Origin of the sequence: Streptococcus timonensis (assembly GCF_047463455.1) — a bacterium.
GTDB lineage: Bacteria > Bacillota > Bacilli > Lactobacillales > Streptococcaceae > Streptococcus > Streptococcus timonensis_B.
In genome coordinates this window covers 115,344-576,716 of the sequence record NZ_JASHDV010000001.1, presented here as the reverse complement: position 1 = coordinate 576,716, position 461,373 = coordinate 115,344, and the positions used below count along the sequence as shown (strand labels likewise).

Annotated in this window: 466 protein-coding genes, 5 tRNA genes, 1 other RNA gene, 5 pseudogenes, 1 riboswitch and 2 other annotated features (2 of these 480 running past the window's edge); of the genes and pseudogenes, 332 read left to right on the top strand and 145 right to left on the bottom strand. The window is 38.7% G+C overall.

What is annotated here, in order from left to right; all coding sequences use genetic code 11:
- From QM847_RS02965 to QM847_RS02875, 19 genes are all read left to right on the top strand, one after another.
- Nucleotides 1–520: the 3' portion of a nicotinate-nucleotide adenylyltransferase gene (locus QM847_RS02965; protein WP_414353675.1), read on the top strand. The gene continues 110 nt to the left of window position 1, outside the view; 520 of the gene's 630 nt are visible here — the last part of the coding sequence; the start codon falls outside the window, past its left edge; its stop codon occupies nt 518–520.
- Nucleotides 520–1,113, top strand: a complete 594-nt coding sequence (gene yqeK / locus QM847_RS02960) for a bis(5'-nucleosyl)-tetraphosphatase (symmetrical) YqeK (protein ID WP_414353673.1) — start codon at nt 520–522, stop codon at nt 1,111–1,113. Before QM847_RS02965 ends, yqeK begins: the two co-directional genes overlap by 1 nt.
- Nucleotides 1,114–1,467, top strand: coding sequence for a ribosome silencing factor (rsfS, locus tag QM847_RS02955; RefSeq protein WP_414353671.1), 354 nt, complete (start codon nt 1,114–1,116; stop codon nt 1,465–1,467).
- 109 nt (nt 1,468–1,576) lie between these two features.
- The gene (locus tag QM847_RS02950) at nt 1,577–2,317 is read left to right on the top strand and encodes a class I SAM-dependent DNA methyltransferase (RefSeq protein ID WP_061439688.1); all 741 of its coding nucleotides are present in this window, start codon (nt 1,577–1,579) and stop codon (nt 2,315–2,317) included.
- Between the two features lie 9 nt (nt 2,318–2,326).
- Complete coding sequence (locus QM847_RS02945) at nt 2,327–3,433, top strand: nucleotidyltransferase (RefSeq protein ID WP_414353669.1); 1,107 nt, start codon at nt 2,327–2,329, stop codon at nt 3,431–3,433.
- Nucleotides 3,434–3,548: 115 nt separating this feature from the next.
- Nucleotides 3,549–3,803, top strand: coding sequence for a type II toxin-antitoxin system Phd/YefM family antitoxin (locus tag QM847_RS02940; RefSeq protein ID WP_186822552.1), 255 nt, complete (start codon nt 3,549–3,551; stop codon nt 3,801–3,803).
- A gap of 3 nt (nt 3,804–3,806) precedes the next feature.
- Entirely contained in the window at nt 3,807–4,061 is a 255-nt protein-coding gene (locus QM847_RS02935; RefSeq protein WP_250307520.1) for a Txe/YoeB family addiction module toxin, read from the top strand.
- 209 nt (nt 4,062–4,270) lie between these two features.
- On the top strand, nt 4,271–5,884 hold the full coding sequence (locus QM847_RS02930; RefSeq protein WP_414353667.1) for a ribonuclease Y: 1,614 nt from the start codon (nt 4,271–4,273) through the stop codon (nt 5,882–5,884).
- A 136-nt stretch (nt 5,885–6,020) separates the two neighbouring features.
- Nucleotides 6,021–6,647 carry a guanylate kinase gene (gmk, locus tag QM847_RS02925; RefSeq protein ID WP_414353664.1) on the top strand — a complete coding sequence of 209 codons (627 nt, stop codon included), beginning with the start codon at nt 6,021–6,023 and terminating at the stop codon, nt 6,645–6,647.
- A gap of 25 nt (nt 6,648–6,672) precedes the next feature.
- Nucleotides 6,673–6,987, top strand: a complete 315-nt coding sequence (gene rpoZ, locus QM847_RS02920; protein WP_414353662.1) for a DNA-directed RNA polymerase subunit omega — start codon at nt 6,673–6,675, stop codon at nt 6,985–6,987.
- Between the two features lie 83 nt (nt 6,988–7,070).
- Nucleotides 7,071–9,467 (top strand): primosomal protein N', encoded by a 2,397-nt coding sequence (locus tag QM847_RS02915; protein ID WP_414353660.1) that lies wholly within the window; start codon nt 7,071–7,073, stop codon nt 9,465–9,467.
- An 11-nt stretch (nt 9,468–9,478) separates the two neighbouring features.
- Nucleotides 9,479–10,414, top strand: a complete 936-nt coding sequence (gene fmt / locus QM847_RS02910) for a methionyl-tRNA formyltransferase (RefSeq protein WP_414353658.1) — start codon at nt 9,479–9,481, stop codon at nt 10,412–10,414.
- Nucleotides 10,407–11,720 (top strand): 16S rRNA (cytosine(967)-C(5))-methyltransferase RsmB, encoded by a 1,314-nt coding sequence (gene rsmB, locus QM847_RS02905; protein WP_414353656.1) that lies wholly within the window; start codon nt 10,407–10,409, stop codon nt 11,718–11,720. The genes fmt and rsmB overlap by 8 nt, the downstream gene beginning before the upstream one ends.
- A gap of 15 nt (nt 11,721–11,735) precedes the next feature.
- Nucleotides 11,736–12,476, top strand: a complete 741-nt coding sequence (locus QM847_RS02900) for a Stp1/IreP family PP2C-type Ser/Thr phosphatase (RefSeq protein WP_075567999.1) — start codon at nt 11,736–11,738, stop codon at nt 12,474–12,476.
- Complete coding sequence (gene pknB, locus QM847_RS02895; RefSeq protein ID WP_414353655.1) at nt 12,473–14,332, top strand: Stk1 family PASTA domain-containing Ser/Thr kinase; 1,860 nt, start codon at nt 12,473–12,475, stop codon at nt 14,330–14,332. Before QM847_RS02900 ends, pknB begins: the two co-directional genes overlap by 4 nt.
- A gap of 106 nt (nt 14,333–14,438) precedes the next feature.
- The gene (locus QM847_RS02890; protein ID WP_414353653.1) at nt 14,439–15,200 is read left to right on the top strand and encodes a threonine/serine exporter family protein; all 762 of its coding nucleotides are present in this window, start codon (nt 14,439–14,441) and stop codon (nt 15,198–15,200) included.
- A gap of 1 nt (nt 15,201) precedes the next feature.
- Nucleotides 15,202–15,651, top strand: coding sequence for a threonine/serine exporter family protein (locus QM847_RS02885; RefSeq protein ID WP_414353652.1), 450 nt, complete (start codon nt 15,202–15,204; stop codon nt 15,649–15,651).
- A 176-nt stretch (nt 15,652–15,827) separates the two neighbouring features.
- Nucleotides 15,828–17,000: a hydroxymethylglutaryl-CoA synthase gene (locus tag QM847_RS02880; protein WP_414353650.1), complete on the top strand. Its 1,173-nt coding sequence runs from the start codon at nt 15,828–15,830 to the stop codon at nt 16,998–17,000.
- The gene (locus QM847_RS02875; protein ID WP_414353771.1) at nt 17,000–18,274 is read left to right on the top strand and encodes a hydroxymethylglutaryl-CoA reductase, degradative; all 1,275 of its coding nucleotides are present in this window, start codon (nt 17,000–17,002) and stop codon (nt 18,272–18,274) included. The genes QM847_RS02880 and QM847_RS02875 overlap by 1 nt, the downstream gene beginning before the upstream one ends.
- Before the next feature lie 39 nt (nt 18,275–18,313).
- Here QM847_RS02875 and QM847_RS02870 read toward each other — a convergent pair whose 3' ends face one another.
- Nucleotides 18,314–19,279, bottom strand: coding sequence for a LacI family DNA-binding transcriptional regulator (locus QM847_RS02870; RefSeq protein ID WP_414353647.1), 966 nt, complete (start codon nt 19,277–19,279; stop codon nt 18,314–18,316).
- Nucleotides 19,260–20,714 (bottom strand): sucrose-6-phosphate hydrolase, encoded by a 1,455-nt coding sequence (locus QM847_RS02865; RefSeq protein WP_414353769.1) that lies wholly within the window; start codon nt 20,712–20,714, stop codon nt 19,260–19,262. Before QM847_RS02865 ends, QM847_RS02870 begins: the two co-directional genes overlap by 20 nt.
- 362 nt (nt 20,715–21,076) lie before the next feature.
- Here QM847_RS02865 and QM847_RS02860 point away from each other — a divergent pair, with 362 nt between their 5' ends.
- Nucleotides 21,077–22,972, top strand: coding sequence for a sucrose-specific PTS transporter subunit IIBC (locus tag QM847_RS02860; protein ID WP_414353645.1), 1,896 nt, complete (start codon nt 21,077–21,079; stop codon nt 22,970–22,972).
- Between the two features lie 260 nt (nt 22,973–23,232).
- Entirely contained in the window at nt 23,233–24,120 is an 888-nt protein-coding gene (gene scrK / locus QM847_RS02855) for a fructokinase ScrK (RefSeq protein ID WP_414353643.1), read from the top strand.
- Nucleotides 24,121–24,160: 40 nt separating this feature from the next.
- Here the strand turns inward: scrK and QM847_RS02850 are convergent, their stop codons facing one another.
- Nucleotides 24,161–25,351: a cation diffusion facilitator family transporter gene (locus QM847_RS02850; RefSeq protein WP_414353641.1), complete on the bottom strand. Its 1,191-nt coding sequence runs from the start codon at nt 25,349–25,351 to the stop codon at nt 24,161–24,163.
- Between the two features lie 271 nt (nt 25,352–25,622).
- Here QM847_RS02850 and QM847_RS02845 point away from each other — a divergent pair, with 271 nt between their 5' ends.
- The 13 genes from QM847_RS02845 to QM847_RS02785 all read left to right on the top strand — a co-directional run bounded on the left by QM847_RS02845 (nt 25,623) and on the right by QM847_RS02785 (nt 42,088).
- Complete coding sequence (locus QM847_RS02845) at nt 25,623–28,307, top strand: cation-translocating P-type ATPase (protein ID WP_414353639.1); 2,685 nt, start codon at nt 25,623–25,625, stop codon at nt 28,305–28,307.
- 110 nt (nt 28,308–28,417) lie between these two features.
- Complete coding sequence (locus tag QM847_RS02840) at nt 28,418–28,828, top strand: peptide deformylase (RefSeq protein WP_414353768.1); 411 nt, start codon at nt 28,418–28,420, stop codon at nt 28,826–28,828.
- Between the two features lie 45 nt (nt 28,829–28,873).
- Nucleotides 28,874–29,596: a peroxide stress protein YaaA gene (gene yaaA / locus QM847_RS02835; RefSeq protein WP_414353637.1), complete on the top strand. Its 723-nt coding sequence runs from the start codon at nt 28,874–28,876 to the stop codon at nt 29,594–29,596.
- Between the two features lie 140 nt (nt 29,597–29,736).
- The gene (locus QM847_RS02830) at nt 29,737–31,023 is read left to right on the top strand and encodes a homoserine dehydrogenase (protein ID WP_414353635.1); all 1,287 of its coding nucleotides are present in this window, start codon (nt 29,737–29,739) and stop codon (nt 31,021–31,023) included.
- Between the two features lies 1 nt (nt 31,024).
- The gene (gene thrB, locus QM847_RS02825) at nt 31,025–31,894 is read left to right on the top strand and encodes a homoserine kinase (protein WP_414353633.1); all 870 of its coding nucleotides are present in this window, start codon (nt 31,025–31,027) and stop codon (nt 31,892–31,894) included.
- 124 nt (nt 31,895–32,018) lie between these two features.
- Nucleotides 32,019–32,957, top strand: coding sequence for a peptide-methionine (R)-S-oxide reductase MsrB (gene msrB / locus QM847_RS02820; RefSeq protein WP_414353631.1), 939 nt, complete (start codon nt 32,019–32,021; stop codon nt 32,955–32,957).
- Nucleotides 32,958–33,005: 48 nt separating this feature from the next.
- The gene (locus QM847_RS02815; RefSeq protein ID WP_414353629.1) at nt 33,006–34,730 is read left to right on the top strand and encodes an ABC transporter ATP-binding protein; all 1,725 of its coding nucleotides are present in this window, start codon (nt 33,006–33,008) and stop codon (nt 34,728–34,730) included.
- Between the two features lies 1 nt (nt 34,731).
- Nucleotides 34,732–36,480 (top strand): ABC transporter ATP-binding protein, encoded by a 1,749-nt coding sequence (locus QM847_RS02810; protein ID WP_414353627.1) that lies wholly within the window; start codon nt 34,732–34,734, stop codon nt 36,478–36,480.
- A gap of 121 nt (nt 36,481–36,601) precedes the next feature.
- Complete coding sequence (locus QM847_RS02805; RefSeq protein WP_414353625.1) at nt 36,602–37,861, top strand: TRZ/ATZ family protein; 1,260 nt, start codon at nt 36,602–36,604, stop codon at nt 37,859–37,861.
- Nucleotides 37,862–38,038: 177 nt separating this feature from the next.
- Nucleotides 38,039–39,134, top strand: a protein-coding gene (prfB, locus tag QM847_RS02800; protein ID WP_142324070.1) for a peptide chain release factor 2 whose coding sequence is annotated in 2 segments (ribosomal slippage) — nt 38,039–38,110 and nt 38,112–39,134 — 1,095 coding nt in all. Because the reading frame shifts where the segments join, the coding sequence is not laid out codon by codon here.
- A 15-nt stretch (nt 39,135–39,149) separates the two neighbouring features.
- Nucleotides 39,150–39,842 carry a cell division ATP-binding protein FtsE gene (gene ftsE, locus QM847_RS02795; protein ID WP_414353623.1) on the top strand — a complete coding sequence of 231 codons (693 nt, stop codon included), beginning with the start codon at nt 39,150–39,152 and terminating at the stop codon, nt 39,840–39,842.
- Nucleotides 39,835–40,761 (top strand): permease-like cell division protein FtsX, encoded by a 927-nt coding sequence (ftsX, locus tag QM847_RS02790; protein WP_414353621.1) that lies wholly within the window; start codon nt 39,835–39,837, stop codon nt 40,759–40,761. The genes ftsE and ftsX overlap by 8 nt, the downstream gene beginning before the upstream one ends.
- A gap of 172 nt (nt 40,762–40,933) precedes the next feature.
- Entirely contained in the window at nt 40,934–42,088 is a 1,155-nt protein-coding gene (locus tag QM847_RS02785; RefSeq protein WP_414353619.1) for an MFS transporter, read from the top strand.
- 35 nt (nt 42,089–42,123) lie between these two features.
- Here QM847_RS02785 and QM847_RS02780 read toward each other — a convergent pair whose 3' ends face one another.
- Nucleotides 42,124–42,750: a TVP38/TMEM64 family protein gene (locus QM847_RS02780; protein WP_250307493.1), complete on the bottom strand. Its 627-nt coding sequence runs from the start codon at nt 42,748–42,750 to the stop codon at nt 42,124–42,126.
- Between the two features lie 136 nt (nt 42,751–42,886).
- Here QM847_RS02780 and QM847_RS02775 point away from each other — a divergent pair, with 136 nt between their 5' ends.
- The 15 genes from QM847_RS02775 (at nt 42,887) to dtd (ending at nt 61,454) form a co-directional block, all read left to right on the top strand.
- Nucleotides 42,887–45,532 (top strand): DEAD/DEAH box helicase family protein, encoded by a 2,646-nt coding sequence (locus tag QM847_RS02775; protein WP_414353617.1) that lies wholly within the window; start codon nt 42,887–42,889, stop codon nt 45,530–45,532.
- Between the two features lie 40 nt (nt 45,533–45,572).
- The gene (locus QM847_RS02770; RefSeq protein ID WP_414353767.1) at nt 45,573–45,977 is read left to right on the top strand and encodes a YbgA family protein; all 405 of its coding nucleotides are present in this window, start codon (nt 45,573–45,575) and stop codon (nt 45,975–45,977) included.
- On the top strand, nt 45,961–46,326 hold the full coding sequence (locus QM847_RS02765) for a TIGR02328 family protein (RefSeq protein WP_414353615.1): 366 nt from the start codon (nt 45,961–45,963) through the stop codon (nt 46,324–46,326). Before QM847_RS02770 ends, QM847_RS02765 begins: the two co-directional genes overlap by 17 nt.
- A gap of 579 nt (nt 46,327–46,905) precedes the next feature.
- On the top strand, nt 46,906–49,155 hold the full coding sequence (gene metE, locus QM847_RS02760; RefSeq protein WP_414353613.1) for a 5-methyltetrahydropteroyltriglutamate--homocysteine S-methyltransferase: 2,250 nt from the start codon (nt 46,906–46,908) through the stop codon (nt 49,153–49,155).
- 62 nt (nt 49,156–49,217) lie between these two features.
- Complete coding sequence (metF, locus tag QM847_RS02755) at nt 49,218–50,084, top strand: methylenetetrahydrofolate reductase [NAD(P)H] (RefSeq protein ID WP_414353611.1); 867 nt, start codon at nt 49,218–49,220, stop codon at nt 50,082–50,084.
- A 358-nt stretch (nt 50,085–50,442) separates the two neighbouring features.
- Entirely contained in the window at nt 50,443–52,665 is a 2,223-nt protein-coding gene (gene pnp / locus QM847_RS02750) for a polyribonucleotide nucleotidyltransferase (RefSeq protein ID WP_414353609.1), read from the top strand.
- A 14-nt stretch (nt 52,666–52,679) separates the two neighbouring features.
- Nucleotides 52,680–53,297: a serine O-acetyltransferase gene (gene cysE / locus QM847_RS02745; RefSeq protein WP_414353607.1), complete on the top strand. Its 618-nt coding sequence runs from the start codon at nt 52,680–52,682 to the stop codon at nt 53,295–53,297.
- Between the two features lie 35 nt (nt 53,298–53,332).
- Nucleotides 53,333–54,094: a nucleoside phosphorylase gene (locus QM847_RS02740; protein ID WP_414353605.1), complete on the top strand. Its 762-nt coding sequence runs from the start codon at nt 53,333–53,335 to the stop codon at nt 54,092–54,094.
- Nucleotides 54,095–54,256: 162 nt separating this feature from the next.
- The gene (locus tag QM847_RS02735) at nt 54,257–54,778 is read left to right on the top strand and encodes a dihydrofolate reductase family protein (RefSeq protein ID WP_414353603.1); all 522 of its coding nucleotides are present in this window, start codon (nt 54,257–54,259) and stop codon (nt 54,776–54,778) included.
- A gap of 17 nt (nt 54,779–54,795) precedes the next feature.
- Nucleotides 54,796–56,139 carry a cysteine--tRNA ligase gene (gene cysS, locus QM847_RS02730; RefSeq protein ID WP_414353601.1) on the top strand — a complete coding sequence of 448 codons (1,344 nt, stop codon included), beginning with the start codon at nt 54,796–54,798 and terminating at the stop codon, nt 56,137–56,139.
- A complete protein-coding gene (locus tag QM847_RS02725; RefSeq protein ID WP_075567919.1) occupies nt 56,132–56,518 on the top strand; it encodes a Mini-ribonuclease 3 in 387 nt (128 codons plus the stop codon). Before cysS ends, QM847_RS02725 begins: the two co-directional genes overlap by 8 nt.
- Nucleotides 56,519–56,521: 3 nt before the next feature.
- Nucleotides 56,522–57,391, top strand: a complete 870-nt coding sequence (locus tag QM847_RS02720; protein WP_414353599.1) for a helix-turn-helix domain-containing protein — start codon at nt 56,522–56,524, stop codon at nt 57,389–57,391.
- 114 nt (nt 57,392–57,505) lie between these two features.
- Nucleotides 57,506–58,636 (top strand): ABC transporter ATP-binding protein, encoded by a 1,131-nt coding sequence (locus tag QM847_RS02715; RefSeq protein ID WP_142556692.1) that lies wholly within the window; start codon nt 57,506–57,508, stop codon nt 58,634–58,636.
- Between the two features lie 127 nt (nt 58,637–58,763).
- On the top strand, nt 58,764–60,980 hold the full coding sequence (locus QM847_RS02710; protein WP_414353597.1) for a RelA/SpoT family protein: 2,217 nt from the start codon (nt 58,764–58,766) through the stop codon (nt 60,978–60,980).
- Between the two features lie 30 nt (nt 60,981–61,010).
- Nucleotides 61,011–61,454 carry a D-aminoacyl-tRNA deacylase gene (gene dtd / locus QM847_RS02705; RefSeq protein ID WP_414353595.1) on the top strand — a complete coding sequence of 148 codons (444 nt, stop codon included), beginning with the start codon at nt 61,011–61,013 and terminating at the stop codon, nt 61,452–61,454.
- A gap of 77 nt (nt 61,455–61,531) precedes the next feature.
- On the opposite strand, the gene QM847_RS02700 is transcribed toward dtd, so the two are convergent.
- The 5 genes from QM847_RS02700 to QM847_RS02680 all read right to left on the bottom strand — a co-directional run bounded on the left by QM847_RS02700 (nt 61,532) and on the right by QM847_RS02680 (nt 65,408).
- On the bottom strand, nt 61,532–62,182 hold the full coding sequence (locus QM847_RS02700) for a metal-dependent transcriptional regulator (protein ID WP_269796975.1): 651 nt from the start codon (nt 62,180–62,182) through the stop codon (nt 61,532–61,534).
- A gap of 83 nt (nt 62,183–62,265) precedes the next feature.
- Nucleotides 62,266–62,760, bottom strand: coding sequence for a thiol peroxidase (gene tpx / locus QM847_RS02695; RefSeq protein WP_368909926.1), 495 nt, complete (start codon nt 62,758–62,760; stop codon nt 62,266–62,268).
- A 121-nt stretch (nt 62,761–62,881) separates the two neighbouring features.
- Nucleotides 62,882–63,814, bottom strand: coding sequence for a metal ABC transporter substrate-binding lipoprotein (locus QM847_RS02690; protein ID WP_414353593.1), 933 nt, complete (start codon nt 63,812–63,814; stop codon nt 62,882–62,884).
- 26 nt (nt 63,815–63,840) lie between these two features.
- Nucleotides 63,841–64,689 carry a metal ABC transporter permease gene (locus QM847_RS02685; protein WP_004251242.1) on the bottom strand — a complete coding sequence of 283 codons (849 nt, stop codon included), beginning with the start codon at nt 64,687–64,689 and terminating at the stop codon, nt 63,841–63,843.
- Nucleotides 64,686–65,408, bottom strand: coding sequence for a metal ABC transporter ATP-binding protein (locus tag QM847_RS02680; RefSeq protein WP_414353591.1), 723 nt, complete (start codon nt 65,406–65,408; stop codon nt 64,686–64,688). The genes QM847_RS02685 and QM847_RS02680 overlap by 4 nt, the downstream gene beginning before the upstream one ends.
- 179 nt (nt 65,409–65,587) lie before the next feature.
- On the opposite strand from QM847_RS02680, the gene QM847_RS02675 reads away from it, so the two are divergent.
- Entirely contained in the window at nt 65,588–67,480 is a 1,893-nt protein-coding gene (locus QM847_RS02675; protein ID WP_414353589.1) for a M13 family metallopeptidase, read from the top strand.
- A gap of 38 nt (nt 67,481–67,518) precedes the next feature.
- Here the strand turns inward: QM847_RS02675 and QM847_RS02670 are convergent, their stop codons facing one another.
- Nucleotides 67,519–68,148 carry an MBL fold metallo-hydrolase gene (locus QM847_RS02670; RefSeq protein ID WP_414353587.1) on the bottom strand — a complete coding sequence of 210 codons (630 nt, stop codon included), beginning with the start codon at nt 68,146–68,148 and terminating at the stop codon, nt 67,519–67,521.
- Nucleotides 68,149–68,263: 115 nt separating this feature from the next.
- The gene (locus tag QM847_RS02665) at nt 68,264–69,340 is read right to left on the bottom strand and encodes a DUF2974 domain-containing protein (RefSeq protein WP_414353765.1); all 1,077 of its coding nucleotides are present in this window, start codon (nt 69,338–69,340) and stop codon (nt 68,264–68,266) included.
- A 95-nt stretch (nt 69,341–69,435) separates the two neighbouring features.
- Between QM847_RS02665 and QM847_RS02660 the strand changes: the two genes are divergently transcribed.
- The 5 genes from QM847_RS02660 to QM847_RS02640 all read left to right on the top strand — a co-directional run bounded on the left by QM847_RS02660 (nt 69,436) and on the right by QM847_RS02640 (nt 75,636).
- Nucleotides 69,436–70,113, top strand: a complete 678-nt coding sequence (locus tag QM847_RS02660) for a response regulator transcription factor (protein WP_414353585.1) — start codon at nt 69,436–69,438, stop codon at nt 70,111–70,113.
- A complete protein-coding gene (locus tag QM847_RS02655; RefSeq protein WP_269796983.1) occupies nt 70,106–71,080 on the top strand; it encodes a sensor histidine kinase in 975 nt (324 codons plus the stop codon). Before QM847_RS02660 ends, QM847_RS02655 begins: the two co-directional genes overlap by 8 nt.
- Before the next feature lie 324 nt (nt 71,081–71,404).
- Nucleotides 71,405–72,163 (top strand): ABC transporter ATP-binding protein, encoded by a 759-nt coding sequence (locus tag QM847_RS02650; RefSeq protein WP_006152604.1) that lies wholly within the window; start codon nt 71,405–71,407, stop codon nt 72,161–72,163.
- Between the two features lies 1 nt (nt 72,164).
- Entirely contained in the window at nt 72,165–74,153 is a 1,989-nt protein-coding gene (locus QM847_RS02645) for an ABC transporter permease (RefSeq protein WP_269796984.1), read from the top strand.
- Nucleotides 74,154–74,586: 433 nt separating this feature from the next.
- The gene (locus tag QM847_RS02640) at nt 74,587–75,636 is read left to right on the top strand and encodes a DUF389 domain-containing protein (RefSeq protein ID WP_269796985.1); all 1,050 of its coding nucleotides are present in this window, start codon (nt 74,587–74,589) and stop codon (nt 75,634–75,636) included.
- 211 nt (nt 75,637–75,847) lie between these two features.
- On the opposite strand, the gene thrS is transcribed toward QM847_RS02640, so the two are convergent.
- The 3 genes from thrS to QM847_RS02625 all read right to left on the bottom strand — a co-directional run bounded on the left by thrS (nt 75,848) and on the right by QM847_RS02625 (nt 78,924).
- On the bottom strand, nt 75,848–77,791 hold the full coding sequence (gene thrS, locus QM847_RS02635) for a threonine--tRNA ligase (protein WP_269796986.1): 1,944 nt from the start codon (nt 77,789–77,791) through the stop codon (nt 75,848–75,850).
- 31 nt (nt 77,792–77,822) lie between these two features.
- The gene (locus tag QM847_RS02630; RefSeq protein WP_269796987.1) at nt 77,823–78,221 is read right to left on the bottom strand and encodes a hypothetical protein; all 399 of its coding nucleotides are present in this window, start codon (nt 78,219–78,221) and stop codon (nt 77,823–77,825) included.
- A gap of 328 nt (nt 78,222–78,549) precedes the next feature.
- Nucleotides 78,550–78,924 carry a hypothetical protein gene (locus QM847_RS02625; protein ID WP_414353581.1) on the bottom strand — a complete coding sequence of 125 codons (375 nt, stop codon included), beginning with the start codon at nt 78,922–78,924 and terminating at the stop codon, nt 78,550–78,552.
- A gap of 205 nt (nt 78,925–79,129) precedes the next feature.
- Between QM847_RS02625 and rpsO the strand changes: the two genes are divergently transcribed.
- The 3 genes from rpsO to QM847_RS02610 all read left to right on the top strand — a co-directional run bounded on the left by rpsO (nt 79,130) and on the right by QM847_RS02610 (nt 81,566).
- Nucleotides 79,130–79,399, top strand: coding sequence for a 30S ribosomal protein S15 (rpsO, locus tag QM847_RS02620; RefSeq protein WP_001018251.1), 270 nt, complete (start codon nt 79,130–79,132; stop codon nt 79,397–79,399).
- A 431-nt stretch (nt 79,400–79,830) separates the two neighbouring features.
- Nucleotides 79,831–81,174 (top strand): DEAD/DEAH box helicase, encoded by a 1,344-nt coding sequence (locus QM847_RS02615; protein WP_414353580.1) that lies wholly within the window; start codon nt 79,831–79,833, stop codon nt 81,172–81,174.
- Nucleotides 81,175–81,365: 191 nt separating this feature from the next.
- Nucleotides 81,366–81,566: a hypothetical protein gene (locus tag QM847_RS02610; protein WP_414353764.1), complete on the top strand. Its 201-nt coding sequence runs from the start codon at nt 81,366–81,368 to the stop codon at nt 81,564–81,566.
- A 70-nt stretch (nt 81,567–81,636) separates the two neighbouring features.
- Here the strand turns inward: QM847_RS02610 and guaA are convergent, their stop codons facing one another.
- The gene (gene guaA / locus QM847_RS02605; RefSeq protein ID WP_414353578.1) at nt 81,637–83,199 is read right to left on the bottom strand and encodes a glutamine-hydrolyzing GMP synthase; all 1,563 of its coding nucleotides are present in this window, start codon (nt 83,197–83,199) and stop codon (nt 81,637–81,639) included.
- A gap of 140 nt (nt 83,200–83,339) precedes the next feature.
- Between guaA and QM847_RS02600 the strand changes: the two genes are divergently transcribed.
- Together QM847_RS02600 and metK are read left to right on the top strand one after the other, a co-directional pair.
- Complete coding sequence (locus QM847_RS02600) at nt 83,340–84,038, top strand: GntR family transcriptional regulator (protein WP_414353576.1); 699 nt, start codon at nt 83,340–83,342, stop codon at nt 84,036–84,038.
- A gap of 236 nt (nt 84,039–84,274) precedes the next feature.
- Nucleotides 84,275–85,465, top strand: a complete 1,191-nt coding sequence (gene metK, locus QM847_RS02595; RefSeq protein WP_414353574.1) for a methionine adenosyltransferase — start codon at nt 84,275–84,277, stop codon at nt 85,463–85,465.
- Nucleotides 85,466–85,510: 45 nt separating this feature from the next.
- Here the strand turns inward: metK and QM847_RS02590 are convergent, their stop codons facing one another.
- The 5 genes from QM847_RS02590 to QM847_RS02570 all read right to left on the bottom strand — a co-directional run bounded on the left by QM847_RS02590 (nt 85,511) and on the right by QM847_RS02570 (nt 90,030).
- The gene (locus tag QM847_RS02590) at nt 85,511–86,143 is read right to left on the bottom strand and encodes a GNAT family N-acetyltransferase (RefSeq protein ID WP_414353572.1); all 633 of its coding nucleotides are present in this window, start codon (nt 86,141–86,143) and stop codon (nt 85,511–85,513) included.
- Nucleotides 86,144–86,414: 271 nt separating this feature from the next.
- Nucleotides 86,415–86,714 (bottom strand): DUF1827 family protein, encoded by a 300-nt coding sequence (locus tag QM847_RS02585; protein WP_414353570.1) that lies wholly within the window; start codon nt 86,712–86,714, stop codon nt 86,415–86,417.
- Between the two features lie 63 nt (nt 86,715–86,777).
- The gene (locus QM847_RS02580; protein ID WP_414353569.1) at nt 86,778–87,227 is read right to left on the bottom strand and encodes an NUDIX hydrolase; all 450 of its coding nucleotides are present in this window, start codon (nt 87,225–87,227) and stop codon (nt 86,778–86,780) included.
- Between the two features lie 84 nt (nt 87,228–87,311).
- A complete protein-coding gene (locus tag QM847_RS02575; RefSeq protein WP_414353567.1) occupies nt 87,312–89,558 on the bottom strand; it encodes an AAA family ATPase in 2,247 nt (748 codons plus the stop codon).
- 241 nt (nt 89,559–89,799) lie between these two features.
- A complete protein-coding gene (locus tag QM847_RS02570; RefSeq protein WP_004253825.1) occupies nt 89,800–90,030 on the bottom strand; it encodes a DUF1797 family protein in 231 nt (76 codons plus the stop codon).
- Between the two features lie 197 nt (nt 90,031–90,227).
- Here QM847_RS02570 and QM847_RS02565 point away from each other — a divergent pair, with 197 nt between their 5' ends.
- The 6 genes from QM847_RS02565 to QM847_RS02540 all read left to right on the top strand — a co-directional run bounded on the left by QM847_RS02565 (nt 90,228) and on the right by QM847_RS02540 (nt 95,547).
- The gene (locus tag QM847_RS02565; protein ID WP_414353565.1) at nt 90,228–90,914 is read left to right on the top strand and encodes an amino acid ABC transporter permease; all 687 of its coding nucleotides are present in this window, start codon (nt 90,228–90,230) and stop codon (nt 90,912–90,914) included.
- Nucleotides 90,911–91,645 carry an amino acid ABC transporter ATP-binding protein gene (locus QM847_RS02560; protein ID WP_414353563.1) on the top strand — a complete coding sequence of 245 codons (735 nt, stop codon included), beginning with the start codon at nt 90,911–90,913 and terminating at the stop codon, nt 91,643–91,645. Before QM847_RS02565 ends, QM847_RS02560 begins: the two co-directional genes overlap by 4 nt.
- Nucleotides 91,646–92,171: 526 nt before the next feature.
- Complete coding sequence (locus QM847_RS02555; protein ID WP_414353561.1) at nt 92,172–93,029, top strand: bifunctional methylenetetrahydrofolate dehydrogenase/methenyltetrahydrofolate cyclohydrolase; 858 nt, start codon at nt 92,172–92,174, stop codon at nt 93,027–93,029.
- Nucleotides 93,030–93,033: 4 nt separating this feature from the next.
- Nucleotides 93,034–93,807 carry an HAD hydrolase family protein gene (locus tag QM847_RS02550; protein ID WP_414353559.1) on the top strand — a complete coding sequence of 258 codons (774 nt, stop codon included), beginning with the start codon at nt 93,034–93,036 and terminating at the stop codon, nt 93,805–93,807.
- A gap of 54 nt (nt 93,808–93,861) precedes the next feature.
- Nucleotides 93,862–94,683 carry a phosphate ABC transporter ATPase gene (locus QM847_RS02545; RefSeq protein WP_414353557.1) on the top strand — a complete coding sequence of 274 codons (822 nt, stop codon included), beginning with the start codon at nt 93,862–93,864 and terminating at the stop codon, nt 94,681–94,683.
- Between the two features lie 15 nt (nt 94,684–94,698).
- Complete coding sequence (locus QM847_RS02540; RefSeq protein ID WP_414353556.1) at nt 94,699–95,547, top strand: NAD(P)H-hydrate dehydratase; 849 nt, start codon at nt 94,699–94,701, stop codon at nt 95,545–95,547.
- A gap of 23 nt (nt 95,548–95,570) precedes the next feature.
- Here QM847_RS02540 and QM847_RS02535 read toward each other — a convergent pair whose 3' ends face one another.
- Nucleotides 95,571–95,756, bottom strand: coding sequence for a hypothetical protein (locus tag QM847_RS02535; RefSeq protein ID WP_142556756.1), 186 nt, complete (start codon nt 95,754–95,756; stop codon nt 95,571–95,573).
- A 121-nt stretch (nt 95,757–95,877) separates the two neighbouring features.
- Here QM847_RS02535 and QM847_RS02530 point away from each other — a divergent pair, with 121 nt between their 5' ends.
- The 10 genes from QM847_RS02530 to QM847_RS02485 all read left to right on the top strand — a co-directional run bounded on the left by QM847_RS02530 (nt 95,878) and on the right by QM847_RS02485 (nt 107,500).
- Complete coding sequence (locus QM847_RS02530) at nt 95,878–98,334, top strand: bifunctional DnaQ family exonuclease/ATP-dependent helicase (protein ID WP_414353554.1); 2,457 nt, start codon at nt 95,878–95,880, stop codon at nt 98,332–98,334.
- A gap of 24 nt (nt 98,335–98,358) precedes the next feature.
- Nucleotides 98,359–99,582: an FtsW/RodA/SpoVE family cell cycle protein gene (locus tag QM847_RS02525; RefSeq protein ID WP_414353552.1), complete on the top strand. Its 1,224-nt coding sequence runs from the start codon at nt 98,359–98,361 to the stop codon at nt 99,580–99,582.
- 11 nt (nt 99,583–99,593) lie between these two features.
- A complete protein-coding gene (locus QM847_RS02520; protein ID WP_269797006.1) occupies nt 99,594–100,142 on the top strand; it encodes a DJ-1 family glyoxalase III in 549 nt (182 codons plus the stop codon).
- A 257-nt stretch (nt 100,143–100,399) separates the two neighbouring features.
- The gene (gyrB, locus tag QM847_RS02515; RefSeq protein ID WP_414353549.1) at nt 100,400–102,346 is read left to right on the top strand and encodes a DNA topoisomerase (ATP-hydrolyzing) subunit B; all 1,947 of its coding nucleotides are present in this window, start codon (nt 100,400–100,402) and stop codon (nt 102,344–102,346) included.
- Between the two features lie 78 nt (nt 102,347–102,424).
- Nucleotides 102,425–104,152 carry a septation ring formation regulator EzrA gene (gene ezrA / locus QM847_RS02510; RefSeq protein WP_414353547.1) on the top strand — a complete coding sequence of 576 codons (1,728 nt, stop codon included), beginning with the start codon at nt 102,425–102,427 and terminating at the stop codon, nt 104,150–104,152.
- Nucleotides 104,153–104,254: 102 nt separating this feature from the next.
- Nucleotides 104,255–105,643, top strand: coding sequence for a peptidoglycan-N-acetylglucosamine deacetylase PgdA (gene pgdA / locus QM847_RS02505; protein ID WP_269797009.1), 1,389 nt, complete (start codon nt 104,255–104,257; stop codon nt 105,641–105,643).
- Nucleotides 105,644–105,743: 100 nt separating this feature from the next.
- Nucleotides 105,744–105,874, top strand: a sequence feature (ribosomal protein L20 leader region).
- Nucleotides 105,875–105,889: 15 nt separating this feature from the next.
- Nucleotides 105,890–106,420 carry a translation initiation factor IF-3 gene (gene infC / locus QM847_RS02500; protein ID WP_414353544.1) on the top strand — a complete coding sequence of 177 codons (531 nt, stop codon included), beginning with the start codon at nt 105,890–105,892 and terminating at the stop codon, nt 106,418–106,420.
- A gap of 32 nt (nt 106,421–106,452) precedes the next feature.
- Nucleotides 106,453–106,653: a 50S ribosomal protein L35 gene (rpmI, locus tag QM847_RS02495; protein WP_001125942.1), complete on the top strand. Its 201-nt coding sequence runs from the start codon at nt 106,453–106,455 to the stop codon at nt 106,651–106,653.
- A 50-nt stretch (nt 106,654–106,703) separates the two neighbouring features.
- A complete protein-coding gene (gene rplT / locus QM847_RS02490; protein WP_000124834.1) occupies nt 106,704–107,063 on the top strand; it encodes a 50S ribosomal protein L20 in 360 nt (119 codons plus the stop codon).
- Nucleotides 107,064–107,119: 56 nt separating this feature from the next.
- Nucleotides 107,120–107,500, top strand: coding sequence for a VOC family protein (locus QM847_RS02485; RefSeq protein WP_414353542.1), 381 nt, complete (start codon nt 107,120–107,122; stop codon nt 107,498–107,500).
- A gap of 17 nt (nt 107,501–107,517) precedes the next feature.
- On the opposite strand, the pseudogene QM847_RS02480 reads toward QM847_RS02485, so the two are convergent.
- A pseudogene (locus QM847_RS02480) lies at nt 107,518–108,023 on the bottom strand (hypothetical protein).
- Between the two features lie 130 nt (nt 108,024–108,153).
- Here QM847_RS02480 and QM847_RS02475 point away from each other — a divergent pair.
- The 4 genes from QM847_RS02475 (at nt 108,154) to pyk (ending at nt 114,504) form a co-directional block, all read left to right on the top strand.
- Nucleotides 108,154–108,588 (top strand): hypothetical protein, encoded by a 435-nt coding sequence (locus QM847_RS02475; RefSeq protein WP_414353541.1) that lies wholly within the window; start codon nt 108,154–108,156, stop codon nt 108,586–108,588.
- Nucleotides 108,589–108,744: 156 nt separating this feature from the next.
- Entirely contained in the window at nt 108,745–111,846 is a 3,102-nt protein-coding gene (locus QM847_RS02470; protein WP_414353539.1) for a DNA polymerase III subunit alpha, read from the top strand.
- Nucleotides 111,847–111,928: 82 nt separating this feature from the next.
- Nucleotides 111,929–112,936 (top strand): 6-phosphofructokinase, encoded by a 1,008-nt coding sequence (pfkA, locus tag QM847_RS02465; RefSeq protein WP_269797013.1) that lies wholly within the window; start codon nt 111,929–111,931, stop codon nt 112,934–112,936.
- A 62-nt stretch (nt 112,937–112,998) separates the two neighbouring features.
- Nucleotides 112,999–114,504, top strand: a complete 1,506-nt coding sequence (gene pyk, locus QM847_RS02460; protein ID WP_269797014.1) for a pyruvate kinase — start codon at nt 112,999–113,001, stop codon at nt 114,502–114,504.
- A 322-nt stretch (nt 114,505–114,826) separates the two neighbouring features.
- Here the strand turns inward: pyk and QM847_RS02455 are convergent.
- Nucleotides 114,827–114,899: transfer RNA gene (locus tag QM847_RS02455), tRNA-Thr, on the bottom strand.
- 121 nt (nt 114,900–115,020) lie between these two features.
- Nucleotides 115,021–115,770: a lysophospholipid acyltransferase family protein gene (locus QM847_RS02450; RefSeq protein ID WP_414353537.1), complete on the bottom strand. Its 750-nt coding sequence runs from the start codon at nt 115,768–115,770 to the stop codon at nt 115,021–115,023.
- 133 nt (nt 115,771–115,903) lie between these two features.
- On the opposite strand from QM847_RS02450, the gene QM847_RS02445 reads away from it, so the two are divergent.
- The 5 genes from QM847_RS02445 (at nt 115,904) to galE (ending at nt 122,038) form a co-directional block, all read left to right on the top strand.
- Entirely contained in the window at nt 115,904–118,240 is a 2,337-nt protein-coding gene (locus QM847_RS02445; protein WP_414353535.1) for a cation-translocating P-type ATPase, read from the top strand.
- A 99-nt stretch (nt 118,241–118,339) separates the two neighbouring features.
- Nucleotides 118,340–119,017: a tRNA (adenine(22)-N(1))-methyltransferase gene (locus QM847_RS02440; protein ID WP_414353533.1), complete on the top strand. Its 678-nt coding sequence runs from the start codon at nt 118,340–118,342 to the stop codon at nt 119,015–119,017.
- On the top strand, nt 119,004–119,801 hold the full coding sequence (locus QM847_RS02435; protein WP_414353531.1) for a Nif3-like dinuclear metal center hexameric protein: 798 nt from the start codon (nt 119,004–119,006) through the stop codon (nt 119,799–119,801). Before QM847_RS02440 ends, QM847_RS02435 begins: the two co-directional genes overlap by 14 nt.
- Nucleotides 119,802–119,817: 16 nt before the next feature.
- The gene (locus QM847_RS02430) at nt 119,818–120,918 is read left to right on the top strand and encodes an NAD(P)/FAD-dependent oxidoreductase (protein WP_414353530.1); all 1,101 of its coding nucleotides are present in this window, start codon (nt 119,818–119,820) and stop codon (nt 120,916–120,918) included.
- Nucleotides 120,919–121,018: 100 nt separating this feature from the next.
- Entirely contained in the window at nt 121,019–122,038 is a 1,020-nt protein-coding gene (galE, locus tag QM847_RS02425) for a UDP-glucose 4-epimerase GalE (protein WP_414353528.1), read from the top strand.
- 213 nt (nt 122,039–122,251) lie between these two features.
- On the opposite strand, the gene QM847_RS02420 is transcribed toward galE, so the two are convergent.
- The gene (locus QM847_RS02420; protein ID WP_075567870.1) at nt 122,252–122,449 is read right to left on the bottom strand and encodes a ferredoxin; all 198 of its coding nucleotides are present in this window, start codon (nt 122,447–122,449) and stop codon (nt 122,252–122,254) included.
- Nucleotides 122,450–122,494: 45 nt separating this feature from the next.
- Between QM847_RS02420 and QM847_RS02415 the strand changes: the two genes are divergently transcribed.
- From QM847_RS02415 to pdxT, 6 genes are all read left to right on the top strand, one after another.
- Nucleotides 122,495–122,989, top strand: a complete 495-nt coding sequence (locus QM847_RS02415; RefSeq protein ID WP_414353526.1) for an SAG1386/EF1546 family surface-associated protein — start codon at nt 122,495–122,497, stop codon at nt 122,987–122,989.
- An 8-nt stretch (nt 122,990–122,997) separates the two neighbouring features.
- Complete coding sequence (gene cmk / locus QM847_RS02410; protein WP_414353524.1) at nt 122,998–123,669, top strand: (d)CMP kinase; 672 nt, start codon at nt 122,998–123,000, stop codon at nt 123,667–123,669.
- A 143-nt stretch (nt 123,670–123,812) separates the two neighbouring features.
- Entirely contained in the window at nt 123,813–124,151 is a 339-nt protein-coding gene (locus tag QM847_RS02405) for a zinc ribbon domain-containing protein YjdM (protein ID WP_006152514.1), read from the top strand.
- Nucleotides 124,152–124,153: 2 nt separating this feature from the next.
- Nucleotides 124,154–124,786, top strand: coding sequence for a Pr6Pr family membrane protein (locus QM847_RS02400; RefSeq protein ID WP_414353522.1), 633 nt, complete (start codon nt 124,154–124,156; stop codon nt 124,784–124,786).
- Nucleotides 124,787–124,925: 139 nt separating this feature from the next.
- Nucleotides 124,926–125,801, top strand: a complete 876-nt coding sequence (pdxS, locus tag QM847_RS02395) for a pyridoxal 5'-phosphate synthase lyase subunit PdxS (protein ID WP_414290534.1) — start codon at nt 124,926–124,928, stop codon at nt 125,799–125,801.
- Nucleotides 125,802–126,374, top strand: coding sequence for a pyridoxal 5'-phosphate synthase glutaminase subunit PdxT (pdxT, locus tag QM847_RS02390; protein ID WP_414353519.1), 573 nt, complete (start codon nt 125,802–125,804; stop codon nt 126,372–126,374).
- A gap of 33 nt (nt 126,375–126,407) precedes the next feature.
- Here the strand turns inward: pdxT and trhA are convergent, their stop codons facing one another.
- Nucleotides 126,408–127,055, bottom strand: a complete 648-nt coding sequence (trhA, locus tag QM847_RS02385) for a PAQR family membrane homeostasis protein TrhA (RefSeq protein WP_414353517.1) — start codon at nt 127,053–127,055, stop codon at nt 126,408–126,410.
- The gene (locus tag QM847_RS02380) at nt 127,052–127,498 is read right to left on the bottom strand and encodes a DUF1836 domain-containing protein (protein WP_414353516.1); all 447 of its coding nucleotides are present in this window, start codon (nt 127,496–127,498) and stop codon (nt 127,052–127,054) included. Before QM847_RS02380 ends, trhA begins: the two co-directional genes overlap by 4 nt.
- A 134-nt stretch (nt 127,499–127,632) precedes the next feature.
- On the opposite strand from QM847_RS02380, the gene QM847_RS02375 reads away from it, so the two are divergent.
- From QM847_RS02375 to trxB, 7 genes are all read left to right on the top strand, one after another.
- The gene (locus QM847_RS02375; protein ID WP_414353515.1) at nt 127,633–128,136 is read left to right on the top strand and encodes an N-acetyltransferase family protein; all 504 of its coding nucleotides are present in this window, start codon (nt 127,633–127,635) and stop codon (nt 128,134–128,136) included.
- Nucleotides 128,126–128,629 carry a methylated-DNA--[protein]-cysteine S-methyltransferase gene (locus tag QM847_RS02370; RefSeq protein ID WP_414353513.1) on the top strand — a complete coding sequence of 168 codons (504 nt, stop codon included), beginning with the start codon at nt 128,126–128,128 and terminating at the stop codon, nt 128,627–128,629. Before QM847_RS02375 ends, QM847_RS02370 begins: the two co-directional genes overlap by 11 nt.
- A gap of 11 nt (nt 128,630–128,640) precedes the next feature.
- Nucleotides 128,641–128,997: a Spx/MgsR family RNA polymerase-binding regulatory protein gene (locus tag QM847_RS02365; protein ID WP_414353511.1), complete on the top strand. Its 357-nt coding sequence runs from the start codon at nt 128,641–128,643 to the stop codon at nt 128,995–128,997.
- A gap of 157 nt (nt 128,998–129,154) precedes the next feature.
- Nucleotides 129,155–129,955, top strand: a complete 801-nt coding sequence (locus tag QM847_RS02360) for an amino acid ABC transporter permease (RefSeq protein ID WP_414353509.1) — start codon at nt 129,155–129,157, stop codon at nt 129,953–129,955.
- Nucleotides 129,955–130,698, top strand: coding sequence for an amino acid ABC transporter ATP-binding protein (locus QM847_RS02355; protein ID WP_414353507.1), 744 nt, complete (start codon nt 129,955–129,957; stop codon nt 130,696–130,698). Before QM847_RS02360 ends, QM847_RS02355 begins: the two co-directional genes overlap by 1 nt.
- Before the next feature lie 79 nt (nt 130,699–130,777).
- The gene (locus tag QM847_RS02350) at nt 130,778–131,002 is read left to right on the top strand and encodes a DUF4059 family protein (protein ID WP_414353505.1); all 225 of its coding nucleotides are present in this window, start codon (nt 130,778–130,780) and stop codon (nt 131,000–131,002) included.
- 65 nt (nt 131,003–131,067) lie between these two features.
- Nucleotides 131,068–131,979: a thioredoxin-disulfide reductase gene (gene trxB / locus QM847_RS02345; RefSeq protein ID WP_414353503.1), complete on the top strand. Its 912-nt coding sequence runs from the start codon at nt 131,068–131,070 to the stop codon at nt 131,977–131,979.
- 31 nt (nt 131,980–132,010) lie between these two features.
- On the opposite strand, the gene rlmB is transcribed toward trxB, so the two are convergent.
- Both rlmB and def read right to left on the bottom strand, forming a co-directional pair.
- Complete coding sequence (rlmB, locus tag QM847_RS02340) at nt 132,011–132,739, bottom strand: 23S rRNA (guanosine(2251)-2'-O)-methyltransferase RlmB (RefSeq protein ID WP_414353762.1); 729 nt, start codon at nt 132,737–132,739, stop codon at nt 132,011–132,013.
- 82 nt (nt 132,740–132,821) lie between these two features.
- Nucleotides 132,822–133,433, bottom strand: coding sequence for a peptide deformylase (def, locus tag QM847_RS02335; protein ID WP_414353501.1), 612 nt, complete (start codon nt 133,431–133,433; stop codon nt 132,822–132,824).
- A gap of 143 nt (nt 133,434–133,576) precedes the next feature.
- Here def and QM847_RS02330 point away from each other — a divergent pair, with 143 nt between their 5' ends.
- The 3 genes from QM847_RS02330 to ssrA all read left to right on the top strand — a co-directional run bounded on the left by QM847_RS02330 (nt 133,577) and on the right by ssrA (nt 136,175).
- Nucleotides 133,577–134,896, top strand: coding sequence for a CapA family protein (locus QM847_RS02330; protein ID WP_414353499.1), 1,320 nt, complete (start codon nt 133,577–133,579; stop codon nt 134,894–134,896).
- A gap of 13 nt (nt 134,897–134,909) precedes the next feature.
- Entirely contained in the window at nt 134,910–135,737 is an 828-nt protein-coding gene (locus QM847_RS02325; RefSeq protein ID WP_414353497.1) for a Cof-type HAD-IIB family hydrolase, read from the top strand.
- A gap of 90 nt (nt 135,738–135,827) precedes the next feature.
- Nucleotides 135,828–136,175, top strand: a transfer-messenger RNA (tmRNA) gene (ssrA, locus tag QM847_RS02320).
- 79 nt (nt 136,176–136,254) lie between these two features.
- Here the strand turns inward: ssrA and QM847_RS02315 are convergent.
- Nucleotides 136,255–136,342: transfer RNA gene (locus tag QM847_RS02315), tRNA-Ser, on the bottom strand.
- A 161-nt stretch (nt 136,343–136,503) separates the two neighbouring features.
- Here QM847_RS02315 and QM847_RS02310 point away from each other — a divergent pair.
- The 4 genes from QM847_RS02310 to QM847_RS02295 all read left to right on the top strand — a co-directional run bounded on the left by QM847_RS02310 (nt 136,504) and on the right by QM847_RS02295 (nt 142,527).
- Complete coding sequence (locus QM847_RS02310; RefSeq protein WP_414353495.1) at nt 136,504–137,244, top strand: DeoR/GlpR family DNA-binding transcription regulator; 741 nt, start codon at nt 136,504–136,506, stop codon at nt 137,242–137,244.
- On the top strand, nt 137,241–138,152 hold the full coding sequence (pfkB, locus tag QM847_RS02305; RefSeq protein WP_414353493.1) for a 1-phosphofructokinase: 912 nt from the start codon (nt 137,241–137,243) through the stop codon (nt 138,150–138,152). Before QM847_RS02310 ends, pfkB begins: the two co-directional genes overlap by 4 nt.
- Nucleotides 138,149–140,104, top strand: a complete 1,956-nt coding sequence (locus QM847_RS02300) for a fructose-specific PTS transporter subunit EIIC (RefSeq protein ID WP_414353491.1) — start codon at nt 138,149–138,151, stop codon at nt 140,102–140,104. Before pfkB ends, QM847_RS02300 begins: the two co-directional genes overlap by 4 nt.
- An 89-nt stretch (nt 140,105–140,193) precedes the next feature.
- On the top strand, nt 140,194–142,527 hold the full coding sequence (locus QM847_RS02295; protein WP_414353489.1) for a DNA translocase FtsK: 2,334 nt from the start codon (nt 140,194–140,196) through the stop codon (nt 142,525–142,527).
- A gap of 39 nt (nt 142,528–142,566) precedes the next feature.
- Here QM847_RS02295 and QM847_RS02290 read toward each other — a convergent pair whose 3' ends face one another.
- Nucleotides 142,567–143,013: a DUF6556 family protein gene (locus QM847_RS02290; RefSeq protein WP_414353487.1), complete on the bottom strand. Its 447-nt coding sequence runs from the start codon at nt 143,011–143,013 to the stop codon at nt 142,567–142,569.
- 267 nt (nt 143,014–143,280) lie between these two features.
- Nucleotides 143,281–145,902 (bottom strand): pyruvate, phosphate dikinase, encoded by a 2,622-nt coding sequence (ppdK, locus tag QM847_RS02285; RefSeq protein ID WP_414353485.1) that lies wholly within the window; start codon nt 145,900–145,902, stop codon nt 143,281–143,283.
- Nucleotides 145,903–146,140: 238 nt separating this feature from the next.
- On the opposite strand from ppdK, the gene QM847_RS02280 reads away from it, so the two are divergent.
- From QM847_RS02280 to QM847_RS02220, 13 genes are all read left to right on the top strand, one after another.
- The gene (locus tag QM847_RS02280; RefSeq protein WP_075567847.1) at nt 146,141–146,779 is read left to right on the top strand and encodes a CBS domain-containing protein; all 639 of its coding nucleotides are present in this window, start codon (nt 146,141–146,143) and stop codon (nt 146,777–146,779) included.
- A 2-nt stretch (nt 146,780–146,781) separates the two neighbouring features.
- Nucleotides 146,782–147,594: a pyruvate, water dikinase regulatory protein gene (locus QM847_RS02275; RefSeq protein ID WP_414353482.1), complete on the top strand. Its 813-nt coding sequence runs from the start codon at nt 146,782–146,784 to the stop codon at nt 147,592–147,594.
- Between the two features lie 55 nt (nt 147,595–147,649).
- Nucleotides 147,650–149,560, top strand: a complete 1,911-nt coding sequence (locus QM847_RS02270; protein ID WP_414353480.1) for a fructose-1,6-bisphosphatase — start codon at nt 147,650–147,652, stop codon at nt 149,558–149,560.
- A gap of 103 nt (nt 149,561–149,663) precedes the next feature.
- A complete protein-coding gene (locus QM847_RS02265) occupies nt 149,664–150,806 on the top strand; it encodes a cysteine desulfurase family protein (RefSeq protein ID WP_269797045.1) in 1,143 nt (380 codons plus the stop codon).
- Nucleotides 150,807–150,814: 8 nt separating this feature from the next.
- Nucleotides 150,815–152,029 (top strand): tRNA uracil 4-sulfurtransferase ThiI, encoded by a 1,215-nt coding sequence (gene thiI, locus QM847_RS02260; protein ID WP_269797046.1) that lies wholly within the window; start codon nt 150,815–150,817, stop codon nt 152,027–152,029.
- Between the two features lie 134 nt (nt 152,030–152,163).
- A complete protein-coding gene (locus tag QM847_RS02255; protein WP_269797047.1) occupies nt 152,164–152,988 on the top strand; it encodes an alpha/beta hydrolase in 825 nt (274 codons plus the stop codon).
- Nucleotides 152,989–153,009: 21 nt separating this feature from the next.
- Entirely contained in the window at nt 153,010–153,750 is a 741-nt protein-coding gene (locus QM847_RS02250) for an esterase family protein (RefSeq protein WP_269797048.1), read from the top strand.
- Nucleotides 153,751–153,762: 12 nt separating this feature from the next.
- A complete protein-coding gene (locus QM847_RS02245; protein WP_269797049.1) occupies nt 153,763–154,926 on the top strand; it encodes an ATP-grasp domain-containing protein in 1,164 nt (387 codons plus the stop codon).
- Between the two features lie 305 nt (nt 154,927–155,231).
- On the top strand, nt 155,232–156,101 hold the full coding sequence (gla, locus tag QM847_RS02240) for an aquaglyceroporin Gla (protein WP_269797050.1): 870 nt from the start codon (nt 155,232–155,234) through the stop codon (nt 156,099–156,101).
- A 164-nt stretch (nt 156,102–156,265) separates the two neighbouring features.
- Nucleotides 156,266–156,796, top strand: a complete 531-nt coding sequence (locus tag QM847_RS02235) for a YutD family protein (protein WP_269797051.1) — start codon at nt 156,266–156,268, stop codon at nt 156,794–156,796.
- Nucleotides 156,797–156,816: 20 nt separating this feature from the next.
- Nucleotides 156,817–157,902: a 23S rRNA (adenine(2503)-C(2))-methyltransferase RlmN gene (gene rlmN, locus QM847_RS02230; RefSeq protein WP_269797052.1), complete on the top strand. Its 1,086-nt coding sequence runs from the start codon at nt 156,817–156,819 to the stop codon at nt 157,900–157,902.
- A 1-nt stretch (nt 157,903) separates the two neighbouring features.
- Nucleotides 157,904–158,365 (top strand): VanZ family protein, encoded by a 462-nt coding sequence (locus QM847_RS02225; protein ID WP_269797053.1) that lies wholly within the window; start codon nt 157,904–157,906, stop codon nt 158,363–158,365.
- 13 nt (nt 158,366–158,378) lie between these two features.
- Nucleotides 158,379–159,920: an ABC-F family ATP-binding cassette domain-containing protein gene (locus tag QM847_RS02220; protein WP_269797054.1), complete on the top strand. Its 1,542-nt coding sequence runs from the start codon at nt 158,379–158,381 to the stop codon at nt 159,918–159,920.
- Nucleotides 159,921–159,950: 30 nt separating this feature from the next.
- Here QM847_RS02220 and QM847_RS02215 read toward each other — a convergent pair whose 3' ends face one another.
- The 5 genes from QM847_RS02215 to QM847_RS02195 form a co-directional block, all read right to left on the bottom strand.
- On the bottom strand, nt 159,951–161,246 hold the full coding sequence (locus QM847_RS02215) for a hypothetical protein (RefSeq protein ID WP_414353473.1): 1,296 nt from the start codon (nt 161,244–161,246) through the stop codon (nt 159,951–159,953).
- A gap of 112 nt (nt 161,247–161,358) precedes the next feature.
- Nucleotides 161,359–161,598, bottom strand: coding sequence for a zinc-ribbon domain-containing protein (locus QM847_RS02210; protein ID WP_142556861.1), 240 nt, complete (start codon nt 161,596–161,598; stop codon nt 161,359–161,361).
- Between the two features lie 27 nt (nt 161,599–161,625).
- The gene (locus QM847_RS02205) at nt 161,626–162,432 is read right to left on the bottom strand and encodes a peptidylprolyl isomerase (protein ID WP_414353470.1); all 807 of its coding nucleotides are present in this window, start codon (nt 162,430–162,432) and stop codon (nt 161,626–161,628) included.
- A 163-nt stretch (nt 162,433–162,595) separates the two neighbouring features.
- Complete coding sequence (locus tag QM847_RS02200) at nt 162,596–162,820, bottom strand: helix-turn-helix transcriptional regulator (RefSeq protein ID WP_042769224.1); 225 nt, start codon at nt 162,818–162,820, stop codon at nt 162,596–162,598.
- Nucleotides 162,821–162,822: 2 nt separating this feature from the next.
- Nucleotides 162,823–163,419: a DUF3796 domain-containing protein gene (locus QM847_RS02195; RefSeq protein WP_414353469.1), complete on the bottom strand. Its 597-nt coding sequence runs from the start codon at nt 163,417–163,419 to the stop codon at nt 162,823–162,825.
- A gap of 493 nt (nt 163,420–163,912) precedes the next feature.
- Here QM847_RS02195 and rpsP point away from each other — a divergent pair, with 493 nt between their 5' ends.
- From rpsP to QM847_RS02160, 7 genes are all read left to right on the top strand, one after another.
- Complete coding sequence (gene rpsP, locus QM847_RS02190) at nt 163,913–164,185, top strand: 30S ribosomal protein S16 (RefSeq protein WP_000268760.1); 273 nt, start codon at nt 163,913–163,915, stop codon at nt 164,183–164,185.
- A gap of 19 nt (nt 164,186–164,204) precedes the next feature.
- Nucleotides 164,205–164,444 (top strand): RNA-binding protein KphA, encoded by a 240-nt coding sequence (kphA, locus tag QM847_RS02185; RefSeq protein WP_075567830.1) that lies wholly within the window; start codon nt 164,205–164,207, stop codon nt 164,442–164,444.
- 44 nt (nt 164,445–164,488) lie between these two features.
- Entirely contained in the window at nt 164,489–164,833 is a 345-nt protein-coding gene (locus QM847_RS02180; protein WP_269797059.1) for a MazG nucleotide pyrophosphohydrolase domain-containing protein, read from the top strand.
- Nucleotides 164,834–164,898: 65 nt separating this feature from the next.
- A complete protein-coding gene (locus tag QM847_RS02175) occupies nt 164,899–165,801 on the top strand; it encodes a DMT family transporter (protein ID WP_414353468.1) in 903 nt (300 codons plus the stop codon).
- 84 nt (nt 165,802–165,885) lie between these two features.
- Entirely contained in the window at nt 165,886–166,404 is a 519-nt protein-coding gene (gene rimM, locus QM847_RS02170; RefSeq protein WP_414353467.1) for a ribosome maturation factor RimM, read from the top strand.
- Nucleotides 166,394–167,113 carry a tRNA (guanosine(37)-N1)-methyltransferase TrmD gene (gene trmD / locus QM847_RS02165; protein ID WP_414353466.1) on the top strand — a complete coding sequence of 240 codons (720 nt, stop codon included), beginning with the start codon at nt 166,394–166,396 and terminating at the stop codon, nt 167,111–167,113. Before rimM ends, trmD begins: the two co-directional genes overlap by 11 nt.
- A 12-nt stretch (nt 167,114–167,125) precedes the next feature.
- Nucleotides 167,126–167,464 (top strand): ATP cone domain-containing protein, encoded by a 339-nt coding sequence (locus QM847_RS02160; RefSeq protein WP_075567824.1) that lies wholly within the window; start codon nt 167,126–167,128, stop codon nt 167,462–167,464.
- Nucleotides 167,465–167,493: 29 nt separating this feature from the next.
- Here the strand turns inward: QM847_RS02160 and QM847_RS02155 are convergent, their stop codons facing one another.
- Nucleotides 167,494–167,814 carry a hypothetical protein gene (locus tag QM847_RS02155; RefSeq protein WP_414353465.1) on the bottom strand — a complete coding sequence of 107 codons (321 nt, stop codon included), beginning with the start codon at nt 167,812–167,814 and terminating at the stop codon, nt 167,494–167,496.
- Between the two features lie 97 nt (nt 167,815–167,911).
- Between QM847_RS02155 and QM847_RS02150 the strand changes: the two genes are divergently transcribed.
- The gene (locus tag QM847_RS02150) at nt 167,912–168,127 is read left to right on the top strand and encodes a YdbC family protein (protein ID WP_414353464.1); all 216 of its coding nucleotides are present in this window, start codon (nt 167,912–167,914) and stop codon (nt 168,125–168,127) included.
- A 55-nt stretch (nt 168,128–168,182) separates the two neighbouring features.
- On the opposite strand, the gene QM847_RS02145 is transcribed toward QM847_RS02150, so the two are convergent.
- On the bottom strand, nt 168,183–168,722 hold the full coding sequence (locus QM847_RS02145; RefSeq protein ID WP_414353463.1) for a biotin transporter BioY: 540 nt from the start codon (nt 168,720–168,722) through the stop codon (nt 168,183–168,185).
- Nucleotides 168,723–168,862: 140 nt separating this feature from the next.
- Nucleotides 168,863–170,209 (bottom strand): glutathione-disulfide reductase, encoded by a 1,347-nt coding sequence (gene gor, locus QM847_RS02140; protein WP_414353462.1) that lies wholly within the window; start codon nt 170,207–170,209, stop codon nt 168,863–168,865.
- 238 nt (nt 170,210–170,447) lie between these two features.
- On the opposite strand from gor, the gene QM847_RS02135 reads away from it, so the two are divergent.
- From QM847_RS02135 to QM847_RS01955, 37 genes and pseudogenes are all read left to right on the top strand, one after another.
- Nucleotides 170,448–171,635: an efflux RND transporter periplasmic adaptor subunit gene (locus tag QM847_RS02135; protein ID WP_414353461.1), complete on the top strand. Its 1,188-nt coding sequence runs from the start codon at nt 170,448–170,450 to the stop codon at nt 171,633–171,635.
- Nucleotides 171,619–172,320 carry an ABC transporter ATP-binding protein gene (locus QM847_RS02130; protein WP_414353460.1) on the top strand — a complete coding sequence of 234 codons (702 nt, stop codon included), beginning with the start codon at nt 171,619–171,621 and terminating at the stop codon, nt 172,318–172,320. Before QM847_RS02135 ends, QM847_RS02130 begins: the two co-directional genes overlap by 17 nt.
- A gap of 1 nt (nt 172,321) precedes the next feature.
- Nucleotides 172,322–173,581: an ABC transporter permease gene (locus QM847_RS02125; RefSeq protein ID WP_414353459.1), complete on the top strand. Its 1,260-nt coding sequence runs from the start codon at nt 172,322–172,324 to the stop codon at nt 173,579–173,581.
- A 136-nt stretch (nt 173,582–173,717) separates the two neighbouring features.
- Nucleotides 173,718–175,715 (top strand): methionine--tRNA ligase, encoded by a 1,998-nt coding sequence (metG, locus tag QM847_RS02120; RefSeq protein WP_414353458.1) that lies wholly within the window; start codon nt 173,718–173,720, stop codon nt 175,713–175,715.
- Nucleotides 175,716–175,818: 103 nt separating this feature from the next.
- Entirely contained in the window at nt 175,819–176,745 is a 927-nt protein-coding gene (locus QM847_RS02115; RefSeq protein WP_414353457.1) for an aldo/keto reductase, read from the top strand.
- Between the two features lie 157 nt (nt 176,746–176,902).
- Nucleotides 176,903–177,964: a DNA/RNA non-specific endonuclease gene (locus QM847_RS02110; protein ID WP_414353456.1), complete on the top strand. Its 1,062-nt coding sequence runs from the start codon at nt 176,903–176,905 to the stop codon at nt 177,962–177,964.
- Nucleotides 177,965–178,072: 108 nt separating this feature from the next.
- Nucleotides 178,073–178,309 carry a DUF2829 domain-containing protein gene (locus QM847_RS02105; RefSeq protein WP_414353455.1) on the top strand — a complete coding sequence of 79 codons (237 nt, stop codon included), beginning with the start codon at nt 178,073–178,075 and terminating at the stop codon, nt 178,307–178,309.
- A complete protein-coding gene (locus QM847_RS02100) occupies nt 178,302–179,000 on the top strand; it encodes a 3-oxoacyl-ACP reductase (protein WP_414353454.1) in 699 nt (232 codons plus the stop codon). Before QM847_RS02105 ends, QM847_RS02100 begins: the two co-directional genes overlap by 8 nt.
- Nucleotides 179,001–179,036: 36 nt before the next feature.
- Nucleotides 179,037–179,372 (top strand): hypothetical protein, encoded by a 336-nt coding sequence (locus QM847_RS02095; RefSeq protein WP_269797072.1) that lies wholly within the window; start codon nt 179,037–179,039, stop codon nt 179,370–179,372.
- A 19-nt stretch (nt 179,373–179,391) separates the two neighbouring features.
- Nucleotides 179,392–179,811, top strand: a complete 420-nt coding sequence (locus QM847_RS02090; protein WP_269797073.1) for an SMI1/KNR4 family protein — start codon at nt 179,392–179,394, stop codon at nt 179,809–179,811.
- Nucleotides 179,812–179,829: 18 nt separating this feature from the next.
- Nucleotides 179,830–180,168, top strand: a complete 339-nt coding sequence (locus tag QM847_RS02085) for a hypothetical protein (protein ID WP_414353453.1) — start codon at nt 179,830–179,832, stop codon at nt 180,166–180,168.
- A gap of 45 nt (nt 180,169–180,213) precedes the next feature.
- Entirely contained in the window at nt 180,214–180,600 is a 387-nt protein-coding gene (locus tag QM847_RS02080; protein ID WP_118228388.1) for a hypothetical protein, read from the top strand.
- A gap of 43 nt (nt 180,601–180,643) precedes the next feature.
- Nucleotides 180,644–181,453, top strand: coding sequence for a hypothetical protein (locus QM847_RS02075; protein ID WP_414353452.1), 810 nt, complete (start codon nt 180,644–180,646; stop codon nt 181,451–181,453).
- A gap of 72 nt (nt 181,454–181,525) precedes the next feature.
- The gene (locus QM847_RS02070; protein ID WP_414353451.1) at nt 181,526–182,086 is read left to right on the top strand and encodes an immunity protein; all 561 of its coding nucleotides are present in this window, start codon (nt 181,526–181,528) and stop codon (nt 182,084–182,086) included.
- Between the two features lie 9 nt (nt 182,087–182,095).
- Nucleotides 182,096–182,620, top strand: a complete 525-nt coding sequence (locus tag QM847_RS02065) for an Imm26 family immunity protein (protein ID WP_414353450.1) — start codon at nt 182,096–182,098, stop codon at nt 182,618–182,620.
- Nucleotide 182,621: 1 nt separating this feature from the next.
- Nucleotides 182,622–183,248: a hypothetical protein gene (locus QM847_RS02060; protein WP_414353449.1), complete on the top strand. Its 627-nt coding sequence runs from the start codon at nt 182,622–182,624 to the stop codon at nt 183,246–183,248.
- Between the two features lie 74 nt (nt 183,249–183,322).
- Nucleotides 183,323–183,712, top strand: coding sequence for an Imm50 family immunity protein (locus QM847_RS02055; protein WP_414353448.1), 390 nt, complete (start codon nt 183,323–183,325; stop codon nt 183,710–183,712).
- A 165-nt stretch (nt 183,713–183,877) separates the two neighbouring features.
- Nucleotides 183,878–184,612 (top strand): hypothetical protein, encoded by a 735-nt coding sequence (locus QM847_RS02050; RefSeq protein WP_414353447.1) that lies wholly within the window; start codon nt 183,878–183,880, stop codon nt 184,610–184,612.
- Nucleotides 184,605–185,045, top strand: coding sequence for a hypothetical protein (locus tag QM847_RS02045; protein WP_414353446.1), 441 nt, complete (start codon nt 184,605–184,607; stop codon nt 185,043–185,045). Before QM847_RS02050 ends, QM847_RS02045 begins: the two co-directional genes overlap by 8 nt.
- 98 nt (nt 185,046–185,143) lie before the next feature.
- Entirely contained in the window at nt 185,144–185,416 is a 273-nt protein-coding gene (locus QM847_RS02040; RefSeq protein WP_414353445.1) for a hypothetical protein, read from the top strand.
- 66 nt (nt 185,417–185,482) lie between these two features.
- Nucleotides 185,483–186,046: a hypothetical protein gene (locus QM847_RS02035; RefSeq protein WP_414353444.1), complete on the top strand. Its 564-nt coding sequence runs from the start codon at nt 185,483–185,485 to the stop codon at nt 186,044–186,046.
- Nucleotides 186,047–186,073: 27 nt separating this feature from the next.
- Nucleotides 186,074–186,769 carry an SMI1/KNR4 family protein gene (locus QM847_RS02030; protein WP_414353443.1) on the top strand — a complete coding sequence of 232 codons (696 nt, stop codon included), beginning with the start codon at nt 186,074–186,076 and terminating at the stop codon, nt 186,767–186,769.
- Between the two features lie 162 nt (nt 186,770–186,931).
- Nucleotides 186,932–187,672, top strand: coding sequence for a hypothetical protein (locus tag QM847_RS02025; RefSeq protein WP_269797083.1), 741 nt, complete (start codon nt 186,932–186,934; stop codon nt 187,670–187,672).
- An 83-nt stretch (nt 187,673–187,755) separates the two neighbouring features.
- Nucleotides 187,756–188,154 (top strand): NTF2 fold immunity protein, encoded by a 399-nt coding sequence (locus QM847_RS02020; RefSeq protein WP_269797084.1) that lies wholly within the window; start codon nt 187,756–187,758, stop codon nt 188,152–188,154.
- Nucleotides 188,155–188,242: 88 nt separating this feature from the next.
- Complete coding sequence (locus tag QM847_RS02015) at nt 188,243–189,172, top strand: hypothetical protein (protein WP_414353442.1); 930 nt, start codon at nt 188,243–188,245, stop codon at nt 189,170–189,172.
- Nucleotides 189,173–189,307: 135 nt separating this feature from the next.
- Nucleotides 189,308–189,862, top strand: a complete 555-nt coding sequence (locus tag QM847_RS02010; protein ID WP_414353441.1) for a DUF4304 domain-containing protein — start codon at nt 189,308–189,310, stop codon at nt 189,860–189,862.
- A 151-nt stretch (nt 189,863–190,013) separates the two neighbouring features.
- Entirely contained in the window at nt 190,014–190,373 is a 360-nt protein-coding gene (locus QM847_RS02005) for a hypothetical protein (protein ID WP_414353440.1), read from the top strand.
- 293 nt (nt 190,374–190,666) lie between these two features.
- Nucleotides 190,667–191,272 carry a hypothetical protein gene (locus QM847_RS02000; RefSeq protein WP_414353439.1) on the top strand — a complete coding sequence of 202 codons (606 nt, stop codon included), beginning with the start codon at nt 190,667–190,669 and terminating at the stop codon, nt 191,270–191,272.
- Between the two features lie 16 nt (nt 191,273–191,288).
- The gene (locus tag QM847_RS01995; RefSeq protein WP_414353438.1) at nt 191,289–191,876 is read left to right on the top strand and encodes an SMI1/KNR4 family protein; all 588 of its coding nucleotides are present in this window, start codon (nt 191,289–191,291) and stop codon (nt 191,874–191,876) included.
- A 23-nt stretch (nt 191,877–191,899) separates the two neighbouring features.
- Nucleotides 191,900–192,451, top strand: a complete 552-nt coding sequence (locus QM847_RS01990) for a hypothetical protein (protein ID WP_414353437.1) — start codon at nt 191,900–191,902, stop codon at nt 192,449–192,451.
- Between the two features lie 59 nt (nt 192,452–192,510).
- Nucleotides 192,511–192,681: pseudogene (locus tag QM847_RS01985) on the top strand (DUF6707 family protein); the annotation flags it as partial.
- Nucleotides 192,682–192,766: 85 nt separating this feature from the next.
- Nucleotides 192,767–193,267 (top strand): NUDIX hydrolase, encoded by a 501-nt coding sequence (locus tag QM847_RS01980; RefSeq protein WP_414353436.1) that lies wholly within the window; start codon nt 192,767–192,769, stop codon nt 193,265–193,267.
- Entirely contained in the window at nt 193,245–194,093 is an 849-nt protein-coding gene (locus QM847_RS01975; protein WP_414353435.1) for a putative PEP-binding protein, read from the top strand. Before QM847_RS01980 ends, QM847_RS01975 begins: the two co-directional genes overlap by 23 nt.
- Nucleotides 194,090–194,530 (top strand): ASCH domain-containing protein, encoded by a 441-nt coding sequence (locus QM847_RS01970; protein WP_414353434.1) that lies wholly within the window; start codon nt 194,090–194,092, stop codon nt 194,528–194,530. Before QM847_RS01975 ends, QM847_RS01970 begins: the two co-directional genes overlap by 4 nt.
- Nucleotides 194,531–194,651: 121 nt before the next feature.
- Nucleotides 194,652–197,198: a M1 family metallopeptidase gene (locus QM847_RS01965; RefSeq protein WP_414353433.1), complete on the top strand. Its 2,547-nt coding sequence runs from the start codon at nt 194,652–194,654 to the stop codon at nt 197,196–197,198.
- Between the two features lie 115 nt (nt 197,199–197,313).
- Nucleotides 197,314–197,985, top strand: a complete 672-nt coding sequence (locus QM847_RS01960; RefSeq protein WP_414353432.1) for a response regulator transcription factor — start codon at nt 197,314–197,316, stop codon at nt 197,983–197,985.
- Nucleotides 197,978–199,312, top strand: coding sequence for a sensor histidine kinase (locus QM847_RS01955; protein WP_414353431.1), 1,335 nt, complete (start codon nt 197,978–197,980; stop codon nt 199,310–199,312). Before QM847_RS01960 ends, QM847_RS01955 begins: the two co-directional genes overlap by 8 nt.
- A 26-nt stretch (nt 199,313–199,338) precedes the next feature.
- Here QM847_RS01955 and QM847_RS01950 read toward each other — a convergent pair whose 3' ends face one another.
- Complete coding sequence (locus QM847_RS01950; protein WP_269797100.1) at nt 199,339–199,614, bottom strand: DUF3270 family protein; 276 nt, start codon at nt 199,612–199,614, stop codon at nt 199,339–199,341.
- A gap of 368 nt (nt 199,615–199,982) precedes the next feature.
- Here QM847_RS01950 and QM847_RS01945 point away from each other — a divergent pair, with 368 nt between their 5' ends.
- The 9 genes from QM847_RS01945 (at nt 199,983) to QM847_RS01905 (ending at nt 208,025) form a co-directional block, all read left to right on the top strand.
- Nucleotides 199,983–201,038, top strand: coding sequence for an ABC transporter permease (locus tag QM847_RS01945; RefSeq protein WP_414353430.1), 1,056 nt, complete (start codon nt 199,983–199,985; stop codon nt 201,036–201,038).
- A gap of 13 nt (nt 201,039–201,051) precedes the next feature.
- A complete protein-coding gene (locus tag QM847_RS01940) occupies nt 201,052–201,732 on the top strand; it encodes an ABC transporter ATP-binding protein (protein WP_368910026.1) in 681 nt (226 codons plus the stop codon).
- Between the two features lie 109 nt (nt 201,733–201,841).
- Nucleotides 201,842–202,771, top strand: a complete 930-nt coding sequence (locus QM847_RS01935; RefSeq protein WP_414353429.1) for a peptidase U32 family protein — start codon at nt 201,842–201,844, stop codon at nt 202,769–202,771.
- Between the two features lie 104 nt (nt 202,772–202,875).
- A complete protein-coding gene (gene rpiA, locus QM847_RS01930; RefSeq protein WP_414353428.1) occupies nt 202,876–203,559 on the top strand; it encodes a ribose-5-phosphate isomerase RpiA in 684 nt (227 codons plus the stop codon).
- 23 nt (nt 203,560–203,582) lie between these two features.
- The gene (locus QM847_RS01925; RefSeq protein WP_414353427.1) at nt 203,583–204,794 is read left to right on the top strand and encodes a phosphopentomutase; all 1,212 of its coding nucleotides are present in this window, start codon (nt 203,583–203,585) and stop codon (nt 204,792–204,794) included.
- Nucleotide 204,795: 1 nt separating this feature from the next.
- Nucleotides 204,796–205,356, top strand: a complete 561-nt coding sequence (locus tag QM847_RS01920) for a DUF1697 domain-containing protein (RefSeq protein WP_414353426.1) — start codon at nt 204,796–204,798, stop codon at nt 205,354–205,356.
- Nucleotides 205,353–206,162 carry a purine-nucleoside phosphorylase gene (locus tag QM847_RS01915; RefSeq protein WP_414353425.1) on the top strand — a complete coding sequence of 270 codons (810 nt, stop codon included), beginning with the start codon at nt 205,353–205,355 and terminating at the stop codon, nt 206,160–206,162. The genes QM847_RS01920 and QM847_RS01915 overlap by 4 nt, the downstream gene beginning before the upstream one ends.
- Before the next feature lie 269 nt (nt 206,163–206,431).
- Nucleotides 206,432–207,142 (top strand): purine-nucleoside phosphorylase, encoded by a 711-nt coding sequence (gene deoD, locus QM847_RS01910; protein WP_414353424.1) that lies wholly within the window; start codon nt 206,432–206,434, stop codon nt 207,140–207,142.
- Between the two features lie 151 nt (nt 207,143–207,293).
- Nucleotides 207,294–208,025, top strand: coding sequence for an NAD-dependent protein deacylase (locus QM847_RS01905; RefSeq protein WP_269797108.1), 732 nt, complete (start codon nt 207,294–207,296; stop codon nt 208,023–208,025).
- Between the two features lie 45 nt (nt 208,026–208,070).
- On the opposite strand, the gene QM847_RS01900 is transcribed toward QM847_RS01905, so the two are convergent.
- The 3 genes from QM847_RS01900 to coaA all read right to left on the bottom strand — a co-directional run bounded on the left by QM847_RS01900 (nt 208,071) and on the right by coaA (nt 209,863).
- A complete protein-coding gene (locus QM847_RS01900; protein WP_269797109.1) occupies nt 208,071–208,577 on the bottom strand; it encodes a DNA topology modulation protein in 507 nt (168 codons plus the stop codon).
- A 64-nt stretch (nt 208,578–208,641) separates the two neighbouring features.
- Nucleotides 208,642–208,890, bottom strand: a complete 249-nt coding sequence (rpsT, locus tag QM847_RS01895) for a 30S ribosomal protein S20 (protein ID WP_029689628.1) — start codon at nt 208,888–208,890, stop codon at nt 208,642–208,644.
- 52 nt (nt 208,891–208,942) lie between these two features.
- Entirely contained in the window at nt 208,943–209,863 is a 921-nt protein-coding gene (gene coaA / locus QM847_RS01890) for a type I pantothenate kinase (RefSeq protein WP_269797110.1), read from the bottom strand.
- Between the two features lie 459 nt (nt 209,864–210,322).
- Between coaA and QM847_RS01885 the strand changes: the two genes are divergently transcribed.
- The 8 genes from QM847_RS01885 (at nt 210,323) to QM847_RS01850 (ending at nt 218,080) form a co-directional block, all read left to right on the top strand.
- Nucleotides 210,323–210,913 carry a class I SAM-dependent methyltransferase gene (locus QM847_RS01885; RefSeq protein WP_414353423.1) on the top strand — a complete coding sequence of 197 codons (591 nt, stop codon included), beginning with the start codon at nt 210,323–210,325 and terminating at the stop codon, nt 210,911–210,913.
- Nucleotides 210,910–212,193 carry a pyrimidine-nucleoside phosphorylase gene (locus QM847_RS01880; protein ID WP_414353422.1) on the top strand — a complete coding sequence of 428 codons (1,284 nt, stop codon included), beginning with the start codon at nt 210,910–210,912 and terminating at the stop codon, nt 212,191–212,193. Before QM847_RS01885 ends, QM847_RS01880 begins: the two co-directional genes overlap by 4 nt.
- 17 nt (nt 212,194–212,210) lie before the next feature.
- Nucleotides 212,211–212,873 (top strand): deoxyribose-phosphate aldolase, encoded by a 663-nt coding sequence (deoC, locus tag QM847_RS01875; protein WP_269797113.1) that lies wholly within the window; start codon nt 212,211–212,213, stop codon nt 212,871–212,873.
- On the top strand, nt 212,860–213,249 hold the full coding sequence (locus QM847_RS01870; protein WP_269797114.1) for a cytidine deaminase: 390 nt from the start codon (nt 212,860–212,862) through the stop codon (nt 213,247–213,249). The genes deoC and QM847_RS01870 overlap by 14 nt, the downstream gene beginning before the upstream one ends.
- Nucleotides 213,250–213,338: 89 nt before the next feature.
- On the top strand, nt 213,339–214,394 hold the full coding sequence (locus tag QM847_RS01865) for a BMP family lipoprotein (RefSeq protein ID WP_269797115.1): 1,056 nt from the start codon (nt 213,339–213,341) through the stop codon (nt 214,392–214,394).
- A gap of 140 nt (nt 214,395–214,534) precedes the next feature.
- Nucleotides 214,535–216,070 carry an ABC transporter ATP-binding protein gene (locus QM847_RS01860; protein ID WP_414353421.1) on the top strand — a complete coding sequence of 512 codons (1,536 nt, stop codon included), beginning with the start codon at nt 214,535–214,537 and terminating at the stop codon, nt 216,068–216,070.
- On the top strand, nt 216,063–217,121 hold the full coding sequence (locus QM847_RS01855) for an ABC transporter permease (RefSeq protein WP_225750201.1): 1,059 nt from the start codon (nt 216,063–216,065) through the stop codon (nt 217,119–217,121). Before QM847_RS01860 ends, QM847_RS01855 begins: the two co-directional genes overlap by 8 nt.
- A gap of 2 nt (nt 217,122–217,123) precedes the next feature.
- On the top strand, nt 217,124–218,080 hold the full coding sequence (locus tag QM847_RS01850; RefSeq protein WP_414353420.1) for an ABC transporter permease: 957 nt from the start codon (nt 217,124–217,126) through the stop codon (nt 218,078–218,080).
- 30 nt (nt 218,081–218,110) lie between these two features.
- Here the strand turns inward: QM847_RS01850 and plsY are convergent, their stop codons facing one another.
- The gene (gene plsY, locus QM847_RS01845) at nt 218,111–218,752 is read right to left on the bottom strand and encodes a glycerol-3-phosphate 1-O-acyltransferase PlsY (RefSeq protein ID WP_269797118.1); all 642 of its coding nucleotides are present in this window, start codon (nt 218,750–218,752) and stop codon (nt 218,111–218,113) included.
- A gap of 217 nt (nt 218,753–218,969) precedes the next feature.
- Between plsY and QM847_RS01840 the strand changes: the two genes are divergently transcribed.
- The 25 genes and pseudogenes from QM847_RS01840 to QM847_RS01720 all read left to right on the top strand — a co-directional run bounded on the left by QM847_RS01840 (nt 218,970) and on the right by QM847_RS01720 (nt 241,362).
- Entirely contained in the window at nt 218,970–219,611 is a 642-nt protein-coding gene (locus QM847_RS01840) for an amino acid ABC transporter permease (protein WP_006153198.1), read from the top strand.
- Nucleotides 219,612–219,621: 10 nt separating this feature from the next.
- On the top strand, nt 219,622–220,251 hold the full coding sequence (locus QM847_RS01835) for an amino acid ABC transporter ATP-binding protein (RefSeq protein WP_414353419.1): 630 nt from the start codon (nt 219,622–219,624) through the stop codon (nt 220,249–220,251).
- Between the two features lie 9 nt (nt 220,252–220,260).
- Complete coding sequence (locus QM847_RS01830) at nt 220,261–221,103, top strand: amino acid ABC transporter substrate-binding protein (RefSeq protein ID WP_414353418.1); 843 nt, start codon at nt 220,261–220,263, stop codon at nt 221,101–221,103.
- A 145-nt stretch (nt 221,104–221,248) separates the two neighbouring features.
- Entirely contained in the window at nt 221,249–223,192 is a 1,944-nt protein-coding gene (gene parE, locus QM847_RS01825) for a DNA topoisomerase IV subunit B (protein WP_414353417.1), read from the top strand.
- A 33-nt stretch (nt 223,193–223,225) separates the two neighbouring features.
- Nucleotides 223,226–223,633: a YkvA family protein gene (locus QM847_RS01820; protein WP_414353416.1), complete on the top strand. Its 408-nt coding sequence runs from the start codon at nt 223,226–223,228 to the stop codon at nt 223,631–223,633.
- Between the two features lie 47 nt (nt 223,634–223,680).
- Nucleotides 223,681–224,223: a hypothetical protein gene (locus tag QM847_RS01815; protein WP_414353415.1), complete on the top strand. Its 543-nt coding sequence runs from the start codon at nt 223,681–223,683 to the stop codon at nt 224,221–224,223.
- A pseudogene (locus QM847_RS01810) lies at nt 224,213–224,732 on the top strand (aminoglycoside 6-adenylyltransferase); the annotation flags it as partial. The gene QM847_RS01815 and the pseudogene QM847_RS01810, both read left to right, overlap by 11 nt.
- A gap of 92 nt (nt 224,733–224,824) precedes the next feature.
- Nucleotides 224,825–225,199, top strand: coding sequence for a GNAT family N-acetyltransferase (locus QM847_RS01805; RefSeq protein ID WP_414353413.1), 375 nt, complete (start codon nt 224,825–224,827; stop codon nt 225,197–225,199).
- Nucleotides 225,200–225,268: 69 nt separating this feature from the next.
- Nucleotides 225,269–225,484 (top strand): annotated as a pseudogene (locus tag QM847_RS01800) (GNAT family N-acetyltransferase); the annotation flags it as partial.
- 16 nt (nt 225,485–225,500) lie between these two features.
- The gene (locus tag QM847_RS01795) at nt 225,501–226,319 is read left to right on the top strand and encodes an aminoglycoside 6-adenylyltransferase (RefSeq protein ID WP_414353760.1); all 819 of its coding nucleotides are present in this window, start codon (nt 225,501–225,503) and stop codon (nt 226,317–226,319) included.
- 243 nt (nt 226,320–226,562) lie between these two features.
- Entirely contained in the window at nt 226,563–229,040 is a 2,478-nt protein-coding gene (gene parC, locus QM847_RS01790; RefSeq protein WP_414353412.1) for a DNA topoisomerase IV subunit A, read from the top strand.
- A gap of 132 nt (nt 229,041–229,172) precedes the next feature.
- On the top strand, nt 229,173–230,195 hold the full coding sequence (locus QM847_RS01785; RefSeq protein WP_414353411.1) for a branched-chain amino acid aminotransferase: 1,023 nt from the start codon (nt 229,173–229,175) through the stop codon (nt 230,193–230,195).
- Between the two features lie 111 nt (nt 230,196–230,306).
- Nucleotides 230,307–230,537 (top strand): DUF2969 domain-containing protein, encoded by a 231-nt coding sequence (locus QM847_RS01780; RefSeq protein WP_269797127.1) that lies wholly within the window; start codon nt 230,307–230,309, stop codon nt 230,535–230,537.
- 49 nt (nt 230,538–230,586) lie between these two features.
- A tRNA-Tyr gene (locus QM847_RS01775) sits at nt 230,587–230,667 on the top strand.
- 9 nt (nt 230,668–230,676) lie between these two features.
- Nucleotides 230,677–230,748, top strand: a tRNA-Gln gene (locus tag QM847_RS01770).
- A gap of 164 nt (nt 230,749–230,912) precedes the next feature.
- On the top strand, nt 230,913–232,115 hold the full coding sequence (gene rpsA, locus QM847_RS01765; protein WP_075567746.1) for a 30S ribosomal protein S1: 1,203 nt from the start codon (nt 230,913–230,915) through the stop codon (nt 232,113–232,115).
- Between the two features lie 85 nt (nt 232,116–232,200).
- Nucleotides 232,201–232,698, top strand: a complete 498-nt coding sequence (locus QM847_RS01760; RefSeq protein ID WP_414353410.1) for a GAF domain-containing protein — start codon at nt 232,201–232,203, stop codon at nt 232,696–232,698.
- Nucleotides 232,698–234,362 carry a DNA polymerase III subunit gamma/tau gene (gene dnaX / locus QM847_RS01755; RefSeq protein WP_414353409.1) on the top strand — a complete coding sequence of 555 codons (1,665 nt, stop codon included), beginning with the start codon at nt 232,698–232,700 and terminating at the stop codon, nt 234,360–234,362. Before QM847_RS01760 ends, dnaX begins: the two co-directional genes overlap by 1 nt.
- A gap of 19 nt (nt 234,363–234,381) precedes the next feature.
- Nucleotides 234,382–234,576, top strand: coding sequence for a DUF3272 family protein (locus tag QM847_RS01750; RefSeq protein ID WP_414353408.1), 195 nt, complete (start codon nt 234,382–234,384; stop codon nt 234,574–234,576).
- Nucleotides 234,577–234,663: 87 nt separating this feature from the next.
- Nucleotides 234,664–235,434: a Fe-S cluster assembly ATPase SufC gene (gene sufC, locus QM847_RS01745; protein ID WP_142556978.1), complete on the top strand. Its 771-nt coding sequence runs from the start codon at nt 234,664–234,666 to the stop codon at nt 235,432–235,434.
- 27 nt (nt 235,435–235,461) lie between these two features.
- Nucleotides 235,462–236,724, top strand: coding sequence for a Fe-S cluster assembly protein SufD (gene sufD / locus QM847_RS01740; protein ID WP_414353407.1), 1,263 nt, complete (start codon nt 235,462–235,464; stop codon nt 236,722–236,724).
- Between the two features lie 10 nt (nt 236,725–236,734).
- Nucleotides 236,735–237,961, top strand: a complete 1,227-nt coding sequence (locus QM847_RS01735; protein WP_414353406.1) for a cysteine desulfurase — start codon at nt 236,735–236,737, stop codon at nt 237,959–237,961.
- A complete protein-coding gene (gene sufU / locus QM847_RS01730) occupies nt 237,948–238,388 on the top strand; it encodes a Fe-S cluster assembly sulfur transfer protein SufU (RefSeq protein ID WP_414353405.1) in 441 nt (146 codons plus the stop codon). The genes QM847_RS01735 and sufU overlap by 14 nt, the downstream gene beginning before the upstream one ends.
- Nucleotides 238,389–238,423: 35 nt before the next feature.
- The gene (gene sufB, locus QM847_RS01725) at nt 238,424–239,836 is read left to right on the top strand and encodes a Fe-S cluster assembly protein SufB (RefSeq protein ID WP_269797133.1); all 1,413 of its coding nucleotides are present in this window, start codon (nt 238,424–238,426) and stop codon (nt 239,834–239,836) included.
- Between the two features lie 128 nt (nt 239,837–239,964).
- Entirely contained in the window at nt 239,965–241,362 is a 1,398-nt protein-coding gene (locus tag QM847_RS01720; protein WP_414353404.1) for an APC family permease, read from the top strand.
- A gap of 28 nt (nt 241,363–241,390) precedes the next feature.
- Here QM847_RS01720 and pbp3 read toward each other — a convergent pair whose 3' ends face one another.
- Nucleotides 241,391–242,632, bottom strand: a complete 1,242-nt coding sequence (gene pbp3, locus QM847_RS01715) for a D-alanyl-D-alanine carboxypeptidase PBP3 (protein WP_269797135.1) — start codon at nt 242,630–242,632, stop codon at nt 241,391–241,393.
- 105 nt (nt 242,633–242,737) lie between these two features.
- Here pbp3 and QM847_RS01710 point away from each other — a divergent pair, with 105 nt between their 5' ends.
- The 12 genes from QM847_RS01710 to QM847_RS01655 all read left to right on the top strand — a co-directional run bounded on the left by QM847_RS01710 (nt 242,738) and on the right by QM847_RS01655 (nt 253,335).
- The gene (locus tag QM847_RS01710; protein WP_269797136.1) at nt 242,738–243,847 is read left to right on the top strand and encodes an AI-2E family transporter; all 1,110 of its coding nucleotides are present in this window, start codon (nt 242,738–242,740) and stop codon (nt 243,845–243,847) included.
- Between the two features lie 219 nt (nt 243,848–244,066).
- Complete coding sequence (gene tuf, locus QM847_RS01705; protein ID WP_001040723.1) at nt 244,067–245,263, top strand: elongation factor Tu; 1,197 nt, start codon at nt 244,067–244,069, stop codon at nt 245,261–245,263.
- Nucleotides 245,264–245,524: 261 nt separating this feature from the next.
- Nucleotides 245,525–246,163: a dTMP kinase gene (gene tmk, locus QM847_RS01700; protein WP_414353402.1), complete on the top strand. Its 639-nt coding sequence runs from the start codon at nt 245,525–245,527 to the stop codon at nt 246,161–246,163.
- The gene (locus tag QM847_RS01695) at nt 246,160–247,050 is read left to right on the top strand and encodes a DNA polymerase III subunit delta' (RefSeq protein WP_414353401.1); all 891 of its coding nucleotides are present in this window, start codon (nt 246,160–246,162) and stop codon (nt 247,048–247,050) included. Before tmk ends, QM847_RS01695 begins: the two co-directional genes overlap by 4 nt.
- Before the next feature lie 27 nt (nt 247,051–247,077).
- Entirely contained in the window at nt 247,078–247,395 is a 318-nt protein-coding gene (gene yabA, locus QM847_RS01690; protein WP_414353400.1) for a DNA replication initiation control protein YabA, read from the top strand.
- A 2-nt stretch (nt 247,396–247,397) separates the two neighbouring features.
- The gene (gene rsmI / locus QM847_RS01685; RefSeq protein ID WP_414353399.1) at nt 247,398–248,276 is read left to right on the top strand and encodes a 16S rRNA (cytidine(1402)-2'-O)-methyltransferase; all 879 of its coding nucleotides are present in this window, start codon (nt 247,398–247,400) and stop codon (nt 248,274–248,276) included.
- A 130-nt stretch (nt 248,277–248,406) separates the two neighbouring features.
- Nucleotides 248,407–249,741, top strand: a complete 1,335-nt coding sequence (trmFO, locus tag QM847_RS01680) for a methylenetetrahydrofolate--tRNA-(uracil(54)-C(5))-methyltransferase (FADH(2)-oxidizing) TrmFO (RefSeq protein ID WP_414353758.1) — start codon at nt 248,407–248,409, stop codon at nt 249,739–249,741.
- A gap of 86 nt (nt 249,742–249,827) precedes the next feature.
- Nucleotides 249,828–250,562 carry a UMP kinase gene (gene pyrH / locus QM847_RS01675; RefSeq protein WP_222859730.1) on the top strand — a complete coding sequence of 245 codons (735 nt, stop codon included), beginning with the start codon at nt 249,828–249,830 and terminating at the stop codon, nt 250,560–250,562.
- An 8-nt stretch (nt 250,563–250,570) separates the two neighbouring features.
- Entirely contained in the window at nt 250,571–251,128 is a 558-nt protein-coding gene (gene frr / locus QM847_RS01670; protein ID WP_414353398.1) for a ribosome recycling factor, read from the top strand.
- Nucleotides 251,129–251,186: 58 nt separating this feature from the next.
- Nucleotides 251,187–252,041 (top strand): RNA-binding virulence regulatory protein CvfB, encoded by an 855-nt coding sequence (gene cvfB, locus QM847_RS01665; RefSeq protein ID WP_414353397.1) that lies wholly within the window; start codon nt 251,187–251,189, stop codon nt 252,039–252,041.
- Nucleotides 252,042–252,049: 8 nt separating this feature from the next.
- Nucleotides 252,050–252,265, top strand: coding sequence for a YozE family protein (locus QM847_RS01660; RefSeq protein ID WP_075567726.1), 216 nt, complete (start codon nt 252,050–252,052; stop codon nt 252,263–252,265).
- Nucleotides 252,266–252,348: 83 nt separating this feature from the next.
- The gene (locus QM847_RS01655; protein ID WP_269798378.1) at nt 252,349–253,335 is read left to right on the top strand and encodes a PhoH family protein; all 987 of its coding nucleotides are present in this window, start codon (nt 252,349–252,351) and stop codon (nt 253,333–253,335) included.
- A gap of 39 nt (nt 253,336–253,374) precedes the next feature.
- Here the strand turns inward: QM847_RS01655 and ald are convergent, their stop codons facing one another.
- Nucleotides 253,375–254,487 (bottom strand): alanine dehydrogenase, encoded by a 1,113-nt coding sequence (gene ald / locus QM847_RS01650; protein WP_414353396.1) that lies wholly within the window; start codon nt 254,485–254,487, stop codon nt 253,375–253,377.
- 362 nt (nt 254,488–254,849) lie between these two features.
- On the opposite strand from ald, the gene QM847_RS01645 reads away from it, so the two are divergent.
- The 12 genes from QM847_RS01645 to QM847_RS01590 all read left to right on the top strand — a co-directional run bounded on the left by QM847_RS01645 (nt 254,850) and on the right by QM847_RS01590 (nt 265,980).
- Entirely contained in the window at nt 254,850–255,491 is a 642-nt protein-coding gene (locus tag QM847_RS01645) for a helix-hairpin-helix domain-containing protein (RefSeq protein WP_414353395.1), read from the top strand.
- Nucleotides 255,475–257,685: a ComEC/Rec2 family competence protein gene (locus QM847_RS01640; protein WP_414353393.1), complete on the top strand. Its 2,211-nt coding sequence runs from the start codon at nt 255,475–255,477 to the stop codon at nt 257,683–257,685. The genes QM847_RS01645 and QM847_RS01640 overlap by 17 nt, the downstream gene beginning before the upstream one ends.
- 125 nt (nt 257,686–257,810) lie before the next feature.
- Complete coding sequence (locus QM847_RS01635; RefSeq protein ID WP_006148665.1) at nt 257,811–259,097, top strand: peptidase U32 family protein; 1,287 nt, start codon at nt 257,811–257,813, stop codon at nt 259,095–259,097.
- Nucleotides 259,098–259,110: 13 nt separating this feature from the next.
- The gene (locus QM847_RS01630; protein ID WP_414353392.1) at nt 259,111–259,422 is read left to right on the top strand and encodes a CHY zinc finger protein; all 312 of its coding nucleotides are present in this window, start codon (nt 259,111–259,113) and stop codon (nt 259,420–259,422) included.
- A gap of 227 nt (nt 259,423–259,649) precedes the next feature.
- Complete coding sequence (locus tag QM847_RS01625) at nt 259,650–259,850, top strand: F0F1 ATP synthase subunit C (protein WP_414339294.1); 201 nt, start codon at nt 259,650–259,652, stop codon at nt 259,848–259,850.
- Nucleotides 259,851–259,882: 32 nt separating this feature from the next.
- Entirely contained in the window at nt 259,883–260,599 is a 717-nt protein-coding gene (gene atpB, locus QM847_RS01620; protein WP_414353391.1) for a F0F1 ATP synthase subunit A, read from the top strand.
- Between the two features lie 18 nt (nt 260,600–260,617).
- Nucleotides 260,618–261,112: a F0F1 ATP synthase subunit B gene (gene atpF, locus QM847_RS01615; RefSeq protein WP_006148662.1), complete on the top strand. Its 495-nt coding sequence runs from the start codon at nt 260,618–260,620 to the stop codon at nt 261,110–261,112.
- The gene (locus QM847_RS01610; RefSeq protein WP_006152681.1) at nt 261,112–261,648 is read left to right on the top strand and encodes a F0F1 ATP synthase subunit delta; all 537 of its coding nucleotides are present in this window, start codon (nt 261,112–261,114) and stop codon (nt 261,646–261,648) included. Before atpF ends, QM847_RS01610 begins: the two co-directional genes overlap by 1 nt.
- A gap of 14 nt (nt 261,649–261,662) precedes the next feature.
- Nucleotides 261,663–263,168 (top strand): F0F1 ATP synthase subunit alpha, encoded by a 1,506-nt coding sequence (atpA, locus tag QM847_RS01605; RefSeq protein ID WP_414353390.1) that lies wholly within the window; start codon nt 261,663–261,665, stop codon nt 263,166–263,168.
- Nucleotides 263,169–263,183: 15 nt separating this feature from the next.
- Nucleotides 263,184–264,062, top strand: coding sequence for a F0F1 ATP synthase subunit gamma (locus tag QM847_RS01600; RefSeq protein WP_254724098.1), 879 nt, complete (start codon nt 263,184–263,186; stop codon nt 264,060–264,062).
- A gap of 81 nt (nt 264,063–264,143) precedes the next feature.
- Nucleotides 264,144–265,550, top strand: a complete 1,407-nt coding sequence (gene atpD / locus QM847_RS01595) for a F0F1 ATP synthase subunit beta (protein ID WP_142557023.1) — start codon at nt 264,144–264,146, stop codon at nt 265,548–265,550.
- Between the two features lie 10 nt (nt 265,551–265,560).
- Nucleotides 265,561–265,980 (top strand): F0F1 ATP synthase subunit epsilon, encoded by a 420-nt coding sequence (locus QM847_RS01590; protein ID WP_414353389.1) that lies wholly within the window; start codon nt 265,561–265,563, stop codon nt 265,978–265,980.
- A gap of 30 nt (nt 265,981–266,010) precedes the next feature.
- Here QM847_RS01590 and QM847_RS01585 read toward each other — a convergent pair whose 3' ends face one another.
- Entirely contained in the window at nt 266,011–267,024 is a 1,014-nt protein-coding gene (locus QM847_RS01585) for a lactonase family protein (RefSeq protein WP_414353388.1), read from the bottom strand.
- 188 nt (nt 267,025–267,212) lie between these two features.
- Here QM847_RS01585 and QM847_RS01580 point away from each other — a divergent pair, with 188 nt between their 5' ends.
- The 4 genes from QM847_RS01580 (at nt 267,213) to QM847_RS01565 (ending at nt 270,988) form a co-directional block, all read left to right on the top strand.
- A complete protein-coding gene (locus QM847_RS01580) occupies nt 267,213–268,376 on the top strand; it encodes an AI-2E family transporter (RefSeq protein WP_414353387.1) in 1,164 nt (387 codons plus the stop codon).
- Nucleotides 268,366–269,598 (top strand): tetratricopeptide repeat protein, encoded by a 1,233-nt coding sequence (locus tag QM847_RS01575; protein WP_414353386.1) that lies wholly within the window; start codon nt 268,366–268,368, stop codon nt 269,596–269,598. Before QM847_RS01580 ends, QM847_RS01575 begins: the two co-directional genes overlap by 11 nt.
- A gap of 169 nt (nt 269,599–269,767) precedes the next feature.
- On the top strand, nt 269,768–270,604 hold the full coding sequence (locus QM847_RS01570; protein WP_414353385.1) for a DegV family protein: 837 nt from the start codon (nt 269,768–269,770) through the stop codon (nt 270,602–270,604).
- A gap of 108 nt (nt 270,605–270,712) precedes the next feature.
- Entirely contained in the window at nt 270,713–270,988 is a 276-nt protein-coding gene (locus QM847_RS01565; RefSeq protein ID WP_075567710.1) for an HU family DNA-binding protein, read from the top strand.
- A gap of 185 nt (nt 270,989–271,173) precedes the next feature.
- On the opposite strand, the gene QM847_RS01560 is transcribed toward QM847_RS01565, so the two are convergent.
- Both QM847_RS01560 and QM847_RS01555 read right to left on the bottom strand, forming a co-directional pair.
- Complete coding sequence (locus tag QM847_RS01560; RefSeq protein ID WP_096408869.1) at nt 271,174–271,416, bottom strand: type B 50S ribosomal protein L31; 243 nt, start codon at nt 271,414–271,416, stop codon at nt 271,174–271,176.
- Nucleotides 271,417–271,508: 92 nt separating this feature from the next.
- Nucleotides 271,509–272,447, bottom strand: a complete 939-nt coding sequence (locus QM847_RS01555; RefSeq protein ID WP_414353384.1) for a DHH family phosphoesterase — start codon at nt 272,445–272,447, stop codon at nt 271,509–271,511.
- A gap of 103 nt (nt 272,448–272,550) precedes the next feature.
- Between QM847_RS01555 and QM847_RS01550 the strand changes: the two genes are divergently transcribed.
- From QM847_RS01550 to QM847_RS01525, 6 genes are all read left to right on the top strand, one after another.
- Nucleotides 272,551–272,994, top strand: coding sequence for a flavodoxin (locus QM847_RS01550; protein ID WP_269797817.1), 444 nt, complete (start codon nt 272,551–272,553; stop codon nt 272,992–272,994).
- Nucleotides 272,995–273,109: 115 nt separating this feature from the next.
- Entirely contained in the window at nt 273,110–273,379 is a 270-nt protein-coding gene (locus QM847_RS01545) for a chorismate mutase (protein ID WP_269797816.1), read from the top strand.
- A complete protein-coding gene (crcB, locus tag QM847_RS01540) occupies nt 273,372–273,746 on the top strand; it encodes a fluoride efflux transporter CrcB (protein WP_269797815.1) in 375 nt (124 codons plus the stop codon). The genes QM847_RS01545 and crcB (QM847_RS01540) overlap by 8 nt, the downstream gene beginning before the upstream one ends.
- A complete protein-coding gene (crcB, locus tag QM847_RS01535; RefSeq protein ID WP_269797814.1) occupies nt 273,740–274,069 on the top strand; it encodes a fluoride efflux transporter CrcB in 330 nt (109 codons plus the stop codon). Before crcB (QM847_RS01540) ends, crcB (QM847_RS01535) begins: the two co-directional genes overlap by 7 nt.
- Before the next feature lie 118 nt (nt 274,070–274,187).
- Nucleotides 274,188–274,535, top strand: a complete 348-nt coding sequence (gene rplS / locus QM847_RS01530) for a 50S ribosomal protein L19 (protein ID WP_001068669.1) — start codon at nt 274,188–274,190, stop codon at nt 274,533–274,535.
- A 41-nt stretch (nt 274,536–274,576) separates the two neighbouring features.
- Nucleotides 274,577–274,648, top strand: a tRNA-Arg gene (locus QM847_RS01525).
- Between the two features lie 409 nt (nt 274,649–275,057).
- Here the strand turns inward: QM847_RS01525 and QM847_RS01520 are convergent.
- The 3 genes from QM847_RS01520 to QM847_RS01510 are packed head-to-tail and all read right to left on the bottom strand — an operon-like array spanning nt 275,058 to nt 277,879.
- A complete protein-coding gene (locus QM847_RS01520; RefSeq protein WP_414353383.1) occupies nt 275,058–275,708 on the bottom strand; it encodes a hypothetical protein in 651 nt (216 codons plus the stop codon).
- A 47-nt stretch (nt 275,709–275,755) separates the two neighbouring features.
- Nucleotides 275,756–276,562 carry a sugar-phosphatase gene (gene yidA, locus QM847_RS01515; protein ID WP_414353382.1) on the bottom strand — a complete coding sequence of 269 codons (807 nt, stop codon included), beginning with the start codon at nt 276,560–276,562 and terminating at the stop codon, nt 275,756–275,758.
- A 12-nt stretch (nt 276,563–276,574) separates the two neighbouring features.
- The gene (locus QM847_RS01510; RefSeq protein WP_269797811.1) at nt 276,575–277,879 is read right to left on the bottom strand and encodes an HD domain-containing protein; all 1,305 of its coding nucleotides are present in this window, start codon (nt 277,877–277,879) and stop codon (nt 276,575–276,577) included.
- Nucleotides 277,880–277,951: 72 nt separating this feature from the next.
- On the opposite strand from QM847_RS01510, the gene QM847_RS01505 reads away from it, so the two are divergent.
- On the top strand, nt 277,952–278,329 hold the full coding sequence (locus QM847_RS01505) for a DUF1934 domain-containing protein (RefSeq protein ID WP_269797810.1): 378 nt from the start codon (nt 277,952–277,954) through the stop codon (nt 278,327–278,329).
- A 179-nt stretch (nt 278,330–278,508) separates the two neighbouring features.
- Here the strand turns inward: QM847_RS01505 and QM847_RS01500 are convergent, their stop codons facing one another.
- Both QM847_RS01500 and QM847_RS01495 read right to left on the bottom strand, forming a co-directional pair.
- Nucleotides 278,509–279,591 carry a DEAD/DEAH box helicase gene (locus QM847_RS01500; RefSeq protein WP_414353381.1) on the bottom strand — a complete coding sequence of 361 codons (1,083 nt, stop codon included), beginning with the start codon at nt 279,589–279,591 and terminating at the stop codon, nt 278,509–278,511.
- Complete coding sequence (locus tag QM847_RS01495) at nt 279,588–280,565, bottom strand: Gfo/Idh/MocA family protein (RefSeq protein WP_414353380.1); 978 nt, start codon at nt 280,563–280,565, stop codon at nt 279,588–279,590. The genes QM847_RS01500 and QM847_RS01495 overlap by 4 nt, the downstream gene beginning before the upstream one ends.
- A gap of 147 nt (nt 280,566–280,712) precedes the next feature.
- Here QM847_RS01495 and QM847_RS01490 point away from each other — a divergent pair, with 147 nt between their 5' ends.
- The 10 genes from QM847_RS01490 (at nt 280,713) to QM847_RS01445 (ending at nt 288,182) form a co-directional block, all read left to right on the top strand.
- Complete coding sequence (locus QM847_RS01490) at nt 280,713–281,399, top strand: YoaK family protein (protein ID WP_269797807.1); 687 nt, start codon at nt 280,713–280,715, stop codon at nt 281,397–281,399.
- 65 nt (nt 281,400–281,464) lie between these two features.
- Nucleotides 281,465–281,552, top strand: a sequence feature (ribosomal protein L21 leader region).
- A gap of 36 nt (nt 281,553–281,588) precedes the next feature.
- A complete protein-coding gene (gene rplU / locus QM847_RS01485; RefSeq protein WP_000109141.1) occupies nt 281,589–281,903 on the top strand; it encodes a 50S ribosomal protein L21 in 315 nt (104 codons plus the stop codon).
- Between the two features lie 15 nt (nt 281,904–281,918).
- Nucleotides 281,919–282,263, top strand: a complete 345-nt coding sequence (locus QM847_RS01480) for a ribosomal-processing cysteine protease Prp (protein WP_000613699.1) — start codon at nt 281,919–281,921, stop codon at nt 282,261–282,263.
- Nucleotides 282,264–282,279: 16 nt separating this feature from the next.
- Nucleotides 282,280–282,573: a 50S ribosomal protein L27 gene (gene rpmA / locus QM847_RS01475; protein WP_000916509.1), complete on the top strand. Its 294-nt coding sequence runs from the start codon at nt 282,280–282,282 to the stop codon at nt 282,571–282,573.
- Nucleotides 282,574–282,786: 213 nt separating this feature from the next.
- Nucleotides 282,787–284,046 (top strand): UDP-N-acetylglucosamine 1-carboxyvinyltransferase, encoded by a 1,260-nt coding sequence (locus QM847_RS01470; RefSeq protein ID WP_414353379.1) that lies wholly within the window; start codon nt 282,787–282,789, stop codon nt 284,044–284,046.
- Between the two features lie 15 nt (nt 284,047–284,061).
- On the top strand, nt 284,062–284,613 hold the full coding sequence (locus QM847_RS01465) for a GNAT family N-acetyltransferase (protein WP_414353378.1): 552 nt from the start codon (nt 284,062–284,064) through the stop codon (nt 284,611–284,613).
- Nucleotides 284,606–285,883, top strand: a complete 1,278-nt coding sequence (gene spxR / locus QM847_RS01460; protein WP_414353377.1) for a CBS-HotDog domain-containing transcription factor SpxR — start codon at nt 284,606–284,608, stop codon at nt 285,881–285,883. The genes QM847_RS01465 and spxR overlap by 8 nt, the downstream gene beginning before the upstream one ends.
- A gap of 15 nt (nt 285,884–285,898) precedes the next feature.
- Nucleotides 285,899–286,759 carry a methionyl aminopeptidase gene (locus QM847_RS01455; protein WP_414353376.1) on the top strand — a complete coding sequence of 287 codons (861 nt, stop codon included), beginning with the start codon at nt 285,899–285,901 and terminating at the stop codon, nt 286,757–286,759.
- Nucleotides 286,760–286,881: 122 nt separating this feature from the next.
- Nucleotides 286,882–287,589: a thiol-disulfide oxidoreductase-associated membrane protein CcdA2 gene (gene ccdA2, locus QM847_RS01450; RefSeq protein ID WP_414353756.1), complete on the top strand. Its 708-nt coding sequence runs from the start codon at nt 286,882–286,884 to the stop codon at nt 287,587–287,589.
- Between the two features lie 11 nt (nt 287,590–287,600).
- On the top strand, nt 287,601–288,182 hold the full coding sequence (locus tag QM847_RS01445) for a TlpA family protein disulfide reductase (RefSeq protein ID WP_414353375.1): 582 nt from the start codon (nt 287,601–287,603) through the stop codon (nt 288,180–288,182).
- 57 nt (nt 288,183–288,239) lie between these two features.
- Here QM847_RS01445 and QM847_RS01440 read toward each other — a convergent pair whose 3' ends face one another.
- The gene (locus tag QM847_RS01440; protein ID WP_414353374.1) at nt 288,240–289,226 is read right to left on the bottom strand and encodes an L-lactate dehydrogenase; all 987 of its coding nucleotides are present in this window, start codon (nt 289,224–289,226) and stop codon (nt 288,240–288,242) included.
- Between the two features lie 193 nt (nt 289,227–289,419).
- Here QM847_RS01440 and gyrA point away from each other — a divergent pair, with 193 nt between their 5' ends.
- From gyrA to QM847_RS01335, 21 genes and pseudogenes are all read left to right on the top strand, one after another.
- Nucleotides 289,420–291,888, top strand: coding sequence for a DNA gyrase subunit A (gene gyrA, locus QM847_RS01435; RefSeq protein ID WP_269797801.1), 2,469 nt, complete (start codon nt 289,420–289,422; stop codon nt 291,886–291,888).
- A complete protein-coding gene (locus QM847_RS01430; RefSeq protein WP_269797800.1) occupies nt 291,888–292,637 on the top strand; it encodes a class A sortase in 750 nt (249 codons plus the stop codon). The genes gyrA and QM847_RS01430 overlap by 1 nt, the downstream gene beginning before the upstream one ends.
- Nucleotides 292,638–292,775: 138 nt before the next feature.
- A complete protein-coding gene (locus QM847_RS01425; RefSeq protein WP_414353373.1) occupies nt 292,776–293,852 on the top strand; it encodes an aspartate-semialdehyde dehydrogenase in 1,077 nt (358 codons plus the stop codon).
- Between the two features lie 139 nt (nt 293,853–293,991).
- Nucleotides 293,992–294,927, top strand: a complete 936-nt coding sequence (gene dapA, locus QM847_RS01420; protein WP_414353372.1) for a 4-hydroxy-tetrahydrodipicolinate synthase — start codon at nt 293,992–293,994, stop codon at nt 294,925–294,927.
- Nucleotides 294,928–295,030: 103 nt separating this feature from the next.
- Nucleotides 295,031–295,894: a DNA-processing protein DprA gene (dprA, locus tag QM847_RS01415; protein WP_414353371.1), complete on the top strand. Its 864-nt coding sequence runs from the start codon at nt 295,031–295,033 to the stop codon at nt 295,892–295,894.
- Between the two features lie 119 nt (nt 295,895–296,013).
- The gene (gene topA / locus QM847_RS01410; RefSeq protein WP_414353370.1) at nt 296,014–298,101 is read left to right on the top strand and encodes a type I DNA topoisomerase; all 2,088 of its coding nucleotides are present in this window, start codon (nt 296,014–296,016) and stop codon (nt 298,099–298,101) included.
- Nucleotides 298,102–298,209: 108 nt separating this feature from the next.
- A complete protein-coding gene (locus QM847_RS01405; RefSeq protein ID WP_142557079.1) occupies nt 298,210–298,569 on the top strand; it encodes a YbaN family protein in 360 nt (119 codons plus the stop codon).
- A 92-nt stretch (nt 298,570–298,661) separates the two neighbouring features.
- Complete coding sequence (locus QM847_RS01400; protein ID WP_414353369.1) at nt 298,662–299,294, top strand: copper homeostasis protein CutC; 633 nt, start codon at nt 298,662–298,664, stop codon at nt 299,292–299,294.
- Nucleotides 299,295–299,337: 43 nt separating this feature from the next.
- Nucleotides 299,338–299,997: an MmcQ/YjbR family DNA-binding protein gene (locus QM847_RS01395; protein ID WP_414353368.1), complete on the top strand. Its 660-nt coding sequence runs from the start codon at nt 299,338–299,340 to the stop codon at nt 299,995–299,997.
- Between the two features lie 36 nt (nt 299,998–300,033).
- The gene (locus QM847_RS01390; protein ID WP_414353755.1) at nt 300,034–300,306 is read left to right on the top strand and encodes a DUF1294 domain-containing protein; all 273 of its coding nucleotides are present in this window, start codon (nt 300,034–300,036) and stop codon (nt 300,304–300,306) included.
- Between the two features lie 155 nt (nt 300,307–300,461).
- Nucleotides 300,462–301,445 carry a GMP reductase gene (guaC, locus tag QM847_RS01385; RefSeq protein ID WP_414353367.1) on the top strand — a complete coding sequence of 328 codons (984 nt, stop codon included), beginning with the start codon at nt 300,462–300,464 and terminating at the stop codon, nt 301,443–301,445.
- Nucleotides 301,439–301,535: riboswitch (purine riboswitch) on the top strand. (Overlaps the previous gene by 7 nt.)
- A 77-nt stretch (nt 301,536–301,612) precedes the next feature.
- Nucleotides 301,613–302,194: a xanthine phosphoribosyltransferase gene (locus QM847_RS01380; RefSeq protein WP_414353366.1), complete on the top strand. Its 582-nt coding sequence runs from the start codon at nt 301,613–301,615 to the stop codon at nt 302,192–302,194.
- Entirely contained in the window at nt 302,194–303,453 is a 1,260-nt protein-coding gene (locus QM847_RS01375) for a nucleobase:cation symporter-2 family protein (protein ID WP_269797789.1), read from the top strand. Before QM847_RS01380 ends, QM847_RS01375 begins: the two co-directional genes overlap by 1 nt.
- Nucleotides 303,454–303,546: 93 nt before the next feature.
- Nucleotides 303,547–305,505, top strand: a complete 1,959-nt coding sequence (gene ligA / locus QM847_RS01370) for an NAD-dependent DNA ligase LigA (RefSeq protein ID WP_414353365.1) — start codon at nt 303,547–303,549, stop codon at nt 305,503–305,505.
- Between the two features lie 105 nt (nt 305,506–305,610).
- Nucleotides 305,611–307,893 (top strand): type I pullulanase, encoded by a 2,283-nt coding sequence (gene pulA, locus QM847_RS01365; RefSeq protein ID WP_414353363.1) that lies wholly within the window; start codon nt 305,611–305,613, stop codon nt 307,891–307,893.
- A 403-nt stretch (nt 307,894–308,296) separates the two neighbouring features.
- Entirely contained in the window at nt 308,297–310,225 is a 1,929-nt protein-coding gene (gene glgB, locus QM847_RS01360) for a 1,4-alpha-glucan branching protein GlgB (RefSeq protein WP_414353362.1), read from the top strand.
- Complete coding sequence (locus tag QM847_RS01355; RefSeq protein WP_414353361.1) at nt 310,215–311,357, top strand: glucose-1-phosphate adenylyltransferase; 1,143 nt, start codon at nt 310,215–310,217, stop codon at nt 311,355–311,357. The genes glgB and QM847_RS01355 overlap by 11 nt, the downstream gene beginning before the upstream one ends.
- Nucleotides 311,347–312,486: a glucose-1-phosphate adenylyltransferase subunit GlgD gene (glgD, locus tag QM847_RS01350; protein WP_269797784.1), complete on the top strand. Its 1,140-nt coding sequence runs from the start codon at nt 311,347–311,349 to the stop codon at nt 312,484–312,486. Before QM847_RS01355 ends, glgD begins: the two co-directional genes overlap by 11 nt.
- Complete coding sequence (glgA, locus tag QM847_RS01345) at nt 312,483–313,916, top strand: glycogen synthase GlgA (RefSeq protein ID WP_269797783.1); 1,434 nt, start codon at nt 312,483–312,485, stop codon at nt 313,914–313,916. The genes glgD and glgA overlap by 4 nt, the downstream gene beginning before the upstream one ends.
- Nucleotides 313,917–313,979: 63 nt before the next feature.
- Nucleotides 313,980–314,622 (top strand): annotated as a pseudogene (serB, locus tag QM847_RS01340) (phosphoserine phosphatase SerB).
- A 16-nt stretch (nt 314,623–314,638) separates the two neighbouring features.
- The gene (locus tag QM847_RS01335; protein ID WP_269797781.1) at nt 314,639–315,748 is read left to right on the top strand and encodes a glycerate kinase; all 1,110 of its coding nucleotides are present in this window, start codon (nt 314,639–314,641) and stop codon (nt 315,746–315,748) included.
- On the opposite strand, the gene QM847_RS01330 is transcribed toward QM847_RS01335, so the two are convergent.
- A complete protein-coding gene (locus QM847_RS01330) occupies nt 315,749–316,192 on the bottom strand; it encodes a DUF1694 domain-containing protein (protein ID WP_269797780.1) in 444 nt (147 codons plus the stop codon).
- Nucleotides 316,193–316,356: 164 nt separating this feature from the next.
- Here QM847_RS01330 and eno point away from each other — a divergent pair, with 164 nt between their 5' ends.
- The 19 genes from eno to lacD all read left to right on the top strand — a co-directional run bounded on the left by eno (nt 316,357) and on the right by lacD (nt 334,064).
- Entirely contained in the window at nt 316,357–317,661 is a 1,305-nt protein-coding gene (gene eno, locus QM847_RS01325) for a surface-displayed alpha-enolase (RefSeq protein ID WP_006148599.1), read from the top strand.
- A 179-nt stretch (nt 317,662–317,840) separates the two neighbouring features.
- Complete coding sequence (gene xseA, locus QM847_RS01320) at nt 317,841–319,181, top strand: exodeoxyribonuclease VII large subunit (RefSeq protein WP_269797779.1); 1,341 nt, start codon at nt 317,841–317,843, stop codon at nt 319,179–319,181.
- Nucleotides 319,159–319,371: an exodeoxyribonuclease VII small subunit gene (locus QM847_RS01315; protein ID WP_075567625.1), complete on the top strand. Its 213-nt coding sequence runs from the start codon at nt 319,159–319,161 to the stop codon at nt 319,369–319,371. The genes xseA and QM847_RS01315 overlap by 23 nt, the downstream gene beginning before the upstream one ends.
- A complete protein-coding gene (locus tag QM847_RS01310) occupies nt 319,368–320,243 on the top strand; it encodes a polyprenyl synthetase family protein (protein ID WP_414353360.1) in 876 nt (291 codons plus the stop codon). The genes QM847_RS01315 and QM847_RS01310 overlap by 4 nt, the downstream gene beginning before the upstream one ends.
- Nucleotides 320,236–321,051, top strand: coding sequence for a TlyA family RNA methyltransferase (locus tag QM847_RS01305; protein WP_414353359.1), 816 nt, complete (start codon nt 320,236–320,238; stop codon nt 321,049–321,051). Before QM847_RS01310 ends, QM847_RS01305 begins: the two co-directional genes overlap by 8 nt.
- Nucleotides 321,044–321,475, top strand: coding sequence for an arginine repressor (locus tag QM847_RS01300; RefSeq protein ID WP_269797776.1), 432 nt, complete (start codon nt 321,044–321,046; stop codon nt 321,473–321,475). Before QM847_RS01305 ends, QM847_RS01300 begins: the two co-directional genes overlap by 8 nt.
- A 6-nt stretch (nt 321,476–321,481) precedes the next feature.
- Nucleotides 321,482–323,149, top strand: a complete 1,668-nt coding sequence (recN, locus tag QM847_RS01295; RefSeq protein WP_414353358.1) for a DNA repair protein RecN — start codon at nt 321,482–321,484, stop codon at nt 323,147–323,149.
- Complete coding sequence (locus tag QM847_RS01290) at nt 323,150–323,878, top strand: metallophosphoesterase family protein (protein WP_414353357.1); 729 nt, start codon at nt 323,150–323,152, stop codon at nt 323,876–323,878.
- A gap of 81 nt (nt 323,879–323,959) precedes the next feature.
- Nucleotides 323,960–325,783 carry a translation elongation factor 4 gene (gene lepA / locus QM847_RS01285; RefSeq protein WP_414353356.1) on the top strand — a complete coding sequence of 608 codons (1,824 nt, stop codon included), beginning with the start codon at nt 323,960–323,962 and terminating at the stop codon, nt 325,781–325,783.
- Between the two features lie 187 nt (nt 325,784–325,970).
- On the top strand, nt 325,971–326,567 hold the full coding sequence (locus tag QM847_RS01280) for a hypothetical protein (protein WP_414353355.1): 597 nt from the start codon (nt 325,971–325,973) through the stop codon (nt 326,565–326,567).
- A gap of 219 nt (nt 326,568–326,786) precedes the next feature.
- Nucleotides 326,787–327,374, top strand: coding sequence for a hypothetical protein (locus tag QM847_RS01275; protein ID WP_414353354.1), 588 nt, complete (start codon nt 326,787–326,789; stop codon nt 327,372–327,374).
- Between the two features lie 203 nt (nt 327,375–327,577).
- Nucleotides 327,578–328,054, top strand: a complete 477-nt coding sequence (locus QM847_RS01270; RefSeq protein ID WP_414353353.1) for a PTS sugar transporter subunit IIA — start codon at nt 327,578–327,580, stop codon at nt 328,052–328,054.
- Nucleotides 328,055–328,094: 40 nt separating this feature from the next.
- Nucleotides 328,095–328,400, top strand: a complete 306-nt coding sequence (locus QM847_RS01265; protein WP_006151856.1) for a PTS sugar transporter subunit IIB — start codon at nt 328,095–328,097, stop codon at nt 328,398–328,400.
- 44 nt (nt 328,401–328,444) lie between these two features.
- Nucleotides 328,445–329,920, top strand: a complete 1,476-nt coding sequence (locus tag QM847_RS01260; protein ID WP_036757541.1) for a PTS galactitol transporter subunit IIC — start codon at nt 328,445–328,447, stop codon at nt 329,918–329,920.
- A gap of 95 nt (nt 329,921–330,015) precedes the next feature.
- Nucleotides 330,016–330,909, top strand: a complete 894-nt coding sequence (locus QM847_RS01255; RefSeq protein WP_269797769.1) for an aldose 1-epimerase family protein — start codon at nt 330,016–330,018, stop codon at nt 330,907–330,909.
- A gap of 262 nt (nt 330,910–331,171) precedes the next feature.
- Nucleotides 331,172–331,597 carry a galactose-6-phosphate isomerase subunit LacA gene (lacA, locus tag QM847_RS01250; RefSeq protein WP_006151484.1) on the top strand — a complete coding sequence of 142 codons (426 nt, stop codon included), beginning with the start codon at nt 331,172–331,174 and terminating at the stop codon, nt 331,595–331,597.
- Nucleotides 331,598–331,626: 29 nt separating this feature from the next.
- Nucleotides 331,627–332,142: a galactose-6-phosphate isomerase subunit LacB gene (gene lacB, locus QM847_RS01245; RefSeq protein WP_001216925.1), complete on the top strand. Its 516-nt coding sequence runs from the start codon at nt 331,627–331,629 to the stop codon at nt 332,140–332,142.
- A 10-nt stretch (nt 332,143–332,152) separates the two neighbouring features.
- Nucleotides 332,153–333,082: a tagatose-6-phosphate kinase gene (locus QM847_RS01240; protein ID WP_414353352.1), complete on the top strand. Its 930-nt coding sequence runs from the start codon at nt 332,153–332,155 to the stop codon at nt 333,080–333,082.
- Nucleotide 333,083: 1 nt separating this feature from the next.
- Nucleotides 333,084–334,064 carry a tagatose-bisphosphate aldolase gene (gene lacD / locus QM847_RS01235; protein WP_414353351.1) on the top strand — a complete coding sequence of 327 codons (981 nt, stop codon included), beginning with the start codon at nt 333,084–333,086 and terminating at the stop codon, nt 334,062–334,064.
- A 55-nt stretch (nt 334,065–334,119) separates the two neighbouring features.
- Here lacD and QM847_RS01230 read toward each other — a convergent pair whose 3' ends face one another.
- The 4 genes from QM847_RS01230 to nrdH all read right to left on the bottom strand — a co-directional run bounded on the left by QM847_RS01230 (nt 334,120) and on the right by nrdH (nt 338,609).
- A complete protein-coding gene (locus QM847_RS01230) occupies nt 334,120–334,887 on the bottom strand; it encodes a DeoR/GlpR family DNA-binding transcription regulator (RefSeq protein ID WP_269797768.1) in 768 nt (255 codons plus the stop codon).
- A 132-nt stretch (nt 334,888–335,019) separates the two neighbouring features.
- Complete coding sequence (gene nrdF / locus QM847_RS01225; protein WP_075567612.1) at nt 335,020–335,982, bottom strand: class 1b ribonucleoside-diphosphate reductase subunit beta; 963 nt, start codon at nt 335,980–335,982, stop codon at nt 335,020–335,022.
- Nucleotides 335,983–336,160: 178 nt separating this feature from the next.
- On the bottom strand, nt 336,161–338,320 hold the full coding sequence (gene nrdE, locus QM847_RS01220; RefSeq protein WP_269797767.1) for a class 1b ribonucleoside-diphosphate reductase subunit alpha: 2,160 nt from the start codon (nt 338,318–338,320) through the stop codon (nt 336,161–336,163).
- Nucleotides 338,321–338,390: 70 nt separating this feature from the next.
- On the bottom strand, nt 338,391–338,609 hold the full coding sequence (gene nrdH / locus QM847_RS01215; protein ID WP_075567610.1) for a glutaredoxin-like protein NrdH: 219 nt from the start codon (nt 338,607–338,609) through the stop codon (nt 338,391–338,393).
- 363 nt (nt 338,610–338,972) lie between these two features.
- Here nrdH and QM847_RS01210 point away from each other — a divergent pair, with 363 nt between their 5' ends.
- From QM847_RS01210 to udk, 3 genes are all read left to right on the top strand, one after another.
- Nucleotides 338,973–339,236: a phosphocarrier protein HPr gene (locus QM847_RS01210; protein WP_000146952.1), complete on the top strand. Its 264-nt coding sequence runs from the start codon at nt 338,973–338,975 to the stop codon at nt 339,234–339,236.
- A gap of 4 nt (nt 339,237–339,240) precedes the next feature.
- Nucleotides 339,241–340,974, top strand: a complete 1,734-nt coding sequence (gene ptsP, locus QM847_RS01205; RefSeq protein WP_269797766.1) for a phosphoenolpyruvate--protein phosphotransferase — start codon at nt 339,241–339,243, stop codon at nt 340,972–340,974.
- A 120-nt stretch (nt 340,975–341,094) separates the two neighbouring features.
- Nucleotides 341,095–341,733, top strand: a complete 639-nt coding sequence (gene udk, locus QM847_RS01200) for a uridine kinase (RefSeq protein ID WP_269797765.1) — start codon at nt 341,095–341,097, stop codon at nt 341,731–341,733.
- A 43-nt stretch (nt 341,734–341,776) separates the two neighbouring features.
- Here udk and QM847_RS01195 read toward each other — a convergent pair whose 3' ends face one another.
- The 3 genes from QM847_RS01195 to QM847_RS01185 are packed head-to-tail and all read right to left on the bottom strand — an operon-like array spanning nt 341,777 to nt 343,576.
- Nucleotides 341,777–342,340: an ECF transporter S component gene (locus tag QM847_RS01195; protein WP_414353350.1), complete on the bottom strand. Its 564-nt coding sequence runs from the start codon at nt 342,338–342,340 to the stop codon at nt 341,777–341,779.
- Nucleotides 342,324–342,875: a phosphopantothenoylcysteine decarboxylase gene (gene coaC / locus QM847_RS01190; protein WP_254725851.1), complete on the bottom strand. Its 552-nt coding sequence runs from the start codon at nt 342,873–342,875 to the stop codon at nt 342,324–342,326. The genes QM847_RS01195 and coaC overlap by 17 nt, the downstream gene beginning before the upstream one ends.
- Before the next feature lie 11 nt (nt 342,876–342,886).
- The gene (locus tag QM847_RS01185; RefSeq protein WP_303942055.1) at nt 342,887–343,576 is read right to left on the bottom strand and encodes a phosphopantothenate--cysteine ligase; all 690 of its coding nucleotides are present in this window, start codon (nt 343,574–343,576) and stop codon (nt 342,887–342,889) included.
- Nucleotides 343,577–343,797: 221 nt separating this feature from the next.
- On the opposite strand from QM847_RS01185, the gene QM847_RS01180 reads away from it, so the two are divergent.
- Complete coding sequence (locus tag QM847_RS01180; protein WP_414353349.1) at nt 343,798–345,468, top strand: formate--tetrahydrofolate ligase; 1,671 nt, start codon at nt 343,798–343,800, stop codon at nt 345,466–345,468.
- Nucleotides 345,469–345,549: 81 nt separating this feature from the next.
- Here QM847_RS01180 and lysS read toward each other — a convergent pair whose 3' ends face one another.
- From lysS to QM847_RS01160, 4 genes are all read right to left on the bottom strand, one after another.
- Nucleotides 345,550–347,040 carry a lysine--tRNA ligase gene (gene lysS / locus QM847_RS01175; RefSeq protein WP_414353348.1) on the bottom strand — a complete coding sequence of 497 codons (1,491 nt, stop codon included), beginning with the start codon at nt 347,038–347,040 and terminating at the stop codon, nt 345,550–345,552.
- Nucleotides 347,041–347,219: 179 nt separating this feature from the next.
- Nucleotides 347,220–347,702 (bottom strand): aminoacyl-tRNA deacylase, encoded by a 483-nt coding sequence (locus tag QM847_RS01170; RefSeq protein WP_269797759.1) that lies wholly within the window; start codon nt 347,700–347,702, stop codon nt 347,220–347,222.
- Entirely contained in the window at nt 347,702–348,544 is an 843-nt protein-coding gene (locus QM847_RS01165; protein WP_414353347.1) for a DUF368 domain-containing protein, read from the bottom strand. Before QM847_RS01165 ends, QM847_RS01170 begins: the two co-directional genes overlap by 1 nt.
- Before the next feature lie 113 nt (nt 348,545–348,657).
- The gene (locus tag QM847_RS01160) at nt 348,658–349,458 is read right to left on the bottom strand and encodes a glycoside hydrolase family 25 protein (RefSeq protein ID WP_414353346.1); all 801 of its coding nucleotides are present in this window, start codon (nt 349,456–349,458) and stop codon (nt 348,658–348,660) included.
- 157 nt (nt 349,459–349,615) lie between these two features.
- Between QM847_RS01160 and glmU the strand changes: the two genes are divergently transcribed.
- The 8 genes from glmU to QM847_RS01120 all read left to right on the top strand — a co-directional run bounded on the left by glmU (nt 349,616) and on the right by QM847_RS01120 (nt 356,987).
- Nucleotides 349,616–350,995 (top strand): bifunctional UDP-N-acetylglucosamine diphosphorylase/glucosamine-1-phosphate N-acetyltransferase GlmU, encoded by a 1,380-nt coding sequence (gene glmU, locus QM847_RS01155; protein ID WP_250307245.1) that lies wholly within the window; start codon nt 349,616–349,618, stop codon nt 350,993–350,995.
- Nucleotides 350,996–351,004: 9 nt separating this feature from the next.
- On the top strand, nt 351,005–351,550 hold the full coding sequence (locus QM847_RS01150; RefSeq protein WP_414353344.1) for an NUDIX hydrolase: 546 nt from the start codon (nt 351,005–351,007) through the stop codon (nt 351,548–351,550).
- An 11-nt stretch (nt 351,551–351,561) separates the two neighbouring features.
- Nucleotides 351,562–351,873, top strand: coding sequence for a cell wall synthase accessory phosphoprotein MacP (gene macP / locus QM847_RS01145; RefSeq protein ID WP_414353342.1), 312 nt, complete (start codon nt 351,562–351,564; stop codon nt 351,871–351,873).
- A 10-nt stretch (nt 351,874–351,883) separates the two neighbouring features.
- On the top strand, nt 351,884–352,579 hold the full coding sequence (locus tag QM847_RS01140; protein WP_414353340.1) for a 5'-methylthioadenosine/adenosylhomocysteine nucleosidase: 696 nt from the start codon (nt 351,884–351,886) through the stop codon (nt 352,577–352,579).
- Between the two features lie 127 nt (nt 352,580–352,706).
- Nucleotides 352,707–354,998 (top strand): DNA helicase PcrA, encoded by a 2,292-nt coding sequence (pcrA, locus tag QM847_RS01135; RefSeq protein WP_414353339.1) that lies wholly within the window; start codon nt 352,707–352,709, stop codon nt 354,996–354,998.
- A 46-nt stretch (nt 354,999–355,044) separates the two neighbouring features.
- Complete coding sequence (locus tag QM847_RS01130; RefSeq protein ID WP_414353338.1) at nt 355,045–355,305, top strand: SemiSWEET family transporter; 261 nt, start codon at nt 355,045–355,047, stop codon at nt 355,303–355,305.
- Between the two features lie 105 nt (nt 355,306–355,410).
- Nucleotides 355,411–356,112, top strand: coding sequence for a response regulator transcription factor (locus tag QM847_RS01125; RefSeq protein ID WP_414353337.1), 702 nt, complete (start codon nt 355,411–355,413; stop codon nt 356,110–356,112).
- Entirely contained in the window at nt 356,109–356,987 is an 879-nt protein-coding gene (locus tag QM847_RS01120) for a sensor histidine kinase (RefSeq protein WP_414353336.1), read from the top strand. The genes QM847_RS01125 and QM847_RS01120 overlap by 4 nt, the downstream gene beginning before the upstream one ends.
- A 39-nt stretch (nt 356,988–357,026) precedes the next feature.
- Here QM847_RS01120 and QM847_RS01115 read toward each other — a convergent pair whose 3' ends face one another.
- The 3 genes from QM847_RS01115 to QM847_RS01105 form a co-directional block, all read right to left on the bottom strand.
- Entirely contained in the window at nt 357,027–357,788 is a 762-nt protein-coding gene (locus tag QM847_RS01115) for an ABC transporter permease (protein ID WP_414353335.1), read from the bottom strand.
- Between the two features lie 10 nt (nt 357,789–357,798).
- A complete protein-coding gene (locus QM847_RS01110; protein WP_414353334.1) occupies nt 357,799–358,707 on the bottom strand; it encodes an ATP-binding cassette domain-containing protein in 909 nt (302 codons plus the stop codon).
- 164 nt (nt 358,708–358,871) lie between these two features.
- Entirely contained in the window at nt 358,872–359,681 is an 810-nt protein-coding gene (locus QM847_RS01105) for a Cof-type HAD-IIB family hydrolase (protein ID WP_414353333.1), read from the bottom strand.
- 182 nt (nt 359,682–359,863) lie between these two features.
- On the opposite strand from QM847_RS01105, the gene QM847_RS01100 reads away from it, so the two are divergent.
- The 8 genes from QM847_RS01100 (at nt 359,864) to QM847_RS01065 (ending at nt 372,824) form a co-directional block, all read left to right on the top strand.
- Nucleotides 359,864–360,535, top strand: a complete 672-nt coding sequence (locus QM847_RS01100) for a lysostaphin resistance A-like protein (RefSeq protein ID WP_414353332.1) — start codon at nt 359,864–359,866, stop codon at nt 360,533–360,535.
- A gap of 130 nt (nt 360,536–360,665) precedes the next feature.
- A complete protein-coding gene (gene rexB / locus QM847_RS01095) occupies nt 360,666–363,917 on the top strand; it encodes an ATP-dependent nuclease subunit B (protein ID WP_414353331.1) in 3,252 nt (1,083 codons plus the stop codon).
- On the top strand, nt 363,914–367,558 hold the full coding sequence (gene addA / locus QM847_RS01090; RefSeq protein ID WP_414353329.1) for a helicase-exonuclease AddAB subunit AddA: 3,645 nt from the start codon (nt 363,914–363,916) through the stop codon (nt 367,556–367,558). The genes rexB and addA overlap by 4 nt, the downstream gene beginning before the upstream one ends.
- A 90-nt stretch (nt 367,559–367,648) precedes the next feature.
- Nucleotides 367,649–368,146 (top strand): YkgJ family cysteine cluster protein, encoded by a 498-nt coding sequence (locus QM847_RS01085; protein WP_414353328.1) that lies wholly within the window; start codon nt 367,649–367,651, stop codon nt 368,144–368,146.
- A gap of 211 nt (nt 368,147–368,357) precedes the next feature.
- Nucleotides 368,358–369,401, top strand: a complete 1,044-nt coding sequence (locus tag QM847_RS01080; RefSeq protein WP_414353327.1) for a glycosyltransferase — start codon at nt 368,358–368,360, stop codon at nt 369,399–369,401.
- Complete coding sequence (locus QM847_RS01075) at nt 369,398–370,309, top strand: phosphodiester glycosidase family protein (RefSeq protein WP_414353326.1); 912 nt, start codon at nt 369,398–369,400, stop codon at nt 370,307–370,309. Before QM847_RS01080 ends, QM847_RS01075 begins: the two co-directional genes overlap by 4 nt.
- Nucleotides 370,290–370,736: a hypothetical protein gene (locus QM847_RS01070; protein ID WP_414353325.1), complete on the top strand. Its 447-nt coding sequence runs from the start codon at nt 370,290–370,292 to the stop codon at nt 370,734–370,736. The genes QM847_RS01075 and QM847_RS01070 overlap by 20 nt, the downstream gene beginning before the upstream one ends.
- A 210-nt stretch (nt 370,737–370,946) precedes the next feature.
- Nucleotides 370,947–372,824, top strand: a complete 1,878-nt coding sequence (locus tag QM847_RS01065; protein WP_414353324.1) for a glucosaminidase domain-containing protein — start codon at nt 370,947–370,949, stop codon at nt 372,822–372,824.
- Nucleotides 372,825–372,994: 170 nt separating this feature from the next.
- Here QM847_RS01065 and QM847_RS01060 read toward each other — a convergent pair whose 3' ends face one another.
- On the bottom strand, nt 372,995–374,896 hold the full coding sequence (locus QM847_RS01060) for an Ig-like domain-containing protein (RefSeq protein ID WP_414353323.1): 1,902 nt from the start codon (nt 374,894–374,896) through the stop codon (nt 372,995–372,997).
- A 414-nt stretch (nt 374,897–375,310) separates the two neighbouring features.
- Between QM847_RS01060 and QM847_RS01055 the strand changes: the two genes are divergently transcribed.
- The 6 genes from QM847_RS01055 (at nt 375,311) to QM847_RS01030 (ending at nt 380,662) form a co-directional block, all read left to right on the top strand.
- On the top strand, nt 375,311–376,003 hold the full coding sequence (locus QM847_RS01055) for a YjjG family noncanonical pyrimidine nucleotidase (protein ID WP_414353322.1): 693 nt from the start codon (nt 375,311–375,313) through the stop codon (nt 376,001–376,003).
- Nucleotides 376,004–376,073: 70 nt separating this feature from the next.
- Nucleotides 376,074–376,829, top strand: a complete 756-nt coding sequence (locus QM847_RS01050) for a DUF4336 domain-containing protein (RefSeq protein WP_414353753.1) — start codon at nt 376,074–376,076, stop codon at nt 376,827–376,829.
- Between the two features lie 13 nt (nt 376,830–376,842).
- Complete coding sequence (locus QM847_RS01045) at nt 376,843–377,496, top strand: uracil-DNA glycosylase (RefSeq protein ID WP_414353320.1); 654 nt, start codon at nt 376,843–376,845, stop codon at nt 377,494–377,496.
- A gap of 9 nt (nt 377,497–377,505) precedes the next feature.
- Complete coding sequence (locus QM847_RS01040; protein WP_414353319.1) at nt 377,506–377,970, top strand: NUDIX hydrolase; 465 nt, start codon at nt 377,506–377,508, stop codon at nt 377,968–377,970.
- Between the two features lie 12 nt (nt 377,971–377,982).
- Entirely contained in the window at nt 377,983–379,254 is a 1,272-nt protein-coding gene (locus tag QM847_RS01035) for a dihydroorotase (protein ID WP_414353318.1), read from the top strand.
- A gap of 64 nt (nt 379,255–379,318) precedes the next feature.
- The gene (locus QM847_RS01030; RefSeq protein WP_414353316.1) at nt 379,319–380,662 is read left to right on the top strand and encodes an MATE family efflux transporter; all 1,344 of its coding nucleotides are present in this window, start codon (nt 379,319–379,321) and stop codon (nt 380,660–380,662) included.
- Nucleotides 380,663–380,736: 74 nt separating this feature from the next.
- On the opposite strand, the gene xerS is transcribed toward QM847_RS01030, so the two are convergent.
- The 8 genes from xerS to QM847_RS00990 form a co-directional block, all read right to left on the bottom strand.
- Nucleotides 380,737–381,807, bottom strand: coding sequence for a tyrosine recombinase XerS (gene xerS / locus QM847_RS01025; RefSeq protein WP_414353315.1), 1,071 nt, complete (start codon nt 381,805–381,807; stop codon nt 380,737–380,739).
- Between the two features lie 347 nt (nt 381,808–382,154).
- Nucleotides 382,155–383,705: a chloride channel protein gene (locus tag QM847_RS01020; protein ID WP_414353313.1), complete on the bottom strand. Its 1,551-nt coding sequence runs from the start codon at nt 383,703–383,705 to the stop codon at nt 382,155–382,157.
- A gap of 22 nt (nt 383,706–383,727) precedes the next feature.
- Nucleotides 383,728–384,501 (bottom strand): ribonuclease HII, encoded by a 774-nt coding sequence (locus tag QM847_RS01015; protein ID WP_414353312.1) that lies wholly within the window; start codon nt 384,499–384,501, stop codon nt 383,728–383,730.
- On the bottom strand, nt 384,488–385,339 hold the full coding sequence (gene ylqF, locus QM847_RS01010; RefSeq protein WP_414353311.1) for a ribosome biogenesis GTPase YlqF: 852 nt from the start codon (nt 385,337–385,339) through the stop codon (nt 384,488–384,490). The genes QM847_RS01015 and ylqF overlap by 14 nt, the downstream gene beginning before the upstream one ends.
- A 144-nt stretch (nt 385,340–385,483) precedes the next feature.
- On the bottom strand, nt 385,484–386,458 hold the full coding sequence (gene pta / locus QM847_RS01005) for a phosphate acetyltransferase (RefSeq protein WP_075567570.1): 975 nt from the start codon (nt 386,456–386,458) through the stop codon (nt 385,484–385,486).
- A gap of 18 nt (nt 386,459–386,476) precedes the next feature.
- Nucleotides 386,477–387,367 (bottom strand): RluA family pseudouridine synthase, encoded by an 891-nt coding sequence (locus QM847_RS01000; RefSeq protein WP_414353310.1) that lies wholly within the window; start codon nt 387,365–387,367, stop codon nt 386,477–386,479.
- Nucleotides 387,364–388,185: an NAD kinase gene (locus tag QM847_RS00995; RefSeq protein ID WP_414353309.1), complete on the bottom strand. Its 822-nt coding sequence runs from the start codon at nt 388,183–388,185 to the stop codon at nt 387,364–387,366. Before QM847_RS00995 ends, QM847_RS01000 begins: the two co-directional genes overlap by 4 nt.
- Complete coding sequence (locus QM847_RS00990; protein WP_414353308.1) at nt 388,169–388,840, bottom strand: GTP pyrophosphokinase; 672 nt, start codon at nt 388,838–388,840, stop codon at nt 388,169–388,171. The genes QM847_RS00995 and QM847_RS00990 overlap by 17 nt, the downstream gene beginning before the upstream one ends.
- Nucleotides 388,841–388,973: 133 nt before the next feature.
- Here QM847_RS00990 and QM847_RS00985 point away from each other — a divergent pair, with 133 nt between their 5' ends.
- From QM847_RS00985 to QM847_RS00955, 7 genes are all read left to right on the top strand, one after another.
- On the top strand, nt 388,974–389,543 hold the full coding sequence (locus QM847_RS00985) for a CYTH domain-containing protein (RefSeq protein ID WP_414353307.1): 570 nt from the start codon (nt 388,974–388,976) through the stop codon (nt 389,541–389,543).
- 97 nt (nt 389,544–389,640) lie between these two features.
- Nucleotides 389,641–390,585: a ribose-phosphate diphosphokinase gene (locus QM847_RS00980; RefSeq protein ID WP_250307215.1), complete on the top strand. Its 945-nt coding sequence runs from the start codon at nt 389,641–389,643 to the stop codon at nt 390,583–390,585.
- Nucleotides 390,586–390,602: 17 nt separating this feature from the next.
- Nucleotides 390,603–391,718, top strand: a complete 1,116-nt coding sequence (locus QM847_RS00975; RefSeq protein WP_414353306.1) for a cysteine desulfurase family protein — start codon at nt 390,603–390,605, stop codon at nt 391,716–391,718.
- A gap of 3 nt (nt 391,719–391,721) precedes the next feature.
- A complete protein-coding gene (locus tag QM847_RS00970) occupies nt 391,722–392,069 on the top strand; it encodes a DUF1831 domain-containing protein (RefSeq protein ID WP_414353305.1) in 348 nt (115 codons plus the stop codon).
- A 12-nt stretch (nt 392,070–392,081) separates the two neighbouring features.
- Nucleotides 392,082–392,297, top strand: a complete 216-nt coding sequence (locus QM847_RS00965) for a DUF4649 family protein (RefSeq protein WP_414353304.1) — start codon at nt 392,082–392,084, stop codon at nt 392,295–392,297.
- 81 nt (nt 392,298–392,378) lie between these two features.
- Nucleotides 392,379–393,020 (top strand): redox-sensing transcriptional repressor Rex, encoded by a 642-nt coding sequence (locus tag QM847_RS00960; RefSeq protein ID WP_414353303.1) that lies wholly within the window; start codon nt 392,379–392,381, stop codon nt 393,018–393,020.
- 14 nt (nt 393,021–393,034) lie between these two features.
- A complete protein-coding gene (locus QM847_RS00955; protein ID WP_414353302.1) occupies nt 393,035–393,724 on the top strand; it encodes a gamma-glutamyl-gamma-aminobutyrate hydrolase family protein in 690 nt (229 codons plus the stop codon).
- Nucleotides 393,725–393,747: 23 nt separating this feature from the next.
- On the opposite strand, the gene radC is transcribed toward QM847_RS00955, so the two are convergent.
- Nucleotides 393,748–394,428, bottom strand: coding sequence for a RadC family protein (gene radC / locus QM847_RS00950; RefSeq protein ID WP_414353301.1), 681 nt, complete (start codon nt 394,426–394,428; stop codon nt 393,748–393,750).
- Nucleotides 394,429–394,490: 62 nt separating this feature from the next.
- The gene (locus QM847_RS00945; RefSeq protein WP_414353300.1) at nt 394,491–395,771 is read right to left on the bottom strand and encodes an O-acetylhomoserine aminocarboxypropyltransferase/cysteine synthase family protein; all 1,281 of its coding nucleotides are present in this window, start codon (nt 395,769–395,771) and stop codon (nt 394,491–394,493) included.
- Nucleotides 395,772–395,980: 209 nt separating this feature from the next.
- Here QM847_RS00945 and QM847_RS00940 point away from each other — a divergent pair, with 209 nt between their 5' ends.
- Nucleotides 395,981–396,676 (top strand): VIT family protein, encoded by a 696-nt coding sequence (locus QM847_RS00940; RefSeq protein ID WP_269796909.1) that lies wholly within the window; start codon nt 395,981–395,983, stop codon nt 396,674–396,676.
- A gap of 55 nt (nt 396,677–396,731) precedes the next feature.
- Here QM847_RS00940 and QM847_RS00935 read toward each other — a convergent pair whose 3' ends face one another.
- From QM847_RS00935 to QM847_RS00925, 3 genes are read right to left on the bottom strand one after another with little or no spacing between them, the layout of a single operon-like run.
- On the bottom strand, nt 396,732–397,004 hold the full coding sequence (locus QM847_RS00935) for a PspC domain-containing protein (RefSeq protein WP_414353299.1): 273 nt from the start codon (nt 397,002–397,004) through the stop codon (nt 396,732–396,734).
- 59 nt (nt 397,005–397,063) lie between these two features.
- A complete protein-coding gene (locus tag QM847_RS00930; protein ID WP_414353298.1) occupies nt 397,064–397,513 on the bottom strand; it encodes a SprT family protein in 450 nt (149 codons plus the stop codon).
- Entirely contained in the window at nt 397,500–399,629 is a 2,130-nt protein-coding gene (locus QM847_RS00925) for a Tex family protein (protein WP_414353297.1), read from the bottom strand. Before QM847_RS00925 ends, QM847_RS00930 begins: the two co-directional genes overlap by 14 nt.
- 155 nt (nt 399,630–399,784) lie before the next feature.
- Between QM847_RS00925 and QM847_RS00920 the strand changes: the two genes are divergently transcribed.
- The 3 genes from QM847_RS00920 to QM847_RS00910 are packed head-to-tail and all read left to right on the top strand — an operon-like array spanning nt 399,785 to nt 401,634.
- Complete coding sequence (locus QM847_RS00920; protein ID WP_000268695.1) at nt 399,785–399,916, top strand: SPJ_0845 family protein; 132 nt, start codon at nt 399,785–399,787, stop codon at nt 399,914–399,916.
- On the top strand, nt 399,917–400,822 hold the full coding sequence (locus QM847_RS00915) for a permease (protein WP_414353296.1): 906 nt from the start codon (nt 399,917–399,919) through the stop codon (nt 400,820–400,822). It begins immediately after the preceding gene.
- Nucleotides 400,819–401,634, top strand: a complete 816-nt coding sequence (locus tag QM847_RS00910) for a TIGR03943 family putative permease subunit (protein ID WP_414353295.1) — start codon at nt 400,819–400,821, stop codon at nt 401,632–401,634. Before QM847_RS00915 ends, QM847_RS00910 begins: the two co-directional genes overlap by 4 nt.
- A gap of 106 nt (nt 401,635–401,740) precedes the next feature.
- On the opposite strand, the gene QM847_RS00905 is transcribed toward QM847_RS00910, so the two are convergent.
- The 10 genes from QM847_RS00905 to QM847_RS00860 all read right to left on the bottom strand — a co-directional run bounded on the left by QM847_RS00905 (nt 401,741) and on the right by QM847_RS00860 (nt 412,255).
- Nucleotides 401,741–402,793 (bottom strand): hypothetical protein, encoded by a 1,053-nt coding sequence (locus tag QM847_RS00905; RefSeq protein ID WP_414353294.1) that lies wholly within the window; start codon nt 402,791–402,793, stop codon nt 401,741–401,743.
- 159 nt (nt 402,794–402,952) lie between these two features.
- Nucleotides 402,953–403,828 carry an N-carbamoylputrescine amidase gene (gene aguB / locus QM847_RS00900; protein WP_414353293.1) on the bottom strand — a complete coding sequence of 292 codons (876 nt, stop codon included), beginning with the start codon at nt 403,826–403,828 and terminating at the stop codon, nt 402,953–402,955.
- A 9-nt stretch (nt 403,829–403,837) separates the two neighbouring features.
- Nucleotides 403,838–404,923 (bottom strand): agmatine deiminase, encoded by a 1,086-nt coding sequence (aguA, locus tag QM847_RS00895; protein WP_414353292.1) that lies wholly within the window; start codon nt 404,921–404,923, stop codon nt 403,838–403,840.
- Nucleotides 404,920–406,047: a carboxynorspermidine decarboxylase gene (gene nspC / locus QM847_RS00890; RefSeq protein WP_414353291.1), complete on the bottom strand. Its 1,128-nt coding sequence runs from the start codon at nt 406,045–406,047 to the stop codon at nt 404,920–404,922. The genes aguA and nspC overlap by 4 nt, the downstream gene beginning before the upstream one ends.
- On the bottom strand, nt 406,047–407,306 hold the full coding sequence (locus QM847_RS00885) for a saccharopine dehydrogenase family protein (protein ID WP_414353290.1): 1,260 nt from the start codon (nt 407,304–407,306) through the stop codon (nt 406,047–406,049). The genes nspC and QM847_RS00885 overlap by 1 nt, the downstream gene beginning before the upstream one ends.
- Entirely contained in the window at nt 407,303–408,163 is an 861-nt protein-coding gene (gene speE / locus QM847_RS00880) for a polyamine aminopropyltransferase (protein WP_251936267.1), read from the bottom strand. Before speE ends, QM847_RS00885 begins: the two co-directional genes overlap by 4 nt.
- Nucleotides 408,164–409,618 carry an aminotransferase class I/II-fold pyridoxal phosphate-dependent enzyme gene (locus QM847_RS00875; protein WP_414353289.1) on the bottom strand — a complete coding sequence of 485 codons (1,455 nt, stop codon included), beginning with the start codon at nt 409,616–409,618 and terminating at the stop codon, nt 408,164–408,166.
- Nucleotides 409,619–410,312: 694 nt separating this feature from the next.
- Nucleotides 410,313–411,164, bottom strand: a complete 852-nt coding sequence (locus tag QM847_RS00870; protein ID WP_414353288.1) for a CbrC family protein — start codon at nt 411,162–411,164, stop codon at nt 410,313–410,315.
- 131 nt (nt 411,165–411,295) lie between these two features.
- A complete protein-coding gene (locus QM847_RS00865; protein ID WP_414353287.1) occupies nt 411,296–411,700 on the bottom strand; it encodes a hypothetical protein in 405 nt (134 codons plus the stop codon).
- A gap of 48 nt (nt 411,701–411,748) precedes the next feature.
- Entirely contained in the window at nt 411,749–412,255 is a 507-nt protein-coding gene (locus tag QM847_RS00860; RefSeq protein ID WP_414353286.1) for a YfbM family protein, read from the bottom strand.
- 119 nt (nt 412,256–412,374) lie between these two features.
- Between QM847_RS00860 and QM847_RS00855 the strand changes: the two genes are divergently transcribed.
- Nucleotides 412,375–413,394 carry a hypothetical protein gene (locus QM847_RS00855; protein ID WP_414353285.1) on the top strand — a complete coding sequence of 340 codons (1,020 nt, stop codon included), beginning with the start codon at nt 412,375–412,377 and terminating at the stop codon, nt 413,392–413,394.
- A 30-nt stretch (nt 413,395–413,424) separates the two neighbouring features.
- Here QM847_RS00855 and QM847_RS00850 read toward each other — a convergent pair whose 3' ends face one another.
- The 24 genes from QM847_RS00850 to QM847_RS00735 all read right to left on the bottom strand — a co-directional run bounded on the left by QM847_RS00850 (nt 413,425) and on the right by QM847_RS00735 (nt 431,556).
- The gene (locus QM847_RS00850; protein WP_414253615.1) at nt 413,425–414,231 is read right to left on the bottom strand and encodes a hypothetical protein; all 807 of its coding nucleotides are present in this window, start codon (nt 414,229–414,231) and stop codon (nt 413,425–413,427) included.
- A gap of 48 nt (nt 414,232–414,279) precedes the next feature.
- A complete protein-coding gene (locus tag QM847_RS00845) occupies nt 414,280–414,591 on the bottom strand; it encodes a hypothetical protein (RefSeq protein WP_084975324.1) in 312 nt (103 codons plus the stop codon).
- Between the two features lie 4 nt (nt 414,592–414,595).
- Nucleotides 414,596–414,778, bottom strand: a complete 183-nt coding sequence (locus QM847_RS00840; protein WP_178895047.1) for a hypothetical protein — start codon at nt 414,776–414,778, stop codon at nt 414,596–414,598.
- A 14-nt stretch (nt 414,779–414,792) separates the two neighbouring features.
- Nucleotides 414,793–415,671, bottom strand: a complete 879-nt coding sequence (locus tag QM847_RS00835; RefSeq protein ID WP_414353284.1) for a DUF4300 family protein — start codon at nt 415,669–415,671, stop codon at nt 414,793–414,795.
- A 45-nt stretch (nt 415,672–415,716) separates the two neighbouring features.
- A complete protein-coding gene (locus QM847_RS00830) occupies nt 415,717–416,598 on the bottom strand; it encodes a diacylglycerol/lipid kinase family protein (RefSeq protein WP_414353283.1) in 882 nt (293 codons plus the stop codon).
- A gap of 242 nt (nt 416,599–416,840) precedes the next feature.
- Nucleotides 416,841–417,590 carry a hypothetical protein gene (locus QM847_RS00825; RefSeq protein ID WP_414353282.1) on the bottom strand — a complete coding sequence of 250 codons (750 nt, stop codon included), beginning with the start codon at nt 417,588–417,590 and terminating at the stop codon, nt 416,841–416,843.
- A 78-nt stretch (nt 417,591–417,668) separates the two neighbouring features.
- A complete protein-coding gene (locus tag QM847_RS00820; RefSeq protein ID WP_269796891.1) occupies nt 417,669–417,968 on the bottom strand; it encodes a hypothetical protein in 300 nt (99 codons plus the stop codon).
- Between the two features lies 1 nt (nt 417,969).
- On the bottom strand, nt 417,970–418,545 hold the full coding sequence (locus QM847_RS00815) for a hypothetical protein (protein WP_414353281.1): 576 nt from the start codon (nt 418,543–418,545) through the stop codon (nt 417,970–417,972).
- 11 nt (nt 418,546–418,556) lie between these two features.
- Nucleotides 418,557–419,342 (bottom strand): hypothetical protein, encoded by a 786-nt coding sequence (locus tag QM847_RS00810; protein WP_414353279.1) that lies wholly within the window; start codon nt 419,340–419,342, stop codon nt 418,557–418,559.
- Entirely contained in the window at nt 419,339–419,863 is a 525-nt protein-coding gene (locus QM847_RS00805; RefSeq protein WP_414353277.1) for an RDD family protein, read from the bottom strand. The genes QM847_RS00810 and QM847_RS00805 overlap by 4 nt, the downstream gene beginning before the upstream one ends.
- A gap of 233 nt (nt 419,864–420,096) precedes the next feature.
- Complete coding sequence (locus tag QM847_RS00800; RefSeq protein ID WP_414353276.1) at nt 420,097–420,588, bottom strand: phosphoribosylanthranilate isomerase; 492 nt, start codon at nt 420,586–420,588, stop codon at nt 420,097–420,099.
- A gap of 295 nt (nt 420,589–420,883) precedes the next feature.
- Nucleotides 420,884–421,294 (bottom strand): hypothetical protein, encoded by a 411-nt coding sequence (locus tag QM847_RS00795; RefSeq protein ID WP_414353275.1) that lies wholly within the window; start codon nt 421,292–421,294, stop codon nt 420,884–420,886.
- 16 nt (nt 421,295–421,310) lie between these two features.
- Nucleotides 421,311–422,060 carry a lysostaphin resistance A-like protein gene (locus QM847_RS00790; protein WP_414353274.1) on the bottom strand — a complete coding sequence of 250 codons (750 nt, stop codon included), beginning with the start codon at nt 422,058–422,060 and terminating at the stop codon, nt 421,311–421,313.
- Between the two features lie 145 nt (nt 422,061–422,205).
- Entirely contained in the window at nt 422,206–423,561 is a 1,356-nt protein-coding gene (gene rlmD, locus QM847_RS00785) for a 23S rRNA (uracil(1939)-C(5))-methyltransferase RlmD (protein WP_414353273.1), read from the bottom strand.
- A 74-nt stretch (nt 423,562–423,635) separates the two neighbouring features.
- Nucleotides 423,636–424,610 carry a DUF1002 domain-containing protein gene (locus tag QM847_RS00780; RefSeq protein WP_414353272.1) on the bottom strand — a complete coding sequence of 325 codons (975 nt, stop codon included), beginning with the start codon at nt 424,608–424,610 and terminating at the stop codon, nt 423,636–423,638.
- 81 nt (nt 424,611–424,691) lie between these two features.
- A complete protein-coding gene (locus QM847_RS00775; RefSeq protein WP_371499314.1) occupies nt 424,692–425,294 on the bottom strand; it encodes a lysozyme family protein in 603 nt (200 codons plus the stop codon).
- Nucleotides 425,294–426,268 (bottom strand): nucleoid-associated protein, encoded by a 975-nt coding sequence (locus QM847_RS00770; protein ID WP_414353271.1) that lies wholly within the window; start codon nt 426,266–426,268, stop codon nt 425,294–425,296. Before QM847_RS00770 ends, QM847_RS00775 begins: the two co-directional genes overlap by 1 nt.
- A 7-nt stretch (nt 426,269–426,275) precedes the next feature.
- Nucleotides 426,276–427,532: a serine hydroxymethyltransferase gene (gene glyA / locus QM847_RS00765; RefSeq protein ID WP_414353270.1), complete on the bottom strand. Its 1,257-nt coding sequence runs from the start codon at nt 427,530–427,532 to the stop codon at nt 426,276–426,278.
- Nucleotides 427,529–427,975: a GNAT family N-acetyltransferase gene (locus QM847_RS00760; protein ID WP_414353269.1), complete on the bottom strand. Its 447-nt coding sequence runs from the start codon at nt 427,973–427,975 to the stop codon at nt 427,529–427,531. The genes glyA and QM847_RS00760 overlap by 4 nt, the downstream gene beginning before the upstream one ends.
- A 1-nt stretch (nt 427,976) precedes the next feature.
- Nucleotides 427,977–428,579 carry an L-threonylcarbamoyladenylate synthase gene (locus tag QM847_RS00755; RefSeq protein ID WP_414353267.1) on the bottom strand — a complete coding sequence of 201 codons (603 nt, stop codon included), beginning with the start codon at nt 428,577–428,579 and terminating at the stop codon, nt 427,977–427,979.
- Complete coding sequence (gene prmC, locus QM847_RS00750; RefSeq protein ID WP_414353266.1) at nt 428,569–429,399, bottom strand: peptide chain release factor N(5)-glutamine methyltransferase; 831 nt, start codon at nt 429,397–429,399, stop codon at nt 428,569–428,571. The genes QM847_RS00755 and prmC overlap by 11 nt, the downstream gene beginning before the upstream one ends.
- Nucleotides 429,399–430,478 carry a peptide chain release factor 1 gene (prfA, locus tag QM847_RS00745; protein ID WP_414353265.1) on the bottom strand — a complete coding sequence of 360 codons (1,080 nt, stop codon included), beginning with the start codon at nt 430,476–430,478 and terminating at the stop codon, nt 429,399–429,401. Before prfA ends, prmC begins: the two co-directional genes overlap by 1 nt.
- 9 nt (nt 430,479–430,487) lie before the next feature.
- Nucleotides 430,488–430,967 (bottom strand): GNAT family N-acetyltransferase, encoded by a 480-nt coding sequence (locus QM847_RS00740; protein ID WP_414353264.1) that lies wholly within the window; start codon nt 430,965–430,967, stop codon nt 430,488–430,490.
- Nucleotides 430,957–431,556 carry a thymidine kinase gene (locus QM847_RS00735; protein ID WP_414353263.1) on the bottom strand — a complete coding sequence of 200 codons (600 nt, stop codon included), beginning with the start codon at nt 431,554–431,556 and terminating at the stop codon, nt 430,957–430,959. Before QM847_RS00735 ends, QM847_RS00740 begins: the two co-directional genes overlap by 11 nt.
- A 123-nt stretch (nt 431,557–431,679) precedes the next feature.
- Between QM847_RS00735 and QM847_RS00730 the strand changes: the two genes are divergently transcribed.
- From QM847_RS00730 to pepT, 3 genes are all read left to right on the top strand, one after another.
- Nucleotides 431,680–431,862, top strand: a complete 183-nt coding sequence (locus QM847_RS00730) for a 4-oxalocrotonate tautomerase (protein WP_001117401.1) — start codon at nt 431,680–431,682, stop codon at nt 431,860–431,862.
- Between the two features lie 114 nt (nt 431,863–431,976).
- Nucleotides 431,977–433,350, top strand: a complete 1,374-nt coding sequence (mnmE, locus tag QM847_RS00725; protein ID WP_414353261.1) for a tRNA uridine-5-carboxymethylaminomethyl(34) synthesis GTPase MnmE — start codon at nt 431,977–431,979, stop codon at nt 433,348–433,350.
- Between the two features lie 23 nt (nt 433,351–433,373).
- Nucleotides 433,374–434,597, top strand: coding sequence for a peptidase T (gene pepT, locus QM847_RS00720; RefSeq protein ID WP_414353260.1), 1,224 nt, complete (start codon nt 433,374–433,376; stop codon nt 434,595–434,597).
- A 36-nt stretch (nt 434,598–434,633) separates the two neighbouring features.
- Here pepT and QM847_RS00715 read toward each other — a convergent pair whose 3' ends face one another.
- The 16 genes from QM847_RS00715 to efeO all read right to left on the bottom strand — a co-directional run bounded on the left by QM847_RS00715 (nt 434,634) and on the right by efeO (nt 452,452).
- Complete coding sequence (locus QM847_RS00715) at nt 434,634–438,188, bottom strand: pneumococcal-type histidine triad protein (RefSeq protein WP_414353259.1); 3,555 nt, start codon at nt 438,186–438,188, stop codon at nt 434,634–434,636.
- Between the two features lie 7 nt (nt 438,189–438,195).
- The gene (locus QM847_RS00710; protein ID WP_414353751.1) at nt 438,196–439,098 is read right to left on the bottom strand and encodes a metal ABC transporter solute-binding protein, Zn/Mn family; all 903 of its coding nucleotides are present in this window, start codon (nt 439,096–439,098) and stop codon (nt 438,196–438,198) included.
- A 162-nt stretch (nt 439,099–439,260) separates the two neighbouring features.
- Entirely contained in the window at nt 439,261–440,226 is a 966-nt protein-coding gene (locus QM847_RS00705; RefSeq protein ID WP_414353258.1) for a hypothetical protein, read from the bottom strand.
- A 157-nt stretch (nt 440,227–440,383) separates the two neighbouring features.
- Entirely contained in the window at nt 440,384–441,295 is a 912-nt protein-coding gene (locus QM847_RS00700) for a bifunctional riboflavin kinase/FAD synthetase (protein WP_414353257.1), read from the bottom strand.
- Between the two features lie 67 nt (nt 441,296–441,362).
- Nucleotides 441,363–442,298, bottom strand: coding sequence for a dihydroorotate dehydrogenase (locus tag QM847_RS00695; RefSeq protein WP_414353255.1), 936 nt, complete (start codon nt 442,296–442,298; stop codon nt 441,363–441,365).
- A gap of 10 nt (nt 442,299–442,308) precedes the next feature.
- A complete protein-coding gene (locus QM847_RS00690; RefSeq protein WP_414353254.1) occupies nt 442,309–443,109 on the bottom strand; it encodes a dihydroorotate dehydrogenase electron transfer subunit in 801 nt (266 codons plus the stop codon).
- 248 nt (nt 443,110–443,357) lie between these two features.
- Nucleotides 443,358–444,047, bottom strand: a complete 690-nt coding sequence (locus QM847_RS00685) for a sugar phosphate nucleotidyltransferase (RefSeq protein WP_414353253.1) — start codon at nt 444,045–444,047, stop codon at nt 443,358–443,360.
- A 12-nt stretch (nt 444,048–444,059) separates the two neighbouring features.
- A complete protein-coding gene (locus tag QM847_RS00680) occupies nt 444,060–444,938 on the bottom strand; it encodes a DMT family transporter (protein ID WP_414353252.1) in 879 nt (292 codons plus the stop codon).
- Nucleotides 444,928–445,797 carry a phosphotransferase gene (locus QM847_RS00675; RefSeq protein ID WP_414353251.1) on the bottom strand — a complete coding sequence of 290 codons (870 nt, stop codon included), beginning with the start codon at nt 445,795–445,797 and terminating at the stop codon, nt 444,928–444,930. Before QM847_RS00675 ends, QM847_RS00680 begins: the two co-directional genes overlap by 11 nt.
- 13 nt (nt 445,798–445,810) lie before the next feature.
- Entirely contained in the window at nt 445,811–446,833 is a 1,023-nt protein-coding gene (locus tag QM847_RS00670; RefSeq protein ID WP_414353250.1) for a ribitol-5-phosphate dehydrogenase, read from the bottom strand.
- Nucleotides 446,834–446,835: 2 nt separating this feature from the next.
- Nucleotides 446,836–447,543, bottom strand: a complete 708-nt coding sequence (locus QM847_RS00665; RefSeq protein ID WP_414353249.1) for a 2-C-methyl-D-erythritol 4-phosphate cytidylyltransferase — start codon at nt 447,541–447,543, stop codon at nt 446,836–446,838.
- Nucleotides 447,544–447,820: 277 nt separating this feature from the next.
- A complete protein-coding gene (locus QM847_RS00660) occupies nt 447,821–447,988 on the bottom strand; it encodes a twin-arginine translocase TatA/TatE family subunit (protein WP_269796840.1) in 168 nt (55 codons plus the stop codon).
- Nucleotides 447,972–448,697 (bottom strand): twin-arginine translocase subunit TatC, encoded by a 726-nt coding sequence (gene tatC / locus QM847_RS00655; protein WP_414353248.1) that lies wholly within the window; start codon nt 448,695–448,697, stop codon nt 447,972–447,974. Before tatC ends, QM847_RS00660 begins: the two co-directional genes overlap by 17 nt.
- On the bottom strand, nt 448,697–450,385 hold the full coding sequence (locus tag QM847_RS00650) for an FTR1 family iron permease (RefSeq protein WP_414353247.1): 1,689 nt from the start codon (nt 450,383–450,385) through the stop codon (nt 448,697–448,699). Before QM847_RS00650 ends, tatC begins: the two co-directional genes overlap by 1 nt.
- Nucleotides 450,360–451,574 carry an iron uptake transporter deferrochelatase/peroxidase subunit gene (efeB, locus tag QM847_RS00645; RefSeq protein WP_414353246.1) on the bottom strand — a complete coding sequence of 405 codons (1,215 nt, stop codon included), beginning with the start codon at nt 451,572–451,574 and terminating at the stop codon, nt 450,360–450,362. Before efeB ends, QM847_RS00650 begins: the two co-directional genes overlap by 26 nt.
- 5 nt (nt 451,575–451,579) lie before the next feature.
- The gene (efeO, locus tag QM847_RS00640) at nt 451,580–452,452 is read right to left on the bottom strand and encodes an iron uptake system protein EfeO (protein WP_414353245.1); all 873 of its coding nucleotides are present in this window, start codon (nt 452,450–452,452) and stop codon (nt 451,580–451,582) included.
- Nucleotides 452,453–452,638: 186 nt separating this feature from the next.
- Between efeO and QM847_RS00635 the strand changes: the two genes are divergently transcribed.
- A complete protein-coding gene (locus QM847_RS00635) occupies nt 452,639–452,938 on the top strand; it encodes a YbaB/EbfC family nucleoid-associated protein (RefSeq protein WP_269796835.1) in 300 nt (99 codons plus the stop codon).
- Nucleotides 452,939–452,975: 37 nt separating this feature from the next.
- Here the strand turns inward: QM847_RS00635 and QM847_RS00630 are convergent, their stop codons facing one another.
- The 10 genes from QM847_RS00630 to QM847_RS00585 form a co-directional block, all read right to left on the bottom strand.
- On the bottom strand, nt 452,976–454,739 hold the full coding sequence (locus QM847_RS00630; RefSeq protein ID WP_269796834.1) for a glycerophosphodiester phosphodiesterase: 1,764 nt from the start codon (nt 454,737–454,739) through the stop codon (nt 452,976–452,978).
- An 8-nt stretch (nt 454,740–454,747) separates the two neighbouring features.
- Nucleotides 454,748–455,338, bottom strand: a complete 591-nt coding sequence (locus QM847_RS00625) for a 3'-5' exonuclease (protein ID WP_414353243.1) — start codon at nt 455,336–455,338, stop codon at nt 454,748–454,750.
- 74 nt (nt 455,339–455,412) lie between these two features.
- Nucleotides 455,413–455,904, bottom strand: coding sequence for a MarR family transcriptional regulator (locus QM847_RS00620; RefSeq protein WP_075568071.1), 492 nt, complete (start codon nt 455,902–455,904; stop codon nt 455,413–455,415).
- Between the two features lie 197 nt (nt 455,905–456,101).
- Nucleotides 456,102–456,980, bottom strand: a complete 879-nt coding sequence (gene truB, locus QM847_RS00615; RefSeq protein WP_414353242.1) for a tRNA pseudouridine(55) synthase TruB — start codon at nt 456,978–456,980, stop codon at nt 456,102–456,104.
- Nucleotides 456,981–457,143: 163 nt separating this feature from the next.
- Nucleotides 457,144–457,905 carry a hypothetical protein gene (locus QM847_RS00610; RefSeq protein ID WP_414353241.1) on the bottom strand — a complete coding sequence of 254 codons (762 nt, stop codon included), beginning with the start codon at nt 457,903–457,905 and terminating at the stop codon, nt 457,144–457,146.
- 157 nt (nt 457,906–458,062) lie between these two features.
- Nucleotides 458,063–458,869 (bottom strand): hypothetical protein, encoded by an 807-nt coding sequence (locus tag QM847_RS00605; protein ID WP_414353240.1) that lies wholly within the window; start codon nt 458,867–458,869, stop codon nt 458,063–458,065.
- 11 nt (nt 458,870–458,880) lie between these two features.
- Nucleotides 458,881–459,687 carry a hypothetical protein gene (locus QM847_RS00600; RefSeq protein WP_414353239.1) on the bottom strand — a complete coding sequence of 269 codons (807 nt, stop codon included), beginning with the start codon at nt 459,685–459,687 and terminating at the stop codon, nt 458,881–458,883.
- Nucleotides 459,688–459,698: 11 nt separating this feature from the next.
- On the bottom strand, nt 459,699–460,541 hold the full coding sequence (locus QM847_RS00595; protein ID WP_414353238.1) for a hypothetical protein: 843 nt from the start codon (nt 460,539–460,541) through the stop codon (nt 459,699–459,701).
- A complete protein-coding gene (locus QM847_RS00590) occupies nt 460,519–460,719 on the bottom strand; it encodes a hypothetical protein (protein WP_414353237.1) in 201 nt (66 codons plus the stop codon). The genes QM847_RS00595 and QM847_RS00590 overlap by 23 nt, the downstream gene beginning before the upstream one ends.
- Before the next feature lie 87 nt (nt 460,720–460,806).
- Nucleotides 460,807–461,373 carry the 3' portion of a hypothetical protein gene (locus QM847_RS00585; protein ID WP_414353236.1) on the bottom strand. Its footprint extends 240 nt past the window's final position, so the window shows 567 of its 807 coding nt (coding positions 241–807); the start codon falls outside the window, past its right edge; the stop codon is at nt 460,807–460,809.

Genomic DNA, 461,373 nt, shown 5'->3' with positions numbered 1-461,373 from the left:
CAACGCCCACCTTATCGTGGCAGATCAAGTCCGCCAGCAGTTGGGATTGGATCAAGTTCTGCTCATGCCTGAGTATCAACCGCCTCACGTAGACAAAAAGGAAACCATTCCTGAACATCATCGTCTCAAGATGCTTGAATTGGCAATTGACGGAATCGAAGGTTTAGCTATTGAGACCATCGAGCTGGAGCGTAAGGGTATTTCCTACACCTACGACACCATGAAGATTTTGACAGAGAAGAATCCAGATACCGATTATTACTTTATCATTGGTGCCGATATGGTAGATTATCTGCCTAAGTGGTATAGAATTGATGAGTTGGTGGAACTAGTTCAGTTTGTGGGAGTTCAGCGACCACGTTACAAGGCTGGGACTTCTTATCCAGTTATCTGGGTGGATGTGCCTCTTATGGATATTTCATCCAGTATGGTGCGTGATTTCATCGCCCAAGGTCGCACACCTAACTTTCTCTTGCCAAAACCAGTGCTAGACTATATTGAGAAAGAAGGGCTTTACTGATGGCATACCAAGACTATATCAACTGTTCACGTGAAGAATTGTTGGAAAAAATGGCAGAGCTCCTACCTGAAAAACGTCTAACCCATTGTCTGGGTGTAGAGCGCGCAGCCATAGAATTGGCTCAGCGCTTTGGTGTAGATGTTGAGAAGGCTGGTTTGGCAGGTCTCCTTCATGACTATGCTAAAAAGCTATCAGATCAAGAATTTTTAGACTTGATAGACCGTTATCAACTTGACTCTGATTTTAAAAACTGGGGCAATAATGTCTGGCATGGCATGGTCGGTATCTACAAGATTCAGGAAGATTTAGATTTAAAAGATTCTGAAATCCTACGAGCTATTGAAATTCATACTGTTGGAGCTGGTCAGATGACGGACCTTGATAAGGTTATCTACGTCGCAGACTACATCGAGCACAATCGTGCCTTTCCAGGGGTGGACCAGGCTCGTGAAATTGCAAGTTTGTCACTCAATAAGGCAGTAGCCTATGAAACAGCTCGTACTGTAGAGCATTTAGCTCACCAAGGATTTCCTATCTATCCCCAAACCCTTGAAACCTATAACGCCTTTGTGCACTATTTGAAAGAGGATTAAATGAACGAAAAAGAATTATTAGAACTAGTCGTGAAAGCGGCTGATGAGAAACGTGCGGAGGATATCCTCGCACTTGATGTACAAGATTTGACTAGTGTGACAGACTACTTTGTTATCACTAGCTCTATGAATAGTCGTCAATTGGACGCTATTGCTGAAAATATCCGTGAAAAAGTTGCCCAAGCAGGCTTTAAAGGTAGTCACGTTGAAGGCGATGCAGCTGGAGGCTGGGTCTTGCTAGACCTCGGTGGAGTTGTTGTGCATATCTTCTCAGAAGAAATGCGTGCCCACTATAACCTCGAAAAACTATGGCATGAGGCTGACTCAGTAGATCTCTCAGAAGCCTTAGCATAGGAGATGAACTCAGTTGCAGTCAACTGGGTTTATTTGCTTAATTTAGAAGAAAATCGTTAGAAAGGTGAGAGCGAGTGGTATTTCCAGAGATGCTCTTGGTATCATGATTATGGCAACATACGAAACCTTTGCAGCTGTTTATGATGCTGTGATGGATGATAGTTTATACGATAAATGGACGGATTTTTCGCTGCGGCATTTGCCTAAGACTAAGGAGAGAAAGAAACTATTGGAGCTGGCTTGTGGTACAGGAATCCAGTCCGTTCGCTTTTCTCAAGCTGGATTTGATGTAACAGGACTCGACTTAAGTGCAGATATGCTGAAGATTGCTGAGAAGAGAGCTGCTTCAGCCAAGCAAAAGATTGATTTTATGGAAGGCAATATGTTGGACCTGTCCAAGGCAGGTCAATACGACTTTGTCACGTGTTACTCGGACTCAATCTGTTACATGCAGGATGAGGTTGAAGTCGGGGATGTCTTTAAAGAAGTCTATAATGCCCTCAATGAAGATGGGGTCTTCATCTTTGATGTGCATTCGACCTACCAGACAGATGAAGTCTTCCCAGGCTATTCTTATCATGAAAATGCAGAAGACTTTGCCATGCTCTGGGATACCTACGAGGATGCAGCACCACATTCTATCGTGCATGAACTGACCTTCTTTGTCAAGGAAGCGGATGGTTCCTTTAGTCGCCACGATGAAGTGCATGAGGAGCGAACCTACGAAGTCTTGACCTATGATATTTTGTTGGAACAGGCTGGTTTTAAGTCCTTCAAGCTTTATGCTGACTTTGAGGATAAGGAGCCTACAGAAACTAGCACCCGTTGGTTTTTTGTGGCGCAGAAGTAGGAGATTACCATGACCATTACAGGTATTATCGCAGAGTTCAATCCTTTTCATAATGGGCATAAATACCTGCTGGATCAGACAGAGGGGCTGAAGATTGTTGCCATGTCTGGGAATTTCATGCAACGAGGAGAGCCTGCTATCGTGGACAAGTGGACACGGGCTCAAATGGCACTGGAGAATGGAGCAGACTTGGTAGTAGAATTGCCCTTTTTAGTCAGTGTTCAGGCAGCGGATTTCTTTGGACAAGGAGCAGTAGATATCTTGGCAAGGTTGGGGATTGATAGCCTAGCCTTTGGGACAGAAGAAGTTCTGGATTACCAGAAAATTGCGGACTTATATGCAGAGCGTGGTCAAGAGATGGAGAATTTTGTAGATAATCTACCTGATTCCTTCTCCTACCCTCAGAAAACCCAAGCCATGTGGAAGGAATTTGCAGGTCTTGATTTTTCTGGTGATACGCCCAATCATGTCTTAGCTCTGGCCTATGCCAAGGCAGTTGCTAGGCACAACATTGAACTTCATCCAATTCAACGTCTGGGAGCTGGCTACCATTCGGTAGACAAGGATGTGGACTTTGCCTCGGCAACAGCTCTTCGTCAGCATCAAAATGATCAAGACTTCTTAGAACGCTTTATGCCTTCTGTTGCCTTCTTTGAAAATGCTAGTAAGGTGAGTTGGGATAACTATTTTCCCTTGCTCCGCTATCAAATCTTGTCAAACTCAGATCTAAGCACTATCTATCAGGTCAATCAAGAAATGGCAGTGCGTATTAAGGAAGCCATCAAAATAGCAAAATCTATTGAGGAATTGGTTGAGTTAGTGGCTACCAAACGCTACACCAAGGCGCGTGTGCGACGTCTCTTGACCTATATTTTAGTGCAGGCTAGAGAAAGTAATCTGCCAGAAGCCATTCATGTCCTTGGATTTACCGAAAAAGGTAGACAACACCTTAAAGCACTCAAGGAGCAGGTCAATCTAGTTAGCCGAATTGGCAAAGAACCCTGGGATGCCATAACCCAAAAGGCAGACCAAATTTATCAACTGGGACACCCGAGTATAGCAGAACAAAATTTTGGTCGAGTGCCATTCAGAATCGAAACAAACAAAGTCTACTGAGAGGTAGACTTTTTAAATTATTTTTTCGAATAACTAGATAGAAAAGAAAAAAACTTGTACAAGTTTTTTTCTTTTCGTGTATAATAGATGAAAAGAGGTAAAACGAGGTATGGTTATGGAAGCAGTTCTTTACTCAACATTCCGAAATCATTTAAAAGACTACATGAAGAAGGTAAACGATGAGTTTGAGCCTTTGACGGTGGTCAACAAAAATCCAGACGAGGACATTGTAGTCCTTTCAAAGAGCGAGTGGGATAGTATTCAAGAAACCTTGAGAATTGCTCAGAATAAGGAACTTTCTGACAAGGTCTTGCGAGGAATGTCCCAAGTTCGTGCGGGGCACACTCAGGTGCATGTGATTGAGGAGTGACGGATGCTACTCAAGTTTACAGAAGATGCCTGGGCAGATTATTGCTATTGGCAAAACCAAGATAAGAAAACATTAAAAAGAATCAACAAACTAATCAAGGATATTCAACGTGATCCATTTACAGGAATTGGTAAACCAGAACCGCTCAAATATGATTACCAAGGAGCTTGGTCGCGTCGTATTGATGCAGAAAATCGCATTATCTATATGATGGATGGAGATAGCGTCGCTTTCTTATCTTTTAAGGATCATTACTAAGTCTACTGAGAGGTAGGCTTTTTTGTTTTGTAAAAAATAAGTAAAAATATTTCTATTCAAATAGGCCTATTCTAATAAGGAAGTAAAAGATTTTCCACAAAAAAATGATCAAAACATCTTCCATTTAAGGTTTGTTAAAAATCAATTTTTGTGGTAGAATGTATAAGAATGTATGTCATTCGGATAAACAAATAAATTGAGGTAAAAACATGGAAATCATGACAATTGCGATTCTTGTTTTTGCCGTCATCATTGGTTTAGTCATTGGATATATCAGCATCTCAGTCAAGATGAAATCATCACAAGAGGCTGCAGAGTTGATGCTTTTAAATGCTGAACAAGAAGCAACTAATTTACGTGGACAAGCTGAGCGTGAAGCTGATTTATTATTGAATGAAGCTAAACGTGAAAGTAAGTCTCTTAAAAAAGAAGCACTATTGGAGGCCAAAGAGGAAGCCAGAAAATACCGTGAAGAAGTGGACGCTGAATTTAAATCAGAACGTCAAGAACTCAAACAAATTGAAACTCGTTTGACCGAACGAGCAGCGAGTCTTGACCGTAAAGATGACAATTTAACGAACAAAGAACAAACTCTTGAACAAAAAGAACAAAGTATTTCTGATAGAGCAAAAAACCTTGATGCACGGGAAGAGCAATTAGAGGAAGTCGAAAGACAAAAAGAAGCTGAATTGGAACGTATCGGTTCCCTGACACAGACAGAAGCAAAAGATATTATCTTAGCTCAGACAGAGGAAAACTTAACTAAAGAAATTGCTAGTCGCATTCGTGAGGCTGAGCAAGAAGTTAAGGAACGTTCAGATAAGTTAGCCAAGGATATCTTGGCTCAAGCTATGCAGAGAATTGCTGGTGAGTATGTAGTCGAATCTACAAACTCTACGGTTCATCTGCCTGATGATACCATGAAGGGTCGTATCATTGGTCGTGAGGGACGAAACATTCGTACCTTTGAAAGTTTGACAGGGGTTGATGTTATCATTGATGACACACCAGAAGTGGTAACCTTGTCAGGTTTTGATCCTATCCGTCGTGAGATTGCCCGTATGACGATGGAAACCTTGCTTAAGGATGGACGTATTCACCCAGCTCGTATCGAAGAGTTGGTTGAGAAAAATCGTCTAGAGATTGACAACAAGATTCGTGAGTATGGTGAGGCTGCTGCTTATGAAATTGGAGCACCGAACCTTCATCCAGACTTGATGAAAATCATGGGTCGTTTGCAGTTCCGCACTTCATACGGTCAAAATGTCTTGCGTCACTCGATTGAAGTTGCTAAGTTGGCTGGTATCATGGCTAGTGAACTTGGTGAAAATGCTGCTCTCGCTCGTCGTGCGGGATTCCTTCACGATATCGGTAAAGCCATTGACCGTGAGGTGGAAGGTAGCCACGTTGAGATCGGTACTGAATTGGCTCGCAAGTACAAGGAACACCCAGTTGTTATCAATACTATTGCTAGCCACCACGGAGATGTAGAGCCTGAGAGTGTTATTGCAGTTCTTGTTGCTGCAGCGGATGCTCTAAGTGCTGCTCGTCCAGGAGCTCGTAGCGAGTCTCTTGAGAGCTATATCAAACGTCTCCATGACTTAGAGGAGATTGCAAATAGCTTTGAAGGAGTACAAAATAGCTTCGCCCTTCAAGCTGGACGTGAAATCCGTATCATGGTAAATCCAGGTCAAATCAAGGACGACAAAGTCACAATCTTGGCTCACAAAGTTCGTGAGAAAATCGAAAACAATCTCGATTACCCAGGAAATATCAAGGTAACCGTTATTCGTGAACTTCGTGCCGTTGATTATGCAAAATAAATAAGAAAGAGCAGTTGAAAAATTACTGCTTTTTTGTTACACTAGATAGAAAGATTGTAGTTACTAGAAATGCCTTTATACAGATAATCTTGCTCAATTTTTTAGGTCATTTCACAAACTATCCAAAGGAGACATAATGGCAGACCGAGGCTTACTAATCGTTTTTTCAGGTCCTTCTGGAGTTGGAAAAGGAACGGTTAGACGAGAGATTTTTGAGAGTTCTGAAAATCAATTTCAATATTCAGTATCTATGACGACACGGGCACAACGTCCTGGGGAAGTTGATGGTGTTGATTATTTCTTCCGTTCACGCGAAGAATTTGAAGATTTGATTCGTCAGGGACAAATGTTAGAGTATGCAGAGTATGTAGGTAACTACTATGGAACTCCTCTGACTTATGTCAACGAAACACTTGATAAGGGAATCGATGTCTTCCTTGAAATTGAAGTCCAGGGAGCTCTTCAGGTTAAGAAAAAAGTTCCAGATGCAGTCTTTATCTTTTTGACACCGCCAGATTTGGAAGAATTGCAAGATCGTCTCGTAGGCCGTGGTACTGATAGTGCAGAAGTGATTGCCCAACGTATCGAAAAAGCTAAAGAAGAAATTGCTTTGATGCGTGAGTACGACTATGCTATTGTCAATGATCATGTTCCTCTAGCTGCCGAGCGTGTAAAACGTGTCATCGAAGCAGAACATTTCCGTGTGGATCGTGTCATCGGTCATTACCAGGATATGTTACCCAAGTCTCCAAATATTCGTTAAACTTATAGAAAACAGGTACAAGTAAATGATGTTAAAACCCTCTATTGATACCTTGCTTGACAAGGTACCATCAAAATATTCACTCGTTATTTTAGAAGCCAAACGTGCCCACGAATTAGAAGCTGGAGCACCCCCAACTCAAGAATTTAAGTCTGAAAAGTCGACTCTTCGTGCCTTGGAAGAAATTGAATCAGGGAACGTAACCATCCACCCAGATCCAGATGGAAAACGTGAGGCTGTTCAACGTCGAATCGAAGAAGAAAGACGCTTGAGAGAAGAAGAAGAAAAGAAAATCAAAGAGCAAATCGCTAAAGAAAAAGAAGAAGGTGAAAAAATTTAAGGTTGGGGGGACTCAATCTTATTTTTTCTATTGCAAGAATACTCAATCAATTAAAAGGATTAAAAAGAGAAGGAGGTGAGGATATGGCTATTGCAAAAATCATTGTAGATGTCCCCTTGATGCAGACAGACCAGCCCTATAGCTACAAGATTCCAGAGGAATTTGAGGGGATGCTGGAAGTTGGCATGCGGGTTCATGTACCTTTTGGGAAGGCTAATCGCTTGATTCAGGGAATTGTTCTTGGAATGGAACAAGACTCTGATGCAGATGTGGCAGACGAGGACTTGAAAGAGATTGCTGAGGTGCTGGACTTTTCTCCTGTCTTAACGGAGGAACAACTCTGGCTAGCTGAAGAACTACGTAAGTCAGTTTTTTCATACAAGATTTCTATTCTAAAAGCTATGCTTCCGGGATTTTTGAATTCTAGCTATGATAAAATCCTCTATCCTCTGGAAGGCTTGAGTCAGAAGGACAGAGACCGTTTGTTTGGTTCGCAGGAATCCCTAGCTTTTTCATCACTTGACCTAAAAAAGCAGGCTGAGATGATGCGATTGACCCGAAAAGGACTTTTGAAGTTAGAGTATCAGGCTGTAGACCAAAAGAAGGTCAAAACTCAATCATGGGTTGAAATCAATCTTGAACAACTAGAAAAACTAGAAATCTCAAAGCGTGCCAAGAAGAAATTGGAACTGCGAGAATATTTAGTAGCACATCCTGAAACAGTTCCTTTGGCTGATTTGTTGGAACATTACTCACGAGACCAAGTTAACTTCTTTGTGGAACAGGGTGCTTTGACGATTCTTCAAAAAGAAGTCCAACGTTCAGCTGCCTATTTTGAAGGTATTGAATCTAGTCAATCTTTAGAATTAAATCCAGAGCAAAAAGAAGCCTGTGAGGCAGTTGTTGGAGCGATTGGAAAAAAACATCCGCCATTTCTCCTTCAAGGAATTACAGGAAGTGGGAAAACCGAGGTTTACTTGCAGATTATCCAAGGGGCCTTGAATATGGGAAAAACAGCGATTGTTTTAGTCCCAGAAATCTCTCTAACACCTCAAATGACCGAGCGTTTTATTGCTCGTTTTGGTGATAAAGTTGCCATTCTCCATTCGGGTTTGTCCAATGGTGAAAAGTATGATGAGTGGCGCAAGGTGGAGCGTGGAGATGCTCAGGTAGTTGTTGGGGCCAGGTCTGCTATTTTTGCACCTTTGAAAAATCTAGGTGTTATCATTATCGATGAAGAGCACGAGGCTAGCTATAAGCAAGACAGCAATCCTCGTTATCATGCTAGAGATGTGGCTCTTTTACGAGCTCAGTACAATCAAGCAGCATTAGTCCTTGGTTCTGCAACACCGAGTCTAGAAAGTCGTGCGCGTGCTGGCAAGGGTGTTTATCAGCATCTGCGCCTGACTCAACGTGCCAATCCTTTAGCAAGTATTCCTCAAGTTCAACTGATTGACTTTCGTGACTATATCGGGCAAAATGAAACATCTAACTTTACACCCCCTTTGATTGAGGCAATTCAAGATCGATTAGATAAAAAAGAGCAGGTTGTTCTCATGCTCAATCGCCGTGGTTATTCTAGCTTTGTCATGTGTCGGGAATGTGGGACCGTGGACACCTGTCCAAACTGCGATATTTCTCTAACGCTTCACATGGATACCAAGACCATGAACTGTCATTATTGTGGTTTTTCGAAAGAAATTCCCCATGTCTGTCCAAACTGTCAGAGTCGTAGTATTCGTTACTATGGAACTGGGACTCAAAAGGCCTACGATGAGCTAGCAGAACTCTTTCCAGAGGCTTGCATTTTACGAATGGATGTGGATACAACTCGTAAGAAGGGCAGCCACCAAGCTCTACTTGAACAATTTGGCAAGGGTGAAGCGGACATATTGCTAGGAACCCAGATGATTGCCAAGGGCTTGGATTTCCCGAATGTGACCTTGGTTGGTGTTCTCAATGCAGATACAGCCTTGAATCTGCCTGATTTCCGTTCTTCTGAAAGAACCTTCCAACTCTTGACCCAGGTAGCAGGACGAGCAGGTCGAGCTGAAAAGGCAGGTCAAGTCTTGATTCAGTCCTATAATCCTCAGCATTATGCCATTCGTTTTGTCAAGGATCAGGACTACGAAGGTTTTTATTCCTACGAAATGGGAATCAGACGTCAGTTAGGTTACCCGCCTTATTATTTCACTATTGGAATTACCTTGTCTCATAAGAAAGAAGAAGAGGTTCTTAAACGTGCTTATCAAGTCATGGAAATATTGCGGTCAGGTTTGTCGGATGCTAGTATAATTCTTGGTCCAACGCCAAAACCTATCGCTCGTACTCATAACCTCTATCACTACCAAATATTGATTAAATACCGTTTAGAAGATGAGTTGGCTTCTACCCTTAATCAGGTCTTAGCCCTAACTCAAGAACGTGAAAATAGCGAACTTCGTCTCAGTATTGACCACGAACCGCAACAATTTTTATAGAAGGAGAAAAGATGACAAAACTAATCTTTATGGGAACTCCCAATTTTTCAGCAACTGTTTTAAAGGGGCTTTTGTCAGATGAGCGCTACGAGATTGTAGCGGTTGTAACTCAGCCAGATCGTGCGGTTGGACGAAAAAAAGTCATCCAAGAAACCCCAGTTAAACAAGCAGCCAAAGAGGCAGGACTTCCTATCTACCAACCAGAAAAATTATCGGGTAGTCCAGAGATGGAAACTATCATGAATTTGGGCGCTGATGGGATTGTAACTGCTGCTTTTGGGCAATTTCTCCCAAGTAAACTCCTTGATAGCATGGATTTTGCAGTCAACGTTCATGCTTCGCTTCTTCCAAAGCACCGTGGTGGTGCTCCTATTCATTATGCCTTGATTCAAGGTGATGAGGAAGCAGGAGTAACCATTATGGAAATGGTTAAGGAAATGGACGCAGGAGACATGATTTCTCGTCGTAGCATTCCGATTACCGATGAGGATAATGTTGGAACCTTGTTTGAAAAATTGGCGGTTGTTGGTCGTGATCTACTTTTAGATACTCTACCAGCTTATATAGCTGGTGAAATTAAACCAGAACCGCAAGATCCAAGTCAGGTTACATTTTCACCAAATATCAAACCTGAGGAAGAAAAGTTGGACTGGAACAAAACCAATCGTCAACTCTTTAACCAAATCCGTGGGATGAATCCATGGCCAGTTGCTCATACCTTCCTAAAGGGAGAACGCTTTAAAATCTATGAAGCCCTGCCTGTAGAAGGGAAGGGGAATCCAGGTGAGATTATCTCCATCGGTAAGAAAGAATTGATTGTCGCAACAGCAGAAGGAGCTCTATCACTCAAACAGGTTCAACCAGCAGGGAAACCTAAGATGGACATTGCTTCCTTCCTCAACGGTGTTGGACGGACATTGGCTGTAGGAGAACGATTTGGTGACTAAAGTAGAAACGGCTAGAAATCTAGCTTTAGTAGTGTTAGAGGATATTTTTATCAATCAAGCCTACTCCAATATCGCCTTAAATAAACACCTCAAGGGAAGTCAACTGTCAGCAACTGACAAAGGTTTGGTGACAGAGCTTGTTTATGGGACTGTAGCCCGTAAACTAACTTTAGAATGGTATTTGTCTCACTTTATTGAGGATAGAGACAAGCTAGATAACTGGCTCTATGTTTTGCTTCTCATGAGCGTCTATCAACTCCAATACTTGGATAAGCTTCCCGACCATGCAGTGGTCAATGAAGCGGTGGAACTGGCTAAACTTCGTAAAAAAGGTAGCGAAAAACTGGTCAATGCAGTCCTTCGCCGTATCTTGCGAGAAGGTTTGCCAGATATTGTCAGTATCAAGCGTAAGAACAAGCGTGATTCTATCGCCTACTCTTTGCCAGTGTGGTTAGTTTCTAAACTAAAGGAAGAGTATGGTGAAGAGAGAGCGCAAGCGATTTTTGAAAGTCTACTAAAACGTAATAAAGCCAGTATCCGTGTGACAGATTTGAGCCGAAAAGAGGAAATTAAAGCTCTGCTTGATGCAAGTGATTCTGCTTTATCAGCTTCTGGTCTGGTTAAAGAGCAGGGGCATTTTGCGGGTCATGACTTGTTTGCTGAAGGGGCTATTACTATACAGGACGAGTCTAGTCAACTGGTTGCACCAACACTAGAGCTACAAGGAGATGAGCAGGTTTTGGATGCCTGTGCAGCGCCGGGTGGAAAAACAGCTCATATAGCCTCTTATCTAACTACAGGTCAGGTAACAGCTCTGGATCTCTATGACCACAAACTCACTTTGATTCAAGAGAATGCCCAGCGTTTAGGCGTAGCAGACCCTGTTCAAACACAAAAATTGGATGCCCGAAAGGTTCACGAGTTTTTTGGTAAGGATCAATTTGATAAGATTCTTGTTGATGCCCCTTGCTCAGGGATCGGTCTATTGCGTCGGAAACCAGATATCAAATACAACAAAGAAACTGCGGATTTCATGTCTTTACAGGAAATTCAGCTGGAAATATTAGGTAGTGTTTGTCAAACACTACGAAAAGGTGGTATAATAACCTATAGTACCTGTACTATAGTCTCGGAGGAAAACTTTCAAGTCGTTCAGACATTTTTGGAAAGACACCCTGAGTTTGAGCAGGTTAAACTAGAACATGAATGCAAAGATATCTTAAAAGATGGTTGTATCCTCATTACTCCAGAACTGTATGGTAGTGACGGGTTCTTTATCAGCCAATTTCGAAAGATATCTGATTAGGAAGGAACTGACACAATGGAAATTTCATTATTAACAGATGTGGGTCAGAAACGAAAAAACAATCAAGACTATGTCAACCTTTTTGTCAACCGAGCAGGTCATACGATGATTATCTTGGCTGATGGAATGGGAGGACATCGTGCAGGCAATATTGCTAGTGAAATGGCGGTAACGGACTTAGGTGTAGCTTGGGTGGATACTCAAATTGACACTGTAAATGAAGTTCGCGAATGGTTTGCCCATAATTTAGAAATTGAAAATCAAAAGATTTACCAACTAGGTCGTGATGAAGCTTATAGGGGTATGGGAACAACCTTAGAAGCTCTTGCTATCATTGAGAATCAAGCTATTTATGCCCATATCGGTGATTCGCGTATCGGTTTAATCCGTGGAGAAGAATATCATCTTTTGACAAGTGACCATTCTTTGGTTAACGCACTGCTCAAAGCTGGACAATTAACTCAAGAAGAGGCAGAAGCACATCCTCAAAAGAACATCATCACTCAATCTATTGGTCAAAAAGATGAAATTCAACCAGACATGGGAATTATCACCCTTGAACCAGGAGACTATATTTTGCTTAATAGTGATGGTTTAACCAATATGATTTCTGGAAGTGAAATCTGTGATATTGTAACAAGTGATATCTCACTGGATGATAAAGCAGCAACCTTGATTCGTTTTGCAAATAATGCCGGAGGGCTTGATAACATAAGTGTTGCCCTTGTTTCGATTAAGGAGGAGGCGGCACTATGATCCAGATCGGCAAGATTTTTGCCGGACGGTATCGAATTATCAAACAAATTGGTCGTGGAGGCATGGCAGATGTCTACCTGGCCAAGGATTTGATTTTAGATGGGGAAGAGGTAGCTGTAAAGGTCCTGAGGACCAACTACCAGACGGATCCTATAGCTGTTGCGCGTTTTCAACGGGAAGCGCGAGCGATGGCAGACCTGGATCATCCTCATATCGTTCGGATTACTGATATTGGTGAAGAAGATGGTCAGCAATACCTAGCTATGGAATACGTAGCAGGTCTCGATCTTAAGCGATATATTAAAGAACACTATCCTCTTTCAAATGAGGAAGCAGTTCGTATCATGGGTCAGATTTTGCTAGCTATGCGTTTAGCACATGCAAAAGGAATTGTTCACCGTGATTTAAAGCCTCAAAATATTCTCTTGACTCCAGATGGAACAGCTAAGGTTACTGACTTTGGTATCGCGGTAGCTTTTGCGGAAACCAGCTTGACTCAAACTAACTCTATGTTGGGTTCTGTCCACTATTTATCGCCTGAACAGGCTCGTGGCTCTAAAGCTACGTTTCAGAGTGATATTTATGCCATGGGAATTATTTTCTTTGAAATGTTAACAGGGCATGTCCCATATGATGGAGATAGTGCCGTCACGATTGCCCTTCAGCATTTTCAGAAACCACTCCCATCTGTTATAGCTGAAAATCCTTCGGTACCACAATCATTAGAAAATGTTGTTATTAAAGCGACAGCGAAAAAATTAACGGATCGCTATCAAACAGTCTCTGAGATGTATGTAGACTTATTGAGTAGTCTCTCTCACAATAGACGAAATGAATCTAAACGTGTTTTTGATGATACAAGTAAGGTTGATACAAAAACATTACCAAAGATTCAGCAACAAACCTTGACAACGCTTCCTAAGGTTGAACCAAAAGATAATCGTCCTCAGACTAAGAAACCGAGCGTTCAAGCAGCTCCTAAACCTAAGGAAGTAGCTAAGTCGGTGAAGAAGCGTCGCTTTAAGGCTCGTTACTTGGTTCTCCTTGCTAGTTTTATTCTGGTGCTCTCTTCTATACTATGGATTATATCTAAGACACCAGCAACTGTTGTGATTCCGAAGGTAGCAGGGCAAAGAGTGGCTGAGGCCAAAGAAACTCTGAAAAATGCCAATTTTGAAATTGGTGAAGAGAAAAGTGAATCCAGTGATACAGTAGAAGAAGGCCGAGTTATTCGAACGGATCCAGAATCAGGAACCAATCGTAAAGAAGGAACTAAGATTAATCTGATTGTTTCATCAGGTAAACCTTCATTCCCGATAGGGAACTATATCGGACGTAAATCTTCAGATGTAGTAGCAGAGTTAAAAGATAAGAAAGTCCCAGAAAATCTGATTAAGATTGTTGAGGAAGAATCTAGTGAAACTGAACCTGGTCTTGTCATGAGACAAAGTTTGTCAGAAGGTACAACTTACGATCTTAGCAAGGCGACTGAGATTACCTTGACAGTTGCTAAAAAGGTTACAACTGTTTCAATGCCTTATTATATCGGCTCAAGTCTTGAATTTACAAAGAATAATTTGATTCAAGTTGTGGGTGTTAAAGAAGCTAATATTGAGGTAGTAGAAGTTTCTACAGTTCTTGAGGGAACTATTGAAGGAACTGTAATCAATCAAAGTCCAAAACCATATGAGGATCTTGATTTGAGTAAAACGCGTGTTAAAATTTCTGTTTATAAACCAAAACAAACGACAACTACTACAGTCACACCACAAGTACCCCATGAGAATAGAATCGAGGTAACACCTCCTCAAACTCGTGAGGCAGAAGCTAGTCAAACAACACCTGAGCACAACTGAGGTAGCTAATACAGACTATTCATAAAACTTTGTCACAGAATTTGTGGCAAAGTTTTTTTTCTGAGGATTTTATGATAAAATAAAGGATATCAAAAAGGGGGAGAAAATGAAGGAATCAAAAGAACTCAATGCAGTGATTGATATCATTATGCTTGCAGGTACGATTTTACTTCGAAATGGTTCGGAAATTCATCGTGTTGAAGATACTATGATCCGCATTGCGCATTCACAAGGGATAATGGATTGCAATGTTTTAGCCATGCCGGCAGCCATTTTTTTCTCTATTGAAAATACCAATATCTCTCGTATGAAGCGAGTGACTTCGTCTCTTTATAACATTGAGAAAGTTTGTGATGTCAATCAAATTTCTCGACAGCTTGTCTCTGGACAAATTGATTTAGAGACAGCCTTTGCACAATTGAAGGATTTAAATGAAAAATCCTTGCCCTACACTAAATTACAGTTAATCATTGCTGCAACCTTAAGTGCTCCATTCTTCTCCATTATGTTTGGCGGAAATCCTTATGATGCGATTGGTGCAGGAGTTGCGACCTTGTTTGCTTTTACTTTTTCACTTTATATAGAAAAATTTATTCGCATCCCCTTTATGACTGCATTTGCAGGTGCCTTGGTCTTTGGTTTGATAGCACAAGTTTGGGCTCGTTATTCTGGTTTGCCTTCAACGGCTGACTTAATTATAGCAGGGGCTGTCATGCCTTTCGTGCCAGGGATTGCCTTAACCAATGCTGTGCGTGATATCATGACCAATCATATTAACTCTGGTATGAGCAAGATGTTTGAATCCTTGCTGATTACCCTTGCCTTGGGGGCTGGCACCTCTGTCGCCCTGGTACTCATGAACTACTAATATGAATTTGACAACATTTTTATTGCAAGCTCTAGCGAGTTTACTAGCAATTATCACTTTTTTAATCGTTTTAAACGTACAACGTTCTATGCTAATTCCTGGTGGAGTTTTAGGAATGTTTATCTGGTTGCTCTATCTCCTTCTTAAGGAGCCGACTAACGTCATTTTAGCGACCTTCATTGCTGCCGTAATTGGCTCATGTATTAGCCAGATTATGAGCATTATCTATAAAACACCTGCAGTTGTTTTTAGCCTTGCCATATTGGCGCCCTTAGTTCCAGGATATCTGTCTTATCGGACAACTTCATTCTTTGTTACAGGAGACTATAGAAATACCATTGCTAGTGCTATGCTGGTTGTCATGTTAGCTCTTGTCATCTCAATTGGAATGGCCAGTGGGACAGTTATTCTAAAATTGTATCATCATTTAAAATCACATCGAACCATCTAAGGTTCGATTTTTAATTGGGTAAAACTAGTAAACAGAAGTGGCTCAGATGATGATTGATGAGTGTTAGAAAATAGTATGATTTTTGGATTAAGGCTTTTTTCTCTATTTTGTTTTAATTTGTGATAAAATAGACTTGGACGATTTTTTACAATGAATGATTAAATACAGAGGTAAATATGACAATCGGTATTGATAAGATTGGTTTTGCGACCAGTCAATATGTCTTGAAATTACAAGACTTAGCAAATGCACGGGGGGTAGACCCTGAAAAATATACAAAAGGACTTTTACTAGAGGAGATTAGTATCGCTCCCTTGACTGAAGATATCGTGACTCTTGCAGCTAGTGCAGGAAATTCAATCCTAACAGAAGAAGAAAAGCAAGAAATTGATATGGTCATTGTGGCGACAGAATCTGGAATCGATCAAAGTAAGGCTGCAGCTGTTTTTGTGCATGGCTTACTTGGTATTCAACCTTTTACTCGTAGTTTTGAAATCAAGGAAGCTTGCTATGGAGCGACAGCTGCTCTACATTATGCTAAGCTACATGTAGAAAATTCACCAAGATCAAAAGTACTTGTTCTTGCTAGTGATATAGCAAAATATGGTATCAATGCACCGGGTGAACCAACTCAGGGTTCAGGTAGTATCGCTATGTTGATTACTCAAAATCCACGGATCTTGAGCTTTAATGACGATAATGTAGCTCAGACTAGAGACATCAATGATTTCTGGCGTCCGAATTACTCGATTACACCCTTTGTAAATGGTGTATACTCTACCCAGCAGTATTTAGATTGTTTGCAAACTACCTGGGAAGAATACAAAAAACGCTTTAATTGGACTTTAAATGATTTTGTGGCAGTATGTTTCCACTTGCCGTATCCAAAATTAGCCCTCAAAGGTTTTAATAAGCTATTGGATGAATCATTGTCTCAGGAAAAACAAGAGCTCTTACAGAAACACTTTGACGCTTCTATCATCTATAGTAATCGAGTTGGTAATATCTACACAGGATCTCTATTTCTTGGATTACTTTCTCTCTTGGAAAATGCTGAAACATTGAAAGCTGGAGATAAGATTGCACTATTCAGTTACGGTAGTGGAGCAGTTTCTGAGTTCTTTAGTGTCGAATTGGTTGAAGGTTATGAGCAGTATCTAGATAAAGACCGTATCAAAGTGTTAGACCAGCGTATACCTCTCTCAGTCGAAGAATATGAAAAAGTATTCTATGAGGAGACACATCTTGATGGTTCAGGTTCTGCTAAACTCTCGGGCTATGAAGACCAAGAATATGCTCTGGTTGAAATTTTAGAACATCACCGTTATTATAGCAAGGTTGAAAAATGATGAAGATTAATTGGAGTGGATTTTCAAAAAAAACATATCCAGAACGTCTAGAAACGCTTAGGGATTCTGACTTGCTCTCTCATGAACTTCAGGATAATCTAGAGAAAAATGAGACTTTGAGTGTTGCCATTGCTGATCAGCTAAGTGAAAATGTAGTAGGGACTTTTTCTCTTCCCTACTCCATTGTTCCTGAGATAGTGGTGAATAATCAGGCCTATACTGTTCCTTATGTGACGGAAGAGCCATCAGTAGTGGCAGCAGCTAGTTTTGCATGCAAGATTATCAACAGATCTGGTGGTTTTTCTGCCCATGTTCATCAAAGACTTATGATTGGTCAGGTTGCTCTTTATCAAGTACCAGATAGAGAACAAGCTTGCCAGGAAATTCTGAATCAAAAAGACCAGCTACTTGAAATAGCAAATCAAGCTTATCCTTCAATTGTCAAGCGAGGAGGAGGAGCGCGTGACTTGCGAGTTGAGAAAGTTTCTGGACAGACAGATTTTCTGGTTGTTTATCTTCACGTTGATACTCAAGAAGCCATGGGAGCTAATATGCTTAATACCATGCTAGAGGCTTTAAAACCTCATCTTGAAAGTCTAAGCCATGGACAAAGTCTTATGGGAATTTTGTCTAACTATGCTACAGAGTCTCTGGTGACATCTAGCTGTCGTATTGCTTTTCGCTATTTAAGTCCTAACAAGGATGAAGCGCGTGAATTGGCTGACAAGATAGTCTTGGCTAGTCATTTTGCTCAAGCAGATCCTTACCGAGCTGCTACCCACAACAAGGGTATCTTTAATGGGATTGATGCTCTCCTGATTGCAACAGGAAATGATTGGCGGGCTATCGAAGCAGGAGCCCATGCCTATGCCTGTCATGATGGTGCTTATCGAGGACTTAGCCACTGGACATTAGACATAGAGACAGAAGAGCTGATTGGAGAGATGACTCTTCCCATGCCAATTGCTACAAAGGGTGGTTCTATCGGTCTCAATCCTCGTGTTGTGCTCAGCCACGAACTTCTAGGTCAACCGTCTGCGAAAGAACTGGCACAAATTATTGTTTCTATGGGATTGGCCCAGAACTTTGCCGCACTAAAGGCCTTGGTTGGAGCTGGTATTCAACAGGGACATATGAAATTACAAGCTAAATCTCTAGCTCTCCTAGCAGGAGCTAAAGAAGCAGAAATACCAAAGCTAGTAGAAGGTTTGATTGCTGAAAAAACCTTTAACCTAGAAAAAGCAAAAAGTATTTTAGAAGCTTTACGCTCATAAGAAAAACTCAGACTAATCAAGTCTGAGTTTTTTATATGCTTAGACGCTTCTACCAGGCAAGAGGCTAACTGGTAAGAAATAACCAGTAGTAGCGACCTCTTTGCCCTCTATCTTTTGAAGGAGCAAATCAACTGTCAGGCGAGCAATTTCTTCCAAAGGTTGTTTGATGGTAGTGAGGTGAGGGTAGTAATTCTCGATAAAATAAGTCCCATCATAGCCAATTACTTTTAGTTGGTCAGGAACTGAGATTTCAAGTTCTTGAGCAATTTTGATAACCAAAATAGCAGTTAAATCATCCGAAGCAAAGATGGCGTCGGGTTTTTGTTTGGTTAAGATATTTTTTATTTCCATTTCTTTTCGAAGGGGTGAAAAGTCACTGGAAATATTGATAATGGGAGCCTTTGGTAAGATAGAAGCGAAACCTGCATGACGAAGTCCAGTTGGGGAATTGGAGTTGTCATTTCCTGTAATCATGATAATAGATTTAACTCCAGTTTTAGCCAAGGTCTGAGCTGCTAGGACTCCGCCAGCATAGTTGTCAGAAGAAACGACAGGAATATCTGGAGACAGGTTACGGTCAAAGGAAATGATAGGAGCAGTCACACGATTGTAGTCTTCGATACCTAAGTTATGACTTCCTGAAATGATACCGTCCACCTGATTGGCTTCCAACATTTCGATGTATTCACGTTCTTTTTCTGAATCGTGTTCACTATTACAAATGATGGTCTTGTAACCTTTTTTGAAGAGTTCGTGTTCCAATTTGTCAATCAATTCAGCATAGAACACATGGCTGATTTTAGGGAAAATCAAACCGATTAACTTGGCTGATTTTCCTTGAAGACTTCGAGCTAAGTTATTGGGTTTATAGCCCAGCTCACGCATAGCATCATTAACCTTTTGAATAGTTTTTTCTGAAAGATACCCCTTTTTGTTGATGACACGTGAAACAGTAGTAGGGCTGACGCCAGCTAATTTTGCGACATCAGTTAGTTTTGCGACCATATTCTAATTCGTAGTATGTTCCAGTTGGGTTTCCAGATTTAATGAGGATTCCGTTTTGATCCGCATGCGGGAATACACGACCAGAAAATACTTTTTCTCCTTTATTAATGAAAATTTCAAAGACTGAATTATCGATGAAGATATTTACAGTAGTAGCTTGCTTGTCAATAGGACATGAGCGAGTAGTTCCAAATTCTTGAGCGTATTGCTCACCTGCTTGACTGCGGTCGACGGTTACTTGACCATTGACAAGGTCAAAATTGATAGAGAGTCCCTTGCCATCTTTATCAGCAAGAAGGACGATTTCACTCTGACTATCGGCTTCTAGGTTAAGCTCAAGTTCGTAGGTGTTTTTGGTTTCAGAACGATTTGAAAATTCCTCTTTTGAAGATCGAAGGTCCTTGATAGCAGCTACAGGATACTGATAGAGTTTGCCGTCTTTAATGGTAAGTTCTTTGACTAATGAAAAAGTTCCTTGGTGGTCAAAACGATCAGATGGATACGCAACATCTGGTAACCCAAGCCAGCTGATTGCCAGGGCACGACCATCAGGAGCGTTGAAGGCTTGAGTAGCATAGGCTTCAAAACCATAATCAAGATTGTGAAGTTCAGAAACATCTAGCATACGGGCATTTTCTGGGTCAAAGGAAGCGCCGATTTTATACATATTTGGATAGATATTATCATAGTCAAGAACTTTTTTATCCAAACCTTGTGGGCAGTAAAGAAGGACAGGTTGTTCTCCGACAAAGACTAGGTTTGGGCACTCCATCATATAGGCAGTGCGGTCATTGTTGAAGTCAAGGTCTCCGACTTCTTGCCAGTTTGTATAATCATTATCGATAGCCTTATAGAGACGAATAAAACCTTTTTTCTCCAAGTCTTGACCACCAACGATAGCGTAGTATTGCCCTTTAAAGTTAAAAATCTGTGGATCGCGGAAGTGATCAGTAGCATCAGCAGGTTGATCAATCAAGATTTTATCAATCTTCTTAATCTTACCATCCTTGTCCAACAAGGCCCCAATCTGATAGGGATGGCGGATCCAATTTTCATCTCGAACATTTCCGGTATAAAATAGGAATAGTTGGTCACCAAACTGCATAGCAGATCCTGAGTAAGCACCGTGGCTATCTAATGGAGTATCAGGTAAGATCTTAACTCCAGTTTCTTTAAAGTGCACCAAATCGTCACTTTCAAGCTGAATCCAAGATTTTAAACCATGAGCTGCACCAAAGGGAAAGTTTTGATAAAAGAGAATCCACTTACCATCAAAATAAGAAAAACCATTTGGATCGTTGAGAAGTCCTTGTTTTGGTTCGACGTGATAGGCAACATGCCATGGTGACTGCGCCATATTTTCTTTGATTTGTTCGATTTCTTCTTGTGTCCAATCTTCATAGCGTCTATAGCGACGCTCGGTAGTCCATTCCATTTTAATTCCCTCCATAAATTCTACTATCTTTATAGTAAACGTTTCCTTATAAAAAAGCAAGTCTTTTATCATAGAATTAAGAAAAAAATGTCAAACGCTTGACAGAAAATAGAGGTTGTATTTTGTGAAAATCAATGAAAATATGAAAGTTTTTGAAAACTTTTTAGCAAAAACCTTTTAATAATAGGTATTTGTCGAAGAAACACTATTCAAAAATATCAAAAACAGTCAAAAAACAAAAAACAAAGAATTTTTTCTGCAAAACGCTTGACATATTTTTGAAACGTGATAGAATAATACTCGTAGGGCGAATAAATCGCTTTCAAACATTTTACAATTTTTTTATAAGGAGATTTTTGCAAATGACGAATACAGAAATTGCAAAAAAAGTCATCGAAGCCTTGGGCGGACGTGAGAATGTTAACAGTGTTGCGCACTGTGCGACTCGTCTTCGCGTTATGGTTAAAGATGAAGCAAAGATCAACAAGGATGCTATCGAGAGCTTGGAAAAAGTTCAAGGTGCTTTCTTTAACTCAGGTCAATACCAAATCATCTTTGGTACGGGTACAGTAAACAAGATGTACGATGAAGTCGTAGCTCTTGGTTTGCCAACATCTTCTAAAGAAGATATGAAAGCAGAAGCTGCTAAACAAGGAAATTGGTTCCAACGTGCCATCCGTACTTTCGGTGACGTCTTCGTTCCAATCATTCCAGTTATCGTAGCAACTGGTCTCTTCATGGGTGTTCGTGGTCTCTTGAACGCACTTGGAATGACTCTTCCAGATGATGTTAAGACTTACACAGAAATCCTTACAGATACCGCCTTCATTATCTTGCCAGGTTTGGTTGTTTGGTCAACTTTCCGTGTATTCGGTGGTAACCCAGCTGTTGGGATCGTTCTTGGTATGATGCTCGTTTCTGGTTCACTTCCAAATGCCTGGGCTGTTGCGTCTGGTGGTGAAGTAACTGCAATGCAGTTCTTCGGATTTATCCCAGTTGTAGGTTTGCAAGGTTCAGTTCTTCCAGCCTTCATCATCGGGGTTGTCGGAGCTAAGTTTGAAAAAGCTGTTCGTAAGGTTGTTCCAGATGTACTTGACCTCTTGGTAACACCGTTCGTAACACTCCTTGTAATGTCAATTCTTGGATTGTTTGTTATCGGACCAGTCTTCCACGTTGTTGAAAACTACATTCTCATTGGAACTAAAGCAATTCTTAACTTGCCATTCGGACTTGGTGGTTTCTTGATTGGTGGAGTTCACCAATTAATCGTCGTATCAGGTGTTCACCACATCTTCAACTTGCTTGAAGTTCAATTGCTTGCTGCTGACCATGCTAACCCATTCAACGCTATCATCACAGCTGCAATGACTGCTCAAGGTGCTGCAACAGTAGCCGTTGGTGTGAAAACTAAAAATCCTAAACTTAAAACACTTGCTTTCCCAGCTGCTCTTTCTGCTTTCCTAGGTATTACTGAGCCTGCTATCTTCGGGGTTAACTTGCGTTTCCGTAAACCATTCTTCCTTTCATTGATTGCTGGTGCAATCGGTGGTGGATTGGCATCTATCCTTGGACTTGCTGGTACTGGTAATGGTATCACAATCATCCCTGGTACAATGCTTTACATTGGTAACGGACAACTTCTACAATACCTTCTTATGGTAGCTGTATCATTTGCACTTGGTTTCGCTCTTACTTACATGTTTGGTTATGAAGATGAAGTGGAAGAAGTTTCAGGAGTAATTTCTGAAGCTGAAACTGACCGTTTAACAGAAGAAGCAGTAACTGGTACTGTGGTTTCACCAAGCGAAGGTGTTATCCAAACACCAATCGTTGGTGATGTCGTTGCTCTTTCAAATGTGAATGATCCAGTCTTCTCAAGTGGAGCTATGGGACAAGGTATCGCTGTAAAACCTAGTGAAGATGTTGTTTACGCACCAGCTGATGCTGAAGTGACAATTGTCTTCCCAACAGGACATGCTTATGGCCTAAGAACAGCTAACGGAGCTGAAATCTTGATCCACGTTGGTATCGACACTGTTTCAATGAACGGTGAAGGATTCAACCATAAAGTTGCCCAAGGTGACAAGGTTAAAGCTGGAGATGTTCTTGGAACGTTTGACTCAGCTAAGATTGCTGCTGCAGGTCTTGATAACACAACAATGGTTATCGTGACAAACACTGCGGACTTTGCTTCAGTAAATCCAGTTGCTTCTGGATCAGTTGCTAAGGGAGATGCAATCATCGAAGTTAAAGCTTAATACTCTTCAAAAATCAAATTCAAACTGCGTCATACTCGCTTTGCCGTACTCAAGTACTGCCTGCAGCTCGATTCCTAGTTTGTTCTTTGATTTTCATTGAGTACACTACTTTCGATTTAATAGATCAAAAAACGAACAAACATGATATTTGTTCGTTTTTTGATTGAATCGTAAAATTTACAGAGGAAAAACTAAAATATTGAGCAACTTTCCTTCTGGAAATATGCTATAATAGAGAAAATAAAAACTAGAGGTTTATCATGGCAAAACTATACGGAAGCTTGGAAGCGGGCGGTACAAAATTTGTCTGTGCTGTCGGTGATGAAAATTTTAACGTTGTAGAAAAAGTACAATTTCCAACAACAACTCCTATCGAGACAATCGATAAAACTATTGAGTTCTTTTCAAAATTTGAGAACCTTGCAGGCCTTGCCATTGGTTCATTTGGTCCTATTGATATCGATAAAAATTCAAAAACTTACGGATTTATCACAACAACTCCAAAACCTAACTGGGCAAATGTAGACTTACTTGGTGCCCTCCGTCGCGCTCTAAACGTGCCTATGTATTTCACAACAGACGTTAATAGTTCTGCCTACGGTGAAGTGGTAGCGCGTAATAACGCAGGTGGACGAATCGAAAACTTGGTTTATTACACAATCGGTACAGGTATCGGAGCAGGTGTTATCCAACGTGGTGAGTTTATCGGCGGTGTTGGTCACCCTGAAATGGGTCATTATTATGTGGCTAGACACCCAATGGATATTGAAAAAGAATTTAAAGGTGTTTGTCCTTTCCATAATGGATGTTTGGAAGGTTATGCAGCTGGTCCAAGTTTGGAAGCTCGTACAGGTGTTCGTGGGGAAAACATTGAACTCAACAACTCTGTCTGGGATGTTCAAGCCTACTATATCGCTCAAGCAGCAGTGAACGCAACTGTAACCTTCCGTCCAGACGTTATCGTCTTTGGAGGAGGTGTAATGGCTCAACAACACATGCTTGACCGCGTACGTGAGAAATTCACAGCCCTACTCAATGGCTACCTACCAGTTCCAGATGTACGTGACTATATCGTAACTCCAGCAGTTGCTGGCAATGGTTCAGCTACACTCGGAAACTTCGTTCTTGCTAAGAGCGTTGCTAAATAAGAATAAAAAAGGAGGTCGGGATATATCCCGGCCTCTTTCTTTAATCTTTTTCTATTTTGGCTTCCTGATGGAAAATATTTTGCCAAGTTTCGTGACGGCGCCAGATACTGGTATGAATGGTATCGCCGACTTGGTAGCGGATGAGTTTAGTCTTTTGGCTGATAGAAGTTAAATGAAGCTCCTTGATAGCAGAGGTCAATTCTTTTTCAGCCTTGTAGGCTCCCTTGTCTAGTTCTTGTCCGTCTTGGCGGATATAAATGAAGTCTTCAGCCAGTAACTCTTCCAGTTGATTTCCTTGGTCAATTAGTTGCTCTCTCATGAGCAATTTTTTATAGACATTATCAAGAATTTCATCTTCAGGGATTGGTGCTGGTTCGATATGAATGTCTGTATCAAAGACACCAAATCGTTCTGATAACATGGATTCGACCTGGTCCGCAATTTCGTGGCTCTCGAAAACAGAGAGGTCTGGGTTCATCTCGAGAGTGATGTCCAGATAAATATTGCTTCCGTAGGTACGACCCCTTTGAGATTTGACCTTGCTAATCTTAGGAATTTCCATGATAGCCTTTTGGTAATCTTCTAGCAAGTGTTCATCAAAACCATCAGAAAGGCTGAAGGATGACTCGATAAAGATATCATAAGCAGTTTTAAGAATAAAGAAGGTAATGATAATCGCAACCAACTTATCCACTATTGGATAGTTGAAGCTACTAGCCAGGATAGCAATAGAAGTTCCAAGAGATGTCACGGCATCTGACAGATTGTCCTTAGCTGCAGCCTTGAGGGCCTTGGACTTAGACTGCTTACTCAGATGGGTATTGTAGAGATAAACGGCAAACATGATGATAGCAGAGATGACTCCTAGAGTCGCCCCAAGTGGGTCAATGACCGTTTGCTCTCGGCTGAGTATCTTTTGAATGGTGTCACGTAGAACATCAAAGCCAACGTAAAACATGATGATGGAAGTGATGAGACTTGCCAAATCCTCTATTTTCCAGTGACCGAAGCGATGATCTCTATCTGCCGGTTGGCGAGCCAAACGAATCCCGATGAGGAGGGCCACGTTTCCAACGATATCTGAAACGTTGTTAAAACCATCAGCTACCAAACTGGATGAATGGAGCAAGTGTCCGGTTGCTAGCTTAGCTGCAGACAAGAATAGATAGGTCAAGATGCTGATAATGGCACCACGCTCAGCCAATTTTAAGTTTGAAACCGATTGATTCATCTAACTCCCCTTCTAGCATTTTAGTATTCTTTCATTATACTGGTTTTCCAAGGAAAATTCAAATGTGGGAAGTAAGTTAAATACACCTCAAAACTTGAAAACTTTTGAAATTCTGATATAATAGAACTACTCAAGGGAGTAGCTGGCGGTTAACCGCGATAGTGTCGTCATTACGAATTATTTCCGGCACTATATTAAACAGCGATACTTGTTTTTTTTAAAAAACAGGTCTCTTTTTTTGTAAAAAGAGGCCAAAAAGGAGGAGACTGTTTTGTCAAAAGAACAAAATAAAGACTTGTTTTACACACAATCTTCTGAGGAGGTCCTAAAAAATTTGGACACATCTGTCGAAGGTTTGTCAACGGCTCAAGCTCAAGAACGCTTAGCGACTTATGGTCGTAATGAGTTGGAAGAGGGAGAGAAACGTAGCCTACTAGCTAAATTCCTTGATCAATTTAAGGATTTGATGATTATCATCTTGCTTGCGGCAGCGGCACTTTCTGTGATTACAGAAGGAATGGACGGTCTAACGGATGCCATTATCATCTTGGCCGTTGTTGTCTTGAATGCTGCCTTTGGGGTTTACCAAGAAGGGCAAGCAGAAGCAGCCATTGAAGCTCTGAAAAATATGTCTAGCCCGATGGCTCGTGTTCGTCGTGATGGTCATGTGATTGAGATTGACTCAAAAGAATTGGTACCTGGAGATATCGTCTTGCTTGAAGCGGGAGATGTCGTGCCTGCAGATATGCGTTTGTTTGAAGCGGCGTCTCTTAAAATCGAAGAAGCTGCTCTTACTGGTGAGTCTGTACCGGTTGAAAAGGATATTACTCAAATGGTAGAAGCAGATGCTGGTATTGGGGACCGAGTTAATATGGGTTACCAAAACTCAAACGTAACTTACGGTCGTGGTATTGGTGTCGTGACTAACACTGGTATGTATACTGAAGTTGGTAAGATTGCGGACATGTTGGCCAATGCCGATGAGACAGAAACACCATTGAAGCAAAGCTTGGAACAATTATCTAAGGCCTTGACTTACTTAATCATTGTGATTGCAGTTATTACCTTCTTGGTTGGTGTCTTTGTTCGTGGTGAACATCCATTAGAAGGCTTGATGGTGGCGGTTGCCCTTGCGGTTGCTGCTATTCCAGAAGGGCTTCCTGCCATTGTAACCATCGTTCTATCTTTGGGAACTACAACCCTTGCAAAACGTAATTCGATTGTCCGTAAATTACCAGCGGTTGAAACGCTTGGTTCAACAGAAATCATTGCATCTGATAAAACAGGTACTTTGACGATGAACCAAATGACGGTTGAAAAGGTTTATACCAACGGTCAATTGCAAAGCTCGGCATCTGAAATTGCGGCTAGCAACAATACCCTCCGTGTCATGAACTTTGCCAACGATACCAAGGTGGACCCATCTGGCAAATTGATCGGTGACCCTACTGAAACTGCTCTTGTACAGTTTGGTTTGGACCACAACTTTGATGTCCGTGAAGTCTTGAAGGATGAGCCACGTGTGGCTGAATTGCCTTTTGACTCAGACCGTAAACTCATGTCTACCATTCATAAGGAATCTGACGGTTCTTACTTTATCGCTGTGAAGGGTGCACCTGACCAATTGCTCAAGCGTGTGACTCGTATCGAAGTCAATGGGGAAGTTCGTCCAATCACAGAAGAGGATAAAAATGCCATCCTTGCAACCAACAAAGACTTGGCTAAACAAGCCCTTCGTGTCTTGATGATGGCTTACAAGACAAGTCATGAAATTCCAACCTTGGAATCTGAAATTGTTGAATCTGACCTCATTTTCTCTGGTTTGGTCGGCATGATTGACCCTGAGCGTCCAGAAGCTGCAGAAGCTGTACGTGTCGCTAAAGAAGCAGGTATCCGTCCGATTATGATCACTGGTGACCACCAAGATACAGCGGAAGCTATCGCTAAACGTCTCGGTATCATCGATCCAAATGATACAGAAGACCATGTTTTCACTGGTGCTGAGTTGAATGAACTCACTGATGAAGAATTCCAAAAAGTCTTCAAGCAATACTCTGTTTACGCGCGTGTATCTCCTGAACACAAGGTTCGTATCGTTAAAGCTTGGCAAAATGAAGGTAAGGTTGTCGCTATGACGGGTGATGGGGTTAACGATGCGCCTTCACTTAAGACAGCTGACATCGGTATCGGTATGGGGATTACAGGTACAGAGGTTTCTAAAGGAGCTTCAGATATGGTCCTTGCTGATGATAACTTTGCAACCATTATCGTAGCGGTAGAAGAAGGACGTAAGATCTTCTCAAATATCCAAAAATCCATCCAATACCTCTTGTCTGCTAATATGGCTGAAGTTTTCATCATCTTCTTTGCAACATTGTTAGGTTGGGATGTGCTTCAACCAGTGCATCTTCTCTGGATTAACCTGGTAACAGATACGCTACCAGCCATCGCCCTTGGTGTGGAACCTGCTGAACCAGGTGTCATGACCCACAAACCTCGTGGTCGTAAGTCTAACTTCTTTGATGGTGGTGTCTTCGGAGCAATCATTTATCAAGGGATCTTCCAAACCATGCTGGTTCTGGGTGTTTATGGTTGGGCTCTTCTCTTCCCAGAGCACCAAAGTCATACTGAAATCCATGCGGATGCCCTTACCATGGCTTTTGCAACTCTCGGTTTGATCCAATTGCTCCATGCCTTTAACGTTAAGTCGGTTTACCAATCAATCTTTAAAGTGGGACTCTTTACCAACAAGACCTTTAACTGGTCTATCCCAGTTGCCTTTGTCCTCTTTGTGGTGACGATTTTAGTTCCTGGATTTAATAATCTCTTCCACGTGTCACACTTGAGTTTGACTCAATGGATGGTGGTCGCTGTAGGAGCGCTTATGATTGTAGTCCTTGTTGAGATTGTTAAAGCAGTTCAACGAGCACTTGGAAAAGATAAAAACGCTATTTAAACAATTATGAAAAGTCATCTTCGGATGGCTTTTTGTCTTTATGTAAATATAAACTGACAAAGATTTTATGCTATAATCAAGGGGAATGATATCGTATGGAGGAAAGAATCTTGGAAAAGAAAATTGTAAAAGATATCTTGTTTTTGTCGCAGGTATCCCAGCCTGCTAGTCAGGAAGATTTACCCCTAGCAAAGGATTTGCAGGACACCCTACAAGCTAACCGTGAAATCTGTGTCGGACTAGCAGCCAATATGATTGGAGTCCAAAAGCGAGTCATTATCTTTAACTTTGGCATGATTCCCATGGTCATGTTTAATCCCGTTCTTCAATCCTCTGAAGGTCCTTATGAGACAGAGGAAGGATGTTTGTCTTTGACAGGAGTGAGACCAACAACCAGATATGAAAAAATTACAGTAAGTTACAGAGATATTCATTGGCAAGAGCAGACCATTACCCTGACGGGTTTTTCAGCGCAGATTTGTCAGCATGAATTGGATCATTTGGAAGGTCGTATTATTTAGGCTCAAATCCTTGGTAGTCCTAAAAAAATATGCTACACTAACACTATGAAAATTCTAATCCCAACTGCAAAAGAAATGAACACCGAAATCCCTAGTTTAGAGGCTAAACCATTGCGTCCTGAAAGTCAGGCAGTACTGGATGAATTGACGACATACTCTGCCCAAAAACTGGAGGACTTTTACAAAATATCTGCCGAAAAAGCGCAAGAGGAGTACGACCATATTCATGCCTTAGAAAATGGAATTGCGATAAACTATCCAGCCTTGCACCTCTTTGATGGACTCATGTATCGCAATATCAAACGGGACAATCTCACCAAGGAGGAGCAAACCTATCTCGAGAAATACCTCATGATAACGTCAGCTCTCTATGGTGTGATCCCGGCCTTTGCACCCATTGCTCCCCACAGACTGGATTTTTTGATGAAGCTCAAAGTCGCTGGAAAAAGCCTGAAAAGTCACTGGCAAGCAGCCTATGAAGAGTCGATGAAGGGTGAAGAACTAATCTTTTCACTCTTGTCTTCTGAATTTGAAACTGTCTTCCCTAAAGAGGTTCGTGAAAAGATGGTGATCTTCAAGTTCATGGAAGAGCGAGATGGTAAATTAAAAATCCACTCAACCATTTCAAAAAAAGCCAGAGGAGCCTTCTTAACAGCCTTGATGGAAGGTCAGATAACTTCTGTAGAAGAGATTAAAGAGCTCAGCTTTGCAGGTTTCAACTATCGAGAAGATTTATCTACTAACAAGGAATTAGTCTTTGTAAAATAGATTAAAAATAGAGCTTGTTCCCTATCTTTATAGGGGCAAGCTTTTTGTGATTTGACCTTACTATTTTTTATTTAGAATGGTAGGAATTTTCACACAATTTTGGTATAATAGGACTATTAGAAAATTTCGAGGAGACAAACATGTCAGTTAAGATTGCTTTACTTGGATTTGGTACAGTAGCCAGTGGTGTGCCATTCTTGCTAAAGGAAAATAGAGAAAAAATTGTTCAAGCAGCCCAGTCAGAAATTGAAGTAGCTAAAGTTTTGGTCAAAGACGATCAAGAGAAAGCCCGCTTGCTTGAAGCAGGAAATGATTTTAATTTTGTAACAAATATCGATGAAATCTTGTCAGACAAAGACATCACGATCGTTGTTGAGTTGATGGGGCGTATCGAACCTGCTAAAACTTTTATCACTCGTGCTTTAGAAGCAGGGAAACACGTCGTGACAGCTAACAAGGATCTTTTGGCAGTCCATGGTGCAGAATTGCTTGAGGTAGCCAAAGCTCACAATGTTGCTCTATACTACGAAGCTGCTGTTGCAGGAGGAATTCCAATCCTTCGTACCTTGGTTAACTCACTAGCATCAGATAAAATCACTCGTGTTCTTGGTGTTGTCAACGGAACATCTAACTTCATGATGACTAAAATGGTAACCGAAGGTTGGTCTTACGAGGATGCTTTGACAGAAGCACAACGACTTGGCTTCGCTGAAAGCGACCCAACCAATGATGTAGATGGTATTGATGCTGCCTACAAGATGGTCATCCTTAGCCAGTTTGCTTTTGGGATGAATGTCAAGTTTGAAGATGTTGGCCACCAAGGGATTCGCAACATCACTCCAGAAGATGTGGCAGTAGCTCAAGAACTTGGTTATGTTGTAAAACTAGTTGGTTCTATCGAAGAAACAGCATCTGGAATCGCTGCTGAGGTTACACCAACCTTCCTTCCTAAAGAACACCCACTTGCAAGTGTTAATGGTGTTATGAATGCTGTCTTTGTGGAGTCTATCGGTATCGGCGAGTCTATGTACTATGGACCAGGTGCTGGTCAAAAACCAACTGCAACAAGTGTTGTTGCTGATATTGCCCGTATCGTTCGTCGTTTGAATGATGGAACAATTGGAAAAGCCTTTAATGAATATAGCCGTCCAGTAGTTTTGGCTAAGCCAGAGGATGTCAAAGCTAACTACTATTTCTCAATCTTGGCTCCAGATTCAAAAGGTCAAGTCTTGAAATTGGCTGAGCTCTTTAATGCGGAAGATATCTCCTTCAAGCAAATCCTTCAAGATGGCAAGCAAGAAGGTAAGGCCCGTGTTGTCATCATCACTCATAAAATCAACAAGGCGCAACTTGAAAATATTACAGCAGCTTTGAAGGGTGTAGCTGAATTTGAACTTCTCAACACCTTCAAGGTTTTAGGAGACTAAGATGAAGATTATTGTACCCGCTACAAGTGCCAATGTGGGTCCTGGTTTTGACTCAGTTGGTGTAGCTGTAACCAAGTATCTAGAAATTCAGGTTTGTGAGGAACGTGAAGAATGGATGATTGAGCACCAATTGGGCAAATGGATTCCGCGTGATGAACGTAATCTTTTGCTGAAGATTGCTCTACAAATTGTTCCTGACCTACAACCAAGACGTCTGAAGATGGTCAGTGATATTCCGCTTGCGCGTGGACTAGGTTCATCGAGCTCTGTCATCGTTGCGGGGATTGAACTGGCAAATCAACTAGGAAATCTCAAACTAAGCGATCACGACAAATTGCAATTAGCGACTAAGATTGAGGGGCACCCTGATAATGTTGCACCTGCTATCTATGGTAATCTGGTTATTGCAAGCTCAGTTGAAGACCAGGTTTCAGCTGTTGTGGCGCCCTTCCCAGAGTGTGCTTTCTTAGCCTATATTCCAAACTATGAATTGCGTACTCGCGATAGTCGTGGTGTCTTGCCTAGAAAATTATCGTACAAGGAAGCTGTTGCGGCAAGTTCTATCGCAAATGTGGCGATTGCAGCCTTGCTGACTGGAGATATGATCAAAGCTGGTCAAGCTATTGAGAGTGATCTTTTCCACGAGCGTTACCGTCAAGAATTGGTGCGAGAATTTGCAACTATCAAGAAAGTTGCCAAGAAAAATGGTGCTTATGCGACCTACTTGTCTGGTGCTGGTCCAACTGTTATGGTCTTGGCTGATCCTGAAAAGATGACAAAGATTAAGGCAGAGCTTGAAAAGCAACCGTTCAAAGGCAAGCTTCATGATTTGCAAGTAGACACAGAAGGCGTTCGCGTCGAAGCAAAATAAATATAGCAACAGGATGGGGAAACTCTCTATTAGAGGGCTTCCTGTCCTTTTTTTGAAAATGAAAGATGGGATATGAAATGATTCCCAGTTTTGTCGACCGATAGAAGGTCAAGGAGGATTTGAAATGGCAGAAATATATCTAGCAGGTGGTTGCTTTTGGGGCTTAGAGGAATACTTTTCCCGCATTTCTGGAGTGGTGCAAACCAGTGTTGGTTATGCTAATGGTCAAGTTGAAACCACTAATTATCAACTGATCAAAGAAACAGATCACGCAGAGACTGTGCAAGTCGTCTACGATGAAAAGGTGGTATCGCTTCGTGAAATCTTGCTCTATTATTTCCGAGTCATTGATCCTTTATCTGTCAACCAACAAGGAAACGATCGTGGTCGTCAGTACCGCACAGGGATTTATTACCTAGATGAAGAGGATTTGCCAACCATCTATTCTCTTGTTCAAGAGCAGGAGCGCATGCTTGGACGCAAGATAGCAGTAGAAGTGGAGAAGCTTCGTCACTATATCCTGGCTGAGGACTATCACCAAGACTACCTCAAGAAAAATCCTGGTGGCTATTGCCATATCGATGTGAGGGATGCTGAGAAACCACTGATAGATGCTGCCAACTATGAAAAACCTAGTCAGGCGGTTTTACGAGAACAACTGTCTGAAGAGTCCTATAGAGTTACCCAAGAGGCTGCGACGGAAGCTCCTTTTAGCAATGCTTATGACCAAACTTTTGAGGAAGGAATTTATGTCGATATCACGACTGGCGAGCCCCTCTTCTTTGCCAAGGATAAGTTTGCCTCAGGTTGTGGTTGGCCAAGCTTTAGCCGTCCTATTTCCAAGGAACTCATTCATTACTACCAGGACTTGAGTCATGGTATGGAGCGAATCGAAGTCCGTTCACGTTCAGGGAATGCTCATTTGGGACACGTCTTTACCGATGGTCCTCGTGAACTAGGTGGTCTCCGTTACTGTATCAATTCTGCATCCTTACGTTTTATCGCTAAGGATGAAATGGAAGAGGCTGGCTATGGCTACTTACTTCCATATTTGAACAAGTAAAAAGATGGTGGGTTTCCACCTTCTTCATTTTGGAAATAGAAGAGACACATGAAACAATTACTTTCTTACTTTAAACCCTACCTAAAGGAGTCTTTCCTAGCGCCCTTGTTTAAGTTGTTAGAGGCTGTCTTTGAACTCTTGGTTCCCATGGTGATAGCGGGGATTGTTGACCAATCTATCCCTCAAAAAGATCAAGGACATCTTTGGATGCAAATGGGTCTCCTCTTTGTTTTTGCGGTCATCGGTGTCCTGGTAGCTTTAGTTGCTCAGTTTTACTCAGCCAAGGCAGCAGTCGGATTTACCAAGGAGTTGACCAACGACCTCTATCGTCATATTCTCTCACTGCCCAAGGATAGTAGAGACCGTTTGACAACTTCGAGTTTGGTGACGCGTTTGACTTCAGATACCTATCAGATTCAAACAGGAATTAATCAATTTTTACGCCTCTTTTTAAGGGCGCCTATTATTGTTTTCGGTGCCATTTTTATGGCTTATCGACTCTCGCCTGAATTGACTCTATGGTTTTTGGTCATGGTTGCCATTTTGACATTTATCATTGTCGTGGTATCACGCTTGGTCAATCCTCTATACAGCAGTTTGAGAAAGAAAACTGACCAGCTGGTTCAGGAAACACGCCAACAATTACAAGGGATGCGCGTGATTCGTGCCTTTGGGCAAGAAAAACGAGAAATCGAACATTTCCAAGTACTCAACCAAATCTATACGGGTATCCAAATGAAAACAGGCTATTGGTCTAGCCTCTTGACCCCCTTGACCTATTTGATTGTCAATGGGACCTTAATGGTGATTATCTGGAATGGTTATCTTTCTATCCAAGGTGGACTCCTCAGTCAGGGTGCTTTGATTGCCTTAATCAACTATCTCCTGCAAATCTTGGTAGAGTTGATCAAACTAGCCATGCTGATTAATTCACTCAACCAGTCCTATATTTCTGCCAAGCGGATTGAGGAAGTCTTCGCTGAAAAACCCGAAGATATACTGGCAGAAATTGCGCAAAGGGAAGCCTCATTGAACCAGTCCTTACGAGTTGAACATTTAACCTTTGCCTACCCAGATGCTGCCCAACCTTCTCTGAGAGATATTTCTTTTGGAATGAAAGAAGGGCAAATTCTTGGAATCATTGGGGGAACTGGTTCTGGTAAGTCAACCTTGGTACAAGTCCTACTTGGGCTCTATCCGGCAGATAAGGGAAGCATTTCCCTTTATCGAGATGGACGTAGTCCTCGCGATCTTTCTGAATGGCGATCGTGGATGGCCTATGTCCCTCAAAAGGTTGAACTTTTTAAAGGAACCATTCGTTCTAACTTGACTCTGGGTATGGATGAGGCAGTTTCTGACCATGAACTCTGGCAGGCTTTAGAGATTGCCCAGGCCAAGGACTTTATTAGTGAAAAGGAAGGTCAGCTGGACTCAGAGGTCCAAGCGGGTGGCCGTAATTTCTCAGGTGGACAAAAGCAACGCTTGTCGCTTGCCCGAGCAGTTTTACGTCAAGCCCCTTTTCTCATCCTAGATGATGCGACTTCAGCCCTTGATACCATTACAGAGTCCAATCTTCTCAAAGCGATCCAAGAAAACTTGCCAAATACCAGTTTGATTTTGATTTCCCAACGGACTTCGGCTTTGAAAATTGCTGATCAAATTCTTCTCTTGGAGAAAGGTCAACAATTAGCGCTTGGAAATCATGAGGAATTGATGAAGACTAGTCAAGTCTATCGTGAAATCAATGCATCCCAACATGGAAAGGAGGACTAGAATGAAAGGCAAACATGCAAGTCAAACTCTCAAACGTTTGGCAAAAGATTTAACAAGTCATCCCATCCTTCTTTTCCTAGCTTTCTTGGGAACCATTGTCCAGGTAGCCCTTTCTATTTATCTACCAATCTTGATTGGACAGGTGATCGACCAAGTCTTAGTCGATGGATCATCCCAGCTATTTTGGCAGATTTTCCTCCAGATGATTTTGGTGGTCATAGGAAATACGCTGGTACAATGGGCCAATCCTCTCCTCTATAATCGACTGATTTTCTCATATACCAAAGATTTACGGGAGAAAATCATTGAAAAACTCCATCGTCTTCCGATTGCCCTTGTAGATAGACAAGGTAGTGGGGAAATGGTCAGCCGAGTGACGACAGATATTGAACAGTTAGCAGCGGGCTTGAACATGATTTTCAACCAATTTTTTATCGGAGTATTGATGATCTTGGTCAGCATCCTTGCCATGCTTCAAATTCATCTCTTGATGACGCTGTTGGTTCTACTCTTAACCCCTCTGTCTATGGTCATTTCTCGCTTTATCGCTAAGAGATCCTACCATCTCTTTCAAAAGCAGACAGAGACTAGGGGGATTCAAACCCAGCTAATCGAGGAATCGCTCACCCAGCAAAACATTATCCAGTCTTTTAATGCCCAGGAAGAATTTATCGAGAGACTTCATGAGGCAAATGACAACTACGCAGGTTATTCTCAGTCGGCCATCTTTTATTCATCAACAGTCAATCCTTCGACTCGTTTCGTCAATGCCCTCATTTATGCTCTTCTTGCTGGAGTAGGGGCTTTACGTATCATGGCGGGTTCCACTTTGACAATTGGGCGTTTAGTGACTTTTTTGAACTATGTGCAGCAGTACACCAAACCCTTTAACGATATTTCATCAGTCTTAGCCGAATTGCAAAGTGCCTTGGCTTGTGCAGAACGTGTTTATGATGTTCTAGAAAGTCCTGAGGTTACAGAAACAGGTCTGGAAGAATTGAACAGTGACCAAGTCAAGGGAGCTATTTACTTTAAACATGTTTCTTTTGGTTACAATCCTGAAAAGATACTGATTAAGGATCTGTCTATTGATATTCCAGCTGGTAGTAAGGTTGCTATCGTTGGACCAACAGGTGCTGGGAAGTCAACCCTTATCAATCTTCTCATGCGTTTTTATCCTATTAATTCAGGAGATATTTTGCTAGATGGTCATTCCATTTATGACTATACTAGAGCATCTCTTCGACAGCAGTTTGGGATGGTGCTCCAAGAAACTTGGCTCAAGCAAGGAACCATTCATGACAATATTGCTTTTGGCAATCCTGATGCTAGCCGAGAGCAGGTCATTGCAGCAGCCAAGGCAGCTAACGCAGACTTCTTTATCCAACAATTGCCCAAGGGCTATGATACCAAGCTTGAAAATGCAGGTGAATCACTGTCAGTCGGTCAGGCTCAGCTCTTGACCATCGCACGTGTCTTTCTATCCATTCCTAAGATTCTCATCTTAGACGAGGCAACTTCCTCTATCGATACTCGGACGGAGGTGCTGGTTCAAGATGCCTTTGCCAAACTCATGAAGGGGCGGACAAGCTTTATCATCGCCCACCGTTTATCGACCATTCAGGATGCTGATTTGATTCTTGTCTTGGTAGATGGTGACATTGTAGAGTATGGTAACCATCAAGAACTCATGAGGAGAAAAGGCAAGTATTATCAAATGCAGCAAGCAGCAGCTTTTGATTTAGATTGATAGCACTAGCTTTAAAATGACTCGTTTTTATAAACCAAAAGTTGCCTTAGGGTGACTTTTTTGTTACAATAGCTAGAAAAATTGTGATATTTCAATTGTAACTTAGAGAAGGAGAAGCACCATGAAAGTCTATCAGCATGTAAATATCGTGACTTGTGACCAAGATTTCCACGTCTATCTGGATGGGATTTTAGCTGTCAAAGAATCTGAAGTCGTCTATGTCGGTCAGGAAAATCAAGAGATTCTCGAGCAAGCAGAACACATCATAGATTATCAGGGTGCTTGGATTATGCCTGGCTTGGTTAACTGCCATACCCACTCTGCTATGACAGGTTTGAGAGGCATTCGTGACGATAGTAATCTTCATGAATGGCTCAATGACTATATCTGGCCAGCTGAGGCAGAGTTCACGCCAGAGATGACCACAAAGGCCGTCAAAGAGGCTCTGACTGAAATGCTCTTATCAGGAACGACAACCTTCAATGACATGTATAATCCTAATGGAGTGGATATAGCTAAGATTTATGAGGTAGTCAAGGCATCCAAGATGCGTTGCTATTTTTCTCCAACCCTCTTTTCTTCAGAACTGGAGAAGACAGATGAGACCATAGTCAGAACTCGAGCTATCATCGAGACAATCAAAAGCTACCAGGATCCAAATTTCAAGGTGATGGTGGCCCCTCATTCGCCCTACAGTTGTAGTCGAGAATTGCTTGAAGCGACTCTTGACCTAGCAAAGGAAAAAAATATCCCCCTTCATATCCACGTGGCAGAAACCCAGGAAGAGTCAGGCATTATCCTGAAACGCTATGGCAAACGCCCATTAGCCTTTCTAGATGAGCTTGGATATTTAGATCATAAAGCTGTCTTTGCCCATGGTGTGGAGTTAAATGAAGGAGAAATTACCCGCTTGGCAGATTCGCAAGTTGCTATCGCCCACAATCCTATCAGCAACCTCAAGCTAGCCTCAGGCATTGCACCAGTCGTCCAACTTCAACAGGCTGGAGTAGCAGTTGGTATTGCGACGGACTCAGTTGCTTCTAACAATAATCTGGATATGTTTGAGGAAGGGCGGACTGCAGCACTCTTACAGAAGATGAAGAGTGGTGATGCCAGTCAATTTCCAATCGAAACTGCCCTCAAGGCCTTGACAATCGAGGGTGCTAAGGTACTAGGAATGGAAGACGAGATTGGTAGTTTAGAAATCAGCAAGCAGGCTGATTTTCTCGTCATTCAACCCCAAGGAAAAATCCATCTCCAACCAGAAGAAAATATGCTATCTCACCTAGTTTATTCTGTCAAATCTAGTGATGTTTCAGATGTCTATATTGGTGGAGAACAAGTTGTGAAAGACGGACATGTACTAACTGTTAACTTGTAAAAAGTAGTATAAAATCTCTAAATCTCATGAGAAAAATCTTATGAGATTTTCTTATTTTACTAGTAATATCAAGACTTTTACTAGGCATTCAAAACTTGTATTTAGAAATTTTCAAAAAGCAGATTAGATAAATAAGAGAACTTATGGTATAATAAAAAGATACAAAAAGGAGTATTTATGGACATTTCAGAAATTCGTCAGAAAATTGACGCCAATCGTGAAAAATTAGCTTCTTTTAGGGGGTCTCTTTGACCTCGAAAGGTTAGAAGAAGATATTGCCATTTTGGAAAACAAAATGACTGAGCCTGATTTTTGGAACGATAATATCGCGGCCCAAAAAACGTCGCAAGAATTAAACGAACTAAAAAACACCTATAATACTTTCCACAAGATGGAAGAATTGCAGGATGAAGTTGAAATCTTACTAGACTTTTTGGCAGAGGATGAATCTGTCCGTGAAGAGTTAATCGAGCAGCTGGGGACTTTGGACCAAATGATGACCAGCTACGAGATGACCCTTCTTTTGTCTGAGCCTTATGACCATAACAATGCTATCCTTGAGATACACCCAGGATCTGGAGGAACAGAGGCTCAGGATTGGGGCGATATGCTCCTTCGGATGTATACTCGCTATGGAAATGCCAAGGGATTCAAGGTTGAGATTTTGGATTACCAAGCAGGTGATGAAGCGGGAATCAAGTCAGTGACCCTATCATTCGAAGGGCCAAATGCTTATGGCCTCCTCAAGTCAGAGATGGGAGTTCACCGTTTGGTGCGTATCTCACCATTTGACTCAGCCAAACGTCGCCACACCTCTTTTACTTCTGTAGAAGTTATGCCAGAATTGGATGATACCATCGAAGTAGATATCCGAGAAGATGATATCAAGATGGATACTTTCCGCTCAGGTGGAGCAGGTGGACAGAACGTCAACAAGGTTTCGACCGGTGTTCGTTTGACTCATATTCCGACAGGAATTGTCGTAGCATCGACTGTTGACCGTACTCAGTACGGAAACCGAGACCGTGCTATGAAGATGCTTCAAGCTAAACTCTACCAAATGGAGCAAGAAAAGAAAGCTGCTGAGGTAGACTCACTTAAGGGAGAGAAAAAAGAAATTACATGGGGAAGCCAAATCCGCTCCTATGTATTTACCCCTTATACTATGGTCAAAGACCATCGTACTAGCTTCGAAGTTGCGCAAGTAGATAAGGTAATGGATGGAGACCTAGACGGTTTCATCGATGCCTATCTAAAATGGCGTATTAGTTAATAGAAAGGAAGTCACATGTCAATCATTGAAATGAGAGATGTTGTCAAAAAATACGACAACGGGACAACTGCCCTACGTGGCGTCACTGTAAGTATCGATGCAGGAGAATTTGCCTACATCGTAGGACCTTCAGGTGCCGGAAAATCAACCTTTATCCGTGCCTTGTATCGAGAGGTAAAAGTCGACAAAGGGAGCTTGCAAGTTGCTGGCTATAACCTTGTTAAAATTAAAAAGAAAGATGTTCCAATGCTACGTAGAAGCGTAGGAGTGGTCTTTCAGGACTACAAACTGTTACCAAAGAAAACTGTTTATGAGAACATTGCCTACGCAATGGAGGTAGTTGGTGAAAGACGTCGTAATATCAAAAAACGTGTTATGGAAGTCTTGGATCTAGTTGGATTGAAGCACAAGGTGCGTTCCTTCCCTAATGAATTATCAGGTGGTGAGCAACAGCGTATCGCCATTGCCCGTGCTATCGTAAACAATCCTAAGGTCTTGATCGCCGACGAACCAACAGGGAACTTGGATCCAGATAACTCGTGGGAAATCATGAACCTCTTGGAACGAATCAACCTTCAAGGGACAACAGTATTGATGGCGACCCACAACAGCCAAATCGTAAATACCTTGCGCCACCGCGTTATTGCCATCGAAAATGGTCGCGTGGTACGTGATGAAGCGAAAGGAGAGTACGGATACGATGATTAGTAGATTTTTCCGTCACCTATTTGAGTCTTTAAAGAGTTTAAAGCGTAATGGGTGGATGACCATTGCTGCCATTAGTTCAGTAATGATCACCTTGACCTTGGTTGCAATCTTTGCTTCAGTTATCTTTAACACTGCAAAATTAGCAACTGATATTGAAAACAACGTCCGTGTAATGGTGTATATCCGTAAGGATGTTGAGGATAATAGCGAAACTATTGTAAAAGAAGGCCAAACAGTTACCAATAATAACTACCACAAGGTCTATAACTCCCTCAAGTCTATGTCAGCAGTTAAGAATGTCACTTTCTCAAGTAAGGAAGAACAGTATGACAAGTTGACTGAAACCATGGGTGAAGAGTGGAAAGTCTTTGAAGGAGATGCCAATCCCCTTCACGATGCCTATATCGTAGATACCAATTCACCAAGTGATGTTAAGAAAGTAGCTGAAGAAGCTAAAAAGATCGAAGGTGTCTCTGAGGTCCAAGACGGTGGTGCCAATACAGAACGTCTCTTCAAGTTGGCTTCATTTATCCGTGTATGGGGCTTGGTTATTGCAGGACTCTTGATCTTTATCGCTGTCTTCTTGATTTCAAATACCATCCGTATCACTATCATTTCACGTAGTCGTGAAATTCAGATCATGCGTTTGGTTGGTGCTAAAAACAGCTACATTCGTGGCCCATTCTTGCTGGAAGGTGCCTTTATCGGATTGTTGGGAGCAGCTCTTCCATCAGTTTTGGTTTACTTTATCTATAATAAAGTCTTCCAATCAGTTAACCCGTCATTGGTTGGTCAAAACCTATCATTGATTACACCTGACATCTTTAATCCAGTTATGATCGGTCTTTTGTTTGTTATCGGTATTTGTATCGGATCACTTGGATCAGGGATTTCAATGCGCCGATTCTTGAAAATCTAAGGCAAATTTAATTTTAAAAAATACCAAAAAGTGGGATGCACTCGAGGCTTAGCTTAGTCTGATTGCCCTGCTTTTTCTTTTTATCTCTATAGTTAGTCGCTTGCCAATTTTTGGGAAACAGTGTATGATAGGAAAGTACCTTTTAGGCTAAATCAAGAAAAATGAGGATAAGATGAAACAATTTTTGGAAAAGCTGAGTATACTCTCCCTGTCACTAGTATTGATCACATCGTTTTCAATCTCAAGTGCTCTGCCAGCTATGTTCGACTATTATCAGGGCTATTCGACAGGTCAGGTCGAGCTCTTGGTCAGCCTCCCATCCTTTGGGATTATGGCTATGCTTTTATTGAATGGTGTTCTTGAGCGTATTTTCCCTGAACGCCTCCAGTTGACCTTGGGACTTTTGATCTTGTCAATCAGCGGAATCGCTCCCTTCTGGTATCAGGGCTATTACTTTGTTTTTGCGACACGCTTGCTATTTGGGCTTGGAGTTGGGATGCTCAATGCCAAGGCTATTTCGATCATCAGTGAACGCTATCACGGCAAAACTCGTATCCAAATGCTTGGTTTTCGTGGGTCAGCCGAAGTCGTAGGAGCATCCATCTTAACCTTGGCAGTTGGTCAACTCTTGGCATTTGGCTGGACAGCAACCTTCCTAGCCTATGCAGCTGGTCTAGTAGTTCTTGTACTCTTTCTTCTCTTTGTACCTTATGGAAAAGGAGAAGCTCATGAGTCCAAGCATCAGACAGAAGAAGCAGCCAAACTAACTCGCTCCATGCTACAGCTGATTTTCTTCCTTGCCATTGGTGCTGCTGTCGTCGTGTGTACAAATACGGCCATCACCTTCCGTATCCCTAGTTTTATGATTGAGGCAGGTTTTGGAGATGCTCAGTTGTCTAGTCTGGTCCTTAGTGCCATGCAGTTGATCGGTATTTTAGCAGGAATCAGCTTTTCATTCCTCATCTCTGCCTTCAAGGAAAAACTTCTATTGGTCGCTGGTGTCACTTTTGGGATCGGGCAAATCATCATTGCTCTTTCCCCATCACTCTGGGTGGTGGTTGCAGGTTCTATCCTGGGAGGATTTGCCTACAGCATCGCTCTGACGACAGTCTTTCAGTTGATATCTGAGCGAATTCCTGCAAAACTCCTCAATAAAGCAACTTCATTCGCTGTTTTGGGATGTTCTTTTGGAGCATCATTAACACCCTTCGTTCTTTCAGGGATTGGCTTGGTGACTACAGATGGTCGATTGACCTTTATTATCTTAGGAGCATGGATGATTGCAACATCAGTCATTGTTTCTATTTTATTGAAAAAAGAAGTTTAACAAAAAACTCAAGGATATAAGTTCCTTGAGTTTTTTTATTTATTAGAAAGCATCTGCCAAAAAATATCGATGATATAAGTCAAACCATAGGTATAAACCACTAAGGTAAAAGGCTTTGTCAAGATGATGATAGTCATATAGCGTTTGAAGCTCATCTTGGTCAGGGCAGCCAGCATACAGAGAAAATCTGCAGGACTAACTGGCCAAATCATCATAAAGATAAAGAAACGGTCAAAGCGATTGCCCTTGTCTAACCAACCGATATACTTATCATAGGTCCGTTTGCTGACGACTGATTGGACAAAGGGGGCACCATAGAGTCTGACTAGGTAAAAGATAATAGCACAACCAATGACAATACCAATGTAGTTATAGATAGTACCCACGATATGCCCATAGATGAAAACACCCGCAACAGATGTCAGAGCACCAGGGATAATAGGAACAACTGTCTGTAAAATCTGTAAAAAGATAAAGAGTGGAGGTCCCCAGATACCTGCCTGTTGGATAAAGTCAGAGAGGGTTTCCTTGGAATGTAAAATCCCAGCTTGATAGGCCCAGATACAAAAGATAATCGTACCAACTCCACCTGCTATGGATGAAAAATGGATGACTTGCTGCAGAAGGGGAGAAATAGCCTTCATTTGTTTATCGGATGACATGTAAACTCCTCTTAAATAGTATAAATCTACTATACCATATTTTGAGTAGAAAGACTATATAGGAGACTTTGTGTGACTTTGCCTCAAGTATGGTAAAATGGGAATAAGAAAATGACAGCTTAGAATGAGGAAAATCATGTTAGGATTGAAGTTTAATGGCACTTGGCGCAACTACCAAAAACAAGTCTTGGACAACTTTCAGGAATACCAAGCAGATGGCCATGTCCACTTGGTGGCAGCTCCAGGTTCTGGTAAAACAACTATTGGGATTGAGTTGATTGCCCGCTTTGATAAGCCAGCTCTCGTTTTGGTACCGACAGTGACCATCCGAGAACAATGGGTGGATAGGATTCGTCAGGCCTTTTTAGAGGATGAGAACCAGATCACAAGTCTCGTGTCTCAAAATCTCAAGGACATGAAGCAAATCACCATCGCTACCTACCAAGCCTTTCACAGTGCTATGCAACAGATGCAATCTCAAGAAGATAACGGTGAGGTTGAGGACTTTGTAGGCTTTGACCTGCTTGCCAGACTCAAGGAAAGGGGTGTCGAAACCCTCTGCCTGGACGAATGCCATCACTTGAGAAATGAATGGTGGAAAAGCCTAGAAGATTTCCGTAAAAATTACCCGCAACTACAAGTCATCTCACTCACTGCAACACCGCCATATGACAGTGAGCCAGAACTCTGGGATCGCTATCTCCAGATGTGTGGCGAGATCGACCAAGAAATCACAGTGCCAGAACTGGTCAAGGAAGACACCCTCTGCCCTCACCAGGACTTTGTCTATATCTGTTTTCCGACCAAGGAAGAAGACAAGCGCCTGGAAGAATTTGAGGACACCAAGTGGCAGTATGTCAGCCAACTAGTGGTTGATCCTGATTTTCAAGAGTTGATTAAGAGTTCCAAGGTTCTAAAAGGGGAAATCGCTGCGGATATGCTCCTCGAAGATCCCAAGTATCTCTCAGCTCTCCTCATTTATCTACAGGCTCAAAAGCTAGAAATTCCTAAGCATCTACGAGATTTACTAGGTGCTGAGGGCTTGCCTGCTCTTAATTACTACTGGCTCGAAGTCCTCTTGCAAGGCCTTCTCTATCAGACACCCGACTGGTATGAGGATCCACAGGAGACAAAGAAAAAGATAGAAGCAGAATTGAAATCAAGAGGATTGATTGAAAAACGTCAGGTCTTCTTGGTCAAATCCAAGGCCAATGACCAAATCCTCAATCAATCTCTAGGAAAACTGGCTGGCATCGCATCTATTTTTGAAACCGAGTATGCTAGTCTAGGGCAAGACTTGAGACAGTTAGTCTTAGCGGACTATATCCGCAAGGATTTTGCCAGTTATCTAGGAGATGACCAAGCACCAATCACGCAATTAGGTGTTCTCCCATACTTTGAAATCATTCGCCGCAGTGCGAAAAAACAAGGTCTTGCTGTCCCTATAGCAGTCCTTTCAGGTAGTGTCGTGATCATACCGGCTAGTGTCAAGGCAGAACTGGAAGCTCTCATCCCAAATACTAACTTGACCTTCTCATCCATCGGAAAACTCGACCAAGGCGCCTATCTCCAAGTAGGATTTCCATCCAGCTTTAAGGGGATGGTCGCAGCAGTGACCGAGCTCTTCCAACGTGGTTCTATCCAGGTCTTGGTCGGAACCAAGTCTCTCTTGGGAGAAGGATGGGATGCGCCTTGCGTCAACTCTCTCATTCTAGGAAGTTTTGTCGGAAGCTTTATGCTCAGCAATCAGATGCGAGGCCGTGCTATCCGTATCTGGCCAGGACATCCAGATAAGACCAGCAATATCTGGCATCTAGTAGCCATCAAACCTTACAAAAATCCAGCCTTTTCTAATGAAAATCAAGAAGAACAAGACCTCAATCCATATCAGGACCTGCAAACCCTTGCCCGTCGTATGGACCACTTCCTTGGCTTGTCCTATAAGGAAGATACCATTGAAACAGGTCTGGATCGCTTAAACTTTCCTGAGTTCCCATTTAAGAAAAAGAAACTCGAAGACTACAACGAGAAGATCAAGGAACTATCCAAGGATCGTGCCTCCCTTCGTAAAAAATGGCAGGAATCTCTCATCGTTGCTGACAAGATTGAGATTGTCAATGAAGTAGCGACGGATAGCAAACGAATCCCTCTGCTTGCCCTAGCGGATGCTGAAAAGTGGCTTCGCTATGCTTTTATGGTATTTGCCATTAGTCTCCTAACCTATGTCTTTAGACTAACCCTCTTTGACTTGCCATGGTTGACAGCTCTTTGTGGCCTCTTCCTAGCCATTACAGCCTTTCGCTATTACAGCTACAAGAGTCCTTATAAACGCTTGCGCCAGATCGGTGAAGCTATTCGCAAAGTCATGGTGACTGCAGGGCATTTGTCTGATGACCAGTCGCGCGTGCAGGTCGATGAGGACAAGGAAAGTTTTAATGTCTTTGCCTATCTAAAAGGTGGAAGCATGCGAGACAAGGAGCTCTTTTCAAGGGTTTTAGGAGAATTCTTTGCGCCAGTGGACAATCAACGCTACCTCTTAGTAGCTCAAAAAGCACCAGCCGGCCAATCCAAGTATTTCATAGTCCCTAGCCTCTTTGAAAAACGCAAGGAAGATGCCCAGCTCTTCCAAAATGCCGTCGCACCACATATAGGCAACTACCAACTCGTCTACACCCGCAACGAAGCAGGCAGAAAAATCCTGCTCGAAGCCAGACTCAAATCCCTAGCCAACAAAAACGACCGCATCATTACCAAGAAAAAGGTCAAAAGTGCTTTGAAATAGAAAAAGTACTTTTTGACTCAAACATGGTATAATGTCAGATATGAATAATAACAACCAACGTGCCCTTTGTCAGCAACTCTGGGCGGAAAATAAATACCTTATTTTGAGCCATTCTAGCAATATTTACAAGGATATTCGCCAGTATCTCAAGCAAGAAGTAGTGGAACTGAGTCAGGTTCAAGAGATGATTGATCGTGCCTGCCAGATTCCAGAACACAGGGGTCAGGTTTGCAACGCTTTTCAGCATATTTGGGGCTATTTTAAAAAGCAAGCCAGCCTTGATGAGCGCAAGGACTATATGCTCTTATTGGATCGCTATCGCTTTGGTCAAGCTTCCAAGGAAGACTTGATTGCTAGAACTAGAGATTTGCTTGAGCGTTACCCAAATGCTTATCTGCAAGATTCGACCTTGTTGAAAGGAGACTCCCATGAGACTTTGGCATGAGGATTTGATACCACAACTTCCCCGTCCGCAGCTCTTGGGACAACATCGAGAGTGTTGCGCCCTGCGTGGCAATGGCTGGGGCAGAAAGCATGCGACGGTTGACTATGTCTTTACCCACTCGCCCTATCGTCTCTATGCCTATCATCGTTTGATCATGGAGGAGATGGCTGACCGTGGCTACAATGTCAGTCCAGAGTGGCTAGACAAGAACTACCGAGGCAAGACTTGCCCTCCTTATCAAGACTTAGCTGAGGAAAAGCTGAATAGTCCTATCTATAGCGAACATGATGCTACCTACTATGAAGAGTGTCTGGCTAATCTCCGTGACAAGGGGATTGAGCTGGAGTAAGAGTATGGATTAGCTCCACTTTATAACTCTTTTAGTAATTTTTTCGAATAATTAAAATGAGACCTTTAGAATGATTCTAAGGTCTTCTTTTTATGAGTGTTACGATTTACTTTTAATAAGTTGTGTATTCTATTTAAAGGACAAGGGCGAACGAAGTGAGCTTTTAGAAGATATTTCCCGCTATAGTGGTATTCTAGATAACAATTTATTATTAGCTAGAACGGGATTTTTGAGACACTCTGGCTCAAAAATTAGGGATGAAATTACGAAGTAATTTGCTCCCGTCCGCACTTTCTAAGGGAAATATCAGAATTACAAAATAAAAATCAACCTATAGTCTTTTCTAATAGCAAGCCATAGGTAGCTTTCAATTCACTATTTTTTGCGAAGAACATAGCAACCTTGAAAGGTTACTAATCTATATCTATCAAAGGATTTGGGGAATCTTCTCCAAATCTTTTTTTATGTTCTAAATCGAGATATAGTTTGAAACTATATCAAAGCCTAATTTTTTACAATTATACAGACAGTTTCTTTTCTGTTAAGATAGTTTCAACAACAATTTTTGGAGGACAAAACATGTCAACTACAATTATCGGTTTCCCTCGTTTGGGTGAATTCCGCGAATTAAAATTTACAACTGAAAAATACTTTAGAAAAGAAATCTCAGAAGAAGAACTTTTGGCTGCGGCTAAAGAATTGCGTGCAAAACACTGGAACATTGTAAAAGAAAAAGGCATCACTGAAATCCCATCAAATGACTTTTCTCACTATGACAACTTCCTAGATGCTGCCTTCCTTTTCAACGTAGTTCCTGCATCTGTTCAAAACTTGGAATTATCAGAACTTGAGCGCTACTTTGCTTTGGCTCGTGGTTACCAAGGTGAAAAAGGGGATGTTCGTGCCCTTCCGATGAAAAAATGGTTTAACACTAACTACCACTATATCGTTCCTAAATTTGAAAAAGACACTCAAGTAAAATTGGCTGGTCACAAGATCTTTGATGAGTTCCAAGAAGCAAAAGAACTTGGACTTAACACTCGTCCTGTCCTTGTAGGTCCATTCACGTTCCTTCAATTGTCAGACTTTGAAGAAGGCGTGAAAGCAGAAGACTTCGTAGATAGCTTTGTAGCTGCTTATCAAGAAGTTTTTGCAAAATTGGCTGAACTTGGTGCAACTCGTATCCAACTCGACGAAGCTGCTCTTGTCAAAGATTTGACAGAAGAAGAAAAAGCCCTATTCTTGAACATCTACAACAAGCTTTTGGCTGACAAAAAAGGTCTTGAAGTTTTGCTTCAAACATACTTCGGAGACGTTCGTGACGTCTATGATGACCTTGTGAAATTGCCAGTAGATGCGATCGGTCTTGACTTCGTTGAAGGTAAGAAAACACTTGAACTTGTTAAAGGTGGCTTCCCAGCTGACAAGACTCTCTATGCAGGTATTGTCAATGGTAAGAACATTTGGCGCAACAATTACGAAAAGAGCTTGGCTATTCTTGAGCAAATCCCAGCTGAAAACATCGTCTTGACTAGCTCATGCTCACTTCTTCATGTGCCATTTACAACTGCTAACGAAGAATTTGAACCAGCTATCTTGAACCACTTTGCTTTCGCAGTTGAAAAATTGGATGAAATCCGTGATTTGGATGCTATCCGCAACGGTCAAGGTGCAGAAGCTCTTGCAGCAAACAAAGAACTCTTTGCGACTGAACGTGTTGGTGAAAATGCTGAACTTCGTGCACGTATCGCTGGATTGACTGACGCAGACTACACTCGTTTGCCAGCCTTTGCTGAACGTGAAGCAATCCAAGAAGAAGCATTCAAACTTCCAGCTCTTCCAACAACAACGATCGGTTCATTCCCTCAAACTAAGGAAGTTCGTGCCAAACGTTTGGCCTTCCGTAAGGGTGAATTGACTCAGGAAGAGTATGATAAGTTCTTGGCAGAGCAAATCGACGAATGGATTAAATGGCAAGAAGAAGTTGGATTTGACGTGCTTGTTCACGGTGAATTCGAGCGTAATGACATGGTTGAGTACTTCGGTCAAAACTTGTCAGGTTACCTCTTCTCTAAGAATGGTTGGGTACAATCATACGGTATGCGTGGGGTTAAACCGCCAATCATCTGGGGTGATGTGACTCGTCTCAACCCAATCACTGTGAAATGGTCTAGCTACGCACAAAGCCGTACGGACAAACCTGTTAAAGGTATGTTGACTGGACCTGTTACCATCCTTAACTGGTCATTCCCACGTGAAGACCTCTCTATTAAGGATTCTACTCTTCAAATCGCTCTTGCAATCAAGGATGAAGTTCTTGACCTTGAAGCTGCAGGAGTGAAGATTATCCAAATCGACGAGGCTGCTCTTCGTGAGAAATTGCCACTCCGTCGTAGTGACTGGTACGAAGACTACCTTGACTGGGCTATTCCAGCCTTCCGCTTGGTACATTCAACAGTAGCACCAGACACACAAATCCACACTCACATGTGTTACTCAGAATTCACAGATATCATCAAAGCTATCGACAATATGGATGCGGATGTTATCTCATTTGAAGCTAGCCGTTCAAACCTTGAAATCTTGGATGAACTCAAAGCTCAAAACTTCCAGACAGAAGTGGGCCCTGGAGTTTACGATATCCACTCACCTCGTGTGCCTAACGAAGGCGAAATCGACCACACAATCGAAGCTATCCTTGCGAAAGTTCCAAGCAAGAAAGTATGGATCAACCCTGACTGTGGTTTGAAAACACGTGGTATCCCAGAAACGAAAGAAAGCTTGATCCGCCTTGTAGAAGCAGCTAAAGCTGCTCGTGAGAAATTGTAAGAATCCATTTCTCCCCTACAATGGTTGATCAGTAAGAAATCAACTAGAAAAGGTTAATATATATGTCACGTCAAACACCGTCACTCTCATTTGAAGTTTTTCCTCCAAACCCAGAAGTAGGCAATGATAAAATTATTTCTGCACTCCAAAATATGCAGGATTTAGCACCACACTTCATCAGTGTGACTGCAAGTAATAATAAATTTAATATCAAAGAGACGACGGTTCGTTTGGCTGACTATATTCAGAATGACTTGAATATTAAGACCATTGCTCACTTGCCAGCCATTTACTTAACCAAGGACAAGGTTGCTGAAACCATTAGAGATTTGGACAAGGTTGGCGTACAGAAGATTTTGGCCCTTCGTGGAGATATCATTCCAGGTGTTGAACCACAGAAGGATTTCCGTTATGCGACAGACTTGATTGAGTTCATCAAGGAACAGGCCTCACACTTTGATATCATTGGTGCTTGTTATCCTGAAGGACATCCAGACTCTCCAAACCAAATCTCAGATATCCAAAATCTCAAGAAAAAAGTGGATGCGGGATGCTCTAGTCTAGTAACGCAACTTTTCTTTGACAATGAGCGTTTCTACGATTTCCAAGACAAGTGTATCTTGGCTGGAATTGATGTGCCCATTCATGCAGGGATTATGCCAATCCTCAACCGTAACCAAGCCCTTCGTCTTTTGAAGACTTGTGAGAATATCCATCTCCCACGTAAGTTTAAGGCTATCTTAGACAAGTATGAGAATGACCCTGAGTCACTCAGAGCAGCAGGACTTGCCTATGCCGTAGACCAAATCGTGGACTTGGTAACGCAAGACGTTGCAGGTGTGCATCTCTACACTATGAACAATGCAGATACGGCTCAGTACATACATCAAGCAACCCATGCCTTGTTTAACCATCAGCCTGTAAAATAATAAAAAGCAAACCATTCTTTTCTGATGAGAAGAATGGTTCCTTTTTTTGTAGAAAAGCCCGTACTTTTTAAGAAAAATATGATAGAATAGACTCTGTACGTACTTGATACAAAGATGAGGGTATAAAATAATACAATGCATTCAAACTGCAAGGCTTAGATGCTTTAGCATCAATCCTTTTTAATGATTTGTATCTTGATGAATTGAACCCGGCCGAAAAGCCGTGTAAAAAAGATAAACTGTCTTGTCTTCATCGAAGACTTCGCCAGTTTCCTATTTTTACTTTGCTTTTGACGGCCTTAGTATCTTGATCTTTGTAGGCAAGGCGTATAATTTTATCAATCCAAAGGGGATTAAAATGACAAAACAAGTGTTTCAAACGACTTTTGCGGGTCGTGAGTTAATCGTAGAGACTGGTCAGGTTGCTAAGCAAGCAAATGGCGCTGTTGTCGTTCGTTACGGTGAGTCAACTGTCTTGACTGCAGCCGTTATGTCTAAGAAGATGGCAACTGGGGACTTCTTCCCGCTCCAAGTTAACTACGAAGAAAAAATGTATGCAGCTGGGAAGTTTCCTGGTGGCTTTATGAAACGTGAAGGACGTCCTTCAACAGATGCGACTTTGACAGCGCGTTTGATTGACCGTCCAATCCGTCCAATGTTTGCAGAAGGTTTCCGTAATGAAGTACAAGTGATCAATACAGTTCTTTCTTACGATGAAAATGCATCGGCACCAATGGCAGCTATGTTTGGTTCATCATTGGCCTTGTCTATCTCAGATATTCCATTTGACGGACCAATCGCTGGAGTACAAGTAGGTTATGTCGATGGTGAAATCATCATCAACCCAACTCAAGAACAAGCAGAGCGCTCTCTTCTTGAATTGACAGTAGCCGGTACTAAGCACGCTATCAACATGGTAGAGTCTGGTGCTAAAGAATTGTCAGAAGAAATCATGCTACAAGCTCTTCTTAAAGGACACGAAGCTGTCAAAGAATTGATTGCCTTCCAAGAAGAGATCGTTGCGGCGGTAGGTAAAGAAAAAGCAGAAGTAGAATTGCTTCATGTTGATGCTGACTTACAAGCTGAAATCATCGCAGCTTACAATAGCGACCTTCAAAAAGCTGTCCAAGTTGAAGAAAAATTGGCTCGTGAAGCTGCAACTCAAGCAGTCAAAGACCAAGTTACAGCAGTTTACGAAGAAAAATATGCAGACCACGAAGAATTTGACCGTATCATGCGTGATGTGGCTGAAATTATGGAACAAATGGAACACGCAGAAGTGCGCCGTTTGATTACAGAAGACAAGGTTCGTCCTGATGGTCGTAAGGTTGATGAAATTCGTCCTTTGGATGCAGTCGTTGACTTCCTACCTCGTGTACACGGCTCAGGTCTCTTCACTCGTGGACAAACGCAAGCCCTTTCTGTCTTGACTTTGGCACCAATGGGTGAAGCACAAACTATCGATGGTCTAGATCCAGAACACAAGAAACGCTTTATGCACCACTATAACTTCCCACAATACTCTGTAGGGGAAACAGGACGTTACGGTGCGCCAGGTCGTCGTGAAATTGGTCACGGTGCTCTTGGTGAGCGTGCCCTTGCTCAAGTATTGCCAAGCTTGGAAGAATTCCCATACGCTATCCGTCTGGTAGCAGAAGTATTGGAATCAAATGGTTCATCTTCTCAAGCTTCTATCTGTGCGGGAACACTTGCCCTTATGGCTGGTGGTGTGCCAATCAAGGCACCAGTAGCAGGGATTGCTATGGGTCTCATTTCAGATGGAAACAACTATACAGTATTGACAGATATCCAAGGTTTGGAAGACCACTTTGGAGATATGGACTTTAAGGTTGCAGGTACTCGTGATGGGATTACAGCCCTTCAAATGGATATCAAGATCCAAGGGATTACTGCAGAAATCTTGACAGAAGCTTTGGCTCAAGCCAAGAAAGCTCGTTTTGAAATCCTTGATGTGATCGAGGCAACCATTCCAGAAGTTCGTCCAGAATTGGCTCCAACTGCTCCGAAAATTGATACCATCAAGATTGATGTTGACAAGATTAAGATTGTCATTGGTAAGGGTGGAGAAACGATTGATAAGATTATCGCTGAAACAGGCGTTAAGATTGATATTGACGAAGAAGGAAATGTATCTATCTACTCTAGCGACCAAGATGCCATTAACCGTGCCAAAGAAATCATTGCCGGTTTGGTTCGTGAAGCTAAAGTGGATGAAGTATACCATGCCAAAGTTGTTCGTATCGAGAAATTTGGTGCCTTTGTCAACCTCTTTGACAAGACTGATGCCCTCGTTCATATCTCTGAAATGGCTTGGACTCGCACCAATAATGTAGAAGATTTAGTTCAAATTGGTGATTTTGTGGATGTTAAGATTATCAAGATCGATGAAAAAGGTCGTGTAGATGCTTCTATGAAGGCACTCTTGCCACGTCCACCAAAACCTGAACGTTCAGAAGAAAAAGGGGATAAAGGTCATCGTCATGGCGATCGTCCTCGTCACCATCACAAGGACCACAAACCAAATAAAGAATTTACTGAAACACCAAAAGACTCAGAATAAGAAAGGAGAAATGTATGGGATGGTGGCGTGAAACCATTGATATCGTAAAAGAAAATGATCCAGCGGCTCGCACCACTTTGGAGGTTCTTTTGACCTATCCTGGTGTGAAAGCCTTGGCTGCCCACCGTCTCTCTCATTTTCTCTGGGAACATGGCTTTAAGCTTTTAGCTCGTATGCACAGCCAGTTTTGGCGTTTTTGGACTCAGATAGAGATTCACCCAGGAGCTCAGATTGAATCAGGCGTCTTCATTGACCATGGGGCAGGACTTGTGATTGGGGAGACAGCGATTGTTGAGAAGGGTGTCCTTCTCTATCATGGAGTAACCCTTGGTGGGACAGGTAAGGATAGTGGCAAACGCCATCCGACTGTTCGTAAAGGAGCGCTCATTTCTGCTCATGCCCAGGTTATCGGTCCTGTAGAAATCGGTGAAAATGCTAAAGTAGGTGCTGCAGCGGTCGTTGTAGCAGATGTTCCTAGTGATGTAACGGTTGTCGGCATTCCAGCTAAGATTGTTCGTGTTCACGGGCAAAAGGATGAACCAACCATTCACGAAGTCGAAGAAAAACGTGAATATTACGTCAATAAACTCGAGCATGCTAGAGAAGCCAGTCACAGGTCGTCTGGTTTGTAAGGAGAAGTGATTCGTTAATTTAGGAGGTTAGGTCGATGCTATTAGAAGAATTTGAAAATGTACCTGCTGTTATCGAGCCAACTGATCGAAGCCTCCTTAGTGGTGGAGAAGTTTGTGATACCATTATCTTGTCTTTTAATGGAGAAATCCTTGAACGAGTAAAGCAGATAGAAGGTGTTTACGAAGGTGGCTATCTTACCAATCTAAATGGCAAACTGCCATGGTATATCTATGAAAAAGATGGGAGTAAGGTAGCAGTTTCTATGGCTACTATTGGAGCTCCAATGGTTGTTGGACTCTTAGAAGAACTAAAAGCAAGAGGATTTAAGAATTTTATTGTTTTGGGATCTTGCGGAGTTCTAGACCAGTCTATTCAAGCAGATAAGATTATCCTACCAAGTTCGGCTTTACGTGATGAAGGTACTAGTTATCACTATGCTCCAGCAAGTGATGAAATAGCCTATGAGCGATCTCTACTCTTAACTATGGAAAACGCCTTGGATAAAGCTGGTGTTGAGCATATTCGAACAAAGTCTTGGACCACAGATGCCTTTTATCGTGAGACAGCTGCTAAGGTCAAACGAAGACTTGAAGCAGGAGCTAGAGTTGTAGATATGGAAGCTTCGGCTATCATGGCCTGGGCCCAATATCGACAAGCCAAGGTCTATCAATTTTTCTATACAGCTGACTATGTCGACCATCACAATCATGAGTGGGATGCCAGACGCGAACAAAGAAAAGCAGATGCTATGACTTTCTTTGAGATAGCCTTAGTAATTGCCAGAGAGCTGGATTGAAACTACTCTCTACTAATAGGTACGAATTGGAATTACTGTTGTCTGGCTTATTTTCCTTGTCCAGCAAGGATTTTGCTGAATACTTTGATTAGCTTAGGTCTAATCATCTGGGTCTATCCCGCTAAATGAAGGCGAAGCAGAACTAGAAAGGGAACTACAAGAATGGCAGTATATTTTTACGGCTGTATCACCATGGATGGCTACTTGGCAGACAGCCAGCACAGGATAGACTGGCTGCATCAGTTTGATTCTGTAGAGGATACAGGCTATGATGACTTTTACAGACAAATGGATATCACCATCATGGGCAAGCGGACCTTTGAGGAAATCCAAGATTTGCAAGATGTAGAAAGTTTTTATCAAGCTACGGAAAACTATGTCTTTACGCATGATAGGCACCTTCCTGTCAGCAATTACCAGACAGTAGCTGGGGATGTGGTGGACTTTGTTCACCAGATTGACAAAGGCAAAAATGTCTTTGTGATTGGTGGTAATTCCTTGGTAGGACCGCTCTTGGATGCGGATCTTTTCGACCACCTCATTATTCAGATAGCGCCCCTTATCCTGGGAAAGGGGGTTCCACTCTTTACCCAAGATGAAGGGCAGCGCTTTTACCAACTGGATAGCCTCAGACAATTTGGCCCTTTTGCAGAGCTGTTTTTCAGCCGAAAAAGTCAGAAATAGAGAAGGGAGTTGACCGCATGATTAAAATTTACGACACCATGTCTCGTGATTCGCGAGAATTTGTCCCAATCGAGGACGGTAAGGTTAAGATGTATGTCTGTGGGCCTACGGTATACAACTATATCCACGTGGGGAATGCCCGTTCGACGGTGGCTTTTGATACCATTCGTCGCTACTTTGAGTACCGTGGATATGAGGTTGCCTATATTTCCAACTTTACCGATGTGGATGATAAGATTATCAACCGTGCCAAAGAAGAAGGCATCACACCTCAAGAAGTAGCTGACAAGTATATCGCTGCATTTCGTGAGGATGTTACGGCCTTGGGCGTCAAGCCTGCTACCCGTCATCCACGAGTAGTCGAGTTTATGGCTGACATTATCCGTTTTGTGGAAGACCTGATTGAAAAAGGCTATGCCTATGAGAGTCAGGGCGATGTCTATTTCCGTGTGGAAAAATCCCACAACTATGCTAAGTTAGCCAATAAAACCCTAGAAGACTTGGAGTTAGGTGCTTCAGGTCGGACAGACGAAGAAACAGCTCGCAAGGAAAATCCTGTAGACTTTGCCCTTTGGAAATCTGCCAAACCAGGTGAGATTTCTTGGGACAGCCCATGGGGGCCTGGTCGTCCAGGATGGCATATCGAATGTTCGGTTATGTCAACGGAGATTTTAGGCGATACCATCGATATTCACGGTGGTGGAGCCGACCTTGAGTTTCCTCACCATACCAACGAAATTGCCCAGTCGGAAGCCAAGACAGGCAAGACTTTTGCCAACTACTGGATGCACAATGGTTTTGTCAACATTGACAATGTCAAGATGTCCAAGTCTTTGGGGAACTTCATTACGGTACACGATGCCCTCAAAACTACCGACGGTCAAGTGCTTCGTTTCTTCTTTGCGACTCAGCATTACCGCAAACCTATCAACTTTACGGAAAAGGCTGTGCGTGATGCCGAGACCAATCTCAAGTATCTAAAGAACACCTATGAGCAACCATTTACTGGAGAAGTAGATTCTCAAGAGTTGCAAGCTTTTAAAGATAAGTTCGTGGCTGCCATGGATGAAGATTTCAATACAGCAAATGGTATCACAGTCGTCTTTGAAATGGCCAAATGGATCAACTCGGGTAACTATGATGCAGTGGTTAAGGAAGCTCTTGCGGCTATGTTAGAGGTCTTTGGTATTGTTTTTATCGAGGAAGTTTTGGATGAAGAGATTGAAGCCTTGATTCAAAAACGTCAAGAAGCGCGTGCCAATCGTGACTTTGTGACAGCTGACCAAATCCGAGACCAGCTGGCTGATCAAGGGATTAAGCTACTGGATACCAAGGATGGAGTGAGGTGGACACGTGATTGATGTCAATCTCATTAACGGGATTGCCCTAGCTTTTGAAGGAGATGCGGTGTATTCTATGTATATTCGTCGTCATCTCATCCTCAAAGGTATGACCAAGCCCAATAAACTCCACCAAGAGGCTACTAAGTATGTTTCAGCCAAGGCTCAGGCTCGTTTGATTTCACTGATGTTGGAGGAGCAAGTCCTGACTGAGAAAGAAGAAGAAATCTATAAACGAGGGCGTAACACCAATAGCCATACCAAGGCAAAGAATGCTGATGTTGTCACCTACCGTATGTCTACAGGTTTTGAAGCTGTCATGGGTTATCTCCATATGACTGAAAATATGGATCGCCTAGAAACTTTGATCTCTTGGTGCATCCAAAAAGTGGAGGAATAGCATATGTTAGCAAAAGAACTACTAGATTGGTTTCCAGATGGTAAAATCTTAGATCAGCCAGTAGACAAAGAAGCTTATCTTTGCCTATCTTTGTCAAATAATCAGTGGCTTTTGCTGGAGGAAGCTAGTCTAAGTGAACGTGAAAAACAATTGGTTTCTCTCTTAACCCAGCAGGAACAAACGATCTCGCTCAATCCTTGGTATAGCCATTTGATTGAGGGCAAGGGTCAAGCACCTCAAACTTTCAAGAAAATACAGCTTGTATATTGCCACCTGTCCTATTTCCAACAGGAGAATCTCTCTTCTTGGTTAGACATGATGCGAACCCTGTTTCCAAATTACTTGACTACGATTCAGGTAGGGGCTCAGGATTATCTCTTTGTTCTCCAGCAGGATAAGTATATCTCTGTTCGTTCGATCTTATCAGATACTCTCGAAGCAGTAGAGTATGACTTTGGACTTCGTCTGTCGATTATGTTGGGGCAGGTCTGGTCACAGAATGCTCAACAATCCTTGTCAGACTTAATCAAGGCTGAGCGTGAGCTCTTTAAGACTTGGAGCCGTCAAGGTCATCAAGGGGTTCAGACTTTTTCTCAACTCTATCTATGGAGCCTTGGAGAAAAACAGGTTGACCTTAGAATTATCAAGGACTACCTTCGTCAGTTGATTCAGGACCAAGATCAGATTCAGGAAATTGTTTTGTCTCTTTGGGACAATAGTGCGGTTCTGACAAAAACAGCTCAGCAGTTGTATTTGCACCGTAATTCTCTCCAGTACAAGATTGATAAATGGGAAGAATTAACAGGGCTCCAATTAAAGGATTTGACGGATTTAACACTCTGTTATCAACTGATTTTACCAGATATCCTATAAAGTTTTGTGCAAGTTGCACAGAACTTTTTTTGTTTTTTGGTCAACTTGCCATAGAATGGTAAAGCGTTTTCATATATAATAAAACTATCAAAAAAGAAAAAGGAGTTCTCCACAATGGTAGAATTAAATCTTAAAAATATTTACAAAAAATATCCAAACAGCGAACACTATTCAGTTGAAGACTTCAACTTGGATATCAAAGACAAAGAATTTATCGTTTTCGTAGGACCTTCAGGATGTGGTAAATCAACTACACTCCGTATGATTGCAGGTCTTGAAGACATCACAGAAGGTACTGCATCTATCGATGGTGTGGTTGTCAACGACGTAGCTCCAAAAGACCGTGATATCGCCATGGTATTCCAAAACTACGCTCTTTACCCACACATGACTGTATACGACAACATGGCTTTCGGTTTGAAATTGCGTAAATACAGTAAAGAAGATATCGACAAACGTGTACAAGAAGCAGCTGAAATCCTCGGATTGAAAGAATTTTTGGAACGTAAACCTGCTGACCTTTCTGGTGGTCAACGTCAACGTGTTGCCATGGGTCGTGCGATCGTCCGTGATGCAAAAGTGTTCTTGATGGACGAGCCTTTGTCAAACTTGGATGCGAAACTTCGTGTATCAATGCGTGCTGAAATCGCTAAAATCCACCGTCGTATCGGAGCTACAACTATCTACGTAACTCACGACCAAACTGAGGCGATGACACTTGCAGACCGTATTGTTATCATGTCAGCTACTAAGAACCCTGCTGGAACAGGTACTATCGGACGTGTTGAACAAATCGGTACTCCTCAAGAAGTTTACAAAAACCCAGTTAACAAATTCGTAGCAGGATTCATCGGAAGCCCAGCTATGAACTTCATCAACGTTAAATTGAACGGTGACCATATCGTTGGTGATGGCTTTAACTTGAAAGTTCCAGAAGGAGCTTTGAAAGTTCTTCGTGAAAAAGGTTATGAAGGTAAAGAATTGATCTTCGGTATCCGACCAGAAGACGTGAACGCTGAGCCTGCTTTCCTTGAAACATTCCCAGAATCAGTTGTTAAAGCAACTATCTCTGTATCAGAGTTGCTTGGTTCTGAATCTCACCTATACTGCCAAGTTGGTAAAGACGAGTTTGTTGCAAAAGTTGATGCTCGTGACTACTTGCAAGCGGGTGCAACAGTTGAACTTGGATTTGACCTAAACAAAGCACACTTCTTCGATGTAGAAACTGAAAAAACAGTTTACTAAGATAAAATAAATGATCAAACACTGCTAGAAATTTTCTAGCAGTGTTTTTCTTATAAAGCTCTAGGTTCTTCTAGTTTTCTTATTGTCGAAAAAGTGATAAAATGGTAGGAAGAACTGGAGAGTATGCATGCCCAAAGAAGTAATTTATTCAGGCGATGAAGTTGTCGCTTTAACACAAAAATATTTATCGAAGGAAGATGTGGCTTTTGTGCATAAGGCCTTGGTTTATGCTGTTGAATGCCACAGTGGTCAGTATCGTAAATCTGGCGAACCTTACATCATTCACCCGATTCAGGTAGCGGGAATCTTAGCTAAACTCAAGCTAGATGCCGTCACAGTTGCCTGTGGTTTTTTGCATGATGTTGTCGAAGATACAGATGCTAGCTTGGATGATTTAGAGAGAGTTTTTGGTCATGATGTTCGCATTATCGTTGATGGCGTTACTAAATTAGGGAAGGTCGAGTACAAGTCTATCGAAGAGCAGCTGGCTGAAAACCACCGCAAGATGCTCATGGCTATGTCAGAGGATATCCGTGTTATCTTGGTTAAACTATCTGACCGTTTGCACAATATGAGAACTCTCCATCACCTCCGTAAAGATAAGCAGGAACGAATTTCTAGAGAAACCATGGAAATCTATGCTCCGCTTGCTCACCGACTAGGGATTTCAAGTGTTAAGTGGGAGCTTGAGGACTTGTCATTCCGTTATCTCAATCCAACAGAGTTTTACAAGATTACACATATGATGAAGGAGAAGCGTAGAGAGCGGGAAGAATTGGTCGATGAAGTTGTGACCAAGTTGGAGGAATATACTTCCGAACGAAACCTCTCAGGGAAAATCTACGGTCGTCCAAAACATATCTACTCTATCTATCGTAAGATGCAAGATAAGAAAAAGCGTTTCGAGGAAATCTATGATCTGATTGCCATTCGCTGTATCTTAGAGACTCATAGTGATGTCTATGCTATGTTGGGTTATGTGCATGAGTTATGGAAACCAATGCCTGGGCGCTTTAAGGACTATATCGCCAACCGTAAGGCCAATGGTTACCAATCAATCCATACCACTGTTTATGGACCAAAAGGCCCTATTGAATTCCAGATTCGTACTAAGGAAATGCACGAGGTTGCTGAGTACGGGGTTGCGGCTCACTGGGCTTATAAAAAAGGAATCAAGGGGCAGGTTAACAATAAAGAATCTGCCATTGGTATGAACTGGATTAAGGAGATGATGGAACTCCAAGATCAGTCCAATGATGCTAAAGATTTCGTAGAGACGGTCAAAGAAAATTACCTAGCAGAAGAAATCTACGTCTTTACTCCAGATGGAGCTGTTCGTTCACTTCCAAAAGACTCTGGACCTATTGACTTTGCCTATGAAATTCATACCAAGATTGGTGAAAAAGCAACAGGTGCCAAGGTTAATGGTCGTATGGTTCCACTTACTACAAAATTGAAAACAGGCGACCAGGTTGAGATTGTTACTAATCCAAATTCCTTTGGACCAAGTCGTGACTGGCTTACCATGGTCAAGACCAGCAAGGCTCGGAATAAGATTCGTCAGTTCTTTAAAAATCAAGACAAAGAATTATCGATCAATAAGGGCCGTGAAATGCTCATCAGTCAGTTTCAAGAACATGGCTATGTAGCTAATAAATTCATGGATAAGCGACATATGGATGAGGTGCTCCAAAAAACTAGCTATAAGACAGAAGAATCTCTCTTTGCTGCGATTGGTTTTGGAGAAATTGGAGCTATCACTGTCTTTAACCGTTTGACGGAGAAGGAACGCCGTGAAGAAGAGCGTGCTAAAGCTAAGGCAGAAGCAGAAGAGTTGGTTAAGGGTGGCGAAGTCAAGGTAGAGAACAAGGACACACTTAAGGTTAAGCATGAGGGTGGGGTTGTCATCCAAGGTGCTTCAGGTCTCTTGATTCGGATTGCCAAATGTTGTAATCCTGTTCCAGGTGATGATATTGTTGGTTATATTACCAAAGGTCGAGGAGTTGCCATCCACCGTGTTGACTGTATGAACCTTCGTTCGCAGGAAAACTATGAGCAGCGTCTTTTAGATGTTGAGTGGGAAGATCAATTCTCAAGTAAAGAATATATCGCCCACATTGATATCTACGGTCTCAATCGTACAGGTCTTTTGAATGATGTGTTACAAGTCTTGTCAAATACGACCAAAAACATCTCTACTGTAAACGCCCAGCCTACCAAGGATATGAAATTTGCAAATATTCACGTTTCTTTTGGGATTTCAAACCTTTCAACTCTGACAACAGTAGTTGATAAGATTAAGAGTGTACCAGAAGTCTACTCAGTCAAACGGACCAATGGTTAAGTTGGCTCGATAGATCTAGAAAGGATTTTTATGAAAATCGTCGTTCAGCGAGTCAAACAAGCTCAGGTCTCTATTGAGGGGCAAGTTTATAGCCAAATCAAGCAAGGTTTATTACTCCTAGTGGGAGTTGGTCCTGAAGACCAACCAGAAGATCTAGACTATGCGGTGAGAAAACTCGTCAATATGCGTATATTTTCGGATGCAGAAGGAAAGATGAATCTGTCAGTCAAGGATATTGAGGGAGAAATCCTCTCTATCTCTCAATTCACTCTTTTTGCAGATACAAAGAAGGGCAATCGACCAGCATTTACAGCTGCTGCCAAACCTGATATGGCTGAGGCTTTTTACCAAGACTTAAATCGAGAACTAGCCAAGGAAGTTCCTGTTGAGACAGGTGTCTTTGGAGCTGATATGCAGGTGGAACTGATCAATGATGGTCCAGTAACCATCATTCTAGATACCAAGAATAGATAAGAAAACCAAGCATACAAGCTTGGTTTTTGTTTATCTATGAAAACCCTAAAAGACAAAGCTTCTAGGGATAAGGGGAGTTAGTTCATTTTTTCAATATAGAGTTGCTTAGCGATTTCGAGGCTGACTTGAAGTTCTTCATTCTTGTGAATTAGAGTAAAAGTATTACTGAAACCATCAAACTGTTTGACTTGAAGTTGATCGCCAATATGGATGCCATGTTTTTCCAAATATTGAAGAAGTTCAAAGCTATCATGGACTCTTGTGAGAAGGTAGCTTCCTGCTTCGTTGATATCAGAAAGTGGCAGGTTATTGATCTCAACCAGAAGTTCACCCTTGGCAGGAATAGTACCACCATGAGGACAGGTCTTTGGAAAACCTAACATACTTTCCAATCTCTCCACAAAAAGGTCTGATACAGTATGTTCTAACACTTCAGCTTCTTCGTGGATCTGATTGCTAGTATAGTCTAAGTGGTGAACTAAGAATACCTCAATCAGTCGGTGTTTGCGATAAAGCTCAGAAACTAGTTTCAAACCAATGTCTGTCAGCAAATAGCCATTTTCTTTATTCTTTAGAATGAGATTTTCAGATTGCATGCGCTTAATCATTTCAGTTACCGCCGGAGGAGATACCTGCATCCGAGCAGCAATTTCTTTGTTGGTGATTTTAGGAACTTCCATGCCAATCTCATAAATACATTTTAAGTAATCTTCTTTGTTTGGGGTCATTGCTTTTTCCTTGTTTAATATCTGTAACTAGTATATCAAAAAAAGCCAGATTTCTCTAGCTTTCTGTCATAATGCTTGTGATTTTAGTTTAGTTCTTTAACTGCAGCAATAGCAGCTTCAAAGTCTGGCTCCGTGTTGATATTGTCAACGTATTCTACATAACGGATGATATTGTTAGCATCGAGAACAAAGACGGCACGTGCAAGGAGATGCCATTCGTTAATCAAGAGGGCATAATCACGTCCGAAAGAATGGTCAAAGTAGTCTGAAAGCATGATGGCATTGTCAAGGCCTTCAGCCCCACACCAGCGTCCTTGAGCAAATGGTAGGTCCATAGAAACGGTAAGAACGACCGTGTTGTCAAGGTTGGCAAGTTCTTGGTTGAAACGACGTGTTTGCGTTGAGCAGATACCAGTATCAATAGAAGGGACAACACTCAAGACTTTTTTCTTTCCATCAAAGTCAGCTAGCGTTTTTTTAGAGAGATCGGTTGTCGTAAGAGAAAAGTCAAGTGCCTTGTCTCCGACTTGCAGTTGTTTACCTGTAAAGGTTACAGGATTTCCGAGAAAAGTGGTCATGAAACTACTCCATTCTTTTTTCTTTTATTTTACCGAGAATTGTCAGATTTTTCCAATGATTTGACCGAAAACTGAACAGACAAAAAACGCCAATACAAGGTGAATGACGTTTTTTAAATAATTATTTAGACAAGCCTTCAGCAATCTTTTCAAGGTTGTATTTCATCATGTTGTAGTAGCTGTCGCCTTCTTTACCTTCTTCAGCGATTGAGTCCGTAAAGATTTGAGCATAGATTGGGATGTTTGTGTCTTTAGAAACTGTCTTCATTGGACGATCATCGACACTGGATTCAACAAATAGAGATGGAACCTTCATTTGGCGAAGTTTTTCAACTAAGGTCTTGATTTGGTCAGGTGTTCCTTCTTCTTCAGTATTGATTTCCCAAATGTATGCACTTGGTACACCGTAAGCTTTAGAGAAGTATTTGAAGCATCCTTCGCTGGTTACGATAAGTTTCTTATCAGCATCAATAGCGTTAAATTTATCTTTGGCTTCCTTGTCAAGCTTGTCTAGTTTTTCAGTGTATTCTTTGAGATTCTTTTCGTAGAATTCCTTGTTGCTAGGGTCTTTGGCGATGAGTTGCTTAGCAATGTTTTGCGCATAAATAATCCCGTTTTCAAGGTTGAGCCAAGCGTGTGGGTCTTCTTTTCCTTTTTCATTTTGGCCTTCTAGGTAGATGACATCAACGCCTTCGCTAACTGCAAAGTAGTCTTTGTTTTCAGTTTTCTTAGCATTCTCAACTAATTTTGTAAACCAGGCATTTCCACCTGTTTCAAGGTTGATACCATTGTAGAAAATTAAGTCGGCTTGCGAAGTTTTCTTGACATCTTCTGGTAGTGGCTCGTACTCGTGTGGATCTTGTCCTACAGGCACGATACTATGAAGATCAATCTTGTCTCCTGCGATATTTTTAGTAATATCAGCGATAATTGAGTTTGTAGCTACGACCTTTAATTTTTGGTCACTTGTGGCCGTGTCTTTTTTTCCAGTTGCACAAGCAGTTAGGCCGATGATGGAAAGAAAAAGAACTAGTAATGCACCTAATTTTTTCATTATATTCCTCCAGAGGGGCTCCCTCATTATTGTTTGATTTTTTTATTTTTCAGCTTCAGATAACGTTGTTTTGGTGCGATAAAGAAACTGATGAGAAAGAAACTTGCAGATGTCAGCACGATACTTGAACCTGCAGCCAGGTTAAAGCTATAACCGATAAAAAGTCCCAAGACAGAAGCTAGAGCTCCCAAGCCTGATGAAAGAAAAATCATGGTCTTTAGACTATTGGCGTAAAGATAAGCTGTCGCAGCTGGAGTAATCAGCATGGCTACGATAAGGATGGTTCCGACACTTTGCATAGCAGTCACTGACACCAAAGTCAAGAGTATCATGAGTAGATAGTGGTAGAAATTAACTGGCATGCCCATGGCTTTGGCTAGGAGTTCATCAAAGGATGTAATCAAGAGTTGCTTGAAGAAAATCCCGATAATCAATAGAATGAGAGCTCCCATACCGATGGTAATATACATGTCTATGTCTTGAACAGCCAAGATATTCCCAAAGAGTATATGGAAGAGGTCAGTCGAGCTTTTAGCCACACTAATCAAAATAATGCCAAGAGCCAATAAAGATGAAAAGGTAATCCCAATGGCAGTGTCACTCTTGATAATAGAGTTCCCCTTGATGTAGGTGATGATGACAGAGGCAAGCAGTCCAAAGATGATAGCACCAATAAAGAAGTCAATTCCTAAAATAAAAGAAAGGGCTACACCAGGTAAGACAGCGTGCGAGATAGCATCTCCCATAAGGGACATCCCACGGAGAATGATAAAGCATCCGACCGCTCCAGCAACAATACCAATCACAACAGCTGTAATCAAGGCATTTTGGAGAAAGTGGAAGTTCTGCAATCCATCTATAAATTCTGCAATCATAGGTCACCTCCGTTGAAAAAGAGTCGGTCACCATAAGCTTGTTTGAGATTGGCTTGGGTGAAGGTCTCCTTTGTTGGACCAAAGGCAATTAGCTCCTTGTTGAGAAGGAGTACCTGGTCAAAATAATGGGCAACCTTGCCGAGGTCATGGTGAACGATAAGGACCGTCTTGCCAGCTTTTTTAAGATCTCTCAGCGTGTTCATGATGATCTCTTCGCTGACAGAGTCAATCCCCACAAAGGGCTCGTCTAAGAGAATATAATCAGCATCTTGAACTAGACAACGGGCAATCAAGACACGCTGGAATTGGCCACCAGAGAGTTGACTAATCTGGCGGTCTGCATAGTCAGAAAGACCCACGATTTCAAGTGCTTCATCTACCTTTTTCCAGTGGTTTGCTTTTAAAGTGTGAAAGAGTGGAATGGATGGATAGAGTCCCAGAGAGACACATTCTTTTACCTTGATAGGAAAGTTGTAGTCGATATGAATTTTTTGCTCGACATAGGCAACTTTCTTAAGAGATTTTTTCATTTCTTTATCATCGATAAAAGAATGTCCTTCATGTGGGATAATACCCAGCATACTTTTTAATAAGGTTGATTTTCCAGCGCCGTTTGGACCAATAATCCCGGTAATCGTTGGTCCTTGGAGCACTAGTGAAATATCCTTTAGTGCCAACGTTTCTTTGTAGGAGACACTGAGGTTTTCGATACGTATCATACAGTTGTATTCCTCCTGGATTTTAATATACCTTAATTTTATTTTTAAGTCAAGTTAATTTTGGTAAAAATTTAAAATATTAATGATGAAATCAAATAGGAGGAGACGGCATTTTTAATTGCATTCCCCAGGGATTTTTGCTAAGCTAGGAATAAGTGAATAATGAAAGCGAGAACAAGATGACACGTTATCAAGATGATTTTTATGATGCTATAAATGGTGAATGGGAAAAGACTGCAGTCATTCCAGCCGATAAATCACGAACAGGTGGTTTTATCGACCTTGACGAAGAAATCGAAGAGTTGATGCTAACAACGACGGACAAGTGGTTGGCTGGAGAAGATGTTCCAGAAGATCTTATCCTAGCAAACTTTGTCAAATACCATCGTATGGTGAGAGATTTCGACAAGCGAGAAGCTGATGGGATCGAGCCAGTCCTTCCTTTGCTCAAGGAATACCAAGATTTGGAAAGTTTTGAGGACTTCGCAAGCAAATTAGCAGAGTTTGAATTAGCTGGTAAACCAAACTTCCTTCCATTTGGAGTATCACCAGATTTTATGGATGCTAGAACCAATGTTCTCTGGGCTAGTGCTCCAGGAACTATCTTGCCTGATACAACCTACTATACGGAAGACCATCCTCAGCGTGAGGAATTATTGAACCTTTGGAAAGAAAGTACTTCTAATCTCCTCAAAGCCTATAACTTCTCAGATGAAGAAATCGAAGATTTATTAGAGAAACGATTGGAATTGGACCGCCGTATCGCAGCTGTAGTCCTCTCTAATGAAGAAAGTTCAGAATATGCTAAACTTTACCATCCATATTCTTATGAAGATTTCAAAAAGTTTGCGCCTGCCTTACCTCTCGATGACTTTTTCCAAGCAGTGATTGGTCAAACTCCAGATAAGGTTATCGTAGATGAGGAACGTTTCTGGCAAGCAGCAGAGCAATTCTATAGTGAAGAAGCTTGGCCTTTACTCAAGGCAAGCTTGATCTTGAGTGTGGTCAATCTTTCAACAAGCTATTTGACAGATGAGATTCGCATTTTGTCAGGTGCTTATGGCCGTGCCCTTTCAGGAGTTCCAGAAGCCCAAGACAAGCGCAAGGCTGCTTACCACTTAGCCCAAGGACCATTCAAACAAGCTCTTGGCCTTTGGTATGCCCATGAAAAATTCTCTCCAGAAGCCAAGGCGGACGTTGAGAAAAAAGTGGCAACTATGATTGATGTTTATAAGGAACGCTTGGCTAAGAACGATTGGCTGACACCTGGAACACGAGAAAAAGCTATCGTCAAACTCAATGTTATCAAGCCTTATATTGGTTATCCAGAAGAGCTACCAGCTCGCTATAAGGACAAGGTAGTGGATGAATCTTCTAGCCTCTTTGAGAATGCTCTTGCCTTTGCGCGTGTGGAAATCAAGCACAGCTGGAGCAAATGGAACCAGCCAGTTGACTACAAGGAGTGGGGAATGCCAGCTCACATGGTTAATGCCTACTACAATCCACAAAAGAACTTGATTGTCTTCCCTTCTGCTATCTTACAGGCTCCATTCTATGACTTGCATCAGTCATCTTCTGCCAACTATGGTGGTATCGGAGCGGTTATCGCCCATGAAATCTCTCATGCCTTTGATACAAATGGGGCTTCATTTGATGAAAATGGTAGTCTCAAGGATTGGTGGACAGAGAGCGACTACGCAGCCTTTAAAGAAAAAACACAGAAGGTTATCGACCAGTTTGATGGTCAAGAATCTTACGGTGCAAAAATAAATGGCAAATTAACTGTATCCGAAAACGTTGCCGACCTAGGAGGAATTGCTGCTGCCCTTGAAGCTGCTAAGAGAGAACCAGATTTCTCAGCTGAAGAGTTCTTCCATAACTTTGCTCGTATCTGGCGTATGAAAGGTCGTCCTGAGTTGATGAAACTAATGGCCAGTGTTGACGTGCACGCACCGGCTAAACTTCGAGTTAATGTCCAAGTGCCAAACTTTGATGACTTCTTTACAACTTATGATGTCAAAGAAGGCGACGGAATGTGGCGTGCACCTGAAGACCGCGTGATTATCTGGTAATCAAAAAACCAAGGATGATTGTCCTTGGTTTTTATATTTTAGAAAAAGGGATTGAATACTTTTTCGTGGGCGATAGTCGTAGCAGGTCCATGGCCTGGGTAAACATCATAGTTTGGTAGGGTGAAGAGCTGATTGCGAATACTGTCAAGCATTTGCTCCAAACTACCTGTTGGGAGGTCATCACGGCCAATTGTTTCACGGAAGAGCGTGTCTCCGGTTAAGACCAAGTTTCCATCTGGGAAAACAAGTGAAGCTCCACCGATAGAGTGGCCTGGAGTTGGTAAGACGGTAAAGCGGAATTCTTCAATCTGGTATTCTTCATGAAAAACATAGGTGTGTTCAGCTGGTCTACACACGACATCCGCCATATCATCGTGACGAGGAAGCCCAGAAAGATTATCAACAGGAGTATAGAGCCAAGAAGCTTCACTCTCTGCCACATAGACTGGAGGATTTCCAAAAGTATCTCTAACCAAGTCTAGACTCAAGATATGATCATAGTGGGTGTGTGTCAAGAGTATAGCGCAGATAGGTTTATTAATGGTTTCAATAACGCTACGAATCTCAGACCAATGGCTACCTGGGTCAACCACAATCAAGTGATTCTCACCTTCAATGTAGTAGGTGTTTTCATAAGCAACAGGATTCACTGTTCTGTGAATTTTCATAAGTTCTCCAATCTCATAGAATATACTGCTACTAGTATAACACAGAAGAGTAAAATTAGGAAAAAATAGGAACAAACAAGAAAGTCCCTTCATAAAGGAAGGGACTTTTAACTCATTAAAAATGATTTTTCCAAGCTTGGAAGCGTGCATCCAGTAGGAGTTGTGTCAGGTTTCTTAAGATTTCAACTTGTTGAGGTTCTAGTGTTTGAGCTTGGGAAACCAGTTGATGAATGTGCTCGATAGCACCGGTAGAAGATAAATCATTGATAGAATTGATCCCAGACTCTAAAATAGTTCCAAAGAAGAGATTGAAATAGAGCTCAAGTTCTTCATCCGGGACACTGTCCATCCATTCCTTTAGAGCGTCTTTGATTTGTAGACTTTCTCTACTAATTTCCTCTAGTTGGACAAAGTGAGTTCCTTCAGTTTGCCAGCTGAAAGTATTGTGTTGGGCGATACCACCTAAGGCCAGACTGCGCACAACAATAGGAGTATCAGGAACTTCAAGCATCATTCCAATGACGGATCCCTGGGGGACATAACGGTGAATTTTTGGGATTACTTCCTGATAGCCGCTGGTTTCAGTCAGATGAGCCTGCAAACCTGGAGCATCGTAAGTATAAACTGCAGATATTTTTTCCTGCAAATCAGGTTGGATTTGACTTGCAGCATAGACGGCTAGATTACCACCTTTAGAATGTCCGGCAATGATTACTTCTTGCTTTGGATATTGTTTAAAGAAATCCTCCAAGTATTCAAGAGCATGTTTTTGGGCAGGGATTTCCTTCATATAGGTCATATGGAAATCTTCCTTCCAGCCAATAATACTGTCGTCTGTGCCACGAAAGACAATGAGATAGGTATCTAGATTCAGACGATAGGTCATAGCAGCGAATTGTTTTTGGAGTTCCACATCAATATCATTAACAAAGTTAGAAAGCTTGCTATTTTTAAAACGCTTGTGTTGGGAGAGTTGGTCTAAGAGTTGTAGACGTTCTTTATTGGTCAACATGGTGCTTTCTCGTGGGACACGTGTTGCGACATCGCTTAAACGATTGACGGATTGGTCTAATAAGTTATCAAAAGGAAGATAAGTCAGCTCTGTCAAAGCAAGTACATCCAGTTCATTTAAGGGAATATCGTAAAAAGAATCGTATTGAACATAGGTAAGATAGTCAAAAATATTGGCCATGGTAATTCCTTTCTTAACTTTTATCATATCAGATTTACATCAATTTCGCTAGTAGTCAGGAGAATTTTGCTATAATATAGAAAAAGGAGGAGCAGATGCACAAGATTTTACTAGTAGAAGATGATCAAGTCATTCGTCAACAAGTTGGGAAAATGCTCTCCGAATGGGGTTTTGAAGTAGTTATGGTAGAAGACTTTATGGAAGTTCTGACGCTATTTGTTCAGTCTGAGCCTCATCTGGTCCTGATGGATATTGGATTGCCTCTCTTTAATGGTTATCATTGGTGTCAGGAAATTCGTAAGATTTCCAAAGTTCCTATTATGTTTCTGTCTTCAAGAGACCAGGCTATGGACATCGTGATGGCTATTAATATGGGAGCTGACGATTTTGTGACCAAGCCTTTTGACCAGCAGGTCCTCATAGCCAAGGTGCAGGGCTTGTTACGTCGCTCCTATGAGTTTGGGCGGGATGAAAGTCTCTTAGAGTATGCAGGAGTTATCCTCAACACCAAGTCTATGGATGTGCATGTCAATGGAAAAACTATCAGTTTAACAAAAAATGAATTTCAGATTTTACGTGTCTTATTTGAGCATGCAGGCAATATCGTGGCGCGTGACGATTTGATGCGGGAACTTTGGAATAGTGATTTCTTCATCGATGATAATACCTTATCCGTTAATGTCGCTCGCTTGCGCAAAAAACTGGAGGAAGAAGGTTTGATTGGTTTTATTGAAACCAAGAAAGGAATAGGGTACGGGTTGAAACATGCTTGATTTTAAAAGTTTTTTTCTAGCTTATATCCGTTCGCGTAGACGTTTTTTTGCTTTTATTCTATCGCTTACAGGTTTGCTTTTTCTCTTTGAAATCTTGTTTGATAAGCAAGGGCCCTACTTTAACTATTTCTTCTTTCTATCTACATTTTTGACATTTTTGTTTCTGGTATTTGATTTCTTGATAGAATTGCAACGCTACCGTAAGGAACTGTTCTACGGCGAAAGAGAAGCCAAGTCACCAATGGAGCTCTTACTAACTGAAAAATTAGAGAAAAGTGAAGAGGAACTTTATCAAAAGAAATCAGATGCGGAAAATCGCTATAATGACTTGGTGGACTACTATACTCTCTGGGTGCATCAGATAAAAACACCAATTGCGGCCAGTAAACTCCTCGTGAGCGAGGTGGCAGATCGCCAATTGAAGCAACAGCTAGAACAGGAGATTTTTAAGATTGATTCCTACACCAACCTCGTTCTCCAATACCTACGCTTAGAGAGCTTCCATGATGATCTGGTGTTGAAGAAAGAAAATGTAGAGGATTTGGTCAAGGAAGTCATTCGCAAATATGCCATTTTCTTTATCCAGAAAGGTTTAAGTGTTAATCTGCATGACTTGGATAGAAGCATTGTGACGGATAAAAAATGGCTGTTGGTAGTCATTGAACAAATCCTGTCAAATAGCCTTAAGTATACTAATGAAGGTGGAATTGAAATCTATATGGATGGTCAGGACCTTTGTATCAAAGATACTGGGATCGGCATTAAAAATAGTGATGTTCTTCGAGTCTTTGAACGCGGATTTTCAGGTTACAATGGTCGTATGACCCAGCAGTCATCTGGACTTGGTCTCTATTTAACCCAGAAAATTAGCCAAGAATTAGGTCATCAAATCCGTATCGAATCTGAACTTGGTCAAGGAACAACGGTGAGGATTAAATTCTCTGAAGTGAATTTACTGATTGAATGAAAAGAATTGTGAAGAGCTTGGAAGAAACCTTTCAAGCTCTTCTTTAGACCTTGATATAGTGAGAAAAAAGGCTTCAATTAGATAAAAAATGTAATCTTACAAAAATGTAAGATTAAAGCTCCATTTGTAAGGTTATGTTATGGAACCAACTCTTTTTTTAGAGTACACTTATATCATAAAGATAAAGGAGCGAAACTATGAAAAATATTTTACAAAAGAAACAAACAAGTAAACCGAGTCTAAAGGATATCGAGCGAGTTGAGCTCGGCATTCAAATGATGCAGGCTCAGTTTCAATTAAAGGGATATTAAGAAGGAGATTATCATGACACTATTAGATGTAAAACACGTTCAAAAGATTTATAAAACTCGCTTTCAAGGCAACCAAGTAGAAGCCCTGAAAGATATTCACTTTACCGTTGAAAAAGGCGACTACGTTGCTATCATGGGTGAGTCTGGATCCGGTAAATCAACCCTACTCAATATTCTAGCTATGCTTGACAAGCCAACGCGTGGACAGGTCTTCCTAAATGGAACTGACACAGCTACCATTAAAAATTCCGAAGCATCAAGCTTCCGTCGTGAAAAGTTAGGCTTTGTCTTCCAAGACTTCAATTTGTTAGATACGCTTTCTGTTAAAGACAATATCTTACTCCCTTTGGTATTGTCTAGAAAGCCTATTACAGAAATGATGAAAAAATTGGTCGTGACGGCCGAAAATCTTGGCATCAACCAATTGCAGGAGAAGTACCCTTATGAAATCTCTGGAGGGCAAAAACAACGGGTTGCAGTTGCACGAGCTATCATCACAGAACCAGAAATTCTCCTTGCGGACGAGCCAACAGGTGCCCTAGACTCTAAATCATCTGCAGCCCTCCTTGATATCTTTGATCAGATCAACGAACAAGGGCAAACCATTCTCATGGTAACTCACTCGACAGCTGCGGCCAGCCGTGCAAAACGTGTTCTTTTCATCAAGGACGGTATTCTCTATAATCAAATTTACCGTGGTGAAAAGACGGATCGTCAGATGTTCCAAGAAATCTCTGACACCTTGACTGTTATGGCAAGTGAGGTGAACTAGTATGTTTCGATTAACCAATAAGTTGGCCATTTCCAACTTAATCAAAAACCACAAACTCTATTATCCCTTTGCACTGGCTGTTCTCTTAGCAGTCACTATCAGCTATCTCTTTTACTCTCTGACCTTCAATCCCAAGATTGCGGAAATCCGTGGAGGTGAAACGATTCAAGCTACTCTTGGATTTGGTATGTTTGTCGTCACCCTTGCGTCAGCCATTATCGTCCTCTATGCCAATAGTTTTGTCATGAAAAATCGTTCTAAGGAACTAGGAATTTATGGCATGTTGGGCTTGGAGAAGCGCCATCTGATTAGTATGACTTTTAAGGAACTCTTGATATTTGGGCTAGTAACAGTCACTGCTGGGATTGGTATTGGTGCCCTCTTTGACAATCTGATTTTCGCTTTCTTGCTCAAACTGATGAAATTAAAGGTTGAACTGGTCGCTACCTTCCAGATGAAAGTTGTCATTACAGTACTTGTTGTTTTTGGCTTGATTTTCCTAGGCCTCATGTTCCTAAATGCCCTTCGAATCGCCCGCATAAATGCCCTCCAGCTCTCACGTGAGAAAGCTAGTGGTGAGAAAAAAGGTCGTTTCCTACCTCTCCAAACTATTCTTGGTTCTATTAGTTTAGGGATTGGCTATTATCTTGCCCTTACGGTAAAAGATCCCCTTACAGCTCTCACAACTTTCTTCCTAGCTGTTTTACTAGTTATCTTTGGGACCTATCTCTTGTTTAATGCAGGGATTACAGTTTTCCTTCAAATCTTAAAGAAAAATAAAAAATACTATTACCAACCAAATAATCTCATCTCAGTGTCCAACTTGATTTTCCGTATGAAGAAAAATGGGGTTGGACTGGCAACTATCGCAATTTTGTCAACCATGGTTTTGGTAACCATGTCAGCAGCGACAAGCATTTTCAATGCCTCAGAAAGCTTTAAAAAAGTTCTAAATCCTCATGATTTTGGGGTTTCAGGGCAAAATGTTGAAAAAGAAGATTTGGACAAACTCTTGAGCCAGTTTGCAAGTGACAAAGGTTATACGATTAAAGAGAAAGAAGTGCTTCGTTATACTTACTTTGGTGTTGCGAACCAAGAAGGAACTAAGTTAACCATTTTTGAAAAAGGACAAAACCGTGTCCAACCCACAACAGTTTTCCTGGTATTTGACCAAAAAGATTATGAAAATATGACTGGTCAAAAACTTTCTCTATCAGGCAATGAGGTCGGACTCTTTGCAAAGAATGAGGGAGTTAAAGAACAGAAAGCTCTAACTCTAAATGACCATCAATTTTCTGTAAAAGAAGAATTTAATAAAGATTTCATTGTCAACCATGTCCCAAATCAGTTTAATATTTTGACTGCTGATTACAATTACCTTGTTGTGCCTGATTTACAAGCCTTTTTGGATCAATTCCCAGATTCGGCTATCTATAATCAGTTTTACGGTGGCATGAATGTAAATGCCAGCGAAGAAGAACAACTCAAGGTCGCTGACGAGTATGAAAAATATCTACAAAAGTTTAATGCTCAATTAAACACTGAAGGTAGCTATGTTTATGGTAGTAATCTATCAGATGCTAGTGCTCAGATGAGTGCCCTCTTTGGTGGTGTTTTCTTTATCGGTATTTTCCTATCCATTATCTTTATGGTCGGAACTGTTCTGGTCATCTACTATAAACAAATCTCAGAAGGTTATGAAGACCGTGAACGTTTTGTCATCCTGCAAAAAGTGGGCTTGGATCAAAAACAAATCAAACAAACCATTAACAAGCAAGTCTTGACTGTTTTCTTCCTCCCTGTAATATTTGCTTTCCTACACTTGGCATTTGCCTATCATATGCTAAGTTTGATTCTTAAGGTCATTGGGGTTGTGGATACAGCCATGATGTTAAGCGTAACTCTTTCCATTTGTGGTATCTTTGCTTTAGTCTATGTCCTAATCTTTATGATTACTTCAAGAAGCTATCGTAGAATTGTTCAAATGTAAAAATAGGAACATCAAAAAAGCAACAGCTGAAACAGTTGTTGCTTTTTTAGTAGCTGGGATTTTGTACCAGGTTTTTATCTCTTATTTCTCAACACGCAATTTGTTGGCGATATCAGCTAGGATTACTGCTACAAACTCATCATGTTTAAACATTAAAACGGTATCTACTTTCAGAGGAGATATCGTTTTTCTTCTTCTTCTTCGGATAGGGAAACAAAAATTTCTACCTTTCTCTCTCTCCTAAATTACTTGATTTCTTCAGAGAAAGGCTGTAAAATTTTTGATATAATGTTTAAGGATGGACTGATGGATAGTTAAAAGATAATGATAAAAAGAATCACAGGTAAGAATTAAAAACATGTCAGTTTGGACAGAAGTCTCTCTACCATCATCCATGCAGAAACAAGATTATATGAAATAAAAGGAGTAACCAATGTCCGGAAACTATTCAACACGTGAATTCCGCGAGAAACTATATGATGACCTTCATGTTCGATTAAGAGATACACTGATTTTGATGTGTTCGATTTTTATTGCCTCTATAGGTCTAAATATGAATTCAACAGCTGTCGTTATTGGAGCCATGCTGATTTCCCCTCTTATGACACCGATTGTTGGACTGGGGTTTGGTTTAGCTATTTTTGATACGCGTTTAATCAAGCAATCTCTAGAGGTTTTATTTACTCAAGTATTGGTCAGTTTGCTTGTATCGACTCTGTATTTCTGGATTTCTCCCTTATCTTATGCAAGTAGCGAGTTGATTGCACGAACCTCTCCAACCATTTGGGATGTTCTCATTGCTATCGCGGGTGGGATAGCAGGTTTCATTGGTTCAAGGAAAAAAGAAGCAAACAATATCGTACCAGGAGTAGCCATCGCAACAGCTCTGATGCCACCTATCTGCACTGCAGGATATGGTTTAGCTAATGGAAATGTACGATTTTTATTTGGGGCTCTTTATCTTTTCTTGATCAACTGTGTCTTTATCATGATAATCAACATTGTTGGAACAAGATTTTTGATGAGAAAATCTCCCTTAAGTTCATTTAATGAGCTAAGCATTAAAATGAAAATTGGGTTGATATCCTTGATTGTATTATTGGTCCTTCCAGCCAGCTATTCAGCAGTCACTCTGACGATAGATCAAGCGCGAAAAGAAGGGATCAAACAGTTTGTAGAAAATGAGTTCGCCAATCATACGATCATTAATCAAGTCTACAAGTCAAGTAATAATGAATTGGTCTTGACAGTTGTTGGAGATCCGATTTCAGAAGAAGAATTAGAAACCATTCGCCAAAAACAAGCCTCTTACGGCATTCAATCTGTTCAATTGAAAGTCAAGCAATTCCATAATTCGGCAAAATTAGATAGTGAGACGATTAAGGAATTTTACGAAAACATTGACAAGTATATCGAACAAAAACTCTCTGAAAAAGATTTACAAAACGATCGCGCAAAAGAAAATGAAGCAGACAAGGACTGAGGATAGTCAACTTATCTAACTCATGGATGCAAATCTTGGGAGGATATCCTATATCCAAAAGTTAATGGATAGAAAGGATTGTTGATGAGGATACTATTTGTGGTGGTTTGATCAATCACTATTAGCTCAGCTTAATCAAAATATAAAAAAGCAACAACTGAAATAGTTGTTGCTTTTTAGGTGGCTGAGATTTTGTTCCAGGTTAAATGGTTTATTTCTCAACACGAGACTTGTTAGCGATATCAGCTAGGATAGCTGCTACAAATTCATCTACTGGGACAGTGTTGGTTTCTTTTTGTCCATAGCGACGAACGTTGACAGTTCCGTCTTCCATTTCCTTATCACCAACAATCAGTTGGTAAGGAATCTTGCTAGTTTGTGAAGCACGGATCTTGAATTGCATTTTTTCGTTGCGTTCATCCACATCAGCACGGACACCACGGTCACGGAGCTTCTTAGCTACTTCCCAAGCGTAGTCCACATGTTTCTCGTTAGAAACTGGGATGAGGGTTACTTGGTGTGGTGCCAGCCATGTTGGGAAGGCACCCTTGTAGTTCTCAATCAAAATCGCTGTGAAGCGTTCCATAGTTGAGATAACCCCACGGTGGATCATAACTGGGCGATGTTCTTCACCATCAGCTCCGATGTATTTAAGGTCGAAGCGTTCTGGAAGCAAGAAGTCAAGCTGAATCGTAGAGAGGGTTTCTTCTTTTCCAAGGGCAGTCTTAACCTGGATATCCAATTTTGGTCCGTAGAAGGCTGCTTCACCTTCAGCTTCAAAGTAGTCAACACCCATCTCATCAAGGGCAGCACGAAGCATGGTTTGAGCATTTTCCCACATTTCATCGTTATCAAAGTACTTATGAGTATCTTGAGGGTCACGAAGAGAGAGGCGGAAGCGGTATTCAGTCAAGTTGAAGTCTTCATAAACATCGATGATCAACTGAAGAGCACGTTGGAATTCTTCTTGGATTTGTTCAGGAGTTACAAAGAGGTGACCGTCGTTGAGAGACATTTCACGCACACGTTGAAGACCAGTGAGAGCTCCAGATTTTTCGTAACGGTGCATCATCCCGATTTCAGCGATACGGATTGGCAATTCACGGTATGAGTGAACATGGTGCTTGAAGACTTGGATGTGGTGTGGACAGTTCATTGGACGAAGAACGAATTCTTCACCGTCCCCCATGTCCATAGTTGGGAACATGTCTTCTTGGTAATGATCCCAGTGACCAGAAGTCTTGTAGAGCTCAACTGAAGCAAGTGGTGGAGTGTAAACGTGTTGGTAGCCAGAAGCCAACTCTTTATCGACGATGTAGCGCTCCAACTCACGACGGATTGTCGCACCATTTGGCAACCAGAATGGAAGACCTTGACCAACTTCTTGAGAAATCATAAAGAGGTCAAGCTCTTTACCAAGTTTACGGTGGTCACGTTCTTTAGCTTCTTCACGCATTTGAAGGTAGTTCTTCAAGTCTTTCTTGTCGAACCAAGCTGTACCGTAGATACGTTGCATCATAGCGTTGTCGCTATTTCCACGCCAGTAAGCACCAGCTACGTGGAGAAGGTGGAAGATTTGGATGCGGCCTGTTGAAGGGACGTGAGGGCCACGACAGAGGTCTACATACTCACCTTGACGGTAGATGGTCAAGCCACCCTCGTCTTCTGAGTGCTCTTCGATCAATTCCAATTTATATGGGTCGTTCTTGAAGATTTCACGCGCCTCGTCTTTAGTCACTTCTTCACGGATAGATGGGAAGTTTTCTTTAACGATTTTTTGCATTTCTTCTTCGATGCGAGGAAGGTCTTCGTTAGAGATTTGACCAGCTTGGTTATCTGTATCGTAGTAGAAACCATCTTCGATAGCTGGACCGACACCCAAATGAATGTCTGGGAAAAGGCGACGAGCTGCTTGTGCAAACAAGTGAGCAGCTGAGTGACGCAAGATATCAAGAGCGTCTTCGTGATCAGGTGTCACGATTTCGATGCTTCCATCTTCAGTGATGGCACGAGTCGTGTCGATGAGTTTGCCGTTGAATTTACCAGCAAGAGCTTTTTTAGCTAGGGAATTGCTGATTGATTGAGCAATTTCAAAAGTTGTAATGCCAGATTCGAATTCACGAACAGCGCCATCTGGGAAAGTAATCTTAATCATGTGATTTCTCCTTATCTATTATCCAAATATTTTAAGAATCTATTCTTTTATTGTAATAGTTTGTTTCTAGAATTTTTTGTAGCTCAGTTTTATGCCAGCCTGCGCCAATCATTATCTTATTAACATTAAATTCAAAACTCTGTTTATCATTCATCGAAAATTTAAGTTTATATCCTATAAACAGGCGCTTCTTAAATTGATATGCTTGGATGTCTTCTGCTGAAAATTCTCCTACAATGTCTCCTAATTTCCCCATAGGTGTAATAGAAATGATGTAGATTCCTGTATCGGTAAAAACAATTAAAAAGTAGGCATTTGCAGTGCCTCCCAAGCGCTGAGTCCCATAGACCGCATGCAGCGACTCAGCTACGCTAGAATCTAAGCCATGTTTCATTAAATAAGCCTTAATCTCTTCAAATTTGAATCCCATATAGATCTCCTTTATTCATTTTTTTTAATATTGCAACATAGGAAAAGTCCTCTCTCGCCACCCCAAAAGTAACAAAAGAAAAATGAAAATAAAAAGCGACATCCTAAAAAGGACGTCGCAACGTGGTTCCACCTTCATTTATGTTCCTCAAAAAAGAGGGACACCTCTGATTGGCTCTAACGTGGCCACCGTTTTATGTTTGCATAAAAGTCAGTAGAGTAGTATCAGTATAGTCTTCCTATGCGTTCTCAGCAACCACGCACTCTCTGGTAGAAAGGGTCTAAGTGACTTGTCTCTATGCATTATTATAGCATGATTGTGAGATTTTTCAAGGTTTTTGTGAAAGTTTTTTGTTTTTCAGTTTTTGCACTAGATTCTTAATAGTGGCACCGACAGCCATACCCGCGAGGGCAAAGATTTCATAGGCTAGGAAGTAGAGAAGGATAAATTCTCCGAAAGTAATGATGGTAAAGCAAAAGAGCAAGCCAACTCCAATTAACCACCAAACTGAGAACTTGAAACGATAAGAGTAGAATAGTGATACTATGAAAGTCACCAGTGGAGAGAAGATAATAACGTTGCCGATGGTGAGCTCCTTCAAGATATAATTTTCAGTAATAGACCATAATAACAGCTCATAAAGTGGCCAATAAAAGAAAAATATGACCAGATAGTAGGGGAGATATTGCGAGAATTTACGCATGGTAATCACCTCTCTTTTCAAGATGTCAACTTAGATATCCTTCCTATAACTATTATAGCACTTTTGCGGTAAGAATAGTAAATCAGTTGACAAAGAACTTAGTTATTGGTAGAATAAGAAATGTCGTAAAGACAAATAACTTCTTCTTGGTTACAGGCATGCCAACCTGTCACTCGGATGAAGCCAAATAAAAAGGAGAAATATCATGGCAATCTCAAAAGAGAAAAAAAATGAAATCATTGCACAATATGCACGTCACGAAGGTGATACAGGTTCAGTAGAGGTTCAAGTTGCTGTCCTTACTTGGGAAATCAACCACCTCAACGAACACATCAAACAACACAAAAAAGACCACGCTACTTACCGTGGATTGATGAAGAAAATCGGTCGCCGTCGTAACTTGCTTGCATACTTGCGTAAAAACGACGTTAACCGTTACCGTGAGTTAATCAACTCTCTTGGACTTCGTCGTTAATCTGCTTTATTTTCCACTTACATTGCGTTGTCACCATACCTCGATATACTCAAGTATTATCTTCGGTTACGGTTCCTAGCACTGTAAGGTAAAATAAATCAGATATGTCTCCCTTTGGGGAGATTTTTTGTTTCACTAAAATTTTTGTTCAATCTTCGGCTTGCCGCCTAGTCTATAAACGTTTTATCCAGCAAGAATTATGATGCTAAGGGCGTTAAAAATCCGTATGAAAATAGGGAAAGGGCACAGTGTTCGATGAACACAAGGAGTTTCATCTTTTTCACTAGGATTTTAGCCCAAGCTTAAATCGGCTCTCTGACTTCAGAGGGCTTTTTATTTTTGTCACCTTACCTTAAATGGTCTAAATAACAATGCTACAGTAATGGATGAAAATATGGTATAATCATAAGATAGATAGAATCGAGGAAATTATGTCATTTACGAAATTTAAGTTTAAAAAATATATAGAAGAAGCATTGGAGGAGTTGAAGTTTACGACTCCTACCGAGGTTCAGGATAAGTTGATTCCTATTGTCTTGGCAGGTCGTGACTTGGTCGGTGAATCAAAAACAGGTTCAGGAAAGACTCATACTTTCTTGCTTCCAATTTTCCAACAGTTGGATGAAGAGAGCGATAGTGTGCAAGCAGTTATCACAGCTCCAAGTCGCGAGTTAGCAACTCAGATTTACCAAGCAGCTCGTCAGATTGCATCACATTCAGATGTTGAGATTCGTGTTGTGAACTATGTTGGTGGTACAGACAAGGCCCGTCAGATTGACAAATTAGCAAATAATCAACCACATATCGTTATCGGAACTCCAGGTCGTATTTATGACTTGGTCAAGTCTGGTGATTTGGCTATCCATAAGGCTAAGACCTTTGTAGTAGATGAAGCTGACATGACCTTGGATATGGGATTCTTGGAAACAGTTGATAAGATTGCAGGAAGTCTTCCTAAGGACTTGCAGTTCATGGTCTTTTCAGCAACCATCCCACAAAAACTGCAACCATTCTTGAAAAAATACTTGTCAAATCCTGTCATGGAGAAAATCAAGACCAAAACCGTTATCTCTGATACCATTGACAACTGGTTGATTTCGACCAAGGGTCGTGACAAGAATGCTCAGATTTATGAGTTGACTCAAATTATGCAGCCGTATCTCGCCATGATTTTTGTCAATACCAAGACTCGTGCGGATGAATTGCATACATACCTAACAGCTCAAGGCTTGAAGGTGGCTAAGATCCATGGAGACATTGCTCCTCGTGAACGCAAACGGATCATGAATCAGGTGAAAAATCTTGATTTTGAGTATATTGTAGCAACTGACCTGGCTGCGCGTGGAATTGACATCGAAGGTGTCAGCCACGTTATCAACGATGCTATCCCACAAGACTTGTCTTTCTTTGTCCACCGTGTTGGACGAACTGGACGTAATGGTCTGCCAGGTACAGCCATTACCCTTTATCAACCAAGCGATGACTCTGATATTCGTGAGTTAGAGAAATTAGGAATTAAGTTTGTACCCAAGGTGGTTAAAGACGGAGAATTCCAAGACACTTATGATCGTGACCGTCGTGCCAATCGTGAGAAGAAGCAGGAAAAACTGGATATCGAAATGATTGGCTTGGTTAAAAAGAAAAAGAAAAAAGTCAAACCAGGCTATAAGAAGAAAATTCAATGGGCGGTCGATGAAAAACGCCGTAAAACCAAGCGTGCTGAAAGTCGTGCCCGTGGACGTGCAGAACGTAAAGCTAAACGTCAAACATTTTAGAATTGAGACAGTGAAACCAAGTGGTTTTACTGTTTTTTTATAGTTCTACATCGGGATTGTCAGAATTCATCAGTAGATGATATTGGGAAAATAATCATTTAATCTAAACATTCTTTTAATTTTCTGAAGTTTATAATATACTTAAATTAAAAGTAGATTATTGGAGAAGGTAAATGAAAATTAAAATAAAAATGAAAGACTTTATTGCTGGGATTGGTGAAATAAATGTTATTGCTTATTTGATATATGTCTGTAGCGGTCTCGCTCCTCTCTTCCATATATTGATCATCGGCTCAGAGGTGACTACCGGAAAAATAGTTTTAACCATCTTAGGTGTACTTTATGCTATCTTTTTAACGATTGCTAGAATTTATCGAAAGTTTTTCTGGTAAGAATCATCATGAAATATTAAAATCCCATCAGAAATTCTCTGATGGGATTTTAGACTTTAATATTATGATTTTACTCCCACTCAACGGTTGCAGGTGGTTTACTTGTAATATCATAGACGATACGGTTAACGTGGTCAACTTCATTTACGATACGAACTGAGATTTTTTGGAGAACTTCCCAAGGAATCTTAGCGAAGTCAGCTGTCATTCCATCGATAGAAGTGATAGCACGGATAGCGATGGTGTAATCATAAGTACGGCCATCTCCCATAACACCTACTGAACGAACGCCAGTGTTAACAGTGAAGTATTGCCAGATGTCGCGGTCAAGACCAGCCTTTGCGATTTCTTCACGAAGGATAGCGTCTGATTCACGAACAGTTTCAAGTTTTTCTTCAGTGATTTCACCCATGACACGGATAGCAAGACCTGGTCCTGGGAATGGTTGGCGCCATACAATGTGGTCTGGCATACCAAGCTCAGTACCGAGGGCACGAACTTCATCTTTGTAAAGAGTGTTAAGGGGTTCGATGAGTTCAAACTGCATGTCTTCCGGAAGACCACCCACATTGTGGTGAGACTTGATGGTTTGAGCAGTATCTGTACCAGACTCGATAACGTCTGTATAGAGTGTTCCTTGTGCCAAGAATTTCACGTCTGTTAGCTTGCTTGCTTCATCATCAAAGACATAAACAAACTCGTTACCGATAATTTTACGTTTTTGTTCAGGATCAGAAACACCAGCCAATTTATCAAGGAAGCGTTTGGCAGCATCTGCTTTGACAATGTTCAAACCAAACTTACCACCAAGCATATCCATAACTTGGTCAGCTTCTCCTTTACGGAGAAGACCGTGGTCTACAAAGATACAGATCAATTGATCTCCGATGGCTTTTTGGAGAAGAACTCCAACAACAGAAGAGTCAACACCACCTGAAAGACCAAGGAGAACACGTTTATCTCCAACTTTTTCACGGATTTGTTTGATTTGCATATCGATGAAGTTATCCATAGTCCAGTCACCTTTGGCACCACAGATATTCAAGGCAAAGTTACGCAAAATATCATAGCCGTGAACTGAATGACGAACCTCTGGGTGGAATTGAATACCATAGATTTTCTTATCTGGGTTTTCGATAGATGCGTACGGACAGTCAGCTGATGTACCAGTACGAACGAAATCAGCAGGAATTTCTGTAACAGCATCACCGTGGCTCATCAAGACAAGTTGCTCATCTGGAGTACCCGCAAAAAGAGCTGATTCTGTGTGAGTCAATGTTGATTGACCGTATTCACGGTTACCAGCGTCACCTGCAGGAACAACTTTACCACCAAGCTTGTGGGTTAATAGTTGCATACCATAGCAGATTCCCAGAATTGGAATTCCCAGTTCGAAAATTTCTGGATCAATATCAAATGATCCTTCTTCGTAAACAGAGTTTGGACCACCTGAAAGTACAATCCCGATAGGATTGATAGCACGGACTTCGTCAGCCGAAATCTTGTGACTTTTTAGTTCTGAAAAGACACCAATCTCACGGATACGGCGTGAGATAAGTTGGTTATACTGGCTACCATAGTCCAATACGATGATCTTTTCGACATATTGCAAATCAGTTGAAATGTTGGTCATCTTTTCCCTTTCTTAAAAGAAATATCTTCTTGAATATTCTATCATAAAAGGGTTAGAATTACCAACTAAACAAGTGAGGTTTGACTTTTGTCTATGAGATAAGGTACAATGGAAAAAACGAAGAAAAGAAGTGATCAAGCATGTTACCAGCTTATATGAAAATTCACGACCAAATCAAGAAAGATATTGACGAGGGAAATTGGAAAATTGGAGAAAGACTCCCAAGCGAACGAGATTTAGCAGAGGAATTTTCGGTTAGTCGTATGACTTTGCGTCAAGCTATCTCTCTTTTGGTTGAAGAAGGAGTTTTGGAACGGCGTGTTGGTAGTGGGACCTTTGTTTCGAGTACCCGCGTGCAGGAAAAAATGCGTGGAACAACTAGTTTTACTGAGATTGTAAAAGCTCAAGGAAAAACTCCATCTAGTCACCTGATTTCTTATCGTCGAACTATTCCAAATGAGCAAGAAGTGGCTAAACTAGGTTTACTGCCAACTGATAATATCATTCGTATGGAGCGTGTTCGTTATGCGGATAAGGTTCCTGTAGTCTATGAAGTGGCGTCGATTCCTGAGAAATTTATCAAAAATTTCAAAAAAGAAGAAGTAACCAAGCACTTCTTTCAAACCTTACAAGAGCATGGTTATCGAATTGGTAAATCTCACCAGACCATTTATGCTCGCCTAGCCAAAGAAAAGATAGCTCATTATCTAGAAGTTGAAAAAGGGCATGCTATTTTAGGTTTGACTCAGGTTTCTTACTTTGATGACGGAACGGCTTTTGAGTATGTAAAGAGCCAATACGTCGGAGAACGGTTTGAATTTTATCTAGAAAATAATTAGTTTATAACATCACTCTTAGAGTAGAAACTCATCTATTTTAAGAGTTTTTATTTGGTTAAGATTAGAAAACATTTTCCTAGTAAGAAAAATAGCAACCATACGAGTATTTTTCAAAGATTCGTGTTATAATAGTTAGGTTATATGGTCCCGATAAGGTGGTGGGATTGATTGTAAATACTCTTCCTACCAGTTCTTTGTAACTCTATAACGAATATTTTTTAAGGGGGGACATTTTTATGTCAGAACGTAAATTATTCACGTCTGAATCTGTATCTGAGGGGCATCCAGATAAGATTGCAGACCAAATTTCAGATGCTATCTTGGATGCTATTTTAGAGCAAGATCCAGAGGCGCACGTTGCTGCTGAAACAGCTGTTTATACTGGTTCAGTGCATGTTTTTGGTGAGATTTCAACGACAGCTTATGTAGATATTAACCGTGTGGTTCGTGATACCATTGCTGAGATTGGTTATACCAATACAGAGTATGGTTTTTCTGCGGAGACGGTAGGAGTTCACCCATCCTTGGTAGAACAATCACCAGATATCGCTCAAGGGGTTAATGAAGCCTTAGAAGTTCGTGGGAATGCGGATCAAGATCCACTAGACTTGATTGGAGCAGGGGACCAGGGTCTCATGTTTGGTTTTGCGGTGGATGAAACAGAAGAACTCATGCCATTGCCAATCTCACTCAGCCACAAGTTGGTTCGTCGCTTGGCAGAGTTACGTAAGTCTGGTGAAATTAGCTACCTTCGTCCAGACGCTAAATCTCAAGTTACTGTTGAATATGATGAAAATGACCAGCCAGTGCGCGTGGATACAGTTGTTATTTCAACCCAACACGATCCAGAAGTCAGCAATGAACAAATCCATGAGGATGTGATAAACAAGGTTATCAAGGAAGTAATTCCAGCTTCTTACCTGGATGATGAGACTAAATTCTTTATCAATCCAACAGGTCGTTTCGTTATCGGAGGACCTCAAGGAGACTCAGGTTTGACTGGTCGGAAAATCATTGTGGATACCTATGGTGGTTATTCACGTCACGGTGGTGGTGCTTTCTCTGGTAAGGATGCGACTAAGGTGGACCGTTCAGCTTCTTATGCAGCTCGATACATTGCTAAAAACATTGTTGCTGCAGGTCTTGCTAAGAAAGCAGAAGTGCAATTGGCTTACGCGATTGGAGTGGCTCATCCAGTATCTGTTCGTATCGATACCTTCGGTACGGGAACAGTAGCTGAAAGTAAATTGGAAGCAGCAGCGCGTCAAATTTTCGACCTTCGTCCTGCAGGGATTATCCAAATGCTAGATCTCAAACGTCCAATTTACCGTCAAACAGCGGCTTATGGACACATGGGACGTACAGATATTGACCTGCCATGGGAACGCTTGGATAAGGTAGAAGCCTTGAAAGAAGCAGTTAAATAACATAAAAAAAGATTGGTTCTTAGACCAATCTTTTTTAGTTTTAAATTAGTTATCCAGTATTTTTACAAAAGCCCAGTTTCCAATAGATTTTGTTCCGTATTCTAACATCATAAAATCTAGTAAAGTAAAGTTATTCTTTTTGTAAAAGAAGACGTTCTTATCAATGCTAGTAATTAGGCCTAAACGTTTGCATCCCTTGGCTTTAAGATAAGGTTCAACGCCTTCTTGTAGAAAAGCACTCCCGATTCCTTGGTTTTGACAAGAAGCGTTTACTCCTAACATCATCAAATACCAATCAAAGTTTCCTGATTTTTTTAAGTGCTGTTCAGAGCGATCAACTAAATCAAGATACTTTAAAAGGTTTCTTGGCGTGATGTATCGGAAGAGTTTAATGACACCATTTAATAGATAGGAAAGAATGGTAAAATCCTTCTGTTGCAAAAGGGCAACTGCCATGATTTCCCCGTCTTGTTCAGCGACAAGACAGGTTTCTCCTTTGATATAGAGTCTGGTCAGAAGGCTATCCATTAGTTCTAAGAATGCAGGATAGTATTCTGGTTTCTTTAAATCGTCTTTAATTAGAGTCGTAAACGGATAGTCCATGAAAGCATCAGCCAAAACTTTCCCAATTTTCTGGAATTCGTCTATTCTGGCTTCCCTGTAGATAATTTTTTCCATCTTAAACTCCTTATCAAATTTCTAATACTATTATAACTGAAATAATCTTAATTTTCGAATTAGACATATTTTTACTAAAAAATATAACTAATTTTTATTTTATTAGAATTTAGATTGAAAGTCAAATTTAGGAGGAATTACAAAAACTTTGCGAATTGCGGTAAATGGGTATCTCAATATAGCATAGGATATTGCAAGATAAGAAAATCTTTAGTGAATAAAAAAAGCCCCAAGATTCTAATCTTGGGAGTAGTTTAAATGGCTATTATGTTTATTTAATTGGAATTGAAATTTCAATCAATTTGTCAGAATAAAGTGTTTTAATATTTGCTTCATCAATATTTTGCTTATCAATTTTGCGATTTAAGAAAAACTCTTGAATTTTTTCGATTTCTTTTTCACGAATAGCTCGATGTTTATTGGAAATGAGGATTTCATAATGAAGCGGTGCTTGGGTAAAGATAACATCTGTATTTCCTGCAGAATAGACTTCCACAAGAGTTGCGTCAGTACTTTCTAGTTGATTTTTAACAAGACGAGAGTGTGAATTAGTAGTATTAATAAGCTTCATAGGGATTCCTCCTGTAATTCTATGTCTATTATAGCACTTTTTAGAAAAATTGGGAAAGTTAACTTAAATTTGATGTTGCTTTTTCCATGCTTCGATAGCCCATTTATGACTACCTCTTTTTAGATTCGCAATAGCTTCATCTATTGGAAACCAAGCGATATGATTAAAGTCTTCCAAAGGTTTTTGTAACTCTTGGTAAGAAGTAGCTTCATAAAGGAAGGCAGGATTGTAAAAATGAGTATCACGATGACTAGAGTAAAAGTACTCGTCAGCTTGCCCATAATAAGTACCAATTTCAGCAGTGAAACCTAATTCCTCGATTAATTCCCGTTTAAGAGCTTCCAAATGGTCTTCACCTTCTTCAATCTCTCCACCTGGTAGGAACCAAGCACCATTTGGAGCTTGAACTAGGATAATCTTTTCCTTGTTTGAATCTGGTATGACTGCATAAACACCATATCTGTTTTTGTATGTAACCCCTTCTTTTCTCTCTCCAAATGTTGGATTTGTCATAGATTTCTCCTTCATGAGTGCGCTTTCTTTCTATCATATTAAAGAATGTTCTCACTGTCAAGTAAGAACATTCTTTTCTTAGTATTAGTCAGTCGCTTCAACTTTTTCTAGCTTGTTTTTGGATTTAATCATGATTTTTCCATTGCTGGTCATGACAGCTTTTAACTCTTTTTCACTTGGATTTTCAAGGTAGAAGTCTGTAATAGCATCTTCAATATAGTCTTGAATCGTGCGGCGTAATGGACGAGCCCCCATTTTCGGATCATACCCCAAATCGACCAACTTTTCCTTAACCTTGTCAGTAACATCTAAAGAGATATTGTTACTTACGAGACGTTTGTTGACATCATCAAGCATGAGATCAACGATTTTAAGGAGGTTTTCTTTATTTAGTGCTTTAAACTCGATAATCCCATCGAAGCGGTTCATGAATTCAGGGCTAAAGAAGTTACCAAGTTCACCTAGAACAGAATTTGTACGACCTTCTCTAGCCGCACCAAACCCGACGCTAGCTTCTGCCTTACCAGTACCCGCGTTTGAGGTCATAATAATGATAGCATCTTTAAAGCTAACAGTGCGCCCTTGACCGTCCGTTAAGCGCCCGTCATCTAAGACCTGAAGGAACATGTGCATGACATCAGGGTGGGCTTTTTCTACTTCGTCCAGTAGAATAAGTGAATAAGGATTGCGACGAACCTTTTCAGTCAGTTGTCCTGCTTCTTCATAGCCAACATAGCCTGGGGGAGCACCAACTAGTTTTGCAACACTATGTTTTTCCATGTATTCACTCATATCGAAACGAATCATACTATCAGCTGAACCGAAGAGTTCGATAGCCAATTGTTTAGAAAGCTCCGTTTTACCGACACCAGTAGGACCAACAAAGAGGAAGCTACCGATTGGACGGTTTGGAGTACCGAGACCAACCCGGTTACGACGAATAGCTTTAGCCAATTTATCAACAGCATCGTCTTGACCAATAACATGCGCCTTGAGGTCATCTGCTAAGTTGATGAGTTGTGATTGTTCTTTTTCTTTGAGGTCACCAACTGGAATATTAGTCTTTTGTTCGATGATGTGTTCAATCGTTTTTTCGCTAATAATTGGAGTGTCCTGATCCGTAACCTTAGTTTTTTGCATTTCCTTATATTTAGCAATCTGATCACGGAAGTAGGCAGCTTTTTCAAAGTCTTCATCTCTAGTAGCTTGCGCTTTGAGATTTTCAGCTTCGATTAGGCGTTGGTCAATCACTTTAGGATCAACAAAGTTTAGAGTTAGGTTCATTTTAGAACCAGCTTCATCCAGAAGGTCGATGGCCTTGTCTGGTAAGAAACGATCTTGGATATAACGATTAGAAAGAGTAGCAGCAGCCTCGATAGCACTGTCGGTATAATGAACGTGGTGATAATCTTCGTATTTCTTTTGAATACCTTTGAGGATAGTAATAGTTTCTTCCACAGTTGGTTCATCAACCTTGACAGGTTGCATACGTCGTTCGAGGGCTGCATCTTTTTCAATGATGCGGTATTCATTGAGAGTAGTAGCACCAACAAGTTGAAGTTCGCCGCGAGCAAGGGCAGGTTTGAGGATATTACCAGCATCCATATTACCATCTCCAGCAGAACCAGCACCTACAATTTCATGAATTTCGTCGATAAAGAGGATGATGTCCTCGCGTTTACGGATTTCCTCCATGAGTTTTTGCATGCGTTCTTCGAATTGACCACGAACACCAGTACCTTGGACAAGACTTACTACATCTAAACGGATGACTTCTTTGCCTTGGAGTTTATGGGGAACATCACCATCAACAATTTTCTGAGCTAATCCCTCGACAACTGCTGTCTTACCAACACCAGGTTCACCAATGAGAACAGGATTGTTCTTAGTTCTGCGGTTGAGGATTTCAATAACACGAATGATTTCTTCGTCACGACCAATAACTGGGTCAATCTTACCTTGACGAGCAATCTCTGTCACATTGATACCATACTCATCCAAAAGACCTTTTTCTTTATTGGGTGGAGGAGTTTGTGCTGGACCACGATTTGGAGAACCGAAACCACCGTTGCCACCAAAACCACCACCTGACTGAGTCGGAGGAGTGTTATTAGAAGTAGGTTGGAAATTACTAATGTCATTAAAGAAGTCCCTTAATGGATCGAAATCTCGATTACTCAAATTCGTAATCCCTTTAAATAAGCTATTATTGGGATCTGTTTTAATAATTTTGTAGCAGTTTTGACAAAGATCAATTTGCTTTTGTTTCCCGTTGAGATTTGTATAAAGGTGAATGGTTGAGTCATTGATTTTACAGTTTTGACAGAGCATACAACTACCTCATTTCTTTCTTGGTTGACCTAGTTTTTATAAGGTCAAAAATAGTCAAACATATGTATAGTCTAATTATATCATGAATGGAAGGCAATTCAAGTAAAAAGATTGATTTGGTCATTTAACTTGAAGTTTGTGGCACTACAAAATTTGGATGATACGAAAAAATCCCATTTGTGATACAAAAAGGATTCTTGTTCATAGGAGTAGGACTAAAATCCTACTACGAGTTCAAAGATTAGTATAGAAGTTCGTAGATTTCCATAGCAATCAAATCGATGCTATCAAAAGTATACGTTTCACGAGCTTCTACATCACGAAGTGTAAATAGTGGGCCATTTTCTTCATCATGGTTAAAGGCTACTTCAGCCACAACGACACCTTCACGTTCAAAATTACGTTTTAAGTTACCACCATCTTTTGTCATTGCTTCGAGACGATTGATGATTCTAACCAAATGTGATTCCATTATGATTCTCCTCCATTTCTTATCGTTACTATTTTACCATAAAGCATAGTTACTTGACTAGAAAAAAACAAAGATTTCGTTCTATTTCTGTTTATTTTAGATTTTTTTCAGAAAAGGGGAGTGAAATATTGAATTTTTATTCAAAATATGTTATACTCATACAAGTTTTAAGATAGAAAATAGAAAGAAGCAGACCTATGAATTTTTCATTTTTGCCAAAATACTTACCTTATTTTAACTATGGAGCTCTTGTGACGGTATTTATTTCCATCTTAGTAGTCTTTTTTGGAACCCTCGTTGGAATCTTGTTGGCCTTTGCCCAACGTTCAAAATTTAAACCCCTTGCCTGGTTGGCCAATCTTTATATCTGGATTTTCCGTGGAACACCCATGATGGTACAGATTATGATTGCTTTTGCTCTTATGAGTATTGATGCTCCAACTATTCAATTTGGCATTTTTGGAATCGAACTCTCTCGCTTGATTCCAGGAATTATCATCATTTCAATGAATAGTGGTGCCTATGTTTCGGAAACAGTCCGTGCGGGGATCAATGCAGTTCCTAAAGGGCAACTAGAAGCTGCCTATTCGTTAGGAATCCGTCCGAGGAAGGCTATGCGTTATGTTATTTTACCCCAGGCTGTTAAGAATATCTTACCAGCTTTGGGAAATGAGTTTATCACTATTATCAAGGATAGCTCGCTCTTGTCGGCAATTGGTGTCATGGAATTATGGAATGGAGCAACAACGGTGTCTACAACCACCTACCTACCCTTAACTCCGCTTTTATTTGCTGCCTTTTACTACTTGATTATGACATCTATCTTGACAATAGCCTTAAAAGCTTTTGAAAATCGTATGGGACAAGGAGATAAGAAACAATGACTGAAACGCTAATTAAAATTGAAAACCTTCATAAAAGTTTTGGAAAGAATGAAGTTTTAAAAGGGATTTATCTTGAAATTAAAAAAGGTGAAGTAGTAGTGATTATCGGACCATCTGGTAGCGGGAAGTCAACCCTCCTTCGTTCTATGAATCTCCTCGAAGAAGCTACAAAAGGAAAAGTTATCTTTGAAGGTGTAGACATTACGGATAAGAAAAATGACCTCTTTGCCATGCGTGAAAAGATGGGAATGGTTTTCCAACAGTTTAATCTCTTCCCAAATATGACAGTTATGGAAAATATCACACTGTCTCCTATCAAGACCAAAGGTATAAGTAAGGAAGTGGCCGAAAAGAGAGCGCTGGAACTTTTGGAAAAGGTTGGTTTACCAGATAAAGCAGATGCCTATCCGCAAAGTTTGTCAGGTGGGCAGCAACAGCGTATCGCTATCGCTCGTGGTCTTGCTATGGAACCAGATGTTTTGCTTTTTGACGAGCCAACTTCAGCATTAGACCCAGAAATGGTAGGCGAAGTACTAGCGGTAATGCAAGAACTTGCTCAGTCAGGAATGACAATGGTTATCGTGACGCATGAAATGGGCTTTGCTCGTGAGGTGGCAGATCGTGTCATCTTTATGGCAGATGGTGTTGTTGTCGAAGACGGAACTCCAGAGCAAGTCTTTGAACAAACCCAAGAACAAAGAACCAAGGATTTCTTGAGTAAGGTTTTGTAAGAGTTGTAAATTTATATCCATTTCGACTTTTTCTTAGGTAGATAGTTCGATAAGTTATAGCAAAACTTCTTTACTCAGTTTAGATTAAAGTTATAAATAAAAAGTAGGAATCAGAAAACACTGATTCCTACTTTATTTTAGTTAAAACATGAAGCTAATGCTTGTAAGTATACCTAATACTGCGAAAATAATTTTCCAAACTTGGTGGTTCTTTTTGAAAAGCTTATCAGAGTATAGTGCTAGTATAAGAAATATAAAAAATAGTATATATTTATGAAAGATTGACATGTCTATCCTCCTTTTTGTAAGACTTCCATTACTTATATTATACATTATTTTTGATGCATAAACAAAAAATAATATCTTTATTCTGTAGAGGGCCGTTATCCTCCAGTAAGATAATGACTGGTCTTCTAACTGAGTTTTCTTATAGCTTGTAACTATAAGAGGAGCTATCCAAAAAATGTTAGAGGCTCCAGATAATTTTTGGTATAATAGAGAATATTTGTTAGAAAAGAGAAAATACATGACACAGATTATTGATGGGAAGGCTTTGGCAGCAAAGTTACAAGGACAATTAGCTGAAAAAACGGCTAAACTAAAAGAAGAGACAGGCTTGGTGCCTGGCTTAGTCGTTATTTTAGTAGGGGATAATCCTGCTAGCCAAGTTTACGTTCGCAACAAGGAACGCTCAGCAATTGCAGCAGGTTTCCGTAGTGAAGTCGTTCGTGTTCCTGAGACCATTACCCAAGAAGAATTGTTGGATTTGATTGCCAACTACAATCAGGATCCAGCTTGGCATGGGATTTTAGTTCAGTTGCCTTTACCAAAACATATCGATGAAGAAGCTGTTCTATTGGCTATTGCCCCTGAAAAGGATGTGGATGGTTTCCATCCACTCAATATGGGTCGTCTCTGGTCTGGTCACCCAGTCATGATTCCATCAACACCAGCTGGTATTATGGAAATGTTTCATGAGTATGGGATTGAGCTGGACGGAAAAAATGCGGTCATTATTGGTCGTTCTAATATTGTTGGGAAGCCCATGGCTCAGTTACTTTTAGCTAAAAATGGAACTGTTACCTTGACCCACTCTCGTACACAAGATTTAGCAACAGTTGCTTCGAAAGCAGATATTCTTGTCGTAGCTATCGGTCGTGCTAAGTTTGTGACTGCTGACTTTGTCAAACCAGGTGCAGTTGTCATTGATGTAGGGATGAACAGAGATGAAAATGGCAAGCTTTGTGGAGATGTTGACTACGATGCTGTTGCACCAATTGCTAGTCATATCACTCCTGTACCTGGTGGAGTTGGACCTATGACCATTACCATGCTAATGGAACAGACTTATCAGGCAGCGCTTCGTACACTGAACAAGGACTAGGAAGATGAAATTCGTATTTGATCTGGATGGAACGCTATCTTTTGACTACATGACCATAGATGAGGAGATTAAGCAGGTTCTTTTAAATGCTAGCGATTATGGACATGAGCTTGTATTTGCCTCAGCTCGCTCTTATCGAGATTGTTTGGGCTTATTAGGTACTGAACTTAGTCAGCGTTTGGTTATAGGTTTGAATGGAGGTGTAGGCTATTATCTAGGGAAAGCCATCTATGAGAGAAATCTCGATGCTAGAGTTTATCAGGCGCTAGTGGATTATTGCCAGACCTATAATCTCCCTTTCTTTGCAGATGATTGCTTTGACTATAGTGGTCAGATCGTGGAGAAGATTCCATTTATCTCTAGTGTGGATCCCCTAAAGGTAGCTCGTCATCAGAAACTTGAGGACTTGGGGACTCCGATTAAGGTAGTCGTTTATATGGGAGACCATGAGGATTTGCTTGATGATCTGCTTGGTCAGTTAGAAAGACTGGGGCAGGCTCATATGTCCTATCATGCCCATGAAAAGTGCCTTTATGTTAATCCCTTGAACACTCATAAGGCGACAACTGTTGAAAAGTTATGTGGAGAGAACTTCATTGCTTTTGGCAATGACCAAAATGATATTGAGCTGTTTAAGACATCTCTTTATTCAGTTCAGATAGGAGACTTTGCTGGCCTTACTCCATATGCAGATGAAACGTTAGAGCTAAAAGGAGAACATTCTCCAGTAGTAGCAGCTAAAATCTTACAGACTTTTGCGGAATTTAAGGGAAAATAGATAGAAGGAGGTTTGAACCTCCTTTTGTAGTATAATGGAGTGAGAGGTGATTAGATGATTTTAAAAATTTATAATGGAGAATATAGTTTACAATGGGATGGAATATATCAATTAGCACTAACTGATTATCCAAATATTCAAGAGTGGGAATTAGAAAAAATTGCTAAATTTATAGCTTACGAAAAACTTCATAAACGTCAAACAAGTATTGAGTGTACTGATTCTTGTTTAAAAAAAGAAGTTTTAGATTACCTCTGTCAGCATTCCTTTCTGCCACCATTTACCCCTACAGATAAAAGAGTAGCCTCGACTTATGACCTACATAAGAGGTTAGTGACTTCAGACTACTGTAGTCATACTACGACTATAGATGCAGCGATTTCTATTTTTAAAACTGGTCAGCTTTTATCTGCTGTGAAAGCCTTTGGGCGAGATGCTGAGGAGTTGGTTTTGGATAGTCGAAATGCTGCATCTGATCCGATAGATTATTTTGACTATGTCATGTTAGGGTGGTCAAATACAAGTTCTGGTTATCGATTGGCAATGGAGCGTTTATTAGGTCGAGCTCCTTCAGAGAAAGAATTACAAGACAAGTTTATTCCTGGAGTAAGTTTTCATTTTATCTATACAGATTTGATTAAAGTTCCTGGTTATATTTTTGATGGTTACCATGCTGTAAAAATTAAGAACATGCTTAATTTATTAAGTGAGTTGTATATTTGCATTATTCCAACTCATAACAAGAGCCAATTTGAAAATATTATTCCAACCAAAATACAAGATAGGGTGTATTATCTTGACTATGCTGGAGAAGACTTAGAAGAGTGGACTAAGAAAGTCTATCAAGTTGTTTTAAAACAATCAGATAAAGGATAGTTGAGGAAAAAAACGATGAAAGTGATTGATCAAACCTTACTAGAAAAAGTCATTGTGGAACGGTCTCGTAACAGTCATAAGGGTGACTACGGTCGTCTTCTCTTGATTGGGGGAACGTATCCTTATGGGGGAGCCATTATTATGGCTGCCTTAGGGGCTGTAAAGAGCGGAGCAGGATTGGTTACAGTAGCTACGGATAAAGAGAATATTCCAGCGCTACATAGCCATCTGCCTGAGGCTATGGCTTTTGCTCTTGGCGATAAGGAATTACTTGAGCAGCAGTTAGAGAAAGCAAATGTTGTCTTGGTTGGACCTGGACTTGTGGATGATGAGCGTGGAGAACAGCTTCTCCAAACAGTTTTTGATCATTTAGATCAAGACCAGACCCTCATACTTGATGGTGGTGTCCTATCCATTTTAGCTAGAATGGGAATGAAATTTCCTAAAGCCCACCTTGTTTTAACGCCACATCAAAGGGAATGGCAAGTCTTGTCAGGCTTAGAATTGACTTCTCAAGGAGCCAAGGAAACAGGAGAAGCTTTGGTGAATTTTCCTTCAGGAACGATTCTAGTTCAAAAAGGTCCTGCGACTCGAATCTGGCAAGCTGGGCATGCAGATTTTTATCAGCTAAGTGTTGGTGGTCCTTATCAGGCGACTGGAGGAATGGGAGATACCCTAGCTGGGATGATTGCTGGCTTTGCAGGTCAATTCCCACAAGCAAATCTCTATGAAAGAGTCACTGTAGCGACATATCTGCACTCAGCAATTGCTCAAGAATTAGCTGAGGACAACTTTGTAGTTCTGCCAACCACGATTAGTCAACATGTTCCTGCATTCATGAAGAGAATACAAAAAGACACCTGAAAATATCAGGTGTCTTTTAAGGATTAGAAGAGTCCTTTAACTTTGTCAACAAGACCGTCAAGTCCTTCTGAACCTGAAATCAAGTCTTGGGCTTGGCTAAAGTAGTCACCGAGTTGATCTTTATTCTCTTCGATGAAAGATTTAGCAGCGTCGAAATCTTTTGTTTCGATTAATTCTTTAACTTTGTTAAATAAATCCATTGGGTTCATGGTGCTCCTCCTTTTCAACAATTCTATTCAATCATTTTTGTTCAAATCTTGCAAGAAACTTGACTCTTCAAATAAAGTTCAGGGGTGTCAAATGATGTAAATTTTGATATAATTTTTAGTGATGAATTTTAGAAATGATCGGTACGTAGTTGTAGATTTAGAAGCTACAAGTACTGGAAGTAAGGCAAAAATCATCCAAGTGGGAATTGTAGTCATTGAAGATGGTGAGATTGTTGAGCAATATGCTACTGATGTCAACCCTCATGAACACTTGGATTCTCATATCAAAGAATTAACGGGTTTGACAGACAAGCGTTTAGCAAAGGCTCCAGAGTTTTCCCAGGTAGCTGGAAAGATTTTTGAACTGGTCAAAGACGGTATTTTTGTTGCGCACAATGTTCAGTTCGATGCCAATTTGTTGGCAGAATTCCTATTTTTTGAAGGTTATGAATTACGCACTCCTCGTATCGATACGGTTGAGTTGGCTCAAGTATTTTATCCTCAACTTGAAAAGTATAATCTTGGAATTCTCTGTCAAGAGTTGGGGATTCCCTTGGAGCAAGCTCACACAGCCTTATCAGATGCCCAAGCAACGGCAGAACTCTTTCTTTGTATGAGACAAAAGATGTTTCAACTTCCAAAAGGTTTGTTGGAGCGCTTATTGAGTTTGTCTGATAGCTTGTTGTACGAAACATACCTGGTCATCGAGGAAGTTTATCAGAAGCAGTCTCTCTTAGTTGAACATGACTTGGTAGAGGTTCAAGGTCTATTTTTAAGAAAAGAAAAATCAGCCCTTTCTCCACGAAAACTATCTAAAGATTTCCAAACCAATATTGCCTTGCTGGGGTTGGAGGATAGAAACTTGCAAGAACGCTTTGCAAAAAAGGTTCAAGAGTTTTTAAAGGAGGAGACAATCTCATTTATTCAGGCTCAAACTGGAATTGGGAAAACCTATGGTTACCTTTTGCCCGCCTTAGCCCTTGAGAATAAAGAGGGGATTCTCCTTAGTGTTCCTACTAAAATTCTCCAAAATCAGATTATGCAAGAAGAAGCTAGAAGATTGGAAGAAGTATTCCACCTTTCAGTCCATAGTCTCAAAGGGCCACAAAATTACTTGAAGCTAGATTCATTTTATGCAGCTTTAGAGGAAGAAGAGTCCAATCGTTTGTATACTCGTTTCAAGATGCAACTCCTAGTTTGGTTGACAGAAACAGATACAGGTGACCTAGATGAAATTGGTCAGCTTTATCGTTATCAACAATTTTTGCCAAATCTAGTTCATGATGGCAAACTCTCCAAAAATTCTCTCTTTTGGCTAGAGGATTTTTGGAAACGAGGGCAGAGCAAGGCACGCAGTTGCCAATTATTGGTGACCAATCACGCATATTTGGTTACCCGTTTGGAAGATGATCCAAGTCTTTTAGAGGGGCGTCTCTTGATTTTAGATGAAGCCCAGAAAATCTTGCTGACATTGGAGAATCTTTCTCGAAAATCTTATTTGCTTACAGATTTGCTAGAACAATTAGACCAAGCTCTATCTACAGAAGAAGGCATGCTTGAAAGACGATTGATGGAGAGTATTCGATTTGAGCTTTGTCATCTGATGGATCAGTTTCTATCTGGGAAACGAAGAATATGTCCAAGTAGTACCATTTCACAGTTGCGACAAGATTTTTCTGAGTTAGATATGCCAGTTTTCCAAGAGTATCAACAGTTTTTCTACTCAGATGGTGAATTTTGGTTATCCGCTTCAGAGTTTTCTAGTAAGAAGATTGAAATTTCTTCTAGTCGACATCAACGTATACTCTTTTCTGAGATCTTTCCAGACTCCTGTCAGCTATTAGGTATCTCTGCTACTTTAGAAATCAGTAGTAGGGTTTCTTTGCCAGAATTACTAGGATTCCCTGATGCTGCCTTTGATAGACTAGATGAACAATTTCAAGAAAATCAAGAAATCTTAGTTGTGAAGGATTTTCCATTGGTGACCGAAACTTCTCAAGAAGATTATGCTCAAGCTCTTGTCAATCTGATTGAAGAAGCAACAAGCTTGAAAGAGCCTATCTTAGTTTTATTTACGTCGAGAGAACTTTTGTTAAAAGTCTCTGATTATTTGTCAATTCCTCATTTAGCCCAGTATAAGCATGGAGAACCAGCCCAGCTAAAAAAACGTTTTGAAAGAGGGGAGCGAGAGATTTTACTGGGTGCAGGTAGTTTTTGGGAGGGAGTTGATTTTTCAGCTCATCCTCGTGTCATTGAGGTGGTGACGCGTCTGCCTTTCCAAAATCCTGAAGATCCCTTTACCAAAAAGATGAATCAAGAACTGCGGTTGGAAGGTAAAAATCCTTTTTATGACTATCAACTGCCTATGGCTATTATTCGTCTAAAACAAGCCCTTGGTCGAACAACGAGATATTCCAATCAGAGTTCTAGTGTCCTTATTCTAGACAGTCGTATGGTGACCAAACGATATGGTAAACAAATTGCGAGGTCTTTAACTCAAAATTGTCGACTGGAAGAAACGAATCGAGACCAAATCATTTCTAAAATAGCTCATTTTTTTAAAAATCATAGAAGATAACCAGAAAGTATGAAGGAGGCCTTTATGAAACGTCCTCTCGACTCTCGAGTCGATTATAGTTTGATTTTACCGGTGTTTTGTTTGCTAGTAATTGGTGTGGTAGCTATTTATATAGCTGTTAGCCATGATTACCCAAACAATATTTGGTCAATACTTGGACAGCAACTAGCATGGATTGCCCTTGGAATTATTATTAGCTTTGTTGTCATGTTCTTTAACACCAAGTTCTTGTGGCAAGCTACCCCATATCTTTATGGCTTAGGATTGATTCTAATGGTTCTACCCCTAATCTTTTACAATCCGAGACTTGTAGCGGCTACTGGAGCGAAAAACTGGGTATTTTTCGGAGGGATGACTCTATTTCAACCTTCTGAATTTATGAAAATATCCTATATTTTGATGTTGGCTTATATCATTGTGACCTTTATAAAGAACCATAAAAAAGATGCACGAACCATTGGATTGGACTTTCTCCTAATTCTATGGATGGTAATCTTTACGATTCCTGTTTTAGTTTTGTTGGCCTTACAAAGTGACCTTGGGACAGCTCTCGTCTTCGTTGCAATTTTTGCCGGGATGGTCTTGTTATCAGGAGTTTCTTGGAAAATTATTATCCCGGTTTTTCTAACAGCTATATCTGCTATTGTTGGATTTTTAGCCATCTTCATCACGAAGGATGGACGAGCATTTTTGCATCAAATTGGGATGCCGACTTATCAAATTAACCGTATTTTAGCATGGTTAAACCCTTTTGATTATGCACAGACAACAACCTATCAACAGGCGCAAGGTCAAATTGCTATTGGTAGTGGGGGCTTGTTTGGTCAGGGATTTAATGTTTCCAATTTACTAATACCAGTTAGAGAGAGTGATATGATTTTCACAGTGATTGCGGAGGATTTTGGTTTTATCGGTTCCGTTATTGTGATTGCCTTGTATCTACTCTTGATCTATCGTATGCTTAAAATCACCCTCAAATCTAACAATCAATTTTATACATACATCTCAACAGGTTTTATCATGATGTTGCTATTCCATATCTTTGAAAATATTGGTGCCGTTACAGGTCTACTTCCTTTGACGGGAATTCCGTTGCCTTTTATTTCTCAAGGAGGATCGGCCATCATTAGTAATTTAATTGGTGTTGGTTTGCTCTTATCTATGAGTTATCAAACTCACCTTGCTGATGAGAAAAGTGGTCGAGCCAAGTTTAAACGTAAAAAAGTCGTTTTGAAAAAGGTCAAATAAGGAGGATAAGAATGTCTAAAGTTGCTGTTATGTTAGCCAATGGTTTTGAAGAAATTGAAGCCTTGACAGTTGTGGATGTTTTACGTCGAGCAAATATTACTTGTGAAATGATTGGCTTCGAAGAAAAGGTCACTGGTTCACATGGTATTCAAGTCAGTGCAGATTTAGTATTTGAGGGAGACTTATCAGACTATGACTTGGTGGTTCTTCCTGGAGGGATGCCTGGCTCAGCTAATTTACGCGACAATGAAGTCTTAATAGCTGAGTTGCAGGGTCTGAATCAAGCTGGTAAGAAGTTGGCAGCAATTTGTGCAGCACCAATTGTCCTAAATCAAGCGGGACTTCTTAGCGGAAAAAAATTCACTTGCTATGATGGTGTTCAAGAACAAATTGCTGACGGAAGTTATCTCAAGGAAACAGTTGTGGTAGATGGCAATATCATTACCAGTCGTGGTCCTGCAACAGCTTTAGCTTTTTCATATCACTTAGTTGAAATGCTAGGTGGAGATGCAGAAAGCTTACGAAAAGGGATGCTTTATCAGGACATTTTTGAAAAATGATAAAAAAGAGAGAGGGATTTTCTATAAAAAGAAAATTTCTCTCTCTTTTACTATTAAAAATAAAGGAAATATTCGCTTTTTTAATGGAAAAATGGTATAATGAGGAGGTGTAAAGTATCACGATTATAAATGGTTTTGACCAATTTTTAGTTGTCTTACTATGGAGCTTTTAATACGATGTATGCCTTCAGATTGAGACATGTTGAAACTATCGTGGTACACAAATAAAGTGTTGACTTGTAAGAAAAAGGAAAAAAATGTCAGAAGAAATTAAAAACCAACAGGCACACGATTATGATGCCAGTCAAATTCAAGTTTTAGAAGGCTTGGAAGCTGTCCGAATGCGTCCAGGGATGTATATTGGATCAACTGCTAAAGAAGGACTTCACCATCTAGTGTGGGAAATTGTAGATAATTCTATTGATGAAGCCTTGGCAGGATTCGCTAGTCATATCGAGGTCTTTATTGAACCTGATAATTCTATTACAGTGGTCGATGATGGACGTGGTATTCCTGTTGATATTCAAGAAAAGACAGGACGTCCTGCGGTTGAGACTGTCTTTACCGTTCTACACGCTGGAGGGAAATTTGGCGGTGGCGGTTACAAGGTTTCAGGTGGACTGCACGGTGTTGGCTCATCGGTTGTAAATGCTCTATCAACTCAATTGGATGTCCATGTTCATAAAAATGGTAAAATTTATTACCAAGAATACCGCCGTGGTCATGTTGTGGCAGACCTTGAGATTGTTGGAGACACAGATCGGACTGGAACAACCGTTCACTTCACACCAGATCCAGAAATTTTTACTGAGACAACAGAATTTGATTTTGATCGATTAAACAAACGTGTTCAAGAGTTAGCCTTTTTGAATCGTGGGCTTCAAATCTCTATCACTGACAAACGTGAAGGACTTGAGCAGACTAAGCATTATCACTATGAAGGTGGGATTGCGAGCTACGTTGAGTACCTCAACGAAAATAAGGATGTTATCTTTGATACACCAATCTACACAGATGGTGAAATGGATGATATTACAGTGGAAGTCGCCATGCAGTACACAACGGGTTACCACGAGAATGTCATGAGTTTCGCCAACAATATTCATACCCATGAAGGTGGAACACATGAACAAGGTTTCCGTACAGCCTTAACTCGTGTTATCAATGACTATGCTCGTAAAAACAAACTTCTAAAAGATAACGAAGATAACCTAACAGGTGAGGACGTCCGTGAAGGATTGACAGCCGTTATCTCTGTGAAGCATCCAAACCCTCAGTTTGAAGGACAAACTAAGACCAAACTTGGAAATAGTGAAGTTGTGAAGATTACCAACCGCTTGTTCAGTGATGCATTTTCTGACTTCCTTTTGGAAAATCCACAGATTGCTAAGCGCATCGTAGAAAAAGGTATCCTAGCAGCTAAGGCTCGTGTGGCAGCAAAACGTGCACGAGAAGTGACACGTAAGAAATCTGGTTTAGAAATTTCAAATCTACCAGGAAAATTAGCGGACTGTTCATCAAACAATCCAGCTGAAACAGAACTTTTCATCGTCGAAGGAGACTCTGCCGGTGGTTCTGCAAAATCAGGACGTGATCGTGAGTTCCAAGCTATCTTACCAATTCGTGGTAAAATCCTCAACGTAGAAAAAGCTAGCATGGACAAGATTCTTGCTAATGAGGAAATCCGTAGCTTGTTTACAGCTATGGGAACAGGATTTGGTGCTGAGTTTGATGTTAGTAAAGCTCGCTATCAAAAACTGGTTATCATGACAGATGCCGATGTCGATGGTGCTCATATTCGAACACTCTTGTTAACTCTGATTTATCGTTATATGAAACCCGTTCTAGAGGCAGGATATGTTTATATCGCTCAACCACCGATTTATGGTGTTAAGGTTGGTAGTGAAATCAAAGAGTATATTCAGCCAGGAGCAAATCAAGAAAAACAATTACAAGAAGCATTGGCTCGATATAGTGAAGGTCGATCAAAACCTACAATTCAGCGCTATAAAGGTCTTGGAGAAATGGATGATCACCAACTTTGGGAAACTACCATGAATCCGGAACATCGTCTCATGGCTCGTGTATCAGTGGATGATGCTGCAGAAGCAGATAAGATTTTTGATATGCTCATGGGAGACCGCGTGGAACCACGTCGAGAATTTATTGAGGAAAATGCCATCTATAGTACTCTTGACGTATAAAAGTGTGGAAAGTGTTTCCACTATTAAAAAAATATGATATAATCAATACAATTGTGTCAAGTATAAAAGGAGTTTGATATGTCTGATAATCAATTGATTATTACTTTGATTGCAGTTGCCGCTCTACTTATTGTTGCTTATGTAATGGCAATTTTAATTCGTAAACGCAATAGTAGCAGACTTGCAGCTTTGGAACAAAGAAAAGAAGAACTTTACAACCTTCCTGTTAATGATGAGGTTGAGGCTGTGAAAAACATGCATTTGATTGGTCAAAGTCAAATTGCATTTCGTGAATGGAACCAAAAATGGGTTGATTTGTCCTTGAATTCATTTGCTGATATTGAGAATAATCTCTTTGAAGCTGAAGGATTTAACAATTCTTTCCGATTTTTAAAAGCTCGTCAACAAATCGAGCAAATTGAGAGTCAGATTAGTCTGATTGAAGAAGATATTGATTCTATTCGTAAAGCTTTAGCAGATCTTGAAAAACAAGAATCAAAAAATAGTGGGCGTGTACTTCATGCATTAGACTTGTTCGAAAATCTACAGCACAAAGTAGCAGATAATTCTGAACAATATGGTGCAGCTTTACCTGAGATTGAAAAACAACTGGAGCATATCCAATCTGAGTTTTCTCAATTTGTAACCTTGAACTCTTCTGGAGATCCTGTTGAAGCTGCTGGTGTTTTAGATAGTACCGAAAATCATATTCTTGCTTTAACTCATATTGTTGATCGAATTCCAGCTATTGTAGCTAAACTGACAACTGAGTTACCAGAACAATTAGAGGATTTAGAGTCGGGTTATCGTAAGCTTTTAGATGCAAACTATCAATTTGTTGAAACAGATATCGAATCTAGACTTCAACTTTTGTATGAGGCATTAAAAAATAACCATGAAAATCTTCGAAAACTAGAACTTGACAATGCCGAGTATGAAAATGCTCAAATCCAAGAAGAAATTAATGCACTTTACGATATCTTCACACGTGAAATTGCTTCTGAAAAAGCTTTTGAAAAATTGATGTCTACGCTTCCTACTTATCTTGGACATTTGAAAGAGAATAACGAAGTTCTTGTTAAAGATATGGAGCGTCTAGGTAAGACATACTTACTTTCAGAGAGTGATATTAACCGAGTGCGTCGTCTTCAGGCTGATATTGCAGCTATTAGCACGACTGTAGAAGAGCTCACAAGCGAACAATCTGAAGTAACAGAACCATACTCTATCTTGAAGGAACGTTTAGAGAATCTTCAAACTACATTAAAAGATATTGAAGATGATCAAATCGCTGTTAGTGAGCGTTTGGTTCAAATTGAAAAAGATGATGTAAATGCTCGTCAAAAAGCAAATGTTTATGTGAACAGACTACATACCATTAAGCGCTACATGGAAAAGAGAAATCTTCCAGGTATTCCTCAAAAATTCTTGAAACTATTCTTTGATGCAAGTCGTAGTACAGAAGATCTAATGGCAGAATTGGAACAGTCACAAGTTAATATTGAGTCTGTTAATCGTGTTCTTGAGATTGCAACAAATGACATGGAAATTTTGGAAGCTGAAACGTACAGTATTGTTCAAAATGCTACTTTGACAGAGCAATTACTACAATATTCTAACCGATACAGATCATTTGATGAACGTATCCAGCAGGCTTTCCATGAAGCCTTGCATATCTTTGAGACAGAGTTTGATTATCAAGCTTCTTTTGAAAAAATATCTCAAGCTTTGGAACTTGCTGAGCCTGGTGTAACCAATCGCTTTGTTACATCTTATGAAAAAACAAGAGAAACGATTCGTTTTTAAAAGATAAAATCCTAGAAAATTCTAGGATTTTTCTTTTTGTATCGAATCAAGTCGGGTACACTTTTCATTGAAATTATAGTTTAAATTTGATATGATAAGACTATGACAAAAAAGAGAACAACCCGAAAGACAGATAACAAGAATAATGGGAAATTAGGCTTCCTTGTAGGACTTTTATTTTTCATAATACTTGCTTTAGGTGGGGCAATCACCCACAAAGTACTAACTAAACAGAATTTTGCACAAAAGATTGAAGCATTAATATCTGAAAAAGATAGTGCTTATTATCAAGGTAGTCAAAAAGATCATTTCCGCAAAGATAAATCAGAGATTATTACCTACTATCCAATGAGTGGAGATAGTATTATTACCTCTGTAAAAGATGTCATGATAAAAGATATCACAGATAAGGTAGAAGGAAAAGAGCATCTGATTTTCTATTATTCAGAAAAAGGAGATTCTTCCTTCAGAGGAATTGAAAATCGACTAGTAAAAAAACAAGTCTATGATTTGTCGAATTCTAATGTTGTAGAATTGGAGAATACAACCTTAAATCAGCTGTATCTTAAAGAAGATGGAAATCTCTTCACTCTTGATCAATTCTTCAATGATTCTTCGACAGCTAAAGGAAAATTATTAGAGGATATTAAATCAGCTCTTCTTGATAAGAAAGTAGAGCAAACACTTGTAAATCAAGTTATAGCTGACTTTTCGAACACGGATTTATCTAATTGGAAATTTGCCTACAAGGATAGTCAACTTATCCTTTACCCGATAAACCAAACTGGAAACGCAGAAGGAATTGGACTTCTTATTTCTGACTATTTTGAACTGATTAATGTAGCTTATTTATCAGAAAAAGATGCTAAACTATATGAGACTATTCAAGGTGAAAAGCATAAAAAAGTTGTAGCTTTAACCTTTGATGATGGCCCAGATGGGAATACGACTCCTCAAGCTTTGGATATCTTAGCCAAGTATCATATAAAAGCAACCTTCTTTGTGCAAGGGAAGAATATAGCTGGTAATGAGTCTATTCTAAAACGAATGAAATCAGAAGGACATGAGGTAGGTAATCATAGTTGGAACCATCCAGTCTTGACGAAACTTTCTCTAGAAGATGCAAAGAAACAAATTACAGATACAGAATCTGCAATTACCAGTGTTCTTGGAACTAGTTCTAAATTGATGCGTCCGCCTTATGGAGCAATTTCTGATGATATTCGAAACGGTATAGATTTAAGCTATATATTGTGGAATGTAGACAGTTTGGATTGGAAGAGTCTGAATGAAACAAAAATTTTAACAGAAATTCAGCACCAAGTTAGCAATGGATCTATTATTCTGATGCATGATATCCATCAACCATCGATCAATGCGCTTCCACGAGTTATTGAGTATTTGAAAGAACAAGGTTATAGTTTTGTGACCGTTTCAGAACTTCTCAATTCTCGATTGCAACCTCATCATGTCTATTATTCTCGTGAGTAGTGAATGATGACTATAGGCTTTTATAGATTTTTAATTTAAAGATAGAAAAAAATAACTTTTATCTTGACAAACTAGGGAAAACTTGATATGATATAAAAGTTGAGAAAAGCAGAAGTGAGAACTTCTCGCCTTGCGACTAACGTTGTCTGGCCCCTACGGATCAAGTTTCAGAAATGAACTATAATCATGTAGTGCGGATTTGCGTTAGCAAGTCCGCTCTTGTTTTTCTCTAAAATAAAAAAAGAGGTGAAAACCATAGCAAAGCAAGACTTATTCATCAATGATGAAATTCGTGTACGTGAAGTTCGCTTAATCGGTCTAGAGGGTGAGCAATTAGGTATCAAACCACTTAGTGAAGCGCAAGCACTTGCGGATGAAGCGAACGTGGACTTGGTTCTTATTCAACCTCAAGCTAAACCTCCTGTTGCGAAAATTATGGACTATGGCAAGTTCAAATTTGAGTACCAGAAGAAACAAAAAGAACAACGCAAAAAACAAAGCGTTGTGACTGTGAAAGAAGTTCGATTGAGCCCAGTTATTGATAAGGGTGATTTCGATACGAAACTTCGCAATGCTCGCAAGTTCCTTGAAAAAGGGAACAAAGTGAAGGTATCCATTCGCTTTAAAGGGCGTATGATCACCCATAAAGAGATTGGTGCAAAAGTTTTAGCCGAGTTTGCTGAAGCAACACAAGATATTGCTATCATCGAACAACGTGCTAAAATGGATGGTCGCCAAATGTTCATGCAGTTGGCACCAGCAACTGACAAAAAATAATTGTCGGAAAGTCAAATAAAGGAGAAAAAATCATGCCAAAACAAAAAACACACCGCGCATCAGCTAAACGTTTCAAACGTACAGGTTCTGGTGGACTTAAACGTTTCCGTGCTTACACTTCTCACCGTTTCCACGGAAAAACTAAGAAACAACGTCGTCATCTTCGTAAAGCATCTATGGTGCATTCAGGAGATTTCAAACGTATCAAAGCAATGCTTACTCGCTTGAAATAATCGCGTATTTGTAAGTAAAGAATTCTAGGAAATATTTGGAGGAAATATAAATGGCACGTGTTAAAGGTGGCGTTGTATCACGCAAACGTCGTAAACGTATTTTAAAATTAGCAAAAGGTTACTATGGAGCTAAACACATCTTGTTCCGTACTGCAAAAGAACAAGTAATGAACTCTTACTACTATGCATACCGTGACCGTCGTCAAAAGAAACGTGACTTCCGTAAATTGTGGATCACACGTATCAATGCGGCAGCTCGTATGAATGGACTTTCATACTCACAATTGATGCATGGTTTGAAATTGGCTGAGATCGAAGTTAACCGTAAAATGCTTGCTGACTTGGCTGTTAACGATGCAGCAGCTTTCACAGCTCTTGCAGATGCAGCTAAAGCAAAACTTGGTAAATAATTAATTATAAGACTGGTACAAGTTTGTCCCAGTCTTTTTTAAACAAAGGAGAAAAAATGGCTTCAAAAATGTTACACACTTGCTTGCGAGTAGAAAATCTTGAAAAATCAATTGCTTTCTATCAAGATGCGTTTGGATTTAAGGAATTACGTCGCAAGGATTTTCCAGACTATGCATTTACCATTGTTTATCTAGGTCTTGACGGTGATGATTATGAATTGGAGTTGACTTACAACTATGATCATGGGCCTTATGTTGTGGGTAACGGCTTTGCTCACATCGCTCTAAGCACACCTGACCTTGAGGCTCTTCATAAAGAACATAGCGAAAAAGGTTATGAAGTAACGGAACCTAAAGGACTTCCAGGTACTCAACCAAACTATTACTTTGTTAAAGATCCAGATGGATACAAGGTAGAAGTGATTCGTGAAAAATAATAAAAACTCCTCATTTGTCAAATTGAGTTAGACAATTTCACCTGATTCAGAAAAATTTGATACGGAGGTTGGTAGTTTAAGGACTTCCTTGGGATTTGATTTCTCTTATCAGCTACAGCTGATAAGAGTGTTTGAGAAAGTCTGCTGAAATCCATCTGCATAAACCGCTAGAATGTTCATTTAGTCAGGGTAACCAGGAACCACAAAGAAGATGTAAATGTCCTGTTTGTTAGAATTTGGTTTCCAATTCGAGAATTCCTTTCCGTAATCAAAAGTGATGGATTGGATAAACTCTTGTACTGGTCTGGTGAACTGGGTGCTTTTTCGGTCACAATGGCTCTTGTTGGCTTTGTAGAGTTGATAATAGTCATAAGTCGAATGACTGGTTTTCAGAAATAGATAAGATTAAAATGGTCGGTTGCGCTCTTCCAGTTGACTTTGCAATATCACAGACCTTTTTACCTTCTTGGTAATAAGCCTCTATCATTACAAGTTCATTTGTAGTAAGATAAGAGTAGGTCATTTATGTTAGTTTCTTTCAGACAAATGTGAGTGTTTTTCTGAGACTAACATAGATGGCTTTTTTCTATCTAGCTTAATTTGATAATTTGGGATATAATAAAAATAATTAAACAAATTAGTGGGAGAAAAAGATGTCAGACCAAAATCCAAATGTAGAGTTAAACCAAGAGGAAGATAAACTAATTGTAGAAAATAATTCGGTGGAAGATATGAAGAATGGTCCAAAAGCAGTCAAGAAACCTTCGACTCTTCTATCTTTCTCATTTTATTTGGCACTTACCTATATTCTTCTATTTATAACTCTTGCTTTATTTACTGCTCCATGGGGAATTGTATTCTTGATTTTTCTAGGTCCTAATTTAATTGCTTACGCTATAGCAACTTTTTTAACTAGGATAGGAATCAAGAAAGTAAATAGAAATTTCTTGTATGCGAGTGCAGGATTTTATTTGCTTTCCGGACTTTTAGCATTCGACCCGGATTGGCAGATGTTTAGGGTTTTTCCTTATCTCTCACTAGTCCTAGTTCTAATCGGGATATTTTTAACGAAAGATACAAGTAACTAAGTTAAAAAAGCTAGGCGCAACTCTTCTTCGAACTTATTTCATATCATAAAACCATAGCTTTTAGGCTATGGTTTTTTAGTTTAATGATTAGAAAGAAATTGTGTTTCTATTTTCTAAAATGGTATAATATAAAGAGAATAAGGGAGGTGGTAGTGAGTGATTGCCCAATTAGATACAAAAACTGTATATAGCTTTATGGAGAGCATGGTTTCGATAGAAAAATATGTCTCTATCGGAAAAGAATATGGCTATAGTTCTTTAGGGATTATGGATATGGATAATCTTTATGGAGCCTATTCTTTTATCAAAGAGTGTCAAAAGCAAGGCATTCAACCACTATTAGGCCTTGAAATGACAGTTTTTCATGAAGAGAGACCTGTAAATCTTCGTTTTTTAGCTCTATCCACTCTTGGATATCAACAACTCATGAAACTGTCTACTTTAAAAATGAGAGGAAAAAAAGAATGGCCTGATTTTACTTCTAATCTCAAGGATATCTGTGTTATTGTTCCCTACTTTGATGGACTTGACCAACTAGATCTCGGATGTGATTATTATATTGGAGTTTTTCCAGATAGTCCTCAAAGGGATTTCTCCCGTCCTGTTTTCCCTCTTTACCGTGTAAATTCATTTGAAGCAGAAGATGTAGAAACACTACAAATGCTAAAGGCTATCAAGGAAAATGTGACTCTTCGTGAAGTAGACATACAGTCCCAACAGGGCTTGTTTATACCTGCTCATCGTTTAGAACAAGTTTTTCGAGAAAAATTCCCCAAGGCTGTAGAAAATTTACTGTTACTGACTAAAGAAACCGAGTATAAGATTGATAGCAGTCTTAAACTTCCAAGATTTAATGCTAAGAGACCTGCTGTAGAGGAGCTTAGAGAAAAAGCAGAAAAAGGTTTAGAAGTCAAAGGACTAACGTCTGAAGTTTATAAAAATCGTTTAAATCAAGAATTGTCAGTTATTCACGACATGGGATTTGATGATTATTTCTTGGTGGTTGGAGATCTTTTACAGTTTGGTCGTTCTCAAGGTTATTATATGGGAATGGGACGTGGTTCTGCTGTAGGGAGTCTTGTAGCCTATGCTTTGGATATTACAGGAATTGATCCTGTAGCTAAAAATCTAATCTTTGAACGCTTTCTAAATCGTGAACGTTATACCATGCCAGATATAGATATTGATATTCCAGATATCTATCGTCCAGAGTTTATTCGCTATGTTCGTGACCGTTATGGTAGTATCCATGCTGCTCAGATTGTCACCTATTCAACCTTTGGAGCCAAGCAAGCCATCCGAGATATATTTAAACGTTATGGTGTTCCAGAGTATGAATTGACTGCCATTACCAAAAAAATTGGACCAAAGGATACTCTGACTGATGCCTATACTAAAAATCTTAGTTTTAGGCAGTTGATTCAAAGCAAAATAGAATATCAAAAGGCCTTTGAAATCGCTAAAAAAATAGAAGGCTATCCGAGACAAACTTCCATTCATGCTGCGGGTGTAGTTATTAGCGATAAAACCCTAACGGATTACATTCCACTTAAGTATGGTGAGGATATGCTGATTACTCAGTATGATGCTCATGGAGTCGAAGGCAATGGTCTTCTGAAGATGGATTTCTTGGGTCTACGAAATTTAACATTTGTTCAAAAAATGCAAGAGTTATTGCTTAAGACACAAGGAATATCCTTGAAGATTGAGGAGATTGACCTTGAAGACAAAGAAACTTTGGCTCTCTTTGCTGCAGGTAAAACAAAAGGGATCTTTCAATTTGAACAACCAGGAGCTATTCGTCTTCTTAAACGAGTGAAACCTGAGAACTTTGAAGAAGTGGTTGCTACGACTTCTTTAAATAGACCAGGAGCTAGTGATTATATTGACAACTTCGTTGCAAGAAAGCATGGTAAGGAAAAAGTCACTGTACTTGATCCTATTCTAGAAGATATTTTGGCACCAACCTATGGGATTATGCTCTATCAGGAGCAGGTAATGCAAGTAGCTCAGCGTTACGCTGGTTTTAGCCTAGGTAAGGCTGACATTTTGCGCCGGGCTATGGGGAAAAAGAATGCTGCTGAGATGCATCAGATGGAAGAAAGTTTCATTCAAGGTGCACTTAAAAAAGGTCATGCTGCTGAGCAAGCCCAGCAAGTATTTGCAGTTATGGAAAAATTTGCGGGCTACGGATTTAACCGTTCGCATGCTTATGCCTATGCAGCTTTGGCATTTCAACTTGCCTATTTCAAAACACATTATCCGTCAATTTTCTATCAAGTGATGTTGAACTATGCGAGTAGTGATTATATTGTAGATGCTCTGGAGATGGGCTTTGAACTTGCTCCTTTATCTATTAATACAGTTCTATTTCAAGATAAGTTAGCAGATAAGACAATTCATCTAGGTCTTAAGAGTATTAAGGGAATGCCTCGCGATTTTGCCTATTGGATTATTGAGAATCGCCCATTTTCTAGTGTTGAAGATTTTATCACACGATTGCCGAAAAATTATCAAAAAATAAGTTTATTAACTCCCTTGATTGAGACTGGCTTATTCGATAAATTTGAGAAGAATCGGAAAAAAATCTTATCCAACTTACCTACTTTATTTATTTTTGTGGAAGAGTTAGGAAGCCTTTTTGCAGACAGCAACTATAATTGGACAGAAGCAGATGATTACACTGAAATTGAGAAATTCCAAAAAGAGCAGGAATGGTTAGGTGTGGGGATCAGTCAGCATCCTTTAGTTGCTTTAGCTAAAAAAGCCATCTATCCTATCACTAGCTTATCTGACTTATCTGAGGGACAAACAGCTACAGTGCTCGTTGAGATTCTATCGATTCGTGTTATTCGAACAAAAAAAGGTGAAAATATGGCCTTTTTGAAAGTCAGTGATAGTAAAACAAAAATGGAAGTAACTGTTTTTTCAGAGCGATATCACCAAATGAGAGACCAGCTACAAGAAGGAAAATTTTACTATATGAATGGTAAGGTCCAATCTCGAGATGGGAAGCTCCAGTTCATATTAAACAATCTTAAAGAAGCAGTTCATGAACGATTTTGGATTCAGGTAGCCAATCATGACCATGACCAAGAAATTTATCATATTTTAGAAAAATATGAAGGTCAGATACCTGTCGTTATTCGCTATGAAGAAGATCAAAAAACTGTCCTTGCTTCAAGCTATTTTGTCGCTAAAGATATAGCTTTAGAAGAATCTTTGAGTGGGATTGTTATGAAAACGATTTATCGTTAAAATTTACGGAAAATAGAAGAATTTTCATTTTAATTGTGATATAATCAGGGAGAATGTTAAAGGAAAAAGGAGCAAAAACCAAATGAAACGTATTGCTGTTTTAACAAGTGGGGGAGATGCCCCAGGTATGAATGCTGCTATTCGAGCGGTAGTTCGTCAAGCCCTTTCAGAAGGCATGGAAGTATTTGGTATCTATGATGGATATGCTGGTATGGTTGCCGGTAAAATTTCTCCACTTGATGCTGCTTCAGTGGGAGACATCATTTCTCGTGGTGGTACTTTCTTGCACTCAGCTCGTTATCCTGAGTTTGCACAACTAGAAGGTCAACTTAAAGGAATTGAGCAATTGAAGAAACACGGAATTGAAGGTGTTGTTGTTATTGGTGGAGACGGTTCTTACCATGGTGCTATGCGCCTGACTGAGCATGGATTCCCTGCTATTGGACTTCCTGGAACAATCGATAACGATATCGTAGGTACTGACTTTACAATCGGATTTGACACTGCAGTAACAACTGCAATGGATGCAATCGATAAAATTCGTGATACATCATCAAGTCACCGTCGTACTTTCGTTGTTGAAGTAATGGGACGTAACGCAGGTGATATCGCTCTTTGGGCAGGTATTGCAACAGGTGCTGACGAAATCATCATCCCTGAAGAAGGTTTCAAATTTGAAGATATCGTAGCAAGCATCAAAGCTGGATATGAACACGGTAAAAAACACAACATTATCGTTTTAGCAGAAGGTGTCATGTCAGCAGCTGAATTTGGTCAAAAACTAAAAGAAGCTGGCGATACAAGTGACCTTCGTGTCACAGAACTTGGTCACATCCAACGTGGTGGTTCACCAACTGCTCGTGACCGTGTATTGGCATCTCGTATGGGCGCACACGCTGTTAAACTCCTTAAACAAGGAATCGGTGGAGTAGCTGTTGGTATCCGTAATGAGAAGATGGTCGAAAATCCAATTCTTGGAACAGCAGAAGAGGGAGCTTTGTTCAGTTTAACATCTGAAGGTAAGATTGTTGTCAATAACCCACATAAAGCAGATGTTGAATTATCTTACTTGAACAAGAGCTTGTCTTAATCCTACAAATAATTAAAATAAAAAAACAACAAAGTTGTACTATATAAAGGAGTCTTATAAATATGAACAAACGTGTTAAAATCGTTGCTACATTAGGTCCTGCGGTAGAAATCCGTGGTGGGAAAAAATTCGGTGATGATGGATACTGGGGTGAAAAATTAGACGTTGAAGCATCAGCACAAAACATTGCAAAATTGATCCAAGCTGGTGCGAATACATTCCGTTTTAACTTCTCACACGGTGACCACCAAGAGCAAGGTGAGCGTATGGCTACTGTTAAACGTGCAGAAGAAATTGCTGGTCAAAAAGTTGGTTTCCTTCTTGACACAAAAGGACCTGAAATTCGTACTGAATTGTTCGAAGGTGACGCTAAAGAGTATTCATACGTAACTGGTGAAACAATCCGTGTTGCTACAAAACAAGGTATTAAATCAACTCGTGAAGTAATCGCTTTGAACGTTGCTGGTGGTCTTGACATCTTTGATGATGTTGAAGTTGGGCACCAAGTATTGGTAGATGATGGAAAATTGGGTCTTCGCGTTGTAGAAAAAGATGCTACTAACCGTGAATTTGTAGTTGAAGTTGAAAATGACGGAATCATCGCAAAACAAAAAGGTGTAAATATTCCTAACACTAAGATTCCATTCCCAGCACTTGCAGAGCGTGATAATGCAGACATTCGCTTTGGTCTTGAGCAAGGAATCAACTTCATCGCTATTTCATTTGTACGTACTGCAAAAGATGTTAACGAAGTTCGTGCAATCTGTGAAGAGACTGGCAACGGTCACGTTCAATTGTTCGCTAAGATTGAAAACCAACAAGGTATCGACAACTTGGATGAAATCATTGAAGCTGCTGATGGTATCATGATTGCTCGTGGTGATATGGGTATTGAAGTACCATTTGAAATGGTTCCAGTTTACCAAAAAATCATTATCACAAAGGTGAACGCAGCTGGTAAAGTTGTTATCACTGCGACAAACATGCTTGAAACAATGACTGAAAAACCACGTGCAACACGTTCAGAAGTATCAGACGTATTTAACGCTGTTATCGACGGAACAGACGCAACAATGCTTTCAGGTGAATCTGCAAACGGTAAATACCCACTTGAATCAGTTACAACAATGGCTACAATCGACAAGAACGCTCAAACTCTTCTTAACGAGTACGGTCGTTTGAACTCAGATCTATTTGAACGTCACTCTAAGACTGAAGTTATGGCTTCTGCAGTTAAAGATGCAACAAGTTCAATGGACATTAAACTGATTGTAACTATTACTAAGACAGGTCACACAGCTCGTTTGATTTCTAAATATCGTCCTGATGCTGATATCTTAGCTATCACATTTGACGAATTGACACAACGTGGATTGATGTTGAACTGGGGTGTTATTCCTGTAACTACTGATCGTCCATCAAACACTGACGACATGTTTGATCTTGCTGAAAAAATTGCTGTTGAACAAGGTTTGGTTCAATCTGGTGATGATATGATTATCGTTGCTGGTGTGCCACTTGGTGAAGCAGTTCGTACGAATACAATGCGTATTCGTACAGTACGTTAATCTAACATTAAAAAACCTATCATATCAAGCTATATGGCTTGGTTGATAGGTTTTTTTGATGTTGCAAATTGTCAAAATGTCATCTGAATCAGTAATATTCGCGATAATAAAAAAACTTTCTGGCAAAACCAGAAAGTATGAGAGGCATCTCCATGTGAGAAACTGGTTCACACAATTTCTCAAGGTCCGCTCCTGCGTTATGACCTCCTTATGCTCAATAGTAGCTCTCGCTACTTATCGACTCATCGCAGAGACTATTCTACTATAAGCGAGAGAAAATGTCAAGAAAAATCCGTCCCCTAATAATGGGACGGATAAAAGATGCTAATTGCCGGGATCGAACCGGCGACCTCATCCTTACCATGGATGCGCTCTGCCTACTGAGCTAAATCAGCTTACCAAAAAAGTATACTACAGATTCAAATTTTTGTCAATATTGGCTTAGATTTACAAGAATTCGACTGATATTATGATCTAAAGAAGCTTAAGGTTGATAAACCTTAAGCCTCAATCAGTTTATTGTAGTTTTTCTCGTTTTTTGTCTGGATTCCAAACAAAACTTGCGATAAAACTAAAAATAATGGTAAAGAATGCCACAAAGATAGCTAGGATTAGGGCAGGGATACGAATAAACCACCAGAGAGGGTTTGGTTTTGTATCTGTATGCCATTGTTTTGTTTCCTCATCCAACCGTTGAAATTCCGTTTGAATACGGTCTGCCACGATTTCAATTCCCTCATCATTCATTTTTTTGATATCTGAAATATCAATAGGATTTCCAAAGTTCATATCAACACGTTCACGACTGATAAGTCCCTTTAAAGTCATTGGTCCAGTATAAGTAACAGGCATAATACGGACCTTGGCCATTTTAGCGATTAGGGCAACCCCGCCTTTGACATCGTTAGAATGACGACTACCGCTTGGAAACATAATAAGAGAACGGTCGCTTTTTTTGAGGACGTTGATTGGATATTTAATAGCTGAGGCATTAGGATTTTCCCTATCAATAGGAAAAGCACCACACATACGAATCCACCAACCAAAGATACGGTTTGAAAACAGTTCCTTTTTAGCCATAAAAATGAATTGTTTGGGTTTGGTTGCAAAAGCCATGTAGACAGGATCCCACCAAGTACGATGGGGAGCAACAAGGATATAATTTTCTTCTTGATTAGGTATTTTATCAGTGTTGTGATAATGGGCATTGCCGTTGATTGACCAGAGAATCAGCATAACTAGCCCACGTAGATAAGTATAAAACATGGTGTCTCCTTCGGTTTTCTTTCTATATATTATACCTTATCATAACAGGACAGGCAAATATTTTTTGTGTTGATAGGATGGGCCTTTGGGATGAAATTAGAATTATTCATAAAAAAATGATATGATAGAATTTATGGATAAAAATAAAATGATGGGGTTAACCCAAGCAGAAGTTAGAGACCGACAGTCACAGGGTTTGGTCAATGATTTTAAAGCTTCAGCTAGCACCAGCACCTGGCAGATTGTCAAGCGAAATGTTTTTACACTTTTTAATGCCTTAAACTTTGCCATAGCTCTTGCCCTTGCCTTTGTACAGGCATGGAGCAACCTTGTCTTCTTTGCAGTCATCTGTTTTAATGCTTTCTCGGGTATCGTTACTGAGCTACGTGCAAAACATATGGTCGATAAACTCAACCTTATGACCAAAGAAAAGGTAACTACTATTCGAGATGGTCAGGAGTTATCTTTGGATCCGGAAGACCTTGTTTTGGATGATTTGATTCGTTTGTCAGCAGGTGAACAGATTCCAAGTGATGCAGTTGTGATAGGTGGCTTTGCAGAAGTTAATGAGGCCATGTTAACAGGTGAGAGTGATCTGGTTCAAAAAGAAGTTGATGCAGTCCTATTATCTGGTAGTTTCTTAGCCAGTGGTTCAGTAGTAGCAAAAGTCAATCGTGTTGGAGCAGACAACTACGCTGCTAAGCTCATGTTAGAGGCAAAAACTGTTAAGCCGATTAACTCTCGTATCATGAAGTCCCTTGAAACCTTAGCTGGCTTTACAGGAAAAATTATTATTCCTTTTGGTTTAGCACTTTTGCTAGAAGCCTTAATTTTAAAGGGGTTACCACTAAAGTCATCTGTAGTTAATTCGTCTACAGCTCTTTTGGGGATGTTGCCTAAAGGTATTGCTTTACTTACTATAACTTCACTTTTGACGGCAGTGATAAAACTAGGACTTAAAAAGGTTTTAGTACAAGAAATGTATTCTGTAGAAACCTTGGCGCGCGTGGATATGCTCTGTTTGGATAAGACGGGAACCATTACCCAAGGAAAAATGAAGGTTGATTCATTGTTACCTTTGACAGAAGTTTATGATGAGCAGTCTATTGCTGCCATCTTAACTAGCTATATGTCTCATAGTGAAGACAAAAATCCTACTGCTCAAGCTATCCGTCATCGTTTTCAGGGGCAAGCTAGTTACTCAATTTCATCAAGTGTTCCATTTTCTAGTGACCGTAAGTGGGGAGCTATGGAGATGGAGGGGCTTGGGACTATTTTCCTCGGTGCACCTGAAATGTTGCTAGATGAGGAAGTAGTAGAAGCTAGAGCAGCCTTAGAGCGTGGCTCACGTGTCTTGGTATTAGCACTCAGTCAAGAAAAACTTGATCATCACAAACCACAAAAGCCATCTGATATTCAAGCTTTGGCTTTGCTTGAGATTCTAGATCCGATTCGAGAAGGGGCTGCTGAAACACTTGATTATTTACGAACGCAACAGGTAGGGCTAAAAATTATTTCTGGTGACAATCCAGTTACTGTATCAAGTATTGCACAGAAAGCTGGATTTGCAGATTACCATAGCTATGTTGATTGTTCAAAAATCACAGATGAAGAATTGATTGCTATAGCAGTAGAAACAGCTATTTTTGGACGTGTTTCTCCACATCAGAAGAAATTAATCATCCAAACATTGAAAAAGGCCGGTCATACTACTGCAATGACAGGAGACGGGGTCAATGACATCCTTGCTCTTCGTGAGGCAGATTGTTCTATCGTGATGGCTGAAGGAGATCCAGCGACTCGACAAATCGCTAATCTGGTCTTGCTTAACTCAGACTTTAATGATGTTCCAGAAATTCTGTTTGAAGGACGTCGTGTGGTAAATAATATTGCCCGTATTGCACCGATTTTCTTTATCAAAACAATCTATTCATTCTTATTAGCTATTATCTGTATTGCAAGTGCCCTTCTCGGTCGCGCAGAATGGATTTTGATTTTCCCATTCATTCCGATTCAGATAACCATGATTGACCAGTTTGTAGAAGGTTTCCCACCATTTGTTTTGACCTTTGAGAGAAATATTAAGCCAGTTGAAAGAGACTTCCTCAAGCAATCTTTACTCAAGGCTTTACCAAGTGCTCTTATGGTAGTCTTTAGTGTCTTATTCATCAAGATTTTTGGAACAAGTCAAGGTTGGTCCCAAGTTGAGATGTCAACACTCATGTATTACATCCTGGCTTCTATTGGATTTATGTCCGTAGTGAGAGCCTGCTTACCATTAACGTTAGGACGTATCCTCTTGTTTGTTTGGTCGGTAGGAGGTTTCCTAGCAACTGCTCTATTCCCTACTACTCAAAAATTACTAGAAATTTCAACCTTAACAGCTCAAACTGTACCTGTTTATACCATTATGATGACGATTTTTATAGTTCTTTTTATCCTTTCAAATCGTTATCCTATTCGAAGATAAACTCAGACTGCAATCCATGATTGCAGTCTTTTTTGGTGTAAGATTGAAGCTTGAAATATGGTATAATAGGACTAATAGTGATTTGGAAAGTGAGAGAAGATGATTTCAAAGAGATTAGAAATGGTGGCTTCTTTTGTACCTCAAGGAGCCGTTCTACTAGATGTCGGGAGTGACCATGCTTATTTACCTATTGAACTGATGAAAGAAGGTCGAATAAATCGTGCTATTGCAGGTGAAGTGGTAGCCGGTCCCTACCAATCTGCAGTTAAAAATGTCAAGGAACATGATTTGGAAGAAAAAATCCAAGTCAGGCTTGCTAATGGATTGGCGGCTTTTGAAGAAAGTGACAAGGTTTCTGTTATTACCATTGCAGGAATGGGAGGACGCTTAATATCAACAATTTTGGAAGAGGGATTGGATAAACTAGCTAATGTAGAGCGTTTAATCCTCCAACCTAATAACCGTGAAGATGAGTTACGTAGTTGGTTACAAGAGCATAGATTCCAGATTGTAGCTGAAAGCATCCTAGAGGAAGCTGGTAAATTTTATGAGATTTTAGTTGTAGAAGCTGGTGAAATGAAGCTATCAGCCACTGATGTTCGCTTTGGCCCCTTCTTGTCCAAAGAAGTCAGTCCAGTCTTCATCCAAAAATGGCAAAAAGAAGCTGCTAAACTAGAGTATGCCCTTAGTCAAATCCCAGAAAAAAATCAAGAAGAACGTCAGGTTCTAGCAGATAAAATTCAAGCCATTAAGGAGGTGCTCCATGAAAGCAAGTGAAGTGATTAATCGTTATGAAGCCTATTGCCCCCAAGAATTTTCTATGGAGGGTGATAGCCGTGGTTTGCAGATTGGTACCCTAGACAAAGAAATCAAAAAGATCATGGTTACCCTCGATATTCGTGAAGAAACGGTTGCAGAAGCCATTGAAAAGGGGATCGATTTGATTATCGTTAAGCACGCGCCTATCTTTCGTCCTATCAAGGACTTGGTAGCTAGCCGCCCTCAAAATCAGATTTATATCAATCTCATCAAGCACGATATTGCAGTCTATGTTAGCCATACTAATATCGACATTGTTGAAAATGGCCTTAATGACTGGTTCTGCCATATGCTAGGCATTGAGGATACAAGCTATATACAGGAAACGGGCCCAGAACGTGGAATTGGTCGTATTGGAAATATTAAGTCTCAAACATTTGAAGATTTGGCTACACGCGTTAAAGAGGTCTTTGCTCTAGATAGTTTACGAATGGTGTACTATAAAGATAGTGATTTAAGAAAGCAAATTTCAAGAGTTGCTATTTGTGGAGGTAGCGGGCAATCATTCTATTCCGATGCTATAGAAAAAGGAGCGGATGTCTACATCACTGGTGATATTTATTATCACACAGCTCAGGACATGCTATCAGATGGTTTATTAGCTCTAGATCCAGGACACTATATTGAAATTCTCTTTGTTGAAAAAATAGCAGAATTACTAAATCAATGGAAAGAAGAGAATGCTTGGCCTCTTGACATTATTGCCAGCCAGTCATCCACCAATCCTTTCCACCATATCTAATTAGAAGGTATAGATAATGAAAAAAGTAGCCATTGTTGGAGCAGGTATTGTAGGGGCGACAACTGCCTATTATCTCTCTAAAGAAGTTGATATAGAAGTGACTGTTTTTGATCATGGACTTGGGCAGGCAACCAAGGCAGCAGCAGGAATTATCAGTCCTTGGTTTTCTAAACGACGCAATAAAGCTTGGTATAAGATGGCTCGTTTGGGAGCAGACTTCTATGTCGATTTGTTGAATGATTTACAAGAGTCTGGACAGGAGGTTGATTTTTATCAACGCTCGGGAGTCTTTCTCTTGAAAAAAGATGAATCTAAGTTGGAAGAACTCTATCAACTAGCCTTGCAACGTAAAGATGAATCTCCCTTGATTGGCGAATTAGCCATTTTAGATCAAGCGACTGCAAGTAACCTATTTCCTGGTCTAGAGGGATTTGAGAGATTACTTTATGCTTCTGGAGGAGCTCGAGTAGATGGACAACTCTTGGTGACTCGCTTGCTAGAAGCTAGTCAGGTTAAGGTGATTAAAGATAGGGTGAGTCTAAATCTTGTATCATCAGGTTATCAGATTGGAAATCAGATTTTTGACCAAATTGTCCTTGCGACAGGAGCATGGTTGGGACAAGTTTTGGAACCCTTGGGTTATGAGGTTGATGTTCGTCCACAAAAAGGGCAACTACGAGATTATCAGCTTGATTTAGACATGGCAAGTTATCCCGTTGTTATGCCTGAGGGAGAATGGGATTTGATTCCTTTTGCTGGTGGGAAATTGTCCTTGGGTGCTACCCATGAAAATGATATGGGATTTGACCTGACGGTCGATGAGAATTTGCTTAATCAAATGGAGGGAGCAGCCTTGCCTTGTTATCCAGTATTGAAGGACGCTGACATCTATGGCGAACGCGTAGGAATCCGCGCCTATACGAGTGACTTTTCTCCGTTTTTTGGACAAGTGCCAAACTTGACAGGAGTATTTGTTGCGAGTGGCTTAGGTTCGTCAGGATTGACAACTGGACCAATTATCGGTTATCACCTAGCGGAATTGGTACAAGGAAGGACTGGAGATTTAGATCCAATTGATTATCCGGTTGAAAAATATGTTAAGATAATAGAGAAGTAGTATACTTTTACTTAGTTTTTACGTGTGTATTTAGATGTTGAATGACATCCACTTGTAAAAATGGTAAAATAGGAAAAACAAGTAAGAATAGAGGAAAAAGATGAAAGAAAAGATTTTAGTCACAGGTGGAGCAGGCTATATCGGAACTCATACTGTAGTTGAATTGATTGAAGCTGGTCACCAGGTTGTTGTAGTGGATAACCTAGCTAATAGTAATCGTAAAAGTCTTGAAGTGGTAGAAAGAATTACAGGAGTTGAGATTCCTTTTTATGAAGCTGATATTCGAGATACGGATACTCTTCGTGATATTTTCAAACAGGAGGAACCTACAGGAGTTATCCATTTTGCAGGTTTGAAAGCAGTTGGTGAGTCAACACGTATTCCACTTGCATATTACGATAATAATATTGCAGGAACAGTTAGTCTTTTAAAAGCAATGGAAGAAGCTAACTGCAAGAATATCATCTTTAGTTCTTCAGCAACAGTGTATGGAGATCCACATACTGTTCCAATCCTAGAAGATTTCCCACTTTCGGCAACCAACCCTTATGGTCGTACTAAGCTTATGCTTGAAGAAATCTTAACGGATGTCTACAAAGCTGATTCAGAGTGGAACGTGGTATTGCTTCGCTACTTTAATCCAATCGGAGCTCATGAGAGCGGAGATTTGGGAGAGAATCCAAATGGTATTCCGAATAATCTCTTACCGTATGTGACGCAAGTAGCTGTTGGTAAATTAGAACAAGTTCAAGTATTTGGAGATGATTACGATACTAAAGACGGTACTGGTGTTCGTGACTATATCCACGTGGTGGATCTGGCTAAAGGTCACGTGGCAGCGTTACAAAAAATTCAAAAAGGATCAGGTCTCAATGTATATAATCTAGGAACAGGGCAAGGATGCTCTGTACTAGAGATTATCCATAACATGGAAAAAGCTGTAGGCCGCCCTATCCCATATCGTATAGTGGAACGTCGTCCTGGGGATATTGCAACTTGCTACTCTGACCCAACAAGAGCAAAAGAAGAATTGAGTTGGGAAGCAGAACTTGATATCACTCGAATGTGTGAAGATGCATGGCGTTGGCAGAGCAAACATCCAAATGGATTTGAAGATTAAAAATAAAATTGTATATAAAAAAAGAGGAAAAAATTCCTCTTTTTTAACAGTCATTTGAAAGCAATAACTAGACAGTCTCATAGTTTTTGAAACGTTTTTACAATAAATAAAAATAGAATAAAATTAGTCTCTAAAAAGACTATAATTTTCTAGAAAAATATGCTAAACTAGAGAGAGTGGAATAAAATAATTGGGTGTCCCAAATAATCACTTTTAATCTTTGATCAGAGCACGTGTAGGGCAATTTTTAACAGCCTCTAGAACGTCATTACTAGTGGGAATCTCTTTTTCCAATTGGTCAGGATCATCGTAAAAGCGTACTATGCCATTATCATGATAATCAAATAGTTCTGAATAAGTTTGGCAAAGTCCACATGCAATACAGCGTTCAGGTATAAGTGTGATTTTCATATTTATATTGTAATAGGAAAATAGAAAAAACACAAGGAGTAAGGTATGGAAAAAGAACCATGGCAAGAAGATATTTATGAAGAAAACAAGGAAGAGTCAAGAAGTGAGCGCCACTCTAGAAGTGGGAAATGGGCCTTTCTAACGGCTAATAACGTTTTAACAACCTTGGCTATTATTTTCTTTATTGTGGTTATAGGTATGATTGTAGTTTTAGTATACCTATCTTCAGGTGGAAGCGATAGAACATCAGCTTTGAAGGATTTTTATGATTCTGCAAATCCTAAAGTTGAAGAAGTAACTACTGTTACAACAACGATAGAAACAACTACGGTAGCTACTACTGAGTCTGAGGAACAACAAAATACTACAGAGACTCATACAGATCCTGAGGGTACAATTACTGTATTGGCAGGAGAAGGTGAAGCAGCAATTGCAGCTAGAGCTGGAATCTCTATTGCACAGTTAGAAGCTTTGAACCCTTCACATATGTCAACAGGTTCATGGTTTGCAAATCCTGGTGATGTCCTTAAGATAAGATAGGAGCAACTATGAAAACAATTCAGATTGCGATTGATGGTCCAGCTTCAAGTGGTAAAAGTACTGTTGCGAAAATTATCGCTAAGGATTTAGGTTATACTTATCTGGATACGGGTGCTATGTATCGTGCAGCGACCTATGTAGCTTTACAGCATCAAATCAGTCCAGATCAAAGTTCTCAACTTCTTGAATTATTGGATCAATACCCGATTAGCTTTGGACGTTCTGAAAGTGGTGAACAGCTTGTTTTCGTTGGAGATGTTGATGTGACAAATCCAATACGAGAAAACGAAGTGACTAATGCAGTATCATCTTTTGCAGCGATTCCAGCTATTCGAGAGAAGTTGGTTGCTCTTCAACAAGAAATAGCTCAACAAGGTGGCATTGTTATGGATGGCCGCGATATTGGTACGGTAGTGTTACCTAAGGCTGAATTAAAGATATTTCTTGTAGCTTCTGTGGATGAGCGAGCAGAACGTCGTTACAAGGAAAATCTTTCAAAAGGAATTGAAACTGATTTAGAAACTTTAAAGGAAGAAATTGCAGCGCGTGATTATAAAGATAGTCATCGAGAAACTTCTCCCTTGAAGCAAGCAGAAGATGCTATCTACTTAGATACAACAGGACTTTCTATTTTAGAAGTTGTTGACAAAATCAAGGTGGAAGCACAGAAATATTTATAAGAATAACTTAAAACCGATTAACCACTATTTTGGGTAATCGGTTTTTCATGATTATTTGTCAAAAAAGGTATTTTAAGGTATAATAGTTGCCGTTAAAGAAAATTTGACATTCAAATAATCATAAATTTTTTTAAGGAGATAACATGAGTCAATTACCAAATTGCCCAAAATGTAATTCAGAATATGTGTATGAAGATGGCGCACTTCTAGTTTGTCCAGAATGTGCTTACGAGTGGAATCCTGCTGAGCAAGCAGAAGCAGAAGAAGGCATTGTTGCCATCGATGCAAATGGGAACAAATTAGCTGATGGAGATACAGTAACCTTGATTAAAGATTTGAAGGTTAAAGGGGCTCCTAAAGACCTCAAGCAAGGAACTCGTGTGAAAAACATCCGTATTGTTGAAGGTGACCACAACATTGACTGTAAGATCGATGGTTTTGGTGCTATGAAGCTTAAATCAGAATTTGTGAAGAAGATTTAATCATGATTAAAAATGAAAAAGTAATATTTTATAGTCGTATCTTTTTATTTATAGCAGCCTTTACCGGTGTATACTTGGAGATTACCAAACGCGGTGGTTTAGGGATGTTGCTATACTACACAGTACTTTCTAACCTTTTGGTTGTACTTTTTACAGGTTATCTTTTGTTAAAGATGCGTAGTGGAGGTGATAGTTGGCAGAGTCCTGGGATTCTACGTCTCAAAGGTGGCGTCACTATGAGTATTATGATTACTTGTGTGATCTATCATTTCATGCTAGCTCCCTTGACGACAGATTTTTACCGTTTGGAAAATTTCCTTTGCCATTATATTGTCCCTCTCTGGTTTTTAGCAGATACAATTATTTTTGACAAGAGTCGCCAATATAAGTTGGTTGATCCCATGCTTTGGACTAGCCTTCCTTTGCTTTATATGATTTTTGCCCTCTTAAACGGTTTTGTTCTAAAGATGGATGTCCCTAATGCTAAGGATAGTCCCTTCCCTTATTTCTTTTTGAATGCTCCCAAACATGGTTGGAGCTTTGTCTTTAAATGGGCAGCCACTATATTTGTTGCTTATATAGTTTCAGGATATCTCTTTTATCTTGTGAAAAGTATTAAAAAATCTAAGAAATAAAAGTACCCCTATGTGGGTGCTTTTTTTGATGGTAAAAATAATTGTACCCGTACAGTTTAACTTTTTTTATCTTGTTCTTGAGTCATTTCTACCTTACAATAAAACTGTAGCTACCAATACAACTATTGAGGAAGAAAAAATGACTGAAAATCGTTATGAATTAAATAAGAATTTGGCACAGATGCTTAAAGGTGGCGTCATCATGGATGTTCAAAACCCTGAACAAGCAAGAATTGCTGAGGCTGCAGGTGCAGCAGCAGTTATGGCCTTAGAGCGAATCCCAGCTGATATTCGTGCTGCTGGTGGTGTCTCTCGTATGAGTGATCCAAAGATGATTAAAGAAATACAAGAAGCTGTCAGCATTCCAGTTATGGCTAAGGTTCGAATTGGACATTTTGTCGAAGCTCAAATTTTAGAAGCAATCGAGATTGACTATATTGATGAGAGCGAAGTTCTATCTCCAGCTGATGACCGTTTCCATGTGGACAAGAAAGAATTTCAAGTTCCTTTTGTTTGCGGTGCTAAAGACCTAGGAGAAGCCTTGCGTCGTATCGCTGAAGGAGCTTCTATGATCCGTACAAAAGGGGAACCAGGAACAGGAGACATCGTTCAGGCAGTTCGCCATATGCGTATGATGAATCAAGAAATCCGCCGCATTCAAAATCTCCGTGAAGATGAACTCTATGTCGCTGCCAAGGACTTGCAAGTACCAGTAGAATTAGTTCAATACGTCCACGAACATGGGAAATTACCAGTTGTCAACTTTGCAGCTGGAGGAGTTGCAACACCAGCGGATGCTGCTCTTATGATGCAGCTAGGTGCAGAAGGTGTCTTTGTTGGCTCAGGAATTTTCAAGTCAGGTGATCCTGTTAAACGTGCGGCAGCCATTGTCAAGGCTGTTACCAACTATCAAAATCCTCAAATTCTGGCTCAAATCTCTGAAGATTTAGGAGAAGCCATGGTAGGTATCAACGAGAATGAGATCCAAATTCTCATGGCTGAGCGAGGAAAATAGATGAAAATAGGAATCTTGGCCTTGCAAGGTGCCTTTGTAGAACACGAGAAAATGCTTGCTCAACTAGGAGTTGAAAGTATTGAACTGCGAAATCTAGAAGATTTTCAGCAGCATCGAAGTGAGCTATCAGGTTTGATTTTGCCAGGAGGTGAGTCAACGGCCATGGGGAAACTGTTGCGAGATCAGCAGATGCTAATTCCTCTAAGAGAGGCTATTCTCAATGGCTTACCAGTCTTTGGAACTTGTGCAGGTTTGATTTTGCTAGCGAGACAAATCACTTCTCAGGAAGAGAGCCATCTATCGACTATGGACATAGTAGTGGAGCGTAATGCCTATGGACGTCAGTTAGGAAGCTTTTATAGCGAAGCAGACTGCAAGGGCGTTGGTAAAATACCCATGACATTTATTCGTGGTCCAATTATCAGTAGTTTTGGTGAGGATGTTGATGTTTTAGCAATTGTGAACGATCAAATCGTTGCGGCACAAGAAAAAAATATGCTGGTAACCTCCTTTCATCCTGAATTGACAAATGATCTTCGCCTACATCAGTACTTTATGAATATGTGTAAATAAAAAAAGAGGTTGGGATTTTTCCCAACTTCTTTTTTACATGTAATAAACAATAGCAATATATTGGAGAGCAGAAGCTGCTAAGATAAAAAGATGCCAAATCATATGGAAGTAGGGCTTTTTCTTGGCGTAAAAACCGGCACCAACTGTATAACATAAACCACCTGATACCATGAGACTCCAGAAAATTGGAGTTGTTTGGCTGATGATAGCTGGTAAGATAGCTAGAACTAGCCATCCCATGATGAGGTAGAGGATGAGACTGAATTTTTCATTGACCTTCTTGGCAAAGATTTTATAGAGAATACCGAAAATAGTTGTCCCCCATTGGATAGCAATAATGAGATAACCAAACCAATTATTCATCAGGGTTAAAACCACCGGTGTATAAGAACCTGCAATCGCAACATAGATCATTGAATGGTCGATGATACGTAATACATATTTATGGGTTGAACCATAAGTCATAGAATGATAAATAGTCGAAGATAAGAACATAAGAAAGAGGCTAATGACAAAAATAGAAACACCGACTGCTGATAAAAGGCCATGTTCCTCGTAACTATAAGTAGAGGAAATGGGAAGTAAGATGAGCATGATAAATGCCCCTACAGCATGGGTGACGCTGTTTGCAATTTCTTCTCCGAAACTGAGTCTTTTACTAAGTTTTAAGCTAGTATTCATCTAGGATTCCCCTCCTCTTTGGTAAGTATTAAGTCTAAAGTTTGATGATAAAGTTTGACAGTTTGGCAGCTTGCCTGGATAATGGGATTAACTGGATCAATATCTTCATTCATATAGTCCACAAAAGCATTGTAAAGTTCTTCTGAATTAGTGTCTGTGTGTAGGGTATTAAGGGTTTGAGCAATTTCTTGAATAGAAAAGACAGACTTAAGAGTTGTTATAGCGATCAAACGAGCAATTTGCTGGCGTTGGTATTTTTTCTTATCAGGTTTTGTCAGGTAACCATGTTTTACATAGTTATTGACCATAGAAGCAGTTAAGCCTTTTTCAGTTCCTGATGAGATAGGTTCGCATACTTGATTTACATAAAGTAAGACTTGGTCCAGATAGAGATCAATATTTGGAATTTCTTTCCATTTTGGATAGGAAAAGTAAGGTTTCATTTCCAACTCCTTTTTATCTAGTTTTAATAACTAGATTATATAATAACGTAAACAGAAAGTCAAATTTCAAGTGCTTGTAGAAAGATATAAATTATGCTATGATGAGAGAAACTAGTCAGAAAAGAGGGAATAAGATGGAAATTCGTTTAGCCTTTCCAAATGAAGTTAATGCAGTTATGAAGGTAATTGAAGATGCTAAAGAGACTCTTGCTAAAGCTGGTAGCGACCAATGGCAAAATGCTTATCCTAATGCTGATATTATCATTGAAGATATCATCTCAGGCCAAGCCTATGTAGCACTTGAAGAAGGAGAAGTTATCGCCTATGCAGCTGTTACTAGGAGTCCAGAAGCTACATATGAAGCTATCTATGAAGGTAAATGGCAAGGCGGAGAATCAGAGTATCTTGTATTCCATCGTATTGCTGTAGCTGCAGCTGTTCAAGGACAAAAGGTTGCTCAGACCTTTTTAGAAGGACTAATTGAAGGCTTTGACTATCTAGACTTCCGTTCAGATACGCATGCTGAAAATAAGGTTATGCAACATATCTTTGAAAAACTTGGGTTCCAGCAAGTCGGCAAGGTCCCAGTGGATGGGGAGCGCTTGGCCTATCAAAAAATAAAATCTAATGCAAAATAAGTTTGCAAAAACACTCTATACTTCTCCAATTGGACTCTTGTCTATAGTGGCCAACGACCACTATTTATTTGGTATTTGGGTGGAGGGCCAAAGTCATTTTGAAAGAGGCCTTATAGCTGAAAATATAGAAGAGGTTAAGACTCATCCTATCTTGAATCAGGCTATTTCTTATTTGGATGACTATTTTTTGGGTCAGAATCCGAGTTTGTCGGAGCTTCCTCTCGCTCCGATTGGAACAGATTTTGAAAAGAAGGTTTGGTCTTACTTGCGGGAAATTCCCTTTGGAACTACAGTAACCTATGGACAAATCGCTAAAGACCTAAGTGTAGCTTCTGCCCAAGCAATTGGTGGAGCAGTAGGTCGTAATCCGTGGTCCATTCTAGTACCTTGTCACCGAGTACTTGGAGTAAACAAGCGACTGACAGGCTATGCATCAGGACTTGAAAGGAAAGCTTGGCTCTTGGATTACGAAGGGGCAGATTACAAAAATTAGAAAGTGAATATATGTTAGAATTTATCGAATATCCAAAATGCACAACTTGTAAAAAAGCAAAAAAGGAACTTGATCAGCTAGGCCTTGAATATAAAGACGTTCATATAGTAGAAGAAACACCAAGTGAAACGGTGATTTTAAACTGGTTAGAAACTTCAGGATTTGAATTAAAACAGTTCTTCAATACGAGTGGAATAAAATATCGTGAGCTTGGTTTGAAAGATAAGCTTGGAACTTTATCTAATAAAGAAGCAGCTAAACTCTTAGCTAGTGATGGAATGTTGTTAAAACGACCAATTCTTGTGAAAGATGGACAAATTCAGCAGATTGGCTACCGTAAAGAATACGAAGAGTTAGCATTAAAATAGATTTTACTTATCTCCATGATAGAAAAAATATATGTCGTAGCTATTTGAAAGTATGATAAACTATTAGATAGGCAATATTTGTTCTTATCCGTAGCAAATAATTTCAATAAATGTGAAAGTATGATAGAATGAATCATTATCTTGAGAGGGTTTTTCTATGAATGTTACAACAGTTTTAGCATCAGATTGGTATCAAAATTTGATGCAATATATACCAGATGGCAAACTCTTTAGTTGGCGTTCGGTTTTTGATGGTATTCCAAGGATTGTCCAACAATTACCCACAACTTTGATGTTGACAGCATGTGGTGCTTTTTTTGGTATCATGCTAGCCCTAGTCTTTGCTATTGTGAAAATCAATAGGGTTAGATTTCTTTATCCATTACAAGCTTTTTTCGTTAGTTTCTTAAAAGGGACACCTATTTTAGTTCAGCTAATGTTGACTTATTACGGGATTCCATTAGCTTTGAAAGCATTGAATCAGCAATGGGGAACTGCTTTAAACATTAATGCAATTCCAGCAGCAACGTTCGCGATTGTGGCATTTGCTTTTAATGAAGCAGCCTATGCTAGTGAAACTATCCGTGCAGCCATTCTTTCTGTAAATCCAGGGGAGATTGAAGCAGCTCGAAGTCTTGGTATGACTCGTGGTCAAGTTTACCGTCGAGTAATCATTCCAAATGCAGCGGTTGTAGCAACACCAACCTTGATTAATTCTTTAATTGGATTGACAAAAGGAACTTCTTTAGCCTTTAGTGCAGGTGTTGTAGAAGTCTTTGCTCAAGCTCAGATTTTGGGTGGAGCGGACTATCGCTATTTTGAACGTTTCATTTCGGTTGCTCTTGTCTATTGGGTGGTAAATATTGCTATTGAAAATCTTGGCCGTTTTATCGAGAAAAAGATGGCAATTAAGGCACCTGACAGCGTAGATACAGATCTGAAAGGAGACCTACGTTAATGATTAAGATTTCAAATTTAAGTAAATCCTTTTCGGGTCAAACTGTCTTAGATCACCTAGACTTGGAGATTGAAAAAGGAGAAGTTGTTGCTCTGATAGGTTCATCAGGAGCAGGTAAATCTACTTTTCTACGTAGTTTAAACTATCTTGAAACTCCTGATAGTGGTTCTATTCAGATTGATGATTTTTCAGTTGATTTTTCTCAAATTACTCAAGAGGAAATTCTGACTCTTCGTCGCAAACTATCCATGGTTTTCCAACAGTTTAATTTGTTTGAGCGAAGAACAGCTCTTGATAATGTTAAAGAAGGCTTGCTTGTTGTTAAGAAATTATCAAATCAAGAAGCAACCAAAATTGCTAAGGAAGAATTGGCTAAGGTTGGACTTTCAGACCGTGAACAGCATTATCCTCGTCACCTATCAGGGGGACAAAAACAACGGGTAGCCTTGGCGCGTGCTCTAGCCATGAAACCGGACGTTTTGCTTTTGGATGAACCAACCTCAGCTCTTGATCCTGAATTGGTGGGTGAGGTTGAAAAATCCATTGCAGACGCTGCCAGGTCTGGTCAAACCATGATTTTGGTAAGCCATGATATGTCATTTGTAGCTCAAGTTGCTGATAAGGTTTTATTCTTGGATAAAGGAAAAATCATTGAATCTGGAACGCCAGATGAAATTATCAATCATCCTAAAGAAGAACGAACAAAAGAATTCTTTGCTAGTTACAAACGAAGTTATATTTGATATAATAGAATACAAGAAAAACTCAGTTGGCTGTGCTAACTGGGTTTGCTCTTTAAAAATATAAGAAATGAGTGAGAGCATGCTACTACAAATATTCACTTTGTATATAGAGAGCCTACTTTTAACCATGTTGGTCATCTTAATTGTATTAGGGATTTGGATTGGGTTGAGAGCTTTATCAGGTGTGGATAAGACAGCTAAGGCACGTCAAGCCCACCTCTATGATATGATGATGATTGGTGTATTAACAACTCCTGTGTTATCCTTTGCAACGATGAGTCTATTGTTAGTAATCAAGGCATAATACTTGTATAATTGAAGTTGTTTAGATAGAATAAAAATAGTTACAACAAGAAAGAAGGAAACAGAATGTACGATACGATTATTATCGGTGCAGGTCCTGCCGGGATGACTGCAGCCTTGTATGCGGCTCGCAGTAACCTAAAAGTTGCTTTGATTGAAGGAGGCCTTCCTGGAGGTCAGATGAATAATACTTCTGATATTGAAAACTATCCAGGTTATGCCAATATTAGTGGTCCAGAGTTAGCTGAAAAAATGTTTGAACCACTTGAAAATCTAGGTGTCGAGCATCTATATGGTTTGGTAGAAAATATTGAAAACCATGGTGATGTTAAGAAAGTAATCACAGATGATCAAGAATTTGAAACTCGCACAGTTATCGTAGCGACAGGTTCAAAACATCGTCTCTTGGGAGTTCCGGGTGAAGAAGAACTGAATAGCCGTGGAGTTTCTTACTGTGCAGTCTGTGATGGAGCCTTTTTCCGAGACCAAGATTTATTGGTTGTAGGTGGAGGAGATTCGGCTGTTGAAGAAGCAATCTTCTTGACTCAGTTCGCCAAATCTGTAACCATCGTTCACCGTCGTGATGAACTTCGTGCTCAAAAGGTTTTGCAAGATCGCGCCTTTGCTAATGATAAAATCAAATTCATTTGGGATTCAGTTGTTAAAGAAATCAAGGGTGAAAATCGTGTTGAGTCTGTAATGATTGAAAATGTTAAGACTCATCAAGTAACTGAACATGCTTTTGGTGGAGTGTTTATCTATGTAGGTTTGGATCCTGTTAGCGAATTTACAAAGGATTTACAAATACAAGATGAGTCAGGTTGGATTGTGACAGATATCCATATGAAAACTGCAGTGGATGGTATTTTTGCAGTTGGAGATGTACGTCAGAAAGACCTCCGTCAAATTACAACAGCAGTTGGAGATGGAGCTATTGCAGGTCAAGAAGCCTATAAATTTATTACTGAACATAGTTAAAAAGTTTCCAATCATTTGATTGGAAACTTTTTTATAATCGATTTCGGAAGACTTCGTACATAAGAATAGCAGCAGCAACACTGGCATTGAGACTTTGTACGTGTCCATTCATTGGAATAGTGATCATCTCGTCCACTTGCTTTTTGATGTTACTTGAGATACCTTTTCCTTCATTTCCGATAATGAGGGCAACTTTGCCACTTGTGTTCCATTTATGGCAAGGAGTTCCGTTCATATCAGTTCCAAAAGTCCAGAATCCCTCGTCTTTGAGTTTATCCAAGGTTTGACTGAGATTAGTGACTCGGGCAATAGGAACGTGCTCGATAGCACCCGTTGCTGTTTTTGCAACGACAGGAGTAACACCAACAGCTCGATGTTTAGGAATAATGACACCTGAAACATTGGTTGCATCCGCTGTTCTCAAGATAGAACCGAGATTATGTGGATCTGTTAAACCATCAAGAATTAGCAGTAGTGGGTTTTTTTCTTGACGGGTCTTTGCAAGAATCTGCTCAAGTTCTGTATAGGCAAATTCAGAAACACGCAAAACAAAACCTTGGTGAACAGCACCCTCAGTCATTTCGGTAAGAGATTTTTTTGAAGTCCAAGAAATAGATACTTTCTTTTCGGTAGCTAGTTCCTTAACTTTTTCTACGTTTTTTCCTCGTAAATCATCCTGGAGATAGAGTTTATTTCCTGTGTTTGCTAAAAGTGCTTCAGTGACGGCATGAACGCCATAGACAATATCATTTGTTTTCATCATTTTTTATCTATTATTTAAATGCTAGGGCAAATCGATATCAATTAGATTTTATTGAATACCTTTTGACTCAGTTTCTTGTCTATTCAAGGATAAGGAGTCCATCCTTGATAGCGAAAGGATCTTTTTCATTAATGCGATCGTAGAACATGACACCATTTAAGTGGTCGATTTCATGTTGAACTACGATTGAGTTGTAGCCTTTAAGTTTAATGCGGTGTTTTTCTCCGTCCTTATCGAAATAGTCAACAGTTACTCGAGCGTGGCGGATAACATATCCAGGAACAGCACGATCTACAGACAAGCAGCCTTCACCCTCTCCTAAAGCAGCGTCTTGGACTGAGTGCGATACGATTTTGGGATTATACATCACGGCTTGTAAATCATATGCTTCTTGAGGTGTTTCATCTTCTTCGGTAATGTTTGGAACTAAGACAGCAATGATTCGTTTAGAGATATCAAGCTGAGGTGCCGCAAGACCAACTCCTCCACGTAGCCCTAATTTTTCGGCCATGACAGGGTCTTGGGAGTGTTTAAGAAATTGCATCATTTTCTCTCCGAGAATGATATCTTGATCACTTAGGGGGAAGCTTACTTCTTCGGCAACAGCGCGAAGTGTCGGATTTCCCTCGCGGATAATATCTTTCATATCAATTAAATGAGCAGCTTTGGTAATTCGTTCTATAGCAGACATATTCTCTCTCCTTTTCTTACTCTTCATGATAACACAAAATGACCTAGAAAGAAAGCGCAGAAATTCATCGCTAGATGAAATACAAAACTGTCTATGATATAATAAAGAAAGAGTACTTGCATCAAAAAGCAGGGAGAAAATATATGGAAAAACGTAGTCAGAAGAGAAAAAATAGAACTGTTTTACAAATGATAAGTAAGCCTGTTGGATTTTTTAAGAATTATACTCAGTGGAGTAACAGGACTTTTATCATAGTATTATTGCTAATAGTTGCTCTTTCAATGTTATTGATTTTTTTATTAGAAACTAGTCACGGAATATCATTCAATAGTGGTGATTCAGCCGTATTGCAGCAAGGGTCTAATTCTCGGAAAAATCAAAAAGAGGCAGAGCAAGAAACCAGCGCTCGAATAATGGCTCACGGAGATTTGCTCTATCACGACATCATCTACTTTTCAGCAAGACAAGAAGACGGTAGCTATGATTTTCATGAAAATTTTGATTATGTGAAGCCGTGGTTTAAGAAAGCGGACTTGCTTATTGGAGATTTTGAAGGAACTATAAATCAGAACTACAACCTAGCTGGCTATCCTTTATTTAATGCTCCAGAAGAAGTGATGGATGCCATCAAGGATGCGGGTTATCAGGTGCTAGATTTGGCACACAATCATATACTTGATTCTCAGCTAGAAGGAGTTATTTCTACAGCTGCTACGATTGAAAAAGCAGGTATAACACCTATTGGAGTATATACTCATGAGCCACGTGACCAGGCACCTCTAGTGATCAAAGAAGTGAATGGCATAAAAATTGCTTTGTTAGCTTATTCTTATGGATTCAATGGTATCGAGGAGTATATTTCTGCAGAAGACTACAATCATTACTTATCTGACTTGAATGAAGATAAAATGAAGGCTGAGATTGAACGTGCTGAAAAAGAGGCAGATATTACAATTGTCATGCCCCAAATGGGTATCGAGTATCAATTAGAGCCGACTGAAGAACAAAAAAATCTCTATCATAAGATGATTGACTGGGGAGCAGATATTATCTTCGGTGGACATCCCCATGTAGTGGAACCAGCAGAGACAGTTAAAAAAGATGGAGACAAAAAGCTGATTATCTATTCGATGGGAAACTTCCTATCAAATCAACGCATTGAGACTATGCAAGATGTAGAGAATGCTAAGTGGACAGAGCGTGGAGTTCTGATGGATTTAACCATAAAGAAAAAAGCTGGAAAGACAATAATCGAAACTGCAGAGGCTCATCCAACTTGGGTTAATCGCACATCAAAAGGAACTTATTCGCCAGAGGGATATTTGCTTTACCTTTATCAGACCTATATTTTGGAGGACTTTATAGAAGGTGGTCCTCATCGCGATAAATTGGATGAAGAAACTAAGGAAAGAATTGATACTGCCTACAAAGAAATGAAAGAATTTGTAGGATTGAAGTGGTAGAAAAGGAGAAATCATGACAATTAAGCTGATTGCAACAGATATGGATGGGACAATACTGGATTCCCAAGGTCTTCTAGACCTACCTCGTTTAGAGAAAATTTTAGATAGACTAGATGAGAAGGGAATACGTTTTGTCATTGCGACTGGAAATGAAATTCATCGTGTACGGCAGTTGCTCGGTAACTTGGCTGATCGTGTAGTTCTAATTGTCGCAAACGGAGCAAAGATTTTTGAAAATAATCAATTAATCCAAGTTGAAACCTGGGATGATGAATTGGTGGAAAAAGCTTTGACATTTTTTAAAGGACAAGAGTGTCAGAATCAATTTGTCATCACAAGTATGAATGGTGGATTTGTTAAAGAAGGTACTATTTTTACCCAACTTGAAAAATTTATGACACCAGAAATGATTGAGCTTTTTTATCAAAGAATGAATTTTGTGGAGGAACTGCATCCAGAACTTTTTGGAGGAGTTCTCAAAATGAGTTTGGTGGTTGGAGAAGATAGAACGGATCAAGTTCAAGAAGATTTTAATCAAGTATTTAATGGTCGTGTTCAGGCCGTTTCCAGTGGCTATGGTTGTTTAGATATTATCCAAGATGGTATCCATAAAGCATGGGCTTTACAAGAACTCCTTAAACGCTGGGATATCGAGTCTGAGGAAATCATGGCGTTTGGTGATAGTGAAAATGATGTTGAAATGTTGGAATTAGCTGGAGTGGCCTATGCCATGGAAAATGCGGATGACAAGGCTAAAGCGGTGGCGACAGACATTGCTCCTGCAAATAGTCAAGGAGGCGTCTATCAAGTCATAGAGGACTGGTTAGATAAGAATATTTAAAAGACTGAGGAAATTGATAGAAGGGATTGCCTGGTAAATAGATTTTTGCATTTTTACCATAGATAGGGTATAATAGTTCTATTGTCTTTTGGGGTCGTTACGGATTCGACAGGCATTATGAGGCATATTTTGCGACTCGTGTGGCGACGTAAACGCTCAGTTAAATATAACTGCAAAAAATAATACTTCTTACGCTCTAGCTGCCTAAAAACCAGCAGGCGTGACCCGATTCGGATTGCTCGTGTCTGATGACAGGTCTTATTATTAGCGAGATACGATCAAACTTTGTCTAGCAGTTTGGTAAGAGATTTATAGGCTCGCAGTTCCTAGGCTTGAGTTATGTGTCGAGGAGCTGTTAAAACAAGACATAACCTATGGTTGTAGACAAATATGTTGGCAGATGTTTGGACGTGGGTTCGACTCCCACCGGCTCCATTATATAAATAAAAAAACGCTGAGAAATCAGCGTTTTTTTATGTTAGAGTTTTAAAAAAGTAATTGCTTTTGTTTTTATTTACGGAAGACATGGGATTCGAACCCACGCACGCTTTAACACGCCTACCGCGTTTCCAACACGGCCTCTTAAGCCTCTTGAGTAATCTTCCAATACTTACTAACCTAGTCTACCATAAAGCCTTCTTTCTTGCAAATTTATTTGAAGCTGAGGAGTTAGTGATAGAAAATGAAAGAAAGTGACAAAAAATGCTTGACTTTGATTTTTTTTATGATAGAATGAATAATGTAATCGTTAACAGGAGGTAAACTAATGCTAAAAAGTGAACGAAAACAGGTGATTTTAGAAGAATTGAAACAGCATAAAATCGTCTCTCTAGAGAAATTAGTAGGCTTGTTAGATACTTCAGAATCAACAGTTAGACGTGATTTGGATGAATTGGAATCTGAAAATAAACTTCGTCGAGTGCATGGAGGAGCAGAGTTGCCTCACTCCTTGCAAGAAGAAGAAACCATTCAAGAAAAATCTGTCAAAAACCTTCAAGAGAAGAAGTTGATTGCTCAAAAAGCATCTTCCCTCATCAAAGAAAAAGATGTTATCTTTGTGGATGCAGGAAGTACGACAGCCTTTCTCATTAAAGAATTGGAGCGAAAAGACATTACAGTAGTAACCAATTCCATTCACCATGCAGTTCAATTAGTGGATAAGCAAATCCCAACGGTGATTATAGGTGGTGGAGTCAAGATGACAACAGATGCCAGTATTGGAGGAGTGGCTCTTAACCAAATTAACCAATTACACTTTGATCGTGCCTTTATTGGAATGAATGGTGTAGATGAAGGTTACTTTACAACTCCAGATATGGAGGAGGGAGCTGTTAAGCGTGCTATCTTAGAAAATGCTAAACAGACTTATGTTTTAGCAGATTCATCTAAGATAGGTCAGTCTTGCTTTGCTAAGGTTGCCCCTATAAAACGTGCTATTGTCATTACAAGCAAGGGTCATGAGCTCTTGCCAGCTATCAAAGAAAAAACGGAGGTAATAGAAGTATGATTTATACAGTCACACTCAATCCATCTATTGACTACATTGTCCGTTTGGATAAAGTAGAAGTTGGTAGTGTCAATCGTATGGATAGTGATGATAAGTTTGCTGGTGGTAAAGGTATCAATGTTAGCCGTGTCTTGAAGCGTTTGGATATTCCGAATACAGCGACAGGCTTCATCGGAGGCTTTACTGGAAAATTTATCACAGATACTTTAGCTGAAGAACAAATTGAAACGCAATTTGTACAAGTGGCAGAAGATACGCGTATTAATGTCAAGATCAAAGCAGACCAAGAAACAGAAATCAATGGGACAGGTCCTACTGTTGAAGCAGAGCAACTTGAAGAGTTGAAGGCTATTCTTTCTAGTTTGACAGCAGAAGATACAGTTGTATTTGCGGGTTCGAGTGCTAAAAACTTGGGTAATGTTATTTACAAAGAATTAATTGCTTTGACTCGTCAGACAGGCGCTCAAGTAGTCTGTGACTTTGAAGGTCAAACCTTGATTGATAGTTTGGATTATCAACCACTTTTGGTCAAACCAAATAATCATGAACTGGGAGCTATATTTGGAGTCAAGCTTGAAAGCCTTGATGAAATAGAGAAATACGCTCGAGAACTGCTGGCTAAAGGTGCTCAAAACGTTATTATTTCTATGGCTGGCGATGGAGCCCTTCTGGTAACATTAGATGGAGCTTATTTTGCTAAACCGATTAAGGGAACCGTGAAAAACTCAGTAGGTGCTGGTGACTCTATGGTTGCTGGATTTACAGGTGAATTTGTCAAATCAAAAGACGCCGTAGAGGCCTTCAAGTGGGGAGTGGCATGTGGAACAGCAACGACATTCTCAGATGATTTAGCAACTGCAGCATTTATTAAAGAGACTTATGAAAAAGTTGAGGTAGAAAAAAGATGAAAATTCAAGATTTATTAAGAAAAGATGTCATGTTGCTTGATTTGCAAGCAACTGAAAAAACAGCAGCTATCGAAGAAATGATTCATAGCTTGGTAGAGCACGGATATGTTTCAGATTTTGAAACTTTTAAAGAAGGAATCTTAGCGCGTGAAGCTTTGACTTCTACAGGTTTGGGCGACGGTATCGCAATGCCTCACAGCAAAAATGCTACTGTTAAGGAAGCAACTGTTCTCTTTGCTAAGTCAAACAAGGGTGTTGACTACGAAAGTTTAGACGGGCAACCAACTGACCTCTTCTTTATGATTGCTGCTCCAGAAGGTGCCAATGATACTCACTTGGCTGCCTTGGCAGAATTGTCACAATATTTGATGAAAGACGGATTTGCTGATAAACTTCGTCAAGTAACATCAGCTGATCAAGTCATTGAACTCTTTGACCAAGCTTCAGAAAAAGCTCAAGAACCAGTACAAGCTCCTGCGAATGAATCTGGTGACTTTATCGTAGCAGTTACAGCTTGTACAACAGGAATTGCCCACACATACATGGCCCAAGAAGCTCTTCAAAAAGTGGCTGCGGAAATGGGTGTAGGTATCAAGGTTGAAACAAATGGTGCTAGCGGTGTTGGCAACAAATTGACTGCAGAAGATATCCGTAAGGCTAAAGCTGTCATCATTGCTGCAGATAAAGCAGTTGAAATGGATCGTTTTGATGGTAAACCATTGGTAAATCGTCCAGTAGCAGACGGTATCCGTAAAACTGAAGAATTGATCAACCTTGCTCTTTCTGGAAATGCTGAAGTTTATCATGCTGCTAATGGAGCTAAAGCAACAACAGCATCTAATGAAAAACAAAGCATTGGTGGTGCCTTCTACAAACACTTGATGAGTGGTGTATCTCAAATGTTGCCATTCGTTATCGGTGGTGGTATCATGATTGCCCTTGCCTTCTTGATTGATGGTGCTATGGGTGTGCCAAATGAAAACCTTGGAAATCTTGGTTCTTACCATGAACTCGCTTCTATGTTCATGAAAATCGGTGGTGCAGCCTTTGGTTTGATGCTTCCAGTATTTGCAGGATATGTTGCTTACTCAATCGCTGAAAAACCAGGTTTGGTAGCAGGTTTCGTAGCTGGTGCTATCGCCAAAGAAGGTTTTGCCTTTGGTAAAATCCCTTACGCTCAAGGTGGTGAAGCAACTTCAGCTCTTGCAGGCGTATCATCAGGTTTCCTAGGAGCTCTTGTTGGTGGATTTATCGCAGGTGCCTTGGTGCTCTTGATTAAGAAATACGTGAAGGTTCCTCGCTCACTTGAAGGTGCTAAATCAATCCTTCTCTTGCCACTTCTTGGAACAATCTTGACAGGCTTTGTCATGCTTGCTGTAAATATCCCAATGGCCGCAATCAACACTGGTATGAATAACTTCCTTGCTGGTCTTGAAGGTGGTTCAGCTGTCCTTCTTGGAGTCGTTCTTGGAGGAATGATGGCTGTCGATATGGGTGGACCTGTCAATAAAGCAGCTTACGTCTTTGGTACTGGTACTCTTGCAGCAACAGTAGCAACAGGTGGTTCAGTAGCCATGGCAGCAGTTATGGCTGGAGGAATGGTTCCACCACTTGCAATCTTTGTCGCAACTCTTCTCTTCAAAAATAAATTCACAAAAGAAGAACGTAACTCTGGTTTGACGAACATCGTTATGGGCTTGTCATTCATCACTGAAGGTGCGATTCCATTTGGTGCAGCTGACCCAGCTCGTGCTATTCCAAGCTTTATCCTCGGTTCAGCAGTAGCAGGTGGACTTGTTGGTCTTGCAAATATCAAACTCATGGCACCACATGGAGGAATCTTCGTTATCGCCCTTACAACAAATGCCCTTCTTTACCTTGTCTTTGTCTTGGTAGGAGCAATTGTCAGTGGTGTAGTTTACGGTTACCTACGCAAACCATTAGAAAAATAATTACAATAGATTCAAATGACTGAACACGAAAGTGGTCAGTCATTTTTTTAACCCCTCGAAAAGTTCATGAAATATGATATAATAGAAGCATGGCAAACAAGAATACAACTAAAACAAGACGTAGACCGTCTAAAGCAGAATTAGAAAGAAAACAAGCGATTCAACGAATGTTGATTTCCTTAGCTTTGGCTATCTGTTTAATTTTTGCAGCTCTCAAATGGGGAGCTGTCGGAATTACTGTTTATAACCTAATCCGCTTACTCGTAGGGAGTTTAGCATACTTAGCTATTTTCTCTCTCTTGATCTATCTATTCTTCTTTAAATGGATTCATAAACAAGAAGGCTTGCTAGCAGGTTTCTTCTTTATTTTTGCAGGCTTACTCCTCATTTTTCAAGCTTATCTGGTTTGGAAATTTAGCATGGCAAACGCTGTTTTCCAAGGGACTGCCGGACAAATTTTTAAAGATTTAACGAGCTTTCAAGTAACTAGTTTTGCTGGTGGAGGATTGTTAGGGGTTGGTCTTTACATCCCTATCGCCTTTCTATTTTCAAATATTGGTACCTACTTTATTGGTACTATCTTTATCTTGGTCGGACTGTTGTTGGCTAGCCCTTGGTCTATCTATGACATTGCTGATTTCCTTGCAGCTCGCATGAGCATATGGATGGAAAGACGCGAGCAGAGAAAACAAGAACGCTTCATCAAACGCGAAGAAGAAAAAGCTCGTAAAGAAGCAGAAGAGCAAGAGAGATTACTGCGAGAACAAGAAGAACAAGAGGCCTTACCTTTACCTCCAATCGATATGGAAACTGGAGAAATTTTATCAGACGAATCACTGCAAGAATTTCCTCCACTTCTAGAGGAGGAATGGGTGGAACCTGAGATTATTCTCCCGAAAGCTGATTTTGATTGCCCTGAAGAAGGTAACTATCTAGAAGAAGTTTACCCTGAAGAAGATGATGATAACGAAGAGGTTGAAGTAGATTTTTCTGCTAAAAAAGCCTTGGAGTATAAACTCCCAAGCTTGCAACTCTTTGCACCTGATAAACCAAAGGATCAGTCTAAAGAAAAGAAAATCGTTCGCGAAAATATTAAAATTTTGGAAGAGACCTTCGCAAGTTTTGGTATTAAAGTGACTGTAGAAAGAGCAGAAATTGGACCATCTGTTACTAAGTACGAAGTCAAACCTGCAGTTGGTGTCCGTGTCAACCGTATTTCAAACCTAGCAGACGATTTAGCTTTGGCTTTGGCTGCTAAAGATGTCCGTATTGAAGCACCGATTCCAGGGAAATCCTTGGTAGGTATCGAAGTTCCTAACTCGGAAATTGCAACTGTATCCTTCCGTGAGCTTTGGGAACAATCTCAAACAAAACCTGAAAATCTTTTAGAAATTCCACTTGGGAAAGCAGTCAATGGAACAGCCCGTAGTTTTGATTTGGCAAAAATGCCTCACTTGCTAGTAGCGGGTTCTACTGGTTCTGGTAAATCCGTTGCTGTTAATGGAATTATTGCAAGTATTTTGATGAAGGCCCGCCCTGACCAGGTTAAGTTTATGATGGTGGACCCTAAGATGGTTGAGTTGTCTGTCTACAATGATATCCCTCATCTCTTGATTCCAGTTGTGACCAACCCTCGTAAGGCCAGCAAGGCCCTTCAAAAAGTCGTTGATGAGATGGAAAACCGCTATGAACTTTTCGCCAAAGTCGGAGTACGAAATATTGCTGGTTTTAATGCTAAGGTTGAGGAATTCAATGCTCAATCCGAATACAAACAAGTACCTTTACCTTTAATTGTTGTGATTGTGGATGAGTTGGCTGACCTCATGATGGTTGCTAGCAAGGAAGTAGAAGATGCCATTATCCGACTTGGACAGAAGGCGCGTGCGGCTGGTATTCACATGATTCTTGCAACTCAGCGTCCTTCGGTTGATGTTATCTCTGGTTTGATTAAGGCCAATGTGCCGTCTCGTGTGGCTTTTGCAGTTTCTTCTGGAACGGATTCACGTACGATTTTGGATGAAAATGGTGCGGAGAAATTGCTTGGTCGAGGGGATATGCTCTTTAAACCAATCGATGAAAATCACCCTGTTCGCTTGCAAGGTTCCTTTATCTCTGATGATGATGTGGAACGTATTGTTAGCTTCATTAAGGCTCAAGCAGATGCTGATTATGATGACAGTTTTGATCCTGGAGAAGTTTCTGAGTCAGATGGTGATTCTGGCTCTGGCGATGAGGGTGGGGATCCACTCTTTGAAGAAGCCAAGGCTTTAGTAATTGAAACTCAAAAAGCAAGTGCCTCTATGATCCAACGTCGTCTATCTGTTGGTTTTAACCGAGCAACTCGATTGATGGAAGAATTAGAGATGGCAGGTGTTATTGGACCTGCTGAAGGAACAAAACCTCGAAAAGTCTTACAACAATAAAAAATAGCTTCTTTCCGAAATCGGAGAGAAGCTATTTTGTTATGGATTTGCTTTATTATCTGTGGCAGCTGTATCTGATTGAGCAGCTCCTTCAGTCTGATTTTGTTGAACATTGTTAGGAGCTTGAGTATTTTCTTCAGGTTGAACCTTGTTGTCATTTTTATGATCAACTCCACTAGTTGCAGCATTAGTATCTTGGTTGTTTCCTTGATGTTGAGAAGGACTATTAGATTCAGCAGGAGTTTCCTTTTGGATTTCTTTGATAATGGTTGTTTGCGTAACAGGACTAGTATCTGCTTTCTTTTGTTCATTGGACTTCATTGCATTGCTAATGGTAATCGTCGCAGTGATAATTCCCAACATACTACCGATCAAGGTTAAGGTTTTCTGAAAAGCAGATAAACCTTTCTTGATGTGATGGCTAGCCTTGCCAGTTTCTTGACTGTCTTTGTTTGTTTTTTTATTTTGGCGAGAATAGTTAGACATAATGTTTTTTCAAACTCCTTTGCAAAACTAAATATGAATTTGGATTCATTTCATATTTTCATTATACGTTTTTTATTTTAAATTGTCTTAAAAAAATAAAACTTTTAGTTTTGAAAACGCAACCAGTAGATTTTTTTCTTTAAAATGTTAAGCAAGAAGTTTGGTGATAAATCATAACTGGTGGATTGAAGGTTAAAAGATGCTTTTACTATTAAGTAAGACTGGGAAATCAATCATCACAGCCTTATTTAATGAATATAAAGGAAACTAGTCTTTATTCTCTTCGAAAGCGGCTTGAGCGACAGCAAGTCGAGCTGCAGGGACCCTATAAGGTGAGCAGGAAACATAGGTGACACCAATTTCCTGGAAGAAAGAGATAGAAGAAGGATCACCACCGACCTCTCCACAAATACCGATAGAAAGGTTTGGTTTTACTTGGCGAGCCTTGCTGATTGCAATACGCATTAATTCACCGACTCCCTCCGGATCAATATGTTGGAATGGATCAGATGAGAGAATGCTCATCTTTTTGTAATGACCAATAAATTTTCCAATATCATCTCGAGAAAAACCATAGGTCATTTGAGTCAAATCGTTAGTACCAAAGCTGAAGAAATCAGCCTCTTGAGCCAGTTTGTCTGCAGTCAGACAAGCGCGTGGTAATTCAATCATGGTACCAATTTCATATGGGAAGGGCTCTTGTTTATATTCTCTAAAGATACACTGGATGTGTTGAGTCAGATAGGATCTTACAAATTCTAACTCCTTTTTATCAGCAATTAAAGGAATCATGATTTCTGGCTTGATTTTTATGCCCTCTTGGTGTAATTTGATGGCACTTCTAAAAATAGCTTCAGTCTGCATTTTGTAAATATTTGGCTGTGTAATTCCAAGGCGACAACCTCTATGGCCCAACATAGGGTTACTTTCTTGTAAGCTTACAATTTGGTTGGCCAGTTTTTCAGGTGACTTACTGAGTTTTTCAGAAAGAAGCTTGATTTCCTGCGGTTCTTTAGGTAAAAATTCATGCATGGGCGGATCTAAAAGCCGGACAATCAGAGGTTTGTCCTCAACTGTTTTGTACATTTGATAGAAGTCTTCTTCTTGGAATTCTAAAAGATTCTTGAGTGCGGCTTTCATTTCTGTTTCCTTATCGGCTAGAATGAGGCGACGCATTTCCAAAATTCGATCCTGACCAAAGAACATATGTTCAGTACGGGCTAGTCCTACCCCTTGGGCACCAAAATTCATAGCTGTCTGTAAATCTTTGACAGTCTCAGCGTTAGCACGAACTTTAAGACGGGCAACTTTATCTGCCCAAGAAAGAAGGCGCTGAAGGTCTTCATTATTCTCAATCAAGACTGTAGGAATTTCTCCGATATAAACACAACCGGAACTACCATCAACAGAAATGATATCTCCCTCTGTTAAAACAAGATTACCACAAGAAAGTGTCTTCTCTTCCTCGCTGATTTTTAGTTCCCCACATCCAGCTACACAACAGGTACCCATTCCTCTAGCAACAACTGCTGCATGAGAAGTCATACCACCTTGGCTGGTAACAATAGCTTGGCTAACGACCATGCCTTCAATATCTTCGGGCGATGTTTCTTGTCTTACTAAAATAACCTTTATTCCTAAATTGTGGAATTCTTTAGCTCGTTCTGCTGTAAAAACTATTTCCCCAGTAGCAGCTCCTGGGCTGGCTGGTAAACCTTGTGCAATGAGAGTTGCTTTTTCCATTGCAGCCTCTTCAAAGACTGGGTGAATGAGCTGACTAATAGAAGAAGGGGATACTCTCATCAGGGCATCTTTTTTACTAATAATACCCTGGTCTACTAAGTCCAAAGCAATTTTTAAAGAAGCTTTAGCTGTGCGTTTGCCATCCCTAGTTTGTAAAATATACAGTTTTCCTTTCTCAATAGTAAATTCGATATCTTGCATGTCTTTGTAGTGGTTTTCAAGGATTCTAGCATACTCTTTAAAGGCTTTGAAAACTTGAGGTTGAGATTTTTCTAAAGTGGCAATTGGTTCTGGAGTTCGTATACCAGCTACGACGTCTTCTCCTTGAGCATTCAGTAAGAATTCACCGAATAGTTGATCTTCTCCACTAGCAGGATTTCTAGTGAAACAGACTCCTGTTCCGCTGTTTTGGTCACTATTTCCAAAGACCATTGCCTGGACGTTAACGGCAGTTCCCAAATCATGAGGAATTTTATTAAGTTCTCGGTAGACCTTGGCCCGATTATTATTCCAAGAATTAAAGACAGCTTGAATAGCAGCAAAAAGTTGGTCCATAGGATTTTCAGGAAAAGATTGGTTCTCTTTAAGATAGATTTCTTTATATTGCTTAACTAATTCTTCATGCTCATCCAAAGTTAAGTCTTTGGCCGTCTTACCACGACGCTCTTCAAAATCTTCTAATAGTTCATCAAAAAGTTCTTTAGAAATTCCATATACAACATCTGCAAACATCTGAAGTAAACGTCGATAGCAATTATAGGCAAAATCAGGATTCGTCTGCTCGGCGAGTATTCTTGTCCTCTGGTCATTAAGTCCAAGATTTAAAATGGTATCCATCATTCCTGGCATAGAAAATTTTGCTCCGCTACGAACCGAAACTAAAAGAAGACTTGAGCTTTCTACGCTAAACGATTTATCGGTTTTTCTTTCTAATTTAGAAACCGCTTCCAAAATATCCTCTTTTAAAGAAGAATCAAAGAAATCGGGATTTTCGAGAAACTTAATACAGCTGTCGGTAGTAATGGTAAAACCTGGAGGAACAGGCAATCCCAAATTGCTCATCTCTGCTAAATTGGCCCCTTTTCCACCAAGGAGTGCCTTGTCGTTTGCGCTTCCTTCTTCGAAGAAATAAATCCATTTTGTCATAGTCGCCTCCAAAACATTAAATATGTGTCACAATTAAAGACAAAACTATTGTAATATACATCATATATATTTGTCAAATGAAAAAACTGCATGTAATGATTGACATATTTCAAATAATTGCTATAATATTCAATAAACATGATGCTTATTTTAAAATTGGTTTAGTAAAATAAAAATAAGCATGTTCTTCCAATCGTTATTTGGAACCTATATAGAATATAGAAAGGTTTTCTGTGAATTGAAATTAAGTGAACGACAAAAAAAGATTGTAGAAATTGTTAAAGACCAGCAACCACTGAGTGGTGAAAAAATATCTGACTTACTAGATATTTCTCGAGCAACGCTACGTTCGGATCTTTCCTTCTTAACCTTGGTTGGAATCCTAAAGGCCACTCCTAAAGTTGGGTATACATATTCAGGCTCTGATTTAGAATCGGTCTTCTTTTTTGATACCTTTAGGAAAGAAGTGGCAGATATTATGACTTCACCAGTCTTGGTCACCAGTGATTCCTATATCCAGGATGCTATTATTACTCTCTTTATGTACGATGCAGATGTTATTTATGTTATCGATGAAGATAAGCTTCTTCTTGGAATTATGTCACGTAAAGATCTTCTGAGGGCTTCTCTCAATTCAAATATTGCCAGTACTCCGGTTGCTGTCTGCATGACCAGGATGCCTCATATTAAAACATGCCATAAAAATATGAATATTTTGGAAGCTGCTGTACTCCTTCAAGATTACGCCATTGATTCCTTGCCGATAGTCGACCAAGAAAATGAACGTCAGATTTTAGGCAGTGTGACAAAGACAGCTTTGTTGGACTATATTATTCAGCAAGCTCGAAGCACTGAGGTAAATAGAGAAGAGGAATAAATATGAAAAAAGAAATGATTGTTTATAGTATTTCGGATTCTTTGGGTGGAACTTCCCAAAAATTATTATCAGCCGTTACAGCTCAATATCCGGACATCATTTTTAATAATAGCTATCGTTTCCCTTTTATCGACAAGGAAGAGGAATTGTTAGAAATTTTACGTGATGCCATCAAGGATGAAGCCCTGGTTATCAGTACCTTGGTCGATGGCAAACTAGCTTCGGTAGCAAGGGAGTTTAGCCTGCTGCATGGTCTATCCTATTTGGATTTGATGCATCCATTTTTTGAAGTTATCAAAGAAAAAACAGGAAGAGACCCGATAGAAGTACCTGGCACCCTTCATCGTTTAGATAGCGAATACTTTAATAAAATTTCAGCGATTGAATTTGCAGTTAAATACGACGATGGTAAAGCACCGCAGGGATTTTTAGAATCAGACATAGTCCTGTTAGGAGTTTCTCGTACTTCTAAAACACCGCTCAGTATTTATCTAGCAAATAAAGGATATAAGGTTTCGAATCTTCCTTTAATTCCAGAAGTTCCCTTGCCTCAGGTCTTGGAAAAAGTTGATTCTCGCCGCCTTATTGGTTTAGTTTGTGAGCCAGAAAAATTGGTTAAGATTCGCAGTAATCGTTTGGATTCTTTGGGCTTGGTCCAGGAAAGCAGCTACACAGATCTTGAGAAGATTTATCAGGAACTGGACTACTCTAAGAAGGTCTTCAGAAAATATGGAGCTAAAGTCATTAATATGTCTGATAAATCAATTGAAGAAACAGCTTTCTTAATCGAGGAGCATTTAAAGAAAATGAACTAAGTAAATGAAGACTTTATAGATTTTCGTAACTAGGTTAGAGCCTTGGAGGACAGAAATGGAGCAATACAAGCGTATTTTACTGAAAGAATTTGATTCTCGCCAAAAGGTGATTACAGAATTGACCAACCTTGAAGCAATTTTGAACCTTCCAAAGGGGACAGAGCTATACATCAGTGATATTCATGGTGAATTTGAGGCCTTTGACTATATTTTAAGAAGCTGTGCTGGTATTCTAAATGAGAAAATAAAGGACTGCTTTGGGGATTCCTTGTCGCAAGATGATAAAAACAGATTGTCAGCCTTGGTTTCATATCCTGAACTTGTTTTGAAGCAAGACGTTAAAATCAGAGATTGGTACAAAGAAACGATTCCTCAGTTATTGACTCTACTGACTTTTGCAGCTGCCAAGTACACTCGGTCAAAGCTTAGGAAGGCATTACCACCTCAGTATGCTTATATCATCGAAGAATTGGTATACAGTGATATAGCTTTAAAAGATAAAAAGTCATATTTTGATAACATCCTCTCCTATGTTATCGAGTTAGGAGAAGCTATTCCCTTTATTCTTGGTGTTTCAAGCAGTATCCGTCGCTTATTGATTGACCATTTGCATGTGGTTGGTGATATTTATGACAGAGGAGCTGGAAGTCCCCAAGTTATGGATGAACTCTTGCAATTTCATTCTTTAGATATTCAGTGGGGGAATCACGACATTATCTGGATGGGGGGCTTTTTTGGTTCAAAAGCCTGTATGTTAAATGCGTTACGTATTGCTGCCCGCTATGGATATCTATGGGATATTGAGAAAGCTTACGGCTTAAATCTTCGGCCCTTAACGTTATTTGCTGATAGGACCTATAAGGTCAACCCTCAGTTTAGGCCTATCCTAGGAAATAGAGAAGATGATTTCACTAGCGAAGAAATTTTACAGTTGGAAAAAGTTCACCAGGCTCTTTCCATTATCCAGTTTAAACTGGAAACTCAACTGATAAACAGAAGGCCAGAATTCCAAATGGAGGATCAGGTTACGCTAGATAAAATTGATTATTTGAAAGAGTTTGTGACAATTGATGGAAAAAACCATGAGTTGATAAATACTTGTTTTCAAACAATTGATCCGGCCAATCCAGCAGAATTAAGTTTAGAAGAATCTCAAGCAGTTGACAGTCTCCTAGCCTCTTTCCAAGGATCTCCTAAACTCGCAGAGCATATAGAACTGTTAATGAAAAAAGGCTCTATGTATAAAATTTACAACCAGCATCTACTCTTTCATGGTTGTATACCACTTGAACCGTCTGGAGAATTGAAACCTCTAATTATTAACCAGTCTCGTTATGCTGGAAGAGAATTGTTGGATTTCTTTGAATACCATATTCGTCAAGCAGCAAAGAATAAGGAAATCGGAGATGATTTTTCAACAGATTTAATCTGGTATTGTTGGCGAGGGGCAGTCTCACCTCTATTTGGTAAAGATAAGATGACAACTCTAGAGCGCTATTTTATTGAAGATAAGGATACTCACAAAGAAGTGGAAAATTCATATTTTTCTTATCGGACTTCAGAGAAAGTCTGCCAGTTGATTTTGGAAGAATTTGGACTTTCCTCTAAAGATTCTAGAATGGTCAACGGCCATACTCCAGTTAAGACTGTGAAGGGAGAATCTCCTATTCGTGGGGGTGGTTTGCTCTTCGTCATTGACGGTGGGCTTTGTAAAGCTTATCAAAAGAAGACAGGTACAGCAGGCTATTCCTTACTAAACAATTCTTACGGTTTTCAATTGGTAACCCATCAGCCTTTTGAAGGCTCACAAAAGGTTGTTGAAGATCCTTTTGCTCAAACATCTTTGAAGAGAGTCATTGAAAATGTTGCGCAACGAACTCTGATTAAATCAACGAGTATTGGTCAAATGCTACTTGCCCAGCAGCAAGAACTTTTTGATTTGCTACATGAGTTTTACGACTGTTAAAACTTGCCCTAAGTTCTATCAGAATTTAGGGCTTTTTCTTTCTTGTTCCAGCCTTCCTTTCATGTTACAATAGAAGAAGTGATTTTAGAAAGCGTGAGAAACCATGATTTACTTTGATAATTCGGCTACGACAAAGCCTTACCCAGAAGCATTAGAGACCTATATGCAAGTTGCTTCAAAAATTATAGGAAATCCTTCCAGTCTCCATCGATTGGGTGACCAGTCTACCAGAATTTTAGAAGCTTCTCGACAGCAGATTGCAGATTTGATTGGCAAAAATAGTGAAGAAGTCTTCTTTACCTCTGGTGGTACTGAAGGGGATAACTGGGTTATCAAAGGAGTTGCATTTGAAAAAGCGCAATTTGGTAGACACATCATCGTGTCAGACATTGAGCACCCAGCAGTCAAGGAGTCAGCTCTCTGGCTCAAAACTCAAGGGTTTGAAGTGGATTTTGCACCTGTAGATGAAAAGGGATTTGCAGATGTAGCCGCTTTGGCAAATCTACTTCGTCCTGATACGACCTTGGTTTCCGTCATGGCAGTCAACAATGAAATCGGCTCTATCCAGCCTATTCAAGCTATCTCAGAACTATTAGCGGATAAGCCAACTGTCTCTTTCCACGTTGATGCTGTTCAGGCCTTGGCTAAGATTCCGACAGAAAAGTATTTGACAGGCCGAGTGGATTTTGCGACCTTCTCTAGTCATAAATTCCACGGCGTTCGTGGTGTTGGCTTTGTCTATATCAAGTCTGGTAAGAAGATTACACCGCTTTTAACTGGTGGTGGTCAAGAGCGTAACTATCGTTCAACGACTGAGAATGTAGCTGGTATTGCAGCGACTGCCAAGGCTCTACGTTTGGCTATGGAGCGACTGGACTTGTTTGCTAGCAAAACAAGTCAGATGAAAGAGATCATTCGTCAAGCTCTTCTTGAATATCCAGATATTTTTGTCTTTTCAGGTGAGGAAGACTTTGCGCCTCATATTTTGACCTTTGGGATTAAGGGTGTTCGCGGTGAAGTCATTGTTCATGCCTTTGAAGACTATGATATTTTCATTTCCACAACATCAGCTTGTTCGTCCAAGGCTGGAAAACCTGCTGGAACCTTGATTGCTATGGGGATTGAAAAAGATAAGGCCCAGTCAGCAGTACGCCTCAGCCTAGACCTAGAAAATGACATGAGTCAAGTGGAGCAGTTCTTGACCAAACTAAAATTAATTTACAATCAAACTAGAAAAGTAAGATAGGAGTATTCATGCAATATTCAGAAATTATGATTCGCTACGGGGAACTTTCAACCAAAGGTAAAAACCGGATGCGTTTCATCAATAAACTACGTAATAACATTTCAGATGTCTTGTCCATCTATCCTCAAGTCAAGGTAACTGCTGATCGCGACCGTGCCCATGTTTATCTCAATGGAGCCGATTATGCAGCAGTAGCTGAATCCCTCAAGCAAGTTTTTGGAATTCAAAACTTTTCTCCAGTATATAAGGTTGAAAAATCTGTCGAGCTTCTGAAGTCTGCTGTCCAAGATATTATGAAAGATATCTACAAGGAAGGCATGACCTTTAAGATCTCTAGCAAACGTAGTGATCACAACTTTGAACTGGATAGTCGTGAACTCAATCAAACGCTTGGTGGAGCAGTTTTTGAAGCTATTCCAAACGTTCAAGTCCAAATGAAAAATCCTGATATCAATCTGCAAGTGGAGATTCGTGAGGAAGCAGCTTACCTTTCTTATGAAACTATTCGTGGTGCGGGTGGTCTGCCAGTTGGAACTTCTGGTAAAGGCATGCTCATGTTATCAGGAGGGATTGACTCGCCTGTAGCAGGGTATCTTGCACTGAAACGTGGTGTAGATATCGAGGCTGTTCACTTTGCTAGCCCTCCATACACAAGTCCAGGTGCCCTCAAGAAAGCCCAAGATTTAACCCGTAAATTGACTAAGTTCGGAGGAAATATCCAGTTTATCGAAGTACCTTTTACTGAGATTCAAGAAGAAATCAAGGCTAAGGCTCCAGAAGCTTATCTGATGACCCTGACTCGTCGCTTTATGATGCGCATTACAGACCGTATCCGTGAAGTGAGAAAAGGTTTGGTCATTATTAATGGTGAAAGTCTTGGTCAGGTGGCAAGCCAAACCCTAGAAAGTATGCAGGCTATCAATGCCGTGACCAATACACCAATTATCCGTCCAGTCGTGACCATGGACAAGTTGGAAATCATTGACATTGCACAAGAAATTGATACCTTTGAAATCTCTATCCAGCCATTTGAGGACTGCTGTACCATTTTTGCGCCAGATCGTCCCAAAACAAATCCGAAGATTAAGAATGCGGAGCAATATGAAGCACGTATGGATGTCGAAGGCTTGGTTGAGAGAGCAGTAGCGGGAATTATGATTACTGAAATTACACCTCAGGCTGAGAAGGATGCAGTCGATGAGTTAATCGATGATCTCCTTTAATCAGAAAAACCAGAGGAAAAGATAAAATAAGTAAAAAAAGTTAGTTTATTGTCTTAAATTTGGACGAAAACCGACTTTTTTCTATTTTTGTGCTATAATAAGATAAAATTTTGAATATAGAGAGTTTTCTGACAATGAATCAATCCTATTTTTATTTGAAAATGCGAGAGCATAAGCTGAAGGTTCCATACACAGGCAAGGAACGCCGTGTACGTGTTCTCCTCCCGAAAAACTATGAGAAAGACACAGATCGAACTTATCCAGTTGTCTATTTCCATGATGGACAAAATGTCTTTTATAGTAAAGAATCCTATGTTGGTCATTCCTGGAAGATTATCCCGGCTATCAAGCGTAATCCGGATATCAGCCGTATGATTGTGGTAGCTATTGACAATGATGGCCTAGGACGTATGAACGAGTATGCCGCTTGGAAATTCCAAGAGTCTAATATTCCCGGTCAGCAGTTTGGTGGGAAGGGAGTCGAGTATGCAGAATTTGTCATGGAAGTGGTTAAACCCTTTATCGATGAAAACTATCGGACAAAATCAGACCGTAAACACACTGCCATGATAGGATCTTCTCTGGGTGGAAATATTACCCAGTTTATTGGCTTGGAGTATCAAGATCAGATTGGATGTTTGGGAGTTTTCTCATCAGCTAACTGGCTTCACCAAGAGGCTTTTGATCGCTATATCGAGCGTAAAAAACTATTACCTGATCAGCGAGTTTTTATCTATGTTGGAACGGAAGAGGCAGATGATACAGATAAGACCCTCATGGCTGGCAATATCAAGCAGGCCTATATTGACTCTTCTCTTCGCTATTATCATGATTTAATAGCAGGAGGAGTTGAGTTGGAAAATCTCTCTCTCAAGGTTCAGGCTGGAGCCATTCACCATGAAGTGCCATGGTCAGAAAATCTACCAGCTTGCCTACGTTTTTTTGCAGAAAATTGGTAATCACTATAAAGGAGACGTTATATGAATATCGAACATCTTAGTCATTGGAGTGGAAATCTAAATCGTGAAATGTATGTCAACCGATACGGACACGCAGGTATCCCAGTTGTTGTCTTTGCATCCTCAGGTGGTAGCCACAATGAATACTATGATTTTGGCATGATTGATGCTTGTGCGTCCTTTATCGAGGAGGGCCGTGTTCAGTTCTTTACACTTTCAAGTGTCGACAGCGAGAGCTGGCTTGCAACTTGGAAAAATGGTCACGACCAAGCTGAAATGCACCGCGCCTATGAACGATATGTCATTGAAGAGGCTATTCCTTTTATCAAGCATAAGACAGGTTGGTTCGACGGTATGATGGCGACAGGTTGCTCCATGGGCGCTTACCATGCCCTCAACTTCTTCCTACAACACCCGGATGTTTTCACGAAAGTAATTGCTCTTAGCGGTGTTTATGATGCACGTTTCTTCGTTGGAGATTACTACAATGACGATGCCATCTATCAAAATTCACCAGTAGATTATATCTGGAATCAAAATGATGGCTGGTTTATCGACCGTTATCGTCAAGCTGAAATTGTGGTCTGTACAGGTCTTGGTGCATGGGAACACGATGGCCTACCTTCTTTCTACAAACTCAAAGAGGCCTTTGACCAAAAACAAATTCCTGCCTGGTTTGCAGAGTGGGGACACGATGTTGCCCATGATTGGGATTGGTGGCGCAAACAAATGCCATATTTCCTCGGTCATATGAGTCTATAAAAGGAGTTGCTTATGAATTATCTTGTAATTTCACCCTATTACCCACAAAATTTCCAACAATTTAGTATTGAACTAGCCAATAAAGGAATTACAGTTCTAGGGATTGGGCAAGAACCCTACGAACAACTAGATGAACCATTGCGCAATAGCTTAACGGAGTACTTCCGAGTTGATAATCTCGAAAATCTTGATGAAGTTAAACGTGCAGTAGCCTTTCTTTTCTATAAGCATGGTCCAATCGATCGCATCGAATCACACAATGAATACTGGCTAGAGTTGGATGCGGCCCTTCGTGAACAGTTCAATGTTTTTGGTGCTAAACCAGAAGACCTCAAAAAAACCAAGTTTAAGTCTGAAATGAAAAAACTCTTCAAAAGAGCAGGAGTTCCTGTTGTGCCAGGAGCTGTCATTGAAACAGAAGCAGATGTTGACAAAGCTGTGAAAGAAATCGGCCTTCCAATGATTGCCAAACCTGACAATGGAGTAGGTGCAGCAGCAACCTTTAAACTTGAAACGGAAGATGATGTCAATCACTTTAAGGCTGAATGGGACCACTCAACCATCTATTTCTTTGAAAAATTTGTCACCTCTAGTGAGATCTGTACCTTCGATGGTTTGGTAGATAGAGATGGAAATATTGTCTTTTCTACGACCTTTGACTACGCCCACACACCCCTCGATCTCATGATCTACAAGATGGATAATTCTTATTACGTTCTTAAAGAGATGGATCCAAAATTGCGTAAATATGGTGAGGCAATTGTCAAAGAATTTGGTATGAAAGAACGTTTCTTCCATATCGAGTTCTTCCGTGAGGGTGATGATTATATTGCCATTGAGTACAATAACCGTCCAGCGGGTGGTTTCACTATTGATGTCTATAACTATGCGCATTCTTTAGATTTGTACAAGGGCTATGCAGCTATCGTTGCAGGTGAAGCATTCCCAGAGTCTCCATTTGAAACCCAGTATTGCTTGGCAACATCTCGTCGCGCCAATGCCAACTATGTTTATTCAGAAGAAGACTTACTTGCTAAATACGGTCAGCAGTTTAAGGTCAAGAAGGTCATGCCAGCAGCCTTTGCTGAATTGCAAGGAGATTATCTCTATATGCTAACGACACCAAGTCGTGAGGAAATGGAGCAGATGATTCAGGACTTTGGGCAACGTCAATAATAGGATATGAAGAGGCTGGGACAAAAGTCCTAGTCTCTCAATTTTATTTGGATTGTCGAGCAAGACGCAGTGGTTGAGTGGGCTCTACTTCGCTGATTTCATCAGCTTTTACAGTCCTACTCAACTGTGCGGAGGTGGGACGACGAAATCGAATTCTAACGAATTACCGATTTCTGTCCCACTCTCTTTTTAAAAAGCCCTAAATAAAAGCGTTTTCTAAGTGAATCTTTAGAATATCTGTTGATAAAAAAAATAAAAATTGATAGAATAGGGATTGTCTAAAAAATAATAAGGAGAATCTATCAATGGATTTCACATGGGCAATTAAATATGCCACAGAATTTTTGGGAACAGCTATCTTAATCGTTTTGGGAAATGGTGCTGTTGCTAACGTTGAACTTAAAGGTACGAAAGGTCACCAAAGTGGCTGGCTCGTTATCGCAGTTGGTTATGGTATGGGGGTTATGATTCCTGCCTTGATGTTTGGTAACGTTTCTGGAAACCACATCAACCCAGCCTTCACCCTAGGTCTTGCAGTTAGCGGTCTATTCCCATGGGCTCAAGTTGCACCTTACATCATTATGCAAGTTTTGGGAGCAATCTTCGGACAAGCATTAGTTGTTGCAACACACCGTCCCTACTACTTGAAGACAGAAAACCCAAATAACATCTTGGGATCTTTCTCAACTATTTCAAGTTTGGACCACGGTACAAAAGAATCACGCTTTGCAGCAACAGTTAACGGTTTTATCAATGAGTTTGTTGGTTCATTCGTTCTTTTCTTTGCAGCTCTTGGATTGACAAAGAACTTCTTCGGAGCTGAAGTTCTTCAATACATGAAGCAAATGGCAACTCAAGCAGGTCAAACTGTTGACTTCTCTGATTTGGCCATTAAAGCTCAAACAGCACCACATACAACAGCAGGTGTTGCGGTAGGTCACATGGCACTTGGTTTCTTGGTAATGGCCTTGGTTACTTCACTTGGTGGACCTTCAGGACCAGGTTTGAACCCAGCTCGTGACTTTGGACCACGTCTTCTTCACGCCTTCCTTCCAAAATCAATCCTTGGTCAACACAAGGGTGATTCAAAATGGTGGTATGCTTGGGTACCAGTAGTTGCACCGATTGCAGCGGCTATTGCAGCAGTAGCGCTCTTCAAATTCCTTTACCTATAAGATTTAAAAACTGGGTTTTCCCAGTTTTTTTCTTTTTAGTACAGTTGTCTCTTTTAGAATTGAATATTGAAATAGTCAGATTTTTTTCTTTTTCTATCAAATGTGAAAATATCTCGAAAATATGGTAAAATAGAGTATTAAGAAATCGTTGAAAAAGGAAGATTATGCGTAAAGAAATTGCACCTGAATTATACAATTACAATAAATTCCCTGGTCCGGAATTTCATATGAATGATACTAAGGTTGAAGCTGAAGGTTTTTCTTTTATCTTGGTTGAAAATAGCAAGGATGCTTTTGATGCAACGGCTTTTACTCAACGTTTCTCCGAAGTTTTAAACAAGTATGATTATATAGTTGGTGACTGGAGTAATGAACAGTTACGCTTGCGTGGATTTTATAAAAATGAACGAGCTGAAGAATCTTTAGAAAAAATCAGTCGTTTACAGGATTATCTACTGGAATACTGTAGTTATGGTTGTGCCTATTTCGTTTTAGAAAATCAGGCGCCGAAACGAGCATCTTTCGACCAGAAGATTCGCAAAAAAGAGGAAGAAAAAGACTCTCGAAGAGGTAAGAAACCTTCCCAAAACAAGAAAAAAAATCATACAGACAAGAGAAATAGACGTCGTCGAAAAGAGCAAAAACCTCAAACAGAGGTTAAGGAAGACCGTCATTTTGTTATTCGTCAGAAATGACCAAAGAATAAGGAGAAGAGATGAAATCGTCGATTTATAGTTTAACTCGTCAAGGAATGCAAGAATGGGTCTTAGAGCAAGGAGAAAAGAAATTCCGAGCTGATCAGATTTGGGAGTGGCTCTACCGTAAACGTGTTCAGACATTTGAAGAAATGACTAACCTATCAAAGGATTTAATTGCTAAGCTTAATGACCAGTTTGTAGTTAATCCCTTGAAGCAACGCATCGTTCAAGAGTCAGCTGATGGAACAGTCAAGTACCTCTTTGAGTTGCCAGATGGTATGTTGATTGAGACTGTCCTGATGCGTCAGCACTACGGTTTATCAGTCTGTGTAACGACTCAGGTAGGATGTAATATCGGTTGTACCTTCTGTGCATCAGGTTTGATTAAGAAGCAACGTGACCTCAATAACGGGGAAATTGTGGCTCAAATTATGCTTGTTCAAAAATATTTTGACGAACGTGGTCAAGATGAGCGTGTCAGTCATATCGTTGTTATGGGTATTGGAGAACCATTTGATAACTACAATAACGTTTTAAACTTCATTCGTACCATCAATGATGACAAGGGAATGGCTATCGGTGCGCGTCATATCACAGTATCCACTTCAGGCTTGGCTCACAAGATTCGCGATTTTGCCAATGAAGGTGTTCAGGTCAACCTTGCTGTCTCACTTCATGCGCCAAACAATGAACTTCGTTCAAGCATCATGAAGATTAACCGTGCCTTCCCAATTGAAAAACTCTTTGCAGCTATCGAATACTACATCGAAACAACCAACCGTCGTGTTACTTTTGAGTATATCATGCTCAATGAAGTTAATGATGGAGTAGAACAGGCGCTTGAGTTGGCAGAGTTGCTCAAAAATATCAAGAAATTGTCATATGTCAACTTGATTCCTTACAACCCAGTTAGTGAGCACGACCAGTATAGTCGAAGCCCAAAAGAGCGTGTCATGGCCTTCTATGATACACTTAAGAAAAAAGGAATCAACTGTGTTGTTCGTCAAGAACACGGTACTGACATCGATGCAGCTTGTGGACAATTGCGTTCAAATACCATGAAGCGTGATCGCCAAAAAGCAGTAGCAGAAGTAAATCCATAAGATGAAACGAAAAAAAATACTTAGCTTGGGAGTCGTGCTATACAGTATCTGTATTATCTGTTTTTGTTTTACTCCTCAGCCAAAACTTCCGATAGGAGTGGAAACTCCAGGTATTCAAACTATTGGACGCCTGGTTTTTCTTTTGACGCCTTTTAACTCCCTTTGGAAACTGGGAGAAGTAACAAGTATCACACAGCTATTTTGGATCTTTTTGCAAAATGCTTTAAATGTCCTCTTGCTCTTCCCTCTGATTTTCCAACTACTCTATCTCACGCCCTATCTAAGAAAAACTAAAAAGGTTCTTCTTCTCAGTTTTTTACTGAGCTTGGGAATCGAGTGTACACAATTAGTTTTGGATTTTTTCTTTGATTTCAATCGGGTCTTTGAGATTGATGATTTATGGACCAATACTTTAGGTGGCTACTTGGCTTGGGTCCTCTATAAACTACTAAATAGAAACTAGATAAGGAATTAAAATGAGTATCTTAGAAGTTAAAAATTTGAGTCACGGTTTTGGTGACCGTGCGATTTTTGAAGACGTGTCCTTCCGTCTCCTCAAGGGTGAACACATCGGACTAGTTGGTGCTAACGGTGAAGGAAAGTCAACCTTCATGAGCATTGTAACTGGTAAAATGTTACCTGATGAAGGTAAGGTGGAATGGTCAAAATATGTGACAGCAGGCTACCTGGACCAGCACGCTGTGCTCAAAGAAGGTCAAACCGTGCGTGATGTCCTTCGTACTGCTTTTGACGAATTATTCAAAGCCGAAGCTCGTATCAATGACCTTTACATGGAAATGGCAGAAGAAGGTGCAGATATTGAAGCTCTGATGGAAGAAGTTGGAGAACTCCAAGATCGTTTAGAGAGCCGTGACTTTTATACCTTGGATGCTAAGATTGACGAAGTCGCGCGTGCTCTTGGTGTCATGGATTATGGTATGGATACGGACGTAACCGCCTTGTCAGGTGGACAACGTACCAAGGTCCTTTTAGCCAAACTCCTTCTTGAAAAGCCAGATATCTTGCTTTTGGACGAGCCAACCAACTATCTGGATGCTGAGCATATTGACTGGCTCAAGCGTTATCTGCAGAACTATGAGAATGCCTTTGTCCTTATTTCGCACGATATTCCATTCCTCAATGATGTGATCAATATCGTATATCACGTTGAAAATCAACAGTTGACACGCTACTCTGGCGATTACTACCAGTTCCAAGAAGTCTATGCTATGAAAAAATCGCAACTAGAAGCAGCCTATGAGCGTCAACAGAAAGAAATTGCTGATCTCAAGGATTTCGTAGCCCGTAATAAGGCGCGTGTTGCTACTCGAAACATGGCCATGTCTCGCCAGAAGAAATTGGATAAGATGGACATTATCGAGCTCCAAAGTGAGAAACCAAAGCCGTCCTTTGATTTTAAACCAGCTCGTACACCTGGACGCTTTATCTTCCAAGCCAAGGATTTACAGATTGGTTACGACCGTCCGCTTACCAAACCTTTGAATCTTACCTTTGAACGCAATCAAAAGGTGGCCATCATTGGTGCCAACGGTATTGGGAAAACAACCCTCTTGAAGAGTCTTTTGGGAATTATCCCACCAATCGCTGGTGAAGTTGAACGTGGGGATTATCTAGAACTCGGCTACTTTGAACAAGAAGTGGAAGGTGGCAATCGCCAGACGCCTCTAGAAGCGGTTTGGAATGCCTTTCCAGCCCTCAATCAAGCAGAAGTGCGTGCAGCCCTTGCCCGCTGTGGTTTGACAACGAAGCACATCGAAAGTCAGATTCAAGTTCTATCTGGTGGTGAACAAGCCAAGGTTCGTTTCTGTCTTTTGATGAACCGTGAGAACAATGTCCTTGTTCTTGACGAACCTACTAACCACTTGGATGTGGATGCCAAGGACGAACTCAAACGTGCTCTGAAAGAATATAAAGGGTCAATCCTTATGGTTTGCCACGAACCAGACTTCTATGAAGGCTGGATGGACCAAATTTGGGATTTCAATGAATTAACATAAAAACCAAGTCTATTTGACTTGGTTTTTTGACTAATTTAGTTGCTTAAGACTATCTTTTTCAAAGTAACTCTTGCCATTTTCAACAACCATCGTGATGGTGACGTCGGTATATTTGCCGTCAGATAAAGTGCTAACAGTGAATTTATAGATACCATCTGATAGAGTTCCGACTGGAAGTGATATTAATTTATCTTTTAAGTAGTCTACACGATTATCATTTTTATGATTTTGACTATCGTCGATTTCACTAAAATTTAAGTGTTTGATAGAAACGATTAAAGATTTATTGTTGATATGTTTGTTAATATCGATATTGTAAAATCCTGCAATATCTGTGTCTCCATTTTCTCTGTTTTTTACAGCTTCTTTAATTAGATTACTATAAAATTTTCTTCTGTCAGCTGGTGTAATCTCGACAGAATAATTCTCTAATAATTTGAAACCAACTGCCTCATTTAGTTTAGTCGCTATATCATCTTTTAATTTTAGATCCTTTATTCTTTCTTCATAGACTTTTAAGACAAATTCGAATTGCTCTAGTGTAACTTTATCAAATAAATCTTTTTCCTTATCATTTTCAAGATAGGAACGAATTTCTTCTTTGTCCTTTTTATCTAATGCTGTCACATGTGTCCCATTTTGCACATCAGAAACATAAATAAAATCGATAAAACTTTCTCCATTCGATAAAGTTTCATTATAGAATAAAGTTGTAAGTGTTCCATTGTATGGTTCAATTAAATGTTTTTTCTCATATACTTCGACTTTTCCTTTTAGTCCAAAGTCTTTAAAATCCTGTACATATTGATCCGTAGAGCCCCATACTGAAACTTTGCTATTAGTGATTAACAAGAGGTTGCATAAGAAAACGACTATAGCTCCAAAAACAAGACTTGATTTGTTTGAAGACTTGTCGTCTTGTTCGAGCTTCGTTTTTTGAAAATTCCCGATAAAGAAAATAGCAGAGTAGAGAAGACTAATACAAAATAATGTTGGAAAATTATCAATATAATTGATCGGCCACCAACGTAGGTAAACTACATTTGATAATTGTAAGCAGACTCCGATAGTCGCTAAAATTACTTGTATACTACTAGTCTTTCGAACTAAGGGATTATCTTTAAAGGTTGATTTTAATTTCAGAGGATCCCTAAAGGCAAAAAAATTACCTAAAAGAATCAAGCCTAATGCTAAAAAGAATACAGGCCATAGAATGAAAAATGCATAACCTGCTGAATAGAAGAGGGCAAAATAAACGAGATTATAGATTAAATATCCTAATAAGACCAAGCAAAGTCGTATCAAGCTTATTTTATATGGTTTCATAGAGAGCCTCCATCAATTATTAACTCTATTATATCATAGATTCATACGTAAGAGAACGCTTCCATAATCGATGCAAGTTAAAGAAAAAGATAGGCACATGACCTATCTTTTATTAATAGTTGAGATATTGTTCAATCTCAGACTTTTGAATTTCTTTTCCATAGTGACAAATCGGGCAAGAAACGAAATAAGTTTTTCCGTAAGGAAAGAGTGGAATCCAGTAAAGAGTAAACTTACGTCCGTATTCCGTAATTTCCCAAGTACCAACATTGTTACAATGGCCACACTCGATAGCAGTTTGTGTATTTCCCAACACTTTTTGATAACCTTTTGACCCCCAAAATAGAATCATTTTATAATCTCCTTAAAATTAATGATGTTATTTTTTACTAAAATCGTAGTCTTTAACAATTTCGATACTGTCGATAGTGATAGCAGTAGTTGGTTTATCTTTTTCATCTTTTTCAGCCTTAGCAATCTTATCTACAACGTCCATACCTTCTATGACTTGTCCAAAGACAGGGTGCTTGCCATCAAGACTAGGATTTCCACCTTCTTTGTAGGCTTCGATAATTTTCTTAGGATAGCTACTTGTAGGAAGTTTAGCAGAATAGTCTGTTGTACTTTGATTGATGAAAAATTGGCTACCATTGGTATTTGGCTGTCCAGTATTTGCCATTGAAAGGGAGCCACGGATATTGTATAGATAAGGAGAGATTTCATTTTTAAAACCAGTTCCAGTATCCTTGGTATTATCCTTGCCATGCCAGATAGATTCCCCACCAGTACCATTCCCTTTTGGATCTCCGCCTTGAATCATAAATCCGTCAATCACACGATGGAAGGTAACACCATTGTAATAACCTTCTTTAGCGTGAGTAAGGAAGTTTTCAACGGCAAGTGGAGCTAACTTTGGAAAGAGCTTGATGCGGATATCGCCTAGGCTTGTGTGGAGGATAGCTTCAGCCTCGTTTTCAGCAACTTCCTTAGAAAGTTGAGGGAAGTTAGCATTTTCATTTGTCAAGGCATCTTTTAAGTCAGCAGCTTCTTTGTTTGCAGCTTTTGAACGTTCTTCCTCGGCAATTTTTGTATCAACGTAATCATCCCCACGAAGTGTACGTTGGAGACTAGTACATCCAGCAAGGACAAAAGTGGAAACTAAGAGAAGTGTAGCTATTTTTTTCATAGTAATCCTTTCAAGAATCATTTATACTATTGTACCTTAATTAACAAAGGATTTCAAATATTAGTAGTTTACAGAACTGGATTAGATAATAGTTGGGATTTCATCATCATCTTGAAAATATTCAACATTAATCAATGAACTTAATGCTAGGTCTCGAAAAGAATTATGCTTCCTCTTTCTGTCTGAGTTCAAAGAGGTCTTCTACTTTCAGATTAAAAACTTGAGCAATTTTAAGAGCCATTTCCAGTGAAGGATTGTAACGGTTATTTTCCAAGTGCAGAATTGTCTCGCGTCGCATGCCGATGAGGTCGGCTAACTCCTGCTGGGTCATGCCTGTGGACTCACGAACAGATTTAAGATTAGTAATAATATTGCTTTCTTTGGCCATACTTATCCTCTCCGTTCCAAGATAAGATAGACAACCGCAAAGATGCAAATCAAGGCAGCTATGCTAATAAATATCTGTCCCATGTAAAGAGTGAGAGACCCCATATACCCAATGATAACTGCTAGGATCATCAGTGCGCCTAGTATAAAAACAAACATTAAGCTAGTTGCCTTGGCTAAATTAGCATAAAAGCGTTCGTCCGGAGTTTCCTTGACATTTTTCAAACAGAAAAAAGCAAATAAAATCACTTCGATAACGAGGCCAATTCCCAAAATCCATTCTTTAATACCAGAACTTTCGCTTGGGGTCGCAACCCAAATTCCTAATGTATAAAAAATACTTGCTGCAAACAAAAGTATCGTGTAAAGCTTAGCAGACAAGTCAAAAATAATCTTTCCCTTACCTTTCTGACTTTTATGAGACCATAGTTTCATATGTAGCCAGCTCCAAATAGCTACAATTTGACATTGCACTGAAATACCAGTAATAACTAACTTGGGTCCCCAACTAAGATTAGAACCAAATAAAACAATAAAATCAATAAAGAGAGCTACGGCAATCATTGCAATGAGGCCACGCATTTTTTGACTTTTTTTCATGATAGACTCCTTTTTTATGTTATAAATATATAACATTTAAATTTTATGTTATAAATATATCACACTTAAATTTAGAAAGCAAGAATTTATGTGTCAATGTGGCAATTATTTGAAAAAATTTTTTAATAAAAGCTCTTGATAGTCAAACAACTAAAGAATTCTTTGAAGCAATGCATCGTATTTGGTTTGGATAGTTTCGTTAATAAGTTCTTGTTTCATTTGGGAACGGGCTTGGGATTTAGGAGACAAGCATCCAAATCACGTTCAGGATAAATGAAGGATTTGACTTGGTGGTCTTTATAAATGTCCTTAATTGTAGTATTCATAAAGTTTCTCTTTCTAATTTATCCCTATTAGTCTAAAAAATTTAAAAATTATAAAGTCTGTCAAGTTTTTTTCTTGACACCTCTCAGAAATTTGCTATAATAGAACATGTGCTAAATAGCCTAGCTATTTCACCGAATTAAAAAATAAAAGAAAAGAGATATTAAAAATGGCAGTAAAAATCCGTTTGACTCGTATGGGTTCTAAGAAAAAACCTTTCTACCGTATTAACGTTGCAGATTCACGTTCACCACGTGACGGACGTTTCATCGAAACTGTTGGAACATACAACCCACTTGTTGCTGAAAACCAAGTAACTTTGAAAGAAGACCGCGTTCTTGCATGGTTGGCTGATGGAGCTCAACCTTCAGATACAGTACGTAACATCCTTTCAAAAGAAGGCGTATTGAAAAAATTCCACGATTCTAAATTCTCTAAATAAGTTTAAAGTAGGTTGACAGATGGATACGATTGAAAATCTCATTATTGCAATTGTGAAACCTTTGATTTCACAACCAGATGCCTTAACTATCAAAATTCAAGACACTCCAGAGTTTATGGAATACCATTTGAATCTTGACCAGAGTGATGTAGGTCGTGTGATTGGACGTAAAGGTCGCACTATCTCAGCGATAAGAACGATTGTCTACTCTGTCCCAACTGAAGACAAAAAAGTAAGAATCGTTATTGATGAAAAATAAAAAGAGCGGGACTTAGGTCTCGCTTTTTTTGCAAGGAGAATGGCATGAAAGATGTAACTATTAGACAATTAGAGGCCTATTTGTTAGAACATTACAAGAAATCACGAACAGAGGAAGGTCTTTTTATAAAATTAGTTGAAGAGGTCGGAGAAGTAGCTGAAGTTTTGAATGGACGTTCTGGGCGAAAAACAGGGGTTCAAGACTCAAATATTGAATTAGCAATCGAACTAGCTGATATTATTCACTATACAATTGCGATTGCAGCTATAAATAATATTGATTTAACGAAGACAATTTTTGAGAAAGACAAGAAAGCATCTATTAAATACAATCATGAACGAAATCTAGAACAGTATCTTGATGAGACTAACGAAAGCAGTCATCATTAAGTACCAGTTTTCAATCTGATACATTATTACTTGAAAGCATCTAGATTCAAAGGGAGTTATAATCAATGAACGAAAAAACAAAAGCCTATTTGGCAGCCTTAGCTTTTTCAACTATTATTGGGTTTTCTTTTCTATTTACCAAGGTTGCCTTAGGATTTGCTAGTCCTTTGACCAACTTAGCCCATCGTTATACTGTAGCAGCTCTAGTCTTATTCATTCTTCAACAAACCAAGGTGATACAAGTAAAGCTTACAAAAGAGGATATTTTATCAATCTTACCAATGAGTTTCTTTTACCCCCTCCTCTTTTTCATGTTCCAATCTTTTGCTCTCCAGTATATCTCATCCTCCGAAGCTGGAATTTTTCAAGCCCTGGTGCCCATCATTACCCTCATTTTGGCCTCTATCTTTTTAAAGGAAAAGACTACTTTAGTTCAAAAGTTCTTTCTTTTTCTTTCTGTTGCAGGGGTTGTTTATATTTTTCTTAGTAAGGGAGCTAATTTTGGATCAGGGACAGCTATCTTTGGCTACGTCTTGATGCTTGGATCGGTCTTCTCAAATGCCATTAATAATATCCTAAGCAAGTATAAGGGAGGCCAGTACAAGGTTTTGGATCTAACTGTAGTTGTGATTCTAGTCGGCTTTTTTGTTTTTAATAGCATAAGTCTCTTTTCTCACATCTCTAGTGGAAATCCAATGGGCTATTTTGAACCCCTTGGTCATATTGGCTATATCTTTTCTATCCTCTATTTAGGAATTCTAGCCTCAATCGTAACAGCGGCTTTATCTATTTATGCTATTGTTAGACTAGGAGCATCAACAGTTAGTGTTTTTGGAAATCTAGGAACTGTTTTAACCATTGTAGCAGGAGCGGTAGTTCTGCAGGAGCCAATTTATAGTTATCACTTAATCGGAGCTAGTCTCATAATTGGAGGGATATTAGGGATGAATCTAATCAGAAGTAAATAGGTGGCTTCAATGCCACTCTGCTTCAGCTTGTGAAAATCCCTGTAACATGATAAAATAAAGGGAGAATTAGATACAGGAGACAAGATGAACTACTTTAACGTTGGGAAAATCGTCAATACGCAGGGGCTACAGGGTGAAATGCGGGTCTTATCGGTGACAGATTTTTCTGAAGAACGCTTTAAAAAAGGTGCAGAGTTAGCCTTATTTGATGAAAACGATCAGTTTGTTCGAACAGTGGTTATAGCTAGTCACCGAAAGCAAAAAAACTTTGATATCATCAAGTTCAAGGATATGTACCATATCAATGATATTGAAAAATACAAGGGTTACAGTCTGAAGGTTGCAGAGGAAAATCTCAATGACCTCGATGATGGTGAGTTTTACTACCATGAGATTATTGGATTAGAGGTATATGAAAACGATCAGCTAATCGGCACCATTAAGGAAATCCTTCAACCAGGAGCTAATGATGTTTGGGTGGTTAAGAGAAAAGGTAAACGAGACCTTCTCTTACCTTATATTCCGCCAGTTATTCTCAATGTTGATATTCCTAATAACCGTGTCGATGTAGAACTCTTAGAAGGGTTGGACGATGAAGATTGATATTTTAACCCTCTTTCCTGAAATGTTTTCACCGCTAGAGCATTCGATTGTTGGGAAAGCTCGTGAAAAGGGACTTTTAGATATTCAATACCATAATTTTCGAGATTACGCAGAAAAAGCCCGTCATGTGGATGACGAACCCTATGGTGGTGGTCAAGGTATGCTACTTCGAGCACAACCGATTTTTGATGCTTTTGATGCCATTGAAAAGAATAATCCTCGCGTGATTCTCTTAGACCCAGCTGGAAAACAGTTTGACCAAGCCTATGCTGAAGATTTGGCTCAAGAAGAGGAACTCATCTTTATCTGTGGGCACTATGAGGGCTATGATGAGCGTATTAAGACCTTAGTTACAGATGAAATATCTCTTGGAGATTATGTACTAACTGGAGGAGAGCTTGCAGCAATGACCATGATTGATGCTACAGTTCGCTTGATACCAGAGGTGATTGGTAAAGAGTCTAGTCACCAAGATGATAGTTTTTCATCAGGCCTACTCGAGTATCCGCAGTATACACGGCCTTATGACTATCGTGGTATGGTGGTTCCAGAGGTGCTTATGAGTGGTCACCATGAGAAGATTCGACAATGGCGACTCTATGAAAGTCTTAAGAAAACCTACCAACGTAGACCTGACTTGCTGGAACATTATGAATTGACAGCAGAAGAAGAAAAAATGTTGGCTGAAATTAAAGAAAAAAACGATTAAAAGGAGAAACCTATGCAAGTAATTAAACGTGATGGACAAGTCGCAGACTTTAACCCAGATAAAATCTATCAGGCTATTTTAAAAGCCGCGCAGACAGTCTATGTCTTGACAGATGATTTGCGCCAAAATCTAGCCCAAGTCACTAAGAAAGTTGTGTTGGATCTTGAAGAAGCCAAAGTGGAACGTGCAACTATCAGTATGATCCAGTCAATGGTTGAGCATCGTTTGCTAGGTGCAGGCTACATCACCATTGCTGAACACTATATCTCTTACCGCTTGCAACGTGACTTGGAGAGAAGTGGCTATGGTGATCACATTGCAGTTCACCTACATTTTGAACAAATTCGCTAAGCTAAAAAGAGTGAGATGACAGAAGCATCTCACTCTTTCTTAAATCTGTTTTTTTGTGCAGTTTGAACGGTTGAAGGGACAAAACTAACCCTTCGAATATCGGATATTCGGATAATCCGAGTAATATTTTTAGCAAAATTTTTAACAATCAGTTGTTGGCGATCCGTATCGTACTTGATAATATCACCAGTAAAGCTAGTCTCAGAAAAAATAATATGAACAGCTGTTTTTTTCTGAATGGCTTGTTGAATAGTTGTTGATAATGAGTTATTTTGGATTGGAGTAGGCTCATCTTGTCCATAAAGGAAGCTTTGGACTTTTTCTAGCGCTTGTTTGAATAAAAGTTTCATAAGAGCCTCCTTTCTAATCTATCATTATTATATAAAAATTATAGAAAATCTACAAGATTTTACGAATAATCAATAGAATATAAAAAAGGAGAAAACAATGGCAGAATTTACTTTTGAAATCGAAGAGCATTTACTAACTCTATCAGAAAATGAAAAAGGATGGACCAAAGAAATCAATCGTGTTAGTTTTAATGGAGCCACAGCAAAGTTTGATATTCGTAGTTGGAGCCCCGATCACACAAAGATGGGAAAAGGAATTACACTTTCAAACGAAGAGTTTCAAGTAATGGTGGATGCCTTTAAGAATCAATAAGCTTTCATTCATTTAAGAAGAACCGAAAAGAGGCAGGAAAAAATCCTGGCCTCTTTTATTTGCTTGAAAAATAAGCTTGTGTACGGAGACGTTGGAGTAGTGGTCGGCTGATGAAGCTAATGGCTACAATTTTAGCTAGATCAGGAATGATAAAAGGAATGACTCCTACAGCCAATGCTTTATCAAAAGGCATCCCAGCTAGGAAGTGGAGGCTGAGAATACCACCTACAAAGACAAGAGAATCTCCCAAGAGATTTGCAAAGAAAATACGTAAGTAACCACTATTCGTGTGAGTTAGATAGGACGCAAGTCCAGCATAGACAAGATCAAACCAAAGGTAACCAGCACTTGGTCCTACTAAAACGTGAAAACCAGCTCCACCGCCAGCGAAAACAGGAAGACCAATGGCACCTAGTAATAGATAAAGTCCTACTGAGAGGACAGCTTCTCTAGGTCTAAAAACAGTAGCAATTAGTCCAATAGCAAAGTTTTGCAGAGTGAAGGGTACTGGACCGATTGGAATGCTGATTTGGGCTAATACTGCAATAAGGGCAGCTCCTATAGCAGGGATGGCATAGATATGTGCTTTTTTCAAAATAGTTAACCTCTTTTTGTTTTTATAGTAACTATTATATAATTCCATTACATAAAGTCAACCATCTATTTATAAATAGTTAACTGATTTTGTAACAGCCGATTAATAATAAAAAAGAGACTAAATGGTCTCTTTTAAAATTAACGCATAGTTACAAATTCTTCTGAACCTGTTGGATGGATAGCGACAGTAGCATCAAAGTCAGCTTTTGTAGCTCCCATCTTGATAGCAACTGCAAAACCTTGAATCATTTCGTCGACACCGTAGCCGATTCCATGAAGGCCAACTACCTTTTCGTCTGCACCAGCTGTAACTAGTTTAAAACGAGCTTCTTGACGATGACTAGTAACGGCAGAATACATAGAAGAGAATTTTGAAGTATAGACTTTAACGTTTTCTTGGCCGTACTCTTTGATAGCTTCTTCCTCAGTCAGACCGACTGTTCCGATTGCTGGGTGTGAAAAGACTACAGTTGGAATAGTAGTGTAGTCCATTTTAGCATTGGTCTTACCGTTGAAAAGTCTTTCGGAAAGAGTACGACCAGCCTTGATTGCTACAGGAGTTAGTTCCTTTTCACCTGTGACATCTCCAAGAGCGTAGATTCCATCAACGACTGTATTTTGATATTCATCAACTTGGATAAAGCCGCGTTCATTGAGGGTAACACCTGCTTTTTCAAGTTGAAGTCCTTGGACATTTGGACGACGACCAGTTGCCCAGATAACTTGACTGGCAGTATGAGTACTACCATCTTCAAAATGAATGGTAATGCCTTGTTCAGTTTCTTCAAGTTTAGCAGGAACCTTATGGGTGTGGAGGTTTAATCCAGTATTGGCCATTTCTTGAACTAAACTCTCAACGATATAACTATCAAAACCACGAAGTGGTCGATCACGACGTACGAAAAGATCTGTCTTTACACCAAGCGTATGAAGTACACCAGCCAATTCGACAGCAATGTAACCAGCACCTAGAATAGCTACCGATTCCGGTAACTCTTCCCAGGCAAAGACATCATCTGAGCTACCCCCTAACTCAGCACCAGGAATAGTTGGAATATGTGGCTGAGCTCCAGTTGCAATGACAATGTGCTTGGCACGGATCAATTCACCATTAACACTGACTGTATGAGCATCTACGAACTCTGCACGTCCTTCAATCAAATCAACTCCGTTACGTTTGAAGCTTCCATCATAAGAAGAACGAGCACGATCAATATAGGCTTCACGATTTTTACGAAGGGTAGAAAAATCAAAATTGACACCAGTATTTGTAAAACCATAGTCAGGTCCATATTGATGGATGCTCTCAGCTATTTGGGCACCATACCACATGATTTTTTTAGGAACACAGCCTAGATTTACACAGGTTCCACCTAGTTTCTTTTCCTCAATAACAGCTGCTCTAGCGCCATGTTCGCCTGCTCGGTTCATGGTAGCAATACCTCCACTACCTCCTCCGATGGCGATAATATCATATTCTTTCATTGAAAGCTCCTTTAGTTGTTTTCTAGTCATATTCTATCTTTTTTTGAAAGTCAATGCAAAAATCTGCTACGTTTAAAAAATTAAAGAAAATGCTTGCAAAAGTAAAAAAGAAATTGTATTATATAACTAACACAACAATAAAAGATTTGGCAATTATTTTTGGATGGTCGGAAATAAATTGTCCATTTTTAGGACTTGTGCTATAATCTTAATATATGTTTTAAACAGAGGTATTGAAATGAAAAAGAAGTCAAAATCTAAAAAATGGCCTTTATATACAGCTATTGGTGTTGCGACAGCCCTTGTGATAGGAGCAGGAGCTATCTTGCTCTTCAGACAACCGAGTGAAACAGTAGCTAGCGATGAACCGAGTCACATCGTGATTGCAAAAGAAGGAACGGTTGCTTCCTCGGTTCTCTTATCTGGTAGTGTAACTGCTCAAAATGAGCAATATGTTTATTTTGATGGAAGTAAGGGCGAACTAGATGAGGTCTTGGTTTCGGTTGGAGATCAGGTTAGTGAAGGGCAAGCTTTAGTAAAGTATAGTAGTTCTGAAGCGCAAGCTGCTTATGATGCTGCTACTCGTGCTATTGCTAAGGCTGACCGTCATATCAATGAACTGTACCAAGCGCGTAATAATGCAGAGGCAACGCCAGCTATTCCTCAAGCAGGACTCGAAGGTAGTGTAGATGGAGCCCAAGCTCAAACGTCTGGTTCATCTGTATCTTCTATTGATTCACAAATTAGTGATGCACGTGACACTCGTGCAGATGCAGTAGCTCAACAAGAAAAAGCATTAGCTCAGTTGAATGCGACGACGGTATTAAGTACAGTTGAGGGTACTGTTGTTGAGGTAAACCGTAATGTTTCTAAAAATCCGACGGGAAATAGTCAAGTTTTGGTCCATATCGTAAGTAACGATAATTTGCAGGTTAAGGGAGAACTATCAGAGTATAATCTCGCTAACCTTTCAGTTGGTCAAGAAGTTACATTTACTACAAAGGTTTATCCTGATAAGACATGGACTGGAAAGATTTCATATATCTCAAACTATCCAAAAAACAACAGTGAATCAAATTCAAGTCAAAGTGGTTCTAATTCAGGATCTAAATACCCTTTCACTATTGATGTTACAAGTGAAGTTGGAGATTTGAAACAAGGTTTTACTGTTAGCATTGAAGTTAAGAATAATAGCAAGGCTTTGATTGTTCCGATTACTAGTGTGGTCATGGAAGAAGATAAAAACTATGTTTGGATTCTTGATGAAAACAAGAAGGCTAAAAAAGTTGAAGTTGGGTTGGGTAATGCGGACGCAGAAAACCAAGAAATCACATCTGGTTTGACAGATGGAACAAAAGTCATCAGTAATCCGACAGCTTCCTTAGAAGAAGGAAAAGAGGTGAAGACTGATGAAGCAACTAATTAGCCTCAAAAATATCTGCCGTAGCTATCGAAATGGTGATCAAGAGCTTCAAGTTCTTAAAAATATTAACTTAGAAGTTCATGAGGGGGAATTCGTAGCGATTATGGGACCGTCAGGTTCTGGTAAGTCTACCCTCATGAATACCATTGGTATGTTGGATACCCCTACAAGCGGTGAGTACTACTTAGAAGGCAAAGAAGTGGCTGGTTTGGGTGAAAAACAGTTAGCCAAAGTAAGAAATCAAGAGATTGGTTTTGTCTTCCAACAGTTCTTTCTCTTATCTAAGATGAATGCATTGCAAAATGTGGAGTTGCCCTTGATTTATGCTGGAGTTCCTGCTTCAAAACGGCGTAAGTTAGCTGAGGAATATCTAGAAAAAGTAGAATTAACCGACAGAAGTCATCACTTACCATCAGAACTATCTGGTGGTCAAAAGCAAAGAGTGGCCATAGCGCGTGCATTGGTCAATAATCCTTCTATTATCCTGGCAGATGAGCCTACCGGAGCTCTTGATACCAAAACTGGGAATCAGATTATGCAACTCTTAGTAGACTTAAACAAAGAAGGAAAAACTATCATAATGGTAACGCATGAGCCTGAAATTGCTGCCTATGCTAAGCGACAAATTGTCATTCGTGATGGTATCATTTCGTCTGATAGTGCCCAAGAAGAAAAGGAGGAAAACTAAGATGCAAAATCTGAAATTTGCCTTTTCATCCATTATGGCTCACAAGATGCGTTCTTTCTTAACCATGATTGGGATTATTATCGGTGTATCATCAGTCGTTGTAATCATGGCCCTAGGAGATTCCATGTCTCGTCAGGTCAATAAAAACATGACAAAGTCCCAGAAAAACATCCATGTCTTTTTCTCACCCACAAAGAGTAAGGATGGTTCCTTCACTCAGAAGCAATCAGCACTTACCTTATCAGGTGCAGAGGAAGAAGTCGTGGTTGAACCACCAAAACCGCAAGAAGCTTGGGTTAGAGAAGCTGCTAAGCTCAAGGGTGTGGATAGTTATTATGTGACAAATACAACTAATGTTACCTTGACTTATAAGGATAAGACAGTTGAACGTGCAAACTTGACTGGTGGAAATATTACTTATATGGATGCGGTTGAGAATAAAATTGTTGCAGGACGTAGCTTAAGACAGCAAGATTTTAAAGATTTTGCTAGTGTGATCATTTTAGATGAAGAGCTTGCTAATAGTCTCTTTGGTTCAGCTCAAGAAGCCCTCAATCAAATCGTTGAAGTGAATGAACTCAGTTACCGTGTCATTGGTGTTTATAGTAGTACTGAGGCTAAGGCTGCTAAAACTTTTGGAATTGGTGGTATGCCAATTACGACCAATATTTCCCTTGCAGCTAACTTTCACACCGATGAAATCACTGATATCGTCTTTCGTGTCAATGACACTAGCCTAACACCGACCTTGGGTCCTGAACTGGCTAGTAAGCTGACTGAAATTGCAGGACTGCAACAAGGAGAATACCAAGTAGCTGATGCATCCGAGGCCTTCCAAGAAGTTCAGCAAATCTTTGGTTTTATGACGACTGTTATTAGCGCCATTGCGGGAATTTCCCTCTTTGTCGGCGGTACAGGTGTGATGAACATCATGTTGGTTTCAGTAACAGAACGTACTCGAGAAATCGGCTTGCGTAAGGCTCTAGGTGCCACTCGTGCCAATATCCTAGTTCAGTTCTTGATTGAGTCCATGATTTTGACCTTGTTAGGTGGACTTATTGGTCTAATCAGTGCAGTGGGAATGACTGCTGTTGCAGGAGTTCTTTTACAGAACATGGTTCAAGAATTGGAAGTTGGCGTTTCTATTCCAATTTCTCTATTTAGCTTAGCTGTTTCAGCCGGAATCGGAATTATCTTTGGTGTCTTACCAGCCAATAAAGCTTCTAAGCTCGATCCAATTGAAGCACTTCGCTATGAATAAGACAATCAACAGGAAAAACGAGATGGACGCTTGTCTATCTTGTTTTTTGTATGGATTTCCCTATCGAAAATCACTAAAAATGTGGTATAATGAAGTGTTAGAAAAACAGGTTTCATTAGCCTGGAAAGGAAATATTATGTCTGAAAAGAATTTTTATATTACAACACCGATTTACTATCCATCTGGTAAACTTCATATCGGTTCTGCCTACACTACCATCGCTTGTGATGTCCTAGCTCGTTACAAACGCCTGATGGGCTACGATGTCTTTTATCTGACAGGTCTGGATGAGCATGGTCAAAAGATCCAACAGAAAGCTGAAGAAGCTGGAATCACACCTCAAGCCTATGTTGACGGAATGGCATTTGGAGTTAAAGAACTCTGGAAATTATTGGATATCTCATACGATAAATTTATCCGTACAACTGATGACTACCATGAAAAAGTAGTAGCTCAAGTCTTTGAACGCTTGCTTGCTCAAGATGATATTTACTTGGGTGAATACTCTGGTTGGTATTCAGTTTCAGATGAGGAATTCTTTACAGAAAGTCAGCTTGCGGAAGTTTTCCGTGATGAAGCTGGAAATGTAACGGGTGGCATCGCTCCATCTGGTCACGAAGTGGAGTGGGTATCAGAAGAGTCTTATTTCCTTCGTCTCAGCAAATACCAAGACCGTTTGGTCGAATTTTTCAAATCACATCCTGACTTCATCACTCCAGATGGTCGTCTCAATGAAATGTTGAAAAACTTTATTGAGCCAGGTTTGGAAGACTTGGCGGTTTCTCGTACAACCTTTACCTGGGGTGTACCAGTCCCATCAAATCCCAAACACGTTGTCTATGTTTGGATTGATGCCCTTCTCAACTATGCGACAGCCCTTGGCTACGGTCAAGATGAACACGGTAATTTTGATAAGTTCTGGAATGGAACAGTCTTTCACATGGTTGGAAAAGACATTCTTCGTTTCCACTCTATCTACTGGCCAATCCTTCTTATGATGTTGGATGTTAAATTGCCTGACCGCTTGATTGCCCATGGTTGGTTTGTCATGAAAGACGGTAAGATGTCTAAGTCTAAAGGGAATGTCGTTTACCCTGAAATGCTAGTAGAACGTTATGGATTGGATCCACTTCGTTACTACCTCATGCGTAGCCTACCAGTTGGTTCAGACGGAACTTTCACTCCAGAGGACTATGTAGGTCGTATCAACTATGAATTGGCAAATGACCTCGGAAACCTCCTCAACCGTACGGTTTCTATGATTAACAAGTACTTTGATGGACAAATCCCTGCCTATGTAGAAGGTGTAACAGACTTTGATAATGCACTTGCTGACGTTAGAGAACAATCAATCTCCGACTACCATACCTACATGGAAGCAGTTGACTACCCACGTGCCCTTGAAGCAGTCTGGACTCTTATCTCACGTACGAATAAATACATCGACGAGACAGCTCCATGGGTCTTAGCTAAGGATGAAGCACATCATGACCAATTGGCAAGTGTTATGAGCCACTTGGCAGCTAGCCTTCGTGTCGTAGCTCACTTGATTGAGCCATTTATGATGGAAACCAGTCGTGCAGTCTTGACTCAACTTGGTCTAGCAGAAGTTTCTAGCCTTGAGAACTTGAGCTTGTCTGAGTTCCCTGCAGGTGTGACCGTAGTTGCCAAAGGAACACCAATCTTCCCACGTCTCGATATGGAAGAAGAAATCGCCTATATCAAGGAACAAATGGAAGGCAACAAGCCAGCTGTCGAAAAAGAATGGAATCCAGATGAAGTCGAACTCAAATTAAACAAGGAAGAAATCAAGTTTGAAGACTTCGATAAGGTTGAAATCCGTGTCGCTGAAGTTAAGGAAGTTTCCAAAGTGGAAGGTTCTGATAAGTTGCTTCAATTCCGCTTGGATGCTGGAGATGGTCAAGACCGTCAAATCCTCTCAGGAATTGCGAAATACTATCCAAATGAACAAGAATTGGTCGGCAAGAAAGTCCAAATCGTTGCCAACCTCAAACCACGTAAAATGATGAAAAAATATGTCAGCCAAGGGATGATCCTCTCAGCTGAACATGATGGCAAATTAACCCTTCTCACAGTAGATCCAGCTGTACCAAACGGAAGTGTGATTGGCTAAGATTTAAAAAGAACCAGTTTGAACTGGTTCTTTTCTTATGTTAGGCATCAGTTGATAAAAGTGTCATTCTATTTTATAATGAAGGAAAACGGAGGAAGTTGCCATGAAATACATCCCATTTGGTCAAGAGCAAAGAGAATTGTCCGAAATCGTCCTAGGCATGATGCGAATCAGTGACAAGACGGTCAAAGAAGTTGAGGAGTTGGTTGAAACAGCTCTATCTGTGGGAATCAACGCCTTTGACTTGGCAGATATCTACGGTGGTGGACGTTGTGAAGAATTACTGGGTCAAGTGTTAAAACATCGTCCAGATTTGCGTGAAAAGATGTGGATCCAGTCCAAGTGTGGTATTCGCATAGAAGAATTTACCTATTTTGATTTTTCAAAAGATTATATTTTAGAGTCAGTTGATGGGATTCTACAACGATTGCAGGTTAATTACCTAGATAGCTTGCTTCTCCATCGCCCAGATGCCTTAATGGAAGCCGACCAAGTGGCTCAAGCCTTTGAAATTCTTCACACATCAGGTAAAGTTCGAAACTTCGGTGTGTCCAATCAAAATCCTATGATGATGGAATTACTGAAGAAAGAGGTCAAACAACCTTTATCTATCAATCAATTACAACTAAGCGCAGCTTTCACTCCAGGATTTGAATCAGGTTTCCATGTCAATATGGAAGGTGACAAGGCAGCTTTGCGTGATGGTAGCGTCTTTGAATACTGCAAACTGAATGACATGGTCATTCAGGCTTGGTCAGTCTTGCAGTTTGGCTATTTTAAGGGTAATTTTGTTGGAAAAGAGCAATTTCATGATCTAAATGAAATTCTAAATCGATTAGCCTTAAAATACGGTGTAACCCCATCAGCTATTGCTATCGCTTGGGTGTTACGCTATCCAGCTAAGATGCAGGCAGTAGTGGGAACAACTAACCCTAAACATTTGATAGAAGCTAGCCAAGCAAGTAATGTTAACCTAACTCGAAAAGAATGGTATGAGATTTACCTAGCAGCAGGGAATGATTTGCCTTAGAGACTAAAAAGCTATCCTATCAAGAGCGAGATTCTAACTCGCTCTTTTTAAATTTGTAAAAATATTTATATAATTGTTTGAAAAAGCAAACAATATATGGTAAAATTGTATAAAATAACAATATAATAAATATTTTAATAAAATAGGGGCATTTAAAATGAAAAGAATAGTTTTGACTTCTGTTGTTTTACTTTCATTACTGACATCTGTTGGCTGCTCGAAACATAAAGAAGAGGCAAAAGTAGCTGAACCTGTAACGACTGAACAGACTACGCAGGATAATACAAAGTTATACAAGGAAGCTGGCTTACTTACCTTTAAAAATGAAAAGCAGCTAGAACTCGGGGAACTTGATTCAAAATCCCGTGCAACTTATGCTCATATTCAGCTAAAAGATAGTGATGAGCCTAAAGAAAAGAGAGAAGCTAAATTAAGCTATGATCCAGTTGGTTGGCATAACTATAAATTTTATTATGGTGATGGTACAAAGGAAGCCTGGTTAATGAATCGCGGTCATTTAGTTGGTTATCAATTTAGCGGACTAAACGATGAAGGTCGCAATCTAGTTCCTATGACAGCATGGCTAAATACTGGCGCCTTTACAGGAACGGATGATAAAAATCAAAGTAGCATGCTCTATTATGAAAATGGACTCGATTCATGGCTTGCAAATCATCCTAATTATTATCTTGACTATAAGGTAACAGCGGTTTATAAGGATGATGAATTGATTCCAAGACAGATTGTCCTCCAGTACGTAGGGATTGATTCGGATGGGAATTTACTTGAGATTAAATTAGGCAGTAGTAAGGAAAAACTTGATAAGTATTCCGTTACCCATGTGACTTTAGAGAATGTTTCAGCAAATGCAGAGATAAATTATGCTGACGGTACTGCAAAAAATACAGTCAAATCAGCTGAGGAACGTGCTGCTGAACAAAAGGTGGCCGAGGAAAAAGCTAAGAAAGAGGCTGAAGAAAAAGAAGCGCAAGAAAAAGCTAAAAAAGAAGCAGAACAGAGGGCAGCTGAAGAAAAAGCACAGCAAGAAGCTGAAGAGAAAGCTAGACGAGAAGCGGAGGAAACCACAGAAGAAGTTGAAGGAAGTCCACGAGATACTAATACTGGGGGTTATTTTAGAGATAGAAATGGAAGATGGCACCGACCAAATGGTAAGTTTGCTTCCAAAAAAGAAATTAGAGAAGCCGGATTGCAGTGGTAATGGATTTGATAATTCTTTCAAAATAGAAAAAACACAGTCAAAAAGCCGTTGGAAAGCGGTTTTTTGTTATAATTAAATTAAGGTATTTAGAAAATAAAGGAGAAAAACATGACATTTGAAGAAATTTTGCCTGGACTAAAGGCTAAAAAGAAATACGTACGTACTGGATGGGGTGGAGCTGAGAACTATGTCCAGCTCTTTGATACCATTGAACAAAATGGCGTCGCCCTTGAAGTGACACCCTATTTCCTCATCAACGTATCTGGTGAAGGGGAAGGCTTTTCTATGTGGAGTCCAACTCCTTGTGATGTCTTAGCGACAGATTGGGTGGAAATCCATGACTAAACGTGTATTGATTACAGGTGTTAGCTCAGGGATTGGTCTAGCCCAAGCTCGACTCTTTTTAGAAAAAGATTGTCAGGTTTTTGGAGTGGATCAGAATGAAAATCCTGATTTACAGGGTGACTTCCACTTTTTACAGCGTGATTTAACGCTTGACTTGGAACCAATTTTTGACTGGTGCCCTCAGGTGGATGTTCTATGCAATACAGCTGGGGTTTTGGATGACTACAAACCTTTACTAGAACAAACAGCCCAAGAAATCCAAGAAATTTTTGAAATCAACTATGTGACACCAGTAGAGCTGACGCGACATTATCTTACGCAAATGCTGGAGAAAAAAAAGGGGATCATCATCAATATGTGTTCCATTGCTTCAAGTCTAGCAGGCGGTGGTGGGCACGCCTATACCTCGTCTAAGCACGCCTTGGCTGGTTTTACCAAGCAGTTGGCACTAGACTATGCAGAAGCTGGTATCCAGGTCTTTGGGATTGCTCCTGGTGCAGTCAAAACTGGTATGACAGCAGCTGACTTTGAGCCAGGTGGTCTAGCAGACTGGGTAGCCAGTGAAACACCCATCAAACGCTGGATTGAGCCAGAAGAAGTGGCTGAAGTCAGTCTCTTTTTAGCAAGCGGAAAGGCAAGCGCCATGCAAGGACAAATCTTGACTATTGATGGTGGTTGGTCTTTGAAGTAATATAGTTGATACTTAATGAATATGTGGAGGTGAACTATGAAAAGAGATGAGTTTGGATTTGTCTTGCCCAATCTCTACTATCAGTTTTTAACGGACTGGAAAGAGATTGACCCCTATGAAATTGGAGATACAGGTATCTGTTTGTATGCCAAGGAGGATCTAGAGGAGCGAAATAAGACTTATCAGATTGAGGAAGTAGAGCCAGATTACTTTATGATTGGACAGGAAGGAGATTTGGCTTACTTTATCAAGAAAAATTCTGATGATTGCATTTATGAAAATGACCTGGGTGCTTTAGGCTCCTTAGAAATGAAAAAAGTTGCTACAAATGTCTATGACTTTATTGACAAGGTACTAAAAGAAGAATCGTAGAAAACTGAAGGGAGTAATCATGTTTAGGATGCTAGATGCAGATTCACCGATTTCAAAAAATGACCTTTTTCAATTTGAGGAGATTCTTGGAAAGAAATTACCGGAGGCTATGATGGACTTTTATCTCAAGCACAACGGTGGTCAGCCCCAAGTAAGGAGTGTCCACGATGACCGTCACCTCTTTCCTTTTAATTCCTTTGATTCACTGGAGGAGATGAGGAAGTCTCTTACCTGGTTTGACGATGAGGTGGTGCCTGCGGGATTTAAGGCTACAGACCTTCTTCATTTCGCCTATGATCCTGGTTCTGGCAACTATGCTCTTTCTCTAAGGGCAGAGGATTATGGCAAGGTTTATTTCTATGTCTTAGAAGAAACAGCTGAGATCTACGGTCAATGGGCTTCTTTTGAGGAATTTTTGAACTCTTTTGTTGAAGAGTGAGATTAAAAAGGAGACGGGATGCGAAAACACCAAGAACTTTCTCTCGAGCAGATAATCGAGCAGGTGCGAGCGGATCAATTATCTTCAGATGATTTTTGCCTCTATGGCAAGGAGAATAGAGAACTGACACTGGATAGCCTCTATTGGGTATCCGATTATCCGGATGTCGTGGAAGACTCTGATGTCTACCCGACGGATGTAGCGGAGCAAGATCTCCAGCTAGTCTACTATGGAGACCAGTTGATTGATGTCCTTGTAGTCGCACTTGAAGAAAAACCAAATGCAAGTCCCCAAGACTTGGTCGAGGCTTTGAATTATTATCAGCAGCATGATAGCTTTATGCCATTTGATGATTAGCTAGTCAGATTAGATAAATGGCATCCGAAAGGAGGAAAGATAGTGATGAGAGAATATAAATTTGATATCCATAACGAGATGTATGTAGCAATTCCAGAGGAAAAGGAAAAGGTCTGCCTTGCTTTAAGTGATTCTTTAGAGGTTATCAATGAGGAGTTGACTCCGTCTTATAAAGCAAAACTGGATCATTTACTGGATCAATCATCAGTATGGTATCCTAAAGCTTTGGAAAAAATTCAGGAGGAATTTCCAGGTCTATCACATGCAAGACTCCTTTCCATTTTTATCTTGTCTGAACAAAGTGACGTTGACTTAATTTTCGGCTTGGAATTTGGACTGAGAGAGGATTCGGAGCATGGTAGAGGACTTAAATTCTCCCTCAATAGTTTTGAAATTTTAGAATATGGTATAGGCGAAGTGGCATACTATTAGGTGTAGTCGATGACAAGAGAAGCACTAGAAGATGGAGCAGGATATGGTTGAGAAAGATGGGATTATCATAAAGGATGGGCAGGTCATCCTAAACAGTGGTGAGAAGCTATCGATTGAAAATCTGAGAGAGGAAGCGAGTAGGATTCGTTTCATTAGTAATCAGCACTTTAAGGATACAAGCATCAGTATACTAGAGAGTTCACGAGTCATATTTGAAAACTGTGTCTTTGAGAATGTCTTCTTTGAAAACTGTGATTTGAGGGAAATCGGCTTTAAAAATCATACAGTTATTCGAAACTGTACCTTCAAACGATGCAATTTAAACGAAACTTTATTTTATGACAGTCACATTCTATCGTCTACCTTCCTTTCTTGTCAGATGAAGCGCCCTCTTTTGGAAAATGTCAGCGAGATGAGAGATTGTCTTTTTAAACAGTGTAGGATGAACGATATTTACTTTCCCCTACCAGAATTTCATCAGAATAAAATTGTTGGAAAACTGTCCGAATGTACTTTTGGGTCGAAAACAAAGAAAGTAGAAAAGTTGTATGCAGATTTATCAGAGGCTCAGCTCAGTTTTGTCGAGTTTACAAGGTGTGATTTGACAGAGACCATTTGTCCCTCGGATCCAGATATTCTCTATATAAAAAATCTGAGTGAACGGTCAAAGAAGGCTCAGGAAAAAATTGCGACAATCCAAGATGATAGAAAAAGGCAGGCCCTTTCTATTTATACAGAAAGTTGGATGAATGAAAAGTATGTGGATTACTTGATGAGTCGCAAAGATTACAAATGGGCCTGGGATGATTATTTTGAGGATGTGTCTAGGTGTTTGGGACTTGAATGGAAGTAACTAGCTCTTGTTTGAAAAATGACTGAGATAGTTGCAAATAGGTAAGCAAGAAAAGGGAGATCGGATTGAGAAATGACAGTCAATATAGATGAATTAGTGAAGGAGCAAGGTTTTTGTGTGGTGCCTACAGAGGAGAAACCATTTAGTCTGGATGAGGCCCGTTTTAACCTTTTGGCATATTTAGAGGATTATTCTAAAATGGGATTTTCTTTTATCAAAGTAGCTAACGAACTAGTCGAACTCAGGAGAGAGAAAGAGAGCTATAGACTTTTTGGTCAGTGTTTTTTAGGTTCCTTTGTAATTGGAGAAGAGAAGCAAGTCTTCTTACTTTGCAATCGAGAAGGAAGGGAAGTTTTTCAAGAATCGAAGGTTTATGTCAATTCTTCCTTACATACTTTTGTTTCCTCTTATTCGCTCTTTCTATCAAGCATCTTCCTTTTGAAAGCAAAGTTTTATGAGATTGAGCAAGATGAAGCCGAAGAAATTGCAGCAAACTTGAAGGCTCAAGTACTTGCCTTGGAAAAGTCCCTTGAACAAGAATTGCCCTTCTGGGAGCACATGGCCTATTTGATAGAAGATGATGGAATCGTTCTAAGAGATGATCTCTTTCATATCTTAAATAAAGAGCAGTAGGAATTAATTATGGAGAAAAAATTGCCCCAGATAAAGATTCGAGAGTGGAATGAAAAGCCACGAACAAAACTTCGATTTATCAAAATAGGTGATATTTTTTGCTATCAATTTTCGGAGGAAATATTTGTATTTGGTCAAATCCTTGGAAAAGTGAATGTTGGTCATGTCATTCAATTTTTCGATATCTTTCAAGCAAGTCCTACTATAACAGTTGAGGAGTTAAGTCGTGCTCAATTTATAGGTAAGTCCATCATTGTAGACTCCTACACCTTGTTTGATCGAAGTCCAGTATGGTCTTGGCAGATAATTGGTCACCAAGCGGATTTTGATCCAAGCCCTTTTAAGGATTTAGCCTTTAAGTGGGGAGAATCAAATGGTCTTCACTTTGGAAAGGTCTGGCTAGATGGTAGGCGGAAACCTAAGATTTTTTCTAGGGAAGAAGTTGAGGACCTAGACTGGGAAGCCTGTGTTGGAAGTATAGTTTATAACAGAATCTTGGAAGAAAAACTGGCAAGCAGAAATAAAGGAGTTTGAGATGGACTATGTAGATGAGTTAACTTCAGGACGTACGCCCTTGGTAAAAAAGGTAGCGAAAAAAATTTTACAGGGCAGACTAAAAGGATATGGACCATTTTTGCATCAGGCCTTGGAAGGCGAGATGGAAAAGCCTAAATCGTGGGAATCACAAATGTATTTGCTCTACGCCATGGCCGCAACGGATTGCACAGAAGAAGTCCCCTATCTCAAGTCATTACTGCTGAGAGACATCCCAACCCCTGTAACCTATCGCTCTCTAGCAGTAGCGATTGCTTATCTAGAAAATATAGAAACAGAGAACTTGTCTTTTGTTTATGAGTCCTTAGAATCGAATAACTCATCTCAAGCTGCAGGTGCTTGTGCAGCGATATATCAGAGAAAGATTGTTCTGAAAGATGACGATTTTAACAAAATTATGTCTTATGTGACTCAGCCTAAATACCTTGAGCATATTGGTCAAGTCATAAATCCATTTTTATTTATCTTAGCAGCATCTTATCTATATCCAGAAGAGAATCGCCAGAAAATTGTTGACTTTTCTCGTCAGTTCGATATATCTATCGTCAAGGACTTAATCAATGACGTTACAAAAGGAAAGGACGGCAGAAGGGTCAGTCTATTCTAAAATCTCCTTAAAGAGGGAAACAATGAATCTTAAAAAGAAGACTTTTATTCATTTTTAAAAAAGGAGTTCATATTGTGAAATGGTTTGAAAAAGCAGTGGGCAGGGAAAAGATTATTCATTTGTTTGATGGTGATTTGGACTTGAATAATGTATTTCTTGATACTGTGTTATGTTACGATTACAAATTAGATCTTGTCTTTTATTTATTTGATTTGCCAACTAATTTCCCTGAAAAGTGGCAGAAAAGTGCATTCAATGCCATAAAAATTAATTTAGAGTTTTTTAATTTAGATGAAATCCATTTTTATTCCAAGGGGATTCATAAGGTGAAGGGACAACTGGAGCTGCTCTTTTTAGAGAATAAGGTTGAATTCAATTTTATAAACCAAAATGATGTGATGTTATCGGGTTCTTCTGACCTAGTTAGAATTGCTGAGATTGGTCCTGTGAAGATTGATACTTAAAGATGTATTCTTAGCTTATTTGCGGAGATTCTGGATGATCAAACAATCCTCCATTGCTAGGAGGGACACCACGACTATGGGAAAATAGTGAAGGAAGAGCACAAACATTAGACCTTGACCTAAGGCTAAACCTTTCTACAAGAAAAAAACTACGAGACCACGAATATGAAGTTACAGTATTTTGAATTAGATAAGCCCTATGTAGAAAATCAACAGAGGATTGAGGAGCTGATGGACTCAGCTGCGCTAACCTACGAGGAAGCTAGAGTTGAAGACTATCGACAGAATTGGAAAGACCTGCGAAGAGCATTCGTATATGAATCCAAATGTATGACCTCTATGGTAGAGCGCCTCTTTAAACCAGTTGTGACCAAGGATTGTTGGAAAATCATCGTAGAATGTGTAGATACGATTAGCAATCCAGCTATCATGAACCTACTTGGTGTCTGTACTGTTCAGGTCTTATTTGATTTTTCTAGCTATGAAAGTTTGAGTCCATTGGAACAGAAAAAGTTGCTCTTAGAGGCCTTGTTAAAAGGAGTAAAGCACGTGTTTCAGGAACTCTCTATTCCATGCTCCTTGATAGAGGATGTAGTCAATGAAATAGAGAAAAACGATTACGAAAATAGCTGGGAGTGGAAAAGGAAGAAGATCCAATCCACGACCTATTCCATTCAAGTGGAGCATCAGCTGGATAAGGTGGATTTGTTTTGGAAGATAGAGCACAAGGATAAGAGCATCCGTCAGTTGATTCAATCCTGCCCTGCTCATGAGATAGACTATGGGGGCAAACTTGGTAGACTGGAAGCGAAAGGTAACTTCCTATATCTGTTGGATAAAGAGAATGAGGTTGTGAGCAAAATTTCTGTTTCAGAATGGTGGAGCAAGAACTATGAGTGAGTTAAAAAAGAGATTATCTTTATTAAAAGTGAAAAGACGAATCAAGAGTTTGAAGGGGATAAAGGATGTCCATTTTCTGACCGATAAACCTAAAGAAATTGCTTGGTATGCTGGGGAGTTAAATCCTATAGACTCTCCGATTCCTTGCCTTTATGAGTTTTCTATCGACCTTACTACTAAAGATCTAAGTAGGTCAATTCAAAGTCTTGTTGGCAATAGCAGTCGGTTTATCCTAGTTTTTTGGGAGTTTTCACCAGTTTACGTCTTGTTTCAAATGGAGTCTTTGGATGACTTTTTGCCCTCTTATTCTACTGAATTTTCTACCAGAGACCTGACACTTTTCTTTCAAGACCAGGAAAAAGTACTGGATCTCCATTTAGCGGAGGATAAAGTAGAAGTGAGAGTCTTGGAGAATAAATCTAAGAGCCCGTAGATTCTATAAATTGAAAATGAATATAGAATTAGTCGATGAAAGAGGCAAAAAGGAAAGAATGCCATTCTTGGAGAGACAAATGGTAAAGGAAGATTCTAATGTGTGAAAAAGAATATTATTATTATGGCAATAGTGAGTTTATGTCAGGCCTAGGAGTTATTTATACAGAGTTTACTGGTCAGCGTGCAAGTCGACAAATTAACGTTTTGAATGGGCACTCTTATGTTTCCTCTTGTCTACAGGATTACGTTCCAGAAGTAGGGTTTCTACTCTATGATGGTCGAAAAGATGAGTTGGATTTATCAGACTCCATCAAGATTAGTCAAGAGGAATTTGAACGAATTTGGGCTCAGGCTGTCGCTAGCGATTAGAATGATACGTAATCATCAGTTGAAAATAGTCAAATATAATCCCAAAAATGTGAGAGGAGTCCAATAATGATGCTCAATTTGTTAAAGGAATTCGTAGAAGTCTATCATAGAAACAAGGGCTTAGGAGAGCTTGTATTTACTAGTGACTGTCTCCATGTCGAAAAGCCAGATTTGTCTGGTCAATTGAAAGAGTTCTACCAACATTTGAGCTTTGAGGAAGAAGCTTATTTTAGAGGAGCTCCCTATGATCTTGCTCTAATTCCTCTCCCTCTATGTGAAGCTGCATCAGAAGGATGGCAGGATACTAGCTGGAAAGAGAGTTATGTGGTTTTTGCTCACATGATGGGGGATGAGCCAATTTTTTGTGATCTAACTAGCGAGCTTAGTCCTGTATTTGGCAAGATTCCTGGGAATTCCAAGCTCTATTGCTTAAGCCCCTCTTTATCTACTTTCTTGTCTACTTATAGTCAGATGAAAAAGCTAGAAATCACCAAATTTGAGAATGACATCTACATTGATGAGGACTTGTCGGACTATAAAGAAGGTTTTTTAACAGGAATCATGGCTATTATCGAGGAGCAACTTCCTGAAGCCTATCGAAAAGACTTTATTGAATTTATGCTTGGCTAAAGCCAAAGATGAAGAGATGAGAAGCAAATGGAAATGAAGAATTTTTTAAAATGTTGTGAGGATCTGGTCATACAAGAAAGTGGGGCCTCAGCTCTTGAACTAGAAAAACTCAAAGCCAGACAGTTTCCTCAAGCTCACCTGGATTTGCTCTCCATGACCAATGGCTTGGAGTTTTATGGTGGCTATTATCGTTTGTTTGGGACGGATTCTACTCAAGCTATTACGCTAGATTCTTGGAATTCGGATGAGGTATGGAAAGACATCTGGAGAGATTATGCATCAGACTACTATTTTTTTGGTATGTCTGCTATTGGAGATCAATTCGCTTATAGATTGAATGATGGGAGTATTCAAAGTAATCAAGTTTATTATTTAGATGGGATTACTATGGATGTCATCGAGATCTACGACAGTTTTGAAGCATTTTTTGAGAGGGAATTTGTTCTGAAAGCCCGAGGTGGGATGGAATCTATTTTTGTTTCTGCTAGGGAACGATTTGGAAATCTAGACCTCTCCACAAGCTGTATTTATTCCCCTTCCTTAATGATTGTGAATGATCCAAGCGTTGAAAATCTCATGCTTTTATCGACAAAAGATGTCATGACTATCAATGGGGATTTGCTTGTTCAATTATCTGATTCGGAGGAGTCGATTACGAAACTGGAGCAATATCTAGACGCTTTGGGTAGAGCTAGAGTCAAGGTCATTTTTGATCGAGATTGAGCAAGCAGGATATAGTTTATTTAGAAAAAATACTCTGAAGATTCGTGATTTTAACCTTTTGGCGACAAGCGATGATTTAGTCTTCTAGTCAGGGTGTCATTGTAAAATGATTTAGGTTGAAAATAGAAAACGAAGCATTTAATTCATGAAAAGAGGTGAATAATGACCAGTTTAGATAAATATTTAGAGATCATTAAAAAAGGATTTTCCGAAAGAGAGAATCTAATGGCAATGGAGCCTCTGCATTCTATTGAAGAGATTGCACCATTATTGGATGAAACATTGACTTATAAAGAATTCATCGATATCAATCGCTTATTAAGACAAAAGTACATTGTCGAAAACCCAGAGGATATGCTAAAAGATGTAGATTTTAACCAGCTTTCTTTACCTAGCAATACGAGGGTGATTTACTTGATGGGAAGTAAATCTGATGTGCTAGACTTTTCAAAATATGAACAAGTAGAAAAGATTTTAATAGTTGGGGCTAGAAAAGTAAGAAAGATCATCTTACCCCAGAATGATTGTGTGAAAGCTCTAGGGATATCTTCCATGACAAATTTGGAAACGATAGAGAACATTTCTTTTCATAAAGGCATGCGTTATCTGCACTTTGATTATGGTGTAAAGTTGCCGGACTTTGATTTTATAAGGGATTTAAATCAGTTGCTCTATCTTTCATTTACAGCAAATAAAAATTTACCAGAATTGGATTTTATCCAGCCCTCTAGTGAACTTCGTTTTTTAGATTTTGTTGACACGTCTATTTTTAACTACGCATCAACAGTTAGCTACCTGAAGAGTCTGAAACATCTCCGATTTTTAACAACGGGAAGAACAAATCAAAAGCAAAGGGAACTTCTTAGAAGAGAGTTGCCACATGTTTGCATGCGTGAGGAGTAAAAAATGCCTTTAATACAGCTTTTTATGACCGATGTCTTCATAATAAACGAACCTTTAGTCCCGTTGTTTAAGTAGGAGGAATTATGAGCCATACGAATCTAGCAAAAGAAACCTTACTCCAGTTTATGCAGGCTATGTATACTTGGGAAAGAAAAGCCACTAGGAGCCTAAGAAACAAAGCTTATAAAGAGATGTTGAAGGATGAATTAGCTACGATTTTTGATCAGTTTTGTACATCTAAAAAAACACTCAGAGCAAGGGAAGAGGCCTTATCAGTCCGCTTTCCATTTGAATACAAATTTGAGACGCATCCTATCGTTGATGAAGAGCATGACGGGAATCAAGCTTATTTCTATATCAAGGAGAATCGTTCTGGTATAGAAACTCTCTATCGTTTTCAAATGGTGTTTCAAAAGGGGAAATGGTGGATTGATAAGAAAGAATGGCTCGATGATGGGAAGTGGATCAATTCTTCCTTGTGAAATACTGGATAGTATAGGAATGCAGGAAGAGATGTACTTCAAAAAACAGTGGTAGTTAAGTGTAAGAAATGAAATTTTAGAGGTCAATATGAATAAAACACTTTCAAATCAAAAAAGAAAATTAACTGCTATAAAAAATAAAATACTGAAGGCAAGAGATTTTGATCTTGAAAAAGCACAGCTTTTTACTACTAAAGCAATTTTAGAAGCATTAAAAGCAGGCAAAAAAAGCCTTGAGATCAATTGGGAGGAAAACGGGAAAACAGAAACCTACTCCTATAAACATGTACGGATGGTTCATGCTATTCAACCATATACTTTGGTTTCTGAGTTCATTGAAAACAAGACATCTGAAACCTATCAATCTTTGCTAAATGGCTGTTTCTGTTCTGTAATGGCAGATATGGCTTCTGCTAAATACTTGGCTAAAGGGGGCTCAAACTTTGATACAGATATTTGTTTAAATATCTTATTTGCCCTTGCCTATTTAGATGATACTTATGTAGAGTTTTTAATTGATAAATTAGCCTATTTTAAAGAAACCCAAGTTGAAAAAGGGAAAAAAGTTATTTTTTTTTCAGCCAAGAGTTTATTGCCTTTAGTCGTTTTTCTTTATGGAAATGGTGAGGGTGCTCGACTTGCTAACCTACTGGAGAATGCTTGTGATGCCAAATATCAACCCTTGGACACGAATCCTTATCAGAATGTGAATGATGCCTATAAACAGGTTATGGAAACTATTTTTTCAGAGGATGTTGATGTTTATAGAGAAACAATTTTATCCATGTGTGATTATCATTTAGCGAACACCAAAGATAGTCATTTAGTAGATTTCAATACCTTACTATGGCAATATTTCCCAATTGAAATCTTGGTTTTATTAAAAGAACGTCAGAAAAAAGGTCTCTCAATAGATGGAATTAGGCATCCCTTGCTTGATGACTTTCTGCCCTATTTCATGGATGACTTTCAGATATCTGAGCAAAATAAGATGATTCTAGGAACGATTTTAGACTAGTTGTGTAGAATAGATGGAAAATGTCAATAACCCATGCAATCGCAAGGAATTATAGGAATCACCTATATCCATATAGATTTCTAGGAAAAAGAAATGAGGAACTCTCCACATTCTGTTAGAAATAGAGGTAATGAAATGAAAGAGCCCAAAGAACTCTTCCTAAAAAATGGCTTTTCGCGATTAAAGCGAAACCATAACTATTATAAAATTGATCATGATTTTTATACGGTCATCTATTTTCAACGAAAATCAGATGGTAGTGCCTATTTTGTGAATGTTGGCCTTCACCCCCTCTTTCTGGACGCGGGACTGTTAGAAGAAGTGGATTGTGCTTTACGGACGCGATTAGGTTCTATCGATCTTAGAAATGGCGTGGATCAAGCTGAATTGGAAAAGGCTGTCCAAGAGGCCATTGATTTTACTGCTCAGTATGCGTCGTATCCTACCGTATTTTCGAGCATAGATCCCGAGAAGGATCTTGAGAAGGATTGGTTGCTAAAACAATTCTCTATCACCAAAGTGAACTTATGCAGATTGTATGTTGAGTATTATGATTCAATAGATTCTAAGAAGTTGGCTTTAGATTTTGCAAACTATGGCTTATCCATTACACCTAAGATTGCCTCTGTACCTAAAAACTTCTTTAAAACCTATATTCGTTTGGGAGAAATAATCAAAACTACTTATTAGGTCGGAATGAAAGTGCTGATTTACTGATCAACATCCTGACGAAAGGAACCGGTAGGAGAAAAGAAATGAATTTTAATGAACTCATCGAAGAGGTTGAAAATAATGTTGACTTAGCATCCTATATCAATCTTGTACCAAAAGGAAATAAGAAATGAAAAACTATTTACTTGATGAAAGGCTATTTCAGTATCCTGAATCGTTTAAAAAATTGATTGAACTCAATTTAGTTGATTTTGATTGTTGGTATCTGTTGGATTCAGAATGGGCCCTATCTTTGTATGAGGGATTGCAGGAAAGATACCCAAGCAGAAAGTTGATTCCATTTGCTAAAAGAGGAGATTGTGATGATACAGCTTGTTTTGAAATAGGAAAGGGCAATAAGGTCCAACTCATTCATGATTTTGCTGCGGAAGGATGGGAGCAACGGAAAGAGTTTAACGATTTTTGGGAATGGGTGGAATACGCAATCAAATGCATGATAGAGTACAACAAAGAGGATGGAATTGAATAATAAGAATCCCTTATATAGAGAATAAAGCAACGGTCTTCAATAATGCTCTGCAAGCAAGCCTAGTTCTTAGTCTTATATATCTTTGAGTGGTCGATGATAAACCGAAAAATGCTATTGGGGCGCTACTAGCTTTCAATAAGCAGTATATTTAATGGGTAAGGAAAATGACGAGCACGTACTATTACTATGAATTAACAAAAAATTCTATTGATTCAAAAGACGAATTTTTAAAAATCAAACCATTAATCGATATGAATGATATTCTTCCCATTTTGAAAGGAGATTATGGGGTTGTGAATTACAATCGTTTAAATGCTATTGTTTTTCAACGATATTGTGTAGGGGATAATGACAATACCATATATGATATAAAGTTATCAGAAAGCAATGTTTCAAGAGATATCAAGCGTTTAGATATTTTTGGTGCAAAAGATGAAATTTTAGATTTATCAGAATTTATTAATTTAGAGAGATTAGATATTTGGGGAAGTGTTAATGTTAGAGAAATTATATTTCCTGAACATTCTGGAATTAAGATGCTAAATATTTTGAGAGTTCCAAAGTTGGAAGTTTTAGATAATATTTCATCCCTAAAAACTTTAAGGTATTTTAGTCACAGATATTCCTCTAGAATTAGTGATTTTAATTTTTTATCTAATCTTGAGGATTTAATATTTCTATCAATAAATAATAGTAAAAATTTGTCTGATGTAAAGTTTCTCGAGTTATCAAAAATATATTATTTGGATTTATCCAATACCAATGTCATAAAAAATCATGGTTTGCTTGAAATACTAGAAAAAATGATAAATTTAAGGTTTTTTTATGATGGTGGAAATACTAAGAATATGAGAGCCTTTTTGAAAAAACATTTGCCAAGTGTATCTATGTTAGATTAATTATTTAAGGAGAAAAATGGGAAACATCAGCCAATTATTAAATGAGATTGAAAAAAGTCTCCAACAGCTAGATTATCCTTGTGTAGACCATCTAAATCCGGGACTATCCTCTCAAAAAACTCAAGAGTTATTTGAGGAAATCCCGTTGCAGCCAACCCAGGACTTGCGTGCCCTTTATACTTGGAGAAACGGATCAAAAGATTGTGAGGGAATCACACTTGGTGAGCTGGCATTTTTTCCTGGTTTTTATTTGATGTCTCTGGAAGAAAGTATCCAGACCTACTTGGAACTAAGAGAAAGGAATGGTTGGGACAAATTTTGGTTCCCAATTTTTGCCAGCGGAGGTGGAGATTTTTATGCCATGAACCTAGCTTCAGAAGGTCAGGGACAAATCCTTGGTTTTTATGTATTTGAAGAAAAGGCCCAGGTCGAATACCGGTCATTAGAATCTATGCTCACAGCTCTTAAAAACTGTTATGAACAAGGCATTATTTTCCGGAATGAACAAGGCTACTTGGATATGGATTATAGGAAGCATGCTGAGATAGCGCATGACATAAATCCAGATCTGAAGATATGGCTTGAATTTTTAAAGGAGACGTAAGAGGAATGACCAAGGAGAGAAAAATGGCAGTAGTGACTGTATTAAAAAAGATCATTAGACTCTATGAGGAAACAACGTTTATTCCCCAACCAGTGAGTTTTTCAAACGAAAAATTAAGGATCCAGTCCTCAGATTTGACAGGAGAATTACTTGATTATTATCAACATATAGTGTTCAATGAGGATTTATTTTTTGCTAATCAAACTTTTAATATCATTTTGTTGGCATTAGATTCTCCTGCAAGGACAGTCGAATGTTGGGCCTTACAAGATATTCTTCAGTTTAGTGAAGGGCAATACCAGATATTCGCTACTACAGATACAGATGATATTCTTTTCTGTGATATGAAAGATGAAAGTTCTCCTGTTTACGCGGGCAGTCCAGGAGATCCTAACTTCTATAAACTCAGCGCAAGTTTGACGGAGTTTTTGGAGTTCTATTTCGCTTTTTCAAATTTTTGGAAACAAAGAGAAGATGTCCCTCTGGAGGAATATATTGTAGGGACAGGTGACTTGATAGAGCGCTACCTTTCCCCAGACGTCCAAGCGACAGCGAAAAAATATCTACTTCGGTAAGATTGACCTGAGAAAAGCCTTTTTCAATAACAAAAAGTGAGTTGGATAGGAGAAAAGAAATGAATGTGAAAGAACTCATCGAAGAGGTTGAAAATGATGTCGAGTTAGTATCGTATTTAAACCGGATCCCTAAAAAGAATAAGAAGACCCAAGCTAGCTATCTCGAATCACTGAATCGTTTGGCCTATTTACTTTATCTGGATGATCAAGAGGAAATGGCTAAAGAAGTATATCAAGGAGCATGAAATCTATAACCTCTTTCCTTTTAAGGGATAAGGTGAGCTAACAATCTTGGAGATTAAGAAAGAATAGAATATGGAAATCAAAAATCACTTTGGGGTATACGGAGTCTGTCTTCAAGAGGGGAAACTGCTCTGTATTGAAAAAACAAGAGGCCCCTATCAACATCGCTTTGACCTACCAGGTGGTAGTCAGGAAGAAGGGGAGGGGCTGACAGAAACCCTCAAGAGAGAAGTTCTGGAAGAGACAGGATATACACTTAACAGTTACTCAAATCCTAGGATTTATGATGTGCTGGTTCATGAAGAAGGGCAAGATTTCGCCGTACATCATATCATGGCCTTTTATGATATCGTACTTGATTTAGAACGCCCTCAAAAATCCCTTCCTCATGAAGTTCTTGATGGAAGTAATGATTCAGCAAATGCCATTTGGCTTCCTCTTGAGCAGATTACCGAAGAAAATGCCTCGCCTTTAGTATTAAAGGTGAAGGCAGAGTTACGTGGATTTCCCGAATTGGACAAGACCTCTTACATGAATTGGAAGGTAAAACATGCAAAATCAACTAGCTCTTAGTGGCGAAAAAATTGTTGAAAAAGTTTATCCCCATTTATTGCACCACGTCGGCTTGATTCGTGGGGAATACTTGTTGAGAGAGCTCAATCAAAACATCCTGTTACCAAGTTGTCAGCAATTTGTAAAAGATTATCTAGACACTATTTGCCATTTATACTCAGATGAAGAAGTCTGGTATCGCTTTTCAGAATTAACAAATGCTGAAGCAAATAGTCTAGACGGGACTAAAGAGTATTTTGACGAACGCCACACATTATTTGGATATAGAGGGGCTAGGCGTTTATTGGCGTGTCCAGATGAATTTCAAGCTGAGTCACATGTCGTTACAGAAGTTTATGAAACCAATCCCAATCTGTCTGTTATTTTTCCTTTTGTCAATGATGCTGAACAGTTAAAACAAGCAATTAGAGTATTGCACCAGCATGGTTTTACTGGAAAAGTTGGAACAATGATTGAATTACCGTCAGCTTATTTTGACTTAGACAGGATACTGGAAACGGGCATTTCAAAGATTGTAGTTGGAATGAATGATTTGACTTCATTTATTTTTGCGACTATAAGAAACAGTCAATGGCATGATATGGAAAGTCCAATAATGTTAAATCTGCTGAGACAGATGCAGGACAAAGCAAGGATGAAAAAGATAGATTTCGCTGTAGCAGGATATCTGAATGCTTCTTTCATACAAAAAATGAATCAAATGGCTATCAAGTGCATTATCCATTATAGTTCTATTCCAGAGATTTTTAATTTAGAGATTGACCATCCATATCATCTCAAACGTGTAAAAGAAGAAAGTAAAAAAATACAAAGGAGCAACCTATGACACCTCAAGAAATGTGGAATGCCTACAAGCAAATTAACCCCTCTATCGGAGATGAGATAGACGCCTGGGCCTTTGGAGTGGCCCCAGATCTTTTAGCGGATCTGGTCTTTACAGGCGAAAAAACAGCAACTGCCTCAGCTTATGATCTTTACGCAGTAGAGGACGAACCCCTTCCCCAAGAAGGGACCTTTGATGTCATTTTAGACAGTCAAGATCAGGCTGTCTGCATTGTCGAAGTTACAAAAGTTTCTGTTCAACCTTTTCATCAAGTGTCAGCCGACCATGCCTACAAGGAAGGTGAAGGCGACAAATCTCTAGCTTATTGGCGTCAGGTTCATGAAGACTTTTTCAAATACTGCTTAGGAGAAGCAGGACTGATTTTTACACCTGACAGCAAGGTGGTTTTAGAAGAATTTCGCAAGGTATACCCACTGTAGACAGCAGAAGGAAGAAAGTTTTGGAAATAGTTGTCCAAAGCTTTTTTCTGGCTTAAAATATGATAAAATAGGTATGTTTGAACTAGAGCATTTGCTCAGAAATATAGAATAGGAGAAAATGATGCAAGCAGTAGAACATTATATTGAAAAATTTGTTCCTGAACATTATGATTTATTTTTAGACTTGAGTCGTGAGACCAAGACGTTTTCAGGAAAAGTAACCATTACTGGTCAAGCTAAAAGTGACCGTATTTCTCTTCACCAAAAGGACTTGGAGATTGCTTCAGTTGAAGTAGCAGGACAAGCTCGTCCATTCACTCTTGATAACGAAAATGAAGCCCTTCATATTGAGCTTGCGGAAGCTGGTTCAGTTGAATTGGTTATTGCTTTTTCAGGTAAAATCACAGACAACATGACGGGGATTTACCCATCTTACTACACAGTTGATGGTGTTAAGAAGGAAGTTTTGTCTACTCAGTTTGAGAGTCATTTTGCCCGTGAAGCCTTCCCATGTGTGGACGAACCAGAAGCTAAAGCAACCTTTGACCTCTCTCTTCGCTTTGACCAAGCAGAAGGTGAACTTGCCTTGTCAAACATGCCTGAGATTGATGTTGAAAATCGTAAGGAAACAGGTATCTGGAAATTTGAGACAACTCCACGTATGTCTTCTTACTTGTTAGCTTTTGTGGCTGGTGATTTGCAAGGGGTAACTGCAACAACTAAAAACGGCACTCTCGTTGGTGTCTACTCAACAAAAGCACACCCACTTTCGAATCTTGAGTTTTCACTAGATATCGCTGTTCGCTCAATCGAGTTTTACGAAGATTACTACGGTGTAAAATATCCTATTCCTCAATCGCTCCACATTGCCCTTCCTGACTTCTCAGCTGGTGCTATGGAAAACTGGGGTCTTGTCACTTACCGTGAAGTTTACTTGGTTGTTGATGAGAACTCAACCTTTGCCAGCCGTCAACAAGTAGCCCTTGTCATTGCCCACGAACTTGCTCACCAATGGTTCGGTAACCTCGTAACTATGAAATGGTGGGATGACCTCTGGCTTAATGAAAGCTTCGCCAACATGATGGAATACGTCTGTGTGGATGCTATTGAGCCAAGCTGGAATATCTTTGAAGACTTCCAAACAAGTGGAGTGCCAGCCGCTCTTAAACGTGATGCGACTGATGGTGTTCAGTCTGTCCACGTTGAAGTTAGCCACCCAGATGAAATCAATACGCTCTTTGATGGTGCTATCGTTTATGCTAAGGGTAGCCGTCTCATGCACATGCTTCGTCGTTGGTTAGGAGATGCAGATTTTGCTAAAGGCTTGCATGCTTACTTTGAAAAACACCAATACGGAAATACTATTGGCCGTGACCTTTGGAATGCACTCGGACAAGCATCTGGTCGTGATGTAGCAGCCTTCATGGATTCTTGGCTGGAACAACCTGGCTATCCAGTTTTGACTGCTACAGTTGAAAATGATGTTTTGAAGATTTCTCAAAAACAATTCTTTATCGGTGAGCACGAAGACAAGAACCGTCTCTGGGTAGTGCCACTGAACAGTAACTGGAAAGGACTACCAGATACTCTGGAAACTGAAAGTATCGAAATTCCTGGCTATGCAGCGCTTCTTGCTGAAAACAAAACAGCTCTTCGTCTCAACACTGAAAATACTGCCCACTACATTACTGACTATCAAGGTGAATTACTGGATGCTATCCTTTCAGAATTAGTTGAACTTGATAACACAAGTAAGCTTCAAATCGTCCAAGAACGTCGTTTGCTTGCTGAAGCAGGACATGTATCATATGCAGACTTGTTGCCAGTACTTGATAAACTTGCCAAGGAAGAGTCTTACCTGGTTGTTGCTGCAGTTTCTCAAGTTGTTTCTGCCCTTGAGCGCTTTATTGATGAAGGAACAGAAGCTGAGAAAGCCTTTAACACTCTGGTTGCTAAATTGGCCCGTCACAACTATGAACGACTTGGTTTTGAAGCAAAAGAGGGTGAATCTGATGAAGATGAATTGGTTCGTCAATTGACCATTTCTATGATGATTCGTTCAAATGATGAAGAAGCTAGTCAGTTAGCAAGTCATATCTTTGCAGCCCATAAAGAAAATCTTGCAGATCTTCCAGCAGCCATTCGTGCTCAAGTCCTTATCAATGAGATCAAACACCATGAGACTAAGGACTTGGTTGCAACTTACCTAGACCTATACACTCATGCAACAGATGCAGTTTTCAAACGTCAATTAGCAGCTGCGCTTGCATACAGTAGAGATGCAGAAAACATCCAAACACTTATTGCAACTTGGAAGGACAAATTTGTCGTCAAGCCACAAGACCTCTCTTCATGGTACCTCCAATTCCTTGGACACCAAGCTACCCAAGAAACTGTTTGGGTTTGGGCGCGTGAAAACTGGGATTGGATTAAGGCAGCCCTTGGTGGAGATATGAGCTTTGATAGCTTTGTCATCTTCCCATCACACATCTTTAAAACAGAACAACGTTTGGCAGAGTATAAGGCCTTCTTTGAACCACAACTTTCTGACCTAGCTCTTAGCCGTAATATCAGCATGGGGATTAAGGATATCGCAGCTCGCGTTGAATTGATTAAGCGTGAAAAAGCAGCGGTTGAAGCAGTTGTTTCACAATATGGCAAGGCTTAAAATATTTAATTTTAAATAAATTATAAAAACTCAACTTTCTCTTAGAAAAACTAGGAAAGTTGAGTTTTTTTTAAGATAATTTTGCTATAATGGATATAATAAGGAGGAATTTTTGATGATCAAAATTCTATTAGTGGAAGATGACCTAGGCCTGTCAAATTCAGTCTTTGACTTTTTGGATGATTTTGCAGATGTCATGCAGGTATTTGATGGGGAAGAAGGTCTCTATGAGGCTGAAAGTGGCGTTTATGATTTGATTCTTTTGGACTTAATGTTACCAGAGAAAAATGGTTTCCAAGTTTTAAAAGAACTACGTGAAAAAGGTGTATCTACGCCAGTTCTAATCATGACTGCCAAAGAGAGTCTCGATGATAAAGGACATGGTTTTGAGCTGGGCGCAGATGATTATCTAACCAAACCATTCTACCTAGAAGAACTTAAGATGCGTATCCAGGCCCTTCTAAAACGTTCTGGGAAATTTAACGAAAATACTCTTGCTTATGGTGATTTGACAGTTAATTTATCTACTAATGAGGTTAAAGTCAATGATACTGTTGTTGAACTGTTAGGTAAAGAGTTTGAACTTTTGGTTTATTTCCTCCAAAACCAAAATGTCATCCTACCAAAAACTCAAATATTTGATCGTCTATGGGGATTTGATAGTGACACAACCATCTCTGTAGTAGAAGTATATGTATCAAAAGTTCGTAAGAAATTAAAAGGCTCAGCCTTTGCTGAAAACCTTCAAACTTTACGTAGTGTTGGGTATATTTTAAAACATGTTTAATAAAATAAGAAAGAATTGGTACGCAGAAGATTTTAGTTACTTCGTCCGTAACTTTGGTGTCTTTACACTCATCTTCTCTGCTATGACCTTGATTATCTTGCAAGTTATGCATTCGAGCCTCTATACTTCTGTAGATGAAAAGTTGCAGAGCCTAAGTAGCAAGCCTCAAGATGTGATTCAGTTGGCTTTAAATAGAACGACAGAGGATATAAAAGATTTGAACAATGAATCTGTTGCAAAATCGGGGGATAAGAAACCTACTGTTAGTTCAAATACAGAAGTAATCCTGTTCGATGAAAATCTGAACCAATTGATAGCAGGAAATCGCTTTTTAGGTTTAGACAAAATTACCTTTAATAAAAAGGATTTAAATCATATCCGACAGTTTCATATTCAGAATAGTTTTGGACAGGATGAGATTTATCGAGTTCTCCTAACAGAAATAAATTTTGAGAGCGTTTCGACCAATATTAAATACGCTGCCGTATTGATTAATACCAGTCAGTTAGAGCAAATCAGTCAGAATCACGAACAGCTGATCGTTGTTGTAATGGCGAGTTTTTGGATTTTATCCCTCCTAGCTAGTCTATATCTGGCTAGAGTTAGTGTCAAACCCTTGCTTGAAAGCATGCAAAAACAACAGGCTTTTGTCGAAAATGCCAGTCATGAGCTTCGTACACCTTTAGCAGTTTTGCAAAATCGTTTGGAGACACTTTTTCGCAAACCTGAGGCTACCATTATGGAGTCTAGTGAGAGTATAGCTTCAAGTCTAGAAGAAGTTCGTAATATGCGCTTTTTAACAACCAATCTTCTTAATCTAGCCCGTCGTGACGATGGTATTAAACCAGATTTAGGTGAGGTTCAACCAGAATTCTTTAACACAATCTTTGCAAACTATGAAATGATTGCTACTGAGAATCATAAAGTCTTTCGTTTTGAAAATAGAATCAAGCGTACCATAATTACAGACAAGCTTCTCCTTAAACAATTAATGACGATTCTGTTTGACAATGCTGTGAAATATACAGAAGAGGACGGAGAAATAAATTTTGTGATTACTGCAACAGATCGCAACTTGTATTTGACTGTATCGGATAACGGCATTGGTATATCACAAGCAGATAAAAAGAAAATTTTTGACCGCTTTTACAGAGTTGATAAGGCTAGAACTAGACAAAAAGGTGGATTTGGTCTTGGTTTATCCCTAGCTAAACAAATCGTTGATGCTCTTAAAGGCTCTATCAGTGTTAAAGATAACAAACCTCATGGAACTATTTTTGAGGTGAAAATCGCTATTCAAACACCACCCAAACGTAAAAATAAATAAAAAAACCTTCGATGAATCGAAGGTTTTTATTTGAATCTTTTCTTGATAAAAGTACGTTGAATTTTCAAGGTTCCGAGACTAAGTCCTACGGCCAATACCAAGGATAGAATGGTATTTAATTTTAATGATAGGAATACAAAACTAAAGATTGCTAAAAAGACACAGAAACAAGCAATATTTACAAAGAAAAGAACTTCTTTTATACTAGTGACAGAAGTATTCTCTGGAATGTAATCTTGATACTGGGTTGTTTTTGTTCTTTCTTGTTCAAACTCATACGATTGTAATTTTCTTGCGGGCATTTCTCTCTCCTTACACTACACCTTCTATTTTATCATTTTTTATATTGAAAATTATTACAGGATTGTTACAAATTGCATAAATGCTATTTTTTGTCTCAAATCTCTCTTCTTGACACCCCTGCCGGAAAATGATAGGATGAGTAAACCGTTTAAAATTTATCATTTTTCTCTTATTTCAATGAGGGGAAATTTGATGGTTGAAACGAATAAAAATCATACACAGATGCAAATAAATTCAATTTTGAAGTAAGGACAGGATTCTTTTAAATTGATTCTAGTTGTTCATGACGAGATAGTTTTCTGTCTTTAGTGCTATGGTAAAGAGGAAATTTGTTTCCTCGACAACAGAATACTTAAAGGAGATTGGCATGTATCTTGCTATCAAAGAAATTTTACAGAATAAACTGCGTTACAGTTTAATTCTAACAACCATTTTTCTCATTGCTTTTATGGTCTTTTTTATGACCAGTTTGGCTCTCGGTCTTGTTCGAAATAACAGGGCTGCTATTGATAATTGGCAAGCAACAGGAGTTGTGCTATCCGATTATGCAAATGATAATTTGACTGCATCCTTTATACCAGAAAAAGACTACAAAGATAAAGTGTCTGAGGATGCTGTTCCCCTAAGCTACATGTTTGCGGTGACAAACCTTGTTAATAGTAGTGACAAGATGAATGTCTCTATTTTTGGTCAAGAGTGGGACAGCTTTATCTCGCCAAACTTGATTGAAGGGCGTTACCCAGAAAACGACCAAGAAGTGGTAGTGGATCAGTCTTTTGAAAATTACGGTATCAAACTCGGGGACGCTATTCAACTCAACGGAAGTGAGACAAGTTTTAAGATTGTAGGTTTGACCAGAGAAAATAAATTTTTCACGGAACCTGTTGTCTTTACAAGTTTAACAACGTATTGGGATTTACAAGGAATAACAAAAGGCAATCGTTCGATCTCTGCATTGGTATTGCAAAATGATGTAGAAGTGACTGGCGATGGCCTGAAGCAGATTTCTATTCAAAAAATGATTTCGAAAATTCCTGGCTATACTCCTCAGGTCAATGTATTTTCAGGAATGATTCTAGCTATGATTGTCATTACAGGTCTGATTGTAGGAATTTTTATCTACATCATTACCATTCAAAAATTAGGCCTTTATGGAATTATGCGAGCGCAAGGGATTCAGATAAAATCCATCGTATGGTCCCTTTTCTGTCAAATCTTTCTTTTATCTGGTTTGGGGATAGGATTGGCTTTATTAGCCATTTGGGTTGTCATTTTAGTCTTACCTGCAACCTTCTTTTTCTACCCTAGTTGGTTGGCATACTTTGTCTTAAGCCTGGTCATTTGCTTGATGGCACTACTAGGTGGCGTCATTTCGCTTCCGCGTCTACTTAAAGTAGATCCAATTACAGCGATTGCAGAATGATAAGGAGAATGATATGACGACATTAATTGAGATGATTCAAGTGACAAAAACTTATGGCGAAGGCAATATGAAAGTTACAGCTCTCCATGAGACCAATTTTCAGCTAAACGCTGGTGAGTTTGTAGCGATTGTGGGGCCTTCCGGGTCAGGGAAAACAACCTTTTTAACGACTCTAGGCCAACTTCAAGAGGCTTCAAGTGGAAAGATTCTAGTAAAGGGAAAAGAGACTGGGCATTTATCTGAAAAAGAAAAAACGGATTTGCGCTTTAGTGAATTTGGTTTTATCCTCCAGGCTTCAAATCTGATTCCCTTTTTAACGGTTAAGGAGCAATTAGATTTAATTGACCGTTTGGATAAAAAGAAATCTATAAAAAGTAACCGACAAGAGTTATTCAGTTTGTTGGACTTGGAAAAGGTTCAAAATCACTATCCCAAAGCTCTCTCTGGTGGTGAACGCCAACGAGCTGCAATTGCTAGAGCCCTTTATAATAATCCTAGTATCGTACTTGCAGATGAGCCGACAGCTAGCTTGGATACACAACGTGCTTATCAAGTGACGGATATGTTGGCTTCAATTGCCCATGAGCAAGGTAGGGGTGTTGTCATGATTACACATGATACTCGCTTACTAGATAAGGTTGACCGTATTTATGTGATGAATGACGGACGACTTGTTGAAAAGACACAAGCATAAATCTAAAAAGTGAACTGTTAGTGATACGGTTCACTTTTTTTAATTTTTAAGTCATAAGACCCACTTTTCTATATAGCTGATTTTTTGGAAATGTGGTATAATTTTCTCTATGGAAAAGATTATCATTACAGCAACTGCTGAAAGTATTGAACAAGTAAAACAGCTACTTGAAGCTGGTGTCGACCGCATTTATGTCGGTGAGAAAGATTTTGGCCTTCGTTTGCCAACTACCTTTAGTCATGAAGAATTGCGTGAAATCGCAAAAATCGTTCATGATGCCGGTAAGGAATTAATCGTTGCGGTTAATGCTCTTATGCACCAAGACATGATGGACCGTATCAAGCCATTCTTGGACTTTTTAGAAGAAATCAAAACGGACTATATCACAGTTGGGGACGCAGGTGTCTTTTATGTGGTTAACCGTGATAACTATTCTTTTAAAACCATTTACGATGCCTCAACCATGGTCACAAGCAGTCGTCAGATTAACTTCTGGGGACAAAAAGCAGGAGCATCAGAAGCAGTTTTGGCGCGTGAAATCCCATCTGCAGAACTTTTCAAAATGCCTGAAATTTTAGAAATTCCTGCTGAGGTCTTGGTATACGGGGCTAGTGTTATCCACCATTCTAAGCGTCCGCTCTTGCAAAACTACTACAATTTCACACAGATTGATGATGAAAAATCTCGTCAACGTGATTTGTTCTTAGCTGAGCCAAGTGATCCAGAGAGTCATTACTCTATTTTCGAAGACAATCATGGAACTCATATCTTTGCTAACAATGACCTTGATTTGATGACCAAGTTAACAGAATTAGTTGAGCATGGCTTCACTCATTGGAAGCTTGAAGGGCTTTATACACCTGGCCAAAATTTTGTAGAAATTGCAAAACTCTTTATCCAAGCGCGCAATTTAATTCAAGAGGGTAACTTTACACATGACCAAGTCTTCTTGCTTGATGAAGAAGTTCGCAAGCTGCATCCTAAAAATCGTTTCTTGGATACTGGATTTTACGACTATGACCCTGATATGGTTAAGTAAACATCACAAAACCCGACATAAATTGTTCGGGTTTTTCTAGTGTAAGGATGAATTTGAAGCGTATTCATGATATAATAGAAGTAGCTCTATTTGGAGGTGTATAAGTGGAAAATCTGAAAAAAATGGCAGGGATTAAAGCTGCCGAGTTCGTCAAAGATGGTATGGTTGTCGGGCTTGGAACAGGATCAACTGCCTACTATTTCGTAGAAGAAATAGGTCGTCGTATCAAGGAAGAGGGCTTACAGATTACAGCTGTAACGACCTCTAGTGTGACCAGTAAGCAGGCAGAAGGACTCAATATTCCTCTTAAGTCTATTGATCAAGTGGACTTTGTAGACCTGACAGTTGATGGTGCAGATGAAGTAGACAGTCAGTTTAACGGAATCAAAGGTGGTGGTGGGGCCCTTCTCATGGAAAAGGTTGTCGCAACTCCATCTAAAGAATATATCTGGGTAGTTGATGAAAGTAAGCTAGTAGAGAAACTCGGTGCCTTTAAATTACCAGTAGAGGTTGTTCAATATGGTGCCGAACAGGTCTTCCGTCGATTTGAGCGAGCTGGCTATAAACCGAGCTTTCGTGAAAAAGATGGTCAACGCTTTGTGACGGATATGCAAAACTTTATCATAGATTTGGCCTTGGAAGTGATTGAAGCCCCAATTGCTCTTGGACAAGAATTGGATCATGTTGTTGGTGTCGTCGAGCATGGCTTGTTTAACCAAATGGTGGATAAGGTCATTGTTGCTAGACAAGAGGGCGTTCAGATTTTAACTTCAACAAAAGCGAAATAATCAGAATAATAAGGAGACATACTATGCCGAAATTTAATCGTATTCACTTGGTAGTATTAGATTCTGTAGGAATCGGTGCAGCACCAGATGCTCATAACTTTGTCAACGCTGGTGTTCCTGATGGTGCATCAGATACTCTTGGACATATTTCAAAATCAGTAGGTTTGAATGTACCAAATATGGCAAAACTTGGTCTTGGTAACATTCCCCGCGAAACACCATTGAAGACAGTTCCAGCTGAGAGCAATCCAACTGGTTATGCGACTAAGCTTGAAGAAGTATCACTTGGGAAAGATACCATGACCGGTCACTGGGAAATCATGGGGCTTAATATCACTGAACCTTTTGATACTTTCTGGAACGGTTTCCCAGAAGAAATCTTGACTAAAATCGAAGAATTTTCAGGCCGTAAGGTTATCCGTGAAGCAAACAAACCATACTCAGGTACAGCTGTCATCGATGACTTTGGACCACGCCAAATGGAAACTGGCGAGTTGATTATCTATACATCAGCTGACCCAGTTCTTCAAATCGCTGCTCACGAAGACATCATTCCTTTGGATGAACTCTACCGTATCTGTGAATACGCTCGTTCCATCACTTTGGAACGTCCAGCTCTTCTAGGACGTATTATCGCTCGTCCTTATGTTGGGGAGCCTGGAAACTTTACTCGTACGGCTAACCGTCGTGACTTGGCTGTCTCACCATTTGCGCCAACAGTTCTTGACAAATTGAACCAGGCTGGTATTGATACATATGCTGTTGGTAAGATTAACGATATCTTCAACGGTGCAGGAATCAACCACGATATGGGCCACAACAAATCAAACAGCCACGGTATTGACAACTTGATCAAAGCGATGAAATCAGAAGATTTCAAACATGGTTTCTCATTCACCAACTTGGTAGACTTCGATGCACTTTACGGACATCGTCGTGATTCACATGGTTACCGTGATTGCTTGCATGAGTTTGATGAGCGCTTGCCAGAAATCATGGCAGCAATGAGAGAAGATGATCTTCTTTTGATTACTGCTGACCATGGTAACGACCCAACATACGCTGGTACTGATCATACTCGTGAATATATTCCACTTTTGGCTTACAGTCCATCATTTAAAGGTAATGGATTAATTCCAGTGGGACACTTCGCCGACATCTCAGCAACAATTGCGGATAACTTTGGTGTTGAAAAAGCCATGATCGGAGAAAGCTTCCTAGATAAATTAGTTTAAGATGATTCGATACGCTCTACTTGTTAGAGGCATTAATGTCGGTGGAAAGAATAAGGTTGTCATGGCTCAGCTGCGTCAAGAATTGACGGAGTTGGGATTAGAAAATGTAGAAACCTACATCAATAGTGGCAATATTTTCTTTAATAGTATTGTGCCTAGAACTAAATTAATAGAGGAATTATATGTTTTCTTTGAAAGACGTTATCCATTTATACAGAGTTTTTCCTTGTTGTCTAACCAAGACTATGAAAAGGAGCTTAGAAATCTTCCTGATTGGTGGAATCATGAGATGGCTCGAAAGGATGTGCTCTTTTACACTGAGGGATTGGATGTGGATCAAGTCATCGAGAAAGTCAACAGTTTGGAACTGGTCGATGAAGTGCTTCATTTTGGAAAATTAGGGATCTTCTGGGGTAAATTGTCAGAAGCTAGCTACTCTAAAACAGCCTATCACAAGTACTTGCTTAAGATGCCTTTCTATCGCAATATTACCATTCGTAACGCTAATACCTTTGACAAAATTGGTCAATTTTTAAAACATAAAAAAGGAGATAGACAATGACATTATTAGCGAAAATCAATGAAACAGCTGTTTTTTTGAAAAGCAAGGGAGTTGAAGCCCCAGAGTTCGGCTTGATTCTTGGATCAGGACTTGGAGAATTAGCTGAAGAAATCGAAAATCCAGTTGTTGTAGACTACGCTGAAATTCCAAACTGGGGTCGTTCAACAGTTGTTGGACACGCTGGAAAATTGGTGTACGGTGAACTTGCTGGACGTAAGGTTTTGGCTCTTCAAGGACGTTTCCACTTCTACGAAGGAAATCCTCTTGAGGTCGTTACTTTCCCAGTTCGTGTCATGAAAGTTTTGGGCTGTGAAGGGGTGATTGTAACCAACGCTGCAGGTGGTATCGGCTTTGGACCTGGTACCTTGATGGCTATCACTGACCACATTAACATGACTGGTCAAAACCCATTGATTGGTGAAAACTTGGATGACTTCGGTCCACGTTTCCCTGATATGTCAAAAGCCTACACTCCAGAATACCGTGCTACAGCACATGCAGTTGCTGAAAAACTTGGTGTTAAACTTGATGATGGTGTTTATATCGGTGTAACTGGTCCAACTTACGAAACTCCAGCTGAAATTCGTGCCTATAAGACACTTGGGGCAGATGCTGTCGGGATGTCAACAGTTCCTGAAGTCATCATTGCAGCTCACTCTGGCCTAAAAGTCCTTGGTATCTCATGCATTACTAACTTTGCTGCAGGTTTCCAAGAAGAACTCAACCACGAAGAAGTCGTAGAAGTGACAGAACGAGTTAAGGGCGACTTCAAAGGCTTGCTTAAAGCTATTCTTGCTGAATTGTAATAAACATTAATAAAAGAAAGGTAGGGCGTGTGTTCAGATTTGAACACGAGCGGAAAGCTTTTCTACAAACAAAAAATGAAAGGATGGGTAAACTGTATTAGCTGAATTGAATACTGTTTACTCTTCTCTAAATCATAAAAATTAAGAAAGAAAGGAATTGAACCCACCCTAAAAGCAGTGGGAAAAAGATAGTTGGTCTAGCGAGTATCGCTCACTGCGCCCAACTCCTATTTTCCCTTTGCTTTTTGACGGGTTTGGTATCTTATATTATGTCTATCCATATTGCTGCTAAGCAAGGTGAAATTGCTGATAAAATTCTTCTTCCTGGGGATCCTCTTCGTGCGAAATTTATCGCTGAGAATTTTCTTGAAGACGCTGTTTGTTTCAACGAAGTCCGTAACATGTTTGGTTACACAGGTACTTACAAAGGTCACCGTGTATCTGTTATGGGAACAGGAATGGGGATGCCATCCATCTCTATTTATGCTCGCGAGTTGATTGTCGACTATGGAGTAAAGAAATTGATCCGTGTGGGAACGGCTGGATCTTTGAATGAGGATGTTCACGTCCGTGAATTGGTCTTGGCGCAAGCAGCTGCAACCAACTCAAACATCATCCGCAACGATTGGCCTCAATACGATTTCCCACAAATTGCAAGTTTTGATTTGCTAGATAAAGCCTACCACATTGCCAAAGACCTTGGCATGAGTACACACGTAGGTAATGTTTTGTCATCTGATGTCTTTTACTCAAACTACTTTGAAAAAAATATCGAACTTGGTAAATGGGGAGTCAAGGCTGTGGAAATGGAAGCAGCAGCTCTTTACTATTTGGCTGCTCAACACCATGTTGATGCTCTTGCCATTATGACGATTTCTGACAGCTTGGTTAACCCAGAAGAAGACACTACAGCTGAAGAACGCCAAAACACCTTCACTGATATGATGAAGGTTGGTTTGGAAACATTGATTGCTGAATAAGACTCTTGGCTTTGAAGCTAGTCTTCTTGCTTACGATTTTTAATGGCTGTGAGCTTGATATCCAATAATCATCAAATAAAGTTGAAAGCCCAGTTGGTAATAGCTAATGGTTTTCAACTTTTTTCGAACTAAAGACTGAAGGAGAAGTAAGATGGATAAAATTGAACAATTACAGGAACTGATAGACCAAAGTCAAAGCATTGTTTTTTTCGGTGGAGCTGGGGTTTCTACTGAATCTAATATCCCTGATTTTCGTAGTTCAGATGGCTTATATAGTCTTAAGTTAGGTAGGCATTTTTCTGCGGAACAATTAGTTTCTCATACTATGTTTGTACGTTATCCAGAGGAATTTTTCGATTTTTACAAAAAACATCTCGTATATCCAGAAGCTAAGCCAAATTTAGCCCATTATTATCTGGCTTCATTAGAAAAGGCCGGTAAGCTGAAGGCTGTTGTAACTCAAAATATCGATAGTCTTCACGAGATGGCAGGTTCGAAGAAGGTTTTGAAGCTACATGGTTCTGTGGACCGAAATTACTGTCTTGGCTGTCATCGATTTTATGATTTAAATAGTTTTTTGGCTCTCGAAGGTCCTGTTCCATACTGCCTAGATTGTGGCCAGGTTGTTAAACCCGATGTGACCCTTTATGAGGAGCCACTTGATATGGATGTTTTTAGTCAAGCGGCTCAGGTTATCCAGAAAGCTGATTTATTGATTATTGGTGGGACTTCTTTGGTTGTTTATCCTGCAGCTAGTTTGATTAATTACTTCTCAGGTTCAAAACTTGTTGTTATAAACAAGTCAAGTACTCCTCAAGACAGTAGAGCTGATTTAGTAATTGAGGGAAAAATTGGAGAAGTCTTTTCTAAATTGAGACAATAAAATATACAAAAATATATATAAAATGAGGGCTCAATTTTTGAGTCCTCATTTTTGATTTAAGAATTGATCTAGTTCTCTTTGATTGTTAATAATCGTAATTTTTCGAGTATAATCGAGAAAAATTCTTTTGTACTGATTTTTGTGTACAGAGCTACGACCATCCCAGAGAATCCAGCGGATAAACTCCCAGTTGAATTGTTCAGGGCAGCCAGCTGCCATGCTTTCTCTAACTTTGCCTCTATATTTGAGATAGCGTCTAAAGGCTCTAAAAAGACAAGACCAGGACGAAAAATTAAGAAAGATGATTTGGTCAGCCTCTTCCATCCTTTCTTCATAGCAACACCAAGTATAGTTGCCATCAATAACCCAGTTCTCGTTTTTCGCTAAAAAAGTCTGCATTTCTTTTAGCATCCAATCTCGATTACTTTCTTGCCATCCTGGTTGAAATTGGAGAGTATCTATATGGAGTTTAGGAATGGAGTAGTAAGTGGCAAGTTTGTCTGCTAGAGTTGATTTTCCTGACCCAGAGTATCCAATTATAGAAATTTTCATGTTGTTCCCTCTAAAATTTGGTACAAAAAAAGCTCCGTAGAGCTCATTTTGTTTTTAGTCTTGATTAACCAAGTTTAGCAGCAAGACGTGCTTTATCACGGCTAGCTTTGTTTTTGTGGATCAAACCTTTAGTTTCTGCTTTATCGATAGCTGAGCTTGCAGCACGGTAAAGTTCTTCAGATGGGTTTGCTTCAAAAGCTTTGATAGCAGTACGCATAGCTGATTTTTGAGCTGAGTTTTTTTCGTTTTGTTTAACGTTCAATTCAGCACGTTTGATAGCTGATTTAATGTTTGCCAATGTTCTTACCTCCATATTTACTAACTATACCATTATATCTGAAAACTTATATTTTGACAAGGGGAAATCATTTTTTTAAATAAATTTCATCAATTTCGTGATTTTTAGACTTATGGAGAATAACTTCAGCCCGATTTCGTGTCGGTTCTATATAGTTTTGGAGGTTAATTAGATTAATACTTGTCCAAACTTGGTGAGCTAAATCCTTTACTTCACCTAAAGGTAGCTGAGTGTAGCTATAGTAGTAGCTATCAGGATCATCCTGAGCCAAACTTAATAATTTTAGGAATCTATCTAAATACCAACTCTCGATATCCTCTACAGATGCGTCAACATAAATTGAAAAATCAAAGAAATCAGTTATATAGAGACGAGCATTTTGAGGATTTTGGAAAACATTAATTCCTTCAACAATTACAAAATCAGCGGCTTCTACTCGTTGCTTTTGCTCTGGGACGATATCGTAGATTTCATGAGAGTAGACTGGGATATCAACATCTTGACCATTCTTAAGTTGATCAAGGAAATTGATGAGAGCTTCCATGTCATAACTTTCTGGGAAACCTTTCCTAGTCAAAATACCTCGTTCGATTAAGGTATCATTAGGGAATAGGAAACCATCAGTTGTAACTAACTCTACTGTAGCTCCAGGAACAATACGTGAAAGCAATATTTGTAAAAGACGACTTGTAGTAGATTTTCCAACAGCCACGCTCCCTGATACACCAATGATAAAGGGCTGGATTTTACTTTCTCTTTGAAGGAAAATACTTTTAGAGAATGCAAGGTCTTCTTTTGAACGCTTGTAGATTTGAATCAGATTCGCAAGTGGTAAATAAATGTCTGTTACATCATCTAAGCTAATTTGGTCATTAAAACTCTTGATTGAATCCAATTCGTCTTCAGTCAAAGGTGGAGTTGTTTTACGATGTAAAGATTGCCACGTTTTTCGGCTTATTTTTTCAAAATGTAAAAATTCATTAGTCATATTTATTCCTCGTTAACTATCCCAGTATATCATATTTCCTTTATAAAAGGGGAACAAATGATTTAAGAAAAAGCGCTTTCTTTGTTAATATATAAGTAAAGATTACATATAAGGGAGGGTCAAGTGACAGAGGTTTTTACAGAAAAAAGACTCGGATGGTCAATCCTTTTAGTAGTCTTTTTATGGTTGTCTCCAACCTTCTTTAACTTTAATATCTCAATTGGAAATCAGCAATATAGTTGGGGCTATTTGGTACTCTTTGTTTTATTACCAACTTTTTGTATTTGTTATATAATTTTAGCTTTTCTAAAAAGACAATGGTGGCTGATATTGATTGGTCTAGCTTGCCTATTTTCATTTTTTATTAGTATGTTCCTAGGTTATCTCTTCTTAGGTCCTTAGTTGGTATAGACCGTGTAAACGATTTAAAATATCTAAATTTTATGGTAAAATAATCCTATGAGTAAAATGTATTATGCAGAAAACCCAGATGCAGCTCATGATGTTCATGAACTTAGAGTTGAGCTACTTGGGCAAAAGATGACCTTTTTGACAGATGCTGGTGTCTTTAGTAAAAAGATGGTTGATTTTGGTAGCCAGCTTTTGCTAAGATGTTTAGATGTCGAAGAAGGTGAGAAAATCCTTGATGTTGGTTGTGGCTACGGTCCAATAGGCTTGTCTTTGGTTAAAGCTTATGGTGCCCAAGCGACCATGGTGGATATCAATAATCGTGCCCTGAATTTAGCCCAGCAAAATGCTGTGAGAAATAAAGTTCAAGCAAGCATCTTCCAGTCCAATATTTATGAGCAAGTTGAAGGTCAATTTGATCATGTGATTTCGAATCCACCTATTCGTGCAGGAAAGCAAGTTGTTCATGAAATCATCGAGAAAAGCATTGATTATCTTGTAGACGGTGGTGATTTGACCATTGTTATCCAGAAAAAACAAGGAGCTCCAAGTGCCAAAAACAAGATGGAAGAAGTGTTTGGCAACTGCGAGGTTGTAAAGAAAGATAAGGGATATTATATCCTTAGAAGTGTGAAAGAATGAGAGCAGTAGATCTAATCCAGAAAAAAAGAGACGGACAAGAACTGAGTTCGAGTGAAATCCAATGGTTAATTGAAGGCTATGTGGCAGGAACCGTTCCTGACTACCAGATGTCTGCCTTTGCTATGGCTGTTTATTTCCAAGGAATGGCCACTAGAGAGATCTCTGACTTGACCATGAATATGGTGAAGACAGGTCAGGAATTTGATTTATCAGCTATTGAAGGAATTAAAGTTGATAAACACTCTACCGGGGGAGTAGGAGATAAGGTTACCTTGATTTTAGCTCCCTTAGTCGCTAGTTTTGACGTACCAGTTGCTAAGATGAGTGGTCGAGGTTTGGGACATACAGGTGGAACCATTGACAAATTAGAGTCCATCAAAGGATTTCAAGTAGAACGAAGTCAGGATGATTTTATCAAACAAGTGCAGGATATTGGCGTCTCAGTCATTGGTCAGTCAGAACATTTAGTTAAGGCGGATAAACTTCTTTATGCCCTTCGTGATGTGACAGCAACAGTTGATACTATTCCACTGATTGCTAGTTCGGTCATGAGTAAAAAGATTGCTGCTGGAGCTGATGCTATCTTGCTAGATGTTACAGTCGGTGAAGGTGCCTTTATGAAGACAGTTGATGAGGCGCGTGAATTGGCTCAAACCATGGTAAACCTTGGTAAGGCTGTAGGTCGTAAGACAGTAGCAGTTATTACTGATATGAGTCAACCATTGGGACGTGCAATCGGTAACCGACTAGAAATCCTAGAAGCATTGGAGATTCTTCAAGGAAAAGGACGTCAAGATATTAGCCACTTTATCTGTGAGTTAGCCCAGATTATGCTTTCTCTGGCAAATGTTGAAAAAAATGTCGAGGAAGTGAAAGCGCATCTTGAGAATGGCAAGGCTCTTAAGAAATTTGAAGAGATGGTTCTTGCTCAAGGTGGTGATTTAGAGGATTTATATCGCCCTGTAAATGTTGCTCATGTTATAGAAATACCTGCACATGAGGACGGTATCATTGCAGAACTACCAGCTATGGAGTTTGGTTTATATGCTATGAGACTGGGTGCTGGACGTGCTGTAAAAACAGATCAACTTGACTACGAGACTGGTATTGTTTTCGAGAAGAAAGTCGGAGATTCGGTCAAAAAAGGTGAAATTGTCGCAAAAGTATATGCAAATGGCAAAATTTCTCCGGAACTAGTTACAGATTTCCAAAAATATGTTAAAATTAAGGTAAGTGATGAAGCGTTAACATTACGTGAAATCATTGAAATTATCTCCTAATTTAAGGAAAAAACGATATGAAATTAAATAAATACATTGATCATACGCTTTTGAAGCAAGATGCGACAGTAGAACAAATTGATTCTTTGTTGTCTGAAGCAAAAGAGTATGATTTTGCCAGTGTTTGTGTGAATCCTTGCTGGGTTTCTTACGCACATTCTGGTCTTCAGGGGACAGATGTCAAAGTTTGTACAGTTGTAGGTTTCCCTCTTGGAGCTACAACATCTGCAGTCAAGGCTTTTGAAACAAAAGAAGCTATCCTGAACGGAGCAGATGAAATTGATATGGTGATCAATGTTGGAGCTCTCAAGTCAGGGAATGCTGACTTGGTTGAATCAGACATTCGAGCAGTTGTAGAGGCAAGTGGAGATAAGCTTGTTAAGGTGATTATCGAAGCTTGTTTATTGACAGATGATGAAAAAGTTTTGGCATGCCAATTAGCCCAAAAAGCAGGAGCAGATTATGTTAAGACTTCTACAGGTTTTTCAACAGGTGGCGCAACGCTGCCAGATGTTAAATTGATGTGTCAGACAGTCGGACCTGATATGGGTGTCAAGGCTGCTGGAGGAGCTCGCTCGTATGCAGACGCTGTTGCCTTTGTTGAAGCGGGGGCTACACGTATCGGGACATCTTCTGGTGTAGCAATCTTAAAAGGAGAGTTAGCTGATGGCGACTACTGAGTTGATTGATTTAGCGATTGAAACTAGTAAAAACGCCTATGTACCCTATTCACATTTTCCAATTGGTGCCGTATTGGTAGCCAAGGACGGAAGTATCTATACAGGGGTTAACATTGAAAATGCTAGCTATCCCTTGACCAACTGTGGCGAAAGGACGGCAATCTTTAAGGCGGTTTCTGAAGGACAACGAGACTTTTCAGAATTGATTGTCTATGGTCAAACTGAAAAACCAATTTCGCCTTGCGGTGCTTGTCGCCAAGTCATGGTCGAATTTTTTAAACCAGATCTAAAGGTGACTCTAGTCGCCAAAGATAAAACGACGGTCGAGATGACGGTCGGGGAATTACTTCCATATTCCTTTACAGACTTGCATTAGTCTGCGTCACTCCTTGAGTGACAAGGTCCTTGTGACCAATCAATCCATACTTGCAACTTTGTTGCGCATCTTATTTAGGAGGTTCAGTAATGAACAAAAAACAATGGCTAGGCCTTGGTCTAGTTGCAGTAGCAGCATTTGGACTTGCTGCATGTGGTAATCGCTCTTCTCGTAACGCAGCTTCATCTTCTTCTGATGTGAAGACTAAAGCAGCTATCGTTACAGATACAGGTGGTGTTGATGATAAATCATTTAACCAATCAGCTTGGGAAGGTCTTCAAGCTTGGGGTAAAGAGCACAATCTTTCAAAAGATAATGGCTTTACTTACTTCCAATCAACAAGTGAAGCTGACTACGCTAACAACTTGAACCAAGCAGCTGGAAGCTACAACTTGATCTTTGGTGTTGGTTTTGCCCTTCACAACGCTGTTGAAGAAGCAGCAAAAGAACACGCAGATAAAAACTATGTTTTGATTGACGATGTGATTAAAGATCAAAAGAACGTTGTTAGCGTTACTTTCGCTGACAACGAAGCAGCTTACCTTGCTGGTGTAGCAGCTGCTAAAACTACAAAAACTAAACAAGTTGGTTTTGTAGGTGGTATGGAATCTGAAGTTATTTCTCGTTTCGCAGCTGGTTTCAAAGCTGGTGTTGAGTCAGTTGACCCATCTATCAAAGTACAAGTAGACTACGCTGGTTCATTTGGTGATGCCGCTAAAGGTAAAACAATCGCTGCGGCTCAATACGCTGCAGGTGCAGACGTTATCTACCAAGCAGCTGGTGGTACTGGAGCAGGTGTCTTCTCTGAAGCTAAATCATTGAACGAAAGTAAAAATGAAGACGAAAAAGTTTGGGTTATCGGTGTAGACCGTGACCAAGTTGATGAAGGTAAATACACTTCTAAAGACGGTAAAGAAGCTAACTTCGTACTTGCTTCTACATTGAAACAAGTTGGAACAACAGTTCAAGATATCTCAAACAAGGCTGAAAAAGGTGAATTCCCTGGTGGTCAAGTTATCGTTTACTCATTGAAGGATAAAGGTGTTGACTTGGCAGTAACTAACCTTTCTGAAGAAGGTAAAAAAGCTGTTGAAGATGCAAAAGCTAAAATCCTTGATGGTAGCATCAAAGTTCCTGAAAAATAATTGAAGGAAGTCATTTCTTAGGAAGCGGCCAGTGGCCGCTTCTTTAAAAATTGAGACAAATAGTTTTGTCTCAATAGAGCTTGCTAAATTTCTTTAGCAGGTTTTATTGAAACAAAATAAAACTCTGAAAGGAAGAGCACATGACACACGAAAATGTCATTGAGATGCGTGAAATTACCAAAGTTTTTGGTGAATTTGTTGCTAACGACAAGATTAACCTTGAACTTCGTAAAGGTGAAATTCATGCACTTTTAGGAGAAAATGGAGCTGGGAAGTCCACTCTTATGAACATGCTAGCAGGGCTTCTAGAACCAACTAGTGGTGAAATTGTGGTTAACGGTCAAGTTGTAAAACTAGACTCTCCGTCAAAAGCAGCTAGTCTAGGAATTGGAATGGTTCACCAGCACTTTATGTTGGTAGAAGCTTTCACTGTTGCTGAAAATATCATTTTAGGAAGCGAATTAACCAAAAATGGTGTCCTAGATATTGCTCGGGCAACTCGAGAAATTAACGAACTATCGGATCGTTATGGTCTTGCTGTGGATCCTACCGCCAAAGTAGCAGACATCTCTGTCGGTGCTCAACAACGTGTCGAAATTCTAAAGACACTATATCGTGGAGCTGATATCCTTATCTTTGACGAACCGACTGCCGTTTTAACGCCATCAGAAATTGATGAATTGATGGCTATCATGAAGAACTTGGTCAAAGAAGGTAAATCAATTATCTTGATTACCCATAAGCTGGATGAGATTCGTGCTGTATCTGACCGTGTTACAGTTATCCGTCGTGGTAAATCTATTGAAACAGTAGAGATTTTAGGAGCAACCAATGCTGACTTGGCAGAAATGATGGTAGGGCGTTCTGTTTCCTTTAAGACAGAGAAGCAAGCAGCTCAACCTAAAGAAGTCGTTCTATCAATTCAAGATTTGGTAGTCAATGAAAACCGTGGAGTTCCTGCAGTAAAAAATCTTTCTCTCGATGTTCGAGCGGGTGAGATTGTCGGTATTGCCGGGATTGATGGTAATGGACAGTCAGAATTAATCCAAGCTATCACTGGACTCCGTAAGATTGAGTCTGGTAGTGTGGAGTTGAAAGGCCAGTCTATCGTAGGTTTACACCCTCGCCAAATTACAGAAATGAGTGTGGGCCACGTTCCTGAAGACCGTCACCGTGATGGTTTGGTCTTGGAAATGATGATTTCTGAGAACATTGCTCTTCAAACCTACTATAAGGAACCTCTTAGCAAGAAGGGAATCTTAAATTACACCAATATCATCGGGTACGCTAAGCAATTAATGCAAGAATTCGATGTACGTGCTGCTAGTGAGATCGTTCCAGCCTCAGCTCTTTCTGGAGGAAATCAACAAAAAGCAATTATCGCTCGTGAAGTTGATCGAAATCCTGATCTCCTCATCGTCAGCCAACCAACTCGTGGTTTGGACGTCGGTGCCATTGAGTACATTCACAAACGCTTGATTCAAGAACGTGATAATGGAAAAGCTGTCCTCGTAGTCAGCTTTGAACTAGATGAGATTCTAAATGTCTCTGATAGAATTGCTGTTATCCATGATGGTAAGATTCAAGGGATTGTAACGCCAGAAACAACTAACAAGCAAGAGCTTGGAGTCTTGATGGCTGGTGGTGAATTGGAAAAGGAGAAGAGTGATGTCTAAAAAATTACAACAAATTTCGGTTCCCTTGATTTCTGTTATTTTAGGAATTCTACTCGGAGCCATCGTCATGTGGATTTTCGGTTACGATGCTATCTGGGGTTATGAAGAACTGTTCTACACCGCCTTTGGTAGCGTTCGAGGAATCGGTGAAATCTTCCGTGCCATGGGACCTTTGATTTTGATTGCTCTTGGATTTGCAGTTGCAAGTCGTGCTGGTTTCTTTAACGTCGGACTTCCAGGACAAGCTCTCGCAGGCTGGGTTATGAGTGGCTGGTTCGCTCTTTCTTTCCCGGATTTACCACGACCATTGATGATTCTTGCAACGATTGTAATCGCCTTAGTTGCGGGAGGAATTGTTGGTGCCATTCCTGGTATTTTAAGAGCCTACCTTGGGACATCTGAGGTTATCGTAACCATTATGATGAACTACATAGTTCTTTATGTGGGAAATGCCTTTATCCACCACTTCCCTAAAGAAATTATGCAGAGTACGGATTCTTCTATTCGTGTTAGTGCCAATGCAACTTACCAAACACCTTGGCTTGCTGAGTTAACAGGAAACTCTCGTATGAATATCGGGATTTTCTTTGCTATCATAGCAGTTGCAGTTATCTGGTTCTTGCTTAAGAAGACAACTCTCGGTTTTGAAATCCGTGCAGTTGGTCTCAATCCAAATGCTTCTGAATACGCAGGTATTTCAGCCAAACGTACCATTATTCTATCAATGATTATTTCTGGAGCCCTTGCAGGTCTTGGTGGCGCAGTAGAAGGACTTGGTACCTTCCAAAACGTCTACGTTCAAGGTTCATCATTAGCAATCGGATTTAACGGTATGGCAGTAAGTCTACTTGCTTCAAACTCACCAGTTGGAATTCTATTTGCAGCCTTCCTTTTCAGTGTTCTTCAAGTTGGAGCTCCTGGTATGAATGCTGCACAAGTACCATCTGAGCTTGTAAGTATCGTTACAGCCTCAATTATCTTCTTTGTCAGCGTTCACTACATTATCGAACGCTTTGTCAAACCAAGAAAACAACTTAAAGGAGGTAAATAAGGATGTCGATTACAACAATGTTAACCCTTATGGTTTCTTCAATGTTGATTTATGCAGCACCACTTATTTTCACAAGTATCGGAGGAGTTTTCTCCGAACGTGGTGGAGTTGTTAACGTTGGTCTTGAAGGAATCATGGTCATGGGTGCCTTTTCTGGAGTTGTTTTTAACCTTGAATTTGCTCAAGATTTGGGAGCACTAACTCCTTGGTTGGCTCTCCTAGTTGGTGGTTTAGTCGGAGCTGTCTTCTCACTTATTCACGCAGTGGCTACAGTTCATTTCCGTGCAGACCATGTTGTCAGTGGTACCGTACTTAACTTGATGGCGCCAGCCTTGGCAGTCTTCTTGGTAAAGGTGCTTTATAATAAGGGACAAACCGATAACTTAACGCAAACTTTTGGGCGTTTTGACTTTCCGGTATTAGCTAATATTCCTGTTATCGGAGATATCTTCTTCAAGTCAACTAGTCTACTAGGTTACCTAGCAATTGCTTTCTCATTCCTAGCTTGGTTTATCCTCTTTAAGACTCGCTTTGGGCTTCGCCTTCGTTCAGTTGGTGAACACCCACAAGCAGCAGATACTTTGGGGATCAATGTTTACAAGATGAGATATCTTGGAGTTGTGATTTCAGGTTTCCTTGGAGGAATCGGTGGAGCTATTTACGCTCAGTCAATTTCCGTTAACTTCTCAGTTACGACGATCGTTGGACCTGGATTTATCGCTCTTGCAGCTATGATTTTTGGTAAATGGAATCCTGTTGGTGCTATGCTTTCAAGTCTCTTCTTTGGACTATCACAAAGTTTGGCAGTTATCGGTTCTCAACTTCCTTTCTTGCAAGGAGTTCCAGCCGTTTACTTGCAAATCGCACCATATCTCTTGACTATTGTCGTCCTCGCTGCCTTCTTTGGTAAAGCTGTTGCGCCGAAGGCAGATGGTATCAACTATATCAAGTCTAAATAGCATAAAAAAACGTCAGTTGAAACTGACGTTTTATTTTTTTGGTTCTTGGTGTGTTATGTTAAGTCCCCAAGGAATGAGATTTTCTGTTTTATTTTGGATCCGTTTGATATTGTCCTTGTGGCGTACAATTACTAGACTTGCAAGACCAATAATAATTAAAGTAAAAAGTAGGTCATAACTACTCAAGATAAATCCAAAGAGAGGAAATAGAAGGACTCCAATAATCGCAGCAATAGCAGCAGAGATACTCGAGAGAGAAATCATACTTCCAAGATAAAGGATTCCAAAGAAAATGACTGCAAGGTAGAGGCAAAAGAGAGGAGCAAATCCAAAAATAACTCCTGCGCTGGTAGCGACAGCCTTGCCACCCTTGAATTTGGCAAAGATTGGGAAGGTGTGGCCAATGACTGCTAAAAGCCCATAGACGATTGGTGAAACTCCTTGTACATGGAAGATGAGTGGAAGTAGAGTGGCCAAAGTACCTTTAAAGAAATCAATTACAAAGGTTGCCATTCCAGCTTTCTTGCCTAGGATTCGGAAGGTATTGGTCGTTCCAGTATTACCAGATCCATGTTCTCTTAGATTGATGTTAAAGAAGATTTGTCCAATCCACAGTCCTGAAGGGATTGAACCTAATAAATAAGCTAAAATTAATAATACTATTGTCATCATGTTTCTATTATACCATGAAATAGGAGAGAAACGAAACTGAATCTGTTTACTAGCTGTGACATCTGATGCTTTGTCAAAGTTGATAAGTTTATCATTAGTACCATTTTTATTCAAAAATAAAGGCTAAAGTTTTAAAAATTCATGGAAATTTCTGAAAATCCTTGATTTTGTGTTTATTTATGCTATAATAGGAACAATTATTTTTAGGAGGTGGAATATGTCTTACTTATTTGAGATATTACCAAGTTTATTGAGCGGTGCAACAATGACTCTACAAGTTTTTGCATTGGTCTTACTTTTTTCAATCCCTTTAGGCATTTTGGTTGCCTTTTGCTTACAGGTCCATTGGAAACCCCTCCATTACATGATTGACATCTATATTTGGGTGATGCGTGGAACACCCTTGCTCTTGCAGTTAATCTTTATCTACTATGTTCTGCCAAGTATCGGAATTCGCCTTGACCGAGTACCAGCAGCCATTATTGCCTTCACGCTTAATTATGCAGCCTACTTTGCTGAAATTTTCCGGGGTGGGATTGCAACCATTCCTCAGGGGCAATATGAGGCAGCGAAAGTTTTAAAATTCAATCCTATCGATACCGTTCGCTACATTATCTTGCCACAGGTGACCAAGATTGTCCTACCAAGTGTATTTAACGAGGTTATGAGTTTGGTTAAGGATACTTCTTTGGTATATGCACTCGGTATTTCAGATTTAATCCTAGCTAGTCGTACTGCAGCCAATCGTGATGCTAGTTTAATTCCGATGTTTCTAGCAGGCGCTATCTATCTTCTTATGATTGGTATCGTTACGATTTTAGCTAAGAAACTTGAGAAGAAGTTCAGCTACTATAGATAGGAGGTTATCCATGTTAGAGTTAAGAAATATTAGCAAAAAATTTGGAAAAAAAGAAATTTTATCCAATTTCAGTTTAATAATTCCTGAAAAGCAAATTTTGGCCATCGTTGGACCTTCTGGTGGTGGGAAGACTACCTTGCTTAGAATGTTAGCTGGACTTGAAACCATTGATTCAGGTGAGATTTTTTATAATGGAGAATCCCTACCTTTGGATGAACTTGAAAAGCGTCACTTGTTAGGTTTTGTTTTTCAAGATTTTCAGCTTTTTCCTCACTTATCCGTTATGGAAAATTTGATTTTGTCGCCAATCAAGACTATGGGGATGTCTGAAGTAGATGCTAAGAAGAAGGCGGTAGAATTACTAACTCGTCTAGGTCTTGAAGCACACGCAGATGCTTATCCATACTCATTATCCGGTGGTCAAAAGCAACGGGTTGCCTTAGCACGCGCTATGATGATCGATCCAGAAGTAATTGGTTATGACGAACCAACTTCAGCCCTTGACCCAGAGTTACGTCTCGAGGTTGAAAAACTGATTTTACAAAATCGAGACTTAGGTATGACTCAGATTGTCGTGACCCACGATCTCCAGTTTGCAGAGAATATTGCTGATCAGATTCTCAAAGTAGAGCCTAAGTAGGAGGTGTCTATGAATCGAAAGAAAATCAGCCTTGTTTTGGTATTCTTTCTGGCTTTTTTCCTGGTAGGATGCACACAAAAAGCTAGCAATCCTAAAGTAGATAATTGGGAAAAATACCAACAACAAGGAACAATTACCATAGGATTTGACAATACTTTTGTTCCTATGGGATTTGAAGAAAAGAATGGGCAATATGTTGGATTTGATATTGATTTAGCCCAAGCCGTTTCTGAAAAACTTGGGTTCAAGCTACAGTTCCAACCCATTGATTGGGATATGAAGGAAACAGAACTTCAAAATGGGACCATTGATGCAATTTGGAATGGATATTCTGCGACGGATGAACGCCGTGAGAAGGTTGCTTTCACCATTCCTTACATGGAAAATCAGCAGGTTTTAGTTTCTAAGAAAACTCAAAATATCCATTTAGTGTCTGATATGAAAGGTAAGGTTTTGGGGGCTCAGGCAGGTTCTTCGGGTTATCTGGACTTTGAAGCGCAACCTGACTTTTTGAAAAATATCGTAAAAGATCAAAAAGCCAACCAATATCAAAGTTTTAATGAAGCTTTGATTGACTTGCCAAATGATCGGATTGATGCCCTTCTAATTGACCGTGTTTATGCCAACTATTATCTTAAAACTGAAGGAATTTTAGACCAGTATGAGATTTTCCCAGCTGGTTTTGAGAGTGAATCCTTTGCAGTTGGAGTAAGACCAGCTGATAAGACCTTGTTAGCAAATTTGAATAAAGCTTTTGTCGAGCTCTATCAAGAAGGAAAATTCCAAGAAATCAGCCAGAAATGGTTTGGCGAAGATGTGGCTACTAGCCAAATTAAAGGAAAAGAAAACTAAGATTTTGTCTTGGTTTCTTTTTTTGGTGAAGATGGACGATTTTTTGCTAAAAAGGACTTGGGAATAGGCTTTTTAACTAGAAAAACTTTGCAAAATCCTTAGAAAACCTGTAAAATAGAAAAGATGAACAAATAGGAGGTTCCTTGTGTCAAAAAAGGAAATCAATATTAACAATTATAATGATGACGCCATCCAGGTGCTAGAAGGGTTGGATGCGGTCCGTAAACGTCCAGGGATGTATATCGGATCGACAGACGGTGCTGGACTTCATCACCTAGTCTGGGAAATCGTGGATAATGCGGTTGACGAAGCCTTGTCTGGATTTGGTGATCGCATCGATGTGACGATTAATAAAGACGGTAGTTTAACGGTTCAAGACCATGGGCGTGGGATGCCAACTGGTATGCACGCTATGGGGATTCCGACAGTTGAGGTTATCTTTACTATCCTTCATGCTGGGGGAAAATTCGGACAAGGTGGTTACAAGACCTCTGGTGGTCTCCACGGGGTTGGATCTTCTGTTGTGAATGCCCTCTCTAGTTGGCTGGAAGTGGAAATTACGCGTGATGGTGCAGTCTACAAGCAACGTTTTGAAAATGGTGGGAAACCAGTAACAACTCTTGAAAAGGTTGGAACAGCACCTAAGTCTAATACAGGTACTAAAGTGACCTTTATGCCGGATGCTAGTATCTTTTCTACGACAGACTTCAAGTACAATACTATTTCAGAGCGTCTTAATGAGTCAGCCTTTCTCTTAAAAAATGTAACCCTGTCATTAACAGACAAACGAACAGATGAATCTATCGAATTCCACTATGAGAATGGGGTGCAGGACTTTGTTTCCTATCTCAACGAAGACAAGGAAACCTTGACACCAGTGCTTTACTTTGAAGGGGAAGACAATGGTTTCCAAGTAGAAGTAGCCCTCCAGTACAATGATGGATTTTCAGATAACATCTTGTCCTTTGTCAATAACGTCCGTACCAAAGACGGTGGAACGCACGAGACAGGACTTAAGTCAGCCATTACCAAGGTTATGAATGACTATGCCCGTAAGACGGGTCTTCTCAAAGAAAAGGATAAAAATCTTGAAGGATCCGATTACCGTGAAGGATTAGCGGCAGTTCTATCAATTCTCGTTCCTGAAGAACACTTGCAGTTTGAAGGACAGACTAAGGATAAACTAGGAAGTCCCCTTGCTCGTCCAGTTGTGGATGGGATTGTGGCTGATAAGTTGACCTTCTTCCTTATGGAAAATGGTGAACTGGCTTCCAATCTCATTCGTAAGGCTATCAAGGCTCGCGATGCTCGTGAAGCAGCACGTAAGGCGCGTGATGAGAGTCGTAATGGTAAGAAAAATAAGAAAGACAAGGGCTTGCTTTCAGGTAAATTAACACCAGCCCAGTCAAAGAATCCAGCTAAGAACGAGTTATATTTGGTCGAGGGGGACTCTGCCGGTGGATCTGCCAAACAAGGTCGTGACCGCAAGTTCCAGGCTATCTTGCCACTTCGAGGTAAGGTTATCAATACAGCTAAGGCTAAGATGGCAGATATCCTGAAAAACGAAGAAATCAACACCATGATTTATACAATTGGTGCTGGTGTAGGAGCAGATTTCTCTCTTGAAGATGCTAACTATGACAAGATCATTATCATGACTGATGCGGATACCGACGGGGCCCACATTCAAACTCTTCTCTTAACCTTCTTTTATCGTTATATGCGTCCGCTAGTCGAAGCTGGACATGTCTATATCGCCCTTCCTCCACTTTACAAGATGTCTAAAGGCAAAGGCAAGAAAGAAGAAGTGGCCTACGCTTGGACGGATGGCGAGCTAGAAGAACTTCGCAAGCAGTTCGGCAAAGGCGCTACCCTCCAACGCTACAAAGGTCTTGGTGAAATGAATGCGGACCAACTCTGGGAAACAACCATGAACCCAGAAACTCGTACCCTCATCCGTGTCACGATTGAAGACTTAGCACGCGCAGAACGTCGTGTTAATGTCCTCATGGGTGATAAGGTCGAACCACGTCGTAAGTGGATCGAAGATAATGTCAAGTTTACGCTGGAAGAAGCGACTGTGTTTTAAAAACTGTCAAGAGATACAAATGGAGAACAAGATATGTCTGAAAATCTAAGTGAAGAGCAAGTGAAAGAAGCTCTTGAAAGTGGTTATGCGCAATCTGAAGCATTATTAAACGATAAAGATGAATTAGATGATTTTTTGTATCGTTTGGAGCAAAAAATTAACGATATGCCATTTGTTGGAAAGAAATTTTCGATGATCCCAGTCATGATTTCTTTAGTGAAAAATTATGTTCAAGGGAAGTATACCACAGTTCCCTATGGGACAATATTAGCTGTTTTGAGTGCACTTGTTTATTTCCTTGCTCCCATTGATATTATTCCAGATTTCATTCCCCTAGCAGGTTACTTAGATGATATGGCGGTTCTGGGACTTTGTATGAATATGGTCAGCATTGATATCGAAACTTATGAAAAATGGCGTCAAGCTCAAGGATTGATTTAGGCTAATGGTTCACTGTTATTTTTAGTTTTTATAAGAAGGGTAAAATTATGTTCAGTATATTGTTTGATTCTCCTTTTCTCTTTGTAGTCTTAGCTTTAGGCGCGATTATGTTTGCAATTGCCAAGCAAGAGAAACCAGAGCAAAGCCGTTACCTAAACTTTTTATTATTGACCCTAGTGACTTTTGGTGTGATACTATTTGATAATCCATTTAAATCATATCTTTATGCAGGATTGCTATTTTATGTTTATGTCGTCTATATTTTCATACCTGCCAGTCTAGTTTTTGGTTTTATATCTATTTATAAAAGCAAAAGACATCTACAATATTACCCTAGTAACTATTCAAAAATTCTAAAAATCAATGCACGAATCTTGATGATTTTATCAATCGTGAATCTTTTAATGCTACTGATGCAATCAGAAATAGGAATTATTATTTTGGTACCAATTGTCGGCATCAGTTCGATTATTCAATTTATCTATGGAGAACTTGAAAGTAAAAGGGTGCAGAATCTTCAACAACAAAAGCAAGAAGATGTTCCTAACCCTGGCTCAATTTCAAACGACGGTGACATAGATGAGAACTGAAACAGAAATACTAAATTTGCTCTTGCAAGTTGCGAAGACCTTAAAAGTCGAGGCTGTTGCTTTATCGGGTTCTAGAACAAATGACCAAGCTCCAAAAGATGAATTTCAAGACTATGATGTTGTTTATCTTGTTGATAATCTTGAAAACCTAATTTCAGACTTGTCTTGGCTGGATCAGTTTGGCAATCGTCTGATTGAGCAGCATAATAATCTAGGAAACCGTCGTCTTTACCTCATGCTTTGAAGATAGCAATCGTATCGATTTGACTCTTTGTCCTAAAGAACACATTCAAGAATGGGTGGACAGTGAAGCAGAATTCACTATTTTAGAAGATCCAGAAAATTTATTTGAACCTTTTTTCCCAAATCCAGAGCGTTACTGGATAACCTCAGCTACTGAAACGGATTTTGAAAAAGCCTGCAATGAATTTTGGTGGGTGTCAGCATATGTGGTCAAAGGAATCTGTCGCAAGCAAGTCATCTATGCGACTGACCATCTCAACGCTATCCGTTGTCGCTATAAAAAACGCAAACCTGCCATGAAGGTAACGGAAGCAGTGGGGAGTGTTAATTAAGTCTGACAGATTTGGAGGAATAGAAGATGATTATCAGACCTGCAAGCAGAAAAGATTGTCAAGCTATTTATAGCCTTTATCAAAGTGAAAAATGGCTTTCTTTTACAGAGGAAAAAGTGACATTTCTATTTTCAACAAATCTGTCTCATTACTTGGTGCTTGAAGAGGACCAGAAAATCCTCGGCTTTGTCCGTTATCTGACGGATGAAGTGCTGACGACCTTTTTAGCTGAAATAATTATTGATAAATCCCACCGCAGAAAAGGACTGGGACAGCAGCTAATTGAGGAGATCCACAAAAAATATCCTTTGACACGGATTGAATTAATATCTGAAGCAGATGGCTTTTATCGGGCAATAAGTTTTAAGCCTGTTGGTACAGGATTTAGAAAATCTGAATGAAAGGAGACAGCCAATGACGCTTGACAACAAACTGGGTCTGACAAATTCGCTTGAACTAGCCAAGATGCTTATGCGACGGAGGCTGCCCAAGCCTGTCTAGACTTTGCTTTTCAGCAAGCTAGCTTGTCAAAAGTTTACTCTTTTACATCCTTATTCAATCAACTTTCGCAAAAAGTCATGCAAAAACTGAGCATGGAATTTGTCAAAGAATTTGATGATGAAAAATTTCCAGCAGACAGTCCGCTTTATAGACATGTCCTCTACAGAATCAAGAGTTTCCACTAAAAAGGCAGGTATTCCCATGAGAACTGAAACCGAGATGTTTGATGTGATTTTGCAAACCGCAAAAGTGCTACAGGTCGATGCAGTCGCCATTTCCGGCTCGCGGACAAACCCAAAGGCTCCCAAGGACGAGTTCCTAGACTATGATGTAGTCTATATCGTGGAGGATTTGGATGGTCTGATAGCCGACCTTTCTTGGTTGGACCAGTTCGGCAAACGTATCATTGAGCAAGAGGTTACTCTTGGACATCGCCGTCTTTACCTCATGCTCTTTGAAGACGGTAACCGTATTGATTTGACTCTCTGTCCTAAAGTGCATATCAAGGAGTGGGTAGAAAGCGAAGCAGATTTCACAGTGCTAGAGGACACCAAGGGCTTATTTGCGCCTTATTCTTCAAATCCTCAGCGTTACTGGAAAAGTCCAGCTAGTGAGATTGATTTTGAAAAAGCCTGCAATGAATTTTGGTGGGTGTCAGCTTACGTGGTTAAAGGAATTTGTCGCAAGCAAGTCATCTATGCGACAGACCATCTCTACGGTATTTGTCAGCAAGAACTCTTGAAAGTCTTGGCCTGGCAGGTGGCAAGTGATAGGGGAAAGGTCGATATCGGTAAAAACTACAAGTATCTTTTCCGGTATTTACCTACAGAGAAAGAGAAGGAATTCTCTTCTCTCCTTGATTTTTCAAGTATAGACAAAATCACTCAGTCATTATTGGCTACTATGAATCTCTTTCATAGAGAAGCGCAAGATTTAGCCAAGAAGATGGGCTTTGACTATGATAGGGAAGTAGCTGAGCAGATGATTCAGTATGCTGAGTCAAAACTTCCTGATTACTAAGAAAATAAAGAACTCTATTTATCAATTTAAACTACAGAAAGGATAATTTGGTTACTAGAGGTTACTGAACACGGGACTAATTTCTGTAATATATCCTTTTTCTACATAAAACTACTCTACATTTTTTGAAAGGAGTTGAACACGCCCTAAATGCTATGTGAAAAAGATAAATTCTCTTTTGAGCATCGCTCACTGTAAGAATTTCCTATTTTCACTTTGCATTTTACGGGCTTTGTATCCTATATGAGTAATATCCAAAATATGTCCTTGGAGGACATCATGGGAGAGCGCTTTGGGCGTTATTCCAAATACATCATTCAAGACCGGGCTTTGCCAGACATTCGGGATGGATTGAAGCCGGTTCAGCGCCGTATTCTGTATTCGATGAATAAGGATGGCAATACTTTTGACAAGAGCTACCGTAAGTCGGCCAAGTCAGTCGGGAACATTATGGGTAATTTCCACCCACATGGAGATTCTTCTATCTATGATGCCATGGTCCGTATGTCTCAGGACTGGAAAAACCGTGAGATTCTGGTTGAAATGCATGGTAACAATGGTTCCATGGACGGAGATCCACCTGCGGCTATGCGTTATACGGAAGCTCGTTTATCTGAGATTGCAGGCTATCTCCTTCAGGATATCGATAAAAAGACAGTTCCCTTTGCTTGGAACTTTGACGATACCGAGAAAGAGCCGACGGTTTTACCAGCAGCCTTTCCAAACCTCTTAGTCAATGGTTCAACCGGGATTTCAGCTGGTTATGCCACAGATATTCCACCGCATAATTTGGCAGAGGTTATTGATGCGACAGTCTACATGATTGATCACCCAACTGCCAAGGTAGATAAGTTGATGGAATTCTTGCCTGGACCAGACTTTCCTACAGGAGCAATTATCCAAGGCCGTGATGAGATCAAGAAAGCCTATGAAACTGGTAAGGGGCGCGTGGTCGTTCGTTCTAAGACTGAAATTGAGAAGCTAAAAGGTGGTAAGGAACAAATCGTTATAACTGAGATTCCCTATGAGATTAATAAGGCTAACTTGGTCAAGAAAATCGATGAAGTTCGTGTCAATAACAAGGTAGCAGGTATCGCTGAGGTTCGGGATGAGTCTGACCGTGACGGTCTTCGTATTGCTATCGAACTCAAGAAAGATGCGAATACTGAGCTTGTTCTCAACTACCTTTTCAAGTATACTGACCTACAAATCAACTACAACTTCAACATGGTGGCTATTGACAATTTCACACCTCGTCAGGTTGGAATTGTGCCAATATTGTCTAGCTATATTGCCCACCGTCGTGAGGTCATCTTGGCACGTTCTCGCTTTGATAAGGAAAAGGCTGAAAAACGTCTCCATATCGTGGAAGGTTTGATTCGTGTCATCTCTATTTTAGATGAAGTCATTGCTCTTATTCGTGCTTCTGAGAACAAGGCTGATGCCAAGGAAAACCTCAAGGTCAGTTATGATTTTACTGAAGAGCAGGCTGAAGCTATTGTTACCTTGCAATTATACCGTTTGACCAATACAGACGTAGTTGTCTTGCAGGAAGAAGAAGCAGAACTTCGCGAAAAAATTGCTATGCTTGCAGCCATCATCGGTGACGAACGGACTATGTACAATCTCATGAAAAAAGAACTTCGTGAGGTCAAGAGACAGTTTGCGACACCTCGTTTGAGTTCTTTAGAAGATACAGCAAAAGTCATCGAGATTGATACAGCTAGCCTTATCGCGGAAGAAGATACTTACGTCAGCGTGACTAAGGCAGGTTACATCAAGCGTACTAGTCCTCGTTCTTTCGCAGCTTCTACCTTAGAAGAAATTGGGAAACGAGATGATGACCGTTTGCTATTTGTACAATCAGTTAAAACCACTCAACACCTCTTAATTTTTACAACGCTTGGGAATGTCATTTACCGACCAGTCCATGAGTTGTCAGATATTCGTTGGAAGGATATCGGGGAGCACTTGAGTCAAACAATTACAAACTTTGAAACCAATGAAGAAGTGCTCTATGTTGAAGTTGTGGATCAGTTTGAGGATGCGACAACCTACTTTGCAGCGACTCGCCTTGGACAAATCAAACGAGTAGAACGCAAAGAATTCTCTCCATGGAGAACCTATCGTTCTAAGTCTGTCAAGTATGCTAAGTTGAAGGACGATACTGACCAGGTTGTAGCTATTGCACCAATCAAGCTTGATGATGTTTTATTGATTAGTAAAAATGGCTATGCCCTTAGATTTAATATCGAAGAGGTTCCAGTTGTTGGAGCCAAGGCTGCAGGGGTCAAAGCTATGAACTTGAAAGCAGATGATGAGCTTCAATCTGCCTTTATCTGCAATACTTCATCCTTCTATCTATTAACGCAACGTGGAAGTTTGAAACGTGTTTCAACAGAAGAAATTCCAGCAACCAGTCGTGCTAAGCGTGGCCTTCAGGTTCTTAGAGAATTGAAGAACAAGCCACATCGTGTCTTCTTGGCTGGAGCAGTCTCAGAACAAGGATTTATCGGAGATCTCTTTAGTACAGAAGTAGAAGATGGCGAACAAACTCTTGTTATTCAATCAAATAACGGAACAATTTACGAGTCAATCCTGCAAGATTTGAATCTATCAGAGCGTACTAGCAACGGAAGCTTTATCTCAGATACCATTTCTGATGAAGAAGTATTTGATGCTTATCTTAAAGAAATCTTCAGAGAAGATAAAGAAAATTAAAAAGAAAATCAGTTCTAGTGACTGATTTCTTTTTAGTAATAAATTTTCAGAAAATTACAAATAAAACTTGAAATTTTAGGAGAAAAGTGTAGAATAGAACACATAGTTTTGATTAGAATAAAGGAGAAAAATATGACAGTTGCAATTGATTGGGAAAATCTCGGTTTTGCCTATATGAAACTACCTTATCGTTATATAGCTTATTATAAAAATGAACAATGGACTCAAGGAGAATTAACGGAGGATGCAACTTTGCATATCTCCGAATCATCTCCAAGTCTTCACTATGGACAGCAAGCATTTGAAGGATTAAAAGCCTATCGTACAAAGGATGGCAGTGTTCAACTCTTCCGTCCGGATGAAAATGCCAAACGTCTGCAACGTACCTGTGATCGTCTCTTGATGCCACAAATTCCAACAGAAATGTTTGTAGAAGCATGTAAAGCAGTTGTTCGTGCAAATGAAGAATATGTACCACCATATGGAACTGGCGGAACCCTTTACCTCCGCCCACTCTTGATTGGTGTTGGAGATATCATTGGGGTAAAACCAGCTGAGGAGTATATTTTTACCATCTTTGCCATGCCAGTTGGGAACTATTTCAAGGGTGGTTTGACACCGACTAATTTCTTAATTCAAGATGAATATGACCGTGCGGCGCCACATGGTACGGGAGCAGCTAAGGTTGGAGGTAACTATGCAGCTAGTCTTCTGCCTGGAAAAATGGCTAAATCACGTAATTTTTCAGATGTTATTTACCTTGACCCAGCTACACACACCAAGATAGAAGAAGTAGGTTCAGCGAACTTCTTTGGAATTACAGCTGATAATGAGTTTATAACGCCCTTAAGTCCGTCAATCTTGCCATCTATTACTAAGTATTCTTTACTTTATTTGGCAGAACATCGTTTGGGAATGACACCCATTGAAGGAGATGTGCCAATTGACAGCCTTGATCGATTTGTAGAAGCAGGGGCCTGCGGAACTGCAGCAGTGATCTCACCAATTGGGGGGATTCAACATGGTGATGATCTTCATGTGTTCTATAGCGAAACAGAAGTTGGGCCAGTAACACGCAGACTTTATGATGAACTCACAGGTATCCAATTCGGTGATATTGAAGCACCCGAAGGATGGATTGTAAAGGTCGAGTAAAAGACTAAATATGTAAGAAACTCTATAGCGGTTGTAACAGCTGATATAGAGTTTTTTCTTGCTAGATTAGGGAATTTCTTGTACAATAGAAAACATGAAAAGAGGTAGAGTATGAGTAAAAAAGATAAAAAAATTGAAATCCAATTAACTGATGCAACTGTATTAGTTGGGAAAGAAAAATATGATGGTTATACTTTAACTATTGGGAAAAAGATTATTGGTGAAATTGCCGAATTAGATAACCAATTTGCCATTATTAAGAACGGAAATGTCGACAGTTTTTACAAGAAACTTGAAAAAGCTGTAGAAGTATTGATTGAAAACTACAATTTAGCAAAATAGTGCTTGTTTTTTGTAAATTTTCATGATATAATAGACTTTGTTGATTGTCGGAGAGATAGCGAAGAGGCTAAACGCGGCGGACTGTAAATCCGCTCCTTCGGGTTCGGGGGTTCGAATCCCTCTCTCTCCATATCACTATTGGGGTATAGCCAAGCGGTAAGGCAAGGGACTTTGACTCCCTCATGCGTTGGTTCGAATCCAGCTACCCCAGTTCTTAGGTAATAAATTCAAGATAAAAGTAAAAATATCTTAGGGTATTTTATTTTTATAATTGAAAGACGTGAACGATATGAACATGTCCTTGCGGGTGCTTAGGAAAAAAATTATAAGTATGTCAAGCTAAAGAAAAAGCTTGATTGTTGGAGGATTTTTTAGATGAACGAATTTGAAGATTTGCTAAATAGCGTTAGCCAAGTTGAACCTGGTGATGTTGTTAGTGCTGAAGTATTGACAGTAGATGCTACTCAAGCTAACGTTGCAATCTCTGGAACTGGTGTTGAAGGTGTCTTGACTCTTCGCGAATTGACAAACGATCGCGATGCAGATATCAATGACTTTGTAAAAGTAGGTGAAGTATTGGATGTTCTTGTACTTCGTCAAGTAGTTGGTAAAGATACTGATACAGTAACATACCTTGTATCTAAAAAACGCCTTGAAGCTCGCAAAGCATGGGACAAACTTGTAGGACGCGAAGAAGAAGTTGTTACAGTTAAAGGAACTCGCGCTGTTAAAGGCGGACTTTCAGTTGAATTTGAAGGCGTACGTGGATTTATCCCAGCTTCTATGTTGGATACTCGTTTCGTACGTAACACTGAGCGTTTTGTAGGTCAAGAATTTGAAGCTAAAATCAAAGAAGTTGACGCTAAAGAAAACCGCTTCATCCTTTCACGTCGTGAAGTTGTAGAAGCAGCTACAGCAGCAGCTCGTGCTGAAGTATTTGGTAAATTGGCTGTTGGTGATGTTGTAACTGGTAAAGTTGCACGTATCACAAGCTTTGGTGCTTTCATCGACCTTGGTGGTGTTGACGGATTGGTTCACTTGACTGAATTGTCACACGAACGTAACGTTTCACCAAAATCAGTTGTAACTGTTGGTGAAGAAGTTGAAGTGAAGATCCTTGATCTTAACGAAGAAGAAGGACGCGTATCACTTTCACTTAAAGCTACAACACCTGGACCATGGGATGGCGTTGAGCAAAAATTGGCTAAAGGTGACGTTGTAGAAGGAACAGTTAAACGTTTGACTGACTTCGGTGCATTTGTTGAAGTATTGCCAGGTATCGATGGTCTTGTTCACGTATCACAAATTTCACACAAACGTATTGAGAATCCAAAAGAAGCTCTTACTGTGGGACAAGAAGTAACTGTTAAAGTTCTTGATGTTAACGCAGATGCAGAACGTGTATCACTTTCTATCAAAGCTCTTGAAGAACGTCCAGCTCAAGAAGAAGGACAAAAAGAAGAAAAACGCGCTCCACGTCCACGTCGTCCAAAACGTCAAGAAAAACGTGACTTTGAACTTCCTGAAACTCAAACAGGATTCTCAATGGCTGACTTGTTCGGAGACATCGAACTTTAATTCATTCGAATATGAACAAAATCCTTTGTTTTTAAAACAAGGGATTTTTCTTTTTTCTACTAGTATTTTTTGATATAATGGTTCTATGTTATATTCAGAAAAAGAAGTGCTTTATCAAACACTTAATGAACAGCTCTCTTTTCTTTTAGAAGGAGAGACCAATGTTTTGGCTAATTTATCCAATGCCAGTGCTCTGCTAAAAATAACTTTTCCCAATACTGTTTTTGCAGGTTTTTATTTGTTTGATGGAAACGAACTTATTTTAGGTCCTTTTCAAGGTGGTGTTTCTTGTGTGAGAATTGCTCTTGGTAAAGGTGTTTGTGGAGAATCAGCAGCTAGCCGTCAAACGGTTATTGTTGGAGATGTAAAGACCTATCCTAACTATATTTCTTGCGATAGTAAAGCACTCAGTGAAATTGTTTTGCCGATGGTAAAAAATAGTCATCTTCTGGGTGTCTTGGATTTGGATTCGTCTGTCCTTGATGATTATGATGAAATTGATCAGAAGTATTTAGAAGAGTTTGTATCTATTCTGCTAGATAAAACTGTATGGAACTTTTCAATGTTTGAGGAGAAAGTGTAATGTATCAGGCCCTTTATCGAAAATATAGAAGCCAGACTTTTTCACAGCTAGTGGGTCAAGAGATTGTCGCAAAAACTCTTAAACAAGCTGTTGAACAGGAAAAAATAAGCCACGCCTATCTATTTTCAGGACCTCGTGGAACTGGTAAGACTAGTGTTGCTAAGATTTTTGCTAAGGCTATGAACTGTCCTAATCAAGTTGCAGGGGAACCTTGTAATAACTGCTATATTTGTCAGGCTGTCACAGATGGTAGTTTGGAAGATGTTATCGAAATGGATGCTGCATCTAACAATGGAGTTGACGAGATTAGAGATATCCGTGACAAGTCTACCTATGCTCCGAGTGTTGCCCACTATAAAGTTTATATCATCGATGAAGTTCATATGCTCTCGACGGGTGCTTTTAATGCACTTTTGAAAACACTGGAAGAACCAACACCAAATGTAGTCTTTATTCTGGCAACGACAGAACTCCATAAGATTCCTGCGACAATTTTATCAAGAGTTCAGCGCTTTGAGTTTAAATCCATTAAAACTCAGGATATACGAAATCATATCTTCCATATTTTGGAAAAGGAAGGAATTGATTATGAGACTGAAGCTGTTGAAATTATTGCGAGAAGAGCTGAAGGTGGTATGCGTGATGCTTTATCAATTTTAGATCAAGCTTTAAGTCTTACCAATGATGATAAATTGACAACAGCCGTTTCAGAGGAAATTACTGGAACCATTAGTCTTAGCGCCTTGGACGACTACGTAGCTGCATTGGCTCAAAAAGATGTTACCCGTGCTTTAGAAAATCTGCAAGTGATTTTTGAGAATGGGAAGAGCATGACACGTTTTGTAACGGATTTGCTACAATACTTACGAGATATTTTGATTGTCCAGACGGGTGGAGAAAACACTCACCATAGCCAAACATTTAAGGATAACTTATCTCTATCACAGGATCTCCTATTTGAAATGATTACCATAGCTACTAGAAGTCTAGCTGATATGAAGGCCAGTCTTCAGCCTAAGATTTATGCTGAAATGATGACCATTCGCCTAGCAGAGCTTGAAGTTAAACCAGCTTTATCAGGTCAAGTAGCAGATGAATTAGCTTCGCTTAGGGATGAAGTGGCACGTTTGAAACAGGCTCTTTCTAATTCTGGATCAAGTTTAAAACCAACAGCATCACCAGTAAGTAAACAGTCTGGCAGTAAGTCTGTTTATCGTGTGGATCGTAACAAAGTTTACTCTATTCTTCAAGAAGCTGTTGAAAGCCCTGATTTAGCTCGCCAAAATCTAGTCCGTCTTCAAAATGCATGGGGAGAAGTTATTGAAAGTTTATCTGGTCCTGATAAGGCACTTTTAGCCGGTTCCCAACCTGTTGCGGCCAATGAACGTCATGCTATTCTCGCCTTTGAATCCAATTTCAATGCTGGACAGACAATGAAACGTGATAATCTCAACACAATGTTTGGCAATATCCTTAGTCAAGCAGCAGGATTTTCTCCTGAGATTCTTGCTATTTCTATTGAAGAATGGAAAGAAGTTCGAGCAGACTTTTCAGCTAAGGCTAAATCGTCTCAAGGGCAAACTATCAAGGAAGATATTGAGGAGTCAGTACTCCCTCAAGGTTTTGAATTTTTAGCAGATAAAGTAACCATAACAGAAGACTAGACATTTTAAGAATAAGACTATGAATAGACAACAATTTATCATTATGGCCCTGTTTACAGCTGCTGAGACTTATTATTTTAATGAATCAGTCATGGAACAACGCTATATCGTGGCCTTACTTTGGGCTATTTTGATCCTGAGAAATTTTCGTGTCTCTTATATTATGGGAAAAATTATCAATGCCATAGATGACCATATTCAAAGGAAAAAGTAGCGCTTACATTCTAGACAAAATAAAAGCCTTTCAGGCTTTTTTTTGCTATACTAGTAAGAGTATACATACATTAAGAAAGGAATTAAGATGTCAGTAATTGAGATTAAAGATCTTCATGTTGAAATTGAAGGTAAGGAAATTTTGAAGGGGGTTAATTTAACCCTTAAAACAGGAGAGATTGCAGCTATCATGGGACCAAATGGGACTGGTAAATCAACTCTTTCTGCAGCTATCATGGGAAACCCTAACTATGAAGTAACCAAAGGTGAGGTTCTATTTGACGGAGTGAACATTCTTGAGTTAGAAGTTGATGAGCGTGCTCGTATGGGACTTTTCCTTGCTATGCAATATCCATCAGAAATTCCTGGAATTACAAATGCTGAATTTCTTCGTGCAGCTATGAATGCTGGTAAAGAAGATGACGAAAAAATTTCAGTGCGTGATTTCATCACTAAATTGGATGAGAAAATGGAATTGCTTAACATGAAAGAAGAAATGGCTGAGCGTTACCTCAATGAAGGTTTTTCTGGAGGTGAAAAGAAACGTAATGAAATTCTTCAACTGTTGATGTTGGAACCAACATTTGCACTTTTGGATGAGATTGACTCTGGTCTTGATATTGATGCCCTTAAAGTTGTTTCTAAAGGTGTTAATGCTATGCGTGGTGAAGGCTTCGGTGCCATGATTATTACTCACTACCAACGTCTCCTTAACTACATTACACCTGATGTGGTGCATGTAATGATGGATGGTCGTGTAGTGCTTTCTGGTGGTCCTGAATTGGCAGCGCGTTTGGAACGTGAAGGATACGCAAAATTAGCTGAAGAACTTGGCTATGACTACAAGGAAGAATTGTAATTCCCTCGTATCTTTTAGGAGAAGTAAATGACTAAAGAGAATATTAAACTTTTTTCAGAAATGCACGCCGAACCAAGCTGGTTATCAGACCTCCGTCTAAAAGCTTTTGATAAAATCGAGAGTTTGGAATTACCAGTCATTGAACGTGTGAAATTTCATCGTTGGAACCTGGGTGATGGAACGATTTCGGAGAATGAACCAACAGCAAATGTTCCAGATTTTACAGCTATTGACAATCAGTTGAAATTGGTACAATTAGGTACTCAAACAGTCTTTGAGCAAATTCCAGTTGAGTTGGCTGAACAAGGAGTGGTCTTTACAGACTTCCATTCAGCTTTAGAAGAAATTCCAGAACTCGTAGAAGAATTCTTCATGTCATCAGTCAAATACGATGACGACAAATTGGCAGCCTACCACACAGCATACTTTAACAGTGGCGCTGTTCTCTATATTCCAGACAATGTAGAAATCACAGAACCAATCGAAGGAATTTTCTACCAAGATAGTGATAGTGATGTGCCATTTAACAAGCATATTCTGATCATTGCTGGTAAAAACTCTAAAATTAACTATCTCGAACGTCTTGAGTCACGTGGAGAAGGTAGTGCTAAGGCAACTGCCAATATCACAGTTGAAGTGATTGCACGTTCTGGTGCTCAAGTGAAGTTTGCGGCGATTGACCGTCTTGGTGAGAATGTCACTGCCTACATTAGCCGTCGTGGTAAATTAGGCAACGATGCAAGTATTGACTGGGCCATCGGTGTTATGAACGAAGGAAATGTTGTTGCTGACTTTGATAGTGATTTGATTGGAAATGGTAGCCATGCAGACCTTAAGGTTATTGCTCTATCAAGTGGTCGTCAGGTGCAAGGAATTGATACTCGAGTGACTAACTACGGTTGTAACTCTATCGGTAATATTCTTCAACATGGGGTTATCCTTGAAAAAGCAACCTTGACCTTCAACGGTATCGGACACATCATCAAGGGTGCTAAGGGAGCAGACGCCCAACAAGAGAGCCGTGTTCTCATGCTCTCAGACCAGGCTCGTTCAGATGCTAACCCAATCCTTTTAATTGATGAAAATGATGTTACTGCAGGACACGCAGCTTCTATTGGACAAGTAGATCCTGAAGACATGTACTACCTCATGAGTCGTGGTTTGGATAAAGCGACTGCGGAACGCCTGGTTGTCCGTGGTTTCCTTGGATCTGTGATCGTTGAGATTCCAGTCAAGGAAGTTCGTGATGAAATGATTGCAACCATCGAAGAAAAATTATTAAAACGCTAAGGTGAATTTAATGTTAGATGCAGAAGCTATTCGAAAGGATTTTCCGATTTTAGACCAGATTGTCAATGACGAACCTCTGGTTTATTTGGACAATGCTGCGACGACACAAAAACCACTAGCTGTTCTGGAAGCAATTAATCACTACTATGAAGAGGACAATGCCAATGTTCACCGTGGTGTTCATACCTTGGCTGAAAGGGCGACAGCATCTTATGAAGCCGCTCGTGAAACCATTCGTAACTTTATCAATGCTGAGTCGACAAAAGAAGTGCTCTTTACCAGAGGTACGACAACTAGTCTCAACTGGGTTGCACGTTACGCAGAAGAAATCTTGACTGAGGGAGACCAGGTCTTGATTTCAGTCATGGAACACCATTCCAATATTATTCCATGGCAGGAAGCTTGCCGAAAGACTGGGGCAGAGCTTGTTTATGTATATCTCAAAGATGGAGCTCTGGATATGGATGACTTGCATTCTAAATTGACTGACAAAGTTAAATTTGTTTCACTAGCTCACGCATCAAACGTTCTTGGAGTGGTTAATCCTATCAAAGAAATCACACAAATGGCTCACCAAGTTGGAGCCATCATGGTAGTTGATGGAGCACAATCAACGCCCCATATGAAGATTGATGTCCAGGAGTTGGATGTGGACTTCTTTGCCTTTTCAGGTCACAAGATGGCTGGCCCTACTGGTATCGGTGTTCTCTATGGCAAAGAAAAGCATCTTGAACAAATGTCACCAGTTGAATTTGGTGGTGAGATGATTGATTTTGTCTATGAGCAATCTGCTAGTTGGAAGGAGTTACCTTGGAAATTCGAGGCTGGAACTCCTAATATGGCAGGGGCGATTGGACTTGCTGCTGCAGTAGATTATCTTGAAAATCTTGGCATGGACGTCATTGAAGTCCATGAACAAGAATTAATCGCATACGTTTATCCAAAATTACAGGCAATTGAGGGATTGACCATTTACGGTTCGCAAGATTTGGCTCAACGTTCAGGTGTCATTTCCTTTAATCTAGGTGACCTTCATCCTCACGACCTCGCGACAGCTCTAGATTATGAAGGAGTAGCAGTCAGAGCAGGTCACCATTGTGCGCAACCTTTGCTCCAGTATTTGGACGTTCCAGCAACAGCTCGTGCTAGTTTTTATATCTACAATACCAAGGCAGATTGCGACAAGTTAGTCGATGCCTTACAAAAGACAAAGGAGTTTTTCAATGGCACTTTCTAAACTAGATAGCCTTTATATGGCAGTGGTAGCAGACCATTCGAAAAATCCCCATCACCAAGGGAAGCTAGAAGATGCTGAACAAATCAGTCTCAATAATCCTACCTGTGGTGATGTCATCAATCTCTCTGTCAAGTTTAACGCTGAAGATTGCTTGGAAGATATCGCTTTTCTAAATTCAGGTTGTACTATTTCAACTGCCTCTGCCAGTATGATGACGGATGCAGTTCTAGGTAAGACAAAGCAAGAGATTTTAGAATTAGCAACTATTTTTTCAGAAATGGTTCAAGGTCAAAAAGATGATAGACAAGACAGTCTTGGAGATGCAGCTTTCTTATCTGGTGTAGCTAAATTCCCACAAAGAATTAAGTGTGCAACCTTAGCTTGGAATGCTCTCAAAAGAACAATTGAAAATCAAGAAGATAAATAAGAAACATAAAAACACATAATGAAAGAAAGGATATTATGGCTGAAGAAAGAGTAGAACCAAAACCAATCGATCTTGGTGAATATAAATTTGGTTTCCATGATGATGTGCAACCAATCTTATCAACAGGTAAAGGATTGAACGAAGGGGTTATTCGTGAATTGTCCGCTGCTAAGGGTGAGCCTGAGTGGATGTTAGAATTTCGATTGAAATCTTACGAAACCTTTAAAAAAATGCCTATGCAAACTTGGGGAGCAGACTTGTCAGAGATTGATTTTGATGACTTGATTTACTACCAAAAACCATCTGATAAACCAGCTCGTTCATGGGATGATGTACCTGAAAAGATTAAAGAAACCTTTGAACGTATTGGGATCCCAGAAGCTGAACGTGCTTATCTAGCTGGAGCTTCTGCCCAGTATGAGTCAGAAGTAGTTTACCATAACATGAAGGAAGAATTTGAGAAGTTAGGCATTATCTTTACAGATACAGATTCTGCCCTCAAGGAATACCCTGACTTGTTTAAACAATACTTCGCTAAGCTTGTACCACCAACAGATAATAAGTTGGCAGCCTTAAACTCAGCAGTATGGTCAGGTGGAACCTTTATCTACGTACCAAAAGGAGTCAAGGTAGATATTCCGCTTCAAACCTACTTCCGTATCAATAATGAAAATACTGGACAGTTTGAACGTACTCTGATTATCGTTGATGAGGGAGCAAGTGTCCACTACGTAGAAGGATGTACAGCGCCAACATATTCAAGCAACAGCTTGCATGCTGCTATTGTAGAAATCTTTGCTTTGGACGGAGCATATATGCGTTATACGACTATTCAAAACTGGTCTGATAATGTCTATAACTTGGTAACAAAACGCGCTAAGGCTCAAAAAGATGCTACTGTTGAGTGGATTGATGGGAACTTGGGTGCCAAAACAACTATGAAATATCCATCTGTATACTTAGATGGAGAAGGAGCGCGTGGTACCATGCTTTCTATTGCCTTTGCTAATGCAGGGCAACACCAGGATACTGGTGCCAAGATGATCCACAATGCACCGCATACTAGTTCATCTATCGTATCTAAGTCTATCGCTAAAGGTGGCGGTAAGGTAGACTACCGTGGACAAGTAACCTTTAACAAGAACTCTAAGAAATCTGTTTCTCACATTGAGTGTGATACTATTATCATGGATGACTTGTCTGCATCTGACACAATTCCGTTTAATGAAATTCATAACTCGCAAGTTGCTTTGGAGCACGAAGCTAAGGTTTCTAAGATTTCAGAAGAACAACTTTACTACCTCATGAGTCGTGGATTATCAGAACAAGAAGCAACTGAAATGATTGTCATGGGATTTGTAGAGCCCTTTACCAAAGAACTTCCGATGGAATACGCTGTTGAGCTCAACCGTTTGATTAGCTACGAAATGGAAGGATCAGTTGGCTAGACTATATGAACAAAGACAGAACGAATGTTACATTTGTTCTGTTTTTTTAATAATTTTAGTTTATAAATATTCACATTTGAAACGATATATGGTAAAATATTACAAAAATCAGTAAATGGGGGATGAATATGAATATTTTTAGGACAAAAGATGTTAGTCTGGGTAAGACTGAAATGCATCGTCATTTGAAATTATGGGATTTAATTCTCTTGGGAATTGGTGCCATGGTTGGTACAGGAATCTTTACCATCACTGGTACTGCAGCAGCTACGCTTGCTGGTCCTGCTCTTGTGGTATCTATCGTGATTTCTGCAATCTGTGTATCATTATCAGCTCTCTTTTTTGCTGAGTTTGCTTCACGAGTCCCCGCAACCGGTGGAGCCTATAGTTATTTATACGCAATTTTGGGTGAATTTCCAGCTTGGATAGCTGGTTGGCTCACTATTATGGAATTCATGACAGCTGTTTCAGGTGTTGCTTCAGGTTGGGCAGCATACTTTAAAGGTTTACTAAGTAACTATGGAATATCGATGCCTCAAGCCTTAAATGGTACCTTTAATCCAGAACAGGGAACTTATATCGATCTCTTGCCCATACTAGTATTGGTATTAGTAACAGGACTAGTGCTTTTAAATTCGAAAGCTGCCTTACGTTTCAACTCAATATTAGTTGTATTAAAATTTTCAGCCTTGGCCTTGTTCATCTTGGTTGGAATTTGGTACATTAAACCGGAAAATTGGTCTGACTTTGCACCATTTGGTTTTGGTCAGATATATGGAGGTAGCTCTGGTATTATGGCAGGTGCTTCACTTATGTTCTTTGGTTTCTTAGGTTTTGAGTCCATTTCTATGGCGGTTGATGAAATTCAAAATCCACAAAAGAACGTTCCTCGTGGTATTGTTTTGTCTCTAACTATTGTAACTATTCTTTATGCCCTAGTAACATTAGTATTGACTGGTATTGTTCATTATAGCAAACTCAATGTTGACGACGCGGTAGCTTATGCTTTGAGAAATATTGGTATTGGTTGGGCAGCCAATTATGTGTCTCTCGTTGCTATTTTTACCTTGATTACCGTATGTATCTCCATGACTTTTGCTTTGTCTAGAATGATTTATAGCTTGGCTCGTGATGGTCTTTTGCCGCAAAGTTTTAAACAAGTGACAAAGACAAGTCGTATTCCAAAAAATGCAACGATTTTAACAGGAGTTGTCTCAGCTATAGCTGCAGGAATTTTCCCTTTGGCAAGTATTGCAGCCTTTTTAAATATTTGTACCTTGGCTTATCTAATTCTATTAGCATATGGAATTATCAAACTGAGAAAAGATAAAGGAATGCCAAAAGAGGGAGAATTTAAAACGCCACTGGTTCCAGTTTTGCCAATCTTGTCTATTCTAATCTGTTTGTCTTTCATGCTTCAGTATACACTTGAAACATGGATAGCCTTTGGGATTGCTCTTGTAATAGGCATTATTATCTACTTTACCTATGGATATAAACATTCCACTATTTTAGAAGATAAATAAAAAAATCGCGTAAATCGCGATTTTTTATTTATAATTTTTCGTTTACGAATCGAACAAAACTATTCCACCAAACTTTAAGGAAGATAGCTTTTTCTACATTTTTCTCTGCAACCATTTCAAAGCTAGGTTTATCAGACGTGATATAGCCTTGACCAACTAAATCCTTATCATCGTAGGTCAAATGACCAACGACTGTTCCAGCTTCTAGAGGTGCCGTAGGTAGATTGCTAGCTGGTGTATAACTGATGGATGATTGTGCCCGACTACCTAAACGTTGAACGATTTTAATATCTTCTTTCGCAACAGCCGTCACATTGTCATCTTTTCCATCCATAACTGGAGCTTTACTATCTTCATAACTTTCACCTTGCTTGACAACAGTTTGCAGAGCGTAGTTTGAGGAAATATAGTCTAAAAGAGCAGAAGTAGCTGTGAAACGAGCGTAGGGGTTACCAGCTTGAGTATTAGCATTAAGAACAACTGTAATTATTCTCATTCCTTTTTCAACCGTAGTACCAACAAAAGATTCACCAGCTTTATCAGTCGTACCAGTTTTCAGTCCATCGATACCACCACGGTGAGCAGGCATATCCTCTAACATAAAGTTCGTAGATGTGATAGTCATTCCGGCAAAGGTTGAAGTTGGCTTCTTAGTAATTTCTAAAACTTGAGGATATTTTAGAATGAGGTTACGAGCAACGATAGCCACATCATAAGCACTCAATTTGTTCTCATCATCTTTTTTTGAACCTGGATAAATATTATCACCAAGGGTTTCATTGTTAAGACCAGTTGTATTAACGATTGTAGCATCCTGGATACCCCATTCCAGCAATTTTGCTTTCATCATGTCTACAAACTCTTTTTCTGATCCAGCTATCTTCTCTGCGAGTGCAATAGCTGCACTATTAGCACTAGAAACTAAAGTTGCTTCAAGCAACTCTTCTACAGTATAATTTCGAGCTTCCAAAGGGACATTACTGGCTTCAGAATTAGTAGTGAGCTGGTATGGATAGTCAGAAATTTCAACTGGAGTAGTTAGAGAAATTTTTCCTTGCTCCAAGGCTTCATAGACTAGATAAACAGTAATCAACTTAGTGATAGATGCAATTTCGACGGGTTGACTTGCATCTTTCTCATATAAAATCTTACCAGTGTTAGCCTCTATAGCGATAGCGTGCTTAGCCGCTACATCAAAATCCTGCGCGTAAACAGGACTTGCAGTAGCCAATAACAGGGGTGTGATCAATGTTAAAATTAATTTCTTCATAGTAACTTTATTCTATCATAAAGAAAAAAAATATTCTTGATTTTATGACGGGGGTTATCAATCTTTTTTTAAATATGGTAAAATAGGGAGAAGAGGAGGTGGCATATGTTTCGGAGAAACAAATTATTCTTCTGGACTACTGAAATACTACTGATAACCTTAATTTTCTATCTTTGGAGAGAAATGGGTGCTATTATTACACCTTTTGCTAGTGTAATAAATACAATTATGATTCCTTTCTTATTGGGTGGTTTCTTGTATTATCTTACAAACCCTTTAGTTCAGTTTCTAGAAAAAAAATTTAAACTAAATCGAATTATTGGTATTTTATTGACTCTCTGTGGATTAGTCTGGCTGATTGTGATAGGCGTTGTTTATCTCTTGCCTATTTTAATCAATCAGTTGAGTAGTTTGATTAATTCTAGCCAAGATATATACAGTCGTATTCAAGATTTGGTAATAAAATTATCCAAATACCCAGCCTTTCAAAATCTAGATGTTCAAAAGACTATTCAACAGCTGAATCTGTCTTATGTAGATATCCTACAAAATATCTTAAATGGTGTTACAAATAGTGTCGGCAGTGTCTTATCTGCATTAGTTAGCACTGTCCTGATTATTATCATGACGCCAGTCTTTTTAATTTATTTCTTGCTAGATGGACATAAGCTTTTACCCATGCTAGAAAGAACTATTTTAAAGCATGATAGACTGAATATTTCTGGTCTAATAAAAAATCTAAATGCCACTATTTCCCGTTATATTAGTGGAGTTTCAATTGATGCAGTTATCATTGGATGTTTAGCCTATATCGGCTATAGTATTATTGGTTTGAAATATGCACTTGTATTTGCAATCTTTTCTGGTTTAGCTAATTTAATTCCTTATGTTGGACCTAGTATTGGTCTTATACCGATGATCATATCAAACCTATTTACAGATCCTCAAAAGATGTTAATTGCTGTGATTTACATGCTTATTATTCAGCAGATTGACGGAAATGTATTATATCCACGGATTGTTGGTGGGGTTATGAAAGTTCACCCAATAACTATTTTAGTTTTGTTACTATTATCTAGTAATATTTATGGTGTTATTGGAATGATTGTTGCAGTACCCACTTATTCGATTTTAAAAGAGATTGTGAAATTCTTAGTACGCTTGTATGAAAATCACAAGGAAGTAAAGGAAGTTCAAAATCAATTATCAGAATAAAGAATCAGATTTTTCTGGTTCTTTTTTCTTAAAATTTAATAGAAACTTACTTATTTTAAAATATAGGATTGACTTGTTAAGGATAGAATAAGAATAATTCACAAATTCTATGTAAAACACTTGCAATTTAGCTGAAATTTGATAAAATAGTAAGGAAAGTTAGACTGTATTGCCTACTGTCTATCTATAAAATATATTTTATTGGAGGCTTTTACTCAAATGGCAAAAGAAAAATACGATCGTAGTAAACCACACGTTAACATTGGTACAATCGGACACGTTGACCACGGTAAAACTACCCTAACTGCAGCTATCACAACTGTTTTGGCACGTCGCTTGCCTTCATCAGTTAACCAACCTAAAGACTATGCGTCTATCGATGCTGCTCCAGAAGAACGCGAACGCGGTATCACTATCAACACTGCGCACGTTGAGTACGAAACTGAAAAACGTCACTACGCTCACATCGACGCTCCAGGACACGCGGACTACGTTAAAAACATGATCACTGGTGCCGCTCAAATGGACGGAGCTATCCTTGTAGTAGCTTCAACTGACGGACCAATGCCACAAACTCGTGAGCACATCCTTCTTTCACGTCAGGTTGGTGTTAAACACCTTATCGTCTTCATGAACAAGATCGACTTGGTTGACGACGAAGAATTGCTTGAATTGGTTGAAATGGAAATCCGTGACCTTCTTTCAGAATACGACTTCCCAGGTGACGATCTTCCAGTTATCCAAGGTTCAGCTCTTAAAGCTCTTGAAGGTGACTCTAAATACGAAGACATCATCATGGAATTGATGAACACAGTTGACGAGTACATCCCAGAACCAGAACGTGACACTGACAAACCATTGCTTCTTCCAGTCGAAGATGTATTCTCAATCACTGGACGTGGTACAGTTGCTTCAGGACGTATCGACCGTGGTACTGTTCGTGTTAACGACGAAATCGAAATCGTTGGTATCAAAGAAGAAACTTCAAAAGCAGTTGTTACTGGTGTTGAAATGTTCCGTAAACAACTTGACGAAGGTCTTGCCGGAGATAACGTAGGTGTCCTTCTTCGTGGTGTTCAACGTGATGAAATCGAACGTGGACAAGTTATCGCTAAACCAGGTTCAATCAACCCACACACTAAATTTAAAGGTGAAGTCTACATCCTTACTAAAGAAGAAGGTGGACGTCACACTCCATTCTTCAACAACTACCGTCCACAATTCTACTTCCGTACTACTGACGTTACAGGTTCAATCGAACTTCCTGCAGGTACTGAAATGGTAATGCCTGGTGATAACGTGACTATCGACGTTGAGTTGATCCACCCAATCGCCGTAGAACAAGGTACTACATTCTCTATCCGTGAGGGTGGACGTACTGTTGGTTCAGGTATGGTTACAGAAATCGAAGCTTAATTCGATTTAGTTCCCAGAAGAACAATTATTTAAGTCAGACACTAAAAGAACCTTGCTATGCAAGGTTCTTTTTTTGATTATACAAAGACAAAAAAAGTATGGTAGTAAATTACGAAAATAGAAACTTAATTAAATAATTGTCTTATTTTTAACTAATGTATATTCTAGTTTTCTGATTAAATTTTTTATAGGTTAAAAAGCTTTTCACAAATGTCTATTTTTTTGATAGAATAGAAGATAGCAAATAGAAATGAGATAGACATGTCAAAAGGATTTTTAGTCTCTATTGAGGGACCAGAGGGAGCTGGGAAAACCAGTGTGCTTGAAGCTATCCTTCCAATATTAAAAGAAAAAGATATTGATTTTTTAACGACACGTGAGCCAGGAGGCGTTTTGATTGGAGAGAAGATTAGAGAAGTTATTCTTGATCCAAATCATATACAAATGGACTCTAAAACCGAGTTGCTTCTCTATATTGCAAGTCGTAGACAACACTTAGTAGAGAAGGTCTTGCCAGCACTTGCAGCTGGGAAATTGGTGATCATGGACCGCTTTATTGATAGTTCGGTTGCCTACCAGGGATTTGGTCGTGGTTTGGATATAGATGCCGTTAATTGGCTCAATCAATTTGCGACTGATGGTCTCAAGCCTGATTTAACGCTTTATTTTGATATTGAAGTTGAGAAAGGGCTTGAACGAATTGCAGCAAACAGTAGTCGTGAAGTCAATCGTTTGGACTTGGAAGGTTTAGAGATGCACCGAAAAGTTCGCCAAGGATATCTTTCACTTTTGGAGAAAGAAGGGAATCGCATCAAGAAGATTGATGCTAGTTTGCCATTGGATCAAGTAATTGAAAAGACCAAGCAAGTCTTATTTGAAAGAATGGGATTGACCAGATGATAAAAGAAGAACTAAAAGATTGTCAACCACAGCAATATGAACGTTTTGTTCGCATTCTTGAGCAAAACCAGCTGAATCATGCCTATCTTTTTTCAGGTTATTTTGGAAGTTTAGAAATGGCCTTATTTCTTGCTAAAAATCTTTTTTGTACTGATAAACAGGGTGTTCTACCTTGTGAATCTTGTCGAAGTTGTAAATTGATTGATCAAGAGGAATATCCTGATGTAACAATCGTCCGTCCGATTAATCAAATTATTAAGACTGAACGGATTAGAGAATTGGTAGGGCAATTTTCTCAATCAGGTATTGAAAGTCAGCGCCAGGTATTTATTATCGAACAAGCAGATAAGATGCATTTGAATGCCGCTAATTCACTACTAAAGGTTATTGAAGAACCACAAAGTGAAGTTTATATTTTCTTCTTAACTAATGATGAGGATAAAATATTACCAACAATTCGGAGTCGAACACAGATTTTTCAGTTTAAAAAACAGGAAGCTAACCTTATTTTTCAACTTGAGAAATTGGGTCTAGTTAAGAAAAAAGCTAGATTGTTAGCTCAGTTTAGCCAATCTCAAATTGAAGCTGAAAAACTTCTTAATCAAGTAACATTTTGGACACTGGTTGAAGAAAGTGAGCGCTTATTTTCAGATATTTTATTCAGAAAAAGAGAATCATATTTACAAGTTGCTAAATTAGCTAGTTTGGCAGATGATAAAGAAAAACAAGATCAAGTACTTAGGATTTTAGAGGTGTTGGCTGGTCAAGAAATTCTGCAAACAGGAGCACAACGTATACTAGAAAATCTTGTAGAAGCTAGAAAGATGTGGAAAGCAAATGTTTCTTTCCAAAATGTAATGGACTACCTAGTTTTACAAAAATATTAAGTCTATGAAAGGGTTAAAGGGCTGTTGATGAATAAAAAAGAATTATTTGATGCCTTAGATGACTTCTCACAACAATTGTTAGCTACTTTAGCAGATGTAGAAGCCATTAAAAAAAATCTCAAGAGTGTTGTTGAGGAAAATACAGCTCTTCGTTTAGAGAATGATAAACTTAGAGAACGCTTGAGTGAGGAAGAAGAAACTGTCCCAGCTAAGACTAAACATGTCAGAGAAAACGTGAGTCGTATTTATGATGACGGATTTCATGTTTGTCGAGATTTTTATGGGCAACGTCGAGAGCAGGATGCAGAATGTATGTTCTGTGATGAATTGTTGTTTAGGGAGTAATCATGCAGATTCAAAAAAGTTTTAAAGGTCAATCAACTTATGGTAAGTTATATCTTGTCGCAACTCCAATTGGGAATCTAGAGGATATGACCTTTCGTGCCATTCAGACTTTGAAAGAAGTGGACTGGATTGCTGCCGAGGATACTCGTAATACTGGACTTCTACTCAAGCATTTCGATATTCTAACGAAGCAGATTAGTTTCCATGAACACAATGCCAAGGAAAAAATTCCTGATTTGATTGATTTGTTGAAGCAAGGTCAAGATATTGCCCAAGTTTCAGACGCAGGCTTACCTAGTATATCTGATCCTGGACATGACTTGGTTAAAGCAGCTATTGAAGAAGATATAGCTGTAGTTACAGTTCCGGGTGCAAGTGCAGGGATTTCAGCATTGATTGCTAGTGGATTAGCACCTCAACCTCATATTTTTTATGGGTTCTTACCACGAAAATCTGGTCAGCAAAAGCAATTTTTTGAGACTAAGAAAGATTATCCGGAGACTCAGATTTTCTATGAATCACCTCACCGTGTTGCAGATACGCTAGAAAATATGCTAGAAGTCTACGGTAATCGCTCAGTGGTCTTGGTTCGAGAATTGACTAAGATTTATGAAGAATACCAACGAGGAACAATTTCAGAGTTACTAGTAAGTATTTCTGAGACTCCTCTCAAGGGCGAATGCCTTCTGATTGTAGAGGGGGCTAGTCAAGAAGTAGACGATAAAGATGAAGAGGACTTGTTCTCAGAAATCCAAGAACGCATCCAACAAGGTGTTAAGAAAAATCAGGCCATTAAGGAAGTCGCAAAGATATACCAGTGGAATAAAAGTCAGCTCTACTCAGCTTATCATGATTGGGAAGAGAAACAATCCAATGACTAAACAGGGAAGTTTGCCTTCTTCCCTTTTTTTGTTATACTAGTAAAAGAAAATTTAGAAAGATTTGTGGGTGTCAAACAGTCTAATGATTATTGATATGGACTTAAGTTTCACTCAAAGAGGTATTAGTGACGTGTCTCAATCTTATATCAATGTTATCGGTGCCGGTTTAGCAGGGTCAGAAGCAGCCTTTCAAATTGCAGAACGTGGCATTCCTGTTAAACTTTATGAAATGCGTGGTGTTAAATCAACACCACAACACAAAACAGACAATTTTGCAGAGTTAGTTTGCTCCAACTCATTGCGTGGGGATGCACTTACAAATGCCGTTGGTCTCCTTAAGGAAGAAATGCGTCGCCTAGGTTCTCTTATCTTGGAATCGGCAGAAGCAACACGTGTTCCTGCTGGTGGTGCTCTCGCAGTTGACCGTGACGGTTTCTCTCAAATGGTTACTGAAAAGATTGCCAATCATCCCTTGATTGAAGTGGTTCGTGACGAGATTACAGAATTGCCAACAGATGCCATTACAGTTATTGCAACTGGTCCTTTGACTAGTGATGCTCTTGCTGAAAAGATTCACGCTCTTAACGGCGGGGACGGTTTTTATTTCTACGATGCTGCAGCTCCAATCGTAGACGTCAATACAATTGATATGAACAAGGTTTATCTCAAATCTCGTTATGATAAGGGAGAAGCGGCTTATCTGAACGCTCCTATGACCAAGCAAGAATTTATGGATTTCCATGAAGCTCTTATAAATGCAGAAGAAGCTCCGCTCAATTCTTTCGAAAAAGAAAAGTATTTTGAAGGATGTATGCCAATCGAAGTTATGGCTAAGCGTGGCATTAAAACCATGCTTTATGGACCTATGAAACCAGTTGGTCTAGAGTATCCTGATAACTATAAAGGACCTCGAGATGGGGAATTCAAGACTCCTTATGCAGTGGTTCAGCTTCGTCAAGACAATGCTGCTGGTAGTCTCTACAATATCGTTGGATTTCAAACCCACCTCAAATGGGGTGAACAAAAGCGTGTCTTCCAAATGATTCCAGGTCTTGAAAATGCCGAGTTCGTCCGTTATGGAGTTATGCACCGCAATTCTTATATGGATTCTCCAAATCTTCTTGAGCAAACATACCGTTCTAAGAAACAGTCCAACCTCTTCTTTGCTGGTCAGATGACTGGTGTAGAAGGATACGTTGAGTCGGCCGCTTCAGGCTTGGTTGCGGGGATAAATGCTGCCCGTCTTTTTAAAGGAGAAAGTGAGGCTATTTTCCCAGAGACAACAGCGATCGGAAGTTTAGCTCATTATATCACTCATGCTGATAGCAAACACTTCCAACCAATGAATGTCAACTTCGGAATTATCAAGGAGTTAGAAGGCGAGCGAATTCGCGATAAAAAGGCTCGTTATGAAAAGATTGCAGAACGTGCATTGTCTGATTTAGAAGAATTCTTAAGCCTATAAATATTTTGAAAGTTTAGTCCGTGAGACTATAAAATTATCAAAAAATGTGATAAAATAGTTTGAATAAAACAAAGGAGCGAAGTCAGGTGGAACCAAAATATAAACGCATTTTGATCAAGTTATCAGGTGAGGCCCTTGCTGGTGAACGTGGTGTAGGTATTGATATTAAAACTGTTCAAGCAATGGCACAAGAAATTCAAGAAGTACATAACTTAGGAATTGAAATTGCTCTCGTTATCGGAGGTGGTAACCTCTGGCGTGGAGAACCTGCTGCGGAAGCTGGTATGGATCGTGTACAAGCAGATTACACAGGTATGCTTGGAACAGTTATGAACGCTCTTGTGATGGCAGATTCATTGCAACAAGTTGGAGTGGATACACGCGTTCAAACTGCAATCGCAATGCAACAAGTGGCTGAACCTTATATTCGAGGACGTGCCCTTCGTCATCTTGAAAAAGGTCGTATTGTTATCTTTGGTGCAGGAGTTGGTTCACCGTACTTCTCAACAGATACAACTGCAGCCCTTCGTGCGGCTGAGATTGAAGCAGATGCTATTTTGATGGCCAAAAATGGTGTTGATGGTGTCTATAATGCCGATCCTAAGAAAGACAAGACAGCGGTTAAATTTGAAGAATTAACTCACCGTGATGTGATTAGTAAAGGTCTTCGTATCATGGATTCGACAGCTTCAACCCTTTCAATGGACAATGACATCGACTTGGTTGTCTTTAATATGAATCAACCAGGTAACATCAAGCGTGTCGTATTTGGTGAAAATATCGGAACAACAGTCTCTAACAATATTGAAGAAAAGGAATAGGATAGATTATGACAAATGCAATTGTAGAAAAAGCTAAAGAGAGAATGACCCAATCACACCACTCACTTTCACGTGAGTTTGGAAGTATTCGTGCAGGTCGTGCTAACGCTAGCTTGCTTGACCGTATCCACGTTGAGTATTATGGTGTTGAAACACCACTTAATCAGATCGCTTCAATCACAATCCCAGAAGCGCGTGTCTTGTTGGTAACACCATTTGATAAATCATCATTGAAAGATATCGAACGCGCCTTAAACGCTTCAGACCTTGGTATTACACCAGCTAACGATGGTTCTGTTATTCGTTTGGTTATCCCAGCTCTTACAGAAGAAACTCGTCGTGATCTTGCTAAAGAAGTGAAAAAAGTTGGTGAGAATGCTAAAGTAGCTATCCGTAATATCCGTCGTGATGCTATGGATGAGGCTAAGAAACAAGAAAAAGCAAAAGAAATTACTGAAGATGAATTGAAGACTCTTGAAAAAGATATTCAAAAAGCGACAGACGATGCTGTTAAACACATCGATGACATGACTGCTAACAAGGAAAAAGAGTTGTTAGAAGTTTAAAATAAACAGAAAAACTCAGTTAGCATTGCTGGCTGAGTTTTATTCGAAAGAAGGAAACATGAATACAAATCTTGCAAGTTTTATCCTTGGACTCATCATTGATGAAAATGACCGTTTTTACTTTGTTCAAAAGGATGGTCAAGCATACGCTCTTGCTAAGGAAGAAGGTCAGCATACAGTTGGTGATACCGTTAAAGGCTTTGCCTACACGGATATGAAGCAAAAACTTCGCTTGACTACCTTAGAAGTGACTGCGACTCAGGAACAATTTGGTTGGGGAACAGTAACAGAAGTTCGTAAGGATTTGGGTGTCTTTGTTGATACAGGGCTTCCTGACAAGGAAATCGTTGTGTCACTTGATATCCTTCCTGAACTGAAAGAACTCTGGCCTAAGAAGGGCGATAAACTTTATATTCGTCTAGAAGTGGATAAGAAAGACCGTATTTGGGGTGTTTTAGCTTATCAGGAAGACTTCCAACGTTTGGCTCGTCCTGCCTACAATAATATGCAGAATCAAAATTGGCCAGCAATCGTATATCGTCTCAAGTTATCAGGTACCTTTGTTTATCTTCCAGAAAATAATATGCTAGGCTTTATACATCCGAGCGAGCGTTATACAGAACCGCGTTTGGGTCAAGTCTTAGATGCGCGTGTCATTGGTTTTCGTGAAGTTGACCGTACTCTTAATCTTTCACTTAAACCTCGCTCTTTTGAGATGTTAGAAAATGATGCACAAATGATTTTGACATACTTGGAAAGCAATGGTGGATTTATGACCTTGAATGACAAATCGTCACCTGACGATATTAAGGCAACCTTCGGTATCTCTAAAGGTCAATTTAAAAAAGCACTTGGTGGCTTGATGAAGGCTGGGAAAATCAAACAGGATGAGTTTGGAACAGAGTTAATTTAGGGAGTTATATGAGAAAATCATTTTATACTTGGCTTATGACAGAGCGTAATCCTAAAAGTCATAGTCCTAAAGCAATTTTAGCGGATCTTGCCTTTGAGGAATCAGCTTTCCCAAAACACACGGATGATTTTGATCAAGTCAGTCGATTTTTAGAAGAACATGCCAGTTTTTCCTTTAATATGGGAGACTTCGATCGTATCTGGCAGGAATATGTAGAACATTAGATCTGCTTTAGGTGTTTAGGATAGCATTTTCTAAATGCCTTTGCTATAATAAAAAAAATTAAAGAGTTAGAGAGGTTCTTTGTTTGAAGGAACATTCAATAGACATTCAGTTAAGTCATCCAGATGACCTGTTTCATCTTTTTGGTTCCAATGAACGCCATCTTCGTTTGATGGAGGAAGAGTTAGATATTATCATCCATGCTCGTACAGAAATTGTACAAGTCTTGGGAGAGGAATCTTCTTGTGAAGAAGCACGACAGGTTATACAGGCCTTGATGGTCTTGGTCAATCGTGGTATGACTATCGGAACTCCTGATGTGGTAACAGCCATTAATATGGTGAGAAATCATGAAATTGATAAGTTTGTCGCCCTCTATGAAGAAGAAATCATCAAAGATAATACTGGTAAGCCTATTCGTGTGAAGACACTGGGACAAAAACTTTATGTGGATAGTGTTAAGAATCACGACGTTACATTTGGGATTGGGCCTGCTGGTACGGGTAAGACATTTCTAGCAGTGACTTTGGCAGTGACAGCTCTAAAACGTGGTCAAGTTAAGCGTATCATCCTGACACGTCCAGCAGTAGAAGCTGGAGAAAGCTTGGGATTTCTACCAGGAGATTTGAAAGAAAAGGTAGACCCTTACCTTCGTCCAGTCTATGATGCCTTATATCAGATTTTAGGGAAAGACCAAACAACTCGTCTCATGGAGCGAGAAATTATTGAGATTGCGCCTTTGGCCTATATGCGTGGCCGTACCTTGGATGATGCCTTTGTCATTTTGGATGAAGCGCAAAATACAACTATCATGCAGATGAAGATGTTCTTGACTCGTCTTGGATTCAATTCTAAAATGATTGTCAATGGGGATATTAGCCAGATTGACCTGCCGCGTAATGTTAAATCAGGTCTGATTGATGCCCAGGAAAAACTTAAGAACATTCACCAAATCGACTTTGTACACTTCTCAGCCAAGGATGTAGTTCGACATCCAGTAGTCGCTCAGATTATTAGGGCCTATGAACCTCGACCTGTCAAAGTTGAAGAAAATCAAGAAGAAACAGAATAAAAAAAGAGCAAGTTCGTCTGAACTGCTCTTTTTTAATGATTAAATAAGCTCACTGATTGAAGTAAACTCACGATGTAAACCTTCAGCAACAGGTTGACTTGTAAGTTTACCTTGATAAGTTGTTACACCTTCACGTAAACCAGCATCTTCAAGGATTGCTTTCTTAAATCCTTTTCCTGCCAAGGCTTCGATATAAGGAAGGGTCACATTTGTAAGGGCGATAGTAGAAGTACGAGCAACTGCACCAGGAATGTTTGCTACTGCATAGTGAAGGACACCATGTTTTTCATAGACAGGGTTGTCGTGTGTAGTAACTCGGTCAGCTGTAGCGATAACCCCACCTTGGTCAACAGCAACGTCAACGATGACAGAACCAGGTCTCATTTGTTGAACCATTTCATCTGTCACTAATTTTGGAGCTTTGGCACCAGGAATCAATACTGCACCGATAACAACGTCTGCTTCACGCACACTTGCTTCGATATTAAATGGGTTAGACATGAGTGTTTGGATTTGGTGACCAAAGACATCTTCAAGTTCAGAGAGACGTTTAGCGCTGATATCAAGAATAGTTACTTGAGCTCCTAAACCAAGAGCGATACGTGCTGCGTGTGTACCAACGACACCACCACCGATAATGGTTACTTTTCCTTTTGGTACACCTGGGACACCACCTAAAAGAACTCCAGAACCCCCAGCTTGTTTCGTCAAGAAGTGAGCTCCGATTTGGACAGCCATACGACCAGCAACTTCACTCATAGGGACTAACAATGGTAGTTGACCTTGGTTGTCACGAACGGTCTCGTAAGCAACACCAGTTGTTTTTGCTGCTAACATAGCATCCGCTAATTCTGGGGCTGCTGCCATATGCAAGTAGGTGAAGAGAAGTAAATCATCACGTAGGTACTGATATTCAGTATCTAGAGGTTCTTTTACTTTAACAACTAACTCTGCAGCCCAAGCTTCTTTTGCGGTCGCAACAATTTCTGCACCTTGTTTCTCATAATCAGCATCTGCAAAGCCAGAACCAAGTCCAGCATTTGTTTCAACGAGAACTCGATGTCCACGACCAACCAAACTATGGACACCAGCAGGTGTTAAAGCCACACGATTTTCATTGTTTTTAATTTCTTTTGGAATTCCAATTAGCATAGAGATTTTCTCCTTTTTTAGGTTTCAGGAACCTTAATAAACCATCAGTGATAGAATCCAAGGGATTCATCTGATGGTTTTATTTTATATGAAAGTTGGACGAAAATCAAGAAAAATTCTTGAATTCCCTTTCTTTTTTGTTAACTTATATTAATGTATTTTATTAATCTGCTGAACCTACGAATACCTACATTATAACAAGAACCTTATGCTAGAAAGGATAAAAATGAAAAAGGACGAATCCTAGCACGTGTTTATTATATCTTAACCTAGGAAGATTATTTTGCAAATAAGTAAGCAGTTGAAAAGATTTTTCAGCTGTTTTTTCTTTGCATTACGAACAAGATAAGAGAGGAGAAATTATGGAAGAACTTATTGAGAAAATCAAAGAATATAAAATCATTGTTATCTGTGCTAGTTTGGGTTTAATCTTGGGTGGATTTTTCCTCCTGAAGTCATCAACGCAAGCACCTGCTAAGGAAAGCAATTTGCAAACAGAAGTTACAACTGTTTCAAAGGATTCGACGGAGGAAAAGGAAGATAAAAATCAGAAGGAAGAAGTGGTGGAGCTAGATCTGATTACTGTTGATGTCAAAGGTGCGGTCAAATCACCTGGAATCTATGATTTGCCTGTTGGAAGTCGTATCAACGATGCTGTCCAAAAAGCGGGTGGATTGACAGATAATGCTGATAGTAAGTCTATCAATCTTGCCCAGAGAATTAGTGACGAAGCACTTGTTTATGTTCCGACTAAGGAAGAAGCTACCAACCAAGAGGCACATTCAAATGCTACCAAAACCAAAGAAAACAAGAAAGTTAATCTCAATAAAGCCAGTTTAGAGGAGCTGAAACAAGTCAAGGGGTTGGGAGCCAAACGTGCACAGGATATCATCGACCACCGCGAAACCAACGGTAAGTTTAAGTCAGTTGATGAGCTCAAAAAGGTTTCTGGTATTGGTGCAAAAACGATAGAAAAGTTAAAAGAGTATGTCACAGTGGATTAGTCGATTTCCCATCCCCAAAATCTATCTCAGTTTTCTTTTGTTATGGCTCTACTACGCTATCTTTTCAGCAAGTGTCTTAGCACTTTTGGGCTTTGTCTTTTTACTAATCTGCCTCTTTTTTCAATTTTCATGGAAGACTGTGACCAAGGTCCTTTTGGTGTGTGGACTATTTGGTAGCTGGTTTTTATTTCAAAAATGGCAACAAGAAGAAGCGAGTCAATATCTTATTGACTCAGTTAATACGGTACGAATCTTGTCTGATACCATCAAGGTGAATGGTGATAGTTTATCCTTTCGTGGGAAGGCTGATGGCAGACTCTTTCAGGTCTATTATAAATTCCAGTCAGAGACTGAAAAGGAAAGGTTTAAAGAGTTATCTGAACTGCATGAGATGGTCGTCAAAGGAAAGCTAGCTATTCCTCAAGGAGCAAATAATTTTTCTGGATTTGATTATCGAAACTATCTCAAAACACAGGGGATTTATCAGACCTTAACTATATCGGAAATTGTCGAATTAAAGCAAATTTCTAGTTGGGATACTGGAGAAAATCTATCCAGCTTGAGGAGAAAAGCAGTTGTCTGGGTAAAAAGGAATTTTCCTGATCCCATGCGTAATTATATGACAGGTCTTTTATTAGGGCACTTGGACACAGACTTTGTGGAAATGAATGAACTCTATTCCAGTCTAGGAATTATTCACCTTTTTGCTCTGTCAGGAATGCAGGTCGGTTTCTTCATGAATGCTTTTAAAAAGTTCTTTTTGCGACTGGGGATGAGCCAAGAAAACTTAAAATGGCTTGTCTATCCATTTTCCTTGGTTTATGCAGGTTTGACAGGATTTTCAGCTTCTGTTATTAGAAGCCTGTTACAAAAACTTTTGGCTCAACATGGCTTCGAGGGGCTGGATAATTTTGCTCTGACGATTCTTATTCTATTTCTTATCATGCCTAATTTCTTCCTAACTGCTGGTGGAGTTCTCTCCTGTGCCTATGCCTTTATCCTGACCATGACTGGTGAAGAAGTAGCAGGGATAAAAGGTCTGGTGAGAGAAAGTTTCATTATTTCCTTAGGAATTATTCCAATTTTATCATTCTATTTTTCTGAATTTCAACCTTGGTCCATACTCTTAACCTTTGTCTTTTCTTTTTTATTTGATATGGTCTTGCTACCACTTTTATCAATACTCTTCTGTCTGTCATGGATATATCCTATTACCCAGTTTAACTTTCTCTTTGAATGGCTAGAGAACATCATACGCTATGTTTCTCAGCTATCTACAAGGCCTCTTATTTTTGGTCAACCTAATATCTTGATTTTAGTTTTTCTTTTAATTTCTTTAGCCTTTATCTATGATTATCGTAGAAATTTGAAGAAAGCACCTTTGCTTATCCTATTTATCGTTTTACTTTTCTTAGTAACCAAACATCCACTGGAAAATGAAATCACAGTCCTAGACATGGAGCAGGGACGGAGCATTTTCCTAAGAGACATGACAGGAAAGACAATATTACTGGATGTCGGTGAAAAGTTAGCAGTTGAGAAAAAAGAAGCCTGGCAGGAGAAGGTCATAACGAGCAATGCCAAACGTAGTTTAATCCCCTATCTAAAAAGTAGAGGAGTCGCAAAGATTGATCAGCTTGTACTAACGACCAGTCAACCTATGCAACTAGACCATCTACTAGAAATTAGTAAATCCTTCAATCTTGGAGAGATTCTAGTAACTGAAGAGACTCTATCTAAAAGAGAATTTATGGATAAACTAAAGGAAAGTAACTTGAAAGTACGTCCTATTAAAACAGGAGAGCAGTTATTTATTTTTGGGAGCAGTTTAGAAGTAATCGAAAATCAAAATAGTGATAGTAAAGCCTCAATAGTAATGTATGGAAAGCTACTAAATCAAACTTTTCTAGTCACTGGAAATATAGAGGAGAAGTTCTTAAACAAGTCTTATCCAAAAATCCAAGCAGACGTAGTGCTAACTCATCAGCAAGCATCGAAGAAAAAGACAGATGTCAAAGTCTTCGAAATCTTTCAGCCTAAAATCACTGTCATTTCTGTAGACAAGAAGAAAAAATTTAAAGAAAAAAATGGGGAGAATAACCAAGAACTTGGGAATTCGATTTACAAAACGGATCAAAAGGGGGCCATTCGTTTTAAAGGTTGGAGTAGTTGGAAGATTGAGACAGTCCCTTGAGTATATAAGACAACTCTAAAAATTAAAATTGTCTAAACAATCAATCAAAACTTGATTTTAGAACCTTTTTGCTATAAAATGGTAAAGATTAGTGTCAAACTTTTATATTGCAAATAGGAGAAAACATGACAAAAACTTTGAAACGTCCTGAGGTTCTATCACCTGCAGGAACACTTGAAAAACTAAAAGTAGCTGTTCAATATGGAGCAGATGCTGTCTTTATCGGTGGTCAGGCCTATGGTCTTCGTAGCCGTGCAGGGAACTTTACTTTCGAACAAATGGAAGAAGGGGTACAGTTCGCGGCTAAATATGGAGCTAAGGTATATGTGGCTGCCAATATGGTTATGCACGAAGGAAATGAAGAAGGGGCCGGCGAATGGTTCCGTAAATTACGTGATATTGGGATTGCAGCGGTTATCGTATCAGATCCAGCCTTGATTATGATTGCAGCAACAGAAGCACCAGGACTTGAAATCCACCTTTCAACACAAGCAAGTGCGACTAACTACGAAACCCTAGAATTCTGGAAAGAACTTGGATTGACTCGTGTCGTTTTGGCGCGTGAGGTTTCTATGGAAGAATTGGCAGAAATCCGCAAACGTACAGACGTTGAGATTGAAGCTTTTGTACATGGAGCTATGTGTATCTCATATTCTGGCCGTTGTACCCTTTCTAACCACATGAGTATGCGTGATGCCAACCGTGGTGGATGTTCACAATCTTGCCGTTGGAAATATGACCTTTACGATATGCCCTTCGGTAAGGAACGTAAGAGTCTCAAGGGAGAAATTCCTGAAGAGTTCTCCATGTCTGCGGTTGATATGTCTATGATTGACCATATCCCTGATATGATTGAAAATGGTGTGGATAGTTTGAAGATTGAGGGTCGTATGAAGTCCATTCACTACGTTTCAACAGTAACAAACTGCTACAAGGCTGCTGTTGATGCCTATCTTGAGAGCCCTGAAAAGTTTGAAGCGATCAAGCAAGACTTGATTGATGAAATGTGGAAGGTTGCCCAACGTGAGTTGGCTACAGGTTTCTACTATGGGACACCATCTGAAAATGAACAACTGTTTGGTGCTCGTCGTAAGATTCCAGAATACAAGTTTGTTGCTGAAGTAGTAGCTTATGATGCTGCAACTCAGACAGCAACCATTCGCCAACGTAACGTTATCAACGAAGGTGACCAAGTTGAGTTCTACGGTCCAGGTTTCCGTCATTTTGAGACTTATATTGAAGACCTTCACGATGCTAAAGGAAATAAAATCGATCGCGCCCCAAATCCAATGGAACTTTTGACTATCAAGGTTCCTCAACCAGTAGAAGCTGGTGACATGGTACGTGCTTTGAAAGAAGGCCTGATCAATCTTTACAAAGAAGATGGAACAAGCGTCACAGTTCGTGCCTAGATAAGGAAAAAGAATGGTTCAAGCTCAGGGCTTACTAGTAGATCATGAAAGCAGATGTGTTCATTACCATGGTGATAAGGATATCGTAGCCTTACAGTGCTATGAGTGTCAGAAATACTATGCCTGTTATCAGTGTCATAATGAACTGGAGTCGCACATATTTTCTCCCTATCCTTTAAATCTGAAAGAGGATAGACCTATCTTATGTGGATCCTGTGGGAAAACACTAACGTATGAGGAGTATACAGAGACGGGCACTTGTCCATTTTGTGATGCTGCATTTAATCCAGCTTGTCAAAATCATTGCTCAATTTATTTCAGATAAGAACTGACAAATCCGAGTTGTAAAACTCGGATTTTTATTTTCAGAAAACAAGGAAAAAAAGCGAAAGAGGAATGAAAAGATAATAAAATTTTCTATATATTGTCTTGAAAATCGTAAAATTAGAAACAAAGGATTCAAAACGCTTTCATTACTAGTAAAAACTTGACAAAAGCCAATTTTAGGTCTAAACTTAAGAGGTAAATTTAAATTATTAAGGAGAATTCATCATGAATTTAACATTTTTAGGTCTTTGTTTTGCCTGTTTTGGTGTATCTGTTGCTGAAGGATTGATTATTAGTAATCTTTTCAAATCTGCTGCACGTCAACCTGAAATTATTGATCAATTACGTAGCCTTTTGATTCTTGGTATTGCTTTTGTAGAGGGTACCTTCTTTGTAACTTTGGCGATGGCATTCGTCATTAAATAGACTGCTCTATTTAGAAAAGGAGGTGTCAAACCTTGGAAGAAAGTGTGAATCCAACAATAAATATTGGACCAGTATCCTTTGATTTGACCCTACTAGCCATGTCTCTTGTAACTGTTTTGATGGTTTTTGCCTTTGTCTATTGGACAAGTCGCAAAATGTCCATCCGTCCCAAGGGCAAACAAAATGCTCTTGAGATGATTTATGATTTTGTTATCAGTTTTTCCAAGGGAAATATTGGAGAACATTACATCAAGGATTATTCCTTGTTTCTGTTTTCTCTTTTTATGTTTATCTTGGTAGCCAATAATATTGGCTTGATGGCAAAGATACAAACAACCAACGGTTATAACTTGTGGACTTCCCCAACTGCCAACCTCGGATACGATTTAGCCCTCTCATTGTTAATCACCTTGATTGCCCATGTAGAAGGAGTTCGTCGTAGAGGTTTTAAAGAATATTTGAAAGCATTCGCTACACCTGGCTTTATGACTCCGATGAACCTTTTAGAAGAGGTCACCAATTTTGCTTCTCTAGCAATTCGGATTTACGGAAATATCTTTGCCGGTGAGGTTTTAGCAGGATTGCTATTGGACTTGTCACAACATGCCTTGTATTGGTATCCTTTTGCCTTTATTGCAAACATGTTATGGACAGCATTTTCGATTTTCATTTCATGTATTCAAGCTTATGTATTTACCATGTTGTCATCTATGTACATTGGTAAAAAAATAAATGAAGGGGAAGAGTAAGTAGAGGAGGATTAGAAGATGGATTTAACTATTAGTACCATTATTGGTGACTTTATTCTGATCGCTGGTTCCTTCCTTTTATTGATCTTTTTAGTGAAGAAATATGCTTGGGGAAATATTACCAGTGTCTTAGATGAACGCGCTGAAAAGATTTCTTCAGATATTGATGGTGCCGAAGAAGCCCGTAAAAAGGCAGAGGAACTTGCTAGCAAACGTGAAGCTGAGTTAGCAGGCAGCCGTACCGAAGCTAAAACGATTATCGAGAATGCAAAGGAAACAGCTGAGAAAAGTAAAGCTGATATTTTGGCCGAAGCTAAACTTGAAGCTGGGCGCTTAAAAGAAAAAGCCAACCAAGAAATTGCTCAAAATAAAGCTGAAGCTTTACAAAGTGTTAAGGGAGATGTGGCAGACTTGACAATCAGTCTAGCTGGAAAAATTATCTCTCAAAACCTTGACGGTCAGGCCCATAAAGAACTCATTGATCAGTATATCGATCAGCTAGGAGAAGCTTAATGGACAAAAAGACTCTAAAGGTAATTGAAAAATACAGCATGCCTTTTGTCCAATTGGTGATTGAAAAAGGAGAAGAAGACTCTATTTTTTCAGACTTGTCTCAAATCAAGCAAGTAGCTGAAGAAACAGGCTTACCTTCTTTTTTAGCTCAGGTGGCAGTAGATGAGTCGGATAAAGAAAAAACGGTTCGTTTTTTCCATGACTCTGTGTCACCTTTAGTACAAAACTTTATCGAGGTTCTACTTTACAATCACAGATCAAACCTGTTTTATGATGTGATTGTAGATTGCTTGAATCGTCTTGAAAAAGAAACCAATCGTTTTGAAGTGACTATTTTGTCTGCACATCCTTTGACTGACGAACAGAAAGAACGACTAATTCCTCTAATCGAGAAAAAGATGTCTCTAAAAGTTCGTAGCATTAAGGAAAAAGTTGACGATAGTTTAATCGGTGGTTTTGTTATTTTTGCCAATCACAAGACAATTGATGTGAGTATTAAACAACAACTTAAAGTTGTTAAGGAAAATTTGAAATAGAAAGTGGTGTTCTTTTGGCAATTAACGCACAAGAAATCAGCGCTTTAATTAAGCAACAAATTGAAAATTTCAAACCCAATTTTGATGTGACTGAAACAGGTGTTGTAACCTACATTGGTGACGGGATTGCGCGTGCTCATGGTCTCGAAAATGCCATGAGTGGAGAGTTGTTGATTTTTGAAAACGGCTCTTATGGTATGGCGCAAAACTTAGAATCGACTGATGTTGGTATTATCATTCTAGGAGACTTTACAGATATTCGTGAAGGCGATACAATTCGTCGTACGGGTAAAATCATGGAAGTTCCTGTTGGTGATAGCTTGATTGGACGTGTTGTGGATCCGCTAGGTCGTCCAGTGGATGGTTTGGGACCAATTAACACAGACAAGACTCGCCCGGTTGAAGCACCAGCTCCTGGTGTTATGCAACGTAAGTCTGTCTCAGAACCATTGCAAACAGGTTTGAAAGCTATTGACGCCCTTGTACCAATCGGTCGTGGTCAACGTGAGTTGATTATCGGTGACCGTCAAACAGGGAAAACTACCATCGCAATTGACGCTATCTTGAACCAAAAAGGTCAAGATATGATTTGTATCTATGTTGCGATTGGACAAAAAGAATCAACAGTTCGTACACAAGTAGAAACACTTCGTCAGTACGGAGCCTTGGATTACACAATTGTTGTGACAGCCTCAGCTTCACAACCTTCTCCATTGCTCTTCCTTGCACCATATGCTGGGGTTGCTATGGCAGAGGAGTTCATGTACCAAGGTAAGCATGTGTTGATCGTTTATGATGATCTTTCCAAACAAGCGGTAGCTTATCGTGAACTTTCTCTCTTGCTCCGTCGTCCACCAGGTCGTGAAGCCTTCCCAGGAGATGTTTTCTACTTACATAGCCGTCTACTAGAGCGTTCTGCAAAAGTATCTGATGAGCTTGGTGGTGGTTCTATCACAGCTCTTCCATTTATTGAGACACAAGCAGGAGATATCTCAGCTTATATCGCTACAAACGTAATCTCAATCACTGATGGACAAATCTTCCTTGGTGATGGTCTCTTTAACGCAGGTATTCGTCCAGCTATAGATGCGGGTTCTTCTGTATCTCGTGTTGGTGGTTCAGCTCAGATTAAAGCCATGAAGAAGGTTGCTGGTACTCTTCGTATCGACCTTGCTTCCTATCGTGAGTTAGAAGCCTTCACTAAGTTTGGCTCAGATTTGGATGCCGCTACTCAGGCTAAATTGAATCGTGGCCGTCGTACTGTTGAAGTATTGAAACAACCAGTTCATAAACCACTACCTGTTGAGAAACAAGTAACCATTCTGTACGCCTTGACTCATGGATTCTTGGATACAGTTTCAGTGGATGATATTGTTCGTTTTGAGGAAGAATTTCATGCCTTCTTTGATGCGCAACATCCAGAGATTTTGGAAACTATTCGTGATACAAAAGACTTGCCAGAAGAAGCAGTCTTGGATGCTGCGATTACTGAGTTTCTCAACCAATCTAGCTTCCAATAAGAATAGAGGTGTCAGATGGCAGTATCTCTAAATGATATTAAAACAAAAATCGCCTCAACGAAAAATACTAGTCAAATTACTAATGCCATGCAGATGGTTTCTGCAGCTAAGTTAGGTCGTTCTGAAGAAGCTGCACGCAACTTCCAGATTTATGCTCAAAAAGTCCGTAAACTCCTTACAGATATCCTTCACGGAGATGGTGCTGGCGGATTAACGAATCCAATGTTGATTAGCCGCCCAGTCAAGAAAACAGGCTATATCGTCATTACTTCTGACCGTGGTCTTGTTGGAGGCTATAACTCTTCAATCTTAAAGGCAGTCATGGAACTTCAACAAGAATACCATCCTTCAGGTGATGATTTTGAAGTCATCTGTATTGGTGGTATGGGAGCAGACTTCTTTAAAGCTCGTGGTATTCAGCCAATTTATGAATTGCGTGGTCTAGCCAGCCAACCAAGCTTCGATGAAGTTCGCAAGATTATTTCAAAAACTATTGAAATGTATCAAAATGAACTTTTCGATGAGCTCTATGTTTGCTACAACCACCACGTGAATACACTGACAAGTCAAATGCGTGTGGAGCAGATGCTTCCAATTGTCGACTTGGACCCAAATGAAGCAGATGATAACTACAGCTTGACATTTGAGCTTGAAACAAGTCGTGAAGAAATCTTGGATCAGCTATTGCCACAGTTTGCAGAAAGTATGATTTACGGTGCTATAATTGATGCCAAGACAGCTGAAAATGCGGCAGGGATGACGGCAATGCAGACAGCAACAGATAATGCTAAAAAAGTTATCAATGATTTGACTATCCAGTATAACCGTGCCAGACAGGCGGCGATTACACAAGAAATTACAGAAATCGTAGCAGGAGCTAGTGCTTTAGAATAAAGCAATACTGCTCAGAGAAATGAACTTAGGACCTAGTCATACTAGGAACCGATAGTATCTTATACAGAATAGGAGAAGTAGATGAGTTCAGGTAAAATTGCTCAGGTTATCGGTCCTGTTGTAGACGTCTTGTTTGCACCAGGTGAGAAACTACCAGAGATTAATAATGCACTTGTCGTCTACAAAAATGACGAAAGAAAAACAAAAATCGTCCTTGAAGTAGCCTTGGAGTTGGGAGATGGTATGATTCGGACCATCGCTATGGAATCAACTGATGGCTTGACCCGTGGTTTGGAAGTATTGGACACAGGCCGTCCAATCTCAGTACCAGTTGGGAAAGAAACTCTAGGACGTGTCTTCAACGTTTTGGGAGATACCATTGACTTGGAAGCTCCTTTTGGTGAAGATGCAGAGCGTCAGCCAATTCATAAAAAAGCACCAACTTTTGATGAATTGTCTACCTCTTCAGAAATTCTAGAAACTGGGATCAAGGTTATCGACCTTCTTGCTCCTTACCTTAAAGGTGGTAAGGTCGGACTCTTCGGTGGTGCCGGAGTTGGTAAGACCGTATTGATCCAAGAATTGATTCACAACATTGCCCAAGAACACGGTGGGATCTCAGTATTTACTGGTGTTGGGGAACGTACTCGTGAAGGGAATGACCTTTACTGGGAAATGAAGGAATCAGGCGTTATCGAGAAAACAGCCATGGTATTTGGTCAGATGAATGAGCCACCTGGAGCACGTATGCGTGTTGCCCTTACTGGTTTGACAATCGCTGAATACTTCCGTGATGTAGAAGGTCAAGACGTTCTTCTTTTCATTGACAATATTTTCCGTTTCACTCAAGCAGGTTCAGAAGTGTCTGCCCTCTTGGGCCGTATGCCTTCAGCCGTTGGTTACCAGCCAACCCTCGCAACAGAAATGGGTCAATTGCAAGAACGTATCACGTCAACCAAGAAAGGTTCTGTAACTTCTATCCAGGCTATTTACGTGCCAGCGGATGACTATACAGACCCAGCTCCAGCAACAGCCTTTGCTCACTTGGATTCTACAACAAACTTGGAACGTAAATTGGTTCAATTGGGTATCTACCCAGCCGTTGATCCACTTGCTTCAAGCTCACGTGCCTTGGCACCTGAAATCGTTGGAGAAGAGCACTATGCAGTAGCTGCGGAAGTGAAACGTGTTCTTCAACGTTACCATGAGTTGCAAGATATTATCGCCATCCTTGGTATGGATGAACTTTCTGATGAAGAAAAAACCTTGGTTGCACGTGCACGTCGTATCCAGTTCTTCTTGTCACAAAACTTCAACGTTGCTGAGCAATTCACTGGTCAACCAGGTTCTTATGTTCCAGTAGCTGAAACAGTTCGTGGTTTCAAGGAAATCCTTGAAGGAAAATATGACCACCTACCAGAAGATGCCTTCCGTGGTGTTGGTTCAATCGAAGATGTGATTGCTAAGGCAGATAAAATGGGATTTTAAGAGGTGATCTATGGCTCAGTTAACTGTCCAGATCGTGACACCAGATGGTCTCGTCTATGATCACCATGCCAGCTTTGTATCGGTTCGAACTCTGGATGGTGAGATGGGAATCTTGCCACGACATGAAAATATGATTGCTGTGCTAGCAGTGGACGAGGTAAAAGTTAAGCGTATTGATGATGAATCTCATGTTAACTGGATTGCAGTTAACGGAGGAATTATCGAGATCGCTAATAATGTGATTACTATCGTCGCAAACACAGCTGAACGTGCCCGGGATATTGATATTAGTCGTGCAGAACGTGCCAAACTTCGTGCGGAACGTGAAATTGAAGAAGCGCAAGACAAGCACCTAATCGACCAAGAGCGTCGTGCAAAAATTGCTCTTCAGCGTGCTATTAATCGTATCAATGTCGGAAATAGATTATAAAAAAAGAACTTGAGTTAATCAAGTTCTTTTTTATTTTTTAAAGGCAATGCAAACCCCTTCTGGTACCTGGAAGTCATTAGATAGTTCAGCTAAACGACCGTTTTCAGAATTACGTTTAAATACAGTAACATTATCAGAATCTTGGTGAACAGCGAGTAAAAATTCTTGATCGGGAGTTAAATCAAAATCTCGCGGAGTTTTACCATTTGTTGGAACAAATTCAAGTAGTTCTAGACTGCCATCAGCAAGAATCGTATATACAACAATTGAGTCATGTCCACGATTAGAAGCATAGAGATATTTACCATCTTTTGATAATCGGATAGCAGCAGTTCCGTTAAAATCATTGAATCCCTCTGGTAGAGTTGAGATGGTCTGTATGCGTTCAAATTCACCAACACCATCATAGATTAAGACTTCAATTGTATTATTCAATTCGCAAATAAGGTAAGCTATTTTATAATGATGGTGAAAAACAAGATGGCGAGGACCTGCTCCTGGATTACTATGGTAAGTCGCAATTTCTGTTAATTGACCTTCAGAGCTCAAGTCATATGTAGTAACTTGGTCAGTCCCCAAATCACAGGTAAGAAGATATTTATCTGGTGTTAAGTCAGCAAAATGAACGTGAGGAGAAGCTTGATTTTCATGTGGCCCATGGCCACTATGTTGATCCATATCGGCTAATTCAAGACTTCCGTCCTCTTTACGTTTATATACAAGAACTTGTCCTTTATGGTAGTTAGCAGCATAAACAAGATTTCGTTTATCATCCACTGAAACATAGCAATGGGGTGCCCCTTCTTCAACGACGTGATTAAGTAGGGTACCATCAGTCTGATAAGCAGCAATTCCTCCTTGACCATCTTTGCTAGCAACAGTGTAGAGATGATTAGCATCATCAAATGCTAGATAGGTTGGACTCGGTTCGTTTGCAAAGAGTCTTAAATGTGATAATTGGCCAGTTTTTGTATCAAAATCAGCCTTATAAATTCCTTGGGAAGTCCGTCGAGTATAGGTCCCAAAATAGACAGTTTCTTTCATATTCATACCTCTAAATAAATATGGTTCTATTATACCATAAAACAAATGACTGGTTTTAAAATGCTACCAGAGCGAAAACAAAAAATAGTAAAAAAATATAATTCTATCCTTTGTCGGAGGACCATTTTTAAAATGCCTTATTTTCTCTAAAAATGGTATAATGATAGAACAAAGGAAAGGAAGATGAAATGGAACAAAAAGAGAAACAGTTTAACCTTTCATGGTTTTTTAAATGGTTTTTAGATAACAAAGCCGTTACAGTTTTCCTAGTAGCCTTGCTATTAGGCCTCAATATTTTTATACTCAGTAAAATCAGCTTTTTATTTATACCTGTAATAGACTTTCTATCCGTAGTTATGTTGCCGGTTATTTTATCAGGACTGCTCTTTTACCTTTTAAATCCACTAGTAGATTTAATGGAGAAGTACAAGATAAACCGTGTTTTAGCCATTAGTATTATCTTTGTCATTATTGCCATTTTCTTGATTGTTGGACTGGCCGTTGCCATTCCAAACCTTCAACGTCAAGTAGTTGCTTTTGCGCAAAATGTACCGACTTATCTCGAAGATGCTGACAGAGTTATTGATGATCTTGTTACCAAGCGTTTGCCAGATGACTTTAGACCCCAACTGGAGCAAGTTTTAGCTAATTTTTCAACACAAGCAACTGCTTGGGCAAGTAATATTTCTTCTAAAGCTGTTAACTGGGTGAGTGCTCTTATCAGTGGAACTTCTCAGGTCATTGTCGCTCTTATTATCATGCCATTTATGCTCTTTTATCTCCTTCGAGATGGAAAAGGGCTGAGAGATTACATTACTCAATTTCTACCAAATAAATTGAGAGAACCAGTTGGTAAGGTATTAACAGATGTCAACCAGCAACTTTCTAACTATGTAAGAGGTCAAATCACAGTGGCTGTAATCGTTGCTATCATGTTTATTATCTTGTTCAAGATAATAGGACTTAGGTATGCTATTACTTTAGGAATCACTGCAGGTATCCTCAATCTAGTACCTTATCTTGGAAGTTTTCTAGCAATGCTTCCAGCTCTAGTACTAGGTCTAATAGCAGGACCAGTCATGCTATTAAAAGTTATCATTGTTTTCATTGTTGAGCAAACAATAGAGGGACGTTTTGTTTCTCCACTGATTTTGGGTAGCCAATTGAATATTCACCCGATCACTATCCTTTTTGTTCTTTTGACTTCAGGATCTATGTTTGGTATCTGGGGAGTCTTGCTTGGTATCCCAATCTATGCTTCTGCAAAAGTTGTAATTTCAGCTATTTTTGAATGGTATAAGCAAGTAAGTGGACTCTACGAAAATGTAGAGGAGGTTGAGAGTGAACAATAGTCAACAAATGCTTGAGGCCTTGGGTCAACAAGATTTGGCCAAAGCAGATTCCTATTTTCAAAAAGCAATAGAGGAAGACTCTGATGAAGTTCTGCTTGAACTTGCTTCTTATTTAGAAGGTATTGGGTTTTATCCTCAAGCTAGTCAAATCTATGAAAAATTATCGACTAAATATCCAGAAGTTAATATTAATTTAGCATCTATTGCTAGTGAAGATGGCTTAATAGAAGAAGCCTTTGCATATCTGGAGAATATAAGTCCAGAAAGTGAGTGGTATGTCTCAGCTCTAGTATTAAAGGCCGATTTGTACCAGATAGAAGGCTTGACGGATGTTGCGCGTGAGAAACTCCTAGAAGCCCGTAATTACTCTGATGATCCTCTCCTAATATTTGGTCTAGCAGAATTAGATAGTGAGCTAGGAAACGATTTAGAAGCGATTAAGGGATATGCCCAACTTGATAATCGTTCCATTTACCAACAGACTGGAATATCTACCTATCAGCGTATAGGACTTTCCTATGCAAAACTTGGCAAGTTTGAGTCAGCAATCGAATTTTTAGAAAAAGCAATAGAATTAGAATATGATGATCAAACAGCCTTTGAATTAGCAAGCCTTTATTTTGATAAAGAGGAATACCAGAAAGCCGTCCTATACTTTAAACAACTAGATACTATTTCTCCTGATTTTGAGGGTTATGAGTATGGTTATAGTCAAGCACTTCATAAAGAGCATCAGACAGAAGAGGCTCTTAAAATAGCTCAACAGGGTTTGTCAAAAAATCCTTTTGAAACTCGTCTCTTACTCCATGCTTCTCAGTTATCTTACGAATTGCATCAACCGGAACAAGCGGAGGCTTATTTACTACAAGCACAAGAGGATGCTGAAGATCAGGAAGAGATTTTGTTACGCTTAGGGACACTCTATCAAGAACAGGAACGTTATGAGGATATTATAGCTTTAAAAATATACGAACCTGAAAATCTTTTGACTAAATGGATGATTGCAAAAAGTTACCAAGAGCTTGAGGAGCTTGAGTCTGCAGATGAACTCTATCAGGAACTTGCTCCAGACCTTAAGGACAATCCAGAGTTCTTGGAACAGTATATTTATTTATTAAGAGAGTTGGGTAAGGTAGAAGAAGCTAGAGACTTGATTCAAGCTTACCTGCAATTAGTACCAGATGATTTACAAATGCAAGATTTGTATGATTATTTATCTTAAATATAAAAGATAATCACCGAGCATAGGTGATTTTCTTTTTGTCGATAAAAAGAAATATAAATTGCTTGAAAATTAGATGGATTGAGTATGAACTTTTATTTTTTTTTTGATATAATTGATATAGTTAAATGAAACCAATTTTATTTGAAAAAATAGAAAGATTAGAGATATGACACAAGTAAAGATTGTAACAGATTCTTCTGTTACTATTGAACCAGAACTCGTTAAAGAATTAAACATTACAGTTGTACCATTGTCTGTAATGATTGACAGTGTTCTTTATTCTGATGCAGATTTGAAAGAAGGAGAATTCCTCCGCTTGATGCAAGCAAGTAAAAATCTTCCAAAAACAAGCCAACCTCCAGTTGGACTCTTTGCTGAGATTTTTGAAGAACTTGGGAAAGACGGTAGTAAGATCCTAGCAATTCATATGTCCCATGCCCTTTCTGGAACTGTAGAAGCAGCGCGTCAAGGAGCAAGTTTATCAACTGCAGATGTCACTGTTTTGGATAGTTCATTCACAGATCAGGCATTGAAGTTCCAAGTTGTCGAAGCTGCTAGATTAGCCCAAGAAGGACAAGACTTGGAAGCCATTGTTTCCCATGTCGAAGAAGTTAAACAAAATACAGAGCTTTATATTGGTGTTTCTACCTTGGAAAATCTTGTAAAAGGTGGCCGTATTGGTCGAGTTACTGGTCTCTTGAGTTCACTTCTAAATATTCGCGTTGTTATGCAAATGAAAGATAATGAATTGCAACCGATTGTTAAAGGACGTGGATCAAAAACCTTTAAAAAATGGTTGGATGAGTTAGTTGTATCTCTTTCAAGTCGTTCAGTCGCAGAAATTGGTATTTCTTATGCAGGTACTAGTGACTGGGCAAATGAAATGAAAGCTGTTCTACAACCTTACGTTGAAAAATCAATTTCAGTCCTAGAAACAGGCTCAATTATCCAAACTCACACGGGTGAAAATGCCTGGGCTATCCTAATTCGATATAATTCCTAAAAAAACAGAGAAAAAGTTAAATAAATAGTGTTTTTAGCTTGACCTAAAGGGAATTTTAGGTTATGATTATAAGTGTTAATTAGAAAAAATTTTGGAGGATTCATTAACATGGCAAACAAACAAGATTTGATCGCTAAAGTAGCAGAAGCTACAGAATTGACTAAAAAAGATTCAGCAGCAGCAGTTGACGCTGTATTTAAAGCAGTAACTGAATTCCTTTCTGCTGGTGAAAAAGTTCAATTGATCGGTTTCGGTAACTTTGAAGTTCGTCACCGTGCAGCTCGTAAAGGTCGCAACCCACAAACTGGTAAAGCGATCAAGATCAAAGCTTCTAAAGTTCCAGCATTCAAAGCTGGTAAAGCCCTTAAAGAAGCAGTTAAATAATAACTTTACAAAAAGCCTGTTGTATCAAGCATTTAAGCTTGTGTGACAGGCTTTTTTTAGTTGTGAGGGGGACTGGGAATGCTATGCCATGCTATGCTGATAGTCACCTATAGTGGAATAGCAGTGGTAGTTGATTCTTAATTCGAAGAAACAAAAAAGAACAGTCGTAACTGTTCTTTTTATGATTATTTGAGACCGTATTTTTTGTTGAAACGATCCACGCGTCCATCTGCTTGAGTGAACTTTTGACGTCCAGTGTAGAATGGGTGTGAGTCTGATGAAATTTCCACACGGATCAATGGGTAAGTTTCACCTTCGAACTCAACAGTTTCGTTAGTGCGCTTAGTTGAACCGCTAAGGAATTGGTAACCAGTAGTTGTGTCCATGAAGACAACTGGGCGATATTCTGGATGGATATCTTTTTTCATTTTGCAATATTTCCTTTCTGCCATGGTCTCTTTGCGAGCCATAGATTGTTACCTTAATAGTCTATCAGATTATGACTAGTTTGGCAAGTCTTTTATTTATTTTTCAGTAAGTTTTTTAACTTTTGATAGATGACTTCATTTTCTTCTAAGCTATAGGAATTAGCACCACTAGCTAGTGGATGTCCCCCACCGTCATGTTCTTTGGCTACTTCATTGATAGGGACCGATTTACTGCGCAAACGAACACGATAATGTCCATCAGCTTGCTCTACAAAGATTCCCCATAGGTTGACGTCTTCTATGCGGCCTGGTGCACCAACAATAGCTGCTGTTTCAGCATCAGTTACCTGATAATGCTGGAGAATATCATGCGTTAGTAGGATGCGGGCAGCCCCATTCTCATCCACTTCCAGATGATCATAGATATAACCTTGAAGTCTGGCAATTTTATAGCTGATTGTATCCATATGACGTGTAAGTCCAGCATAATCAAAATCATACTCTCTCAGTTGACTCGCTATACGGAGGGTTCGAGCAGAAGTTGCTGGAAAGAGGAAACGACCAGTATCTCCAATAATACCAGCAGACAAGAGGTAAGCGGCCTGGTCAGATAATTCAAGTTCGGTTTCCTCAGCAAAGATAGCTATCATCTCGCTTGCACTACTAGAAGTCGTATCTACCCAAAGGATATCACCATACTCCTCGTCATTGGGATGGTGATCGATTTTGATAATTGTCTCGGCATTAAGGTAACGTTTATCATCGATTCGAGCAGTATTGGCTGTATCACAGATAATGGCAAGTGCTCCTTCAAATTCTTGATCTTCTACCTCATCCATTTTGGCTAACCAAGTTAGGGTAGGCAAATCATAGCCAACAACTTTAATCTTTTTATCAGGAAAATTATACTGGAGCAGTTCTTTAAGACCAACTTGGCTTCCCAAGGCATCGGGGTCTGCTCTCATGTGACGGTGAATAATAATTGTATCGTATTTTTTTATTTTTTCTAAAATTTGGTGACAAATTTCCATAATGAACCTCAATTCTTTCTCATTTCATTGTAGCACAAGAGTTTTTATTTTTAAAATGAAAAAGATGTGATATAATGGAGAAAGATTAATTGAGGAGGACCTTATGGCATTAGCAAAAATTGTATTTGCCAGTATGACCGGTAATACTGAAGAAATCGCAGATATTGTAGCAGATAAATTAAGAGAATGTGGTTTAGATGTCGATGTTGATGAGTGTACAACAGTTGATGCTTCTGACTTTTTAGAAGCAGACATCGCCATTGTCGCAACCTACACTTACGGAGATGGAGAATTACCAGATGAGATGATGGACTTCTACGAAGACCTAGCAGACCTCAACTTGAGCGGTAAAATCTATGGTGTAGTCGGATCAGGTGATACTTTCTACGATGAATTCTGTAAAGCTGTTGATGACTTCGACCGAGTATTTATCGCTACTGGAGCTGAAAAGGGTTCAGAGTGCGTCAAAGTAGACCTATCTGCAGAAGAAGAAGATATTGAACGTTTGGAGCAATTTGCAGAAGAATTGGCTGCCAAAGTGGTATAAGCATGAACTTGCACTGATGATAGTTGTCAGTGCACTTTTTTGTTAGATATGCCTATGAATAACTTGACTATTTAGTAGCTTTGTACACAATGATTCAAATAAAGAAGGAGACTCAATGGATTTAGATATTATTAGACAAGAAATTGATCAAATTGATGACCAAATCGTAAAACTCTTAGAAGAAAGAATGCATCTAGTTGAGGGTGTAGTTGCTTATAAAAAGTCTACAGGAAAACCAATCTTGGATACCAAAAGAGAAGAAGTTATCTTTGAAAAAGTCAGAAATCTTATAAAAAATGACCAGTATCAAGAAAGTATAGTAGCGACATTTTCTGACATTTTAAAAAATTCTCGTCAATATCAGGATAAATCATTAAATGAATAAAAAACAGTTCAATACATTAGGGATTTTTCTAGCTGCTATGTTGGGTGGTCTTGTCCGCTATCTCGTTTCCACTTGTTTTCCAGCTAGTCCAGACTTTCCATGGGGAACTCTCCTTGTCAACTATCTAGGTATAATTTGCTTAGTATACTTGGTTAAGGGCTATCTAGTTCATAAAGGAACAAGTAAGGGCCTTATTCTAGCACTCGGTACGGGCTTTTGTGGTGGTTTAACAACCTTTTCTAGCCTCATGTTAGATGCTGTGAAATTGCTGGATACTGGCCGTTATTTGAGCTTGGTAATCTACCTAGTTTTGAGCATTGGCGGAGGACTTTTATTGGCTTACTACTTGGGGAGGAAGAAATGGTAATCGTCTATCTTACAATTGCTTGTGGGCTTGGTGCCCTAGTTCGTTATTTTTTTTCTCGTTATAATAAAGATTTCATAATGCCACTAGGAACACTCATAGCCAATCTTATGGGTTGTTTCCTGATAGGTTTACTCTATAATCATGTGGATTCCAAGGAAGTCTATACCATCCTAGCTACAGGATTTTGTGGAGGTTTGACGACTTTTTCAACTTTGAATGAAGAGCTACAGAGACTGCTTAGTGACAGGAAGGTGTTTTACAGCTATTTTCTCTTAACTTACTTAGGAGGTTTAGTAGCGATTTTTTTAGGAATTCTGCTATAAATTTCTTTACTTTTTTGTGGAAATTTGGTAAACTGTATCTTGTGTGTAATGGACACACAAAAATACAGTTTATCCGCTGAGGAAGTTTCCTCAAGATTGACAAAGATAGGAGAATAAAATGAATCCATTAATCCAAAGCTTGACTGAAGGTCAACTTCGTACAGATATCCCTTCATTCCGTCCTGGTGACACTGTTCGTGTACACGCGAAAGTTGTCGAAGGTAACCGTGAACGTATCCAGATTTTTGAAGGTGTTGTTATTGCACGTAAAGGTGCTGGCATCTCAGAAAACTACACAGTTCGTAAAATCTCTAACGGTGTAGGTGTTGAGCGTATCTTCCCAATCCACACTCCACGTGTTGAAAAGATCGAAGTTGTTCGTTACGGTAAAGTACGTCGTGCGAAATTGTACTACTTGCGTGCACTTCAAGGTAAGGCAGCTCGTATCAAAGAAATCCGTCGTTAATTCGATAAAAAAACTCTGCTGTAAGGCAGAGTTTTTCTCTAGCTCCCTTAGTTCAATGGATATAACAACTCCCTCCTAAGGAGTAGTTGCAGGTTCGATTCCTGCAGGGGGCATATAAACTATTGATTTTACTGCTTGTTTGAGGTCTTTTGCCTCAAATTAGCTCCTAATTCTGTGAATTTCTCTCTAACTTCTGAGTTACTTGCCTCTTCTAATGAAATACAGAAAGGAAGGAGTAGCTCATTTTCTCTTTTAGTTGCTACAATTTGTGCAACTCTTTTTGTTGGGAAACCATCTTACTCAGCCTTTTTATATTTTCCGTCCAGAGTTTTATAAGAAATACGATATTCCCATTTACTATTTACTATTTACTATTTTCTATTTTTTCAGTATGATGCTATCTTCTTTTCATCTCAGTTATTGATAAAATGGGTATAAGAAAACGACCTTTTGAATAGTTATTTCTTATAATGGAAATCCCCACACTCAAAATTTAGCGACGGCGAGTGTGGGGATTATTATTTAGTTATTTACTTTGACTTTCATTGTTTTATTGAAGATACCACTTTCTTCTGCAATAGTTGTATCATCTTCCACTTTCACATATAACTTAGGAGAGTTAGTAGAACCCAAATCATAGCCATTTTCTATCGCCCAATTTTTAAAAGTGCTTTCTTTAATTTGGTAAATTTTGTCAGCAATTTGTTGAATTTCTACTTTAGAATAATATTTAGCTTCTTGAGGAAGATACAAGTAAATTAAACTATTTCCTACTGGTTTAGTTAAAACCTGATAGCCTGTATTTGCTAACTGATTATTGATTTCAGTAGTCAAATGAATAGAGAATTCTGTATTAGATGCTTCTGTATATTTAGGACCATCATTTTTTATTTCTTGGGTAGTAGTTGTTTCACTTTTTGTTTCACTAGTTTTTTCTTCTTTTGTGTTTTCTGTACTCTCAGATGATGTGACTGCTTGAGTTGTAACTGGTTTTGTGATTTCATTTTTGGTTGTATTTTCGCTAGAGAACGTTCCAATAATAAGAAGAGAGCCTATCAGAACAGCGATTGAAATATTTCTATTCCTTTTGTTTGGGCTTTTTTTGATAAAATACCAAATGCCAAATCCTGAAACTAAAACGATTAACGTTAAAACATTTTTTAAAATTTCCATTTTTTTAAACTCCTACTATTTTCTTAAATTCTTCCTGAATTATAATGTTACAAGACCCAAGTTCGAATAGCATGGGCAACGCCTGATTCATCATTTGTTTTGGTGATGTATTTGGCGATTTTTTTGAGTTCTGGGTTTCCGTTTTCCATAACAACGGGGTTTCCAACGACTTCGAGCATGGCGCGGTCATTTTCTTCGTCACCGATCGCCATGGTTTCATCCTTACTTAGTCCAAGTTTCTCAGCTAGGTGAGTGATAGCAGATCCTTTGTCCACATCCTTTTTAAGGAGTTCTAGGTAAAATGGAGCAGATTTGTTGATAGAGTATCGCTCGTAAAATTCTACTGGAATCTTTTCAATAGCTGCATCGAGAATTTCTGGTTCGTCGATAAACATACATTTGACGATTTCTTTATCAGCCATTTCTTCAGGAGTGCGGTAAAAGATAGGCATGCTGACGAGGGTTGATTCGTGTACAGTGTATTTTCCGATATTACGATTGGCTGTATAGATACCATCTTTGGTAATAGCATGCATATGGACTCCAAGTTTACGGCTTAGAAATTCCATATCCAGATAGTCTTCGTAGATCAAGGATTCGCTAATAATCTCATGTCCTGTAGCAGTTTCCTGAACAAGGGCACCGTTGAAGGTTACAACGTAGTCCCCTTCGTCTCGCAATTGCAAGTCGTCAAGAAGTTTGGCAACACCTGCAATAGGACGGCCGGTTGCAATGACAACCTTGACTCCAGCTCTTTTAGCATCTTGGATAGCTGCAAAGACTTCAGGAGTAATTTCTTTTTGGCTATTGACTAGGGTACCATCGATATCAACGGCGATTAGTTTTATACTCATAAATTTCCTCTATTATTTCTTATCTAGGGTAAAATGATCATTCTCAATCAAATGTGAAAATTGTTGAATGATACTAGTGAAAATACTGTTTTGCTGAAGCATTTCTTTAGGGAAGTAGAAACGGTTGTCCCCATGACGGCTTCCTGCAAGAGATTGAACGATAGGAGATAGGCTAGAAAGTTCTGCCAACTCGCCATTTTTTTGGACAATCTCAATTTGTGTTCTTGGATTTTCGGACTCAGGTCGATAAATATCGTAAGGAAGGTCAAAATTCTTGTGGATAGCTGTGTAATAGTTAGGGTCAAAACCAATTTCTTCGACAAAATTCCGCATGATTTCAAGTTGGTCTTGGTCATCCTGTGAAAAAGTAATAGATTTGAAGACCTTACGGTTGATAAAACGTTGCGAAAGATCAGCTAAAATTTTGTCAGTACTAGTCATCCAGAGCTGGAAGTAGGTATTCATAACACCATCGTCTAGCGCAAGATAGTCAGACAAGCTAACATTTTTCTCAAAAAATGGTAGTAGATGAGGTGAAGTACGAGCAAAGAAATCTTTATTGTCAGGATAGAGTTCTTTGGCACGTTTCAAAAGATTTTGCAGGAGAACCTCCATGGCTCGTGTAGCTGGGTGGAAATAAACCTGCATATACATTTGATAGCGACTAAGGACATAATCCTCGATGGCGTGCATCCCATTCCGTTGAAAGGCAATGCCATTTTCAACAGGACGAATGACACGAAGAATACGTGTCAGATCAAACTGGCCATAAAAAGCACCGGTGAAGTAGGAGTCGCGCAGGAGATAATCCATACGGTCTGCATCAATCTGACTAGAAATGAGTTGAACGACTTGTTTGTTGGGATAGGTGTGATCAATGACACTAGCAACCTTTTTAGGGAAGTCAGGCGCCACCTGTAACAAGACCTGGTGAATCTCTGTGTCAGGACTTTGAATGATATCTTGTGTGATAGCCTCATGATTGGTATCAAAAAGATTTTCAAAAGTATGCGAATAGGCACCATGTCCGAGGTCATGTAGAAGAGCTGCAGTCATGGTTAAGAGAGATTCACTAGAGTCCCATTCTTCAGGATATTTCTCCTCAAAAATTTCCGTAATTTGCCTAGCAATTTCATAGACTCCTAGACAGTGAGAAAAGCGACTATGCTCTCCACCATGAAAGGTATAACTGGATGTACCCAACTGCTTGATTCGACGAAGCCGTTGAAATTCTTTTGTATTAATCAGGTCATAAATAACCTGATTATTAACGTGGATATAGTTGTGAACAGGGTCACGAAATACTTTTTCATTCATAAGACCATTATAGCAAATTCCTTGCCTTTTTGGTAAAATAGTAGGGATAAGTGAGAAGAAAGAGGAATAGTTGTGAAGATTCGAATGAGAAATAAAATTCAGTTTGACGACCAGCTGGAAGTAGTCGATCAACTTTATGATGTTGAACTACGTGAAAAGGGAGATTTTTCCTATCTTCTTTTCTACAATGAAGACCAAGAAAAAGTAGTTTTGAAATTTAATGGGGAGGAACTGGTCATGTCACGTTTCTCAAATCCTAGGACCATCATGCGTTTTCTGAAGGATTCTGATAGTTTAGCCTATATTCCGACACCTATAGGCATGCAGGAGTTTATCATCCAAACAAGCCACTATGAAGTTGGTGAAGAGAAGATTGAACTAGCCTATCAACTACAAAACAAAGAAGGAGTTGCTTTTGCCAACTATCGATTAGAAATTACTTGGGGATAAGAAAAAGAGGCTGGGACAAAAGTTCTAGCCTCTCAATTGTCTTTGGATTGTCGAGCAAGACGCAGTGGTTGAGTGGGCTCTACTACGCTGATTTCATCAGCTTTTACAGCCCTACTCAACTGTGCGGAGGTGGGACGACGAAATCGAATTCTAACGAATTGCCGATTTCTGTCCCACTCTCATTTGATATACAGTTCCTGATTTTTTAGGACGATTTCACGTACGCTTGCAAATTTCTTAAGTTTTTTAAGTTCTTCTGGATGGGTTACAAGGGTGATGACATAGCCATCTTTACCCATGCGTCCTGTACGACCCGCACGGTGAGTGTAAGTTTCCGTGTCTCTAGGGACATCAAAGTTAATCACGCATTCCAAGTTATCAATGTCAATACCACGTGCTAGAAGGTCTGTCGCAAGAAGTAGGGTAAGTTGATTATCTTTGAATTTTTCTAGGATAACTTTTCTAAATTTAACGTTGACATCGCTCGCAAGTGAAACAGCTAAAACATCGCGATATTGTAATTTTTCCTCAGCGCTTCCAAGGTCTGACAAGCTATTAAAGAAGACCAATCCACGGAAATCTTCTACATGGGCGAGTTTACGAAGCATATCTACTCGATGGCGTTGGTCCACTTGCATGTAGAAGTGTTGAATATTGTCTAACTTTTGGTCTGATAGATCAATGATACGAGTGTTAGGTGCAATCTTATCTTGGTCAAATTTGGTAGTGGCACTCATGTAAATAAGTTGATGGTCACGAGGTGCATAGTTGGTAATTTTTTCAACAAAATGAATTTGAGAATCATCAAGGAGTTGATCGAATTCATCAAGAATGATAGTCTCTACGTTCATCATCTTGATTTTTTTCAATTTGATGAGTTCAAAGATACGACCAGGTGTTCCAATTAAAATTTCTGGCCCTTTTTTCAGACGCTCAATTTGGCGTTTTTGGCTCGAACCTGATAAAAATAGCTGAGCTGTTAAGCCAATGGCCTCACCCCAAGTTTTAGTTACATCAAAAATTTGTCCAGCAAGTTCGGTATTAGGTGCCAAGATCAATAGTTGTTGGGCTTTTTTCTTTTGGAGTTTAAGTAAACTAGGTAGGAGATAGGCTAAGGTCTTACCTGTTCCGGTAGGACTGACTCCAAGTAGGTTTTCCCCTTCTGTTATAGGTTCAAAAAGTTGAATTTGAATGGGAGTAAATTCTTGGAATCCCAGTTGATCAATCAATTCTTGCCATTCGGTAGGTAGTTTGGTTTTCATTTTTCTGCCTCAAATCTAATGCCAGCATCCTGGCGCATAGCGTAAAGTAGGTCGTGGACATGTGTTGTATCTTCAATCCACGATTGGTAGAGAGTTTGCTCTGGTTGCTTGATCATGTTTGCAAATGCAGCAACTTCCTCAGTCATCGTATGAGGAGCTTGTTGGATAGGAAGTTGAAGTTCATTTCCTTTATGGTCTGTAAAAATAGCTGATTGAATATGCTCGATTGTATTGAGAGCCAATGTTCCGTCAGTTGTATAAATCTCACAAGGAAGATTAGAAGTGATATTTTTTCCTGCTTTGATATGTACTTGATAGTCAGTATAGGAAAGAATGCCGTCTCCATTTAAATCAATAGAGTTTTCAAGTTGTTGGGCTACATAGTTGGCATCAAGTGGTTTTCCAAATAAGCGAATCGATGCGTAGAGAGGATAAATTCCTAAATCCATAAGTGCACCGCCAGCAAAACGATCTGAGAAAACATTAGGAGTATCGCCAGTAAGGAGGTTAGGCATTTTAGAAGAGTATTTGGCATAGTTAAAATCTGCACCAAGAATTTGTTTGTTTGCAAGAAAGTTCTTAATTGTAGCGAAAGCATCTTCGTGGTAGTTACGTGCCGCTTCGAAGATAAAACATTGATGCTCCTTAGCAGTTTGAACCAAATCCTGCCATTCATGCGGTTGAGTAACAGCTGGTTTTTCAAGGATGACGTGTTTACCAGAAAGTAAAGCAGCCTTAGCTTGAGAGTAGTGCAAAGAATTTGGACTTGCAATATAGATGACATCAAAGGAGCTTGCTAAAAAAGCATCCATCTGATCAAATAAGTCAACATTGTTGTAGATACAAGCAAAATTTTCAGCAGTTTCTAGTTTTCTAGAGTAGACTGCGACTAACTGATACTCTCCACTAGCATGAGCAACCTCTATAAAATGATGACTTATAGCACTAGTTCCGATAATCCCAAGTTTTAGCATAGACTCTCCTTATTCCTTGATTTGATTGTATTCATTATATCATAGAAAAGAAGAAGTAGCCAAAGCAAGATAATTCTTAATTTTGATGCTTCGAAATTTTATTAAAAAATGATACAATAGTCTTTTATAACAAAAAAGGAGTTTAGTATGAGATTATTACCTATGAGAAAAATTTCTCGTCATTCAAAACGATTGGCGCTTTTTTTGACTTTCTGTGCAGGCTATGTTGATGCCTATACCTTTATCGAAAGAGGAAATACCTTAGTTGCGGGACAGACAGGTAATGTTGTCTTTTTATCTGTAGGATTAGTGCAAGAGAATGTAGCAGACGTAGAAGAAAAAGTTTTAACACTTTTGTCCTTTATGTTGGGAGTATTTCTACTAACTATTTACAAGGAAAAACTGAAAATTGTAAAAAAACCAATCTTATCCCTTGTTCCTTTGGCGCTTTTGTCTTTAATTATCGGATTTGTTCCTTTAACGGTTGACAATCACTTTATTGTTCCACCATTAGCCTTTTGTATGGGGCTTGTAACAACAGCTTTTGGAGAAGTTTCAGGAATTGCTTATAACAATGCTTTTATGACAGGAAATATAAAACGAACTATGCTTGCCTTTGGCGATTATATACGTACCAAACATACTCCTTATTTACGGGAAGGAATCATATTTGTTACTCTCCTGGCTAGTTTTGTCCTTGGTGCAGTCGTGTCAGCCTATTTAACCATCTTTTATGAAGAAAAGACGATTTTAGGAATTCCGATAATGATGTGTATTTTTTATGCTAGTATGCTTTTTGCTAAATTTCAGGAAAAAAATAAAGAAATAGCTTGAATTTTAATGACAAATACTTGTCAAAAATATAGAATCATGCTATACTTGTAGAGTTGACTATGCACATTCCTGTGCAACCGCACGAACATCGTAACTTGAATCTTCAAGTTTAAGTGGTTCGTCCCACGATGCTAGGCGAGTCTTCACAAAAATTACGGGGGAACCCCAAAAAATCATAGGAGGTGCATAATGAGCACATACGCAATTATCAAAACTGGCGGAAAACAAGTTAAAGTTGAAGTTGGTCAAGCAGTTTACGTTGAAAAATTGAACGTTGAAGCTGGTCAAGAAGTTACTTTTAACGAAGTTGTTCTTGTTGGTGGTGAAAACACTGTTGTCGGAACTCCACTTGTTGCTGGAGCTACTGTAGTTGGAACTGTTGAAAAACAAGGAAAACAAAAGAAAGTTGTTACTTACAAGTACAAACCTAAAAAAGGTAGCCACCGCAAACAAGGTCACCGTCAACCATATACTAAAGTTGTCATCAACGCAATCAACGCTTAATTTTAAGGAGAACGCATGATACAAGCAGTCTTTGAGAGAGCCGAAGATGGCGAGCTGAGGAGTGCGGAGATTACTGGACACGCCGAGAGTGGCGAATACGGCTTAGATGTCGTGTGTGCATCGGTTTCTACGCTTGCCATTAACTTTATCAATTCAATTGAAAAATTTGCAGGCTATGAACCAATCTTAGAATTAAACGAAGATGAAGGTGGCTATCTGATGGTTGAAATTCCAAAAGATCTTCCTTCACACCAGAGAGAAATGACTCAGTTATTCTTTGAATCATTTTTCTTAGGTATGGCAAACTTATCGGAGAACTCTTCTGAGTTCGTCCAAACCAGAGTTATCACAGAAAACTAACACGGAGGAAAACATTATGTTAAAAATGACTCTTAACAACTTGCAACTTTTCGCCCACAAAAAAGGTGGAGGTTCTACATCAAACGGACGTGATTCACAAGCTAAACGTCTTGGCGCTAAAGCAGCTGATGGACAAACTGTAACAGGTGGATCAATCCTTTACCGTCAACGTGGTACACACATCTATCCAGGTGTAAACGTTGGACGTGGTGGAGACGATACTTTGTTCGCTAAAGTTGAAGGCGTAGTACGTTTCGAACGTAAAGGTCGCGATAAGAAACAAGTTTCTGTTTACCCAATCGCAAAATAATCGCTCTATATACCATTAAATAAAGCTTTCCGATATTTTCGGGAAGCTTTTTTATGTATTATTAAAAAAATACTTTTTGTCTCAACATTATAAAAATCCAAGGTTATTATTTATTTTTAAGTATCTTAATTCTTCTATAGTAATGGCTAAAATATCAGATTTATGGTATAATGTAGGGTGAGACCTTGTTAATAATTTGTGAAAGAGTATATAATGAAAAAAATTATCATTAATGGAGGACGTCCATTAAAAGGTGAAATAACTATTAGTGGTGCTAAAAATAGTGTAGTAGCCCTAATTCCAGCTATTATCTTAGCTGATGATGTTGTAATCTTGGATTGTGTTCCTGATATCTCTGATGTGGCTAGTCTTATCGATATTATGGAAATCATGGGAGCTAGTGTAAAGCGTTATGAAGATGTAGTAGAAATCGATCCGCGTGGGGTTCAAAATAAACCAATGCCATATGGAAAGATTAATAGTCTTCGAGCATCGTATTATTTCTATGGTAGTCTTTTAGGACGATTCGGAGAAGCAACCGTTGGTTTACCTGGTGGTTGTGATCTTGGACCACGTCCGATTGACTTGCATCTAAAAGCATTTGAAGCTATGGGAGCTAAAACGACCTATGAGGGAGATAATATGAATCTCTCAACTCAAGGTGAACGTCTTCATGGAGCTCATATATACATGGATACTGTAAGTGTTGGGGCTACTATCAATACTCTGTTGGCTGCAGTCAAAGCTGATGGTCGCACAGTTATTGAAAATGCCGCACGTGAACCTGAGATTATCGATGTAGCTACCTTGCTTAATAATATGGGAGCTCATATTCGTGGTGCAGGAACTGATATTATAACTATTGAAGGTGTTGAACGTCTTCATGGGACACGCCATCAGGTAATCCCAGACCGTATTGAAGCCGGAACATATATCTCATTAGCCGCCGCGGTAGGTCAAGGAATTCAAATCAATAATGTTCTTTATGAGCACTTGGAAGGTTTTATCGCCAAATTAGAAGAGATGGGAGTGCGAATGACCGTTTCTGAAGATAGTATTTTTGTTGAAGAGCAAAAGAACTTGAAGGCGGTAAATATTAAAACAGCCCCATATCCAGGATTTGCTACGGATCTTCAACAACCTATCACACCTTTGTTGTTGAAAGCCGAAGGTCGTGGTAAGCTAATTGATACAATTTATGAAAAACGTGTAAACCATGTTTTTGAGTTGGCTAAGATGAATGCTGATATCTCAACAACAAATGATCATATCCTTTACAAGGGTGGCAATCAATTGCATGGAGCGAGCGTAAAAGCTACAGACCTACGTGCTGGAGCTGCTTTAGTGATTGCTGGACTAATGGCAGAGGGTAGAACAGAAATTACAAATGTTGAGTTTATTTTAAGAGGCTACTCAAATATTATTGATAAATTACGTAATCTTGGAGCAGATATTGAACTAATCGAGGACTAGTATTAGAGAATTAAAATGAATATCTGGACAAAACTAGCTATGTTTTCTTTTTATGAGACGGAACGATTAATCCTCCGTCCCTTCTTTTTTACCGATGTTTATGATTTTCACAACATAGCATCAGATTCTGAGAATCTTCAATTTATTTTTCCAGCCCAAGCTAGTATTGAAGAAAGTCAATATGCCCTTGCTAATTATTTTATGAAATCTCCTCTAGGTATTTGGGCGATTTGTGATAAAAAGCAAGAAAAAATGATCGGTTCTATCAAGTTTGAAAAAATTGATGAGATAAAAAGAGAAGCTGAACTAGGATATTTTTTAAAAAAAGAGTACTGGTCACAAGGTTATATGACTGAAGTGGTAACGAATATACGTGATTTATCAATAGAAGAGCTTGGTTTAAAACAACTATCTATTATAACGCATTTAGAAAATAGTGCTAGTCAGAAAGTCGCTCAAAAATCTGGTTTTAAACTCTACCGACGTTTTAAAGGAAGTGATCGATATAGCCGTAAGATGAGAGATTATCTTGAATTTCGTTATGCAAAAGGAGAACTAAGTGAGTAAACATCAGGAAATTTTATCTTATCTAGAAGAATTACCGGTTGGAAAACGTGTAAGTGTTCGTAGTATATCTAATCACTTAGGGGTAAGTGATGGAACGGCTTATCGAGCAATTAAAGAGGCTGAAAATAGAGGCTTGGTAGAGACACGTCCCCGTAGTGGAACGATACGTATTAAATCTCAAAAAGTTTCAATTGAAAGACTAACTTATGCTGAAATTGCAGAGGTTACGGGTTCTGATGTGATGGCTGGTCGGGATGGATTAGATAGAGAATTTAGTAAATTTTCTATTGGTGCTATGACTGAAGATAACATTCTTTCCTATCTTCATGATGGAGGCCTTTTGATTGTCGGGGACCGAACTCAAATTCAAATGTTAGCACTTGAAAATGAGAATGCCGTTTTGGTTACGGGTGGATTTGAGATAAATGAAAATGTACTCAAGTTAGCCAATAAAAAGAATATACCTGTTTTGCGCAGTAAACATGATACCTTTACAATCGCGACGATGATCAACCGTGCTTTGTCTAATGTTCAGATAAAAACAGATATTTTAACAGTCGAAAAAATTTACCGAACTTCTCATGAGTATGGTTATCTACATGAGACTGATACCGTTAAAGATTATTTAGATCTTGTTCGTAAGAACAGAAGTAGCCGATTCCCAGTGGTGAATAAAGATCAAGTCGTGGTTGGGGTTATGACTATGCGTGATGCAGCAGATCAGTCGCCTGGAACAACTCTTGACAAGACTATGACTCGAACCGTTTATATGACAGGTCTTTCTACGAATATTGCAAACATTAGTCAACGCATGATTGCAGAAGATTTTGAAATGGTTCCTGTAGTTCGTAGTAATCATACACTACTTGGTGTTGTTACTCGAAGAGATGTTATGGATAAGATGAGTCGTTCTCAAATTTCAGCCTTACCAACATTTTCAGAGCAGATTGGTCAAAAATTGTCCTACCATCATGATGAAGTGGTCATTACTGTAGAACCATTCATGTTGGATAAAAATGGTGTTCTTGCTAATGGAGTGCTGTCAGAAATTTTGACTTTGATGACTCAAAACTTAGTTGTTAATAGTGGAAGAAATCTGATCATTGAACAAATGCTTATCTATTTCTTGCATGCTGTTCAGATTGATGATGTTTTACGTATTCAGGCCAGAATTATCCATCACACTAGACGTTCTGCCATTATTGATTATGACCTTTATTTGAATCAACAAATAGTAGCAAAAGCTAATGTAACAGTAAAAATTAACTAGAATGTAGGAGAAAACATGATTACTTTAAAATCAGCAAGAGAAATCGAAGCAATGGATAAGGCTGGTGATTTTCTTGCCAGTATTCATATCGGCTTGCGTGATTTAATCAAGCCTGGCGTCGATATGTGGGAAGTTGAGGAGTATGTTCGTCGTCGTTGTAAAGAGGAGAACTTTCTGCCATTACAAATCGGTGTAGATGGTGCTATTATGGATTATCCATATGCTACCTGTTGTTCTCTTAATGATGAGGTTGCACATGCTTTTCCTAGACATTACATCCTTAAAGAAGGTGATTTGCTTAAGGTTGATATGGTCTTGGGAGGACCAATTTCTAAGAGTGACCTTGATGTCTCTAAGTTAAACTTTAATAATGTCCAGCAAGTAAAAAAATATACTCAAAACTTTACTGGTGGCTTGGCTGATTCTTGTTGGGCCTATGCTGTAGGTACACCTTCTGAAAAGGTTAAAAACCTTATGGATGTTACCAAAGAAGCTATGTACAAAGGTATTGAAAAAGCAGTTGTAGGCAATCGTATTGGTGATATCGGAGCGGCGATTCAAGAATACGCTGAAAGTCGTGGTTACGGAGTTGTTCGTGACCTCGTTGGGCATGGTGTTGGTCCAACAATGCACGAAGAACCAATGGTACCAAACTATGGCGTCGCTGGACGTGGTCTTAGACTTCGAGAGGGAATGGTTTTAACAATTGAGCCTATGATCAATACAGGTGATTGGGAAATCGATACAGATATGAAAACAGGTTGGGCTCATAAAACGATTGACGGTGGTCTATCATGCCAGTATGAGCACCAATTCGTTATTACAAAAGATGGTCCGGTTATCTTAACTAGTCAAGGTGAAGAAGGTACTTACTAATACATGAAAAAGGAGCATGTCTCCTTTTTATTTTTTTCTAAAAAAGTAGCGTAGCAAAATCAAGAATTATTATATTATTTGTAGTAGAATATAAGATGATTCATAAGAAAGAAGGTATTCAATTGGAAAGTATTTTATTTTTTGTATCTGTTTTTTTAGCAGGTGTGTTATCGTTCTTCTCGCCGTGTATATTCCCTTTATTACCAGTCTATACAGGTATACTATTAGATAATGATAGCCAATCAAAAACATTTCGCTTTTTTGGAAGAGATGTTGCTTGGTCTGGTCTAATTAGTACACTATCCTTTATTGCTGGTATCTCAGTGATATTCTTTATTTTAGGATTTGGAGCTGGTTTCTTAGGTAATTTACTCTATACTGATTGGTTCCGTTATGCTATGGGAGCTATCATTATCATATTAGGATTACATCAGATGGAAGTAGTTCATTTTAAAAAGTTAGAGGTTCAAAAAAGTTTTAATGTTAACAGAAAACAGTCAAATCGTTATTTGTCAGCCTTTCTACTTGGTATAACTTTTAGCTTTGGATGGACACCTTGTATTGGTCCAGTTTTAAGTTCAGTTCTTGCTCTTGCGGCATCAGGAGGAAATGGAGCTCTTCAAGGCGCTATTTTGACTTTAGTTTATACTCTAGGGATGTCATTACCATTTTTAATATTAGCCTTGGCTTCCGGTTTCGTCATGCCCTATTTCAGTAAAATCAAACCTCGTTTAATCTTACTTAAGAAAATTGGAGGTTTTCTTATCATACTGATGGGAATTCTATTAATGTTAGGACAGTTAAATAGTTTATCTGGTATATTTGGTTAAAGGAGTTTAATATGAAAAAATTAGCATATATAGCAATTAGTTTCTTGTCTATTTTTCTTTTGATAGCTTGTGGCAATGAGCAAAGTAAAGAAAATAAAGAGTCTCAAAGCCAGACTCAAAGTAAGCAGCAAACAAGTAAGACACAAACAACTATACAGCAAGTAGCTGTAGGGCAAGAAGCACCAGACTTTACCTTGCAATCCATGGATGGTAAAGAAGTAAAATTGTCTGACTACAGAGGTAAAAAAGTCTATCTTAAATTCTGGGCATCTTGGTGTGGTCCTTGCCGTAAAAGTATGCCAGAATTAATGGAACTTGCTGCTAAAGAAGATCGTGATTTTGAGATTCTAACTGTTATAGCACCAGGTTTACAAGGCGAAAAATCTGTCGAGCAATTTCCGAAATGGTATCAAGAACAAGGATATAAGGACATACCAGTCTTGTATGATACGCAAGGAGCAACTTTCCAAGCCTATCAAATTAGAAGTATTCCTACAGAATTCTTAATTGATTCTCAAGGAAAAATTGGGAAAATCCAGCTTGGAGCCATTAGTAATGCTGATGCAGAAAAAGCATTTTCTGAAATGGAATAAAATAGCAAAACAAAAACTGCCTAGACTATTTGTCTAGACAGTTTTTTAATGACTTAATTAGTTTTTAGAAGCTGCTTGGAATTCTGGGTTTTTCCATGCTTCGTTAATAATTTCTTGCAATTCTTTTGCAGACGCTTGCATTTTTTGTGTTTCAGCATCGTTCAATGGGATGTTAACTGGACGTACGATACCGTGTGCACCAACGATAGCAGGTTGACCGATAAAGACGTTTTCAACACCGTATTGACCTTCTTGGAATACTGAAAGTGGAAGTACTGCATTTTCATCATCAAGAATGGCACGAGTAATACGAGCAAGGGCAACGGCGATACCATAGTAAGTAGCACCTTTCTTGTTGATGATTGAGTAAGCAGCATCACGTACAGAGATGAAGAGATCTACAAGGTCAGCTTCGTTCAAGTCACGGTTTGCTTGCAACCATTGTTCCAATTTAACACCGGCAACGTTAGCGTGTGACCAAACGGCAAACTCTGAGTCACCGTGTTCACCCATGATGTAGGCGTGAACTGAACGTGCATCAACACCGATTGTTTCAGCAAGAGCTTGACGGAAACGAGCTGAGTCAAGTGAAGTACCTGAACCGATAACACGTTCTTTAGGGAAACCTGAGAATTTCCATGTTGAGTAAGTCAAGACGTCAACTGGGTTAGCCGCAACAAGGAAGATACCGTCAAATCCAGACGCAACAACTTGTTCAACGATTGATTTGTTGATAGCAAGGTTTTTACCAACAAGATCAAGACGAGTTTCACCTGGTTTTTGTGGAGCACCAGCAGTGATAACTACAAGGTCCGCATCTGCACAGTCTTCGTACTTAGCTGCATAGATTTTTTTAGGTGAAGTAAAAGCTAGGGCGTGGCTAAGGTCTTCAGCATCACCAACTGCTTTTTCAAACAATTGAGGAATTTCAATGATACCAAGTTCTTGTGCAATCCCTTGTGTTACGAGGGCAAAAGCATAAGATGAACCTACGGCACCGTCACCGACTAGGATAACTTTTTTGTGTTGTTTAGTTGCTGTCATTTGTCTAAACATCTCCTTTTTTTTATTTAGGGGTACCCCATTTGATTTCATTCTATCACTTTTGTTAAGCTTTGTCACGGATATACCTTCTAGATAAACATGTAAACGTTTTACACGTGTTGCCAGACTGTAAAATAGTCTAAACTATGGTATAATATATGTAATTACTAATAGTGAAACGAGGCATTTGTTAATGCAAGATAAAAATTTAGTGAATGTCAATCTGACCAAGGAGATGAAGACCAGCTTTATCGATTATGCTATGAGTGTTATCGTATCGCGGGCTCTTCCTGATGTCCGAGATGGGTTAAAGCCTGTTCATCGCCGTATTTTATATGGTATGAATGAATTGGGAGTTACGCCTGACAAACCTCATAAGAAATCTGCTCGTATTACCGGGGATGTCATGGGTAAATACCATCCGCATGGCGATTCTTCAATTTACGAAGCGATGGTTCGTATGGCTCAATGGTGGAGCTATCGCTATATGCTTGTTGATGGACATGGAAACTTTGGTTCTATGGATGGTGATGGTGCCGCTGCCCAACGTTATACTGAAGCTCGTATGAGCAAAATTGCACTTGAAATGCTTCGAGATATCAATAAAAATACTGTTGATTTTGTTGATAACTATGATGCCAATGAACGTGAACCGATGGTGCTGCCAGCACGCTTTCCAAATCTTTTAGTTAATGGTGCTACAGGTATTGCTGTTGGTATGGCAACAAATATTCCGCCACATAACTTGGGTGAAACCATTGATGCTGTTAAGTTGGTTATGGACAATCCAGAAGTTACCACCAAAGATTTGATGGAAGTTTTACCTGGGCCAGACTTCCCAACGGGAGCCCTAGTCATGGGTAGGTCTGGTATCCATAAGGCTTATGAAACTGGTAAAGGTTCGATTGTTCTTCGTTCTCGTACTGAAATTGAGGAAACAAAAACTGGTCGTGAGCGTATTGTTGTTACGGAATTCCCGTATATGGTTAATAAGACTAAAGTTCATGAGCATATTGTGCGCTTAGTTCAGGAAAAACGTATCGATGGCATTACAGCTGTTCGTGATGAATCTAACCGTGAGGGTGTCCGCTTTGTTATAGAAGTTAGACGTGACGCATCGGCTAACGTTATTTTGAATAACCTATTCAAGATGACTCAGATGCAGACTAGCTTTGGTTTTAATATGCTTGCCATCCAAAATGGTGTTCCAAAGATTTTATCTCTTCGTCAAATGTTGGATGCTTATATTGAGCACCAAAAAGAGGTTGTGACTCGCCGTACTCAATTTGATAAAGAAAAAGCTGAGGCACGCGCCCACATTTTAGAAGGTCTCTTGATTGCTTTGGATCACATTGACGAAGTCATTCGTATCATCCGTGCAAGTGAAACTGACCAAGAAGCGCAAGCAGAATTGATGAGCAAGTTCAAGCTTTCTGAGCGTCAAAGTCAAGCTATTCTTGATATGCGTCTACGTCGCTTGACAGGTTTGGAACGTGATAAGATTCAATCAGAATATGATGAGTTGATTGCTTTGATTGCCGACTTAGCAGATATTCTTGCAAAACCAGAACGTGTGGCCCAAATTATCAAAGAAGAACTTGATGAAGTGAAGCGCAAATTTGCTGATAAACGTCGTACAGAGTTGATGGTGGGTGAAGTCTTGACTCTCGAAGATGAAGATTTGATCGAAGAGACAGATGTTTTGATTACTCTATCAAATAAAGGTTATATCAAACGTTTAGATCAAGACGCATTTACTGCCCAAAAACGTGGTGGACGTGGCGTTCAGGGAACTGGAGTCAAGGATGATGACTTTGTCAGGGAGTTAGTTTCGACCAGCACTCATGATCACCTGCTCTTCTTTACTAATAAAGGTCGTGTCTACCGACTTAAGGGGTATGAAATTCCTGAATACGGTCGTACAGCTAAAGGATTGCCTGTTGTAAACCTATTGAAACTGGATGAAGGTGAAAGCATCCAAACTATCATTAATGTCGAATCAGAACGTAGTGATGATGCATATCTCTTCTTTACTACAAGAGCTGGTATCGTTAAGAGAACCAGTGTTAAAGAATTTGCAAATATCCGACAAAATGGTCTTAAGGCTTTGAATCTTAAGGAAGATGATGAGTTAATCAATGTTCTGTTGACTGAAAAAGATACAGATATCATTATTGGTACTAAATTGGGATATGCAGTTCGTTTCAACCAATCGACCGTTCGTAGTATGAGTCGTAGTGCCACAGGTGTTAAAGGAGTAAATCTCCGTGAAGGTGACACAGTCGTCGGTGCTAGAGTTATTACTGACCAAGATGAGGTTCTAATCATTACCGAAAAAGGTTATGGTAAACGTACAGTTGCTACGGAGTATCCAACTAAAGGCCGTGCTGGTAAAGGTATGAAAACTGCTAACGTCGTTGAGAAAAATGGTCCACTAGCAGGTCTTCTAACAGTTAAAGGCGATGAGGACCTAATGATTATTACTGACACAGGTGTCATGATTCGTACCAATGTCGCCAATATCTCTCAAACTGGACGTTCTACTATGGGTGTAAAAGTCATGCGTCTGGACGATAATGCTAAGATTGTGACCTTTACAAGTGTTGCTGCAGCGGAGAAGGAAGAAGTTGGGGCAGAAAACGAAACAGAAAGTGAAGAATAATGTCTCGTAAAAGAATTAAAAGAAACAAAAAGAATCGTAAAAATTTATTCATCAATATTTTAGCTTCGTTCCTCATTCTCATTTCCTTGGCTTTGATTTTTAACTCACAAATTAGAAATATCTTTATGATATGGAATACAAATAAATATCAAGTTAGCCAAGTTTCGAAAGAGAAACTTGAAGAAAATGAGGGAGCAGATGGGAATTTCGATTTTAATTCAGTAAAAGCTATCTCATCAGAAGCTGTGTTAGCTGCTCAATGGGAGGCACAGCAACTTCCAGTTATTGGGGGAATTGCAATTCCTGAGCTAGAGCTTAATCTACCAATTTTTAAAGGTTTAAATAACATTAATCTCTATTATGGAGCTGGTACTATGAAGCCTGACCAAGTAATGGGACAAGGTAACTATTCACTAGCCAGTCACCACGTTTTTTCAACTAAAAATGCAGAGAATATGCTTTTTTCTCCTTTAGATCGTGCTGAAAAGGGAATGAAAATTTATCTAACTGATAAAGATAAAGTGTACTCATATGAAATTACTGAAGTTAAACGTGTGACACCTGATCGTGTTGATGAAATTCAGGATCGTGAGGGTATCGATGAGATTACTTTAGTAACTTGTGTGGATTATGATGCCGCTGAAAGAATCATTGTTAAAGGAATTTTATCAGAAACTAAATCATATGCAGAAACATCATCTGATGTTTTAGATGCATTCAATAAACCATATAAACAATTTTCTCTATAGAAAGAGGTCTGCAGAATAATGCAGACCTTTTCTTTTAGTTTTCAGAAATGTGTCCAAAAAATACTTTTCATTTTTCTTAAAAAGTAGTATAATGTTCATATTATAGAAATTTTTAGAAAATTCCGAAAGAGGTTCATTATGGGATATACAGTTGCTGTAGTTGGTGCAACAGGTGCCGTTGGTGCTCAAATGATTAAAATGTTGGAAGAATCTTCGCTTCCGATTGAAAAGATTCGTTTTCTTGCGTCTGCTCGTTCAGCAGGAAAAGTTTTGAAGTTTAAAGATCAAGATGTTACGATTGAGGAAACAACTGAAACAGCCTTTGGAGGCGTTGATATCGCTCTTTTCTCAGCTGGTGGGTCAACTTCGGCTAAATATGCACCCTATGCAGTAAAAGCTGGTGCGGTAGTAGTAGATAATACTTCTTACTTCCGTCAAAATCCAGATGTACCATTGGTTGTTCCTGAAGTAAATGCTCACGCGCTTGACGCTCATAATGGTATTATTGCCTGCCCTAACTGTTCAACTATCCAAATGATGGTAGCTCTTGAACCAGTTCGTCAAAAATGGGGCTTAGATCGTATTATCGTTTCAACTTATCAAGCTGTTTCAGGTGCAGGTATGGGAGCCATTCTTGAGACACAACGTGAATTGCGTGAAGTCTTGAATGATGGTGTAAATCCACGTGATTTGCATGCGGAAATTTTGCCATCAGGTGGCGATAAGAAACACTATCCAATTGCTTTTAACGCTCTACCTCAAATTGATCTCTTCACAGAAAATGATTACACATACGAAGAGATGAAGATGACCAAGGAAACTAAGAAGATTATGGAAGACGATAGTATTGCTGTTTCAGCAACTTGTGTGCGTATTCCAGTTTTATCAGCTCACTCAGAGTCTGTTTACATTGAAACAAAAGAAGTTGCTCCTATCGATGAAGTAAAAGCTGCTATCGCAAGCTTCCCAGGTGCAGTTTTAGAGGATGACGTAGCAAATCAAATTTATCCTCAAGCTATTAATGCTGTTGGTTCTCGTGATACCTTTGTTGGTCGTATCCGCAAAGATTTGGATGCTGAAAAAGGTATTCATATGTGGGTGGTATCTGATAACCTTCTCAAAGGTGCTGCTTGGAACTCAGTTCAGATTGCTGAAACATTGCATGAACGTGGTTTGGTTCGTCCAACTGCAGAATTAAAATTTGAATTGAAATAGGGAGCAAAACAGAAATCAGTAACTCTCAGAGTTTGATTTCTCCTTCGCTATCTGGCGAGTCTACTTATTTTACGAACAGAACAGGAGGCAAAGGCAAGTATGCCCCAGCCTCTTTCTTATATAGAGAAAGGTATTTCCTATGTCTTATCAAGATTTAAAAGAATGTAAAATTATTACAGCCTTTATAACTCCCTTTCATTCCGATGGTTCAATCAATTTTGACGCTATTCCAGAGCTAATTGAACATTTATTGGCCCATCATACTGATGGAATTCTACTAGCAGGGACAACTGCTGAAAGCCCGACTCTTACCCACGATGAGGAGCTGGAACTTTTTGCAGCAGTACAAAAAGTAGTCAAAGGACGGGTTCCTTTGATTGCTGGTATTGGTACTAATGATACGCGAGACTCTATTGAGTTCGTTAAAGAGGTAGCTGAATTTGGTGGATTTGCAGCGGGACTAGCAATTGTTCCTTACTACAATAAACCATCACAAGAAGGGATGTACCAACACTTTAAAGCTATTGCAGATGCATCGGATTTACCAATTATCCTCTATAATATTCCAGGTCGTGTAGTTGTTGAGTTAACTCCTGAAACCATGCTCCGTTTGGCTGAACACCCAAATATTATCGGTGTTAAAGAATGTACTAGTCTGGCGAATATGGCCTACTTGATAGAGCATAAGCCAGAAGAGTTCTTGATCTATACTGGAGAAGACGGAGAGGCCTTCCATGCTATGAACCTTGGCGCTGACGGGGTTATCTCAGTTGCATCACATACAAATGGTGATGAGATGCATGAAATGTTTATAGCTATAGCTGAAAGTGACATAAAAAAAGCAGCTGCTATTCAAAGACAATTTATCCCCAAAGTTAATGCCCTCTTCTCATATCCAAGTCCAGCACCTGTTAAGGCTGTTCTCAATTACATGGGCTTTGCAGCTGGTCCGACTCGATTGCCATTAGTGCCTGCACCTGAAGAAGATGCTAAGCGGATTATCAAAGTTGTTATCGATGGTGACTATGAAGCGACTAAAGCAACTGTAACTGGTGTCCTTCGTCCAGATTATTAATAAATCAATATCTTTATTAACTTCCTTAACAAAAATTATTTGTTGAGGAAGTTTTTTCTTTTTTTACGAATGTATAGATGAGTAGGATAAGTAAGGAGACAATATGAAGATTAAAATCGATAATTTTGAAATTTACAAGTTAAAGAAAGCTGGTTTAACAAATCTGCAGGTACTTAAGGTGCTTCAATTTGGAGAAGTTTACGATCAAGAATTGACCTTAGAAACCATAGCAGAAGCATCAGAGTGTCGAAATCCAGTGGTTTTTATGGAGCGTTATCATAAATTGACCTTTGAAAGCATGGAAAAATTAAAAAAGGATTTTGAAAAATTTCCATCATTCTCCATTTTAGATGACGTCTATCCTTTTTATCTTTGTGAGATATATGATGCCCCGGTCTTGCTCTTTTATAAGGGGGACTTAAATCTATTAAAGCTACCGAAAGTAGCAGTTGTAGGTAGTCGCTCTTGTAGTCAACTTGGAACAAAATCTGTAGGAAAAGTTATTCAAGGACTAGAAAATGAATTGGTTATCGTTAGTGGTCTAGCCAGAGGAATAGATACAGCAGCTCATATGTCTATTTTACAAAATGGAGGCAAAACCATTGCAGTTATTGGTACAGGACTGGATGTTTCTTATCCAAAATCAAATAAACGTTTGCAAAATTATATTGGAGAACACCATTTGCTCCTAAGCGAATACGGGCCTGGTGAAGAACCTTTAAAATATCATTTCCCAGCAAGAAATCGTATTATAGCTGGCTTATGCAGAGGAGTAATTGTTGCAGAAGCAAAGATGAGGTCAGGAAGTTTGATTACTTGTGAACGTGCAATGGAAGAAGGTAGAGATGTCTTTGCTATACCCGGTAGTATTTTAGACGGTCGTTCAGACGGTTGTCATCATTTAATCCAAGAAGGGGCAAAACTCATTACGAGTGGACAAGATGTCTTATCAGAATTTGAATTTTAGAATCAAATAAGATTTAATTTATCAAACTTTTCTTCTTTATTATGGGAGTTAAGTCTTGACAGTCCCTCAAAAATGGTTTACACTTTATAAAGTTTATTACTTTGAAAAGGTGTGATACTGTGGCTACGGCAACAAAAAAGAAAAAATCAACAAGTAAAAAAAATCTTGTAATCGTGGAGTCGCCTGCTAAGGCTAAAACGATTGAAAAATATCTAGGACGTAATTATAAGGTTTTAGCCAGCGTCGGACATATTCGTGATTTGAAAAAATCCAGTATGTCAGTTGATGTGGAAAATAATTACGAACCTCAATACATCAATATTCGTGGGAAAGGTCCTCTCATCAATGATTTGAAAAAAGAAGCTAAGAAAGCCAATAAAGTCTTTCTGGCGAGTGACCCGGACCGAGAAGGAGAAGCTATTTCATGGCATTTAGCGCATATTTTAGATCTTGACGAGAATGATACCAACCGTGTTGTTTTCAACGAGATTACCAAAGATGCAGTGAAAAATGCCTTTAAAGAACCTCGTAAAATCAATATGGATTTGGTCGATGCCCAACAAGCCCGTCGTGTTTTGGATCGTTTAGTAGGGTACTCAATTTCACCAATTCTTTGGAAAAAAGTTAAAAAAGGCTTATCGGCAGGACGTGTTCAGTCTGTTGCTTTAAAGCTAATCATTGATCGCGAAAATGAAATCAATGCCTTCCAACCAGAAGAATATTGGACGATTGATGGTGTCTTTAAAAAAGGTACCAAGCAGTTCCAAGCTTCTTTCTATGGTATGAATGGGAAGAAGATGAAGTTAGCAACTAATGAAAAGGTAAAAGAAGTTTTATCTTATCTTACTAGCAAAGACTTCACAGTGGAACAGGTAGATAAAAAAGAGCGTAAACGTAACGCTCCGCTTCCTTATACAACATCAACCATGCAGATGGATGCGGCAAATAAGATTAACTTCCGTACTCGTAAGACCATGATGGTTGCCCAACAGCTCTATGAGGGGATTAATATTGGTACGGGTGTACAAGGTTTGATTACATACATGCGTACGGACTCAACTCGTATCAGTCCAGTTGCCCAAAATGAAGCAGCAAGCTATATTAATGAACGTTTTGGTAGCAAGTACTCTAAGCATGGAAGTAAGGTAAAAAATGCTTCTGGTGCTCAAGATGCCCATGAAGCTATCCGCCCATCAAGTGTCTTTAACACGCCGGAAAAAATTGCTAAGTACTTGGATAAAGACCAGCTCAAACTCTATACGCTTATCTGGAATCGTTTTGTAGCGAGTCAGATGACGGGTGCTATCTTTGATACAATGGCGGTTAAGCTCTCTCAAAATGGCGTTCAATTTGCAGCAAATGGTAGTCAGGTTAAGTTTGATGGTTATTTGGCGATCTACAACGATTCTGATAAGAATAAGATGTTGCCAGATATGAAAGTGGGAGATCTTGTTAAACAGGTCAATAGCAAACCGGAACAACATTTCACACAACCGCCTGCACGATATTCTGAGGCCACTTTGATTAAGACCTTGGAAGAAAATGGAGTTGGACGTCCATCAACTTATGCACCAACTATCGAAACAATCCAAAAGCGTTATTATGTGAGATTGGCTTCAAAACGTTTCGAACCTACTGAGTTGGGAGAAGTAGTTAACAAATTGATTGTCGAGTACTTCCCTGATATTGTCAATGTAACTTTTACCGCTGAAATGGAAAGAAAACTAGACGATGTCGAAGTTGGTAAAGAAGAATGGCAGAAAGTAATCGATGAATTTTACAAACCTTTCTCAAAAGAAGTCGCAAAAGCTGAAGAAGAAATGGAAAAAATTCAGATTAAGGATGAACCTGCTGGATTTAATTGTGAAGTTTGTGGAAGTCCAATGGTGATTAAGCTTGGACGTTTCGGTAAATTCTACGCATGTAGTAACTTCCCAGATTGCCGCCATACACAAGCAATTGTAAAAGAAATTGGGGTAACTTGTCCTAACTGTCATCAAGGTCAAATCATCGAACGTAAAACCAAACGTAATCGTCTCTTCTATGGATGCAATCGATATCCAGAATGTGAATTTACTTCTTGGGATAAGCCTGTTGGGCGTGATTGTCCAAAATGCGGTAATTTCCTCATGGAGAAAAAAATCCGTGGTGGTGGCAAACAAGTAGTTTGTAGCAATGGGGATTACGAAGAAGAAAAAATCAAATAAAAATAATAAGGACTGAAATAAAAATTTCAGTCCTTTTAAGTTAAAACTTGACAGATCTCATCTCTTTATGGCAAACTAAAATAACAAAATTTATAACTAGGAAAAGATATGCGTATTATTTATCTCAGTATTGGATTTATCTCTTTAGCCTTGGCCATAGTTGGTGTAGCCTTGCCCTTATTACCTACAACTCCTTTTCTCTTATTGTCGATTGCTTGTTTTTCAAAATCTTCTAAGCGATTTGAAGACTGGCTCTATCATACCAAGCTCTATCAAACTTATGTTGCGGATTTTAGAGAAACCAAGTCCATTGCGCGTGAACGCAAGAAGAAAATTATCATTTCGATTTATATCTTGATGGGTATCTCCATCTACTTTGCTCCCCTTTTGCTTGTTAAAGTCGCGTTAGGTTGCTTAACGGTATTCATAACTTATTACCTCTTTAAGGTAATTCCAGATAAAGAATAACATAAAAAGTAATTATTTCCCTTGATAAAAAACAGGGATTACTCAGATTAATATGATATAATAAATTCAAAGAAATCTTCAAGGAGAATCAAATGATTTACGAATTTTGTGCTGAAAATATTACTTTAATTGAAAAAGCTATGGAAGCTGGAGCTCGCCGTATTGAACTCTGTGACAATTTAGCGGTAGGTGGAACAACCCCAAGTTATGGAGTGACCAAGGCTGCAGTAGAACTTGCAGCTAACTATGAAACTACCATTATGACCATGATTCGTCCACGAGGTGGTGACTTTGTCTACACCAATCAAGAAGTAGCTATCATGCTTGATGATATTCGTTTGACAGCTCAAGCAGGAAGTCAAGGAGTTGTATTTGGGGTATTGACAGCTGACAACAAGTTAGATAAGTATAATCTCGAAAAGCTAATTGCTGCATCAAAAGGAATGGAGATTGTCTTCCATATGGCTTTTGATGAATTGAGCGACCAAGATCAGTTAGAGGCCATTGACTGGTTAAGTCAAGCTGGTGTGAAACGTATTCTCACTCGTGCTGGTGTACCTGGTGATTCTTTAGAGAAACGTTTTAGTTGTTATCAGAGACTGTTAGACTATGCTACGGGTAAAATTGAAATTCTACCTGGTGGCGGGATTGACATGGACAACCGTCAAACCTTTATCAATCAATTAGGTGTGACACAATTACATGGAACAAAGGTTGTCTTTTAAAAAATAGAAAGGAACTGCTAGCTTTTGGTAGCAGTTTTCGCTTATGTTAGATATATTTAAAGCTTATGAATTTAATAAGAAGAAAGCTATTTCTTTTGGTTTCATTGAGGAGGATGGAATATTCAAATATAGCAGTCTAATACTAGAAGATGACTTTCAAATGATTGTATCCATAGTGGATAAAGAAATAAGATTTCATGTTTATGATCAGGAAACGGGTGATTTATATCCTCAAGTCCATATGGAAAGTATGAGAGGCTCTTTTGTTGGAGCAGTAAGGGAAGCTTGTCTAGAAGTTTTGTATCAGATTCGTAAGTCATGTTTTGATGTCCAAGATTTTATTTGTCCTCAGACTAAGAGAGTCATGGTAATAGTCCAAGAAAAATATGGTAACCAATTAGAATATCTATGGGAAAAATCTCCTGATACGGCTGTTCTCCGTCATGAATCTAATCAAAAGTGGTATGCAGTTTTAATGAAAATACCTTGGGATAGGCTAGATAAGGGGAGAGAAGGACTAGTGGAAGCAGTCAACCTTAAACATGATCACGTAGCAGACTTGCTTTCACAAAAGGGAATTTACCCAGGCTTTCATATGAACAAAAGATATTGGATCAGTGTCCCGCTTGATGAGAGCTTATCAGACCAGCAGATCCTGGATTTAATCGAGAGAAGTTGGGACTTGACTAGAAAAAAGAAATAGGATAAAACAACTGACAAGGAGACTTATACGTAGATGATTGATTTAAAACAAGTTCCTAGCATTCTACTCTTACTATGGAATTTCTTTATCTTTATTCTATATGGAATTGATAAATATAAGTCTAAACGCGGCCATTGGAGAATTCCAGAGAAGTATTTACTCTTAGGAGCTTTTATATTTGGTGGCTTTGGAGCCTGGTTTGGAGGACTTATTTTCCATCATAAAACTCGAAAATGGTATTTTAAAACAGTTTGGATTTTGGGAATGGTGGTAATAGTGGTGACTATATATTTTCTTGTTAAATCTTAAATGTAATAAAAAAGAAATTCCGAACATTATATGATAAAAAACATAATTATTGACAAAAATAGGAATATATTGTAAACTTGTCAAAGGAATCGTCTGTAAAAAGACAAGACTATTCCTAACTTTAGGAAAGTCAAAACTAAAGAAATGAGAGAAAAATGTTGAACGAATTTCCGATTTTTGATTACGAAGATATTCAGTTAATCCCTAACAAATGTGTCCTTAATAGTAGGGCAGAAGCTGATACACATGTAACCTTTGGGAATCACACTTTTAAGTTACCAGTAGTTCCGTCTAACATGCAGACCATCATGGATGAAGATGTTGCAGAACAACTTGCTAAGGGTGGTTACTTCTATATTATGCATCGATTTGATGAAGCTGGGAGAATCCCTTTTATTAAGCGTATGCATGCCCAAGGTCTAATTGCTTCAATCTCAGTTGGTGTTAAGGATTATGAGTATGACTTTGTTAGTCAATTAAAAGATGATGCTCCAGAGTACATCACGATTGATATAGCACATGGTCATGCAGATAGTGTCATTTCGATGATTCAGCATATCAAGAAAGAATTACCTGATACTTTTGTCATTGCAGGAAATGTAGGAACTCCAGAAGCAGTACGTGAATTAGAAAATGCGGGAGCAGATGCCACTAAGGTTGGTATCGGACCAGGTAAAGTATGTATCACTAAGGTTAAAACTGGTTTTGGTACAGGCGGTTGGCAGCTAGCGGCTCTTCGCTGGTGTGCTAAAGCTGCGCGTAAGCCGATTATTGCTGATGGTGGGATTCGTACACATGGAGACATCGCCAAGTCAATCCGCTTTGGTGCAAGCATGGTTATGATTGGTTCACTATTTGCAGGTCATATTGAAAGTCCTGGTAAAACTGTCGAAGTCGATGGTAAACAATTTAAAGAATACTATGGTTCTGCTTCAGAATACCAAAAAGGTGCCTATAAGAATGTCGAAGGAAAGAAAATTCTTCTTCCTGCCAAAGGACATTTACAGGATACCTTAACAGAGATGGAACAAGATTTGCAAAGTTCGATTTCTTATGCTGGAGGTCGTAAAGTAGCTGATCTTAGACATGTAGATTATGTGATCGTGAAGAACTCTATCTGGAATGGAGATGCTCACTAAAAAATATGATTACTTATTTATGCCGCGAATTGGCGTGGCGTTTCTACAAGGTACCGTAAATACCTAACAATGAGTAAGTCACAAAAGAGATAAAGACAGGGGATTGCTGTCTCTATTTCAGCTTGGAGACTTACTTTGTAAGTCTCTTTTTTATTTCGGAGGTTATTGTGAAATTATTAGAAGAACGAATTTTAAAGGACGGTAATGTCCTTGGTGAGAATATTCTTAAGGTGGACTCTTTTCTAACCCATCAAGTAGATTATTCTTTGATGCGTGAGATTGGTCGTACTTTTGCTGAACATTTTGAAAATGTTGGAATTACTAAAGTTGTAACAATTGAGGCATCTGGAATTGCACCAGCTTTATATGTAGCTGAACAATTGGACGTACCTATGATTTTTGCTAAGAAGGCAAAAAATATCACTATGAATGAGGGGATTTTAACTGCTGAGGTTTATTCTTTCACTAAACAAGTTACTAGTACCGTATCTATTGCAGGGAAGTTTATATCTCCAGGAGATAAAGTATTAATTATTGATGATTTCTTGGCTAATGGTCAAGCAGCTAAAGGTTTGATTCAGATTATCGAACAAGCTGGTGCTACAGTCGAGGCCGTCGGGATTGTGATTGAAAAATCTTTCCAAGATGGTCGTGAACTGTTAGAAAAATCAGGTCATCAGGTAGTATCACTTGCTCGTTTAGAGCGTTTTGAAAATGGAAGAGTTATCTTCAAGGAGGCAGACATCTAATGAATCAAAAAGAAAATCACTCAAAAGCAGCCGTATTGGGCTTGCAACACTTACTTGCTATGTACTCAGGTTCAATCCTAGTACCAATCATGATTGCAGGTGCCCTAGGTTACTCGCCTCAACAACTGACATACCTTATCTCTACGGATATCTTTATGTGTGGGGTCGCAACTTTATTGCAGTTACAATTAAATAAATATTTTGGTGTTGGTTTACCGATCGTTCTAGGTGTGGCCTTTCAGTCTGTTGCTCCTCTTATCATGATTGGACAAAGTCATGGTAGTGGTGCTATGTTTGGGGCCTTGATTGCTTCTGGTATTTATGTCGTTCTTGTAGCAGGTGTATTTTCTAAGATTGCTAATCTGTTCCCTTCAATCGTAACAGGTTCTGTCATTACAACAATCGGATTGACCTTGATTCCAGTAGCTATTGGGAATATGGGAAATAATGTCGAAAAACCAACGGGACAAAGTTTGGCATTAGCATCTATTACTATCCTTATTATTCTTTTGGTAAATATCTTTACTAAGGGGTTCATTAAGTCTATTTCTATCTTGATTGGCTTGATTGCTGGTACAATTATTGCTGCAACTATGGGATTGGTTGATTTCTCTCCGGTAGCAGAAGCTCCACTTGTTCATATCCCAACTCCATTCTACTTTGGCGCTCCACAATTTGAGATTTCTTCTATTGTCATGATGTGTATTATCGCTACTGTGTCAATGGTTGAATCAACTGGTGTTTACCTTGCTCTTTCCGATATAACTAAAGATCCAATCGATAGCACTCGTCTTCGTAATGGATACCGTGCTGAAGGACTTGCTGTTTTGCTTGGTGGTATTTTCAATACCTTCCCTTATACAGGATTTTCTCAAAACGTTGGCTTGGTTAAACTGTCAGGTATTCGTACTCGTTTGCCAATCTACTATGCAGCTGGTTTCCTTATCCTACTTGGTCTCTTACCTAAGTTTGGTGCCTTGGCGCAAATTATTCCAAGCCCTGTTCTTGGAGGAGCTATGCTAGTTATGTTTGGATTTGTTTCTTTACAAGGGATGCAGATACTGTCACGTGTTGACTTTGAAAACAATGAACATAACTTCCTTATTGCAGCTGTCTCTATTGCAGCTGGTGTTGGACTAAACGGAAGCAACCTTTTCAATACCCTACCAACAGCCTTCCAAATGTTCTTCTCAAATGGTATTGTCATTGCGAGTGCTGTTGCCATTATCTTGAATGCTATTTTGAATCGAAAAAAATAAAAATAAATGAGAAGTGATAGAAATATCCTTCTCATTTTCTTTTTTAGAGCTTGAGTATTGTTTCTATAGTCCTTTTTATGGTAAAATGGTTCTATGAATGAAAGAATGAAAGAGCTCGTTGAGTTGCTCAATCGCTATGCGACAGAGTATTATACAAGTGATAACCCATCTGTATCTGATAGTGAGTATGATCGTCTCTATCGTGAATTGGTAGAGTTAGAAAAAGCTCATCCAGAGCAAGTCTTGCCAGATAGTCCAACCCACCGTGTTGGCGGTAAGATTCTTGATGGTTTTGAAAAATATAGTCATCAGTATCCTCTCTATAGTTTGCAGGATGCTTTTTCTCGTGAAGAGCTCGATGCCTTTGATGCGCGTGTTCGTAAAGAATTGGACGAAGTTACTTATATCTGTGAGTTAAAAATTGATGGATTATCGATTTCCTTGACTTATGAGCAAGGAATTTTTGTTGTTGGGGCGACTCGTGGTGATGGTTCAATTGGTGAAAATATCACGGAAAATCTTAAACGAGTGAAAGATATTCCTTTATCCTTACCAGAAAAAATAGATATCACTGTTCGTGGTGAATGTTATATGCCGAGAGCTTCTTTCAATCAGGTCAATCTTGCTCGTCAAGAAAACGGGGAGCCAGAGTTTGCTAATCCACGAAATGCTGCTGCAGGAACTCTTCGCCAGCTAGATACAGCAATAGTAGCCAAACGTAATCTTGCAACCTTCCTCTATCAAGAAGCAAGCCCTTCAACTCGGGATAGCCAAGAGAAGGTTTTGGAACATTTAGAACAATTGGGTTTTGTTGTTAATCCAAGACGCATATTAGCGCACAGCATGGATGAAGTTTGGAAGTTTATCCAAGAAGTAGGTCAAGAAAGAGACCAATTGCCTTATGACATCGACGGTGTCGTAATTAAGGTCAACGACCTAGCTGGTCAAGAGCAACTTGGATTTACAGTTAAAGCGCCTAAGTGGGCAGTCGCTTATAAGTTTCCAGCAGAAGAAAAAGAAGCAAAACTGCTTTCTGTTGACTGGACAGTAGGACGAACTGGTGTCGTAACTCCGACTGCCAATCTTACTCCGGTGCAATTGGCAGGTACAACAGTTGGTCGTGCAACGCTTCATAATGTTGACTATATCGCTGAAAAGGATATTCGCAAGGATGATACTGTTATTGTTTATAAGGCAGGAGATATCATTCCAGCCGTTCTACGTGTCGTAGAATCAAAGCGTGTGTCAGAGGAGAAACTAGATATTCCAACAAACTGTCCAAGTTGTGATAGCAAGCTATTACACTTTGAAGATGAGGTGGCTCTTCGTTGTATAAACCCACGTTGTCCAGCTCAGATTAAAGAAGGTTTAATACACTTCGCATCCCGTGATGCCATGAATATCTCTGGCCTTGGTCCATCAATCGTAGAAAAATTATTTGCCGCCAATTTAGTTAAAGATGTTGCGGATATTTATCGATTAACTGTGGAAGATTTTCTCTTATTAGATGGTATCAAGGAAAAATCGGCTCAAAAACTTTATCAAGCCATTCAGGCTTCTAAGGAAAATTCCGCTGAAAAACTGTTATTTGGTTTAGGTATTCGTCATGTTGGAAGTAAGGCAAGTCAGTTGTTACTTCAAAACTTTCATTCTGTTGAAGCACTTGCCCAAGCAAATCCTGAAGAAGTAGCAAGCATCGAAAGTCTGGGAAGTGTCATTGCTCAAAGTATACAGACTTATTTTGCTACAGAAGGTTCTAAAATTCTTTTAAGAGAATTGAAAGAATCAGGTGTTAATCTAGATCACAAAGGACAGGTAGCTGCAGCAGATGCAGCCTTATCAGGTCTAACAGTCGTATTGACAGGAAAACTTGAACGTCTTACTCGCTCGGAAGCTAAAAGTAAACTCGAAAATCTTGGAGCCAAGGTAACGGGTAGTGTATCGAAGAAGACTGACCTTGTGGTAGCAGGAGCAGATGCAGGAAGCAAACTCCAAAAAGCACAAGAACTTGGAATTGAGATTCGAGATGAAGCTTGGTTGGAGAGTTTATAATCATTACACACTAAAGAATGACTATCTTAGATTTCTTGCTCAACTCGAAAATTTAAACAAGAAATTATTTTTTTAAAATTTAACAATTAGAAATTAGGGAGAACTATGTACAATTATCCTGTACTTATTCATTATCATCGTAAGGATGAGGCTTATAAAGATTGTAGTTTTAGTAAGAAGCCGCTCGATACAGTCGAGTTAGTAAAAGAAGAAGAGTATTTTGGAGAAAAATTTTCTTTCACTCAATCTAGCGAAAAAGCTATCGAAACGATGACTTTTGTAGTTACAAAAGACGGAGTTTCAAAAGAGTATCCAATTCGTTTCAACTATTATCCACTCTTGACAGAAGTTTGGATTTTAGATGGAGACGATACAGTCTACTACTCCGAGAATCCTGCTATTGCAAGCCCTCACTATAAGGATCAAAATCCTTTTGCTTTTGACAAGGCTATTAATAGTGCTAGTTTTGACCATCATTGGGGCTACCAAGGTGATTTGGGTTGTCAAGTTTCTGATACTCAAACAAGCTTTAGTCTTTGGGCACCGACAGCAACCTCTGTACAAGTCGTAGTTTATGAATCAGCTTCTAATGATGCTCCGATTTTAAAAACTTATGAGATGGAGCGAGGGAACAGCTATTCATACAGTCATAAATATAATACAATTGGTGTCTGGAGTCTTACAGTTCCGGAAAGTCTTGCGGGTCGTGCATATCACTACCAAATTGACTTCCCACATCACCAATCTTTAACCCGCGATCCATATACAATTGCAACTAGTCCTGATGGAAAACGCTCAGCAATTGTTTCGGAACAGAAACGTCAGGTAGATGGTTTTGAAGTTAAGAATGGAACGGAAGCAACTTGGCGATTGGAAAATCCTTGTCAGGCTGTTGTTTACGAAATGCATATTCGTGACTTGACCAAGTCTGAAACTTCTGGTGTTGCTCCAGAATTAAGAGGAACTTTTTTGGGAGCCGCTCAAACGGGGACAGTCAATCAGTATGGACAGTCTACAGCATTTGACTATATCAAAGAGCTTGGAGTTAACTATGTCCAACTGCAGCCGATTGCTGATCGTCATAAAGAATATGATGCTGATGGGAATGTAACTTACAACTGGGGTTATGACCCACAAAACTACAATGCTCCAGAAACCAGCATGTCGACAAATCCAAATGATCCAGGTCAGGTTATTCGTGACTTAAAAACTATGGTTCAGGCTTATCATGATGCTGGTATCGGTGTCATCATGGACGTTGTTTATAATCATACTTTCTCTGTAGTCGATGCACCATTTCAAACAACGGTACCAGATTATTATTATCGAATGAATCGTGATGGGACCTATCAAAATGGTACCGGTGTAGGTAATGAAACTGCTAGTGAACACGAAATGTTCCGTAAGTATATGATTGACTCGCTTCTTTATTGGGTTAAAGAATTTAATATTGATGGTTTCCGATTTGACTTGATGGGTATCCATGACGTTAAAACTATGCAGATGATCCGTTGGGCTATGGATGAAGTCGATCCTAAAATCATCCTTTATGGAGAAGGATGGGATATGGGAACTGGTCTTGCTCCTTATGATAAGGCTAAGAAAGACAATGCCTATCAGTTACCTAATATTGGATTTTTCAATGATGATCAACGTAATGCGGTTAAGGGTGCTGAAGTTTATTGTGATATCAAATCAGGCTTCGTAAGTGGAGCCGGTACTGAACCAATCGTTGCTAAGTCTATCTTGGGAAGTCGTGAACTTGGTTCTTACCTCAGTCCTAACCAAGTCTTGAACTATGTGGAAGCCCACGATAACTATAACTTACATGACTTGCTAGCAACTCTTCATCCAACGGAGAGTGAAGAACGAATTATGAAAAAAGTGGAAACCGCAACAGCTATGAACCTTCTTATGCAAGGAATGGCTTTCATGGAACTCGGGCAGGAGTTTGGGCGTACTAAACTCGTAGCAACTGGAGAAAATGGTGAGTTGACTCATGATGATCGTGAGAGAGCTATGAACAGTTACAATGCTCCTGATAGCGTTAACCAAGTTAATTGGGATCTAATTAATGAACGTCAAGAAAGTATAGACTTTATCCGCCAAATTATCCGTCTTAAAACACAGACTAGCGCCTTTTCTTATCCTACATACGAGGAAGTATACCGTCACGTCTTTGTGCATACCGCCATTCAGAATAGTGGTTGGATTGTTTATGAGATTCAAGGAACTAAAGAACATTTCTTGGTTGTATTTAATGCCAAAGGTGCATCTTTCTATTATGAAAATGCTGGTAATCTAGAAATGTTGGTTACAAATAGTCGTTCAAATCAAGAAAATGCTATTGATGATGTCAGTGTAGCTGTCATGAAAGTTTTATCATAATGCAAAATCAAACTCAAGATACAATCTTGAGTTTTTTTGTTAATAGAATAAAAAAAATTGTTTAAAATCATGAAAATTACTAAAAATATTTGAAAATTTAAGTAAAATTGTTAAAATAGTCTTTAAGAGACATTTTTCATATAAAATTTATAAATTTATACAAAATGTTCAGTTTTTAACTTAAGAAAGAAAGGATATTCTTTATAAATACCAAGAAATTTACTCATATTGACAAAGAGACTATCTTAAAAATCATCAATTTATGAAAATTTAAGAAAGTCTAAGATAATTGTTTGAAGATTTTCAAAAAAAATTTTAGGATAATCAGGAAATTGCTTGAAACTTATTTTAAAAGGTAGTATAATAGATATATAGAAAACGCTTACAATAAAAGGAGGATTCAATGGATAAATTTGAAGCTTTAAGAACATTTACAACTGGCGAGAACTTCCACCTTCAGCACTTATTAGGAGCGCATCGTGAAGAGCAGGATGGAGAGCAGGGTTATACTTTCCGTGTCTGGGCTCCAAATGCGCAAGCTGTCCATTTAGTTGGTGATTTTACAAACTGGACAGAAAATCAAATTCCCATGGTTCGAAATGATTATGGAGTTTGGGAAGTCTTTACTCCCCTAGCGCATGAGGGACAAATTTATAAATATAATATTACTCGTTCAAACGGTCATCAAATTATGAAAATTGATCCTTTGGCTGTACGCTTTGAAGCTCGCCCTGAGACAGGAGCAATTATAACAGAGATTCCTGAAAAAAAATGGAAGGATGGCCTATGGTTAGCTCGTAGAAAACGTTGGGGATTCTTCGACAGACCAGTTAATATCTATGAGGTTCATGCAGGTTCATGGAAGAGAAATCCTGACGGAACACCTTATAGTTTTGCTCAACTAAAAGAAGAGCTCATCCCTTACTTAGTGGAGATGAATTATACACACATTGAGTTTATGCCTTTGATGGCTCATCCACTTGGTTTGAGTTGGGGTTATCAACTCATGGGTTATTTCGCCTTGGAGCATTCTTACGGAAGACCAGAAGAGTTTCAAGATTTTGTTGAGGAATGTCATTTAAACAATATTGGGGTTATCGTAGACTGGGTTCCTGGCCACTTTACAATCAATGACGATGCCTTAGCATACTATGATGGAACGCCAACATTTGAATACCAGGACCATAATAAGGCCAACAACTACGGATGGGGGGCACTTAACTTTGACTTAGGTAAAAACGAAGTACAGTCTTTCTTGATTTCTAGTATAAAGTTCTGGATTGAATTCTACCACTTGGATGGAATTCGAGTTGATGCAGTAAGTAACATTCTATATCTTGATTACGACAATGCACCATGGACACCAAATAAAGATGGTGGTAATCTCAACTATGAAGGCTACTATTTCCTTCAACGTTTAAACGATATTATTAAGCTTGCTCATCCGGATGTCATGATGATTGCAGAAGAGAGCTCTTCAGCTACTAAAATTACAGGTCCAAAAGAGATTGGTGGTCTTGGATTTGACTACAAGTGGAACATGGGCTGGATGAATGACATTCTACGTTTCTACGAAGAAGATCCAATTTACCGTAAGTACGATTTTAACCTTGTAACCTTCAGTTTTATGTATGTCTTTAATGAAAATTATCTTCTACCATTCTCTCATGATGAGGTGGTTCATGGTAAGAAGAGTATGATGCATAAGATGTGGGGAGATCGCTACAATCAGTTTGCAGGCCTGAGAAACCTTTATACTTATCAAATTTGTCACCCTGGTAAGAAATTACTCTTCATGGGTAGTGAATTTGGTCAATTCCTAGAATGGAAATCTGAGGAGCAATTGGAATGGTCTAACTTAGAAGATCCAATGAATGCTAAGATGAAATACTTCACTTCTCAACTGAATCAATTCTACAAAGACCATCGCTGTCTATGGGAAGTCGATTTGAGCTATGATGGAATTGAAATCATTGATGCAGATAATAGAGACCAAAGCGTTCTTTCCTTCATTCGTAAAGGTAAGAAAGATGAAATGCTAGTCTGTGTCTTTAATATGGCACCAGTCGAACGATCTGATTTCACAATTGGACTGCCAGTTGCAGGTGTGTATGAAGAAATTTGGAATACAGAGTTGGAACAATGGGGAGGTGTTTGGAAAGAACACAACCAAACTGTTCAAACTCAAGAAGGGTTATGGAAGGATTATGAGCAGACTTTGACCTTTACTTTGCCAGCTATGGGGGCAAGTATTTGGAAAATCAAACGTCGCATAAAACCTACTAAAAAAGTCACTAATAACACTCAAAAAGGAGTAGAAAATGAAGAATGAAATGCTAGCTTTAATCCTTGCTGGTGGGCAAGGAACTCGTCTCGGTAAACTCACTCAAAGTATTGCAAAACCTGCTGTGCAATTTGGTGGGCGCTATCGTATCATTGACTTTGCTCTTTCTAACTGTGCCAACTCTGGTATCCACAATGTTGGGGTTATCACACAGTATCAACCACTAGCTCTCAACAGCCACATTGGTAATGGTTCTAGTTGGGGTCTTGATGTAATTGATTCAGGTGTTTCTATCCTTCAACCTTACTCTGCAAGTGAAGGAAATCGATGGTTTGAAGGTACAAGTCATGCGATTTACCAAAGTATTGACTATATCGATAGCATTAATCCTGAGTATGTTTTGATTCTTTCAGGAGACCATATCTACAAAATGGACTATGATGATATGCTCCAATCACACAAGGATAACAATGCCAGCTTGACTGTAGCTGTCTTGGATGTACCATTAAAAGAAGCTAGTCGTTTCGGTATTATGAATACAGATGCTAATAATCGCATTGTTGAATTCGAAGAAAAACCTGCCCAACCAAAATCAACTAAGGCATCAATGGGTATTTATATTTTCGATTGGAAACGTCTGCGCAATATGCTCGTTGCAGCTGAAAAGAATAATATTGACATGTCAGACTTTGGTAAGAATGTTATTCCTAACTACTTAGAGTCTGGAGAAAGTGTTTATGCCTATGAATTCAGTGGATACTGGAAGGATGTCGGCACTATCGAATCGCTTTGGGAAGCAAATATGGAATATATTTCTCCAGACAACGCTTTAGATAGTCGTAATCGTCAATGGAAAATCTATTCTCGTAACCTGATCTCTCCACCAAACTTTATTGGAGAACATGCTCATGTAGAAGATTCTCTCGTAGTAGATGGATGTTTAGTGGATGGAACAGTAAAACATTCGATTATTTCAACAGGAGCACAAGTTCGTGAGGGAGCAGAAGTCGTTGACTCTGTTATCATGAGTGGAGCCGTTGTAGGTAAAGGTGCTAAGATTAGACGTGCTATTATTGGCGAAGGTGCAGTTATTGCAGAAGGTGTTGAGATTGATGGAACTGAGGAAGTTCAGGTTGTCGGATATAACGAAGTAGTGGGGGTAGCAACAGATGAAGATTGATAAATATTCAGCGATTTTAGGAAATACAGTTGGATTTCACGATATGTCAACATTGACGAGCAATCGTCCTGTAGCAAGTTTGCCATTTGGCGGGAAATATCGCTTGATTGACTTCCCTCTTTCAAGTCTTGCAAATGCTGGTGTACGTAGTATCTTTGGTATCTTCCAACAAGATAATATTTCTTCTGTATTTGACCATATCCGCTCTGGACGCGAGTGGGGCTTGTCTACACTCCTCAGCCACTACTATCTTGGTATCTACAACACTCGTGTAGAAAGTAGCACTGTTGGTAAAGAATACTATCAACAACTCCTTACATATTTGAAACGTTCGGGATCAAACCAAACAGTTTCAATTAACTGTGATGTATTGATTAATATTGATCTTAATCAAGTCTTCCATTTACACAACACAACAAAATCTCCGATTACAGTAGTTTATAAAAAACTACCCAAGAAAGATATTTCAGGAGTTAATGCTATCTTGGAAGTTGATGAAACTGACCATGTTTTGTCACATCACTTGTTTGATGAAAATTCAAACCAAGACTTATACAATATGTCTACAGACATTTTTGTAGTTGATACTCCGTGGTTGATTGAACGTCTTGAAGAAGAAGCTAAGAAAGAAAATCCAGAAAAATTACGCTATGTTCTCCGTGATTTAGCAGAGGAATCAGGTGCTTTTGCTTATGAATATACTGGATATCTGGCTAATATTCATTCTGTAGAATCTTATTATCAAGCGAATAAAGATATGCTCGATTTACATAAGTTCTACTCATTGTTCACTCCGAACCAAAAGATTTATACTAAGGTTAAAAATGAAGAGCCAACTTACTATGCATCAAGCTCTAAAGTAGCTAAGTCTCAGTTTGCTTCTGGTAGTATTATCGAAGGTGAAGTAGTCAACTCTGTATTATCTCGTAATGTCCGCGTACATGAAGACAGCTTAGTCAAAGATAGTCTCCTCTTTACACGTGCGGTCATTGGTAAGGGTGCTAAGGTAGAATATGCTATCTTGGATAAGGGTGTTGAGGTTGCTGAAGGTGTTGTTATTCGAGGCACTGCAGAACATCCTGTAGTTGTTAAGAAGGGCGAAAAAGTAACAGAGGATATTCTTTCATGAAAATTTTATTCGTAGCAGCAGAGGGCGCTCCCTTTTCAAAAACAGGTGGACTGGGAGATGTCATTGGAGCTCTACCCAAGTCATTAGTTAAGGCAGGACATGAAGTTGCTGTTTTCCTGCCTTACTACGATATGGTAGAAGCTAAATTTGGTGATCAAATTGAAGATGTTCTTCAATTTGAGGTATATGTTGGTTGGCGTAGACAATTTTGTGGAATTAAGAAAACAGTTTTAAACGGAGTTACCTTTTACTTTATAGATAATCAATATTATTTCTTTAGAGGTCATGTATACGGTGACTTTGATGATGGTGAACGCTTTGCCTTCTTCCAACTTGCAACCCTTGAAGCAATGGAGAGAGTTGGTTTTATCCCTGATGTTCTACATGCGCATGACTATCATACGGCTATGATTCCTTTCCTTCTGAAAGAAAAATATAGATGGATTCAAGCCTATCAAGGAATTAAGACTGTCTTAACGATTCATAACTTAGAGTTTCAAGGTCAATTCTCAGAAAGTATGCTTTGGGATTTATTCCGAGTTGGTTTTGAACGTTATGCTGATGGTACAGTTCGTTGGAATGATTGCCTCAACTGGATGAAGGCAGGTATTCTTTATGCAGATCGTGTAACAACTGTTTCTCCAAGCTATGCTTATGAAATTATGACAACTGAGTTTGGTTGTGGAATCGATCAAATCCTACGTATGGAATCTGGAAAACTATCTGGTATTGTAAACGGAATTGATACAGATCTCTACAATCCTGAAACAGATCCACTATTGGATTATCATTTTTCAAAAACTGATTTGTCAGGGAAGGCTCAAAATAAAGCAAAATTGCAAGAAAAAGTGGGTCTACCTGTTAGGGATGATGTACCTTTGATTGGTATCGTCTCACGTTTGACTCGTCAAAAAGGCTTTGATTTAGTAGTTGAGAGTTTACATCGTATGCTACAAGAAGATATTCAGATTGTGCTTTTGGGAACTGGTGATCCAGGTTTTGAACAAGCCTTCTCTTGGTTTGGTCAAGTATTTCCTGATAAACTTTCTGCTAACATCACCTTTGATGTGAAATTAGCGCAAGAAATTTATGCCGCTTGTGATCTCTTCCTTATGCCAAGTCGTTTTGAACCATGTGGGCTTTCTCAAATGATGGCCATGAGATATGGAACACTTCCTTTGGTCCATGAAGTAGGTGGTCTGAGAGATACAGTTCAAGCCTATAATCCAGTTGATGGTAGTGGTACAGGATTCAGCTTTGATAATTTGACCCCATTTTGGCTTAACTGGGCTCTACAAACAGCCTTGGATGTTTATCAAAATCATCCAGCGACCTGGAAGAAACTACAGTTACAAGCCATGGAACGTGATTTCTCTTGGGATACAGCTTGTCAATCCTATTTGCACTTGTACCAAAGCTTGGTAAATTAAAGCAATAAAAATCGTATGAAGCTTTCATACGATTTTTTGGGATAATATTAGTTAGGAATAGAAATGTCAAAAGTAAGAGGTCTTTGCGTGCTTGATGTTGACGGCACGCTGATAGAAGAGGAAGTAATTGATATTTTAGGCAGTAAAGCGAATTGTGAGCAAGAAGTCTCTCAATTGACTCGTCGAGCAATGAGTGGAGAATTAGATTTTGAATCAAGCTTGAAAAGGCGTGTTTCTTTATTGAAGGGAATTTCAGTCGATGTATTTGATCAAGTATATAAAGAGCTTCATCTAAGTAAAAATGCTCATGAGTTTATCTCAATTCTTCAAGAAAAAAAAGATTGCTGTTGGCATCATATCAGGTGGTTTTGTACCCATCGTTGAAAGGTTAGCAAATAGTTTAGGGATTCATTTGTTTGCTGCAAATCAGTTAGAAATAAATAATGGAAGGCTTACCGGTCGACTTATTGGTCAAGTCATTACTCGAGAAGTCAAGGAAGAAATTTTTCTTCAATGGGTTAGTGAACTAGATATATCTTTGGATAAAACAATTGCCGTAGGTGATGGAGCGAACGATTTAAAGATGCTTAAGAAAGCTGGAATCGGAGTTGCTTTTTGTGCTAAAGATATTCTAAAAAAAGAAATCAAACTGTATATTGACGAAAGAGACTTAGTAAAAATATTGGACTTGATTAATTTCCTTTAAAGAGAAGGAGAAGTGTATGAAAATTGTAGTTGCGCCAGATTCTTTTAAAGAGACTCTTTCGGCAGGTGAAGTAGCAAAAGCTATTAAGCGAGGTCTAGAAAGAGCCTTACCTAAAGTAGACTGTTTATGTTTACCAGTAGGAGATGGAGGAGAAGGTACTATAGAAGCCATCAAAAACTCTTTAGGACTATTAGAAAAAAGTACCCTAGTAACTGGTCCTTTTGGAGACGAGGTACAAATGCCCTATGTCCAAAAAGGGGATATGGCACTTTTTGAAGTTGCAGATCTTGTAGGGCTTGCTAAGATACCTCATGAAAAGAGAAATCCTTTAGATATTTTTACAAAAGGGATAGGAGAGTTAATCAGGCATTTGGTAAATCAGGGCATTAAGGAAATTTATATCGGTGTTGGTGGAACTGCCAGTAACGATGGAGGAATTGGAATTGCATCGGGTCTTGGTTATCAATTCTATGACCAAAGTGGAAAAGAGCTTTTAGCTACTGGTCAGGCACTGTTCGAAATAGCTGAACTTTCAAATCAAGAGGCTGTTTCCTTACCTTCAGATGTACAGATAAAAATATTAGCGGATGTCACCAATCCTCTCTGTGGTGCAGATGGTGCAACCTATGTATTTGGAAAGCAAAAGGGATTAAATCCTGAAAAATTCAAAGAAGTTGATAGGGTTATTAAGGAATTTTATAGTAATTTCTCACCTGAAACTTTAAAACTAGCAGGTGCCGGAGCGGGTGGTGGCATTGCAGCTGGTTTGTGTGCATTTGCTGGAGCAGAAATCGTATCTGGAATTCAAACTTGTTTGGATTTGATACATTTTGATGAAAAGGTCAAAAATTCTGATCTAGTAATTGTTGGTGAAGGTAGGTTAGATTCTCAAAGTTTGGCTGGCAAAGCCCCAATTGGCGTAGCAAAAAGAACACCCAAAGGTGTTCCAGTTATTGCAATATGTGGTAGTTTGTCAGAGGATTTACCTCAATTACCATTTGAAAATCTAGTTGCAGCTTTCTCCATTTTAGAAAAGAGCGAACCATTAGAAGACAGCTTTAAAAATACTGCCCATTATTTAGAAAATACAGCGTTTAATATCGGTCAACTTTTATCGATAAAGTAGTTAACCAAACCATTTTTTCCAAAGAGAAGTTGGAGCCTTTGGTTCTTTCTCTTGCCATAAGTTAGAAAAGGCCTTTTTAAGGTCTTTTTCTTGGGTTTTAACAGGTCTATCACTGTGTATGACCATGCCGAAAGGAGAAGAGTTATGGTCTTCTGAAACAATTGTCGCTTGGCAATTAGCATCCTTTGCCTGTTTTAAATAAAAAACCTGCTTCTCAAAAACAACTTGAGGTGAAATTTTGACAAATAGAGGTTCCGTGTTTTCTTTTAAACAATTTAAGATAGTTGGAAAGTTGTTTTTGAATTTGTCATCATTTGTTGTCTCAATATCTGCAAAACCTAGTACTCTTTCCTCAAATGTACCGAGAAAGCGTCTTTGTTCATCAGGATTTAATTTTAGGCCACCATTAGCTTTTTCTAGAATTTGTTTTGATAAATCAGTCATAAAAATAGTATAACATAAAAAGCATAAGAAAGAAAAAAGAAGAAAGCGATTACTTTATAAAGTTAAGGAAAAATTGCACAAAGTTAACGTTTTTTCTTGAAAAAGGAGTATTTTTAAGGTATCATAGAGGTGTAAAAAAATTAACTCAATAAGGAGAGTACAAAATGTCAATTATTACTGATGTTTACGCTCGCGAAGTCCTAGACTCACGCGGTAACCCAACACTTGAAGTAGAAGTTTATACTGAATCAGGTGCTTTCGGACGTGGTATGGTTCCATCAGGAGCTTCTACTGGTGAGCATGAAGCGGTTGAACTTCGTGACGGCGACAAATCTCGTTACGGTGGTCTTGGAACTCAAAAAGCGGTTGACAATGTGAACAACATTATTGCTGAAGCAATCATCGGTTACGATGTACGTGATCAACAAGCTATTGACCGTGCTATGATCGCTCTTGACGGAACTCCTAATAAAGGTAAATTGGGTGCTAACGCTATTCTTGGTGTATCTATCGCTGTAGCTCGTGCTGCTGCTGACTACCTTGAAATCCCACTTTACAGCTACCTTGGTGGATTTAACACTAAAGTTCTTCCAACTCCAATGATGAACATCATCAATGGTGGATCTCACTCTGATGCTCCAATCGCATTCCAAGAGTTTATGATTTTGCCAGTTGGTGCTCCAACATTCAAAGAAGCTCTTCGTTACGGTGCTGAAATCTTCCACGCTCTTAAGAAAATTCTTAAATCACGTGGTTTGGAAACTGCCGTAGGTGACGAAGGTGGATTCGCTCCTCGTTTTGAAGGAACTGAAGATGGTGTTGAAACTATCCTTGCTGCGATTGAAGCTGCTGGATACGTTCCAGGTAAAGACGTATTTATCGGATTTGACTGTGCTTCATCAGAATTCTACGATAAAGAACGTAAAGTTTACGATTACACTAAATTTGAAGGTGAAGGAGCTGCTGTTCGTACATCTGAAGAGCAAATCGACTACCTTGAAGAATTGGTTAACAAATACCCAATCATCACTATCGAAGATGGTATGGATGAAAATGACTGGGACGGTTGGAAAGCTCTTACTGAACGTCTTGGTAAGAAAGTCCAATTGGTTGGTGATGACTTCTTCGTAACTAACACTGACTACCTTGCACGTGGTATCCAAGAAGGTGCTGCTAACTCAATCCTTATCAAAGTTAACCAAATCGGTACTCTTACTGAAACTTTCGAAGCTATCGAAATGGCTAAAGAAGCTGGTTACACTGCCGTTGTATCACACCGTTCAGGTGAAACTGAAGATTCAACAATCGCTGACATCGCAGTTGCAACAAACGCAGGACAAATCAAGACTGGTTCACTTTCACGTACTGACCGTATTGCTAAATACAACCAATTGCTTCGTATCGAAGACCAACTTGGTGAAGTAGCTGAATACCGTGGATTGAAATCATTCTACAACTTAAAAAAATAAAATAGTTCAGTGAACTAATTAAAGCCCTTGGATTTTTCCAAGGGCTTTTGTATATTATAAGACAAGGTCAAAGAAATCCAGTCTTCTTTTCGTATTCTAGAGGTGAAAAAAGAGATTTTTAAACGTTTTTTTGGTATAATAATACCCAGGAAATGCTAGAAAATGAATTGAAGGTATAGATGGAAAAGTATTTATCGGTTACAACTTTGACCAAGTATTTAAAAATGAAATTCGATAAAGACCCATACTTAGAACGGGTCTATTTAACTGGTCAAGTTTCTAACTTTCGTAAGCGTCCAACTCATCAGTATTTTTCTCTCAAAGATGACCGTTCTGTTATTCAAGCGACTATTTGGTCAGGTATTTATCAGAAACTAGGTTTTGATTTGGAAGAAGGGATGAAGATCAATGTGATCGGTCGTATCCAAATCTATGAACCAAGCGGAAGCTATTCGATTATCATTGAAAAGGCTGAGCCGGATGGCATAGGTGCGCTTGCGATTCAGTTCGAACAATTAAAAAAGAAACTATCAGAAGAAGGCCTTTTTCAAGACCGCTTTAAACAAGCAATCCCTCAGTTTGCAAAACGTATCGGGGTTGTGACTAGTCGTAGTGGAGCTGTTATCCAGGATATCATTACCACTGTTAGCAGACGTTTTCCAGGGATAGAGATTGTTTTATATCCTACCAAGGTTCAAGGCGAAGGGGCGGCGGAGGAGATTGCCTGTAACATTGCTAGAGCAAATGAACGTGACGATATAGATGTCCTTATTATTGGTCGAGGTGGAGGTTCCATCGAAGATCTTTGGGCCTTTAACGAAGAGATTGTTGTACGTGCTATTTTTGAATCACGCTTACCGATTATCTCTAGTGTAGGTCATGAAACGGATGTAACTTTAGCTGACTTTGTAGCAGATAGGAGGGCTGCTACACCGACGGCTGCAGCAGAACTGGCAACGCCTGTGACTAAGTTAGATCTTCTGACCTATCTTCAGAATCAAGAAAAACGAATGGCTACTGCAGTACAAAATACTTTATCAAAGAAAAAAGAAGCCTTGAGAGGACTTAGTCAATCAGTCATCTTCAGGCAACCAGAGCGTTTATATGATGGATATCTACAACGCTTGGATCAGTTAGTACTTCGACTGAAGCAGGGATTGAATGGAGAGTTAGTTAGAAATCAACAGAAGGTTCAAGTTCAAATTCACCGTTTGGAGCAATTATCGCCGATCGTTAAGCTTCAGCGTTACCAGGACCGTATTCAACAATTACAAAAATTAATGCGTAGTCAGATGGCTGTGACATATGATGCTAAAGTTGCTGAAGTAAAACGCCTTTCAGAGGCTCTTCTTATGCTAGATACAAGTAGAATTGTGGCAAGGGGCTTTGCTATTGTCAAAAAAGAAGATGCAGTGGTATCTTCGGCAGAAGATTTAAAAGTAAATGACCAAGTTATGCTGATGATGCGAGATGGTCAAGTAGATTTAGAGGTTAAAGATGTCAAAACAAAAGAAATTTGAGGAAAATTTAGCAGAACTTGAAACGATTGTTCAGAGTTTAGAAAATGGTGAAATTGCTTTAGAAGATGCTATTGCTGCTTTTCAAAAAGGGATGATATTATCAAAAGAATTGCAAGCGACGCTTGATAAAGCTGAAAAGACCTTGGTTAAAGTCATGCAAGAGGATGGAACAGAAAGCGAACTTCTATGAACAAGCAAGAAAAACTAGTCCTAGTTGAATCAGTCTTAGAGGAGTTTTATGGTGACCAGCAATTTGCGTCAAGTTTAAGAGAAGCAGTTCTTTATTCCATACATGCTGGAGGTAAAAGGATTCGCCCCTATCTCCTTTTAGAAGTTTTAGAAGCCTTAAAAGTTCCTCTTACATCAGCTCATGCTCAGGTTGCGGCAGCGCTTGAAATGGTTCACACTGGAAGCTTGATCCATGATGATCTTCCCGCAATGGATGATGATGATTATCGTCGTGGGCGTTTAACTAACCATAAAAAGTTTGGTGAAGCCTTAGCTATTTTAGCAGGCGATGCTCTTTTTTTGGATCCATATGCTCTAATTGCACAAGCTGAATTATCAAGTCAGACTAAGGTAGATTTGATAGCTTCCTTGTCCCTTGCTTCGGGTAGTATGGGAATGGTAGCTGGTCAAGTATTAGATATGGAAGGTGAAGGGAAACACTTAAACTTAGAAGAACTTCAGACCATCCATGCCAATAAGACTGGTAAACTTTTAGCCTTTCCTTTTCAAGCAGCAGGAATTATTGCAGGATTGGATGAAAATCTTCAAAAACAGCTGAAAACAGTTGGGGAGTTGATTGGACTTGCTTTCCAAGTTAGAGATGATGTCTTAGATGTGACAGCTAGTTTTGAAGAAATTGGTAAGACTCCGAAAAAAGATTTACAAGCTGAGAAATCAACCTATCCTGCTTTGTTAGGATTGAATGAGGCAAAAATTTTTTGTAACCGAACTTTGGATCATGCTAATGAAAAATTAGACGAGATTAGCCAATTAGTCGACTTTGATAAAGAACCAATTGTAAAAATAGTAGAAAGTTTGAGAATCAATGGCTAAAGAAAGAGTAGATGTACTAGCTTATAAACAAGGTTTGTTTGAGACAAGAGAGCAAGCTAAAAGAGGAGTTATGGCTGGTTTAGTTGTTGCTGTTCTTAACGGTGAACGATTCGATAAACCTGGAGAAAAAATTCCTGATGATACTGAGTTAAAGCTTAAGGGTGAAAAGCTTAAGTATGTCAGTCGAGGTGGTTTAAAGCTCGAAAAAGCATTGGAAGAGTTTGGTATATCAGTTGAAGGGAAAATAACGATTGATATTGGAGCGTCTACAGGTGGTTTTACCGATGTTATGTTGCAAAATGGTGCTCAGCTTATCTATGCTGTGGATGTCGGTACTAACCAACTTGCTTGGAAATTACGCCAAGATGAGCGGGTTGTTAGTATGGAGCAGTTTAATTTCCGTTATGCTGAAAAAACTGATTTTGAACAAGAGCCATCTTTTGCGAGTATTGATGTAAGTTTTATATCTCTGGGGCTTATCCTTCCTGCTCTTCATAGAGTTTTGGCAAATCAAGGACAAGTCGTTGCATTGATTAAACCACAATTTGAAGCTGGACGTGAACAAATTGGTAAGAATGGTATTATCAGAGATGCCAAGATTCACCAACATGTCATAGAATCAGTGACAGATATGGCTGTTCAAGAAGGATTTTCAGTTCTAGGATTGAGCTACTCTCCGATACAAGGTGGCCATGGGAATATAGAATTTTTAGCTTATTTACAAAAAGAAGACCAGGCAATTAATCAGGTCTCTTCGCAAATAAATCAACTAGTAGAAGAAGCACATAGAGAGTTTAAAGATGAATAAAAAAATTAGACTAGAAAAAATCAGAAAATTTGTTACCGATTATCAAATTGGGACTCAAGAAGAAATTGTAGAGTATTTAAAAGAGGCTGGGATTTCAGCTACCCAAGCAACAGTTTCAAGAGATATTAAAGAACTTGGAATCGTAAAAATTCCTTTGAAAAATAATACCTATATCTATGAACTCCCAAAATCGGTTGTTAAAAGTCTGCAATTAGCTGAGAATAATATTGTACATTCAGAGCGTTTGGGACAGATGATTAATCTTCAAATTATTCCAGGGAATACTCTTTTTGTTAAAAGTCAATTACTAGAGGTTTTTTCAGAAAAACTTTTTAGTTGTATAGCTGATGATAATTCGATTCTTATGGTATTAAGAACTGAAGAAGAAGCCAAGGAAGTTTTTGAAAAAGTTAAAAATTGGTAGGTTTATATGTTACTGGAAATTTCGATAAAAAATTTCGCCATTATTGAAGCCATCTCCCTAAACTTTGAAAAAGGGATGACGGTTTTGACTGGTGAAACAGGAGCCGGGAAGTCAATTATTATTGATGCTATGAATATGATGTTAGGAGCAAGAGCAACGACTGATGTTATTCGTCATGGCGCTCCAAAGGCAGAAATTGAAGGTCTTTTCTCTGTAGAGAATAGTCGGGTTTTACAAGAACTTTTTGATGAACAAGGACTAGAGCTTGGTGATGACATTATTATTCGACGTGAAATATTGCGCAATGGTCGTAGTATTAGTCGAGTTAATGGTCAACTAGTCAATCTTTCTGTTCTAAAACTCATCGGTCAGCACCTAGTCGATATTCACGGTCAACACGATCAAGAAGAACTAATGCGCCCTCAAAGACATATTCAAATGTTGGATGAATTTGGAGATGCTACTTTCTTTGAATTAAAGGAAGCCTATCAAGAAAGTTTTGATCATTATCGTCGTATGCGTAAACAAGTTCTTGATATTAAGAAAAACCAAGAGGAACACAAAGCTCGCATTGAAATGTTAGAGTTTCAGATATCTGAGATTGAAGCAGCAAATTTAAAAGCTGGTGAAGATATAGCTCTAAACAAAGAAAGAGATAAACTTCTCAATCATAAAAATATAGCGGATACCTTGACAAATGCTTATAGTATGCTTGATGATGAAGAGTTTTCTAGCTTAGCTAATGTTCGTTCTGCAATGAATGATATGGAAAGTTTAGAAGAGTATGATCCAGAATATCGAGAAATTTCAACATCTCTATCAGAGTCTTATTATGTTTTAGAAGACATCACCAAAAGATTAGAGAATATTTTAGATGATCTAGATTTCGATGGGAATCATTTGTTACAGATAGAAAGTCGCTTGGATTTAATTCACACTATTACACGAAAGTATGGAGGTAGTGTGGACGAAGTCTTAGATTACTTTTCTAAGATTACGGATGAGTATAATCTCTTAACTGGAAATAATCTTTCATCAGAAGATATGGAACTTGAACTTAAGAAACTTGAAAAGCAATTAGTAGATTTAGCTAATCAAGTATCTCTTGCTCGACACGATTTAGCGAAAGATTTAGAAGCTGATATCAAGAAAGAATTGCAGGATCTCTATATGGAGAAAGCTCAGTTCCAAGTCCGTTTTACTAAAGGAAAATTTAGTCGTGAAGGAAACGAAACGGTTGAATTCTTTATTTCAACTAACCCTGGAGAAGACTTCAAACCTCTAGTAAAAGTTGCCTCTGGTGGTGAATTATCACGGCTAATGTTAGCAATTAAATCAGCCTTTTCACGTAAGGAAGGTAAGACTAGTATTGTATTTGATGAAGTAGATACAGGGGTTTCAGGGCGTGTGGCGCAAGCTATTGCCCAGAAGATTCATAAGATTGGGCAGCATGGCCAAGTTTTAGCAATCTCTCACTTAGCACAAGTGATTGCTATTGCAGATTATCAGTTCTTTATTGAAAAGATTAGTGATGAGCATTCTACAGTATCAATCGTCCGTCTCTTAACTATTGAAGAGCGCGTGCAAGAAGTTGCTAAGATGCTAGCAGGTGATAATGTAACAGAGGCTGCTCTGACACAAGCAAAAGAATTGTTGAAACATAAGGAGAAATAAATGACAGATTACTATGTAATCGGAGATGTTCATGGAAAAGCTGGAATGTTGGAAGACCTCCTCAAAACATGGGATGGTCAAACACAGTTACTATTTCTTGGAGATTTAATAGATAGAGGTGAGGATAGTCGTCGTGTTTTAGAGATGGTCAAGGACTTGGTAGATCATCAAAATGCGATTTGCATTTCCGGTAACCATGAATACATGTTTTTAACTTGGCTTGACAATCCTGAGGCAAGCTATGACCATTATCGTAGAAATGGTGGAGATACGACGATTAATTCTATACTAGGACGTCCTTTGGATGCTCCGGTAGATCCGATAGAAGATGCCAAACGTGTAGAAACTGAAGCAGCAGACTTGGTTGCTTTTATCCGACAAATGCCATTCGTGATTGAAACAGACCACTATATCTTCGTTCATGCAGGAATTGATTTGACCCTAGATGATTGGCATGAGACTACAGACTATAAGAAAGTCTGGCTAAGAAAACCATTCCATGAAGCTGAAAATCATACAGGAAAAACAATTGTATTTGGTCATACTCCTGTATACGGTTTGTTAAACCAAAAACCTGGCACATCTGAACTTTGGATTACTGATGATGGTAAAATTGGAATGGATGGAGGAGCTGTTTATGGTGGCGTTCTTCATGGTATTGTTTTTACTGAAAATGGAATGACAGAACGTTATTTCATCGAAAATGATGGATTCATTGCGGAAGATTAATACTCTCCACAGGGTATTATGGTCTTGTCAAAAATAAAAAAACAATTTATAATTAATAGATACCCTGAAAGGAAGAGAATCTTGAATTTAGAAGAATTAAAAAAACGACAGGAGAAAATCCGTAACTTCTCTATTATCGCCCATATCGACCATGGGAAGTCAACTTTAGCCGACCGTATTTTAGAAAAGACTGAGACAGTCTCAAGTCGTGAAATGCAGGCCCAGCTACTTGATAGTATGGACTTAGAACGTGAGCGTGGGATTACAATCAAACTAAACGCTATTGAGCTTAACTACACAGCAAAAGATGGGGAAACCTACATTTTCCACTTGATTGACACACCAGGGCACGTGGACTTTACCTATGAAGTTTCCCGTTCACTTGCTGCCTGTGAGGGGGCAATCTTGGTTGTCGATGCTGCTCAAGGTATTGAAGCACAAACGCTTGCCAATGTTTATCTGGCTTTAGATAATGATTTGGAAATCATGCCTGTCATTAATAAGATTGACTTGCCTGCTGCTGACCCGGAGCGTGTTCGTACAGAAATTGAAGATGTAATCGGTTTGGATGCTAGTGAAGCAGTTCTAGCATCAGCTAAAGCTGGTATAGGTATTGAAGAAATCCTTGAGCAAGTAGTTGAGAAGGTACCAGCACCAACTGGTGATGTAACAGCGCCACTCAAGGCCTTGATCTTTGACTCTGTTTATGATTCATATCGTGGTGTTATTCTTCAAGTCCGTGTCATGGATGGAGTAGTCAAACCTGGGGATAAGATTCAGCTTATGAGTAATGGCAAGACCTTTGATGTTACTGAAGTAGGTATTTTTACTCCTAAAGCTGTTGGACGTGATTTTCTTGCAACAGGTGACGTAGGTTATATTGCTGCATCTATCAAGACTGTTCAGGATACACGTGTCGGTGATACAGTGACCCTGGCTAACAATCCTGCAACTGAGCCACTCGATGGCTACAAGCAGATGAATCCAATGGTATTTGCGGGTCTTTATCCGATCGAATCCAACAAATATAATGACCTTCGTGAAGCTTTAGAAAAATTGCAATTAAATGATGCAAGCTTGCAATTTGAGCCAGAAACTTCTCAGGCACTTGGATTTGGTTTCCGTTGTGGATTCTTGGGACTTCTTCATATGGATGTTATCCAAGAACGTCTCGAGCGCGAATTTAATATCGATCTGATTATGACGGCGCCGTCTGTAATTTACAAAGTTAATTTAACAGATGGTGAAGCAATTGATGTATCGAATCCATCAGAGTTTCCAGATCCTACTAAGATTGCTTCAATCGAAGAACCTTATGTTAAAGCTCAAATCATGGTGCCGCAAGAGTTTGTCGGAGCTGTCATGGAATTGGCCCAACGCAAACGTGGGGACTTTGTAACCATGGACTACATCGATGAAAATCGGGTTAACGTGATCTATCAAATCCCACTGGCGGAAATTGTCTTTGATTTCTTTGATAAATTGAAGTCCTTTACTCGTGGTTATGCAAGCTTTGACTATGAGTTGTCTGAATACCGTCCATCTAAATTGGTTAAAATGGATATCCTTCTCAATGGCGATACCGTCGATGCTCTCAGCTTTATCGTTCACAAGGACTTTGCCTATGAACGTGGTAAATTAATTGTTGAGAAGCTCAAGAAGATTATCCCTCGTCAACAGTTTGAAGTGCCTATCCAAGCAGCCATCGGTCATAAGATCGTTGCACGTACAGATATCAAGGCTCTTCGTAAGAACGTCTTGGCCAAGTGTTATGGTGGTGACGTATCACGTAAACGTAAGCTTCTTGAAAAACAAAAAGCTGGTAAGAAACGCATGAAGGCCATTGGGTCCGTAGAAGTGCCACAGGAAGCCTTCTTGTCTGTTCTTTCTATGGATGAGGAGTAATACTCTCCCAAGACTATCAAAAATTAAAACGCTCTAAATAGAGCGTTTTTTAATTAGAATAGACGTATTAGTATTTTTTTACATTCAATAGTAGATTTATTGTATTTTCGAAAATAATGCCATTTTACAGTTTATCTTTGACACTTTGATGTTCTTACTATAGAATAGTAGTGAAAGGAGAATAACTATGAAAAAAGTAATTACTTTTTCTTCGATTCTTTTATGCTCTATATGTCTTGCTGCATGTAATACAACAAAAAATACTAGTGCGGAAAAAACTGAAACTACTAGTGTACAAGAAACAACAGTTGCAACAACCACAGCTCCTATAAAAGACACGCAATGGATTGGATCGGATGATTATGGATACGTGAAAGTGCCACAATCATGGATTCAATTTAAAGATGTTAATGGTGGAGATGATATACAATATTCTGACGGTACAGATATCAATATCGTTACCTTAAATACATTTAAAGCAGAGCAGTTTGGTATTTCTGAAAGCGAACTTGAAAAGGTAGACCCTATTCAAATTTCAAATAGTATTTATCAATCTAAATCAGAAAGTTCTGATTTCTCTAAGGTTTGGGGCTCTAAGTCAAGAATCGGAGGCTATGATGCATATCAAGTTAACTGCATTGCCAAAACTGGTAAATATTTAGTTATTTGGATTTTCAAGTCGGATGATGGTAAATTCAGATATGTCTCACTTGAAGGCGATTTAGATACTATTAAAGAACTAGCACCGACTATCGAAGAAAGTTGGACTAATAAAAAGCCTTAAAAGGCAGGATGTTTCCTGCTTTTTTATTGTACCCAGTTTTATTCAGAGGATCAAATATATATCCTGCTTAGAGGTTTTTTTACAACAAAAATCAAAAGAACGAGTTTTTGTAAATATAAATAGTAGATTTATTGTATTATTAAAAATACTGCCAGTTTAAAGTTTATCTTTGACACTATTAAGATCTTATTTTAGAATAGTAGTGAAAGGAGAATTATCATGAAAAAATTGATAACTTTATCGACACTTTTGCTTTGTGGTGTCACTCTTGCTGCTTGTAATACAAATACTGGTAAAAAAGATGTAACAGCAGAAACTACCACAATTGTTCAGGAAACTACTAGTCAAGAAACAACGGAAACTACAACAACCGTTCCAACTAAAGAAACTCAATGGATTGGATCAGATGATGATGGGTATTTGAAAGTACCAAAATCTTGGGTTCAAAGTAATGCCGGTGGGAATAATGTTGATTTTATGTACAGTGATGGTACTAACAAGAATGCCATTTCAGTTAAAAGTATCAATGCAGATGGAAAAGATTTTACAACTTTGCAGGCCAATTTTGAACAAAAGATAAAAGAAAATCCTAGATTTACAAATGTTACGGATGATCAAGGGAAAATTGGTGGTTATGATGCCGTCAAAATTTATGCAGATTATAATAGTAATAGTAGAAAAGTAGTTATGTGGTTATTTAAGTCGGACGATAATATGATTAGATTAGTTACTCTTGAAGGTAATATAGAAATCGTAAATGAAATTACTCCAATGGTAGAAGAAAGTTGGACCAATAAAAAACCATAAATGTAGAAGCAGGATTGAATCCTGCTTTTTTTATAGTCTAAATAAATATATACATGTAAGACATTTGTTTGTAGTTGAGTAAATAAAATATGTCAAACATAAAAAGATAAAATTCAAACAAAATACAACAAAAAAATATTGACAACGATTTCATATAGTGTTATACTAAAGATGTAAAAGTTAAATAAAGAAGGGAGAATGTTATGGGATTAGATCATTTCTTCAGAAAAGACTTAGTTTTTTGTTTAGAAGCAGATAATCAAGAGCAACTCTTTGATCAAGTTGCAACTCTATTGGAAGAAAAGAAAGTTGTTACGGATACCTATCGATCGGCATTGATTGAACGTGAAAAAATGTTCCCAACCGGTTTAGATATGGAATTTCTTGGAAAGGACTTGCCGAATGTAGCAATCCCTCACACAGACACGATTCATAATTTAACTGAAAACGTAGTTGTGGTTCGCTTAGCGAAACCAGTAACATTCCACAACATGATTGCTCCTGACAAGGAAGTAGAAGTATCATTACTCTTCTTTATCATCAATAATTCAAGTTCGAGTCAAACTAATATTCTAGCTCAATTGATGGACTTCTTTACAGGTGACGGTCATCTTGAAGCACTCTCTAAGATTACTGAGCCTGAAGCTCTGTTCCAATACATCTCAGAAGCAACTGCTTAATTTGTTAATAAATATAAACTAAAAAATGGAGGAAATCCAAATGATTAAAATTCTTGCTGCATGTGGTGCAGGTGTTAACTCAAGCCACCAAATTAAAAGCGCTCTAGAAGAAGAGCTATCTAGCCGTGGATACGACGTACAGTGTGACGCAGTTATGGTTAAAGATGTCAACGAAGACTTGATTAAAGGTTATGATATCTTCACACCAATTGCTGCAACAGACTTAGGTTTTGACCCTGGTATCCCAGTAGTAGAAGCTGGACCAATCTTGTTCCGTATTCCAGCAATGAGCGCTCCAGTTTATGACAATATTGAAGCAGCAATCAAAGAACACGGATTAAGTTAATTATTATTTTGTAATTTTCCATAAAAATAAAGGGAGGAAAAATTGTGGATTTCATTATCAATCTAGCCAACGATTTCTTTAAACCAATCTTGGCTATGGGTGGCCCAATCATCATGCTGATCATTTTGACAGTATTGGCTTTGCTTTTCGGAGTTAAATTCTCCAAAGCACTTGAAGGTGGTATCAAACTTGCCATCGCACTTACTGGTATCGGTGCTATCATCGGAATGCTTAACGGAGCTTTCTCAGCTTCACTTGCAAAATTCGTTGAAAATACTGGTATTCAATTGACCATCACCGACGTTGGTTGGGCACCACTTGCTACAATCACTTGGGGATCTGCATGGACTCTATACTTCTTGCTAGTTATGTTGATTGTCAACATTGTAATGCTTGCAATGAAGAAAACAGACACACTTGACGTTGATATCTTCGATATCTGGCACTTGTCTATTACAGGTCTTTTGATTAAATGGTATGCTGACAAGAGTGGAGTTGGTCAAGGGGTTTCTCTTTTCATCGCGACTGCAGCAGTTGTTCTTGTAGGGGTTCTTAAAATCATCAACTCTGACTTGATGAAACCAACATTTGATGATCTTCTTAACGCACCAAGTTCATCACCAATGACTTCAACTCACATGAACTACATGATGAACCCAGTTATCATGGTTTTGGATAAGATTTTTGATAAATTCTTCCCAGGTCTTGATAAATACGACTTTGACGCTGCTAAATTGAACAAACGAATCGGTTTCTGGGGATCTAAATTCTTCATCGGTTTCATCCTTGGTATCGTTATCGGTTTGATGGGAACTCCACATCCAGTTGCTGGTGTTGAAGGTGCTGATAAATGGGAACTAGTTATTAAAGGTTGGTTGTCACTTGGTTTGACTGCCGGTGTCTGCTTGGAGCTCTTCTCATTGATCGGTTCATGGTTCATCGCAGCCGTAGAACCACTTTCACAAGGTATTACAAACGTTGCTACTAAACGTCTTCAAGGACGTAAATTCAACATCGGTCTTGACTGGCCATTTATCGCTGGTCGTGCTGAAATCTGGGCTTGTGCCAACGTACTTGCACCAATCATGTTGATTGAAGCAGTGCTTCTTTCAAATGTCGGAAATGGTATCTTGCCACTTGCTGGTATCATCGCAATGGGTGTAACTCCAGCTCTCTTGGTAGTTACTCGTGGTAAATTGCTCCGTATGATTATCTTCGGAACACTATTGTTGCCACTCTTCCTTCTTTCAGGTACACTTATCGCACCATTTGCAACAGATCTTGCTAAAAGTGTAGGTGCCTTCCCAGAAGGTGTGAGCCAAACTCAATTGATCACTCACTCAACACTTGAAGGACCAATCGAAAAACTTCTTGGTTGGACAATTGGTAACACTACAACAGGTGATATCAAAGCAATTATTGGTGCAGTAATCTTCCTTACTTTCTATATCGGTATTTTCGCATGGTACAGAAAACAAATGATCAAACGTAATGAAGAATACGCAGCAAACGCAAAATAATTTGCTCCTAAAAATGTAAATTGTAAAAACTAGGTTGTCAGTTTCCACTATGGAGCAGTCAGCCTAGTTTTTTTAGAGAATTGGAGGTAAGACTTATGATTGTATTAAAATCAGATCAATTAAATGTTGAGTTTCAAACACTTGGAGGAGCGCTATCCTCTATAAAAGATAAAGATGATGTAGAGTATTTGTGGCAGGGGGATCCAACTTATTGGAGTGGGCAAGCACCCGTATTATTCCCAATATGTGGTTCAGTAAGAAATGATACGGTCCTTTATGATAAGGAAGATGGTAGTCAAAAAGAAGGAAAAATCCCTCGACATGGCTTAGTAAGAAAAAAAGATTTTACATTAGTAGAACAAACAGATAATTCTGTTACATTCGCTATTGAAGACGATGAAGAAATGTATGAAAATTACCCTTATCATTTTCGTTTAGAAATCACTTATACAGTGACTGGGAAAACCATACGTACTCAGTATAAAGTCTATAATAAAGAATTAGAAAAGAGTATGCCATATTTTATTGGTGGGCATCCTGGTTTTAACTGTCCATTATTAGATGGTGAAGTGTATGAGGATTACTATCTTGAATTTGAAAAGCCAGAAACATGTACAGTTCCAAAACCTTTCCCAGAAACAGGAATGTTGGATTTCAAAGATAGAAGTTCTTGGTTAAACAAACAAAAAGAAATAGACTTGAATTATGACTTCTTTAGCTATGATGCTGTGACATTAGATGAGTTGGAATCTCGCACAGTAGCTTTGCGTTCACGAAAACATGATAAAGGTTTGAAACTACATTTTAAAGAGTTTCCAAATTTAATCGTATGGTCAACTCTTAATAAAGGTCCTTTTATTGCCTTGGAACCATGGTCAGGTTTGTCTACTTCAATAGAAGAAGGAGATAGACTGGAAGATAAGAAAGATGTTAAGATTATAAAACCTAGTGATTTTGATCAGATTGGATTTGATATCGAGATTTTATAAAAAATAAACAAAAACAAACATAAATTGTTGACTTTTCCAACTAATAGTAGTATATTATGTTTATAAAGAACAATTTGTGTTTATTTTAACAATATTACTGTTCTGGCTTTTCTCTGAAGAAAGCTTATTAAGAAACGAATAAGATATTTGTTCTTAATTTAAATGATTGTCAACAAAACTACTAGTAACTATTTGAGAAAGGTCTCTTTTAGGCTAGAATCAGAAAGTTTTACTGGTCTATTATAAAAAAGGAGTATACAATATGGCTATTGTTATTGGTGCAGATGCTGCAGGTTTAAGATTGAAAGAAGTTGTAAAAAACTTCTTAGAAAAAGAAAACTTCCACGTAGTGGATGTTACAGCAGAAGGTCAAGACTTCGTTGATGTAACTCTTGCGGTTGCGGAAGAAGTTAAGAAAGAAGAACAAAACCTTGGTATCGTCATTGATGCTTATGGTGCAGGTCCGTTTATGGTTGCTACTAAAATCAAAGGAATGGTTGCTGCAGAAGTATCTGATGAACGTTCAGCTTATATGACTCGCGGTCACAACAACTCACGTATGATTACGATGGGTGCTCAACTTGTTGGTGATGAATTGGCTAAAAACATTGCTAAAGGCTTTGTAAATGGTAAATACGACGGTGGTCGTCACCAAATCCGTGTCGACATGTTGAATAAAATGTGCTAATTTTGATATTGAAAGAAAGGTAAGATAAAATGAGAATTGCAATCGGATGTGACCACATCGTAACAAATGAAAAAATGGCTGTTTCAGAATTTTTGAAATCAAAAGGACATGAAGTTATCGACTTTGGTACTTATGACCACGCTCGCACCCACTATCCAATCTTTGGTAAAAAAGTTGGTGAAGCAGTAGTTAGTGGCCAAGCTGATCTTGGTGTATGTATCTGTGGTACTGGTGTAGGTATCAATAACGCAGTTAACAAGGTTCCTGGTGTTCGTTCAGCATTAGTTCGTGATATGACAACAGCTCTTTACGCTAAAGAACAATTGAATGCCAACGTAATCGGATTTGGTGGTAAAATCACTGGTGAATTGCTCATGTGTGATATCATTGAAGCTTTCATCAACGCTGAATACAAACCATCAGAAGAAAACAAAAAATTGATCGCTAAAATCCAACACGTTGAAACTCATAACGATCATCAAACTGATGCCAACTTCTTTACAGAGTTCCTTGAAAAATGGGATCGTGGTGAATACCACGACTAAGAGGTGGCTTATGATTTTAACAGTCACAATGAACCCATCCATTGATATTTCCTATCCTTTGGATGAATTGAAAATTGACACTGTCAACCGTGTGGTGGATGTCACTAAAACGGCTGGTGGTAAAGGTCTTAACGTTACTCGTGTTCTATCAGAATTTGGTGACTCCGTAGTCGCAACAGGACTTGTCGGTGGTAAACTTGGAGAATTTCTTGTAGAAAATATTGATGATAAAGTAAGCAAATGTTTCTTCTCTATTCAAGGTGAAACCCGTAACTGTATCGCAATTCTACATGGAGAAAACCAAACAGAAATTCTTGAGAAAGGACCTGAGGTTCAAGAAAAAGAAGGTCAAGATTTCTTGGCTCATTTCAAAGAACTTTTAGAGACTGTAGAGGTAGTGGCCATTTCAGGTAGTCTACCAGCAGGACTTCCAGTGGATTACTATGCTAGTTTAGTTGAACTTGCGAATCATGCTGGGAAACCTGTTGTATTGGACTGTTCAGGCGCTGCACTTCAGGCAGTTCTTGAATCTCCACATAAACCAACAGTCATCAAACCAAATAATGAAGAATTATCTCAACTTTTAGGAAGAGAAATTTCTAAAGACTTGGATGAATTAAAAGTAGTCCTTCAAGAACCACTATTTGATGGAATCGAGTGGATTATCGTTTCCTTAGGTGCTAACGGAGCATTCGCTAAACACGGTAACACTTTCTACAAAGTAGATATTCCAAGAATTCAAGTAGTAAATCCAGTCGGTTCTGGTGATTCTACAGTGGCAGGTATTGCTTCAGGTCTTTTCCATAAAGAAACGGATCAAGAACTGTTGATCAAGGCAAATGTTCTTGGTATGCTAAATGCTCAAGAAAAAATGACCGGTCATGTCAATATGGCTAACTATCAAAGTCTATATGACCAATTAATTGTAAAAGAGGTATAAAATGGTTTTAACAGAAAATAAACGCGCTTGCATGCAAAAACTCTCTGATGAGAATGGTATCATCTCAGCTCTTGCCTTTGACCAACGTGGTGCTTTGAAACGCCTCATGGCTCAATACCAAACAGAAGAGCCAACAGTTGCTCAAATGGAAGAACTTAAAGTATTAGTGGCAGATGAATTGACTAAATATGCTTCATCAATGCTACTTGACCCTGAGTACGGACTTCCAGCGACTAAAGCTCTTGATCCAAATGCAGGTCTTCTCCTTGCTTATGAAAAAACAGGATACGATACAACAAGTACAAAACGCTTGCCAGACTGCTTGGACGTTTGGTCTGCAAAACGTATCAAAGAACAAGGTGCAGATGCCGTTAAATTCTTGCTTTACTATGACGTAGATAGCTCTGACGAACTCAACCAACAAAAACAAGCATATATTGAACGTATTGGTTCTGAGTGTGTAGCTGAAGACATTCCATTCTTCCTTGAAATTTTGGCTTACGATGAAAAGATTGCGGACGCAGGTTCCGCAGAATATGCTAAAGTAAAACCACACAAGGTTATTGGTGCTATGAAAGTCTTCTCAGACCCACGTTTCAACATCGATGTTTTGAAAGTGGAAGTTCCAGTTAACGTGAAATACGTTGAAGGATTTGGCGATGGCGAAATTGTTCATACACGTGAAGAAGCAGCAGCCTTCTTTAAAGCTCAAGACGAAGCTACTAACCTTCCTTACATCTACTTGAGTGCTGGCGTGTCAGCTAAGCTCTTCCAAGAAACTCTTGTATTTGCTCACGAATCAGGTGCAAACTTCAATGGTGTTCTTTGTGGACGTGCTACATGGGCTGGATCAGTTGAAGCTTACATCAAAGACGGTGAAGCAGCCGCTCGCGAATGGCTCCGTACAACAGGTTTTGAAAATATTGATGAACTCAATAAAGTTCTTCAAAAAACAGCTACTTCATGGACTGAACGTGTGTAAGGTATCCTTTGAAATCATTTAAAAATAAAAAAGTCTCACATATAGTGAGACTTTTTTATGGCTTAGACTTGATAATTTGTGTTTCTTTTTCCAAAGCTTTAAGAGTTTTATCATTTAATTTTGAATCTGAAATAATTGTATCAATATCAGCGATATTATAAAATGTGTAAAAATCAAACTTATCAAATTTGCTGTGGTCCGCCAAGAGATATTTTTTATTTGCATTTTGAAGAGCTATTTTTTGAACTTCACCTTCTTCTTCGCTGAAAGTAGCAATAGCATGTTCTTTTATTCCATTACAGCTTACAAAAGCTTTAGAAAATTGCAAGCTAGCAAGGTCTTGTAGGGTAAGAGTTCCTACAAAAGCTCCTGTAATATCACGATAATTACCACCGATTAATATCAAATCCGTTAGTTTTCGTTCATTTAGAATCAGAAATACAGGTAAACTATTGGTAACAACTCGGATATTGTCAATTGGTAGTTCTCGAGCAAAGTACTCTAGAGTAGTACCTGGACCAATAAAAATGGTTTCTCTTTCTTCAACTAGATGACCAGCAAATTTCGCAATTTCTTGTTTCTCAGCAGTCTGAAGACCTTGTTTTTCAATGTTGGATCTTTCATTAGATAGAAGAGAACCAGTACGAAGCTTTTCAGCACCACCATGAACACGGACAAGTAGATCCTTATCAGCTAATTCCTGAAGGTATCGTCTAGCTGTCATATCTGATATATCCAGACTAGTCATAATCTCTTTAACAGTGATAGTTCCCTTGGTATTAACAGTTTCTAAAATTCTATCTAGTTTTTCTTGTTTGAGCATTGGATTACCTCCATATCTAATACTATAATACCACAAAGTAAAAAATCAATCAATTTAAAGAACATAAATAAACAAAAAACAAAAAACATCTGAGTTTTCAAACAAACTTAGATGTTTTTTTAAAGATATTAATTAATCTAGTCCATAATTGTAGTCTTCGTCTTGCATAGCCTCAACTTCACCAAGCAGGTAGCCATTACCAACTTGAGAGAAGAAGTCGTGGTTAGATGTACCAGTTGAAATTCCGTTCATAACAATTGGGTTTACATCGTCTGCTGAGTCTGGGAAAAGTGGATCTTGGCCAAGATTCATAAGGGCTTTATTAGCATTATAACGAAGGAAAGTTTTAACTTCTTCAGTCCAACCAACACCGTCATATAAACTTTCTGTATAACCTTCTTCGTTTTCATAAAGAGTATAAAGGAGATCGTACATCCATTCTTTGAGTTTTTCTTGTTCTTCTTCTGGTAATTCGTTGAAACCAAGTTGGAACTTGTAACCAATATAGGTTCCGTGTACAGACTCGTCACGAATGATGAGTTTAATGATTTCTGCTACGTTAGCTAGCTTGTTATTACCAAGATAGTAGAGTGGTGTAAAGAAACCAGAATAGAAGAGGAAGGTTTCAAGGAAAACACTAGCTACCTTCTTTTCAAGTGGTGTACCATTTAGGTAAATTTCATTGATGATTTCCGCTTTTTTCTGAAGATATGGATTTGTATTTGTCCATTCAAAGATTTCTTCGATTTCAGACTTAGTATTCAAAGTTGAAAAGATAGAAGAGTAGGATTTTGCGTGGACAGATTCCATAAATTGAATGTTGTTAAAAACAGCTTCCTCGTGAGGTGTGCGAATATCAGAGCGAAGGGCCTGAACCCCTGTTTCAGATTGCATGGTATCAAGAAGGGTTAATCCACCAAAGACTTTACCAACTAGGTCTTTTTCTTTGTTAGATAATTTTCTCCAGTCATCTAAGTCGTTTGATAAAGGGATACGAGTATCGAGCCAGAATTGCTCAGTCAGCTTTTCCCAAGTTGATTTATCAATGACATCTTCGATAGCATTCCAGTTAATGGCTTTGTAGTAAGTTTGCATTTGAAATCTCTTTCTGTGTGTAGTAATGCGATAAGTTAGTTCTTCCTATTCTAATATTTCAAAGGAGTATCGCACAAAAAGTCGGGAAACCGACTTTTTAATTGTATCATGATTTTATCAATCACATCAACTTAATTATAAGTGAGTATGAAAACCCAGATTCGATTTGAGAGATGTTCTAAATTACACAGCTCTCACATTGGTTAGCGCCTACTTCACCACCGTCATCTGTAAATGTACGGACGTAGTAGATAGACTTGATGCCCTTATTGAAGGCATAGTTACGTAGGATAGATAGGTCACGTGTGGTTTGTTTGTTTTCTTTCTTCCATTCGTAAAGACCTTTTGGAATGTCACTACGCATGAAGAGAGTGAGTGAAAGTCCTTGATCCACGTGTTCAGTAGCAGCAGCGTATACATCGATAACCTTACGCATATCCATATCGTAGGCTGAAGTGTAGAAAGGAATGGTATCTGTTGACAATCCTGCAGCAGGATAGTAAATCTTACCAATTTTCTTCTCTTGACGTTCTTCGATACGTTGCGTTATAGGGTGGATAGAAGCAGAAACATCGTTGATGTAACTGATTGATCCATTTGGTGCTACAGCTAAACGGTTTTGGTGGTAAAGACCATCAGCTTGAACCTTATCACGAAGCTCAGCCCAGTCTGCAGCAGTTGGGATAAAGATATCTTTAAAGAGTTCTTTCACGCGTTCTGATTTTGGAACAAATTGACCAGACGTATACTTATCGAAATAAGTTCCATTTGCGTAGTCAGATTTTTCAAAATTATGGAAGGTTACACCACGTTCACGTGCGATGTTATTTGATTCAACCAGAGTCCAATAGTTCATGAGCATGAAATAAATGCTTGTAAATTCGATAGACTCTTCTGATCCATACTCAATCAATTGTTGCGCAAGGTAGCTATGTAGTCCCATTGCACCAAGACCGAATGTATGAGCTAAGCTATTTCCATAGTCAATTGTTGGTACAGCTTTGATATGAGAATTATCAGTAACAAAGGTAAGAGCACGAACCATAGCACGAATAGAGCGTCCAAAGTCTGGCGATGTCATCATGTTGACAACGTTGGTTGAACCAAGGTTACATGAAATGTCGGTTCCCATCTCAAGAAATTCTTGCGCGTCATTAATCAAGCTTGGTTCTTGGACTTGGAGAATCTCAGAACACAAGTTACTCATGATAATCTTCCCATCAACAGGATTTGCACGGTTAGCAGTATCGATGTTGACTACATAAGGATAGCCAGATTCTTGTTGCAATTTAGAAATTTCAGTCTCTAAATCACGTGCCTTGATTTTTGTCTTACGAATGTTAGGATTTGCTACTAGTTCATCATACTTCTCAGTAATGTCGATATAGTTAAATGCTACACCGTACTCTCTCTCAACAGAGTATGGGCTGAAGAGATACATATCTTCATTCTTGCGAGCCAATTCGTAGAATTTATCTGGTACTACAACACCAAGTGACAAAGTCTTAACACGAACTTTCTCATCGGCATTTTCTTTTTTAGTTGAAAGAAATGCGATGATATCAGGGTGAAAGACGTTGAGGTAAACCACTCCAGCCCCCTGACGTTGTCCCAATTGGTTTGAGTAAGAGAAGCTATCTTCAAAGAGCTTCATAACTGGAACGACACCAGACGCAGCTCCTTCGTAACCCTTGATAGGAGCACCAGCTTCACGTAGGTTACTAAGGGTGATCCCAACGCCACCACCAATACGTGAAAGTTGAAGAGCAGAGTTGATAGAACGGCCAATAGAGTTCATATCATCTGTAACCTGGATCAAGAAACAAGATACTAACTCTCCACGACGTGCACGACCAGCGTTCAAGAAAGATGGAGTGGCTGGTTGATAACGTTGATGGATAATCTCGTTAGCAATATCAGTTGCAATTGCTTCGTCACCATCTGCAAAGTAGACAGCATTAAAGAAGACACGATCTTCCATATTCTCTAAATAGTATTCTCCGTCGTTTGTCTTAAGAGCATACTGATTATAGAATTTGTAGGCAGCCATAAAAGACTTGAATTGGAAGTTTTGTTCTTTTATAAATTGATACAATTCTACAAAAAATTCTGGGCGATATTTTTTAATAAAGCCTGTTTCAATGTAGTTGTGTTTAACAAGGTAGTCAATTTTATCTAAAATTGAATCAAATACCATTGAGTTCGGTACAACATTTTCTTTAAAAAATGCATCTAAGGCTTCTTTATCTTTATGAAGCATGATTTGTCCATTGACTGGACGGTTAATTTCATTATTTAGACGGAAGTATGTTACGTCTTCAAGTTGTTTTAATCCCATAAAATTTCCCTTATCTAATTACAAAATAAAGGCTTCTAAGGTTTACATAGAAGCTTTTTAAATCCTGATTTTATACAAGTTGCTTGAGTTTTGCTGGTTGGAAACCAGAGAACACTTCAGTTGGTGTTTGAATGATAGGAGCAGCACTAAAGCCGAGTCCTTTAACTTGTTCGATATATTCAGGTTGTTCATCAAGATTGATTTCTTGATATGCGATATTATTGCTGTCTAAAAATCGTTTTGTCATCTTACATTGGACACAGTTATTTTTAGAATATACGGTTACCATTTATAGAACTCCTCTTTCAAATTAATTATACCCTTCTTAGTATATCAGAAAAAAAATCTTTGTCAACGAAAGAAAACTAAATATTGTATAATTCTTTTTAATATTTTATTCAAAAACACAATATATAGTGATTCTAAAAATGGAAAACGCTTTATATGTAGGTTTCTTGAATCAAGAAAAAATAAAAAAACTACATAAGGTGTAGGCTTAAAAAATTTGAAATATTTTCTGCAAGTTATCTGAAAGTAAATTGGAGAAAGTCCATAAAATACTTGAAAAAGATACTTAAAAATGATATAATACAAAACTGTAAGGGTTATCAGATATAACTCAACAAGAAAACAATTAAAGGAGAGTCAAAGTATGGCTTCTAAAGATTTCCACGTAGTGGCAGAAACAGGTATTCACGCACGTCCAGCAACTTTGTTGGTTCAAACAGCTAGCAAATTCGCTTCAGACATCACTCTTGAGTACAAAGGTAAATCAGTAAACCTTAAATCTATCATGGGTGTTATGAGCCTTGGTGTTGGTCAAGGTGCTGACGTTACAATCACTGCTGAAGGTGCAGACGCTGATGATGCTATCGCTGCTATCTCAGAAACAATGGAAAAAGAAGGATTGGCATAAGAATATGACAGAAATGCTTAAAGGAATTGCAGCATCTGATGGTGTTGCCGTTGCAAAAGCATATCTACTTGTTCAACCGGATCTATCATTCGAGACTGTTTCAGTCGAAGATACAAATGCTGAAGAAGCTCGTTTAGATGTTGCTCTTGAAGCTTCTCAAAACGAGCTTTCTCTTATCCGTGAAAAAGCAGTAGGTACGCTTGGTGAAGAAGCAGCGCAAGTTTTTGACGCTCACTTAATGGTTCTTTCTGACCCTGAATTAATCGGTCAAATTAAAGAAACTATCCGTGCTAAAAAAGTGAATGCAGAAGCAGGTCTTAAAGAAGTTACAGACATGTTTATCACGATTTTTGAAGGCATGGAAGACAATCCATACATGCAAGAACGTGCAGCTGATATTCGAGACGTTACTAAACGTGTTTTGGCAAATCTTCTTGGTAAGAAATTACCAAACCCAGCTTCTATTAATGAAGAAGTAATCGTCATTGCACACGACTTGACTCCATCTGATACTGCTCAATTGGACAAAAACTTTGTAAAAGCTTTTGTAACGAACATCGGTGGACGTACAAGCCACTCAGCTATCATGGCTCGTACACTTGAAATTGCTGCTGTTTTGGGTACAAACAACATTACTGAGCTTGTAAAAGATGGCGATGTTTTGGCTGTTTCAGGTATCTCTGGTGAAGTTGTTATTAACCCAAGTGAAGAACAAATTGCAGAATTTAAAGCAGCTGGTGAAGCTTACGCTCAACAAAAAGCAGAATGGGCTCTTTTGAAAGATGCTAAAACAGTTACTGCAGATGGAAAACACTTTGAGTTGGCTGCAAACATTGGAACACCTAAAGATGTTGAGGGTGTTAATGATAACGGTGCAGAAGCAGTAGGTCTTTATCGTACAGAGTTCTTGTACATGGATTCTCAAGACTTCCCAACTGAAGATGATCAATACGAAGCGTATAAAGCAGTTCTTGAAGGTATGAACGGTAAACCTGTTGTTGTTCGTACAATGGATATCGGTGGGGATAAAGAACTTCCTTACTTCGATCTTCCTAAAGAAATGAACCCATTCTTGGGCTACCGTGCTTTACGTATCTCTATCTCTGAAACTGGTAACCAAATGTTCCGTACACAATTGCGTGCTTTGCTTCGTGCATCTGTTCACGGTAAATTGCGTATCATGTTCCCAATGGTTGCTTTGTTGAAAGAGTTCCGTACTGCTAAAGCTATTCTTGAAGAAGAAAAAGCAAAATTGGTTGCTGAAGGTGTCGCAGTTGCAGATGATATCCAAGTTGGTATCATGATTGAAATCCCAGCCGCAGCTATGCTTGCAGACCAATTTGCTAAAGAAGTTGATTTCTTCTCAATCGGTACAAATGACCTTATCCAATACACAATGGCTGCTGACCGTATGAACGAGCAAGTTTCATACCTTTACCAACCATACAATCCATCAATCCTTCGCTTGATCAACAATGTTATCAAAGCAGCTCACGCTGAAGGTAAATGGGCTGGTATGTGTGGTGAAATGGCCGGTGACCAAACAGCTGTTCCACTCCTTGTCGGGATGGGATTGGATGAGTTCTCAATGTCAGCGACATCTGTACTTCGTACACGTAGCTTGATGAAGAAGCTTGACACAGCTAAGATGCAAGAATACGCTAACCGTGCTCTTACTGAATGTTCAACAATGGAAGAAGTTCTTGAGCTTTCAAAAGAATACGTTAACTTTGATTAAAATCATTAAAACCTTGTAGAATAAAGCTACAAGGTTTTTTGACCTCTAATTTAAAAAGTACACCTGTAAAATTTCCTAAAATTATGGTAGAATAGACAAAGGAAAAATACGGAGGCAACTATGCAAAACAGACCAATCATTATCGGAGTAACAGGAGGATCTGGTGGAGGAAAAACCAGTGTTTCTAGAGCAATTCTATCACATTTTCCTAATGAAAAAATTGCCATGATTGAGCATGATTCCTACTATAAAGATCAATCTCATTTAACCTTCGAAGAACGAATCAAAACAAACTATGATCATCCATTTGCTTTTGATACTGACTTAATGATTGAGCAAATCAAAGAGTTGTTGGCAGGGCGACCAGTTGACATCCCGACTTATGATTATACTGAACATACTCGTAGTTCAAAAACATACCGTCAAGAACCACAAGATGTTTTCATAGTTGAGGGTATTTTAGTTTTAGAAGATCAACGTCTACGCGATCTAATGGATATCAAAATTTTTGTTGATACTGATGATGATGTACGTATTATTCGTCGTATTAAACGTGATATGGAAGAACGTGGACGTAGCCTCGATAGTGTTATTGAGCAATACCTTGGTGTGGTTAAGCCGATGTATCATCAATTTATAGAGCCAACTAAACGTTACGCTGATATTGTAATCCCTGAAGGTGTGACAAATACAGTTGCTATTGACTTGTTGACTACTAAGATTGAAAAGATTTTAGCAGAAGCACGCTTATCTAATTAAAAATTATTCAAAAAACCTGTATCAATAGGATACAGGTTTTCTTTTATTGTTTAATTTTCTCAAGTCTTGGAACAATGAGTGCAGTTAAAACAGCCGAGATAATTAATTCTGCAATTGAGTTTGTTGAGATAACAGTAGCTAATAGTTTTTGGATATTTCCATCAAATACACTTCCAAAAAGGAAGAAGATTCCACCTAAGACAAACACGGTATTTGTTAGAGAACCAAGAGCACCAGCAAAGATAAGACCTGCTTTGTTTTTAAGAAGTTTATAAACAAAGTAAGGAGTCAAACCGATAAGGATTCGAGGAACAATAGCGATGATTAATGAATAGAAATTACCGTTAGGTACAAATGGTGAGAAAAGATAACTAGTTGGTAAGATAGTAATTGTATTAACTGTTAAGCTAATCATACCCATTAAAAATCCAAGAATAGCTCCAATACGTGGGCCATAAATGATACTTCCAATAATAACAGGAATGTGTACAATAGTAGGTTTAATTGGGAATGGTAATACATTAAATAAGATAGAGCTAAGTAGATGGATGACAATCATACTTGCAAAAAAGATAGCAACAGGTGCAATGTTAGAGCGTTTGTTCATTGAGAGTTTCCTTTATTCTTTCTATAATAATTTCCAAATCGGCTAAAGCGCCGCTTCCGAAGTCGCCACAAGCTAGGAGAGATTCTTTAGGAGAGATGATCTCGTATCCATAGCTTTCAAGAGTTTTAAGATTTGTCTGTGTGGCAGGGTGGGTAAACATTTTTGTATTCATGGCAGGTGCTAATAATTTAGGGATATTTTTTGGTAATGCCAGAGCAGTACTAGTCACCATATTATCCGCAAAGCCATGTGCAAGTTTGGCAATAGTGTTAGCAGTTGCTGGAGCAACGATAAATAAGTCAGTTTCTTTTCCTCTTTCGATGTGATTGACTTGGTCTGGATAAGGTTCTTGCATGACATCGAGATGAACCAGATTTTGGGACAAAACTTGCAGTGTTAACGGTTGTATAAAATCTGTAGCAGCTTTTGTCATCAAGACCGATACACTATGTCCTTGCTTTTTCAAAGAACTGACTAAATCGGCAGCCTTGTAGGAAGCAATTGAACCAGTAATTGCAAGAGTGATGTGAGCCATAACTTTCCTTTCTAAAAAGTAAATCCTTGAATTTTTTTAATTATTAGCTCAGCGATTTCTTGTTTGCTGTATGCTGTTTGATAATCGTTTTCTTCAACTAAGTAAGCCAGGTGTTGTTCAGAGTTTATTTGAGTCAAATCGTTAGCAACAATAATGTCTGCTTGATTCTTTTTAAGACTTTCTCTAGCAACATCTATCAAATGATCCTCTGTAACATCAACCAGGAGTTTAAAACCTATTAGATGAATTTTAGGATTCCATTCTTTGACCAGAGAAATAATCTTAGGATTTTTCTTAAGAAAAAGAATCTGAGCATCTTCCTTTGAAGAAATTTTGGTCTCAGTATTATGCTTAGTTAGAAATTCCGATAAATCTTGGCTAGCTTGAACCTCATCTATACTTGTCATGTAGACCGGGGTATAGTCAGATACAGCCATAGAATGAATTAAAACTTGGTAATCTTTAACAAGTTTTCGCATCTCCTCAAGTAAATCCAAAGTATTCTTAATTTCTATAATTTTAAGATTTGGATGACTAACTGGTTTAATTGCATGTGAAGTTGTAATCAAGCAAACTTCATGACCTGCTTTTATTAAAGCTTCTGTTACAACCAAGCCAAGATGACCTGTAGAGTGATTAGTGATAGAGCGAACACGGTCTATAGCCTCACTAGTACCACCAGAAGTTACTAAAATTTTCATAGAATCATTTTACACAAAAAAGATTTTTAAGTCAAAGAAAGCGGTTCAGTTTAGCTTTAAGTTATTATAGTTATTATCTATAAAGGCATATAAAAAATAGATAATTCTTCTTATATTAAAGAATTAAAGAGAAAAATACGAACATTAAGTTCATTATTATATAAAAAAATCTTGTTTTGTGTTATAATGAGTTAAAAGATAATAGGGCATAGGAGTTTAATATGAAAACAGATATTGAAATTGCACAGAGTATAGAGCTAAAACCAATCGTTGATGTTGTTAAGAAACTTGGTATTTCTTACGATGATTTGGAGTTGTACGGAAAATACAAGGCTAAACTTAGCTTTGATAAAATCCGTGAGGTTGAGAGCAACCCAGTAGGTAAGTTGATTTTGGTAACTGCCATCAACCCAACTCCAGCAGGTGAAGGGAAGTCAACTATTACTATCGGTCTTGCTGATGCTTTGAATAAGATTGGTAAGAAAACCATGATTGCTATCCGAGAACCATCTCTTGGTCCTGTAATGGGAATCAAAGGTGGTGCAGCTGGTGGTGGTTATGCTCAAGTGTTACCAATGGAAGATATCAACCTTCATTTTACTGGTGATATGCATGCTATCACAACTGCCAATAATGCTCTTTCTGCCTTGATTGACAATCACTTGCACCAAGGAAATGAGCTAGGAATTGACCAACGTCGTATTCTTTGGAAACGTGTTGTTGATTTAAACGACCGTGCTCTTCGTCATGTAACTGTTGGACTAGGTGGTCCTCTTAATGGTATTCCACGTGAAGATGGTTTTGATATTACTGTAGCTTCAGAAATTATGGCAATTCTTTGTTTATCAACAGACATTGATGACTTAAAACGTCGTTTAGCTAATATCGTCATCGGCTATCGTTATGACCGTACACCTGTTTCGGTTGGTGATTTGCAAGTTGAGGGTGCTTTGGCATTGATTTTGAAAGATGCTATCAAGCCAAACTTGGTTCAAACAATCTATGGTACACCTGCCTTTGTACATGGCGGTCCTTTTGCAAATATTGCCCACGGTTGTAACTCTGTATTGGCAACGAAAACAGCTCTTCGCTTAGCTGATTACACAGTAACTGAAGCAGGCTTTGGTGCAGACCTTGGTGCTGAGAAGTTCCTGGATATCAAGACACCAAACTTGCCAACAGCTCCAAGTGCAGTAGTTATTGTAGCGACTCTTCGTGCCCTTAAAATGAATGGTGGAGTTGCTAAAGATGCTCTGACAGAAGAAAACGTAGAAGCAGTTCGTGCAGGTTTTGCTAACTTGAAACGCCACGTTGAGAATATCCGTAAGTTCGGTATCCCAGCAGTTGTTGCTATCAACGAATTTGTATCAGATACAGAAGCTGAAATAGCAACCTTGAAAGAGCTCTGTGCCTCTATTGATGTGCCGGTTGAATTAGCAAGTGTTTGGGCTAATGGTGCAGAAGGTGGAGTAGCGCTTGCTGAAACTGTTGTCAAAACGATTGCTGAAACTCCTGCAAACTATACTAGATTATATGACAATGAACTCTCTGTTCAAGAAAAGATTGAAAAAATTGTGACTGAAATCTATCGTGGTAGCAAAGTCAACTTTGAGAAGAAGGCCCAAACTCAAATTTCTCAAATTGTTCAAAATGGTTGGGACAAATTACCAATCTGTATGGCGAAAACTCAATACAGTTTCTCAGATAATCCAAATGCTCTTGGTGCACCTGAAAACTTTGAAATTACTATTCGTGAATTGGTACCAAAACTGGGTGCAGGCTTTATCGTTGCCCTTACTGGTGACGTTATGACTATGCCTGGACTTCCAAAACGACCTGCCGCTCTCAACATGGATGTTGAAAGTGATGGAACTGTTCTTGGATTATTCTAATTTAACAACAAAAGACAACCTTATAAATGAGGTTGTCTTTTTATTAGAAAAACTCCCAGAAATTTTCTAGGAGTTTAGTTTTTATTTCATAGTTGGGAAAAGAAGTACGTCACGGATAGTAGTAGTATCAGTGAGTAGCATGCAGAGACGGTCGATACCGATTCCCAAACCACCCGTTGGTGGCATACCATATTCAAGGGCTTCAATGTAGTCGTAGTCAATGCCTGTTGCTTCATCATCACCAAGTTCTTTAGCTTTTGCTTGGGCTTCAAATCGGCTAAGCTGATCGATTGGATCGTTCAATTCTGTGAAGGCATTTCCATATTCTTTAGTCATGATGAAGAGCTCGAAACGGTCAGTAAAGCGCTCGTCTTCAGGATTCTTCTTAGCAAGTGGAGATACAGCTACTGGGTGACCATAAACAAAGGTAGGCTGAATCAAAGTTTCTTCGACAAATTCTTCAAAGAAGGCATTTATGATGTGACCAACTTCGGTGTAGTGTTTTTCAACTGGGACTTTCTTCTCAGCCGCGATAGCTTTAGCTTCTTCGAAAGTCATGTCTTGCCAGAAATCTACACCAGTAATTTCCTTGATAGCATCAACCATGTGAACACGTTTAAATGGATCGTTAATCTTGATTTCAGTTCCTTGATAGATAACTGGACTGTCGCCTTTAACGACTCTAGCAACGTGTTGGATAATACCTTCAGTCAAGTCCATGATGTCCTGGAAGTCTGCATAAGCTTGATAAACCTCGATAGAAGTGAACTCGGGATTGTGTGTAGCATCCATTCCTTCGTTACGGAAGATACGACCGATCTCATAAACACGTTCCATACCACCAACGATAAGGCGTTTCAAGTGAAGCTCAGTCGCAATACGAAGCACCATATCAATGTTTTGAGCATTGTGGTGAGTGATAAATGGACGGGCAGCAGCACCTCCAGCTTCATTATGAAGAACTGGAGTTTCAACTTCAAGGAATCCTTGAGCATCAAGATAACGACGGATTTCAGAGATGATTTTTGAACGAGTAACAAAGCGTTCAAAGCTTTCACGGTTTGAAATCAAATCAAGATAACGTTTACGATAGATTGTTTCAACGTCTGTTAAACCATGGAATTTTTCAGGAAGGGGACGGAGAGCTTTAGACAAGTGAGTGATATGTGTAGCCTTGATAGAGAGCTCTCCCATATCTGTACGCATGACTTCACCTTCGACACCAAGGAAGTCACCGAGGTCAGCCTTTTTAAAGATTTCGTAGTTTTCTTCACCAACTTCGTCTTTACGAACGTAGATTTGGATTTGTCCTTCACGGTCTTGAAGGTGAGCAAATCCAACCTTACCTTTACCACGTTTGGTTACTAAACGACCGGCGATAGTAGCAGTTTCGTTTAATTCATGTAGTTGTTCTTTATCAAGGTCAGCAAATTTATCTTTTAGTTCTTGAGAGTTAGCAGTACGTTCAAAACGTTTACCGAAAGGATCAATTCCTTGTTCACGGAGCGCAGCCATTTTTTCACGGCGAACGATCTGCTGGTCATTCAATTCTTCCATATGTTCTGTTGACATGAGTTCCTCCTAATTTTAATCGAATTTTGAAATAATAAATCAAATTTTCACGATACTCCATTTTATCATAAATAGTCGAGAAATTCACGGATATTCTATAAAAACTAAAAAGAACTTAACTGGCGAGTCAAGTTCTTTGAAGAAGAAACAAAATTTTGTTTCTTAACGGTAAATTCTTCTTATTCTGAATCTAACATTATATCAGCAAATTCAGCTCTGACAAATTGAGCCAAATCTTCAGGATTAATGATAATACTATGTTCAACTTCACCGGCTGACACGATTATCTCATTAAGAGAAAGAGCGGATTGATCTATAAAAATTGGATACTGATGTTTTTGTCTTATACCAACGGGATTATTGGCTCCGTGTATATAGCCAGTCGTTTTTTCCAAATCTTTTTGAGGAATCATACTAACTTTTTTATTGCCTGAAACTTTGGCAAGTTTCTTTTCAGATAGATGTTCAGTAATAGGTAGAATACCGATAATAGGTCCTGACTTATCTCCTAAAAGAGCTAAGGTTTTAAAAATATGGTTTCTTTCAATCCCTTCTGGCAATTGTCCCTCAAGAGCATTAATTTGAATCCCGGTATGGGCTACTCCTGATTTGGTTAAAATTTGTTCAACTAATGTTTTCTTTACTTTTGTTTTTTTAGCCATTATTTGTATTTTTCCTCTAATTGACTCATCCAAATACCCAACCAGATACCAAGAGCGAAGAAGAAGGCGATGATAACATAGGATACAATTGATAAGCCACTGTAACTTATGCTTTCAGGACTTCCAGCATTTGGTAATAAAATTAGTAGAGTGCTTGAAAGTACGATACCAATAATAAAGTGATAAACACGAGAGTGGTAGACGCGAAGAGCATAGTCCATAAATTTTGAAAAAACTATGAGAGTAAGAACAGCTCCGATACCAATTGGTAGGAACGTGCCAAATAGGTCGAAAGATTTGAAACCTGTAAGCATAGGTCCGTATAGTCCTAAAATCAAGAGTAAGTTTGATGGGCTTAGACCTGGAACAAGAATTCCAAGTGCTAGTAAGGAACCTGCAAGTATAAAGTTTAAGAAAGATGCGGATAAACTTCCTACTACGAAATTAAGTCCGTAAAGTGCAATACCTGAAACTATAAAGGTTGTCCAAAACCAAATGAGGTCTATTTTATCCCTTTCAGAATCACGATTAGCTTCTTTTACTAAACTAGGAACAGTACCGATGATTGCGCCAGCAAAACTCCATAAGACATAAACCTGATAATGTTCAAGAAGGTACTCAATAGGATAAGAAAAAAGTCCAATACCAAGTAACATACCGATAGCAACTGGCAAGAAATAAAGAACGTCTTCTTTGAGTTGCTTGAAGGGATGAGCTAAGAAACGAATCATGCGTTCATAGATTCCTAAAATTGCAGCTAGAACACCTCCGGAAATACCAGGTAAGATAAATCCTAGAGCAATTACTATTCCTTTAATCATTTTTGAAATCCAAGATAACATGGAATTCCTCCGTTTTTCTTTTAAATAATCTCAAATTATATTATACCACAAAGTAGACTAAATTAAGAAAAGCAAGCAGAAGGAATATCTGACTTGCTTTATGAAGTATATATTTAAGGTTTTAAAAATAGTTTTCTAAATGTTTCTTCTTTATTTTTTTTCAAAGAAATCATGTTTAGATCTAAATGGTGATCAAATCCAACGAGTCTTCCCTTAGACGTATACTGGTGAAGATCATAATCAAGTTCTGTCACTGGAGTACTTTCAAAATAACCTGAATCAGTGCCATAAGTTGGAATCCATACAGCAGTAAAGTTATCAGTGCTGACACTATGCTCTTGCATGAAGTATACTCCAATATAGATGCCAATGTTTTTAGCGCCAAGGGCAGCTAGTTTAGAACGAAAAGCTTCGACCCCTTTATTCATATCTGACATGGTTTTTTCTTCGACATCGAGCCAATAGTAACTTGGATTATATGGAGATGCGGCGTTGTAGAAAGCCTCAGCTGCCTTTTCCATATCCTGAACATTTTTCGCAGATACATAAGCATAAACTGCTACAGGAATATTCCTTTTTTGTAATTCTGTTATATGGCTTTTATAAGCTTTATCTGTACCGTTGGTATATGACGCATCGTTCTCGGTTGTAATTTGATTTCCGCTATGAACCCGAACGATTGCACCCGAAATATTCTTTGATAGAATATCATAATTTATTTCAGATGGTCTTTGCCAACCAGATAAATCGATTATAGGTTTATCTAAATTGTGTAATGCTTGATTTTCTACTTGTACTGGATTCGGTTTAGTTTTAACAGGATGTTCTTCAAACTTTGGTCGGTTTATAATCAAAATCCCGATGAACACAGCTAGAATAGTAAAAACAAAAGCTGGATGAATTTTTTTTCTCATACTCCTCTAGTTTATCGTAAATATGTTAAAAAATCAAAAAAAACACTCAAAACTGGCAGTTTGAAGCATTAAGTGTCCATGTGTTTTAGCCAATTTTATGTTTGAAGAGGTAAAATATGGTATAATGTAATGGAAATTCTATAGAAAAGAGATAAATATGGCAAATTATGCAATTATTTTAGCAGCGGGTAAAGGTACTCGCATGAAATCAGATCTTCCAAAAGTCATGCACAAGGTTGCTGGGATTTCTATGCTTGAGCATGTTTTCCGTAGCGTGGGTGCAATTAATCCTGAAAAAACAGTTACAGTAGTAGGACATAAGGCAGATCTAGTTGAACAAGTCTTAGCAGGTCAAACAGATTTTGTGAGACAGACAGAACAATTAGGAACTGGTCACGCAGTAATGATGGCTGAGCCAATCCTAGAAGGTTTGGCTGGACAAACTTTAGTTATTGCTGGTGATACTCCTTTGATTACTGGTGAGAGCTTGAAAAACTTGATTGATTTCCATGTGAATCACAAAAATGTAGCTACGATTTTAACTGCTGAAGCGGATAATCCATTTGGTTATGGACGTATTGTACGCAATGAAAATGCTGAAGTGTTAAGAATTGTTGAGCAAAAAGATGCTAGTGATTTTGAAAAACAAATTAAAGAAATCAATACAGGAACTTACGTTTTTGATAATGCGCGTCTTTTTGAAGCTCTAAAAAACATCAATACTGATAATGCCCAGGGAGAGTATTACATTACGGATGTAATTGGTATTTTCCGTGAAGCTGGAGAAAAAGTCGGTGCTTATACATTAAAAGACTTTGATGAGAGTCTCGGTGTCAATGATCGTGTTGCTCTTGCAACTGCTGAAGCTGTAATGCGCCGTCGTATTAACCAAGCCCATATGGTCAATGGTGTTAGTTTTGTAAATCCTGAAGCCACCTATATTGATATTGACGTTGAAATTGCTCCAGAAGTTCAAATTGAAGCTAATGTAACTCTTAAAGGAACTAGTAAGGTTGGCGCTGAAACCATTCTTACTAATGGTACCTACATCGTGGATAGTACTATTGGTTCAGGAGCTGTAATTACCAACTCTACTATTGAAGAAAGTACCTTAGCTGATGGTGTAACTGTAGGTCCGTATGCTCATATTCGTCCAGGGTCAAACCTTGATAAGAATGTGCACATCGGGAACTTTGTTGAAGTCAAAGGTTCTAGCATCGGTGAAAATACTAAGTCAGGACATTTAACCTACATTGGAAACAGTGAGATTGGAAAAGATGTAAACATTGGTGCTGGTACCATTACTGTCAATTATGATGGTCAAAAGAAATATAAGACTATTATTGGAGACAATGTATTTGTTGGTTCGAATTCAACCATCATTGCACCTGTAGAACTTGGAGACAATTCACTAGTAGGCGCTGGTTCAACTATTACCAAGGATGTACCAACAGATGCTGTAGCAATTGGACGTGGACGTCAAGCTAACAAAGAAAAACTTGCAACTCGTTTACCTCATCACCCTAAGAATAAATAGGAGTTTCTAATGGAATTCGAAGAAAAGACACTTAGTCGAAAAGAAATTTATAAAGGGCCAATTTTCCAGCTAGTTCAGGACCAAGTTCAATTACCTTCTGGGAAGGGAACTGCTCAGCGAGACTTGATTTTTCATAATGGTGCAGTCTGTATCTTAGCTGTTACTGCAGAAAATAAAATTGTCTTGGTTAAACAATATCGTAAGGCAATTGAAAAAATTTCTTACGAAATTCCTGCAGGAAAACTAGAAGTTGGTGAAAACGCAGATCCTGAATCTGCTGCTCTTCGTGAATTAGAAGAAGAAGCAGCTTACACAGGGAAATTAAGTCTTTTGCATGATTTTTATTCAGCAATTGGTTTTTGTAATGAAAGACTAAGATTATATCTAGCTAGTGACTTAACCAAGGTCGATAATCCACGTCCTCAAGACGAAGATGAAACCTTGGAACTATTAGAAGTTAGTTTAGAAGAAGCAAAAGCACTTATCCAGTCTGGTCATATCTGTGATGCTAAGACTATTATGGCAATCCAGTACTGGGAATTACAAGAAAAATAGAGGAGGAACCCATGGGAAAACCTTTATTGACTGATGAAATGATTGAAAGAGCTAATCGAGGAGAGGACATCTCAGGTACTCCCTTGCTGGATAGCGAGGAGACAAAGATTCTACCGACTTCTTCTCGAGGTGTTTCCTACAATCATTCTAAAGATCATGGTTTTAGTCAGGAAACTTTAACAATTGAAGTCGAGCCTTCAATTCATAAGAGCCGTCGAATTGAAAATACTAAGAGAAACGTCTTTAATTCTAAGTTGAATAAGATTCTTTTTGCTGTTATTTTACTCTTGATTTTGCTAGTTTTAGCAATGAGATTTATTTAAGGGGACTATCATGAAAATTGGAATTATAGCAGCTATGCCAGAAGAGCTAGTTTATCTGATTCAACATTTAGAAAACGCTCAAGAAGAGACGGTATTAGGAAATAAGTATCATACAGGTAAAATTGGTTCAGTCGAGCTTGTCTTGGTCGAGAGTGGAATTGGTAAAGTTATGTCTGCTATGAGTGTAGCAATCTTAGCTAATCACTTTAAAGTAGATGCTGTTATCAATACAGGTTCGGCCGGTGCCTTGGCTGAAGGCATTTCAGTAGGTGATGTAGTGATTGCTGAAAAGCTAGTCTATCATGATGTCGATGTGACTGCTTTTGGTTATGAATACGGTCAGATGGCCCAACAACCACTCTATTTTGAAACAGATAAAAAGTTTGTTAGCTTAATTCAAGAGAGTTTGTCTAAACTTAACCAAAAATGGCATTTAGGTTTGATTGCTACCGGTGATAGTTTTATTGCGGGTGAAGATAAGATTAAAGCTATAAAAGAACATTTTCCTCAGGTGCTTGCGGTTGAGATGGAAGGATCGGCTATCGCTCAAGCAGCTCACGCGCTTAATCTACCTTTCTTAGTTGTCCGTGCCATGAGTGATAATGCTAATCACGAAGCTTCTATTTCATTTGATGAATTTATCGTAGAAGCAGGACGCAGATCGGCTCAAGCCTTGTTGACACTTTTACAATCTATTCATGATTAATATAAAAAGAACACTTGTTAGTGTTCTTTTTTTAGGAAAAAAGGAAGCTTGTCTCTGATAGAGTTATTTTCAGTCTTTTTTGATATAATAGAAACATTGATTTGAAGAATAGGAATAAGAAGAGAAAATGAACCCTTTATTAAACGGTATGAATGACCGACAGGCTGAAGCGGTCCAAACAACAGAAGGTCCACTGCTGATCATGGCGGGGGCTGGTTCTGGTAAGACACGAGTTTTGACCCATCGTATTGCCTACTTAATTGATGAAAAGATGGTTAATCCCTGGAATATTTTAGCCATTACCTTTACCAATAAAGCTGCTCGTGAAATGAAAGAACGTGCCTATGGACTAAATCCAGCTACACAGGATTGTTTGATTGCGACTTTTCACTCTATGTGTGTTCGTATCTTACGTCGTGATGCAGACCATATCGGCTATAATCGTAACTTTACCATTATCGATCCAGGTGAGCAGCGAACATTGATGAAACGAATTCTCAAGCAGTTAAACTTGGATCCTAAAAAATGGAATGAACGCTCTATTTTGGGGACCATTTCTAATGCCAAGAATGATTTGATAGATGATGAGGCTTACGCTTCTCAAGCAGGAGACTTGTATACAAATATTGTTGCTAAGTGTTATGCCGCCTACCAAAAAGAACTTCGTCAGTCAGAATCTGTTGACTTTGATGATTTGATTATGTTGACCTTGCGTCTCTTTGATCAAAATCCTGATGTCTTGACCTATTACCAGCAAAAGTTCCAATATATCCATGTTGATGAGTACCAAGATACCAACCATGCCCAGTATCAACTCGTTAAACTGTTGGCTTCTCGCTTTAAAAATATATGTGTTGTTGGGGATGCGGACCAGTCTATCTACGGATGGCGTGGTGCTGATATGCAGAATATCCTTGATTTTGAAAAAGATTATCCAGATGCCAAGGTTGTTTTACTGGAGGAAAATTATCGTTCTACCAAAACCATCCTCCAAGCGGCTAATGATGTTATTAAAAACAATAAAAATCGTCGTCCGAAAAATCTCTGGACCCAAAATGCTGATGGGGAACAGATTATTTATTACCGTGCAAACAACGAACAGGATGAGGCTGTCTTTGTAGCCAAAACCATCGATGAACTTGGTCGCACTCACAACTTCCTTCATAAAGATTTCGCAGTTCTTTATCGTACCAATGCCCAATCACGTACTATTGAGGAAGCTTTGCTTAAGTCAAATATTCCGTATACAATGGTTGGTGGAACGAAATTCTATAGCCGTAAGGAAATTCGTGATATCATTGCTTATCTTAACGTCATTGCAAATTTGAGCGACAATATCAGTTTTGAACGCATTATCAACGAACCAAAACGTGGTATTGGTCCAGGAACTGTTGAGAAGATTCGTGACTTTGCGAACATGCAAGAAATGTCCATGCTAGATGCTTCAGCAAATATCATGTTATCAGGAATCAAAGGAAAAGCAGCTCAGTCTATTTGGGATTTTGCCAATATGATTCTGGATTTGCGGGAGCAACTGAACCGACTAACTATTACAGAGTTAGTAGAAGCAGTATTAGAAAAAACAGGCTACGTTGATATTCTGAATGCTCAAGCAACATTGGAGAGCAAGGCTCGGATTGAAAATATCGAGGAATTCCTCTCTGTTACCAAAAACTTCGATGACAATCCTGAAAGCCAAGAAGAGGAAACAGGACTAGATAAACTTAGTCGTTTCTTGAATGATCTTGCTTTGATTGCAGATACTGACTCTGGTAGTCAGGAGACGTCAGAAGTAACCTTAATGACCTTACACGCTGCCAAAGGACTCGAGTTTCCAGTTGTCTTTATTATCGGTATGGAGGAGAATGTCTTTCCGCTTAGTCGTGCCTCTGAAGATCCAGATGAATTGGAAGAAGAACGTCGTTTGGCCTATGTAGGAATCACGCGCGCCGAGAAAATTCTCTATCTAACCAACGCCAACTCTCGCTTGTTTTTCGGGCGTACAAGTTACAATCGTCCGACCCGTTTTATCAACGAGATTAGTTCAGATTTGTTGACCTATCAAGGTTTGGCTCGTCCGACAAATACAAGCTTTAAAGCGTCATATAGTAGTGGTGGTACTACATTTGGTCAAGGAATGAGTCTGGCTCAGGCTTTTCAAGAGCGTAAACGCAATACTGCGCCCACATCTATCCAATCAAGTGGTTTACCATTTGGACAATTTGCATCTAATAGTAAATCGACTTCCAGTGAAACTAGCTGGTCTATCGGCGATATTGCTCTTCATAAAAAATGGGGTGAAGGAACTGTTCTTGAAGTATCAGGTAGTGGCTCAACACAGGAATTAAAAATCAATTTCCCAGAAGTCGGTTTGAAAAAACTTTTGGCTAGTGTAGCACCGATTGAGAAAAAAGCTTAAGTCAAATATGTTAAAAAGATATAGTTAGACAGAAAAAGGAGAATAAATGTCTGAAAAACAAATGAAAATCGTTGGTTGGATTGCAACTTTTATGTCCATTATGATGTATGTTTCTTATATTCCACAAATTTTAGATAATCTAGCAGGTCATAAGGGGAATTTTATCCAACCAGCAGTTGCAGCTTTAAACTGTTGCCTCTGGAGTTACTATGGCTTCTTTAAGGAAGAGAGAGATATCCCTATTGTTGCAGCAAATATCCCTGGGATAATTTTAGGGACTATAACTGCATTGACTGCTTTAATTTAATATTTAGAGTGTACTCTTCTTCGTACTTAAGTATGAAGGAGAGATTTTCTTTATCCGAAATTCCTAAAAAAACATGATATAATACTATTAGAAAGGTTGGTGTTTATGGCTAGAATACTTATCATTGAAGATAATAATGAGATCCAGGAAATTTTGAAAACTCTTCTTTCTAAGGAACATGAGGTGATTCAAGCTTTTTCTGGTACTGAAGGAATGATTCGATTTGAGCAAGGCAACATTGATCTAATCTTGCTAGATATTATGCTTCCAGGCAAAAATGGCGATCAAGTTTTAAAAGCCGTTAGAAAAGATAGCTCAGTTCCCGTCATCATGCTAACTGCCCTAAGTGATAAGAAGCTCATCAGCCAATATCTCTTAGATGGTGCCAATGATTATATTGTAAAGCCTTTTGATTTAGATGAAGTTTTTGCGAGAGTTACGGTACAATTACGTCAAAAAAGTGATAAGCAACCAGTTGAAATCGAAAATCCTGACAAGTTGATTCAACAGTTAAAAAATATTCAATTTGATGCAGATAGTTTTGAAATCAAGAATAGCCAGGAAACTATTCGCCTAGCTAAGAAAGAATGTTTGATTCTCCAAACCTTACTGGGACATCCTAAGAAAATTTTTACGAAAGAAGAACTCTATGAGTTGGTCTGGGAGGATACTTATTTACCAGGCGACAATACTCTCAACACTCATTTAAGTAATCTCCGTAAAAAATTAGGCCAACTGGATCCAGAGCAAGAGTATATTGAAACTATCTGGGGAGTTGGTGTTCGGTTAAAAGGAGAAGAGCAATGATCTACATTTTATTATCTTTGCTACTAATGGTTATCATTGTATTGATGATATGGTTGATTCGCTACCATCTAGCACTTGTAAACTTGAGTCAAGAAATCGAAGATAAGATTCTTACTGGAAGCATGAAAAGAATTGGAGTATCAACGTTCTCCAAGGATTTTTTAAATCTTTACCAGCAAATTAATCATCTTTTTCAAGAAGTTGAGCAGTCACGGTTGATTATGAATCGTGAAAAACAGACTTTAGACATGGCTATTAGCAATATTGCCCACGATATTCGGACACCTTTAACGATTGCGTCAGGTTATACTCAGCAATTGCTTAAAACAGAAAATCCTGAGTCTGAGAGTTTGAAAAAAATTTCCTATCATCTCAATCAAGTTTCAAAACGGCTAGAGGCTCTTTTGGACTATCGTCGGTTAATGGAGGGAGCAGTAAAACCTGACTTATCTGAGTTAGAAGTCTCGACATTTATGACGCAAAAACTGCTGACCTATTATGATTCATTTCAGACGGCAAAGATTAACCTTGATTTACAAGTGGAACCTAGTTTGTATTTGCTGACTGATTCAGATTTATTAGACCGTATGTTACAAAATCTCATTGGTAATGTTCTAAAACATGGTAAGGATGAAGCAAGATTTTCTTTGAAGGAAGTGGACAATCACATTTGTTTGGAAATTGCTAATCTTGTCAAACAACCGATTCGTAAAATTGAAAATCTCAGTCAACGATTTTACTCTGAAAACCTCTCAGATACAGAAGAATCCTCTGGTTTAGGTCTTTATATTACTGAAGAACTATCTCATCTCCTTGGAGCAGAACTACAACTAAGTACAGATAGTGCTTGGTTTACAGTTAAGATTCTCTTTTAAAACAAAAAACCTCCTCTTTTTGAATAGAGGAGGTCATTTTTATAAGCTTTTCTTCTTGAAAATAGCAAGTCCACTGATGGTAAAGAGTAGAATAATGGTTACAGTAACGATAACGGTATATAGAATGGCCTGGCTATAGTCAGTCATGGCATAGGAAAAGTTCAAGGATAAATAGCGCAAAATCTCGATATCTGGAAAGATAAGCATTGGCATTGAAAGTAAGGTAGAACTGATTAAATAGCCAATGAAAACAGCCAAATAAGAATGAGTCACATAGAGAATGAAGGAAACAATAGATAGCCAAGCTAGAATGCAGAGAAATTGAAGAGAAATTGTTAGAAGGAGATTGCCAATAAATCCTTCTGGCATCGTACCAAGACCGTTTAGGATAGTCGCTGGTACGAAAGCAATAACTAGGCTAACAAGAATTTGCATTAGAGCGATACTTGCTAATACTACAGACTTGGCTAGGAAGAATTCTGTGCGAGAAACACCCACTGTCAAACTGTTTTTATAGAGTTTTCCGATAAGATCAACTCCTAGAACTAGGCAAGCAAGGATAATACAGAGGAAAACTAGGTTTGAGCTATTGCTAGAGGTGTTAATAAGGGCTTGTATACCATCCCATCCCTTGCTTGGCAGTTCGGTTTCTGCGTTTGTACTTGTACTGACGGATATGATCTGTCCTGTAGCTCCGAAAGTAGCCCCCATTAACATGAGTGCAAAGAGAACGAGCTCTGTAATCCAAAATCCTTTGGAACGGAAAAGACGGTAAAAGTCTGCTTGAATTGTATGTATCATGGTTTTCCTCCTATTTTACTAATTGTGTGAAATATTCTTCAAGATTTTGACGAGCATAGTAAATCTCATCAACAGCGACATCTTCTAGAGTAAGTTCTTTGAGAATTCGTTTGACATCTTGTTCATGGCCAAAAATATGAATCTCATTATCTGAATTAACAACTTTAAATTCAAGATGCACTTTGTCTTTTAAGATTTGACTAGCTTTTTCTTTTTCACTTGTTTTCAGGACGATATAGTCTTCATTTAGGGTCTCAAATTCGGCCTTACTGATTTCTCGAATGATCTTTCCTTGGTCCAGAATTCCAAAGCGATTGGCAACAAGATAGAGTTCTGACAAGATATGACTAGAGATGAGAATGGTTATTCCTTTCTCTTGATTCAGCCGTTGAATCATTTGACGAAACTCTTTGATACCAATTGGGTCGAGTCCATTGATGGGTTCATCAAGGATGAGAAAGTCTGGTTTTGATAGGAGAGCAATGGCAATACCTAGACGTTGTTTCATCCCAAGAGAGAAATCTCGAAAAACTTTTCTACCTGTATCTGTTAAACCTACATACTTTAATGTTTCCTGAATGACTTGATCAGCATTTGGGATATGTCGAATAGTACAATAATATTTAAGATTTTGATAGGCTGTTAAATGATTATGAGCTACTGGAGATTCAATGACTGAACCTACTCGGGATAGGGCTTTTGTGCACTCCTTGTATCCTTGACTAGAAAATAGGGAAATAGTTCCATGATCAGCAGATAATAATTGGGTAATGATTTTAATCAGAGTTGTCTTACCAGCACCATTTTTTCCGATAAGTCCATAGATATCTCCTTCTTTAACTGAGAGACTAAGATCTTGTAGAATAGGTTGTTTGCCAAATTGTTTGGACAAGCCATGGATTTCGAGGACTGTTTTCATAGTTTTCTCCTTTAATCTTTAAGATGTTTTATTTTTATAACTCTAGTATAAAGCATAGATATCAAAGAATCGTCAAGCATTTCTAAAGAGTTTCTAAAGTTTTTAAATTTTAAAAAAATTAAAAGCCCAGTTGGCTAGAAATACTAGTTGACTGGGCTTATTTTCTACAAAATATATTTCTCAATAGCTCGTGCAACCCCATCTTCTTCATTGCTAGCAGTTACTGCATCTGCGAGAGATTTGACGTGGTCGCTGGCATTTCCCATGGCGATACCCAGCCCAGCAAACTCTAACATCTCAATGTCGTTATTGGCATCACCCATAGCAATGATTTCAGAAGGTTGGATATCTAAAATATCAGCCAAACGAGAAAGAGCAGAAGCCTTGGTTGTACCGTGTGGCATTGCCTCATAGATAACAGGCTGAGAACGAACACCGCTAAATCTCTGACAAAGTTCATCGGCAAATCGTTGTTCAAAGTCATCTGTCTGTTCTTTTGTCCCTAAAAACATTCCCTGGAACATACGATATTTACCGCTGGTAGCTTCCTCTAGTGTGATTTCAGTCAGGTCAGCAAAAACAAGTGTAGCATCATATTGAACGATAGGATTTGGTTTGCCTCCGAGAACGAAGTAGTGTTCCTCATCAAAGAGAGTCAACTGAACCTTACTCTTTTCAGCAAGGTCATTGAGGTATTCGATGTCAGATTTGCTAAGTTCCCGCCAGTCAACAAGATTCCAGTCACTGGTTTGGTGGGTAGAACAACCATTATTGACAATAACGTATTCATTATCCGTATCTAAACCGAGTTTCTTGTAGTAGGGAAGAACTCCAAAGAGAGGTCGTCCAGTACAGAGAACCAGTTTGACACCTTTGTCGATAGCTTTATGAATAGCATCAATATGAGTTTGAGGGATTTCTTTGGCTTCGTTAAGTAGAGTACCGTCTATATCAAGAGCAAGTAGTTTAATCATAGTATTTCCCTTTCTCGTGTTTTGCCTATATTATAGCATATTTTGAGGCAAATAAGGCTAAAGTAAGGAGAAATGCTATTTCTTTTTAGGATTTTTACTAGATAGATAACAAAAATATGATATACTAAATTTGCGATGCATTTAATATTATAGTGTAAAGTATAAAAAGCAGAGGACTTGGAATGAAAAAAAGAGTAGTACAGATTTTACTAGCCTTATTGGTAATCATTTATAGGAAGACTTGGTTTTGGTGGATTTTTAATCATTTTGCAGGTAGGCTTGTACCTGCTAGTAGAGAATTTTTTCAAATTCTTGCTTTTTTAGAGCTCATCGTTACTTTTATAGCTATTCTTTATTTATTAGTATTCGAAGGTAGGAAAATTCTTGAGTTGAAGTGGAAATGGAGATATCCAGTTTATTTGCTTCTTGCTTATGGAGTCAATCATCTTTCAGGTATTGTGTTTTCCTTTTTAACCCCAGCAACGTCCAATCAAATGGCTTTAAATGAATTAGTTGAGATGACAGGGAGACAAGAGTTACTATATTTATTGCTTGTTACTTGTCTGCTAGGACCAATTACAGAAGAATTGGTTTATCGAGGAGTTCTCATGAATACATTTTTGAAAGATTCACCTTGGTATGGAGATGTTTTACTATCAGCCTGTATCTTTGGCTATGTGCATGTTTCTGATGGTATAACACCACTTGCCTTTTTCACCTATGCAAGCGGAGGAGCAATTTATGCATTCCTCTACCGAAAAACTCACTCTCTCTATTATCCTATTTTGCTCCATATCATGATCAACATTGCTGCATTTTGGGAATTATTGGTACTCTTGTTTCATTCTAGGTAAATATTAAAAAGTCGGAGTTTATTCCGACTTTTTTGATATGGGACAGGTTAAAATAAGGGCTTTATATCAATCTGTTTTGACTTAAAAAATGATATAATAAAAGGTAATGACAAAAACAAATGAGGCAGAGATGAAACTACTTTATACCGATACTCGGACTTCTTTGACAGAAATCCTAACCAAGGAGGCTCAAGGACTAGTTGACCAAGGAAAACGAGTCTTTTATATCGCCCCGAACTCTCTTTCTTTTGAAAAGGAACGTGCCGTGCTGGAGTGCTTGAGTCAGCAGGCTTCTTTTGCGATTACAGTCACGCGCTTCGCACAAATGGCTCGTTATCTGGTTTTAAACGATATACCCGCGAAGTCAAGTCTCGATGATATTGGTCTGGGTATGGCTTTTTATAAATGTTTGTCTGAGATAGACGCTAAGGATTTGCGTGTTTACGGGGCTATTAAGCAAGATCCGCAATTCATCCAGCAACTAATTGAGATTTATCACGAAATGACAACTGCTAAGATGAGCTTTTTGGATTTAGAAAGTCTATCTGACGCTGATAAACGTTCTGATTTACTCTTGATTTTTGAAAAGGTAACAGCTTATCTCAATCAAGGTCAAGTTTCGCAAGGGAGTTCATTAACCTATCTGATTGATGCTATTGAAGAGGATAAGGTAAGTAGTGATTTTAGTAAGATTGCCCTAGTTATTGATGGTTTTACTCGCTTCTCTTCAGAAGAAGAACACCTAGTGGATTTGCTTCATCGTAAGGGTCTTGAGATTATCATTGGCGTGTATGCGACTAAAAAAGCTTATACAAGTCCATTTACTGAAGGGAATCTCTATCAAGCCAGTGTTGAATTTTTGCATCATTTAGCCTTTAAATACCAGACCAAGGCAGAAAATGCCTGTCAAGACCATAAGAAACTTGATGCCTTTGCTAAAGCCTCAAAATTACTGGAAAGTGCTTATGATTATTCCGAAATTAATTTAGACGTGAATGATGAAGATAGACAAGATTTACAAATTTGGTCCTGTCTGACACAAAAAGAAGAGTTGGAGTTAGTTGCTCGTAGTATCCGCCAAAAATTGCACCATGACTCAGAACTGAGCTATAAGAATTTTCGTATCCTACTAGGAGATGTAGAGTCTTATAAACTGTCCCTGCAGACAATTTTTAATCAATATCAGATTCCTTTTTATCTAGGTAGGAGTGAGTCTATGGCTCATCATCCTTTGACTCAATTTGTAGAATCTGTGGGACGTCTCAAACGGTACTATTTCCGTCAGGAAGATTTGATTAATCTCCTTCGCACTGGCTTGTATACAGACCTAAACCAAGAGGAAATTGATAGCCTTGAACAATATCTCCGTTATTTAGGAATTGATGGTCTGTCTAACTTTAAACAAGAATTTACGAAAAACCATCGTGAAAAATTTGATTTGGTCAAATTAAATGAGCTTCGTGTTCGCATTGTAAGCCCACTAGAAATTCTATTATCCAGTCGTAAACAAAAGGCTGAAAATATCCTTGCAAAATGGAAGAACTTTTTGAAGGATGCTCATTTGACCAAGCAGTTACAAACCTTATCTGAAACAATGGAAGTGGCAGAACAAGAAAGACAAGAGGAGGTTTGGAAAGCATTTTGCCACGTAATGGAGCAATTTGCAACTGTATTTGGAGGTTCTCAGGTCACTTTAGATGATTTCTTGGCACTTCTTCATTCGGGTATGTCTTTGTCCAATTATCGTACAATTCCAGCAACGGTAGATACTGTTCTGGTGCAGAGTTATGATTTGATTTCACCGTTGACATCCGATTATATCTATGCGCTTGGTTTAAGTCAGAACAACTTGCCAAAAATCAGCCAAAATACCAGTTTGTTGAGCGATGAAGAAAGAGAAACCTTGAATCAAGTGACTCAAGAAGGTTCACAATTGATGATTGCTAGCCAGGAAAATCTTAAGAAGAACCGCTATACCATGCTTTCTTTGCTCAACTCTGCTAGGGAGCAATTGGTCTTGTCAGCGCCAAGTTTACTAAATGAAAAAGAAAGTAAAGAGTCGGTTTATCTGAAAGAATTACAGGATTTTGGTTTTAACAAGATTGAAAAGAGAATTGACCGAAAGAATCTAACAAAGGATGATATTGGTTCTTATCACAGTCTTTTGTCTAGTCTCGTTGCCTATCATCAACAAAGCGAATCCACTTCAAGTGACCAAGACTTAACCTTTGTCAAAGTTTTAGCTCGTGTCATGGGGAGAAAATTAGAAGACCAAGGTTTAGAAAATCCAGTCCTACCGACAAGTCCAAAAAGTAAAACTCTTAATACTGAAACTTTGGAAGCCTTGTATCCGAAAGATCAGGATTTTTACCTATCAACTTCTGGATTAACGGATTTTTATCGAAATGAATACAGCTATTACCTCCGATATGTATTGGGCTTACAGGAAGAATTGCGATTAAAACCTGACGCTAGAAGTCACGGGAATTTCTTGCATCGTATTTTTGAACGTGCCATGAAACTTCCTGCTGATACATCTTTTGACCGACGTTTAGAACAGGCCATCTCAGAAACTAGTCAAGAAAGAGACTTTCAAGCTATTTATCAAGAAAGTTTAGAAGCTCAATTCACCAAGGAAGTTCTTTTGGATGTTGCGCGTGCAACTGGTCACATCCTTCGTCACAATTCTGAGATTGAAACGATTCAGGAAGAGGCAGTCTTTGGTGGTAAGGAACAAGCCTTTGTTCAGTTAGATAACGGTCGAAATGTCTATGTTCGTGGTAAGGTAGACCGCATTGACCGTTTGAAGACCAGTGATGCTATTGGTGTTGTAGATTATAAGTCTTCTTTGACTCAGTTCAAGTTCCCTATGTTTTATAATGGTCTTAACTCGCAATTACCAACCTATCTAGCTGCTCTTAAGAAAGAAGGAAATAAAGACTTCTTCGGTGCTATGTACTTAGAAATGTCTGAACCAACACAGTCATTACAAACTGTTAAAACACTTTCAAAAGCAGTAACTGAAACCAATAAGAGCATGAAATACCAAGGTCTCTTTCTCGAAAAAGAGATGCAACACCTTGGAGAGTTTTACAATAAAAACAAGACATATCAGTTATCTGATGAAGAATTCCAATTATTACTAGACTATAATGCCCTTATCTACAAAAAGGCAGCAGAGAAGATTTTATCTGGTCAATTTGCTATCAATCCATATACAGAAAACGGTAGAAGCATTGCGCCCTATGTTCAGCAATATCAGTCTATTACAGGTTTTGAAGCTAATTATCATCTAGGTCATGCTAGATTGTTAGACAAGGTAGCTAAGAGCAATGACAAGGAAGCATGGTTTAATAAAATCAGAGAGGAGTTGGAGCGATGAAATTTTTATCCCAAGAAGAGATTGAAGAGTTGCAAGTAGCAGAAGCTAAATCTGACAAGAAACCAAAGAAAACTGCTGAGCAAATTCAAGCGATCTATAGTTCTGGTCAAAATATTCTAGTGTCGGCCTCTGCTGGTTCGGGGAAAACCTTCGTCATAGCTGAACGCATTTTCGACCAGTTAGCGCGTGGTGTAGAAATTCGCCAACTCTTTATCTCAACCTTTACCGTTAAGGCTGCAACTGAGTTAAAAGAACGCTTGGAAAAGAAAATCAGTCAACAAATCCAAGAGACTCAAGATCTGGAACTAAAAAAACACCTCGGAAGACAATTAGCTGATTTACCAAACGCTGCGATTGGAACCATGGACTCTTTTACGCAAAAATTCCTGACCAAGCATGGCTATCTCCTTAATCTATCTCCTAACTTTCGGATTCTTGAGAATGAAAGTGAGCAACTCCTCTTAAAAAATGAAGTTTTTCGACAAATTTTTGAAAGTCATTATCAAGGCAAAGAAGGAGATAAATTTAGTCGATTGGTTAAGAACTTTGCTGATAAAAGCAAGGATGCGCGTGGTTTGCGTAAACAGGTCTATATGATTTATGACTTTTTGCAATCTACAAGTAATCCTCAGGCTTGGCTAGAAGACTCCTTTCTAAATGGCTTTGAGAAGGCTGATTTTACAGTTGCCAAAGAAAAACTCGCAGCTCCTATAAAAGAAAAACTATGGGATTTAGAAAGTTTTTTCCGTCATCATTTGGAAAATGATGCAAAGGAATTCGGTAAAGCAGCGTATTTAAAGGCTGTTCAACAAGTTCTTGATGAAATCGGTGCTTTAACGCCTGAATCGAATTTTAAACAATGTCAGGAAGTTCTTGATAGAATTGTAAATAATATTGGTAATGGTCTTGTCAATCGTAATAAAAATGCTGACCTTAAAATTTTAAGAGAGGCCTATAATGAAGAAAGAAAAGCAAAATTTAAAAAACTAAACTCTCTTCAAAACGAAATTACGTTACTAAAATTCCAAGAAGATTATCATCAAGAATCTTGGGACTTGGCAAAGACTTTCCAAGTTTTCATGAGTGATTTTGTTGATGCTTATCGACAACGTAAGCGCGAAGAAAATGCCTTTGAATTTGCGGATATTAGCCACTATACCATTGAAATCTTAGAAAACTTCCCTCAAGTTCGACAAGAATATCAAGAACGCTTCCACGAAGTCATGGTCGATGAATACCAAGATACCAACCATATCCAGGAGAGGATGTTGGAACTTCTCTCGAACGGCCATAACCGTTTTATGGTTGGAGATATTAAGCAGTCTATTTATCGTTTCAGACAGGCAGATCCTCAAATCTTCAATGAAAAATTCCACAGCTTTGCTCAAGATAGCAAAGAAGGTCAGTTAATACTCCTTAAGGAAAACTTCCGTAGTAGTTCAGAAGTTCTAGATGCTACAAATGACGTCTTTAAGCATCTTATGGACGAGGAAGTTGGAGAGATTACTTATGATGGTATGCACCAGCTTGTTTTCGGTAATACTGATTTACAACCAGATCTAGAGAACAAGGCAGAAGTGCTCTTGTATGATAAGTATGATGACGGTGATTCTAAGGAAGAGGACGATGAGGAGTTTTCAACCAACAAACTGACTGGTGAAATGCGGATGGTCATTAAGGAGATATTGAGACTTCATAATGATAAAGGGGTACCTTTTAATGACATTGCTCTCTTGACTGCTGCTAGAAGTCGCAATGATCAAGTTCTGCTCGCTCTATCTGAATATGGGATTCCAGTTAAGGCCGACGATGCAGAAAAAAATTATTTGCAATCTTTAGAAGTGCAGGTTATGTTGGATACTCTTCGTGTCATCCATAATCCTCTGCAAGACTTCGCTTTGGTAGCTCTGATGAAGTCTCCGATGTTTAGCTTTGATGAGGATGAATTAGCACGTCTCGCACTTCAAAAATCTGAGGATAAAGTTCAAGAGAACTTTTATGAAAAACTAGTCAATGCTCAAGCAAAAACTAGTCTTCATAAGGATTTAATTAAGTCTGAAATCCATAAAAAGCTTAACCTTTTCTTGGAAACTGTTAATTCTTGGCGTTTGTTCTCAAAAACGCATTCGCTTTATGATCTTATTTGGAAAATATATAGCGAACGTTTCTACTATGATTATGTTGGTGCTTTACCTAATGGTCAGGCTAGGCAGGCTAACCTCTACGCCCTTGCTTTACGTGCAGATCAATTTGAAAAAAGTAATTTTAAAGGCTTATCACGTTTCATAGCTATGATTGATCAAGTTTTGGAAGCCAAGCACGACCTTGCTAGTGTTACTGTTGCTCCACCCAAGGATGCTGTAGAGCTTATGAGTATTCATAGAAGTAAGGGGCTTGAATTTCCTTATGTCTTTATCCTCAATATTGATCAAAAATTTAACAAGAAGGAGACTATGTCTGAGGTTATCCTCAGTCGCACAAATGGAATTGGGTTAAATTATGTAGCTAGAGTCGCTACAAATGCAAAAGAGGAATATGTTCCGGCTACGATTAAGTTATCTATCCCAAGCTTAACATATACGCAAAATGAGGAAGAACTCCAATTAGCAAGCTATTCTGAACTCATGCGTTTGCTCTATGTAGCCATGACACGTGCTGAGAAGAAACTCTATCTAGTTGGAAAAGGATCACGTGAAAAATTAGAGTCTAAAGAATTTCCGACAAATGGAAAAGGTCTTTTGACTCGAGAAACTAGACTAGACGCTCAAAATTTCCAGGATTGGATTTGGGCGATTTATCAAGCATTTTCTAAAGAGGATTTGCATTTTAGTGTACGCTTCGAAGGTGAAGAACAACTAACCGAAGAAGCTATTGGAAAATTGGAAACTAAAAGCCAGCTCCAAGATCTTTCTCAGGCAAGCAACCGTCAGTCTGATACCATTAAGGAAGCTCTACAAATGCTGAAAGAAGTGGAAGTATACAATGAAATCCACAGAGCAGCAATCAATCTCCCAAGTGTTCAGACCCCGAGTCAGATTAAGAAGTTTTATGAACCAGTCATGGATATGGAAGGTGTAGTAGTAGCTGGTCAAAGTAAACCAAAAGAAAATACTATTCAGTTTGAACTTCCAGACTTCTCCAAGACAGAAAAAGTCACTGGAGCTGAAATTGGTAGTGCTACGCATGAACTCATGCAGCGAATCAATCTCGATAAAGAACCTACTTTGGAAATCTTGACAGAAGCCTTGGAGCAAGTTCAAGCAACTTCAGCTGTTAAAGATAAAGTTAATCTTGATAAAATCTTGTCTTTCTTTGATACAGCTCTTGGTCAAGAGATTCTTGCAAATCAAGATAAACTATATCGAGAACAACCCTTCTCTATGTTAAAAAGAGATGTTAAGAGTCAGGAAGACTTTGTTGTTCGTGGAATCTTAGATGGTTATCTCCTCTATGAGGATAAAATTGTTCTCTTTGACTACAAGACAGATCATTATGAATATCCAAGTCAACTTATTGAACGTTATAGAGGTCAATTATCTCTATATGCAGAAGCCTTATCCCGTTCTTATCAGATAGACAAGGTTGAAAAATATCTGATTTTGCTTGGCAAAGATATGGTTGAAGTGGTCGAGGTGAACTAATCTTGTAAAAACTATTGTCATACTTGGCAGTAGTTTTTATTTATTTTCAGTTATGGTATACTAGTTTCAGAAAAGGATGTTAAAGAATCTATGTCAAAAGAAATCGATATCGAATACTATCACCAATTAGCATTACAAAAACAAAAAGAGCATCGTAAATTTCTTGGAAATCTGAAAAAGAAAGCTCCTAAAAATTTAGATAAGATTGCGCTAGAGATTCACCAAGAAGTGTTTTCAGAAATTGATTGTACAGCCTGTGCCAACTGCTGCAAGAGCCTTGGACCGGACTTTAAAGAAGCAGATATCACACGCATTGCCAAGTACTTTAAAATGAAATTACCAGCTTTCGAAGCTGAGTTTCTCCAAGTAGATAAAGACGGTGATAAAGTCTTTAAGTCAATGCCTTGTCCCTTCTTAGGTGGTGATAATCTCTGTTCTATCTATGATGTACGTCCCAAGGCTTGTAGAGAATTTCCACATACCGACCGAAAAAAGATTTATCAAATCAATAATCTGACTATCAAAAACACTTTAACCTGTCCTGCGGCCTATCTCTTCGTTGAGAAATTAAGAGAAAAATTAGAGTAAATTTTCTATTTTATAATAAATTTTATCCTCAAGTAGACTTGCTATTTGAGGATTTTTTGTATAGTTATTAACCTTGAATATTTTTACTTGCTAGAGAAAACCTATCCTTATCTTAAAGTTTTTTTAAATTTATCTTAAAGAAAACTGATATAAGTTATCTTTAAGCGATGTTCTGTATAGTTATTCCATCATCAAAGAAAGAGGTATCGATATGAACTATATAGTCATTCCAGCTTATCAACCTGATAATAAACTTATCACACTCATCGAAAAAATTCACGAAAAGAGTGATTTTCATATTCTAGTTATCGACGATGGTAGTTCATCAAAGTGCCAAAAAATCTTTGATAAAGCTGAGCAATACGCTACAGTACTCCGTCACCAAGTAAATAAAGGGAAAGGACAAGCGCTTAAAACAGCCTTTTCTTATATCCAAGAACAAAACATTTATGGAACAGTAGTCACAGCAGACGCAGATGGTCAGCATAAGATTTGGGATATTTTCCGTACGGCTAACAAAGCTTCTGAAAATCCTAACAAACTTATCTTGGGTGTGCGTGCCTTCACAGGTAAAGTTCCCCTCCGTAGCCGTTTTGGGAATAGCTTGACAAAAGCACTCTTTAAATTACAAACAGGAGTAGGAGTAACAGATACACAAACAGGACTTCGCGCTTTTACAACAAATCTCATTCCTTTCATGTTGAAAATAGAAGGTCAACGTTATGAATACGAAATGAACATGCTTCTGGAAGCAAGCAGACAATATGAAATCTTAGAAGTGCCAATCGAAACTATCTATATCAACGATAATGAAGGCTCCCACTTCCGTCCGATTAGAGATGGGTTAATGATTTATAAAAATATTTTCAAATTCGCCTTGTCATCATTCAGTAGTTTTCTTGTAGACTACCTTGTCTACGCCATTGCAATCTTGTTTTTATCAACAGTCCCAACTGGTTTACGGATTTTTCTTGCTAATGGATTAGCCCGTGTGACTAGCTCGATTTTTAACTATTCAACCAATAAAAAACTAGTCTTTAAAAACGAGGATAGTCTTGTGAAAACAGGGATGGGATACTTCGGTCTGGCAGTAGGACTCTTTGTCTTAGACACGCTACTGATTCGTCTCTTCTTTACAGTCTTTGGTATCAACCTTCTGATTGCCAAAGTTATCGTCGGCATCCTTCTCTTCGCTGTCTCTTGGACAGTGCAAAAGAAATTGATCTTTAAGGAAAGGACATCAACTGTATTATGAAATTTTTAAAGAAACCATATGCTTATGCCTCGATTCTCGGTTTACTCTTGACAGGATCCTTTAGTTACTCAATGTTGAAAACTTTTGTACTCGCTGAGACTATTTCGACAGTAGCAACAACTAATACAAGTTCTAATATAGCTCAAGCTAGCCAAGCAGCTAAAACAGCAACAGTAACAGACTCAAGTTATAAGGATGATAATATCTCCATCAATTTAACTGAAACAACGGTCAATAATACGCAAGTCTACGTTGCAGATATTACAGTAAGCTCATCAGATTATTTAAAAACAGCCTTCGCTCAAAATGCCTTCGGAACCAATGTAACTGCAAAAACTTCTGAAACCGCTGCTGATAACAATGCTATTCTAGCGATCAATGGAGATTACTATGGAGCTAACTCTACAGGATATGTTATCCGTAATGGAGTCGTCTATCGTGATACTGTACGAGAAGATTCTAGCAATGGTGATTTAGCCATTTATAAAGATGGTTCTTTCAAGATTATTTACGAGGATCAGATTTCAGCTGACCAACTAGTTAAAGATGGTGTTGTCAATCTCTTGGCTTTTGGCCCAGCTTTAGTTGAAAATGGTGAGATTGCAGTAGGAACAAATGAAGAAGTTGGCCAAGCTATGGCTTCAAATCCTCGTACTGCGATTGGAATCATTGATGAAAACCACTATATTATCGTAGTTTCCGACGGACGTACATCTGAAAGCAAGGGTCTATCCCTGTACCAAATGGCTGAAGTTATGAAATCATACGGTGTAAAAACAGCTTACAACCTTGATGGTGGTGGATCATCTACGCTTTACTTCAACGGTCAGGTTATTAACAAGCCAACGACTGGAGGCAATAAAATTTCAGAAAGAGCGGTGAGTGATATTGTCTACATCGGTTATTAATCCTAACAAAAAACGCTTTAAAAAAACTGTCATCTCTTATACACTAATTACGATTTTCTTCTTTGCTTTTTCTAGAATTTATGAAGCATTTAGTTTCGGGGAAGTTTCCCTTCATATGCACTATTTATTTGCAGTACCTCTTCTAGGTGGAATTATTTTAGCAGTATTACTTAAGACGATTCCTCATTTCTCTCGTATTAGTCTTAATTTATGGAATTCGGCTGTAGCGATTATTACAGCAGGCACTCTTTTCCGTGGAATTGTCAGTTTATCGGGACGTTCAACAACGTTAGATGCGCCCTATTGGTATGTAGGAATTGCGTTTGCAGCACTATCTATCGTATCGATTTTTTTAAATCCAAATATTTGGAAGAATTCTTCTAAAGCAAGCAAAACAAAACTCAAAGAAGTCTATAGCAAGGTATAAACATCATTAATAAAAGTAGTCATACAGCTCATGTACGACTATTTTTTTACGTTTGTTTCTAAAATATTTTAAATAGATTACAAGTTTCTTTCTTCACCCAAAATGGCTTTTATATTTAAAATAATAATGTATAATATAATGGATAATATCCCTATTAAAATAATATCTAGGAAAAATATATAGAAAGACAGTATTTATTAGGAGTTTAGAATGAAAAAAGTAATGTTGATATGTGCGCTTTCCTTGTCGGTAGCAAGTATTTCACAATCCACTATTTTTGCTGATGAGTCTAATGTTACAAATAAAGATGAACAAATTACAACATCAGTCATTAGTAGTGAAGCTAAGGAGCAAAAAGAAGAAAATAAAAGTGAAAAGGAAGCTTCACAAACTACTGTAAAACCTGAGCAAGATACAGAAAAGGAAAAAGATTCCAAAAAAGAAGCTGAGAAAGCTCAGCCAAAAGAAAAAGTATCTGAGGTAAAAAAAGAAGGTTGGCGACAAGAAAATAGTCAGTGGCTTTTTTACGAAAATAATCAACCAGTGATAAATTGGAAAAAGATTGGTGGAGTCTGGTACTATTTCAATCAAAATGGTGTCATGCTTAGTAATACAGTCTTTGATGATTATCTTTTTAGCAAAAGTGGTGCTTTAGTAGAAAATGCATGGGTAAAACTAGGTGACAACTGGTTTTATGCTAATCAAGAAGGTAAAATCTCTCGAGACAAATGGGAAAAAATTAAGGATATCTGGTACTACTTTAACCAAGATGGTGCTATGCTTAGTGAAACAGTATTTAAAGAGTATCTTTTCCAAAAGAGCGGGGCTTTGGCGGAATCTTCTTGGTTAAAAATTGCTGACAAATGGTACTACGGGGACACATCCGGTAAAGTGATAAGAAATAAATGGGAAAAAATTAAGGGTGTCTGGTATCATTTTGATGCTGTTGGCATCATGGAAAGTGACACCTGGAAAAACAAATATTACCTTAAAAATAGTGGTGCCATGGCTTCATCTGAATGGATTTTTGATCAGAAATACAACAGCTGGTTTTATATAAAATCTGATGGAACATATGCTGAAAATGAGTGGCAAGGAGCCTATTATCTTAAGTCTGGCGGTTACATGGCTGTAAATGAATGGATTTATGATAAAAACTATAATGCTTGGTACTACCTAAAGGAAAATGGTGCATATGTAACTGGTACTTATAATATAAAAGGTAAAGATTACACTTTCCATAGTAATGGAAAATGGATTTCTGATCAATCTACACATTATAAAGTGAAACCAATTACGGCTTATATTTATAGTGAATCAGGTACACGTCTGAGCTATATTAACCAAGGTAGTATTGTTACTGTCACTGGTTCTGAAACTCAAAATGGCAGAATACCAGTTCAAGTTTCTGGTTTGTCAGGTTACATGAATAAAAGTGATTTAACATCAGTTAGCGCTAGCAACGAGTTCATTCCTCATTATACTAGTGATGGACACTATGTATATCATGAACTGTCACCTTATTCTAGTATTCGTGTTGCACCACATCATTCGTCAATGACAGTTGGCAAAAAATATTATTCTGCAGATGGAATTAATTTTGACAACTTCACAATTAATAATCCATTCCAATTTAGAGATTTAAGTAAACCTACTAATTATACTGCTGAAGAGTTAGACAAAGTATACTCTCTTATGAATATCAAAGGTAGTCGTTTAGCTGGTAAAGGTGCCATCTTTAAAGAAGCAGAAAGACGGTATGGGATCAATGCTCTTTATCTTATGGCTCATAGTGCTCTAGAAAGTTCATGGGGACGTAGTCAAATTGCAAAGGATAAGAATAACTTCTTCGGTATCGCAGCTTATGATTCATCACCCTATCAATCAGCTAAGAGCTTTGATAATGTCGATAAAGGAATTTTAGGAGCTGCTAAATGGATTAGACAGAACTATTATGATCAAGGTAGAACTCACCTAGGAAACAAATCATCTGGAATGAATGTTCTTTATGCCTCTGATCCTTATTGGGGAGAAAAGATTGCTAGTATCATGATGACTATCAATAGTAGACTCGGTGAAAAAGACTAAAATACAAAAACGATAACTAAACTGATTAAGTTATCGTTTTTTATACGTATTCTAGTTAAGTTATTTATATAAAATGTATAAAAGAAATGCAAAAGGATTTACTTTAAAGTAAATCCTTTTAATTTTGGAATGATTAAAGACTAAAAAACTAAATCTTATCTTCTATATGCCTAATTATTTTCAGTTTTACGAGCTTTTGCAAGAACCGTAATAGAAGAAACTAGAACAAGTGAACCAAGAACTAGCATAAGAGTTCCTTTGCTCTCCCCAGTGAATGGAAGTCCAGGCTTTTCTTCAGTAGTAGTTACTGTTGTTGTAGGTACATTTGCAGTTGTTGTCGTTGTCTTTCGTTCTTCTGTGGTTGTAACAGTAGTAGTCGGAGCTTCAGTAGTAGTTACAGTAGTCGTAGTTGGTGCCTCAGTAGTCGTAACTGTAGTCGTAGTTGGAGCTTCAGTAGTCGTAGTTGGTGCCTCAGTAGTCGTAACTGTAGTCGTAGTTGGTGCCTCAGTAGTCGTAACTGTAGTCGTAGTTGGTGCCTCAGTAGTCGTCACTGTAGTCGTAGTTGGTGCTTCAGTAGTAGTTACAGTAGTTGTAGTCTCTTCAGTAGTAGTTACAGTAGTTGTAGGTTCTTCTGTGGTTGTAACTGTAGTCGTAGTTGGTGCTTCAGTAGTAGTTACAGTAGTTGTAGTCTCTTCAGTAGTAGTTACAGTAGTTGTAGGTTCTTCTGTGGTTGTAACAGTAGTAGTCGGAGCTTCAGTAGTCGTTACTGTAGTAGTTGTAGGTTCTTCTTTAGTATTTACAATGGTTTTTGTTACCGCATGATCACTTCCGAAATCCTCAACATTGACAATTGTATCAGCATCTTGAATAATATATCCTGAAGGAGCTTCAATCTCAGTTAAGATATACTTGTCTTTCAAAAGTTTGTTTACAGCAATATTACCATTTTCATCTGTTTCAAACTCACCAATAACTTGATTATTGGCTTGACGAACTACTTTAAATTTGGCTCCTTTAAGTGGCTGGTTAGTATCATCAACCTTGTGAATATTGATTGAGTAAACATAACCAATACCAGCTCCACCAGCTATTTGAACAGCAGCAGCATTGCTAGCTTCTTTAAGGACAATGCCCTTACCTTTCAAAGTTACATCATTTTTCAGCAACTCACCATCTACAGGTTGATAATTCATTCGAACTTTATAGGCGATACGATACTGATCTTGTTCAGTGATATCTCCTAAATCAATTACAAATGAACTACCATCTTCAGAAATTGTAATAGTATGTTGGTCAGTTACATCAGTTCTATCTGTAAACTGCCATTCACCTTCAACAAATGCAAATTTACCCTTTATAACCTTAATACTATCTTTAATGTAGGTTGCATTTGTAAATTTTAGGTGATCTTCAATTGTTGCTTGTTGAATATTCTCTCTTGTACGGTTAACGGAGATTGTATACTCAACCGTTTTATAATCTGTATTGTCTACCCAGCTAGTTTTAGTTAAAAGTCTTGGGTTCCCATTTCCTATCCCCTTAAAAGTGATTTTACCAGCAACTTTAGTTTCCTTGTTGATGGTAATTTCTATCGGAATTTCCCCTTGCTGAGGATGTTTTTTAAAATCTACTCTCGAATAGAAGAAGAATGAACCATTAGTATCTGAGTGTTTTTCAACATAGTCTGTGTATGTTATTGAAATAGATTTATTATCAGCACTTACTTTGGCATTAGCTATGATTTCGTTCGTATTAATGTCTCGAATCGTAAAAGTATCTGAAGTGATGATTAGAGCCTCAGGAACAGTTAGAACTGTAGTATCACCAGCCTTGACGCTTTTACCTGACAAATCATAAGTAGCATTTATTCTGAAAGTAGCCCATTGTTCCAAATCCCAAGTTAGGTTACCACCTTCATTGTTAGTGACATTGACACTAGTAATTGTATCAACAAACTTTCCAGATACTGATACTTCAGGACTTTCAGCAAAAGTTTTACTGTAGCCTAATGAAAATAATGTAGTTAGTAAGCATATAAAAAATGCAAATATTCTTATTTTTTTCTTATTCATATTTCGCCCTTTCTATTGAAGATAGAGTATAGTTAACGATTGATAGATATAGCACGATAAATATCGTAGACAGACAACTGAAAAATTATAGGAAAATTTTTAGACAAGCAACTTATCGCCTCCTCCAATCTATAAATAAAAACCATCCTTTAAAGTGAATTGTATCACAATAAATATTATAGGGCAAATAATAACACAAAATAGTAAGAAATTTCCGATAAATTTTTAAAAAAAGAAAAAAGATTGTTCATTTTTTACAAACTTTTAAACTAATCTAATCTATACAATGTTAATGATTTAGTTTAGATATGAACTTAGTTTTAGAAATAAGATAATCAATATGATATACTTAGAGCTAAGAATTGTGAAGGTATTTTTACAATCATTATTTAGAAACTTTAGGATACTATTTTTATGACTTACAAATTTTTACTTTTTGATCTCGATCACACTTTACTAGATTTTGATAGTGCCGAGGATATAGCCTTAACTCAACTCCTAGAAGAAGAAGGAGTAGAGGATATCCAAGCGTACAAGAATTATTATGTACCTATGAACAAAGCACTTTGGAAGGATTTGGAGCTAAAAAAGATTACAAAACAAGAACTAGTCAATACTCGTTTTGCAAAATTGTTTGCTCATTTTGGCATTGAAAAAGATGGTGCCTACTTAGCAGAGCGTTACCAGTTTTTCTTGTCTAAACAGGGACAGATTTTCCCAGGTGTGGAAGAATTATTAAAAAATTTGATACATCAGGGCTATGAACTCTATGCTGCGACAAATGGAATCACCTTTATTCAGACAGGTCGTTTGGAGCGATCTGGTATTGCACCATTTTTCAAGGAGATTTTCATTTCAGAGCAACTCCATACTCAAAAACCAGATGCTGAATTTTATGAGAAAATTGGATCCCGTATCCCTAATTTTGATAAAAAAAATGCCCTTATGATTGGTGATTCTTTGTCAGCTGATATTCAAGGTGGAATTAATGCTGGTATCGATACTATCTGGTACAATCCGCATCATTTGGAAAATAAAAGCCTAGCCCAACCAACTTATGAAGTCGACTCTTATCAGACGTTGCTAGAAATCTTAGATAAATTGTAAAAAGTGGTTTAGATAGCCACTTTTTGCTATAATAGAGACAGTATAAATGAAGGTGCGGTAGCAGTAAATGATGTCTAGGCCAATTCTTTCTCTTTATGAACCGTTGTATTCACTAAAGGAAGTTGATCAAAACATCTGGATAGTAGATGGTGATTTGATACAAATGGACATGAAGGTCTTCAAACTTCCTTTTCAGACACGTATGACGGTGATTAAGTTAAATGATGGCAAACTTTGGATTCATTCTCCTATTGCGCCAAATGAGAAACTTTTTACTGAACTGGACGCTTTGGGCAAAGTCGCTTACCTGATTTCACCAAATAAGATTCACTACGCCTATATTGCAGATTGGAAACAAAGATATTCTCAGGCGCAAGCATGGTCTAGTCCAGGAGTAGAAGAGAGAGCGGAAAGTCAGAAAGTCAAGGTTGTATTTGATGCTCCCTTAACAGATAAGGCTCCTGACCTATGGTCTGATGAGATTGATCAACTCATTTTTAAGGGAAGTTCAGTTATCGAAGAGGTGGTGTTTTTTCATAAATCAACTAAAACACTGATTGTAACAGACCTCATAGAGAATTTTGAACCGAAAAAGATACCTAGTCCAATCCGCAGAAGATTCTATCATTTAGCTCGTGTAACATCCCCTGATGGACAAACTCCTATCGATTATCGGATGACTTTTTTAGGAAGACAAAGGGAAGCAAAGACTTCCTTTTCCCGTATATTAAACTGGAAACCTGATAAGATCATACTTGCACACGGTTTATGCTTTTTTAAAAATGGTACGGATGAATTAAGACGTGCTTTTCGATGGATACGGTAAAGGAGAGAAAGCTATGCAACACTCATCTTGGCATGCCTTGATTAAGGAGCGATTACCTGAGGGGTATTTTGGAAAAATCAATCACTTTATGGAGCAGGTTTATGCTCAAGGAACTGTTTATCCTCCTAAGGAAAAGGTTTTTCAGGCTCTTTTGACGACTCCGCTGGAAGAGGTTAAGGTCGTGATTCTGGGCCAGGATCCCTATCATGGACCTGGTCAAGCTCAGGGATTGAGTTTTTCAGTTCCTGATTCAATCCCAGCACCGCCTTCGCTTCAAAATATTTTAAAAGAACTTGCGGATGATATTGGGGTAAAACCGTCACATGACTTGACCTCTTGGGCCAAGCAGGGAGTCTTGCTTCTGAATGCTTGCTTGACTGTCCCTGCTGGCCAGGCAAATGGTCATGCTGGTCAGATATGGGAGCCTTTTACAGATGCTGTGATCAAGGTTGTCAATAAACTTGATAGACCAGTTGTTTTTGTCCTCTGGGGTGCTTATGCACGCAAGAAGAAGGTATTAGTAACTAATCCTCAACATCTGATTATTGAATCAGCTCACCCGAGTCCCCTTTCCGTTTACAGAGGATTTTGGGGTTCCAAGCCTTTTTCCAAGGCCAATGCATTCTTAAAAGAAACAGGACAAGAGTCAATTGATTGGCTTAGATAAGGAGAGAATATGCCTCAGTTAGCGACGATTTGCTACATTGATAACGGAAAAGAATTACTCATGCTTCATCGAAATAAAAAGCCTAATGATGTCCATGAAGGAAAATGGATCGGTGTAGGTGGAAAGTTAGAGCGTGGAGAAACTCCACAAGAATGTGCTGCACGTGAGATTTTGGAAGAAACAGGGTTGAAAGCTAAGCCGGTTTTAAAGGGAGTTATCACTTTTCCTGAATTCACTCCTGACCTGGACTGGTACACCTATGTGTTTAAGGTGACGGAGTTTGAGGGTGATTTGATTGACTGTAATGAAGGGACTTTAGAATGGGTTCCCTATGATGAGGTTCTAAACAAGCCGACTTGGGAAGGGGACCACACCTTTGTAGAGTGGCTTTTAGAAGATAAACCATTCTTTTCAGCAAAGTTCGTTTATGATGGGGATAAGTTATTGGATACCCAAGTGGATTTCTACGAATAAAGGAGTAAGAAGATGCTAATAATCAAAAATGGTCGTGTCATGGATCCCAAGTCTGGTTTGGATCAGGTTTGTGATGTCTTGGTTGAAGACGGTAAAATTCTTAAAATTGCACCACAAATTAGTGAAGAAGGTGCAGAGGTCATTGACGCAACTGGTCTTGTAGTTGCACCCGGTTTGGTGGATATCCATGTTCATTTCCGTGAACCTGGTCAAACTCACAAGGAAGATATCCATACAGGTGCACTAGCAGCAGCAGCTGGTGGTTTTACGACAGTTGTCATGATGGCTAATACTAATCCAACGATTTCTGACGTAGAGACTTTGCAAGAAGTTCTCCAGTCAGCGGCTAAGGAAAAAATCAATGTTAAAACTGTGGCAACTATTACCAAGAACTTTAATGGCCAAGACTTGACTGACTTTAAGGCGCTTTTAGAAGCTGGAGCCGTTGGTTTTTCAGATGATGGTATTCCTCTTGAAAGCAGTAAAGTAGTCAAAGAAGCATTTGAAACTGCTAAAAAGCTTGGATCCTTTGTATGCCTTCATGAGGAAGATCCAGGCTTGAATGGAATTCTCGGTTTCAATGAAAATGTTGCTAAAGAACACTTCCATATCTGTGGAGCAACAGGAGTGGCTGAGTATGCTATGATTGCACGTGATGTTATGATAGCTTATGCAACTAAGGCTCATGTCCACATTCAACATTTATCTAAAGAAGAGAGTGTCAAAGTTGTCGAGTTTGCTCAGAGTCTAGGTGCTCAAGTAACAGCAGAAGTAGCACCGCAACATTTCTCTAAAACTGAAGCTCTTCTCTTGACTCAAGGAAGTAACGCAAAAATGAACCCACCTTTACGCTTGGAATCAGACCGCTTGGCAGTTATCGAGGGACTCAAGTCAGGTGTCATTTCAGTAATTGCGACTGACCACGCGCCTCACCATGTCGATGAGAAGAATGTCGAGGATATCACCAAAGCACCTTCAGGTATGACAGGACTTGAAACTTCCTTGTCACTTGGTTTAACTTACCTAGTAGAAACTGGGGAATTAAGCTTGATGCAGTTGTTAGAAAAAATGACTGTTAATCCAGCTAAATTGTATAATTTTGAAGCAGGTTACTTAGCTGAAAATGGGCCAGCCGATATTACCATTTTTGATGCTAAAGCAGACCGTATCGTAGGATCACATTTTGCTTCAAAAGCATCTAACTCACCATTTATCGGTGAAGAGTTAAAAGGTCAAGTCAAATATACTATCTGTAAGGGGCAAATCGTTTACCAAGCAGATTAAAACTTTATAACAGAATTCTAACTATTTAATATCGTTATTGTATGGTTAACTAGAAAGAGCAGGTATGTATTCAACACAAAATAATCAAGAAAAAATTATCTTATTTTTAAAAATCTTTTTTCCCATCTTGATTTATCAATTTGCTAATTATTCTGCGTCCTTTATAGATACAACCATGACTGGGCATTATGATACGCTTAACTTAGCTGGAGTCTCTATGGCAACAAGTCTTTGGAATCCCTTTTTTACATTTTTAACTGGGATTGTTTCTGCTTTGGTGCCAATTATCGGACAGCACCTTGGTCAAGGGAAAAAGAATGAAGTTGCATCGGATTACTATCAATTTATGTATCTATCCCTTGGATTATCTCTCATACTTTTTGCTTTAGTATTTCTAGCAGCTCCAGTCGTTCTTCATCATATGAGCTTAGAGTCTGCTGTTGAAAATGTAGCGATTCGTTATCTACGTTTGTTAGCCATTGGCATTATCCCACTTTTATTATTTAGTGTAGTACGTTCGCTTTTAGATTCCTTAGGATTGACAAATCTTTCCATGTACTTGATGCTTTTATTGCTTCCTCTAAACAGTGGATTTAATTATTTGTTGATTTATGGCAAATTAGGATTTCCTGAGTTAGGTGGAGCTGGGGCAGGACTAGGAACTTCACTGGCTTACTGGTGCGTCCTATTCATTTCTCTTTACGTTATACAAAAACAAGAGAGGCTCAAGGAGTTTAAACTAAATAAAATTTCTCCTTTAAATTTAGAAAAGATAAAGGAAGGTATCGTCTTAGGATTACCAATAGGTGGTACTGTTTTTGCAGAGGTTGCTGTTTTTTCAGCTGTTGGCTTAATAATGTCAAAATTTTCATCTTTCATTATTGCCAGTCACCAGTCGGCTATGAACTTTTCTAGTTTAATGTACGCATTTCCTATGAGTATTTCTACAGCTATGGCAATCGTAGTCTCTTACGAAGTTGGTGCAAAACGATTTAATGATGCTAAACAATACATACGCATAGGTCGTTTACTAGCATTCATTTTTGCTGGTTTAACTCTTTCTTTTCTTTATTTGTATAGAGAAGCAGTAGCAGGACTTTATGGTCAAGATCCAGATTTTATCGCCCTAACAGCAAATTTTTTAACCTATAGTTTATTCTTTCAACTAGCAGATACATTTGCAGCTCCTCTTCAAGGTATTTTGCGTGGTTACAAGGATACAGTTATACCATTCTATCTTGGTATTCTAGGTTACTGGGGAGTAGCAATACCCCTTGGTTTGGCTTTAGATTTCTATACTTCATTAGGAGCTTATGCTTATTGGATTAGCTTAATTGTTAGCTTAATTATTAGTGGTATCCTATATCAATGGCGCCTGAAACACATTTTAAAGATAATTTCTCAATAAAAGAAATCTGTCTAATATATCAAAAAAACCTAAACTTAGTTTAGGGTTTTTTCGTAATTTAAATTATGTAAAAATCACAAACTATCTAAAGCATTTTTTTGTTCGTCGTTAACAATATGGGTATATAAGTCTGTGACTTGTGTGCTTGCATGTCCAAGTTGATGGCTGACCAGAACCTGTGATTTGGTTGCATCATATAGACGAGTTGCCAGGGTATGGCGAAGTTTATGGGGTGTTACACGGACTTTGAAATCTTCAGAATACTTGGCAACCATTTTTTCTACGCTAGAAGCATCAATTCGATTAGGAACACCACGATAAAGGGTTAGGAATAAAGCGGTATCTTTTTTTTCTGTCTTGTACCTTTTATCTCGAATGGCAAGATATTGTTCAAGATATGGTTTTGCAAATGCAGCAATATTAACAGAGTCTCGTTTACCGCCTTTTCTTGTGACTTCAATAACCATCATCTTAAGGTTCAAATCTCTTAAATCAAGATTGACTGCTTCAGATAAACGAACTCCTGAAGCCAAAAGTAGTGCAATAATAGCTAAATCACGCTCTTTATTTTTATTAAATGAAGATAATGCGCGATTTGAGAGACTTTTAGGATATTCCAGGTCTATATAATTTAAAAAACCTTCAGTTTCATCTCCAAGAAATAGTTTTTGCTTAATATTCTCAGCTCTAGCTGCTAAGGTTTCTTTCTTTTTCTTGGTAGCAACCTTTTTCATGACATTTCGGTAGAAATAAGGTTCCCCTTGTTCATTTTCAACCTCTTCAGTTAAGTACTTATAGAGACTAGAAAGGGCAGAAAGGGTACGGTTAATCGTTGTTTGGGATACACCTTGTTTAGTTGTATTAGCATTAAGTAAGGGTCTTTCCCGTAAATATAGGATAAAAGATTCTAGATCTTTTTTTGTTAAATGCTCCAAAACGGATAAAGGAATATTGGCCATAGAATCAGCATCTGAGATACCAGACTCCAAGATCCAGGTAAAAAATCGGTCGTATTCCTTTAAGTATTCATATAATGTTGTAAAACTATAAGGAACAGCCAGTTTAGATTGATAATATTCCAACACGTACCAAGGCATCAGTTGTTTAAGTTTGTCGATGCGTTCCAGTAAAATCTCACGTTTCATCTATATTCTCCATAAATAAGTCTACTAGTAGTATAGCATAGCTATATATATTTTTCAAGAAAATTATAGTTTTTCGGAAAGATATTATAGGGGAGATTTAGGAATGTTCAAATAAGCTATACAATTCTAAAAACCGTCTAGATCCGCTAAGTGAATAATTGATTATTAATTTATTGACTTAAAAATTTCTAAAGCTTCTACAGTTTAATCGATTACAATATCAAAACTCGATACCATTATTTAGGAATCGAGTTTTGATTCATTTGATTTGGTCTATCATTTTAATTACTAATTTTTGACCAACTATATATACGGAGACATAACATAAGTTATGTAAACTACTAATTCTACAACAATAAATCTCTAACATCTCCAATTTCATTTTTTGGAATGACGAGATGTATCATATCTCCTAGATACATTCTTGTTGAGCCATTAACAGTTTGACTTTTTCCATTATGGATTTGTGTTGTAATGAGGACATTTGCAGGTAAGTTAAGCTCATGCACTTGTTTACCAGCTATTTTTTCAGATACTGGGATTTCTATTAGGGTGACTTCTCCATGATCATCTACTTCTTCAGGAAGCATTTTTTCTAACATGGCTTCATATACTGGAGCTCCTTTTAGTAAATCCATGATAATGTATGCCACCAATGTTACAAGACCTAGGGGCATAAGATTACGAATATCACCAACCATTTCTGTTACCAGAATTATTGCTGTTAAAGGAGCTTTAGAAATAGCGCCAAAGTATCCGCTCATACCGAGTATGATGAAGATTGGAAATTGTTCTTGACTAATCAAACCGAAATGAAGACAAATTGTACCAATTAGTGCACCTAAAAGTGATCCAAGCGCTAAAATTGGTAGAAAGATTCCTCCTGGAAGTCCACTTCCGTAACTAATCATACTCCAAATAAATCGAATAATAAAGTATGCTAACAAAGCCTGAAATGTAAAGCTTTGCTCAGTTAATGAAAGAATTAATTGATTGCCTCCTCCTAAGATTTGAGGGAGATATAATCCAATTGGAATGATGAGGATAAAAGCAAGTAAAGGGTAATAAGCTCGGTCCAGATGAAGGTGTTTTCCAATCCAATCATAGATCAGAGAAACATTTAGGACAGCCTTTTCGTATAGATAACCTGATACACCTAGAATAATACCCATCACTAGATAAATCCAATATTGATCTAGGCTCATCTGAGGAATATGGTCAGGCATATCTAAAACAGGTGTCAAACCAAACATTAGAAGTGAAACAAAGTTTGCTACAAGGCTTGCTGCCAGTGTGGAAACCCAGAAAAATCTTGAAAAATGGTGATAGACTTCTTCTACAACAAAAAGGAGACCAGCTATAGGGGCGTTAAAAGCTGCTGCAAGTCCAGCTACGGCCCCACTTGCTATCAGTGATCGCTCTTCAACAGGGCTAGCTTTTAACCATTTGGCAATTCCTTTTCCTCCTACGGCACCTAGCTGAATACTGGGACCTTCACGACCGAGCATAAGCCCACTTGCAATGGCCAAAATACCTAGAATGTATTTCTTCCAGAGGACACTCCACCAATTGAGAGACATGAGACCTTTTAACTCCGCTTCAACTTGAGGAATACCAGAACCTTTAATATCCTTATCCGAACGGGTCAATCTTGCACTTAGAAAGATTATAAAAATATACATAATTAAAATTATGAATAAATCAATGACCCAGTTCGACTGGTTTTTATATAGGTGTTGGACAAAATGGAAGGTTTCTTCGATAAAGAACCGGAATGAGCCTACAATAACTCCAACTATAAGACCAACTAATATTCCTCGAGCAACCTGTGACAAGATAGAGCTCGAAGCAAACTCAAATTCATTTTTTGACCTCAGTTTACGTGATGATTCCTCCATAAAACCTTCCTCTGTATAAACTTTATTTACCTTTTGTTACTAATGACTTGATCGGTTCAAAGCTAGTTCTGTGAATTGGTGTAATACCTAGTTTAGCGATACCTTCCAAGTGTTTAGCAGTTCCGTAACCCGCATTTTGACTAAAATCATAACCTGGGAACTTCTGGTCATAGTTTGCCATGATCTTATCTCTCGTAACCTTGGCAACAATGGATGCTGCAGCTATGGATAAAGAATTAGCATCTCCCTTGATAATAGATGTCTGTGAAATAGGTAAGTCCAATTCCATAGCATCAATTAATAAGTGTTCTGGTTTTAGCTGTAATTGTGTTGTAGCTTCCTTCATAGCTAATTTAGTTGCTTCATAGATATTAACCTGGTCTATGACATGATTATCCATAACTCCTATGCCGATCGCTAGTGCCTTTTCTTTGACAGCCTGAAAAATTTCTTCGTGTTTTTTCTTTGGAATTTTTTTACTGTCATTCAAGCCTTTAATCTTGCAATTTTGAGGTAAAATTACTGCAGCAGCTACTACTGGACCAGCTAGAGGACCACGTCCAACCTCATCTACACCAGCAATGAAACTTATTCCCTTATCATAAAGCTCTTTCTCATAAGATAACATAGATTCCAAGCGAAAATTTTCATCAATTTCAGCTTGAATAGCTTGTTTTCGCTTTTGAATCTCTTTTTGAACGCCTGCTCGTGAATCTTTTGCTAATTCTTTAATGATGGGACTATCTAGGTCCCCTATAGTTGCTAATAATTCTTTTATTTCTTTAATCGTTGCCATTGAGATCGTCCAATGTATCTAAGGTGTAGTTACCTAGTTTTCCGTCACGAACTTCTTTAACAAAAAGATTATAGAAGCGATCGTAGTTATCACGAAAACCAAGTATACGTGTCATATCCATAATGATCTCTGGAGCTTCATCTTCCAGCTTCATTTGTTTAAAGCGTTCTTGCAGTCTTTCCGGATAATGATTTTTAAAATAATTGATACCAAAAATAGTCACTTCATCCATTGGTAGCAATTGGTCCTTGATAGCTCCAGTTAATGCTAGTTTGAGTGCAACAGTTTCATCTTCAAATTTTGGCCAAAGAATACCAGGAGTATCCAAGATTTCGAGATTCTTATTAGTCTTAAGCCATTGTTGGCCCTTTGTAACACCAGGTTTATTACCAACAACCGCAATTTTTTTCCCAGCTAAACGGTTCATGAGAGTGGATTTACCAGCATTTGGGATACCAATAATCATGGTACGCAAGGTTTCAATTTGGATACCACGCTCTTTCTGACGAGCAATCTTATCTGCCATAAGCTTTTTGGCTGCGTCTGTAACCACTTTAACTGTAACTTGCTCTTTTGAATTAATGGCTAGTGTTTGGATTCCTTGTGCTTCAAAGTGTTGGCGCCACTCTTTCGTTAAAATTGGATCTGCAAGATCTGCCTTGTTTAAGATTAAGAGTCTTGGTTTATCTCCTACAATTTTAGTTAGCATTGGATTTTGACTTGACAAGGGTAAACGTGCATCTACCAAAATAGTCACAAAATCAACAAATTTTAAATTCTCCTGGACCTGTCTTCTTGCTTTTGACATGTGACCAGGAAACCATTGAATAATAGCCATTCTATGTCCTTTTCTTCATACAAACTTAATCAATAAATCATATATGATTCCTGTCTATTTTACCATATTTTAGCTAGATTTGCAGAGGCTTTGTTAGTTAAAAGACTCAAAAAGCCCCGCTCAAAAAGTGGGGCTTTAAAATTTTTATTGGTGAATAGCTTGTGCAGCAGTGATGAGTGTAAGGTTATACACGTCATCTGAGCTACATCCACGAGAAAGGTCATTAACTGGCTTATTCAAACCTTGTAAAACAGGTCCTACAGCTGAGAAACCACCTAGACGTTCTGCAATTTTGTAACCGATATTTCCAGCTTCGATACTTGGGAAGATAAATACTGTTGCTTGACCAGCCACTTTACTTCCTGGAGCTTTCAGAGCAGCTGTTTCAGGGTGGAAGGCAGCGTCAAATTGTAATTCTCCGTCAATTTCAAGGTCAGGGCGCAATTCGTGTGCACGTTTTGTAGCCGCTACTACTTTATCAACGTTTTCACCGAAACCAGATCCCTTACTTGAGTAACTCAACATTGCAATTTTTGGTTCGATACCAAACATTTTAGCAGTGATTGCTGAGTTAATAGCAATTTCAGCTAGGGCATCTGCATCAGGATTAATGTTGATTGCACAGTCTCCGAAAAGGTAACGTTCTGAACCACGAGTCATTAAGAAAGCACCTGAAGTTCGAGTTACATTTGGACGAGTTTTAATGATTTGAAGTGCTGGACGAACAGTTGCAGCGGTTGAGTGAAGTGCACCTGAAACCATACCGTCAACCAAGCCCATATAAACTAGCATAACACCAAAGTAGTTAACGTCTTCACGCAAGAGTCTAGCCGCTTCTTCTTCTGTTATCTTACCGTTACGACGTTCTACAAGAGAAGCAACCATATCGTCAAATTTAGCATAATGATCTGGGTCAATGACTTCATAACCCTCGTGAATTCCTTCGATTTCAAGGTAGATTTTGATTTTTTCAGGTTTACCAAGCAAAACTGGAATAACATCTGTTTCTTTCACCAAACGTTTTGTAGCTTGGAGGATACGTGGTTCTTTCCCTTCAGGGAGAACAATGCGTACATTTTTACCAACTAGGTTGGTTTTTAGACTTTCAAAAACTTCCATGAGTTTTCTCCTTTAATATTAATTAATTGATAACTTAGTTATTAAATTCTTAAAATCATCTGGCAGTGGAGCAGTTATTTCCAACTGTTCTTCAAGAAATGGATGATAAAAAGATAAGAAATGGCAATGTAACGCTTGACGCTCTATGCCATGCTCTAAACTTCCACCATAGAGGTCATCTCCAAGTAAGGGAAAACCAATATGTGAAAAATGAACACGAATTTGGTGTGTTCTCCCAGTATGCAATCGAATATCGATTAAATGGATATCTCCATAGGATGCTATAACCCTGTATTCTGTATGAGCATATTTACCACCCTTGGCTACCCGCCTTGTGATGATAGAATCTTCATCTCTCGCAATGGGAGCTATGATATTACCTTCTGGCTCTAAAACACCTGCTCCTTTTACAAGAGCAAAGTACCGTTTTTCAATACTTTTTTTCTGAAGTTGTTTATCTAGCCTTGCATGCGCATAGCCGTGTTTGGCAAAAAGCATCAATCCAGAGGTATCTCTATCAAGCCGTGTCACAATATGAACCTGCTGATTCTCGTAAGCTTGTTTTACGTAGTAACCTTTAATAAAATTAGCAATAGTATTTGAGTGATTAACACTAGGAATAGAGGCCACCCCGAATGGTTTGTTTAGAATTAGAAAGTGGTCATCTTCAAACAAAATATCCAAGGGATAATCTATGGCTTCCAGTGTTTCAAACCCTTCCTCTGGAGGAATGTCAATGACTACTTGATCCCCAATATCTAATAAATAGGTTGCATTTTGTGATTGGCCATTAACTCGAATATCTCCACCTCGAAATTTAATTTTAGCCAACAAGCCTTTGGAAACTTCATGTTTTCTGAGAAAGGTTTTTACCTTAACGTGCTCATCAGCAATAAACTCAAACCTCATTGTTCATCAACCTCGCCGATAAAGGCATCCTTTACACGGTTCCAGAAACTTGTGTGACTTGGAGTTGCCACGAAGTTAATCTTGTGGTGATCAATCTGATATTCAATTCTTTCGATATTACGGAAAGAATAAATACTGTTGTCAATAGAAATCGTATGATAGTCATTTCGAGTTGGAATAACTTCTATTTTATCTTTTTTGGGAACAATGATTGATGAACCTAAGGTACGATAGATCCGGTTGTTAAGGCTAGCTATTTCAGCTAATTGAAGGGCTTCAATCGTCGGATGTAAGACTGCTCCACCGAGTGATTTATTATAGGCTGTACTTCCTGTTGGAGTTGATACAGTCAATCCATCTCCTCGAAACCGTTCGAAGGGAACATGATTTATCACGACATCGGCAACCATAGTTCGATCAGCTCTTCGAATGCTTGCTTCGTTTAGAGCACGGTAGACTTTTACTTCACCATTCTCTAGATAAATCTTGACATTTAATAATGGATATGAAACCTTAGCTCCTGTATCCAACTGTAAATTAGTAACTAGTTGATCTAATTCAAAATCTCTATAATCAGTATAGAAACCAAGATGTCCCGTATGAACCCCTACAAAACGAACCTTATCTAACTGATCCTCATACTTGTGAAAAGCAGATAGAAGCATTCCATCTCCTCCAATGGAGATAACAATATCAGGATTTTTATCGTTAAGTATAAAATTATGCTTCTTCAAACGATCCTTGAGTTCGTACAACACTTTTCTACTTTGAGGTTTACGGTTGGCGATCAGATCAACCCTTTTACCTGTATTCTTCATCTGTATCGTCACTATTTCCTACCCCGTCATTTAATTTCCGATGCAAAGGATCAAAGAGTGCTTGTGCTTCTTGAATGTCATCTCGAATCTTGCTCATTTCCTCATCTAGCTGGTGAGAAATTCTAGCTGTTATTTCCAAGCGTTCTTTTATTTCCTCTGGAAAATCTCCTTGATACTTATAGTTGAGAGAGTGTTCAATTGTAGCCCAAAAATTCATGGCCAAGGTACGGATTTGAATTTCAGCCAAAATTGTCTTTGAACCATTAATCGTATCAACTGTGTACTCGATGATTAGATGATAAGAACGGTATCCTGAGGCTTTACGATGTTTGATGTAGTCACGCTCTTGAATAATTCTCATATCCTGTCTTTTATGTAGAATCGAAACAACTTCTTGAACATCATCTACAAATTGAACCATAACCCGCAAGCCAGCGATATCTTGTAAATCCTGTTCTAAGGTATCATAGCTAATTCCACGACGAACCATTTTTTCTTTGATACTTTCGATAGGTTTCACACGCCCTGTTACGAATTCAATTGGTGAATGTCGATTTTGTTTGCGGTACTGTTTTCGAATCCCTCGTAGTTTAATTTTTAACTCGCCAACAGCTTGAATGTAAGGATCTAAAAATTCTTCCCATTCAGTAATCATAGATGTTATAGATTCACCTCTCTTTAGCTACAATATTCATTTACTCTTTGATTTTCATGCAAAAATCATATACAATAAATACAGTTATTATTATACCATAAATCGCTTTCAAACAAAATAAAAGGTTCTCAAAATGAAACATTTAGAAATAGAATTAAAAACTCTTCTAAAAAAAGAAGACTATATAAAATTAAAAGAATATTTTTCGGATATTACTCCTATTACGCAAAACAACTACTACATAGATACTTGTGACTATAGGCTACGTAGCAATAAGATAGCCATGCGTATTCGGACTTTTGAAGATAGCGCTGAATTAACTATAAAAATTCCTCAGGCTGTAGGCAATATGGAATACAATCAAGAACTTAACCTTGAACAAGCTAAGGATTCTATAGAACAAGCTCTTATACCGGATGGTTTAGTACTTCAAGAATTAAATAATCGTGGTATTCAAATTACAGAATGGCTTGTTTTAGGGTGTTTAACGACCGTTCGTTATGAAAAAGAGACGGACATTGGTTTGATGGCTCTTGATGAAAGTCACTATTTCGATGTTACTGATTATGAACTCGAACTAGAAGTTGCTGATGAGGCTAAGGGAACTATGGATTTTCAATCTTTTTTAGAAAAGAATCATATAGAATACCAGAAGGCACCATCTAAATTAGTTCGATTTATAGAAAAAAGCAAAAAAGACTGAAAATATAAACTTTTTTTGGTAGAATAGAAGGGATAAAAATAATTGAAATCTTTTTCATTTGAAAAAGATTCAGATAATTATAGAGGACGGTTTATCAATGTCAGATACAAAAAACATGAAGCTTTTCGCTCTCAATTCAAATAAGGAAATTGCACAAAAGATTGCAGACGCTGCTGGAGTACCTCTCGGTAGAATTTCTTCTCGTCAGTTCTCTGATGGAGAAATTCAAGTCAATATCGAAGAAAGTGTTCGTGGATACGATGTTTATATCATTCAGTCTACTTCTTATCCTGTTAGCGACCATTTGATGGAACTTTTAATCACAGTTGATGCCTGTGTTCGTGCAAGTGCAAACACTATTAACGTTGTTCTTCCGTATTTTGGGTATGCTCGTCAGGACCGCATCGCTTCTTCTCGTGAACCTTTAACAGCTAAACTGGTTGCTAACATGTTGGTAAAAGCAGGCGTAAGTCGTGTACTAACTTTGGACTTGCATGCTGTTCAGGTGCAAGGCTTCTTCGATATCCCTGTTGACAATCTATATACAGTTCCTCTATTTGCTAAACACTATTGTGAGAAAGGACTTGTTGGACCAGATGTGGTTGTCGTTAGTCCAAAAAATTCTGGTGTTAAACGAGCACGTAGCCTTGCTGAATACCTTGATGCTCCAATCGCAATTATCGACTATGCTCAGGATGATTCAGAACGCAACCAAGGCTATATTATCGGTGAAGTAGAAGGTAAAAAAGCTATCCTAATTGATGATATTTTAAATTCTGGTCGTACTTTCTCTGAAGCAGCTAAAATTGTTGAAAGAGAAGGTGCTACAGAGATTTATGCAGTTTCAAGCCATGGACTATTTGTTGATGACGCTGCAGATTTATTGGATGCTAGCAATATTAAAGAAATCCTTGTTACTGACTCAGTGGCTACTCAAGGTAAAACCCCTAAGAATGTAAAATACATCACTGCAAGTGAGTTGATTGGTGATGCTATGGTACGTATTCATGAGAGAAAACCAGTTAGTCCACTATTTAAATAAAAAGAAAAGGTGACCTTTTGATTTATTTGGACAACGCTGCTACGACTCCGATGTCACAGGTAGCTATTTCTGCCATGACACAAGTCATGCAAGATATTTATGGAAATCCATCAAGTATTCATAGCCATGGTCGTCAAGCAGGTAAATTATTACGAGAAGCCCGCCAAGACTTGGCTGAATTATTAGGTACGAAACCTCAACATATTTTTTTCACTGCTGGAGGTACGGAGAGTAACAATACAGCTATTATTGGTTACTGTCTTCGCCACCAGCATAAAGGGAAGCATATTATCACTACTGCTATCGAACACCATTCTGTTCTTGAACCAATCGAATATCTTGTAGAAAATTTTGGTTTTGAAGTAACTGTTTTGCAGCCTAATGATCAGGAGATTACTGCGAAACAAGTGAAAGATGCGCTTCGTGATGATACTATTCTAGTATCTACCATGTATGTAAATAATGAAACTGGAACTATTTTGCCTATTACTGAAATTGGAGAGGTCTTAAGAAATCACTCAGCAGTCTATCACGTTGATGCTGTTCAGGCTGTAGGTAAACTAACTATTAAACCAGAAGAGCTAGGAATCGACTTTCTATCTGTGTCTGGTCATAAATTTCATGGACCGAAAGGTGTAGGTTTCCTTTATGCTTCTACTATGGACTTTGATTCCTACATGCATGGTGGAGACCAGGAAAATAAAAAAAGAGCAGGTACGGAAAATCTTCCGGCAATCGTTGGAATGGTTGCTGCCCTAAAAGAAGAATTATCTAAACAAACTGAAAACTTTCAAGCTGTACAGAGATTAAAGGACCTATTTTTAGCTAAGATTAGTAGCTTGAACTACTACACCAATCATGGTAAAGAACAACTTCCTTATGTCCTAAACCTTGGTTTTCCAGGACAAAAAAATGATTTACTTCTACTTCGAATGGACTTAGCTGGCATTTCTATATCCACAGGTTCAGCTTGTACAGCAGGAATTGTACAAATAAGTCATGTACTAAAAGCATACTATGGAAATGATTCGGATCGTCTTCATGAGTCAGTCCGCATTAGTTTGTCACCTCAGAATACAGAGGAAGAGATTATTCAGCTTGTAAACACATTAAAAGAAATAATTGGAGATTAATAAATGGCATTTGAAAAAACTATTCAACTAAAAAATTGTCGTTACGAATACACTATCAGCCCTTCTATTAAAAAATTTACACTTAAAGATAACACTTTTTATGAAACTAAGGTTGGTAACTATGAATTAACTCGCCTTCTTGAGAAAGTTCCAAATAGTGGCGAAGGCTTCCTACTTAAGATTGTTATTAACAAAGACCTAACAGGTGCTAAAATCAATATTACTGATAAGTTCGGCTTACGCTTGGTTGACATCTTCAAATCTGAAGATCATAAAATCCATCAAGAAAAGTTCTATTTCTTAATGGATAGTTTGGTAGAACGTGGTGTATTTACCAAGACTGAAAAATAGAAGGATAGAATAATGTTTCGACTCACTTATTTAGATGCTTATCAAGTTGAACGGACTCTATCTTATCAAGATTATGATGAACTAATGTTATCCTTGTCTGGATGTGTTACATTACCTGATTTCTATGAAGTGACTTCTCTTAGCTATCTAGATAAGGTGATCTATCAGGGATATATCGGTGATTTATATCGATTTCTGACAACTTTTGATTTTAATAAATTAAACTAAGATATTTCTTAGTTTTTTATTATATATGTTGCATTTTTCACAAAGTTGCTTTAAAATAGAAGATAGAAAGGTTGTGATATTGTGAAAGAAAAACAATTTGATATTCCTAAAGCTACAGCGAAAAGACTTTCTCTATACTACAGAATTTTTAAACGTTTCAATGGGGAAAGAATGGAAAGGGTTAATTCTAAACAGATTGCTGAAGCTATTGGCATCGACTCTGCAACTGTTAGACGTGATTTTTCATACTTTGGTGAGCTTGGGCGGCGTGGATTTGGATATGATGTCAACAAACTAATGACTTTTTTTGCTGATCTTTTAAATGATAATTCAGTCACCAATGTTATGTTAGTTGGTATTGGGAATATGGGACATGCGCTCCTCCACTACCGCTTCCATGAACGTAATAAAATGAAAATCATCATGGCCTTTGATTTGGATGATCATCCTGAAGTAGGAACTGTTACAAAGGATGGTATTCCAATTTATGGTATTTCTCAAATTAAAGATAAAATTAAAGATGCTGATGTACAAACTGCTATCTTGACTGTCCCTAGTGTAAAATCACAAGAGGTAGCTAATATCCTAGTTGATGCAGGTATTAAAGGGATTCTCAGTTTTTCTCCAGTACATCTTCATCTTCCTAAAGATGTTGTCGTGCAATATGTTGATTTGACTAGTGAATTGCAAACTCTCCTCTATTTTATGCGTAAAGAGGATTAGAAAGTGTAGTATTTATGAATAAACCAGTTATTGGGATTACAGGAAATGAAACCCCGCATCCAGATGATGAGCTTATGATGAGTTATGCTGCCAAAGGTTTTGTTGAAGGAGTTAAGGAAGCTGGAGGTATCCCCATTATCCTACCAATTGGTGATGAAGAAATGGCTTCTCATTATGTAAGAATGGTTGACAAACTAATTCTTACTGGCGGTCAAAACGTAGATCCTAAATTTTATGGTGAAGAAAAAACAATAGATAGTGATGACTATCATCTACAAAGAGATATTTTTGAACTGGCACTCATCAAAGAGGCTATCAAACAAAAGAAACCCATTTTCTCTGTCTGTCGTGGAACTCAACTTTTTAATGTGGCTATGGGTGGATCTCTCTATCAAGATATTGAGGATCATTGGCAGGATACTTCTGCTGATTATACAACTCAGAGACTTGTCACCGAACCAGATACTATTCTTCGAGAAATCTATGGGGAAATCTCTCATATTAACTCTTTCCACCATCAAAGCATTAAAGATTTAGCTCCAAATCTAAAGGTTGTAGCTCATGACCCTAAAGATGGCATTATCGAGGCTGTTACAACTACAGACGGCTTCCCTTATCTTGGAGTTCAATGGCATCCAGAATTTCTTTTTGAAAATCGTCCCAAAGATAAAACACTTTTCGATTATGTCGTCAATGAATTGTAAACCTGTAAATGATACAGGTTTTTTTATATCATATCTGTCTTCTCACGGTAACTAAAATAATCAGAATATGAGACAATTAGATGATCCAATAAGACTAAACCCATTAAATCACAGGCTTCTTTAACAAGTTTCGTTACATGGTCATCATTTGGACTAGGAACTACTGCCCCTGATGGATGATTGTGGACCAAAATTATAGAAGTAGCCATATGTTTTAAGGCGTAATGTAGAATCTCCCTTGGTTCAGCAATACTTCTCGTAGCAGATCCTATAAAAATAGTCTGCTGATGAATGATTTGATTTTGGGTATTGAGATATAGTGCTACCAGATGCTCTTGTTTTTTATCTCCAAGCTCATTCTGCATCTTTTTCGCCAGTCTTTTACTACTGAGAATACTTTCCATTTCAATACTTTCGCGTTTATGGATACGACTTCCTAATTCTATGATAGCCTGTAGTTCAATAGCTTTAACTCTCCCTATGCCTGATAAAGATTGTAATTCTTGTAAGGACATTTTTTTCAAATCTGTCAGACTGTTTAATTGGGACAATAACTTTTGAGCAATTTCAAAAACGGTAGATTGGCGGGTTCCGGTTCTTAGTATGATAGCCAACAACTCCTGATTGCTTAAGGCCCCTACTCCTTCTGTCACTAAGCGTTCTCTTGGGAAGAGTGAATCTTCTTGAAATGAAATACTATACATAAAAATCCTCCTCACTTTATTATTCGTGAGAAGGATGCTTAATTTCATAAAAACTAGTTATTTTAGATTTTTTCAAGTGCAAGACGCAAATCTTCAATCAAATCATCGACATTTTCTAGTCCAATTGATAGACGAATTTGATTTTTAGTTACTCCTGCTGCTTCTAGATCAGAGTCAGACAATTGAGCATGCGTTGTAGTTGCCGGATGAACGACCAATGATTTGGCATCTGCTACGTTTGCAAGGTTTGAAAAGATTTCTAAGCTATCAATCACCTTACGAGCTTCTGCTTCTCCGCCTTTAACATGGAAGGTAAAGATCGAACCAACACCTTTTGGTAAATATTTCTCCGCCAAGGCATGGTAAGGGCTATCAGCTATTTTTGGATAATTGACTTTTTCAACTTTCGGATGATTCACAAGGAAATCAACGATTTTCTCAGCGTTTTGCACATGACGTTCAACACGCAGAGATAGTGTTTCAAGACCTTGTAGGAGCAAGAATGAGTTAAATGGTGAAAGGGCAGCTCCCATATCGCGAAGCAATTGAACGCGAGCAGCAACGATAAAGGCTGCAGCACCTACATCTCGAGTATAGCTCAAATTATGGTAGCTTGGATCCTCATTGACGAATTGAGGGAATTTCCCTGAAGCAGCCCAGTCAAATTTACCGCTATCAACAATGACACCGCCAATAGTTGTACCGTGTCCACCGATAAATTTAGTTGCCGAGTGAATTGAGATATCTACACCGTGTGAAAAGACATTAATGAGATATGGTGTTGCAAATGTATTGTCAGAAACTAAAGGAATTTGGTGTTTGTGGGCAATTTCAGCAATTTTTTCGATATCAGGAATGTTGATAACTGGATTACCCAAAGTTTCAATCAAAACAAGTTTTGTATTATCTTTAATCGCTGCCTCTACTTCTTCTAGATTATCAATATCAACAAAAGTTGTGGTGATTCCGTAACGAGGAAGGGTTTCTTTCAAAAGGTTAAAGGTCCCACCGTAGATAGTTGAAGCTGCAACAACATGATCACCTGCGTGAGCAAGTCCAAGGATAGTATAAGTAAGAGCTGCCATCCCAGAAGCTGTGGCAAGTGCCCCTACTCCGCCTTCAAGAGCTGCAATACGCTCTTCAAAGGCTGAAGTTGTTGGATTGGTAATACGAGTATAGATATTTCCAGCTTTTTGAAGGGCAAAAAGGTCTGCACCCTCCTGTGTATCTTCAAATACAAAAGATGTTGTTTGATAAATAGGGACAGCACGAGACTTGGTAGTAGCATCTACCACTTGTCCTGCATGCAATTGTAGTGTTTCAAATTTAAATTCACGAGTCATTGTGAGACCTCCAAAGTTTTCATTAAACTAATTGTATCATCTAAGTAAACAGGTTACAAATACATCTTTGTTATATATTGGCATAAGAAATAGCTATGGCTTTTGAGTTTATATATGACTTTATTAGAATTGTAGAACTTTTTTCAGAGAGTTTGAAAAGTTTGTCATCACTACTCCTTTATTTTATAATAGATATAAAGGAGAACATTATGTCGGAAAATACACATGAAATAGATACAAACTTTGCTGGTCGTTTAAATATTTTACGTGCTGGTGTACTGGGAGCAAATGATGGAATTATCTCTATCGCTGGAGTTGTTATCGGGGTAGCGAGTGCTACAACTAATATCTGGATTATCTTCCTCTCAGGATTGGCTGCTATTCTTGCTGGTGCCTTTTCTATGGCAGGTGGTGAATATGTATCTGTATCTACTCAAAAAGACACAGAGGAAGCTGCTGTAGCCCGTGAACAACTACTTTTGGATAAAGATATGGATGCTGCAAAGAAATCTCTCTATGCAGCTTATCTTCAAAATGGTGAGTGTGAAACTTCAGCTCAACTATTAGTTAACAAAGCTTTTCTAAAAAATCCACTTAAGGCGCTAGTCGAAGAAAAATACGGGATCGAGTATGAAGAATTCACCAATCCTTGGCATGCTGCAGCATCTAGCTTCATCGCTTTTGTTCTTGGTAGTCTTCCACCAATGCTATCAATTATTGTTTTTCCAAGTGACTATCGAATTCCTGCAACTGTCTTTATCGTTGCGATTTCTCTATTAATCACAGGTTACACCAGTGCAAAACTTGGGAAAGCCCCAACCAAAACAGCCATGATTCGTAACCTTTGTATCGGTCTTTTAACCATGGGAGTTACCTATCTCTTTGGCCAATTGTTTAGTATTTAAAAAAGATACCGTGAGGTATCTTTTTTATTATCTAAACATAAATAATTAATAAGAACTACCAAAACCAACCTTTATCATCATCGATAGGTTCCGCTTCTTTCATTTTGCGTGGGCCAGTTCCGTACATCTCCGCTTCTATATCTTCCTTGGTTGGTAGGATATAGGCTAGGATGATATAGATGATGATTCCGAGTCCAAAGTTTGCGATTGTAAAGATTGCAAAAATGAAGCGCACGAGTGTCACATCAAGATCCCAGCTATCAGATAGACCAGCAAGTACACCTGATATCATGCGATATCTTCTCATTTTATAAAATTTTCTATTCATGATTTGTACCTCTTTCGGTATTCTTGAAATTAGTATAACATGAACTAAAACACTCTGCATCAGTCCTTGGGCTGATTTTGTAGGATGAGCTTCCCATGACAAAGACCACATCGATAACGTTTTGTATCAATTCGACGTTTTCTCTGATAAGCTTGCTCACAAGAGTGACATTTATAAATCAAAACTGGTTTTTGACGAGCGCTTGATAAGGGAGGAACAAAGCGGAGTCCATCCACTTCTTTTAACAGTTCCTTAAAAGCCAAATCCTTATGCCTATACCCTTTTCTCTCATAATAGAGATGGTAATGACAGAGTTCGTGACGGACAATCTTTCGAAACACATCCAAACCAAGTTCTTGAAAGACTTTAGGATTAAAATCCAAATGCCCATCCTTAGGGAAAAATCGTCCACCTGTCGACCGCAGACGAGTATTCCATTGAGCTTGATGATTGAATGGTTTCCCAAAGTCTTCTAAAGAGACTTGCCTAACGTAATCAGTTAGATTCATCTAGTGCAATGAGCGACAGATTTACTTTTTCACGTTGGACATCGATTTTCTTTACCCAAACTGTTACCAAATCACCAACTGAAACGACTTGACTCGGATGCTTGATGAATTTCTTGCTCATGTGAGAGATATGAATGAGACCGTCCTCGTGAATACCTATGTCAACAAAGGCACCGAAGTCTACAACGTTACGAACGACACCTTCAAGCTTTTGACCGATTTTTAAATCCTTGATATCCAAGACATCCTGACGGAGGACTGGCGCATCAAAAGAATCACGGAAATCACGGCCTGGTTTGAGAAGATCTGCGATAATATCTTTAAGTGTTTCTTGACCGAGGTCTAGCTCTTGAGCCATTTCACTAACTGATACAGACTTGAGTTTTGCTTGTGCTTCTTCGTTTAGGTCCTTAATGTCCAAACGTTTGAAGAGTTCTTTGACAGCACCATAGTTTTCCGGGTGAACACCTGTGTTGTCAAGGATATTGCTACTTTCAGGGATACGGAGGAAACCGGCAGCCTGTTCAAACGCTTTAGCACCTAAACGAGGAACTTTCTTGATTTGGGCGCGTGAAGTGATTTTACCTTCTTCTTCACGATACTTCACGATATTTTCAGAGATCGTTTTGTTAAGTCCTGCGACATGTGAAAGTAAGGCTGGACTAGCTGTATTGACATTGACACCGACTTGGTTAACTACTGTATCTACGACAAAGTCTAGACTTTCAGATAGTTTTTTCTGACTAACATCGTGCTGATATTGACCGACACCGATTGATTTGGGATCGATTTTAACCAATTCAGCAAGTGGGTCTTGCAAGCGACGAGCAATAGAAATAGCAGAGCGTTTCTCAACGGTTAACTCAGGAAACTCTTGACGAGCAAGTTCACTAGCTGAGTAGACAGATGCCCCGCTCTCATTTACAATAACATAGCTGACCTCAGGAAAATCTTTAAGTACTTCAGCTACAAAGGCTTCGCTCTCACGACTAGCAGTACCATTACCGATGGCAATGATTTCCACACCATATTGACCAATCAAATCTGCCAAATCTCTCTTTGCTTCTTCAATCTGACGAGCTGAAGCTGGTTTGACGGGATAAATGACTTGCGTTGTTAGCATCTTCCCAGTTGCATCAACGACTGCAAGCTTTGCACCTGTACGAAAGGCAGGGTCAAATCCAAGGACCACGCGCCCTTTAAGAGGAGCAACAAGGAGAAGATTGCGAAGGTTTTCTGAGAAGAGTTGGATAGCTCCTTCTTCTGCCTTTTCTGTTAGTTCAGTGCGAATACGACGCTCAATAGCTGGTAATACTTTTTTCTTAACAGATTGCTGAATAACTTCATCAATATAAGCATTCTTAACCTTGAAACGAGCAGCAAAGAAGGCTTGGATACGATCAACTGCATGCTCAAATCCAATCTTCAAAACACCTAGCTTCTCACCACGATTAAGGGCAAGTGTACGGTAGCCCTGCATATTGGCAACTGTTTCTGAGAAGTCATAATAAATCTGAAAGACTTGTTTTTCATCTAGACTCTCGTCTTTAAGTTGAGATGTAATCTTAGAATGTCTAAGGACTTCTTGATAGGTCATTGAACGCAAGTTGACATCTTCAGAGAGAGCTTCAACCAAGATGTCTACAGCCCCAGCCAAAGCTTCTTGAGGAGTTTCGAAACCTTCACAGACAAATGCCTCTGCTTCTTTTTCTAGGTTAGAAACATTTTGTAAAATTAAACGAGCAAGTGGAAAAAGTCCAGCCTCACGCGCAATCGTTGCCTTGGTCCGACGTTTCTCCTTATAGGGAAGATAGAGTTCTTCTACATCTGCGAGTTTTTCAGCTGATAGAATTGCTTCTTCCAATTCCTTTGTTAGCTTGCCTTGCTCTTTGATTTTTGCTAAGACCGCTTCCTTACGATCATTTAGAGCAGTTAAACTCTTATCGAGGTCGATAATAGCCTTAATAGCTACCTCATCTAGACTTCCGGTCATATCTTTCCGATAACGGGCGATAAAGGGGATAGTTGCTCCTTCTGCTGTTAAAGACAAGACAGTATCAATCTGCTTTAAAGTTACACCCAAATCTTGGGAAATTTTTTCATATTTTTTATCCATGAAACTATTATACCATAAGGAAGAAAGCTTGTTTTCATTAATTTGTTGCTTTATTTCAACTTTATAAAGATAAAAGCCATGTTTATTTTAAAATCCAACTATTTCTTAGAAATAATAGTATAATAGTGATAACTAAAAGAATCGAGGTATGCCTTATGGCTGTTAAATTTACAAAAACTGATGACTTAGATAAGATGTTCGAAGAATTCGCTAAACTACCTGACTTAAAGCAAGTAACATTTCCAGATGACAAAGAAAAGAAAGATAAGGCAGAAAAGAAAAAATAGATGACACTCTTTCAAAGTTTACCTTCTAGTGTGCTACAAGCTGGCGCCATTTTTCTTTCAATTATCATTGAAGCTTTACCCTTTGTCTTAATTGGTAGTATCATCTCTGGTGCCATTGAAGTCTATGTGACTCCTGAGAAGGTTTATAAATTTCTCCCTAAAAATCGCTTGGGGAGAATCTTTTTTGGTACCTTCATTGGTTTTCTCTTTCCCTCTTGTGAGTGTGGGATTGTCCCTATCATCAATCGTTTCTTGGAGAAGAAGGTTCCAAGCTATTCAGCTGTTCCCTTTCTAGTAACCGCTCCAATCATCAATCCCATCGTACTTTTTGCGACTTATTCAGCTTTTGGTAATTCCATTCAAATGGTTCTTCTAAGAGCTTTAGGGGCAATACTCATTGCTACGATATTGGGTATTTTCCTTGGATTTTTCTGGGAAGAATCGATTCAAAAAGAAAATAGAATCTCTTGCCATGAGCATGATTTTTCTCACTTGAGTAAAGGTCAAAAAATACTTCAGGTATTTATCCAAGCTATTGATGAATTCTTTGATATGGGGCGTTATTTAGTCTTTGGCTGTCTTTTTGCAAGTATAGTTCAAGTATATGTTCCAACTCGGCTCTTGACATCTATCAGCGCAACACCACTACTGGCTATTATTCTGTTAATGCTCTTATCATTCCTACTATCACTCTGTAGTGAGGCGGATGCCTTTATTGGCTCTTCACTTCTCTCCAGTTTTGGCTTTGCTCCAGTTCTTGCCTTTCTGGTTATCGGCCCTATACTTGATGTTAAGAACTTACTCATGATGAAGAATTATCTTAAAACTCGCTTTATTTGGCAGTTCATGACAATAGTGACTCTCGTTGTACTTATTTATTCTTATCTAGTTGGGGTGATGCTATGATACGATTTATCATTTTGTTCAGCTATTTTGTCTTAACCCTTTATCTGCAACTATCAGGTAAGCTCAATCAGTATCTAAATCTCCACTATTCATATCTGGCTTATATTACTATGTTTTTATCTTTGTTACTAGCCATTGTTCAAGCCTATCTTTGCTTCAAGCGTTTGAAAGAACATAGTCACTTACATAGTTTTTCAGCCAAGTTTGCTAGTTTTGTCCTCTTAAGTTTACCCTTGTTAGTTGGATTTACATTTCCAACTGTCAGTCTGGATTCTCAAACAGTATCGGCAAAAGGATATTATTTCCCTTTGTCTGAAGGAACTGACAAGGCAATCCAAGCAAGTGAAGGTACGAGCAGTCAGTATCTCAAACCGGATACCAGTCGCTTTTATTCAAAGACAGCTTATGAAAAAATTGTTAGGAAATCTGCTGATAAATACTTAGCTCAATCTAGTATAGTTATAAATGATGAAAATTACCTAGAGGTCATGGAAGCTATCTATGATTATCCAAATGAATTTGAAGGTAAAGAAATAGAGTTTACTGGTTTTGTCTACAACGATCCAAATCATGCTAATAGTCAATTTGTCTTTCGCTTTGGTATCATGCACTGTATCGCTGATTCAGGAGTTTTTGGCCTCTTAACCACAGGAAATACCAATCATTATGAGAATAACACCTGGGTAAAAGTCAAAGGTAAGATTAGCAATCACTATCACAAGGAACTCAAGCAAATCCTCCCAATCCTTGAAGTCCAGTCTATCATCAAAGTAGACAAACCAGAGAATCCTTATGTTTATAAAGAATTTTAAAAAAGTAGCCTAATTGGGCTACTTTTTCTTGTAAAATTAAATTACTTTTCATCTAAAAATCTCAAATATTGTTTTATAATTTACACAATAATACCGAGCATTTCTTTTATGTCGTATAGAAAAAAATCGACAAATCACTATCAGACTCGTATTTTTTCCATGCTAGGCTAAATCCATAATAGTCTTCATATTCTGGATGCCAGTCATAATAAAGTGGGACACGGCTAAATTTTCTAGTAACAACTTCATCTTCAAATTCTGGGGACTCTCCTGCAGTAATTCCAAATTGTAGACCATTTATTTCCCAGGTGTTTCCCCAAACATTTTCATCTGATAGAACGTCAATCCAACGGGAGGCGTCAATATCAAAATCTGCACATAATTCAAGTTCTAACAATTTACTGTAGTTTACCTTGGTGGGTTTAATGAAGTAGGCACCCTCTACCTGATACTTTTTATCTTGTACTTGAATTTGTGTGATTTTCATCGGAATTGGAATTCTATTTAACTCCAACCAAAAATAGCCTAGAGGAGTTTTGATTGCATGGTAAATTTGTTTAGACTCTATTTTTACTTTTTTCGAGCAAGCATTTAGAATTCTTCCATGCTCAAGTATATTTTTACAAACTATTTTTGAAGTCTCGGGATCAAAAATAGAATACCTACGGATAACCCTTTTTAACTTTTCAGCGGGATAAGTGATATCTCTTGGGAAAGCATGATATTTCTGGACTACCAGAGCTATTTTTTCAATATTTTCCTTCCCAGTTGGTACAATCACACCATGACCAATCTGAATAGTTGGATCATCACAGATATAGGTATATCCATTTCCACCTTCTTGAAATTCAACAACCACGAGATTTAATTCCTGATCATGATCGAAAAGCTGTTCAGCTTTCACACTGGTCTGACGTTCATAAAAAGTAAAACAATCTGGATTATCCTCTTCATCAAAAACCATGAAACTACCACAATTTGGGCACTTCCACAAACGAAAGGAAACCTCTGAAATGTCATCATAGGAAATTGTATCATTACCATCTTTCTTATTCATAATTTCTACTAAGAGCTCATCCGAATAAACTGAATGAGCATTTGGATTGGGCGCTAAGTCGTCATTCATTGCTTGACCACATCTACAAGTCCATTTTTCCATATCTAACCTCAGCCACGACTTAATTCTTCAAGGAAAAATTGATTGAGCACTTTCCAGTCTCTTTTAACCTTGCTAACACTATGTTCATTTTATCAGAATTCTAGGACATTATCAAAAATTACTATAGTATCTACAGAAAAAAGCCTACGATAGGCTTTTTCATCTCACAATATCTTTATACATATCTGGTCGTCTATCTCTAAACAAGCCCCAGTTTAGGCGCTCATTTGCTCCTTTCTCGAGGTCATATGTAGTTAACAAGATTGCTTCAGCTTGGCTATCTGCTTGAGTCAAGATAGCTCCTGTTTCATCGGTCATAAAGGATGAACCATAGAAATTAAGACTTGAACTTTGCCCTCCGTTTTCCTCGCAAGGTTGTACTTCTTCCACACCATAACGATTGGCTGCAATAACTGGGACAATATTTGCTGCTGCGTGTCCTTGCATGGTACGTTGCCAATGACCACAACTATCTGTATCCAAGATAGGCTCCGAACCAATGGCTGTTGGATAAAAGAGTAATTCTGCACCATTTAGAGCAAGACAACGGGCTGTTTCAGGGAACCACTGATCCCAACAAATTCCAATACCGATTTTCGCATAGCGAGTATCCCAAACTTTAAAGCCTGTGTTTCCAGGAGTAAAGAAGAATTTTTCTTGATAAAAATGGTCATCTGGTATATGCGTTTTGCGATAAACTCCTAGCACTTCTCCATCAGCATCAATGATAGCAATCGAATTATATAAGACATTACCATCCTTTTCATAGAAACTGATCGGTAAAACGACCTTTAGTTCCTTGGCAATCACTTTGAAATGCTGAATAGCCGTATTCTCTGATACTGACTGGGCATACTGGTAGTAGTCATATTGTCGTTCCTGACAGAAATAGGGACGTTCAAATAATTCAGGCAAGAGAATAATTTGTGCATCTTGGTCTACTGCTTGTCTAACCAAACGTTCAGCTGTTTGAATATTTGTCGCTACGTCTGAACTACATTGCATCTGAATAGCTGCAACTGTTACATTTCTCATCTTTTTCTCCTATTCTGGAATTTGTTGGGTAATACAGTGGATATTTCCACCACCTAAAAGAATATCTCTAGCTGGAATTCCTACCACTTCACGGTCTGGGAAACACAGGCTAAGAATATCTAAGGCCACTTGGTCGTTGACATCCTGAAATTGTGGCACCAAGACAGACTTATTGGCAATATAGAAGTTCACATAGGATGCTGCTAAACGCTCACCAGCATAGCGTTCTTCTTCACCTTCTTCATATGAATAGCCTGGCAAATCTTCTTCCGTCACTACTTGATGAAGAGCTGGAATTGGGAGTTTATGAATTGTGAAGGAACGGCCTTTTGCATCTGTTTCCGTCTCTAAAAGAGCTAGATCTGCTGCAGACATGGCATACTGGGGATCGTCTTTGTCATCTGTCCAAGCTAAAACAATCTCCGCTGGGCCTACAAAGGTAGCAACATTGTCGACGTGTTCATTGGTTTCGTCCTGATAAATACCGTAAGGAAGCCAGATGACTTTTTCAGCTCCAAGACTCTCTAATAAGGTCTTTTCAATCTCCTCTTTAGACATATGAGGATTGCGACCAGGACTGAGGAGACAACTTTCTGTGACAAGTATTGTTCCTTGGCCGTCACTGTGAATGGCACCACCTTCTAGTACAAAAGGTTTGGCGCTATAAACAGGTATATTTAATTCTTTAGCAAAGGAAGGCGCGACTTGGTCATCTGCTTCATAGTCTTGATAAAGTCCATCCACAGAACCTCCCCAAGCATTGAAAGACCAGTCTACCGCTAACTTCTCCCTTTTATCATTAAGGAGAATGGTCGGACCTGTATCACGAGCCCAGGCATCATTTGTCTGAATATCGAGATAAACAACATTATCTCCAAGATAGGATTGTGCTTCAGATAGATAGTCCTCCTCAACCAAAAGGTAGACTGTTTCCCCCTGAGCAATGATTTTGATAATCTGGCTAAAAGCAGCTTTAGCGGCCTTGCCTTCAAATGGCCAAGAACCTGGTCGAGTAGGCCATATCATAAGAGTCCCATGATGGGGTTCATACTCTGCAGGCATACGATAACCTAATTTCTTTGGACGGTCCATCATGATAATCTCTCCTTAAAGTCTTGGTAGCCAAATGCTTTGACTAGACTGCACTCACCCTCTTTGTCCATGAGATACAAACTTGGAAGTCCAATACCGTTAAAGGTATTATTTTTGACAAATGAGTAAATAGCCATGTCTTCAAAGTAAAGTCTATCTCCAATCTCAACTGGATTTTCAAAACTATAGTCACCAATGATATCTCCTGTTAGACAGGTATTGGAAGAAAGTCTATATGTATAGTTTTTTTCTTTCGCTTCAAAACCATCTCTCAATGGTGGACGATAAGGCATTTCAAGGACATCTGGCATATGGCAGCTCGCTGAAGCGTCTAGTACTAAGGTCTCAATCCCATTCTCTACAATATCTAAAACTTCAGTAGCTAAATAACCCGCATTAAGTGCAATGGCTTCTCCTGGCTCGATATAGACATCAAGATTATAGGTTTCTCGAATGCGTTTAATCTCAGAAATCAGTAAGTCCACATCGTAGTCTTCTCTTGTAATGTGATGTCCACCGCCCATATTGAGCCATTTAACATGATGCAAGTACTGTCCAAACTGCTCTTCTACTGCTTTCAAGGTTGTCTCTAAATCATCGGCACCTTGTTCACAAAGAGTGTGGAAATGAAGTCCGTCCACCAAGTCCAGCAAATCACTTGGTATCTTATCTGAAGTCACTCCAAAACGGGAACCAGGAGCACAAGGGTCATAGAGCGCGTGATCTCCTTGTGTTGAACATTGAGGATTAAGGCGCAAACCTACACTAATCCCAGCTTCACGACAAGTTTGACCATATTTTCGTAGTTGTCTGTCTGAGTTAAAAACAATATGATCCGATAGTTGAAGCAACTCTTCCATGTCAGCTTCCTTGAAAGCAGGCGCAAATACATGGACTTCCCCTGGAAACTCTTCTCTAGCTAGCTTTGCTTCATAGAGTCCACTGGCCGTTGTACCAGACAGATACTGACTAATCATGGGATAGGTTTTATAGAGAGAATAAGCCTTTTGAGCTAGCAAAACCTTACAACCTGCCTTTTCCTGAACCTGTTGCAGAATGCTGCAATTTTCTTCTAGTTTTGCTAAATCAATGACATAGGCTGGCGTTGGTACTTGTTCTAATTTCATTAGTCCACCATTTGTGGATTTTCAACCACAACCCATGGCAAACCGTATTTATTTAAAGCTTCCATGAATGGGTCTGGATCCAACTCTTCCAGGTTATAAACTCCAGGCTGTTTCCATGTACCATCCATCACTAGTTTTGTCCCAATCATAGCAGGGACACCTGTTGTATAAGAAATGGCTTGTGATCCAACTTCTGCGTAGCACTCCTGATGGTCGCAAACATTGTAGATGTATATGGTCTTTTCAACGCCATCTTTGACACCTGTAAAGATACATCCAATATTAGTTTTTCCAACTGTACGTGGTCCAAGGCTTGCAGGATCTGGAAGCAAGGCTTTCAAGAATTGGATCGGCACGATTTCTTGACCGTTAAAGTTAATAGCATCTGTACGAAGGAGCCCAACGTTTTCCAAGCATTTCATATGCGTTAGATAAGATTGGCCAAAAGTCATAAAGAAACGAATGCGTTTAACACCAGGGATGTTTTTAGCCAATGATTCAATTTCTTCATGGTGAAGAAGATACATATCTTTTTGTCCAACTTGAGGGAAATCATATTCACGTTTGATAGACATGGCTTCAACTTCTACCCATTTTCCATCTTCCCAGTAAGAACCTGGTGCAGAAACCTCACGGAGGTTGATTTCTGGATTAAAGTTGGTCGCAAATGGATAACCGTGGTCACCACCATTACAGTCTAAAATGTCGATATAATGGATTTCATCAAAGTAGTGTTTCAAAGCATATGCTGAAAAGACGCTGGTTACCCCTGGGTCAAAACCAGAACCAAGAAGAGCTGTCAAGCCAGCTTCTTTGAATTTTTCTTGGTAAGCCCATTGCCATGAATAATCAAAGTAAGCCGTAAATCCAAGCTCTTTACAGCGTTTCTCATAAATGGCACGCCATTCAGGGTCTTCTGTATCTTCAGCCTCATAGTTGGCTGTGTCGATATAGTGAACGCCCGTTGCCAAACAAGCGTCCATAATAGTCAAATCTTGGTACGGTAGAGCCACGTTCAAAACAGCTTCTGGTTTGTAGCTTTCAATCAAGGCAATCACTTCTTCTACCTTGTCAGCATCAAGAGCAGCTGTTTCAATTTTAGTGCTTGTTTTTCTCTCTAATTTAGCTTTCAAGTCATCACATTTTGACTTGGTACGGCTGGCAATCATAATTTCTTTAAAAGTATCGCTATCTTGGCAAATCTTTGAAATAGCAACTTGGGCAACTCCCCCACATCCAATAACTAATAAACGACTCATTTTTTTCCTTCCTCTTCTTCTAAAATGTCCTCAACGTATTTTGGCAACATAAAGGCACCAATGTGTAAGTTTGCAGTATAGTATTCTGTGAATAGCTGGCGTTTTTTCCAGCCTTCCTTATCAAAATCTTTGACAGGGTGGTATTTTTTTGACGCAAATCCAAATAACCAATAGCCAGCAGGACTGGTTGGGATGTGAGCCTGATAAACTCGGCTGATTGGAAAGGCTTGATTGACCTTGCGGTGCATGCTCCGGCAAGCAGACTCATCTTCGTCAAAGAAAGGACTACCATGCTGGTAAATCATAATACCATCTTCTTTCAAAGCACGGTAACTATTACCGTAAAATTCCTTTGTAAAAAGACCTTCTGTATGTCCAAATGGATCTGTCGCATCATTGATGATAATGTCGTAGTCATCTTCACAGTTTCTCAAAAAACGCAGACCATTTTGATAATAAATGGTAACACGAGGGTCATCAAGTCCTGCAGCAAAATCTGGGAAGTATTCTCTACAAACCTCTACCAACATTTCATCAGGTTCTACAATATCGATTTGCTCCAGTTCAGGATAGAGTGTTAATACTTGGGCAACACCACCGTCACCACCCCCAATAACCAAGACTTTCTTTGGATTTGGATGGACAGCCATAGGAACGTGAACTGTCATTTCGTTGTAGACGAAATCATCCGCATCTGAGAACAAGACATGCCCATTTAAAATTAACACTTTCCCAAAAGCTGGTGTATCTAATACTTCAATATCCTGCCATTCACTTTGACCAGAATACAGTTGCTTTGCTGTTCTCATCGTTAACTTCACATCTGGAGTATGAACTTCAGAAAACCATAAATCCATCTAGTTCTCCTTTCTTTCAATGACATTGATGTGATTGACCTCTGGATCTTCCGTTCCTTGGAGGGAACAACCACGTTCTTTGGCAAATTGGATATAATCGACAATTTCTCGTGTAATGCGTTCACCTGGCGCTAGGATTGGAATACCTGGAGGATAGCACATGACAAATTCTCCACAGACCTGGCCAACGGACTCGTCTAATGTTAAGCTTCTTCTCTCTGCATAGAAGGCTTCCTGAGGAGATAGCACCAACTCAGGCTGGATATATTCTCCAGCAATCAAGTCCTTCCCATCTCGTGAGTATAGTCTCTTGATATCAGCTAAGGCACCGACCAAGCGTTCAATGTCTTGAATACGGTCACCAATTGAAATATAAGCTAAGATATTCCCAATATCACCAAACTCGATCTGAATGTCATATTCATCCCGTAAGAGATCATAAACTTCAATCCCTGTGAGACCAATTCCCTGAGTGTAGACGGACAACTTAGTCACGTCAAAATCGCAAACTGATACACCGTCTATTAACTCTTTTGAGTAGGCGTAGTAGCCGCCGATGGCATTGATTTCACGACGAGCATACTCAGATAACTCAATAACTTTTTCAAAGGACTCCTTACCACGAAGGGCAAGGTTTCTACGAGAAACATCTAGACTAGCCATTAGCAAGTAGGATGCTGATGTCGACTGTGTCAGATTAATAATCTGGCGTACGTACTCAGGATTCATCTGATTACCAACTAAAAGAAGGGAACTTTGAGTCAAGCTACCACCGGACTTATGCATGGATACAGCTGACATATCTGCTCCTGCATCCATTGCGGATAGAGGAAGTTTATCTGTAAAGTGTAGATGAGCACCGTGCGCCTCGTCTACCAAGACTTTCATTCCTGCGGCGTGAGCCATCTCTGTTAACCCCTTAAGGTCTGAACAAATCCCATAATAGGTTGGATTGTTAATTAGGATAGCCTTGGCATCCGGATGTTCCTTAATAGCTTGCGCCACACGATCATTTTCAAGCCCCAAAGCAATACCGATTTTAGGATCCACACTCATCTCTATATAGATGGGAATAGCTCCGCATAAAACGAGTGCATTAATAGCCGATTTATGGACATTTCGAGGAAGGATGATTTTATCACCGGATTTACAGGTGGAAAGAATCATGGTTTGCACGGATGAGGTTGTCCCGCCAATCATTAAAAAGGCATGAGCAGCACCAAATGCTTCTGCTGCTAGTTCTTCTGCATCTCTGATAATCGAAATTGGATGTCCTAGATTATCCAAAGGTTTCATAGAATTGACATCGATCCCAACGCATTTTTCCCCTAAAAGTTCTACTAATTCTGGGTTACCACGCCCACGCTTATGACCTGGTACATCGAAAGGAACAATTCTTTTTTTTCGTAACTTGACCAGTCCCTCATAAATTGGAGCTTGGTTTTGATTTAACATTATAGAGACATACTCCTTTATCATAGTTTTTTTCACCTTGTGTAAGGCTCTAAAGGATACTTATGAAAAAAGAGCAGGTTGACACCTGCTCTACAATCTACTGACGCGTTTATGTTTGTTTCTTTTGAGTATGTCTGTTCCTGATGTTTCCTAACTCTCTAGTAGCAAATATTACGTACTTTATTGATCGTTTCACAAGATGACGTGTGCTTTCACCACACTAACAAATCTATACGAATTAGGACAAATGTCCTAACATCAACTTATAAAAGTAGGCTTTTAACCCTATCAATAATGTGGCTTTTCAACCACGCTTCGGCATTCAACCCTGCCTGTCCGTAGGCATTTTTTACTCGGGTTTATATTTACTAGAAAACATCTTCTCATTTTCTAAGCTTTATAACTATATCATGTTTACACATATTTGTAAAGTATTTTGGGGAAACTTTATAAATTATTTACATTTTTGTTCGTATTTTTACTATACCTAAAAATTGAAAACTATTTCAAATTTGCCTTTAAATAATAAAATAGGAACTAAGTTTAGTAGCTCCTATTTTTCATATGATAATTTAATAGATGATAAAAGTATACTAAGATAAAATGTTCCGATTTTCATACTCTTAAATTAAATTAATGATTAGTCGTTAAAATTCCAAAGAAATTTATGTTAATGTGCTTGTATCGTTAAAAATTAATCCGCATCAACCCAAATCTGGTATTTTTGACAGTGGAGGCATCTGAAAAGATAGCCGCAAAGAGATCCATCCTTAACCAAGTATTTTTCAATATCTTGATATTCTTCACGCGCTTCATAGTCTGCCAAGACTTGCTCAGCGATTCCCATGTCCTTCAATTCTCGAGTTCCAACTGTACCCAAGTAAGCACAATAATCTTGGCAACAAGAAAGCCAATATTCTCCTTGCCAACTAGAGTAACCTGGGGTCTGACAAAAAAGTAGATGATTCTTTTCTGGATCCAATTCACCCTGCCACTCGGCATCTTGGATAAATTCCGCATCAAATTTTTTGGCCGCTTGACCGTTTGCGATACAAAATGGGCAAAGGTATTCTATATCCTCGATACTATAAGGTATAAGTGCATAATAAACATTGCTTTCTTTCCCACAAGATGGACAAACCTTAGCTTCTCCTTCAACAAATGAACCTGTAGCTAAGGGATCTGGATGATAGAAAAAATGGGGTAAGTCTTTTAACAAGTCCTGTCTTTGCTTCTTCTCTTCTTTTGTTAGGGGACGATGAAGGGCAAAACGATCGCCATGACTCTGACTCATTTCTTGTAAACAGCTCAGTTTCTTTATCTGTTTTCGATCAGGTTTGTCTAAGATTTCAGTAAATAAGCTATAGGCACTAGTGTAGAGACCCAATTGGTCATAGAGGTCAACTAAGACTTTTTTAGCTTCTAAATCCTCAGACTTAGCTAATTCATCAGCCAAATCATAAAGGGCTACAACACTTGAAGGCTTTCCATCTTTAGCATGGTATTCCCTTGTCCGAGTGATATATTCTTGTAAATATGGATTCATCTGACCACCTTCCTAATGGATGACATAAAATCTTAACAAATGGTAACAAGGACAATACCATTTAAATCTAATATTGCTTTATATAAATCTTTCATTTCATCACCTGATTTTAACCTCTCATTGTCAGACAGTTAGTAAATTTCATACACAAGCTCTCTATCAGCTTGAAAATATTTGTCGAATTTCACTAAAAGATAAAGGGATCCAGCTGGAGAAACACCGGCATCATAACCTAGAGAAAATTCGCCATAAGAACCACTTTTATCCAAGATTAACTCCCTTAATTCCAGTTCTGTAACTGCTTTATCAGGCCAATTATCATGGATAACCTTTTGAGCTTTTTTATCAAGGTGTTCCAAGTTTCTATATAAACTAGTCATCAAATCATCTGATAATAAGAGTAAATCCTGTTCACAGTAACCTGTAAAATAAATATTTATGTCTTTATTTAGATATCGCCCTAGAAAATAGATCCCCGAATCATGTTTTTCCCAGTTTATTCCCTTCCATAATGCCAATAAATCTTCTTTGTTCATTTATTACCTCAAGCAGTTATATTCTTTTAGGAATGTTTAATAAACTTTCTAACAAATAGTAACTAAGACATTTCCATTGAGCTCCAAAATCTTTTTGTAAAACTCTTTCATATTTACAAAGCAGGTTAAAATGTCATCCTTGATTTCTTCCTCTTCCTCAAGATAATCCCAAATATCAGGATACAAGTCGGCTTTCTTACAGGCTTCCATACTAAAGTCTGCCATGGCTCTGTCCATGTCAAAACTTTCTAAAGCTTCTACGATCTCAGCTATCTTGTTTTTTTCAATATAGGCGAGATATTCAGATACATCCTCTAGAGGAGTCACCCCTAAAACAGCTTCTCTCAAGGGATTGTCATCCAAAAATTCTGAACTACTAAATCCTGTCAAGACAAAGAGAAGAGCATCCCACATTTTATCGATATCCAGAAAAATTTCATATTCTTCTGCATAATCCTCCGCCAAGTCCAGCAAGTCATTTTCCTCATTAGAAAGTAGCTTTATTTGTTTTAATTTATCGTCTGGTAAATATTGATAATTGGCAATCATTCCCATGATTTTTCTCCTTTGAATCTTTTAGGATAATACTGATGTTTTTAGCTCTATTTCTATAGAAAATGCTATAATGGAGCTGAGAAATTGTTTTATTGAATGTTAAATAGGGGGAAATAGTCATGTTCACTAGTATTGTTTTGGGATTTTATGCTCTTTTCTTTCTATCCTTATCCTTTACCATTTATCTTTATATTAGACTTGTAGTTGCAGTCAGACAAGGGAAAGATGTCCCAAAATGGATCTATAAACTCGGCCATGCTGTTCAAGGAAGAATTCACGTTGACTATGAAGAAATCACTGATGCTAATGCCCTTAAAGAGATTCATTGGTTCTTGCTGATCTATTTAATCGTAAATCTACTCACATTGGCTGGATTCTACTATCATGGCAATAGCTTCCCGCAAGCAGTTTATGAATGTTTGAAAAAACAATTTTTCATCGTACTTGTTAGTATGGTTTTAAAAAGTATTGGTAAATTTGTTGTACTAACTATCAGAAAAAACTTTCATAACAGTCATGCCTATGCTTCAACCAACGCTTTTGTCGGGACAGCTTTTTTAACGAGTTATGTTTTTATGTTTTGCATGATGATGAGTGGCCTTCCAGCGCAACCTGTTCCAGTAACCATTAAAGATACCACTGTCATTGTCGGGGAGACCAAGGCTTCCGAACTTTTGGACCAAGGCTTTAGCTTTGAAGATAAAAGTCCAGAGACTTCCATCACAAATCCCAAGAACGACCACTTCTACTACGGTCAGCTTCTTGAAGTCAAGCGTGATGATCAGTCCTATGGCTTTATGAGCCTCACTCCCACAGGTAAAGATACAGATCAGCTCAAAAACTGCGTCATTACCTACTACAGAACACCTAAGGATAACAATCAACTAGAAGAAATTTCCATCAATCATGTCAAGCTAGCCAATCTCAAGCTTCAAGATTTTCAAACACGAAAGTTAATCGATATCTTTGAAGTCAATCCTGCTGATTATAATGTATCTGATAAGGATAACAACTTTATCCTAACCATTCAAACAGAAGACTACGACCTCTGGAAAAGGTACCGTATTGAATCCAAGTTCAATTCAGATGGTTCCCTAGATAGCTATGGTGTTAGAGCCCAGCACAGCATGTGGGAATGATTGACCATCTCCCCCTTTATCACATAAGCATTAAACTGGAAAAATATCGTCGACAAGTTTATAGGTTTCGATGAATCGAATGCCAGAGGAACCTTTATCTCTAGTGATTTCTTGATAAATATCTTCTAAATTTTGGGCAGGTGCCAGCATCCAAAGACTAAAAGGTCTGAGTTTCACCTGTCCAATTTTTTCAATATTTTCTAATAATTGCCCTAAATCTTTGTGATTGAACCAGCAGTCTGTAACGAGAGCAAACTTTGTATTTTCCATCTTACAGGAGATTTGACTGGTCAAAAAATCATCGATGGTGGGCTTTTTTGTCTGTAAGAGGCGCGTGCAAGCCAGATGATACTCAAGCTTTCTAGGACTCTGATCAACCATAGATACAAAGATAAGACCATACTGGTCTTTGAACTTAACAGCAAGGAGATCCCCTTCTACAAAGTAGGGTTTGCGTTTAGCTTTGGTCTTGAGGACCTTTAGAGGTCTAGGATTTTCAGTTTTCAACTGGATAGCAAGTTTATCCAAGACCTTTTGCCTTTGCTTCAAAGCCTTTGAATCTATTTCCAACCAAAATGGATCAGCCCCTTTTTTGATAAGCTCCAAGGTTTTATCTCTGATATCGTCTGTCAGGTGACCAATCTTCCACAGTGAGTAGGCAAGAGCAGTCCAATAAATTTCTGTAAAAAAGTCTGTTTGACAGTAATCTTTTTCTGCATCGAGGATATCCTTGATAATATCGGACACATGATCACCGTCTCTATAGCGACCGACTACTTCATTATAAATATCATAACCTTGATCACTGTCAATGATTTTAACGCCATCAATAGCCATACTAAACTCCTAATGCTCAATCGACACCTTATTGATAAATCTCAAAACTTATTTAATCTTATGCTTGTTCATTTTTTCTTGGAAAATATCTGTAAGAATTTGGCGCAATTCTTGGGCTTCTTTTTCAGGAAGTTGGCCTTCTTGTTCAGCTACAGCATACAACTCTGGATACTCTAGCGAGATTCTCTTAACAGTACGAGTAATGGCATGTTTTCTAACAAAAAATGGAATCCGTTTAATCATATCCTGAGGGATTAAGGCGATAATCTTATCGGCTGTTTCCTTATCGTTCAGCTTAGAGAAAGTTAGTCCCTTTTTAATCATTTCTTGTTCTTTTTCTGTAAAATCTTGTAATTCCATATGTCTACTCCTCATCTTCTGTCACTTCCCAAACTTCAGCTTGGTAAGGTTCTCCATCTTCATCGTATCGATTGATATAACCAATAAACCTCTCATTTTTTCTTGGTCTCTGCTGATTTCCTTTGATAACCCAAACAGCCCATACTCCGACTAGGACAAAAATTATGAATGTCAGTACTTCTTCCAATTCAGTGCCTTCCTTTAAAATTGAACCCACTTATCATTATCCATAATAAATGGTTTAGCTAGACCTTCACCTGTATAGTTTTCATATTTTGTATTTAAATATTTGTAGCAATCTTCCTTGGTCGCAAATTTGATGGCTTGATAAGGCTCCTCAAAGGTTAACTTTTCGACAAAGAGATAGCCGTCCTCACTTGGTACAAGTATCCCGACATGGCCAATAAAGAGGGAATGACCATCCAAGTCATCATGAACTACAACAGATAGCATTCTTGCATTTTCATTAAACTTAAATTGAGAGAGGAAGTTTTCCATCTTCGCTGCATGAACCTTAACATCTGTCGTTGCATCGGTCTTGACTCTTGAAAATAAGATATCAAAGGCGTCCTTATCTTCTGTACCAAAGACCTTTCCTTTATCAATGGCGTCATTATCGACAAATAAGAGGGAATCATCTTTCTCTAACTTAGGAATTTCGATGGAATTTTTTAATAAACAATAACTGTTAATACGACAGTTGGTACCGACAAAATCACCTTTTTTCGGTGTCCAAAGATTGGTAATTTTTTCTACATCATAGTCTGTTTTGGTGAATGTAGAAAAATCTCCAGTTAGGCCAACTGAACCGACAGTCGCGTTGTAATCATTGACAAGGTTGAAAAATGCATCGACACTGTCTTTATCCAAATGCGCAGCCAAGGCTTTCCGAACTTCTTCTTCGCTGGGCTTACTGTTCATATTACTATAAGTAGCTTTCCAGGAAACCTGATTTGATTGTGATTGACTGACTGAATTTTCCGTAGTAGCTTCGCTTGTCTTTTGACTTTGACTACAAGCCACTATGGTCAAAAGAAGCGTCGAGCAAAGACCAATAGTCGCTAATCTTTTATATTTCATAGGCGTTTCTTTCTTAAATAAAATTGTTGTTAAGAGTGAAATTCATTATTCTTTCGGTTGAGAATAGACCTCGATATGCTGACCTAGCACCTTGATTTCTACTGGTAAGTTATCGGATTTGTCACCATCAACATCCGTTTCTAATTCACTATCTGAAAAGATTTTGATATGACGAGCTTTCATATACTCGATGTTATCATTTACAACAACATCTCCTTTTAATAAGTCAGGGATGACTGACAATTTGGTAAGAATAGATGCATCTTTTAAAATCAAAATATTAGCATAACCATCCTTGTCTTCATCAAAGATCTTTTTGTCAGCGAAATAATTGGTGAGGAGAACTAAAACATGACTGGCTGGTCCAATGTAATTTCCATTTTCAGTCTCAACTGTAATGTTAAATGCTTGATCTGTAACCATAGACTTCATAGTATTAATCGCGTAGGCTAGCATACCAAACTTTGTTTTATCTTCTATGCCAACATTATGAATGGCTTCTGGTAATGAACCAATACTGAAAATATAGCCAAAATAGTTTCCATTTGATTTTCCGATATCAATCTTGTTGGTAGAACTAAAATCAAGCTCGTCAATGGCACCATCAATATCTTGATTGATTTCTAATAGTTTGGTGATAAGATTTCCAGTTCCTCCTGGAATAATCGCAAGTTTAGGAATATAATCTTTCTCAGCAATACCAGAGATTACTTCATTAACAGTACCATCTCCACCAAAAACAAGAACAGCATCATAATGCTCTCGAGAAGCTTCTTCTGCAAAGTTTGTTGCGTCTTGCGCTTTTTCCGTAATTTTAATCTCCACATGTTCAAAGTGGTCTCTAGCTTTATTTTCCAGTTTCACCTTATAATCCAGGGCTTTTTCACCACCAGAGGTTGGATTAATGATTACCATAATTTTATTCATCTATCGTTCTCCTTAAACATTTTAAAAACAATCAAAGCAAGTAAGAAACTCTTTCTTCATTCACTTTTTTGGTGCTGTATTAGACTGATAGATTTATATTGAGTAAAAACTATACATATAGAACTATCTAAATTTATTGTACTTGATTCTAGTTTATTTAGCAAGTTTACAAGATCTAGCATTGAAAAACCAACCGACATTTCTGTTCGATTGGTTTGTATCTTTATGAATAGTCTATAATCTTAACTATGTAAAAACTCATTAGCTTTTTTAACAATATACAACTCTTGATCTTCTTGAACTAGCTTCCTAAATAATTCATTAGATCTATTTACATATCCTTTTAATTTAGCATTTAAAGCCTGATAGTAACTAATTTCAAGTTTTTGATACTTAAATTCATTCTCCAAGTCTTCAAAATAATCATTACTTTTATGAGCAATCGTTAAATCATGAAGAGCATAACTCGTATTTTTAGTCTTGTCAGCTAGCATAGGATCAGTAATAGTCAGATCGTTTAGCATATCATCAAGCTCTTCTCTATTCAAATCAGGTCGAGAAAGAATAGTAGATCGAATGAGATAACTTTCTAACAAATCTCTATATTTTGGTTTTAGTTTCGTATTAGCTAGTGTTTCCGTTGCTTCTTTAATAGCACCATCGAAATCCCCAGTCATATATAAATAAGATACGGACGTTAAGGAAGCATCCATCTGCATGATTGGTCTATTTGATTGTTTATGATATTCAATATACTGTCTCCAAGATGGTAAATCCAGGTCCGTATGTAAAAGTTTAGTTCCAGCTCCTATATAGCTTTTTTTAATAAATAGCATAATAAGAAACAGGAGAACGTTCACTAATAAAATAAGCAATATTTGAAAAGTGGTATCTCTCACCATCCAAGCTACAAAGAGAATACAAATAATAGCCAAAACAATGGCAACATATCTATAAAGGACATATTTTTTTCGTAATGCTTTATAATCCATTTTGCTTTATCCTGTTTTTTCTTCACGTAATTAAAATTATGTTTCAACCTATAACATTTATAGTTAAAGAGCTATTTGTTAGAATTTTGATGGTATCTTTTTTCTTACAAGAAATCTACTCTTTCCATCTTCTGTTTCAAAGCCGTGTGGCACTGACGTATCAATTTCAACGATGATTCCTAAATCACGGACTACTCCAAAAGCAATAACTTTTTCAACAGGAAGACTCCTAACTTCCACTTCTTCAAATCCAAACACTGGAAGCTTGTCAACGAAAGCATGCTCCACTCCGTTCGCATCTGTCAGAATCGCCTTGCACCAATCTGGGAACTGATTAAGGTCGAATGCTTCTACGATAGTTACTTTACATTCAACCATCTCATTCTCCTTGCAAGGACTCTTCAAGCGCTTCTTTCGCATATCCCTCTACATCTTCAATCTCTATAAACGATGGACCTAGGTGACATAAGAAATGCCAATCTTCAGCGCCTTTTTCTCTGTAGAGAATCGCTTCGCCGTCTTCACTTCCGAAAAAGCTTCTATCGACTTCATACCCTTTGCTTTCTAAGAATTCTTTTGTCTTGCAGAAATTTGCTTCTCTGGCTTCGACATAGGCTTTCACTTCATCGTTGTTAACGACATACGCGTCGATTTTTGAATAACCTTCGATTACTTTATCATTTTTAACAGATAGATTCGAAATCTCTTTCCAAATAATGTCCACATTTTCCTCAGAATTAAACGAAAACATAGATAAAGGGACAATATTTCCATTGAATACAATTTCCATATAATCCGGCAAGTGTTTTGGGTTCACAAACTCCACTTCAAACCCATCTTCGTTTTCTAAAGTATACCCTGGGATTTGAGCTACAAAGGCTCTTCCCTCTTTTAAAGAATCAAACGCGACTAAATCTTTAGAATAATCATTTTGATACATTTCCAATATAACCATCGAGAACCCTCCTAGCTTGTTTTTTTAATTATGCTCTCCAAATCACACTTTTCTACACTCACGTATTCGACTTCTTTTGTTCCTTCATTGTAATGATAGCATCTAAAAATCAATTGATTACCTGTATGAAACAGCGTGTCTATCCCAGAGTAGTCTCCTTGGCATATATCTAGTACCATTTCATCAACAAGCTCTAATGTCTTTAAACGAAACACAAACCATCTTTCTTCTGTTGTAGAGAATACACCATAAGAATTGTTTATCTTCCATACGTTTGATAACCCGTCATTTTCAAAAACAGGAAATTGTTGGCTAGACTTTATTTGAAAACCATGATTCGATATTTTATAAAATTCAGTTGTGTAAAAATTTACCAACAACGAACTATCATCGTCAATCGTAAAAACATACGCTAAATTTCGTGGAAATTTATGTCTCATACTTAGCTCATGATTAGAAAATTCAAGGCAAAAGTCCTGCGATCCATTCTGGCCCGCTGTCAATGAAACGATGATTATATTATCAGAAAAGTTGTTAAAAGTTACCTCAGAATCAAGAAAATTATCTTCAAAATCTAAATAGGAACTTTGAAGATTCTTTTCGTCTCTCACTTCAATCCGAATTTCATGTCTACTTTTTCGATAAGCAAACCAAGTTAAGTTATTGGTCTGAGATTGATGGCTGCCGATTAAAGTGCCTTTTTTGGTTTCTATATTTTCAAAACTCTTATAGGATTGGTTATGATTGTCAATTAAACAATTTTCATTCACTTTTTTAAAACAGCTAAGTTTAATCACTTGTTATCACCCTCTAACTGAACCTGTGTATGAGCTAGTAAATCTCCTAGATGCCTTTTATCTTTTCTAAAAAATGCCATTGCCAGTAACAAAAGTGCAAGTAGGGTTGCTAAAGACGAAAGAATAATGGATATTAAATCAAAATCGCTATAGACTCCATGAATAGTTCCCATATGCCCTAATTGCCAAGGTAAAAATTTGATGAGATTTCTAATAAAGCTAGCCTGAATTGTTTTTTTCTGATAGACCAAACGAAGCCCTGCTTTTGATTTCCCAAAACTTCCATTTTTTGAATAATCCGAAAATGTGAAATAAAGCATGATTGGTAGGACACTGATAAAAAATGTAAGAGTCTGCGCCTGAAATTCTGTTTGCATTGGCACACCATTAAAAACAAAGTAGTAATAAGTTATAGCGCAAAGAAACAGAATACCCAAGTAAGTTATGATTAAAAGATAATCAAATAGTAGTTCAGTCATTCTTTTTTTAACCGAAATAGGATTAATTTCCAAAATCTCCATTATTTTATCCTCCTGTCTAAGCTCGTAAAAGCAGTGATGCCTCATCAAATAGAAAACTCTCTATCAAATCCTCTAAATAGCCAATCATTACTTTCAAAAATATATGTCCAGTACTAAAATTTAAAATCCTTTTACTTACTAATTCTATTACTTGCTAATATTGTATAGATTAAATAAGCAATAAAAATAACATAGCAGCCAGTCTTACAACTTACTACTTTTCATATGATAATTTACAAATGTCTTTCCAACCACTCGATCTTTTTAAAATCCTTATTGTTATTGTGATCATTTCGATAGGAGTCTTGAGAAGAAGCTTTGTAAATACTTAGATACTGCTCCAGACTTGGAAGACAAAAAGTGATGTCTTCAATGTGAATAAGCTCTATATCCGATTCCGAAACTCCTGCAAAATCAGGTAAGGAATCGATACTTCCAAATTCAACACTCACTCTATCCTTTTGGAATTCATGCTCATGAATATCTATTAAGACGTAGCCTAAGTCTTTCATCACTTTCATTATCTTGTCCCAGTCATAAATTCTGAGATGATCAGGTGCTTCCCAACCTCTAGGATCACCAGGCACATGAATGTCAATGTCAGACGGCCCCCAATTTTCTTTCGTTCTATACTCCAATCCCAAAGAACCCATCAGTGTCGGTGTAATTCCGACTCGATTTAAATGGAAACAAATGGTTTTAAATTCTTCAAATAAGAGACTCATGTTTACTCTATACCTTTCATCTAAATATACGTTATTTCTAATTTATTACCTTGAACAAAATCATTTTCATTTTCTAGAGTATATCAAGTTATTTTAGATACAAATTCTTTTCCTTCTTTTAAGGACCCAAACGCGACTAAATCTTTAGAATAATCATTTTGATACAATTCCAATAGATACATCTTTCATTCTCCCAATATTTGAAAAACTAAACGATATTTTAAAGCAATTTACAATCAAATTATCTATCCTTAATATACACATTTATCATATAACAAAGATAATTAAGTTTGGTTTATCCAGGATCTACATCTATAGAAGTTATTTTGTAACCATCATTATCGTATAAAAATTCTAATTGTAAAGTTAAATCTACTAATTCAGATTCGGAGGTCATCTGATAATCAACAACAAAGCCAGTTTGATCATTAAATTCATAAACTTGTAGTTGAGAATACTCATAATTCGGATGGAAATTACATTCTACACCATATTCATCAATTTTATCAAAATCATTTAATTGTAATGAATCGTCAATATATTCAAGTAACTCTCTTACATCATCAACTTCTGAACCATCAACACAATCCATAATATCTCTATAATTATTTAGATGAATTGCTCTTAAAATCTTTTTAAGTACCTCAATTACTTTTTCTTCATTTTGGCATTTTTCTTTGTACTTAAAATCATCGAATATTCCCATGATAATACTTCCTTTTCTAAAATTTAAAACCCTTTTCTTTACTAATTCTATTACTTGCCAATATTGTATAAATTAAATAAGGAATAAAAATGATAATAAAAATAACATTAATTTTTAACACAAAATAAAGATTTAACAAATTTGCGAATGCATGAAATAATATACAGTATCCTACTGATTGGGTTTGACGGTAAAGAAGCCCTAAAACAAAACTTAAAAATAATGTATATATAAAAAATAAAATAAAAGGAAATCCTTGATGACTTTCTCCAACTATAAACCATAAAGGCAGATGCCATATTCCCCAAATTGATCCTACAATCAAATTAGATTGCCAATAGGTATATTTTTTATCAAGTAATGGCTGTAATATTCCTCTCCATCCTAATTCTTCGTGACCACCACCAAAAAAAATTAGTTGTATAAAGAATAATGGCATCAGATAAATGGATACTCCATTTAATTCTAAGGAAGATACAGAAAATAGTATCAAAATTACTAACAAATGAATAATGAAATAAATACTACTATTTTCTTTCTTACTAAATAGAAAATGTTGAAATTTTATATTATTCCTTTTCAAATAAAAGCCACTTGCAATAGCTGGACCAAGTGCACCTACTATATGTAACATTCTCCCTATAATCGTTTCTAATCCCAAAATATGAGATTGCGTAATTATGGCGAGAAGCCCCCAAGCTATATAAGTAATTCCAAATGTAATATAAAGATAATTTTTTAAATTCCTTTTATCAATTTCTATCATTCTATCTTCCTTATTTTGATTATTCTATATATAATATTTTCTGCTTCTTAGTTGCTCTCGATTATAACTACCTATATTCTATCACAAAAATGCAAAAAAAGCCTTACATTCAAGGCTTTTCAGTATCCCTTTTGTTAGAAGGTTTTTACGCATTTACCAGCAAAGCTACACACTCAACATGGTGAGTCTGCGGAAAAAGATCCACCGGCTGGATTTTCTTCAATTCGTAGCCCAACTCTTGATAGAGTTTAATATCACGCGCCATGGTGGCTACATTACAGGAGATATAGGCGATGCGGTCAGCCCCTGTTTGTGCGCTTGCTTTGATCAAGCTTTCGGTCAAGCCCTTTCGTGGTGGGTCGACTAGGATAGCAGTTGGCTGGATGCCTTCCTTGAGCCAATTCTTCATGGCATTTTCAGCTGTATCGCAGACATAGTGGGCATTGGTGATACCGTTTAAACTAGCATTCTTCTGGCTATTCTCCACGGCTTCTGGTATGACTTCTACGCCATAAACTTCCTTAACGTATTTAGCGACTGATAGTCCAATAGTCCCAATTCCTGAGTAGGCGTCAATGACCACATCATCTTCACTTAACTCCGCAAAGTCAATAGCTGTCTGGTATAGCTTTTCTGCCATTTCGGTATTGACCTGGTAAAAGGCTGGTCCAGAGATTTGAAAATCATTGCCTAACATTTGGTCGGTAATATAGTCTTGACCATAGAGAGTGCGCCATTCTTTCCCGAAAATGGCATTGGTATTCTGGTCATTGATATTCTGCATAACAGACACAATTTCTGGAAATTGCTTGACAAGTTGTTCAATCAACTGTTCTACTCGGAAGACTTTTGGACGAGTTGTCACTAATATAACCATGATTTGTCCTGAATGGTGTCCACGACGCACAACAAGGTTACGAATTAAGCCTGACTGCTCCTTCTCATCATATGGTTTCAAATCATATCGACGGAGCAAATCTCGAAAAGTCACAATAACCTGATCTATGACTGGATCCTGAATATAAAAATCTTCAAGAGGCATAAGATCATGAGAATTCTTACGGAAGAAACCAGTCTCTAGAACATCATTAACGCGACGAATAGGAACCTGAGCCTTGTTACGATACTTGACAGGATTTTCCATACCAAGAGTATCAGCAACCTCTACATCCCTGATACCAGCAATCTTATAAAGACTGTCTTTCACTTGCTTGGTTTTAAACTTGAGTTGCTCTGGATAAGCTAGATGTCCCAAGTCAGCAATCCCAGAACGCAAGTAAGCCAAATCTAAGTCTTGATTACGATGTGCAGATTGTGTCAGGTACTCCTCGACCTTACCAAAGCCAATTTTTTTATTGACTTTAAGTACTCTCATGAGGATTTTCTCAGTCGGTAGAGCATTCTCTACAAAAAAGACCAATCCATCAACCTTGGCAACACCTGCTCCTTCATGGGTCAAATCGACAATCTCAACTTCTACAATATCATTTTTCTTTAACATATTTTTCACTTTCTATAAGCCGACAAAAAAAGACGGCAACAATCCTGTTACCATCTATTATACCATGAATTGACCTAAGCACCAAAACTCTTGAAGAAATCAAGGATAGCTTGCCAAATAGAGCTGAGGATATTGCCACCGTCTTGAATAGCTTTATTTGCATCAAAGTTTAGGTCGATATTGCTGAAACTGTCACCTGCTTGCGCAACAATGCTTTGTTTCAAATCTTTTAGAGTCTTTGTAAAGTCTTCGTTATTAAGAATATCGCTCTTTGAAAGATTGAAAGCAAAGTTGATGATGACATTGATCTGATTTCCTGTTATAACCTGATCTAGCTTATAATTTTTTAATGTATCTTCGACAATCTTACGAACATCATCCTCAGTAAGTTCACCCTTAGACTCTTTAGCTTTAGCAATAGCAGACTTGATATCAGCAAGGGCTACATTGAGTTTATTGGCATCATAGCCAGATTTGTCCTTGTTTTCATCATTGATGTCCGATAAGGCTTTTAACTCCTCCTGAGCCAAGTTTTTATTTTCTTGAGGTAATTGAACACCATTAGACTCAAGGGAATAGTAAATACCTGCTAAGGCACTTTCACCAGTAACTGGAATTGGTGCCGCAACAGTGATACGCGCGTGCTCGACACCTAAGGTAACAGCCGCATTACGGTACATATCTTGCGTTACTTTAGTGATATTTTCAGGTGTCTCAATCTTGACCTCAAGTGGTGATTTTTCTCCTAATTTTTGAATTTTTGCAGACGAATAAAGCTGTAGACTTGAATCATTTGCAACATTCATAATCTTTGAGTAGACATCCGGTGTCATAGTTTTCAACTGTTTTGTATCTTTAGAGGCATCGTAGCCAAGTTTTTTAAGTGTTTGATTTTTTTGATCTTCTGTTAGTGAAGAACCCAAGACATACTCAGGTTGAACATAGGTTTCATCAATTACTTTTTGAACATCAGTTGCTGCATAAACGTTTTGCAATGTTGCAACCGCCAAAAGAACAGCAGCGCTCGTCAGAAAGAATTTCTTTCGCATGAGACGTTCCTCCTTTTCCTCTCTAGCATATTAAAGTATTCTTAAAGAAAACTTATAAAAGCACCTAGAAATTCTAGATGCTTAAAATAGATTAAAAATTTTCATGATATAGAGATTTAGCTGAACCTGTCTAGAGTAATAATAGTTTCCCCCATCCACATAAAGTTCTCCACCTTGAAAAATAGAAATAGGATTGATGTAGCGATAGGTTTTCCCTGTTGTATTACCTAATGTCGGCGCAACTGTATCTCTAGAATATTGTTTAGCTAGAGCAATCGTATTCTTTTTCCCATTTTGGGCGATAAAATCAATATAAGCAGGTCCAAAGTTATAAGCCTGTATAGCTGTCCAGACATCCACTCCTTTTTCTTGAGCTAGATATAGATTTTCTGTCAAGGTTTGAACTCCTTGACGAATACTACTTGCGTTATCGTTTATGGTATCAGTGGAGCCGCTAGCAGATTCACTTGACTGCATCACGTCTCCTTCTTTACCCTTGGTTTCTGTATAGATCATGGCGAGCACAAGCTCTTCGTTTGCTGGTGTATCTCTTTCATTCAAGATCTCACGTACCATGGGTTGGTAAGTCATGACTTGTTTGACATCCTGACGAATCAGATAAGCTTTATATCCAGCGAAAAGGAAGACTGCTAGTACCAGCATTCTTCGTATAAATTTAAACATTATTTACTTTGTATATCCTCGATATTTTTGATTAAGATAGAGTATGTTCCATTGTCGTTTTGAATAAATTCAACCGACTCAGCATCTTGATAAATACTATTTGGCACAATTAATTCAATCCCATTTGATAGAGAAAGTTTTTGGTTTTCAAAGCGTTTCAGTTGACGACTAGCATCTATTTCATCAAATTGCACAGGTTCCGGTACTACTTCTTTCACTTGATCAACAAAGCTTAAACGAGCCGTCAGATTGTTATCAAATAAATCGTTAGCTAATTTTTCAGGAGAAAGTTCATTATTTTCTTCTAGATGATTGAAAATTGCAGACTTGACCTTAGATTGAAATTGGAAATCATCTGAGTTAAAAGTTTCGGCAATCTTTTGAGCTGTTTTTTCTAGTTCCTTGATAGATTTCTTTGGAGAAATTTTAGGATTTACAGCTAGGAGATTTTCTGAAAAATAATTGAGAAAAGTCCCGTTGTACTTAATACGCTTTTCAATGAGATGATACTTGCGAGTTTTTAGATTTACGACTAAAGCTTCATCTGCACCTGTTCCAAATCCAGGTAAGTTATTTTGAGTTAGTTTGATTGGATTGTCCACTTCACCACCTAGGTGAGTCAAAGTTTCCCGTAAGGCAATCCGTAGAAAAGCAAAGTGCTCTACTCCTTCTTTAGAAAACTGCACAAAAATCAAGTCATTGGTCTTGAGATTTTCAGAAATGCCGAACTCTTCTTTCCAGAGATTTGCTAGCGTCACCGATGTCTCCAGTAAATCGTCTGTAATGTGATTGAAGAAGGGATTTTCTTCTTCGAAAATCCCTGTCTTAGCTTCATCAGAATACACACGCTCAACTTTTTTACGTAAGTATTCCTCGATTTTTGGAGTGATATTGAGAAACTTATCCGCTAGTAACAACTCCGTGTCATCAGGGCTGAATTGATGGATAATAGCTTTCTTAATATAAATGTCCATAAAAGTATTAGTCCTCGTATAATGGGAATGCGTCTGTCAATGCTTTGACTTCGCTTCTGACTTCTTCTAAGACAGCTTCATTTTCTGCATTCTTAAGGGTTTTGATAATGAGTTCAGCCACTTTACGGCTTTCTTCTTCACCAAAACCACGTGCAGTTATTGCGGCTGCTCCGATACGAATTCCACTTGTCTTAAATGGTGACAGTGTTTCGTAAGGGATTGAGTTTTTATTTAGGGTAATATTAACTTCGTCCAACAAATTTTGAGCTACTTTTCCGTTCTCTACTACCTTAGTCACATCAACAAGGAAGAGGTGATTTTCAGTACCACCAGAGATAATGCGGAAATCAGGATCTTGCAAGAATACCTCCGCCATGGCTTTGCTGTTCTTGATAACATTGGCAGCATATTCTTTGAAGGCTGGATCCAATACTTCTTTGAATGAAACAGCCTTAGCTGCAATAACATGCTCTAATGGTCCACCTTGAATACCAGGGAAAATAGCAGAATTGATTCTTTTAGCAAGATCTTCGTCATTAGTCAAAATCAAACCACCACGTGGGCCACGAAGTGTTTTGTGGGTCGTTGTCGTTGTGATATGTGCGTATGGTACTGGACTTGGATGAAGACCAGCTGCAACCAAACCAGCAATATGAGCCATATCTACCATAAGTTTTGCACCTACAGCATCAGCGATTTCGCGGAATTTTGAGAAATCAATGATTTGAGAGTAGGCTGAAGCACCAGCTACAATTAGTTTTGGTTTTACTTCTTGGGCTTGTTTCAGGATAGCATCGAAATCCAAGAGTTCTGTTTCAGGATCAACGCTATATGAAACGAAGTTGTAGGTTTGACCTGAGAAGCTGACAGGAGCTCCGTGGGTCAAGTGACCACCTGCCGCCAAATCCATTCCCATTACAGTGTCACCAGGCTCAATCAAAGCCATATAGGCTGCACAGTTAGCTTGACTTCCTGAGTGGGGTTGTACATTGGCAAACTTAGCACCAAAAATTTCTTTTGCACGTTCAATAGCTAAAGTTTCGATAACATCTACTACATCCGTACCACCGTAATAACGACGTCCTGGATATCCTTCAGCATATTTATTGGTTAAGATAGAACCTTGTGCTGCCATTACAGCCTTAGTTACAACGTTTTCGGAAGCAATCAACTCAATATTGTTTTGTTGACGTTCCTCTTCTTTAGCAATAGCATCCCAAAGATCCGCGTCATAAGCTTTAAAATCATCTTTGTCAAAAATCATAGGTCTTCTCCTTTTAATAATTTAATAAATCGTTTCTGCACTTTATCACAAGTATAACCTACTCTTTCATAAAATGCATGAGCACCAAGACGATGGTCTGCAGAGTTTAATCGAATAAACTCATAACCGCGTCTTTTTGTTTCTTTCTCCAACCCTTCAAGTAAATCTCTACCAAAACCTCTACCCTGGCTTTGCGGCAACACTGCCAAGGCTAAGATATTGAATCCTGCTTTAGAATAGAGAGACTCATAAACCTCAGCGTGAATATAACCAACCAATTCATGACTAGTATCATCCTCATAACCAAGTAGGAAGTGATGGGAGTCTTGAGACAGTTTGGCTAGTTGACTAGCTGTTTCCTCTGGACTAAAAGTATAACCTAAAGCTTCTTTGTTAATGACACAAATCGCTTCAACATCAACTGCTTTTAAATCACGTAGCATCTTATACCTCCTCAAAAGAGATTTCGGGAATCTTGGCAAGAATGTCTTCTTGAGTGATAGTACCTAGACGTAAAATTTTTACCTTTTCTCCGGACAAATCTATAATAGTCGAATCCTGACCTGTTAAAAAACCATCGTCTTCAAGTCCCAAGACCTCTTGGTCAAAGTCTTCTATAATCTTCTTAAAGTTCACTCCGCTCTTACATCCTGAGATATTTGCAGATGGGCCGATTAGGGGACCAAACTCACGAATCAAATCCAGAGTTACAGGATGGCTTGGCATTCGGAATCCAACTGTGGGTAAACCTGAGTTAACCCAGTAGGGTACTTTGTCATTAGCTTCTAAGATAATGGTCAGAGGCCCTGGTAAAAATGTTTCTACAAGTTTCTTTAGATAGACCGGTTGATGTTTAGAAAAGTACAAAATCTCATCCAGCGAAGCGACATTGAGATTAAGTGCCTTATCTCTAGGACGACCTTTGAGCTGATAGACATGATTAACAGCCTTCTCATCTAATGCTTTTGCAAAAAGACCATAAACTGTCTCTGTCGGTAAGACTACTGCACCACCATCTTTCAACTCATGCTTTATTCTATCTATCATCAATGACAACCATCCTATCTTGGCCAAATTGGTCCTTTAGTGTCCTCACTTGTTTTTTAGGAAAATTCTCCCTAAAAAGTGCTGGAACACTTTGTCCTTGCTTGTAGCCAATTTCAAGATAAATCTTACCACCATCAGTTAAATAATCTTTGGCTTCCTCCGCAATTTTACGGTAGATTGCAAGACCATCCTCGTCAGCAAAGAGTGCTAGATGCGGTTCAGAATGTAGTACATTTAAACCAACCTCTGACTCATCTCTACGAGAAATATAGGGTGGATTGGATACAATTATATCATATTTTGAAGAGATTTCGGAGAAACAATCAGATTTTATAAAAATTAAATCTCCAGAATTCTCTTTAGCATTTTCCTCTGCTATATCTAAGGCATCTTGTGAAATATCAGCAGCTGTAATTGTCCAATCAGGTCTACTTTTAGCTAGAGCAAGGGCTATAGCTCCGCTTCCTGTCCCAATATCCAATACCTTGAGATTTTTCTTTGGGTTCTCAGCTAGGATAAGCTCCACCAACTCTTCAGTCTCTGGACGGGGGATTAATACCCGTTCATCCACCTTTAACTCCATCCCAAAGAATTCAGCATGACCGATAATGTATTGGGCAGGTATATGGCTAACTAGCTTGATGAAAATGTCCTCTACAAATTTGTAATTTTCATCAGTGACCTCTTGCTGAAGAGCAAATATAAAGTCTGTAAAAGATAGATTTTTAAGACTACGATAGACAAAGGAGAGGCTTTCTGCTTCCTCTCCTTGTGCTATTAACTTTTCCTCAAAATCTTTAAATATTTGAGCTAATTTCATTATTTGTTTAATTCTTCTAATTTTTGCGTTTGGTCGTAAAGGACCAAGGCATCCACAACTTCATCTAGTTTACCAGACAAGATAGTATCAAGTTTTTGAAGGGTTAAGCCAATACGGTGGTCTGTTACACGATTTTGTGGAAAGTTATAAGTACGGATACGCTCTGAACGATCACCAGTACCGATTGTAGACTTACGCTCAGCATCTTGCTCATCTTGAGCAATCTGAGCAAAGTGGTCTGCCACACGCGCACGAATGATCTTCATAGCCTTCTCACGGTTTTTCTGCTGGGTACGTTCTTCCTGCATCTCCACCTTGATATTGGTTGGCAAGTGAACGATACGAACGGCAGTCGCAACCTTATTGACGTTCTGACCACCAGCACCTGATGCGTGGTAGATATCGATACGTAGGTCTTTTGGATCAATATCGTATTCCACTTCTTCGACTTCAGGCATGACAAGGACGGTAGCTGTAGATGTATGAACACGACCCTGGCTTTCTGTCACTGGAACACGTTGCACACGGTGGGCTCCAGACTCATACTTAAGTTTAGAGTATACAGACTGACCAGAAACCATAGCAACCACTTCTTTGAAACCACCAACACCGTTCATTGAAGCTTCCATAACTTCAAAGCGCCAGCCTTGGGCTTCAGCATATTTTTGGTACATAGTTAACAAATCGCCAGCAAAGAGGGCTGCTTCATCACCACCAGCTGCACCACGGATTTCTAGGATAATGTTCTTATCATCGTTTGGATCTTTTGGAAGAAGCAAGATTTTCAGTTTTTCTTCGTACTCTTCTTTTTCAGCCTTAGCGTCTTTTAATTCTTGCTTGGCCATTTCTTCCAAGTCAGTATCTCCGCCAGACTCTTTAATCATTTCTTCAGCATCAACGATGTTTTGAAGGACTTGTTTGTATTCACGGTAGGCTGTTACTGTGTCACGAGTTGAAGCTTCTTCTTTTGAAAGCTCCATGAAACGCTTGGTGTCAGAGACCACATCTGGGTCACTCAGCAATTCTCCCAATTCTTCATAACGGTCTTCTACAGCTTGTAGTTGATCATAGATGTTCATTCTTTCTCCTTATTTCTCAATTGTTAAATCGTATATGGCTACTACTTCGTTCTCAAATATTTCCCCAGTTTCTTTAAATCCATAACTGAGGTAACAATATCTTGCATGTTCATTTTCTGATTCATAAGACAACCAAAGTTTATTAGATAAACCTTCTGGCGCTGTCCGAACATAGTCTAGCACCTTATCCATAATTGGTTTAAAATAACCTTGATCTTGAAAATGCTTATCAATCATGAAACGAAATAGTAAATAATTTCCATTACTAATTCCGATTTTTTTATCATAAGCTAACATCACAAAACCTATGATTGCATCATTATCGTAAACTGCCAATGGAGCTACAAAATCTCCATTTTTTGTGTAGACATATGCTTCAGCTAAACTAATTGCGTTGGTAGCAATAAATTGTTTTTGATATTCCTTAACATCCAAATTCAGAACATCAAAATAATTTTTCATTGTAACATCTCTTAGTTCAATTGTCATAGTCTTGTTCCTTTTTAGATGTTATCAATGGGGCAAAATAATGTTTACGACATACCGAGATATAGGTTTCATTACCGCCTATTTGGATTTGTTCTCCTTCATAAGTAGGCTTTCCATCTAGCGTACGAAGTACCATGGTCGCCTTTTTCTTACAATACTGACAGATGGTTTTAATCTCATCAATCTTGTCTGCTAGTAACAATAGATGTCTAGATCCCTCAAAAAGTTCATTACGAAAGTCGTTCTTTAAACCAAATGCCATAACAGGTATGTCTAACTCATCGACAACACGCGCTAGGTCATAAACATGGTGACGCTTTAAAAATTGGGCTTCATCGACAAGAACACAGTAGGGCTTTTCAGGTAAGTCTCGAATAAATCCAAAAATATCCGTAGTATCATCGATAGCAACTGCTGGTCTTTTCATCCCAATCCGACTTGAAACATAGCCAACACCATCACGTGTATCCAGAGCTGAAGTCATGATGACAACACTTTTGCCTTGCTCCTCATAGTTATAGGCTACTTTAAGAATCTCAATGGTCTTTCCTGAATTCATAGTCCCATAACGATAATACAACTGTGCCATGCTTCTATTTCACGTCCATTTCTAATTTTTTTCTACATTCTAGTATATCATATTTTCTCAGAGCTTTAAATGGCAAAATGTGGTAAAATAAAAGAAATCATATAGCGAGTGGAGGGAACTATTATGCCATTTGTACGCATCGATTTATTTGAAGGACGCACGCTAGAGCAAAAGAAAGCCTTAGCTAAGGAAGTAACGGAAGCCGTGGTTCGTAACACTGGTGCACCACAATCTGCTGTCCATGTCATCATCAACGATATGCCTGAAGGAACTTACTTCCCGCAAGGGGAAATGCGCACTAAGTAAAGCTTAAGCAATCTGCTTAGGCTTTTCTTTATAAGTGGCATTCGTTGAATAAATAACTTTATTTTGTTACAATTTTAAGTGATATTTGTATATAAATTGTAAAAAGGAAATGAAATGATTACACGCGAATTTGATACCATTGCTGCAATCTCGACACCGCTTGGTGAAGGGGCTATTGGGATTGTTCGTTTAAGCGGAACAGATAGTTTTACTATCGCCCAGAAAATTTTTAAAGGCAAGGATTTGAGCAAGGTTGCTAGCCACACTCTAAACTACGGACACATCGTTGATCCTCAAACTGGTAAGGTTATGGACGAGGTCATGGTTGGGGCTATGAAGTCTCCGAAGACCTTTACTCGTGAGGATATTATAGAGATTAACACCCATGGAGGGATTGCCGTAACCAATGAAATTCTGCAATTAGCTATCCGTGAAGGTGCTCGTATGGCAGAACCTGGAGAATTTACCAAGCGTGCCTTCCTCAATGGCCGTGTAGACTTGACCCAAGCTGAAGCTGTCATGGATATCATCCGTGCTAAAACTGACAAGGCTATGAATATAGCAGTCAAACAACTTGATGGATCCCTGTCTGACCTCATTAACAATACTCGTCAGGAAATTCTCAATACCTTGGCTCAGGTTGAGGTTAATATCGATTACCCTGAGTATGACGATGTGGAAGAAGCTACTACTGCTGTTGTCCGTGAAAAGACTTTAGAGTTCGAACAGCTCTTGACCAATCTTCTAAAGACAGCACGCCGAGGTAAGATCCTCCGTGAGGGAATTTCCACGGCTATCATCGGGCGTCCAAATGTTGGTAAATCGAGTCTCCTCAACAACCTCCTGCGTGAAGATAAGGCCATTGTAACAGATATTGCAGGGACTACTCGTGACGTCATCGAGGAATACGTTAATATTAACGGTGTTCCACTGAAGTTGATTGATACTGCAGGTATTCGTGAAACAGATGATGTCGTGGAACAGATCGGGGTTGAACGCTCCAAAAAAGCCCTCAATGAAGCTGACTTAGTTCTACTAGTCCTAAACGCTAGCGAACCACTAACTATTCAAGATAGACAACTTCTTGAAATTAGCCAAGATACCAACCGTATTATTCTTCTTAACAAGACAGATTTACCAGAAGCGATTGAAACTCAGGAACTTCCTGAAGATGTCATCCGTATTTCAGTCCTTAAAAATCAAAACATTGACAAGATTGAAGAGCGAATCAACAACCTCTTCTTTGAAAATGCAGGACTAGTCGAGCAAGATGCTACTTACTTGTCTAATGCCCGTCATATTTCATTAATTGAAAAGGCAGTCGAAAGCTTACAAGCAGTTAATGAAGGACTTGAACTGGGAATGCCAGTTGATTTGCTTCAAGTTGATTTGACCCGCACCTGGGAAATTCTTGGGGAAATCACCGGTGATGCAGCGCCAGATGAGCTTATTACTCAGTTATTTAGTCAATTTTGTTTAGGAAAATAAAAAAATTATAAAAAGGAGTTATGATGAAATACCCTACATTACTAGAGCGTTTTTTAACTTATGTTAAGGTTAACACACGTTCAGATGAAAATTCTACTACTACACCAAGTACTCAAAGTCAAGTCGACTTTGCCACTAATGTTCTCATCCCAGAGATGAAGGGTGTCGGTTTGCAAAACGTCTACTATCTACCAAACGGTTTTGCGATTGGAACTCTTCCAGCTAACGACCCAAGTTTAACTCGTAAGATTGGCTTTATCTCCCACATGGATACGGCTGATTTTAATGCTGAAGGCGTTAATCCTCAGGTTATTGAAAACTATGACGGCGGAGTTATCAATCTAGGTAATTCTGGTTTCAAATTAGATCCTGCTGATTTCAAGAGTTTAGAGAGATATCCTGGCCAAACTTTAATTACTACAGATGGGACTACATTGCTCGGTGCCGATGACAAATCTGGTATCGCTGAAATCATGACCGCTATCGAATACTTAAACGCTCATCCTGAAATTGAGCACTGTGAAATTCGAGTTGGATTCGGACCAGATGAAGAAATCGGCGTTGGTGCCAATAAATTTGATGCAGAGGACTTCAATGTTGACTTCGCTTATACAGTTGACGGCGGACCTCTAGGAGAATTGCAATACGAAACCTTCTCAGCGGCCGGTGCTGAACTTCATTTCCAAGGTCGTAATGTGCACCCAGGTACTGCTAAGGGACAAATGGTTAACGCTCTTCAGTTGGCAATTGACTTCCACAATCAACTTCCAGCTGGTGACCGACCTGAATTGACTGAGGGTTACCAAGGTTTCTTCCATCTCATGGATATAACTGGTACTGTTGAGGAAGCGAGTGCTAGTTACATCATTCGTGACTTCGAAAAAGAAAACTTCGAAGCACGCAAAGCTGCCATGCAAGCTATTGCTGATAAGATGAATCAAGAACTTGGTAGCGATCGTGTAACCTTGACTTTGACAGACCAATACTACAACATGAAAGAAGTCATTGAAAAGGATATGACACCAGTAACCATTGCCAAAGCAGTTATGGAAGACCTTGGTATCACACCTATTATTGAACCAATTCGTGGTGGAACTGATGGATCAAAGATTTCCTTTATGGGAATTCCAACGCCAAATATCTTTGCTGGTGGTGAAAACATGCATGGTCGTTTTGAATATGTTAGTCTTCAAACCATGGAGCGTGCGGTTGATACTATTATTGGAATTGTAGCTTATAAAGACTAAAAAAAGACGAGGTAGCTTTGCTACTTCGTCTTTTTCTTATTCTGCTACTTTATCTGTTGATTCAAGATTTTGTTCGGTAGTCGTTTCCGTATTTGTTTCACTGCTTGTCTGCACTGAGCTAGCTTCTACTTGCCCATCAGTGCTTGTTTTACTTGATTCAACAGGTGTTTCTTGTCTTGATGTTGCTTTAGATCTAAGCTCTTGGTTCAATAAGAGAATTTCTTGAGCAACTACCAGAAGAGCCTGCTTATCCTTACTTGCTGCTGCTAGTTTATCAAACAGAGCATCTACTTTTTCAAAGTCAGCATCTGAACCATTATTCATCTCCAAATAAGAGTGAAGAGCAATTACACCGTTATAAAGCTGTTGATACAAAGCCAAAAGTTGTGGATCTTGTTCTTCTTCCTGACTTTCTTTCTGAATAGTCAGTGAAATACGTTTTAGAAGATCTTGAACTTGAGTATTTAATTCATCGAGGTCAGCATTATCTTTATCACTAGCAACCTTTAGATTCTTAAGTTCATCAGCAAGAGAAGCTTTTACACCGTCTTCCTTAACTTTACTAATCAATTCTTCAGCTTTTGTTAGCAACTCTTCTACTTGCCCTTTTAAGACATGGTTACTTTGTTCCTCAGGTTGAATATCATCAAACAAGCCTCTCAAGAACTCATAAACTGCAGTTTTTGCACTCTGACCATCAACTTTTTCAGTATCTAAGATTGTTTTAGAAGCCTTGCTTGCAACAGGCTCATTTTTAAGAGCTTCTTCTACTTCAAATTTTGTTTGATAGATTTCTGGGAAGAGTTTATTTAAATCTGTTGCCTTAAGGAAGGATTGTGACTGGTAAAGAGTCCACGTTAAGTTAGCAACTTTTTGGCGTAGAGTTTCATTTAATCGACCATCAGATAAATGTTGATAGAAATACTTGATGTACTCAACTGTTGTGACACCTGTTCGATCATTAAAATCTTGTAAAGCTTGAAGTTTAGCATCAATAGCATCTAATCCTGCTTCATCTTGTGCTAACTTACTTTCCTGCAATTGTACCAAGAGATCTTTCTTAGGAAGTCCATAAGCATCCGTATTTAAGGTATTAATCTTATTCACCAGAGCTTGGTATTTTTTATCTAATGGACTAGCTTCAGTAGGCTTCACACTTGAATCAATATGAATATACTGTTTGTCAAATTGATCAAGAGCTGCCAAATAACCTGCAGTAGAGTTGGTTGATAGCTTCTTCATATTCTCAGAGAATTGCCCCAAAGCAAGTTCAATCTGTCTCTGTACGCTTGGCTTGTCTTTATAGAGTTCTCGACTCTCTGCCAAAAGCTGTTCAACCTTATGCTCTACAGTATTTTCATCAAATGTGCCTGGTTGATAAGACGATTGTAGCGCTGGAATCTTATTCTTAAGAGCGACCTCGTAACCTTTTGTTTGAACTTTAATATAATGGTTATGATCTCCGTGAGGAATGACGAAACTTCCATTTTCAACTTGCAAACTATATGGTGAAACACCATCACGTATAGCAGTTGTATAAAGCTCGTTTAGGAAATCAAGTTCAGGGTCCCCGGTAACTAAAGGAATACGGACGTGTTCCTTACGGATTGCATAAGGATGAATGTGTGTTGGGTCATAGTCTTGATCAGGATTTCCAAATACAAAGAATCCATTTGAGATACGAATGGCTTCTAGCGGTACACCGTAGGTCTTAGCAATATACTCCATTTTTTCTTTGTCACTGGCCTCTCTAGAAAATGCTTCTACATCTTTTGCAAGAGGTTTAACAGACTCAGTTTTATGACTGTTTAAATGTTCTTGAGCAGCTTTAATCTGATCTTTTGTTAAATCTTTTTTAAAGAAATAGTGGTTGTGATCTCCATGAGAAACGACAAATCCTTTATCATCTTCACTTATCACTCGATCTGCTGCAAAGCCATGATCGTGTTCTTCCTCATGATGGTTTCCATGGTTATCATGATGGTGTTCTTCTGGTTTACTACTGTGGTTATCTGGGCTAGTTTCTGAATGTTTATTTCCGTACAAGTGATCTTGTGCTGCCTTGATTTGCTCAGGTGTCAAATCTTTCTTAAAGTAGTAATGATTGTGATCACCATGACTCATGATAAAACCTTCTGAATCTTCACTTATAATTCTATTTGCATCAAAACCATGATCGTGCTCTTCCTCATGATGGTTTCCATGGTTATCATGATGGTGTTCTTCTGGTTTACTACTGTGATTATCTGGGCTAGTTTCTGAATGTTTATTTCCGTACAAGTGATCTTGTGCTGCCTTGATTTGCTCAGGTGTCAAATCTTTCTTAAAGAAGTAATGATTGTGATCACCATGACTCATGATAAAGCCAGCTGCATCTTCGCTGATGACTCTATCCGCATCAAAGCCGTGATCATGGTCTTCACCATGATGGTGGTCATGCTCATCTTCATCATGGTCCTCATGACTTGGACTTGGTGTCACTGGTAACTTAGCTTTCAAATGATCTTGTGCTGCCTTGATTTGCTCAGGTGTCAAATCTTTCTTAAAGAAGTAATGATTGTGATCACCATGACTCATGACAAAACCTTCTGAATCTTCACTTATAATTCTATTTGCATCAAAACCATGATCGTGTTCCTCTTCTTCATGGTGAACATGTGGTAACGGATTATTTGGTGTAGAACTAGAAGGACTTTCTAAGCTTGGAGTGTTAGATTGTGCTTGATGATTGTTAAGAGATGATTTAGGGATATAGTGATAGTGGTCCCCATGTCGTACGATATAAGCATCGCCAGTATCTCTGACAATATCATTAGGGTTAAAGACATAACCATCATCTGCTGCAGAAACACCATTATTCGGTGTCAGTGACAAGGGTTGACTGAGAGCTGAACTATTGCGAGATAAATAAGCCTTTGCGGCAGCTAATTCACCCGCTGACAGATCACTCTTAGGAATATAATGGAAGTGTCCTCCGTGGGGAACGATATAAGCATCTCCTGTATCTTCAATGATATCAGAAGCGTTAAAAACATAACCGTCATCAGTTGTATAACGTCCTTGAGCTCTAGCTGCCACAATTTCCTTAGAATCATTTTTTTGGTCAGATGTATGCCCTTGTTTTTGTTTTTCAATTTGTTCTTTGGTACGAATATTTTCAGCTTGACTAGCATTTTTTAGGTAGACATAATATTTTCCATCAACTTTGATGATGTAACCACCTTTAATTTCGTTAACGATGTGTTCATCACGCAATTGATAACTTGGATCTTTTATGACTAGTTCTTCACTAAAAATCGCATCGAAAGGAACTTTACCATTATAGTAATGGAAATGGTCTCCGTGAGAAGTCACATATCCCTGATCAGTAATTTTCACAACAATTTGTTCGGCCTCAATGCCTTCCTTTTTGCTAACTTGATCAGGAGTCAAATTTTCGTTCTTTTTAGACTCATTGTTTTTCCCATCAACATAAGATACACGATTATCTTCCTTCTTCTCTGCTTCTTGGTGCTGATTTAAAACATAAGCACAAAAACTAAGCGCAATAACTACTGCTGATCCAGCTAAATATTTCTTTGTTTTATTCATAATTTCCTCATTTCAATTCTTCTGCTAGTATTGCAATATCCTCTTCTAAATTATCTAAATAAGACTTATCATTTTGTGGGTCTGCCTCTAAAGGATTGAGAGTTTTAAGACTCACACCTGTTGACTTGATAAGCGTTTCAGCTACTTTAGACGAAGCGTTGCTCTCTGTAAAAATAGTTTTAACTTTATAGGTCTTAACAAATTCTTGGATTTCACTCAGTTGTCTTGGGTTTGGTTCTTGATCAGGAGAAATACCAGCAATACCAAGTTGATTCAAGTCAAATCTCTTTGCTAAATAAGAAAAAGCAGTGTGTTGTGTCACAAACGTTCTTTGCTCCACTTTATCGAAGATAGGTTTATATTTATTTGTTAACTCATGAGCTTGATCAATAAACTTCTTAGCATTCGACTGATATATTTCTTTATTCTCACTATCTAATTCTGATAATTTATCAGCAATAATTTGTGCTTCCTCAGCTACCTTTTCAGGGTCTAACCAAGTATGCGGATCATAAAGACTTTTCTCATCCACACCTTTTCCTACTTCTATATCTTCTAAGCCAGATACTCTATCCAAGGTCATACCCTCAGATGCTTCTAGGACCTTAACCTTGGACTTTTGTAGACTTGGGTCTAGACTACCCGCCCAAGACTCTAAGGTATGAGAATGATAAACAAATACATCCGCATCGTAGATAGCTGCAATATCATTTGCTGACGGTTCATAAGAATGAATGCCTGAACTAGACTGAATCATTCTTACATCATTAAGATCACCAGAAACTGCTTTTACCATAGAATATACAGGATAAAAACTGGTAACTATTTTCATTCCATGTGATTCTTTGGCATCATTTTGCTTATCTTGACTACAAGCTCCTAAAAATAAGGCAAGTACCGAAGATAGCATACATATTAGTATTTTCTTTTTCACTAGAACTCCTTAACTAGTATTTAACCATTTAATTAACTAGTAAACATTCTACTCCTAAAAATTTAGGATGTCAAGTGATAGACTCGATTTTATAAGATTTTTTATAAATAAAAAAGCACCGATTTCGGTGCTTTAATACTAAACTCCTAGATGAATATCTGGGAATTTTTCCATGAGTAACTCCCAAAATTCTTCCAATTGTTCTTGAACTGTTCTAGTAGTCCGAATAGTCATGTTATGCTTCTTAGGACTGTCCTTACGAATGTAGCACAGTTGATAGACTTTATTTGTAAAACCATAGCGATGGTAACTATTCTCAATAAGGTAAATCTGATCAACTTCTCTTAAGTCAACAGTTTGAGTCCCTTTAAAGTAAGTAATTAAGTGGTTTTTATATAGGATTACTTTCAGATCTTGGTCATAATAGTCAGCTTGGTCGGCAATGCCCTCCAGATTACCCTGAAGCTCTGGATAAGTTTGATATAGTTCATTATAAGATGCAATTGATTTTTTACGAAGAATAAAGGCTGTAATAGCTGTAAATACTCCCATGCCACCGAAAATCGCTGCTCCAATGATATAATACCAACCATCACGTGAATGTTCAGTCAAGCTCAGGTAAACATTCGTATTCATGTTTTGATAAACTGTAGACGTAGGTTCTAAAACTGATTTCAAGAATCCTGATAAGTCTACTATTCTGTTATTACGTGAGGTATTCACATTTGTACTTAGTGGTTGTAATTGTGTTCCCAACAAAGTCCCTGGATTATCAGCTAAAGTTTCGGCAGTAGCCTGCTCGATTAACTTCTTAACTTCTGCATCATTTTCTTTTGCTTCAATAACCGCGTATTTACCATCACCTTCTTGACTATATTGGACAAGATAGACAACACTTCCACCATCTACATCACCAATAATCTCAGGATAAATATCATAAACAGTCATTTTAACTTGTTTACCAGATTCACTGTTACTAGCAAAGGCAGCTGTTGGGTTTTGGTGTAAATTCCAAAGAAATCCCATCAGACCTCCAACTGCAAGAAGAATGACCGAAAGGACTAGTCCAGAAACAAAACCTTTATTTCGTTTTTCCTTAAACATAATTGTCTCCTTTAGTTTGATATTGAAATTATATCAAAACAAAAGTATTTTTTCAACTTCTACCTTAAAATTATTATAACTATAACCCTCTGTCTACATTTTAATTCTAGCTTTCTAAATAAAAAAGTTTGAGATAAATCCCAAACTTCTATAATCGTTATTTTCTAGCTATTTTCTCATCGCTTTCAAGCTGGTCAACTAGTTGGTCAACACTGTTAAACTTCACCATATCTCGAATACGATCAAGCCAATAAACAGTAACTCTTTCACCATAGATGTCATCTGAGAAATCAAAGATATGAACTTCAAACCTCTCTTCAACACCATCAAAAGTTACATTTTTACCAACACTAGCCATTCCTCGGTAGATTTTTCTTTGAATTTCAATATCTACAGTATAAACTCCATCTGCTGGCATATATGTTCTATCTAAAAGTACTAAATTAGCTGTAGGATAACCAATAGTTCGACCACGCGCATTCCCATGAACTACAACTCCTTTAGAAGGCAATGGAGCTCCAAGAAGCTGAGCAGCTTCCTTCACATTCCCATCAACAATACATTGTCGAACTCGTGTAGAACTGATTTTCCCTTTTTCATCTTCTACTGGTGGAACAATAACTACTTCCCCATCAAAAATTTCTTTAAGATCTTCAGCTGATTTGCGATCAGATCCTAAACTATAGTCAAATCCTACTACAATCGTATCTGCTTTCACTTCTTTCACAAAAGTATTGACAAACTCTTGAGCAGTCATATTTGCTACCCGACTTGTAAAATCCATTAAATACAAAGCTTCAACACCTGAACGTTTTAATTTACGTTCACGTTCTTCAGCATTAAGGATATGCAATAATTGTTCTGGATTATATTGGTGTAATGTCAGTTTAGGTGATTCATTAAAGGTAACTACGGCAACACTCAAATGTTTTTTTGAGGCTATTTCGCCAGCAATATCAAAGAGTTTTTGGTGACCCATGTGCACCCCATCAAAGTATCCTAAAACTAGAACTGTTGGACCTGGTGTTGCGATATCTTTTTCTGTTTTAATCGGTACTGTTACAATCATAGTCATATTATACCAAAAAGACACAGGCTTTCAAAATAATAAGGATGTAAAACTTCATTTAGAAAAACTAAAATTGACTTTTAACCTCACTTCTTAATTGCTCTAGATTTACAATACCATATTTGTCCATAACCCTAGGAAGATTGTCAATGATATCAAGGCAAGCATATGGATTGGTAAAGTTTGCTGTACCGACTCCAATTGCTGATACTCCCGCCAAATACATTTCTAGCGCTGCCTCAGCCGAATCAACTCCCCCCATACCGATAATTGGAAGCTTAGTTGTTTGAGCTACTTGACGAATTAATTTGAGAGCTACCGGAAATACTGCAGGTCCAGACATGCCTCCTGTCCCATTTGCAATGATTGGTTTTCTAGTTTTGAGATCAAAGCGCATACCAACAAGAGTATTAATCATTGTGAGACCACTAGCTCCTGCGTCTTCTGCAGCTTTCGCAATAGTAACAATATCAGTTACACTTGGCGTTAGTTTAACGTAAACAGGAACTGAGGAAGCCTCTACAGCTGCTTTAACCACATCATAAGCCAACTCAGGGTCTTGGCCAATTAATAGTCCATGATTACCATGGTCAACGTTTGGGCAGGAAATATTGAGTTCTATTGCCTTCACATTACCTGCTTTAGAAATACCATGAGAAACGGCAGCATACTCTTGTTTTGAAAATCCTGCAACATTGGCGATAATAGGAAGATTTGGGTATTCTCTTTGAAGCCAAGGTAATTTCTCAGAGAGAACGACGTCTAAACCAGGATTCTGCAAACCAATAGCATTGAGCATACCAGCAGGTGTTTCTGCCACTCGAGGAGTTGGATTACCAAAACGCGGTTCAAGTGTAGTAGCCTTAATCATGATAGATCCTAAAAGATCCAAATCATAGTATTTGGCATACTCTTGTCCGAAACCAAAACAGCCTGAAGCAGGAATGATAGGATTCTTTAATTCTAAGCCTGGTAGAGAGACTTGTAATCGATATGTAGTCATGTCACTCTCCTTATAAAACTACTGTTCCTGTTTTAAATACAGGACCATCTTCACAAACGCGTTGACTAACTGTTTCACTATCTGGCACTTTTAGGACACAAGCGTAGCAAGCTCCCATGCCACAAGCCATACGAGATTCTAATGATAGATAAGCTCGTGGATGATAAAGGAAGGTTTGATTAATATATTTCATCATCCCAGGCGCTCCGCATGAGTAGATGGCGTCAAATTCAGTGTCAAATTCCTTAATCACTACAGAAACATTCCCTTTAATACCATAGGTGCCATCATCTGTTGTCACAAATACTTGACTATATTTGGCTAATTCGTCTTCCAAAATAACAGCGTCTTTAGTAGCAAATCCTAGAACAGTTGTAATTTCTACACCTCTCTCATGTAGTTGTTTAGCTACTTCAAGTAATGGAGGAACTCCTATTCCACCACCAACTAGAAGGACTTTGCAATAGTCGTCTAGCTCAGATAAATCGAAACCATTTCCTTGAGGGCCCATGACATCTAAAAAATCGTCAGCTTTTAATCTTGAAAAGATTGCTGTACCAGAACCCTCAACTCGATAAATGAGGTGGCATTGATTATTAGGCTTATCTATAGATGAGATTGAAATCGGACGACGCAAGAGATGAGCATCATCAGGTACACGCAAATGAAGAAATTGTCCAGCTTTCATAGCTTCAACCATTTCTCCTTCGAGAACTAGTTCAAAGATTGCTGGCGCGATTTCCTCTTGATCAATCACTTTCATATTTTCCAAGCGTATAGCTCCCATGCGCTTCTTACAATTTGGATTCATAACTTTTCCTCCTTAAATTTTAAGGGGATCAGATAAAGAAAAACCTTGCAATAGCAAGGTTTCAGTTAAGATATTTACACAAAAGTAGCAAATAAGCACTTGCTTACTTGTTTCAATCGTAGTTTCTTTTCTCTGACACCTTGTGAGTCTCTCTGGACTTCCCTTAAAGGTTAAATTTTCACCAGTATACTGTATCAAACATAAAAAGTCAAGTAAAAATAGGTAAGGTATCAGTTCATAAAAGTTGCTTATTTTTGTGATGAAAGAATCTTCTCCAATTTTTGATAATCTTTGACACTGTCAATTTCGTAGATAGAGTTTTCTTCTAACTCCTCTACGTAAACATCTAGTTCTTTAATATTATCTTTAACCATGTTATCCCAGTAGAGGTCAACAAACTGGCCACTTGCATAGGCTTCATCGATAAACCCAACAATCTTCTCAGCTGTCGGAGCGTCCCAGAATGACACACCGCTCAAGATGCGTCCGTTTTTGCTATCGACAATGATATCTTGAACTTTGAAGTCATCACCATAAACTAGGAACCACTCATTATCACAGTCTTCGCGATAAACACTGAAATAAGTTGAACGCTTGATATCATTTCGGAACATATTCTTGAAAAGATAGTTATCCGCATCGATAACATAGCTGTTAGCCAATTCTTCTTTTACCAAGTAAAGCGAGTAAAAGTTATTGTAATCAGCATACTTATCGTTGAAGACTAAACGCACACCGTACTTTTCTTTAAGATAGTCGAATTGTTCTTTCAAATAACCTACAACGATGATGATGTCATCAATTCCACGTTCTTTTAAAAATTCAATTTGATATTCAACCAAAGGTTTTTGATTGACTTGTACCAAGGCTTTGGGAGTATTTTCTGTCATGGGTCTCAAACGAGTTCCCAATCCCGCTGCTAAGATAATCGCTTTCACGCGTTTTCTCCTTTATTCTTTAATAATAATGTAAACACCAGCCATTACGATAAGTGAAGTAATGATGGTCAGCAAATTAAGGGGCGAACCCAAGAAAATTGCTGCAAATAAAACAGTCCATACTACATAACTCACATTTAATCCAGTAGCTTTTGCTGGCTGCAATCGATTGATAGCAATGTAGTAGGCAAGGTAAGAAATCATATTACATGCTGCAAAGATAATCAAAAGTCCCAATAATTGTCCATTTGCCACTTCTGCAAATGAATGATGTGAGAAGAGTACAATAACTAGATAGGACAAGAAGGATGTTACTTGTCGAATCAAAAGGGCTTCTAGTTCACTGAGTTCACTTTCCATAGCAAATGAGCTGAGAACACTTTCACTTCCCCAAGCAAGCGCACAAATCAAGGCACAGAGTATTCCGATATAGAAGGAATTAACTTGTTCAACCTTGTAAGTCTGAGCAATAATTCCTGCAATGATTAATAAAATTCCAAATACCGTATTCTTCGAAACCTTATGCTTTAAGAAAAAGAAAGCGAGAATGACAGATACTGCAGGATAAATAGCTGAAACTGAGGATGCTAAAGAACTACCGATATATTTGACTGCATAGAGATTGGCCTGCATGCCAATTGGCCCAGCCAATAGTGCTCCGATAATAACACTGACATTTCGAATGTTCAAGAAGATTGAAAAACGTACCTTTCCTTCTTTAACGAGAAGATATCCTAGCAAGATAAAAATACTAAGAAAGTCGTGCGCTGCTGCTACTACAAAAGGTGACAAGTCAGTAAATATAGAGAAGATATAAGCACTAATGGTTAGCCCTAATCCCCAAAAAATCCCTGAGATAAGTCCAAAGGAAACTCCGTTTTTAGTTTTCATCAATACCTCCCTTAGACTGCAATTCTTTTACAGCTCTATTATAACGAGTGATTCCATAATCTCCAAAATCTGCACCATTTTCCTCTTTGTAAATGGTCCATAGGCTCCAAATAATGTCTTGCAAGATTTTGTAGATACGAATTTTTTCACGAGAAACTGGTGTCTGTTCGCTTTCATAATATGACAAAAAGGAATCTTCTTCGTCTGTAGTAAATTCAGACTCTAAAAAGAGAGCCGCAAGATCCCACATAGGATCATTCATGGAAGAATATTCCCAATCAATTAGATAAAGATGCCCATCTGGTGCTTCAATAAAATTTTCAGGAACCAAATCAATATGACATGATTTCTTCTCAATTCCGATTTGTTCAAGCTCTTCTTTCAGAGAAAATACTGATTTTCTTACAGCTTCATAGTTTGGATAGTAAATCTCTCCTTGAATCAAGGATTCATATTTTTTGATCTCATCAAAAGGAGCAAACTCTCCTTTTAATTTTTTTCCAGAAGCATGAATCGTTTGTAGAATGGGAGCAATTTTCTCAAATTTAGTTTTAATGGTATTTAAATTAAGTGTTTCAGCATTTTCAATGTATTGATTGACTTTGATACCAGCTTCAATATCAAAAAGATAATTTTCTACATCTAATTCTAAATCTTTCAACAATTCAATATTGAACTTTTCATTCTGGCGATCGATTAATTTTTCTGTACCTTTACCGAAAAACTTAACGATATATTGATTTGAGGATGTTTGAACCAAGTAGTTTTGATTGGTCATTCCACCCAACTGTTCAACGCTCTGAATTTCTTCATCACCTGATAATAAAGAGGCAATCTTCTCTTTAACGATTTCCTTCATAATCTTCCCCCCATTAGACTTCCCACTTAAATACTGTCTTGAAGGCAGTATTAAGGTCCGTTGCAAAAACTCGATGAATATCTTTAATTCCTCTGACTGGCTCTTCTAGATAAATGATATTCTTCAAACGATTGGCAAATTTTTTAATTTCCATCATTTGGATAGCATTTTCAAAGTCAATTCTTCCAGAACGGGAAGAACCGACTAGTAACAAGCCTTTTTCCAATGAATCACGAGTGTTGATATTAACCTTATACTCACTAACACCCATCATCAAAATGGTACCTTGGGGTTTGATGTAACGAATCAAATCATTGATAGCAGGACCGCATCCATCACCACCACAACACTCAAATCCATGATCAAAGCTAAGATCTTCTGGAATACTGTCAGTAATATAACGTTCATGCGCAAACGAGAAGAGTTCTAATTTTTCCCAGTGGCGACCAATGACAATAATCTCCGCATCAGGCAAAGTGTAGTTGATAATATTGGCCATGACAAAAGCTAAACTTCCATCACCAATGACAGCGATGCGTTGGCGTCTGCTGTGAGATACCGTCATGAAACGATTCATAGCATGCATGCCAACACTGACAAACTCTGTAATGGCGGCAACTGTGTCTTCGATTTCTTCGTAAGATACAACACGATCCTTAGGCAGAGATACAAATTCTCGCATAAACCCATCATAACCACTTGATAAGAAATATGTTCCAGTCATGTAATTTTCGTAGAATTCCTCATCACTTTGCATAGGTGGTTGATTTGGAATCATAACAACCTTCTGACCAACTTTGTAGGTACCGGTTGGATCAGAAATGACTGTACCACAAGACTCATGAATCATAGCCATTGGTAGTTTTTTCGCTAAAATTTTGGGATCACGTTTACCTTGGTAGTAACGTTGATCCGCGTGACAAACCGCCATGTAATTTGGTCGGATGAGGATATGATTCTCTTGATCAATTTCTTCTTCCTGATATTTAATATTGATAAACTTTGGTTTTGTCAGTTGATAAATTTGATTAATCATGTCTATTCTTTCTCAATCATGCTTTTAGCAATCTTCAAGTCTGTAACTGTTGTAATTTTAAGGTTTGAGTATTCACCTTTTGCCAAGGCTACATCTTTACCCTTAATGACAAAGATTTTACATGCATCTGTTAAAATTTCTTTTTCTTCTGCTGATAAAGAACCATACAAATCAATGAAGTCTTTACAACGGAAGGTTTGAGGAGTTTGCCCTTGATAGAGATGAGCACGATTTGGAATATCTGTGATAAACTGACCGTTTGTACTTTCAACAATGGTATCTACTGCTTCAACCACTGTATCAACAGCATCATGATTTTGTGCAAGAGCAATGTTATCTTGAATCATTCGAAGTGTGATAAAAGGACGAACTGAGTCATGAGTAACTACAATATCATCTTCAGTGATTGGACGATAAGCACCGATAGCTTCAATAATCTTTTCAATACTGGAATTACGGTCAGCCCCACCTTTTGTTATGATGATACGGTCCTTATGGAGTGGAAGGAATTTTTCAACTAAATCTTCTGCGTGTGTCACCCAGTCTCCGTGAACTCCAACTACAATCTTTTCAATAGTTGGCTCTAAGACAAATTTTTCAATTGTATGGATTAGGATTGGGCGGTCTCCCAACTCAAGAAATTGTTTAGGTAGGTTACTAATACCCATTCGCGTGCCGGTTCCACCTGCTAAAATTCCAGCGTAAATCATTTTGATACTCCTTTGGTTTGTTTTAAAAACTCATTGTTACCTATTATATCACAATCCTACAGTAACTTGAAACAAATACCAGTTGTTTTCAGCAAGAAAACTCTGTAAAAAAAGTATAAATAGAATATTCTTATCCTCTAAATGTAGAGTTCTTCAGAATAATATACAAAGCTTAAAGAAAACTTAAAGACGTATTTATCGAAAGTAAAAAGCGTAGAGAACACATCGGACATGGGTCCAAATGAAATTTCTCTACACTTTCTTTATAGATTAAACCTTATTTATCTTCTTCGTCGCTAATACCTTTGATAGCTTTTTTAAATTCTGATAGCATTTTACCTACCGCTTCACCTAATTCAGGCAAGCGTTTTGGCCCTAAAATCAAAAGTGCTCCGAGGATGATTATAATTAATCCTGGTGCCCCAATATCACGTAAGATTCCCATTTTCTTCTCCCTTTCTTTTTATAATCCATTTACTAATTACAATACTGACCTCATACAAAAGAATTAAAGGAACAGTCATTGCTAAGTCACTAATAAAATCTGCAGGTGTCAATATAACCGCTAATACCAATAAGATGAAATAAGCATAACGCCTATAGGAAACAAGTAGCCCTGGCCCAATTAAACCTATTGAGGTTAAAAAGGCAATGATAACAGGCAATTCAAAAATCAATGCTAATGGCAGGGTTGTTTGAAATACAAAATCTAAATAGTTTTGCGCAGTTAACTGAGTGTCAAATAAATTTTCACCCAATCCCAGTAAGACCTGTAGCAAGGATGGTGTTACAAAGTAAAAACCAAAAGCCAATCCTAAAACAAAACAAATAAAAGTCGCGGGGATATAAACAAAAATGGCTCCTGCTTCTTCAGTTTTAAGAGCAGGTCTTACAAAGCACCATACTTGATAAACAGTGTAGGGTAAGGTAAGACTAAAAGCCATTAAACTGGCTAAGCGCAAATAAATCCATAGGATATCATTTGGTCCAAGCACGATTAATTTTTGACTAAAACCTTGAGTTACATACTGATAGACCTGATCTGCAAATAATAGTGAAAGACAAAATACTAGCGAGAAACAAATGGCGACTGCTAGTAATCTCTTTCTAAATTCTACCAAATGTTCAATAATTGTCAATTCCTTTTTATCCATTAACTTTCACCATGCTTAAATGTTACAAGAACTATGACTATTAAGAATACGATTTGAGCACCTATTACTTCCCAACTTGGATAAAAACCTAATAAGTCAATTGTCGGCAAACTAGGTACAATATGATTTGAAATCATGTTTGTCAATTGTAATGCATGAATGCTGACGCCTAACATCTTGAAGGCCAAGGCATAAATCATCCAAGTTAAGACAAAGAAAACTTTATGAGGAAGGAAAAACTGACTTGCTTTATTTATGGCAAAGGCAAGAACTACTAAAACCAAAAGAGCTAAAGATATACCTAAAACAAAGTCAAAACTAGAAATCCTCGGTAAAATTCCCACATAAAAGAGAATGGTTTCAGCCCCTTCACGAAATACTGCTAGAAAACTAAGAGCAAACATAGAGATAAAGGATCCTGTCTTGGTCACCATTTGCATTTGTGAATCCATAAAGCTATTCCATTTCTTTACAGAAGATTTCCCGTGTAGCCAAATCCCTATAAGGATCATCATAGCAACCGCGAAAATCCCTACTGCACCTTCGATAATTTCTCGATTGGTTCCCGAAGTAACTGCTGGAAAAGCTAATTGTAAAATAATTGCAATACATAGACTAGCTAATACGCCTGCTAATGCGCCACTATATACCCACTTGAGTCCTTTACGTAATTTAGAAGCTTTCAAAGTTGTAACAAGCGCCATTACTATCAAGAGAGCTTCAATTCCTTCACGAAGTAAGATTAACATAGCATCAAATGCGGTATAAGAAGCAGTCGTGTCAATTTGAGATAGCTCTGAAATCAAACTAGAAAGTTTTTCCTGATAAGCTTGTTCCTGTCCTTTAACCATGATGACAGGACTTTCACTCTCAACCTTGGTATAAAGCGAAGGATTGGATGTACTTACAGAACCCTCGATGGTGGGCCAAATAGTAATAAACTCCTTCATGGTTGCAGCTGCTTCACTATCTTGACCAGCTTGAAATTGGGTCAAAGCCTTCTTTAAAAGATCTATCCCATCCTTCAGCGTCAGATTTGTTAAAGTAGTTTCAACATCTTTTCCATCTACGAAATTTGAAATAGCTGTTTTCAAATCATCAAACGATGATTGAATACTATCATAGTTTGTTGGTTCTGTTTCGATACTACTACGTAAAAAAGAAATGGCTGTTTCAACTTTTCCATAATGGGCAGTACTATAGTCACGAACCACAGCTTCATTAATGGTCCATGTTGAATTCATTTTTTTATAGGCTTCTCTTACTGCTTCCAAATCCTGAGAAGCAATTGCCTTATCTAAATCATCAAAGCGAGGCTCTAATCGACTTACAAGCTTTGATTTTTCTGCATCTAAATCTACTGGATTTTGCTCTTTCTCAAATAGTAAAAGAGCTGAAGAAATCTGGGTCAACTGTTCTTCTGTTATTTGACCTGATAGAACTAGTTTCTCTTTGACTTGCTGTCCCGCTTCAGAATTAGCATTGTCAATCTTATCGAATTCATTGGAAATTTCAGAAACCAGCTTTCGAGCCTCATCTTGCTTACCTTCTTTAACAGCCTTTGTTGCATCAGTGATTTTTACAAAATAGGGACTTAAATTTTCTTTAGCACCAACAGGTATAACTAGAAGTGAAAAGAAAGCTAGGAAAAGAATGATATATTTAAGATTCAAATAGTTTCTGCCCAATGTAACCTCCCTTCTCAACCCCACCAAAGCAAGCAAAAAGGCCACTACCAATATGGGTCACATACTCATTCATTTTGTCCATAGCACCAAGATTCGTTTGAACTTTAACAAAACTATCTGGATCCTTTTGGAAAGAGATAAAGAGCAATCCTGTATCGAACTGGCCAGTTTTTTCATCAATTCCATCAGAATATGAATAAGATCGACGTAAAAGAGGTTTATTGACTTCTTTAGCTAAACGAACGTGAGAATCATCAGGAAGAAGACTTAAATCAACTTCATCAAATTCATGTTTCTTACCAAATGGAGCTCCACTTTCTTTGTAACGACCAAAGGTATTTTCTTGTTCTTCCAGATTGGTTCGATCCCAAGTATCTAGAAACATTTGGATTCTTCGAACTGCCATGTAGGAACCATTTTCCATCCAATCCTTGCTATCAGCCCAAACAACACTGTCAAATTCTTTTTCAGTAGTGACATTTGCTGTTCCATCCTTGAATCCAAAGAGATTACGAGGTGTTTCCATACGGTTACCAATAGCGGCAAAACCAGATTGACTCCAACGAAGAGTAACAGCATTTCTACCCTTGCGGATAAGGTTACGAATAGCGTGAAAAGCAACCTGTTCGTCATCTGCACAAGCCTGAATTACGATATCTCCACCAGTATACTTTTCGCGTAACTGCTCTTTAGGAAAGGGTGGCATATCTCTGAATAGTTTTGGACGTTTGTTCTCTAGTTTCATTTTTTCTAAGAAACTAGTTGAAACACCAAAAGTGAGAGTTAAACGATGCGGATTTAACCCAACAGTTTCTCCAGTATCGCTCGGTGGTAAAAGAGTGTTGCCACCGTCTTTTTTAACTAAATCACCATCTACAAGTTTGGCACTATAATCTGTCCAATCTTTAAATAGCTGAATAATTTTCTCTTTGTCATTTGTATGCAAATCCAAAACAACAAAATAGACGTTTTTCTGCATGGCAGTTGTAATACCTGCCTGATGTTTGCCATAAAAGGCTATTTTTTCGTCACCGTACGAGATTTTTTCCTGACCATCTAACTTAGGTGCGAAAAAAGCAGAAGCACCAGAGATCCCTAGTGCTAGACCAGCTCCTCCGATACCTGCTTTTTTTAAGAATTCTCGACGGTCCATTTTTTTGTCAAAAAACTTTTCGTCTTTATTTGTCATCCTACTTATTCTCCACCTAGAAATTTACCCATTTGTGACAAAGGTTCTCCAAGTTTAGTTACTGCCTCAGATAATTCTTTAGTGTCTTCTTTTGTTAAATCTGTATAGAGTTTATAATGCTCTTTATCAGTCATGTGTTTATCTAACAAACTATTAACAGATTTAAAATCTTCCTCTAACTCTTTAACCAGAGCTGCATCAGATTTTTCAAGCAAAGGTTTAAAAAGTTGGAAAATCTTTTCAGCCCCTTCGATATTAGCACGGAAATCGTATAGGTCTGTATGAGAATAGATTTCCTCTTCACCAGTAATTTTGCTTGTCGCAACTTCATTTAGAAGATCAACGGCACCTGTCAACATAATTTTGTAATCTACATCCACAGTAGCAATTTTAGCCTTTAATTCCTTAATATCATTTACTAATTGGTCGCCATATACTTCAGTACCTTTAGTTGTATTTTCTTCCCAAAGAATACGTTCGATACGGTGGAAACCAGACCAACCTTCTTCTGTCTTATTTTCATCTAAATAGTCAGCTAAGCGAAAGTCAATCTTAACATCAGACTCACCAAAGCTTTCTGCAATTGGTTCTGAGCGCTCATAAGACATACGAATTAAAGGATATGCTTTTTTAGCTTCTTCAAGCTTACCATCTTTTAAGAGTTGAACAAAACCTTCTGTATCTGTCAATAACTTATCTATCTGGCCTTCCACAAATACTTTATAATCACTAGTTGCCTTGTCCAATAATTTTTGCTTATCATCTGTTAATTTAGCAACTGTAGTTGATTCATTTGTATTAGAAGATTGTTCAAAACGAACTGCACAAGCAGACAATAATAAAGCTGATGACAAAACTACAAAACCAAGTTTTTTCATTAGATGCTCCTATTAAATCATGGGAAACCCATTTTATTTTCGTTTCATTATAACATCCTTTTTCTCATTTTTCAATATAATTGTCAGAAAATTTAATGTTTGAACAGATAGACTATTATTAGACTTTTAAAACTAAAATTGATAAAATAAGATAGAAATAATATAAAAAAGGAAATTTAAAACATTATGATGAATATGCAAAACATGATGCGTCAAGCTCAAAAACTACAAAAACAAATGGAGCAAAGTCAGGCTGAACTTGCTGCAACAGAATTTGTTGGGACTTCTGCTCAAAACTTGGTAACTGCTACTTTAACTGGAGATAAGAAAGTTGTAAAAATAGACTTTGATCCGGCTGTAGTTGATCCAGAAGACATCGAAACTCTATCAGATATGACTGTGCAAGCACTCAATGCTGCTATTGAGCAAATCGATGAAACCACTAAGCAAAAACTTGGGGCTTTTGCAGGAAAACTACCTTTTTAACATAAAAAGAGGCTGAATTTAGCCTCTTTTTTTATTTTTAAAAAGTAAAGAATTCCAGAGCTTTCTTAAGAAGTAAATCCGTGTATTCAGGATCTTCTTTTGCAGTTTCCAGTTCTTCTTGTATCATTTCTAAATCATCCGTAATCATACCATCTACTCCTAAGTGGAGGGATTTATTAAAAGCTTCAGAACTATTAACTGTCCATACATAAAGCTTCTGATCTGTATTCCATAGTTTAGTAACAAAATACTCATCCAACGTAGAATACTCCATGGTATAACCTGTAGCTGTTGTCCTTGGGAATACTGAATTATAAGGCATGATAAAGTAAACTGGAATTTCTTTATCGTATTGTCTAACCTTCTCCACAACATGATAATCAAGCGATTGCATCTGATGTCCGTACACCTTAATCTTAGCACCATACTTTTCAAGGAAATGGTCCATCATTTCCGCACTATCTTTTTTACTTGTTTTGATTTCAATGAGTAGTTTTTGGTTTAACTCATTAGCACGATTTAGATACTCATCAAAACTTGCAATCTTAGCTTGAAATCCATGCTCTGATATTTGAATTTTAGTTAATTCATCCAAAGTCAAGTCTTGTGGTGTCGTATTTAGTCCAGCAAGATTTCTTAAGCTAGCATCATGCATCATAACAAACTGACCATCTTTCGTTTCCTGAACATCCATTTCAACAAGATCCGGTTTCAGTTGAGCAGTTTGTTCCAAAGATTCTACGGTATTTTGTACCCCGTTTTCATTTGAAACTCCTCGATGGGAAATAACTTTTGGAGGGTGAGCGACTGGTGCTTCAAGATAATTATAACCTTCTATAGCAAAAATGATCGCAGCACATATCATCACTCCCCACCTCATGATGTGGTCTTTCTCTCGCCTTGGAATCATATCAAGCTCTTCACCTGTTAAGAAAGATATAAACTTAATTAAGAAATAAGTTAATGCCATATAGTGGGCATTTTTAATTAAAACAAAATTGAAAATAGCCAGAACCAGTGACTCCCTTTGAGTAAGATTATCCACAAGATACTGAGCAAAAAGCAAGGGAATCAATGTTAGATAAAAGAAAAGATTCATTTTCAGAAGAATAATAAATAAATGCCATGCATAAAAACGAAAATGATTTCTTGTTTTATCCAAACTATATTTTACTGCTTCTTTAACAGTAAATTTGTCATAGAATACCTTTGGTAGAGCAAACATCAATCTTACTGAAATATAAAAGAAAATGATTGATAACAATAAAATGATAATCCATAAGAGTAAATACTCTTCTTCCATGTAATTCTGAACAAATTCTGGGATCACAATCTTGTTTAGATAATATATTCTAAAAATTTTCCTAATAAAAGGGAAAAGCATAGCAACGTAAAAAAAGATAAATATAGCTTTCGAAACAGTCAAATGCTTCATGAAATTATAGCTTTCTCGAAAAACCTTACGAGTATATTCAATTAGAGTACGTTTTTCATGATAAAGTAGATGGCGCGCCCCAATAAATAGGAGACAGAGTTGAAAATATGCAACCAGGAAATTAAGGACGATTAATAGTAAGAATCCCAGGCTGACTAATGGGGAATGCAAGATAATCTCCAATATATTGTTGTAGGAGATAAACAAATACCCTGTCTGGCTGAGTAAAAGTCCTGCCAATAAAGAATTGAGCGGTAACCACAGATACTCAACTATCATAAATATTAAAAAGAATAGAAAGAGGATTTTATCAAGATTAAGGTAAACCCTCTTAAAACCAAGTTTTTTAGGTTTTTCAGGTTCCATAAGCCCTCCTATTTTAGAAACTGTGATAAGTCTAAACCACTAAAAGGGTTAGAGTTTAAACTACTCTGTCCTTCTAACAAAAGTTTGCTTTCATCAAACTCAAGAAAAGATTCGTATACTCTTGCAGTCATTCTAGCATCTTCTAAACTATTGTGCGATTGACCACTATAACCTAAAAATTTAGCTACAGTTTGTAACTTTAGATTTGAGATACCATGTAGGTCTGTACTTCGACGTTCAAATGCTTCGTTATAGACATCAACCATGTATTGACTTGTGTAATCAAAACCATGTTCTTTCAAAATTGGTAGGTCACTCTTTGCGGCATTGTAACCAATAATTGAAAAATCCCCGATAAAAGTCTGAAAATCTTCAAGGACTTGTTCAACTCTTGGTGCATCCTTTAGTGCTTGAGCTGTAATACCAGTCAATCCATTAATAAAGCTTTTTAAAGGAGCCTCGGTGTAAACATATGAATCAAATGCAGTGATTTCTTCACCATCTTTGAAATGTACCGCCGAGACCTGTATCAGATGTGTTACCCCTTCATGCTGATTAAACTCTAAATCAAAGGAGATATACTCTCGTAATTTTTCCATACATCATATTCCTACTCTATGCTAGTAAAAGAAAAGAAACTACCTGGTTTTTCTATAAACCAAGCAGTTTTATCTTATTTTCCAAATAAGCGAGCAAAGAAGCCTTTCTTCGTTGCTTGAACTTCTTGCTTAGCTTGCTCTAATTCTAACTGAAGATTTTCCTGATCTTTCATAGCTTGAAGTGTTAGCTGTTGTTGTTGATCCAATTGCTTATCTTTCTCGGCAATTTGACGATCTTTCACTCGTATCTGCTCATCTTTTTCAGACAGTTGCTTATCTTTAGCTTTTAACTGCTCATACAAACGAATAATCTCAGAATTTTTCTCATCAACCAGGATTTCCATCAACTCTCTTTGTTTGACTTCATCACTAACCGGCTCATCTTCAAATATCGTTTTTTTGTAGATTTCTTCAAGCTTAATCAAGCCACTGCGAGTAACAACAGTAACTCCCTTGTCATTTTTTGTTGTGTCTTCTTCTGGTAATTCCTTGACACGATTATTGATTGCTTGGCGAGATAAACCCAAGACCTCAGCAATCTCACTGACAGTCATCTCAATACTCATAATATCCTCTGATTTTTCTAGCATTTCTTTAAATTAAATATTATCATAAGCAAGCAAAACTGTCAAATATCACCATGTTTTCAAGCTTTTTTCACATTCGTATAATATAGTTAGTATCAAACAATCATAGTTTTAGATCAAAAAAAAGATGAGAAAGACTCATCTTATCCTTAGATCGAATCACATATCAATAAATATTAAGAGAAAACCTTCCTTGGCTTGTAGAGATTGTCCCTTTTTTCTAGAATGGCTAGTAACTGTTCGCCTTCAAAGGCTGCCAACTCCTTCTCAGTTTGCTCTAACTCGATAAATCGCCCAAACCTCACTTCTGCTGCCTGTTCTGAAGTTAGATATACCTTGACTAAATCCCCTGTCCCAATCTCTAGAGGATGGAGAAAGTCCAGTTGCCCAGCCTCTACTTTTTCTGCAATTTCTTCCAAGGTCAAGGAATCTTCTAGCCGTAAACCTGCAGCACTTGTCCGTGTCAAATGTGACATATGAGCCGCATAACCAAGTTTTTCTCCCAAGTCAACCGATAAGGTACGGATATAGGTTCCCTTGCTACATTTTACACGGAAGGTAAAACGCGCAAGTTTGTCCACATAAGAAATCGGACTGGTTCTTTCAAAAGTATAAATGGTCACCTGACGTTCTGGACGCTCCACTTCCTGACCAGCACGCGCATACTCATAGAGCTTGCGACCATTGACCTTAACAGCTGAGTACATTGGTGGAATCTGGGTGATAGGCCCTGTCAGACTAGCAATGGCTTCATCGACAAGCTTTTCATCCAGTGGAGATAATACAGGAGTCTTTGCGACAACTTCCCCACTAGCATCCTCGGTCGTCGTTGAATAGCCCAGGGTAATTTCCCCCTCGTAGACCTTACCCTCATCCTGCATGAACTCTACCATGCGAGTTGCCTTACCAACCGCAATGGGTAAAACACCGACCACATCAGGATCCAAGGTACCACCGTGACCGACCTTCTTAGTTCCTAAAATTTTTCGAAGTTTAAAAACCGCATCATGCGAGGTTATGCCCGCTTCTTTTTTTAAGTTGATAATACCGTTCATGTTTGCTTTATGATTTCCTTTCTCATCATGTGGTTAATAAAGTTATTTTAATTCGTTCCAGTATCATTTAAACCATCCTCTCATGCCTTTGATCAGGCTATTGGCACCTTTTTTAAGATTTTTTTATTTAGCATCAATAACCAATCCATAGGTAAATACCCTACTATTCACCTCTATTTCTCCAATTCTTTATGATATTATAAATAGAATGTATCAGAAGAATTACTAATAATAAGAACCAAGAGCGTAATGATACCAAACTGACAACCACAACAAGCAAAGCTGATAAAAAATAGATGATAAACGCCTCTAACTTGGAAGGTCTTCTCCCCTCTGGAAGCATATCTAAATGTTCCTTCGTTAGAGCTGAGCGATCACTGAATTGATAAAAGAAACGATATCTTGCAGATAAAGAATCAATATCTAAAAAGTCATATCCCCTAATATAATCAACTATATAAAACATCAGTAAACTGTCAATTTCGTTAATATTTTCAGTAAAGAGAGAAAAGTTTCTCTTTCCAGCAATTGCAATATTACTTGCAGCATAAACGGCAATCGGAATGCCATCTTTTGTGACAGGTAGAATATCTCCTTTACTACCTGAACCTACACACTTCATTTCATAGTTGTTTAAATTGAATTGAAAAACTCCATGCCAATATGCTTGTTCCCATAAATGATCAAATCTTTCTTCTTCAAAATAAATCAAATCCTTATTTAACCCTTTTGCGACTATTCTTTTTCTTTTAGAAATGTATTCTGATGCTTTCAAGACAAGAATTTCTACATCTTTTGCATATAGACGATAACCTTCCTCTTCTTGAACGATTTCAATTCTTTCAGTCCAAAGTTCATCATCAGGTAATTTTGACTCAAGGATAAATCCTTCTGAGTTTCCACGTAATTTTAATTGTATTTCCATGTTTTACCCCCCTATTGATAAGTTTAATCCAAATGGTCCTAGTTTCATTTTTGCCTCTGCTTTTCAGTAACTGGACAATGATTAACAATCATGACAGGCTCCACACCTTCTCTCACTCGAACAACACTCACAATCGGTAGAGCGGTACGTTCTGACATCAGTTTTCTCCTTCTAAATATTTCTTCGCTTCCTGCACATAAAATAGTTCTGGATTTTCATGGGCGATACTTTCAAACAAACTACGGGCACGTTCTTCATCTCCTTTTAATTGGGCATTGAGAGCTCCGTAATAAGAGAACATGATTCGAGCTAACTTATTTTCTGGTTCGGTAGTGTCGAAGTAGTCGTTCACTTCTTGATTAAATACAATATCTTTTATGGCTTGAGTTTGAGCAACGAGTTTGGCCTTACCACCTTTCGAATCTGGTGCCTTGGACAATTGTTCCTCAAAGAAAGCAATAGCTTGTGCATCTTGAAGATGAATAGACACCAACAATTGACCATAAGTTAATCTTAGGAATATGACTGTACTAAATCTCTTCCAAACTTTTTTTAAATTTATTTTTGTAAAATTTTCCTTGGCAGATTGGAAAACTCCTTTTAGGAAACTGACTTGACCCTTAACAAAATGGAAATTTTCTTGGTACGTTGCTCTATAGGGTTTAATAGATTTTTCAGATTGAACACTAAACATGTCTTCATAGAGTTTAAGATTAATAGCATCGTTTAACATTAGATAAACAATTTTGCTAGATATAAATCTTAAATAAAATACAAAGACGAGAGCTAAAAAGTCAATAACTAATAATATGAGTCCCAATATTTCCAAATTACTTTGAAATACTAAAAATACTGCCATCACATCAACAACCAAGACTAAAAATAAGCAAATTAGAATAGTCCTATCGAGTTGTAGAAGAGTTTTTTCTGTCGCCCTACTAACTATTTTTTCAATCAATTTCATATGTTACTCTCTTATTTCTCGACTCCTAAATATTTCTGCGCTTCCTGTACATAGAAAAGCTCTGGATTTTCATGGACTATGCTTTCAAACAAACTACGGGCACGAGCTTCATCTCCTTTTAGTTGAGCATTAAGGGCTCCGTAATAAGAAAACATGATTCGAGCTAATTTATTTTCTGGTTCAGCAGTGTCGAAATAGTCGTTCGCTTCTTTATTGAACACAATATCTTTTATGGCTTGGGCTTGAGAAACGAGTTTAGCCTTACCACCTTTCGAATCTGGTGCCTTGGACAATTGTTCCTCAAAGAAAGCAATATCTTGCGCATCTTGAAGATGGATGGAAACTTTTAATAGTTCATAGGTTGATATTAAAAATGTATAGTCTCTTAATCTACCCCAAATTTTTTTCAAATTATACTTGGACATATTTTCCTTGGCAGCTTGAAAATCTCCTTTTAGATAATCCACTTGACCTTGGATAAATTGGTAATACTCTTGGTATGTTGCCCTAAAGGGCTTAATAGATTTTTCTGATTGTACTCTGAACATGTCTACATAGAGCTTAAGATTAATAGCATCGTTTAACATTAGATAAATAACCTTGTTTAGGACAAAACGTAGGTATAAAACTAGACTAGCAATTAGTACTACTACTAATAATAATATTACTCCCCACTTTTTCGTATCACTTTGGAAAATTAAAAACACAGCCAACACATCCAAAACAAGTGTAATAATTGAGCTAATTTGACTAATAGTCTCTATTTTAAGTAAGACATCCTCCGTAGCTGAACTGACTATTCTTTTTACTAATTTCATATATTACTCTCTTATTCCTCTGCTCCTATATATTTCTGCGCTTCCTGTACATAGAAAAGCTCTGGATTTTCATGTGCTATGCTTTCAAACAAACTACGAGCACGAGCTTCATCTCCTTTTAACTGAGCATTGAGGGCGCCGTAATAAGAGAACATGATTCGAGCTAATCTATTTTCTGGTTCAGTGGTGTCGAAGTAGTCGTTTGAAATTTTATTTAAAACAAGATCCTCTATAGCTTGTATTATGTTTATTGCCTTCGTCTGCCTAGTAACCTGAGAATTTGTTCGAACTTTTAATGTAGCTAACATATTGATTTGGTTCGAAATTTCTTCTGTTTTATCAGCATAGATTAGAGAAAGAATATTAAAGTAAGTTGTGGATAATTGAATCTCAAATTGCTTATTAAAATTTTTATCCTCAAAATTTATTCGTTCCAAATTATCAAGTGTTTCTTCAAATTTTCCTTGGTAGTATAACGATTGTGCAATAGCAAGTAAATAATTTGCATTATTGAACACTTGTTGAGACTTAGCTGAGTGTTCAGCCACATAACGATAATAACTTATATGCTTGTCGAAATTAATATCTGTCAAAAAGATATTATCTACAGCTAATTTAACCAGTTTATTGTTTAATGAAAGCAATATCTCAAACCCAAAACATACTACCGTATAAGAAATGAATTTCATAAAATTCATTTCCCCACCTTTAAATAATTCAACAACCATGCCTATAAAGGCTAGACAAACTATAGGAAATAAGCAAATGTATGCTATTTTTGTCAAATTATATAATTGGGGAATTTCAAATCTAGATATTTTCAACGAATAGTTATTTAATATTTCTTTCAACATTATCCTCCATCGTAGAACTCAAATATAAGAAAGCGCTTGTTATTACTGGAATCGCTATCGAGACTCCAAAGCCAAATGTAGATACACTAACTGTAACACCATAAATTAAAGCACCCACAACAAAAACAGTAGCAACTACTACTTTCCCCGCTTTTAGTACCTGTTCTCCATGATCCACCGTTCTTACACCTATTTCAGTGGTTGTTTTAACTGTCGCGTAGTCTTATTATGTTCTTTTACATAGGTAAAGCCATACGTTCTGACATCACTTTTCTCCTTCTAAATATTTCTGCGCTTCCTGTACATAGAAAAGCTCTGGATTTTCATGAGCTATGCTTTCAAACAAACTACGGGCACGATCTTCGTCTTCTTTTAACTGAGCATTGAGGGCCCCATAATAAGAGAACATGATTCTTTTTAGTTTGTTTTGTGGTTCATTTGTATCAAAATAGTCGGTTACTTTTTGATTATAAACAATATCTTTTATGGCTTGAGATTGGGCGACTAGTTTAGCTTTGCCTCCTTTAAAATCTGGCGCCTTGGACAATTGTTCCTCAAAGAAAGCAATATCTTGCGCATCTTGAAGATGGATGGAAACTAGCAATTGATTGGAGCTTGTTCTTAGAAATAAGTCTCCCCTTAATCTCTTCCAAATTTTTTTAAAATTAATCTTTGCTAGATTTTCTTTTGCTGACTGAAAATCTCCTTTTAGGAAACTGACTTGACCCTTAACAAAATGGAAATTTTCTTGGTACGTTGCTTTATAGGGTTTGATAGATTTCTCTGCTTCAACCTGGAACATAGTCTCATACAGTTCAAGATTGATAGCTTC

What these genes read in the sequence shown, in the direction of transcription:
- yqeK (WP_414353673.1), top strand. Translation starts at nt 520, where the DNA reads ATGGCATACCAAGACTATATCAACTGTTCACGTGAAGAATTGTTGGAA.
- rsfS (WP_414353671.1), top strand. Translation starts at nt 1,114, where the DNA reads ATGAACGAAAAAGAATTATTAGAACTAGTCGTGAAAGCGGCTGATGAG.
- QM847_RS02950 (WP_061439688.1), top strand. Translation starts at nt 1,577, where the DNA reads ATGGCAACATACGAAACCTTTGCAGCTGTTTATGATGCTGTGATGGAT.
- QM847_RS02945 (WP_414353669.1), top strand. Translation starts at nt 2,327, where the DNA reads ATGACCATTACAGGTATTATCGCAGAGTTCAATCCTTTTCATAATGGG.
- QM847_RS02940 (WP_186822552.1), top strand. Translation starts at nt 3,549, where the DNA reads ATGGAAGCAGTTCTTTACTCAACATTCCGAAATCATTTAAAAGACTAC.
- QM847_RS02935 (WP_250307520.1), top strand. Translation starts at nt 3,807, where the DNA reads ATGCTACTCAAGTTTACAGAAGATGCCTGGGCAGATTATTGCTATTGG.
- QM847_RS02930 (WP_414353667.1), top strand. Translation starts at nt 4,271, where the DNA reads ATGGAAATCATGACAATTGCGATTCTTGTTTTTGCCGTCATCATTGGT.
- gmk (WP_414353664.1), top strand. Translation starts at nt 6,021, where the DNA reads ATGGCAGACCGAGGCTTACTAATCGTTTTTTCAGGTCCTTCTGGAGTT.
- rpoZ (WP_414353662.1), top strand. Translation starts at nt 6,673, where the DNA reads ATGATGTTAAAACCCTCTATTGATACCTTGCTTGACAAGGTACCATCA.
- QM847_RS02915 (WP_414353660.1), top strand. Translation starts at nt 7,071, where the DNA reads ATGGCTATTGCAAAAATCATTGTAGATGTCCCCTTGATGCAGACAGAC.
- fmt (WP_414353658.1), top strand. Translation starts at nt 9,479, where the DNA reads ATGACAAAACTAATCTTTATGGGAACTCCCAATTTTTCAGCAACTGTT.
- QM847_RS02900 (WP_075567999.1), top strand. Translation starts at nt 11,736, where the DNA reads ATGGAAATTTCATTATTAACAGATGTGGGTCAGAAACGAAAAAACAAT.
- pknB (WP_414353655.1), top strand. Translation starts at nt 12,473, where the DNA reads ATGATCCAGATCGGCAAGATTTTTGCCGGACGGTATCGAATTATCAAA.
- QM847_RS02890 (WP_414353653.1), top strand. Translation starts at nt 14,439, where the DNA reads ATGAAGGAATCAAAAGAACTCAATGCAGTGATTGATATCATTATGCTT.
- QM847_RS02885 (WP_414353652.1), top strand. Translation starts at nt 15,202, where the DNA reads ATGAATTTGACAACATTTTTATTGCAAGCTCTAGCGAGTTTACTAGCA.
- QM847_RS02880 (WP_414353650.1), top strand. Translation starts at nt 15,828, where the DNA reads ATGACAATCGGTATTGATAAGATTGGTTTTGCGACCAGTCAATATGTC.
- QM847_RS02875 (WP_414353771.1), top strand. Translation starts at nt 17,000, where the DNA reads ATGAAGATTAATTGGAGTGGATTTTCAAAAAAAACATATCCAGAACGT.
- QM847_RS02870 (WP_414353647.1), bottom strand. Translation starts at nt 19,279, where the DNA reads ATGGTCGCAAAACTAACTGATGTCGCAAAATTAGCTGGCGTCAGCCCT.
- QM847_RS02865 (WP_414353769.1), bottom strand. Translation starts at nt 20,714, where the DNA reads ATGGAATGGACTACCGAGCGTCGCTATAGACGCTATGAAGATTGGACA.
- QM847_RS02860 (WP_414353645.1), top strand. Translation starts at nt 21,077, where the DNA reads ATGACGAATACAGAAATTGCAAAAAAAGTCATCGAAGCCTTGGGCGGA.
- scrK (WP_414353643.1), top strand. Translation starts at nt 23,233, where the DNA reads ATGGCAAAACTATACGGAAGCTTGGAAGCGGGCGGTACAAAATTTGTC.
- QM847_RS02850 (WP_414353641.1), bottom strand. Translation starts at nt 25,351, where the DNA reads ATGAATCAATCGGTTTCAAACTTAAAATTGGCTGAGCGTGGTGCCATT.
- yaaA (WP_414353637.1), top strand. Translation starts at nt 28,874, where the DNA reads ATGAAAATTCTAATCCCAACTGCAAAAGAAATGAACACCGAAATCCCT.
- QM847_RS02830 (WP_414353635.1), top strand. Translation starts at nt 29,737, where the DNA reads ATGTCAGTTAAGATTGCTTTACTTGGATTTGGTACAGTAGCCAGTGGT.
- thrB (WP_414353633.1), top strand. Translation starts at nt 31,025, where the DNA reads ATGAAGATTATTGTACCCGCTACAAGTGCCAATGTGGGTCCTGGTTTT.
- msrB (WP_414353631.1), top strand. Translation starts at nt 32,019, where the DNA reads ATGGCAGAAATATATCTAGCAGGTGGTTGCTTTTGGGGCTTAGAGGAA.
- QM847_RS02815 (WP_414353629.1), top strand. Translation starts at nt 33,006, where the DNA reads ATGAAACAATTACTTTCTTACTTTAAACCCTACCTAAAGGAGTCTTTC.
- QM847_RS02810 (WP_414353627.1), top strand. Translation starts at nt 34,732, where the DNA reads ATGAAAGGCAAACATGCAAGTCAAACTCTCAAACGTTTGGCAAAAGAT.
- QM847_RS02805 (WP_414353625.1), top strand. Translation starts at nt 36,602, where the DNA reads ATGAAAGTCTATCAGCATGTAAATATCGTGACTTGTGACCAAGATTTC.
- ftsE (WP_414353623.1), top strand. Translation starts at nt 39,150, where the DNA reads ATGTCAATCATTGAAATGAGAGATGTTGTCAAAAAATACGACAACGGG.
- ftsX (WP_414353621.1), top strand. Translation starts at nt 39,835, where the DNA reads ATGATTAGTAGATTTTTCCGTCACCTATTTGAGTCTTTAAAGAGTTTA.
- QM847_RS02785 (WP_414353619.1), top strand. Translation starts at nt 40,934, where the DNA reads ATGAAACAATTTTTGGAAAAGCTGAGTATACTCTCCCTGTCACTAGTA.
- QM847_RS02780 (WP_250307493.1), bottom strand. Translation starts at nt 42,750, where the DNA reads ATGTCATCCGATAAACAAATGAAGGCTATTTCTCCCCTTCTGCAGCAA.
- QM847_RS02775 (WP_414353617.1), top strand. Translation starts at nt 42,887, where the DNA reads ATGTTAGGATTGAAGTTTAATGGCACTTGGCGCAACTACCAAAAACAA.
- QM847_RS02770 (WP_414353767.1), top strand. Translation starts at nt 45,573, where the DNA reads ATGAATAATAACAACCAACGTGCCCTTTGTCAGCAACTCTGGGCGGAA.
- QM847_RS02765 (WP_414353615.1), top strand. Translation starts at nt 45,961, where the DNA reads ATGAGACTTTGGCATGAGGATTTGATACCACAACTTCCCCGTCCGCAG.
- metE (WP_414353613.1), top strand. Translation starts at nt 46,906, where the DNA reads ATGTCAACTACAATTATCGGTTTCCCTCGTTTGGGTGAATTCCGCGAA.
- metF (WP_414353611.1), top strand. Translation starts at nt 49,218, where the DNA reads ATGTCACGTCAAACACCGTCACTCTCATTTGAAGTTTTTCCTCCAAAC.
- pnp (WP_414353609.1), top strand. Translation starts at nt 50,443, where the DNA reads ATGACAAAACAAGTGTTTCAAACGACTTTTGCGGGTCGTGAGTTAATC.
- cysE (WP_414353607.1), top strand. Translation starts at nt 52,680, where the DNA reads ATGGGATGGTGGCGTGAAACCATTGATATCGTAAAAGAAAATGATCCA.
- QM847_RS02740 (WP_414353605.1), top strand. Translation starts at nt 53,333, where the DNA reads ATGCTATTAGAAGAATTTGAAAATGTACCTGCTGTTATCGAGCCAACT.
- QM847_RS02735 (WP_414353603.1), top strand. Translation starts at nt 54,257, where the DNA reads ATGGCAGTATATTTTTACGGCTGTATCACCATGGATGGCTACTTGGCA.
- cysS (WP_414353601.1), top strand. Translation starts at nt 54,796, where the DNA reads ATGATTAAAATTTACGACACCATGTCTCGTGATTCGCGAGAATTTGTC.
- QM847_RS02720 (WP_414353599.1), top strand. Translation starts at nt 56,522, where the DNA reads ATGTTAGCAAAAGAACTACTAGATTGGTTTCCAGATGGTAAAATCTTA.
- QM847_RS02715 (WP_142556692.1), top strand. Translation starts at nt 57,506, where the DNA reads ATGGTAGAATTAAATCTTAAAAATATTTACAAAAAATATCCAAACAGC.
- QM847_RS02710 (WP_414353597.1), top strand. Translation starts at nt 58,764, where the DNA reads ATGCCCAAAGAAGTAATTTATTCAGGCGATGAAGTTGTCGCTTTAACA.
- dtd (WP_414353595.1), top strand. Translation starts at nt 61,011, where the DNA reads ATGAAAATCGTCGTTCAGCGAGTCAAACAAGCTCAGGTCTCTATTGAG.
- QM847_RS02700 (WP_269796975.1), bottom strand. Translation starts at nt 62,182, where the DNA reads ATGACCCCAAACAAAGAAGATTACTTAAAATGTATTTATGAGATTGGC.
- tpx (WP_368909926.1), bottom strand. Translation starts at nt 62,760, where the DNA reads ATGACCACTTTTCTCGGAAATCCTGTAACCTTTACAGGTAAACAACTG.
- QM847_RS02690 (WP_414353593.1), bottom strand. Translation starts at nt 63,814, where the DNA reads ATGAAAAAATTAGGTGCATTACTAGTTCTTTTTCTTTCCATCATCGGC.
- QM847_RS02685 (WP_004251242.1), bottom strand. Translation starts at nt 64,689, where the DNA reads ATGATTGCAGAATTTATAGATGGATTGCAGAACTTCCACTTTCTCCAA.
- QM847_RS02680 (WP_414353591.1), bottom strand. Translation starts at nt 65,408, where the DNA reads ATGATACGTATCGAAAACCTCAGTGTCTCCTACAAAGAAACGTTGGCA.
- QM847_RS02675 (WP_414353589.1), top strand. Translation starts at nt 65,588, where the DNA reads ATGACACGTTATCAAGATGATTTTTATGATGCTATAAATGGTGAATGG.
- QM847_RS02670 (WP_414353587.1), bottom strand. Translation starts at nt 68,148, where the DNA reads ATGAAAATTCACAGAACAGTGAATCCTGTTGCTTATGAAAACACCTAC.
- QM847_RS02665 (WP_414353765.1), bottom strand. Translation starts at nt 69,340, where the DNA reads ATGGCCAATATTTTTGACTATCTTACCTATGTTCAATACGATTCTTTT.
- QM847_RS02660 (WP_414353585.1), top strand. Translation starts at nt 69,436, where the DNA reads ATGCACAAGATTTTACTAGTAGAAGATGATCAAGTCATTCGTCAACAA.
- QM847_RS02655 (WP_269796983.1), top strand. Translation starts at nt 70,106, where the DNA reads ATGCTTGATTTTAAAAGTTTTTTTCTAGCTTATATCCGTTCGCGTAGA.
- QM847_RS02650 (WP_006152604.1), top strand. Translation starts at nt 71,405, where the DNA reads ATGACACTATTAGATGTAAAACACGTTCAAAAGATTTATAAAACTCGC.
- QM847_RS02645 (WP_269796984.1), top strand. Translation starts at nt 72,165, where the DNA reads ATGTTTCGATTAACCAATAAGTTGGCCATTTCCAACTTAATCAAAAAC.
- QM847_RS02640 (WP_269796985.1), top strand. Translation starts at nt 74,587, where the DNA reads ATGTCCGGAAACTATTCAACACGTGAATTCCGCGAGAAACTATATGAT.
- thrS (WP_269796986.1), bottom strand. Translation starts at nt 77,791, where the DNA reads ATGATTAAGATTACTTTCCCAGATGGCGCTGTTCGTGAATTCGAATCT.
- QM847_RS02630 (WP_269796987.1), bottom strand. Translation starts at nt 78,221, where the DNA reads ATGGGATTCAAATTTGAAGAGATTAAGGCTTATTTAATGAAACATGGC.
- QM847_RS02625 (WP_414353581.1), bottom strand. Translation starts at nt 78,924, where the DNA reads ATGCGTAAATTCTCGCAATATCTCCCCTACTATCTGGTCATATTTTTC.
- rpsO (WP_001018251.1), top strand. Translation starts at nt 79,130, where the DNA reads ATGGCAATCTCAAAAGAGAAAAAAAATGAAATCATTGCACAATATGCA.
- QM847_RS02615 (WP_414353580.1), top strand. Translation starts at nt 79,831, where the DNA reads ATGTCATTTACGAAATTTAAGTTTAAAAAATATATAGAAGAAGCATTG.
- QM847_RS02610 (WP_414353764.1), top strand. Translation starts at nt 81,366, where the DNA reads ATGAAAGACTTTATTGCTGGGATTGGTGAAATAAATGTTATTGCTTAT.
- guaA (WP_414353578.1), bottom strand. Translation starts at nt 83,199, where the DNA reads ATGACCAACATTTCAACTGATTTGCAATATGTCGAAAAGATCATCGTA.
- QM847_RS02600 (WP_414353576.1), top strand. Translation starts at nt 83,340, where the DNA reads ATGTTACCAGCTTATATGAAAATTCACGACCAAATCAAGAAAGATATT.
- metK (WP_414353574.1), top strand. Translation starts at nt 84,275, where the DNA reads ATGTCAGAACGTAAATTATTCACGTCTGAATCTGTATCTGAGGGGCAT.
- QM847_RS02590 (WP_414353572.1), bottom strand. Translation starts at nt 86,143, where the DNA reads ATGGAAAAAATTATCTACAGGGAAGCCAGAATAGACGAATTCCAGAAA.
- QM847_RS02585 (WP_414353570.1), bottom strand. Translation starts at nt 86,714, where the DNA reads ATGAAGCTTATTAATACTACTAATTCACACTCTCGTCTTGTTAAAAAT.
- QM847_RS02580 (WP_414353569.1), bottom strand. Translation starts at nt 87,227, where the DNA reads ATGACAAATCCAACATTTGGAGAGAGAAAAGAAGGGGTTACATACAAA.
- QM847_RS02575 (WP_414353567.1), bottom strand. Translation starts at nt 89,558, where the DNA reads ATGCTCTGTCAAAACTGTAAAATCAATGACTCAACCATTCACCTTTAT.
- QM847_RS02570 (WP_004253825.1), bottom strand. Translation starts at nt 90,030, where the DNA reads ATGGAATCACATTTGGTTAGAATCATCAATCGTCTCGAAGCAATGACA.
- QM847_RS02565 (WP_414353565.1), top strand. Translation starts at nt 90,228, where the DNA reads ATGAATTTTTCATTTTTGCCAAAATACTTACCTTATTTTAACTATGGA.
- QM847_RS02560 (WP_414353563.1), top strand. Translation starts at nt 90,911, where the DNA reads ATGACTGAAACGCTAATTAAAATTGAAAACCTTCATAAAAGTTTTGGA.
- QM847_RS02555 (WP_414353561.1), top strand. Translation starts at nt 92,172, where the DNA reads ATGACACAGATTATTGATGGGAAGGCTTTGGCAGCAAAGTTACAAGGA.
- QM847_RS02550 (WP_414353559.1), top strand. Translation starts at nt 93,034, where the DNA reads ATGAAATTCGTATTTGATCTGGATGGAACGCTATCTTTTGACTACATG.
- QM847_RS02545 (WP_414353557.1), top strand. Translation starts at nt 93,862, where the DNA reads ATGATTTTAAAAATTTATAATGGAGAATATAGTTTACAATGGGATGGA.
- QM847_RS02540 (WP_414353556.1), top strand. Translation starts at nt 94,699, where the DNA reads ATGAAAGTGATTGATCAAACCTTACTAGAAAAAGTCATTGTGGAACGG.
- QM847_RS02535 (WP_142556756.1), bottom strand. Translation starts at nt 95,756, where the DNA reads ATGAACCCAATGGATTTATTTAACAAAGTTAAAGAATTAATCGAAACA.
- QM847_RS02530 (WP_414353554.1), top strand. Translation starts at nt 95,878, where the DNA reads ATGAATTTTAGAAATGATCGGTACGTAGTTGTAGATTTAGAAGCTACA.
- QM847_RS02525 (WP_414353552.1), top strand. Translation starts at nt 98,359, where the DNA reads ATGAAACGTCCTCTCGACTCTCGAGTCGATTATAGTTTGATTTTACCG.
- QM847_RS02520 (WP_269797006.1), top strand. Translation starts at nt 99,594, where the DNA reads ATGTCTAAAGTTGCTGTTATGTTAGCCAATGGTTTTGAAGAAATTGAA.
- gyrB (WP_414353549.1), top strand. Translation starts at nt 100,400, where the DNA reads ATGTCAGAAGAAATTAAAAACCAACAGGCACACGATTATGATGCCAGT.
- ezrA (WP_414353547.1), top strand. Translation starts at nt 102,425, where the DNA reads ATGTCTGATAATCAATTGATTATTACTTTGATTGCAGTTGCCGCTCTA.
- pgdA (WP_269797009.1), top strand. Translation starts at nt 104,255, where the DNA reads ATGACAAAAAAGAGAACAACCCGAAAGACAGATAACAAGAATAATGGG.
- rpmI (WP_001125942.1), top strand. Translation starts at nt 106,453, where the DNA reads ATGCCAAAACAAAAAACACACCGCGCATCAGCTAAACGTTTCAAACGT.
- rplT (WP_000124834.1), top strand. Translation starts at nt 106,704, where the DNA reads ATGGCACGTGTTAAAGGTGGCGTTGTATCACGCAAACGTCGTAAACGT.
- QM847_RS02485 (WP_414353542.1), top strand. Translation starts at nt 107,120, where the DNA reads ATGGCTTCAAAAATGTTACACACTTGCTTGCGAGTAGAAAATCTTGAA.
- QM847_RS02475 (WP_414353541.1), top strand. Translation starts at nt 108,154, where the DNA reads ATGTCAGACCAAAATCCAAATGTAGAGTTAAACCAAGAGGAAGATAAA.
- pfkA (WP_269797013.1), top strand. Translation starts at nt 111,929, where the DNA reads ATGAAACGTATTGCTGTTTTAACAAGTGGGGGAGATGCCCCAGGTATG.
- pyk (WP_269797014.1), top strand. Translation starts at nt 112,999, where the DNA reads ATGAACAAACGTGTTAAAATCGTTGCTACATTAGGTCCTGCGGTAGAA.
- QM847_RS02450 (WP_414353537.1), bottom strand. Translation starts at nt 115,770, where the DNA reads ATGTTTTATACTTATCTACGTGGGCTAGTTATGCTGATTCTCTGGTCA.
- QM847_RS02445 (WP_414353535.1), top strand. Translation starts at nt 115,904, where the DNA reads ATGGATAAAAATAAAATGATGGGGTTAACCCAAGCAGAAGTTAGAGAC.
- QM847_RS02440 (WP_414353533.1), top strand. Translation starts at nt 118,340, where the DNA reads ATGATTTCAAAGAGATTAGAAATGGTGGCTTCTTTTGTACCTCAAGGA.
- QM847_RS02435 (WP_414353531.1), top strand. Translation starts at nt 119,004, where the DNA reads ATGAAAGCAAGTGAAGTGATTAATCGTTATGAAGCCTATTGCCCCCAA.
- QM847_RS02430 (WP_414353530.1), top strand. Translation starts at nt 119,818, where the DNA reads ATGAAAAAAGTAGCCATTGTTGGAGCAGGTATTGTAGGGGCGACAACT.
- galE (WP_414353528.1), top strand. Translation starts at nt 121,019, where the DNA reads ATGAAAGAAAAGATTTTAGTCACAGGTGGAGCAGGCTATATCGGAACT.
- QM847_RS02420 (WP_075567870.1), bottom strand. Translation starts at nt 122,449, where the DNA reads ATGAAAATCACACTTATACCTGAACGCTGTATTGCATGTGGACTTTGC.
- QM847_RS02415 (WP_414353526.1), top strand. Translation starts at nt 122,495, where the DNA reads ATGGAAAAAGAACCATGGCAAGAAGATATTTATGAAGAAAACAAGGAA.
- cmk (WP_414353524.1), top strand. Translation starts at nt 122,998, where the DNA reads ATGAAAACAATTCAGATTGCGATTGATGGTCCAGCTTCAAGTGGTAAA.
- QM847_RS02405 (WP_006152514.1), top strand. Translation starts at nt 123,813, where the DNA reads ATGAGTCAATTACCAAATTGCCCAAAATGTAATTCAGAATATGTGTAT.
- QM847_RS02400 (WP_414353522.1), top strand. Translation starts at nt 124,154, where the DNA reads ATGATTAAAAATGAAAAAGTAATATTTTATAGTCGTATCTTTTTATTT.
- pdxS (WP_414290534.1), top strand. Translation starts at nt 124,926, where the DNA reads ATGACTGAAAATCGTTATGAATTAAATAAGAATTTGGCACAGATGCTT.
- pdxT (WP_414353519.1), top strand. Translation starts at nt 125,802, where the DNA reads ATGAAAATAGGAATCTTGGCCTTGCAAGGTGCCTTTGTAGAACACGAG.
- trhA (WP_414353517.1), bottom strand. Translation starts at nt 127,055, where the DNA reads ATGAATACTAGCTTAAAACTTAGTAAAAGACTCAGTTTCGGAGAAGAA.
- QM847_RS02380 (WP_414353516.1), bottom strand. Translation starts at nt 127,498, where the DNA reads ATGAAACCTTACTTTTCCTATCCAAAATGGAAAGAAATTCCAAATATT.
- QM847_RS02375 (WP_414353515.1), top strand. Translation starts at nt 127,633, where the DNA reads ATGGAAATTCGTTTAGCCTTTCCAAATGAAGTTAATGCAGTTATGAAG.
- QM847_RS02370 (WP_414353513.1), top strand. Translation starts at nt 128,126, where the DNA reads ATGCAAAATAAGTTTGCAAAAACACTCTATACTTCTCCAATTGGACTC.
- QM847_RS02365 (WP_414353511.1), top strand. Translation starts at nt 128,641, where the DNA reads ATGTTAGAATTTATCGAATATCCAAAATGCACAACTTGTAAAAAAGCA.
- QM847_RS02360 (WP_414353509.1), top strand. Translation starts at nt 129,155, where the DNA reads ATGAATGTTACAACAGTTTTAGCATCAGATTGGTATCAAAATTTGATG.
- QM847_RS02355 (WP_414353507.1), top strand. Translation starts at nt 129,955, where the DNA reads ATGATTAAGATTTCAAATTTAAGTAAATCCTTTTCGGGTCAAACTGTC.
- QM847_RS02350 (WP_414353505.1), top strand. Translation starts at nt 130,778, where the DNA reads ATGCTACTACAAATATTCACTTTGTATATAGAGAGCCTACTTTTAACC.
- trxB (WP_414353503.1), top strand. Translation starts at nt 131,068, where the DNA reads ATGTACGATACGATTATTATCGGTGCAGGTCCTGCCGGGATGACTGCA.
- rlmB (WP_414353762.1), bottom strand. Translation starts at nt 132,739, where the DNA reads ATGAAAACAAATGATATTGTCTATGGCGTTCATGCCGTCACTGAAGCA.
- def (WP_414353501.1), bottom strand. Translation starts at nt 133,433, where the DNA reads ATGTCTGCTATAGAACGAATTACCAAAGCTGCTCATTTAATTGATATG.
- QM847_RS02330 (WP_414353499.1), top strand. Translation starts at nt 133,577, where the DNA reads ATGGAAAAACGTAGTCAGAAGAGAAAAAATAGAACTGTTTTACAAATG.
- QM847_RS02325 (WP_414353497.1), top strand. Translation starts at nt 134,910, where the DNA reads ATGACAATTAAGCTGATTGCAACAGATATGGATGGGACAATACTGGAT.
- QM847_RS02310 (WP_414353495.1), top strand. Translation starts at nt 136,504, where the DNA reads ATGCTAAAAAGTGAACGAAAACAGGTGATTTTAGAAGAATTGAAACAG.
- pfkB (WP_414353493.1), top strand. Translation starts at nt 137,241, where the DNA reads ATGATTTATACAGTCACACTCAATCCATCTATTGACTACATTGTCCGT.
- QM847_RS02300 (WP_414353491.1), top strand. Translation starts at nt 138,149, where the DNA reads ATGAAAATTCAAGATTTATTAAGAAAAGATGTCATGTTGCTTGATTTG.
- QM847_RS02295 (WP_414353489.1), top strand. Translation starts at nt 140,194, where the DNA reads ATGGCAAACAAGAATACAACTAAAACAAGACGTAGACCGTCTAAAGCA.
- QM847_RS02290 (WP_414353487.1), bottom strand. Translation starts at nt 143,013, where the DNA reads ATGTCTAACTATTCTCGCCAAAATAAAAAAACAAACAAAGACAGTCAA.
- ppdK (WP_414353485.1), bottom strand. Translation starts at nt 145,902, where the DNA reads ATGACAAAATGGATTTATTTCTTCGAAGAAGGAAGCGCAAACGACAAG.
- QM847_RS02275 (WP_414353482.1), top strand. Translation starts at nt 146,782, where the DNA reads ATGAAAAAAGAAATGATTGTTTATAGTATTTCGGATTCTTTGGGTGGA.
- QM847_RS02270 (WP_414353480.1), top strand. Translation starts at nt 147,650, where the DNA reads ATGGAGCAATACAAGCGTATTTTACTGAAAGAATTTGATTCTCGCCAA.
- QM847_RS02265 (WP_269797045.1), top strand. Translation starts at nt 149,664, where the DNA reads ATGATTTACTTTGATAATTCGGCTACGACAAAGCCTTACCCAGAAGCA.
- thiI (WP_269797046.1), top strand. Translation starts at nt 150,815, where the DNA reads ATGCAATATTCAGAAATTATGATTCGCTACGGGGAACTTTCAACCAAA.
- QM847_RS02255 (WP_269797047.1), top strand. Translation starts at nt 152,164, where the DNA reads ATGAATCAATCCTATTTTTATTTGAAAATGCGAGAGCATAAGCTGAAG.
- QM847_RS02250 (WP_269797048.1), top strand. Translation starts at nt 153,010, where the DNA reads ATGAATATCGAACATCTTAGTCATTGGAGTGGAAATCTAAATCGTGAA.
- QM847_RS02245 (WP_269797049.1), top strand. Translation starts at nt 153,763, where the DNA reads ATGAATTATCTTGTAATTTCACCCTATTACCCACAAAATTTCCAACAA.
- gla (WP_269797050.1), top strand. Translation starts at nt 155,232, where the DNA reads ATGGATTTCACATGGGCAATTAAATATGCCACAGAATTTTTGGGAACA.
- QM847_RS02235 (WP_269797051.1), top strand. Translation starts at nt 156,266, where the DNA reads ATGCGTAAAGAAATTGCACCTGAATTATACAATTACAATAAATTCCCT.
- rlmN (WP_269797052.1), top strand. Translation starts at nt 156,817, where the DNA reads ATGAAATCGTCGATTTATAGTTTAACTCGTCAAGGAATGCAAGAATGG.
- QM847_RS02225 (WP_269797053.1), top strand. Translation starts at nt 157,904, where the DNA reads ATGAAACGAAAAAAAATACTTAGCTTGGGAGTCGTGCTATACAGTATC.
- QM847_RS02220 (WP_269797054.1), top strand. Translation starts at nt 158,379, where the DNA reads ATGAGTATCTTAGAAGTTAAAAATTTGAGTCACGGTTTTGGTGACCGT.
- QM847_RS02215 (WP_414353473.1), bottom strand. Translation starts at nt 161,246, where the DNA reads ATGAAACCATATAAAATAAGCTTGATACGACTTTGCTTGGTCTTATTA.
- QM847_RS02210 (WP_142556861.1), bottom strand. Translation starts at nt 161,598, where the DNA reads ATGATTCTATTTTGGGGGTCAAAAGGTTATCAAAAAGTGTTGGGAAAT.
- QM847_RS02205 (WP_414353470.1), bottom strand. Translation starts at nt 162,432, where the DNA reads ATGAAAAAAATAGCTACACTTCTCTTAGTTTCCACTTTTGTCCTTGCT.
- QM847_RS02200 (WP_042769224.1), bottom strand. Translation starts at nt 162,820, where the DNA reads ATGGCCAAAGAAAGCAATATTATTACTAATCTTAAATCTGTTCGTGAG.
- QM847_RS02195 (WP_414353469.1), bottom strand. Translation starts at nt 163,419, where the DNA reads ATGAAAAAAAGTCAAAAAATGCGTGGCCTCATTGCAATGATTGCCGTA.
- rpsP (WP_000268760.1), top strand. Translation starts at nt 163,913, where the DNA reads ATGGCAGTAAAAATCCGTTTGACTCGTATGGGTTCTAAGAAAAAACCT.
- kphA (WP_075567830.1), top strand. Translation starts at nt 164,205, where the DNA reads ATGGATACGATTGAAAATCTCATTATTGCAATTGTGAAACCTTTGATT.
- QM847_RS02180 (WP_269797059.1), top strand. Translation starts at nt 164,489, where the DNA reads ATGAAAGATGTAACTATTAGACAATTAGAGGCCTATTTGTTAGAACAT.
- QM847_RS02175 (WP_414353468.1), top strand. Translation starts at nt 164,899, where the DNA reads ATGAACGAAAAAACAAAAGCCTATTTGGCAGCCTTAGCTTTTTCAACT.
- rimM (WP_414353467.1), top strand. Translation starts at nt 165,886, where the DNA reads ATGAACTACTTTAACGTTGGGAAAATCGTCAATACGCAGGGGCTACAG.
- trmD (WP_414353466.1), top strand. Translation starts at nt 166,394, where the DNA reads ATGAAGATTGATATTTTAACCCTCTTTCCTGAAATGTTTTCACCGCTA.
- QM847_RS02160 (WP_075567824.1), top strand. Translation starts at nt 167,126, where the DNA reads ATGCAAGTAATTAAACGTGATGGACAAGTCGCAGACTTTAACCCAGAT.
- QM847_RS02155 (WP_414353465.1), bottom strand. Translation starts at nt 167,814, where the DNA reads ATGAAACTTTTATTCAAACAAGCGCTAGAAAAAGTCCAAAGCTTCCTT.
- QM847_RS02150 (WP_414353464.1), top strand. Translation starts at nt 167,912, where the DNA reads ATGGCAGAATTTACTTTTGAAATCGAAGAGCATTTACTAACTCTATCA.
- gor (WP_414353462.1), bottom strand. Translation starts at nt 170,209, where the DNA reads ATGAAAGAATATGATATTATCGCCATCGGAGGAGGTAGTGGAGGTATT.
- QM847_RS02135 (WP_414353461.1), top strand. Translation starts at nt 170,448, where the DNA reads ATGAAAAAGAAGTCAAAATCTAAAAAATGGCCTTTATATACAGCTATT.
- QM847_RS02130 (WP_414353460.1), top strand. Translation starts at nt 171,619, where the DNA reads ATGAAGCAACTAATTAGCCTCAAAAATATCTGCCGTAGCTATCGAAAT.
- QM847_RS02125 (WP_414353459.1), top strand. Translation starts at nt 172,322, where the DNA reads ATGCAAAATCTGAAATTTGCCTTTTCATCCATTATGGCTCACAAGATG.
- metG (WP_414353458.1), top strand. Translation starts at nt 173,718, where the DNA reads ATGTCTGAAAAGAATTTTTATATTACAACACCGATTTACTATCCATCT.
- QM847_RS02115 (WP_414353457.1), top strand. Translation starts at nt 175,819, where the DNA reads ATGAAATACATCCCATTTGGTCAAGAGCAAAGAGAATTGTCCGAAATC.
- QM847_RS02110 (WP_414353456.1), top strand. Translation starts at nt 176,903, where the DNA reads ATGAAAAGAATAGTTTTGACTTCTGTTGTTTTACTTTCATTACTGACA.
- QM847_RS02105 (WP_414353455.1), top strand. Translation starts at nt 178,073, where the DNA reads ATGACATTTGAAGAAATTTTGCCTGGACTAAAGGCTAAAAAGAAATAC.
- QM847_RS02100 (WP_414353454.1), top strand. Translation starts at nt 178,302, where the DNA reads ATGACTAAACGTGTATTGATTACAGGTGTTAGCTCAGGGATTGGTCTA.
- QM847_RS02095 (WP_269797072.1), top strand. Translation starts at nt 179,037, where the DNA reads ATGAAAAGAGATGAGTTTGGATTTGTCTTGCCCAATCTCTACTATCAG.
- QM847_RS02090 (WP_269797073.1), top strand. Translation starts at nt 179,392, where the DNA reads ATGTTTAGGATGCTAGATGCAGATTCACCGATTTCAAAAAATGACCTT.
- QM847_RS02085 (WP_414353453.1), top strand. Translation starts at nt 179,830, where the DNA reads ATGCGAAAACACCAAGAACTTTCTCTCGAGCAGATAATCGAGCAGGTG.
- QM847_RS02080 (WP_118228388.1), top strand. Translation starts at nt 180,214, where the DNA reads ATGAGAGAATATAAATTTGATATCCATAACGAGATGTATGTAGCAATT.
- QM847_RS02075 (WP_414353452.1), top strand. Translation starts at nt 180,644, where the DNA reads ATGGTTGAGAAAGATGGGATTATCATAAAGGATGGGCAGGTCATCCTA.
- QM847_RS02070 (WP_414353451.1), top strand. Translation starts at nt 181,526, where the DNA reads ATGACAGTCAATATAGATGAATTAGTGAAGGAGCAAGGTTTTTGTGTG.
- QM847_RS02065 (WP_414353450.1), top strand. Translation starts at nt 182,096, where the DNA reads ATGGAGAAAAAATTGCCCCAGATAAAGATTCGAGAGTGGAATGAAAAG.
- QM847_RS02060 (WP_414353449.1), top strand. Translation starts at nt 182,622, where the DNA reads ATGGACTATGTAGATGAGTTAACTTCAGGACGTACGCCCTTGGTAAAA.
- QM847_RS02050 (WP_414353447.1), top strand. Translation starts at nt 183,878, where the DNA reads ATGAAGTTACAGTATTTTGAATTAGATAAGCCCTATGTAGAAAATCAA.
- QM847_RS02045 (WP_414353446.1), top strand. Translation starts at nt 184,605, where the DNA reads ATGAGTGAGTTAAAAAAGAGATTATCTTTATTAAAAGTGAAAAGACGA.
- QM847_RS02040 (WP_414353445.1), top strand. Translation starts at nt 185,144, where the DNA reads ATGTGTGAAAAAGAATATTATTATTATGGCAATAGTGAGTTTATGTCA.
- QM847_RS02035 (WP_414353444.1), top strand. Translation starts at nt 185,483, where the DNA reads ATGATGCTCAATTTGTTAAAGGAATTCGTAGAAGTCTATCATAGAAAC.
- QM847_RS02030 (WP_414353443.1), top strand. Translation starts at nt 186,074, where the DNA reads ATGGAAATGAAGAATTTTTTAAAATGTTGTGAGGATCTGGTCATACAA.
- QM847_RS02025 (WP_269797083.1), top strand. Translation starts at nt 186,932, where the DNA reads ATGACCAGTTTAGATAAATATTTAGAGATCATTAAAAAAGGATTTTCC.
- QM847_RS02020 (WP_269797084.1), top strand. Translation starts at nt 187,756, where the DNA reads ATGAGCCATACGAATCTAGCAAAAGAAACCTTACTCCAGTTTATGCAG.
- QM847_RS02015 (WP_414353442.1), top strand. Translation starts at nt 188,243, where the DNA reads ATGAATAAAACACTTTCAAATCAAAAAAGAAAATTAACTGCTATAAAA.
- QM847_RS02010 (WP_414353441.1), top strand. Translation starts at nt 189,308, where the DNA reads ATGAAAGAGCCCAAAGAACTCTTCCTAAAAAATGGCTTTTCGCGATTA.
- QM847_RS02005 (WP_414353440.1), top strand. Translation starts at nt 190,014, where the DNA reads ATGAAAAACTATTTACTTGATGAAAGGCTATTTCAGTATCCTGAATCG.
- QM847_RS01995 (WP_414353438.1), top strand. Translation starts at nt 191,289, where the DNA reads ATGGGAAACATCAGCCAATTATTAAATGAGATTGAAAAAAGTCTCCAA.
- QM847_RS01990 (WP_414353437.1), top strand. Translation starts at nt 191,900, where the DNA reads ATGGCAGTAGTGACTGTATTAAAAAAGATCATTAGACTCTATGAGGAA.
- QM847_RS01980 (WP_414353436.1), top strand. Translation starts at nt 192,767, where the DNA reads ATGGAAATCAAAAATCACTTTGGGGTATACGGAGTCTGTCTTCAAGAG.
- QM847_RS01975 (WP_414353435.1), top strand. Translation starts at nt 193,245, where the DNA reads ATGCAAAATCAACTAGCTCTTAGTGGCGAAAAAATTGTTGAAAAAGTT.
- QM847_RS01970 (WP_414353434.1), top strand. Translation starts at nt 194,090, where the DNA reads ATGACACCTCAAGAAATGTGGAATGCCTACAAGCAAATTAACCCCTCT.
- QM847_RS01965 (WP_414353433.1), top strand. Translation starts at nt 194,652, where the DNA reads ATGCAAGCAGTAGAACATTATATTGAAAAATTTGTTCCTGAACATTAT.
- QM847_RS01960 (WP_414353432.1), top strand. Translation starts at nt 197,314, where the DNA reads ATGATCAAAATTCTATTAGTGGAAGATGACCTAGGCCTGTCAAATTCA.
- QM847_RS01955 (WP_414353431.1), top strand. Translation starts at nt 197,978, where the DNA reads ATGTTTAATAAAATAAGAAAGAATTGGTACGCAGAAGATTTTAGTTAC.
- QM847_RS01950 (WP_269797100.1), bottom strand. Translation starts at nt 199,614, where the DNA reads ATGCCCGCAAGAAAATTACAATCGTATGAGTTTGAACAAGAAAGAACA.
- QM847_RS01945 (WP_414353430.1), top strand. Translation starts at nt 199,983, where the DNA reads ATGTATCTTGCTATCAAAGAAATTTTACAGAATAAACTGCGTTACAGT.
- QM847_RS01940 (WP_368910026.1), top strand. Translation starts at nt 201,052, where the DNA reads ATGACGACATTAATTGAGATGATTCAAGTGACAAAAACTTATGGCGAA.
- QM847_RS01935 (WP_414353429.1), top strand. Translation starts at nt 201,842, where the DNA reads ATGGAAAAGATTATCATTACAGCAACTGCTGAAAGTATTGAACAAGTA.
- QM847_RS01925 (WP_414353427.1), top strand. Translation starts at nt 203,583, where the DNA reads ATGCCGAAATTTAATCGTATTCACTTGGTAGTATTAGATTCTGTAGGA.
- QM847_RS01920 (WP_414353426.1), top strand. Translation starts at nt 204,796, where the DNA reads ATGATTCGATACGCTCTACTTGTTAGAGGCATTAATGTCGGTGGAAAG.
- QM847_RS01915 (WP_414353425.1), top strand. Translation starts at nt 205,353, where the DNA reads ATGACATTATTAGCGAAAATCAATGAAACAGCTGTTTTTTTGAAAAGC.
- deoD (WP_414353424.1), top strand. Translation starts at nt 206,432, where the DNA reads ATGTCTATCCATATTGCTGCTAAGCAAGGTGAAATTGCTGATAAAATT.
- QM847_RS01905 (WP_269797108.1), top strand. Translation starts at nt 207,294, where the DNA reads ATGGATAAAATTGAACAATTACAGGAACTGATAGACCAAAGTCAAAGC.
- QM847_RS01900 (WP_269797109.1), bottom strand. Translation starts at nt 208,577, where the DNA reads ATGAAAATTTCTATAATTGGATACTCTGGGTCAGGAAAATCAACTCTA.
- rpsT (WP_029689628.1), bottom strand. Translation starts at nt 208,890, where the DNA reads ATGGAGGTAAGAACATTGGCAAACATTAAATCAGCTATCAAACGTGCT.
- coaA (WP_269797110.1), bottom strand. Translation starts at nt 209,863, where the DNA reads ATGACTAATGAATTTTTACATTTTGAAAAAATAAGCCGAAAAACGTGG.
- QM847_RS01885 (WP_414353423.1), top strand. Translation starts at nt 210,323, where the DNA reads ATGAGTAAAATGTATTATGCAGAAAACCCAGATGCAGCTCATGATGTT.
- QM847_RS01880 (WP_414353422.1), top strand. Translation starts at nt 210,910, where the DNA reads ATGAGAGCAGTAGATCTAATCCAGAAAAAAAGAGACGGACAAGAACTG.
- deoC (WP_269797113.1), top strand. Translation starts at nt 212,211, where the DNA reads ATGAAATTAAATAAATACATTGATCATACGCTTTTGAAGCAAGATGCG.
- QM847_RS01870 (WP_269797114.1), top strand. Translation starts at nt 212,860, where the DNA reads ATGGCGACTACTGAGTTGATTGATTTAGCGATTGAAACTAGTAAAAAC.
- QM847_RS01865 (WP_269797115.1), top strand. Translation starts at nt 213,339, where the DNA reads ATGAACAAAAAACAATGGCTAGGCCTTGGTCTAGTTGCAGTAGCAGCA.
- QM847_RS01860 (WP_414353421.1), top strand. Translation starts at nt 214,535, where the DNA reads ATGACACACGAAAATGTCATTGAGATGCGTGAAATTACCAAAGTTTTT.
- QM847_RS01855 (WP_225750201.1), top strand. Translation starts at nt 216,063, where the DNA reads ATGTCTAAAAAATTACAACAAATTTCGGTTCCCTTGATTTCTGTTATT.
- QM847_RS01850 (WP_414353420.1), top strand. Translation starts at nt 217,124, where the DNA reads ATGTCGATTACAACAATGTTAACCCTTATGGTTTCTTCAATGTTGATT.
- plsY (WP_269797118.1), bottom strand. Translation starts at nt 218,752, where the DNA reads ATGATGACAATAGTATTATTAATTTTAGCTTATTTATTAGGTTCAATC.
- QM847_RS01840 (WP_006153198.1), top strand. Translation starts at nt 218,970, where the DNA reads ATGTCTTACTTATTTGAGATATTACCAAGTTTATTGAGCGGTGCAACA.
- QM847_RS01835 (WP_414353419.1), top strand. Translation starts at nt 219,622, where the DNA reads ATGTTAGAGTTAAGAAATATTAGCAAAAAATTTGGAAAAAAAGAAATT.
- QM847_RS01830 (WP_414353418.1), top strand. Translation starts at nt 220,261, where the DNA reads ATGAATCGAAAGAAAATCAGCCTTGTTTTGGTATTCTTTCTGGCTTTT.
- QM847_RS01820 (WP_414353416.1), top strand. Translation starts at nt 223,226, where the DNA reads ATGTCTGAAAATCTAAGTGAAGAGCAAGTGAAAGAAGCTCTTGAAAGT.
- QM847_RS01815 (WP_414353415.1), top strand. Translation starts at nt 223,681, where the DNA reads ATGTTCAGTATATTGTTTGATTCTCCTTTTCTCTTTGTAGTCTTAGCT.
- QM847_RS01805 (WP_414353413.1), top strand. Translation starts at nt 224,825, where the DNA reads ATGATTATCAGACCTGCAAGCAGAAAAGATTGTCAAGCTATTTATAGC.
- QM847_RS01795 (WP_414353760.1), top strand. Translation starts at nt 225,501, where the DNA reads ATGAGAACTGAAACCGAGATGTTTGATGTGATTTTGCAAACCGCAAAA.
- parC (WP_414353412.1), top strand. Translation starts at nt 226,563, where the DNA reads ATGAGTAATATCCAAAATATGTCCTTGGAGGACATCATGGGAGAGCGC.
- QM847_RS01785 (WP_414353411.1), top strand. Translation starts at nt 229,173, where the DNA reads ATGACAGTTGCAATTGATTGGGAAAATCTCGGTTTTGCCTATATGAAA.
- QM847_RS01780 (WP_269797127.1), top strand. Translation starts at nt 230,307, where the DNA reads ATGAGTAAAAAAGATAAAAAAATTGAAATCCAATTAACTGATGCAACT.
- rpsA (WP_075567746.1), top strand. Translation starts at nt 230,913, where the DNA reads ATGAACGAATTTGAAGATTTGCTAAATAGCGTTAGCCAAGTTGAACCT.
- QM847_RS01760 (WP_414353410.1), top strand. Translation starts at nt 232,201, where the DNA reads ATGTTATATTCAGAAAAAGAAGTGCTTTATCAAACACTTAATGAACAG.
- dnaX (WP_414353409.1), top strand. Translation starts at nt 232,698, where the DNA reads ATGTATCAGGCCCTTTATCGAAAATATAGAAGCCAGACTTTTTCACAG.
- QM847_RS01750 (WP_414353408.1), top strand. Translation starts at nt 234,382, where the DNA reads ATGAATAGACAACAATTTATCATTATGGCCCTGTTTACAGCTGCTGAG.
- sufC (WP_142556978.1), top strand. Translation starts at nt 234,664, where the DNA reads ATGTCAGTAATTGAGATTAAAGATCTTCATGTTGAAATTGAAGGTAAG.
- sufD (WP_414353407.1), top strand. Translation starts at nt 235,462, where the DNA reads ATGACTAAAGAGAATATTAAACTTTTTTCAGAAATGCACGCCGAACCA.
- QM847_RS01735 (WP_414353406.1), top strand. Translation starts at nt 236,735, where the DNA reads ATGTTAGATGCAGAAGCTATTCGAAAGGATTTTCCGATTTTAGACCAG.
- sufU (WP_414353405.1), top strand. Translation starts at nt 237,948, where the DNA reads ATGGCACTTTCTAAACTAGATAGCCTTTATATGGCAGTGGTAGCAGAC.
- sufB (WP_269797133.1), top strand. Translation starts at nt 238,424, where the DNA reads ATGGCTGAAGAAAGAGTAGAACCAAAACCAATCGATCTTGGTGAATAT.
- QM847_RS01720 (WP_414353404.1), top strand. Translation starts at nt 239,965, where the DNA reads ATGAATATTTTTAGGACAAAAGATGTTAGTCTGGGTAAGACTGAAATG.
- pbp3 (WP_269797135.1), bottom strand. Translation starts at nt 242,632, where the DNA reads ATGAAGAAATTAATTTTAACATTGATCACACCCCTGTTATTGGCTACT.
- QM847_RS01710 (WP_269797136.1), top strand. Translation starts at nt 242,738, where the DNA reads ATGTTTCGGAGAAACAAATTATTCTTCTGGACTACTGAAATACTACTG.
- tuf (WP_001040723.1), top strand. Translation starts at nt 244,067, where the DNA reads ATGGCAAAAGAAAAATACGATCGTAGTAAACCACACGTTAACATTGGT.
- tmk (WP_414353402.1), top strand. Translation starts at nt 245,525, where the DNA reads ATGTCAAAAGGATTTTTAGTCTCTATTGAGGGACCAGAGGGAGCTGGG.
- QM847_RS01695 (WP_414353401.1), top strand. Translation starts at nt 246,160, where the DNA reads ATGATAAAAGAAGAACTAAAAGATTGTCAACCACAGCAATATGAACGT.
- yabA (WP_414353400.1), top strand. Translation starts at nt 247,078, where the DNA reads ATGAATAAAAAAGAATTATTTGATGCCTTAGATGACTTCTCACAACAA.
- rsmI (WP_414353399.1), top strand. Translation starts at nt 247,398, where the DNA reads ATGCAGATTCAAAAAAGTTTTAAAGGTCAATCAACTTATGGTAAGTTA.
- frr (WP_414353398.1), top strand. Translation starts at nt 250,571, where the DNA reads ATGACAAATGCAATTGTAGAAAAAGCTAAAGAGAGAATGACCCAATCA.
- cvfB (WP_414353397.1), top strand. Translation starts at nt 251,187, where the DNA reads ATGAATACAAATCTTGCAAGTTTTATCCTTGGACTCATCATTGATGAA.
- QM847_RS01660 (WP_075567726.1), top strand. Translation starts at nt 252,050, where the DNA reads ATGAGAAAATCATTTTATACTTGGCTTATGACAGAGCGTAATCCTAAA.
- ald (WP_414353396.1), bottom strand. Translation starts at nt 254,487, where the DNA reads ATGCTAATTGGAATTCCAAAAGAAATTAAAAACAATGAAAATCGTGTG.
- QM847_RS01645 (WP_414353395.1), top strand. Translation starts at nt 254,850, where the DNA reads ATGGAAGAACTTATTGAGAAAATCAAAGAATATAAAATCATTGTTATC.
- QM847_RS01640 (WP_414353393.1), top strand. Translation starts at nt 255,475, where the DNA reads ATGTCACAGTGGATTAGTCGATTTCCCATCCCCAAAATCTATCTCAGT.
- QM847_RS01635 (WP_006148665.1), top strand. Translation starts at nt 257,811, where the DNA reads ATGACAAAAACTTTGAAACGTCCTGAGGTTCTATCACCTGCAGGAACA.
- QM847_RS01630 (WP_414353392.1), top strand. Translation starts at nt 259,111, where the DNA reads ATGGTTCAAGCTCAGGGCTTACTAGTAGATCATGAAAGCAGATGTGTT.
- QM847_RS01625 (WP_414339294.1), top strand. Translation starts at nt 259,650, where the DNA reads ATGAATTTAACATTTTTAGGTCTTTGTTTTGCCTGTTTTGGTGTATCT.
- atpF (WP_006148662.1), top strand. Translation starts at nt 260,618, where the DNA reads ATGGATTTAACTATTAGTACCATTATTGGTGACTTTATTCTGATCGCT.
- QM847_RS01610 (WP_006152681.1), top strand. Translation starts at nt 261,112, where the DNA reads ATGGACAAAAAGACTCTAAAGGTAATTGAAAAATACAGCATGCCTTTT.
- QM847_RS01600 (WP_254724098.1), top strand. Translation starts at nt 263,184, where the DNA reads ATGGCAGTATCTCTAAATGATATTAAAACAAAAATCGCCTCAACGAAA.
- atpD (WP_142557023.1), top strand. Translation starts at nt 264,144, where the DNA reads ATGAGTTCAGGTAAAATTGCTCAGGTTATCGGTCCTGTTGTAGACGTC.
- QM847_RS01590 (WP_414353389.1), top strand. Translation starts at nt 265,561, where the DNA reads ATGGCTCAGTTAACTGTCCAGATCGTGACACCAGATGGTCTCGTCTAT.
- QM847_RS01585 (WP_414353388.1), bottom strand. Translation starts at nt 267,024, where the DNA reads ATGAAAGAAACTGTCTATTTTGGGACCTATACTCGACGGACTTCCCAA.
- QM847_RS01580 (WP_414353387.1), top strand. Translation starts at nt 267,213, where the DNA reads ATGGAACAAAAAGAGAAACAGTTTAACCTTTCATGGTTTTTTAAATGG.
- QM847_RS01570 (WP_414353385.1), top strand. Translation starts at nt 269,768, where the DNA reads ATGACACAAGTAAAGATTGTAACAGATTCTTCTGTTACTATTGAACCA.
- QM847_RS01565 (WP_075567710.1), top strand. Translation starts at nt 270,713, where the DNA reads ATGGCAAACAAACAAGATTTGATCGCTAAAGTAGCAGAAGCTACAGAA.
- QM847_RS01560 (WP_096408869.1), bottom strand. Translation starts at nt 271,416, where the DNA reads ATGAAAAAAGATATCCATCCAGAATATCGCCCAGTTGTCTTCATGGAC.
- QM847_RS01555 (WP_414353384.1), bottom strand. Translation starts at nt 272,447, where the DNA reads ATGGAAATTTGTCACCAAATTTTAGAAAAAATAAAAAAATACGATACA.
- QM847_RS01550 (WP_269797817.1), top strand. Translation starts at nt 272,551, where the DNA reads ATGGCATTAGCAAAAATTGTATTTGCCAGTATGACCGGTAATACTGAA.
- QM847_RS01545 (WP_269797816.1), top strand. Translation starts at nt 273,110, where the DNA reads ATGGATTTAGATATTATTAGACAAGAAATTGATCAAATTGATGACCAA.
- crcB (WP_269797815.1), top strand. Translation starts at nt 273,372, where the DNA reads ATGAATAAAAAACAGTTCAATACATTAGGGATTTTTCTAGCTGCTATG.
- crcB (WP_269797814.1), top strand. Translation starts at nt 273,740, where the DNA reads ATGGTAATCGTCTATCTTACAATTGCTTGTGGGCTTGGTGCCCTAGTT.
- rplS (WP_001068669.1), top strand. Translation starts at nt 274,188, where the DNA reads ATGAATCCATTAATCCAAAGCTTGACTGAAGGTCAACTTCGTACAGAT.
- QM847_RS01520 (WP_414353383.1), bottom strand. Translation starts at nt 275,708, where the DNA reads ATGGAAATTTTAAAAAATGTTTTAACGTTAATCGTTTTAGTTTCAGGA.
- yidA (WP_414353382.1), bottom strand. Translation starts at nt 276,562, where the DNA reads ATGAGTATAAAACTAATCGCCGTTGATATCGATGGTACCCTAGTCAAT.
- QM847_RS01510 (WP_269797811.1), bottom strand. Translation starts at nt 277,879, where the DNA reads ATGAATGAAAAAGTATTTCGTGACCCTGTTCACAACTATATCCACGTT.
- QM847_RS01500 (WP_414353381.1), bottom strand. Translation starts at nt 279,591, where the DNA reads ATGAAAACCAAACTACCTACCGAATGGCAAGAATTGATTGATCAACTG.
- QM847_RS01495 (WP_414353380.1), bottom strand. Translation starts at nt 280,565, where the DNA reads ATGCTAAAACTTGGGATTATCGGAACTAGTGCTATAAGTCATCATTTT.
- QM847_RS01490 (WP_269797807.1), top strand. Translation starts at nt 280,713, where the DNA reads ATGAGATTATTACCTATGAGAAAAATTTCTCGTCATTCAAAACGATTG.
- rplU (WP_000109141.1), top strand. Translation starts at nt 281,589, where the DNA reads ATGAGCACATACGCAATTATCAAAACTGGCGGAAAACAAGTTAAAGTT.
- QM847_RS01480 (WP_000613699.1), top strand. Translation starts at nt 281,919, where the DNA reads ATGATACAAGCAGTCTTTGAGAGAGCCGAAGATGGCGAGCTGAGGAGT.
- rpmA (WP_000916509.1), top strand. Translation starts at nt 282,280, where the DNA reads ATGTTAAAAATGACTCTTAACAACTTGCAACTTTTCGCCCACAAAAAA.
- QM847_RS01470 (WP_414353379.1), top strand. Translation starts at nt 282,787, where the DNA reads ATGAAAAAAATTATCATTAATGGAGGACGTCCATTAAAAGGTGAAATA.
- QM847_RS01465 (WP_414353378.1), top strand. Translation starts at nt 284,062, where the DNA reads ATGAATATCTGGACAAAACTAGCTATGTTTTCTTTTTATGAGACGGAA.
- QM847_RS01455 (WP_414353376.1), top strand. Translation starts at nt 285,899, where the DNA reads ATGATTACTTTAAAATCAGCAAGAGAAATCGAAGCAATGGATAAGGCT.
- QM847_RS01445 (WP_414353375.1), top strand. Translation starts at nt 287,601, where the DNA reads ATGAAAAAATTAGCATATATAGCAATTAGTTTCTTGTCTATTTTTCTT.
- QM847_RS01440 (WP_414353374.1), bottom strand. Translation starts at nt 289,226, where the DNA reads ATGACAGCAACTAAACAACACAAAAAAGTTATCCTAGTCGGTGACGGT.
- gyrA (WP_269797801.1), top strand. Translation starts at nt 289,420, where the DNA reads ATGCAAGATAAAAATTTAGTGAATGTCAATCTGACCAAGGAGATGAAG.
- QM847_RS01430 (WP_269797800.1), top strand. Translation starts at nt 291,888, where the DNA reads ATGTCTCGTAAAAGAATTAAAAGAAACAAAAAGAATCGTAAAAATTTA.
- QM847_RS01425 (WP_414353373.1), top strand. Translation starts at nt 292,776, where the DNA reads ATGGGATATACAGTTGCTGTAGTTGGTGCAACAGGTGCCGTTGGTGCT.
- dapA (WP_414353372.1), top strand. Translation starts at nt 293,992, where the DNA reads ATGTCTTATCAAGATTTAAAAGAATGTAAAATTATTACAGCCTTTATA.
- dprA (WP_414353371.1), top strand. Translation starts at nt 295,031, where the DNA reads ATGAAGATTAAAATCGATAATTTTGAAATTTACAAGTTAAAGAAAGCT.
- QM847_RS01405 (WP_142557079.1), top strand. Translation starts at nt 298,210, where the DNA reads ATGCGTATTATTTATCTCAGTATTGGATTTATCTCTTTAGCCTTGGCC.
- QM847_RS01400 (WP_414353369.1), top strand. Translation starts at nt 298,662, where the DNA reads ATGATTTACGAATTTTGTGCTGAAAATATTACTTTAATTGAAAAAGCT.
- QM847_RS01395 (WP_414353368.1), top strand. Translation starts at nt 299,338, where the DNA reads ATGTTAGATATATTTAAAGCTTATGAATTTAATAAGAAGAAAGCTATT.
- guaC (WP_414353367.1), top strand. Translation starts at nt 300,462, where the DNA reads ATGTTGAACGAATTTCCGATTTTTGATTACGAAGATATTCAGTTAATC.
- QM847_RS01375 (WP_269797789.1), top strand. Translation starts at nt 302,194, where the DNA reads ATGAATCAAAAAGAAAATCACTCAAAAGCAGCCGTATTGGGCTTGCAA.
- ligA (WP_414353365.1), top strand. Translation starts at nt 303,547, where the DNA reads ATGAATGAAAGAATGAAAGAGCTCGTTGAGTTGCTCAATCGCTATGCG.
- pulA (WP_414353363.1), top strand. Translation starts at nt 305,611, where the DNA reads ATGTACAATTATCCTGTACTTATTCATTATCATCGTAAGGATGAGGCT.
- glgB (WP_414353362.1), top strand. Translation starts at nt 308,297, where the DNA reads ATGGATAAATTTGAAGCTTTAAGAACATTTACAACTGGCGAGAACTTC.
- QM847_RS01355 (WP_414353361.1), top strand. Translation starts at nt 310,215, where the DNA reads ATGAAGAATGAAATGCTAGCTTTAATCCTTGCTGGTGGGCAAGGAACT.
- glgD (WP_269797784.1), top strand. Translation starts at nt 311,347, where the DNA reads ATGAAGATTGATAAATATTCAGCGATTTTAGGAAATACAGTTGGATTT.
- glgA (WP_269797783.1), top strand. Translation starts at nt 312,483, where the DNA reads ATGAAAATTTTATTCGTAGCAGCAGAGGGCGCTCCCTTTTCAAAAACA.
- QM847_RS01335 (WP_269797781.1), top strand. Translation starts at nt 314,639, where the DNA reads ATGAAAATTGTAGTTGCGCCAGATTCTTTTAAAGAGACTCTTTCGGCA.
- QM847_RS01330 (WP_269797780.1), bottom strand. Translation starts at nt 316,192, where the DNA reads ATGACTGATTTATCAAAACAAATTCTAGAAAAAGCTAATGGTGGCCTA.
- eno (WP_006148599.1), top strand. Translation starts at nt 316,357, where the DNA reads ATGTCAATTATTACTGATGTTTACGCTCGCGAAGTCCTAGACTCACGC.
- xseA (WP_269797779.1), top strand. Translation starts at nt 317,841, where the DNA reads ATGGAAAAGTATTTATCGGTTACAACTTTGACCAAGTATTTAAAAATG.
- QM847_RS01315 (WP_075567625.1), top strand. Translation starts at nt 319,159, where the DNA reads ATGTCAAAACAAAAGAAATTTGAGGAAAATTTAGCAGAACTTGAAACG.
- QM847_RS01310 (WP_414353360.1), top strand. Translation starts at nt 319,368, where the DNA reads ATGAACAAGCAAGAAAAACTAGTCCTAGTTGAATCAGTCTTAGAGGAG.
- QM847_RS01305 (WP_414353359.1), top strand. Translation starts at nt 320,236, where the DNA reads ATGGCTAAAGAAAGAGTAGATGTACTAGCTTATAAACAAGGTTTGTTT.
- QM847_RS01300 (WP_269797776.1), top strand. Translation starts at nt 321,044, where the DNA reads ATGAATAAAAAAATTAGACTAGAAAAAATCAGAAAATTTGTTACCGAT.
- recN (WP_414353358.1), top strand. Translation starts at nt 321,482, where the DNA reads ATGTTACTGGAAATTTCGATAAAAAATTTCGCCATTATTGAAGCCATC.
- QM847_RS01290 (WP_414353357.1), top strand. Translation starts at nt 323,150, where the DNA reads ATGACAGATTACTATGTAATCGGAGATGTTCATGGAAAAGCTGGAATG.
- QM847_RS01280 (WP_414353355.1), top strand. Translation starts at nt 325,971, where the DNA reads ATGAAAAAAGTAATTACTTTTTCTTCGATTCTTTTATGCTCTATATGT.
- QM847_RS01275 (WP_414353354.1), top strand. Translation starts at nt 326,787, where the DNA reads ATGAAAAAATTGATAACTTTATCGACACTTTTGCTTTGTGGTGTCACT.
- QM847_RS01270 (WP_414353353.1), top strand. Translation starts at nt 327,578, where the DNA reads ATGGGATTAGATCATTTCTTCAGAAAAGACTTAGTTTTTTGTTTAGAA.
- QM847_RS01265 (WP_006151856.1), top strand. Translation starts at nt 328,095, where the DNA reads ATGATTAAAATTCTTGCTGCATGTGGTGCAGGTGTTAACTCAAGCCAC.
- QM847_RS01255 (WP_269797769.1), top strand. Translation starts at nt 330,016, where the DNA reads ATGATTGTATTAAAATCAGATCAATTAAATGTTGAGTTTCAAACACTT.
- lacA (WP_006151484.1), top strand. Translation starts at nt 331,172, where the DNA reads ATGGCTATTGTTATTGGTGCAGATGCTGCAGGTTTAAGATTGAAAGAA.
- lacB (WP_001216925.1), top strand. Translation starts at nt 331,627, where the DNA reads ATGAGAATTGCAATCGGATGTGACCACATCGTAACAAATGAAAAAATG.
- QM847_RS01240 (WP_414353352.1), top strand. Translation starts at nt 332,153, where the DNA reads ATGATTTTAACAGTCACAATGAACCCATCCATTGATATTTCCTATCCT.
- lacD (WP_414353351.1), top strand. Translation starts at nt 333,084, where the DNA reads ATGGTTTTAACAGAAAATAAACGCGCTTGCATGCAAAAACTCTCTGAT.
- QM847_RS01230 (WP_269797768.1), bottom strand. Translation starts at nt 334,887, where the DNA reads ATGCTCAAACAAGAAAAACTAGATAGAATTTTAGAAACTGTTAATACC.
- nrdF (WP_075567612.1), bottom strand. Translation starts at nt 335,982, where the DNA reads ATGCAAACTTACTACAAAGCCATTAACTGGAATGCTATCGAAGATGTC.
- nrdE (WP_269797767.1), bottom strand. Translation starts at nt 338,320, where the DNA reads ATGGGATTAAAACAACTTGAAGACGTAACATACTTCCGTCTAAATAAT.
- nrdH (WP_075567610.1), bottom strand. Translation starts at nt 338,609, where the DNA reads ATGGTAACCGTATATTCTAAAAATAACTGTGTCCAATGTAAGATGACA.
- QM847_RS01210 (WP_000146952.1), top strand. Translation starts at nt 338,973, where the DNA reads ATGGCTTCTAAAGATTTCCACGTAGTGGCAGAAACAGGTATTCACGCA.
- ptsP (WP_269797766.1), top strand. Translation starts at nt 339,241, where the DNA reads ATGACAGAAATGCTTAAAGGAATTGCAGCATCTGATGGTGTTGCCGTT.
- udk (WP_269797765.1), top strand. Translation starts at nt 341,095, where the DNA reads ATGCAAAACAGACCAATCATTATCGGAGTAACAGGAGGATCTGGTGGA.
- QM847_RS01195 (WP_414353350.1), bottom strand. Translation starts at nt 342,340, where the DNA reads ATGAACAAACGCTCTAACATTGCACCTGTTGCTATCTTTTTTGCAAGT.
- coaC (WP_254725851.1), bottom strand. Translation starts at nt 342,875, where the DNA reads ATGGCTCACATCACTCTTGCAATTACTGGTTCAATTGCTTCCTACAAG.
- QM847_RS01185 (WP_303942055.1), bottom strand. Translation starts at nt 343,576, where the DNA reads ATGAAAATTTTAGTAACTTCTGGTGGTACTAGTGAGGCTATAGACCGT.
- QM847_RS01180 (WP_414353349.1), top strand. Translation starts at nt 343,798, where the DNA reads ATGAAAACAGATATTGAAATTGCACAGAGTATAGAGCTAAAACCAATC.
- lysS (WP_414353348.1), bottom strand. Translation starts at nt 347,040, where the DNA reads ATGTCAACAGAACATATGGAAGAATTGAATGACCAGCAGATCGTTCGC.
- QM847_RS01170 (WP_269797759.1), bottom strand. Translation starts at nt 347,702, where the DNA reads ATGGCTAAAAAAACAAAAGTAAAGAAAACATTAGTTGAACAAATTTTA.
- QM847_RS01165 (WP_414353347.1), bottom strand. Translation starts at nt 348,544, where the DNA reads ATGTTATCTTGGATTTCAAAAATGATTAAAGGAATAGTAATTGCTCTA.
- QM847_RS01160 (WP_414353346.1), bottom strand. Translation starts at nt 349,458, where the DNA reads ATGAGAAAAAAAATTCATCCAGCTTTTGTTTTTACTATTCTAGCTGTG.
- glmU (WP_250307245.1), top strand. Translation starts at nt 349,616, where the DNA reads ATGGCAAATTATGCAATTATTTTAGCAGCGGGTAAAGGTACTCGCATG.
- QM847_RS01150 (WP_414353344.1), top strand. Translation starts at nt 351,005, where the DNA reads ATGGAATTCGAAGAAAAGACACTTAGTCGAAAAGAAATTTATAAAGGG.
- macP (WP_414353342.1), top strand. Translation starts at nt 351,562, where the DNA reads ATGGGAAAACCTTTATTGACTGATGAAATGATTGAAAGAGCTAATCGA.
- QM847_RS01140 (WP_414353340.1), top strand. Translation starts at nt 351,884, where the DNA reads ATGAAAATTGGAATTATAGCAGCTATGCCAGAAGAGCTAGTTTATCTG.
- pcrA (WP_414353339.1), top strand. Translation starts at nt 352,707, where the DNA reads ATGAACCCTTTATTAAACGGTATGAATGACCGACAGGCTGAAGCGGTC.
- QM847_RS01130 (WP_414353338.1), top strand. Translation starts at nt 355,045, where the DNA reads ATGTCTGAAAAACAAATGAAAATCGTTGGTTGGATTGCAACTTTTATG.
- QM847_RS01125 (WP_414353337.1), top strand. Translation starts at nt 355,411, where the DNA reads ATGGCTAGAATACTTATCATTGAAGATAATAATGAGATCCAGGAAATT.
- QM847_RS01120 (WP_414353336.1), top strand. Translation starts at nt 356,109, where the DNA reads ATGATCTACATTTTATTATCTTTGCTACTAATGGTTATCATTGTATTG.
- QM847_RS01115 (WP_414353335.1), bottom strand. Translation starts at nt 357,788, where the DNA reads ATGATACATACAATTCAAGCAGACTTTTACCGTCTTTTCCGTTCCAAA.
- QM847_RS01110 (WP_414353334.1), bottom strand. Translation starts at nt 358,707, where the DNA reads ATGAAAACAGTCCTCGAAATCCATGGCTTGTCCAAACAATTTGGCAAA.
- QM847_RS01105 (WP_414353333.1), bottom strand. Translation starts at nt 359,681, where the DNA reads ATGATTAAACTACTTGCTCTTGATATAGACGGTACTCTACTTAACGAA.
- QM847_RS01100 (WP_414353332.1), top strand. Translation starts at nt 359,864, where the DNA reads ATGAAAAAAAGAGTAGTACAGATTTTACTAGCCTTATTGGTAATCATT.
- rexB (WP_414353331.1), top strand. Translation starts at nt 360,666, where the DNA reads ATGAAACTACTTTATACCGATACTCGGACTTCTTTGACAGAAATCCTA.
- addA (WP_414353329.1), top strand. Translation starts at nt 363,914, where the DNA reads ATGAAATTTTTATCCCAAGAAGAGATTGAAGAGTTGCAAGTAGCAGAA.
- QM847_RS01085 (WP_414353328.1), top strand. Translation starts at nt 367,649, where the DNA reads ATGTCAAAAGAAATCGATATCGAATACTATCACCAATTAGCATTACAA.
- QM847_RS01080 (WP_414353327.1), top strand. Translation starts at nt 368,358, where the DNA reads ATGAACTATATAGTCATTCCAGCTTATCAACCTGATAATAAACTTATC.
- QM847_RS01075 (WP_414353326.1), top strand. Translation starts at nt 369,398, where the DNA reads ATGAAATTTTTAAAGAAACCATATGCTTATGCCTCGATTCTCGGTTTA.
- QM847_RS01065 (WP_414353324.1), top strand. Translation starts at nt 370,947, where the DNA reads ATGAAAAAAGTAATGTTGATATGTGCGCTTTCCTTGTCGGTAGCAAGT.
- QM847_RS01060 (WP_414353323.1), bottom strand. Translation starts at nt 374,896, where the DNA reads ATGAATAAGAAAAAAATAAGAATATTTGCATTTTTTATATGCTTACTA.
- QM847_RS01055 (WP_414353322.1), top strand. Translation starts at nt 375,311, where the DNA reads ATGACTTACAAATTTTTACTTTTTGATCTCGATCACACTTTACTAGAT.
- QM847_RS01050 (WP_414353753.1), top strand. Translation starts at nt 376,074, where the DNA reads ATGTCTAGGCCAATTCTTTCTCTTTATGAACCGTTGTATTCACTAAAG.
- QM847_RS01045 (WP_414353320.1), top strand. Translation starts at nt 376,843, where the DNA reads ATGCAACACTCATCTTGGCATGCCTTGATTAAGGAGCGATTACCTGAG.
- QM847_RS01040 (WP_414353319.1), top strand. Translation starts at nt 377,506, where the DNA reads ATGCCTCAGTTAGCGACGATTTGCTACATTGATAACGGAAAAGAATTA.
- QM847_RS01035 (WP_414353318.1), top strand. Translation starts at nt 377,983, where the DNA reads ATGCTAATAATCAAAAATGGTCGTGTCATGGATCCCAAGTCTGGTTTG.
- QM847_RS01030 (WP_414353316.1), top strand. Translation starts at nt 379,319, where the DNA reads ATGTATTCAACACAAAATAATCAAGAAAAAATTATCTTATTTTTAAAA.
- xerS (WP_414353315.1), bottom strand. Translation starts at nt 381,807, where the DNA reads ATGAAACGTGAGATTTTACTGGAACGCATCGACAAACTTAAACAACTG.
- QM847_RS01020 (WP_414353313.1), bottom strand. Translation starts at nt 383,705, where the DNA reads ATGGAGGAATCATCACGTAAACTGAGGTCAAAAAATGAATTTGAGTTT.
- QM847_RS01015 (WP_414353312.1), bottom strand. Translation starts at nt 384,501, where the DNA reads ATGGCAACGATTAAAGAAATAAAAGAATTATTAGCAACTATAGGGGAC.
- ylqF (WP_414353311.1), bottom strand. Translation starts at nt 385,339, where the DNA reads ATGGCTATTATTCAATGGTTTCCTGGTCACATGTCAAAAGCAAGAAGA.
- pta (WP_075567570.1), bottom strand. Translation starts at nt 386,458, where the DNA reads ATGGAAGTTTTTGAAAGTCTAAAAACCAACCTAGTTGGTAAAAATGTA.
- QM847_RS01000 (WP_414353310.1), bottom strand. Translation starts at nt 387,367, where the DNA reads ATGAGGTTTGAGTTTATTGCTGATGAGCACGTTAAGGTAAAAACCTTT.
- QM847_RS00995 (WP_414353309.1), bottom strand. Translation starts at nt 388,185, where the DNA reads ATGAAGAATACAGGTAAAAGGGTTGATCTGATCGCCAACCGTAAACCT.
- QM847_RS00990 (WP_414353308.1), bottom strand. Translation starts at nt 388,840, where the DNA reads ATGATTACTGAATGGGAAGAATTTTTAGATCCTTACATTCAAGCTGTT.
- QM847_RS00985 (WP_414353307.1), top strand. Translation starts at nt 388,974, where the DNA reads ATGAAACATTTAGAAATAGAATTAAAAACTCTTCTAAAAAAAGAAGAC.
- QM847_RS00980 (WP_250307215.1), top strand. Translation starts at nt 389,641, where the DNA reads ATGTCAGATACAAAAAACATGAAGCTTTTCGCTCTCAATTCAAATAAG.
- QM847_RS00970 (WP_414353305.1), top strand. Translation starts at nt 391,722, where the DNA reads ATGGCATTTGAAAAAACTATTCAACTAAAAAATTGTCGTTACGAATAC.
- QM847_RS00965 (WP_414353304.1), top strand. Translation starts at nt 392,082, where the DNA reads ATGTTTCGACTCACTTATTTAGATGCTTATCAAGTTGAACGGACTCTA.
- QM847_RS00955 (WP_414353302.1), top strand. Translation starts at nt 393,035, where the DNA reads ATGAATAAACCAGTTATTGGGATTACAGGAAATGAAACCCCGCATCCA.
- radC (WP_414353301.1), bottom strand. Translation starts at nt 394,428, where the DNA reads ATGTATAGTATTTCATTTCAAGAAGATTCACTCTTCCCAAGAGAACGC.
- QM847_RS00945 (WP_414353300.1), bottom strand. Translation starts at nt 395,771, where the DNA reads ATGACTCGTGAATTTAAATTTGAAACACTACAATTGCATGCAGGACAA.
- QM847_RS00940 (WP_269796909.1), top strand. Translation starts at nt 395,981, where the DNA reads ATGTCGGAAAATACACATGAAATAGATACAAACTTTGCTGGTCGTTTA.
- QM847_RS00935 (WP_414353299.1), bottom strand. Translation starts at nt 397,004, where the DNA reads ATGAATAGAAAATTTTATAAAATGAGAAGATATCGCATGATATCAGGT.
- QM847_RS00930 (WP_414353298.1), bottom strand. Translation starts at nt 397,513, where the DNA reads ATGAATCTAACTGATTACGTTAGGCAAGTCTCTTTAGAAGACTTTGGG.
- QM847_RS00925 (WP_414353297.1), bottom strand. Translation starts at nt 399,629, where the DNA reads ATGGATAAAAAATATGAAAAAATTTCCCAAGATTTGGGTGTAACTTTA.
- QM847_RS00920 (WP_000268695.1), top strand. Translation starts at nt 399,785, where the DNA reads ATGGCTGTTAAATTTACAAAAACTGATGACTTAGATAAGATGTTCGAA.
- QM847_RS00915 (WP_414353296.1), top strand. Translation starts at nt 399,917, where the DNA reads ATGACACTCTTTCAAAGTTTACCTTCTAGTGTGCTACAAGCTGGCGCC.
- QM847_RS00910 (WP_414353295.1), top strand. Translation starts at nt 400,819, where the DNA reads ATGATACGATTTATCATTTTGTTCAGCTATTTTGTCTTAACCCTTTAT.
- QM847_RS00905 (WP_414353294.1), bottom strand. Translation starts at nt 402,793, where the DNA reads ATGGAAAAATGGACTTGTAGATGTGGTCAAGCAATGAATGACGACTTA.
- aguB (WP_414353293.1), bottom strand. Translation starts at nt 403,828, where the DNA reads ATGAGAAATGTAACAGTTGCAGCTATTCAGATGCAATGTAGTTCAGAC.
- aguA (WP_414353292.1), bottom strand. Translation starts at nt 404,923, where the DNA reads ATGATGGACCGTCCAAAGAAATTAGGTTATCGTATGCCTGCAGAGTAT.
- nspC (WP_414353291.1), bottom strand. Translation starts at nt 406,047, where the DNA reads ATGAAATTAGAACAAGTACCAACGCCAGCCTATGTCATTGATTTAGCA.
- QM847_RS00885 (WP_414353290.1), bottom strand. Translation starts at nt 407,306, where the DNA reads ATGAGTCGTTTATTAGTTATTGGATGTGGGGGAGTTGCCCAAGTTGCT.
- speE (WP_251936267.1), bottom strand. Translation starts at nt 408,163, where the DNA reads ATGGATTTATGGTTTTCTGAAGTTCATACTCCAGATGTGAAGTTAACG.
- QM847_RS00875 (WP_414353289.1), bottom strand. Translation starts at nt 409,618, where the DNA reads ATGTTAAATCAAAACCAAGCTCCAATTTATGAGGGACTGGTCAAGTTA.
- QM847_RS00870 (WP_414353288.1), bottom strand. Translation starts at nt 411,164, where the DNA reads ATGAATCCATATTTACAAGAATATATCACTCGGACAAGGGAATACCAT.
- QM847_RS00865 (WP_414353287.1), bottom strand. Translation starts at nt 411,700, where the DNA reads ATGAACAAAGAAGATTTATTGGCATTATGGAAGGGAATAAACTGGGAA.
- QM847_RS00860 (WP_414353286.1), bottom strand. Translation starts at nt 412,255, where the DNA reads ATGGGAATGATTGCCAATTATCAATATTTACCAGACGATAAATTAAAA.
- QM847_RS00855 (WP_414353285.1), top strand. Translation starts at nt 412,375, where the DNA reads ATGTTCACTAGTATTGTTTTGGGATTTTATGCTCTTTTCTTTCTATCC.
- QM847_RS00850 (WP_414253615.1), bottom strand. Translation starts at nt 414,231, where the DNA reads ATGGCTATTGATGGCGTTAAAATCATTGACAGTGATCAAGGTTATGAT.
- QM847_RS00845 (WP_084975324.1), bottom strand. Translation starts at nt 414,591, where the DNA reads ATGGAATTACAAGATTTTACAGAAAAAGAACAAGAAATGATTAAAAAG.
- QM847_RS00835 (WP_414353284.1), bottom strand. Translation starts at nt 415,671, where the DNA reads ATGAAATATAAAAGATTAGCGACTATTGGTCTTTGCTCGACGCTTCTT.
- QM847_RS00830 (WP_414353283.1), bottom strand. Translation starts at nt 416,598, where the DNA reads ATGAATAAAATTATGGTAATCATTAATCCAACCTCTGGTGGTGAAAAA.
- QM847_RS00825 (WP_414353282.1), bottom strand. Translation starts at nt 417,590, where the DNA reads ATGGATTATAAAGCATTACGAAAAAAATATGTCCTTTATAGATATGTT.
- QM847_RS00820 (WP_269796891.1), bottom strand. Translation starts at nt 417,968, where the DNA reads ATGGTTGAATGTAAAGTAACTATCGTAGAAGCATTCGACCTTAATCAG.
- QM847_RS00815 (WP_414353281.1), bottom strand. Translation starts at nt 418,545, where the DNA reads ATGGTTATATTGGAAATGTATCAAAATGATTATTCTAAAGATTTAGTC.
- QM847_RS00805 (WP_414353277.1), bottom strand. Translation starts at nt 419,863, where the DNA reads ATGGAGATTTTGGAAATTAATCCTATTTCGGTTAAAAAAAGAATGACT.
- QM847_RS00800 (WP_414353276.1), bottom strand. Translation starts at nt 420,588, where the DNA reads ATGAGTCTCTTATTTGAAGAATTTAAAACCATTTGTTTCCATTTAAAT.
- QM847_RS00795 (WP_414353275.1), bottom strand. Translation starts at nt 421,294, where the DNA reads ATGGGAATATTCGATGATTTTAAGTACAAAGAAAAATGCCAAAATGAA.
- QM847_RS00790 (WP_414353274.1), bottom strand. Translation starts at nt 422,060, where the DNA reads ATGATAGAAATTGATAAAAGGAATTTAAAAAATTATCTTTATATTACA.
- rlmD (WP_414353273.1), bottom strand. Translation starts at nt 423,561, where the DNA reads ATGTTAAAGAAAAATGATATTGTAGAAGTTGAGATTGTCGATTTGACC.
- QM847_RS00780 (WP_414353272.1), bottom strand. Translation starts at nt 424,610, where the DNA reads ATGCGAAAGAAATTCTTTCTGACGAGCGCTGCTGTTCTTTTGGCGGTT.
- QM847_RS00775 (WP_371499314.1), bottom strand. Translation starts at nt 425,294, where the DNA reads ATGTTTAAATTTATACGAAGAATGCTGGTACTAGCAGTCTTCCTTTTC.
- QM847_RS00770 (WP_414353271.1), bottom strand. Translation starts at nt 426,268, where the DNA reads ATGGACATTTATATTAAGAAAGCTATTATCCATCAATTCAGCCCTGAT.
- glyA (WP_414353270.1), bottom strand. Translation starts at nt 427,532, where the DNA reads ATGATTTTTGACAAAGATGATTTTAAAGCTTATGACGCGGATCTTTGG.
- QM847_RS00760 (WP_414353269.1), bottom strand. Translation starts at nt 427,975, where the DNA reads ATGCTACGTGATTTAAAAGCAGTTGATGTTGAAGCGATTTGTGTCATT.
- QM847_RS00755 (WP_414353267.1), bottom strand. Translation starts at nt 428,579, where the DNA reads ATGATAGATAGAATAAAGCATGAGTTGAAAGATGGTGGTGCAGTAGTC.
- prmC (WP_414353266.1), bottom strand. Translation starts at nt 429,399, where the DNA reads ATGAAATTAGCTCAAATATTTAAAGATTTTGAGGAAAAGTTAATAGCA.
- prfA (WP_414353265.1), bottom strand. Translation starts at nt 430,478, where the DNA reads ATGAACATCTATGATCAACTACAAGCTGTAGAAGACCGTTATGAAGAA.
- QM847_RS00740 (WP_414353264.1), bottom strand. Translation starts at nt 430,967, where the DNA reads ATGACAATTGAACTAAGAGATGTTACAATGAAAAATTATTTTGATGTT.
- QM847_RS00735 (WP_414353263.1), bottom strand. Translation starts at nt 431,556, where the DNA reads ATGGCACAGTTGTATTATCGTTATGGGACTATGAATTCAGGAAAGACC.
- QM847_RS00730 (WP_001117401.1), top strand. Translation starts at nt 431,680, where the DNA reads ATGCCATTTGTACGCATCGATTTATTTGAAGGACGCACGCTAGAGCAA.
- mnmE (WP_414353261.1), top strand. Translation starts at nt 431,977, where the DNA reads ATGATTACACGCGAATTTGATACCATTGCTGCAATCTCGACACCGCTT.
- pepT (WP_414353260.1), top strand. Translation starts at nt 433,374, where the DNA reads ATGAAATACCCTACATTACTAGAGCGTTTTTTAACTTATGTTAAGGTT.
- QM847_RS00715 (WP_414353259.1), bottom strand. Translation starts at nt 438,188, where the DNA reads ATGAATAAAACAAAGAAATATTTAGCTGGATCAGCAGTAGTTATTGCG.
- QM847_RS00710 (WP_414353751.1), bottom strand. Translation starts at nt 439,098, where the DNA reads ATGCTATCTTCGGTACTTGCCTTATTTTTAGGAGCTTGTAGTCAAGAT.
- QM847_RS00705 (WP_414353258.1), bottom strand. Translation starts at nt 440,226, where the DNA reads ATGTTTAAGGAAAAACGAAATAAAGGTTTTGTTTCTGGACTAGTCCTT.
- QM847_RS00700 (WP_414353257.1), bottom strand. Translation starts at nt 441,295, where the DNA reads ATGATTGTAACAGTACCGATTAAAACAGAAAAAGATATCGCAACACCA.
- QM847_RS00695 (WP_414353255.1), bottom strand. Translation starts at nt 442,298, where the DNA reads ATGACTACATATCGATTACAAGTCTCTCTACCAGGCTTAGAATTAAAG.
- QM847_RS00690 (WP_414353254.1), bottom strand. Translation starts at nt 443,109, where the DNA reads ATGAATCCAAATTGTAAGAAGCGCATGGGAGCTATACGCTTGGAAAAT.
- QM847_RS00680 (WP_414353252.1), bottom strand. Translation starts at nt 444,938, where the DNA reads ATGAAAACTAAAAACGGAGTTTCCTTTGGACTTATCTCAGGGATTTTT.
- QM847_RS00675 (WP_414353251.1), bottom strand. Translation starts at nt 445,797, where the DNA reads ATGAAGGAAATCGTTAAAGAGAAGATTGCCTCTTTATTATCAGGTGAT.
- QM847_RS00670 (WP_414353250.1), bottom strand. Translation starts at nt 446,833, where the DNA reads ATGATTAATCAAATTTATCAACTGACAAAACCAAAGTTTATCAATATT.
- QM847_RS00665 (WP_414353249.1), bottom strand. Translation starts at nt 447,543, where the DNA reads ATGATTTACGCTGGAATTTTAGCAGGTGGAACCGGCACGCGAATGGGT.
- QM847_RS00660 (WP_269796840.1), bottom strand. Translation starts at nt 447,988, where the DNA reads ATGGGAATCTTACGTGATATTGGGGCACCAGGATTAATTATAATCATC.
- tatC (WP_414353248.1), bottom strand. Translation starts at nt 448,697, where the DNA reads ATGGATAAAAAGGAATTGACAATTATTGAACATTTGGTAGAATTTAGA.
- efeB (WP_414353246.1), bottom strand. Translation starts at nt 451,574, where the DNA reads ATGACAAATAAAGACGAAAAGTTTTTTGACAAAAAAATGGACCGTCGA.
- efeO (WP_414353245.1), bottom strand. Translation starts at nt 452,452, where the DNA reads ATGAAAAAACTTGGTTTTGTAGTTTTGTCATCAGCTTTATTATTGTCT.
- QM847_RS00635 (WP_269796835.1), top strand. Translation starts at nt 452,639, where the DNA reads ATGATGAATATGCAAAACATGATGCGTCAAGCTCAAAAACTACAAAAA.
- QM847_RS00630 (WP_269796834.1), bottom strand. Translation starts at nt 454,739, where the DNA reads ATGGAACCTGAAAAACCTAAAAAACTTGGTTTTAAGAGGGTTTACCTT.
- QM847_RS00625 (WP_414353243.1), bottom strand. Translation starts at nt 455,338, where the DNA reads ATGGAAAAATTACGAGAGTATATCTCCTTTGATTTAGAGTTTAATCAG.
- QM847_RS00620 (WP_075568071.1), bottom strand. Translation starts at nt 455,904, where the DNA reads ATGAGTATTGAGATGACTGTCAGTGAGATTGCTGAGGTCTTGGGTTTA.
- truB (WP_414353242.1), bottom strand. Translation starts at nt 456,980, where the DNA reads ATGAACGGTATTATCAACTTAAAAAAAGAAGCGGGCATAACCTCGCAT.
- QM847_RS00610 (WP_414353241.1), bottom strand. Translation starts at nt 457,905, where the DNA reads ATGGAAATACAATTAAAATTACGTGGAAACTCAGAAGGATTTATCCTT.
- QM847_RS00605 (WP_414353240.1), bottom strand. Translation starts at nt 458,869, where the DNA reads ATGAAATTGATTGAAAAAATAGTTAGTAGGGCGACAGAAAAAACTCTT.
- QM847_RS00600 (WP_414353239.1), bottom strand. Translation starts at nt 459,687, where the DNA reads ATGAAATTAGTAAAAAGAATAGTCAGTTCAGCTACGGAGGATGTCTTA.
- QM847_RS00595 (WP_414353238.1), bottom strand. Translation starts at nt 460,541, where the DNA reads ATGTTGAAAGAAATATTAAATAACTATTCGTTGAAAATATCTAGATTT.